Below are 334,517 nucleotides of genomic sequence, written 5' to 3' on the forward strand. Positions count from 1 at the left end.
TGGCCTAGGAGAGTCTCCAAATGCTTATCCGGAGACTCCAATGCGCGATTCTTCGTACGACGACGTACACAGGTGTACCAGGATGTTTGATCGCTGGGGCCTTGGGGTCGCCGAGGTAGTCGATTCGTGTGGCTATGCGTTGGGAATCTGCGAGAGCCCTCTGTGCGGCTGGTGCGGAACGGCTTGGCACCCATGACTAGCATGTGTCGTGGGCGAGTACCCGAGTTCGGCGATGGCAAGCCGACCCGGAGCGCAGGGCTGTTAGGCCCGAGCACCGGAAGCGGTGCGGTAGCGATCGCCCCCAGCCATCTCCGATGGGAACCAAAGGGTGGCGATCGTCCCACCTCAGGGGCTCGATTTAGGGCGTGATGATCCCCGATCGGACAGTTGGGGACGTGAGGGACGCCCTGGCGCTGTTGCGAGCCTAGGGCTGACCAAGCAGGGTACTCGATGAGGCTCTCGTAGAGCTGCGTGCCGAGATGGTTGGCGCGTGGGTGGTGCTGGCCGCGACCGGACGAAGAGCCGCAGCGCGGCCAGTGACCGCCCCGATGCGCGTCGGCCGCCATAGGCGGCTGCCTTGATGACGTAGAGATAATTGGTTGCGTCCCCAGAGCATGCGTCGGTCAGTGATAGCCGGGATTGCAGCGGAACGCTAGGGAACCCTAGGGGTGATGAGCAATGACGATCTGGGCACCATGTTGATCCATCAGCAGGCTCGTGAAGCCGACGCGGCGTAGCATCACAGCAGCAGAGATCTCCCAACCAACCGGCAGGATGGCTGATGGCGGACCATGTCCAGATCCTCACCACGGCCGAAAGTCGTGAAGACGCCTACGCGCTCGCTCACAGCCTCATAGGTGACCAGCTAGCGACAAGTGTCCAGGTCGCCGGGCCGATTGTGTCGATCTTCATGCAAGGCAGCGCGATGGTGGAGGCGCAGCAATGGCAACTCGTTCTGCGAACAACCGCTGCTCAGGTGAGTGCGGTACGGGAGATCGTCTCCGCATCGGAGTTCGTTGTGGTTCCAGTTCTCGATGGAGATGGTGAGTAGGTCCAGGTCGCTCAGTCAACGCGGCCAGCCGAGGTGCCTGGGACTTCAATCGCTCTGGCCAGTGCCATGCCATCAGTCAGATCTGGCATGACGGTTTCGGCGCCGGCATCCTTCAAATCTGTCGCTGTGCTCTTCCCAGAGGCAACAGCGATCACGTGGGCTCCGCCTTCGCGCCCTGCGGTCACGTCTTGCGGCGTATCCCCGATCAGAATCGTCGTCTCGCGCGTGAACCTGCGGCCAAGCTTGCGTTCGGCCCGCTCCTGCGCGATACGCACCAGGTTGGCGCGGACTGGATCGTCTTCGCCGTAGCTCCCGATCTCAAGATCGACGAGATGGTGCAGGTCGAAGATGCGGAGCTTGGCCTCTGCCGAGAGCCTGGTGTTCCCGGTGAGGACCGATTGGGTAACTCCTGCTAGCCGTCCGACCGATTGAAGTGCGGTGACCGCACCGGGCAGCACGCGCCCTCGTAGCCGCATCTCATGCGTACGTTCCTCATAGCCGCGGGCCTGGAGTTCGATGAAGCGTTGGAAGTACTCGGCCGATCGCGGGATCCCGTGCAGGTCGAGGGTTTCGCCGAAGATGACCAGTTCGGTCCGGCCGCTGGGGTCGGCCATGTCCTTCATGGGTACACCGGTCGTCTGCTCGAAGGCCGCGGCGAACACCTCGCGCCCGACTCCTCCCGTCTCGATCAGGGTGTGATCGATGTCCCAGAGCACGAGCCGGTGAGTGGTCACAGATCCGCCCCTCCTCTTACGAGATCGCGCATGCCAAGACTCTCACGGGATTCGGCGTTCCGGCCTACGGTGGAGAGCGGTGGTTCACGGGCACGCTGGTGACGACGGATGTGCAGGAGGCCCCGTGGGTTCGGTGGAGATCCCTATCGGTGAGCGGGTTCGCTTTACCGCACTGCCCGCAACAAGAAGCAAGCCGTGGTTGCCGGCCTGGCGGGCATAAGTGAGAACTATCTGAGCCAGATCGAACGCGGGGTTCGCACGCCGACGATCGCCATGCTTCACCAGCTCGCCCGTGTGCTGGACGTGCCCGTCGCGGTGCTGATCGGTGAGCCTTCTCTTGAGGGCGACAGTGTGCTTCACCCGGTCGCGGGCCAACTGCAGCGCGTGCTAACTACCTATGACGTTCCGCTTGATGAGAGTCCCGATCTGCCCGCGCTCAGAGCGCGGGTCGAGAGTGCTTGGGGTCTGTGGCAGGGGTCCACGAATCGCTTCACTGAGGTAAGCACGCTCATCCCGGATCTCACGCGCGATGTCCAGGGCGCCGTACGCGCGCTCCGTTCCTCGACCGAGGCCGGCTCGCGGCGGGAGGCGTACCAGATCTCGGCTGACCTGTACTACCTGCTGAGAACCTTCACCAAGCGCGTGGGGCGGACGGACCTGTCACTCATGGTCGCCGACCGCGCCGTGACCGCCGCGGAGAACGCGGATGACCCGCTGAGGGTCGCCGCGGCCAAGTGGAACCTTGGCCAGATTCTCCTGTCCCAGGGAGAGGCTGAAGGCGCCGAGGACGTGGCGATGCGGTCCATCGAGGAACTGCGTCGTGAGGTCCCCGAGCGCCGTCCCGATCAAGCAGCCCTTGAGGGTGCGTTGTGGCTGGTGGCTGCCATCGCCTCCGGACGTCGCCACGATCATTGGACCGCGAGGGAACGCATCCAAGGGCCGGCTACCGAGGCCGCTCGTGACTCCGGCGAGGGCAACGTCTTCTGGACGGTGTTCGGGCCCCTGAACGTCGGCCTGCACCTGGTCAGTGTTGAGATGGAGGCCGGCGAGGTAGCCGAAGCCCTCCACATCGCAGACCAGCTCGACGTGAACCAATCCCCTTCGCTGGAACGCCGCATGACGTTCGCGCTGGAAGTCGCCCGTTGCTACGACCAGCGGCAAGAGGACGCGGCGGTCATCCTGCACCTCATGAACGCCGAGGCCAGCGGTCCGGAGGACCTGCGGTACAACACCCTTGCGCGCGATCTCGTGCGGTCCCTGCTGAAGCGTGCCCGGCCCACGTTCCAGCCTCAGGTACGCGCTCTCGCCCGCCGGGTCGGCCTGCTCGACTGACCCGCGCTACCTGCTAACCCGCGCTCAGAGCGCGGGTAGTCGCCTCCATCCCCACCTAGTGTCGAGCGCACTCGACACCGGGTGAAGGGAAGGGAGGTGAAGAACCGGATGCGACGCGAGTTCCGGGTAGTCAGCGACCTTGAGCCGCTGCCGTACCCACTGCAGCCGGACGACTATCGGACGCGCGCCTTTCTGCTGCCTCTCACCTCCGAGTCGTCGCGTACGGCGCGGCGTTGCATGTCGGATCTTCTCCTCCTCTGGAGCCTTTCGGATCTCGTTGACCCCGCGGCGTTGATCACGGCCGAGTTGGTCGGCAACGCGGTCCGCCACGCGACCGGATGGAGCGACGAAGCGCTACCTGTACGGCTCTTGGCCATCTATGCGGCGCGTACCCTGCGCATCGAAGTACGCGACCCGGACCCGCGCAATCTTCCGGTCTGGCGCGTGCCAGAAGAGCTGGCCACGTTCGGGTACGGCATGCAGCTCGTGCACGGCTACGCCGACCGCTACGGCGTACGGGTTACCGATGCCGGCAAAGCCGTGTGGTGCGAGATCGACCGCCACGCCGACGCTCCCTTCTCCCGCTCCGATCTGACGACGGAAAGGGGCGGTTCTCATGGGTGAGCTTTCCGAGACGCGCTGGGCAGAGGGAGATCCGGCCTTTCTGCTGGAAGAGGGAGTCGGCTACGTCCGCGAGTGGGCGCGAGCACAGCACTCTGTGGCGAAGGTCAAGGATGCTCTCACGGCTACCGGGTGCGCCGAGGCCATGCCGTACCTGCGGGCGGACGTCAACGAGTTCGGCGCCGGGTTCGTCGAGTTGGGACGGGTGACGCCGCAGACTGCGGCATTGATCGCGCAGGCTCTCGCCGAGATGGCCGCGCGCAAGTCGGTCGACGAGCACGCTGCCTGAGCAGGAGAGCGTTGCTGTGGATACCGCTCCTGAGGTTGCGGCTGTGAGGGCGCTCGGGCAGGCCCTCGAACGGGATGGGATCGCTGCTGAGGTGTATGCCGGCTACGGGCTGGCGCTCGCGTTCATAGGTCCCGATCTTGTGGTGTGGTGCAACGGTCATCGCTTCTGGTGGCGCACTGTGGGGAACGACCGGCGCCATCGTCCCGTCTACGCATGGCATCCAGCCGTTGAGCCATTGAAGGCAGCTCGCCGCGTCGCACGTCAGTACGCCGGACAGCGGACCTCAGCCCGAGGCAGCGCCTGGTGGTCGCCATGAGACACGCAGACGCCTGGAACAACCAGCGGGTTACCGACCAGATCGAAACGGTCGCGCAAGTGCATGCCGAGAAGTCGGTGTGCATGTCCAGGGTCGAGTTCCTCGACTACTTCGACCTGGACATATCTACTGCCCGCACCTTGTACGGCATGTACCTCAGGGCATGTGCCTATGCTCGCCTGAGCCAGCGTGAAGTCATCGACTCCGCGGTTTCGACGCGGTGATCGCGTAGACGGCCTCTAGCGCGTCTCCGCAGACGACCACCTCTTCAAGCGCGATCGGTCTCTTCTCCAGAGTCGCGACACGGGTGATGTGGAGGACGGGCGTTCCGGCCAGGGCCTTCAGGGTCTCCGCCTCATCCGGCAACGGCATGCGTGCCCGGACGTGCTCCTGCCAGCTCAGGCGGCCTTGCTGGTCGAAGTAGCCGTAGACCTCTGATGGCGCTGGCAGCGCGGGGTTGTCCGCCCATGGGGTGTCCTGGGCGACGCTGAATGGCACGCTGAGCCGGCGCATGCGCGACGTCCCTTCGGACCTCTCCAAGGTCAGGCGGACGAGCATCGGTTCCCCTGAGGGGATCGCCAGGAGTTCGGCTTGCGGGAGTGCGGCGTTGACGCGCAGGTGAGACGGTGAGTCCACTTCCTCCCAGGCCGCTTGGTCACTGTCTTCGTACGTGCCGGCAGGCGTTCGGGTGAGTCCGCGGTGGTCAACTTGGGCGGGACGCGCGGAGAGGGAGCGGACAAATGTGCCCTTCGGGCGCTGCACCTCGACCAGGCCAGCGGCCTTCAGTTCGTTGATGGCGTTGCGGATCGTCGGGCGGGAGAGGCCGAACTCTTCGGCTAGCTGTTGTTCGGACGGTAGAGCCTGTCCGGCGGGGAAAGTGCCGTCGAGGATGCGCTCCCTCAGGTATTCGGCGACCTGCTTCCACCGGGAGACCGGTGCCTTGATCTCCACCACGTGTGGCTCCTAGCTGGGGCTTCGCGGTGCCCCGGAGGATTTCTGCGATTTGGGTCCCTGACCCGGTTGACACAACGTACTACGTTGGCCGTACAGTTGTAAACGTTCAACGTACTACGTTGGCCTAATCGGGTCGGCGCTCCGCTCGCGAAGGGAGCTGATCCCCATGAACCACCTTCAGAACACCGCGCGCCGCGCTCAGCTCATCGCGGACCTGCGCCAGTTCGCCAGGTACCTGGAAGACCACCCCACGCTGCCAGTCTCTGATCACGGCGTCGTGAGCCTCAGTTTCCATCCGAGCTTCGACACCGACGCGGAAGCGATCGCCGAGGTTGAGCGGGTGTCCGCGCTTCACGGTCTTCCCGTACAGCGGCGTTCCGGACAGCACTTCGCCACGCTGGTGCTGGGCAGCGTCGAGTACACGATCGTGGCCATCGAGCAGGAGGCCGCGGACGCCTACGACGCCCATCAGTCCTACCGCTCGAACTTCCGCCTCCATTACGGCTCAGGGGCATGAGCCGTCCATGGACATCCCCCTCTTAATCGTTATCGCCGCCCTGGTCCTGGCCCTCATCACGTTCGTGCTGTTCCTGATCGTGGTGATCGCCATCCGCGCCGAGGACGGCCGGCGACGCCTCGACGGCAACCAGGCGAGCCACGCCGAGCGGATGACACGACGCCTGATCGGCGCCTACTCCCACTACTGCGAACAGTTCCCCGCCCTCTGCCCGGAGAGGAGGTGACTGCCCTTGAAACCCCTCCCCCGATCGCTCGTCGGCGGATGTCCGTGCGGCGCTGCCGTACTCCCCGGGAACCGCGCCTGCGTGAAGTGTCGCGCCCGTGCCCGATGGCGCCGGCGTAAGGCCCACCACGACGGCATCTGAGCCCGTACGGAACATGAAAGGAGGTGATGGGCCGTGTCGATCTCGGTTCCGCTGGTCCTGCTCATGGGCGTAGCCGTCATCATCGCTCTGCGCTATCTCGGGCTACGCCTGTGGCAGGCCATCGTCTGCACGCTGTTCGGGTTCCTGCTCGCGGCAACCGCGCTGGCTCCCGACATACGCCACGTGCTGAACGGGCTTCTCGACCTGATCACCACCCGCTGACCTCAAAGGAGTGATCATCACCCATGACCGACCAACTCAAGATCCACAACGGAGACCGCAACCACCGACTCGGAGAGGTGATCGCCTATGACCCACCGACACCCATACCCACACGCTGACCTTCTGGAGGTTCTCTCCCGCAATCACACCGCCGTCCACCTGGTGACCACGCTCGCGCGTGCCACCCCCGCCCACGCTCCCGTCTGGGAACACCTGCACACCGCCTTGGCCGACGCTCACGCGCTGGCCGGCGAACTCGACGAACTCCGCGCCGAACTGGCCAGCGTCCGCTATGAGCGTGCCAATCTGATAGCCGCAGCAGAGGCGACCCTCGCCGCCCATCGTGAGGGTGAACGCGACCCGCTGTGGTACCTGCGAGACGAACTCGCCCACCAATCCCTCCCGCGTGGGGGTGGGGCTCTATGAGTCGCACCTCGCGTCACCGCATGCGCCGAGACGCCCGCCGTATGCGCCGGTACGGGGTCCAACCTGTCGCCTCCATCACGGATGACCTCGAATTCGCCCCTCTGGTCGTCACCAGCATCGGACGATGGCTGTGGCGCTACCGCTCCGAACTCGCCCCCGTGGCCGTGGCGGTCTGGCTCATGGGGATAGGGCTGATGCTCCACCACCTCTATCGCCCCTGGTGGCCTACCATCGCGGGCTCCACGGCCGTCCTCGCTGCCGCTCTGATCTACGCCGGACGATGGGTCAACCTCACCCGTCCGATCGAACGTGCCTACGCCGCCATGGCAACGGCCTTCGCCGGAGGATGGCTGGCCATCGCCACGCATCTGGGGCCGTTCGCCGAACCGTTGCCACTCGTGCTCGCTGGCGGAGGCATCCTGCTGGCCGTGCCCTGGTGGGCACACCGTCGCCGACGTGCCCGCGTCCGGGTGGAGCGCACCTTGGCGGCCTGGCCTCACATCGCGGACGCCGTCTCCCTGGCAGGCTCCCGCGTGCAATCGGCGATCGTGGACGTCTGGGGCTACCGCTTCCGCCTCGCGCTCGGCATGGGCCAGACCGTGGAGGACGCCGTCAATCGCATCCCCGCGCTGGAGTCGGCTCTCAGCGCCAAGCGCGGTGCCATCCGAGTACAGCCCGTTCCTACTGGAGAGGCCAACCGGGCAGATGTCCGCGTGATCGAAACAGATCCACACGCCGACGCGATCACGTGGCCAGGCCCGTCCATCACCTCCATCACCCAACCGGTCAAGCTCGGGCTCTTCGAGGACGGCACCCCCGTACGCGTCTCCCTGCTCCGCAGGCATGCCCTGCTGGGCGGCATCGCGGGAGCGGGCAAGAGCGGCACCGTCAACGTCGTCATGGGCGAGTTGACCGCCTGCCCGGACGTCATCCTGTGGGGAATCGACCTCAAGGGCGGCATGGAACTCATGCCCTGGTCATCTTGCCTCGACAGGATCGCCACCACCCCGCAGGAAGCCGAAGCGCTCTTGGCCGACGGCGTCACGATCCTCGACGCCCGCGCCGATCACCTCGCACGAGCCGGCGAACGCGTCTGGAATCCCTCCCCCGCCATGCCCGCACTGGTGATCCTCATCGACGAGTACGCCGAACTCTCCGACGACGCTCCCAACGCCCTGCGCCACGCGGACTCCATCGCCCGCCGCGGACGCGCCATCGCCGTGCAACTCGTGGCCGCCACCCAGCGCCCCTCGCAGAAGGCCATGGGCAAGGGCGCCGTCCGGTCCCAGATGGACGTACGCATCGCCTGCCGCGTCCGCGAACAACGCGACGTAGACCTGATCCTGGGACAAGGCATGCTCAAAGCCGGATGGCATGCCCATCGCCTCGACGCTCCCGGCAAGTTCCTCATCACCGCCCCCGAGCACGACACCCCGCGCCGAGCCCGTACCTATCTCCTCACCGACACCCATGTGCAAGCCACGGCCGACCGCCACAGCGCCGGCCGTCCACGACTCGACGCGGTATCGGCCGCCGCGCTCGAATCCACTCCGGAAACGGAACCGCGACGAGAAACCCGAGCCGACGACGCCGAGCAAGCGTTGAAAGACGCACTGGCCGATGCTCCCCCCGAAGGCATCGCGATCGGCGACCTGATCTCGGCAACCGGGATGGGCCGCCGCTGGGTCTACTACCGCCTCGACGAACTCGCCCGCGCCAAGTCCGCCGAGCAGATAGCCCGCGGTCGCTGGCGGGCCACACCTCACAGTCCGTAACCATGTGCACGTGCACGCCTCGCGCGCGTCTGCGCGCGTAGGGACGCATGCGGGCCGTGCACGTGCACGAAGCACGAACACGGAGCGTAAGGAGGTGAGGATGCCTGTCCCGAATACGAGTCCATGCCAAACCCCGCAACCCCATGGACACCGACCTACTCACACAAGCCCTCATCCGCATCGCCCGACGACTCGAAGGTGTTCCGAAATCGAAACACGAGGAGTAGCGTGGAAGACCAGCCACCTTTCGGAGCTCATCATGACGCTGGGCGCCTACCTCCAAGCCGCACGCCGGCAGGCCGGCTACAGCCTCCGCCGCCTCGCGCGCGAGACCGGCATCCACCTGTCCTCGATCTATCGGCTGATGAGCGACGACATCGACAACCCGTCTGCGGCGAACCTCATCAACATCGCCAAGGTACTCAAGCTCAACCCTGCGGAGATGTTCGCCCACGCGGGCATCTCCGCCCCGCCCACAGACCTGGACGCCGTCCTCCGCACCGAGTACGGCCTGCCGGATGAGGCGATAGCCCAGATCCACACGATCATCGTTACCCACTCCACGCAGAAGGCGGAGCGGCCATGACCAAACGAGCGGTTCTGTATCTCCGTGTCTCCTCTCGCGGCCAGGTCGATACCGACTACGACCCCGAGGGCATCTCTCTGCCCGCTCAGCGCGTCGCGTGCCAACGGCGCTGCGCCGAGTTGGGCGCGGAGATCGTGGACGAATACGTGGAGCCTGGACGCTCGGCGACGACCGTGGAGAACCGCCCCAAGTTCCAGGAGATGATGGCCAGGATCAAGGCACGCAAGGACGTCGATTACGTCATCACGTACAACCGGGCACGCCTGCACCGCAACGGCATCGACGCCGCGATCACCAAGCGAGACCTGCGCGCAGTCGGCACACAGATCATCTCGATCATGGACTACACCGAGGACTCCGCCATTGGCGACCTGGTCAGCACGGTCATCGACGGAGTGAACGAGTACCAGTCCCGCGCATCGGGCGCCGACATCTCCTACAAGATGGGCCAGAAGGCGACACACGGCGGCACGCTCGGCCTCGCTCCGATCGGCTATCTCAACGTCCGTGAACGTTTCGAGGGCCGCGAGATCCGCACGGTGGCCATCGACCCCGTGAGGGGTCCGCTGGTCCGCATGGCCTTCGAGCTGTACGCCACGGGCACGCACGGCTTCCACGACCTGATCGAAGCCCTCACAGACGCCGGCCTGCGGAGCAGACCCACGAAGCGATACCCGGCGGGAACACCGATCTCCCTCAACACGGTCGGCAAGCTTCTCCGCGACCGCTACTACATCGGCTACGTCACCCACAAAGGCATCGAGTACCAGGGTCGCCACGAACCCTTGATCAGCCACGACCTCTTCAACCGAGTCCAAGAGGTGCTGTTCAATCAGCGCGGTGCCGGCACCCGGGCCCGCACCCACCACCACTACCTCAAGGGTTCCATCTGGTGCCATCGCAGCAGACACCGCTTGATGATCATGCCTGGCCGCAGCAAGAGCGGAGTCCAGTACTTCTACTTCATCTGCCGCGGACGCCAGAACCGCACCTGCGACCTGCCCTACCTGCCGATCATGGAGGTGGAAGCCGCGGTCGCCGGCCACTACGCCACCCTCGCGCTACCAGCCGGACTACGCGAGCGCATCACCACGGCGATGAACGCCGCGATGACCGACAATGCCGCAACCAGGGACGCCCTCCGCGCAGAGATCAAGAAGCAACTCGCCAAGCTCGACCAGCAAGAGGACCAGTACCTAGACCTGGTCGGCGATCCCGACTGGCCACGCGAGAAGCTCTCGAAGCGGCTACGCGACCTCCGCGACCAACGCGCCCGCGCGAAAGCCCGGCTCACTCGCGCCGACGACCCTCAACTCACGGACGGCCATGCCGCCCTCAGCATGGTCCTGGACCTTCTGACGAACCCTCATGAGCTGTACGCCATGGCCGACGAGAAGTCCCGCCGGATGCTCAACCAGGCGTTCTTCCACAGGCTCTACCTGGACGCCGACGACTCCCCCGCCGTAGCGGCAGAAGACCCTACCGACGTCATCGCCCCGTTCAGAAACGACAAAAGCGGCGATGTCCACAAGGACACCGCCGCTTCGGCGCTACTCGCCAAGGCCCTGCACGAGCCGTGTTCGAGTAACACCCACATGGTGGAGGTGGCGGGAATCGAACCCGCGTCCTTCAACCCCAAATCAGGGCTTCTCCGGGCGCAGCCTGCTTAACGTGTTCTCAGCCCCGGCGCTCACGCAGGCGCGTCGCCGACAGGCTCAGCCACTGTTTGATTTCCCGCTCTCCCCCGTGGCCGGGTCGAGCGGTGGAACCCTCTAACGATGCCAGGTCCTGAGCCGAGGGCGTGCTCAGGCTGACAGAGGTTTCGCTACTTAGGCAGCGAGAGCCAGGGAACCCTGGCTGACCTCAGAGTGCTTCTTATTGGCACTTATTGTTTGCGGTCACAGTGTTAACGAGGTTATGTCCGCCGTCCTCGGCCCGCTTCCCCTGACTTGCAAAGTCGAAGTCGAAGCCAGTCACCCCCATGTTCTGTTGTCAACACGGCCACCGAAGCGACCGAGCAACAAGAAGATACTCCCCACAACACCGCCAACGCCAACTCATATTCCGCCGGACATGCCGAAACCCCGGAGACGCGGCACAGCAGCACGCATCCCCGGGGTCGACCGGCAGGGTCGAGCCGGTCCGGACGGCAGGACTTCCCCCGAGATGAAGTCCTGTCTCGTCACGGTGACTGAGTCCGCAACCCCCCGAGCGGGCCCAGTCATCCAGTAAGACGCAGCAGGGGATCAGATTGGTTGCTCACCGTCTCGAGAAAATCACCCAGGGTTACGGAGCGCTCCGAAGAAGCGACCCGCCGTCGCGGCGGCGTCGGAGTTCTTGGTCAGTACGGCTACCGCCACATCCCCCTGCCAGCCGACAAACCAGCCAAGTTGCTGGCTCGGCACGGCGGCGGCCACGCCGTACACCCTGCCTGCTCCCGCCTGCGCGGCCGGCGAGCTGGCGACGCCGGCCTTCATCATCGCGGTGAGGGCGGTGCGGACGGAGGGATCGACCGGCACGCTGGCGGGCGGCTTGACGGCGAGTTGCTCGGCGGCGGGGTCGGGGCGGTCGGGGCTGGTCACCAGCGACGGCGGCCGCCAGGTGCCGGATTTGACCGCCGCGGCCACGAGCGCCATGGACAGCGGGCTGACCTCGACGTTCTGGCCGGCGATGGCCTGGGCCTTCTCCGCGTCGGTGGCCAGGCTGGGCATCTTGCCGGTGAACGCCTTGAGGGGGAGCTGCCAGTTGACGCCGATGCCATAGGCCTCGGCGCTGCGCTTGAGCTGCTCGGGTTCGACCCGGCGGGCCAGCGAGGCGAGGGCGGTCACGCAGCCTCTTGCGAAGCTCTCCTGGAAGGTGGCGGCGGGCTGCTGCGTCTGGCCGGTCAGGACGAACCTGGCGCCGCCCACCGTCCGCTCGGCGGGGCAGCGCAGCCGCTGGCTGGGCTTCACGCCCGCCTTGAGCAGGGCGTCGGCGGCCACGATGGAGAAGGCGGTGCCCGCCGGGTACTTGCCGCCCAGGGCGTCCTTGACCTGGCCCATGTCCTTGGCGCCCACCGCGAGGATCTCGCCGGTGGAGGCCTTGACGGCGACGAGCGTGCCGGACTGCGTGGTGCTGACCGCGGCGTCGGCGGCCTGCTGGGTGAGGCTGTCGAGGGTGGTGTGGACCGGGCCGTTGGGGCGGCCCGGCCACTCCTTCAGCACGGCGACGTCCTCGCCGGTCTCGAGGTCGAGCGTGATCACCTGGGTCTTCGTGGAGCCCGTCAGGTGGTTCTGGTAGGCCTTCTGCAGGCCGTTGCGGCCGACCGAGTCGCCGGCGCGCTGCGGGCCGCCGAGCTTGACCTCGGTCTCCGGGGTGAGCGCGCCGACCTTGCCGACGATGTCGCGCGGCGGGGCCGGGTCGACCGGCTGGTCCTGGGGCTGGACGTGAACCTTCGGGCGGATCTCCGCGATCTTCTGCTGTACCTGCAGGTAGCGGTCCCGGCCGAACGTGGCGAGCTGCACGAAGTCGCCGGGCGGCGAGGACCGTACCCGGCTCAGCAGGCGGTCCTCGGCGAAACCGGTGATCACGGCCAGCTGCTTGACGACGCTGGAGGTCTGGTCGCCGAGCGCGGACGGGGTCACGCCGACGACGTAGAGCCTGCCGGGCCGCTGGAGCGCCTCTCCGGTGCGGTCGACGACCTTCTGGCGGGGCTCGGAGCTCGGGCGTACGGCGAGCCGCTGCCCGTCCTTGAGCTGCGGATGCAGCACCGACTGCGACCAGCGCACTTTCCACACGCCGTTGACCAGGTGCAGCGGAAGCGTGCTCTCGTACTCCCACAGCGGGCTGTTCTCGCCCAGGTCCACCTCGGCGCCGAACTGGGCGGTCGAGGCGTCGCCCTGCCGGTTGAGTGACTTCACCCGAAAGCGGAAGGAGGCGGCGTCAAGGTCGAGCTTGGCGGCTTCGAGCGCCTTGCGGACGACGGCCGGGTCTCCGTCGGCACGGCTCGCGGCCAGCTCGTAGTCCTCCGACTGCCAGCCGACCAGGAAGTCGCGCACGGCGTCGTGCGCCGACGGCTCCTCGAAGCAGCCGGTCAGCGTCATGCTCGCGGCCGTCAGCGTGACGGCCGCGGCGAGGGTACGGCGGGCCCTGCTCATCGGTTGCGTTGCCGTAGGGCCCTGGCCATCTCGCGCTTGGCCTGCTGATCGGCCAGGGTCTGCCGCTTGTCCCAGTCTTTCTTGCCGCGCGCGATGCCGATCTCGACCTTGGCCTTGCCGTCCTTGAAGTAGAGCTGCAGCGGCACGATCGTCAGCCCGCCCTCCTTCGTCTTGGCGGCCAGCTTGTCGATCTCCTTGCGGTGCAGGAGCAGCTTGCGCTTACGGCGGGCGGTGTGGTTGGTCCACGTCCCCTGCGCGTACTCGGGGATGTGGACGTTCATGAGCCACGCTTCGCCGTCGTCGATGCTGGCGTAGCCGTCGACGAGTGAGGCGCGGCCCTCGCGCAGCGACTTCACCTCAGTGCCCTGCAGCACGAGCCCCGCCTCGAAGGTGTCCTCGACGTGGAAGTCGTGCCGGGCACGCTTGTTCTGGGCGATGACCTTCCGCCCGGTCTCACGTGGCATGGTTCGACTGTACCGGCGTTCCGCTACACCCTGAGGTATCGGCGGAGCGTCACGAACGATGCGAGCACACAGATGAACACGCCGATCGCCATCGTGGCCGAGATGACCGAGGCCACGGAGTCCCAGCCCAGGGCGGTGCTGGTGCCCAGGTACTTGGTCAGAGACTCGAAGATGAAGACCTTCGTGACGATCAGCATGACCGCCGCGACGACGCCGCCGACCAGGCCGGCGATGACGCCTTCCATGACGAACGGCAACTGGATGTACAGGTTCGAGGCCCCGACCAGCCGCATGATGCCCGTTTCCCGGCGTCTGTTGTAGGCCGACAACCGGACGGTGTTGCCGATCAGCAGGGCGGCGGCGAGCACCAGGACGATGGCCACGATGACGGCGGCCCATCTCAGGGTGTCGAGCATCTCGAAGAACTTGCCGATCAGGTCCTTGTGGTTGATCACCTGGGCGACGCCGGTCTTCCCGGTCAGCGCCTGGATGACCGGCTGGTAGTTGTCGGGGTCGTGCAGCTTCACGCGGAACGACTCCGGCATGTCCTCGGCACGGGCGGCCTGGACGAGCGCCTGGTTGCTGCCGAAGGACTGCTGGAAGTTCTTGTAGGCCTCCGCCTGGTTCTCAAAGATCACGTCTTTGACGCCCTGGATGCCCTGGATCTCGCCCTTGAGCGTCTCGACCTGGGCCGGCGTGGCTCCCTTGCCCTTACAGGCGGGCATAGCGGAGTCCTTGCTGCACAGGAAGACCGAGATCTCGACCTTGTCGTACCAGAAGGTCTTCATCATGCCGACCTGGGTGTTGATCAACAGGCCGACACCCAGCATCGCCATGCCGACCGCGACCGTGATGATCACTGCGATGGTCATGGTCAGGTTGCGGCGGAGGCCGATCCAGACCTCGGAGAAGATGAAGTTCGCCCGCATGTTGTGTCTGTAACTCCCTGTCAGTACGCCTGGCCGTAGACGCCACGCGACTGGTCGCGGACGATCTTGCCGTCCTCGAGTTCCACGACCCTCTTGCGCATGGAGTCGACGATGGCCGCATCGTGCGTGGCCATCACGACCGTCGTACCGGTCCGGTTGATGCGGTCGAGCACCTTCATGATGCCGATGCTCGTCGCGGGGTCGATGTTGCCCGTCGGCTCGTCGGCCAGCAGGATCATGGGCCGGTTGACGAAAGCGCGGGCCATGGCGACACGCTGCTGCTCGCCGCCGGACAGCTCGTCGGGCATGCGGTGTGCCTTGCCTTCGAGGCCGACCAGCTCGATGACTTCCGGGACCACCTTGCGGATGAACCGCCGCGGCTTTCCGATGACCTCGAGCGCGAACGCCACGTTCTCGTAGACGTTCTTGTTCGGGAGCAGGCGGAAGTCCTGGAAGACGCAGCCGATACGGCGGCGCAGGTGCGGCACCTTGAAGTTCGACAGTCGGGCCAGATCCTTGCCGGCGACATGGATCGCACCCGAATTGGGCCGTTCTTCCTTGAGGATCAGGCGGAGAAACGTGGACTTGCCTGAGCCAGAGGGACCGACGAGGAACACGAACTCGCCCTTGTCCACGTCAACGGAGACGTGGTCGAGAGCGGGCCGGTTCTGGTTCGCGTAGACCTTGGTGACATTATCGAAATGGATCACGAGAGCATCACGGCATGCCAGTCTAGGGGTCAGGACGGAAGCAAGGGTGGCACATGCCCACTTCCCGCCGCGGCCCACCGGGGGCGTCCATCTTTACTGATGATCGACGTTCCGATTGGCCAGAGCACAGTCTAGGGGGAAGACTGGCATGGAACGTCCATAACGGAAACAAAACGATTGTGCGGCTACACTTGGGGCTGACATGAGTTGCGAAGACCTCGTCTGCGCGCGCTGCGCCCATCCGGTCATCGAGGGCCGCTGCGCACTTTGCCGCGCCAACCGCGACCGGATGCACCAGCACGGATTCGGCGGGCTCTCCCCCGCCGTGATCGTCCTGGTGCTGCTCGTCCTTCTCTTTTTCGCCCTCGCGGCCAGGCACCTAGTTGGCGCCTGACTCCTGACGGCGCATCCAGCGGATCTCCGACTCGATGAACCCGTCCAGGTCGCCGTCGAGCACGGCGGTCGGGTTGCCCGCCTCGGTACCGGTGCGCAGGTCCTTCACGATCTGGTACGGGTGCAGGACGTAGTTGCGGATCTGCGTGCCCCATGAGGTGGTGGTGGCGCCGCGCAGCTCCGACATCTTCTCCGCCTCCTCCTGCCGCTTGCGCTCCAGCAGCTTGGCCTGCAGCACGACCATCGCGGTGGCGCGGTTCTGCAACTGGGAGCGCTCGTTCTGGCAGGAGACCACGATGCCGGTCGGCAGGTGGGTGATGCGCACCGCCGAGTCGGTGGTGTTGACGCCCTGGCCGCCGGGACCGCTGGAGCGGTAGACGTCGATGCGGAGCTCGTCCTCGTTGATGTCGATGTGGTCGGTCTGCTCCACCACGGGGACGATGTCCACGCCCGCGAATGAGGTCTGGCGCCGGCCCTGGTTGTCGAAGGGGCTGATGCGGACCAGCCGGTGGGTGCCGTGCTCGCCGCGGAGCGTGCCGTAGGCGTAGGGGGCCTTGACGCTGAAGGTGGCGGACTTGATGCCGGCCTCCTCCGCGTAGGAGGTCTCGTAGACCTCGGTGGAGTAGCCCTTGCGCTCGGCCCAGCGCAGGTACATGCGCAGCAGCATCTCCGCCCAGTCGGCCGCGTCGACGCCGCCGGCCTGGGAGTTGATCGTGATCAGCGCCTCGCGCGCGTCGTACTCGCCCGACAGCAGCGTGCGGACCTCCATCGCGCCGATGTCGGTGCGGAGCGCGGCCAGGTCCTTGTCGGCCTCGGTCCTGGTGTCCTCGTCGCCTTCCTCGGCGGCCAGCTCGTAGAGGACGCCGATGTCCTCGAGGCGCCGGCTGAGGCCTTCGACCCGGTTGAGCTCGCCCTGAAGGTGGGAGAGCTTGCTGGTCACCTTCTGCGCCTGCTCGGGGTCGTCCCACAGATCCGGCGCGGCGACCTGCTCCTCCAGCTCCGCGATCTGCTTGCGCATCGCGTCGAGGTCGAGCACGTCCTGAATGCTCCGGAGCGTGCCCGCGAGCTCGTTGATCTCTTCTGCCGGATCGATGAGTGCCACGTCTCCCAAGGGTACGCGACCCTCGCCCGCCCGAATAACATGGCGAGGTGCGTGCATACGGTCGGCGGAAGGTGCTGGCGCTCGCCGCCGGCCTGCTGGCCGCGACGGTCGCCTGCTCGGGCACCCCTGACACCACGCCCACGAGGGCCGCGAACGTCTCCGGCGGGCCGGTCACCGCCACGCCCACGACCTCGCCCGAGGCCCCTGCCATCACGCCGGACGAGGCGCGCGAGATCTTCACCGAGATCACCGCGACCGACGACGTGCTGCGCACCGCCGGCGACCTCAGGTTCGCCGTCGACCTGACCCGCGACGGGCTGCGCGACCTCACCTCGGCGGCGTTCGACTCCAGCGGCGGCCGGCCGCCGCTGCGCACGTGGGGGCAGCCGACGATGCTCGTGCCGCGCTTCCCGGCGGACGCGACGTCGCCGTGGTTCAGCGTGCTGGTGCCGCGCGACGGGCAGCCGACGTTCCTCATCTTCGCGAAGTCGACCGACAAGTGGCGGCTGAGCTCGGCGGCGCGGCTGCTGCCCGGGGAGAAGGTGCCGGAGGTCGAGGTCGACGCCCAGGGGTACGCCACGGCGGTCCCGCCGGACGACAAGGGCGTGCTGATCGGGCCCAAGTTCATGGCGCCGCTGCATGCCACGGTGGCCGAGGCGGGCTCGGGTGGTGTGGCCGCGGATCTGCTGTCGGCGGGGCCGTACACGACGGACATCGCCTCGCAGATCGCCGAGGACCGGGCGCGCTGGGAGCAGGACGGGTTCACCTACGACTCGATCCTGAGCGCGGGCGAGTACCCCGTGTTCGCGCTGCGTACCAAGGACGGCGGCGCGCTCATCCAGTACACGCTGACCAGGACCTCCACGACCACGCCCGCGACGAAGAGCGCGGAGAGCGACGGCATTCCGGTGCCCGACGACGCGCGCTGGGCGATCTCGGCCGCCAAGCTGCGGCGCTCGCTGAAGGTGTCGGAGATCCACCAGTACGCGACGTCGGTCCCACCCGCGTCCGCCCCGACGCGCGCCGAGGTGATCGCCCACGACGGCGGCGTCACCCGCGCTTCAGGCGACTGACCCTTCTCTATCCGTTACGGCAAGCCAAGCAGGCGCCTCCCGCCGCCGTGGGTGGCCGCCGATCGTCGGGCGCTTCTCACGTCGGACGTGGCAGCGCGCCGCCACGCCGTACCGCCGGCCGGTCCCGGGCCCGCACGGGACCCGGGACCGGGAGGTTCACTCCGTGTGCGGCAGGTTGCTGGCCGAGACCAGCGTGCGGATGGCGCGCAGCGCGACCGACAGCGTGGCGAGGTCGAAGTTGTCGCTCTCCCAGATCTCCGACAGCGTCTGGCGAGCCCGCCCGACCGCCGCCGAGTTGGACTCCGACCACCGGGCCAGCCGCTCCTCCGGTGACGCGCCCGGCGCCGTGTGGGCCAGGACGTCGCGGGTGAGGGAGGCGTGCGCCGCGTACAGGTCGTCGCGCAGCGCGGATCGGGCCATCGCGTTCCACCGGTTGTCCCGGGGCAGCGCGATGACGCGTTCGCGGAGCTGGGCGAGCTGCAGGCGGTCGGCGAGGTCGAAGTAGACCTCGGCCACCTCGTTGACCGGCCGGTTCGTCAGCGAGCTGACCTCGACCAGGTCGAACGTGGAGTAGGCGGGCACCATCGAGGCCGACCGCTCGGCCAGCTCCATCGGCACCCCGCGGGCCACGAACGCGTCGCGGCGCTCCTCGAACGCGGCCAGGTCGGGGCCGGTGAGCAGCTTGGGGATGTGCGAGAGGAGCCCGTTGACGCCCTTGACGAAGAAGTTCACCGAACCGGACAGGTCCATCGGCGGGCGGCGGTTGTTGAGCAGCCACCGGGTGCCGCGCTCGGCGAGCTTGCGCGCCTCCAGGAGCATGGCGATCTGCGTGGAGGTGTCGGCCTTGTTGTCGAGCGATTCCACCGCGCGGAAGAAGCTGGCCAGGTCGAAGACCTCGCGGGTGACCAGCCAGGCGCGCACGATGTCCGGCGTGGAGGCGCCGGTCTCCTCGCCCAGGCGGAACATGAACGTGGTTCCGGCCGAGTTGACCAGCTCGTTCACCACGCAGGTGGTGATGATCTCGCGGCGCAGCGGGTGGGCGTCCATGTACGAGCGGAAACGTTCGCGCAGCGCCGACGGGAAGTACGACACCAGCCACGAGGCCAGCGCGGGGTCGTCGGGCAGGTCGGAGCCGAGCAGTTCGGCGTCGACCACGAGCTTGGTGTAGGCGAGCAGGACCGAGAACTCGGGCGCGGTCAGGCCGAGCCTGGCCTGGCGGCGTTCCGCCAGTTGCTTGTCCGAGGGCAGGAACTCCAGCTCGCGGTTGACCAGCCCGTCGCGTTCCAGCTTGCGCAGGTATCGGGCGTGGATGTGGAGCATCTCGGGGCCCTGGGCGCGGGCGGCGGCCAGGACCACGTTCTGGTTGTAGTTGTCGCGCAGGACCAGGTTGGCGACCTCGTCGGTCATCGAGGTGAAGACCTGGTTGCGCTGCTTGTCGGTCAGCTCGCCGTCGCGTACGACCTGGTCGAGCAGGATCTTGATGTTGACCTCGTGGTCGGAGGTGTCGACGCCGGCGGAGTTGTCGATGAAGTCGGTGTTGACCAGGCCGCCGTTGAGCGCGAACTCGATGCGGGCGAGCTGGGTGAAGCCCAGGTTGCCGCCCTCGCCGATGACCTTGCATCGCAGCTCGGCGGCGTTGACCCGCAGCCCGTCGTTGGCCTTGTCGCCGACGTCGGCGTTGGACTCGGTGGAGGCCTTGACGTAGGTGCCGATGCCGCCGTTCCACAGCAGGTCGACCGGGGCCTTGAGGATGGCGCTGATCAGGTCGTTGGGCGCCATCGACGTGATGCCCTCGGCGATGCCCAGCGCCTGGCGGATCTGCGGCGAGATCTGGACGGACTTGGCGGTACGCGCGAACACGCCGCCGCCGGCCGAGATCAGCTCGGCGTCGTAGTCGGCCCAGGAGCTGCGCGGCAGCTCGAACAACCGGCGCCGCTCGGCGAACGAGCGGTCCGCGTCGGGGTCGGGGTCGATGAAGATGTGCCGGTGGTCGAAGGCGGCCAGGAGCCGGATGTGCTGGGACAGCAGCATGCCGTTGCCGAAGACGTCGCCGGACATGTCGCCGATGCCGGCCACGGTGAAGTCGGTGTGCTGGATGTCCACGCCGGTGGTGCGGAAGTGGTACTTCACCGACTCCCAAGCGCCGCGCGCCGTGATGCCCATGGCCTTGTGGTCGTAGCCGACGGACCCGCCTGAGGCGAACGCGTCGCCGAGCCAAAACCCGTACTCCTTGGCGACGCTGTTGGCGATGTCGGAGAACGTCGCGGTGCCCTTGTCGGCGGCGACGACCAGGTAGGTGTCGTCGCCGTCGTGCCTGACGGTGTCCGGCGGCGGCACGACCTTGCCGTCCACCAGGTTGTCGGTGACGTCGAGCAGGCCGGAGATGAAGGTGCGGTAGCAGTCGATGCCCTCGGCCATCAGCTCCTCCCTGCCGCCGCCGGCCGGTGGGCGCTTGACCACGAATCCGCCCTTGGAGCCCGTGGGCACGATGACGGTGTTCTTCACCATCTGCGCCTTGACCAGGCCGAGGATCTCGGTCCTGAAGTCCTCCATCCGGTCCGACCAGCGCAGGCCGCCGCGCGCGACCTTGCCGAAGCGCAGGTGCACGCCCTCGACCCGCGGCGAGTAGACGAAGATCTCGTACTTCGGCCGGGGCAGGGGGAGCACGCTGATCGCCAGCGGGTCGAACTTCAGCGCGATGTACGCCTTGCGCTGCCCGTCGGCCCCGCTCTGGAAGTAGTTCGTGCGCAGGGTGGCCTGGATCATCTCCAGGTAGGCCCGCAGGATGCGGTCCTCGTCGAGCGAGGCCACCTCGTCCAGCGCGCCCAGGATCTCCTCGGTGAGCGCCTCGACCAGGTCGGCGCGGACGTCGTCGGGGCGCCGCGGGTCGAGCCTGGCCTCGAACAGGCGCACCAGCAGCCTGGCCAGCCGTACGTTGCCGCCGAGCACGCGCTCCATGTAGCGCTGGCTGAAGGTGGTGCCGGCCTGGCGCAGGTACTTGGCGTAGACGCGCAGGATCTCGACCTGTTCCCAGGTGAGCCCCGCCGACAGGACGAGCGCGTTGAAGTTGTCGGCCTGGATCTCGCCCTTCCACAGCGCGCCGAGCGCGTCCTGGAACAGGCGCTTGAAGTCGTTGCGGTCGACCTCTGGCGAGGGTGTGTAGTGCAGCCCGAAGTCGTAGATCCAGGCGTTCTTGGTGGCCGGGTCGTTGTCCCTGTCGACCTCGTACGGCCGCTCGTCGACCACCTCGACGCCGAGGCGCTGGATGAGCGGGAGCACCTTGGACAGGGAGATCGGGGTGCCGACCTTGTAGATCTTGAGCCGGCGCTCGCCCTCCGCGGCGTCGTAGGGCTCGTAGAGGTTGATGCCGACCTCGCCGTCGGGCGCGCCGACGAGCTGCTCCAGCCGGCGCAGGTCGACCACGGCCATCTTCGGCGGGAAGTCGGCCTTGTACCCCTCGGGGAAGGCCGACTGGTAGCGCCGGATGAGCCCGGGGGCCTCCTCCTCCGAGGTCATCTCGGACAGGGCGCTCGCCAGGTCGTCCTCCCAGGAGCGGGTGATCGCGGCCAGCCGCGACTCCAGTTCCTCGACGTCCACGCCAGGGGGCGGGAGCTGCTTGCCGCGCTCGCCGCGCACCACCAGGTGCAGGCGGGCCAGCGCGGACTCGCCGATCATCGCGCTGTAGTCGAGCGTGCTGCCACCGAGTGCCTTGAGCAGGAGCTCCTGCATCTTGAGCCGGACCTTGGTGGTGTAGCGGTCGCGCGGCAGGTAGATGAGGCAGGAGATGTAGCGGCCGTAGTCGTCGCGCCGCAGGAACAGCCTGACCTGCTTGCGCTCGCGCAGCCGCAGCACGCCCATCGCGATCGGGACAAGCTGCTCGACCGAGGTCTGGAACAGTTCGTCGCGCGGGAAGGTCTCCAGGATCTCGATGAGGTCCTTGCCGTCGTGGCTGTCGGCGGCGAGTCCCGCCTTGTCCAGCACCTCGGCGAGCTTGCGGCGCAGCACCGGGATGCGGGAGATCGACTCGTTGTACGCCACGTGCGTGAACAGGCCGAGGAAGCGGCGCTCGCCCACGACCTCGCCGTCGGGCGAGAAGAGCTTGACCCCGATGTAGTCGAGGTAGGCGGCCCGGTGGACGGTCGCCCGCGAGTTGGCCTTGGTGATGATGAGCAACTGCTTCTCGCGGGCCTTGGCGCGTACCTCGGCCGGCAGGGTGGAGAAGCTCTCCGAGCCGACCCGGTCGTCGCGCAGGATGCCGAGCGCCGCGCCGGGCAGCGAGCGCAGCGCGTCGCCCTCCTCGGTCTCCTCCAGGCGGTACTCGCGGTAGCCGAGGAAGGTGAAGTGCCCGTCGGCCAGCCAGCGCAGCAGGTCGAGGCTGTCCTCGACCTCGGCGGGCTCCAGCGGCGGCGGATTGAGCGTGAGGTCCTCCGCGGTCTGCACGGCCAGAGCCCGCATCTTGGCGAAGTCCTCGACGGCGTGGCGGACGTCCGACAGCACGCGCAGGATGTCGGCTTCGAGGCGCTTGAGCACCTCGGGGTCGGCCTGGCGGTCGACCTCGATGTGGATCCACGACTCGACCAGCATCTGACCGGTCACGTCCTCCTGGCCGCGGCCGAGCATCTTGCCCGTCATGTCGCGGCGTACCCGCATCTGCGGGTGGACGACCAGATGGATGCCGATGTCGAGGCGGTCCAGCTCCATCGTCACCGAGTCCACGAGGAACGGCATGTCGTCGGTGACGACCTCGACCACCGAATGGCCGGGGTCCCAGCCGTTGTCCTCCAAGGTGGGGGTGAACGCCCTGACCACCGCCCTGCCCTGCGGTCGCACCTCGGCCAGCTGCTTGTGCGACATCGCCGGGCCGTACACGTCAATGGGGTTGCGGTCGAGCAGGTCCTCCGGGGCGACATGCCGGTAGTAGACGCGCAGGAAGGCCAGCGCCTCCTCGGGGGTCACATGGTCGTTTCCGGCGGCGCATCTCTGGGCGGCTCGCTGGAGCAGCTCATCCTTGGCCTCGTCGAGCGGCATCTCGCTCTCACTCCTTTGTGAGGGTTTGCCAAACATCGCCTGGCTGGTCATAGCCAGGCTCTCAGTTCCCACAGCAAGGGGAAGTAGTGCAGGCGCGTCCTGCCCCGCAGGTAGGGCGCGCCGGTCGAGCCACCGGTGCCGGACTTGGTGCCGATCTGGCGCTCGACCATCTGGACGTGCCGCATCCGCCACAGCTGAGCGGTCTCGTCATGGGTCAGCAGGTCTTCGGCCAGTTGCCACAGGTCGTCGTGCGACCGGCGGTCCCTCGCCACGGCCAGCAGCGAATCCATGATCTCCGCGTCGGAGACCGGCAGATCACGCTGGGAGAGGGCGGTGAGATAAGCATCCCACAGCGTGGGCTCGATGAGCCGCCTGCGGAGCCTGGCGAGTTCTTCCTCGCTGGCGTCCCTGAGGCGGTCGAGGTAGCGGGCGTCCTTGGCGCCGGAGAGGAACTCCAGCTCGCGAAACTGCACCGACTGGAATCCGCTGGCCGGCGACAGCTTCGAACGGAACTCCAGGAAGTCCTGCGGCGTCATCGTCTCCAGGACCTGGACCTGCTCGACGAGCACGCGTTCGACGGCGTGCACGCGCTGGAAGACGTGCCGGGCCTGCCACAGCTCGCCGTTGAACATGGCCGAGCGGGCCGCCTCCAGCTCGTGCAGGAGCAGCTTGAACCACAGCTCGTAGACCTGGTGCACGGTGATGAACAGCAGCTCGTCCGGGGCCTGCGATTGGGGTTGCTGCTGTGCGAGCAGCTCCGTCAGGCGCAAATAGCCGCCGTAGGACAGCTGCCCGCCCTCTTCGCCGAACCGCCTGTCCGGGGGATCAGCGTTGAACCCCACCGGGCACCTCCCCCAACTTCTACCGGCCGTACCGATACCACCTCAAAAGGAACCCCTACGTCAATGTGAGTCTTCCGAGGCGGTGGGGGAATGCTTCAGTTCGTCCAGCAGCTCGGGAACCTCACTCAGCTCCCTGAGCTGCACCTGACAGTCTTGGCACGCGTCGAGGTGGCGCTCGAACGCCTCATGCTCCTCTTCGTCCAGGACACCGAGGACATAAGCCGCCACCTCGTGGTGCATCAGCCAGCTGCCCCCTTCTCACGCAGAAGTTCGCGCAGTGCCCTGATCCCGTAGTAGAGACGGGACTTGACAGTGCCGGGCGGGATCCCCAGAATCTCCGCCGCTTCACTTATCGTACGATCCCGTAGGTAGGTCTGTTCAATGACTTCGCGGTGTTCGTCCGACAGAGCGCGGAGCGCGTCGGCGACGACGATCGCCGACAGCGCGCGATCGGAGGCGTCGGGCACGGCGACGGTATCCACCTCCGGGGGTTCTACCTCCTGCGGCCGGGCGCTACGGCGGCGGCGCCCGTCGATCACGATACGGCGGGCCACCGTCAGCAGCCACGCCCAGATGAGGCTGGGTTCCCATTGCAGTCTCGCCGAGTTCCGCCAGGCGCGGACGATCGTCTCCTGGACAACGTCCTCCGCCCATTGGAGGTCGTTTCCGGTCGCCTTGCGCACGTGGCGCAGGAGCGGGCCGCGAAATTCCTGGTAGAGCACCAAGATGCGATGCTCCTCGTCGGCGTCTGTACCGTCGAAGTGAGCTAGCACGGCCCACATCTTTACATCTTCGTTACCACTTCGGTAGTCACTCCGATAACTCCAGTCATTTCTGACTATCTCGCCTCAATAGGTGAACCCGCCCCCGCAAACCCGCGTATCCCCGACCATGCGTAAGTTTCGCCGCCGTTTGGGGGCGGGAGAGTTCTTCATGCTCGGCTCGTTCGCCGTGGCGGCCGTGGTGACGGTCCTGCTCGTGCTGCCTCCCGGCAGCACGACCGCGCAGGCGGGCTGGACGATGACGGACTCGGGCCCGCTCGGGCCGGCCGACCGCGATCTTCTGATCAAGGTACGGCAGGCCGGACTCTGGGAGATCCCCACCAGCCAGCAGGCCCAGCAACGCGGCCAGAGCGCCCGGCTGAAGGAGGTCGCCGGGCACATCATCGAAGACCACCTCAAGCTCGACGTCGAGGTCAGGGCCGTGGCAGCGGAACTCGACGTCGCGCTGCCCAGCACCGCCTCGGCCGACCAGCAGACCTGGATGGCGCAGATCTCCGCCGCCTCGGCCGCCGACTACGACCGCGAGTACACCAACCTGCTGCGCCAGGCGCACGGGAAGGTCTTCTCGGTCGTGGCGGCCGTGCGGGCGGGAACGCGCAACGACGAGGTCAGGAAGTTCGCCGCCAAGGCGAACGCCGCGGTGCTCAGGCACATGACGCTGCTGGAGTCGATCGGCCTGGTCAACTACTCCGACCTGCCCGAACCCCCGGCACCGCGCTAACCCAAGGAGAGATGCGATGAGCAGATCCAAACCCGTGGCCGCGGCCGTGTCCGCACTGGCCCTGGTGGCCGGCGGGCTGGTGTCCGCGGCCGTCATCGGCGTGGTCCCCGCGCGAGCCGACCACTGCGATCCGGCCGAGCAGGGCCGCCAGCAGTCCCAGAACCGCCAGGCCGACCAGCAGAACCCGGACGACCAGAACCAGCAGGACAACAACCCTCAAGGCAACCAGAACCGGCAAGGCGACCAGCAAGGCGACCGGAACCAGCAGGGCGACCCTCAAGGCGACCAGAACCAGCAAGGTGATCAGCAGGACGACTTCGGCTCGGGTGGCGGGATCGCTCCCCCGGCCCTGTCGACGGATCCCGAGCGGGCCGACAGCCGTACCCGATCGCGGGAACCCAGCAGGGCGCCCACGCGCACCCCGTCGCAGAACCCCAGCCAGGACCCCTCACAGGACCCGAGTCAGGACCCGAGCCAGGACCCCTCACAGGACCCCAGCCAGGATCCGTCGCAGGACCCGAGCCAGGAGCCGTCGCCCTCCCCCAGCGAGAGCGAGAGCGCCGAGGAGAACTGCGCCGACCTGGGCCCGTTCGTGGAGGACTTCATCGACATCAGGCGGGTGCGGCCGAACTCACGCGGCAACCTCCTGCAGGCCAGGGGCTCGTTCGTGTCCGCATGTGGCACCAACGGCAACGGCCACAACAACCCCGACAACTTCATCGTCGCGCCGGGTGTCCGCAACGGCGCCCACCACCTGCACGACTACGTGGGCAACCTGTCCACGGACGCCTTCTCCACCGACCAGAGCCTCGCCGCCGCCGGCACCACCTGCCGCCTGGGCGACAAATCCACATATTTCTGGCCGGTGCTCCGAGACCGCAAGGTCGACGACAACGTCAGCGACCCGGACGGAAACGTCGGCCGCGTGCTGCGACCCCGCTCGGTCACGCTGCAGTTCCGCGCGGCGTCCAACAGCCGGGTGGTCGCGATGCCGAGGTTCCTCAGGCTGATCACCGGTGACGCCAAGGCCGCCACGAACGGCGGCGCCAACGCCCGGGCCCAATGGACCTGCACCGGCTTCACCAACCGGATCACCACCCAATATCCGCTGTGCCCGCGCTTCAGCCAGGTCGTCCGCGTGCTGGACTTCCCGAGCTGCTGGGACGGCCAGAACACCGACAGCGCCAACCACCGCACCCACGTGCTCTTCCCCAACCAGGGCAGATGCCCCCAGGGCACCCGGGCCGTACCTCAGCTCCGGATGGTCCTGACCTACAGCGTGCCGCAGGGCGCCTCCTACGCCGTGGACGCCTTCCCCGAACAGAAGCACAACCCGGTCACCGACCACGCCGACTTCGCCAACGTGATGCCGGATCGGCTGATGGCCTTCGCCGTCAACTGCATCAACCGCGGACGCCGCTGCTAGCGCTCCGGCGACGGCGCTCCCCCGAGTCGCACCCTCAACCGACCCTGGGAGGAACGCATGCTCCACCGACGAAATCCCCGGCACGCACCGTCCAAGCTGGACACGCGACCGGTCCGCCTCGGCCTGACCGCCGGGATCACCGCACTGCTGCTGTCCGGCTACGCGCTGGCCAGATCGCCGCGCGGGCTGGAACTGCTGGGCTTCCTCGATTTCTACGTAGGCGTGATCGCTCTGGTGACGCTGACCGCGACCGTGGCCCTCGGCCTCATCGCCACCGAACGGGTCTTCCTGTCCGCCCGCCATCGCGTGTACGCGCAGTTCGCCCACCGGATCGTGGCCATGGCCGGGATGGCGGCACTGGCCACGCACGTGGCGCTGAAGATCGAACGGCCGCAGGTACTGGGCGCGGTGGCGGCCGGGCTCCTCGTCATCTCCGCCACCAGCGGGCTGCTGCGCGGCATGTTCGCCGGCTCGCCCCAGCCCTGGATCTGGCGCTCGCTGCACGCCTGCGCGTACCTCGCGTGGCCGGTCGCCGTCCTGCACGGGCTGACCGCCGGGCGGCCGCCCTCGGCGTGGGTGACCTGGTCGTACGTGGCCTGCCTCGCGGCCGTGGGCGCCGCCCTGCTGGTACGGGTCGTGGCCACGATGGTGCGGCCGCCGGCCGTACCGGAACCGGTGGAGACGCCGGAAGCGGTGCCGCAGACGCGCACCGAACCCCAGGTCACCGAGGCGCCCGTCAGCCTCGACGCCGCTCGCCGGAAGTTCCGGGCGGCGGGCTGAGAAAGGAGTCCCACCGATGATTCCGCACAGGGTGCCGCGCGTTCAGCGGCTCGGCCCCGCCAGGCTCACCGCCGGTCTCGACCACTGCCGGCGGCTCGACCTGCCCGCCCACCGCACCGTCCACGGCACACCCGCCCCGCGTGACCTCGAGAACCTCCTCGCCCAGGTCGAGGAGGTCGACCTGCGGGGCCGGGGCGGGGCGGCCTTCCCGTTCGCTCGCAAGATGCGGGCCGTCGCCGAGGCGGCCGGTGCGCGCGAGAGCGTCGTGCTGGTCAACGCCGTCGAAGGCGAGCCGGCCAGTTCCAAGGACGCCATGCTCCTCGTGCGCACCCCGCACCTGGTACTCGACGGCGCGGTGCTCGCCGCCGAGGCGCTCCACGCCCGCGAGGTGGTGATCGCCACCGTCGAGGGCGAGGTGGCCGAAGGGTCCATGGCGGCGGCGGTGGCCGAACGCAAGGCCGCCGCCGTCGCCGGCGCCGAGGAGAGCCACCTGCGCATCCGCGTCGTCGGGCTGCCGGAACGGTTCGTGTCCGGCGAGGGCGGCGCGTTGGTGCGCGGGGTCAACGGGCTCGAAGCGACGCCGCCCGGACGCAAGAAGCGGGCCAGCAGCTCCGGCGTCGACGGGCTGCCGACGCTGCTGTCCAACGCCGAGACGTTCGCGCAGGTCGCCGTACTGGCCGAGCTCGGCACCGAGGGCTACGCCGACGCCGGAACCTCCCGCGAACCCGGCACCCTGCTGCTCACCGTCAGCGGCGGGGCCGCGTCCGAGTCCGTCGTCGAGGTGGCCGCGGGCATGCCGCTCGCGACCGTGCTCGACCTGTGCGACGCCGAACCCGGCGACGGGGTGCTCGTCGGCGGCTACCACGGCGCCTGGCTGGACCCGGCCGCCGCCGCGGCCGCCAGCGTGTCCCGCGAAGGCATGAAGCTGGCCGGAGGCGAACTCGGGGCCGGGATCGTGGTGCCGATCGGCACCGCCACCTGCCCGCTCGGGGAGGCCGCGCGGGTGGCTTCGTACCTGTCCGCGCAGTCGTCGGGTCAGTGCGGGCCGTGCCGCCTCGGGCTGCCGGACGTGGCTCGGGCACTGGGCTCGCTGGCGGGCGGATCGGGGTCTCCTGACGCGGTACGGCGGGCCGTACGCGCGATCGAGAGACGCGGCGCCTGCTTCCACCCGGACGGGACGGCACGCTTCATCCTGTCGGCGCTGGACGTGTTCGCCGACGACATCGTGGCCCACCAGGACGCGGGCACGTGCGGCCGCCCGGTGCGCGGCGTCCTGCCTTTGCCCGAGGCGGTGGCGGAGCCGGAGTACCGGCTGGACGTGGACTGGACCCGCTGCCAGGGCCACGGCCTGTGCGCCCACTTGCTACCCGAGTTCGTGGACCTGGACGACTTCGGATACCCGAGCTTCCGGCCGGTGCCGGAATGGATGCTGAAGGAGGCCAAGCGAGCAGTAGGCATGTGCCCCGCCCTGGCCCTTCGCCTAGCCTGAAAGCAAGGTGCTCCGCTACGCTCCGCGCGTGTTCCCGGTCGGGCCGGGGGCCCGACCCCTGTAGGTCCTCGCTCCGCTCGGGCTGCCTTGCCTTAGGCCTCCCACCCGTTGCCCGGTTGGGTGGTGGGCCAGGTGACGCCCGCCCCCAACCCGTTACCCGGTTGAGGTGCTGGTCCAGGTGACCGCCCACCCGGCGCAATGCCCAGAAGGCTGGCCGGACGGCTGGACAGCGCATGACCGCAGTCGATACGCCACGCCCCGGACGTCAGCCAGATGCCCGGGGCCGGAACGTGGGTAGCGGGGCCAACCCAGCAACCAGGTCGAGGTCAGGACGTCACCGGGTTGGGGGCGGCGGGTTGGGTTATGGCTAGTTTGCGGGCCAGCCTCAGCCGGTAGGCGTCCAGGACCACGGCCACCAGGATGACCAGCCCCGTGATGATCTGGCGTTCGAAGTCGGACACCCCCATCAGCAACAGCCCGTTCGTGAGAACCCCCAGCAGGCAGGCGCCCAGGAACGTGCCGACCATGGAGCCGCGTCCGCCCATCAGCGAAGCCCCGCCGATCACGACCGCCGCGATCGCGTTGAGTTCGTAGCCCTGGCCGAGGATGGGGCTGGCGATGTTGAGGCGGGCCATGTAGAGGATCGCCGCGATGCCCACGGTGAAGCCGGCGATCACGAAGGCGGCGATCTTGATGCGGGACGTCTTGTGGCCGGAAAGGCGTACCGCTTCCTCGTTGTTGCCCGTCGCGTAGATGAGGCGGCCGAACACCGTCCTGGACAGGACGAACCAGCCGGCTCCGGCCAGCAGTACCGCGACCCAGAACACGGCGGGGATGCCGATCAGGGTGAGGGTGCCGAAGTCGTTCAGGGCGGCGGGGAGGTTGTAGATGGTGGCGGCGTCGGTGTAGCGCTCGGCCGCGCCGCGGGCGATGTTGAGCATGGCCAGGGTCACGATGAACGACGGGACCCGCCACTGTTCGGAGATGAAGCCGTTCAGCCAGCCGACGACTCCGCCGACGAGCACGCTGACCAGGATGGCGGCGACCAGGGTCGCGGGGGAGGCCGATCCGGCCATCATCGTGCCGGACACGACGGCGCACAGTGCCATCGACGAGCCCACCGACAGGTCGATGCCGCCCACCAGGATCACGAACGTCATGCCGACGGCCAGCACGGTGTTCAGCGTGATCTGGGTCATGATGTTGCGGAGGTTCTGCTCGGTGGCGAAGTTCGGGGCGGCGAGGACGAAGAATCCCGCGAGCACCACCAGGGCCACACCGATGCCCGCCTCGCCGAGGACGAGCCGTTTGATCATGGTTTTTCACCGTTCTTGAGGTAGCCCGAGTAGGCCAGCGTGAGGATGTGCTCGGCGTCGAAGCCGGCTCTGGCCACCTCTCCGGCGATCTTGCCGCGGGAGAAGACGAGGATGCGGTCGCAGATGCCCATCAGCTCGGGCAGGTCGGAGGAGACGACGAGCAGGGCTTTGCCCTCCGCGGCCAGGCCGAGCAGGAGCTCGTGGATCTCGTATTTGGCGCCTACGTCGATGCCTCGGGTGGGTTCGTCCACGATGAGCACGTCGGATCCGGCGTTGAGCCATTTGGCCAGGACGACCTTCTGCTGGTTGCCGCCGGACAGCGTGCGTACGTGCTGGGTGACGCCGGCCGAGCGCAGGTGCAGGCGGCTGCCCAACTGCTGGGCGAGAGCGCGTTCCCGCTTGAAGGAGAGAAGGGCGCCGCGCAGCTTGGCCAGGGTGACGTTGGCGCTGATGGGCAGGTCCAGGACGAGGCCCTGCGACTTGCGGTCCTCGGTGAGCAGGCTGATGCCGTGCCGCACGGCGTCCTTGGGGTGCCTAATTCGGACTTTGCGCCCGTGAAGCTCGATGGTTCCGGCCAGGGCGGTGTCGGCTCCGAAGATCGCCCGCATCGCCTCGGTACGGCCCGCCCCCACCAACCCGGCGAACCCCACCACCTCCCCCGCCCGCACCGAGAACGACAGCGGCCCCTCGAACCCGCTCACCCGCAGCCCCGTGACCCTGAGCGCCTCCTTGCCCTCCGCCCGCTCCGGCAGCGGCGGGTACTCCTGGGCCAGATCCCGCCCCACCATCGCCCGCACCAGGTCGGGCGCGGTGACACCGGCCATCGGGCGGCTCACGACGCTGCGGCCGTTCCGCAGAACCGTCACCCGATCGGCCAGCTCCAGCACTTCCTGCAGATGGTGCGAGATGTAGACGATCGCCACGCCGCGCTCGCGCAGCCCGCGCAGGATGCCGAACAGCCGCCCGGACTCGCGCGAGGTGAGCGTCGCGGTCGGCTCGTCCATGATCAGGAGCCTGGCTTCCGTGGAGATCGCCTTGGCGATCTCCACGAGCTGCATCTGCGCGATGCCGAGCCGCTCGACGGGCGTGTCGGGCGCGACGTCCAGCCCGATCTCGGCCAGCAGCGCCGCCGCGTCCGCGCGCAGCCGCCGCCGGTCGACGACTCCCGCCTTGCGCGGGAGCGCGCGCAGGAAGAGGTTCTCCGCCACGGTGAGGTACGGCAGCAGCGCCAGCTCCTGATGAACGACCGAGATCCCCGCCGCCAGTCCGTCGGCGGCGCTGCCCGGCCGGTACGGCCGCCCGTCCAGCGTCATCGAACCGCCGTCCGGCGTGTGGATCCCGGCCAGCGCCTTGACCAGCGTGGACTTGCCGGCGCCGTTCTCACCGACCAGGGCGTGGATCTCGCCCGCCCGGATGTCCAGGTCGACGCCGTCCAGCGCCACCACGCCGGGGAAGCGCTTGACGAGGCCGGTGACCCGCATCATCCGACGTTGTCCTTGGTGATGAGCTTGATCTCGGTCTTCTGCCAGCCGCTGACGTTCTCGCCGGCGATCATCTTCATCGCGTAGTCGATGCCGTTGGCGGCCTGCTGCGCGCCGTACTGGTCAAGGGTCGAGACGACCGCGCCGCTCTTGACGTAGGAGGCGATGGCCGGGATGTTGTCGAACGCGGCGACCTTGATCTGCTCCTTCTTGCCCTGCTCCTCGATGGCCTTGAGCGCGCCGAGCGCCATGTTGTCGTTGGCGGCCAGCACGCCCTTGATGTTCGGGTGGGCGGTGAGCATGTTGCCGAAGACGGTGTGGGCCTCGTTCGTCTCCCAGTGGGCGGTCTTGGAGTCGACCAGTTTGAGGCCGCCCTCCTTGATCGCGTCCTGGAACCCGGTCTTGCGCTGGGTGGCGTTGGCCGCGCCTGGGTTGCCCTCCAGGATGACCACCTCGGCGTCCTTGCCGACGGCCTTGACCAGCTCCATGCCGGACTGCTTGGCGCCCTCGCGGTTGTCGGGGCCGACGAAGGGCACCTTGTCCGCGATTCCGGCCGACTTCATCGCGCCCTCCTCAAGCTGGACGTCGATGTTGACGACCTTCACGCCGGAGTCCACGGCACGCTTGAGCGGGGCGACCAGCGCGCGCGAGTCGGCCGGGGCGATCACGATCGCCTTGGCCTGCTGCGTCACGCACTTCTCGATCGCGGCGACCTGGTTGTCGATGTCGGTCTCGTTCTGGATGCCGACCACGCTCAGCGTGAGGTCGCCGCGCTTGGCCGCGTGCTCTTCGGCGCCCTTCTGCATCTGCTGGAAGAACTCGTTGGCCAGCGACTTCATCACCAAACACACGCCCGGCTTCTCACCGGGCTTGGGCGCGGCGGCGCTCTGTCCACCGGTCGTGCCGCCCTCCTTGCCGCACGCGGCCAGCGCGAGGGCCAGACCGGCCACAACGACGATCTTCTTGTTCATCTGGTGTCTCCTTCAGAAGGGAACGCCCGCTTGGAGCACGACGTTGCTGTACGGCGTGGCCTCGCCGGTCCTGACGACCGCGCGGGCCTGGGCGGCAAGCTCTTTGAGCTGGGTGTGCGGGATACGTTCTGGCCGGGTCAGGACGCCGTCGAGGAAGCCGTCGGGCGACTCCTCGGCGATGTAGGCGGTCTCGACGACGAGTTCGGCGAGCACCTCGCGCAGGACGGGGAGGAAGGCCGGCTCGCCCCTGCGCCAGACGAGGTCCACCGTCTCGACGCCGGGCGGCACGGGCAGGCCGGGATCGGCCACCACGATCAGGTCGGTGTGTCCGGCCGCCGACAGGATCTGCAGCAGCCGCGGATGCCAGAGCCCGTCAGGACGCATATGACGCCCTTCCGTACCGGATGGCGGCCCGGAACGCGCTCCACATCGGCTCAGCCATCGTCCACCCCGCCCACCGGGTCGGGACAGCCGCAGGACCCGCGCCGGATCAGCGTCGCCTCCAGCACCACCCGCTCGCCCCGCGTCGCGTCGCCGCCGATCTTGGCGGCGAGCAGTTCGACGGCACGCCGGCCGAGCTCCTCGATCGGCTGCCGCATGGTGGTCAGGGCGGGCACGGTGTACGACGAGGCGGCGATCCCGTCGAACGAGCACAGAGCGACATCACCCGGGACGGTCAGCCCCAGCTCGGCCGCGGCGCGCATCACCCCGATGGCCTGCTCGTCGCTGGTCACGAACAGCGCCGTGGGCCGGTCCTCCCGGGACAGCAGTTCCCGCCCGCTCAGGTATCCCTGCCGCCGCCCGAACGGCCCGTGCGCCAGCGGCATCCCCGACGGATCGAGCCCCGCCTCGGTGAGCGCCCGCGCCCACCCGGCGACCCGGTCGACGGTGGGGTGGATGTCCTTGGGACCGGCCACGCAGCCGATGCGCCGCTGCCCGTGGCCGAGCAGGTGGCGGGTGGCCTCGTGGGCGCCGCCCTCGTTGTCGAGCAGCAGGTGGCTGGCGGGGGTGTCGTCGAGCTCGCGGTCCAGGACGATGCAGGGCACCCGGGAGGCGGCCAGCAGCGACCGCCAGGCGCGCGGGCCATGGGCGGGAATGAGGATCAGCCCGTCGACCTGCCGGTCGATCAGGGTCCGCACGTACGCGGCCTCGCGCTCGTCGTCGTCCATGGCGTTGCCGAGCAGCAGGGTCAGGCCGTGCTCGAACGCGACGTCCTCGATCTCGCGGGCCAGCTCGGCGAAGAACGGGTTGGCGTTGTCGGGGACGACGAGCCCGATCGTGTGGGTACGGCTGGTGCGCAGCGACCGGGCCACGACGTTCGGGCGGTAGCCGAGTTCGTCGATCGCGCGCAGGATCCGTTCGCGGGTATGGGGGGCGACGTTGCGCGGCCCGTTGTTGAGCACGTAGCTGACGACGGCCTCCGAGGTGCCGGCCAGTCGTGCCACATCACGGCGTGTGACCACTGCGAGTTCGCCCTTCGGTCGTATCAACTCGTGTTGATTCCGCAGTATTCGTCGGCCTTTCCTTGGTTGGCAACACGTGTAGATGGGACGTTATCCAGGTGTTACCCCTGAATAAGAGGAAGGTGACGCAGTCGTAACCAACCCGTCGGCCACGGTTCTCGTCACATGAGCTGTGAACCGCCGTGACTTTCTGGGCGCCGCCGCGCTGGTCCCCGTGTCCCTCTCCGCCGCGCCACCCGACTGGGCGGGCCTGCGCCGCGGGCTCAAGGGCACCTTGGTTCGCCCCGGCGACGCCGCCTACGACCGGTCGAAGCGCCTGTACAACCCGGCCTTCGACCGCATCCGCCCAGGCGGTATCGCGTACTGCGAAACATCAGAAGATGTTGCGAAATGTCTGGCGTTTGCCCGGCGTACCGGCGTCGCGGTCACCGCACGTTCGGGCGGGCACTCCTACGCGGGCTGGTCCACCGGCTCCGGCCTCGTCGTCGACCTGTCGCGGATGAACGCCGTCACCCACCGCGCGGGCCTGGCCACGATCGGGCCGGGCGCCAAGCTCATGGACGTCTACACCAAGCTGGCCAGGCACGGCGTGAGCATCCCGGCCGGCTCCTGTCCCACGGTCGGCGTGGGCGGGCTGGCGCTGGGCGGCGGGATCGGGGCGGTCTCCAGGAAGTACGGGCTGACCTGCGACCGGCTGGTGTCCGTGCGGGTGGTCACCGCCGACGGGCGGGTGCTGGACTGCGACGCGACCCGGCATCCCGCGCTGTTCTGGGCCTGCCGCGGCGGTGGCGGCGGCAACTTCGGCGTCGCCACCTCGTTCACGTTCCGCACCCACACCGCGCGTGAGATCGGCCATTTCTACCTGCGCTGGCCCTGGTCGAAGGCGGCCGCGGCGCTCACCGCCTGGCAGGACTGGGCGCCGGGCGCCCCCGACGAGCTGTGGTCGACGCTGCACCTGGTACGCGACCGCGGGAGCCTCCACGTCCAGCTCGCCGGAACCTACCTGGGCGGCCTGACCGGGCTCAACCGGCACCTCGCGGCGCTGGTGGCCAAGGTCGGGCAGCCGGAGGCCCGTTCGGCGCGGGTGGTGCCGTACCTGGCGGCGATGCGGATCATGGCCGGCGGGCCGGGGCCGCGCACGACGTTCTCCGCCAAGTCGCACCTCGCCTACGGCAGGCTCCCCGCCACCGGCATCGCCAAGCTGGTCGCCTGGGTGGCCAGGCCGGGGCAGCACGCGGTCCTGCTGGACGCGTTCGGGGGCGCGATCGGCCGCGTGGGCGTGCGCGACACCGCCTTCCCGCACCGGGCGGCGCTCTACAGCGTCCAGTACTACGCCGACGGCACCTCCCGCACCTGGCTGCGCGGCGTCCACGGCGAGATGCGCGCGTTCCTGGGCGACCACGCCTACGTGAACTACATCGACCCCGACCTGCGCGCATGGCGCTCGGCCTACTACGGCCCGAACGCCGCCCGGCTGGCCGAGGTCAAGGCCGCCTACGACCCGGGCCGCGTATTTCGGTTGCCCCAGGGCGTCTAGCTGGCATAAACCTGCATGCATGCGTCATTGGCCCCTGTTCGGTCTCCGGATCACCACCCCCAACCTCCAGCTCCACATGCCGTCGTTCGCCGAGCTCGACGAGCTGGCAGAACGGGCCGCCGAAGGCGTGCACGAGGAGGGATTCATGCCCTTCGTCATCCCGTGGACGGAAGCCGAGCCCAGCGAACGGGCCAAGGCGACCGTGCTTTACCACTTCAAGTCCTGGGGCACCTGGAAGCCGGAGGACTGGACCGCGAACTTCGTGGTGGTCCGCGACGGCCAGGTCGTCGGCACGCAGGAAGTGGCGGCCGTCGACTTCGCGGTCACCCGCGAGGTGGTCACCGGCTCCTGGCTGGGCCGCCGCTTCCACGGCCAGGGCATCGGCACCGAGATGCGCAAGGCGGCGCTGCACCTGGCCTTCGAGGGGCTGGGCGCGCGCTGGGCCAGGACGGTGGCGTTCGAGGACAATCTGCCCTCGCTCGGCGTGACCAGGAAGCTCGGCTACCGGGAGGACGGCATCCAGATCGACAACCGCAAGGGCGAGGCGGTGCCCAGCAAACGTTTCCGCATGGCCCGCGAGGACTGGAAGCCGGAGGAGGGCTACACGATCACCGGGCTGGAGCCGTGCCTGCCGCATCTGGGAGCGCGCTGATCGTCGGCAGCCGGCACGACTCGCGGCGGAACTTGCCGGGGGCCAGGCCGTACTCGCGCTTGAAGGCGTTGGCGAAGGCGAACTCCGAGCCGTAACCGACCCGCGCGGAGATCTCGCCGAGCGGCGCGTCGCTCTCGCGCAGCAGGTGGGCGGCGGTGCCCAGCCGCCACCACGTCAGGTAGCCGAGCGGCGGCTGACCGACGAGCTGCGTGAAACGGCGCGAGAAGGCGGCCCGCGACAGGCCCGCCTCGCGGCCGAGCGACTCGACCGTCCACGGCGCCGCTGGGTCGCGGTGGATGGCGTCGAGGGCGGCACGGATCGACGGGTCGGTCAGCGCCCGCGCCCAGTTGTCCACCTTGCAGTGCTCGTGCGAGCCGTCGAACCAGGTGCGCAGGATCAGCAGCAGGAGCATGTCGAGCAGCGAGGAGACGAGCAGGTCGGCCCCGGCGCGCGGGCGGTCGATCTCGGCGCCGAGCAGGTCGACGGCGGCGCGCAGCTCGGGATGGTGGCCGAGGCGGGCGGGCAGGTGGACGACCTCGGGCAGTGAGCGCAGGATCGGGTGGAGTCTGGAGGGGTCGAGCCGGTAGCCGCCGCCCAGCAGCACCGTGCTGGCACCATCGCCGCCCAGGACGGCGGAGGCGAACAGCTCGCGCTCCCCGTCGCCGCAGTCGGCCGTGGCGATCGCGCTGTCGGGCGAGTCGGCCAGCACGTAGGGGTGGCCTTGCGGGAGGAACACGACGTCGCCGACACTCAACGCGATGGGCTCTCCCTCGGGCGGAAGCAGCCAGCACGAACCTTGCAGAACCACCTGGAAGCCGGCCGTACCCGCCGCGGCGGGGAAGGAGTGGCCCCAGGGAGCGCGCCACTCGACCCGGACCGAGTTCGCCCGGCCGACGCGCATGGAGGCGATGACGTCGCTCAGCAGATCCACACCGGCAGTATAGCTCGCGAGACGATCACGTATAAAATGCAGACGGCAGCGCATTGGAGGTCTTCGCCCGGTTTCCTACTCTGGAACGCATGACGAAGATCGGCATCATCATCGGCAGCACCCGTCCCGGCCGCAACGGCGAGGCCGTAGCCCGCTGGGTTCACGAACTGGCCACCAAGCGCGACGACGCCGCGTACGAACTGATCGACCTCAAGGACCATCAGCTGCCCCACCTCGACGAGGCGCTGGCCGCGGCGGCGGCTTCCGGCGCTTACGACCACCCGCACACCAAGATCTGGTCGGAGACGATCGCCGGATACGACGGCTTCGTCTTCGTGACCCCGGAGTACAACCGGGGCACTCCGGGCGTGCTGAAGACCGCCATCGACTTCCTGTACGCCGAATGGCATGACAAGTCAGCCGGAGTCGTCGGCTACGGCGTGAGCGGCGGCGTACGCGCGGCCGAGCACCTGCGGCAGGTGCTCGGCCAGGTCAAGGTGGCCAACGTGCAGGCCGGGGTGGAGCTGCTGCTGCACGCCGACTTCGAGGACTTCAGCGTCTTCAGGCCGCGCCCCCACCAGGAGGACCAGGTCACCATGATGCTCGACCAGGTCGTCACCTGGAGCCGGGCGCTGTCCGCGGTCAGGGCCTGAAGTGGCGCAGCACCTCGGGGTTGGCCATGGCGTCGGGGTTGGCGGCCTGCTCGACGGGGGTGCCGAGCAGGATCTTGCGCACCGGCACCTCCAGCTTCTTGCCCGACAGGGTCCGCGGGATGCCGGGCACCTCGCGGATCTCGTTGGGCACGTGCCGGGGTGACAGCTCCTCGCGCAGCGTGGTCTTCAGCGCCGCCACCAGCTCGTCGGTGAGCGTGGCGCCCTCGGCGAGGGTGACGTAGAGCAGCAGTCGGCCCTCCTGGCCGAGCTGCCCGGTGTCGATGACCAGGCTGTCGGCGATCTCCTCGAAGCGCTCGACGACCCGGTAGAACTCGCTGGTGCCCATCCGCACACCGCCGCGGTTCAGCGTCGAGTCGGAGCGGCCGTAGATCACGCAGGAGCCGTCTTCGTTGATCTTGATCCAGTCGCCGTGCCGCCAGACGCCGGGGTAGACGTCGAAGTAGCTGTCGCGGTAGCGCTCGCCGCCGGGGTCGTTCCAGAACATCACCGGCATCGAGGGCATCGGCGCGGTCAGCACCAGCTCGCCCACCTCACCGATCACCGGCTTGCCCGTCGGGTCGAAGGAGGCGATGGCCGCGCCCAGCGACCGGCACGGGATCACGCCCGCCCTGATCTCGTGCAGCGGGGTGGCGCCGACGAAGCCGGTGCACACGTCCGTGCCGCCGGAAAAGGAGCCCAGCGGCACGCCGGGCAGCGTCTCGGCCACCCACGCGAACCCCTCGGGCGGCAGGGGCGATCCGGTCGAGCCGATACCCCGCAGCCGGTCGAGGCCGGCCGGCCGTACGTCCGACTTCATCGAGGCGATGATGTACGGCGCGCCGACCCCGAAGTACGTGACCCCTTCGGCGGCGGCGATCTTCCACAGGTCGTTGGGCGCCCCGTCGTACAGGACCGGCACCGCGTCGACCAGCAGGGCCCCGATGAGGTAGTTCCACATCATCCAGCCCGTGGTGGTGTACCAGAAGAACACATCGCCTTCACCGAGGTCCTGGTGGAAGGAGAGCGACTTCAGGTGTTCCAGCACCACGCCGCCGTGCCCGTGCACGATCGGCTTGGGCAGTCCGGTGGTGCCGCTGGAGTACAGGATCCACAGCGGGTGGCCGAAGGGCACGCGCTCGAACTCCAGCGGCCCCTCCTCCGCGCGCAGCCCCTCCCAGCCGACCACCTCGCCGGACGGCACCGCGGCGGCGTGGCCGGGCGCGGGCTCGGCCCGCTGCGGCGGGCGGCCCTCCTCGGCGGCGGTCAGGTACGGGATCCACACAGTCGCGCGCAGCGAGGGCAGCGCGGCGGCGATCTCGGCGACGGCGGCCGAGCGGTCGAAGCTCTTGCCGTTGTACGCGTAGCCGTCGACCGCGATCAGCACCTTGGGCGCGATCTGCCGGAACCGGTCGACGATGCTGGGCACGCCGAAGTCGGGCGAACCGGCCGACCAGATCGCCCCGAGCGAGGCGGTGGCCAGGAAGGCGATGAGCGCCTGCGGGATGTTCGGCAGGTAGCCGGCGACGCGGTCGCCGCGCCCCACGCCGAGCCGCACCAGACCGGCGCGGACCCTGCCCACCTCCGAGCGCAGCTCGTCGTAGCCGATCTCCTGGCGGGCGCCGTCCTCGGAGACGAAGACGACCGCGGTGCCCTCGCCACGGGCGAGCGCGTTCTCGGCGTAGTTCAGCGAGGAGCCGGAGAACCACTCCGCGCCGGGCATCGTCCCGGTGAGGACGGGCCCGTCACCACGCTCCCCGACCACCCCGAAGTAGTCCCAGAGCGACTGCCAGAACTCCGCCGGGCTGTCGACCGACCACTGCCACACGTCCTCGTACCGCGCGCCGATCCGGTCCTGCTCGCGCAGGTAGGCGGTCAGCTTGGCCCGCCCGATCACCTCGGCGGTCGGCTCCCAGACAAGTGCACCTTCCTCAACCATGCGCCCATCCTGTCGTTCGCCAGGTGGAAAGTCACACTCGACCGCCCACACATCCCGCTACCTTCTTAGGTGGTCAACCGCCATATGCGCCGCCGTGCCGATGACCGCGTCGGCCCTCGGCTGGTTCACCGCGGGGCTGAACGATCGGGTGAAAACGGCCACGGCGTAGCGGCCGCCATCGGGATACTCCACTACCCCCGCTTCGTTGCGAATAGTCGGCAGAGTGCCGGTCTTTCCGCTCACATCCACATCGTCGTACGGGAAGCCCGCCGCCAGCCGGTGCGGCCACACCTGCAGCGCGAACACCTCGCGCATCCACCCGCACAGCTCGGCCGAGGCCGCCTCGTCTCGCCAGATCATCGCGAACAGCCGCGTCAGCTCCCGCGGCGTGCTGCTGTTGGTCCGCGCGGGGTCCAGCGCCCGCATCCGCGCCAGCTCGTCGAGGTCCTGGAACGGCCAGCCATGCCCGCTGTCCTCGGCCATGCTGTCCAGCATCGTCGCGCCGTTCATGGTCACCCGGGTGCCGTCCAGCCCGAACCCCGCCAGCATGGCGTTGACCGCGTCCAGCCCCACCCGCTCGACCAGCACGTCGGCGGAGGCGTTGTCGCTGACCGCGATCATCAGATACGCCAGGTCGCGCAGCGAGATCGTCACCTCGTCCCGCATCGCCGAGAGCCCCGTCGGCCCCGACGTACGCCCCGCCGCCGGCACCAGCACCCGCTCCGCCAGATCGACCCGGCCCGCGTCGGCCTGCCTGCACAGCTCCACGAGCAGCGGCACCTTGAACACCGAGGCGATCGGCCTGGCCTCGTCCTGCTGGTAGCCGCACTCGCGCCCGCCGTCGATGTCGACCGCGTGCAGCCACCCCTCGACCCCGGCCGCGGCGAACACCTCGCCCAGTTCGATCTCGTTCATGCCAGCGCCCCCGGCCTGCGGCTGACCCGCCGCACGGGCGCCGAGCTCTGTTCCGCCATCCCGGCGCTCTCCTTCAGTGTTCGTACGGCTGCCGCCGAGAAGCCGGCCACCGTGTCGGAGGCCACCCGCCACGCGGTGGAGATCCGGTAGGACAGCGGCGAGCCGATCAGCGGCCGCCAGACCAGCCCCGGCGACTCCTGCCGTGGCCCGAACGCGACCGCGGCCCCTGCCATGACCAGCCCGAGACCCGACCCTTCGTGCACCTGCGCGGGAACGTACCCACGGCGACGGCATTCTGCCAGCGCCTCCGCGTGCATGCCCGGCTCGCCCTCCTTCGGCGGCATGAGCAGCTCGCGCCCGGCCAGGTCGGCCAGGTGCACCTCGGCGCGCTGGCTCAGCTCGTCGCCCTCGGCCAGCAGCACGCCCTGGGGCTGGACGAGCGTCTGGCCGAAGTACAGGCCGGGGGCGGTCACCGGGTGGCGGACGACGCCGACGTCGATCGTGCCGCCGGCCAGGGCGGCCACCTGGTCGGCGGTCCAGATCTCGGCGGGCGCCAGCCGTACCTCGGGATGGCTTTCGCGGAAGCCCGCGACCAGGGCGGCGATCACCGCGGCGGCCAGGTCGGGCGGGACCCCCACCTTGAGCACCGCGCCCTCGCCGTGCCTGGCCAGCTCGCGCAGGCGGTCGACGCGGGCGACGATCTCGCGGGCCTCGCCGAGCAGGAGGCGGCCCGCCTCGGTCAGGCGGACCTGACGCGCCGAACGGTCGAACAGGCGCACGCCAAGCTCCTCCTCCAGGCGCTTGATGCGCTGGCTGAGCGGCGGCTGGGCCATGCCGAGGCGGATGGCGGCGTTGCCGAAGTGAAGTTCCTCCGCCACCACGGTGAAGTAGCGCAGGTGCCGGACAAGGTCCATGGCCAGCGATGATATCCGGATTTATATCTACTCTGGGCCTATATCCATATTGGACATGGTTTGGTGGTGTCTGGTGTTCTCTGCGTCATGGCTATGACAGGGGGACCGATGCTGGGCGAGTTGCGGCAGGAGGGACCACCGCGGCGACGGCGGCGCAGGTGGCCGTGGGTGGTCGCGGGGGTGCTCGTGCCCGCCGTCGCGGCGGGCGGCGTCGTCTGGGCCCTGCGTACCGAGGGCTCGGCGGAGAAGACCGCCGACGCCTATCTGTCGGCCTGGTCGAGCAACGACTATGCCGCCATGAAGGCGCTGGTGGCCGATCCGCCCAAGGACTTCGTCGAGTGGCACGAGAAGGTACGCCGCGACCTCAAGCTGGAACGGCAGTCGTTCACCGCGACCAGGACCGGCGGGGTGTTCGCCGCGAGCGCCGCCGACCTCGGCTACGAGAGCTTCGGGGCCAGGCTCACCGGGCGGGGGCCCGACCTGGACTACGAGGGCAAACTCCATCTGGTCGAGAAGGACCGGCGCTGGATGGTCGCCTGGACGCCCGCCACCATCCACCCCGAGCTCAAGCCCGGCCGGTCGCTGCGGCTGGTGACCGGCAAGGACGAGACCGTGCCCGTCCTGGCCGCCGGCGGCACGCGCATCGACGCCGCGGACGTACCCGGTTCCGTGCAGCAGATCGTGGCCGGGCTGAAGACGAAGTACGTCGACCGGCTACGCGTGCCCAACACCGCCAAGATCAACCTGTACGAGGACGGCGACAAGCTGGTCAAAACCCTCGAAGAGGTCAGCGCGGCGAAGCGGGAGCCGTTCCAGACCACGCTCGACCTGCGCGTGCACGCAGCCGGGGCGAAGGCGCTCCGGCTCACCAAGAAGCCCGCCGCGCTGGTCGCCCTGCGCCCCTCGACCGGCGAGATCCTGGCCGTCGTCAACAACCGGGGCGGGTTCGACCGGGCGCTCATGGGCAAGTACCCGCCCGGCTCCACCTTCAAGGTCGTCACCGCCTCCGCGCTGGTCGCCGACGGCGTCTCGGCCGCCCAGACGGTCAAGTGCCCCGCCGAGCAGAACATCGGCGGCTTCCCCTTCCACAACGCCGGCTACAAGGACTACGGCAGCCTGCCGTTCCGTGACGCCTTCGCCCACTCGTGCAACACCACGTTCGGCGCCATGACCGTGGGCTCGCTCGGCGCCTCCCGGCTGGCAAAGGTGGCCGGGGACTTCGGCTTCGGCGTCCCCATCGACCCCGGCGTACCCGCGGTGCGGGCCGACTTCCCCGCCGCCAAGGACGACACCGACCTCGCCTCCGCCTCCATCGGCCAGGGCCGCGTCCTGGCCTCGCCCCTGAACATGGCCGCCGTGGCCGCCGCCATCGCCTCCGGCACGTGGCGCCCGCCCCGCCTCGTACCGGCCGAGCTGGTCCCGACCGAAGGCGAGTCCCGCCGCCCTTTGGAGGACGACATCGTGAAGGCATTGCGCACCCTGATGCCCGCCGTCGTCTCCGAGGGCACCGCCCAGGCAGCCCCCTTCCCCGCCGGTACGGCCGGCAAGACCGGCACCGCCGAGTACGGCTCAGGCAAGGAACCACCGGCCCACTCGTGGTTCATCGGCTACAAGGGGGACCTGGCGTTCTCCGTCATCGTGGAGGGAGGCGGCGCCGGCTCCGCGGTAGCCGCCCCCATAGCCGCCTACTTCCTCAACAACCTCCCCACCCAGACCTAACCACCCACACCCCCGGCAAGGACCACCCAACAGCACCCTGCCCACAACCCCGGGATCACCGATCGCGGGCGGTGGAGCCGGGCTCGCGGATCACGGGATCACGGGCTTTGGGTGCTCCGCCGCCCTCTGGGTGCCGGGTAGTTGTGCCCCGTCTGCGGAGGAAACCCATCGGCTGCCCACGGTCCACGCTCTGGGGTGCCGGGTAGTTGTGCTCGGTGGGGGTGCCGCCGGGAAGTCAGACGGCTTTGCGGTCGAGAGGGGAGGTGAGGCCGGCGACGGCGGCGACCACCTCGGAGGCGTTGGTCAGGTCGGGCAGGACCAGGTCGGCCCCCGCCTCACGGAGTTCCGAGGCCATGGAGCGCCCAGAAGCCACCCCGATCATCGCCGCCCCACCGATCTTGGCGGCCTGCACGTCGCGGGTCGAGTCGCCGATCACCACCGTGTTGGCCACCGTGAACGGCGTGCCGGCCCGCTGCTTGGCCCGCCCCTGCGCCACCTGCAACAAGGTGGCCTTCGGGTAGACCTCCTCGCCATAGCCACCGAGGTCGAAGTCGATGTGCTTGTCCAGCCCGAACGCCTTGAGCTTGTGCACGGCGTTGCTCTTGATGGTGCCGGTCAGCACCGTCTGGATCACCCCGTCGAGCCGGGCCACGGCCTTGAGCGCGTCCTTGGCCCCGGGCATCATCCGCCCCTCCTTGGCCAGCCGCTTACGCCGGTCGGCGAAGGCCATGGCCAGCGCCGACAGGAACTTGGGCAGGTGGGCGTCCTCGGCCACGATCCCGTTGACGGCCAGCGTCTCGAAGACGATCTCGGAGTCGGGCCGCCCCAGTGCCGGTACGAGTTTGACCAGGGGCCGCCCGGTCACGACCCGGAAGGCCTCCGCGTAGGCGTCGCGGGTCACGATCGCGACGTCGACCAGCGTGAGGTCGATGTTCCAGAGCACAAGGCGGTTGATGGCAGCCTCCTGAGGGGGTTCATGTCAGGGTACGGCTCCCGCCCCCGCGAAGCTGCCCCGCGAGGGCATTTAAGCATGATTGCCGGTAGTGATGCTTTGTGAGAAGAAACCCGCTCATCATGGCGACACGCAAGAATTGATCAAGCTTCTGACCTGGGAAAACTTATATTGACCCCGTGAGTGCCACAGCACGCCTCCGGCCGACGGCCCGATTCCTGGCGGGTGATCTGATCTGGATCGTCCCGCTGGCCGTCGCGAGCTGGGTGCTGGCCGACCTGTGGCCGCCCCACCAGCCCTGGGCGGACCTGGCGATGACGATCGCCCTGCTGGCACCGATGATGTGGCGCCATCTCTATCCGGTGGGCGTGTTCACGCTGGTGTCCGCGCTCGCGCTGGTCCAGATGCTCAACGGCTGGCCGCCGCTGCTGGCCGACCTGGGCGTCTGCATCGCGCTGGCGACCGTGGCCGTCAGCCGCGGCCTCGCGATCTCGCTGCCCGCGCTGATCCTCACCTGCACGGGCCACGTCATCTGGGCGCTGGCCTACCCGAGGTCGATGATGCCGTTCCCGTGGATGGCCAACCAGTTGTTGTTCATCGTGCTGGTGTGGTTCGCCGGACGGTACGTGCTGGCCAAGCGCATGGTCATGCAGGGCATCAGGGAGCGGCTGCTGCTCGCCGAGCGGGCCAGGGAGGGCGAGGCACGCGCGGCGGTCGACCGCGAACGGCTGCGCATCGCCCGCGACCTGCACGACAGCGTGGCGCACAACGTGACCGTGATGATCACGCATGCCGAGGGCGCCCGGCTCGGGCTCGACGCCGATCCGGCCGGCGCCAAGACCGCCCTGGCGCAGATCGCCGAATGCGGCCGCGCCGCCCTGCACGACATGCGGGAACTGGTGAGTGCCCTGCGCGCCGGCTCCTGCCCACGTCCGTGGCGCGAGGTGATCGACGGCCTGGTCCAGCGGATGCGGCGCAGCGGCGTCCCCGGCATCGCGGTACGCGTCGAGGGCGAGCCGGACACCGCGCCGGACGAGGTGCTCCTGGCCGCCCAGCAGGTCGTCGGCGAGGCGCTGACGAACGTGCTCAAGCACGCCGGGCGCGGCGTCGCGGCCTCCGTGTTCGCCGCCTTCACCGCGACCGGGGCCTACGTGAAGGTCGAGGACGACGGCGGCGGCCCGCTCGCGGCCGTGTCCCTGCCGGCCGGCGGCAACGGACTGGCCGGGCTGCGGGAGCGGGTGCGCGGGCTCGGCGGCGAGTTCAGCGCCGGTACGCGGCGTGGGGGCGGCTTCGTGGTCGAGGCCCGCCTGCCGTACCCGGTCCGACTGTCGTGCGCGGCCGAGGGCCGCCTGCCGTACGCGAAGGAGAGTGGCGATGCGGCCTGACGGCGAGAACCTCCTGCGGGTCCTGCTCGTGGACGACCAGGAGCTGATCCGCGCGGGCGTGCGGATGGTGCTGCGGTCGGCGCCGGACGTCCTGGTGGTCGGCGAGGCGTCGGACGGCGCGCTGGCGCTGGCGGCGCTGCGCGAGACGCCGGCCGACGTCGTGCTCATGGACGTGCGCATGCACGGCATGGACGGGATCGAGGCCACCGCCCGCATGCGCACGGACTTCCCGGGCACGTGCGTCGTGCTGCTGACCGCCTTCGACGAGGACGGCCTGGTCAGAGCGGGGCTGGCGGCGGGGGCTGACGGGTTCGTGCTCAAGGACGCGCCGCCGGAGGAACTGCTGCGCGCCATCCACACCGTCGCCGACGGCGGCGCCTACGTCTCCCCCATGCTCGCCAAGCGCCTGCTCGACGAGTACCGCCCGCAGCTCTACGAGGCCCCGGTGGCGGCGGGCAGACTCGACGAGCTGACGCGACGGGAGCAGGAGGTGTTCACGCTGGTGGCGCGCGGGCTGACGAACTCCCAGATCGCCGAGCGCCTGTCGCTGTCGCCGGTCACCGTGCGCACCCACGTGGACAACGTGCTGGGCAAGCTGCACCTGCCGCACCGCAGCCGCCTCATCGTCTTCGCCTACGAGAATGATCTGGTACGGCCTCAGCGTTTCGATGAGCCGCCAGCGTGAAGATGGTTGCCACGACCGTCTCTGGGGATGACGATAAGCGACATTTCACGACATAGCGTGATTTGCGGAGGTTAACGCTATGTGGAAGTGCGCTATAGGGCGTCACATGCTTTGCCTGGCTGCCTGCCTGGCCGCCGTCATCGCCGGGTCGGCGCTCATCATGGGCGCCTGGATCGGCAACGGCACGGAATCCGGGCGGCTGACCCAATGCTTCTCGTCCGAGCGCATGGACCTCGCGGTGCTGCCCGCCGGCTTTCCGCGCGAGGGCGGCCCGCCGCAGATCCCCGGCCGGACGATCGCCGCCCTGCGCGCCCTCCCCGGCGTCACCGCCGTGCGCGAGGTGCGCGGCGGCACCGTACGGGCCAGCTGGCCGCGGGCCGACGCCACCGCGATGGAGGTCGTCGCGCTGCCGGCCAACGGCCTGCCCATGCTTCCCATCGTCCACGGCGAGCCGCCCGCCGTCGACGGCGAGGCCGTCGTGGACGAGTCCAGCGCCGTCTCCTACGGGCTCCGCGTCGGCAGCACCGTCACCGTCACCGACCCGCGCGGCGCGCCGGTCCACCTGCGCGTGAGCGGCATCCTCCAGGTCGACATGGACAAAACCATGATCGCCAGAGGTACGCTCGGCCTGAACCCGCAGACCGCCGCCGCTCTCGTCAGCCCGATCAGGCTCAGCGGCCTGCAGGTGACGCTCGACTCGGCCTCGCTCGCCGGACCGGTACGCGACCAGGTCGCCGGCGAGCTGGGCTCCGCCTACACCGTCCACACCCGCCAGGACATCGCCGCCCGCCGCAGCGCCGACGCAGGCGTCCTGAGCATCGCGCTGGCCACGCTCGGCATGACCGCCACCACCGTGGGCGCCGCCGCGAGCTGCTCCACCCTGGGCCGGCTGCGTTCCTACCTGCTCCAGTCCGCCGGCGCCCAGGTCGCCGTCCAGGGACGGCGGCGCATCCGCCGCATGATGGTCTACGACCGGCTCATCGGGTTCGCCACCGCCGCGACCGCGGGCGCCGGGCTGGTCGTCGGCACGCTCGTCCTGCTCGCGGGATCGGGCGCCGACCTGCCCTGCCTCAGCGTGTTCGCGATCTCCTCGACGCTCATGCTGCTGCCCTTGGCCGCCTACACCTGCGCCATGTTCCTCGCGCCCATCCCCGCCCTGCTCCGGCACTCCTGAGCGGTCAGGAGGTCTTGCGGGCGCGGGCGGCGCGGCGCTTGCCCTCGTGCATGGCCTGGACCCGGGCGATCGGGATGGTGTGGCCCTCGGCGACCAGGTCGTCGGGCAGGCGCTGCGGCTCCGGCATGGCCTCGGCCCACGGGTCCGCGCCGGACAGCAGGCCGGGCGCGGTGTGGATGGTGAAGTCGGACGGGCTCACCCGCTCCAGGTCCGCCCATGGGACGGGGAAGGAGACGGGGGCGCCGGGCCGTACCCGCGGACTGTAGGCGGCGACCACGGTCGCGCCGCCCGCGCGGGTGGAGTCCAGGAAGACCTTGCCCCCGCGGTCCTCGCGGATGAACGCGGTGGTCGCCAGCGCCGGGTCGAGCCGCTCGGCGCGCGCGGCGACCGCGCGGGTCGCCGCGGCGAGGTCCTCGACGCCCGTGCCCGCCGCGACCGGCACGAACACGTGCACGCCTTTGGCGCCGCTGGTCTTCACCGCCCCTTCCAGCCCGTCCGCCCGCAGCGCCTCTCGCACCAGCAGAGCAGCCTGTACGGCCAGCCCGAACGCCCCGTCCTCGGCCGGAGGGTCAAGGTCGAGGATCAGATGCGTGGGCCGGTCTCCGCGAAACAGCGACGGGTGGTACTCGACGGCCCGCTGGTTGGCGAACCACAGCAACGTCCGCCGGTCGCCGCACACGGCGTAGCGGACCTCGCGGTGGGAGCTCTCGGCCCACTGGGTGACGCTGTCGATCCACTCCGGCGCGTACTTGGGCAGGTTCTTCTGCATGAACGGCGGCTGGCCCGGCCGTACCCTGATCACCGACAGGGCCCGCTCGTCCAGCGCCGCGACGATCTGATCGCTCACGGCGTCCAGGTAGTCGACCAGGTCCCGCTTGGTGGCCTCCGCCCCGTCGAACAGCGGCTGGCCCAGATTGCTGAACTCGACCCCGTCACGCGTCTCTTCCACCTTGCCCACCGACCCCACGATGCCCATCCCCGCCGCTCAGGTCAACGACGCGACCGCTCAGGCGTAGGAGAGGGCGTCGGCCAGGGTGTCGACCACGGGCAGGCCGGTGGCCTGGAGGTCGGCCCTGGTGGTCATGCCGCCGGTGTACAGGACGGCCTGGGCGCCGACGTGCCGGGCGGCCAGCCCGTCGTCGACGCTGTCGCCGATCACCAGGACGTCGGCGGGTTCGACGCCGATGGCGGCCAGGTGGGCGCTCATGTGCGCCGCCTTCTCGCCGCCGGTGGTGCCGAGCAGCCCGTCGATCCTGGTGAAGTGCTGATGGATCGCGAACGACTCGACCAGCGGGACCAGGTGCGCGTGCGGCGCCATCGAGCAGAGCGACTGCGTGCCGTCCCAGCCCTGCAGCGCGGCCAGGGCGTCGGCGGCCAGGCCGCAGGCGACGCTCAGGCGGAAGTAGTGCTCGTGGAAGCCGTCGTCGAGCCGCTCCCACTCCCCGTCCTCGAGCGCGCGGCCGAGCATGCGCTCATAGGCCAGCCAGATCGGGCGGGTGTAGACGGCGCGGAAGCCGTCGGCGTCGAGGATGGGCAGTTCGTAGGGCTTGAAGACCTCGTTGGTCGCCCCGACGACCGCGTCGATGTCGTGAAAGAGGGTACCGTTCCAGTCCCAGATGATGTGCTTCGTCATGTCAGAACAATCTTATCGGCCGATCGCGACATTCCGGTGAACACGACGGAGCCGCGACCCGAAGGCCGCGGCTCCCCCGCGTGCTGATCAGCCGCGAGCCAGGGTGATCAGCCGCAGGCCTGCGCGGTCTTGCCGTTGGCCCAGGACTTGGTGTGCTTGGCCACGGCGTAGCCCCAGGCGCAGATGTTGGCGCCCTCGATCATGTCGCCCCAGTGGTGGCCGCCGTTGCCCTCGCCGTAGTTGAAGTGGACCACCCTGTTGCCGTTGCCGTTGGGCTTGGCCAGGATGACGCGGATGAGGCCGGTGTCGAGCGGGGACACCCAGATCTCGGTCCAGTTGGTCTTGCACTTGCGCGACCACATCAGCTTGATCGTGCCGTACTTCTTGTTCGAACCCTTCTGGACCAGCGTGCTCTGCTTCGAGACGATCCCCGACGCGGCACAGCCGGACTTGTACGGGTCCTGCTTGTCGTAGCTCCGAGCGGCGTGCGCGGCGGGAGACATCATGGCCAGAAGCGCCCCCGTGGCCGCCACTCCGGCTACTGCGGCTCGGATTCTCACTGAGACAGACTCCTTCGTGTTATCCGATGTGTAAACCCACGGCAGCCTACAAGGGATGTTCACGAAAGAGTCAAGAACAATCTCCGAATTGGGATGACCCTAACGGAGGAGATCGGGGATCTCCTGGGTCGCGTACCACATCAGTTCGTGCGCCTCGGCGCCGTCCACGGTGAAGCGGGCGTCGTCGTCGCCGTCGTCCGCGGCCGGGAGGGCGGCGATGGCCGCTTCGATGTCGGGGATGGCGTACAGGTCGTCCACGTGTGCCGCGGCCACCTTGGACAGGGGGACCGACTCCGCCAGCCGTACCCTGGCGCGCTCGGCCAGGTCCACGCCCACCGTGAGCCCCCCGTCGGGGACCTCGGCCGCGACCACCACCCGCCGTGGCGCGGCGTCCACGCCGTCGGCGCGGTCGGCGGCGAGCATGCGCAGCGAGGCGCGGGCCGCCTCGGTGAGCGCCACGTATTCGAGCTCTTCGGTGTCGCCGGAGGCGTACCACTCGGTCAGCGCGGGGGTGACCGCGTAGCCGATCAACGGGGCCGGGCCGAGCTCTCCCGCGGCGACGGCCTTGGCCAGCGCGGGGAGCGTGCACGGCAGATAGACGCGCATGATGTGCCTTTCCGAGAAATCAAGAGCTCTATCATGCCCGCCGCAGCGGCAGCCGGAGGAGCGTCTCGAGTTCGGCGATGGTCGTGTCCGCGTCGCGGTGGTGGATGCCGGTGATGCCGAGGCCGCGGGCGGCGGTGATGTTCGCCTCGATGTCGTCGACGAAGACGCAGCTCCCGCCGGGCAGGCCCACCAGGCCGAGCGCGTGGTGGAAGATGCGCGGCTCGGGCTTGCGCATGCCCACCTCGCCGGAGATCACCACCGCGTCGAAGACCTCGTCCCAGTCGTCGCGCGGGTAGGTGTTGGACCACGAGTTCGACAGCAGGCAGGTTCTGATCCCCGCGTTCCGCGCCAGCCGCAGCATGTCGTACATGACGTCCACCCGGTCGAAAGCCGCGAACATCCTCTCCAGCAGCCCCTCCGCGACCGGCGGCGCCCCGTCCACGGTGCGCAGCCGCGCCGCCAGGTCCCGCTCGAACGCCGCTCCCGGCATCTCCCCGCGCTCCAGCGCGTGTACGACGCTCTCGCCGTCGCCGTTGTAGGCGTGGTCCACGAGGCCGCGCATGACCGTGCGGTAGTGGGCGCCGTCGATGCGATCGGCCTCGATCCACTTGGCGATCGCGGTGGACAGGCTCGTCGTGAGCACGCCGCCCCAGTCGATCAGCACCCCTGCGACCACGGAGACCTCCCGGTGATGGAATATCGTTCTAGGGTAATTCCCCCGGGAACGCGGCCGGCGGCGGGCGGGACATAACCACTGAATCGGGCTCAACCTAACGCTGGTTAGGGTGACCGCATGGTGACCATCGACGACTATCGCGCCCCTGGTCCGGACATCTTCGTCTTCCCGCCGATCATCGACGGCGGCCCCTTCTGGTTCACCAAACCCGTGCTCCTCGCGGTCGCCTGCGCGGGGCTCGTCATCGCCTTCTGCTGGGCCGCCTTCGCCAAGCCCAAGATCGTCCCCCGTGGCGTCCAGAACGCCGGGGAGTACGTCTACCTCTTCGTCCGCGAGCAGGTCGCCAAGCCGTTCCTGGGGGCCGACGCCGACCGCTTCATGGGCCTGCTGTTCACCCTGTTCTTACTGGTCCTGACCTGGAACCTGGTGGGCCTCATCCCGTTCGTCCAGTTCCCGGCCTCCTCGCACATCGCCTTCCCCGCGGTGCTGGCCGTCGCGATCTTCGTTCTCAAGGTCTACCTGGGCGTCAAGCATCAAGGATTCGCCGGCTACCTCAGGAACATGTCCGTCCCGCCCGACCTGCCCAGGTGGGCGCTGGGGATCTACGTGCCCATGGAGCTGGCGCACCAGTTCCTGTTCTCGTGGGCCACCCACGCCATCCGGGTCTTCGCCAACATGTTCGCCGGCCACATGCTGCTGGCCTTCTTCAGCTCGGTCGGCTTCTGGTTCCTGGTGGAGAAGCTCACCCCGCTGGGCGCCCCGGTCGGGCTGCTGGGCGTGGCGATGACGATCCTGCTGACGGCCTTCGAGCTGTTCATCATGTTCCTGCAGGCGTACCTGTTCACCATGCTCTCGGCCATGTACATCGCCAGCGGCCTGCGCGCCGAGCACTAACCGGCGGCGCGGGCGGCGAGCTTCCTGTGTTTCGCCGAGCGCAGCACCTTCGCGGCCTGCTCGGCCGAGGCCTTCGGCGCCTCGGTCAGGAAGCCGCGGTTCTTCCTCAGCGTGAGCAGCCGGGTCACCGAGGCGTCCAGCCGCGCCTCGGAGATCCGGCCCGACTTCACCGCCCCCAGCACCGCGTTGTACGCCTTCGGGAAGTCGGCGGGCATGAGCAGCAGGTCGGCCCCGGCCAGCACGGCGCGTACCGCCACCTCGCCGTCGCCGTACTTCTTGCGTACCCCGCCCATGTTCAGGGCGTCGGTGGAGATCACGCCCTTGAAGCCGAGCTTGTCGCGCAGCAGCCCGGTCAGGATGGGCTTGGACAGCGTGGCCGGATCGCCGGAGTCGTCCAGCTTCGGCATCACGATGTGCGCGCTCATGACCGCGTCCACGCCCGCGTCGATCGCGGCCTTGAACGGCGGCGCGTCCAGCTTCTCCCACTGCGCCCGGGTGTGCTTGATCACCGGAAGCCCGGTGTGGCTGTCGGTCGCGGTGTCGCCGTGACCGGGGAAGTGCTTGGCGGTGCTGGCCACCCCGGCCTCCCCGAAGCCCTTGACCGCCGCGCTCACCATCTTGGCCACCTTGGCCGGATCGTCGCCGAAGGCCCGCCGGCCGATCACCGGGTTGCGCGGGTTGAGGTTCACGTCGGCGACCGGGGCGAAGTCGAGGTTGACCCCGAGGGCTTTCAGCTCGTCGCCGGTGGCCCTGGCGACCGCCCGCGAGAACTCCGTGTCCCCGGTGGCGCCGATCCGGTCGGCGCTGGGCAGATCGGTCATCAGCGCCGACATCCGCGAGACCAGGCCGTTCTCCTGGTCGGTACCGATGAGCAGCGGAACCCGCTTCGCCGCCGCCTGCAGGCCGTTGGCGAGCCTGACGACCTGCGCGGTGCTCTTGACATTGGCCGGGAACAGGATCACGCCGCCGAGGTGGTACTTGGCGACGACCTTCGCGGGCGTCTGGGCGCCGAACCTGGCCTGGTTCTCGCCGGAGACGGTGTCGGCGGCGGTGCCGTACACGACGGGCATGAACAGCTGCCCGACCTTCTCCTCCCGGCTCATCGCCTTCACCAGCCGCTCGACCTCGTCCACCCGGGGCTTCTGCGACGTCGGCGCGGAGGCGGCCGGGCTCGGCTGTGCGGCGGCCGCGGCCGAGCTCGGCGTCGCCGGACCGCCCCCTCCGCCCGCGCACGCGCCCAGAGCGAAGACGAGCATGCCTGCGGTGCCGATGCGTCCAACCATGTCCAACACGTTATCCGGGCAAGGCCGTGCAAGAGCCGCAGGAGGCTAAAGTCCGAGCTCCGCGAGTCCGGGCAAATTGGAGCGGGCCGCCGCGCGCGCGTGCCGCGCCGTCGCCTGCCCGCGCGCCGCGTGCGCCGCGCGCCCGCACTCGTCCAGCGTGCTCACCGCCAGCGCCGCCCGTACGGCCGGCAGCGCCGTCGCGCTCATCGACAACGTGCTCACCCCGAGCCCGGCCAGCACGCAGGCCAGCACCGGATCGGCCGCCGACTCCCCGCACACTCCGCACTGCCGCCCGTTGTCCGAGGCGGCGGTGGCCGTGGCGGCGACGAGGTCGAGCAGCGCCGGCTGCCACGGGTCCTGCAGCCCGGCCAGCGCGCCCACCTGCCGGTCGGCGGCGAAGGTGTACTGCGACAGGTCGTTGGTCCCGATCGAGAAGAAGTCGACCTCCTGGGCGAGTCCGTGCGCGCGCAGCGCCGCCGCCGGCACCTCGATCATCACGCCCGCGCTCGGCAGCCCGGCGGCCCGGCACGCTCCGGCGAACCACCTGGCCTCTTCGGCCGTGGCCACCATCGGCGCCATGACGTGCAGCTCGGCGTCGGTGCCTGCCGCCGCGGCGGCCAGGGCGGCCAGCTGCACGGCCATCACCTCCGGATGGAGGCGGAACATCCGCAGCCCACGCTCCCCCAGCGCCGGGTTCGGCTCAGGCGCGGACGGCTTCAGGAAGGCCAGCGGCTTGTCCGCCCCGGCGTCCAGCGTGCGCACCACGACCTTGCCGCCGGGGAAGGCCTCCAGTACCGCCCGGTACGCGGCTTCCTGCTCCTCGATCGAGGGCGCCTGCGCGCGGTCCAGGAACAGGAACTCGGTCCGGTACAGGCCCACGCCCTCGGCGCCGTTGGCCAGCGCGGGGTCGAGGTCTCCCGGACCGCCGATGTTGGCCAGGAGCGGCACCAGGTGCCCGTCCTTGGTCCGCCCCGGGCCGCGGACCGCGGCGATCGCGGCCTGCCTGCTCTCCTGCGCCCCCACCGCGGTGGCCACGTCGTCGTCGGACGGCTCCAGCCGTACCTCACCGGTGGACCCGTCGACCAGCACCCGGGCGCCGGGCCTGATCGTCGTCGCGCCCGCGCAGGCCACGACGGCGGGCACCCCCATCGCCTTGGCCAGGATCGCGGTATGGCTGGTCGGCCCGCCCTCCTCGGTGACGAACGCGGCCACCACGTCCCTGGACAGCAGCGCGGTGTCGGCCGGCGCCAGGTCACGGGCGATCAGCACGTACGGCTCCGCCGCCTCGACCGGCAGGCCGGGCAGCGGCAGCCCGGTCAGCTGGGCGATCACCCGGTCGCGGATGTCGTCGAGGTCGGCGACCCGCTCACCGAGGTAGCCGCCGGCCTTGGCCAGCAGGTCGCGGTACCTGCCGAACGACTCGTACACGGCCCTGGGCGCGGCCAGGCCGCCGTCGATGAGCGACTTGACGCCCACGATCAGGCCGGGGTCCTCGGCCATCAGGGCCTGCGCCTGCAGGATCTCCCTGGCCTCGCCGCCGGCCTTGTCGCCGCGGGCCTCCAGGGCCCCGGCGACCTGCTTGAGCGCGGCCAGCGCGCGCTCCTTCTCCTGGACGGCCTCGCCGGTGAAGGTCTGGCCCGCGGGGGGTTCGGGCACCGAGGCCGTCAGGACGTACGCGGGACCGTGACCGATCCCCTGGCTGACCCCCGTGCCCTTCACGGCGTCTCAGCGATCTTGACCAGCTCGTCCAGCACGTCCTCAGCGCCCTCGCCATCGGCCGTGATCACGATGGTCTCGCCCTGGCGGACGTCCAGCCCCATGACCGACAGGATGCTCTTGGCGTTGACCTGGGGACCGCCGGCCTTGCCGACCGTGACGTCGATCGGGGCCCTGGTGGCCGTCTGCACGAACGTCGCCGCCGGACGGGCGTGCAGGCCCACTTCCGCGGCGATGACGGCCTTGCGCTCTGCCATGAGACTTTCCTCCTTGATGATGGCGGTCCAGACCAGTTTGAACCTTAGGTGAACGGCGGCCAGTCGACCGCTGTGAGATCGGCCACCACGAGGTCGGCCTGGGCCAGTTCGTCGCCGGCGTGCGAGGTGGCGACGCCGACGCAACGCATCCCGGCCGCCTTGGCCGCGGCTATCCCGGCCAGCGAGTCCTCGAACACCACGCAGTCGGCCGGATCGGCGCCCAGCCGCTCGGCCCCGAGCAGGAAGCCCGCCGGGTCCGGCTTGCCCACGGCCACGTCCTCGGCCGCGACGATCTCCCTGATCAGCCCGCGTACGCCCACCTGCTCCAGGCGCAGCTCGGCCCAGGCGCGGCCGGCCGAGGTGACCAGGCCGATGGGCGAGCCGTACGCGGCGACCTTGCGGACCAGCTCGGCCGCGCCGGGCACCGGCACGATCTCGGGCAGTTCCGGGTGGTCGTTGTAGCCGTAGACCTCGCGGATCAGCTCCTCGACGTCGTGGCCGGGGAACACCTCGGGGATCACGTCGCGGCCCCTGCGGCCCATGAAGACACGCACGTCCTGCTTGACGTCGTGCTTGTCGAGCAGCAACTGCCACATGGCCATGCTCCGGGCTTCGGTATTGATCAGCGTCCCGTCAAGGTCGAAAAGCGCGCACTCATGGTCGCGCCCGCTTCGGCCCTCGTTGGCTCGTCCCTCGCGCTCTCGGTCCGAGCTCCTGCGCTCCGGATCTATTCCCACCTGAAGAGCTCGTCCCCCACGTGTACCTCCCCCTCCGCGACGCCGGTCACCGACTCGGCCGCCGCGTCCAGTGCGACCACCGGGCAGACGGGCGAGCGGCCCCCCGCCTCGATGGCCGCGGGGTCCCAGGCGACGACCGGCTGACCGGCGCTGACCCGGTCCCCCTCGGCCGCCAGTAGCTGGAACCCCTCCCCCTTGAGCTGGACGGTGTCGATGCCCAGATGCACCAGCACGCCTCTGCCGTCGTCCCCCACGATGACGTAGGCATGCGGATGCAATTTCATGATTTTTCCGGGTATCGGGGCAACTGCCTTGCCCGGTCCCCGCAAGGGGTCGATGGCCGTGCCCGGCCCCACCATGCCCGCGGAGAAGACCGGATCGGGCACGGCCGCCAACCCCACTGCTGCCCCCTCGACCGGGGCGAGAACAGTCGTCATGGTCTCGCCCTCTAGCCGATGATGTCCTCGATGTCGCTGGCGATCGTGTCGGCCTCCGGCCCCACGACTACCTGGACCACGTTCCCCGCCGCCATCACCCCGTGGGCTCCGGCCGCCTTGAGCGCGGCCTGATCCACCTTGGAGGCGTCGTGCACCTCGGTGCGCAGGCGTGTGATGCAGGGTTCGATCTCGATGATGTTCTCGGCGCCGCCGAGTCCCGCGATGATCGCGTTTACGTCCGTCGCCATCCGGTCCTCCTCCTGAATACTCTCCGACCAGGCTAAACGACGCTCTGTGATCAGTCGGTCTGGGTCACCTTGTTGAGTCCGCGCGGCGCGTCGGGGTCGATGCCGAGCCTGCGGGCCAGCGACTCGGTGAGCAACTGACCGGGCACGATCAGGCCCATCGGGGCGACCCACTCGGGCAGGTCCGGGCCGTTCAGGGCGGCGGTGCCGGCGCCGGCGAGAGCCGTACCCCCGCCGATGGTGAAAGCGGACGCGCCCGCCGCCACGACGCGCTCGGCGAGCGCGACGGTGCCGGACAGCGTGGGGCTGTTCTCCGCGGCGACCAGCAGCGCGGGGGTGTCGGCGTCGACCACGGCGATGGGACCGTGCAGGAGGTCGGCGTAGGACAGGCCCATGGCGTGCAGGTAGCAGGCCTCCTTGAGCTTGAGCGCGGTCTCCAGCGCGGTCGAGAACGCCAGGCCGCGGCCGGAGACGACCACGCCCGGCTTGTCGGCCAGGCCCTCGACCACGGCGTCGAGGTCGCCCGGGTCGGTGATCAGCTTCTCCACCGCGTCCGGGACCTTCTGCAGGTCGTCGGCGTCCACGTCGGCGCCCAGGCCCAGCGCGAGAACGGCCAGCGCGGCCAGCTGCGTGGTGTACGTCTTGGTGGCGGGCACGGCCTTCTCCTCGCCGGCCAGCGTGACCAGCGCCAGGTCGGCGACCTGGGCGAGCGGGCTGTCCGGACCACCGTTGGTGACGCCCACGGTCTTCGCGCCGCAGTCCTTGGCCCAGGCCAGGGTCTCGACGATCTCCTCGGTGCGGCCCGACTGCGAGATGGCCACGGCCAGCACGCCGTCGAGGTCGAGCTTGCGCTTGTAGGTGGTCGCGATGGACGGAGCGGCGAGCGCGGAGAGCCGACCCGCATGTGATTCCACCAGGTAGCGCCCGTAGACTGCGGCATTGTCCGAGGTGCCGCGCGCGATGAAGAGCAGCTGACGGGTCTGCTCGCCCAGCGCCCTGACCTCATCGACTCTGGGGAGCAAGGAGTCCAGGGTGGCCCGCAGCGCCGCGGGCTGCTCGGCGATCTCGCTGCGCATCTTCGTGGTCATCTTGTCCTCATCGGCTTGACTGATAATTCCGGCATGTGGTCTAGTCCGGACTAGACCAGTACGAACCATAGCTCATCGACCAGGTCAGATCGAGGGGAGGATCCGTGGCGCACATCGATCCGGACAGCCCGGTGCCCAAGTACTTCCAGCTGCGCGAGATCCTGCTGGACCTCATCGACAGCAACGAGCTCAGCATCGGCGCGGCGATCCCGTCCGAGCGCGAGCTCTGCCAGCGTTTCGGCCTGTCCAGGATGACGGTACGGCAGGCCGTCGATCACCTGGTGTCCGAGGGACGGCTGCACCGGGTGCCGGGAAAAGGCACCTTCGTCGCCCGCCCGAAGATCGAGCTGGCGCTCCAGCTCACCTCGTTCACCGACGACATGCGCGCCCGCGGCATGGAGCCCGGCTCGCGCGACCTGGACCGCCGCGTGGTGCGCGCCAGCGCGCACCTGGCCAAGGAGCTGGGCATCCAGCCCGGCGAAGAGGTCCACTTCATCGAGCGGCTGCGTACCGCGGACGGGGAGCCCCTGTCCATCGAGCGCGCGCACATCCCGGTGAAGCTGGCCCCCAACCTTGCCGACCACGACCTTTCCGACAGATCCCTGTATGAGCTGCTGGAGAGCCGCTACGGCCTCGTCATGGACGCCGGCGAGCTCACCATAGACGGCGGCATCGCCGACCCCAGCGACGCCGACCTGCTGAAGCTGCCGCGCGGCGGAGCCGTACTCCTGCTCCAGCGCCGGTCCTTCTCCGGCGGCGTCTGCGCCGAGCTGGGCGTGTCCACCTACCGGGCCGATCGCTACCAGCTGCGCACCATCCTGGAAATGCCCGCTCGACGCTGAGGACTCCCGCAGTGAACGAGACCACAGCGGCCGCCCCGTCGCCGCTCTCCCGCGTCATGAACGTGCTGCAGCGGTTAGGCCGCTCCCTCATGCTGCCCATCGCCGCGCTGCCAGCGGCCGGGCTGTTAATGCGTTTCGGCCAGCCCGACATGCTCGGCTCCAACGGCCCCAAGCCCGGCGGCCTGGCCGACGTCGCGGGGTTCGCCTGGATGAGCAGCGTCGCCGCGGTCATCGACGCCGCCGGATCCGCCCTGTTCGAGAACCTTCCCCTGATCTTCGCCGTCGGCGTCGCCATCGGCTTCGCCCGCAAGGCCGACGGCACCACCGCGCTCGCCGCCGTCGTCGGCTACCTGGTCTTCGACCGCGTCACCAAGGTCATGTTCTTCGGCTCGGGCATCCGCGACACCGTGCTCATCAGGGAGTCCACACCCGAGGGCGTCAAAGAGATCATCGACTACGGCCTGCAGAACCCCACCAAGGTGCTCGGCGGCATCATGATGGGCCTGGTCGCGGCCCTGCTCTGGCAACGCTTCTACCGCATCAAACTGCCCTCCTGGCTGGCCTTCTTCGGCGGGCGCCGGTTCGTACCGATCATCACCTCCATCGTCGCCCTCCTGCTCGGCGTCATCGTCGGCTGGGCGTGGCCGTTGCTCGGCGAATGGATCTCACACGCCGGAGAGGGCCTGGCCAACCTCGGCCCGCTCGGCGCGGGCATCTACGGCCTGATCAACCGGCTGCTCATCCCGCTCGGCCTGCACCACTTCGTCAACTCCATCGTCTGGTACGTCGTGCCGCAATGCGAGGTCGGCGGCCGGGTCCTCAGCGGCGACTGGAACTGCTACTTCGGCGGCGACCCCAACGCCGGAGAGTTCATGGCCGGGTTCTTCCCGGTGATGATGTTCGCGCTGCCCGCCGCCGCCCTCGCCATGTGGCGCGCGGCCCCCAAACACCGGCGCGCCACGGTCGGCGGCATCATGCTCTCGGCCGCGCTCGCCTCATTCGTCACCGGCGTCACCGAGCCGATCGAGTTCGCCTTCATCTTCGTGGCGCCTGTCCTGCTGGTCGTGCACGCGCTGCTGACCGGCCTCGCGATGGCACTGACGGCGTTGATCGGGGGGCAGCTGGGGTTCGGCTTCTCTGCCGGGCTGCTGGACATGCTGCTCAACATCGGCAAGTCCAACACCCAGAACATCGTCGGCATCCTTGCGCTGGGTGTGGTGTACGGGGTCGTGTACTACGTCGTGTTCACGTTCCTGATCCGGCGCTTCAACTTCATGACACCGGGCCGCGAACCGGAACTCGACCTCGACTCCGGCGAAACCGGAGCCACCCCCACCCAAAGCCGAGACCCCTAAAGCTTCCGAGCCTCCGTCCCCTGACAAGCACGCCCTCGATGCCTTGGGAGGAGGCGGCCTCGCGCGAGCCCACCTCCCGCGAGATCCGCCCCACCCGGAGCAGCACCACCCAAAGGGCAACCCTCGGAGCGCTCTCACACGGCCGTGGACCACCCGGAATGGCCCACGCGGGCATAGCGCCCCAACGCGGACATGGCGCCCCCGAGAGCGGCAGCGCGCCCCGGAAGGGCCCACACGGCCGCGGGCCACGCAGAGCGGGCCACGCGGGCATGACGCGCCCCGAGATGGGGCCGCGCCTCGGAGGGGTCCACACGGCCGCGGCCCACCCGGAGCGGGCCACGCGGAGCGGCCCAACGCGGGCATGACGCGCCCCGAGATGGCGGCGCGCCCCGGTAGGGTCCACGCGGGCATGGCGTGGCCTGGCTGTTGCAGACACGGTGTGCGGCGTCGTGGGCCGTCCGTGGCGCGGGTTGGGGCGTGGGTGTGGGTTGTGGGTGAGGCGGTGGCCGGGGCGTGGGGTGGTTGTTTTTGCCGTGCGCGCGCGTGGTAGGAATCCTGCATCCCCCGGCTGATCTTCCGGGGGGAACCATGAGCACCACGAGCGCCGAAGCCGGCACGTCCTTCTGGTCGTCGGCCTTCGCCGTCCTGCAGCGCATCGGTCGTTCCCTCATGCTGCCCATCGCCGTCCTGCCCGCCGCCGGACTGCTGCTCAGGTTCGGCCAGGACGATCTGCTGGGCCGTACCGACAACGCCTTTCTCGACCGGGTCGCGGCAATCTTCGCGGCCGCGGGCGGGGCGTTGTTCGACAATCTGCCGCTGTTGTTCGCGCTGGGGGTGGCGATCGGGTTCGCGAAGAAGGCGGATGGGTCTACGGCTCTGGCCGCTTTGGTGGGGTATCTGGTGTTCGACCAGGTGACGCGGAGGATGTTCTTCGAGTCGAGTGCGCCGGCCGTACACGACAAAGTGACGCAGACGCTGGTGGACGGGACGAGGGTCATCAACCAGGCGGCCTCCGCGCAGCCCACCGGCGTGCTCGGCGGCATCCTCATCGGGCTCGTGGCCGCCGTCCTCTGGCAGCGCTATTACCGCATCAAGCTCCCTACCTGGCTGGCCTTCTTCGGCGGTCGGCGGTTCGTCCCCATTGTCACCGCGGTGGCCGCGCTGCTGCTCGGCGTCCTCATCGGCCTCATCTGGCCGCCCATCGGCCAGGCCCTCACCAGCTTCGGCGACTGGCTGGCCACGAACTCCGCCCTCGGAGCCGGCGTGTACGGCGTGGCCAACCGCTTCCTCATCCCCCTCGGCCTGCACCATTTCGTCAACTCGATCGTCTGGACCGTCATCCCGGAGTGCACGGTCAACGGCGTCCACGCGGCCGGCGACCTCAAGTGCTACGCCATCGGCCAGCAGGGCGCGGGCATCTTCATGACCGGCTTCTTTCCGGTGCTGATGTTCGGCATCCCCGGCGCGGCGCTGGCCATCTGGCGCGCGGCGCCCAAGCACAGGCGGGCCGCGGTGGGCAGCATCATGGTCGGCGGCGCGCTGACCGCGTTCGTGACGGGGATCACCGAGCCGGTCGAGTTCGCGTTCATCTTCGTGGCGCCGCTGCTGTTCGTCGCGCACGCCCTGCTCACCGGTGCGGCGATGGCGCTCATGGCGGCGCTGGAGACGCGCCTCGGCTTCAACTTCTCCGCCGGACTTTTCGACATGCTCCTGAACGCCAGCAAGTCCAACACGTGGGGCCTCGGACTGATCATCCTGATCGGACTGGCGTATTTCGCGCTGTATTACGTGTTGTTCTCGTTCCTGATCCGGCGCCTGAACATCCCCACACCCGGACGCGAGCCGGAAGACACGCCCAGCAGTGCCAGTCCGGCGGATTCCGCCACACCCTGACCGCCGGTTTCACGGCGTCCGAAAGGATTTCGCGCCGGTCGCAAGCCCGCGCGGCCGGTCCTTAACGCGATCATGCCCGCCCATCCTGGGGCTCCAACCCCAGATGATCTTCTTCGCCATTCTCCGCATATCGGCGGTCCCGGCGAGAAAGTCGGCGGCCCAGGTATCTGGCGGCGTGGCCGAAAACTCCTTCTTACGACGCCGATCCAACCCCCCTGAAGGAGCGCCGTGTCCCCAGAAATCGGAATCCTCCCGCTGCCCGAGCCGCCCTACGACGGCGACCGGCCCCGCGTCGACGGAGCGCTGGCACTCAAGCCGTTCATCTGGGGCCCGGCCGGGGCGCTGCCGGACGAGCGCCGGCTGCGGCTGTTCGGGCAGGCGCTGGCCGAGGTGCTGGCCGGACGGCGACCGGCCGAGAACCTCGCCGACCGGTTCACCGAACGGGCCTACAACGAGTTGCTCCAGGCCGGGCGCATGATCGACACCGAGCGGCCGCCGTTCGTCGGAGTGCCGCACGTCAACGAGCCGCGGGACGGGGCGATCGAGATGTGCCTGCTGGTGCACGGCGGCGACCGCAGCCGCGTGCTGGCCGTGCGCCTGGAGCGCCGGGGAGTTCAGTGGGTGTGCACCGACTTCGAAACCGCCTGACGCGGCGCCGTACCGAAGAACATGCCTGACGCGGCGCCGTACCGGAGAGTGCCTTACCGGCGGACGGGAACGGAAAGGCCCCCGCGCCCGAGGTGGGGGGCGGGGGCCTTTCGCGGTGCGCTAGGCGGCGTTCTTGGGGTCGCCGTGGCAGCGCTTGAACTTCTTGCCCGAGCCGCACGGGCACGGCGCGTTGCGCTCGACGTTGCCGTAGGCGGCGCGCTCGGCGGCGGTCGTGCGGACCCTGGTGTGCTCGACCTCGCCCTGCTCACCGGGCGCGGAGTACTCCAGCTCGGCGGGACGCTCGGGACCACGCAGGCCGCGCGCGATGATCGAGCGGGTCTCCGCCATCATCTCGTCCTCCTCCTCGACGATCGGGTTCTCCTGAACCTCGACCTCGATGTTGAAGAGGAAGCCGACCGAGTCCTCCTTGATGCCCTCAAGCATCCCGGAGAACATCTCGAAGCCCTCGCGCTGGTACTCGATCTGCGGGTCCTTCTGCGCGTAGGCCCGCATGCCGATGCCCTCGCGCAGGTAGTCCATCTCGTAGAGGTGCTCGCGCCACTTGCGGTCGAGGACCGACAGGATGACGCGGCGCTCGAACTCGCGGGTCGCCTCGGCGCCGAGTTCCTCCTCGCGCCGGACGTAGGCGTTGAGCGCGTCCTCCTTGACCTTCGTGCTGATCAGCTCGGCGGTGACCTCCTCGCGGCCGCCGGCCTCCTCGATGAAGTCCTCCAGCTTGAGCGAGACGGGGTAGAGCTCGCCGAAGGCCTTCCACAGCTTGTCGAGGTCCCACTCCTCCGCGAAGCCCTCCGCGGTGGCGCCGGCCACGTAGCCGTCGACGACCTCCTCGATGAAGCCGCGCACCTGCTCGTGCAGGTCGGCGCCTTCGAGGACGCGGTGGCGCTCGGCGTAGATGACCTTGCGCTGGCGGTTCATGACCTCGTCGTACTTCAGAACTTCCTTGCGGATCTCGAAGTTCTGCTGCTCGACCTGGTGCTGGGCGGAGGCGATGGCCTTGGAGACGATGCCCGACTCGATCGGCTGGTCGTCGGGGATGTTGAGCCTGGTCATGATCATCTCGACCCTGGCCGAGTTGAACAGGCGCATCAGGTCGTCGCCGAGCGAGAGGTAGAAGCGGGACTCGCCGGGGTCGCCCTGGCGGCCGGCGCGACCGCGCAGCTGGTTGTCGATGCGGCGCGACTCGTGGCGCTCGGTGCCGAGCACGTACAGGCCGCCCAGCTCGGTGACCTCGTCGTGCTCCTCCTTCACCGCGGTCTTGGTCTTGTCCAGGACCTCGGGCCAGGCCTTCTCGTACTCCTCCGCGGTCTCGACCGGGTCGAGGCCCTTGGCACGGAGCTCCAGGTCGGCGCGGAACTCGGAGTTGCCGCCGAGCATGATGTCGGTGCCTCGGCCGGCCATGTTGGTGGCGACGGTGACGGCGCCCTTGCGTCCCGCCTCGGCGATGATCGCGGCCTCACGCGCGTGGTTCTTCGCGTTGAGCACCTCGTGCTGGACGCCGCGGCGCTTGAGCGCCTTCGACAGCCGCTCGGACTTCTCCACCGAGGTGGTGCCGATGAGCACCGGCTGGCCGGCGTTGTTGCGCTCGACGATGTCCTCGACCACGGCGGCGAACTTGGCGTCCTCGGTCTTGTAGACCACGTCCGCCTGGTCCTTGCGGATCATCGGACGGTTGGTCGGGATCGGGACCACGCCGAGCTTGTACGTCTGGTGGAACTCGTTGGCCTCGGTGACCGCCGTGCCGGTCATGCCGGACAGCTTCTCGTAGAGGCGGAAGTAGTTCTGGAGGGTGACGGTGGCGAGCGTCTGGTTCTCGTCCTTGACCTTCACGCTCTCCTTGGCCTCGATGGCCTGGTGCATGCCCTCGTTGTAGCGCCTGCCGTGCAGGATGCGGCCGGTGAACTCGTCGACGATGAGCACCTCGCCGTCGGCGACGATGTAGTCCTTGTCCTTCTTGAACAGTTCCTTGGCCTTCAGGGCGTTGTTCAGGAAGCCGACCAGGTGGGTGTGCTCGGGCTTGTACAGGTTGTCGATGCCGAGCCAGTCCTCGACCTTGGCGACGCCGTCCTCGAGGATGCCGACGGTGCGCTTCTTCTCGTCGACGATGTAGTCGCCGGTGCTCTCCTCGCCCTGGTTCTTGGCCTCGACGCCGCGGCGGAGCCTGGGAACGATCTTGGCGAACTCGGCGTACCACTTGCCGGACTGCTCGCCGGGGCCGGAGATGATCAGCGGCGTACGGGCCTCGTCGATGAGGATGGAGTCGACCTCGTCGACGATGGCGAAGTTGTGGCCGCGCTGCACGCACTCGTCCAGCGACCACGCCATGTTGTCGCGCAGGTAGTCGAAGCCGAACTCGTTGTTGGTGCCGTAGGTGATGTCCGCCTCGTACTGCTTGCGCCGCTCGTCGGGCTGCTGGCCCGCGAGGATCATGCCGACGTCGAGGCCGAGGAAGCGGTAGATGCGGCCCATGTTCTCGGCGCCGACACGCACCAGGTAGTCGTTCACGGTGATGACGTGAACGCCCTTGCCGCTGATCGCGTTGAGGTACGCCGGGAGCGTACAGGTCAGGGTCTTGCCCTCACCGGTCTTCATCTCCGCGATGTTGCCCATGTGGAGCGCGGCCCCACCCATGATCTGCACGTCGAAGTGACGCTGGCCGAGCACGCGCCTGGCGGCCTCGCGCACGGTCGCGAACGCTTCGGGAAGCAGATCTTCAAGGGACTCGCCGTCGGCGTAGCGCTGTCGATACTCGTCCGTGAGCGCGCGTAGCTCCGCGTCGGCCATACTCCTGAAGTCGTCCTCGATGGAGTTGACCTGATCGGCGATGCGCTTCAGCTTGCGGAGGGTCTTGCCTTCGCCGGCACGTAGGATCTTGTCGAGAATGGCTGCCACTTTATGTAAAGCTCCTCGCAGGTCTACCCCGGCGGCGCCGCCAGGAGGAGAGGCCGAGACAAACTTCCCCGTTGCCATCGTAGGCGGTCTCGCTACCAGACACAGCCAATGCGACGGGCCACCCGCATCCCCCTTCTGGGAGAATGGTGTTTCGGCAGAGCGTATGCCGAAGTAGACCGATCTCGCACCAATGACTGGCTGGCGGGAGAACATAGGAAGGACAAGGCCATGTCAGGCGGACAAAACCTAGGCAATCACGCCGGCCGCGCGTCGTCGTGGCTCGCGGTGACGGTGGCCCTCGCGGGCTTCGTCGTCGCCGGAGTCGGCATGCCCGTCGAGAGCTGGCTGATGATCTGGATCGGCATCGGCCTCGTCGTCGTGGGCGCCATCCTCGCTCTCGTGTTCGACATCATGTCCGACGTCGTCATCGACGCGCCGCGGGTCGGCATGCGAGCGGAGCACCACCGCTAGGACCTCCACGACGGCGGGCGCTCGGCGATCATGCCGGTGCCCGCCGTTTTGTCGGTGCCCCCCGTTAGCATTCCCGGCATGCTTCTGACCGCCGACGACGCCCGCCGGATCATCCTGCGCGCCCAGGGCCTGCTGGGCTCCGACGGCCGCAAGGGCGGCCCCCACGCCGTGCTCCGCAGACTCGGCGCCGTGCAGCTCGACACCGTCTCGGTGCTGGCCCGCTCCCACGAACTCGTGGCCTACGCCCGCCTGGGCGCGGTCGGCAGGCAGAAGGTCGAGCGCGCCTACTGGCACGCCCCGGCCCAGAGCTTCGAGTACTGGTGCCACGCCGCCTGCATCCTGCCCATCGAGCACTGGCCCCTCTACTCCTTCCGCCGCCGGGCGTACCGCGAGCGCCGCTTCCGCTGGCACGAGGTCCCCGACGGCGTGGAAAAGCTCCTCGATCAGGTACGGCGCAGCGGCCCCATCACCACCTCCGACGTCGGCGGCGCCAAGAACGGCGGCACCTGGTGGGACTGGTCCGATTCCAAGATCGGCCTGGAATGGCTGCTCGACATCGGCGAACTCGTCTGCACCCGCCGCGTGGGCTGGCGCCGCGTCTACGACCTGGCCGAACGCTCCGTCCCCGCCGACCTGCTCGGCCAGGACCTCACCGACGAGGAGTGCATCGTACGGCTGGCGGGCGTGGCCGGCCGTTCCCTGGGCGTGGCCACCACCACCGACCTCGTCGACTTCCTGCGCGTGCGCAACCACCACCGCTCGATCCTGGAGGAGTCCCTGGCCAACGGGGCCGCCGGCCTGGTCCCGGTAGAGGTGGCAGGCTGGGGACAGAAGGACAAGCCCGCCAAGGCCTGGGCCGACCCGGTGGCCCTGGAGTCCGCCCCGCGCGGCCGCCACCGCGCCACGCCGATCTCCCCGTTCGACTCGCTCATCTGGCACCGGGGGCGCACCTCACGCGTGTTCGGCTTCGACTACACGCTTGAGCTCTACGTCCCCAAGCACAAGCGCGTCCACGGCTACTTCACCATGCCGATCCTGGCCGGAGGCAGACTCATCGGCCGCGTGGACCCGGGCCGCGAGGGCACCACGTTCGTGGCCCGCCAGATCAGCCTCGAACCCGGCCTGTCGGTGTCCAAGTGGGGCGACTCGGTCCGCGAGGCGCTGTGGGAGGCGGCCTCGTGGGTCGGCTGCGACACGGTCCGGGTAGAGCGCGCCGACCCCTCCCTGACCACCCACCTCCAAGCCACCCCCACCTGACGCCCCCAGCCACCAACGGCACACCCTCCCGGAAATGCCCGCGGGTTACCGGCGAGAGAGAAGCGGCAGAACCAGGCACCCGACCTCACACACGGGCAACGAGATTGCCGCCAGGCCGGGCCGGGTACAGGCACGCACGGACGGCGACGCGGGCGTCGGCAGACCGGGACCCTGCCATCCGGTCCACAGACAGGGAACCCGGATCGTCGCCGAGCCGGCCGGAGATCCCGGGTGCGGGACACGCACGCCTGATGGCTCGACAAGCCAACGACCCTGTCCGCAGACGGAAACCCGAGCCCCGCCCTGGTGAGCGGGCTTCACGGAGAGGCGCGCCCTGGCAGCGCATGCGACGTCTCAGGAGACCGGGAGTGCAACCAGGGGGCACGCGGGCGGCCGTCGGCTCAGGCGAGGGCGCATGGCTTCCCGCCCTGCCCGACAAGCGTCCGCCAGGAGGCCGGGAGTGTGGGCGGCTGGCCGGTGGAGGGAAAGGTGAGTGGGGATCGCGTCCCGAGGTGGGAGCGATCCCCCTGGTAGGCGGCTATGTCGTCAGGTTATTTCCAGCATGCGCTCGCGCACCGCGTAAACCACGGCCTCCATCCGCGAGTGCAGTTGCAGCTTGTCCAGGATGTTGCGGACGTGGTTCTTCACCGTGTTCTCCGAGATGAAGAGCTGCTTGGCGATCTCCCGGTTGTTCATGCCCTTGGCCACCAGGCGCAGCACTTCCATCTCGCGCTCGGTCAGCCGGGGGACGGGGAGCTGGGGTGGCCGTTCGGCCTCCTTGCGGCTCATGTTGGCGAACTCGGTGATGAGTTTGGCGGCCATGGCGGGGTTGATGAGGGACTGGCCTTCGTGCACCCCGCGCACGGCGTCGGGGACGTCGTTGATCTGGACGTCTTTCAGCAGGTAGCCGGTGGCTCCCGCCTTGATGGCCTCGAAGAGGTCTTCTTCCTCGTCGCTCACGGTCAGCATGATGATGCGCGTGCTGGGGACCGAGGCCTTGATGCCCTTCGTGGCCTCGATGCCGTCCTGGCGCGGCATCCGCACGTCCATGAGCGCCACGTCGGGCATGAGGCGGTCGGCCATCTCGACCGCCTCCTGACCGTCGCTCGCCTCTCCGACCACCTCGATGTCGGCCTCAGCGGCCAGTGCCAGCGCGAGACTGCGCCTGATCAGCTCGTGATCGTCCACGATCAGCACGCGGATCGGCTCGTCTCTCTCCGGCGTGGGGGTCTCGCCGCTGTCAGCCACGGAGCCTCCTCAGCCGGTCGTCGGCCGAGTACCCTCGCCTGCCCCGCATGGTCACGGAGCCTCCTTCGGCTCCGCGACCGCCGCGTGCGGCCTGATCTGTCCGTGACGGGCGCCGCGCGGGATGTCACGCACGGCGCCGCTGTCGATGATCCGCTCGATCACACGGCCTCCCTGATCGGCCGCGCGACGGTGTTGTCGTCGCTTCGCGTGGGCTCGCCGATGGGAACTCCTCGCCGGAGGGCTTGGAGTTCGCAACCGCGAACGCTTCGCTCGCTCACGTCTCCTCCTCGTGGGGGGCCAGAGCCGTTGAACCGCCAATGATGGCACGGGTGCCGCGGTCCTAGGGTGGTCGAGAAGATCTTCTGATCCGGCGATCAGGGCTCGACGAGCCTCAACACGCCGTAGTTGTAGCCGCGCCGGTTGTACACGACGCTCGGCTGACCGCTCTCCTTGTCACGGAACAGATAGAAGTCGTGGCCGACCAGTTCCATCTCGAGGAGGGCCTGGTCGATGGTCATGGGTTCCGCTTTGTGATTCTTCTCCCGGACGATGAGCGGACCGTCGCCGTCCATTTCGATGGGGACGATGTCGTCGTACTGCTTGTCGTCAGGCAGGTCGTCCACTTCGGGTTCTGCCTGTTCGGGGACCACCTTGGCCTTCCGCGGCGCCGATTCGGCGACGTCGCCGAGGGTCGCGGTCAGCTCTGCCACCGAGGGGATGGCGTGGTTGCCGTGGTGGACCTTACGGCGGTCGGCCAGCCTCCTGAGGCGGCCTTCCAGTTTGTCGAGTGCGATGTCGAGGGCGGCGAATCGGTCGTCGGCCGACGCCTCGGCGCGGATGGCCGGGCCTCGGGAGTGAATGGTCAGCTCGACGCGCTCACGCTGGTCGGTGATGCGCGGATTGCGCTCCTTCGACACCTCCACATCGACTCGAATGAGCTTGTTGTCCAGACGCTCGATCCTGGCCAGCTTGGTCGTCACCAAGTCGCGGAACCGGTCGCTCACTCCTGTGTGCCGGCCCTTGACGATGATGTCCATGCAACAGCCCCCCTTCGTCTAACGACTGAGAAAGAGCACCCGACGACGTGCCTGCCGGGCGGGGTCTTCTGTCTGCCTTTCTCGCACCGTTACCCTCTTCCGACGATTCGTTACCGGGAACTCGGTGTATGGCACCCGCCCGGCCGACCTGGTCTTCGACCCCACATTCGCCTGCTGAGGGTTTCGCAGCTCTGCTGCCACTACTGCCCTTCTCTCCTGACGAGGGACATCTGGACCCTCGGGAAGGCAGGACTTACCCCTAAGCCGCACCGTGATCAGTCGACAAAGAGTCGCCTTACGTGGACCGTTTTGCCTGCGGCTGGCATCGGCTAGCAGAGCCGGGAGCCCCGGCTCTGCGCAACCACGGACCCGAACGGGTGCCATGTCAGAACGCTATCCGCATCGGGAAGGAATGTCAGCCGGAGGATCGGTCAAAGGATCACTTTCCGTGATTTTCTCTCGTCTTCCATGAGGCGTGAGATGCCCCTTTTGGTGGGGCCGTATCCCTTATGGACGCGCCTCTCTAGAGGGGTGAGCTGCCACAGCGCCCCGACCAGGCAACGTAGATGTGGCCCCAAGGTGAGACAGGCCACTGACACCCGTTCTCACCCAGTGTGATGGTAAAGCGTTTCAAGATCTTCGGCGTGTCGCGGCGATCGTCACGGCCGCCACCACCTCCGCCCCCGCCGACCGCAACGCCCGCGTGGCCTCGGCCAGCGTGGCGCCGGTGGTCACGATGTCGTCCACAAGGACCGCAGAGGCCCCTGGAGCGCCTCGCAGCCGACCGGTGACCCTGAGAGACGACCGAAGATTGGCGGCCCGCTCAGTGGCGCTCAGGCCCGCCTGGTCGGCCACCCGCCGCGCCTGCGCCAGCGCCGGAACCAGGACGGCCCGCACGCCCGCCGCCCGCATCCGCGAAGCCGCCAGGGCGCCGAGCCGGCGCACCGGATCGTGCCCACGCCCCCGTACGGCCCGCCGCGCACTCGGCACCGGCACCACCACGACACCCCCGCGCGGCCCGCCCGAACCCGCCAGCGCCGTGAGGGCCGTGTACGCCAGCGCCTCCCCCAGCGGCGCCGCCAGCCCGGTCTGCCCACGCTCCTTGTAGGCCAGGATCGCCTCCCGGAGCGACCCCGAGTAGTCACCCGCCGACCAGCACCGGGGCAGCCCGGCGGGCACCGGAACCGGCATCCGCGGCGCCACCGAGCCGACCCACCCGGCCAGGCAGCCGTCGCACACCCGCCCCATATGGGCCAGACCGCATCCCAGGCAGGCCTGCGGCGCCAGCACGTCCAGCAAAGCGGTGAACATGACGCACAGCCTGCCGGGCGTCACCGACAGTTCCGATCCCGGACGGTCTCATCCCAGCGGGAAGATCGGCTCCTGCGAGGTTTCCTTGACCTTGGTGACCCACCCCTGCTGGTCCTTGAACTCCAGGATCTCGGCGGGGCCGCCGGTCGCCTCGTCGAGGGTCCCGGCCATGATCTGCGGCCCCAGCGCGGCGATCGAGTCGAGGCGCTTGTCCGAGGTCAGCGTGGCCGTCGCCCCGTCGCCGACGTCGATCTCCATGAGCGTCTGCCCGGCCTTGCCCGAGACCAGGACCAGCAGGTGCTCGCCGTCGCGCCAGGCGATGTCCTTGACCGTCTCGCCCTGGCGGACGGTCAGCAGTTGCTGGAAGTTGCCGAGCATCAGCCCAAGGCTGCCGCCGGTGATGGCCCCGACACGCACTTCCCTGTCGCCGACCCCGGCGGCCACGCGTACCCCGTCACGCGAGATCCGGAGGTCGGTGACGTCCTTGCCGTCGAGTTCCGGGGCCGCCACCCGCGTCGGCGCGCCGCCCGGGTCGCGGCGCAGGACGGCGCCCGAGCCCTTCTCGAACGCCCACAACGATCCGTCGCGATGCCAGGAGGGCGAGGTGAGGCGGCCCTCCATGACCCGCTCCCACTTGCCGTTCGGATTGACCGGCGCGACGTAGATGCCGTCGGCGCCCACCGCCGCGACCTTGTCACCGTCCTTGGAGAGGGCCTGGCCGGTGTAGCCGTTCGGCTTTCCCGCCTGGCCGTTGACCGCGTTGCCCGCGCCCTCGGTGCTGGTGAAGTGCACCGCGCCGCCGGTGGTGTAGTAGGAGGGGCTCTTCGTGGACGGATACCAGGTCTGGGCGTCGTTGGGCTGGATGCCCAGGATGTACGGCTCGCCGTTGTGCATCACGTCGATGGGCTGCGCCGCGGTGACCTTCTCCAGGCTGGCGCGGAGCTGGGCCTTGAAGGCGTCGGTGTCGGCCAGGGCGGGCGCGCCGCTGAGGCTGATGACGACCTTGTCGTCGGTGGCGGTGACGGAGTCCACGCCGACGTTGCCGGTCAGCGCGGTGCCGACGGCGCCACGCAGCGCGCTGCTCGGCCCCTTGAGCAGCCGCTCGATGATCGTCTCCGCGAGGTTCTCGCCCGGCTTGAGCCGCAAATGGACCGCGTCGGAGACCAGCAGCCCGTCCGGCTTCTGCGCGCCGTTGAGGTAGTAGAGCAGCGTGGGGCGGTAGGCCCGGTCGACATCGTCGGCCCGCATCATCAGGCCGTTCTCCAGCCCGCCGTCGACGCGCCAGCCGCCCGCCTCCTTCTTGAGTCTGAAGGTCAGCGTCCGCTTCTCCGTGTCGGACACGTACCGGTCGTCGTCCTCGATGCGCGCGATCTTGTTGGCGGTGAGCTGTACCGTCCCGTTGTCCTCCTTGAACGTGGGCGGGTCGATCACGGTGATCGGCCCCACGGGACGCCAGGCGTTGCGCGCCCTCTGCGTCATGTACTGCAGGAGCGTCGTGGGGTCGTCGGGGTAGGCGGCCATGGCGGCGAGCATCCCCTCGACGACCTTCCGCGGCGTCCAGTCGTTCCTGGGCGGGGAGACGATCAGGCGCACGAACGGCTTGGTCAGGTCGCCGCCCACCGCCTCCTCCGGCGCGGTCGGGCTGCCCACCGGGATGACCGCGCAGCCGCACGACAGCACGAACGCGAGCGTGAGCACCGCGGCCAGGGCCCGCCTGCTACTCGTCATGGAGATCCCCCGTGGCCGGGGTGAGCACCGGCGTCATGTGGCCGCGCCAGGTGCGGCGCATCTCCACCTCGGGCGGCACCAGCGACAGCGGCGAGCCCTTGAGATCGAGCCCCGCCGCCCTGGGCAGCGTCAGGCGGAACTGCGAGCCGTCCCCCGGCTGCCCCCACGCCTGCAGCCAGCCGCCGTGCAGCGTGGCGTCCTCACGCGAGATCGCGAGGCCGAGCCCGGTGCCGCCGATGGTCCTGGCCCGCGAGGGGTCGGCCCGCCAGAAGCGGTCGAAGACCATGTTGTCCTCGCCGGGCTTCAGACCAACCCCATGATCCCGTACGGCTACCGCCACCGAGTCCCGGTCGGCCCCCACCGACACCACGATCTCCTTGCCCTCGCCGTGCTCGATGGCGTTGAACAGCAGGTTGCGCAGGATCCGCTCGACCCGGCGGCTGTCGATCTCGGCCATGCAGGGCTCGCTGGGCAGCCGCAGCTCGAAGCGGGTGGAGTGCCGCTCGGCCAGCGCCTCGGAGTCGGCGATCGCGCGCAGGACCACGTCGCGCACGTCGGTGGAGTCGAGGTCGAGCGTGGCCGCGCCGGCGTCGTAGCGGCTGATCTCCAGCAGGTCGGCCAGCATCGACTCGAAGCGTTCGAGCTGGGCCTGCATGAGCTCGGCCGAGCGCGAGGCCATCGGGTCGAAGTCCTCGCGGGCGTCGTAGAGCAGGTCGGCGGCCATGCGCACGGTGGTCAGCGGGGTGCGCAGCTCGTGCGAGACGTCGGAGACGAACTGCCGCTGGACCTGCGAGAGCTCCTCCAGCTGGTGGATCTTCAACGCCAGGTTGGCGGCCATCTCGTTGAAGGAGGTGGCCAGGCGGGCGAGGTCGTCCTCGCCGCGTACCTTCAATCGTTCGTCGAGCTTTCCCGAGGCCAGGCGCTCGGCGGCCTGGCGGGCCAGCCGTACCGGAGTGACGACCTGACGCGCGACCAGGTAGGCGATGGCGGCGAGCAGGAGCACGAGGCCCACGCCCACGACGACCAGCAGCTGGCGCACCGAGGTGAGCATCTCGACTTCCTGCGTGAGCGGGAAGAAGTGGTAGAGCTCGTAATTCTGGACGCCGGTCTCGCCGGGGACGCTGATCACGACGCCGGTGGCCAGGGTGGGACGGGGCTCGCCCTTGACCGGGATGGTGGTCAGCCAGGAGTAGGGGTGGTCGAACTTCTGGCGCTTGACGTCGCGTTCGAGGTACTCGCTCAGCTGGAGCGGGATGTCGGCGGGGTTGACGTTGCCGATGGCGCGGGATCTGCCGGGCTCGTGGGGGTTGAGGACGAGCAGGTCGTAGCGCAGGCGCGGGGCGTTCTCGCTGACGCCGGCGATGGCGTTGAGCACCTGGTCGAGCGGGTCGGGCGGCTGCTTCTTGCCCGCTTCTCCCGCTTTGGAGTCCTCGGGCTGCTTCTGGGCCAGGGCGGCGAGGATCTGGGTGCGGTCGCTGAGCGCCTCGTTCATCGCCGCGCGGGCGCGTCCGTTGACGACGCTTTCGTTGATCTCCTGGAACAGGAAGGCGCCCAGCACCGCCACCACGGTCATGGAGATCACCAGCGTGCTGGTGACCACCTGGAGCTGGAGCGAGCGGCGCCAGACGCGCCTGACCGTGCCCACCGCACGCCTGGTCCGCCGCCGGACGCCGCCGAGGATCTGGCGGAGCGTACGGCGGCGGCCGGCCTTTTTCGTCGTCGGGGGCATGGCTCGGGGTGGTCCGGCGCTAGGCCGGGCCTGCCTTGTATCCCACGCCGCGGACCGTCACCACGATCTCCGGGTGCTCGGGGTCCTTCTCGATCTTGGCCCGGAGCCGCTGGACGTGCACGTTGACCAGACGGGTGTCGGCCGCGTGCCGGTAGCCCCAGACCTGCTCGAGCAGGACCTCGCGGGTGAAGACCTGGCGCGGCTTGCGCGCCAGCGCGACGAGCAGGTCGAACTCCAGCGGCGTGAGGTTGATGGTCTCCTCGCCGCGCTTGACGGAGTGGCCCGCCACGTCGATGGTGATGTCGCCGATCTGCAGGATCTCAGGTGTCGGCTCGTCGGTACGGCGCAGCCGCGCCCGTACCCGAGCCACGAGCTCCTTCGGCTTGAACGGCTTGACGATGTAATCGTCGGCCCCGGACTCGAGTCCGAGTACGACGTCGATCGTGTCGCTCTTGGCGGTGAGCATCACGATCGGAACCCCCGACTCCGCCCTGATCCTGCGCGCGACGTCGATGCCATCCGCCCCCGGCAGCATCAGGTCGAGCAGAACCAGGTCCGGGCGTGTATCCCGGAACGCGTCGAGGGCCTTGTCGCCGTCGGAGACAAAGGATGGTTCGAAGCCTTCTCCGCGCAACACGATGCCAAGCATCTCGGCGAGAGCGGCGTCGTCGTCGACGACCAGCACGCGACCTTTCATGGCCCCTCATTCGTTCTACGCATTGTGGGACATACCCGCATGATTGCTGTAGGTTACCCTTGCCCAGCTCATGGGTGTGACTCCAGCACATCAAAAGCCGAATTTTAGACTTGCAGCGGCGTCCACCTTCTCAGTCTGCGGTAACCGGCCGACTTTCGGCTATCCCCGAAGTTCTGCCCGGGCCGGAAACACCCTGGAATGCAGGGGTAGTTCAGCCGGGCGAAACGACCGCGTGACCCCAATGAGTCGCCCACCATGCCAGGATTGGGATATGTCAGACGGTCCTTCGCCCGAGCGGCCACCAGGATGGTCGGCCGAGCAGCCCCCACCCTACGGCGCGCCGCCGGCTTCCCCATGGACCGCGCCCGGATCCGGGCCGCAGCCGGCCTCCTACGGTCAGCCGTACGGTGAGCAGCCGCCTCCGCCCCCGCCCTACGGCGCGCGGCAACAGCCCCCTCCTCCCCCGCCGCCCCCTCCCGGAGCGCAGCCGTACCAGCAGTTGCCGCCTCCGCCCGGATACGGCCACATGCCGCCGCCGCAGCACCTGCGGCCCGGCATCATCCCGCTGCGCCCGCTGGGGCTCGGCGACATCCTCGACGGCTCCATCAAGTTCATCCGCTCCAACCCGAAGGCCATCCTCGGCATGTCGGCGCTGGCCGCCGCACTCGCCTCGGTGCCCGTGGCGATCGCCACCGCGGTGATGAACGGCCAGCTGAACACGCTCAGCCGCGACCCGGAGAGCGTCACCAGCGGCGGGATGTTCGGCACCATCGTCGCCGGCTACAGCGGCATCCTCGTCTCGGCGGTCGTCGGCTTCGTCGTGACCACCGTGCTCACGGGCATCCTGACCCGCATCCTCGGCCGTTCGGTCTTCGGTGGAAAGATCACGCCCGGCGAGGCGTGGAACCTGGTCAAGGGCAGGATCGGGGCGCTGTTCGGCGTCGTGGTGCTGGTCGGGCTGGTGATGCTGGCACCTGTCGTACCGCTGGTGGCGCTCTTCGTCGTCCTCGGCCTGAACACCAGCTCGGCGGAGGGCGCGTTCGGCCTGATCGGGCTGGGCCTCCTGATGCTGCTGCTGTACGCCGTGTACGCGTTGTTCTTCACCACCAGGTTCGCCTTCTCCGCGCCCATCGTGGTGCTGGAGGGCCGCGGGCCGGTCGAGGCCATGAAGCGCTCGTGGCGGCTGGTCACCGGCGACTTCTGGCGCGTGCTCGGCATCCTGCTCCTGACCGGGATTCTGGCGTACCTGGTCAGCAGCGTTCTGAGCATCCCCTTCTCCTTCGCCGCGCAGCTATTGGGCGTGACGGGCGCCGACGGCGTCGGCGTGGTCGCGATCAGCGCCGTCCTGATCGCGATCGGCGCCACGCTGGCCTCGATGATCGTCTACCCGTTCCAGGCGGCGGTCGCCGGTCTGCTCTACGCCGACCGCAGGATGCGCAGCGAGGCCTTCGACCTGGTCCTCCAGACCGCGGCGATCGAACAGCAGCGACAGGGGTGGGTGCACTCCTCCGCTGACGAGCTCTGGCACCCGTCGAACGCCGCCCGGTCGTGACCCCGATAGGCCGGGACGAGGCGCAGCGACGCGCCGCGGAGGAGCTGCTCAGGCCCGAGTACGAGAAGGAAGGGCTGCTCGCCCGCATCACCCGCGTGGTCCAGCAGTTCATCGGCGACCTGCTGGACGCCGCGACGGGCGGCGGCGCCGCGGGCGGCGTCATCGCGGCGATCCTCATCGGGCTGATCATCCTCGGCGTCGCGGCGCTGGTCGTCTGGCGGCTGCGCAAGACGTCCCGGCGCAACGCCCCCGCCACCGGCCTCGTCTTCGACGATCGCACGCTGACCGCCGCAGAGCACCGCGCCATCGCCGAGCGGCTGGCCGCCGAGCAGCACTGGAGCGAGGCGCTCCAGGAACGCCTGCGCGCCATCGCCCGTGACCTGGAGGAGCGCGCGCTCGTGAACGGCATGCCCGGCCGCACCGCCGACGAACTGGCCGCGGAGGCGGGGGCCGCGCTGCCCGCGTTCGCCGGCGAACTGGCCGCCGCGGCGCGCTCCTTCGACGACGTCACCTACGGCGACGTGCCCGGCACCCCCGCCGCCTACGACGCGATGACCTCCCTGGACCAGCGGCTCCAGGCGGCGAAGCCGGTGCTGGCATGAGTGTGAGCACCTCACCCACCACGGGTTCGCTGTGGCGGGCCGGCCGGTTCTGGATCGCGCTCGGCGCCCTCGTCGCGCTGACCGCGATCATCGGCGTGGTCCTCGCGCCCGGCGCCCGCGAGGCACGCCGCCTCGACCCCGCCGACACCTCGCTGGAAGGCTCGAAGGCGCTGGCCGAGCTGCTGCGCAAGCGCGGCGTCACCGTCGACAGGGTCGACTCGATCGACGCCGCGCTCGCCAAGGGCGAGGGCAGGCTCCTGCTCGTCACCCACACCGCCTACTTCGACTGGCAGCAACTCGAGCAGCTCGCCCACCTTCGGGGCGACCGGGTGATCGTCGGCGACCTGGAGGGGCTCGGCCTGCTGGCTCCCAGCATCAGGCCGCAGTCCGAGTCGGCCCGGGTGCGCTCGCGAGAGCCCGAGTGCGACCTGCCGGCCGCCAGAGCCGCGGGCAGCGCCTATCTGGGCGGCGACCTGTTCAGGGGCGCCAACGGCTGTTACCCGGGCGAGAAGGGCTCCGCGCTGGTCCAGGCGCCCGGCGAGGGCGGCACGGTCACCGTGCTCGGCGACGGCACGTTCATGACCAACCAGTACCTGGCCGAGGACGGCAACGCCGCGCTCGCGCTCAACCTGCTCGGAACCAAGCCGGCCGTCACCTGGCTGGTACGTCCCGAACAGCCGCCGACCGGCAGCCTGGCCGGGGCGGGCGGCAAGTCGCTGGGCGAACTGGTGCCGGACAGCGTGCCGTGGGCGGTGCTCGCCGCCTGCCTGGCCGTGCTCGTCACCGCCTACTGGCGCGGGCGCAGGCTCGGGCCCGTCGTCGCCGAGAAGCTGCCCGTCGTGGTGCGCGCCGCCGAGACCGTCGAGGGCCGCGGGCGCCTCTACCGGGCCAGGCGGGCCAGGGAACGGGCCGCCGCCGTGCTCAGGGCCGGGACCGTCGACCGGCTGACGCCCCGGGTCGGGCTCGCGCCCGGCGCCGGTCAGCATGAGGTCGTGACGGCGGTGGCCGTACGGACGGGACAGGACGCGCATCAGGTCGGCGGCGCGCTGTACGGCCCGCCGCCCGCCGACGACGCCGGGCTCGTCGCTCTGGCCCGATACTTGGAATTCATCGAAAGGATCGTGCGTGAACACTGAGGAGACGACGCGCGTCGCGGCCACCGCCCGGGGCGACTCGGCCAGGGAAGCGCTGGGCGCGCTGCGTGCCGAGGTGTCCAAGGCCGTGGTCGGCCAGGACGCGGTGGTGACGGGCCTGGTCATCGCACTGCTGTGCCGCGGGCACGTGCTGCTCGAAGGCGTACCCGGCGTCGCCAAGACCCTGATGGTGCGTACGCTGTCGTCGGCACTGTCCCTGGACTTCAAGCGGGTGCAGTTCACCCCCGACCTGATGCCCGGCGACGTGACCGGCTCGCTGATCTACGACGCCAAGACCGCCGAGTTCGAGTTCCGCGAGGGACCGGTCTTCACCAACCTCATGCTCGCCGACGAGATCAACCGCACGCCGCCGAAGACGCAGGCCGCGCTGCTGGAGGCCATGGAGGAGCGGCAGGTCAGCGTCGAGGGCACCGCGCGCATGCTGCCCGATCCGTTCGTGGTGTGCGCGACCCAGAACCCCGTCGAGTACGAGGGCACCTACCAGCTCCCCGAGGCCCAGCTCGACCGGTTCCTGCTGAAGCTGACCGTGCCGCTGCCGCCGCGCGAGCAGGAGATCGCGGTGCTCCAGCGCCACGCGAACGGCTTCGACCCGCGCGACCTGTCGGAGATCAAGCCCGTGGCCACCGCCGAGGACCTCGCCGCGGGCCGCGAGGCCGTCGCGAAGGTGCACGTGGCGCCCGAGGTGCTCAGCTACATCGTCGACGTCGGCCGGGCCACGCGCACCTCGCCGTCGCTGCAGCTCGGCGTCTCGCCGCGTGGCGCCACCGCGCTGCTGGCCGCCGCGCGGGCGTGGGCGTGGCTGTCCGGCCGGCCGTACGTCACTCCGGACGACGTCAAGGCGCTGGCCCGTCCGGCGCTGCGCCACCGCATCCAGCTGCGGCCGGAGGCCGAGCTGGAGGGCGCGACCGCCGACGGCCTGCTCGACGGCATCCTGGCCTCGGTCCCGGTCCCGCGCTGATGGCTCTCACGGGGCGGGCCGCGCTGGTCGCGGCGGTGGGGATCGTGGTGGTGCTGATCGCGCCCGAGCCCGGGTTCGCGCTGCTCGGCTGGCTGTTCGTGCTGGCCGCCGCGATCACCGTCGACCTCGTGCTCGCGGGCTCCGTGCGCCCGCTGCGCTTCCACCGCTCAGGCGACAATCTGGTACGGCTCGGCCAGACCGGCACCATCGAGCTGACCGTGGAGAACCCCGGCCCCCGCAGGGTCCAGGGCGTGCTCAGAGACGCCTGGCCGCCCTCGGCCGGAGCCACACCCCGCGAGCTGAAGCTGGACGTCCCGGCGGGCGAACGCCGCCGCCTGGTCGTGACGCTGACCCCGACCAGGCGCGGCGACCGCGCCTCCGCCTCGGTGACGGTCCGCTCCGTGGGCCCGCTCGGCCTGGCCGCCAGGCAGGGCGCCCACAGCGCGCCCTGGTCGGTACGCGTGCTGCCGCCGTTCCTGTCCCGCAAGCACCTGCCCTCGCGCCTGGCCAAGCTGCGTGAGCTCGAAGGCCAGCACCCCGCGCTGGTACGCGGCCAGGGCACCGAGTTCGACTCGCTGCGCGAGTACGTGGTCGGCGACGACGTGCGTTCCATCGACTGGCGGGCCAGCGCCCGCCGCCACGACGTGGTCGTCCGCACGTGGCGTCCCGAACGCGACCGCAGGGTCCTCATCGTCCTGGACACCGGCCGCACGTCCGCCGGCCGCGTGGGCACCGCCCCCGTCCCGCTGACCGGCGACACCGGCAGGGCGCCCCTGGAGTCCCTCACCTCGCCTGACCAGGCCCGCCCCGTCCCCGGCTGGCCCCGCCTGGACTGGTCCATGGACGCCGCGCTGCTGCTGGCCGCCCTGGCCGCCCGCGCCGGCGACCGCGTCGACTTCCTCGCCTACGACCGCGCGGTGCGCGCCTGGGTCTCCGGCGCCTCCCGAACCGAGTTGCTCACCGCGCTCGTCAACTCGATGGCCCCCATCGAGGCGGAACTCGTCGAAGCCGACTCCCCCGGCATGGTGGCCGGCATCCTGTCCCGCGCAAAGCGCCGCTGCCTCGTGGTCCTGCTGACCGACCTGAACGCGTCGGCGCTGGACGAGGGCCTGATGCCGGTCCTGCCCCAGCTGTCCTCGCGCCATCTGGTCCTGGTCGCCGGCGTGTCCGACCCGGCGGTGGCCGACATGGCGGGCCGCAAGGCGACGGCGGAGGAGGTGTACGACGCCGCGGCCGCCGAATACACCCGCATCGAACGCCGCCGGATCACCGCGAGGTTGCGCCGCCACGGGGTGGAGGTCGTGGACGCCGCCCCTGAGGACATCGCCCCCGCCCTGGCCGACGCCTACCTCGCCCTGAAGGCCGCCGGCCGCCTCTGAGCCGTGTCTGAGCCGCCTCTGAGCCGTGTCTGTGCCCGAGGTCAGGCCGTGGGGGCGAGGTCGGGGGCGCGTTCCACGTCGCCGGTCTCCTGGGCACGCATGGCCCGGCGGCCGTAGAAGACCACGTACGCCAGGAAGGCCGCCTCCGCCAGGACGCCGATGGCGATGCGGGCCCAGGTCGGCAGGCCGGACGGGGTGACGAACGCTTCGATCAGGCCCGACACGAACAGCACCACGACCAGGCCCATGGCCACGCTCATCACCGCCCTGCCCTGCTCGGCCAGCGCCTCGGCGCGCCTCCTGGGACCTGGGTCGATGACCGTCCAGCCAAGTCGCAGGCCCACCGCCGCGGCCAGGAAGACCGCCGTCAGCTCCAGCAGGCCGTGCGGGGTGATCAGGCCGAAGAAGATGTCGAGCTTGCCGCGGGAGGCCATGAGCCCGCCGGAAACGGCCACGTTGGCGGCGTTCTGGAACAGGAAGTAGGGGATGGGCAGGCCCATGAAGATGGCGCCGATGAGCATCAGCGCGGCCACCCAGGCGTTGTTGATCCACACCCGGCTGGCGAAGGACGCCGCCGGATTCTCCGAGTAGTAGTCGGCGAAGTCGTGCTCGACCAGCTGGGTGATCTCCTCCGGGGTGGCGATCGCCCGCTGTACCTCGGGGTTGCCCGCGACCCACGCGCCCATCACCCACGACACGACGACGAACGCCACCGTCGCCGCCAGCCACCACCACCGCGCCCGGTAGGCCACCACGGGGAACGACACCGTGAAGAAGCGCGCGAATTCCCGCCAGGCCGGCACGTGCGCCCCCGTCACCGCCGAACGCGCCCGCGCCACCAGGGCGGACAGGCGGCCGGTCAGCATCGCGTCGGTCGAGGCCGAGCGGACGATGGACAGGTGCGTCGACACCCGCTGGTACAGCTCGACGAGCTCGTCCACCTCCGCCCCGGTCAGCCTGCCGCGGTGCTTGACCAGATGATCCAGCCGATCCCAGGTGGGACGGTGTGCGGCGATGAACGCGTCGATATCCACCCGACCATTGTCACCGACTAGGCTCCCGGTATGTCCGAGGTTGTGACGGGAGACGCCGTCGTCGTCGAAGTACGCGTGGCGCAGATGCCCTCGCGGGCCGTCGCGGTCGTGATCGACATGCTGGTCCAGGGCGTTCTGATGATCGGGTTCGCCGTCCTGCTGCTCAATTTCGCGGGCATCAGCGACTCCGCGTTGTTCGCCGCGGCCAACATCGTCATGGTCGTGCTGGTGATCGTCGGCTACCCCGTCATCTTCGAGACGGCCACGCGCGGACGCAGCCTGGGCAAACTGGCGCTCGGCCTGCGGGTGGTGGGTGACGACGGCAGTCCGGAGCGGTTCCGGCAGGCGTTGATGCGGGGGCTGGCGGGGGTGATGGAGTTCTGGATGTTCTCCGGCGCCCCGGCCCTGATCTCGTCCCTGGTCTCGCAGCGCGGCAAGCGGCTCGGTGACGTGTTCGCCGGGACGATCGTGATCTCGGAACGGGCGCCGCGCGACACCACCCAGGCGATCGTGATGCCGCCTCAGCTGGCCGCCTGGGCCGCGCGGCTGGAGCTGTCCCAGTTGCCCGACGACGTGGCCTCGGCGGCCCGGCAGTACCTGGCGCGCTGGTATGACCTCGCGCCCGCCGTACAGCACGAGATGGGTGTGCGCATCGCCAACCAGGTCGCCTCCTACGTCTCGCCCGCCGCCCCCGGTGGCGCGCCGCCGCACGCGTACCTGAGCGCCGTCCTGGCCGAGCGCCGCCGCCGCGAGGAGGTACGGCTCGCCCGCCACACCCGCCTCCCAGCCCCCTGGTCTCAACCCCCAGGCCCCCAACCCGTCCAGCCCGCCGGCCCCGCGCACACCCAGCAGCCCATCCCCGCGCCCCCAACCCCCTGGGCTCAGCCTCCCGGCGCCCCGCACCCGCAGCCCGTCGGCGCCCAGCCCGCTCCGGTGCCGCCGGGTCGATGGGCTCAGCAGGAACCGGCCGCACCGTGGTCCCAGCCTTGGCAGGTGCCGCAGTCGGCGTCGCCGGTGCCGCAGCCCTCGGTGCCGCAGCCTTCGCCGCCGGGGACCGTTTCGCCGAACCCTTGGGCATTGCCCGGACAGTCGGCGCCCGCCCAGCAGGCGGCCCAGCCCCAGCCCGCGACGGGATGGCACCCGGGCCCCACGCTTCCGTCGCCCCAGGGACCGCAGGCGCCCGTTCAGCCCGAGACGGGATGGCAGCCCGGCCACGTGAGCCCGCAGCACCCGATGCCGCACCCCGCCCAGCCAGGTCCCGTCCAGGCGGGGCCCGGGGTGGACCGGCGGCCCACGGCGTTGCCCGACTACCGCAGGCCGGAGGAGCCGCCCGGTGTCACGCCGGGCGGGTTCGCGCCGCCTGCCTAGGACGTCAGTAGCCGTACTGGGTCTGGGTGTTGAGGATCTTGAACTTCACGTTCTTGGCCGGGTCGGTGCGCGGGTCGTCGATGCGCAGCACGTCCAGGCCCTTCTGGATGTCGCTGCTGTAGACGTACCCGTTGTAGTAGTACGCCGACCAGGAGCCGGCGATGTCGCTGCCCTTGAACGGCGGGCGCTCGAAGTAGCCGATCTCCTGCGGCCGGGCAGGGTCGGTGAAGTCGACGAACGACACGCCGCCCTGGTACCAGGCCTGGACCATGATGTCCTTGCCCTTGACGGGGATGAGCGAGCCGTTGTGGGCGACGCAGTTCTGGCGCTTGTCCTGGGTGCGGGGAATCTTGAAGTACGCCCGCTTGGCCAGCTCCACGCCGGAGATGTCGTACACGGCGTCGGCGCCCCGCTCGGGCCCGGTGGCCTTGTCGCAGACGCCCGCGGCGCCGCCGCCGAGCTCGTCGGTGAAGAACACCTTGGTGCCCGCGTTGTTGAACGTGGCCGAGTGCCAGAAGGCGAAGTTCTCGTCGGTGACGCGGGCGGTGACCTTCGGCTTCTCGCGGTCGGCGATGTCGAGCAGCACTCCGTCGCCCATGCAGGCGCCGGCGGCGAGGTCCTTGGCCGGGTACACGGTGATGTCGTGGCAGCCGGAGGTGGTCGGCCCGCCGGACTGCTCGGGGAAGAGCACGGGCGTGGCGACGACCTTGGCCGCGGTGGGCTTCTTCAGCGGCACCTTGACGATGGAGATCTTGTCGTGCGGCGGCTTGCACCCGGCGAGAATGTCCCCCGGCCCGTACGAGGAGACGTAGAGGTAGACCGCCTTGCCCTTCTTGTCCGGCACCAGCGTGTGCGTATGGGAGCCGCAGGCGGTCTTCACGGCCTTGATGTACTTGGGCCGCGCCTTGTCACTGATGTCGAAGATCCGGATGCCTTCCCAGGCGCCCTTGTCCGTCGGCGAACCGTACTCGCTGGAGCACGAGTCACCGGTACGCGACTCGTCCACCGACAGGAACAGCAGCTTCCCGACAACGGAAACGTCGTTCTGCGCCCCCGGACAAGAAACGCGGCTGACGACCCGCGGCTTGGCCGGATCGCCGATGTCGTACACGGTGAAGCCGTTGTAGTTGCCCTGGTACGCGTACCGCCCCTGGAAGGCCAGGTCGGTGTTGTAGGCGTCCTCGGCGGCGAAGGGCCCCTGTTTCGGCACATTGGCCACGTGCTTGACGTTGGCGCTGGTCTCGGGCTTCTCGGGCTTCTCGGTCGCGTGGGCGGGCACGGCTCCCAGGAGCGCCAGTCCGGCCACCGCGGACATCAGGACCCTGCCGACTCTGGACACCACACAGACCTCCCCTGATCACCTGATGTCCCACTATGTCAGCAATCTTGACCGTAACGGCGCCCGACCCCGTCCGACGTGAGAAGCGACCCCCACGATCGGCGCCCGCACACGACGGCGGGTGGCGGTGGGGCGGCTTGCCGTAGGGGATGGAGGGCCGTGACGGAAACCCACGCCAGACGAGAAGCCGCACAGTGTGCACGGGGAGGAGACCCGCGGAGAAGCGCGGCAACGACCGGATCGAGCGGACGGAGGCGACCCGGCGAAGAGGCGAAAGGCAGTGGGGCGCAGGGGTGACGGCGGGCCGGAGAAAAGGGGCTCGCCCCCACGGAAGGTGTGGGGGCGAGCTTTGAAGCGGGCGAGCCCTGCAACGGGCGAGCCTTGAAGCGGGCGAGACTGAAGCGGGGAGCCCAGAGCGGGCTAGTGGTGCCAGCCCCAATCCCGGTAAGACTCCTGGGTCTGGACGTTGAGGCGGTCGGTGCGGACGCGGTCGGCGCCGCGGACCAGGGGGTCGTTGACCTTGAGCACGTCGAGGCCGTTGTGGAAGTCGGCCGCGTAGATGTAGCCGTTGTAGTAGTACGCCGACCAGATGCCGCCGCCACCCTGGCTGGCCGGCCCCCGCTCGAAGTACCCGAACTCACGCGGCCGCGAGATGTCCGTGAAGTCCACGAACGAGACGCCGCCCTGGTACCAGGCCTGGACCATGATGTCCTTGCCCTTGACCGGGATGAGCGAGCCGTTGTGGGCCACGCAGTTCTCGCTGTCCGCCTGGTGGCGGGGGATCTTGAAGTAGCTGCGGAACTTGAGCTGGCCCCTGCGGATGTCGTAGTAGGCGTTGGCGCCGCGGGTCGGGCCGGTCGCCTCGTTGCAGGTGGCCGCGCCGCCGCCGCCGAGCTCGTCGGTGAAGACGACCTTCCTGGCGTCGTTGGTGAACGTCGCCGAGTGCCAGAACGCGAAGTTCGGGTCGGTGGTCCTGGCGGTCACCTTCGGGTTGAGCCGGTCGCGGATGTCGAACAGCACGCCGTCACCCATGCAGGCGCCGGCCGCGATGTCCTTCTCGGCGTAGGCGGTGATGTCGTGGCAGCCGCTGGTGGGCACCAGCAGGCCGGGCTGGGTCTCGTTGCCGCCGTCGGGGAAGACGACCGGCGTGGCGGCGACCGCGGCGGCCGTCGGGTCGCGCAGCGGGACCTTGATGATGGAGATCTTGTCGTGCGGCGGCGCGCAGTCGGGGAAGTTCGCCGCGGGCAGGTACGACGAGACGTACACGTAGAGGTTGCGCCGGCGGTCGTGGCCCTTGCCCGGCACCAGGGTCAGCGTGTGCGAACCGCAGTTCGTCTCGACCGACTTGATGTACTTGGGGTTGGCCTTGTCGCTGACGTCGAAGATCCGGACGCCTTCCCAGGACTCCTTGATCGTGGCGCTCTGGCCGGTGCTGCTACAGGAGTCGTTGTTGCGGGAGGAGTCTACGGCGGCGAAGAGCAGGTCGCCGTAGACGGAGACGTCCATCTGGGAACCGGGGCAGACGACCGAGCTGACGACCTTGGTCCGCTTCGGGTTGCTGATGTCGTAGATGGAGAAACCGCCGTAGTTACCGACGTAGGCGTAGTTGCCCTGGAAGGCGATGTCGGTGTTGATGGTGGCGGCGATCGGGGCCGGCTTGGGCACGTTGAGCACGTGCGAGACGTTCGGGCTGGTCACCACCGTGTCGACCGGTGGGATGTCGTTGGCGGCCGCGGGAACCGCCGTCGCCGCTAAGGCGACGGCGGCACCGGCCGCGACGAGGAAGCGCCGTGACTTGGACAGCAGCAAGGGAGAGTCCTCCTGGTCAGTCGTGGTCGTGACCGTGACCACGGTCGGGGTAAGAGGTCTGGGTCTGGGGGTTGAGGCTGTCCAGGCGGACACGCTTGGCCTGGTCGGTACGCCGGTCGTCGATCGACAGCACGTCGAGCCCGAGGTTGAAGTCGGAGCCGTAGATGTGGCCGTTGTAGTAGTAGGCCGACCAGAAGCCGCCGGACAGGGCCGGGGCGGTGTTGTCGGGGCCGCGCTCGTACCAGCCGATCTCCTTCGGGCGGGCCGAGTCGGTGAAGTCGACGATCGAGATGCCGCCCTGGTACCAGGCCTGGACCATGATGTCCTTGCCCTTGACCGGGATCAGCGAGCCGTTGTGGGCGACGCAGTTCTCCGTGTCCGCCTGCGGGCGCGGGATCTTGAAGTAGCTCTTGAACTTGAGCTGGCCCCTGCGGATGTCGTAGTAGGCGTTGGCGCCGCGGTTCGGGCCGATGACGGTGTTGCAGGTGGCCGCGCCGCCGCCACCGAGTTCGTCGGTGAAGACGACCTTGTTGCCGTTGTTGTTGAAGGTCGCCGAGTGCCAGAACGCGAAGTTGACGTCGTCACGGACGGTGGCGGTGACCCTGGGGTTGAGGCGGTCGGAGATGTCCATCAGGATGCCTTCGCCCATGCAGGCGCCGGCCGCGATGTCCTTCTCGGCGTAGACGGTGATGTCGTGGCAGCCACTGGTGGCCGACTTGCCGTCCGGGTAGGGCAGCGGAACCCCGGGGTTGCCGCCGTCGGGGAAGAGCACCGGCGTGGCGGCGACGGCGGCGGCCGTCGGGTTGCGCAGGGGCACCTTGATGATCGAGATCTTGTCGTGCGGTACGCCGCAGTCCGGGAAGTCGGCCCGGGGGCTGTAGGAGGAGACGTACACGTAGAGGTTGCGCCGGCGGTCGTGGCCCTTGCCGGGCACGAGGCTCAGGGTGTGCGAGCCGCAGTTCGTCTCGACCGACTTGATGTACTTGGGGTTGGTCTTGTCGCTGATGTCGAAGATCCGGACGCCTTCCCAGGACTCCTTGATCGTGGCGCTCTGGCCGGTGCTGCTACAGGAGTCGTTGTTGCGGGAGGAGTCGACGGCGGCGAAGAGCAGGTCACCGTAGACGGAGACGTCCATCTGGCCGCCCGGGCAGATCACGGAGCTGACCAGCGACGTCCGCGAAGGACGCCGGATGTCGTAGATCGAGAAGCCGTAGTAGTTGCCGACGTAGGCGTAGTTGCCCTGGAAGGCCATGTCGGTGTTGATGTCGGCGAGCGCGGCGGGCTTCGGAACGTTCGTGACCTGCCGCATGTTGTCGCTCATGACCACCTCGCCGGGGGCGGGGATGTCGGCCGCCTGAGCGGGCAGCACACCTCCGACCAGGGCGATGGCGGCACCGAGCACGATGAGGGCCCTGCGGGGGGATAACACTTAGTCCTCCTATAAAGGGGGCATAAATGAAGAAATTTTCGTACGAAAACGGTCATTTGGCCAGCACGCAAGCTGTCAAAGTTTGTAGCAATTTGCCGTCTTCCAACCTGCGCGATCGTCGTCTAGAGTGCGCTTTTACGACATGGGGTAGTCAGGGAGGCCAGTTGCGCGTCGCGCTCATCGTCGTCATGGGCGCGGTTGTCGCCCTCGCCGGGTGCACCGGCGAGAAGCAGGCACCCCCTCGTGCCGACTCCACGGCTCCCGTCATCGCGCCGGGCCGTCCCGGGGAGAGCGCCAAGACGCTGTCGCCCTCCGAGGCCGCCACGGCCGTACCGTCGCCGACGGCCAACGCCTCGGACATCAAGTACATGCAGGACATGATCATCCATCACCGCCAAGCGCTGGACATGTCGGTTCTCGCCCCGAACCGGGCCGAGGCGGCCAGGGTCAAGGGCCTCGCGTCGCGGATCAAGGACGCCCAGGGCCCCGAGATCCAGTACATGACCACCTGGCTCCAGGAACAGAGCCAGAAGGTGCCCGAGCACCACGCGCAGCACCAGGGCATGCCGGGCATGGCCACGCCGGAGCAGATGGCGGCGCTCAAGGCCGCCACCGGCAAGGCGTTCGACAAGCTCTTCCTGGACCTGATGATCAAGCACCACCTGGGCGCGCTCACGATGACCGAGCAGGTGCTCAAGGGCGGCTCGCACATCAGGGTCGAGGAGCTGGCCAACGACGTCGGCGTCACCCAGGCGGCCGAGATCCGCCGCATGCAGCAGATCCAGTCGGAGCTCTAGAAGCTCCTCAGTGGGTACGGCCCGCCGGGCCGCGAGCCGTACCCCGGAGAAGGGCTCTTACCAGCCGCGCTCGGGATAGCGGGACTGGGTCTGCGCGTTGAGCAGGGACAGCTTCACGCGGTTGGCCGAGTTCGTCCGCCGGTCGTCGACCTTGAGCACGTCGAACCCGCGGGCGATCTCGCTGCCGTAGATGTAGCCGTTGTAGTAGTACGTGGACCAGTAGCCGCCCAGCACGAGCTGCGTCGGGTCGACCGGTCCCTGGTCGTAGAAGGCGATCTCCTTGGGCCGCGAGGAGTCGGTGAAGTCCCACACCGACAGGCCGCCCTGGTACCAGGCCTGGACCATGATGTCGCGGCCCTTGACCGGCAGCAGCGAGCCGTTGTGGGCGACGCAGTTCTCCTGGTCGGTCTGCGGGCGGGAGATCTTGTAGTAGCTCTTGAAGATCAGCCGGTGGCCGCGCAGCTCGTAGATCGCGTCGGCGCCGCGGTTCGGGGCCTGCGCGGTGGTGCACATGGCCTCGACGCCGCCGCCGAGCTCGTCGGTGAAGACGACCTTGTTTCCGTCGTTGTTGAACGTGGCCGAGTGCCAGAACGCGAAGTTCGGGTCGGTCGTCCTGGCCTTGATCCGCGGCCGTTCCCGGTCACGGATGTCGAAGATCACGCCATCTCCCATGCAGGCGCCGGCGGCGAGGTCCTTCTCGGCGTAGACGGTGATGTCGTGGCAGCCGCTGGTGGGCAGCAGCAGGCCGGGCTGGGTCTCGTTGCCGCCGTCGGGGAAGACGACCGGGGTGCCCACCAGCGAGGCCGCCGCCGGGTTGGCGAACGGCACCTTCACGACCGAGATCTTGTCGTGCGGCGGCTGGCAGTCGGGGAAGTTGGCCGCGGGCAGGTAGGAGGAGACGTAGACGTAGAAGAACTTCCTGGCGTCGCGCCCTCTGGCGGGCACCAGGGTGTGCGTGTGGGAGCCGCAGTTCGTCTCGACGGACTTGACGTACCTGGGGTTGCGCTTGTCGCTGACGTCGAAGATCCGCACGCCCTCCCAGGACTCCTTGACCGTCGCGCTCTGCGGCGTGCTCTGGCAGGAGTCGTTGTTGCGGGAGGAGTCGACCGAGGTGACCAGGACGTCACCCAGGATCGTCACGTCCATCTGACCGCCCGGACAGCTCACCGAGCTGACGAGCTGGGGCGACTTCGGGTTCTTGATGTTGTAGATGGAGAACCCGTTGAAGTTGCCGACGTAGGCGTAGTCCCCCTGGAAGGCGAGGTCGCTGTTGACGGCCGCACCGGCCGGCAGGTCGAGGTGCGCTTCCAGACGGATGTTGTCGCTCTTGACGACGTCGTCCGCGGCGTTCGCGGGCGTCCCGGCCATGACGGTGGCCAGAGCCAGAGCTGCTATGGCAGCCAGGCGGGAGGATAAGACGGCGATTCTCACCGGAGGCCTCCTACGGATGGAAGTGCCCCGAATTATCCGCCTATCTAATGATCGAACCCGTGTTTGTCCGGTTTCTGTCACACACTCAGGAGCCGTAACGCCACGAGTGCAGGTACTCCTCCTGCTCGGCGGTGAGCGTGTCGATCTCCACTCCGGTCGCGGCCAGCTTGAGCCGCGCGACCTCCACGTCGATCTCCCCGGGTACGTCGTAGACGCCCGGAGCCAGCCCGAAACGCTCCTTGGCCAGCCAGGTCACGGCCAAAGCCTGGGCGGAGAACGACAGGTCCATGACCGCCGCCGGATGCCCCTCGGCCGCCGTCAGGTTGACCAGCCGCCCCTCGGCCAGCAACAGCAGGCGGCGCCCGTCGGCCAGCACGTACTCGTCGGTGTTGGGCCGCACCCCGCGGTGCACCTCCACGCCGAGCCCGTCGAGCGCCCGCACGTCGATCTCCACGTCGAAGTGCCCGGCGTTGGCCAGAATCGCCCCGTCCTTCATCACCGCGAGATGCTCGCTCCTGATCACGTCGCGGTTGCCGGTGACGGTGATGAACACGTCGCCGTCCTCGGCCGCCCGCCCCATCCCCATGACCTCGTAGCCCTGGAGCGTGGCGTCCAGCGCCTTGACCGGGTCCACCTCGGTGACGACCACCCGGGCCCCGAGCCCCTTGGCCCGCTCGGCCACACCCCGCCCGCAGTAACCGAACCCGGCCACGACCACGGTCTTGCCGGCCAGCATGGTGTTGGTGGCGCGCATGATCCCGTCGAGCGTCGACTGCCCGGTCCCGTAGCGGTTGTCGAACATCCGCTTGGTCCGCGTGTCGTTGACGGCGACGACCGGAAACCGCAGCGCCCCCTCGGCAGACATCTGCCGCAACCGAATGACCCCGGTCGTGGTCTCCTCACACCCCCCGGAAACCTGCCCGAGAAGATCGGTCCGCTCGGTGTGCAGAATGTTGACCAGGTCACAGCCATCATCAAGCACCAGATCAGGCGAAATATCCAACGCTTGATGAATATGCCGGTAGTAGGTCCCCCGATCCACCCCAGCCCGCGCATAAACCGAAATGTCATACCCAGCCAGCGCCTCCGCCACATCATCCTGAGTGGACAACGGATTGGAAGCCGCCAAAGCGATCCGAGCGCCCCCGGCCCGCAAAGCCCCCATGAGCACAGCGGTCTCGGCAGTCACATGCAGGCAAGCCGCGATGGTCAACCCGGAAAGCGGCTTCTCATCATCAAAGCGCGCCCCGATGGCGGTCAGCACAGGCATGGCCCGAGCCGCCCAACTGATCCGCCGCTCCCCCAGCTCCATCGACATCTCCTAGATATGGCCATGTACGGCGGCGCCCCCAAGACCACCCAGGCGGTCAAGGGGGCGCCGTAACGGCGAGCACCACGTCCGACGTGAGAAGCGACCCCCACGATCGGCGCCCGCCAGGTGCGGCGGGTGGCGTGGGGGCGGCTTGCCGTAACTTAGAGAAAAGGTTTAGTAACGGTAGTGGTCGGGCTTGTACGGGCCCTCGACGTCGACGCCGATGTACTCGGCCTGCTCCTTGGTGAGGGTCGTGAGCTTGACGCCCAGGGCGTCGAGGTGCAGGCGGGCGACCTTCTCGTCCAGGTGCTTGGGCAGGACGTAGACGCCGATCGGGTACTCCTCCGTCTTGGCGAAGAGCTCGATCTGCGCGATCACCTGGTTGGTGAAGGAGTTCGACATGACGAAGCTCGGGTGGCCGGTGGCGCAGCCGAGGTTCATCAGGCGGCCCTCGGCCAGCACGATGATGCTGTGACCGTCAGGGAAGATCCACTCGTCGACCTGGGGCTTGATGTTGTTGCGGACGATGCCCTCGGTCTTCATGAGGCCGGCCATGTCGATCTCGTTGTCGAAGTGGCCGATGTTGGAGACGATCGCCTGGTGCTTCATCTTCGCCATGTGGTCGGCGCGGATGATGTCGAAGTTGCCGGTCGTGGTCACGAAGATGTCGGCGATGCCGACGACCTCGTCCAGCGTGGTGACCTGGAAGCCGTCCATGGCCGCCTGCAGGGCGCAGATCGGGTCGATCTCGGTGACGATGACGCGGGCGCCCTGGCCCTTCAGCGCGTCGGCGCAGCCCTTGCCGACGTCGCCGTAGCCGCAGATCACGGCCACCTTGCCGCCGATGAGCACGTCGGTGGCGCGGTTGAGGCCGTCGATGACGGAGTGGCGGCAGCCGTACTTGTTGTCGAACTTCGACTTGGTGACCGAGTCGTTGACGTTGATGGCCGGGAACAGCAGCGTGCCGTTCTTGAACATCTCGTACAGGCGGTGGACGCCGGTCGTGGTCTCCTCGGTGACGCCCTTGATGCGCTCGGCGGTCTTGGTCCAGCGCTTCTCGTCACCGACCGTGCGCTTGAGCAGGTCGATGATGACGTGCCACTCCTCCGGGTCGTTCTCGGTGGCGGAGGGTACGGCGCCGGACTTCTCGTACTCGGCGCCCCGGTGGACCAGCAGCGTGGCGTCGCCGCCGTCGTCCAGGATCATGTTGGGGCCGTCACCACCCGGCCAGGCGAGCGCCTGGTCGGTGCACCACCAGTACTCCTCCAGCGTCTCGCCCTTCCAGGCGAAGACCGGCACACCCTGCGGGTTCTCGACGGTGCCGTTGGGGCCGACGACGACCGCGGCGGCGGCGTGGTCCTGGGTGGAGAAGATGTTGCAGCTCACCCAGCGGACCTCGGCGCCCAGCGCGACCAGCGTCTCGATGAGGACGGCGGTCTGGATTGTCATGTGCAGCGAGCCCATGATCTTCGCACCGCGCAGGGGCTGGGAGGCCGCGTACTCCTTGCGAACCGCCATGAGGCCGGGCATCTCGTGCTCGGCGAGCCGGATCTCCTTGCGCCCGAACTCGGCCAGCGAAAGGTCGGCGACCTTGAAGTCCATCTGGGTTCCCCTCGTGTCACGAAGTTGTCGCCTGCGAGTTTAGGCACCAGATGAAGCCAGTCGCGACTCACAGACCCCGAATCTGACGTAAGAATGTAAGAATGCGGATTACGGAGGCTGCGAAGCGGCTAGGAATGTCGCCCAGAATGCTCAGATACCGCGAAGCGCTGGGCCTTCTGCCCCCGGTACGCGAGCAGGGCGCCCACCGGCGCTTCGGCGACGAAGAACTCCAGGCCGTCGCCCAAGGCGTGGACCTGGAACGACGCTTCGACGTCTCCCCCGCCGAACTGGCCTTCGCGCTGCGCGTGCTGAGCGAGCCGGCGGTCGCCCAGGCCGTACGTGAGCTGGGCATCCGCATCGGCCGGCTGCAGGCCCCGCGCCGCGCGCTCGACTTCGAGAAGGAGAAGGCGCTCCGCCTTCTGCGAACCTCCGGACACTCTCCCGCATCCAACCCCAGGAAAGGTGATCGCTAGCGCGTCGGGGGGCGTCATGAGGGTTTTCCTGGCAGTTTCGGCACGTCCACACCGCCAGGAGGCCCTGGGCCAAGCGGTCCAGCGCGCCCGCGAGTCGATCGCGGTGACCTTCCCCGTCGCCCCGGAGCGCGTCAGGGCGCACGAGTGGAGCGCGGAGAACGGCGGCGTGCACGTGCTGACCTGGACCAACGAGCCCACCTGGGAACCATGGTCCGGCCCCGGCGGCATCACCGTCGTCGCCGGGCACCACCCGGGCGAACCCGGCCGTGGGCCCGCCGCCGGACAGCCCGGCTGCTTCGCCCTCCTGCGCGCCGGCGAGCACGGGATCACCGCCTCGACCTCGATCGCGCCCGCCGACCCCGTCTACTACGCCGAGACGCCCGACCTGTTCGTCGTGGGAAACCGCGCCCTCCTGGTACGGCTGGCCGCCCACGACGGCGTCCGCTACGACCTGACCGCCCTGCAGTCCGTGGCCAGGCAGGGCTACTTCCTGTCCGAGGAGACCCCGTACGCAGGGGTGAGCGCCCTGCCCCCGGCCTCGACCCTGGAGATCGGCGACCGGCTGACGGTGACCACCGAGCCGCTGCCCGTGGGGCGCGGCCGTACCGGCGCAGCGCAGGTGGCCGAGCGAATGGTGCAGGCGGTGCGCCCCCTGGCCGGCGGCCAGGACCAGGTGCGCGTCACGCTGACCGGTGGCCGCGACAGCCGCCTGATCGCCGCGCTGCTGCACGGGGCGGGCATCCCGTTCCGCGCCTCCACCTCGGGTTTCGACGACCACCCCGACGTGGTGGTGGCCCGCCAGGTGGCCGCGGCGCTCGGCGTGGAGCACGAGGTGACGGCACCGGCCCTCACCACCGCGAACGAACTGTCCGTCGTGCACCCGGCCGACCGGGTCCACCACATCCTGCGCGCCTGCGAGGGCATGCTGTCGGCCTACGAGAACATCACCGCCGACGCCCCCTACAGCGACGTCCCCCGGCTGGGCGGGCACAACGGGGAGATCCTGCGCGGCGGCTACCTGTCCGGCATGGAGGAGACCACGCCCGAGGCGGTCCGCCGGCGCACCGAGACGCTGTTCCTGTCCAACCGCGGCCTGTTCACGGAGACGGCCAACGCCCACGCCGAGGAACTGGCCTGGAGCTCGGACTCCCTCCACGTGCCCGACCACCTGTACGTGCGCTTCCGCGTGGGCCGCTGGCACGCCGCCGCGCGGGCCGCCATGCTGCGCCGGGGCACGCCGGTGCAGCCGTTCCTGGACAACCGGGTGGTCAGCGCGGCGCTCGGCATGGACCCGGGGCTACGCCGGTCGGAGCGGCTGGTCCACCGGCTCGTCAGGACGTTCGCGCCCGCGCTCGCCGACGTGCCGCTGGAGGGCCGGCCGTGGCGATTCCGCACCGAGAGCGTGCTCGCGCGCTGGCGGCACAAGGCGGCCCGCCACATCACCGCGCCGAAGCCCAAGCCCTGGAACTGGCGGACAGAACCCGGCCGCGAGCTCGCCGCGGAACTGCGGGAGACGATCGTCTCGTGCGCCCGGCTGGGCGAGATCGTGCGCCTGGACAAGGTGCCCGCGCTGTTCGACGGCGGCAGGCTGGTCAAGCCCGCGCTCGTCTGGCATCTGTACACGGTGGCCGGTCTGCTCGGCGCCGATCTCACCGCGCCGGGGACCGCCTCGCGCGGGCGGGTGACGGTGCCAACCAAGCGTCCGCTGCTTGCGTCATAACAAGCATGAAAGAGCTGCTGATGGCAGTGGTCCTCGCCATCTCACCCGCGCACGCGGGCACCGCTCAGACCGTCAAGGTCTACTTCTCGAAGGGTTTCGGCATCCCCGGCAAGACCGTGGCCGTGACCCGCAAGGCGCCCGACCGGGGCGTCGCCCGCTTCTCCGTCGAACAGCTGATCAACGGCCCCACCAAGGCGGAAAAGCGCCGGGGCCTCCATTCCGAGCTGGGCGCGCAGATCCGCGGCCGCTCCGACTGCGGCGCCGACTTCCAGCTGAAGATCGCCTCAGGTACGGCGACGCTGCGATTCTGCCGGACCGTCTACGGCCTCGGCGTGGGCGGCGACGCCCGCGTCCTGCACACGATCGGCAAGACGTTGCTGCAGTTCAGGGCCGTGAAGAAGGTCGTGACGCTGGACAAGGAAGGCCGGTGTCTGTTCGACCAGACCGACGCCGGGACATCCTGCCTGACCGGGCACGAGTAGCCCGATTCCTCTAATATCCCGTGAATGCAGCCCCTGACGTCTGATGATCCGCAGACGATCGCCGGCTACCGCCTGCGCGGCCGGCTGGGCGACGGCGGTCAAGGCGTGGTCTACCTCGCCGAGGCCGCCGACGGGCGGCAACTCGCCCTGAAGGTGCTGCACACCAGGGGCGACGCGCAACTCCGCGACCGCTTCGCCAAGGAACTGGCCGCCGCCCAGCGGGTCTCCCCCGCCTGGATCGCCCGCATCGTCGACGCCTCACTCGACGGCCCCCGGCCGTACATCGCCAGCGAGTACGTGGAGGGCCCCAGCCTCGCCCGCGCCGTCTCCACCACCGGCCCGTTCGCGTCCGAACCCCTGATGCGGCTGGCCTCCGGGCTCATGATGGCGCTGGCCGCCATCCACCGGGCCGGGATCGTCCACCGCGACTTCAAGCCGGCCAACGTGCTGCTCGGGCCCGACGGGCCGCGCCTGATCGACTTCGGCGTGGCCCGTACCTCCGACATGACCGCCACCACCTCGGGCAACGTCGTCGGCACGCCTCTCTACCTGGCCCCCGAGTCGTTCCTCGGCCACCGCGCCGAGTCGCCCTCCGACGTGTTCGCCTGGGGCGCCGTCGTGTACTTCGCCGCCACTGGCCGCCACGCCTTCCAGGCGGCGGAGATCCCCGCCGTCATGCACCGCATTCTCAACGACTCCCCCGACCTGTCGCCGCTGCCGGAACCCCTGCGCGCCCCGGTGGCCGCCGCCCTGGCCAAGGACCCCGCCGCCCGCCCCACCGCCGCCGGCCTCCTCCTCGAACTCACCACCGTCGGCCACCTCCCGCCCCCGCCCATCGGCAGGGCGGAACCGGCCCCCGCGAAAGCGGCACCCCGCCAGGAGACGGGCGCCCAGGACCGCGCGGAGACGCCCAGCGGCCGCGTGAGAGCCCGTGGGAGGGCCGTGCGGGTCGTGGGGGCGCTGGTGGGTGTCGCCGCCGCCGTCGGCGGCGTCCTCGCCGTCAGAGCCTTCGACTCCGGTACGGCCGGCACCCCCGGCCCCGGAGTCACCGCCGCCGCCCGGCAGCCCGGCACGGAGCCGCCACCGGGCAAATCCGCCGGGCAGGCCACCGAGACCCCCTCCGCCGCCCCGGCCCGCGAACCGGGCAAGTCCGCGGAACCGGGCACCACCCGGCCCCCGACGGCCGCGCCGGCCTCGCCGTACCCGAAAGAGCAGACCACCGGGAACGTGCGGATCTACTACAACCTCCCCCGGGCCGCGCACGCCGCCCGCGCCGCCAAACTGGTCGCGGCCGGATTCCAGCCGACGTCGCTGAGCCTGGCGCCGGGCGAGCGGTACACGGCGGTGTGGGTGAAGCGCCGGGGGCCGGCGCCGCGACTGTTCCACGGCCTGAACCCGGACGCCGCCAAGCGCTTCCTGACCCGCTCGATGGCCGCCGGCTACCGGCTCAAGCTGATCGCGGGGCTGGGCGCGTGGGAGAACGCCACGTACGCCGGCGTGATGGTCAAGCAGGACGGCGCCGCCGTCAACCACAGCTTCTGGCGGATGACCAAGGCCCAGTTCCAGGACAAGCTCCGCCACTACCAGGACCGCGGCCGCATGACCCTGCGCTGGGTCTCGGCCTACGGCCCCGCGGGCAACCGCCGTTATGCCGCCGTCTGGGAGCCCAACGTGGACACGGCCGACTGGCGGGCCACCGTGGACCTGGGCTGGGCCCAGCACAAGCGCGCCTACGACCGCCTGCACGCGCGGGGCTACCGCCCGACGATGGTGGCGGCCACCCCGGATCGCCGGTACAGCGCGGTGTGGCGCAAGGAGAGCAGCGCCTACTTCCACTACGGCGACCTCACCCCGGACGCCTACCGCACCAAGCTCCGCCAGATCGCCCCGAAGGGCTACTACCCGGCAGCCCTGCAGGTCTCGGGCACCGCCGACCACCCGTTCTTCACCGCGGTCTGGGCCCCCGAGTAACGGGGGCCCATGCGTCAGGCGGACGGAGCGCGGTCCAGGTCCGGCTCCAGATAGATGACGCGGGCGATCGGCACCGCCGCGCGGATCGCCTGTTCCGCCTCGTCGATGCCGCGCGCCACCTCGGCCGCGGTGTCGTCGTGCTCGACCGCGATCTTGGCGGCGACCAGCAGCTCTTCCGGCCCGAGGTGCAGCGTGCGCATGTGGATCACGCGGGTGACCTCGGGGGCGTTCTCCAGAGCGGCCCTGATCTGCTGCTCGACGTCGGGCGAGGCGCCCTCGCCCAGCAGCAGCGACTTGGTCTCGATGGCCAGGATGATCGCGATGATGCCGAGCAGCACACCGATCATCAGCGTGCCGATGGCGTCCCAGACCGGGTCGCCGGTGATGGCCGCCATCGAGACGCCGAACAGCGCGAAGATGAGGCCCAGCAGCGCGCCGAGGTCCTCCAGCACGATGACCGGCAGCTCGGGCGACTTCGAGCGGCGGATGAACTCCACCCAGCCCTGCTTGCCGCGTACCGCGTTCGACTCCTTGATCGCGGTGCGGAAGGAGAAGCTCTCGGCGATGATCGCGAAGATCAGCACGCCGATGGCCCAGTTGAGGTTCCCCAGCTCCTCGTCAGAGCTCAGCTTGTGGATGCCTTCGTAGATCGAGAACGCCGAACCGATGGTGAACAGCACCACGGCCACGACGAACGCGTAGAAGTATCGCTCTCGGCCGTAGCCGAACGGGTGCTCCTTGGTCCGCTCCCGCTGGGCCCGTTTGCCACCGATCAGCAGCAGGGCCTGGTTGCCCGAGTCCGCGACCGAGTGGATGGACTCCGCCAGCATCGAGGACGAGCCGGTGAAAACGAAGGCCACGAACTTGGCCACGGCGATGGCCAGGTTCGCGACCAGAGCCGCGACGATCGCTTTGGTACCGCCACTCGCGCTCACTGCGAATCTCCACTCATAGGGTCGATCAGATCAATCCCGGATCTTATTGGGAAATCCTCGCCTTAAGTTCTGTGATCGCTGTCACTGGCGTCGGATCGATGCCGTAGCCGAGCGCCAGGTAGGTGCTGGCGAAGTCGCCGAGGGCGATGAGGGAGGCCAGCCGTTCGAGCGGATGAGCGCCCTCGGCCGTCAGTTCGGTGACCGCGACGTCGCGGTCCCGCGCCATCCGCACCGACGCCTCGCGCCGCCGCGTGACCTGCGGGTGCTCGTCGGCGTCCCGCATCATCACCAGCCGCAGCGACCGCCCGGCCTCGTCGGCGAAGATGTCGCGCTTGGCCAGCGGGCCGTCGAAGGCGACCACCTGGTTGTGGTTGGCCTCGGGCAGCTCGCCGAAGACCGCGGGATACTTGGCGTTCTCGTTGAGCTGGCAGGCCAGCCGGTACGCCGCCACCCCGCTCACCTGCGACGAACCCCAGATCATGGGCACGCTCTCGGCCAGTTCCATCGCCAGCTGCTTACCCGGGTTGATGAACGACTCACTGGAGGGACGGCAGCGGTGCGCGATGTCCTCCAGCGACTTCGCCACGCCCTCGATCAGCGCCTCGTCCACCCGCGCCAGCCCCAGCCCGGCCGCGGCCACGATCAGGGGTACGGCCAGCAGCCACACGTTGGCCCGCGGCTGCCCGGTCGCCTGAACCGGCACGAAGATGCCGCCGGCCTGCCTGGCCACCGACTCCACCGGCGAGTCGGGCGAGGCGACGGCCACGAGCGTGCAGCCGCGCCTGACCGCCTCGGTCGCCGCCGACAACGTCTCCTCGGTACGCCCGGAGGCCGACACCGCGATCACCAGGTCGGTCGCGCCCACCCAGCCGGGGAGCTGGTAGGAGCGGACGGTCAGAATCGGCAGCGGCGCGCCGTGGCCGGCGACGGCCGCCAGGATGTCCCCCACGATCGCCGAGCCGCCCATGCCCACGACCACGACGGCTCTCGGACGACCCCGCAGCTCCGCGAGGCCGGCTTCGGCCGCGGCGCGCTGCCCCATCCTGACCTGCGCGGCGGAGGCGGCGACCGCCAGCAGCATGCCGCCGGGATCGTTGTCGGTAAGGAATCGCTGGTCATCGAGCCGGTCGGACTCCCAATTCACGGAGTCCTGGCCTCGTCGACCAGCAGGACGGGGATGTCGTCGCGTACCGGATAGACGCGACCGCATCCGGTGCAGGCCAGCTCGTCGGCTTCCGCCTCGGCACGCAGCGCGGACTTGCACGCCGGGCAGGCCAGGATTTCGAGCAGCCAGTCGTCGATCTTCACTTTCAACTCCTTACGACGGCGAGGACCTCGTCCCTGATCGCCGTCATCTTGCCTTCGTCGGCCGCTTCTGTGTTGAGCCTGAGCAGCGGCTCGGTGTTGGACGCACGCAGATTGAACCACCAGCCGGAGCCGCTCACCGTCAGCCCGTCGAGCTCGTCGAAGGAGCCCCGGCCGCCGAACGTCTCGCGGACCCTGGCCAGCGCACCGGCCTGGTCGGCGACGGTGCTGTTGATCTCACCGGAGGCGTGGTAGCGCGAGTAGGCGGCCACGACCTCAGACAGCGGGCTCGCCTGCTCCCCGAGGGCGGCCAGCACGTGCATGGCGGCCAGCATCCCCGAGTCGGCGAACCAGAAGTCGCGGAAGTAGTAGTGGGCCGAGTGCTCCCCGCCGAAGACGGCGCCGGTGGCGGCCATCTCGGCCTTGATGAAGGAGTGGCCCACGCGGGTGCGTACCGGCACGCCGCCGTGCTCGCGGACGATCTCCGGTACGCCCTGCGAGGTGATCAGGTTGTGAATGATCTTGGCGCCCGGGTGCTTGGCCAGCTCGCGGGCGGCGACCAGCGCGGTGACCGCCGACGGCGAGACCGAGCGGCCCCGCTCGTCGATCACCCAGCAGCGGTCGGCGTCGCCGTCGAAGGCCAGGCCGAGGTCGGCGCCGGTCTCGATGACCGCGCGCTGCAGGTCGACCAGGTTGGCCGGTTCGAGCGGGTTGGCCTCGTGGTTGGGGAAGGTGCCGTCGAGCTCGAAGAAGAGCGGCGTCACCTCGATCGGCAGGCCATCAAAGACCGCGGGCACCGTGTGGCCGCCCATCGCGTTGCCGGCGTCGACCACGACCCGCAGGGGCCGGATCGCGCGCAGGTCGACCAGCCCGCGCAGGTGCGCGGCGTAGCCGTGGAGCAGGTCCTTCTCGGTGACCGAGCCGCGGGTCGCGCCCGGCTCCAAGCCGGGGGCGAGCAGTTCGGCGGCGAGCAGGCCGGCGGCGCGATCGCGCACCGCGGTGAGCCCGGTGTCGGAGCCGACCGGGACGGCGCCCGCGTGGCACATCTTCAGACCGTTGTAGCGGGCCGGGTTGTGACTGGCGGTGAACATCACGCCGGGCAGGTCGAGGCTGCCGCTGGCATAGTAGAGCAGGTCGGTGGAGCCGAGCCCGGCGTCGATCACGTCGGCTCCGCGCCCGGTGGCGCCCCGGATGAAGGCTCCGGCCAGCGCGACTCCCGAGGTGCGCATGTCCCGCGCCACGACCAGCGACGTCGCGCCGGTCACGTCGACGAAGGCCGCCCCCACGGCTTCGGCGATCGGCTCGTCCAGCTCGTCAGGCACCACGCCGCGTACGTCGTAGGCCTTGAAGATCTTGGCGAGATCGCCCACTCCTGCTCCTAGGTCGTCGTTGAGACGAGCCTACCGGTCGCCGCGTTGCTGCTGGGCGGAGCGGAGCACGCGCAGGTGGCCCCTGCGGCCGACCTCGACTCCCTGGCCGACGGGTTCGGTGCCGGAGGGGCTCGGCCTGGCCGCTTCCCTGACGGCGTTGGCGAGCGCTTCGAGATCGTCCGAGCTGGGTGAGGCGCCGTCCGTGGGCAACCGCACCACCTCCCAGCCGCGGGGGGCGGTGAGCCGCTCGGCGTGCTCGGCGCACAGGTCATAGCAGTGCGGCTCGGCGTACGTCGCCAGAGGGCCGAGAACAGCGGTCGAGTCGGCGTATACGTACGTGAGCGTGAAGACGGCAGGCTGGCTGCAAGCGGTGCGGGAACAGCGGCGGACGGGGCTCACGGAGGGACCGTATCTGGTAAGAGTCCGAGGCGCCACTATCTGAGCGCTCTTAACGAGCGTGTCGCCACAATTCGGACACCTGTCGCAGGCTTTACACCCACCTGTACCAATGCTGCAGTACGGCGGCCGCTCCTCGTAAACTGTGCGGATGACTCCACGACGCCGTGACCGCCACGGTCGCGGCCTCCGAGGCCCGCTGGCTCCCTCCCACGTGCCCATCGCGAAGTCCAGGGGCGAGCGCTTCGACGACTTCGTCCTGGACGCCGTCGAGCGCCTCAAGCCGCGCTGGGGGGCGCAGCTGGCGGCGGTGGAGTTCGCCGTGGAGGAGGTGCCGCCGCTGAGCGAGCTCGGCGACGGCCCCGGCCGCTCAGGCCCGATCCCGTTCGGCCGCGCCGAGCCGGCCCGTGGCGCCCAGCCCGCCTCCGTGGTGGTCTACCGCCGCCCGCTGGAGGCCCGCTCGCGCGACCGGGAGACGCTGGGCGCGCTGGTGCACGACACGGTGGTGGAGCAGGTGGCGTTCCTGCTCGGCCGCTCGCCGGACGAGGTCGATCCGGGCTTCGACACCCACGGCTGAGCTGACCGAAAACCGGCGAGGGGCCACGCGGGCGATGCCGCGTGACCCCTGAACCGGATATCTGCCTATACGGCCTGGCGCTTGATCCGCCGACGTTCCCGCTCGGACAACCCTCCCCAGATGCCGAACCGCTCGTCGTGTTCCAGCGCGTATTCCAGGCACTCGGCTCGGACCTCACACGTCCGGCAGACCTTTTTGGCCTCGCGTGTGGAGCCGCCCTTCTCCGGGAAGAACGCCTCCGGATCCGTCTGCGCACACAGTGCGCGCTCCTGCCAGCCGAGTTCTTCCGCATCAAGCTGGTCCTGTGCGATGACCAGATCGGTCACTGCGCACCTCCCTGCCGCCCGCCCGCAATGGAGCCCCCCATGAACGCCTTCCTTATTACCCACCCACAGGAAGGCGTAACAACATGGTTGTAATTACACGCGCGTGCCGTACGTGACGTCAAGCGGCATGCCGGTATCCGGGGAAAGACCAGATCTCGCCCCGGTGTGTTTGGCATGTGATGTTCGCGCCCGGCGGTTTCCATGAACCATGGCCTTGACCTGGCGTGTTCCGCGCTCTCAGCGGTCGAAACCGTACCAGGGCGGGATTGACCCCCGCCCGTGGCCCACCTTCTCTCTAGCCGTGCTTAGTCAGTTCATTACCTGCGAGGCTCGTTGGGGGTGTATATGGCGGTGGGGTCGATCGGGTCGTCCCCCTGCCTGGGCGGGTCGTTCAGCGCGTCGCCGCCGCGGAACATCGACTGGTCAAGCCGGACGGTCGACTCGGCCGGCGACTCGCCGCCGTTCCAGCCGGGCTGGTAGGCCTGCTGCGGCTGCTGGGGTGCCGGGGGTTGCTGCTGGGGGTGCCCGAACGGGTCGTCGTAGGGGCCCGCCTGTCCCGTGTAGTCCGGCACGCGCAGGTCGGGTGCGGTGCCGGCGGTGGAGTGCTGGTAGTGCTCGGCCTGCTGGTAGGCGTCGAGCAACTGCTGGGAGCGCGGGTCGACGGGCGGGTCCGGCTCCTGGTAGTGCTGCGGCTGGGCGTACTCCTGGCCCGACACGCCGGTGAACGGCTGGCCCTGCTGCTCGAAGGCGGGCGGGCGCTCGTAGTACGGCGTGCCCGCCTGACCGTCCTGGGGCGGCGCGTACGGGTTGGGCGCGTCGGCCGCTGGGGCGAAGGAGCCCGGGGTGGCATAGGCGTCGTGGTTCTGCGGCGGGGCGTACGGGTTGGGGTCGGGAGCCGTGTACGCGCCGGACTGGGGCTGCTGGCGGTAGACGTCCGGCTGGCTGTCGGCCGGGACGTAGGGGGCCGGGGTGTAGCCGGAGTCGGGCATCGTCTCCGACGGCGTGTAGCCGCCCGACGGGGGCACCGTGTCGGCGGGGGCGTAGCCGGCGGCGGGGGGCGCGGTGTCGACCGTGCTGTAGCCGCTCTGGGCGGGGGGCGGCTCCGGCGCGTAGACGTTGGGGGTGTCCTGCGAGGAGTAGCCGGGCGTGGTGTACGCGCCGCTCTGGGCGGGCTGGGCGTATTGGGGCTCCTGGCCGTACTGCTGTGACTCCTGGCTGTAGGGCTGGGGGTCTTGGCTGTACTGCTCGGGCTCGGGCTGCGCGTACTGCTGGGGCTCGGGGGCGGCGGGGAGCGCGGCCCTGGGCTGCGGCGCGGGCGGCTCGGGGGCTGCGGGCTGCTGGAAGCCCTGGTACGCCTCCTGTTCGGCCCCGAATCCGTGCTGGCCGAAGGGCTGACCGGGCTGACCGGGCTCGGGCTGGGCGAAGGGCGGCTGGCCGTATTGCTGGCCGGGGTCGGGCTGGGCGTAGCCGGGCTGCTGGCCGGGGTCGGCGCCGGCGAAGCCCGGCTGGCCGAAGCCCTGCTGACCGGTGCCCTGCTGGCCGGTGCCGGGCTGGCTCTGGCCGTATCCGGGCTGGGCGTACGCGGGCTGCTGGCCCGACGGGGGCTGCTGGCCGAACGTCTGGCCCGGGGCGGGCTGGGCGAAGGCCTGGCCGGAGGCGGGCTGCTGGGCGTACTCGGGCTGCTGACCGTATTCGGGCTGGCCGAAACCGGGCTGCGGAGTGTAGCCGGGCTGCTGGGCGAAGCTCTGCTGGCCGTACCCCTGAGGCTGACCGAAGCCGGGCTGCGGCGAGAACGTCGTCACCGGACGGCGCGCGGGCAGGGCCTGCGGCATGAGGTAGAGGGCCGCCAGGACGGTCAGGGCGAGGGTGGGCAGGCCGGTCAGGAGGAGTTCGACGATGGAGCGGAAGCCGTTGCCCGCGAAAAGGGCGACGAACAGCGCCAGGACCCCGAACAGCGCCATGCCCGACAGCGTGATCGCCGCGGCCATCGTGACCGGCCCCGCGGACTTGGCCGGCGGGCCGACCTTGGTCAGCAGCAGCACCGCGCCGACCAGCAGCGCGATCGTGACCGGGCTGGTCAGGCTTGAGAAGTAGATGGCGCCGCGCTCGGTGAGACCGATGCTCGATCCGTAGGCACCGTCTCCGCCGATCAGAAACCGGCCCACGGCCACCAGCGTGGACGTGACGCCGGCAGCCAGCATGATCCAGGCAGCCGGCTCTTTCAGCCGGGCGACGTCAAGTTTGCTCACAACTACCCCCATCGAGCCCTTTGGCCCGCAGTGAGTTTGCCACATGACCGACTTACGCGGCGGGGAACCCAGGAGGCTCATTCCTCACATGTCCCTCATTGCGAGGATTTTTCTGGCATGGGGAGGGGTAAGACTGACCTCTGGGACAGATGGAAGACTGGGTGACATGCACATCGTGTCCCTCGCCGGCGGCATCGGCGGCGCCCGTTTCCTGCGCGGCCTGCGCGCCACCGCCCCCGACGCCCAGATCACCGTCATCGGCAACACCGGCGACGACATCACCCTCTTCGGCCTGCGGGTCTGCCCCGACCTGGACACCGTGATGTACACGCTGGGCGGCGGCATCAACGAGGAGCAGGGCTGGGGCCGGGAGAAGGAGACGCACACGGTCAAGGAGGAGCTGGCCGCGTACGGCGTGGAGCCGCAGTGGTTCGGGCTCGGCGACCGTGACTTCGCCACCCACATCGTGCGCTCGCAGATGATGGAGGCGGGCTACCCGCTCTCACAGATCACCGAGGCGCTGTGCGCGCGCTGGCGCCCCGGGGTACGGCTGCTGCCCATGAGCGACGACCGCTGCGAGACCCACGTCGTGATCACCGACGAGCAGGGGCGGCGGGCGATCCACTTCCAGGAGTGGTGGGTCAAGCTGCGCGCCTCGATCCCGGCCGAGTCGATCGCCCTGATCGGCGCCGACACCGCGCGGCCCGCGCCCGGCGTGCTGGAGGCGATCGAGGAGGCCGACGTGGTGATCCTCCCGCCGTCGAACCCGGTCGTGAGCATCGGCACGATTCTCCAGGTACCCGGCATCAGGGACGCACTGCTGGCCAAGACCGTGGTGGGCGTCTCCCCGATCATCGGCGGCGCGCCCGTGCGCGGCATGGCCGACGCGTGCCTGACCGCGATCGGGGTGGAGACCAGCGCCCAGGCGGTGCTGGAGCTCTACGGCCCGGAGCTGATCGACGGCTGGCTGGTCGCGCCGGAGGACGACGGGGTGGCCGTGGACGGCATCCGGGTCGAGTCCCGCCCCCTGATCATGCACGACGCCGACGCGGCCGCCGACATCGCCCGCGCCGCCCTCGACCTCGCCCTGGACCTCAACCGATGACCATCCCAGAAACCCGACCAGCACACCCAGATGGGCCCACCCCCGAAGGGCCTACCCCCGACCAAGCTGCCCCCGGAGGAGCCGTCCGGGAAAGGGTTTCCCCAGAGGGGCCCACCCCCGAAGAAGCTGTCCCCGGAGGCGCATCCCTGGAGGGGGCATCCCTGGAGGGGGCATCCCTGGAAGGGGCATCCCCGGAAGGGGCATCCCCGGAAGGGGCATCCCCGGAAGGGGGTGTTTCCGGAGAGGTTCGGGTGTTGCCGGTTCTGGGGTTGCCCGATGTGCGGCCCGGTGACGATCTGGCCGGGTTGCTCAACGGGGCGGAGCTGCGGCCCGGTGACATCGTGGTCATCACCTCGAAGATCGTCAGCAAGGCCGAGAACCGCCTCCGGCACGCCCCCGACCGTACCGCCGCCATCGAGGAGGAGACCGAGCGCGTCGTGGCCAGGCGCGGTGACATGGTCATCGCCCAGACCCGCCACGGCTTCGTCATGGCCGCCGCGGGCGTCGACAACTCCAACGTCGCCCCCGGCACGGTCCTGCTCCTGCCCGAGGACAGCGACGCCTCCGCCCGCCGCATCCGCGCCGGCCTCCCCCACGGCGTGGGCGTGATCATCTCCGACACGTTCGGCCGCCCGTGGCGCAACGGCCTCACCGACGTGGCTATCGGCGCCGCCGGCGTGCTCCCCCTGGAGGACTTCCGCGGCGGCGAGGACGCCTACGGCAACCCGCTCAACGCCACCGTCACCGCCCTGGCCGACGAGATCGCCGCGGCGGCGGAACTGGTCAAGGGCAAGCTGGCGGGCGTCCCGGTCGCGGTGGTGCGCGGCCTGGCGCACCTGGTGACCGCGGAGGACGGTCCCGGCGTGCGCCCGCTGATCCGCCCCGCCGACGAGGACCTCTTCCGCTACGGCTCCCGCGACGTGGTCCCCGCCCGCCGCACCGTCCGCGACTTCACCGGCGACCCGGTCGACGCGTCGCTGGTACGGCAGGCCGTCGAAGCCGCCTTCACCGCCCCGGGCGCCGAGCACACCCGGTTCGCCCTGGTGGAGTCGCCGGCCGTACGTGAGAAGCTGGTGATGGCCCCGTACCTGGTGGTGCCCTGTGTGACCGTGCCGGGCGAACAGGCGGCGGCCAGGGCGGGCGCGGCCGTGCAGAACCTGTTGATCCAGCTCGCGATGGAGGGCCTCGGCTCGGCGTGGCTGCCGCCGGGCGGCGCGGAGGAGATTCTGGATCTTCCCGACGGCTGGCGGCCGATCGGTCTGGTGGCGGTGGGCCATCCCGCCGAGACCCCCGCGGACCGGGAGCCCCAAGATTTTGCGGCCCGCATCGTGCTGCGCTGATCTGACTCTTCCCAGCACTTAGGGGTAAAGCAGGCATTTACCCTTAGGAAACTTTCCTTTATGTTCGGGGTATCCCCCCATGTAGAGGAGCATTTTTATGAGAAGGGTGCTCACGTTAGCCAGCGCGATGCTCGTGGCGATATCCGCCACGATCTTCGTCGCTTCCCCGGCGCTCGCCCACGGCTACGTCAACTCACCCCCGAGCCGGCAGTACAACTGCAAGCTCGGCAAGGTGCAGAACTGCGGACCCATCGTCTGGGAGCCGCAGAGCGTCGAAGGCGCCAAGGGTCAGCGCAACTGCCACGCGGGCGACTCCCGCTGGGCTCCGCTCAGCGACGAGAGCAAGCCGTGGCCGGTGACGAACGTAGGCTCGTCCACCAGCTTCAGCTGGACGTTCACCGCCCGCCACGCGACGCTGTCGTACGAGTACTACATCGGTAGCACCCGCGTCGGCTACGTCGCAGGAAACGGCCAGCAACCGGGAGCCACGGTCACGCACAACGTGAACCTGTCCGGCTTCAGCGGCCGCCAGAAGGTCCTGGCCATCTGGAACATCGCCGACACCGCCATGGCGTTCTACGCCTGCGTCGACGTCAACATCGGCGGCGGCCCCGGCCAGCCCACCCCCACTCCCACCCCCACTCCGACACCGACCCCCACCACTCCCACACCGACTCCCACCGCCACCAACCCCGGTGGCACCTGGGCGGCAGGCACCGCCTACGCACCGGGCAACACCGTCACCTACGCCGGACAGTCCTACCGTTGCCTCCAGTCGCACACCGCGATAGCGGGATGGGAACCGCCCAATGTCCCGGCTCTTTGGCAGCGGGTCTGAATCCATGCAGCAGCAAGTTCGTGACGCGGGTGTGTCACTGTTCCGCATCGTGGTCGGGCTGCTGTTCGCCTGTCACGGTGCCGCCAAGCTCTTCGGCGTGCTCGGCGGACCTCGTGGCGGCACTCCACCGGCCTTTCTCGAATGGCCGTCCTGGTGGGCTGCGGTGATCGAACTCGTCGCGGGTGGCCTGGTCCTGCTGGGACTGGCCACCCGGGCGGCGGCGTTCCTCGCCGCCGGTGAGATGGCTTACGCCTATTTCACCGTCCACCAACCCAAGGGGCTGTTTCCCCTCATCAACGGCGGTGAGCTCGCCGCCCTCTTCTGCTGGTCGTTCCTGATTCTCGTGCTCATCGGGAGCGGCTCGTGGTCGCTGGACACGGTGGTGGCACACCTCCGCCGCCGCATGAAAGTTCCCCAAGGCCCCTAGCGGTCTTTGTGGACGGGCACCCGCTCCGTGCGGCGGGTGGCGGGTGCCCGCGGCCCCTCAGGTGGCCTTGCAGGTGGGGTGGCACAGGCGGCGCGCCAGCGCGGCCAGGAACACCTCGATGATCTCCCCCGGCTCCTGCGCGACGTGCAGCGAGCCGTTGGTGGCGGTGGTGATCTCCGACAGACCCGCGCGGTCCACGCCCGAACCGAAGGCGATGACGACGATCTGCACAGGCTTGTCGGGGTCCCACTCAGCGCGCAGGCGGTCGAGCAGCTGACGGCGGGTCAGACCCTTGCCGTCGTCCCTGCCCGCGGTGATGACGAGGAGCGTGTTGTTCATCTCCTCGCGGAACTCGCCGCCGACCTCGCGAAAGCCGCTCAGGATCGCGTCGTGCAGCGAACTGTCCAGGCCGGGGTGGACGGTGATGGCCGAGGTCAGCTCGTCGAGCCGGCCGCGCCGTACGACCTGGCCTGACTCCGGCTCGTTGATCGGGCCGAGGCCCACGCGCTCGCGATATCCCTTGGTACGGCCCAGCGTGTCCGCGAACTCCCACATCCCCATGTGCGTCGAGTCGGGGAAGAGCTGCAGCCCGATCTTCGCCGCTGCCAGCGCGGTGCCGAGCCGGTCGGTCATGTGCTTGGAGGTGTCGGCCAGCACCAGGATGTTGGTCGGCGGCGCCAGCCTGCTCCAGGCCTGCAGCGCCGCGTCGATCTCCGTCGGCGAGATGGACGGCCGGGTGCGCGGCGTCTCGGCGGGGATCTGCGGGCCGGGCGAGATCGGCCCGAGCGTGCCGTCACCGGAGCGGAACCCGGCCCGGCGCACGAGTTCCTGCGCCTCGTCGCCGCGCAGCCAGTCGGCGAAGACCGTGGAGGCCTCGGCCACCTCGGGGTCGGTGGCGGTGACGACGTAGGGGTAGTCGAGGCTGATCGTGCCCTCACGCGGATGTAAGGCGACCACCGGATCGGCGGAGGGCCGCCGGTTGTGCTCGCGCACCGACTGCTCGGGGACGATCACCACCGGCCGCTGCCAGAACGCCCGGTCGTCCACCGCCGCGAGCATCGAGCGGTAGTCGGGGGCCGAGCCGGCCTGCGCCCAGCGGACGAACGCGGTCAGCGCCCGGTCGGCGGAGGCGCCGGTGCCGACGACGTCCCTGGCCGCGGCGACGGTGGCGATGCCCGCTCCGGCCAGCGAGGGGTCGGGCACGCGTACCACGTCGGGCTCGTTCTCGTTGGGGCGCAGCCGCCCGCGTACGGTCGAGGGGAAGACCATGCGCCAGTTCATCTCGGTCCTGCCCACCGCGAAGCGTTCGGCCAGCGACTGGCGGGTGGCGAAGACCAGCGGCGAGGTCGCCACCGTGCTCTGCCCGGCAGGCAGAGCGCTGGCGCCCTGCTTGCGGGCCAGCCGGATCCAGGCGGAGGAGTCGGCGATCCAGCCGTCGGGCCGCTGGCGCAGCACGCCCGCGCGGTCGCCGATCAGCGTGCGCAGCACGGTCGCGGGCGGCTGCTCGGTCACCTGGACGAGGACGCAGCGCCCGCCCGTGGCCGTCTTCGTCTCGTTGAAGCGCTCGGCCGCCAGCATCGCCACAGGCGCCACATCCACCGCGGCAGCCACACTGACCAGAACAGGCTCTCGTGTCGAGCACAGGGGTCCGCCACCGCCGAAGACGACCACGAAACCGGCGACCAGAACGGCCACGGCCGCCAGCCCCGCCAGCACGCCCCGGCCGAGCGCCTGCCTCCGCCGCTGCTCAGGCGCCGGAGCGGCGCGGTGTCGAGCCAACCGCACGGTGCTACCTCTCCATTCGGGAGTGACGATTCTCCCAGCGCCGCCCGGGGGCGGCGCAAGGTCAGGTAGAACTTGTTATAACTAAACGATCCGCAGGACGCTACGGCAGACGCCGTCGCTCTTGGCCGAAGCCGCCAGCCTTTCCGCGTCCGGCCGGCCGTACCCGGTGGTGCGCTGGTGGAGCGGACGGCCGGTCGGCGCGACCATCTCGCCGATCTCCGTGATCGTCTTGTAGGAGCCGTTCTCGGAACCGGCCATGCGGCTGATCGTCTCCTCCATCAGCGTGCCGCCCAGGTCGTTGACGCCGCCCTGGAGCACCTGCCGGCACAGGTCGTCCTGGAGCTTCACCCACGAGCACTGGATGTTCTTGATCGAGCCGTGCAGGAGGATTCTGGCCAGCGCGTGCACGGCGCGGTTCTCCTGCGCGGTCGGGCCGGGCCGGGCGATGCCGGCCAGGTAGATCGGGGCGCTGTGGTGCACGAACGGCAGCAGCACGAACTCCGAGAAGCCGCCGGTCTCCTGCTGCAGGCTCCTGATCAGCTTGATGTGCTTGACCCAGTGCAGGTGGTTGTCGACGTGGCCGTACATCATCGTGGAGGTCGTCGGCAGGCCGACCTTGTGCGCGGTGGTGATCACCTCGACCCACTCCCTGGTCGGCAGCTTGCCCTTGGTCAGGACCCAGCGCACGTCGTCGTCCAGGATCTCCGCGGCGGTGCCGGGCAGCGAGTCGACCCCGGCCTCCTTGGCCGCGTGCAGCCAGTCCTCGATCGACAGGTTGGTACGGCTGGCCCCGTTGACCACCTCCATCGGCGAGAACGCGTGCACGTGCATGTCCGGGGTACGCGCCTTGACCGCCTTGGCGATGTCGAAGTAGGCGGTGCCCGGCAGGTCGGGGTGGATGCCGCCCTGCATGCACACCTCGGTCGCGCCCGCCTGCCACGCCTCGGCGGCCCGGTCGGCGACCTGGTCGAGGCTGAGCGTGTAGGCGTCGGCGTCGGTACGCCGCTGGGCGAAGGCGCAGAAGCGGCAGCCGGTGTAGCAGACGTTGGTGAAGTTGATGTTCCGGTTGACCACGAAGGTCACGTCGTCCCCGGCGGCCTCGCGGCGCAGGTCGTCGGCGATGCGGGCCAGCTCGTCGAGGGCCGGGCCGTCGGCGCCGAGCAGCGCCACCGCCTCGGCGTCGCTCAGCCCGGCCGGGTCGGACTCGGCGCGGCGCAGCGCCTGGCTCAGGTCGCCCAGGATCGCCACGGGCGCGGCGGCGGGCAGCCGCTCGCGCAGCGCGTCCCAGTCGCCGTAGACGTTGTCGAAGTCGTCGCGGCGGTCGTTCGTCCGGCCCTCGGTGTCCACGGCGGTGTGCAGGTCCACCCGGCCGGAGGCGGAGAAGCCGCCGTCGGGCTCCTGCCAGGGGATGCCCTTCAGGACCGCGTCCTCCTTGGCCAGGCCGGTCTCCGGGTCGGCCAGCGCGCTGATGTGCGCCATCACGCGGGGGTCGATCCAGGGCTCGCCGGCCAGCACGTACTCGGGGTAGAGGGTCAGGCGCTCGCGCATGCCGTACCCGGCGGCGGCGGTGCGCTCGGCCAGGTCGTCGATCTGCGGCCACGGCTGCTCGGGGCTGACGTGGTCGGGGGTCACCGGCGAGACGCCGCCCCAGTCGTCGATGCCGGCCCTGACCATCAGCTCGAACTCGCCGCCGATGAGGTTCGGGGGCGCCTGGATACGCATCCTCGGGCCGAGCACCAGCCGCGCGACGGCGATGGTCGCCGCCAGTTCGCGCAGGTCGGCGTCGGGCATGCCGCGCATCGCCGTGTCCGGCTTGGCGCGGAAGTTCTGGACGATGACCTCCTGGACGCCGCCGTACTCGCGGGCGACCTTCCTGATCGCGAAGATCGACTCGGCGCGATCCTGGACGGTCTCGCCGATGCCGATCAGCACGCCGGTCGTGAACGGCACGTTCGACCGGCCGGCGTCCTCCAGCACCCGCAGCCGCACCGCGGGGTCCTTGTCCGGCGAGCCGTAGTGGGCCTCGCCCTTCTCGGTGAACAACCGCGTGGAGGTGGTCTCCAGCATCATCCCCATCGACCCGGCGACCGGCTTCAGCCGCTGGAAGTCGCGCCAGGTGAGCGCGCCCGGGTTCAGGTGCGGCAGCAGGCCGGTCTCCTCCAGCACCCGGATCGCCATCGCGCGGACGTAGGAGATCGTGTCGTCGTAGCCGTGCGCGTCCAGCCACTCGCGCGCCTGGTGCCAGCGGTCCTCGGGACGGTCGCCGAGCGTGAACAACGCCTCCTTGCATCCCAAGGCGGCGCCCTGCCGGGCGATCTCCAGCACCTCGTCGGGGCTGAGGAACGGCGCGGGCAGCTTGTGCGGGGCCGTCGCGAACGTGCAATAGCCGCAGCGGTCGCGGCACAACCGGCTCAGCGGGATGAACACGTTCTTGCTGTACGTGATCACCCCGTCCCGCCCGGCGTTGCGCAGCCCGGCGTCACGCACCCGTCCGGCGTGTTCGAGCAAAGTGTCGAGGTGCCCGTCGCGGGCGTGCAGCAGAACGGTCGCCTCGGTGACGTCGAGTGCCTTGCCATCGCGGGCGCGGGCGAGCGCCCGGCGCAGAGCGGAATCACTGACCACAGTCATAGCGGCACGATACGACCCTCTGAGTCTCTGGAGCGCACCCAGCCCTCGGTATGACGCCCACTCCTCCCTAGGGCCTACTCCTCCAACCCTCCTCAAGTCCCTTTCCCTGACCGGGTTCCGCAACTGATGATCAAGTCATGCGAAGATTCGCCGCCCTTTTAACAGGGCTGTTGGTTCCCCTGTCCCTTCTGGCGCCCACGGCCTCGGCCGCGACGCCGGCCAAGCCGTCCATCGCCTGGGCTCCGTGCCCGGAGGATCCGGCCGTGGAGTGCGGGACGCTGGCCGTACCCGTGGATTGGAACAACCCGGCGAGCGGCACCTTCAACGTCGGCGTGGCGCGGCGCAAGGCCACCGACCCGGCCGCCAGGATCGGCGCGTTCGTGCTGGGCGCCGGCGGGCCCGGCGGATCCGGGGTGGAAGAGGTGCTTTTCGCCCCGCAGTACCTCAGCCCCGAGCTCCTGCGCCGCTTCGACGTCGTCGGCCTCGACCCGCGCGGCACCAACCGCAGCAACCCGGTGGTGTGCTCCACCTCGGTGCTGGCCGAGTCGCCCCACCCGCTGATGCGGAACCAGGCCGACTTCGATAAGCGGCTGGCCTACAACGAGCGGCTGCGCGCCGACTGCCGGGCCCGCACCGGCCCGGTCTTCGACCACGTCGACTCGCTCAGCACCGCCAAGGACCTCGACGCCTTCCGCGCCGCGCTCGGCGAGCGTCAGATCACCTACTGGGGCGGTTCCTACGGCACCCTGCTCGGCCAGCTCTACGCCGAGAACTTCCCCCAGCGTGTACGCGCGCTGACGCTCGACAGCACCATGGACCACAGCCTCGGCACCCGCGGCTTCATGGACACCGAGACGTGGGGCGCGCAGGACGCGTTCGACGAGTTCGCCGCCTGGTGCGAGCGTGAGACCTCCTGCCTGCAGCACGGCAAGGACCTGCGGGCGATCTGGAAGGACCTCCTGGCCCGCGCCGACCGCGGCGAGATCCACCCGCCGGGACAACCCGACGTGAAGGTCACCGCCTTCGAGATCATCTCCTTCGCGGTCGGCAACTTCTACGACCCGCGCGGCTGGCCGCGGCTCTCCCAGGGCATCGACGAGTTGCTCAGCACCGGGACGCTGAGGGAAGGCGCCCTGACCCCGGCCGTCGACCGTACACAGGAGGTCCAGCCGAACCCGTTCCAGATCTTCTGCCTGGACTTCCGCCTGCCCGTGCGCGACTACCGCGAGTGGAACTCCCACGTCCGCCGCCAGAGCAAGATCGCGCCCGACATGCGCTACAGCAGCCTGGCGATCTTCCCGGTCGTCTCCTGCCTCGGCCAGCCCGCCCCGATCCCCAACCCGCAGCACGACCTGAAGGTCCGCACCAAGACCCCGCTGCTGGTGGCCAACTCCCTGCACGACCCGGCCACGGTCTACCCGTGGGCGCTCGGCACCGCGCGGCAGCTCGGCCGCTCGGGCCGGCTGCTCACCTACGAAGGCTGGGGCCACATCGTCTACGGCCGCGGCGCCTGCGCGACCGGGACGATCGACGCGTACCTGCTCTCCCAGCGCCTGCCCGCGCCCGGCGCCCGCTGTCCCGCGGTGCCGCCGTCCGAGGTCAGGTCTCTGCGGGAGTTCACGCCGCCGAAGCCCGGCACCCCCGGATGGGGTTTCCCTTCCTGATCCGGTACGGCTGACGCCGTCCCCTTGACCCGCGCGGTCGTCCAGGCCGCGCGGGTACGGGCACACTGGAGACGTGAAAGAGCGAGCGTGGACGCCGGACGAGCCCGTTGACGTGGGCCTCGTCGTGGGCCCGCACCGGCACGGCGGCGGCGACCCCACCTGGCGGCAGGGGCGCGACGGCGCGATCTGGCGCACGTCCCGCACGCCCGCCGGCCCCGGCACCCTGCGCGTCTCCCTCAAATCCGCCACCGTGTACGGCCACGCCTGGGGCCCCGGAGCGGACTGGCTGCTGGAATCGTTGCCCGGGTTGGTAGGGGCTGACGACGACATTTCCGGATTTACCGTGAAACATGCGGTGTTGGAGGACGTTTTCCGCAAACACCGGGGATTGCGGATCGGGCGTACCGGCCGCGTCATGGAAGCCCTCGTGCCCGCCGTCCTGGAGCAGAAGGTCGTCGGCCGCGAGGCGTGGCGGGCCTGGCGCTGGCTACTCAACCGCTACGGCGAACCGGCCCCCGGCCCGGCCCCAGAAGGCATGCGCGTCGTGCCGGAACCCGCCGTCTGGCGCGAGATCCCCGCCTGGGCGTGGCACCGGTCGGGGGCGGAAGCCGTACGCGCGAAAACCATCGCGACGGCGGCCTGGCACGCGACAAAACTCGAATCCGCGAAGACCAGCGCCGAAGCCGACCGCCTCCTGCGCACCCTCCCCGGCATCGGCGTGTGGACCTCCGCCGAAGTCCGCCAGCGCGCCTTCGGCGACCCGGACGCCGTCAGCGTCGGCGACTTCCACCTGGCCAAAATCGTCGGCTACGCACTGACCGGCGAAAAGACGGACGACCCCGGCATGATGCGCCTCCTGGAGCCCTACACCGGCCACCGCCACCGCGCCACCGTCCTGATCGGCCTAACCGGCCTCCGCCCCCCACCCCGAGGCCCCCGCATGCCCATCCGCGACTACCGCACCTTCTAGCCTCACCTCGCCCAGGCTCCTCACGCCAGAACCCGCATCACCACACGCCAAGCCCCCGCACCACCTTCCGGCAGTTCCCTGCCGGGGGGCCACAGCAGCGCCCCTCGGGCATCCCCGGACAGCCCGCGGAACCCCGGAGCGGAGGCCACCCCAAGCTTGGGGCACCCAAGCACACAGACAGCCCGTGCCCGGGGCGCCAACGTGCCCGGGGGCGCGTGTTTGGGTGGGGTTAGACGTCGCTGGAGTAGCGGACGGCGCAGTCCGGGAGCTGGATGTCGGGCCATACCCGGATGCCCGCCTGCAGTTCGTTGCCCGCTCCCACCACCGCCCGGTCGCCGATCAGCGCGTCGCGTACCACCGCGCCGGCGGCGATCCGGGCTCCCGCGCCCACCACCGAGTCGGTCACCGTGGCGCCGGCGCCGACCACGCAGTCGTCCAGCAGGATGCTGCCGGTCACCGTGGCACCCGCCTCGACCCGGGCCCCGGCGCCCACGACGGTGCCGCCCACCGCCTTGGCCTCCGGGGACAGGAGGGCGCCGGGCAACGCCAGGTGCTCGCCGGTCGGGCCGGGTAGCGCGGGTGAGGCGAGCTTGCCGAGTACGAGGTCGCGCGAGCCCTGGACGAGCGCCGCCGGTGTGCCGACGTCCAGCCAGTACGTACGGTCGGCGTAACCGAGCACGAGTTCGCCCGACTCGATGAGCCCGGGGAAGGTCTGCCGTTCGACGGACACGACCTCCCCGGCGGGAATCGAGTCGATCACCGACCGGGTGAAGACGTAGCAGCCCGCGTTGATGCGGTTGGTGACCGGGTTGGGGGTCTTCTCCAGGAAGGCGGTGACCCGGCTGGTGGAGTCGGTGGGCACGCAGCCGAACCGGGTCGGGTCGTCGACCTCGGTGAGATGGAGGGTGACGGCGGCCTGCCGGTCCACGTGAGCGCGTATCTGGTCGCCGATGTCGTGGCCGGACAGGATGTCGCCGTTGAGCACGAGGACGGGCGCGTCGGAGGAGACGGTCAGGGCTTGGGCGGCGTTGCGGATGGCGCCGCCGGTACCGAGGGGCGTCTCCTCGGTCATGTACTCCAGCTTGAGCCCGAAGTCGGCGCCGTCGCCGAAGACCGGCTCGAACATCGACGCCTTGTAGGAGGTGGCGAACACGATGCGACGCACCCCGAACGAGCGGGCGCGCGCGAGCTGGTGCGCCAGGAACGGCACACCGGCGGTCGGCAGCAGCGGCTTGGGCGTGCCCAGTGTCAGCGGGCGCAGGCGCGTGCCCTGGCCCCCGACCAGGAGGATCGCCTCGAGGCCTGGCAAAGAGCTCTCCATCACTCCGCGAGGTTATCCAACTATTCGACCGCCCGTTGATAGGAGCTGAGATGCGCCTCGGCCGAGGCGTCCCAGGTGAACTCGCGGGCCCGCGCCAGCCCGGCCCGGTGGAGCTGCGCCCGTCGTTCGGAGGAGGCCAGGAGCTGGCCGAGCGCCGTGGCGATGCTGTCGGCGTCCGGCTCGCTGTACGCCACCGCGTCCCCGCCCACTTCGGGCAGCGAGGTGCGGTGGGTGGTCAGCACGGGCGTACCGCAGGCCATCGCCTCCAGCACCGGGAGCCCGAAGCCCTCGCCCTTCGACGGGAAGGCCACCACCAGCGCGCCGCCGAGGAACCCGCGCAGGTCGGGGCTGCGCAGGTAGCCGGGGCGGATGACCCTGACCGTGGCCTCGACCTCGCGGCAGGCGGCGTCGACGTCGTCCTCGTGCACGCCGCCGCCGATCACCAGAGCGGGCGGGTCGGGCAGGCTCTTGACGGCCATGGCGAAGCCGCGGATGAGGTTGGGAACGTTCTTACGCGGTTCCAGCGCGCCGAGGAAGGCCACGTAGCGCTGGTCGTGCAGTCCGCACCGCTCGGCCGCGCGCCGGGTCTCCTCTTCGGTCGGCGGGTGGAAGATCTCCTGGTCGACGCCGTGGTAGGCGACGTCGATGCGAGTGGGGTCGGCGGCCAGGACACGGACGAGTTCGTCGCGGGTGGCCTTGGAGGGCACGATGACCCGCCGGGCGTGTCGCACGGCGGTGCGGGTGGCCGAGCGGAAGAAGGACGCTTTGACCGTGCCGTGCTGGTCGGGCTCGGTGAACCAGGTGACGTCGTGGACGGTCACCACCGTCGGCAGACCGGAGCGCAGCGGGATGGAGTAGTAGGGCGCGTGGATCACATCGGCACCGGCCTGCCGGGCGAGCAGGGGTACCCCGGTCTGCTCCCAGGCGAGCCTGGTGGCCCGGTTGGTGATGGCGACGGGTCCGGGCAGGATCCGCGCCGAGGGCGCCAGCCTGGCGTAACGCTCCGCGTCGGAACGCTGGCAGACCACCGCGAGGTCGGCCCCGGCCCGGTGAAGGGCGCCGATGAGGCCGTCTACATATCGGATCAACGCACCGCGGTCAGCGGGGACCGCGGCGGCGTCGACAAGCACACGAGGCATACGAAGATCTTCTCCCCTCAAGATCAACGTGGGACCGGTTGTCCCCCTCTCTTGTTCAGCCTAAGACCAGCGTCCCCAAAAACGTGGTCCAAATCACACACGGTCGCGACGCGCAACGAATCCGGCGATACCCGCGCAGATCAGATCACCGACGATGATGACAATCCGCGACACAAGGGCCACGGCGATCGCCGAGCCCCGATCCATGACCGGTGACAGCACCGCCACCATGGCCACCTCGCGCACCCCCGCCCCCGCTGGCACGACGAACGTCAGGATGCCCAGGCACCACGACAGCGCGAACGCGCCGATCGCGAAGAGCAGCCCGGTCTGCGGCGCGACGAAGTACAGGTGCACCCCGTAGGCGGCCCACCCGGCCAGCGCCCAGCCGAGCGCGGTCAGCATGCCGCGCCGGGTGAGCGGGCGTTCGAGGGGTTCGCGTTTGAGCCTGCGCAGCCCGAACCCGATCACCGCGTTGATGACCTTGGGCTCCAGCAGCACGAGGATCACCGGGAGGACCAGCAGCAGCCAGCCGTAGCGGTCCCAGCCGAGGGTGCCGAGCGTGACGAGCAGGCCGGTGGCCAGCTGGATCGGCATCATCAGGAAGAACGCCGCGGCGCTGCGCGACCGGGGCACACCGAGGTCGCGGCCCATCTCCATCTGTGCGATCACCGGCCAGACCGCGCCGGGAATGTACTTGCCGAGCTGGCCCACGAAGAAGACCTTGGCCGCGGACCTGAAAGGCAGCGGCGAGCCCAGGTCGGCGAGGAGCGTGCGCCACGTGAGCATCGCGCCCAGCAGCGCCGCGACGACCGCGACCAGCGAGGCGGCGACCATGGGCCACGACAGCTTCGCGAACCCGGCGGTCACGGCGTCCCACTGGGAGGCGACCGCCCAGGTGCCGAAGCCCAGGGCGATGGCCAGGAAGCCGAACCTGACCACCTTCTTCACCACGGAGCGGCGTGCCGTGCGCGGCTCCGCCGTACTCAATGCACTCTTTCCGGCGGCTGCGGGAGTGCGGCGCCGCGCGGACGGCGCGGCGTCTTGGTGGCCACCCACAGGTAGGTCGGCACGACCGGGAGGAGCAGCTTGAGCACCTCACGGGGGGTTTTCGCCAGTACGGCCCGCACCACCTTGCCCAGCACACCGGGGAACAGTTCCCCACCGGCGAAGCGGGTCGGCGTGGCCAGCACGGGAAAGGTGTAGTCCCAGACGTGGAAGGCGCGCAGCATGCGCTTGAGCCCGCGCCGGGTGCGGAAGCGCTCGTAGTAGTGGTCGGCGCGGCCGAAGGCGCGCACGTAGCGGTCGGCCAGCGACGGCGGCAGGTAGGACAGGAACGGCAGCTTGTAGTGCGGTTCCATGATGCCGAGCCGGTTGCCGAGGCCGAGGTAGAGGACGCCGTCGTCGGCCAGGACCCGGTGCATCTCGGCGACGACCGCGTCGGGGTCGACCACGTGCTCGTAGATGTGGTTGAAGACCAGCACGTCAACCGAGCGGTCGGGGAACGGCAGCGCCGTGCCGTCACCGCAGACGAACGCCACCCGCTCGCCGAAGCGGTCGGCGGCCTTGCGCAGGCCGGGCACGTCGATGTCGATGCCCAGCGTGTGCTTGGCGCCGGCGTCGGCCAGTTCGTCGGCGATGAATCCGGCCGAACAGCCCACGTCGCCCACGGTGAGCCCCGCCAGCGGCCCGTGGAAGTGCTCCAGCACCGCGATGATCTTCGCGGCCTTGCGGCGGCGCTTGCCCTCGTCGAGCATCGCCGCCTGGAACTCGGAGTATTCGAGCTGCTGTTGCCTGCTCATGGGTCGCTAGCCGTTCCTCCACCGCCGCGCGGGCGCTCGTTCACTCCGCTCCGTGCGCCGGGCTCAGTCCCGGCCATGCTGCCCAAGGGTACCGGGCTCGCGCGTTAACCAGTTGTCAAACGCCCTTTGGTAGCGTGCCCGCCAGTTATTTCCGACCGTTGGGGGAAATGTGGGCGTGTTCGACAAGATCCGGGGCGAGTTCGTCGACATCGTCGAATGGCTCGACGACAGCCGCGACACCATCGTCTGGCGTTTCCCCCGCTACGAGAACGAGATCAAGATGGGCGCGCGCCTGGTCGTGCGCGAGTCGCAGGTCGCGGTCTTCGTCAACGAGGGCCAGATCGCCGACATCTTCCCGCCCGGCACGTACACGCTGGAAACCCAGAACCTGCCGATCCTGTCCACGCTCAAGGGCTGGAAGCACGGCTTCCACTCCCCCTTCAAGGCCGAGGTGTACTTCGTCGGCACCCGCCAGTTCAGCGACTTCAAGTGGGGCACCCAGAACCCCGTCATGATCAGGGACGCCGAGTTCGGCCCCATCCGGCTGCGCGCCTTCGGCGCCTACTCCGCCCGCGTCATCGACGCCAGGAAGCTGCTGACCGAGCTGGCCGGGACCGACCAGCAGTTCAGGACCGAAGAGGTCGAGGGCTACCTCCGCCAGATGATCGTCAGCCGGCTCGCGCCCGCGCTGGCCACGGCCGGGATGCCCGTGCTCGACCTGGCCGCCAAGCAGCACGAGATGGGCCGCCGCCTGGCCGAGGTGCTCAGCGCCGACCTGGCGGGGGTGGGCATCTCGATCCCGAACTTCAGCATCGAGAACATCTCGCTGCCGCCCGAGGTCGAGCAGGCGCTGGACAAGCGCACCCAGATGGGCATCGTCGGCGACCTGGGACGTTACTCCCAGTTCCAGGCGGCCAACGCGGTGGAGGTCGCCGCGGAGAACCCCAACGGCGCCATGGGACTCGGAGTCGGCATGGTGGCGGGCCAGGCCGCCGCCTCGGCCTTCGCACCGCCCGCCGCACCCCCGCCCGCCGCACCACCGGCCGCCACACCGCCGCCCCTGCCGTCCGCGCAGTGGTACGTCGGCGTCGGCGGCGAGCGCAAGGGCCCCTACGACCAGGAAGCGCTCTCCGGCCTCACCCCCGAGACGCTGGTGTGGAAGGCCGGGATGGCGCAGTGGTCGCCCGCCCGCGACGTCCCCGAACTCGCCGGGCTGCTCGCCCAGACGCCCCCGCCGCTGCCGCCCGCCTGAACCGCAGAAAGGCTCCGGATTTGTCCTCCCCCGCACCGACCACCCATCCGTGCTCGGGCTGTGGCGCGAGCGTCGCCTACGCCCCGGGCACCAGCGTCCAGCGCTGCCCGTACTGCGGCTTCGAGCAGCGCATCGCCGCCCCGGACCGGGCCGTGCGCGAGCACGACTACGCCGCCTTCCTGGCCAAGCCGCGGGTGGCGGCGGTAGCCGTACACCAGAGTGCCTGTCCAGGGTGCGGCGCGCGCACGGAGAGCGACGCGCTGTCGAAGAGCTGCCAGTTCTGCGGCGCCGCGCTGGTCGCGGACACGACGGCGGGCGACCAGATCGCGCCCGAGGCCGTGGTCCCGTTCGCGCTGGACAAGAACGGCTCGCGCACGGCCCTGCGCGGCTGGGTGAAGTCCCGCTGGTTCGCCCCGAACCGCCTCAAGAAGGTCAGCGAGGCGGAGTCGATGAAGTCCACGTATGTCCCGCACTGGACCTTCGACTCCGGCACCACCTCCGACTACACCGGCTCGCGCGGCGAGCACTACTACGTCACCCAGACCTACACGGAGAACGGCCAGACCAAGACCCGCCGGGTGCGCAAGACCCGCTGGTGGCCGGCCTCCGGCACGGTCTCGCGCCACTTCGACGACGTGCTCGTGCCCGCGACCCACCGGGTCACCCCCGAGCAACTGGCCGAGCTGGAACCGTGGCCCACCGGCCAGGCCCTCCCCTTCGAGCCCGCCTACATCTCCGGCCACCACACCCTGCGCTACGAGGTCGAGCCGGAACAGGGCATCGAGGCCGCCAAGCAGGAGATGGCCGAGGTCATCGAGCAGGACTGCCGCCGGGACATCGGCGGCGACGAGCAGCGCGTGAGCACGGTCGACACGACGTACACCGATGTCAGGTTCAAGCTCCTGCTGCTGCCGGTGTGGATCGGCTGCTACCTGTTCGGCGGCAAGACCTACCAGGTGCTCATCAACGGCGTCACCGGGGAGGTTCAGGGCCAACGCCCCTACAGCTGGGTCAAAATCACCCTTACCGCGCTGGCGGCCGCCGCGCTCATCGGGCTCGTCGTCTGGCTAATCATCGCCAACCGCGCGTAGATTTGGCGAATGCTCCGCCGCCTGCTGCGTGTCCTGCTCGCCCTGGTCGCGCTCGGATTTCTCGGGTACGGCCTGGCCAAGAACTGGGGTGAGACCACGGCCGCGCTGTCCGGCCTGTCGCCCTGGGCGCTGGCGGGGGCGTTCGCCGCGGTCCTGGCCGGGCAGTTCTGCATGCTGGTGGCCTGGCGGGAGGTGCTGGCCGGGCTGGGCTCGCCGCTGTCGTTGCGGGTGAGCGGGCGGATCATGTTCGTGGGCCAGCTGGGCAAGTACATCCCGGGCTCGGTCTGGGCCTACGCGGCCATGATGGATCTCGGGCGCGACCACGGCAGCCCGCCGCGGCGTACGTTCGCGTGCATCTCGCTCGCGCTGGTGATCAACCTCGGGGTGGCGCTGACGATCGCCGCGGCCACGCTGGCCACGCACGAGGCGCTGCGCAAAGCCTGGTATCTGCTGCTCATCGTCCCGGTCATCGTGGTCTGCCTGCATCCCAAGGTGCTGACCTGGGGGCTCAATCTCGCGTTGCGGCTGGCGCGCAAGGAGCCGCTGGAGAGCGTGCTGCCGGGCCGTACCGTGCTGGTGGCCGTGGCGTGGACGGCGCTCGGCTGGCTGATCTACGGCGTGCACACCATGCTGCTGGCCGGCCGGTGGGACCTCTACGTGCTGGCGACCGGCGCCTACGCCTTCGCCTGGGCGACCGGGCTGCTGACGTTCGTGGTGCCGGCCGGGGTGGGCGTGCGCGAGGGCGCGCTGGTGCTGGTGTTCACTCCGCTGATCGGCACGGGCGCCGCCTTCGCGGTGGCGCTGCTGTCGCGCGTGGCCTTCACGCTGGCCGACGCCGTCGCGGCCGGAGCCGCCTTCCTGCTGGGCCGTCAGGACTCCAGCAAGGCCGCCGCGTACGCCGACCAGAACGGCTCCGGGTCCACCGACTTGACCCCGGAGCGCAACCCGACCGGATCGGCGTAGAGCCGGTCGATCGCCTTCCTGAGCCCTTCGACGTCCTCCGGCTCGACCAGCAGGCCGTCCACGCCGTCGGTGATGTGGTCGGCGAGCGCGCCCACGCGGGTGGCGATCACCGGGACGCCGTGCTCGTGGCCGAGCCACACGTTCTGGCTGGCGGTGGCGTTGCGGTAGGGCAGGACCAGGGCGTCGGCGCGGGCGAAGAGCTCCGGCACGTCGTCGGCGGCCACGTACCCGGGCCGCAGTTCCACCCGGTCGCCGATGCCCAGCTCGGAGATGAGCCGCTCGGTCTCCTCCAACCCGCCCCAGAACTCCCCGGCGACGGTCAGCCCGACCCCGTCCGGCAACGCCCTGAGCAGCAGATCCAGCCCCTTGTACGGCCGGACGATCCCAAAGAAGAGCAGATTGTTGTGGACTTGCCCCGATTTTTCGGCATTTTTCGAGGGAAGGTGGGGTGCCATCGCGGCCACCCGGACCGGCTTGGCCGTGAGCTCTCTTGCCAGCGCGGCCTGCTGATCCGAGTGTGTGAGCACCCTGTCGACCCGCTTGAGCAGCGCCTTCATCAGCGGCCTGTCATACGGCTTGCGCTCGTGCGGCAACACGTTGTGGCACAGCGCCACCGCCGTGGTCTTGCCCGCCATGCCGTACAAAATCCCCAAATAAGCAGGCACCTGCACAGGGCTGAGCACCGCGAAAATCACCAGGTCAGCGCCGCGCAACCGCCGTCCGCACGCCACCCACCCGTCCGGCCGCCGCCAGTCGAGCCTGCGCAGCGTCTTCGGGTACGGCCGGCCCTCAGGAGCCGAGATCGTCTGCTGACCGGGGTAGAGAAAGCCCGGATACTGGGCCTTCCACGACTCGATCACCACGTCGTGCCCCAGCGCGCTCAGCCGGTGCGCCAGCTCGGTGGTGTGCTGCGCCCCGCCGCCCTTGTACGGGTACGTCGGGCCGACGATCGCGATCCGCACCTACTCTCCCCTGCTCCGCACGATCAGGTCGGCCAGCAGCGCGACGGCGCCGATCAGCATGCCCGACAGGAAGATCATCACGGTGTTGGCCGGGAAGTAGAAGGGATGCTGGACCATGTCCCACACGCCCTTGACGAACCCGATGCCGACCAGCCACAACGCCGGCGGCATCAGGACCTTCAGCGGGTTGAAGTACATGATCATCCGCAGGACCTGCAGGATGTAGCGGTAGGCGTCGGAGACGAAGCTGAACTTCGACTTGCCCGCCCGCTTGGCGTAGCCGATCGGCAGGTAGTAGACGTCGTGCTGGTTCGACAGGAACGACAGCGTGATCGTCGTGACACACGAGAACCCGGGCGGCAGCAGCCGCAGGTACGGCCGCGCCACCGACTTGCGGAAGGCCCGCAGACCGGAGTTGAGATCCGGGATCTTCTGCCCGGCGAGCTTCTCGGCGACCTTCCTGATCACCCACTTGGCCGGCACCCGCAGCAGCTTGTGCGAGCCCTCCTCCGACGTGCGCGCGCCCACGACCTGGTCGATCGTCAGGTCCTTCTCCAGAATCTGGACCAGGTCGGGGATGCGCTCGTTCGGGTAGGTCATGTCGGCGTCGGTCCACACGACGATCTCGCCGCGCGCCTCCTGGGTGCCGATCCTGCGTACGGTGCCCGATCCCCCGTTGCGGTGGAACGCCCGGATCCGCATGTTCGGGAATCGCGGGGCGGCCTCCTGCAGCTTCGCCAGCGTCGCGTCCGTCGAGCAGTCGTCGACGGCCACGAGCTCGTAGGTGTAGCCGCTGGAGTCCATCGCCTCGGTGATTCGCTCGACCTCGTCGATGACATGATCCTGCTCGTTGTAGCAAGGCAGGACGATCGTGACGTACGGCGCTTCTTCCACGGCGGGTCCACTCTGGGGGGTCTCAGGCGTGCTCACGTGGGTCGAGGTTACTCTGCCCAACGGAACGCGGCGTCCACATCAGCGATGCCGGGAAACCTGATCCACCCCCGGAAGACCCCGCAGAGCAGGCCGAATCTGCTCGAACACCGACGAGTCCGTCAGCACGAGATGGAAGTACTCGCCCACGGCGGGCGTCCGGTTCTCGTAGGTGACGCGCCGCCAGTTGTCGATCGCGTGCCGGCGCGACTCCAGGTAGACCTTCTTCACGCCCTGCAGCGTGCGCAGCGCCTCGAAGACCGCGTCCCGCTCGTGGTCGGTGATCGCGCCACGCCCCGGGCAGTTGGCCGGACCGCAGAGCTCGACCTTCGCCTGCGCCCTCCCGGCCCAGAAGTCCGTCCGCCAGACCCTGGCCGTGGTGATCCCGGGCAGCTTCTCCAGCTTCGGGCCCAGGTTCACGTTCGGGACCTTGACATCCGCCCGGAAGGAAGCCGGGATGGCGCCCTTCCGCACGCGCAGGCCGTCCTCGCGGGCGTTGCGGTAGGCCTCGTCCTCGGAGACGTACCGCACGCCGGACAGCCCGGACAGCCGCTTCAGCAGCCGCTCGATCTTCCGCTTCTGCTCGTCACCAGGTCCGCGGCCGTCGCACTTCTTCTGGAGGCTGGCCTTGGAGCACAGGTAGACCGTCAGGCGGCCCGTCGTCGGCCAGGCGGCCTTGGGGGTCGGGAGCGGCGAGACCGCGACCGCGACCACCCCGTCCGCGCCGCTCCCGGGCTCGACGCTCACGTCGCCGGCGCCCGGCTCGGCGTCCCTGTTCTCCTGAGCCTCGTTCAGCGAGGTCTCGCCCAGCGTGCTGTCCGCCGGGGTGTCGGCCGCGGCCGAGCCCATTCCACTGGTCGCCAGCGCCGTCGTTAACGCCGCGACCACCCACGTACGCCTCATGGCGACACATAATCGCGATCACCCATGATCTAGGTCAAATGGGGTTTTTTGGGTGGGACATCCAGACGTTGATCCGCAGGCTCCAGGTGCCGTTGGGCGGTTCGGTCAGCGACCGTTCGTCCTGGCGGGTGGCCAGGGCCATGACCTGCTCGAACGGGCCGTAGAAACGCACCTGGTCCGCGCTCGCCGCGAGGATCACGGGGGTACGGCCGGCCCGTTCGACCCCGGCGATCAGGCGGTCGACGTCTTCTCTCCTGGCCGTGTCCGAGCTCCCCTCCCGGCGCACGTCGGCGGCCGGGACGCCGCACATGCCCCGCACCACCTGGGTGAAGCGGTCGGCCGTCACCCGCTCGATGATCAGGACGGAGGCGTCGCGCGGGATCGCCCGGCACATCGCCTCCACGGCCGCGCGCTCGCCCCGCTCGATCGGGGTGAACGCGGTGCCGATGGACGTGATGACCGGCGGGACCAGGATGAGCACCGTCCCGACGCCGGCCGTCCAGGCCTGGACCCGCGAGCCGTACCCGAGCCTGCGGGTCTTGTCGCGGACCCAGTCGAGCCCCCACACCGCCAGCACGATCAGCCCCGGTATCACCACCGGGACCAGGCGGCGCGCGGCCCACGGCTGGTCCGGCGTGATCTCGGGACGCAGCAGCGTGGTGACGGTGGTCCAGCCGATGACGGCCAGCGGCAGCAGCCACTCGAACGCGGCGGCGTCGCGCAGCAGCCTGCGCACCAGGACGGCGGCCGCCACCGTGGCCAGCACCACGACCGGGACGCCCACGTACCAGATCACCCAGTAGAGCGACTCGTCGAAGTACAGCCGGGTTCCGTCGACCGGCAGGCCATTGGCCTTCTGCGTCTCCTCGATGAACCGGGCCGTCCGCACGTCGTCCCTGCTCACCGGCTCCCGATGCACCGTCTGCACCCAAGGCCGCACCGCGAAGCCGACCATCACCAGGGCCACCAGCGCCGCGCCGATCTCCGGCAGCCGCCGGGGCAGCCGGATCCTGGCCAGGCGGGGGGCGGCGGCCGTACCCACGAGCGTCAGAACCAGGACGACACCGCAGATCAGCAGCAGCGGCACCACCGAACGCGACAGATAGGCCAGGTACGGCCGCGCGAACGTGTAGGCCGCCAGAAACCCCAGCCCGACTCCCACCGTTAGCCCACCGAGCAGCGGCAGCCCCAGCACGCCGACCGGCCGCCGGAACCGGCTCATGGCGACCAGCAGACCCGCGAACGCCAGCACGGGCAGCACGTCCCGCAACCCGTCGATCCGCACCAGAGTGGCCAGCCCGAACACCAGCCCCGCCAGCCCGGCAACCCACCGAACCCCGCTCCCGGGCCCGCCTACGCCACCCCCAACCCCCGCACCCGCGCTCGTGCCCCCCGCCGCGCCACCACCGCCCGCACCACCAGCCACCGCGTTTCCGCTGCCGCCCGCGCCCCCACCACCCACGCTCGTTCCGCCCGCCGAGCCACCATCGCCCGCCGAGCCACCGCCGCCCGCGCTCTCCCTGCTGCCCACGCCTCCGCTGTCGGCCGAGCTCTCATCGCCCGCCGAACTTCCAGCTCCGATGCCGGCGGCGTCAGCGCGTTCCCCACCCGCCGTTGCCCTTGTGGTGACGGTCCCGGCGCTCTCCGATCCGGCCCTGGACCCCGGAGCGGCTTCTTCACCGGTGGGGGCCGCCGGGTCGTGCTGTCGGGGCGGGAGGACGTGTGTCGCCGTGGTGCGCCCTGCTGTGCCGCTCGCCCCGACGGCGCGCGACCGCCCAACCCCGCGCGACCGGCCGGCCCCGTGGGACCGGGCGAGCATGGGGGTCCAGATGCGGGTCAGGGCGTCGTGGGCCAGGGAGAGGCCGCCGAACAGGAGGATCAGTGACGGGATCTCGCTGAACGTGGTCCGCGAGGTGTAGAGGATCGGCAGGCTCACCGCGAACGCCAGCGCCGCCACCGGCGCCCACCGTCCGCCCGCCAGCCGGGCCGCCACCCCGCCGACCGTGAGCACCGCCAGCGCCCCCAGCACCGGAGGCCCGAGCAGCATCCCGCCGAGCCAGTCGGCCGCCGAGAAGAGCATGGGCGGGCCCGGCATGAACTGCGGCACCACCGCCCCGCCGAAGTCGAAGAAGCCGACGCTGTCGAAGACGAGCGCCGGGTCGGGGCCGCCGAAGGCCTGCTCCTGGTACGGGATGGGCAGTGAGCCGTGCTCGGCGATCCAGGCGGTGTACTGCGCGTAGGTGGCCGGGTCGCGGCGGACGATGAGCTGTTCGCTGTGGAAGATCGCGTTGAAGACCCCGGAGCCCACCGCGATCACCAGCACCCCGGCCGTCTGCCGCCCGGTGGCCTCCACCGCCTCGGGCAGGCGCCGCAGCCCCACCCAGCACAGCAGCGCGATGACCGGCAGCGCCAGCACCACCGTGAACACCGGCCGGAACGCCCCCGCCATCAGCAGCGGCAGCCCGGCCAGCAGCCAGCCCGCCACCGCCAGGGCAGGCAGCAGCGAGGCCGTGGCGAGCACCCGGCCCGCCGACGGCCTCCGCGTCTCGTCGGGCCGCAGCCAGGAGGGTGCCATCGCTGATCGCGAGGGTATCCAACGAGGCCGACAACACGCCCGCGTGAGATCGCGAAACGTATGGAAGCCGGTAGCGTACGGCCGGACGGCGGTGAACAGGGGAGGGCCGTTGAAGGAGGCGACACCGGACCAACCCGGCGCAGCGGCTAAGACACCGGAAGAAGCAGCGGATCGGGCGCAGGAAGAATCCGGTCTCGGCAGGCCTGCCGCCAAGGCCGCGGCCGCGGTCCTCAGCCGCGCCACGAACATCGCCGTCCGGGCCGCCGCCAAGCAGCACCGCTGGTTCGTGGGCCTGTTCGCCGCAGGAGCCGTCCTGCGCCTGCTGGCGATGCTCGGCTTCCGTCCGGCCCTGTGGTTCCCCGACTCCTACACCTACATCGTCACCGTCTTCCGCCCCCGCCCCGACCTGGTACGCCCGGCCGGGTACTCCATGTTCCTCAAGCTCCTGGAACCGTTCGGCAGTTTCGCCGCCGTCACAGCGGTGCAGCACCTCATGGGCCTCGCGGTAGCGGTCATGATCTACCTGGCCGCCAGGAGGGCCCGCCCCTGGATCAGGACGCTGGCGACGGTCCCGGTCCTCCTGGACGCGTACCAGATCGAGCTGGAACATCTGCTGGTCTCCGACACCCTGTTCATGTTCCTGGTCACCGCCGCCGTCGTGCTGGCGATCCGGGATCGGATGACCTGGCGCACGGCCACCGCCGTCGGCCTTCTCCTGGCCGCCGCCACCCTGACCAGGACGATCGGCCAGCCCCTGGTCGTGCTGCTGGCCTGCTGGTTCCTGATCCGCAGGCAGCTCGCCCTGACCGGCGTCCTGCTGGCCGCCGCCCTGGTGCCGGTCATGGCGTACATGGGCTGGTTCTACGCCACCTACGACCGCGTCGGCCTGGTCGGCGCCAACGGCGTCTTCCTCTACGCCAGGACGCAGTCGTTCGCCGACTGTCAGAAGATGGACCCGCCGCCCGACCTGCGCGTGCTCTGCGACCCCCGCCCGCCGGACCGCCGCCCGCCCTCGCAGGAGTACGTCTGGTCGCAGGACACCCCGCTGGTCAGGCTGCCCGGCATCACGTTCTCGCGGGCCAACGACGCCCTGGCGGGGCGGTTCGCCCTGCTGGCCATCGGTTCGCAGCCGCTCGACTACGCCGCCTCGATCGCCTCCGAGCTGGCCCGTACGTTCACCTGGGGCCGCCCGGTCTACCCCGACCAGGAGATCTACGACTACTACGAGTTCCCGTCGCGGGAGCCGGGCCCGCCGGGCAGGCACGCGGCGCAACTGGGCGCCCAGCTGGCCGAGCGCTACGAGGGCGGGCCGATCGCGACCCAGGTGGTGGAGCCGTACGCGGGGTGGTTGCGGGCCTACCAGGATGTGGCGCGGTTGCCGGGGACCATCCTGCTGGTGGTGCTGCTCGTGCCGCCCGCCCTGTCCGTAATCCGGCGCCGACCGGAACTGGAGTGGCTCGTGCCCTGGTCAACGGCGGTGGCGCTGCTCGTGGTCCCGGCTGCGGTGGCCGAATTCGACTACCGGTACGTGCTGCCGGCCGTACCGCTGGCATGTCTTGCCCTGGCCCTTCGCAGCCGCTCCGACCTGGCAAAACAGTAAAGACTTTCACGCTGATATTCCACGAAATGTCCAGGTCTGAGTATGCTTTGGCCCTGTAACATCACGCTGGGGTCACGACCGATTCGGTCATTCATGGCTCCTGGCACGCCGTACGTGACCTAGTCTCGTGCCGCAAGTGTGCGACCGAGCCAGCTGGATACGGCCTGGCGAATTCTTCGAACAGAGGAGGGCCGTGTTGGAGCTGAGGGGGGCGTATGAGTGACCATCGGAGTGTGTCCGTCCAGGACAGAAGGAACGCTCAGACCGACCCGGGCGGCATGCGCGGCCCGCGTCGCGCGGCGCCCCCGCCTCCGCCCCCCGACGACCAGCCGCCCCGCGGCCGCCGCGCCAAGGGCGGCGGCGGGCCCAACAAGATGCGCATCCTGGCCTGGGTCAGCATCGGGCTCACCGGCGTGGTCGTGGCCGGCTCACTGACCGGCTACACCATCTATCGCGACGCGATCGGCGCCATCCAGAAGAAGAGCGTCGACGACAAGATCCTCAACGCCCGCCCGGCCAACTCCTCCGGGGCGCTCAACATCCTCCTGGTCGGCTCCGACACCCGCGACGGCCAGGGCAACGCCCGCTACGGCCAGCTCGACGCCCGCAGAGGCGCGGGCAAGCGCACCGACACGATCATCCTGATGCACATCTCGCCCAACCGCGACGGCGCCAAGCTCATCAGCTTCCCGCGCGACTCGATGGTCGACATCCCGCGCTGTGAGAACGAGACCACCGGCGCGATCATGCCGCCCCACCGGGACATGATCAACGCGGCCTACAACTCCGGCGGCATCGCCTGCACGATGACCACCCTGGAGACGCTGACCGGCATCCGCATCCAGCACTTCGCCGAGGTCGACTTCAGCGGGTTCAAGAACATCGTCGACGCCCTGGGCGGCATCGAGATCTGCCTCAAGAGCGGCGTCAACGACAAGAAGTCCAAGCTGGTGCTGCCGCCGGGCAAGAGCATGCTCGACGGCGAGAAGGCGCTCGGCTTCGTCCGCCTGCGCAACTACGGCGACGGCAGCGACATCCAGCGCATCCGCCGCCAGCAGCTCTTCCTCGGCAAGGTCGTCGCCAAGGCCACCAGCAGCGAACTGCTGACGAACGTGCCCGCGCTGTCCGCCTTCGTGAAGGCGGCCGGCAAGTCGGTCACCATGGACCCGGGCCTGGCCGACGACCCGGAGAAGCTCATCCAGATCGCGCAGAGCGCGGCGAAGATGACCGCGGGCGACGTCAAGTTCATCACGGTGCCGTGGGGGGCCGACCCCACCGACCCCAACCGCGTGGTCTGGAAGCAGCCCGCCGCCAACGAGCTCTTCAACATGATCAAGACCGACGTCGACATCGCGGTGCCCGAGCCCACGCCCACCGGCTCGGCCAAGCCGAAGATCACGGTCAAGCCCGAGCAGGTCGAGGTCCAGGTACTCAACGGCACCGCCACCCAGGGCAAGGCCAGGGAGGTCGCCGACCAGCTCACCAAGGAGGGCTTCCGGGTCGTCAGCCTGGGCAACTACAAGCCCGCGACCGGCAGCGTGGCCAAGACCGAGTTGCGCTACGGCAAGAAGGCCACCAACGGCGAGGACTACGCCGGCGTCGTGGGCAAGGCGACCTCACCGGCCGTCACCCCGGCCAAGGGCGGCGTGAAGCCGCTGACCACCGAGCCCTACACCTCCACCGTCCCGCCCGCGAAGCCCGTCGGCGGTGCGAAGCCGCCGGTGATCCAGCTGATCGTCGGCGACGACTGGAAGGGCGTAAAGGTGACAAAGGTCTCCGAAGACGTCAAGCAGAACACTGTGAGTGCAAACCAGTCCAACGTGTGCACCTAACCTCCAAGTTCCCTGTGGATACGGGGTTTCTTGGCGCTCCTTCAGAGACAGGAGTGTCCCGCGGCGCTAAAGTTGTCAGGTCGGCGACTGCGCTCGTACGACGTCGTCCAGGCGTCAGTCGAGACAGGCGGTCGCGTTCCCCCGACCCCGAACGAACTGAGCGTCTGCCACGTGACTGACACCCGGTCCTCCGTCCCTGCCACCACCATCGAGCAGCAGGACAGCACCGACGCCAAGAACCGGTGGCCGCTGCCGGGGCAGGACGCGGGTTTCTGGGGCCAGGAGAAGGACGAGCAGGAGCCGGCGCCGCCGCCGGCCAAGAAGCGCGACCCCTATCTCGACAACGTCAAGTTCGTGCTCATCGCGCTGGTCGTCGTCGGCCACTCGCTGGTGCCGACGCTCAACACCGACTCCTCGCGGTCGCTGTACATCTTCATCTACATGTTCCACATGCCGCTGTTCGTGCTGATCAGCGGCTACCTGTCGCGTAACTTCTGGAACTCCAACGCCAAGACCAACAAGCTCGTCGACACGTTCGTCATCCCGTACGTGATCGTCGAGGTCGGCTACGCCGTGCTCCGCACCGCCGTCGGGCAGAAGTGGAGCCTGACGATCATCGATCCGGCGTGGCTCAACTGGTACCTGCTGGCGCTGCTGTTCTGGCGGCTGTCGACGCCGGTGTGGAAGCGGATGAAGTTCCCCATCCCGGTCGCCATCGCGATCTACCTGTTCGCCGGGTTCTCGCAGATCAGCGGCGACTTCAGCATGGACCGCTTCTTCGGCCTGCTGCCCTTCTTCGTGATCGGCCTGGTCATGCAGCCCGAGCACTTCGAGCTGCTCAACCGCAGGTGGATCAAGATCGTCTCGGCGGTCACGCTGGTCGGCGCCGCGGCCAGCGCGATCCTGGTGGCCCGGTTCGATCCCACGCTCAAGCCGTTCTACTTCAAGCACAGCTACCAGGACATGGATCTGTCGTGGTGGATGGGCCTCGGCGTGCGCACCGGACTGCTGGCCTGCTCGCTGGCGATGTGCTTCGCCGTACTGTCGCTGGTCCCGCGCGGCGAGACCTGGTACTCCGACCTCGGCACCCGCACGCTCTACGCCTATCTGCTCCACGGCATCCCCGTGCTGATCGCCAAGGACCAGGGCTGGCTCGACCTGCCCTGGCTGCAGGGACCGCTGGGCGTGCTCGCGATCGCCTCCAGCGCGTTCGCCCTGGCCATCGTCCTGTGCCTGCCCGAGACGCGGACGGTCTTCAAGTGGGTCCTTGAGCCACGCTTGACCTGGCTATACCGCCGTCCCTCCGGAAGTTAATCGTCAGTTCCACCGCCCTTCACCTGACTGACCCGGGCAAACCTCAGCATCAAAGACATGCGGGTATGTGTCGCGACGATTGACCATCATCCCGAGGATGCCAGGATCATGCATCGGCAGATCCGCGCACTCCTCGATGCGGACCACGACATCACGTACGTGGCGCCGTTCACCTACTTCAACGTGACACCACCGCAGCCGATCACCGCGATCGACGTACCGCGCGGCGCCGGGCACGGCAGGGCGCGGGCCGCCCTGCGCCGCGGTGTCAGAGGCGCGGACCTGCTTCTCGTGCATGACGCCGACCTGCTGCGCGCCCTGCCCTACCGGCATCCGCCGGTGGTCTGGGACGTACGCGAACCGGCCGACTCCCGGCGGGCCGCACGCGCGGAGCGCCGCCACCACGTGATCTCGCCATCCGTGGTGCCAGAGGCCACTCTGGTGTCGCCCGCCCCTCCCCCTCCCGGCGACACCAGGGTGGTCCACCTCGGTCGCCTGACGGCCGAGCGCGGCGCCGCCGAGCTCATCGCACTCGCCGAACGTCTGGTGCCGCACGGCATCCGCCTCGACCTCATCGGCCAGGCCGACCGCGAGGCGCGGGTGCTGCTGCGCGACGCCCAGCGGGTCGGCCTGCTCGACTGGTACGGCCATGTGCCCAACCGCCACGCGCTGCGCATGGTCGAGGGCGCTTTGGCCGGCATCTCCCTGGCGCCCGCCGACGTCACGGGCGTACCGACCAAGGTGCTGGACTACATGGGGCGTGGCGTGCCCGTCATCACCACTCCGCAGTCGGGCACGCTGGTGCAGACCGCTCGCTGCGGGCTCGTCGTCCCTTTTGACGTGGACTCGGTACGGCATGCCGTACTCGACCTCAAGGAAGACCCCGACCGCAGGGCCAACATGGGCGCCCGCGGCCACACCTACGCCCGCCTGCACCACCACTGGCCCGACCACGCCCCGGCCTTCGTGGCCCGCATGGAGTCGCTGGCAGGGGTGGCGCACTCACTGGCGGTCTAGAAACGGACGATGTCGAAGGTCGCGTCGATGAGCCCCACCGCGCGCACCCGGGGATCTTCCAGCAGCTTGCGCAGGCGTTCGACCGGCACGCCACCGTCGATGTAGGCGTAGGCGAGCCCGTCCTTGGCGGCCTTGCGGACGCGTTCGAGGGTGAGGTCGAAGGCACGCAGGTCGGCCGCGTCGGAGTCGCGGAGGATCTTGTCCCAGGAGCGGAACTCCGCCAGGACGTCCGGCGGGATGTCATAGCACATGCCCGACTTCTGCGGGACCGGCGTGCGATCCCACATGATCGACCCAAAGGTGATCGGCACGGATCCGGGCCGGGCCTCGTAGACGATCTTCTCGGGGCAGGTCTGGTATGCCTTGCCGAAGGCGACCAGTTGCTCCGCCGTGGCGGGCTGGTTGAACTCCACGAGGGCCATGACCCGCATGCTCTTCGGCAGCCCGGCGAGGACCTCGCGGGCGCCGTCCTTGTCGATGGGCGACCTGTGGCCGACCATGCTCAGCGCCGTGGACACCGAGGTGTTGGCGGAGTTGCCCAGGGGCAGGCGCTCCAGCCCGCCGAAGAGATTCGTCGTGATCTTGTAGGGCACCTCCACCCTGCTGTTGAACCCGCCTTGGGCCCTGAGCTGGCTGGCCACGAGCGGGAGGCTCGACGACCAGGGCGTCGTGTCGCAGCACTCGCCGAGCTCGATCCGGTAGCCGGGGTTGTACATCTTGAACGCGGTGCCGTACACGTCATAGATTCGGTCCTCGCGCCCGCCGCTCTTCTGCACCAGGATCGGCGCCACCACCAGCACCAGCGTCAGCGCGAGCAGCCCGGCCAGTACGAGCGAGGCCGTCTTGACCAGCCCGCGCCGCACCGCCTTCCTGGTGGCCTTGGGGTCGAAGTCGGGCAGGTCCAGCTCGCTCATCAGGGGGCTCCGTAGATCTCGGCGAAGGCCGCCCGGGCCCGCCACACCGCTGTCTTGATCGTGTTGTGCTTCTTGCCGGTCATCGCCGCCACCTCGACCATGGAGAAGCCCTCCAGGTAGACCAGCTCCAGCAGCCTCCGATGCTGGGGCGGAAGGCGGTCGAGGGCGTCGCGTACCTCCAGGGCGCGGGACCCGATGGAGGGGACGCCGAGCTCGTCCGGATCGGGTAAGGCCAGCTCGACCCGCCTGCGGCGCACGTGGTCGAGCAGGACGTTGCGGGCGATGACCAGCAGCCAGGCCGCCGGGTTCTCGCCGCGCCAGCCGAGCATCGCCCGGGTGGCCTTGACGAAGGTCTCCTGGGCGAGGTCCTCGGCCAGGTGGGGGTCGCGGGTCCGGCGCAGCAGGAACCCGCACACGAGCGGCCAGTGCTCGCGATAGAGCTCCTCGATGATGATGGCCTCCGCGTTCCTGGGACAGTCACATCACACCAGACGGGATCCGGACAGGAATGGTCACATCGCTTCGTGATTGATGTACTGGAGGCATGGCATCGCATCTGATCCAGGGCCGAACGGTGATTCTGCCCGTCCGGGTGAGAGACGCGACGGTCTGCAGCACGATGTACCCGGTACGCGCCGACGCCGCCCGCGCGGTGATCGCCTACTCGGGACTGGACGTGGCCGAGGTCTTCCCCGGCAAGGCCATCTGCACGCTGATCTTCGTCGACTACCGTGACGGCGACCTGGACACCTACCACGAGTTCGGGGTGGCGTTCCTGGTCCGCCAACCAGGTACGGCGGGCGCGGCGGGCCTGTCCGATCTGCGGAACGCCGCGGCGTTCATCCACTGGCTACCCGTGGACCAGTCGTTCACGATGGAGGCCGGCCGTTCGATGTGGGGATTCCCCAAGGAGCTGGCCGAGATCGACCTGAGGTTGTCCTCCCCCTACAAGCGCTGCATCGTCCGCAAGGACGGCCGCCTGGTCATCGACCTGCTGCTGAAGCCGGGTTTCCCGGTGCCGAGGCCGGCCGTACCCCTGACCGCCTACACCCACCGCGACGGCGTCACGAGGAAGATCCCCGCAGAGATGTCGGCGAGGGGCGTACGGCTGCGGCCGGGAGGCGCCCTGGTCAGGCTGGGCAACCACCCGATCGCCAAGGAGCTGAGCGAGCTGGGCCTGCCGAAACGGGCGCTGCTGAGCACGACGGTGGAGCGGGCGAGCATGTCGTTCGGAGCCGCGGTGGACCTCTAGACGATGGGCGGGCGGCCCAGCTTCACCATGCGCCAGGCGGTCTTCCACGCCATCGGGCGGCGTTCGCCCGCGGGGGTGCGCAGGCCCTCAAGGAAGCCGGTGAACCACGCCTTCAGGGCCGTGCCGGAGCGTTCGCGCACCAGCGTGAGCACGACCCAGTTGACCAGGTAGAGGGCGGCCAGCGGCCAGGGCAGGTTGCGCCGGGCCAGCCACACGCGGTTGCGCGCGTTGAGCCGGTAGAAGTCGGCGTGGCGGGTCGGCGGCACCTGCGGGTGGTACATGACGGTCTCGGCGTCGTACTCGATCCGGTAGCCCTCGCCGAGCAGCCGCCAGGCCAGGTCGGTCTCCTCGTGCGCGTAGAAGAAGCGCTCGGGCAGCCCGCCCACCTGGAGGAAGGCGGAACGGCGGATGGCCGAGGCGCCCCCCAGGAACGTGGTGACCGGCGAGGAGCGCTGCGGGTCACCGGCGCGCAGGCGCGGCACGTGGCGGCGCTGGCCGACGCCGCCTTCCGGGTCCATCACGCGGAAGGAGATGACGGCCAGATCGGGTTCGGTGGCGAAGCGGTCGCGTACGTGGGCGACGACTTTCTGGTTGGCGTACCAGCCGTCGTCGTCGAGGAACAGCACGACGTCGCCCGAGCACTCCTCGACGCCCCGGTTACGTCCGGCCGGGATGCCGGTGTTGTGCTCCAGGCGGATCGTTTTCACGATCGCGGCCGAGCCCTCGGGTGGCGTCGCCGTCACCTCGGGCACGTCGGCCCCGTTGCCCACGATCACCACCTCGACGTCGCCGTCGACCTGGTTGAGCGCGGAATCGACCGCCCGGTTCAGCTCCGCGACCCGGTTGCCCATGGTGAGGATGACGCACGAGATCTTCAACGGGTCATCACCTTGACGCGTTGAGAGCACGAGCGGAGCATTCTTTCATGATCACCGAGTCTGCTGGTATGCATATTTCCTGATATTGGTGGAGCTAAGCGTATCGGAACCGTGGGTGAACCCCCACCGAACGGCGGACGTCCGATCAATACGACGGACGCCGAGCCTGAGCGGTTCCGAAGGGGGCTCACGCAAGCCGCCTCGATGCCAAGATGCTCACCAGGTGCAACACCATCTGGAGTCCCGCGGCTATCAGGCAGGCTACGGTGAGTACACGGGTCGCCGTCAGGTTTCCCGCCAGTTGGTCGATCACGGCCGTGCCCAGCGCGAGCAGGGACAGCTCGATCGGCTGCACGATCCGGTGAAACTTCGTGGCCGACAGGATGCGCCGGCCCAGCCCGAGCAGCCCCGAGCGGAACTGCCCCACCGACGCCTCACTGGCCGAATCCAGCCCGCCCTTGGCACGGGCCACGTCGACCAGGTCGGTCTCGGCCTTGATGAGGATCGCGCCGAGGGCGGCGGCGAAGCCCATCACGGTGTACCAGTCGGGCAGCACCTCGGAGGCCCGCCAGCCCAGGCCGGCCAGCACGGCCGCCTCGGTGAAGTAGGCGCCGACCCGGTCGAGGTAGACGCCGGTCAGCGAGGTCTTGCCGGTCCAGCGGGCCAGCTCGCCGTCGGAGCAGTCGAGCAGCAGGTACACCTGCACGAGCAGGGCGGCCAGGAAGGCCCCCCAGATCCCGGGCAGGGCCATCGCGAAGCCCGCCAGCACGCCGGCGATCGTCATCACCCAGGTGAGCTGGTTCGGCGTGACCCGGGTCTTGGCCAGCAGCCAGGTGACCCGGATCGAGATCGCGCGCATGTAGAGCACGCCCGCCCAGTGCTCGCCGTTCTTGCGGTCGAGGTGGCCCTCCGGCTGGGCTACCGCGCGCAGCTCAGCTACCGAAGGCCCGGACATAGTCCGCCACCCGTCCACGCACCTCGGATTCCGACAGCCGCATGTGCTCCAGGATCGTGTAGCGACCCGGGCGGGTGGAGGGCGCCAGCATGACGGCCTCGGTGAACTGCTCAGCGCTCAGCCCGATGTCACCGGGCGTGACGGGCAGCCGGTGCTGCCGCAGGCAGTCGACGACCTGCTGGAGTCGGCCGGCGTCATCCCGCAGGAAATAACAGAACGCGGTGCCGATCCCGGCGAGCTCGCCGTGATTGGAAGTGCCGGGGAAAAGCTGATCCACGGCATGAAGGATCTCATGATCCCCGCCGCTGGAAGGACGGGATGACCCTGCGATTACCATCGACATGCCCGACAAGATCAAGGATTCGGCCAGAACCGTCAGGAAGGCGTCGGTCTCGATGGAGTCTCTACGCCCGATCAGAGCCTCCGCCGCGGTACGCGCCATCGAGCACGCCAGCCCGTCGATCGGCTCGCCGCGCTCGACGTTGGCCAGTTGCCAGTCGTCGATCGCCGACAGGTTGCTGATCACGTCGCCCACCCCCGAGCGCACCAGCGACTCGGGCGCGGCGTGGACGAAGTCCAGGTCGACCAGGATCGCCAGCGGCATCGGCACGCCGAACGACCCCTTGCCGCCCTCGTAGACCAGCGAGGCGGTGGGCGAGCAGATGCCGTCGTGCGAGAGGTTCGTGGCCACCGCGACCATGGGGATGCCGGCCAGCGACGCGGCGTACTTCGTGGCGTCGATCGTGCGTCCGCCGCCGACGCCCACGACCACCTCGTAGGCGCCCTTGCGCAGGTCGGCGCCGAGCGAGACGGCCGCGTCTACGGAGCCGTCGGCCACGCGGAAGACCTCGGCCTGATCCAGCGTGGGGGCGATCAGGCCCTCGATGTGGTCGCCCTGGCCGGGGCCGACGGCGACCGCGACCCTGCCGGAGGTGGCCACCCGGCTGTCGTTGAGCAGCGCGCCCAGCTGGGCGACCGCGCCGCGCCGTACCTCCATGGTGAGCGGCGCGGGCAGCATCCTCGCGAGAAGCGGCATCTGCGCCTCCCTCAGTAATTGACGGCTATGGTGCGAGCCTTGGCCAGGTCGTCGTGGTTGTCCACTTCGACCCAGTCGACCTCGCCGATGGGCGCGGCGTGGATCTGCTCGCCGCGGTTGACCATCTCCTGGTAGCCGTCCTCGTAGTAGAGCTGCGGGTCGCGCTCGAAGGTGGTCTTGAGCGCGTCGGCCAGGCGGTCGGCGGCGGCGGGGCGGATCAGCGTGGCGCCGATGTACTCGCCGTAGGCCTCGGCGGGGTCCATCAGCTTGGTGATGCGCTTGAGCGAGCCGCCCTCCAGGATGACCTTCATCTCCTCGTCGGCCAGCTTCTTCACGTCGTCGACGGCCAGCAGGATGTCGCTGGTCTCCGGCGCGGACAGCAGCGTCTTCTCGACCGAGACGGGGTGGACGGTGTCGCCGTTGACCAGCAGCGCGCCCTGCGCGAAGTAGTCGCGCGCGCACCACAGGGAGTAGGCGTTGTTCCACTCCTCGGCCTTGTCGTTGTACACGAGCGTGAGGTTGACGCCGTGGCGTTCCTCCAGCGCGGCCTTGCGCTCCTCGACCGCCCCGGCCGCGTAGCCGATGATCACCACGACGTCGCGCAGTCCCACCTCGGCGAGGTTGCGCAGCGAGATGTCCATGATCGTGGTCTCACCGTCGACCGGCACGAGCGCTTTAGGCAACGTGTCGGTGTACGGCCGCAGGCGTCGTCCGGCTCCAGCGGCCAGCACCATTCCCAGCAACGTGCACTCCTCAGTCGAGCGTGATTCTCCAGGCCCCAAAGGTTAGTTGCCTTTTCGCCCTGCGAGGGTAATCCGCTCTTAGTCCTGTGTTCCCATATCCGTTGCCTCCACCCCAGACCGGGGCGCGGCGAGCCAGCAGGTCACGCTTTCCCAGCCGAACAGCAACCAGAGATAGACGGCCAGCAGCGCGAACCCCGCCGTCGGCAGCGACACGAGTACGGCCAGCGAGACGGCGATCATCCGCCCGTCCCAGCCGAGGCCGAAGGTCGTCAGCCAAGGCGGCGGATAGACCCGCTGCCTGATCCGGTAGACCAGGTCGTAGTGGTGGAAGGCCATCGCGCCCAGCAGCATGAAGATCAGCACGGGGTGGACCCCGTGGCCGAACCCGCAGCTGGCCACGAAGGCGTATTCGATGACCCGCAGGATCGGCGGGCACAGCCAGTCGAGCCGGCCGTCGTGCGGCGCGCTGCTGCCGGGGCCGGCCAGCAGCAGCGTGACCGCCGGCGCGAACACCGCGAGTCCGTTGGCGCCGCCGACGCCGACCACCAGCAGGATGCCGGTGACGAAGGCGCCGGCGATGAGCGGCGGCAGGGGCGGCAGTTGCCCGGCGACGAGCGCGCCCATGCCGCGCGAGAGCGGCCCGTCGTCGCGGTAGGCGACGACGGTGCTGGCGGGAACCCTGGTCATGTGAATGGTGATCACTTCGCCATCGACCTCGCGATCCGCCCGGCGAGCGAGTAGAGGGCGGCCACGCCGCCCCACAGGAGCAGGCAGAGGAAGGTGACGCGGGCGTTGAACACCGCGGCGGTGATCGCGATCAGCGCCATCCGCTCCCCGATCGGCAGGACGATGATCTTCTTCAGCCAGCGCAGGACGCTCTCCCGCTCCATGCGCTGGGCCAGGCCGAGCACCCCCTGCTTGGGCACGGCGTAGCGCCCGCCGTCGGCCGACTCCAGCAGCGAGCGCGCCGGGCGGGCGAAGGACGAGCCGATCCGCGCGGCGTCGGAGACCGCGCCGCCGAAGGCGAAGTCGATGGTGTGCCTGACCACCTGGAGGATCATCGCGGCCGCCGCCAGGTACCAGATGCCGCCGGGGCCGCCGCCGGTCCAGGGCAGCCCGGCCGCGTACCCGATGGCCAGCCCGACATAGACGACGTACTCCTTCAGCCGGTCGGCCATCGCGTCGACCCACGAGCCGAGCGGCGAGAAGGTCCGCGTGTAGCGGGCCACCTGCCCGTCGAGGCAGTCGAGCACGAACGAGAGGTAGAGCAGCACCGCTCCGGCGACCTGCGCCTCACGCGTGCCCGCCGAGAACCACACGGCGGCCAGTACGGCCAGCCCGATCGAGATCCCGGTGATGGCGTTGGGCGTGAGCCGGAGCCGGGCCGCGGGCCTGATGAGGTAGCGCGACCAGACGGAGACGAAGTGGGTGGAGAAGAAGCCGTCGTCGTCCTTGACCGCGAAGTTGAGCCGCACCCGCGACTCGTCCACCTCCGACAGCCGTTCGATGGCGCTGTCGGCGGAGGACTGCGCGGTGACCCGGTCGCTGTGCAGCGGGCCGATCGCCGCCGCGCGCATCCGCACGCCGTAGCGGACCAGCCCGACCAGCAGCAGGTCGATCGCCTCGACGGGGCTGACCGGGCCGAGCCTGCCGGTCTCGGCCAGTTCCGCGAGCTCCTCCGCGACCTCGGCCAGGCAGCCGAGGTCGGCCTCGCCGGCCTGAAGGACGCCGCGGAAGGTGGCGTTGGCCTCGGGGACGAGGTGGAAGGAACTGCCCGCGGCCACGACCTTGCCGCCCTCGACGCGCACGGGCGGGCGCATGGGCGCGGCGGACGGGTCGTGGCTGACCAGCGCCGCCGAGTCGCGGGCCGGATGTTCGAGCACCAGGGCGAGCGCCTCGGTGTGGGCGACCAGGTCGGCGGGCAGCACCGCGACGGGACCGGTGGAGACACGCGCCAGCTTGGCCACGCCGCGCAGGTCGGAGCTGAGCCCGTTGCCGGACGACAGCACCTGCACGTCGCGCACGGGCAACGTGACGAGTTGGTCGCTGATCCGGTCGAGCAGGGTTCCGTCGGCGCAGGAGAGCGTGGCGGCCGGTGTCGTGGCGAGTACGACCACGGATGCGGCGGTGGTCTCTCGCGTGAGTGAATCGGGCAAAGCGCAGGTCTCCTCCCAGTCGCGAGGGAGTGCGTGGACACAGCGTAGCGACCTGACGACGCGATATCACGGAACAAGACCGTTACGCTCGCGGCATGGACTCTCGGTTGCGCTCTGTAGGGGTGGTTCTCGCCGGCGGGGTCGGTCAGCGTGTCGGGCTGAACACGCCCAAACAGCTGATCAAGATCGCCGGGCGGACGATCCTGGAGCACACGCTGGCCTTGTTCGACTCCGCGCCGGAGATCGACGAGATCGTGGTGCTGATGACTCCCGGCTTCACCGACCAGGTCGAGGAGATCGTGGCACGGGGTCGCTACGGCAAGGTCAGCAAGATCATTGAGGGTGGCGCGAGCCGTACGGAGACGACGTGGCGGGCGCTGAAGGCGCTCGGCCCGCAGGAGTGCAACGTGCTCCTGCACGACGCTGTGAGACCGCTCCTGGAGCCCCGGATTCTCACCGAGTGTGTTCGGGCCCTGGAGACGTATTCGGCCGTGGACGTGGCCATCCCGAGCTCCGACACGGTCGTCGTGGCGGTGCCGGGACCGCGCGGGGAGATCATCCGCGACATCCCCGACCGGTCGCGGCTGCGGCGCGGGCAGACGCCTCAGTGCTTCCGGCTGTCGGTGATCCGCGAGGCGTACGAGCGGGCCTTCGCCGACCCCGACTTCGACAAGCAGCCGGCCACCGACGACTGCGGCGTGGTGCTGCGTTACCTGCCGGACGTGCCGATCTACATCGTGCCGGGCAGCGAGCACAACATGAAGGTGACGCACCCGGTCGACGTGTACATCGCCGACAAGCTCTTCCAGCTCGCCGCGGCCGGCGCGCCGGCGCCGCAGCCGCGCGACTACCGCGAGGCGCTGGCCGGGCGGAGCGTGGTCGTCTTCGGTGGCAGCTACGGCATCGGCGCCGACGTGGTGGACCTCGCGCGCGGCCACGGCGCCGAGGTGCACTCCTTCTCGCGCACCCAGAACGGCGTGCGGGTCGAGGACCTCGCCTCGGTGGCCAAGGCGCTGGCCCAGGTCGGCAGGGTCGACTACGTGGTCAACACCGCGGGCGTGCTGCACATGGGCAAGCTGGCCGAGGTCACCGACGAGACGATCGCCGAGACGGTCGGGGTCAACTACCTGGGCCCGGTCAACGTGGCCCGCGCCGCCTACCCGTACCTGCGCGACAGCAACGGCTGCCTGCTGCTCTACACCTCCTCCAGCTACACCAGGGGCCGCGCCGACTACAGCCTCTACTCCTCGACGAAGGCGGCGGTGGTCAACCTGACCCAGGCGCTGGCCGACGAGTGGGCGGACGACGGCATCCGGGTCAACTGCGTCAACCCGGAGCGCACCAGCACGCCCATGCGCGAGCGCGCCTTCGGGGAGGAACCCGCCCACACCCTGCTGTCTCCGCGCGCCGTCGCCCAGACCTCGCTCGACGTGCTGATTTCCGATCTGACGGGCCAGGTGATCGACGTCCGGCTTGACGGGACCTAAAGCTGTTACTGTCCGAACGCATGCGGAGACTCTGTGTCAAGGCCGTGCTTCTGGGCAGCTACCCGGTCCTGCTGCTGGCCGCCCTGTGGCCGCACCCGCTGCTGTTCGCCGCCGTGGCCGTGCTCTCCTACCTCGCCGAGCACCTCGCGGCCCGGGTGGCCAGGCCGTTCGTGGACATGCTCTCGCGGGTGCACCTGGGTGTCACGGTGCGCTTCGTGATCAGGGAGATGGCCGCGGTGATCCTCGTGGCCAAGACCACGGCCCCGGGCTCGCCGTGGCTCACGGCGCTGGCCGCCGGGCTGTTCGCGATGCACGGGGTCCGGGCGGTGCAGACGAGCCTGGCCATCCGCCTGCGCCAGACCGTCGCCACCATGCCGGTCACCACCCGCCACCTGGACGTCACCGCGCTCAACCTCCCCAAGACGCCGCCCGGGTTCCTCACCAACTACCGCGGCGTGCGCTTCCTCTACCTCGACGTCCTGCCCGTGCTCGGCGCCGCCCTGGGCGGACTGGCCGCCGCCGCGGGCGCGGGTCTCGGCCTGCTGCTGGGCTGTGCCGGAGTGCTGCTCCTCATCCCCTACGTACGGCGGGCCGCCCCGCTGACCGACGCCCCCCGCATCCTGGCCGTCGTCGGCAAGCAGGTCAGGGACTACCACCCCGAGGTCATCCTCTACTTCAGCGGCGCCAACGAGGCCGCCTACCAGGCCAGGATGTGGCTGGCCACGCTGGAGCGGATCGACCGCCGGGCCATCGTGGTCCTGCGCGAGCGCGGCCTGGCCGACCGGCTGGGCCAGACCACGCTGCCGGTCCTGTGCATCCCGTCGTCGGCCGACCTCATGGGCTTCCACGCGCTGGGCAGCGCCCGGGTGTGCCTGTACGTGGCCAACGTCGGCAAGAACATCCACATGTTGCGCATCCCCGGCCTGCGCAGCGTCTTCGTCGGGCACGGCGACAGCGACAAGGAGGCGTCGTTCAACCCGTTCTCGCGGGTCTACGACGAGGTGTGGGTGGCCGGTCCCGCCGGGCGCGACCGGTACCGGCGGGCCAGGGTCGGGGTGCGGGACGAGAACGTGCACGAGGTGGGACGGCCCCAGCTGGAGGGGATCTCGGCCGAGGGGCCCGGCCTGCCGTACCGGACGGTGCTGTACGCGCCGACCTGGGAGGGATGGACGGACGACCTGCACCACACCTCGCTGACCACGATGGGGCCGAGGATCGTGCGGGCGCTGCTCGACCACCAGCCGGAGCTGCGGGTGATCTACAAGCCGCATCCGCTGACCGGGCACCGGGACCAGGCGGCCGCGCGGGCCCACGCGGAGATCGTGGCGATGCTGGACGCCGCCGAACTGGCCAGGTCGAAGGCCAGGCACCCGTCGGGCGGGGCGGCCAGGGCGCCGGTCAAGCACCTCGTGGTGACGAAGCCGGACCTGTACGCGTGCTTCAACCAGGCGGACATGATGATCACCGACATCTCCAGCGTGGTGGCCGACTTCCTGGCCAGCGGCAAGCCGTACGCGGTGACGAACGTGTCGGGGATGGCGGAGAAGGCCTTCCACGAGCGCTACCCGACGACCGGCGCCGGGGTGTTGCTTGGCCAGGACCTCGCGGCCCTGGCCGGGTTCTTGGACGGGGAGGACGCGCTGGCGGGCGCGCGGCGGAAGCTGCGCGCCTACCTGCTGGGCCCGGACGAGCCGGATGCCCGCACGCGGTTCAACGCTGCGGTCGAGCGAGCTTTCTCGGGCTCGTGAGGAAGCCCCAGCCCCAGGAGAGGTGCATGGTCGCGTAGACCACCGGGAGCCTGAGCTTGGCCGCCCCGGGCAGGCCGCTGCCGGTCAGCGCGGAGCCGGCCACGATGGCCAGCGCGTAGCCGCCGGGGACGATCAGCGCCAGGGGGAAGAACGGCGAGACGATCAGCCCGAGCGCCATCGCCAGCACCGCGAAGGGCGGGGCGAGGTAGCGCAGGTTGATCGTGCCCTCGTGGGTGCGGGAGACCACCCGGCGCCAGCGGCCGTAGTGGAAGTACTGCTTGGCCAGGGCCTTCACGTTGGGCCTCGGCCGGTAGGAGACCCGCATCCTGGGCTGGAACCACACGAGCCCGCCGGTCTGGCGGATGCGGTGGTTCATCTCCCAGTCCTGGGCACGCTGGAAGTGCTCGTCGTAGCCGCCGACCCGCTCCAGCGCCTCCCTGCGGAAGACGCCCAGGTAGACGGTGTCGGCGGGGCCGGCCGTACCGCCGACGTGGAAGGCGGCGGCGCCGACGCCGATCTTGGAGGTCATCGCGCACGCGACGGCCTGCTCGAACGGCGTGATCCCTTCGGCGGCCATGATGCCGCCGACGTTGTCGGCGCCGGTCTCCTCCAGCGTCTCCACGGCCACGCGCAGGTAGTCGCCGGGCAGCATGGCGTGCCCGTCGACCCTGGCGATGATCTTGTTGCGGGAGGCGCCGATGGCGGCGTTGAGCGCGTTGGGGGTGCGCCCGGTGGGGTTGGGGACGACCGTGATCCGCCGGTCGGCCGCCGCGATGGCGTCGGCGACCTCCTGCGTCCGGTCATGGGAGGGTCCTACGGCCAGCACGACCTCGATCTCGCCCGGGTATCGCTGGGACAGGATCATGTCGACGGCCTCTTGGAGGTGCCGCTCCTCGTTGAGGATGGGCATGACGACGGAGATGGGTGGCCAGGCGCGCGTATCCGCGTGCGCGTGCGGCGAGTCGGGCAACTGCTTCATGGCGGGCCTCACGCTACTGTACGAGCAGGGGAGGAAGGCAATCGAAAGCCAGATCCCTCCGGCAGGATAAAGGGGGCAGTGCATGGGCGGGCCGGGCGAGGAGGACGCGGGAGTGCATGTGGGCGGCGACGCCTACGGCGGCGTCAGGCTCGCGAGCGGCCGCAAGCGCAAGCCTCCCAAGAGCGCCAAGGCCCGGCGGCGCAACCTGCTGATCGCGGGGGCGCTGTCGACGGCGGTGCTGGTCGGCACCGGTGTGGTGTGGGCGACGCCGCGCCAGATCGCCGGGGTCGACGCCGGCATCACCGAGTCCGCACCCACGAGCGCCATGAACATCCTGCTGGTCGGCGTGGACAAGCGCGACAACCTCACCCGCCGCCAGCAGAACCAGCTGAAACTGGGCCGGGAGAGCGGCGAGCGCACCGACACGATGATGGTGATCCATCTGTCGGCCGACCACCGCAAGGTGACCGTGGTCAGCCTTCCCCGCGACACCTGGACCGAGATCCCCGGCAAGGGCCAGCACAAGATCAACTCCGCCTACCAGTTCGGCGGCGCGCCGTTGGCGGTCAAGGCGGTGCAGCAGGCGACCGGGCTGAAGATCCACCGCTACATCGAGGTCAACGTTCTCGGCTTCATCGACGTGGTCGACTCGCTCGGCGGCGTGACCGTGTGCACACCGGTGCCGATCAACGACCCCAAGACCGGGCTCAACCTCGCCGCCGGCACCCACGAGCTGGCCGGAACCCAGGCGCTCGGCTACGCGCGCACCCGCGCCACCGTCCGCTCCGACCTCGACCGCATCGACCGCCAGCAGCAGGTCATCTCGGCGCTGCTCAACAAGGCGCTCAGCGCCGGCACGCTGGGCAACCCGGCGCGGCTGGCCGCGTTCGTCAACTCCACGCTCAGAACCATCAAGATCGACCCGGACGACGGGCTGCTGGGGCTGGCCACGCAGATGCGCGACGTGTCGCTCGACGACGTGCGCTTCGCCACCGTCCCCCTGGCCAACCTCGACTTCAAGACGCCGACCGGCGAGTCGGCCGTGCTGTGGGAGAAGAACGCGGCCAAGGAGCTGTTCCGCCGCATCGCCGCCGACGAGGACCTCGCCAAGCCCACGCCCAAGCCGACGCCCAGCGCGACGCCGTCCGCCACGACGACCGTCCCGCCGGAGCGCATCTCGGTCAAGGTGCTCAACGGCACGTTGATCACCGGCCTGGGCGCGCGTACCAAGACCGCGCTGAAGGAGTCGGGCTTCCAGGTGCCGGGCGAGCCGGGCAACACGACGAAGAAGGACCACAAGAAGACGATCATCCGGTACGGCCCCGGCCGGGCCGACTCCGCGCGTACGGTGGCGGCGGCCATCCCCGGCGCCGAGCTGCGCGAGGCCGATATCCCGGGCATCGAAGTGGTCATCGGCGCGGACCAGCCGAAGATCAAGAAGCTCAAGCCGTCCGGCGATCCGAGCCCCAAGCCGAGCTCCACCGTGACCCCTACGACGAAGACCGCATCCCAGAACATCTGCCGGAAACAAGCATAAGAGCCAGCAATCCGGGCAGGTGACGGGCATGGAGGTCAGGTCCTGGCACGAGGAAGGCTGTACGGTCGTCCAAGCCCGTGGAGATCTGGACGTCTCCGGGGCGCCCCGTCTCAGCGAGGCCCTCGACGCGGTGTGGAGCGGCGCCGATCCTCCACATCTCGTGATCGACCTGACGCAGGTCCCGTTCTGCGACTCCGTCGGACTCGGCGTGCTCGTGGGCGCGCTCAACCACGTGCGGGAGATGTCGGGGCGGCTCGTCCTGGTCGTGGAACCCGGCATGATCACACACCTGCTCACCATCACCAACCTCGACCGGCACTTCGAGACCAGCGCCACCGTCACGGCCGCGCGCGCCACGATGACCACAGCGGCCTAAGCTCCCACTGACGTTCATTGTCCGTGGAGGCTTTCGCATTGTTCGATCAGTTCCCCGAGCCCGCGCGCTCCCAGCTCATCGCCGCCCATGACGAGGGCAAGGTCAGGCCCGAGTGGTGCTTCACCGACGGCGACGCTCGCGTGTGCTTCTGGGCCCCCTACCGGGGCGCAGAGCCGGTGATCACGTGGCACTTCTCCCCCGGCCCCGACCCGGCCACCGGCGCGGCGCTGCTACGGCGCGGCCTGGCCGGCGTCGGCATCACCAAGATCTTCCATGACATCGCCCTCTCCCCCGGGATGACCCCCACCGTGGACCGGCCGGTCGAGCACGACGCGCTGATGGGCGCCGGCTTCACGCTGGAGGTCGAGCGGGTGCGGCTGGAATGGCGCTCCGGCAGCGACATCCCCGCCGACTCCGGCCGGCTCACCTACCGCCCCGCCCGCAAGCACACCGAGCGCGAGGTGCTCGACGTGCTGGTACGCGTCTCCGAAGGCTCACTCGACCACGACACCCAGGTCGAGCTGGCCACCGCGGGCCCCGAGCACGAGGCCAGGTCCATGTACGACGACCTGATCAACCGCAAGGGCAAGCCCGACTGGTTCGTCATCGGCTACGCGGCCGAGGAGCCCGTCGGCCTGGTCGCCCCCGACGACCACTCCATCGCCTACATCGGCGTCGTACCCGAGCACCGCGGCAAGGGCTACGTCTCCGACCTGCTCGCCCAGGGCACCCGCACGCTCGCCGAGGCCGGGGTCGAGCGCATCGTGGCCGCCACCGACGTGGCCAACACCCCCACGTCCAACGCCTTCCTGCGGGCCGGGTACTCCGAGGTCGGCAGGCTGTTCCGCTACTACTGGAGGGCCCCGTGAGACTCGGCGTGATGTTCGACCGCGACCTGCCGCCCGAGCGGCTGGTCCCCTTCGCCCGCGAGCTCGACGCCACCGTCGTGGACGATCTGTGGGTCGTGGAGGACCTCGGCTGGACCGGCGGCATCTCCTCGGCCGCCACCGCCCTGGCCGCCACCTCGCGCTTGCGCGTCGGGCTCGGCATCGCGCCCGCGCCGCTGCGGAACCCGGCCCTGCTGGCGATGGAGTTCGGCAACCTGGCCAGGCTCCACCCCGGTCGCCTGGCCGCGGGGGTCGGGCACGGTGTCCAGGCGTGGATGCGGCAGGCCGGCGCGGCCGTACCGTCTCCGCTGGCTTTGCTGGAGGAGACGATCACGAGCGTGCGGGCGCTGCTGCGCGGAGAGAGCGTGGTCGTGGACGGCAAGGCCGTCCACCTCGACGGCGTCTCCCTCGTCCACCCGCCCGCCGAGCCGCCGCCCGTGCTGGCCGGGGTGCTGAACCCCAGGTCGCTCGCGCTGTCGGGGCGCGTGGCCGACGGGACGATCATCCCCGAGGGTTTCGGCGCGGCGCGGGTGCCGTGGGTGCGCGCGCGGATCGCCGCGGACGGGTCGCACGAGCTGGTCGCCTTCACTCACCTGTACGTCGGCGACGACGCCGAGCGGGTGGCGCGGCCGATCGTGGCCGAGTACAGCGAGTTCCTGAAGGTGGCGCCGAAGGAGGTGGCCATGGCGGTCGGCGGCGTCGAGCAGGCCGTGGCCCACATCCGGGCGCTGTGGTCGGCAGGCGTGGACACCGTCGTGCTGCGCCCGGTCGGCTCCTCCCCGCTGCGGCACGTGCACGAGGTTCTCAAGGCCCTGTGAATCTGGCCGTTCGGCCGATGCCGGGTCGGTCGCGCGGCCGATGGCGGGCGGCGGCGGCCGCGCGACGATCTCTTCCATGAGACGAATCGCGGTGATGGCCGCGGGCATCGCGCTCCTCGCGGGCTGCGGCGTGGAACTCGATGCGCCCGAGCAGCATTCGGCACAGACGTTCACCCACACCGGTGGCACGCTCACGATCAAGTCGTCGCTGGGCGGGCTCCGGGTCGAGAAGGGCTCGCCCGGAGCGGTCAAGGTCGACCGGTGGCTCAAGGGCAAGGCGGCCGAAGCCGGCAACTCCTCCTGGTCGCTGTCCGGGGACGTGCTGCGGCTCAGCGCCAACTGCAACATGGTCATGGGCGACTGCGGCGGGCGCTACCTGATCACGGTGCCGCCCGACATCAAGCTCGTGGTCGAGGGCAGCGACGGGGTGATCGCCACCGGCCTGTCGCAGGACGTCGACATCGCGGCGACGGAAACGATCCGCGTGATCGACATGGCCGGCGCCCTGCGCCTGCGGACCGAGGGCGCGGTCACCGGGGAGCGCCTGCGTTCGGGCCGGGTGCGCGTGCGCACCGACTTCGGCGCCATCCACCTGCAGTTCGCGGTACGGCCGGCGAACGTGGACGTCCTTTCCCGGGACGGCGGGGTGGTGACCTCGGTGCCCGACGGGGTGTACAAGGTGGTGGCCAAGAGCCAGGACGGCTCGGTCAGCACCAAGGTCAAGAAGGGCGACGGCCCGGACACGATCACGGCCAGAAGCGGAAGCGGCAACATCAAAGTCATTTACAGTGACTGACTGGTCAGTCATAATAGGCTCATGTCACCGAAACGAGTGGACAAGGCGGCCCGCAAGCAGGAGATCCTGGCCGCCGCCGTCCGCGTCTTCGCGCGCAAGGGCTTCGCCGCCTCGCGCATCGACGACGTCGCCGAGGAGGCCGGCATCGCCAAGGGCAGCGTCTACCTGTACTTCGACAGCCGCGACGCCCTCCTCGAAGCCGCCTTCTCCCAGTACACCGCCGACGCCGACGCCGTCCTCCGCCAAGCCCTGAACAGCACGGATCCGCCGCTGGAACGCCTGGGCCTGCTGGTCCGCGGCACCATCGACGTGATCGCCGGCGCGCCCGATCTGGCCAGAACCCTGCTCGACCTGTGGGCGACCGATCACATGCGCCCCGCGTACAAGGCCTACCGCGAGGCCATCGCCGAGCTGATCGGCCAGATCCGCCCCGGCCTCGGCCTGCCGCACGCCACCGTCATCGTCGGCGCCATCGAGGGCGTGGTGCTGCAGTGGCTCGTCGACCCCGAGGTACCGATCGCCGACCTGGCGGGACCCGTCCTGGAAGTCGTGGTCGAGGGCCTGAGGGAGCGCGCATGAGCACCCTCCGCACGCTCGACGAGCGCCTCATCGCCCCCGGCGCCACCCCGCGCGACCGCACCGTCGTCTACACCACCGCGGTGGCCGGCGCCGTTCTCGCCACCGCGCTCGCCTATGGCGCCGGGCTGTCCGCGCTGCCGCTCGTGCTGGTCGCGATCGTGGCCTTCGACCTGTACGGCGGGGCCGCCGTCAACGCCACCACCGCCGCCAAGCGGCACTTCCACCGGCCGGGCCGTACCTGGCGGCACCACGTCGGATTTGTCGCCATCCATGTGCAGCCGTTCCTGCTCGCCCTGGTCGTACCGGGATTCACATGGACCGCGGCCGCCGTCGTCTACGCGCTGGCCCTCGGGGGCGCCGTCATCACCGTCAGCGTGCCCGCGGACATACGGCGGCCGGTCGCCTTCGGCTGCACCGTGCTCGCGATCGGGCTGGCGCTGCCGCTGGCGATCCCGGCGGCGATCGGCTGGCTCGCGCCCGTGCTGTTCGTCAAGCTGCTGCTCGCCCACCTCCAACCGCTCTGAAGGAAATCCGAAGCCCCGGGGCGCACCATGACCGCATGACCGAGACCCCCGACAGCAGGGACCGATCCGTCGCCGAGCACGTCCGCCGCTACCTGGCGACGGACGGCCGGGACGGCTACATGGAAGGCGGCGTGACCAACCTCGTCCTGACGACCGTGGGCAGGAAGAGCGGGGTGCGGCGCCGTACCGGACTGTTCTTCGGACAGGACGGCGACACCTACGTGCTGGTCGCGTCGGGCAGCGCCTACGGCGCGCCGCTCCCGGACTGGTACCTGAACACGGTGGCGAACCCCGAGGTGGACGTCCAGATCCTCGCCGAGCGCTTCACAGCCCGCGCCAGAACCACCACCGGCGCCGAACGCGCCCGCTTGTGGGCGATGATGCTCGCCGTCGCCCCCGCGTACCGTCCCTATGCCGCCGCCGCGATCCAGGAGATCCCGATCGTGGTCCTTGAGCGCGTCCGATAGTCTCCGACCCCGATCGAGAGGACGGAGACCGAGGCCATGACCATGTCGAAGAAGGGCTCGCGACCGATCACCGTCGACGGCACCGGTTTCCGCTGGCAGCTCAGCCACCGGCCCGGCGACGACCGGGCCCCGCTGACCTTCGCCGTCGAGCGAGCCGAGAACCCCGGCAGCGTCCTGATGGTGTCACTCCCCTGCGGCCGCCCGGACAACCACGTGGGCGAACGCACCATAGCGGTCCGCCCTGTCTTGGTCGCCGGCTGCATCCGCCAGGCCGTGAAACAAGGCTGGAACGCCACTCAACGCGGCCCGGTCTTCACCCTCAAGCTCACCGAGGACGAACTCACCACCCACCTGGGCGAACCCCCCAAATACCTGATCCCTTTCCTCTGGGGCATGATCCCGGAAGGCGGCACCATCAAGGACCTCCCCCGAGCCACCCAGATCTGGACCCGAGACAACCAGGCCTGACCCTTCAGGTGGCGTGTCGCCAGGGGACGCCGGGAAGATCCTCGACCGTGCCGTCGGCGCGGCGCAGGCGGACTTCTCGCTCCTCGGTGGCGTAGCCGATGTCGAACAGCTGGAATCCCTGATCGGCGAAGAGCTTGGCGAGCCGCACCGCGTCGTCCTCCCCGACGGTGAAGACCAGTTGGAAGTCCACGGAGTCCCCCAGCACGGTCGAGGTGACCTCGCCCCCCGTGAGCGCGGCGACCTTGGCCACGATGTCGGCGACCGGCAGCTCCGCCTCCTCCACCACGAACCCCACCCCGCTGGCCGCCGCGAGCGACTGAACGCCCGCCTTCAGACCGTCGGAGGTGTCCTGGCAGCTCGTCACCACACCGCTCCTGCTGAGACAGCGCCCGTGCCCCACCAGCGCCCGCGGCCGCCGCCACGCGGAGATCAGCAGCTCCTCCTGCTCGGGCAACAGCCTGGTCGATCCGTCACCGCTGAAGTACCGCTGCGCCGACGCCGCGATCCCCGTCGGCCCGGTGACACAGAGACGATCACCCGGCCGGGCGCCACCCCGCAGGAGAGACCCTCCCTGCTCGACGATCCCCACGGCCGAGGCGGACAGAATGATCCTTTCCGCACTGCCGATGTCGCCGCCCACGTTCAGCGTGCCGACCTCGCGGCAGGCGTCCCTGATGCCCTCCATGACCACGGCGAAATCCGCGTCCGAGAGCGACTTGGGATACCTGATGACCGACAGGAGCGCGATCGGCAGAGCGCCCATGGCCGCGACATCACTGAGGTTGGCCATCGCCAGGTAATAGCCGATGTCGTAGTTCGACAGATGGCCCAGTTCATAGAGATGGAATTTCGGCCCGCGTACATAATCCGAGCCGAGAACAATTTCCATCGGCCCGTCCACCCGGAAGACCGCGCAGTCGTCCTGCGCGTCGGCGCCGGCGATGAGTTCGACCCTTGCGCCGCCAGGCAGTTCCTTTGTCCAGCCGGACTGCCCGATGAACATGGGACCGATGATGTTGGCCAGCCGTGTCGGCTCATCTGATGTGGTGCCGGCGTCCTGCATGAGATCACACCCTCAGTCGGCGTTTCACGGCAACGGAACGAGCCAGTCGGCCGTCTCTTCTATGGTCGCGCTGAGAAGATGCTTTCTGACGACGACCGCGTAATCCCATTCAGGAGCACCTATGCCGAGTAATCGCCCAGCCACTGAACGGAGATACTGTCGCGGCGTTGCCTGTGCCACACCGTACACCCGATGCGTGTCGCCGTCCCCGCAATAGAAGTACGGCAGGCCGGCCAGCCCGAGCCGCCGCAGACCGGCGATCCCGTCTATCGGGGTCGAGGCGAGCCCGTCCCGTTTCATCACCGCATCGACCTGCGCGAACCGTAGCGGCAACAGGTGAAGGTGAGCATGAGTGATACAGGCGGAGCCGTTCATCCTCTTTGTTGAACCATGCTCCATGATGACCGGTTCGCCAAAGCTCTTCTGGTACTGCGGAAGAATCTCGCCGAGCGCCTGCGTGACCGCTTCCGCGCATTCCGCCATCACCTCGCCGAAACTGACGTAGTGCCTATTGGAAACCAGCAGCAGGTGCCCATAGGTCAGCGGCGACATGTCGGCCAGCAGGCTGACCGTCGCGCCCTGGCTGACGACCCTTTCTGCGGGCCGCCCGCCATAGACGCGGCGAAAGGTGGTGTCCGCTGCCCCGCCGAGCTCCTGACAGAAGTCGGAGCCGACGCAGAACCCTGCTGGCTCAGGCACTGACCATCCCATCATCAATCCAGTCGGCACAATTCAACGACTGTCGGGCGACCGAAAAGCAGATCAAGTGCAGCTGACCGTTAGAGAATTGTCCGTTAATGTATAGTCTGCACGATACTGTTCGGCAAGTACGCGTCGTCGAGACAGGGTGATTTCCCGATGAAGCTGTCGGCGGCTCGCGCCTTGGACCGTGGAGTTATCCTCGCCGCGACGGTCACACTCGCCTGCAAGCAGTACGGATTTCCGTCCGCCGCCATCTGGAAGAACCTCGAAAGTGAATATTCGCACGTCCTGATCGGCCTGATTCTCATCGCCGGATTCTTCGGCGTGGCGACGCCCTTCGAGTCTTTCTCCCTACGCCTGCGCATCGAACGCCGCGTGGTCATGCGCCGGCACATACTCACGGCATTCGGGCAGCTGCTGGAGATCTGCCGGGCCATCAACCCGCCCAGTTCCGTGAGCGACCTCGGGCTGCATATCTGGCAGAAGAAGCGCACCGTGCAACATCCGCTTCGGGGAGAACTCACCCGCGTCGCCACCTATCGCCTCGGCTCGGCCCCGGCCACCAGGAAAATCCGTCCCACGCCTGGGGTCGGGGTGGTCGGACTGTGCTGGAAGCACGATCAGGAGACCAGCGTCAACGTGGAGGAACTCGCCCGGAATCTGACCGACAAAGCGGCGTTCGAAGCCTTCAAAGGGACGGCCGGCGTGGATGCCGTCATGGGATTCACGTGGGAGGAGTTCCAGCGTTACAACCATCGCGGTGCGGTCTTCTCCAGCCCGGTCAGAAATTCCCACTCAAAATTCATCGGTTGCGTGAGCATCGACGTCTCCCACGGATACCATGACGTGGACGTGCAGCGAGTCTGGCACGTGCTGAATTCACTGGGCTTCGTTCTCGGGCAGGACGGATTCGAAAATGCCTGATCTCCGCCGTGACATCACCCGCGCCACCTGCTCCACTTATGACGCCAATGCCGATGCCTATGGTGAGATTTCCGAGGACTACGGCCGGTTTCCCGGACTCCGGCAGGAGGTCGTCGGCTTCGCGGACCGCGCGCCGTACGGCCCACCCGTCCTCGACCTGGGATGCGGCGGCGGGCGCGACACCCGCCTGCTGGCGGCCCTGGGTCGCCGGGTGATCGCGGGCGACTACGCCGCTGGCATGCTCACCTGGGCGCGGAGCCGTTCGGCCGGTTCGTCGGGTTTCCTGCGGCTGGACGCGCTCTCGCTCCCTCTCCGCGACCGCTGTGTCGCGGGCGTGTGGGCTTCGGGTTCCCTCCTGCACCTGCCGCTGGCCTTGATGGGCGGGGCGCTGGCCGAGGCGTACCGGGTGCTGGTTCCGGGCGGGATCACCGTGATCAGCATGCGCGACGGCGAAGGTGAGGGCTGGCGGAACGGCGGATCGCTGGAGGGGGAACGCTGGTTCACGTTCGTCGGCCCGCAGACCTTCACCGGGTACATGGAGGCGGCGGGATTCTCCGATATCCGCGTCCGATTCTCGGGCCGCTCGGGATGGTATGTGGCGCTGGGTGAGCGATAGTTCCCGTTACGTCCAGGCGTCCGGGTCGCAGTTCGGGGCGGCCCTGCGGATGCCGCCCCTGGGGTCGTCGACGTCGCCGTGATGCCGGGGGATCAAGTGAATGTGCAGGTGATCAATGGTCCGGCCGGCGGCCTTTCCGTCGTTGATCCCGATCGTGTACGCCTCGGGGAAATGTTTGTCGTCGAGCAGGTCCTTCGCTTCGCGCATCAGCGCATAGGCACTGAGCATCTCTCGCTCATCGAGCTCGAAGAAGGACTCGACATGTCGTTTGGGTACGACCTCGACATGGCCGGGGTTGGCGGGGTAATTGTCGAACCGCGCATAGAACAACTCGTTCTCACACAGAGTTGTATTGAGCGAGGGGTCGTCCGGCTTACAGAAAATACAGTCGACATTAGCGCCGTCGCCTGAACTGTCCGCAATGAGCATTGCGTCCCCTGTCACCATAATATGCGCCATCGAGATATTTCGAACTGCCCACTACCGTACTGCTGACGCATACTGAGGGACGTCGATTCGGGGACTTTCACACCCGGTCCCCACGACGAGAGGACCGGGTGCGTCAATCGCTACTTGAGGAGTTGGCGGGCCATGACCATGCGCTGGATCTGGTTGGTGCCCTCGTAGATCTGGGTGATCTTGGCGTCGCGCATCATGCGCTCCACCGGGAACTCGCGCGTGTAGCCGTATCCGCCCAGCAGCTGGACGGCGTCCGTGGTGATCTCCATGGCGGCGTCCGAGGCGGCGCACTTGGCAGCGCTGGACAGGAAGGTCAGGTCCTTCTGGGGGGTGCCGTGCATGGCGAGTTCGGACTTGGCGGCCGCGTGGTAGGTGAGCTGCCTGGCGGCCTCCAGCTTCATCGCCATGTCGGCGAGCATGAACTGGACGCCCTGGAAGTCCCCGATCGGCTTGCCGAACTGCTTGCGGTCCTTGACGTAGCCCACGGCGAAGTCCAGGGCGCCCTGGGCGATGCCGAGCGCCTGGGCGGCGATGGTGATGCGGGTGTGGTCCAGGGTGGCCAGGGCGGTTTTGAAGCCGGTGCCGGGGTCGCCGATCATGCGGGACGCGGGGATGCGGACGTTGTCCAGGATGATCTGGCGGGTGGGCGAGGCCTTGATGCCGAGCTTCTTCTCCTTGGGACCGAAGGAGACGCCTTCGTCGGACTTTTCTACGACGAAGGCGGAGATGCCTCTTGCGCCTTCGCCGGGGGACGTTACAGCCATCACCGTGTAGTACTCGGAGACGCCGGCGTTGGTGATCCACATCTTGGCGCCGTTGAGGACGTAGTGGTCGCCGTCCGGCACGGCCTTGGTCTTCATGGCGGCGGCGTCAGAACCGGCCTCGGCCTCTGACAGGGCGTAGGAGAACATCGCCTCACCGGTGGCCACCGGGGCCAGGTAGCGCGACTTGAGGTCCTCCGACGCGGACAGGAGCAGGGGTACGGTGCCCAGCTTGTTGACCGCGGGGATCAGGGACGAGGACGCGCAGGCCCTGGCCACCTCCTCGATGACGATGACCGTGGCGAGGGCGTCGGCGCCGGCTCCGCCGTACTCCTCGGGCACGTGTACGGCGTGCAGGTCGGCCGCCACGAGCGCCTTGTAGACGTCCCAGGGAAATTCCTCGTTCTCGTCGGCCTCCGCCGCACGCGGGGCGATCTTCTCATCGGCCAGGGCGCGGACGGTCTCGCGAAGCATGTCGTGCTCTTCGGCCGGCGCGTAGAGAGGGAAGCTCATAGCACAAATACTAGGACGTCCGAGCAACTTGTTACCAGCGGGTACGGTTTGCCGGTTTATGCAGGTGGCACAGACGAGGTAGTGAGGGCCGGTAGCATGCCTGGCGATCGAAAGGAGCTCACTCGTGCCATATCGCCTCACGGTGATCGGGACCGGATACCTGGGTGTCACGCATGCCGCGTGCATGGCCGACCTCGGATTCGACGTCCTGGGCCTAGACATCGACGCGGACAAGATCCGCCGCCTCCAGAACGGTGAGCTACCCATCCACGAACCCGGGCTGGAACCCGTCCTGCGCCGCGGGCTCGAATCCGGCCGGCTGCGCTTCACGACCTCCTACGAGGAGGCCGGAGAGTTCGGCGACGTGCACTTCCTCGCCCTCGGCACGCCGCAGAAGCAGGGCGAGTACGCGGCCGACACCTCCTACCTCGACGCGGCCGTCGAGTCGCTGGCGCCGTACCTCACGCGGGACTGCCTGATCGTCGGCAAGTCGACCGTGCCCGTCGGCACCGCCGCCCGGCTGGCCGACAAGCTGGCCAGGCTCGCGCCGATCGGCGCCCAGGCGGAGCTGGCCTGGAACCCCGAGTTCTTGCGGGAGGGCCACGCCGTACAGGACACGATGCACCCCGACCGCATCGTCGTCGGCGTGCGCTCCGAGCGGGCCGAGAAGATCCTGCGCGAGGTTTACGAACCGCTGGGCGAAGTGCCCATGGTCGTCACCGACTTCGCCACCTCCGAGCTGGTCAAGGCCGCCGCGAACTCGTTCCTCGCCACCAAGATCTCCTTCATCAACGCGATGGCCGAGGTCTGCGAGGCGGCCCACGCGGACGTCCAGCAGCTGGCGACCGCGCTCTCCTACGACGACCGGATCGGCGGCAAGTTCCTCAACGCCGGGCTCGGGTTCGGCGGCGGCTGTCTGCCCAAGGACATCCGCGCGTTCATGGCCCGCGCGGGCGAGCTGGGCGCCGACCAGGCGCTGACGTTCCTGCGGGAGGTCGACGCGATCAACATGCGGCGCCGGGCCCGCATGGTGGACCTGGCGCGCGAACTGGCCGGCGGCTCGTTCCGCGGCTGCACGGTCGGCGTGCTGGGCGCCGCGTTCAAGCCCAACTCCGACGACATCCGCGACTCCCCCGCGCTCGACGTCGCGGCCACGATCGGCGAGCAGGGCGGCGCCGTCACCGTCTACGACCCGATCGCCCTCGACAACGCCCGCAAGGCCCACCCCGAGCTCAACTACGGCACCTCGGCCGTGGACGCCGTCCGTGGGGCGCATGTCGTCCTGTTGCTCACGGAATGGCAGGAGTTCGTGGACCTCGACCCCGAAGCCCTCGGCACGGTGGTCGCGGAGCGCAAGATCGTCGACGGCCGCAACGCCCTCAACGCCACTGCCTGGCGCGCCGCCGCCTGGCACTACCGCGCACTCGGCCGTCCCTGACTTCCCCTCTGTCCGTTACGGCCAGCCCCCGACCCACGCCACCCGCCGACGCGGGCTGACGCAGGTCGGGGGGATCGCTTCTCACGTCGGACGTGGTCCCCACCGCAACGGCCATCCATAGTCCACCTGGACCGGAAACCCCTGGCACGAGGCGTTGGTTCAGGTGGTCGTCAGGCTGGTGATGAAGCGTTCGGCCTCGTCCTCGCCCATTCCGGTTTCGCCGCGTACCAGGTAGATCGCCTGTTGGCGGTGGCCTTCCGCGACCAGGTTGCGGACCCGGCCCGCCAGGTCGCCCGTGGGGCGGCGGGACAGCGACGGGCGCATGCCGGCGAAGGCCGGGTGGTCGGTGAGCCTGCGGCGACCCGCGGCCACGTCCTCCACCAGGTCCTTGGCCTCCTTCAGGCCGAGGCGGGTGCGCTCACGGACGATTTTGATGGCCTGGATGGTCTTCCCCTCCCGCAGCAGGCGGAGGACCTCCTGCTCAATGTCCGCGGCCGAGTGGAGTGAGGGAGGCGGTGGTTTCTGTTCGCCCCGGCGCCGCCCGGCCAGCGTCACCAGGCTCACGCCCACCGCGGCCGCCACCACGCCGAGGATCAGCAGTATCTCCATCAGCCCGAGTCCCATGCCCCGCATGATATTCACGGCCGGACGCGATGACACCCTTCGGAGATCAGCTCGTGCGCCTGGGCGTGAATCGCAGGCCGGAGTGCAGTCCCGCCGGACGGCCGCCGGTGGCGGGGAGGGCGGCCAGCAGGGCTCCCCTGCCGATGACGCCGGAGAAGACGGACGCGTCCATGCCTTCCGGCGCGTAGAGGCCGGGGGCGAGGCTGCGGTAGGTGACCGGCGGGGCGGCGCCGGCCGGGACCCCGCAGGCCTCGTAGGTGGCGCGGTGGTCGTCGTCGTAGGGCTCGAAGTGGTTGGTGACGCGCAGCGCGTCGTCGTCGACCTCGACCACGACGCGGCTCTGGAACGAGCCGTACTCGCCGGCCAGCTCGGGACCGGGACGCTCGGGCGGGCCGCCGAAGGGCGGGGTCACCGCGCGCCCGGTCACCTCTTCGATCACGGCGATGTGCAACTGGTCCTGGAGCAGGACGTTGGCCGGGCCGGTGCCGAAGCTGGTGATGACCGTGTCGTACTCCGGCAGGATCGTGAAGGCCGAGTTGCCGCCCGGTGAGGTGCCGCCGTGGAAGGCGGCGGTGGTTCCGGCGATGGGCTCGAGCCACCAGCCGAGCCCGACGGGCGGCGCCTGCGGAATGCCCAGGTCGAAGGTCGGGGTCAGCATGGCCTTCACCGAATCGGCTTCAAGCACGCGGGTGCCGTTCTGGGCGATGCCGGCGTTCAGATGCATGCGGCCGAACGCGAGCATGTCCGCGACGGTGACGATCGGCGTCCCGCCCGCGGCCCCGATCGATTCGGGGACGCTGAACAGCGACGTCGCGCGCAGGGCCATCGTCTCCATGTCGAAGAAGGCGCCGACGGCCGTGCGGCGCAGGAACGCCTGGGTCTGGACGGCGGTGGCGTCCCGCATTCCGCACGGCTCGAACAGGTCGCGCCGGATCGCCACCTCGTACGGCAGGCCGGTCTGCTCCTCGATGATGCGACCGGCGAGCACGAATCCCGGGTTCGAGTAGTGAATGCACGTGCCCGGCTCGAACAGGACGTTCACGTTCCGCAGATGCTCCACGTAGTCCCGGTGAGCGTCCCTGCCGCGCACCGCGCTGGGCACGAGCCCGTCGGCGTCGATGCCGTTGGTGTGGTTGACCAGCATCCGCACGGTGATCCGGTCGGCCGCCGCCGGATCGCGCAGGCTGAACTCGGGCACGTACCGCCGCACCGGCGCGTCCAGGTCGACGGAGCCGCGCTCGACGAGCTGGAGCAGCATCGTCGTGGTGAGGACCTTGCCGACCGAGCCGAGCAGCCACGCGGTGTCCTCGGTGAACGGCTGGTCCGTGTTGAGGTTGGCGGTCCCCCGCGCGAGCGTGAGCCGCTCGCCGCCCACGGAGACGCCGATGACGGCACCCGCCACCGCGCCGCCGGCCAGCGTCTCCCGAAGCGTCTCGTCAAGACGCCGCCGAATCGATTCCATCGTTTCAGTCCCCCTAATCGTACACAGTACCAAGTCTTCGTACCTTGTACGATTAACGTATGGGTACGCTGTACGAGATGTCAACTCAGGACCAGAACCAGCCGCGGACGCCCCTCTGGGCCCGTCCCGGCCCCGCCGTGCGGCAACCCCGGTTCACGCGGGAGCAGATCGCGAAGGCGGCGATCGCGATCGCCGACGCGGAGGGGTTCGCGGCGCTGTCCATGCGGCGGCTCGCCGACGAGCTCGGCGCGGGCACGATGACCCTGTACCACTACGTGCCGAGCAAGCAGGACCTGCTCGCGCTGATGAACGACGAGATCCTGGGCGAGCTGGCCGGCCCCGACACGGGCCCCGGCACAGGGCCCGGCACCGGCTGGCGCGACGCCCTCGCCCGCTTCGGGCGGGGCCTGCGCGCGATCTCCGAGCACCGCCCCTGGGTGATCACGGTCCTGGGCAGCAAGGACATCGGCCCGAACGGCATGCGCGCCCTTGAGCGGGTCCTCGCCTCGCTGGCCGGCACGCCCTTCGACGCCGCGGAGAAGCTGGAGCTGATCGCGCTCATCAGCTATTACGTGGCCGGCTACACCACGCAGGCGGCCCCGGCCGAGCAACCCGGCGAGGAGTGGATCAACGGCGTCGCCGCCTTCGTCACCTCACGCCTGGAAACCGGGGAGTTCCCGCACATCCAGCAACTCCTGGACGGTGGTGACGCCGAAGCCTTCGTCCGCAGGCTGGACACGCAGACGGCCGGCGACGAACAGTTCGAACGCGGGCTTACCCGGATCCTCGACGGAATCGAGGCCGAGCTCGGACGACGTTGGCCCGCCCGCGACACTTCGTGATCTCATGGCAGGTGAGCCGATTCCTACGCGGAGGGCGATGCCGTGAAACCCGGTCCGATTCTCGCGATCGTCGCTGGAGTGCTCGTCAACGTCGGAGTGATCCTCGTCGTCGTCTACGCGATGGTGATCGGCGCCGCGTCCTCCAGGCTCCCCTGGAAGCCCGTCAGCGAGCCGTTCGCGTTGCGGCCGGTTCTCGACCTGCGGCCCGCGCCCTGCGCCGCCGGCTGGATCGCCGGCCAGGACAACACCGCCTGCTACCAGCTCGACCAGGCCACCGAGGTCACCGCCGAGAAGGCGACGGCGAGCTTCGGGCCGTCGGGGCAGTGGGTCATCCAGGTCACGCTGAACGAGGCCGACGGCCGCGAGTTCACGGCGCTGACGGAGAAGGTCCATCAGCTTCCGCAGCCGCGTAACCAGCTCGCGATCGTCATCGGCGGCAAGGTGATCAGCGCGCCGGCCGTCCTGGAGCCGATTCCCGGACGGGTGCTGGAGATCACCGGCGGGTTCGACAAGAAGACCGCCGAGGAACTGGCCGCGCGGCTGGGCGGCGGCTGAGCCGCCTAGGACAGCTCAGCGGCCTCGGCGCGCAGCTTCTCGCCCTTCGCGTACGCCTGCTGCTTCAGGTCCTCCTGGAAGGTCACCATGCGCTGCCTGAGCGTGTCGTCGGAGGTGGCCAGGATGCGGACGGCCAGCAGCCCGGCGTTGCGGGCGCCGCCGATCGCGACCGTGGCGACCGGCACCCCGGCCGGCATCTGGACGATGGACAGCAGGGAGTCCATGCCGTCCAGGTACTTCAGCGGCACCGGCACCCCGATCACCGGCAGCGGGGTCACCGAGGCGAGCATCCCGGGCAGGTGGGCCGCGCCGCCGGCGCCGGCGATGATGACGCGGATGCCGCGGGCGTCGGCCTGCCGGCCGTACTCGATCATCTCGGTGGGCATGCGGTGCGCGGAGACCACGTCGGCCTCGAAGGGGACGTCGAACTCCGCGACCGCCTCGGCGGCCGCCTTCATCACGGGCCAGTCGGAGTCGCTGCCCATCACGATGCCGATCATGTGTACTCCCCTGTCGTGAGGTGGACGGCGGCGTGGCGGGCGCGGGCCCGTACCTCGTCGAGGTCCTTGCCGAGGGCGGTCACGTGACCGATCTTGCGGCCGGGACGCACGTCCTTGCCGTAGAAGTGGACCTTGACGGCGGGGTCGTGGGCCATCACGTGTTCGTAGCGTCTGAAGAGGTCGGGGTCGTCGCCGCCGAGCAGGTTGGCCATGACCACGTACGGCGCGGTCATGGCCGGCGAGCCGAGCGGCAGGTCGAGGACGGCGCGCAGGTGCTGCTCGAACTGTGAGGTCAGCGCGCCCTCGATGGTCCAGTGGCCGCTGTTGTGGGGGCGCATGGCCAGCTCGTTGACGACCAGGCCGTGCTCGGTCTCGAACATCTCGACGGCCAGCAGGCCGGTCACGCCCAGCTCGTGGGCGATCTTCAGGGCGATGCGCTGGGCCTGGGCGGCGTCCTCCGGGTCGAGCATCGGGGCGGGAGCGATGACCTCGACGCAGATGCCGTCCTCCTGGACGGTCTCCACCACGGGATAGCTGACGCCCTGGCCGTGGGGCGAGCGGGCCACCAGCACGGCCAGTTCCCGCTCGAACGGCACGAAGGCCTCGGCCATCAGCGGAATCCCGCTCTGGAACGCCTCTCTGACCTGGGTGGCGTCCCGGCACACCCAGACGCCGCGCCCGTCGTAGCCGCCCCTGACCGCCTTGAGCACGACCGGCCAGCCGTGCTCGGCGGCGAACCGCTCGACCTCACCCGGGTCGGCCACCCGCGACCACGCGGGGCACGGTGCGCCGATCTCGGTGAGCCGCTCGCGCATGACCGCTTTGTCCTGCGCGTGCACGAGCGCGTCAGCACCAGGGTGTACGGCGTGCCCGTCTGCGGCCAGTTCCCTGATGTGCTCGGTGGGCACGTGCTCGTGGTCGAAGGTGATCGCGTCACAGCCCTTGGCGAACTCGCGCAGCTCGCTCAGGTCGCGGTAGTCACCGACGCGGGTGTCGACGATCACGCGGGCCGCGCTCTCGTCGAGCGCGTTGGCCAGTACGCGCAGTTCGACACCGAGCGCGATCGCGGGCTGCTGCGTCATCCTGGCCAGCTGACCGGCGCCGACGACACCGACGACCGGCCCGATGGGGCGGTAAGAGGGGCTGCTCACGTGCCCAGAGCATACCGTCGCCCACCGTCACGGCCGTACGTCGGCCAGGTCCCTGCGCGATCCCACGGTCCGTACCTTGTTGTCGGGCGTCAGCTCGCTGACCAGGCTGACGATCTCGACGGCGCTCAGCCTGTCCAGGCCGCTCTTGCCGGTGAAGGCGCGCAGGTCGGCCTTGCCGTACAGGGGATGGGCGTCGCCGCGCTGGTGGAAGGTCAGCCGCAGCGTGTGGAAGACCAGCATCGACCCGCCGGCCGTCCCGATCGTGCGCGGCGTGTCGAGGAGTTCCACGTCGACGGTCAGCCGGTCGGGACGCACCCGGGCGGGCTTGGCGGCGAGCTCGTCGCGCAGCTTGCGCACCGGGTCCGCCTCGGGGAAGCGCACTCCCGACAGCCCGGCGGGGTCGGTGAGGAACGTCAGGTGACGTTGCGGCACGAGCCGAGCCCGCCGCACGATGGCCGGATCAGGCGCGCCACCCGAAGAGCCACCCGGAGTGGCGCCGGGCGGGGTGGCGCCGGGTGGAGTGGTGTCGGGTGGGTTGCCGGTGATGGGGACGGGGCCGAAGCCGAGGCGCCACCCGTCGCCCGCGTGGACGAAGACGAAGTAGGCGGGCTCCGGCTCGGTGGCCAGGGCGGCGAACCATCCGCCCTCCTCCGGCAGCAGGAAGGCCGGTTCGGAGTAGGCCGTGCGGGCCGGAGCTGGGCGGCCGTTCCGGGTCGCCGCGCAGGCACGGCCGCCCAGCGTCTTCTCCACCCAGGTGGTCGCGGCGACCACGGCGGCGCAGTCGCGCTCGCGCCACGCCTCGTCGAGGCCGGCGAGCGAGGCGAAGGTCCGCGCGGCGGTGGCCTCGTCGATCCGCTGGGCGGTGGACGGTGTTTCCGAGGGCAGGCCGGCGGCCGGCGGAGGACTCGTGCCGCCACAACCGGCCGTCGCCATGGACAGGCCGGCGAGCAGGGCGATCAGTTGACGCGGCAAGGAGGAGTCCCTGAGGTCATGGCCGTCCGGGGTCATGTCCCCGAGCTGAACCGCACACTAGTGCCCCAGAAATGCAAATACCCGTCATAGGACGATATTTGTAGACCCCTAATTTGGTGCGTGGTTGATGATTCATGTTGAGGCTAGGGGTTCGCCCCCGGACCTGGACCGGTACCCTGGGAGCGACGTTGCCGGATATGCGCAGTGGATCGGAAAGGACCGAGGACGAGACGTGGAGTTTGTGAAGCGCCTCTACCAGCGGTTCGCCACCCTGGTTCACGAGCTGGCCAAGTTCGGCACGATCGGCGCGCTCGCCTTCGTCGTCGACGTCGTCGCCCTCAACCTGTTCCGGCAGGGCTTCGGCCCGCTGACCTCGCTGCTGTTCGCCACGATCATCTCCACCACGTTCGCCTACGCGGGCAACCGCTGGTGGACCTTCCGGCACCGCGAGCAGAGCGGCCTCGGCCGCGAATACTTCCTGTTCTTCATGTTCAACGGCATCGCGCTGCTGATCAGGTTGCTGGTGATGGGCTTCACCACGTACACGCTGGGCCTGCACGACCTGCTGAGCTACAACATCGCCAACGTCATCGGCGTCGGCCTCGGCACCCTGTTCCGCTTCTGGTCCTACAAGCGCTGGGTGTTCCTGGAGGCCACGGAGCCGATCCCCGCCGAGCTGCCCGAGGTCGAGACCCGGCAGCGGTAGCTCAGGCGGGGCCGGTCACCACCCGGCTCGGGCGCTTCTCCTCCGCCGGGCGCAGGAACAACGAGAACACCGCGGGGCGGCGCCGTACGAGCTCCAGCCTTCCGCCGTCGGCGGCGGCCAGCGCGCGGGCGAGCGTCAGCCCGAGACCGGTTCCGCCACCCCCGCTGACGTTGCGCTCGAACACCCGGCCGGCCAGGTCGTCGGCGATGCCGGGGCCCTCGTCGGCCACCTCGATGACCACGTAGTTGTCGCTGCGGCTGGTCGAGACCTTGACGGTGCCGCCGCCGTGACGCAGGGAGTTCTCCAGGAGTGAGGCGACGACCTGGCCGAGCCCGCCGGTGGTGCCCAACGCCTCCAGGCCACGCTCGCCTTCGAGCAGCAGGTCGCGCCCGCTGCCGCGGAAGACCGGCGCCCACTCGGTGACCTGCTGGACGAGCACGTCGTCCACGGTGATGGGCTCGGCCTGGGAGTGGCGCTGCCTGCGGGCGGCGGCGAGCAGTTCGTCGATCACCGCGGTGAGCCGCTCGGCCTGCACGATGGCGGCGTCACCCTCCTCGCGCACGACCTCGGGGTGGTCGGCCGCGGCCACGATCTCTTCCAAGCGCATGGTCAGCCCGGTCAGGGGCGTGCGGAGCTGGTGGGAGGCGTCGGTGGCGAACTCCCGCTCGCGGGTGAGCAGGTCGGAGATCCGGGTGGCGCTGCGGTCGAGGACCTCCGCCACCCGGTCGAGTTCGGGTATGCCGTACCGGTGTTTGCTGGGCCGGGCGTCACCTGAGCCCAGCCGTTCGGCGATCTTGGCAAGGTCCTGGAGGGGGAGCGTCAACCTGCGGGACTGGACGATGGCCAGCCCCACGGCGACGGCCAGAGCCGCGACGGCCAGAGCCACGATGAGCAGCAGGCGTGCGCGCACGTCCTGCTCCACCTGGTCCTTGTCGCGGCTCACCCGGACGTAGATGCCGCTTTCCGACTGGGCGTCCTCCGTCATCTGGTGACCGGACGGCGGCGGCGCGCCGACGATGGTCGCCTTGGGGGGGTTGCCCCGCTCGTAGATCTGGATATATCGCTCTGGATACTTCTGCTCCAGCTGCTGGGGGTCGAGAGGCGTGTCCTGGATGCGAGCGTATTCGACCTCACCCACCAGCCGCGTCGCCTCCGCCCTGAGCTCCTGGGAAGCCTCGTCGACGATCAGGCGGCTGACCACGAGGCCCAAGGGGACCCCGAGTAGCAGAACCGCGATGACGGCGACGAGCAGGGTGGAGGAGAGCAGGCGGCGGCGCATCGCCTACTCGCGTTCGAAGCGGAAGCCGACTCCCCGGACGGTGGTGATGTATCGGGGCTTGGCGGCGTCGTCGCCCAGCTTGCGGCGCAGCCAGGAGATGTGCATGTCGAGGGTCTTGGTGGAACCCCACCAGTTGGTGTCCCAGACCTCCCGCATGATCTGCTCCCGGGTGACGACCTTTCCGGCGTCACGCACCAGTACACGCAGCAGGTCGAACTCCTTGGTGGTCAGGTGCAGTTCCTTGTCGCCCATCCAGGCTCGGCGGGAGTCGGCGTCGATGCGGACGCCCTGCACGACCGGGGTCTCCGAGGTGCCGCGGCGCAGCAGCGCCCGCACCCTGGCCAGCAGCTCCGCCAGGCGGAACGGCTTGGTGACGTAGTCGTCGGCGCCGGCGTCGAGTCCGACGACGGTGTCCACCTCGTCGACGCGTGCGGTCAGGATCAGCACCGGCGTGCCGTGGCCTTCGGCCCGGATCCGGCGAGCGACCTCCAAGCCGTCCATTTCCGGTAGTCCGAGATCGAGAACTATGAGATCGATGCCGCCCGACAGGGCCCTCTCCAGGGCCTGCGGGCCGTCGGGACTCACCTCAACCTGATAACCCTCGCGACGCAGGGCGCGCGCGAGCGGCTCGGAGATCGAGGTGTCATCCTCGGCGAGAAGTACGCAGGTCATGAAGCGATCGTAGGACCTTAGGCGATCGTTTCCCGGGCACAGCGCGCGGTTTGACTTGTCGTTGACCTATCCATTGACCTGGGCAAACGATGATATACGTTGGTTATTGGCGATTTACCCACCCGGCCAAACACCCCCATGCTCCTCTCCGCCCAACCAGCCTGTGTGTCATCGGCGTGTCGCAGCTTCGCCGTACGAGAAGAGAAACGCCCGCCGGAACCCCGGCGGGCGCTTGGTGAATCCTCTAGCTGGCGGACGGCGGCTCCGCGTAGCGGGCGAGGTAAAGCTGCTCGCCCAGCGACTGGATCAGAGCGAGCTCCGTCTCCAGGTAGTCGATGTGGTGCTCCTCGTCGGCGAGGATGTCCTCGAAGACGCGCGCGGAGGTCGCGTCACCCTTTTCCCGCATGAGCAGGATCGCCGGCCGAAGCCGCTTCACCACCGACAACTCGACGTCCAGGTCCGCCTTGAGCTGCTCTTCGACCGTCTGCCCGATGTGCAGCGTGCCCAGCCGCTGGTAGTTGGGCAGGCCCTCCAGGAAGAGGATGCGGTCGGTAAGGCGCTCGGCGTGCCGCATCTCGTCGATCGACTCGGCGCGCGTGTGCTCGGCGAGCTTGGTGTAACCCCAGTTCTCCTGCATTTTGGCGTGCAGGAAATACTGGTTGATCGCGGTGAGCTCGGCGGTGAGCTGCTCATTGAGCAGCTCGATGATCTGCTTGTCGCCCTGCATGGACGGGCCCCTCGTGCTAAGCGGTCGTCAGTTCTTCAGACCGCTTCAGGATCGCACAGATCTTACGCACGCAAGATGCACAGTCGCCGCCGGCGCCTGTGGTGTCGCGGATCTGCCGCACACTCTTGGCGCCGGACGCGATGCAGTCGTGGACCTCATTTTCGGTCACAGCACGACAAACGCATACGTACATCCGGGGGCAGCCTCTCGCAGGACATAAGGTTAGGCACGCCTAAGATACCTCACTTCGGTAAGGCTTGCCTATGTTAGGTGTGCCACACGGACACTACCTACCAGAGAGGACATTCCCCCTAGGGGGTATGTTTCAGTGACCCCGCTTGATCCACTCCTCCAGATGCGGGGCCTCAGCGCCGATCGAGGTCGAGTCGCCGTGGCCGGTGTGGACGCGGGTTTCCGCAGGTAGCGTCAGCAACCGCTCCTTGATCGACTCGACGATCGTCTCGAAGGAGGAGTACGACCTGCCGGTCGCGCCAGGACCTCCGTTGAAGAGCGTGTCGCCGCTGAACAGCGCGGTGAGCTCGGGCGCGTAGAGGCAGACCGCTCCCGGCGAGTGGCCGGGGGTGTGGATCACCCGCAGCTCGATCCCGCCGACCTCAAGCTTGTCGCCGTCGCTCAACGGCTCGTACGTCACGGAGTCGCCGTAGACCTGCTCCCACAGCACCTGGTCGGCCGGATGCAGCATGATCGGCGCGTTCAGCTCGGCCGCGGCGTTGATGTGGTCGTTGTGGGCATGCGTGCAGACGATCGCCTTGATCCGCCGGCCGCCCACGCGCTCGGCGATGGCCGCCGCGGAGTGCGCCGCGTCGATGACGATCACCTCGCGGGCGTCGCCGACCAGCCAGACGTTGTTGTCGACCTCCCAGGTCCCGCCGTCCAGCGAGAACGTCCCCGAAGTGATCACTTTGTCGATCATGCGTTGTCTCCTAGGCAGGCGGGCGGAACGGTCACAGCACCACCACCGACCGCAGCACCTCACCACGGTGCATCTTGGCGAACGCCTCCTCCACCTGGTCCAGCGCGATCTCCTCCGAGACGAACTTGTCCAGGGGCAGCCGGTTCTGCAGGAACAGGTCGACGAGCATGGGGAAGTCACGGGAGGGCAGGCAGTCGCCGTACCAGGAGGACTTGAGCGCGCCGCCGCGGCCGAAGACGTCGAGCAGCGGCAGTTCCAGCGTCATCTCCGGCGTCGGCACGCCGACCAGCACGACGGTGCCGGCCAGGTCGCGGGCGTAGAAGGCCTGCTTGTAGGTCTCGGGACGGCCGACGGCCTCGATCACGACGTCGGCGCCGTTGCCGCCGGTCAGCTCGCGGATCGCCTCGACGGGGTCCTGCGAGCGGGAGTTGACGGTGTGGGTGGCGCCGAAGCCCTTGGCCCACTCCAGCTTGCGGTCGTCCACGTCAACGGCGATGATCGTCCCCGCTCCGGCCAGCGAGGAGCCCAGGACGGCCGCGTCACCGACGCCGCCGCAGCCGATCACGGCCACGCTGTCGCCCCTGCCGACGCCGCCGGTGTTGATCGCGGCGCCGATGCCGGCCATGACGCCACAGCCAAGCAGCCCGGCCACCTGTGCGGGCGCCTCGGCCGAGACCTTGGTGCACTGACCGGCGGCGACCAGCGTCTTCTGCAGGAACGCGCCGATGCCCAGGGCGGGCGAAAGTTCGGTGCCGTCGGCCAGCGTCATCTTCTGCTTGGCGTTGTGGGTGGCGAAGCAGTACCAGGGGCGGCCGCGCAGGCAGGCGCGGCACTGGCCGCACACCGCGCGCCAGTTGAGGATCACGAAGTCGCCCGGCTCCAGCCCGGTGACGCCCTCGCCGACCGCCTCGACGGTGCCGGCGGCCTCGTGCCCGAGCAGGAACGGGAAGTCGTCGTTGATGCCGCCCTCCCGGTAGTGGAGGTCGGTGTGGCAGACACCGCACGCCTGCACGTTCACCACCGCCTCGCCGGGACCCGGATCCGGCACCAGCACGGTCTCGACGGAAACTTCCTGGCCCTTGCCTCTGGCGATGACGCCACTGACTTCGTACGGCATGCCAGTCATCTTGCTTTCAAGAGGAAGATCTTCGCAAGACATAGGGCTGCACCACGCCGAGCCCCCGAGCAGGGCGACGCCGGATCCTGAGTACGTCAAGGCCCGGCTGCCCGGCGAGCTCGGCGGCCAGGCCCGCGTCCACGACGATCGTGCCGGGCCGGGCAATGGCGGTGAGGCGGGCGGCGAGGTTCACGGTGGTGCCGAAGACGTCGCCCATCATCTGCAGCACCGGCCCGTAGGCCAGGCCGATGCGCAGTTCGTCCGCCTCGGCCAGCTCAAGCGCGATCCGCGCGGCCACCCCCGCGGACGGCGCGCTGAACAGCACCTCGTCGCCGAGCGTCTTGACCAGCCGGGCGCCGTGGGCGGCCACCACGTCAGCCGCCCGCGCCTCGAAGCCCTCCACCAGCGCCGCGAGCTGCCGTTCGTCGAGGTCGCGGGCGCGCCGGGTGAAGGAGACCAGGTCGGCGAAGCCCACCGCGATGTTGACCTTGGCCCGCTCGGTCTCTTCGCTGATGTCGGCCAGCGCGAGCATCCTGGTGCCCGCGGCGGCCAGCTGCGCCCGCCAGACGTGCACGAGCACGTACTCGAAGTCGGGCAGCAGGTTCTGGGCGGTCTCCAGCACCGCCGCCAGCTCGCTGTCGCTCGCCTCGGCGTCCTGGGGCAGCATCGCGCCGACCATGATCTCGGCCTGCCACTGCGCCAGCCTGGCGGTGGTACGGCCGAGCGCGCGGGTCATGCGCAGCACGGTCTGCTCGTCGAGCAGGCCGCTGTCCAGCATGGTGCGCACCCGCCCGAGCGCGGCCACGTCGGCGTCGCTGAAGGCCACCGCGTCGTCGGACAGCGTGGCGAAGCCGAGCGCGCGCCAGATCCGCTCGGCCAGCTCCTGGGAGACCCCCGACTTGGCCGCCACCTCGGCGCGCGTGTAGCGGGCGGGCGTGCCGACCAGCAGCCGCTCGATCTCCTCGGCCGTGGGCCGGCCCGGTGTCTCCACGCCCGCGGGCTACTTGCCGTCGACCTCGCCGTCGGAGACGTCCTCGACGGCGCGGAACAGGTCGGCTCGGACGTCCTGGATCTGCGGGATGTCACGCAGCGCGAGCTGCCCCTGGTCGCTGGCCGACTCCACGGTCAGCGTGCCGCAGCCCAGGATGCGCTCGGCGAACGACTGGTCGGAGCTGACCGAGTTGACTTTGGTCAGCGGGATCTCGTCCGTCGACTTGTTCAGCACGCCGGTGCTGATCGTGAAGCGGTGGGTGGTCAGGACGTAGCCGGTGTTCTTCCACTGCAGGTACGGGATGAACGACCAGATCGTCAGCAGCAGGATCGCGACGACACCGATCGCGAGCCTGCCGTAGGTGGCGTACTGCCAGTCGCCGGGCACGAAGTAGATCGCGACCCCGGAGGCGATGACGATGAGCACCAGCGCGGCGAAGGGCCCGATCAGCCGCTTCCAGTGCGGGTTGAAGGCCCGGATGCGGCGCTCGCCCTGCGTCAAGTGGTGGTCTGGGAGAGTCATGCGGAAATCGTGCCACTCTACGGTGCCGGTCGCACGTGAACCACGTCACCCGCGCTCAACGTGTGACCCTTGCCGCCCGCCTCGACCTGCAGATGGCCGTTCGGGTCGACGCCGGTGGCCACGCCTTCCAGGACGCGCTCGCCGGGCAGTTCGACCCTGATGCGGCGGCCGATCGTCGCGCAGGACGCCTGGTAGGCGGCGCGCAGCCCGCAGGCGTCCGCGTCGCCGTCCGCCTCGGTCCAGTCACGGTAGTGGCTTTCCAGCTCGCGCAGGATCGCCCTGATCAGCGGGTCGCGGTCGACGCAGGCGGCCTGCTCGACGGCGAGCGAGGTGGCGGTCTCGACGGGCAGTTCGGCCGGCTGGAGCGAGACGTTGAGCCCCATCCCGATCACCACCGCGTCGTCGATCCGCTCGGCCAGCACCCCGGCCAGCTTGCGCTCGCCGATCAGCAGGTCGTTGGGCCACTTGAGCCGGACGTCCACCTCGGCCAGGCGGCGCACCGCGGAGGCGGCGGCCACGCCGAACAGCAACGGCAGCCAGCCGTGCCGGACCTGCGCGACCCTCGGGCGCAGCAGGACGGAGAACGTCAGGCCGGAGCGCGCGGGCGCGTTCCACACCCGGCCCAGGCGGCCGCGGCCGGCGAGCTGGGTCTCGGCGACGAGGACGGCGCCCTGCTCGGCGCCGGCGCGGGCGGCCTGGGTCAGGTCAGCGTTGGTGGAGCCGGTGCTGTCGACGACGGTGATGCCGGTCCACAGGCCGCCGGGCCGTACCAGAGCGCGGTTGAGCGCGCCCTGGGACAGAGGCGGGCGATCGAGGTCGGAGTAACGCGAGTCAGCCACGTCCACCATCTTCCTACGGCCTGGTCCCCGGCTCCGCGCGGAGGGGAGAATGGAGAGATGAGCAAGCTTCTTGACCCGCGTAACTGGGCGTCTTGGCGGCCGTTCGGCATCGGCCTGCGCAAGCCCAACAACTACCTGGAGTTGTGGAAGGCGTTCAAGTCGGTCAAGGGCAACAGGCGCTACGCCTGGCGCATTCTCAACCAGGGAACCTGCGACGGCTGCGCGCTCGGGACCCAGGGCATGCGCGACTGGACGATGGACGAGATCCACCTGTGCAACATCCGGCTGCGCCTGCTGCCGCTCAACACGATGCCGGCGCTGAAGTACAAGGCGCTCAAGGACGTCTCCGGGCTGCATGGGAGGAAGAGCGCGGAGTTGCGGGAGCTGGGGCGGCTGCCGTACCCGATGATCAGGAGGGCGGGCGAGGCGGGATTCACGCGCGTTTCGTGGGACGAGGCGCTGGAGGTGGCGGCGCGGCACCTGCGCGAGGCGCGCTTCGGCGTTTACCTGACCAGCCGCGGCGTGCCCAACGAGAACTACTTCGCGGCGCAGAAGGCGGTGCGCGCGATGGGCAGCAACAACGTCGACAACGCCGCGCGCATCTGCCACTCGCCCTCGACGGTGGCGCTGAAGCAGACGATCGGGGCGGCGGCCACGACCTGCTCCTACACCGACTGGATCGGCTCCGACCTGATCGTGTTCATCGGGTCCAACCCGTCCAACAACCAGCCGGTGGCGATGAAGTACCTCTACCACGCCAAGAAGGCCGGGACCCGGATCGCGATGGTCAACGCCTATCGCGAGCCGGGCATGGACAAGTACTGGGTGCCGTCCAACGCGGAGTCCGCGGTGTTCGGCACGAAGATCACCGACGAGTTCTTCGGCGTCAACGTGGGCGGCGACATCGGCTTCCTCAACGGGGTGCTCAAGCACCTGATCGAGAAGGGCTGGGTGGACGAGGAGTTCGTCCGCGCACGCACGAAGGGCTTCGACGAGGTACGGCAGGCCGTCGCCGCCCAGTCGTGGGAGTCGCTCGAAGCGCTGTCCGGCTCCACCAGGGCCGAGATGCTGCGCATGGCGGAGCTGCTGGGCAGGGCCCGCTCGGCGGTGCTGGTGTGGTCGATGGGCATCACGCAGCACGCGTTCGGCGAGGACAACGTGCGCTCGATCGTGAACCTGGCGCTGGCGCGCGGGTTCGTGGGGCGTGACAACTGCGGGCTGATGCCGATCCGGGGCCACAGCGGGGTGCAGGGCGGGGCGGAGATGGGCGCGTACGCGACGGGTCTGCCGGGTGGCCTGCCGATCAATCCATCCAATGCCACGAAATTTACCGACATGTGGGGCTTCGAGGTGCCCAGCTCCCCCGGGCTCACCGCGACCGAGATGATCGACGCCGCGCACGCGGGCGAGCTGGACGTGCTGATCTCCTCCGGCGGCAACTTCCTTGAGGTGCTGCCCGATCCGGCCTACTGCCGCGAGGCGCTGTCACGGCTCAAGCTGCGGGTGCACGTGGACATCGTGCTGTCCTCGCAGATGCTGGTGCCGAGCGCGGGCGACGTGCTGCTGCTGCCGGCCCAGACCCGCTACGAGATGGTCGGCGGCGTGACCGAGACCTCCACCGAGCGCCGCATCATCTTCTCGCCCGAGGTCGAGGGCCCGCGGATCGGCGAGGCGTGGCCGGAGTGGAAGATCTTCACCGAGCTGGCCGCCCGCGTCCGCCCGGAAATTTCCGGAAAAATCACCTATACCGGTACGCCCGGCATCCGCGAGGACATCGAGCGGACCGTCCCCTTCTACGCCGGAATCGCGGGCCTGCGGGTGTTCGGCGACAACGTCCAGTACGGCGGCCGCCACCTGTTCGCCGACGGCCGTTTCCAGACCGCCGACGGCCTGGCCGCCTTCTCCCCGGTCACGCCGCCCTCGCTGGAGCGCCCCGACGGGTCGTTCATGGTGGCCACGCGGCGCGGCAAGCAGTTCAACAGCATGGTCCACGAACGCCGCGACGGCTTCAACGGCGCGATGCGCGAGGCCGTGCTCATGAGCGCCTACGACGCCGACCGGCTCGGCCTGCCCGACGGCGCGCCCGTGGAACTCACCTCTTTGGGTGAGCGGCCGCGCACCTACCGGGGCAAGGTGCTGCGGGCGCCGCTCATGCCGGGCAACCTGCAGATCCACTGGCCGGAGGGCAACGTGCTGCTCGACGAGTCCCGCCGCTCCCCCGACGCCAAGATCCCCGACTACAACGCCCTCGTCACGGTGAAGCAGCTGTGAGCGAGCGCCCTGGGCCCACGACGCGCGTACGGATCCGGGAGATCACCGGGTCCGCCGCCCGGGACCGCCGCGACGACCTGGCCACCGAGGAGCCCCTGGAGATCCGCCTGCGGTCCGGCGGGGAGCGCAGGACCGCCGCGATCACCATGCGCACGCCGGGGCACGACTTCGAGCTGGCCGCCGGATTCCTGCACGGCGAGGGGATCGCGGGGCCCGGCGAGATCGCGGCGATCGGCTACTGCACCGATGAGGACGTGCTGCCCGAGGCCCGCTACAACGTCGTCACGGTCCGGCTGCACACGCCGATCCCCGATCTGCCCGCGCTCGAACGCCACTTCCTCACCTCAAGCGCATGCGGGATCTGCGGCTCGGCCAGCCTCGACGCGCTGCGGCACCGCTGCTCGCCGGTCGCGCCGCCGGAGCTGGGGCTGACTCAGGAGGTGCTGTACGGCCTGCCGTACCGGCTGCGCGAGTCGCAGGGGGTCTTCGGCAAGACCGGGGGCCTGCACGCGGCGGGCCTGTTCACGGCGGGCGGCGAGCTGGTGGCCACCCGCGAGGACGTGGGCCGGCACAACGCCGTGGACAAGCTGGTCGGCTGGGCGGGGCTGCGCGGTGAGCTGCCGCTGGCGGCGAACGTCCTGATGGTCAGCGGCCGGGCCAGCTACGAGATCATGCAGAAGGCGCTGGCCGCCGGCATCCCCGTGGTGTGCGCGGTCTCGGCGCCGTCGTCCCTGGCGGTGGATCTGGCGAGGGAGTTCGGCATGACGCTCGTGGGCTTCCTGCGCGGCGAGCGCTGCAACGTCTACGCGGGGGCGGAGCGCATCAAGGTCGCCTAAGTGTGGAACAAAGCATTCCGTTCTGATAGAGTTCCCATCAGAACGGAACGCTTCGCTTCCCGAAGGAGACCTCCCATGGCAGAGATCCGCCCCTACCGCATCGACGTCCCCCAGGCCGACCTCGACGACCTGAAGGCCCGCCTGGCCAGGACCCGCTTCACCGACGAACTCCCCGACGCCGGCGAGGACTACGGCGTGAGCGCCGGCCGGGTCCGCCGCATGGTCGAGCACCTGCGCGACGTGTTCGACTGGCGCGCGCTGGAGGCCAGGCTCAACGCCCACCCCCAGTTCACGACCGAGATCGACGGCCAGAACGTGCACTTCTTCCACATCCGCTCCGCCAAGGAGGACGCGCTCCCGCTGGTCCTGACCCACGGCTGGCCGGGCACCGCCCTGGAGTACGTCGAGGTGATCGAGCCGCTGTCGCGCGACTTCCACCTGGTCATCCCGTCCGTGCCCGGATTCGGCTTCTCGGGTCCGACCACGGAGCGCGGCTGGAACGCCGCCCGTGTCGCGGGCGCCTGGGCGGAGCTGATGAAGCGCCTGGGCTACGACCGCTACGGCGCCGTGGGCAACGACGGCGGCTCGATCGTCACGCCGTACATCGGCAGGCTCGACCCCGAGCACGCCGTCGCCCTGCACGTCACCCAGATCTTCTCCTTCCCCTCCGGCGACCCGGCCGAGTTCGAGGGACTGAGCGAGGAGGACATGGGCAGAGTCCGGTTCCTGCAGAGCTTCTGGGAGACCATGGGCGCCTTCAACACGATGCAGTCCCAGGCCCCGCAGACCCTCGCGCACGCCCTCGCCGACTCCCCCGCCGGCCTGCTCGGCTGGATGGGCCAGCTCATGGGCGAAGAACTCGGCATCGACTGGGCGGTGAGCAACATCGCCGTCCACTGGCTGTACGGCACCGCCGCCTCCTCGGCCCGCTTCTACTACGAGAACGCCAAGCTGGAGCAGCCCGCCGAGCCGACCACCGTGCCGATCGGGCTGGCCAACTTCGCCAACGACTTCCAGTCGATCAGGCGCTTCGCCGAGCGCGACCACACGAACATCGCCCAGTGGAACTTCTACGACGTCGGCGGGCACTACGCCGCGCACGAGGTTCCGGAGGTGTTCGCGCAGGATGTGCGCGATTTCTTCGCGCGGTGGAACGCGGAATGAACCTTTCCGCATAGGGCCGTAGCGTCAGCGCTACGGCCCTTTCGCATGAGGGAGGGCCGCTCCCAAAGATCTTGAACAAACAGTGGAATGAAGCATTCCGTTCTGCTAATGTTGGAACAGAACAAGCCGTTCCGATTCAGGAGGAACACCATGACCGTCCTCGACACCCGCCCAGTGGCCACAGCCGCCGCTCCCGAGCAGCCCGCGGCCTACAAGTGGCGCTGGCCGGCCCTGGCCGTGATCCTGACCGGATCCGTCATGGAGCTGCTGGACGCCACGGTCACCCACATCGCGGGCCCGACCATGAGGAACGACTTCGGCGCCGGAAACGCGTTCATCCAGTGGCTGGGCGCCGCGTACATCCTGGCCATGACCGCGGGACTGCTCACCGGCGGCCGGCTGGGCGACATCGTGGGACGCAGGCGGATGTTCCTCATCGGGATGATCGGCTTCACGGTCGGCTCGCTGCTCTGCGCGGTCTCCGTCTCGCCGGAGATGATCATCGCGGCCCGGGTCGTCCAGGGCCTGTTCGGCGCGGCCATGATCCCCCAGGGGATGGGGATGATGAAGGAGATGTTCCCGCCCAAGGAGCTGGCCGGCGCGTTCGGGCTGATGGGCCCGGTGATGGGGCTGTCGGCCATCGGCGGCCCGATCCTGGCCGGATGGCTGGTCAGCGCCGACCTGTTCGGCACCGGCTGGCGGATGATCTTCCTGATCAACCTGCCGATCGGCGTGGCGGCGGTCTTCGCGGCGCTGCGCTTCCTCCCGAAGACCCCGCCGATCGGCGGCGTCAAGCTCGACCTGCCCGGCGCGATCCTCGCCTCCGCCGGTGTCGTCCTGATGGTCTTCCCGCTGGTCCAGGGCCAGGAGCATGGCTGGCCCGCGTGGTCGTTCGCGCTGATGGCCGCCTCGATCGTCACCCTCGTCGTCTTCGTCGCCTACGAGAAGCGCCGGGCCGCCCGCGGCGGCGACCCGCTGGTGGCGCCCTCGCTCTTCCGCAAGCCCGCGTTCCTGTCCGGCATGGCCGTCGGCACCGTCTACTTCGCCGCCTTCGGCGGGGTGTTCATGGTCATCGGCCTCTACACCCAGCTCATGCTCCACTACGACCCGCTGAAGGCCGCGCTGACCGGCGTCCCCTCCTCCCTCGGCATGATCGCGGGCATGATCGTCGCCCAGTCCACCCAGCGCTTCGGCCGCAAGGTCCTGCTGGCCGGCGCCGTCATCATGGCCCTCGCGGTCGTGGCCCTGCTGATCGTGGCCGAGCCGGGCGTCACCCCCTGGCAGCTCGCTCCGGCCCTGCTCTTCGTCGGTCTGGGCAGCGGCATGATCATGGGCCCGTACTTCAACATCGTCCTGGCCGCGGTGGACCCGCAGGAGACCGGCTCGGCCTCCGGCACGCTGACCGCGCTCCAGCAGGTGGGCAACGCGCTCGGCCTGGCCGTACTCGGGACCGTCTTCTTCGGGACCGGCAGCGCCGAGATCACCTTCGCGGTCGCGGCCGGCATGATCGTGGTCACCTTCCTCGTCGGGCTCATGCTCCCCAAGCAGGCCCGCCAGGACGCCGAGTTCGTGCACTAGGGATTTCGGAAGAAAGGGCCCGGCGTTTTCGCCGGGCCCTTTCCGACTTTGGATGGAGCCGTCCGCGCCCTCGGACGGATGCGGGCCACGCCGGAAGGTCCGTAGCGTCGCAGGCATGACCACCACGGCGCCGCCATTAAGGCGCATCCACGAGATCGACGCCGTCCGCGGCTTCGCGCTGGGCGGCATCCTCGTCGCGAACATCAGCTTCTTCGCCGACCCCGGACTGTCCGTGGCCATCTCCAGCATGGACTTCAACCGCGACCCGGTGAGCCTGACGGTCCAGACGCTGGTGCTGACGAAGTTCTACGTCATCTTCTCGTTCATGTTCGGCTACTCCTTCACGATGCAGATGCGCTCGTGGGGCGAGAAGGTCAAGCCGCGGATGCTCCGCCGCTGCCTCGCCTTGTTCGTGCTCGGCGTCACGCAGGGCATCCTGCTCTGGATCGGTGACATCCTCACGCTGTACGCCGCGCTCGGCCTGATCCTGCTGGCGCTGCGCAACGTCCGGCCGAGAACCGCCGTCAAGATCGGCTGCTGGATCATCGGCGTCATGTCGGCGATCTGGCTCATCCTCGCGGGGCTGACCATGCTCGACCCCTCGGCCGGCGTGACGGCGCCCACCGACCCCGCGGTCATGGCCGCCGCGCAGGCGCAGGTCACCGGCAGCCCGCTGAGCTTCCTGCAGTTCCAGCTGGAGACCTATCCGATACTGGCGGCGTTCGTCTGGTTCGGCCAGGGCCCGATGGCGATGGCGCTGTTCCTGTTCGGCATGGCCGCGGGCAAGTCGCGGCTGCTGGAGGACCCCGAGCGCTGGGCGCGCTTCGTGCCGCGCGTCCTCTGGATCGGGTACGGCCTCGGCCTCCCGGCGGCCGTCTTCTTCACCTGGTCCAGCCAGCAGGAGGGCGCCCTGCAACTGACCGGCCTGGCGCTCAACAACATCCTGTCCCTGCCGCTCGCCGCCGCGTACGTGGTCACGCTCCTGCTGCTGGTGCGGCGCCTGCCCGCGATCGGCGCCGCGCTGGCCCCGGCGGGCAGGGCCGCCGCCTCCAACTACATCGGGCAGTCCATCCTGCAGTGCCTCGTCTTCACCGGGTACGGGCTGGGGCTCGGCGGCAGGCTGACGCCGATCGCGGTGATCGGCGTGGCCGCGGCGATCTACACCGTCCTGCTGCTGCTGAGCGCCTGGTGGATGCGCAACCACCGCTACGGCCCGATCGAACGGGGCCTGCGCGGGTTCACCCAGTATTCTGCAGACCCGCAGCCACTCCGTTGACCGACAGCAGGAGCAGCGTCGAGAGCCGCTCGGCCTCCCGCTCGGAGACCTCGCCCCGGCGCAGCGCGGTGAGCGCCCGCAGCTGCAGATGCGACAGGGCGTCGACGTAGGGGTCGCGCAGCTGCACCGCCCGCGAGAGGACCTTGCGGTTCTCCAGCAGCCGGGTGTGCCCGGTGACCTGCAGGACCAGCTTGCGGGTCAGGTCGTACTCGGCCATCACCTGCCCGGCGAAGTCGTTTCGGCCGCCGAGCGCGAGATAGCGCTCGGCGATCGAGCGGTCGGTCTTGGCCAGCGACATCTCGGCGTTGTCCAGCATCGCGTTGAACAACGGCCACTCCTCGTACGCCGCCCGCAGCTCCTCGACCGAGGCGACCGAGGCCAGCCCGGTGCCCAGGCCGTACCAGCCGGGCAGGTTCACCCGGGTCTGCGCCCAGGCGAACACCCACGGGATGGCCCGCAGGTCGTCCAGCGACCGTGGCGCCCCGAGCCCGCGCCGGGCCGGGCGGGAGCCGAGCCGTAGCGAGCCGATCTCCTCCAGCGGGCTGACCAGCGCGAACCACTCGGGGAAGCCCGGCGCCTCGGTCAGCGCGCGGTAGGCGCCCTCGGAGGCGGAGGCCACCTGCTCGGCCAGCGTACGGAAGCGCGCGGCGGCAGCGGCGGTACGGCTGCCGTTGGTGGGCGAGGAGGCCAGCAGCACGGCGTTGGCCACCTGCTCCATGTGCCGCCTGGCGATCGCCATGTGGCCGTAGCGGGCGAAGATCACCTCACCCTGCTCGGTCACCTTGAAACGTCCGGCGACCGAGCCGGGCGCCTGGGCCAGCACCGCCCGGTTGGCCGGGCCGCCACCGCGGCCGAGCGCGCCGCCGCGGCCGTGGAACAGGCGGAGCTTCACGTCGTGCTCGCGGGCCCACTCGGTGAGACGCTCCTGGGTCTGGTAGAGCTTGAGCGTGGCCGCGGCCGGACCGAGTTCCTTGGCCGAGTCGGAGTAGCCCAGCATGATCTCCATGCGCCGCCCGGTGGCGGCCAGCCTGGTCTGAACCTTGGGGATCTCCAGCATGCCGGTGAGCACGCCGGGGGCGTTGTCGAGGTCCTGGCCCGACTCGAACAACGGCACCACGTCGAGCACCGGCGCCCGGATGCCGAGCGCCGCCTCGGCCAGCTCGTAGACGGCGGCCACGTCGTCGGCGGAGCGGGTGAAGGAGACGACGTACCTGCAGCAGGCGTTCACGCCGAAGCGCTCCTGGATCCAGGAGATCACCCGGATCGTGGACAGGACCTCCTCGGTGACCGGCGACAACTCGCCGCCCGCCCTGATCTCCGCCAGGGCCGTCGCGTGCACCTGCGAGTGCTGGCGGACCTCCAGCTCGGCCAGGTGGAAGCCGAACGTCTCCACCTGCCAGATCAGATGCTGCAGCTCGCCGTACGCCTGCCGGGCCGCGTGCCTGGCCAGCGACTCCTGGGCCAGCCTGAGGTCGGCGAGCAGTTCGGCGGGCGCGCGGTAGGCCAGGTCGAGGTCGCGCTGGTTGGTGGCCGAGATGCGCGCGGCGACGTACAGCAGCCACTGGCGGTGCGGCTCCTGCGGCGAGCGGGTGGCCAGCTCGGAGACCAGGTCGGGGTGGGCGTCCTCGGCGGCGGAGATCGCCGTGCGCAGCTCACGCGACGGCGCCGCGTAGTGGGCGTTGGCGGTGAGCGTGCGGGCGATGCGGGTGGTGGCGGTCTCCAGCGCGGTGAGCACGTGCTCGGCCTGGATGAGCACGGCCTCGCGAGTGACCTTCGCGGTCACGTTGGGGTTGCCGTCGCGGTCGCCGCCGATCCAGCTGCCGTAGCGGATGAACGGCCGCGCCAGCGGCGACCTGGTCCCTGCGCCCTCGCCGAGCGCCGCGTCCAGCGAACGGTAGACCTGCGGCACCACCCGGAACAGCGTCTCGTCGAAGGCGGCCATCGCGGTGCGTACCTCGTCGAGCGGGTCGAGCTTGGTGTCGCGCAGCTGGGCGGTACGCCAGAGCAGGTCGATCTCCTCCAGCAGCCGCCGCAGGTTCTCCTCGCGCTCGGAGGCGCCCCGGCCGGGCGCGTTGTACTCGGTCAGCTGGGTGCTGACGCGCTGGATCGCGGTGACGACCGCGCGCCTGCGCGCCTCCGTCGGGTGCGCGGTGAGCACCGGGTGCAGCTCCAGCTCCTCCACGAGCTCCTGCACGCGCGCGGTGCCGAGCTCCTGTACGGCATGCGCCAGCGACTCCTTCAGCACCTCGCCCTCGGTGTCGCGCTCCCGGAGCGTCCTGATGCGGTAGTGCTCCTCGGCCAGGTTCGCCAGGTGGAAGTAGCAGGTGAAGGCCCGCGCGATGAGCACCGCCCGGTCGATCTCCCATTCGGCGACCATCGCGGCGATCTCGTCGGCGGACGCCTCTCCCCTCCTGGCGGCGATCACGGCCTTGCGCAGCCGCTCGACGTCGGCCAGCAGGTCCTTGCCGCCCTGCTCGGCGATCACGTCGCCGAGCAGCCTGCCGAGCAGTTTCACGTCTCGGCGGAGCTCGTCTGGCATCTCGACGACGGCGGCGCTGCGGCGTTCAACTGCCTGGTCAGTCATGTTTCGAAGGGTACAGAGTGCCCGTGAACGAGCGCAGACCGGTCTCACCTAATGGACTAGACCACTGCTCACGTGGGACGGGACACCGCGGCCAGCACTTCGGGCATGCGCGCGTGACCCACCGTGGCGGCCAGCCTCCGGCCGAAGTACTCCACCGCGAAGCCGTACGGCAGGGCCGCCACGCTCACCCACGTCACCCCGAACACCACCGGCAGCACCAGCGGCAGGCTCAGCCCGGCGATGCCGATCATGGCGGCGAACGACCCGGCGAACGCCTGCCCGCCCTGGCCGGGGGCGGCGCCGGTGAAGGCGTTGAGCCGGTCGGGCACCGTGTACGGCAGGATCACGCTGGTCATGGAGGCCACGCCGAGGCCCACGCCGTACACGCCCCAGGCGGTCAGGGCGGCGGGCAGGATGGCCGACGGCGCGCCCGCGAACAGGGAGACGGCCACGGTCATGAGGGCCAGCAGGGGCAGCGCGATGAGCGCCGCGGCCAGATGCCGTCCGGCCAGGTCGGTGCGCAGGCCGCGCTCGTCGCCGAACGCGACCGTGTTCATCCACAGGGAGCGGCCGTCGATGCCGAAGGCGTTGCACGACTGCAGCGCGAGCATCAGCGCGCCGAGGCACGCGGGGCCGATCACCAGTGGCAGGCCGCCGCCGCCGGACTGGCCGGTGATGGAGAAGGCGATCACGCCGGTGACCACGATCGAGGCGAACCAGCCGACGCGGAAGCGCGGGTCGCGGCGGATGTACTTGAGCTCCTTGGTGACCACGGCGGCGAGCGGGCCGTCGGGCAGGAAGCGGTCGACGATCCCGCTGGAGCGGCGGACGGAGGCTGACTGGGTGGAGGCGTCCGCGGTGACCAGCGCGTGGGACAGCGCCTTGATCCACAGCCAGCCGATCAGGACCACGAGCGCCGCGACGACGAGCAGTTCGGCCAGGCCGACCAGGCCGCCGTCGGCGATGGCGTGGGCGGCCAGGCCGGGCGGCGTCCAGCGGAGCACTCCCGCGGTGCTGCCGATGAGCGCGACCGGGTCGCCGAGTCCCCTGTTGGCGATGAGGTTGGGTAGCTGGAACAGCAGCACCGCGAAGATCGCCGCCACGGCCAGCGCGTCCCGGCCGCGGCGCGAGCGCAGCGCGCCGGACAGGGCCGTGGTGATCAGCCTGGAGGTGACCAGGCAGAGCGCGAACTGCAGGAGCACCGCCACGACGCCGACGAGCACGCCGCCGATCCCGCTCGCCAGCCCCACCAGCGCGCCGATCGTGATGATCAGGGTGGCGGCGGGCCAGACGCCGGTCGCGGAGGCGGCGAACATGCCGACGGCCAGTTGCCCCGTACGCAGGGGGAACAGCGAGAGCCTGGCCGGGTCGAGCGTGTCGTCCAGCCCGAACGCCAGCAGCGGGACGATCGCCCAGCCGATCCAGAACATCGTGAACGCGAGAACGGCCAGATTGGTGGCCATGGCGGGCTCGGCCAGACGCAGCAGGCTCATCAGCAGGAACCCGAGAGCCGCCACGGCGATCGCGGCGAGCAGGGTGAAGACGAAGCCCAGCTTGCGCGCGAGGTCCCCGCGCAGGTTCCCGGCGACCAGCCGCAGCTTGAGCCGCGCGAACAGCAGCGCCGTGCTCACCGCTCACCACCGGCACTCGGGCTCTCGTTTTGGGGCACCCCGTTGGCGCCGAGCCAGGTGAGGCCCGCGTCGCCGGCCCGCCTGGGGCCGCCGACGAGGTCCAGGAAGGCCTGGTTGAGTGTACGGTCGCCGCGTACCTGGGCCAGCGGCCCCTGAGCCACGATGTGACCGGAGCTCATCACCGACACCCAGTCGCACAGCCGCTCCACGAGGTCCATGACGTGGCTGGAGAAGATGACCGTCGAGCCGGAGGCGGTGAAACGCTGGAGCACGTCGGTCAGGGTGTTGGCGCTGACCGGGTCGACGCCCTCGAACGGCTCGTCCAGGAACAGGACAGAAGGATTGTGCAGCAGCGCGGCGGCCAGGCCGATCTTCTTGCGCATGCCGGTGGAGTAGTCGACGACGAGCTTGTCGGCGGCCTCGCGCAGGTCCATGACGCCCAGGAGCTCCTCGGTGCGCTGCTCGACCTCGGCCATGGGGATGGCGCGCAGCCGTCCGTTGTAGTGGAGCAGCTCGCGGCCGGACAGGCGCTCGAACAGACGCAGACCCTCCGGCAGCACGCCGACCCTGGCCTTGACCTGGACCGGATCTCGCCAGACGTCCAGGCCGTCGATCACCGCCCGGCCACCGTCCGGGCGCAGCAGCCCGGTGATCATGCTGAGTGTGGTGGTCTTGCCCGCGCCGTTGGGCCCGACCAGGCCGGCGAAACTTCCCGCCGGCACCACCAGGTCCACTCCCGCGACCGCGATCTGCTGGCCGTAGCGCTTGAAGAGCCCCTGCGTGTGAACCGCCTCCGTCATGGAACCAGCGTAGAAGGAGGGATTAACCTTCTGGGCATGAGTGCTGCTGAGGAATTGCCGGAACTGCCGGATATTCACACCACCGCCGGTAAGATCGCCGACCTTGAACGCCGGCTGGACGAGGCCGCGCACGCGGGGTCCGCGGCGGCGGTGGAAAAGCAGCACGCCAGAGGCAAGATGACCGCGCGCGAGCGGGTTGTGGCGCTTTTGGATGAGGGTTCGTTCGTGGAGTTCGACGAGTTCGCGCGGCACCGCTCGACGATGTTCGGGCTGGAGGGCAAGCGGCCTTACTCCGATGGAGTGATCACCGGTTACGGCACGGTCGACGGCCGTCAGGTGTGCGTCTTCTCACAGGATGTGACGGTTTTCGGGGGGTCGCTGGGTGAGGTCTACGGCGAGAAGATCGTGAAAATTCTGGATATGGCGATCAAGACCGGCTGCCCGATCATCGGAATCAACGAGGGCGGCGGCGCGCGTATCCAGGAGGGCGTGGTCGCGCTCGGCCTCTACGCGGAGATCTTCAAGCGCAACGTGCACGCCTCGGGCGTGATCCCGCAGATCTCGCTGATCATGGGCGCGGCGGCGGGCGGGCACGTCTACTCCCCGGCGCTGACCGACTTCGTGGTCATGGTCGACCAGACCTCGCACATGTTCATCACCGGCCCGGACGTCATCAAGACGGTCACCGGCGAGGAGGTGACGTTCGAGGAGCTCGGCGGCGCCCACACGCACAACACCAGGTCCGGTGTGGCCCACTACCTGGCCACCGACGAGGACGACGCGCTGGAGTACGTGAAGGCGCTGCTGTCGTACCTGCCCTCCAACAACCTGGACGAGGCGCCCGCCTACGAGGCCGCCGCCGCCCTGGAGCCGGACCCGGAGCTCGACACGCTCATCCCCGACTCGGCCAACCAGCCCTACGACATGCACCTGGTCATCGAGCACGTGGTGGACGACGGTGAGTTCCTGGAGGTCCACGCGCAGTTCGCGCCCAATGTCGTGGTCGGCTACGGCAGGGTGGACGGCCATCCGGTCGGGGTCGTGGCCAACCAGCCGATGCATTTCGCGGGATGTCTCGATATCAACGCATCCGAGAAGGCCGCACGATTTATCCGAACATGCGATGCATTTAATATCCCGATCGTGACTTTTGTTGATGTTCCGGGATTCCTTCCGGGCACGGACCAGGAATGGAACGGCATCATCCGGCGCGGCGCCAAGCTCCTCTACGCCTACGCCGAGGCCACCGTCCCGCTCGTCACGATCATCACCCGCAAGGCGTACGGCGGGGCCTACGACGTCATGGGCTCCAAGCACCTCGGCGCCGACATCAACCTGGCATGGCCTACCGCCCAGATCGCGGTCATGGGCGCGCAGGGGGCCGTCAACATCCTCTACCGCCGCGAACTGGCCGCCGCCGGCGACCCCGACGCCGAGCGCGCCCGGCTCGTCACCGAATACGAAGACACGCTGGCCAATCCGTATATCGCCGCTGAGCGGGGTTATGTCGATGCCGTAATCCGCCCATCGGACACCCGGCCGCAAGTGGTGAAGGCCCTGCGGGCCCTGCGTAACAAGCGTGCCTCGCTACCGCCTAAGAAGCATGGGAACATCCCGTTGTGATGGATGCCGCAGCTTGCGAGGACATCCATCACAACCACGAGCGAAGCGAGTCAAAGCAACACAGTGATGGATGCCGCAGCGAAGCGAGGACACCCATCACAACCTACGAGCGAAGCGAGTCAAAGCAACACAGTGATGGGTGCCGCAGCTTGCGGCGACATCCATCACAACCACGAGTCAAGAGCGAAAGAGCACTGTGACAGCGCATCTGAAAGTCGTGCGGGGCGATGCGACGCCCGAGGAGATCGCCGCTCTGGTCACCGTCCTGACCACGCGGCAACCGGAACCCACGCATACGCCGGGCCGTAAGCCCGAAACTTGGCGAAACCCAGCCCGAGCCATGCGTAGGCGACTCGTGCCAGGGAAGTCGGCTTGGCGGTTGAGCGCCCTACCCTAGATGGATCCCTGGAATCGGGTGTCAACTTCCCCGAGAGTTGGGACTATCTAGAAAAGTAGGCGTATATAGTCAGCCGATCAACTAAGGCCGCGGCCTGGAGGACGACATGCCCATCCCAGACCTCACGCCGCATCCTGTGGCAGCGAAGTACGCCGTCCTGGTGGATGTCGGTTATCTGTATGCCGCCGCAGGTGAAGTGCTGCTTGGCGCGAAGGAACGCAAGGAATATCGGGTTGCGGCGGATGAGCTCATCCAGAGCCTCCAGAAACATGCAATGGAACGTATTTCCGGAGAACTACTGCGGATCTATTGGTATGACGCCGCACGCGACCGAGTGCCCACCGTCGATCAGCGAGTGATCGCACAGTTGCCCTGGGTGAAGGTACGACTGGGCAACCTTAACGCGCGTGGCCAGCAGAAGGGCGTGGACGCTCAGATCAGGAGCGACCTTGAAGCGCTGGCCAGGCATCACGCGGTGACCGACACGATCCTGCTGGCGGGCGATGAGGACATGGTGCCCGCGGTCGAGGCCGCGCAGGCCTACGGAGTGCGGATACACCTGTGGGGCGTCGAACCCCCTTATGGCACCAACCAGGCGGAACGGCTCGTGTGGGAGTCCGACACCGTTGAAGTGATTTCTGCAGATTTCCTGAGACCCTTTTTCAGCCGCGCACCGCAGCCCGTCCCGGTCACGCCGCCGGCCGCCGCGCCGTCGCCCGCCACGGTCTTCGCCGGTCGCCCCGCCACCCCGAAGCCGCAGGTCAAGCCCGGCCAGGTGGCCAAGCTCGGCCCGTCGCGGCCGCGCGTGGAGGACGTGGGCGAGCACGTGGCGCAGAAGTGGATCCTCACCCGTGGCCGCGACAACATCCGCGACCTGCTGCCGGGGCCGATCCTGCCGACGGTCATCGACACCGAGCTGCTCATAGAGGCGGAGAAGGAGCTCGGGCACTCGTTGCGCCCCTACCCGGAGGCGCGGGTGTGGCTGCGTGACGGGTTCTGGGCCCGGGTGTACCGGGAGTTCGACCTAGGTGTGGGCGTCTCCAGCAAGTAGGGCCTCGGCGACAGCCGTACGGGCATAGAGGACATAGCGCCCCGTGCGGTGGGCGCTGCACAGGCCTGCTCTGCGCAGCGCGGTGAGGTGCTGGCTGGCGCCCGGCTCCGACAGGCCGGTGCGCACGGCCAGCTCGCGCGTCGAGGCGGGCTGGTCGAGTGAGGCCAGCAGGCGGGCGCGGGTGCGGCCGAGCACGGCCGCCAGCGCCTGCGGCGGGTCGCTCTCGCGGTGCTCCCACAGTGTGGCGATGCCGCGCGGCGAGTAGCGCAGCGTCGGCTGGAACGGCGGCACGGTGATGGAGAAGATCCTCGGCCAGGTGAAGACCGACGGCACCAGCAGCAGGCCGCGCCCGTCGAGCGCGCGGGTGCCGTGGCAGAACCGGTGGTCCAGGCGCAGGCGCTCGCCCTGCCAGCGCACGTTCTCGTCGAGGCCGGTCAGCATGCCGCGTACGCCGTCCTGTGTCAGCGCCTTGGCGCGGTAGAGCACGTCGCCCTCACACAGGCTGCGGATGCGCGGCCAGTAGGGGGCGATCGCGGCCGCCCAGTACGCCCGGATCTCGCCGGCCAGCCGGGCCAGGCCGGCGGCGGGGTCGTGGTGGAGTGCCTGGATCCTGGTGGTTCGCGGGCCGCCGTGGCGCCAGGTGTCGAGCTGGTCGCGTACCTCGTGCTCGGCGGCGAGCAGTCCGGCCAGCTCCAGCTCCAGGTCCGGTACGGCGGTGGCGGGCGGCGGGCTGATGAAGCAGACCAGGGAGATCGTCGGCACCGGGACGAGGTCGGACAGCAGCCTCCAGTCCACGTCGGCAAGGCGGCGGCGTACCCGCTCGGCCCAGGGGCGGTTGAGGCCGGTCGGCTCCTTGAGCACGCGGACGCTGGCCACGACCTCCCACAGCGGAGAGATCGCGAAGCGGGTGTTGGCCACGTCCTCGGCGGTGAAGGACAGATCGAGGGTCATTCGATTCGCTGCTCACTTAATCAATCGCGTCGATGGACGGTAGTTCACCATCGTGGGCGGCGTGAAGACAACCTCGTTGCTGCTCGAACCCGGATTCCGGAACCTGTATCTCGGCTCGGCCGTGAGCGCTTTCGGGGCCCAGGTGGGATATGTCGCCCTGCCGCTGCTGGCCGTGACCACGCTGCGCGCGGGCGCCGGACAGGTGGGGCTGCTCAGCGCGCTGGCCACGATTTCGGTGCTGGTCGTCGGGCTGCCGGCCGGGGCGTGGATCGACCGGATGCGCAAGAAGCCCTTGATGATCGTGGCCGATCTCGCGCGGGCCGTCCTGCTGGCCTCCGTGCCGGTGGCCGCCTGGCTGGGCGGGCTGACGATGGAACACCTGTACGTCGTGGCCGCGCTGACCGGTGTGGGCACGCTCTTCTTCGACGTGGCCGCCCAGAGCCTCGTGCCCAGGCTGGTCGGCAGGGAGCGGCTGACCGAGGCCAACTCGCTGCTGGTCGGCACGAACGCGGCCATGGACATCTCCGGCCGCAGCTTCGCCGGGGTGCTCGTCGGCGCGGCGGGCGCCCCGGCGGCCATGCTGCTGAACGCGGCCGGTTACCTCGGCTCGGCGTTGTTCCTGCGCGGGGTGCCCGCCATCGAGACCCCGCCCGCCTCCGGCCCGCGGCCCAAGCTGGCCACGCAGATCGGCGAGGGCGTGCGCTTCGTGCTCGGCCACGCCACGCTGCGGCCGATCGTGCTGCAGGGCGCGATGACGAACCTGGGCTTCCCGCTGTACTCGGTGCTGCTGCCGGTGCTCGTCGTCTCCCAGCTCGGCTACCCCGAGTGGGTGCTCGGCCTGTACCTGGCCGTGGGCGGCGTCGGCACACTGGCCGGCTCGGCCACCGCCCACCACGTCGGCGCCCGCCTCGGCCGCGGCCGCGCGGTGTGGATCGTCTCCTTGATCACGACCCCCGCGTCCCTGCTGGTCCCGCTACTGAACGACGGCGCCTGGATCTGGGTCTCGGCCGCCGCCTGGTTCGCGCTCACCTACCGCACCGGACTCAACAACGTGCTGCTGGTCAGCTTCCGCCAGCGCGTGACGCCGGATGAGATGCTCGGGCGCGTGAACGCCACCATGCGCCTCATCCTCATGGGCGCCGTCGGCGTCGGCGGCCTGCTCGCGGGCCTGGTCGGCGAGTTGTGGGGCGTGCGCGCCGCGCTCTGGGCGGGCGCGCTGTTCATGTCCCTCAGCTGGGTGCCGATCTACTTCTCGCCGTTGCGCGCCGAGCGCTGAGTCACCAGCCGATCTCGTCGCAGCCCTTGTGGTTGGCGGGCTCCACCTGCAGCGTCGCGTGCGCGACCCCGTGCCGGGCGCGCAGCACGTCACGAGCCTGATCCAGTACGGCGTGGCTGCGCGACTCCTCGGCGACCAGGTGCGCGGTCGCCACGTGCATGCCGGAGGTGAGCGTCCACAGGTGCAGGTCGTGGACGTCCTCGACACCTTCGATGGCCGCGAGATCGCCCGCGACCTCGTCGGCGCTCATACCCTCCGGCACGTGCTGGCCGAGTACGGCGAAGACCTGCCTGCCCAGTCCGACGGCCCGGATGGCGACGAACGCGCCGATGGCCAGCGCCACGAGCGTGTCCCAGACGGGGTTGCCGGTGGAGGAGACGAGCCAGCCGGCCACGATGACGCCGACGGACCCGGCCGTGTCGGCCATGACCTCCAGGTAGGCGCCCTTGACGTTGAGGCTCTCCGCGGCGCCGCTGCGCAGCAGGAACAGCGCGACCAGGTTGATCAGGAGGCCGATGGCGCCGACGATCATCATCGGCCCGGTGGAGATCTCGGCCTGCTCCCCGATCCGGCCGATGGCCTCGACCACCACGTACACGGCGACGCCGATCATCAGCGCGACCGCGAGAAGTGAGGCGAAGACCTCGGCGCGGTAGGAGCCGTAGCTGCGCCGGCCCGTTGTGTCCGGTCTGCTCGCGATCCGCGTGGCCACCAGGGCCGCGCCGAGCGTCACCACGTCCGCGGCCATGTGACCGGCGTCGGACAGCAGCGACAGCGAGCCGGTGATCAGTCCGAAGATCAGCTCGACCACGAAGAATGAGCCGATCAACACGAAGGAGACGACCAGCCGCCAGCGGTGCTTGGCGCCCGCGTGGCCGTGTCCGTGTCCCGCTCCCATCAGTCGTTCCCCCCACGCTCGGGATGAATGGCCTGTGTGTGGCCGGTGTGGGCGATCGCCAGATCAAGCAGCATCCGCACGTGCGCGTCCTCCAATCGGTAGTAGGCCATCCGGCCGGCGCGGCGGACCGCGACGACCCGGTGCGCGCGCAGCAGCCGCAGGGCGTGGGAGACGGCAGATTCGCTCTGGCCCGTCACCGCGGCGAGGTCGCACACGCACAGTTCGCCATCCAGGAGGGCGAGCAACAGCCGCAGCCGGTTGGGGTCGCCGAGAAGCCCGAACACCTCTGCCGTGTCGGCGAGGTCTTCCTGGCCCGGCATCCGCGAGCGCACGGACTCCACCCGCGGCGCGTCCACGACCCTTACCGTGCAGCCATCGATCTGCACCTCTGAATAGCTGTTCATATGAGAAGGCTAGCGGAAGTTGTCTTCTTTCTGTCAATGCATACGTCTGATTTCCGCCAGTCGCCAATCCTGTCCGGCACATACTGTCGATGACATGGCACCTGTAGAGCTCGACTTCGACTCCTGCTACCGGGCGGTCTCCGCACGGGACGCCCGGTTCGACGGGCGCTTCTACACCGCGGTGAAGACGACACGCATCTACTGCCGGCCGATCTGCCCGGCACGCACCCCCGCCTCGCGCAACGTGCGCTTCTACCGGCACGCCGCCTCCGCCGAGGCGGCCGGATTCCGCCCCTGCAAGCGCTGCAGGCCCGAGCTCTCCCCCGGCGACCCCGGCTGGGACCTGCGCGGCGACCTGATCGGCCGCGCGCTGCGCCTCATCGACGACGGCGCGGCCGACGACACCGGGGTGGCCGGGCTGGCCAAGCGGCTGCACATCACCGAACGGCATCTGCACCGGCTGTTCGTGACCGAGCTGGGCGTCGGGCCGCTGGCCGTGGCCAGGACCCGGCGGCTGCTGCTGGCCAAGCAGTTGCTGACCGAGACGGGGCTGCCGGTGACGGAGGTGGCGTTCGCCGCGGGGTTCGGCAGCGTGCGGCAGTTCAACGCGACCATGCGGGAGACCTACGGCTTCACGCCCAGCGAACTCCGGGCCACCGCGGGGCCCCTGTCCGAGTCGTCCGCCGCGGGGTTGCGGCTGCGGTTGCACCGGCGGGAGCCGTACGACGTGGAGGGGATGTTCGCCTTTCTGGCAAGCCGGGCGATTCCCGGGCTCGAAAGCGTGGACGGGCTCTCCTACACCCGGCTGGTGGCGGGCGGGACGCTCACGCTGACGCCGGGGCCCGGCGTGTTCCAGCTGGACGTCAAGCTGGACGACACCCGCCAGCTCGCCCGCGTCGTGGCCCGCTGCCGCCGGCTGCTCGACCTCGACGCCGACCCGGACGCGATCGCCTCCGCCTTGGGCGCCACCTCCCTGGAGCCCCTGATCGCGGCCCGTCCGGGGCTGCGGGTCCCGGGCACGTTCGACGGCTTCGAGCTGGCGGTACGCGCGATCGTCGGCCAGCAGATCTCGGTGGCCGGAGCACGCACCCTTCTGGGCCGGATCGTCACGCGGCACGGCCCGCTGTTCCCGAGCGCCGCCGTCCTGGCCGAGGCCGACCTCGACGGCCTGGGCTTCACCACCCGTCGCATCGCCACCATGAAAGACCTCGCGAAACGGGTCGCCGACGGCGGCATCGACCTCGACGGCGGCCAGGAACCCGGGCACGCGGTGGCCGAGCTGCTGAAGGTTCCCGGAATCGGCCCGTGGACCGCCGCGTACATCGGGCTGCGGGCGCTGCGCGACCCCGACGCCTGGCCTACGGGCGACCTGGTCCTGAACAAGCGCATGGCCGCCCTGGGCATCCCCGCCGACCACATCGAGCGCTGGCGCCCGTGGCGCGCCTACGCCGCCCTACACCTGTGGAGCTCCAAATGATCGAAGCTCAAGTCCTGCCGACCCCCGCCGGCCCGCTCGCGCTCCTCGCCCGCGACGGCGTCCTGGTGGCGGCCGGATTCACCCCCGACCCCTCCGACATGTTCGCCCGCCTGACCCCGGACCTCCAGTCCGAAGGCCTGGACGTAGTGGACGACCTGGCCGACATCACCCGCCTGACGATGGCCTACCTGGACGGCGACCTGGAGGCCATCGACACCCTGCCCGTCTCCCAGCCCGGCACCCCGAAGCGCCAGGCCCTGCACAAGGCACTGCGCGAGGTGAAACCCGGCACCACCGTCACCTACGGCGAACTCGCCGAACGCGCCGGCCTCCCCCGCACCGCCGCCCGAGCCGCCGGCACCGCCTGCGCCCAGAACCTGATCGCCCCCTTCATCCCCTGCCACCGGGTACTTCCCGGCAGCGGGGGCTATGGCGGCTATTACTACGGCACGGTGGTGAAGGAGTGGCTGCTGACGCATGAGTCGGCAAAGATCTGAAACACTCCGTCATCTGACACCAACAGTCGGCAATCTTTACTCCATGCCGTCATTGGCTCACGAGTCCCTCGTGGACTTGTTCAGAAACCACCCCCTGCTCGCAGCCACATTGGTGGGCGAGCACGGCGTGGACATCCCCTCCCACGATCAAGTCTGCTTGGAGTCGGGCGACTTTCCCGACGTCAAGCCAACCGAGTACCGCGCCGACACCGTCATGGTGCTTCGGCGCAGGAAAGAGGCACAACTCGCCGTCATCGTCGAGGTCCAGCTCAAGCACGACGACCGCAAGGAGTGGTCGTGGCCGGTCTACATGACGACCCTGCGCGCCCGGCTGAAATGCCCGGTCGTCCTGCTGGTCGCCTGCCCCTGCCCCAACGCCACCAAGCGGTACAGCAAACCCATCCCCTTGGGACATCCGGGCATGACCCTGCTCCCGCTCATGGTCGGGCCGGGGTCGGTTCCCGTGATGTCCGACGTCAAGGAGGCGATCGAGCGGCCGGAGCTCGCGACGCTTTCGGCCATCATGCACAGCCAGACCGCGAATGCCACCGTGACGTTCGACACGTTCCGGCAGATGCTCCTGTCCATGCCACTTGAGCAGGGGACCACCTACTGCGATGCGGCGCTTGGCGGACTACCCTATGAAGTATCCATGGCGTTCTGGAGGGAACTCATGTCCGTGACGACCCAGAAGTTCAAGAGTCCGATGATGCAGGAGTTCCAGGCCGAGTGCCTCGCCAAGGGCGAGGCGGAGTCCATCGTCAAGGTCCTGCGCGAGCGCGGCGTTGAGGTTACGAAAGATGCCGAACACCGCATCCTGACCTGCGATAGTATCGAGCAGCTCGACTCCTGGCTGAGCGGTGCCCTCACCGTGAGGCATGTGGAAGAGCTCTTCGACTGAGCATGTAGCAGGGCAGGAGGGTCCCGGTTCGGGGCCCTCCTGCCCTGCTGTCAGGCGGTGGCCAGGGTGTGGCGGCGGGCCTGGAGGCCTGCCAAGCCCGCGACGCCCAGGCCGACCAGGCCCAGGAGGGCGGCGGTCCAGGCGGGTGAGGTATAGCCGAGGCCGGCGTCGATGGTGAGGCCGGCGGCGAAGGAGCCGATGGCGTTGCCGACGTTGAAGGCGCCGATGTTGGCCGCCGAGGCCAGGGTCGGGGCGCCGGCGGCGGCGTCCAGGACTCTGGTCTGGAGGGGCGGGACGGTGGCGAAGGCCGCCACCCCGAACAACGTGATGGCCGCCACGAAGGCGATCTGGTTGCCGGCCAGCCAGGCGACGACCACGGCCAGCAGCGTCAGGGCGGCAACGGAGCCGTAGATGGCGGGCATCAGTGCCCGGTCGGCCAGCTTGCCGCCGATGATGTTGCCGACGACCAGTCCGACGCCGAACAGGGCCATGACGACGGGGACGGCGCCGGGCGAGAAACCGCCCACTCCGGTCATCATCGGGGCGATGAAGGTGATCACCGCGAAGACCGGGGCGAAGCCGAACACGGTCATGGCCAGAGCGAGCCAGACGCCGCCCTTCCTGAAGGTGGCCAGTTCGGTGCGCAGGCTCACCGGTTGGCGGTCTTGGCGGGGGACCAGGGCCAGGACTCCCGCCAGGCCGATGACGCCGATCACGACGACGACCCAGAACGTGGAGCGCCAGCCGTACGCCTGCCCGATCCAGGTGCCGAGCGGGACCCCGAGGACGTTCGCGAGCGTCAGGCCGGTGAACATGAGCGCGATCGCGCTGGCCCGTTTGTGCGGCGCGACGAGGTCGGCGGCGACGACGGAGCCGACGCCGAAGTACGCGCCGTGCGAGAAGGCGGCCAGGAGGCGGCCCACCATGAGGACGCCGTAGTCGGGCGCGAGGGCCGACAGCAGGTTGCCGGCGATGAACAACACCATCAACGCGAGCAGCATGGTCTTGCGTGACCACCGGCCGCCGAGCATGGTCAGCGGCGGCCCTCCGACGGCGACGCCCAGGGCGTATCCGGAGACGAGCAGACCGGCGGCGGGGATGGTGACCCCGAAGTCGTGGGCCATCTCGGGGAGCAGGCCGTTGATGATGAACTCGGTGGTTCCGATGCCGAAGGCGCTGATCGCGAGCGCGAACAAGGCGAGAGGCATAGAATATCCCTTAGACGACGTTAGTGAGCGTATGCATTAGTTGCACACGCCGACTATATGAGCACACAACGAGCTGAGGGGTCAACCATGGCCATCGCCGACGACGCCGTGGAAGCTCGCGCCCAGGGCTGGCGCACGCTCGCCGCGCTGCACGCCCGCATCGAGGAGCGCCTGGAGAAGTCGCTGCAGAAACGGCACGGGCTGAGCGTGAGCGAGTACACCGTGCTGGACGTGCTCGACCGGCAGGACGGCTGGCACATGCGCATGCAGCAACTGGCCAGGGCGGTCGTCCTGAGCCAGAGCGCCACCACCCGGCTGGTCACCAGGCTGGAGAACCGCGACCTGCTGCGCAGGTACCTGTGCGAGGACGACCGGCGTGGCATCTACTCCGAGGTGACGCCCGCCGGCCGCGCGCTGCTGGCCGAGGCGAGCCCCACGCACGACGCCGTGCTGAAGGAGGTGCTGGACGAGGCCGCCCAGCTACCCGAGCTCGCCCCGCTCGTCAGCGTGATCGCCGACCGCTAGGGCCGGACCGTGCTCTGGACCTCCCCCACGGGAACGTCGCGCCGCGCCTGGACCTGGACGGGCGCGTACTGGAAGGGCACCACGTCGTCCACGACCTCCACCGGCCACACCGTGGTGACCGTGAGCACGTACACCTTGCGCGCCTGGTCGACGGAGGCCTGCAGGTAGCGCACGCCGCAGGTGAACTCCCCGCCCTTCACGTACGGCTTGCCGCTCGTCCCGCACTGCTCGCGCACCTCGGCCCGCCGCTTGTCGGTGCCAGGGTTGATCTTGATGTCCTCCAGCGTCGCCCGGACCGTCGCCGACATGACGCCGGGGATCGAGGCCGTCACCGACCGGCTCGTCTCGCCCACGCCGTCCAGCCACACCCAGGTGGGCAGGTTGACGTAACTCTTGGCGTCGGGGTTCAGCTTGACGTTGGGCTCCGGCACGGTCAGCGCGGCGCGGGCGATCTCGGCCAGCTCGGCCAGCGTGATCCCCGAGGGCGGGGTCGTACCCGGCGGAACCCAGACGAACTCATCCAGGCCGCCCCAGCACGCCCGTCCCCGCGAGTCGGCCTCGTTGTAGGCGGGCGTCCACCAGCGGCCCGGCTGGCCGATCTTGTCCTTGAACTGCTTGAGGAACTTCTCGAACTGCTCCTCCGTCCCGTTCGGGTTCATGCGGAACCAGTACGCGCGCACGTCCTCCTGGGTCTTCAGCATCTCGTCGGCGCCGGGTCCCGGCTCGTACCAGCAGGGGCGTTTGAGCTGGTAGCCGTCGCTCTTGCCGCCCTTCACCCCGTTGCCGGTGATCACGATCTTGGAGTTCTCGAGCCGGACTCCGGCGGTGCGGCCGTCCTGGAAGCCGTCGCCACGCGTGCCACCGGGGTCGAGCAGCAGGACTCCCGCGGCCAGTACCGAGAGCAGGCGGTTCATCGGTCACACCCTTCGCTGCTGTGGCGGAAGTCCTTGACCCGCCAAACGCCGTCGTCGCCGCGGTGCGTGATCGCGGCCTGCAGGTAGGTCTCGCGCGTCCACGAGGGCTGGCGCGTGAAGGCCCGGCCGGTGCTCTTGGAGATCAGCCGCAGGCCGGTCTCGTCCACGCACGCGTTGATCTGCGCGCCCTCGCCCATCCGCGCGCTCACGGCCAGCGCGTAGAGCTTCGCTGTGCCGGTCACCGAACTCTTGCCGAAGCCCTTCACCCAGTCGTAGGACTCCTTCGCGGCGGGCCCCTCGACCTGCTCCAGGTAGGTGTCGTCGCCGCTGACCACCGCCCGCCACGAGTCGACGTAGTAGTCGGTGAACGTCTTCAGCAGCGGGTCGGCGGCGGCCGGCCACTCGACCTGGACCGTGAGCTTCTCGCCGACCTCGATCGTCTCCGTGGTCGGCGACGGTACGGCGGAAGCCACCGACCCGGCCGGAGCGGGAGCGACCCTGGGCGTGTAGACCTTCTCCGGCTGCGCCGCGCACCCGGCGGCCAGCAGGCACGACACGATCAGCACGCGCCTCATGCCGACGACTCCCTCACGATGTGGATCCGCCAGGACGGCAGCAGTTCGTCGATGAGCGCCTCGGTCTCCGGCGCCATCCCACCGCCGTACGGGTGCGAGGACGACCTCCTGGTCAGCCCGTCGACGACGGCGCGCAGCCGTACCTGGTCGCCGGTGGCGTGGGTGGCGCGCAGCAGGTCGCGCCAGAGGCCCTCGTCGTCGGCGGCCAGCAGCAGCCCGGCCCGCGCGGCCGCGACGGCGGCGTCCGGCTCGCCGTGCGCCAGGCGGATCTCGCACAGCCGGTGGGCGGCGTCGGCGACACCGGCCGCGACGTCGTACTCCAGCTCGTCGGCGGCCAGCCACGCGTATCTGCCGGGCGGGCGCCCGCTCAGCAACGGGCCTCTGACCAGCCCGAGGGCCTTGTCGAGTATGACGGCCCGCGCCGTCGCGTCCCCGTGCGAGCGCCTGACCAGCTCGCGGAAGAGCACCCAGTCGGTACGCACGCCCGGCCCGAGCCGCAACCTCCCGGCATCGTCGGTGAACAGGTGCTCCTCGCCCAGCCAGTCGGCCACCCGGGCGATCGTCGCGTCCCTGACCATGGCCTGTACGCCGCGCGGCCACAGCACGCCGCCGAGCACCACCGGGTGCACGCCGCCGGGATGGGTGGCCAGGTAGATCAGCAGCTCGACGGCGATCGCCATCCGCCCGGCCTCCAGCGGCTCCGGGCCGATGATCTCGATCGGGCCGAGCAGCCTGATCTCGACGGCGGGGGGCTGCATCTCGTCCAGCGGCTCCGGGTCGGGCATGGCCTCGCCGTCGAGCTGCTCCGCCGTACGGAAGAGATCGATCAGGGCCTTGTAGTGACGCCGTGGCAGGAGCTGCGCGGCGACCTCGAAGCCGAGTTCGGCGATGCGGGCGCGGCCGTCGTCGGTGATCTCCAGCGTCCAGGTGGCGTGCGGCGACTCACCGGGCACGACGTATCCGGCGGTGTCCTTGCGGGCCAGCAGCGCCAGGCGGCGCGCCTCCTCCTGGGTGGGCGCGACCGCCGACAGCAGGAAGTGGGCGTCGCGCGGGCTGCCGTTGACGCGCCCGGTGAGCACCTGCTCGCGCGGCGCGGCCGTGGCCTCCAGCTCGGGCAGCACCTCGGCGAGGCTGCCGACCGCCTTGATCCGGTCGGGGGCGATCGCGGTCAGCTCCTCGCCGAACCCGATCAGCGTGACCCGCATCCGGTCGGACCAGCGGTTGGTGGCCAGCTCCACGGCGAGCGCGCCGAGCGCCGCGGTCGTCTGCGCGCCGCGGATGTTGATCAGGCCCTGCGCCGCCTCCAGGTCGATCAGCACCCGTCCCGACTCGTCCGTGCCGAGCGAGACCAGCCCGGGGTACGGCGCGCCGCCCTGCTGGGCGGGTCCCTGGTCGGTCAGCAGGCGTCCCTCGTGCGCGTGCAGCCGCCAGACTTGGCCGCCGTCCTGGACCGTCCAGGGCGCGGGCGGGTCGTTGTCCGGCGGGTGGATCCACAGGTCGAGATGGCGCGCGGACAGGTGGGCGGCGTAGACGGTGGGCGGCGTGCGGTCCTGGGCCGCCAGCTCCGCCCCGAGCAGGCGCAGGCCGACGTCGAGAATGCGGGTGCCCGGCGCGTCCGCGCCGAACCTCAGCGCCACCTCGGCCTTGGCGGCGTCGTCACGCGGGCGCACCACGCGATGGCCGAACGCCCGCCGCCACAGTTGTTCGCGCCTGCGCCTGCCCAGCACCACCAGCAGGCCCGCCGCCGCGAGCGACGCCCCCGCCAGGTAGTCCACCAGATCCAGCCCAGAGCTCCGCTCCTCCTCGGGCATGGGCTGTTGCGGCGTTTCGCCCACTATTTCCGGCTTTTTCGCGATCTCTGGCTGGTTGGTCGTCGTCTCCTTCTTGACCAGCGGCGCCTGCTCCTGCGTGGCCGACTTCTCCGCCTTGCCGGACACCCTGCCGACCGGCTCCGCACGTCCGGGATGCTCGCGGAGCGTCTCCACCCGGCCCTGCCCGGCGGGCACCACGTGCACGTTGCGCGCGTCGTCCGGCATGTCCAGCACCCAGCCGGGCCGGATCAGGTCGGCCATCCGCAGCCGGGTACCGTCGGGCTGCTCCTTTTGCTGGTTGAGCCGGTAGATCTCCGGATATCGCCGCCCGTCGCCCAGGCACTTCTCGGCGATCTCCCACAGGCTCTCGTGGTGTCGGCCGTGCGGCGGCTGCACCACGTACACCTTCTTGGCCTTCTTCGTCGTCTCCGCCTCGACGATCGGGGCAGCGAGCGCGACCGTCGCGATCGGGTGCGGGGCCGGTGGCGGCGCGCCCAGCCGGGCGATCGGCACCACGGCGGCGGAGGCGGTGAACAACAGCAGTACCGCCGAGACCAGCTTGTTGGCCAGCATCTGGGTGCCGCCGGACAGGGGTACGCGGGCGGGCATGCCGACCCGTCGTACGCCCGCGTAGACCTCCACCACCACGCAGACCAGCAGCTGGAACCAGGCCAGCCACACCAGCAGGACCAGCAGCGCGACGATCGTGCTCGGCCCGACGCGGCTGGTCAGCAGGTCGAGGTCGAGCAGCTCCGCGGTGATCGGCGGGCCCGCCAGCACAAGCAGCGCGTACGGCACGCCGCCCACGAGCGCGACCAGCACCACGAGCGCCCCGAGCCCGGCGAGCACGTCACCCGCGGTCCGCCTGGTCGGGATGCGCACGGGCGCCCGCCTGGGCCGCACCGGCTCTCGCGTCGGCATCGCCACTCCCTTCTCGCTCCAGCGTTGTCATGAACGGCCCGCCCAGGCCAGCGAGTGGCCGGTTTCGGTCTGGATCATCTGGCGTCCGGCGCCGCGGTGGCCTCGCCCTCCATCTCCGATCCGGTGAAGCCGAGCGCGCCGAGAAAGAAGGCGTTCCAGCGGACGGTCACGGTGACGCGCACCTCTGCGCCGCCGGAGACCGCGCAGTCGCCGCGCGCGACCTCGTCGGCGTCGTGCGCGGAGACCACCTCGTCGGCCCGCCCGCACACCTCGCTCTCGCCCTGGAGCCTGGCCATCCCGGTGGCGCGCAGGTGCTCGACGTCGACCTGGTCGGCGGCGGCGCGCGCCGCCTGCTCGGCGATGTCGGTGGCGCGCAGCTTGGCGTTGATCGCGGCGCCGCCGTCCACGAGCAGCCCGGCCAGCAGGAACACCACGACCGAGAAGAGCACGGTGAACACCGACATCGAGCCCCGCTCGCCGCCGCTCATTCGACCCTCCTGAACTGCTCCAGCGGCACCACCGAGGTCCCGGTGAGCCGCTTGGTCGCGCCGAACCCGAGGAAGCCCAGGTCCAGCTCGCAACTGACCTCGGCGTGCACCTGGCCGCCCTCGGTCCACTCCGACCCGGACAGCGACACCTCGTGCGACTGGCATCTGCCCTTGAGCGCGTGCCCGGCCGACGACTTCGCGGCGGTCTCGGCCGTGTCCATGGTCCGCTGCACCGACGCGGCGCGGGCGGAGTCCCTGGCCGCGCCGTTCACCTCGCCCTGGGCCTCCACCAGCCGTCCGGCGCCGACCAGGAACATGAGGAACAGCAGGAACACCGGCGCGAGCATGACCGTCTCGACCGCCATCGACCCCTGGTCACCTCTCATCGCAGTCCAGCCCGCCGTCGTCGGGACGGAAGCACTCGACCGGGCCGCCCGAGGTCGCGCTGACGGTGAACGCCAGTTCGGGCAGCAGCGGAATCACCTGTACGGCGGTGCCGGTCACGGTCACCCAGCGCTCGTCGGGCTCCCTGGTCGAGGTGGTGGCGGCGGCGTTGGTCAGCAGACGCGGGCCGATCGCGCCGACCACGGCCTTCGCCTTGGCCTTGGCCGGTTCCTCCCAGGCTCCGCTCACGGGCGCCGACCTGGCGACCCGCGCGCCCTCCCTGGCCGCGGCCTCGGCCACCTGCCTGCCGTGGAACCAGAGCGCGACCTGCACGATGAGCAGGGCGACGGCCAGGATGACCGGCATGAGGAAGGCCAGCTCCACGACCGTGGCGCCGCGGTCATTCCTTGCCGCCACCGCCGCCGCCATTGCCGAAGCTGTTCTGGATCTCGCTCTGCTTCTGCTCGACCAGTGTCTTGATCAACGTCGCCAGGCCGAGCGCGACGCCCGCGATGATCGCGGTGATGATCACCCATTCGACGGCCGAGGCGCCGCGCGAGGGTGCGGTGCGCGCGCGATGGACGCGCACTCCCAGGTAGGCGACCAGGTAGACGACCCAAGGATGGTTCAGCATCACGACCCCAACATCTTCATAGCGGCGGGAAAACTGAGAAAGATCACAAAGCCCGCGCAGAGCAGCAACTGGGCGACCAGCATCGACTGCGAGCGCTCGCCCGCGCGGCCCTCGATCTCGGCCAGCTCGCGGCGGCGCAGGGTGGCGGCGCGGGCGGTGAGCGAGGCGCGCACCTTCGCGCCGTCGTCGGCCACCAGGCCCAGCGCGGCGGACAGGTCGCGCAGCTCGTCGACGTTGATCTCCTCGCCGAGCTGGCCGAGCGCCTGCCAGGGGGTGATGCCGACGATCCGCGCGCCGCTCAGCGCGTCGCGAATGCGGGACATCGCCCAGTTGGGCTGCTCGCCGCTGACCGACACGGCCATGACCAGCGCTTCCGGTACGCCCCGTCCGCCGGCCAGGTTCATCGACACGAGGTCGAGGAAGGCGCCGACGACGTGGCGGAAGTCGCGCCGCCGGGCCGCGGCGTCCCGCCGTATCTGCAGGTCGGGCAGGAAGAAGAAGACCACGGCCACCACGACGGCGGCCCAGAACGGGATCGCGAGCGAGGTCCCCCACTCCATGAGCACCAGCCAGCCGAGCAGCACGGGGAAGGCGAGCAGCCCGGCCGCCGCCAGCAGCACCTTGGTGGCCAGGAACCCCTCGAACGAGCGCCCGACCAGCGCCAGGTCCGCCCTGATCGAGCGCGCCTCCCAGCCCCGCGACAGCAGGAAGCGGGCCAGCCGTACGCCGAGCCCGCGGCGGAACGCGCTGACCTCCTCGTCGGGAAGGACGAGCTGCAGCCGGGGCGCGCCCGCGTCCTCGCGGACCGCGTCCAGCGCCAGCAGCCGCGCCACCAGCCCCGGCCTGGCCGGGAACAGCGCCCGCAGCAGCAGGAAGGCGCCCAGCCCGAACGCGCCGCCCGCCAGCACACCCTCAACCATGCTTCACCGCCTGGGGTACTTCCGCGGCGACCTGCGGAGCCAGCAGCCGCGTCGGCTTGTCGAACCTCGCCAGGCGCCGCATCCACGCGAACCCGGCGCCGAACAGCCCCGCCACCACGAGCAGCACCGCCTGCCCCAGCCACGAGCTGTACTCGCTGACGTAGGAGGGGTTGAAGACCACCAGCAACCCGGCGAAGACGAGCGCGGTGATCACCACGATCTGCACGCTGCGCCGGGTGGAGCGGCGTTCGGCCTCGACCCGGCGGCGCATGTCGAGTTCCTCGCGCGCCGAGACGGCCAGCGCCCCCAGCACGTCGCGCAGGCCAGGCCCGCGCAGCCGCGAGTTGAGTATCAGCGCCGCCACCACCAGGTCGGCCGAGGGGTCGTCCAGCTCGTCGGCGAACAGCCGCAGCGCGTCGGGCAGCGCCATCCGGGAGTGCATCCGGTCGACCAGCGCCCGCAGGTGCGGCCTGAGCATCGGCGCGGCGGCCCTGATCGAGGCCGGAATGGCCTGTTCGAGCCCGGCGGCGCCGGCGATCGTGTCGCGCAGCGACTCGGTCCAGGCGGCCAGGCCTTCGAGGCGGCGCATCGACCCGCGTTCCTCCGAGGCGCCTCCCGACAGCCCGCGCCACGCGAACACCAGCAGCACCGCCCCCACCGCGACCACCGGCCAGCCGGTGACCACCATGATCAACGCCGCGCTGACGCCGGCGATGGCGGTGCGGGTGGTCAGCATCCTGATGACCTCGCGCTTGGGCCTGCCGGGGTGGGGACGCATGCCGTACAGGGAAAGAAAGAGCAGGAACAGGCCGCCGCCGGTGGCGGCGCCCGCGAGCATCGTGAAGGGGTCGAGGTTGATCATCACCAGTTCCCCAGGTCGGCCTGCACGGGAGCATGGGGTACGGCGTGGCCGTCGGGACCGGGCGCGAAGATCTCGCTCGACAGCACGCGGCCGTCGCAGCCGTTGACCTCGCGCACGCTGGAGACGAATCGGCGCAGGCTGCCGCCCTGGTCGTAGTCGTTGTGCTTCTCGATGAAGACGACGAAGTCGATGGCGCCGGCGATGAGCATGTGCGTGGCGTCGATGGGCAGGCGCTCGTTGGCCTGGAGGGCATAGGTGGCGATGCGGTTGAAGACCTCCATGCTGGAGTTGGCGTGGATGGTCGACAGGGAGCCGTCGTTGCCCTGGGTCATCGCGTTGAGCATGGTGACGATCTCGTCGCCGAGAACCTCGCCGACGATGACGCGGCTGGGGTTCATGCGCAGGCTTCTGCGGACGAGCTCGGCCATGGTGATCTCGCCCTGGCCCTCGGAGTTGGGTAGGCGCTGCTCGAAGGCGACCACGTTCGGGTGGAGCTCGGGGAACTGGTCGAGTCCCAGCTCCAGGGCGCGTTCGACGGTGATGAGACGCTCGCCGGACGGGATCTCGTTGGCCAGGGCGCGCAGGAGCGTGGTCTTCCCGGCGTTGGTGGATCCGGCGATCATGATGTTCTGGCGGGTGGCGACCGCCGCCTGGAGGAACCTGGCGATGTCCGGGGTCAGCGTGCCGTTGCCGACCAGGTCGGGCAGGAACACCTTGCCCAGGCGGCTGCGGCGGATCGAGACGGCCGGCCGTACCGTGACGTCCATGACGGCGCTCAGCCGGGAACCGTCGGGCAGGCGCAGGTCGAGCTGGGGGTTGGCGGTGTCGAACGGGCGGCTCGACAGGCCCGAGTAGGCGGCCAGGATCTGGATGAGCTCGACGAGTTCGTCGTCGGAGTCGGCGACCGGCTCGTGCAGCGACTCGCGGCCGTCGGCGTAGGAGACGAAGACCTTGTCGTGGCCGTTGATGTCGATGTTCTCGACCTCGGTGTCGTCGAGGAGCGGCTGCAGGCGGCCGACGCCGAACAACGCCGCGTGGATGCCCGCGGCCAGCCCTTCCTCCTCCTCGATCGTCGGCGGGGTGCGGCCCATGCCGATCTCGCCGCGCGCGTGCTCCTCCAGGACCTGCGAGATGAGCGCCCTGGCGAACTGGCGCTCGTCCTCGCCGGTCATCGCGGGCAGGCCGTTGGCCTGGTCGATGCGGCGCTGGTGAGCCAGGCGGTCGCCCACTTCCTGGCGGAAGCGCTTGACCAGGGAGTGGTCGATCACTGGTAGTTCACCAGCCTTCCCGCCAGGTCGCGTGCCGTACGGATGAGGAGAGATCGGTCGAGGCGGCCGCCCCACTCGCCGCGTAGCAGTTCGGCGCCCTTGGGGTCGTCGGCCAGGCCGTGGACGAACTTGACGTTGGGGCCGACGACGCGGCGTACCTCCTCGATGGAGGCGCGGTAGCGGCGCGGGTTGGCGATCACCACGACGCCGTGGGCCTTGGTGATGGACAGGCGCTCGCGCAGGTGCGCGACGTGGTCGAGGCTGGGCCTGGTCAGCAGGACGGTCACCGCGGCCTCGTTGATGAGGTCGTTGACCTGTGGATAAGTTCCGAGGCGGCCGCAGTCGGCGATGACGTCGGCGTTGGGCATGCCCGCCAGCGAACGTCCCAGGGGTCCCCACAGCCACGTCAGACCCGCCGCCTGCTCACCGTGCGTGAGCCCGGCCAGCACGTCGAGCCCGCCGACGATCTTCTGGGTGTGCTCGTGGATCTGGGCGGGCTCGATCCCCCTGCGGGCGACGGCGCCCAGGCTGAGCAGCCCCTTTCCCGGGTTGAGCACGCCGCCGTCGGCGGCCGGCAGCCGGTAGGCCAGATCTCCTCCCGCGGGATCGCACTCGGCGAGCAGCACCGGCCGCGGCCACACGGCGGCCAGGGCCGTCGCGGCGGTGGTGACGCCCGGCGCGCCCTTGTCGGCGGCCAGCACGATCAGCGCCACGTCAGCGGGCCCCCGGGAGTTCGGCAACGGCGATCTCCCCGCTGGAGGCGTAGCCGACCACCTCGGCCGAGACGGCCGTGTCGACGATCACGGTGACCAGGCCCTTCTCCCCGACGCCGTGGACCAGCGCGCTCGCCGCCAGAACCCTGGACCGCTCGGTACCGCTGCGGCTGGGAACGTGCACCACCTGGACCCGGTCACCCTTGATCAGGCCTTCTGGCATCTGCCCGGGTTTCAGCGCCAATCCCACCTTGGCCTTTCCCGGTCCGAGCTCCTTACTGGCGTTTATCCCCATGTCATTCGTGAGCAAGGTGCCGGGCAGGATGGTGACGGCGGCGAACGATTTGATCACCTCTCCGCGCTGCGACCACGGAACGTAGTCAATGCCGGTGTCGGCGATCTGGACTTCTTCCAGCGCTTGTTCGGTGAATTGCTGGCCGGCGCCCACCTGCTGGATCACGCGGACCGCGGAAATACGGTCGCCGCTGCGCATCACCAGAAGCGTGGTCGCCAGGGCGCCGCCCAGGATCAGGAGGACGGCGAGTGCGGCCAGTGCGGGCTTACGCTCGCGTGGGGGTACGGGGAGCTTGCGCTCGGCGGAGAGCGCACCACTTGGCCCCGCCGAATTCGTGGCGGGTTTCTCACTGGTCCTCATGGGTGGGGGGCTCCCATATGCGAAATTGTAGAATTCACGCCATTATGTGCATCCACGTGCGGGAGTGGGGCGGGAATGCGGTGACCAATGCTCGTTTCGCAGGTGGGGGCCTGTCAACACCAAAACGGTAGACCGGTTGGGTTGGGTTGGTTGATTCAGACCGAAATTTCGTGATACAGGGCGCAGAAATCACAGGCGTCACGGGTGTCACAGTGCTGGGGATCTTGATGTGATATTTGGGGATCTTCTGAACGGGTTCAGGTTGTGGGATCATTCGGGACATGGCCAGTCGTGTGCGGTCGTTCCTTGCCCGTCCTGGTGTGCGGGCGTTTGTGGGGCGGGTGGCTTCCGCCCGGGTGTCGCGGAGGGTGGCCAGGAGGCTGCATCGGGCGGCCAGCGGGCTGGCGGCGGTGACCTCCGAGGTGGACGCTTATGCGGGCCTCCTGGAAGAAAAGGCCGACGCCCTCCACGCCAAGACCCACCCCCACAAATCCCCCTAAACCCACCCTCGACCCCCAGCCCCCTCCACCTCGGCACCCACCCCCACCACGCGCTTCCACAACCCTCAGGCGCTTCCCTCCGGTCACGGCCCCCCGTCCGCCCGCAGGCACTTCCCCACCGCCCCTCTCGCGCCCCACGTCCCGCGACACCCCACCCCGCAGGACTCCTCCCTCGCGCCCCACACCCGCGGCACCCCTCCTTCCGCTCGCGGCGCCCACCCCGCCCCGCAGGCACCCCCTGTCACGGCGCCACATGTGGTTCCCCACCAGTCCCCGCCACCGCGACCACGGCTCCTCATCGCCGTCGACTTTCGCCTCCTTCCTCCCTCGAAACGTCACGCTCCGTAATCGACCGCTCCTCACCGCTGTCCGCGATTCCGGAGCAGCCGGTCGCGGCCCGACACGCCCGTCAATCCCCAAGCTCCCCCTGGCCAAAGCCCTGGTCACAGCCTGCGTCCACAGGGTTATCCACAGACCGCGCCCCAAGTCCTGGCAAAATCTCCCAATGTTTTCCACAGGTCCGTTTCGTTGTCCACAGGCGAGCCCGATCATGCCCGTGCCGTCAATCCGCGGGCCTAACCTCACTTCTGGCGTTACCGTGACGCCGAGGTCCGACCCCCTGCGAGGAGACGGCACATGCGGATCATGCTCACCGTGCTCGGCGAGCAGGGCGACCGTGACGTGGTGGTCGAGCTCGACGACGGCGTCACCGTGGCCCGGGTGGCCGAGGCCCTCGACGGGGGGCGGGAGCCGCTGGCCAAGGTCGTCAAGCTGCCCCGGTCCCGGGCGCCGTATGGGATGTCGTCGGCGCCGCCGTACCCGCAGCATCAGGAGCGGGCGATCCCACGCGTCCCCGAGCAGCGCGAGCCCGAGCGGGGCGACGGGCTGGGGCAGGAGGGTCCGGCGCTGTGGCGCGGCGGGCGGCAGGTCGACTCGCGGGCGCTGGCCAGGGCGGTTCTCCATGACGGCGACCGGATCACGCTCGAACGCCATCTGGCCCGCGCGACCGTCACCGAGGAGCCGCTCGGCGTGGCCGAGGTGCGGATCGTGGGTGGTCCGGGGGCGGGAGCGGTCCACCGGCTGAGCCTGGGCTCGCATGTCATCGGTTCCGATGCCATGTGCGCGATAGCCGTACCGGATCCTGTGCTGGCGCCTGAGGCGGCGACGCTGCGGATCACGCCCGAGGCGATCACGATCGAGCCGGTGCGCAGGGAGCCGCCGCCGGGACCGCGGCGGCGGCGGATCAAGGGCCGCTACGCCGAGGAGCTCACCGAGCTGGCCGAACGCGACGACCAGCGCGAGGCCGACCGCTGGGAGGCGTCCGAGCGCGCCCGTTATCTCGCGCCCGCCGACGACGACCTGCGGGCGGTCTGGCCCGGCGGTCCGCCGGAGCTCGACGGCAAGCCGCTGGCCGAGGCCGCCGACTGGCCGGAGCACGCGTTGCTGACGTGCGGGTCCTCGGTGTTCGCGCTGGGCGCGGTGGAGCCGCGCGACGCCCATCTGGCGCCTGCTCCCGAGGGTGGTGTGGCGTATAACCGGCCGCCGAGGCTGCGGCGTCCCGAGCCGGAGCGCAGGTTCGAGCGGCCCGCGGAGCCGCGCAAGAACGAGGGGATGCGGCTGCAGTTGCTGGCCGCGTTCCTGCCCGCCGTGCTGGGGGTGGTGCTGACGCTGGTGCTGGGTCAGTGGTACTTCCTGCTCATCGCGCTGATGACCCCACTGATCATGATCGGCCAGTGGTGGAGCGACCGGCGCCACGGCAGGAAGCAGCACCGCCAGGCGATGCGCGAGCATCAGGAGCGGCTGGCCGAGTACGAGCGGGTGGTCGAGCGGGCCCGCGCCGACGACGAGGTGGCCCGGCGTTCCGACGCCCCCAACCCCGCCGAGGTGCTGCTGACCGCGACCGGCCCGCGCAGGCGGCTGTGGGAGCGGCGCATCCACGACCCCGACGCGCTGCGGCTGCGCGTGGGGCTGGCCGACCTGCCCGCCAACCTGGAGCTGGTCGAGGAGAGCGGCGGCGGCCGGCTGGACCCGCCGCTGTGCGCCAGCGTGCCCGTGGCCCTGGCGATGCGCCGCCTCGGCGTCGCCGGGGTGACCGGGCCGCGCGAGACGTCGACCGCGCTGGCGGGCTGGCTGATCGGCCAGGCCGCGACCCTGCACAGCCCGCGTGACCTGGCCGTGGTGGTGCTGTCCGCGCATGCCGACGGGGAGCGGCGCTGGAGCTGGGTACGCTGGCTGCCCCACTGCGCCCCACGCGGCGGGGAGGACTGCCTCGTCCTGATCGGCGCCGACCCCGACTCGGCCGCGCGGCGGGTGTCCGAGCTGGCCGCCCTCATCGACGAGCGCCAGAACACCGCCATCCCCGAGCTCGGCAAGATCCCCACAGGCTGGGACGATCTGGGCGGCCCCGAGCCTCCCGCCTTCTCCACCTACGACGAGCGTCCCTACGACGTTCTGGTCGTCCTCGACGGCGCCCAGGCCCTGCGTGGGCTGCCGGGCATGCCGCAGGTCCTGCGCCACGGCCCGCGCGCGGGCGTCTTCACGCTCGCGCTCGACGAGGACCAGCGCCTGCTGCCCGAGGAGTGCGCCACGGTCGCGACGTGCGGGGCCGATGGTCTGGTACGCCTGCGCGGCGGCGGCCTGGACGCCATCGGCGCGGTGCTGGCCGACCAGGTGTCCCCGCAGTGGTGCGACCGGCTGGCCAGGTCGCTGGCGCCGATCCGCGACGTGAGCAGGGACGACCCGTCGGGCAATCTGCCGGAGTCGGTACGCCTGCTCGACCTGCTCGGCCTGCGTGCCCCGACCGGCCAGGACATTCTCGCCGGATGGCGCGACACCGGGTCCACCAGGGCGTTGATCGGCATGGGTCCCGACGGCGCGTTCCCGATCGATCTGCGGCTGGACGGTCCTCATGGGCTGGTCGCGGGCACGACGGGCGCGGGGAAGTCGGAGCTGCTGCAGTCGCTGATCTGCTCGCTGGCCGTGGCGAACCGGCCGGACCAGCTGGCGTTCGTCCTGATCGACTACAAGGGCGGGGCGGCGTTCAAGGAATGCGCCCGGCTGCCGCACACGGTGGGCATGGTCAGCGACCTCGACGGGCACCTGACCCGGCGGGCGCTCGACTCGCTGGGCGCCGAGATCCGGCGGCGCGAGCGGTTGCTGCTGGACGCGGGGGCCAAGGACATCGACGACTACACCGACCTCCGGCGGCCATCTCCCGGCGGCCGGGACGTCACCGGGTCACGGCTCGGCAGGCCGTACGCGGCTTCCTCTGCGGACGGCCTGCATCCGGGGGTGAGGCCCGCGATGCCGCGGCTGGTGCTGATCATCGATGAGTTCGCGGCGCTGGTGGCGGAGTTGCCCGATTTCGTGGCCGGGCTTGTCGACATCGCGCGGCGTGGCCGGTCGCTGGGCGTTCACCTCATCCTGGCCACGCAGCGCCCGGCCGGGGTCGTGACGGCTGACATTCAGGCCAACACCTCGCTCCGGATCGCGCTGCGGGTGACGGAGCCGGTCGAGTCCACGGATGTGATCGACCTGCCTGACGCGGCCCACATTCCCAAGTCGGCGCCGGGTCGCTGCTTTGTGAAGTCGGGGGCTGGGGCGGCGGTAGCCGTACAGACTGGGCGGGTGGGGGGTCGCGCGCCCGGCGCGGCCGCGGACGAGGGCGGCAGGCGACGCGCGGTCCGCGTGGTCGAGCTGGACTGGCGCGCCCTGGGCAAGTCGCTGCCCGCGGCTCCGGAACCCACCGAGACCTCGGCCGTCACCGACCTCACCCTGCTGGCCGACGCGCTGACGGAGGCCGCCAGACTGGCCGCCGTACCGCCCCAGCCGAGCCCATGGCTGGAGCCCCTGCCCGACCAGCTCGTCCTCCCCTTCGACGGTGACACACCACAGGCTGACGACCTCGACGGTGACACACCACAGGCTGGCGACTTCGATGGCGGTGCACCGCGGCCCGGTGGGTTCCGCGAGGTGGAGCCGCTGGTGTTCGGCGCCACCGACCGGCCGTGGGCGCAGGACCGGCGGCCGCTCACCCTCGATCTCGCTCACGGTGGCCACCTGCTCATCGCCGGCGCCTCGCGAAGCGGCAGGTCCACGGCGTTGCGGACGATCGCCGGTGCCATAGCGGCGCGCACCTCCCCCGCCGACGTACACCTGCACGCCGTGGACTGCGGCTCCGGTGCCCTCCTCCCCCTGGTCGCGATGCCACACTGCGGCGCCGTGGTCACCCGCGACCAGCTGGACCGGGTCGAGCGCCTCCTGTCCCGCCTGCGCGCCGAGGTGGGCCGCCGCCAGCAGATCCTCGCCGAGGCAGGCCATGCCTCCCTGGCCGAATGCCGGCAAGCGGGGCATCGGCTGCCCTGGCTGGTGCTCATGCTCGACCGCTGGGAGGGATACGTGGCCGCTTTTGAGGCGTACGACTACGGCCGCCTCACCGAAGCCCTCCTCCAGCTCCTGCGCGAGGGCCCGGCGGTGGGGTTGCGGGCGGTGGTGACCGGCGACCGTTCCAGCCTGCTGGGCCAGGTCTCCACGGTCTTCGACGACCGCCTCATCCTCCGTCTGGCCGACCAGGCGGACTACGCCCTCGCCGGCCTCCCCCTCAAGGACCTCCCCGCCGCCATGCCCCCCGGCCGCGCCCTGTCCACCGGCGAACACGGCGTGGTGGAAAACCAGATCGCCCTCCTGACCGAAGACCCGTCCGGCCAGGCCCAGGTGGCGGCCCTGCAAACACTGTCCAGAGCCACCGCCCCCGCCGACCTCGACGAAGACCAGCACCCCCTGCGCGTGGACGCTCTTCCCATGCGCATGACCGCCGACCAGGCTTTGGCCCTGCGCCCGTCGTTCACCGCCCCGTCCCCGCTGTGGGCTCTCCTCGGCGCGGGGGGCGACGCCCTGGCCCCGATGGGCATAGACCTCCTGGCCCACGGCCCAGGCGCGGTGATCGCCGGCCCGCCGAGATCCGGCCGCTCCTCGGCCCTGATGACCGCCGCCCACTCCCTGATCGCCCAGAACACCCCCGTGATCGCGGTGGTCCCCCGCCGCAGCCCGCTACGCGACCTCGAAGGCGCCACGGCCATCCTGGACGGCAACGGCACCGGCCTCCAGGAGTTGGTGGCCCCGCTGACGAGCTACGTGGTGATCGTCGACGACGCCGAACTCATCAACCCCGACGCCCCGCTCGGCATGGCCCTGGACGAGATCCTCCGCACGGGCCGGGACGGCGACCACGGCCTGATCATCGCCGGCGCGACCGGCGACCTGGCGACGGCCTACCGCGGCTTCGTCGCCGAGGCCCGCAAGTCCCGCACCGGCCTCCTGCTGTCCATCCAGAGCCCGGCCGACGGCGACCTCTTCACGGTACGGCTCCCGCGCGGCGCCGTAGGCGGGCCCCCGGGCCGCGGCCTCCTCCTCACCATGGGCACCACCACCCCCATCCAAACCGCCCTCCCCTCGCTTCCCGCCCAGCCTCCGTGAGTTCCTGACCCGCCTGAAGGACCGTTTCCGGAACCACTCAATCCGCGGACCGTTCCATCACCCCCTTCAGGTCACCGCATGGGGCTTGCCCGGCGCACATCGCGGTGGGTTGTCGGCACGAGGCGCACCTCCCAAGCTGCGCGCACGGGGCGCACCTCCCGGGTTGTCGGCATGGGGCGCACCGCCTGGGTTGTCGGCATGGGCGCATACCCCAGGTTGTCGGTATGGGGCGGAAGGCGGAGGAGTTGGGTGGGGGCGTTGGGAACGCGTCAATGTGGTGTAGGGAGGGCGTCAAGATCGCTGGGGTGGGGTCGGTGGGGTGGTTGTGTTTGGGGGGGAAGGGGGATGCAATGCCCGATCTTGACAGCCTGCTCAATCACGGACACGCACGGCCCAGTGGCGCCCCGCCCGGGACGCGCGCGGACCAGCCGATGTGGAGGGATTCAGGACCAGACAGCGAAGCGGCTCCGCGCTGGGGTGAGGCGGGGATGGATCGGGGGCGGGTGCGGCGGCTGGCCGAGGATCTGACTGAGCAAGGGGTGCCGCCTCTGGCCCAGGCGCTGGAGAAGATCGTGGGGCTTCGGGTGATCGAAGCCTCGCCGACCGCGTTCACACTGAGCCTGTTCGTCGCCTACACCGAGGCCGAGGGGTATCTGGCCCAGCGTGTACGGCGGCGGCTGCAGCGGGTCTCGGAAGCCAGCGCCAAGCTCATGGACGGACGGCAGAACTGGAAGCGGGGCGAGGACGCCAGCACGGTGTCGCCGGAGACGTTCGATGCCTGATCCCTGGGAGCGCGTCCCGGAGGCGACCGTTGCCGCGCTGGGCTATGGGAAGTACCTCGCGCATGCCAACATCGGGCTCGCCACCGCCGCCTGCGCGGTCGTGTGGGGCGGCTGGCCGTTGCTGGGCAAGCTTTATGTGCATCAGTACGACACGGGTGCCCTGGCGGCGGCGTACCAGGTGCTTGAGGATGCGGCCGGCGATCTCGGGGCAGGACGGACGAACATCGCGGATCTTGTGGCGGGGCTGAGTGCCGAGCAGTGGCCAGGGGATGATCGCCGGGACTTCGACGCCTGGATGCGTACGCTCGGCAGCGACCTGCTGTCCGAGGAGATGTCGGCCCGGCTGCTCGGGATCATGTTGCTGGTCAGCGCTTCGTTGTTGTTCGCGTTCATCGTCTACACCTCGGCGGTTGTGTTGCGGTTGGTGTGGCTTGCCGTACAGGTGCTGCGAGCTTCTTTCGGGGGTGGGGTGGGGTTTCTCGCGGCGCAGGTGGCGGCGGGCAAGCAGGCGCGGGTGTTGTTCGCGCAGTTCCAGGCGCAGGAGGCGCGGCTGACGACGGCGCTCAACGGGATCGCGACGGCCATCGCCGCCGGGCTGGGAGCCAAGGTCGCCAAGGACAGCCTGACCGGCGACCGGCAGGGACTGCTCGACCTACGGCAGGCGACGATCAATCAGGGACCGGCGCTGGTGTGGGGGTTCGCCAACCATGTGGAGCGCAACCTGACGGCGAAGATGATGACGGGCCGTTCACCGCTGTTCTCGGGCCGGGACGCCCGCGCGGGAACGGGCGCCAAGGGCCAACCCCGGCCCATGCCCGCTTCTCCCCACGACCTGACCCCGACCAAGTGGCAGCTCGGCGCCGCGGCCAAGGGCGCCATGGACGTGATCAGCGGCCGCATGCCCACCGGCTTCCTTCTGCCAGATCGCTACGAAAGCGGCGCGTACCAGGGATACGAGGACATTGAGCGACGACTTTAGGCATTCCTTCGGCTTCGACCCCGACGAGATGCACACCTTCACCGGCGACTTCCTCGCGGCGCTCAGCCAGGTACAGGAGGAGATGGCAGAGCTGACCGGCCAGGGACACGCCGCGGACGGCCAGGTGACGGTGGCGTACTCGGAGCTGAGGGGCGTCCACAACCTCAAGATCGGCCCACGCGCGATGCGACTGGGCGCCGACACGCTCGCCGAGACCATCCTGGAGGCCATCGCGACCGCCAGAACCGACCTCCGCACCCAGGCCGCCGACCTAGTCACCAACTCCCTGGGCGACACCGCCGACCTCGAAGACACGGTGACCACCCTGGCGACCACCGCGGAAGACGCCCTGGCCCGCAGCCTCCACAACACCACCACCCTCACCAACCGCCTCCGCTGACCCTCCCGACACCCGCAACCCCCAGCACCAGCCAGTACGGCAAGCCGCCCCGCACGACGGCCAAGGTGCTGGCATGGCACCGGTAAGACCACAGGACGCGGGACACGAGGCGTGAGACACCCTCAGGACACGGACCCGGTACACCCGACGCGTGACACGAGGCGCGGAGCACCCAGAGAGCACGGGCCCAGGACGCCAGACGCACGGACCGCGTGGCACGGGAACCGACAGCGCACGGGTGGCGAGGCGCGAGGCGCGAGGCGCGAGGCGCGAGGCGCGAGGCGCGAGGCGCGAGGCGCGAGGCGCGAGGCGCGAGGCGCGAGGCGCGAGGCGCGAGGAACCCACAGAGCACGATCCTGGGGCGCCAGAGGCGCGGAGTGCGTGGCACGGGGACACGAAGCGGTTGGTGGGCAGGCGGAGTGGGCGGGGTGGCTGACAGGCGTGAGGTGGCAGGAGCGAGAAGGCAGGGAGGCGGGGAGGTGGCGAGGCAGGAGGTGGCGAGGCAGGAGGTGGGGGTGGTGTTTGGGGGTGGTGGGGTGGGAGAAAGGTGGGTGTTGTCCGGGGAAAGGTGGTTCACCACTACTCTGGGGCGCGTCGTGTGATCGGGGAGAGGTGACATGCAGACCAAGAAGGACCTCTACCAAGCGCACCGCCTGATGCAACAACGCCTGGGCATGGCGCTGCTGCAGGCTGAGCCGGATGTGCCGGAGTCGCCCCTGCGCCGCCAGAACATCGCGATGTTCGGCGGCATCCTGGTGGCTGTTCTGATCATGGCGGTGTTCGGGATCTGGGGTCTGGTCAGCCCGGGTGGCGCCACGAAGCTCACCGAAGCGGGCCAGCTCCTGGTGGAGAAGGAAACGGGCGCCAAATACGTCTACAGCCAGAAACAGAGCAGGCTGCTGCCGGTGGCGAACTATGTCTCGGCGCGGCTGATCCTCGACACCCCGGACGTCAAGACGCGCAGCGTGGCGTCGGCGTCGCTGGACGAGCTGGCCAGGGGGCCGCTGGTCGGCATCCAGGGGTTGCCTGACTCCCTTCCCCCTCGGGACAAGCTGGTCAAGGCGCCCTGGTCGGTCTGCGTGGTGGACGGGCCCGACCCTGCGGGGGGCGTGAAGCAGTACACGACGATGATCGGCGGGATCGACGTCGGCGGGCGGCCGGTCGGCGCCGGGGTGATGGTCGTCATGGACGACCACGGTCAGAAGTGGGCGATCTGGAACAACCACCGCATGCGGATCAACGACTCCGGTGTGAGTGCGCTCAACGCCAAGCCTCGCAAGGTCCCCGCCTCGTGGCTCAACGCGGTCAAGGTCGGCGTCGACTTCGCGGGGCCGAAGGTGGCCGAGCGCGGCAAGAAGGTACGCGGCCCGGACGGCAAGGTGACCGCGATCGTCGGCCAGGTGTTCAAGGTGCCGTCGATGACCGGGGGCCCCTCACGCTGGTACGTCCTCCTGACCGACGGCCTGGCCGCGATCACCGAGACCCAGGCCCTTCTCCTGCTGGAGGACCCGGCCACGAAGAAGGCGTACGGCAACCGGAGCGCCCAGCCGATCCAGATCGACGCCGCCTCCGCCAACGCCTCCCCGTCCCGCCAGCAGATCGCCGGCGCCGGGCTGCCCGAGACCCTGCCCAAGGCGATGACGCTGCCCGCGACGGCGCCACTGTGCTCGGTGTACGGCGACACGCTGAAGGGCTCGTTCTCCGCCAAGATCACCGGGGGCAGTTCGCTGGCCCTGCCGACCCCGGCGTCGAGCGGCGGCCAGGATCGGGTGGACCAGATCCTGCTGCCCCCGGGCAGCGCGGTGGTGGCGGGACAACTGCCCGGCGACGGACAGATCGGCTCGATCACCACCTACTTCCTGATCAGCGATCAGGGCGTCCGTTATCCGCTGCAGTCGGGCGACCAGATCGCCAAGCTCGGCTTCGAGGCCGGCGACGTGGCCCCGATCCCCGGCAACCTCCTCCAGCAGATCCCCACAGGCCCCACCCTCGACCCGGCCACCGCCCTGTCCCCCCTGACCGTGGCCAGCCGGTAAAACCGTGCCGAGCCGGTGGAACCGTGCCGAGCCGGTAGAACGGTAGCGAGCCGGTTGAACCGTGGCGCGCCAGCAATAGTGGCGCGCCGGCAGAACACCGGACCATGCCGACCGCGCCCCAGGCAACCGGCAAAACTCCTGACGGCCGCCAAGCAGACACCCCCCAAAGCACACCAAACCCACCCTGACCCCTAGTCAAGGCACTAGACCGGAAAAAGGCCCGCACATTAGGATCACTTCCGGTCGTGACAAAAGGGGGATCACCGGTGTCAGAAATCGAGCGGGACGAGCTGACCTACACCGCCTCCGGCCTACGCGACGGCACCCACGGCTACACCGACGAAGCAGCGGCCATCCGCCTCATCCGCAACGCCTACCGGCACGAAGCCCACCTGACCTTCTCGAACTTCGGCATGGTCCCTGGCACCGGCGACCTCCACGAGGCCTACGCCGAGCGCCACACGGAACTCGTCCACTATCTGGCCAACCTGACCACGGCCATGGAAGACGCCGCCCAAGCCCTGGCCGCGGCCGCCCGCAACTACAAAACGGCCCAGACCGCGAGCAGCCAACGGTGAACACCTTCGACCCCGCACCCCTCGTCGATCTGGTCACCAACCTGGCCTACGCGGCCAGGAACATGGGCAGCGACGCAGACGAACGCCGCCTGCAGGAGGCGGCACAGGTGCACCGGCAACTCTCGCGCGACCTCGCGCTACTGGCCGAAGACCCGGTCCACGCCGCGATCGCCGACTGGAGGGGCCAGGCGGCCACCGCGTTCCGGGAACGCTGGGGCAAGGTCTCCGACCCGAAGGTCATCGCGGAGATCATCAGGACCAACGAGGAGGTCGCCAGGATTCTGGAGGCTTCGGCACAGGCGTCACACCAGACGAAAAAGGCCCTGTACGAGCTGCTCCGCACCATCCTTGAGGCCATCGCGATCGGTTACGCGCTCTCGTTCGTCTCGGCGGGCGTCTCCGCGGCACTCGCGTACGGCAGGGCGATCCGCGCGGCCGGCCAGGCGGTGGGCCTGCTGAAATGGTTCCAGCTCACGGCCAGAGCCCTGGGCCTCGCCCTGCGACGCCTCCCCCGGCTGAGTGGGACCGGGCCGCTGGGCGCGTTCGACGCGGCGTTCACGAGCCGGTTCGCCACCACGCTGGCCGGCTACAAGAACGTCTACAAGATCGGCTTCAAGGCGATCATCGGCACCCAGATGGCCGCGCAGGGCCTGTCGGGCAACAGCGTCTTCAACCTGAGCCCGATGACGTTCACGCAGGCTTCGCGCATCGCGACGGCGGCGGCAACGTTCGGGTCGCTGGGCAAGGTGATCCTCTCGGGCGGCAGGGCGATGGCCGGCCGTAAAGGATGGGAGTTCGGCGCGGGGCTGCTGCAGGGCGCGTCCGGCTCGACGTGGGCGGCCAGCCTGGTGAAGTCCGGCGGGGACATCGGCGTCTCCGCGGCGGCGTTCGGCGCCTTCGTCTCCTCGCGTAATGGCATGATCGCCCTCAACCCGGCGCTGGCCGTGCTCAAGAACCCGCTCACGGCGGGTTTCCGCGTCATCATGCCGCTCAGCACACCGGCCTACGTCGGGAACGTTCCACGCTTCGAGGCACCGGAGCCCGGCGAGGTGCGGAAGGTGGGTTTCGTGCCGTTCGAGGGCGGCTCGCTCGCCGACATAGCCGCGAAGGTGTACGGCGACGCCGCCCGCTGGCCGGAGATCTACGAGGCCAACAAGGACACCCTGGGCTCCGGCACCACCCCGAAGCCCGGCACCCTGCTCAGGGTGCCCCTCGACCCCTAGATGCCAATCTCGGGCAAGATGCTGGTGTCGGGCTCCTTCATCTTGGGCATCGGGTCGTCGCCGATCGTCAGCTCGGCCGGATTCCAGACGGCCTTGGCCTCGATCAGGTTCGGCGCGCTCTGGTTCAGCGCGGACATCATGGGCAGCATCCGGGTGAACTGGCCGAAGGCGGCCCCGGCGATGGCCACGACGGCCGAGGCCTTCCAGATGAACTTGGTGTGGGAGCCGAACACTTCCTTCAGGCCCTTCCATAGGCCGAAGATGGCCCTGGAAGCGGCGACACGGGCCTGGGCGTGCATGGGCGGGTACACCGTGGACGCCAGCACGTAGGCCGCGATCATGGCGATGACGAGGGCGTACGCGCCGACCAGCCAGGACAGGAAGTGGGTGACCGAGGCGGAGGTGTCAAGCGTGCGCCCGGCCCCCTGGCCGCACCGGTCGATCTCGTCGAGCGACTTGTCGAGAAGATCGACCTTTCCCATGAACGCCTGATAGGCCTCGCCGGTCCAGATCTTGTCCTTGCCCGCGTTCACCGCCATCGTCCGCACCGACTCACGCAGGAGCTTGATGGAGGACGACGACGGGCACTGGTCGTCGATGGAGGTGGTGGCCACGCTGAGCCAGTCCTGCGAGGCCTTCTTCATCGCGGCGGGATCGGAGATGATCAGGCCGAGTATCGCCGCGATCGGCGCGGCCTCCGGCAGCACCACGGTGGCCGCGGTCACCTCGGCGAAAGCGTTGCGGAAACGCTCGAAGTCGTCCTCGTAAGCCATGCCGGTCGGTCACTCCTTGCCGAGTACGGGCGGTGCGATGTCCTCGTCGCCGCCCCAGACGCCCTCATCCTCGGCGAGGTACGTGGAGCGTTCGCGGTCCTGGTTTCCGTCGCCGCCGGCGCCCGCGCCGCCCATGGGCGCCATCGGCATCATGGGCATGCCGCCGCCGTTAAGCGCCTTGGCGATGCTGCCCATGCCGCCGGCCCCGCCGAGGCCGCCGCCCGCGCCACCCCTGCCCAGCCCGTTGTCGGCGCCGGAGAAGCCGCCGGTGCCGGTGCTGGTGGGCATGCCGGTGAGCCGGCCGTCCGGCAGGGTGGGCGTCCGGTTGGTCAGGTCGTTCAGGCCGGGCACCTTCGGATCCACGCCCGCCAGGTCCGTCTTGGCGTCCTGCAGCCTCTTGTCCAGATCGCCGGTGTCGAGGTTCGGCGTGTTGGTCGTCGGCAGGTTCGGGTTGGGCATGTTGGGGCTCGGGGTGTCGGGGCCCGGCCGGTTGCCCAGGTTGCCGTAGTCCGGCTGCTTCGGCGTGTCGATCTTGTCGTCGATCTTGTCGATCTTGTCGGAGTCCTTGGGGTTCTTCAGGTTCAGGTCGTCCAGGTCGGTCGGCTTCTTGCCGAGGTCGCCGGGACCCTTCATGTCGTCGGGACCGGGCATCTTGAGCCCGTCGCCCGGTCCGCCGGGGCCCGTCTTCAGGCTCGACGGGTCGAAGCCGGCGCCCGTCGGCATCTGGGGTCCGGGCCCGCCCTGAGGCCCCGCGTTGGGCGGGGGCTTGCTCTTCTCGTGGGCGTCGTCGACATGCTGCGCGACGTCGCCCAGCGCCTTCTTCCAGGAGTCCAGGACTTCCTTGCCGTCGGAGAGGGCCTTGGCGGCGCTGTCGACGGTGTTGCGATGGGCCACGTTGAAACCGCCGCCGATGAACCCGAAGGTGCCGCTCGGCATGTCGATGACTCTGGTCTTCTCGCTCAGGCTCGTCAGGTCGCCACTGCGGTTCCCGATGTTGGTGCCGAGGTCTCTGACCAGTTTGGTGTTCATCTCGAACCCGCGATCCTTGGTCGCTGGGTCGACGACCGTCGCTCCGGGCATGGTCAAGCCGGCGAACGGGTCGGACGCGCTGGAGCTCCCTGTTTCCGCCACTACGCCCCCAAAAAGCTGATCACATCCATCCCATACGTTACGCCGATCCCACGCGTGCCGTACAGGAAACTTCTGGACATGTCGCCGAGAGCACACTTTGTGGGCCTAAAACCCACTGAGCAGGCACAACTCCACATCGACGCATAATTGTTATGGAGAGTTAACCTGATCTTCCCGGCAAGGTGCGACGTATGGTGACTAATGTGACCAAAGCGCCGACATTGTCTGACGTGGTATGTCAGCAGGTCACGTCAAGGCGCACCAGTGAACCAGCTGAAGGAGAAACGTGGGAGCCGAGCCGCAGACTCAAGTAAGCCAAGCCGACCTGACCGCCGCCATGCACCTGATCGAGAAGGCGGCCGAGGACATCCGGAAGATTCAGCTGAATCTCGACATGGCCGGTGCGTCCCTCAAGACCAACTGGGTCGGCGAGTCGCATGCCGCCTTCAACGCCGTGCACGTCAAGTGGCACGAGCGCATGGACGTCATCCTGGGCAGCCTGCGCCGCCTGGCCGCCAGCATCCAGGGAAGCGGCAAGAACTACGCCGAGTTCAACCGCGAGCGGACCGAGGCGCTGAACAGCATCGCCAACCTGATCAACCAGGCGCCGGTCACCCGCTGAACCCGTTCTGACCTCCCAAGACTGGAGACCACGTGTCCGACGACATCTACGACGTCACAAAGATCAACTACGGCGGCCTCTCCGAGGGCGAGACCGAGTTCGGCACCGCCTTCAAGAGCCTGGTCACCACGCTGGAGACCCTGCAGACCGAGCTCGACAAGAAGACCGCGATCTGGCAGGGCGAGGCCAAGGTCGTCTACGAGAGCGTCAAGGTGACCTGGCAGACCGAGGCCAGGGACCTGGCGCAGTTCGTGGACCTGCTGGCCAAGAACATCAACATCACCGGCATGAACATGCGGCAGGTCGAGAAGGTCAACTCGCAGATCTTCGACGGCCGCTAAACCGGTCCAGGGGGGATCGTGGGAGACTCTGGCGGCGTAGACGTAAGCCGCAAAGCGATCAAGGCACTGCGGACCGACCTAGAGGAAGCGCTCGGGATGCTCGATCCCACGCTCAAGCAGGGAACCCCGGCCCCCGGGATGAAGCCGGTCCTGCGCCCGGAGGGTGAGGCGTTCCAGGTGGGGCGTGGGGATGCGCTCTCGGGTTTCTGGCCTGCCGCCACCGGGTTCCAGACGAGCACGATGAACGCGGTCACGACGGTCTCGAACTCCTACAACATGATCAATGCGCAGGTGGGCAACGCGATCGACCTGTTCACGCAGGTCCTGAAGAACCTCGACGCCTTCGAGACCGGCGGGGCGGGCAAACCCGGCCAGGCGGAGGTCTGAGGAAGGGGGGTCCGTGCCCGAACAAGAAGGCACCATCAAGTACCAGATCACCAGCACGGAGTTCGACGGCGCGACGCTCGACATGCTTCGCGAAACGCTGAAGAACAACAAACCCGAACTGGTGAAGCTGGCGGCCGCCGAGCTCTCGTCGGCGAAGAAGCGGCTGGACAACCTGGTCGCCGTCCTGGACAAGCACCTCGCCGCGCTGGAGACATCCTGGCCGGCGGGCGACGACGCCACGATGGTCAAGGACCAGTTGCGCAGGCTCAAGGGATCGGCGGAGAACGTCTCCAAGGCGATCGCGTACGAGTCCGGCGGAAAGGCGTTCGGGGTGGCTCCCGCGCTGGTCTCGCAGGCGACCCTGCTGGCCGCGATGGGCGGCAAGAGCGTTCCCAAGGATCCGGGCAGTGACATCTCCTTCCTGGAGGCCGCCTACGAGGGCGGCACGGCCGGAACCGTGGTGGGCGCGGGGGTCGGCTTCTTCGTCGGCGGCGTGGGCACCGTCCCCGGAGCCGTGATCGGCGCCATCTCCGGCTCGATCATCGGCGGCATCACCTCGTTGTTCTCCGACACCCCCTTCGCCAACCTGTTCGGCGAGTCCAAGGAGGAGAAGGAGCGCAAGCTCGCCAAGGAGCACATCCAGAAGCTGAGCGAGCTGACCAAGATCAACAACGATCTGTTCCCCGACACGCTCAGAACCAACACGCCCGACTGGAACTTCACCTTCAAGGACCCGGCCCTGTCCCCGTACAAAGGGTCGATGCCCAACGCGGGCGGACTGCCGACCGGGACGAACGTCGCCTTCGACCCTGACGCGCTCAAGGGCTTCGACCCGAGCCTCAACGGAGACCTGAACGCCGGCAAGCCCGGCCAGATCCCCGGGTTCGACGCGTTCGACCCGTCGAGCAAGCTGCCGAGCGGCGCCAACCTCAACGGCACCGGCATGGACGGCTCCGGCCTCGACGGCAACGGTATGAACGGCGACGGCATGAACGGCGACGGGAACCTCAACGGCGGCGCCCCCAACGGGAACCTGCCCGGCACGCCCGGCTTCGACCCGAACGCGCTCAGCGCCCCCAATGGCAAGGGCGGCCCGGAAACGACCCTGGCCGGGTACAACCCCGAGCTGTCCACGTTCAACAGCGGCAACCCCGCCACCACGTACGGCAACAACGGAGTGGGCGCCGGCGGCCCGTCAGGCGGCATGAGCAACGGCAACGCCAACGGCGCGATGGGCGCCGTGCGCGCCTACGGCGGCGCGGGCTCGATGACGCCGATGATGCCCATGACCAGCGCGGGCAACAAGAGCGAAGAGGAAGAGCGGGAGCGCAGCACCTGGCTGCTGGAGGACGACGACGTGTTCACCAGCGACCAGAAGACCACCAACCCGCTGATCAACGGCAAGTCGAAGGGCAAGGCATGAGGCCCCCGGACGACTGGGGCCAGGCGCCCCCCTCGCTCGAACTCACTCCCAACTGGCCAGGGCTGGACGGGTACGGGGACCACGACGGCCCGCACATCGACCACACGCGCGTCAAGCAGATCCTCAAGGTGCTCAGGGAGGATCTGGGCGCCCTGAAGGGCAAGGCGGGCGAGCTCAGCGCGGGTGGAAGCGGCACCCCCGCGGACCTCAAGACCGCGGGCTACATCGGCCCGGAGCAGACCGGCAAGTGGGATGTCGCCAACTACTTCGGCCAGAACGCCACGCAGGCGCACGAGGTGCTCAACGGCAAGTATCTGATGCTCATCGACCATGTCGAGAAGCTGGTCGAAGGCATCGAGAAGGCTGTGCGCAACTATGAAAAAGGCCACCAGGACAGCAGTGCTTAGGATCGGCAATGGCTGAGAACAAGGGCTGGGAGCCCATCCGGATCTACGACTACCTGGGCGACTTCGAAGAAACCAAGCTGACCAGGGACGAGATCGACCGGCTCCTCCAGGCCACCGACCCGGACAAGGTCGCCGCCGCCGGCCAGGCGTTCCTGACCGCGATGGAGCTGGTCGGGCCGCCCGACGGCAACCCCAACGCGGCGGAGGCGGGCCTCAAGGGCGCCCTGACCCGCGCCGCCACGGAACTGGCGAAGGTGTGGCGCGACGACGGCGCGACGACGGCGCAGAACACCCTGCGCGCGCTGCACGCCACCGCGGGCGCGATCGGGGACGCCATGATGCACACGGCGGCGCCCCTGTCCGCCTACGCGCACACGCTGCGCCAGTACCGCTCCACCATGCCCTCGAACGCGACGCCGGAGAAGACCGGTGAGGTCGGCGGCACGACGGGCGATCCGGAGACGAACACTCCCAAGACGCCCGACGAGGCCGCGCGGGCGCATCTCAAGGCGCTCAACGGCGAGATCATCACCTACAACGGGCAGTTCGCCGACGGACTGGCCTTCGACTTCCCGGCCATCACGCCGATCGAGGTGGCCACCAAGAAGTCGGCCAAGATCGACCCGGGTGGCGGCTCCAACGTGCCCACCGGCAAGGACGGGACGTGGCAGGGCGAAAGCCAAGGCACCGGAGGAACCGGCGGCACCGGTGGCACCGGAGACACGGGGAACGACGGCGTCCAGAAGCCCGGCGACCAGACACCCGGTGACAACAAGCCAGGGGACCAGAATCCGGGCGACGACAAGCCCGGAGACGACAAGCCCGGCGGAGACAACAAGCCTGGAGACGACAAGCCCGGAGACGAGAATCCGGGCGAGCAGAACCCGGGCGACCAGAACCCTGGTGACAAGGCACCGGGCGACGACAAGCCCGCGGACCAGAAGCCCGGCCAGGAACAGGAGAGCGTGCCCCCGGTGATCGGCGGCGAGCCGAAGACCGAGCTGTCCGACTTCCAGAACAACCCGCCGACGACACAGACGCAGACGCCCACGCCGACCACGACGCCGATCACCCCGACGACCACCGGCAACCCGCTCACCCCGACGGGGGTGATCACCAACGGTCAGCCGCCGCCCGGCACGGGCTACGGCACCGGCTCGACGGGTGGTCCGGGCGCGACGCCCGCGGTCCTTCGCGGAGGTACGCCCGGAACCAGCTCACCGTTCATGCCCTTCATGCCGGCGGCAGGAGGCGCGGAGAGCGGCGGCTCGGAGCGCGACCGGGACATCTACGACCCGGAGGGCGACGTCTGGGCCGTTCCCCATCACCTCAGCCCGGACCGCATCGGCTGACCCCTCACATGTCCATACGATCGCGGATCCGGTCGAGTTCGCCCATGGCATCCTCGACCACGCGGTTGTAGGCGGATTCCGCCATCCGGACGTCGGCGAGCATGCCGTCGGGGTCGTTGGCGTGCCGCATCGGGTTCTGGTCGCCGAAGGCCTTGTCCATGGCCTCCGCGATCTGGCTCTGAAGGTGGGCGATGGCCTCGGAGATCAGCAGCTTGATGCGGTCGGCGAGCTCGCCCGAGCTCAGCCGCATGGCCTTGGGATGGAGCGTGAGTTCGCTCAGGCCCGCGCTGGTGTACTCGACGAAGACCAGCCCGTCCTCGTCCTCCGCGCGTCCGACGAGCTCGGACAAGGTCTGCTGGAGCTCCCCCACCTTGGCGAACTGGCGCTCGGCCGACCGCATGACCTTGTCCAGGTCCTCGGCCCGGAACTCCCCTTCTTTCACGAAGCCCCTCCAAAAGGATGAAATTTTCGGAGAAGCCTACTTCACGCGGGCCCGGAGGTTCACGGCTTGCCCGCCGGCGCCGGGGCCTGCTTGGGCTCGATCCAGTCGAACTTCTCGTGCCCGTCCGGCAGCGCGCCCGGCTTGGGCGGCGCCTTGAACGACGGGTACTTGCCGCTGTCGAAGGTGATGCTCTTGAAGTCGATCGCCGCGTCGCCGCCCGGCGTCACGTAGCCGAACTGGTGGCGCTTCTTCAGCACCGTCGTCATCACCTCGCCCGCCGCCTTCAGCGTGGACGACAACGTCATCGTCAGGATCGCCGTCGTCGCGTTGACGCCCAGCGTCACGAACTTCTCCAGCAGCATCCCGGCCACCATCGTGTTGGGCAGCGCCTGCAGCCGCTTGGCGAAGATCAGCAGGCCCACCGCGGCGACGGCCAGGTTCGCCATCCGCAGCCAGAAGTTCCGGTAGCTGGCCGCCACCTCGTCGATCATGCCGCCGACGTCGCCCAGCGTGGAGCGCAGCGCGCCGATCTCCCGGTGGAAGATCCACAGCACCCGCTCGAACTCCTCGCGGTCGCGGGCGATCCAGCCGTCCTTGGAGGTGCTGATGAGCTGCGGGAGGAGCTGCTTGATGCCGTCGTCCAGCCGGGCGGCGACGCCGTTCTTCCAGTTGCTGGCGGCCTGCGCCATGCCGGGCTCGTTGGCGATCATGCCGCCCGAGATGATGATCGCGGGCGACAGGCCGAGCCCGATCTTGCCGACCTTCTTCAGGTACTTGTGCACCTTCGCGCCGAACGGCTCCGCCGCCGGTGGCGGTGAGGCGGGCACCACCGGCCCGGTGCCGGGCGGGCCGAACGTGGGCGTGGCGTAGGGATTGCCCGCATGGAACGGCACCGCGGTGGACGGCGTATAGCTCGGGATCGGCGTGGGCGGAGGATAGCTGGGCGGCGGCGGGTAGCTCATCAGCGGTACCTGACCTTGCTGGCCTCCTCGGCGGTGCGCCAGTTGCGCCTGGCCTGCTCCAGCCCGGCCGACCAGCCGTCCACGGCGCCCCCGGCCTCGCCGAGCGTCGTGTCGGCCCAGGTGCGCAGCTCCTCGTAGGCCCCGCCCATGATCAGCCCGCCGAACACCCCGAAGCCGAGCCCGTCCACCTGGGTGGTGCCGACCAGGCCGCGCACGAAGTCGACCGCGACCGCGAGCTCGTTGTCGACCCGGCCGCGCAGGTGGGTGATGGCCGTGGAGGTCACGTAGATCTCCTGCTTCGGCGCGGCGGCGATGCCGTTGGTCCCTGTGTTCGCTGTGGTGCCAGGCTGATTTATTGCCACAAATCCGGATTCTTGCCGACATTCAGCGCCATCCCTGCCGATAGCGCCGTTTTTCATGATCGGTTCAGCGAGCCGTCAGCCGGCGCTCGCCACCGGTTAACCCGCCGCCGGTGGCCTTCCCCTCATGGAGTACAGCGAACACGACCTCGACGACCTGGTCCGGGCCAGCGAACGCGGCATGCGCGAACTGCTCGACGCCATGGAAGGGCTGAAGGAGGCCTCGGGAGTAGGCGAGAGCCGTAGCGGCATGATCAACGCCGCGGTCGGCCCCAACGGCCGGATCAGCAAACTCAAGATCGAGGCCCGCGCGATGCGGCTCGACTCCGCCGAGCTGGCCGAGCAGGTGGTCGAGGCCGTCACCGCCGCCCAGGACGACCTGGACCGCGCCACCCGCGCCCTGCTGCCGCCCGGTGAGAACGCCGACCCGGCCGCCGTCATGCGGCAGTTCGAGGACCTCCAGGACGGCTTCGCCCGGGAGAGCGACGACCGCGTCGACCGCCTCCAGCGCATGCGCACCAGAGACCGGGACGAGTAGGCGCGGGTCAGCCGGACAGCCCCCGGATCCACGAGTACACGTCCAGCACGCCCAGAGCGAGCGGGAAGAGCGCGACGATCAGGATGACGTCCACGATGTCCCCGGCCCGGCCCCAGAACGGCGAGGGCCGCCCGGCGGGCAGCCAGAGCCCCAGCCCGAGCGCCAGCAGCGCGGCCCAGAGCAGTCCCAGCGCCAGCCCGGCCGCCGCGACCGTCCCCATGCCCGCGCTCATCCCGACGCCCAGCGCGACCAGGCCGGCCACACCGGTGACCAGCAACCAGACACGCTGGCCGAGCCCGTGGTAGACCCGCGAGCGCATGATCAGGGCCAGGCAGAGCACCGCGGCCATCGCCACGGCCATCCACGTGGACTCCATGACCAGGAGCACGAGCGACCCGGCCCCGGTCAGCGCGAGGCCGATGATCATTCCGGTGGAGTAGCGGCGGGCCTGTCCGGTCCGCTCCAGCACGGCCGCGCTGTCGAGCCGCTGGTTGTCGGCGCGCAGTTCCTCGGCGTTGGTCGGCAGTTCGGGCAGCGGCACCCTGGCCATCTTGAACGACAGCCCGGGAACCATCGGGCTGAAGGCGATCAGCAGCGTGACGGTGATCGCGGCCACGCCGGCCGCCGGGACATCGAAGATCATGACGATGGCCGCGCCGATCGCGCCCACGACCGTGGCGATGGCCGTACCCAGGAATCCCGCGACGCCGTCGGAGGTGAGCGCGGCGCCGAGCGTGGCCACCAGTGCGGTGCAGGCGAGCGCGGCGAGCAGTTGCGGGGCGCCGACCACCCCCGAGCTCAGCGCGAACAGACCCCCGAGGAAGGCGTACGGCAGGGCCGTGTAGCCGATCAGCGCGCCGGCGAAGGAGTTGCCCACGGCCCGCGACAGCACCGTGCCGACGATCAGCAACACCAGCGCGAGCATCCCCGACACGACCGCGAGGCTCACCGCCGACCCGCCGGCCAGCATGAGCGCGGGCGCCCCGAGCGCGAGCAGCCCGGCGGCCACCCCGACGCCCATGGCCTTGGTGTGGCGCTGCTCCCAGCGTCCGGAGCCTTCCTTCACGCCGGTGGCCACCACGTCGGCCACGTCGTCGAAGAGGGCGGCGGGCATGGCCGCCTCCCGGGGACGCAGATAGAGGATCTCCCCGTCGAGCACCCCCAAAGCGCCCAGCGACTGCCCGAGGTCGAGCGGCGCGCCGCCGAGGCGCTGCAGCACCCAGCCGGGGTCGGAGGCCGCCTCTCCGCCCGCCTCCCCCAGCGCGCGCAACAGGCCCGGCATCACGTGCGGCAGCGGGATGTCCGCGGGAAGCGCGAGGTCGGCCCTGCGGCGCGGGGCGACGACGGTCACATGGCAAAGGGGCGTCAGCGGGGCCGGGGCCTGCGGCAACGCGCCCTGCTGGATGGGCTGCATCGGCTGTTGCATCGGATGCTGTATCGGCTGATGAGCGAGCGAAGTCACGACCGTTCCTCCTCCAAGGGACAGGCCGAACATATCGGGACATTGCATCTGGTATGAAGGTGATCTGCGACAGGAGGTTTCACCACCAGTGAGCATCGTTGTAGTCCGGCGCCCGGAACGCCGGCCCAGCCCGCAACCTCCCCGAGGGGAGATTCTGCTGGAATCGCCCCCCGAGATCCCCGAGGTGCAGCCCGCAGGGCTGATGGGCATGCTCACCTGGGTGCCGATGCTCGCCGGGGGCGCGGCGATGGGCCTGATGTTCACCGCGGGCGGCAACTCCAGCCCGCTCATGTACGTCGCCAGCGGCCTGTTCGCCGTCTCGATGCTCGGCATGTCCATCGGCCAGATGGGCCGCAACGCCGGCGAGCGCAAGAATCGCCTCAACGGCCTGCGCCGCGACTACTTCCGCTACCTGGCCCAGATCCGCCGCAAGGTCCGCAAGGCCGCCGTCCAGCAGCGCGAGGCGCTCGAATGGAGCGGCCCCTCGCCCGACTCGCTGTGGTGGGTGGCCATGGGCCCGCGCCTGTGGGAACGTCGCCCGCGCGACGACGACTTCGGCACGGTACGGCTCGGCACCGGCGTCCAGAAGCTGGCCGTGCAGCTCGTCCCGCCGGACTCCAAGCCCGTCGAGGACCTCGACGCGCTGTCGGCCGGCGCGCTGCGCAGGTTCGTCCGGGCCCACTCCACGGTCTCGCAACTGCCGGTGGCCGTCGCGCTCAACTCCTTCGCCCGCATCCACCTCAGCGGCGACCCGGTGGCCGTCCGCGAGCTGGTCAGGGCGATCATCGCGCAGCTTGCCGTCTTCCACTCCCCCGACGACATGCGGATCATGGTCTGCGCCGGTCAGGAGTGGATGCCGCACTGGGAGTGGGTGAAGTGGATGCCCCACGCCCTCCACCCGGAGGCGCGCGACGGGGCCGGCCAGGTCAGGCTGATCACCGACAACATGGGCGAACTCGACCAGATGGTGGGCGACGAGCTCAAGGAGCGGGCCAGGTTCCGGGCCGGGAGTCCAGCGGACGCGCTGCCGTACCACGTCGTGATCGTGGACGGCGGGACCGTGCCGCACGACTCCCAGCTCGGCACCGACGCCATCCAGGGCGTCACCGTGATCGACCTGTCGGAGTCCACGGGCGTGGTCGAGGAGCGCAGCATGCTCCGGCTGGACGTGCAGGCGGACGGGTTCCACATGGTGAAGATCGACCACGCGGGCAAGCGTTCCACCACGCGGCTCGGCGACCCCGACGCGCTCGACTTCCTGCGGGCCGAGGGCCTGGCCCGCCAGCTCGCGCCGCTGCGCGCCTCGGCCGTGTCCGGCGGCGGCGAGGCCCAGGACATCCTGGGCGTCAACACCTCGCTGACCGACCTGCTCGGCGTCGGCGACCCCAGCAGGCTGCACCCCGCCGTGACCTGGCAGCCGCGCGCTGGCCGCAACCGGCTGCGGGTGCCGATCGGGCTCGGCGCCGACGGCCGTGTGGTCGAGCTGGACATCAAGGAGTCCGCGCAGGGCGGCATGGGCCCGCACGGCCTGGTCATCGGCGCGACCGGCTCCGGCAAGTCGGAGCTGCTGCGCACGCTGGTGCTCGGCCTCGCCATCACACACTCCTCGGAGATCCTCAACTTCGTCCTCGTCGACTTCAAGGGCGGCGCGACCTTCCTCGGCCTGGAGACCCTCAAGCACGTCTCCGCGGTCATCACCAACCTTGAGGACGAGCTGCCGCTGGTCGACCGTATGCACGACGCGCTGCACGGCGAGATGGTGCGCCGCCAGGAGCTGCTGCGCTCGGCGGGCAACTACGCCTCGCTACGCGACTACGAGCGCGCCCGCGAGCAGGGCGCCGACCTGCGGCCGATGCCCACGCTGTTCGTGGTGCTGGACGAGTTCAGCGAGCTGCTGTCGGCCAAGCCGGAGTTCATCGACCTGTTCGTCATGATCGGCCGCCTGGGCCGCTCGCTCGGCGTGCACCTGCTGCTGGCCTCGCAGCGCCTGGAAGAGGGACGGCTGCGCGGCCTGGACACCCACCTGTCCTACCGGATCGGCCTGCGAACCTTCTCGGCGATGGAGAGCCGGGTGGTCCTGGGCGTGGCCGACGCGTACGAGCTGCCGTCCGCGCCCGGCAACGGCTACCTGAAGTTCGACACGACCGGCATGACCCGCTTCAAGGCCGCCTACGTCTCCGGCGCCTACGTCGCCGACCCCTCCGGCGCCGTCACCCCCGACGGCCGCGCGCCCTCCCACCAGATCTTCGAGTACGGCACCGCCTTCGTCCCCCTCCCGGAGGAGGACGAGCCCCCCGCGCCGGAACCGGACGAGGAGGACCAGCAGGAGGAACCCGCCGGCGGCGGCCAGAACAGCCTCCTGGACGTCGTCGTCGACCGCCTGTCGGAGCACGGCCCGGTGGCGCACCGCATCTGGCTGCCGCCGCTCGCGGAGCCGGCCACGCTGGCGCACCTGCTGCCGCCGCTGACGGTCACCCCCGAGTTCGGCCTGTCCACCGCCGACTGGCCGGGCAGGGGCAAGCTGCACGCCGTCGTCGGCATCATCGACAAACCCTTCGAGCAGCGCCGGGACCCGCTCTGGCTGGACCTCTCCGGCGGCGGCGGCCACGTCGGCCTGGCCGGCGGCACCCAGAGCGGCAAGAGCACGACCCTGCGCACGCTGGTGGCGGGCATGGCGCTCACGCACACGCCCCGCGAGGTGCAGTTCTACTGCCTGGACTTCGGCGGCGGCTCACTGGCCTCCCTGGAGGGCCTGCCGCACGTGGGCGGCGTCGCCACCCGCCTGGACGGCGACCGCGTACGCCGCACGGTCGCCGAGATCTCCACCATCCTGGAGCAGCGCGAGCGCGGCTTCGCCGAACAGGGCATCGAGTCGATCACCGCCTACCGCCGGATGCGGGCGGAGGGCACGATCGAGGGCGACGGCTGGGGCGACGTCTTCCTGCTCGTGGACGGCTGGCTCACGCTGCGCCAGGACTTCGAGGGCCTGGAGCCGACCATCACCGACCTGGCCGCGCGCGGGCTCGGTTACGGCATCCACGTCATCGCCTCGACCAACAAGTGGTCGGAGTTCCGCCCCAGCATCCGCGACCTGTTCGGCACCAGGATCGAGCTCAGGCTCGGCGACTCCTACGAGTCCGAGGTCAACAGGAAGAAGGCGCTGGCGGTGCCCGAGGGCGTCCCGGGCCGCGGCCTCACCAAGGACGGGTTCCACTTCCTGTCGGCGCTGCCGCGCATCGACGGCGTGCAGAACCCCGACGACCTCGCCAACGGGGTCCGCGGTCTCGTGCAGGCCGTACGCGACGCCTGGAAGGGCCCGCAGGCCCCGGTGGTACGCCTGCTGCCCGCCGTCCTGCCCGTCGCGACGCTGCCGGGCCCCGACCAGGCGGCGCCGCACCAGATCCCGATCGGCATCGACGAGGCGACGCTCCAGCCCGCGCTGCTGGACTTCGACAACGACCCGCACTTCATCGTGCTGGGCGACAACGAGAGCGGGAAGTCGAACCTGCTGCGGCTCGTGGCCGAGAGCCTGGTCGCCAGGCAGACGACCGCCCAGGCCATGATGATCATGATCGACTACCGCCGGGCGCTGCTCGACGCGGCCGTCGGCGACCACCGCATCGGCTACGCCGCCTCCAGCGCGGCCGCCACCGAGATCATCAACGACGCCAAGGGCGCGCTGCTCAGCCGCCTGCCCCCGGCCGACCTGACCCCCGACCAGCTCCGCTCGCGCAGTTGGTGGGCGGGCTCCGACCTGTACATCTTCGTCGACGACTACGACCTGGTGGCCACCTCGTCCAACCCGCTGCTGGGGCTGGTGGACCTGCTTCCGCAGGCCCGCGACATCGGCCTGCACATGATCATCTCGCGGCAGATGGGCGGCGCGGGCCGGGCGATGTTCGACCCCGTCATCCAGCGGATGAAGGACATGGCCAGCCCCGCGCTCATCATGTCGGGCAGCAAGGACGAGGGCTACCTGTTCAACAACGTGCGGGCGCAGCCGCTGCCTCCCGGACGCGGCACCCTCGTCGACAGGAAGTTCGGCACGCGCCTCATCCAGACCGCCTTCCTCAGCCCACCGGAGACCGAAGAGTAGGAAATGGCGAACCTCGAGATCCACTACAAGGCACTCGACCAGTGCCGTACTGCCATCTACAAGGCCAAGAACCAGTACGGTGACGTCCGGCTGGAGAACAACGACGGCAAGGAGCCCACCTACGACAAGGAGGGCAAGGTCGAGATCCGGCGCAAGGCGACCCCGGCGGAGGCGGCCGGGCACCTGACCGACTCCGCCGCCCTGGTCAAGATCGTGGACGAGGTCTGGTCGACGCTGATCAACGAGGGTGACCAGGCCAAGAGGAAGCTCCACGACGTGGAGATCGGGCTCAGCACGGTGGAGCAGAACATCAAGGACGCGCACAAGGCGACGTCATGAGCGCGACGCCGGCCGTACCGGAGAGGATCGCCGCGCTCCAGCGCAAGGTCACCGGCGACCCCGCGGCACTCGACGCCATCGCCAAGTCGTGGCGGGGCATCTCGGACGAGACCGACGACTACGTGGGCTCGCTGGGCCGCGCCGTCAACGTGGTGGACGAGGCCTGGTACGGCCGCTCCGCCGACGCGTTCGTGGAGTACATGCGCAAGTACGGCAAGGCCGGCGAGGGCCTCTACCTGCTGCTGTCGAACGCCGCGTCGTCCCTCGACACGGCGGCGTCCTCGCTGCGCTCCGCCAAGTCGGGCGTGGACGGCATCGCCACCAAGTTGATCACCGACATGACGAACCACCACACGACCTACTTCGCCAACAACAAGGACGCCACCGAGGCGGGCTGCGACGCGGGCACGAAGCCGCTGATCGACCAGGCGGAGATCGACGCCAAGGTCCACGTCGACAAGGCGGAGAAGGACGTGAGCGCCGCGAAGAAGGCGATCCGCGGCTTCCTGGACGGCCGGCCGCTCACCTTCGCCGCCATCCCCGAGGTCGCCAAGGAGGAGTTCACGCCCGCCAAGGGCCGCACGATCGTCTGGGAGCCCACCGAGGGCTACGGCAAGAACGGCGGCGGCGCGGGCGGCCCCGACGGCGGCGGCGGCGGACGGAACGTCGGCGGCTACGGCCCCAGCGGCCCACCGCCCCCCGCGGGCGGCGGCCCGGCGCCGACCGGCAAGGTCAAGGAGTGGATCGAGCAGGCCATGAAGATCCTTGAGGCCAACGGCGTGCCGATCGGGAAGATGAACCCCAACGACATCTGGATGATCATCCAGCACGAGTCGGGCGGCAACCCGCACGCCATCAACCTGTGGGACTCCAACGCCGCCGCCGGCCACCCCTCCAAGGGACTGATGCAGACGATCGACCCGACGTTCAACTCCTACGCGCTGCCGGACCACAGGAACATCTACCACCCGGTGGACAACATCATCGCCGGGGTCCGCTACGCGGTCGACAGGTACGGATCGGTCTCGAACGTGCCCGGCGTGGTCGGCATGAAGACCGGCGCCGGATACAGCGGCTACTAAAGGAAAGCGCCCCCCGGTTCCTCCCGGGGGGCGCTTACATGTCCGCTATCCGCAGTTGGCCCAGCCCGCGCTGGTGCTCCCGGAGCCCGCGCTCCCGGAGAACCGCACGCACTTGCCCTTGGCCGGCAGCTTCACCGGACCCGCGTAGTACTCGAAGTTGCCGCTGTCGGTCTTCGACCCGCCGCCCTGAACCTCCAGGGTGGCGCTGACCGGACTGGCCTTGCCGACGTTGACGGTCTTCATCGTGACCACGCAGTTCTCACCCGTGCTGTTGTTGTACAGCTGGTAGGTGACGCCGCCGGCGAACGACTGGCTGCGCTGGACGGAGAATCCGCCGCCACAGGCCGCGGTCGGCGTGTGCGGGTTCGGCTTCTCCGGCTCGGGCTTCGGCGGGTCGGGCTTCTGCGTGGGCGTCGGCTTGGGCTTCTCCGGCTCGGGCTTCTGCGTCGGAGTGGGCTTCTGCGTCGGCGTCGGCTTGGGCTCTTCCGTCGGCTTCTGCGTGGGCTTCGGCGTCGGGGTGGGCTTCGGCTCCTCGGTGGTCGGCGTCGGAGTCGGCTTGGGCTCCTCGGTCGGCTTCTGCGTGGGCGTCGGGGTGGGCTTGTCGGTCGGCTCCACGGTCTTGGTCACCGTGGCCGTCGGCGACGGCTTGCCCGAGCCCTTGCGCGGCTTCTCCGTCGTCGGCTGCGCCGTGGGCTGCTGCGCCGTGGGTTGCGTGGTAACGGCGGGCACCGAGGGCGCGCTGGTCGGCGTCGGCGGCGAGGTGAGCTCGGGCACCGACGGCGTACCACTGGCCGACGGCCACTCGGTCGGCAGCACCAGCGGGCCCACGCCGTCGTCGTCGAGCGGCGGAGAGGTGACCGCCCACGGGACCGTGACGGTGGGCTGCGGCTGCTCGGGCTGCCCCTGGCCGTCCGCGGGAACACCGGCCGAGGGCACGCCCCCGGTCCCGGTGCCCGACTCGCCGGCGACCGACGGGATCTTCACCACGTTGTTGCCGCTGGCCGCCGACTGCGCGACCGGCTGGATCTCCGCGTACCGGCCGGCGCCCCACAGCCCGACGCCGGACAGCAGCGCGATGACGCCGAGTCCGGCCACGAGGGCGAGCGGGAAGCGCTTGCGCGGGCGCTCGGCGCCCACGGCGGCCCCGGCCAGCGGCTCCATCCTGATCGGCGGCTGCTGCTGGTTCGGGATCTGCGGCGGCCCCCACGAGGGCCCCTGCTGCTGCTGCGGCGGCGGCGCCGGCGGAGCCATCGGCCCCGGCTGCACCGGCACCCCCTGAACGGGCTGCTCCTGCTGGACCATGGTCTCGGCGTCCGGGCGGACGGCCGGCGGCGGGATCATCCCGCTGGCCGGACCGGTGTCGCCGAGCAACTGCAGCAGCGCGGTGTACGTGGTCGGGCGCTGGTGCACGCCCTTGGCCAGCGCGGCCCGCACGACACGATGCAGCGGCTGGGCGTCGAAGGGCAGGTGCGGCTCGGCGTTGAGCACGGCCTGCCCGTCCTGGCCGAACGGCGGCTCGCCGCTGCCGGCGAAGGCCACGACCGCGCCCCAGGCGAAGACGTCCGCGTACGGACCGTACTGCAGGCCGTTGATCTGCTCGGGCGCCTGGTAGCCGACCTCGCCGACGGGGTCGCCGAGACCCACGTCGGTGACCCTCGGGCCGTCGGCGCCCATGATGACGTTGTGCGGGGTCAGGCTGCGGTGCGCGATGCCCGCCAGGTGCACGGCCGACAGGGCGGTGAGCATGCCGAGCGCGAGCCGTTCGAGCGCGTCCTCGGCCAGCGGGCCGTCCTCGGCCACGGTCTCGGCCAGGCTGCGGCCTTCGACGTGCTCACGGACCAGGTACGGCCGGTCCTCATGCCAGCCGGAGTCGAGCATGCGCGCGATATAGGAGCTCGAGACCCGCCTGGCCACGGTGAATCGAGCGAGAGCCTCCGGTGTGACCTCGGGCTCGGGCGGCAGCAGCTTGATCGCCCTGATGGGGGCGTCGTCCTCTGCCCGGCCCAGATACATGGCCCCGCGAGGACCCTCACCCAGGAAACCGATGAGGGTGTACTCGCCGATCTGCGGGGGATCCTCCGGCCGCAAAGGCGTCATTGGCCGTCTCTTTCATGAGTAGTCATGATCGAGACACATTGAACCAAAAAAGCCCCATATGCATCAGTAGTTTCGGTTACGATCCGACATTTCACTGTCAAGACGCCGTAGTGACACTAAACCGGACCGCGAGCCCGCCTCCGGCTCATGGGCATGAAGACCCGGGCGGTGATCACCAGGATCACCAGGAGCGTGGCGACCCCCGCGATGATCCCGGCCTTGGCGATCGCGTCGTGATCCACCGGCGGCGCCTTGGCCACCGCGTCCCTGCCCATCGGCGCGGGCGGCGGCGGGGCCACCACCGGGGCGTTGACCGGCTCGTACGGCAGGACCATCGTCACCGCCAGCATCGGGTTGACCATGCCGGCGCCGGTGCCCTTGCCGGTGGAGCCCTCCGCGGTGGCGATGACGCGGCGCCGTACCTGGTCCTGGTTGAGGTGGGGGAAACGCGCGCGCACCAGCGCGACCACGCCCGTCACGTACGGCACGGCGAAGCTCGTGCCGTTGAGATCGGCCTGGTAGGACTTGCCGGGCCAGGTCGCGGTGATCTCCTGGCCGGGGCCGAGCACGGCCACCGGCGTCTTGGAGTTGGAGAAGTCGGAGCGCACGCCCTGCCTGCCGGCGGCGCCGACGGCGAGCACGCCCTCGTACGCCGCGGGGTAGGCGGCGCTCTCCGTGCGGTCCTCTTTCCTGATGTTGCCCGCCGCGGCGACGATCACCGCGTCCTTGGCCAGCGCGTAGTCGACGGCGGCCTTCAGCGCGGGGTGGTGCTCGGCCTGGATCGAGATGTTGATCACCTCGGCGCCGAGGTCGGCGGCGGCCTTGATGCCCCGCACCAGCAGGCTGAGCTCGCCCTTGCCGTCGTGCGACTGCTTGAACGACATCAGGTTCACGTTCGGCGCCATGCCGTGGAAGGCGACGCCCTTCATGTCGCGGGCGGCGATGATGCCGGCGACGGCGGTGCCGTGGCCCACGCAGTCGCGGTAGCCCTTGCCGGTCAGGTCCGCCTTTCCCGACACGGGGATCTGCGGGTGGGTCAGGTCGACGCCGCTGTCGATGACGGCCACCTTGACGCCGTCGCCCCGCGTGAGCGGCCACACCCGCCGCACGTCCATGCGCTGCTGCGCCCACGAGACGCCGGGCTGGAAGTTGCCCTTCTCCGGGTCACAGTCGTCGCGCGCGGCCTGGGCCGCGGCGGGCGCGGCGAGGAACTGCAGCGCGACCAGGCTGACCAGAAAGGCGCGACCCATCATGGCCGTTTACCCTATCCGGTCAGGTTTTGACGGACCCCGTCCGGCTTTGAGAAAGCCTCGGGGGTACGGCTCCGCGGCCCGGGACCGCGGAGCCGTGGCGGGTCAGCGCGTGGCGGACTCGATGTTGCCCCGGTAAGTGTTGATCACCCGGGCCGCTTCCTGGAGTTCCTCGGCCATCCGCTGGAAGGAGGCCCGGTAGGTCTGCCAGGCACCGTTGAAGCGGTCGGCGCCCGGACCCGTCCAGGCCGTGCCCACCTTGGCAGCCTCGCGGTCCAGCGCCGCCATCGTGGCCCGCACCGTCTCCGACTGCTGCGTGAACTGGGTCGCCATCTGCTGCATTTCCGCGGGGTTGCCACCGAGCAGACCCTGACTCATGGTTGCCTCCTGCTGTCGCGACGAGAGAGCGCCCTCACCATAGGCATCAGAGGGGCCCATCGCCCCCAGTTATGCCGAGCGGTTATGGTCTTCCAGAGGATTGTTCTGACCAGGAGGAGCTTCGTCCCCATGCGCGAGGTTGTCGTCACCGGCGGCGGCACCGGCATCGGGTACGCGATCGCCGCCGCGTTCATCGCGCTCGGTGACCGCGTCACGATCACCGGACGCCGCGAGCACGTACTGAAGGAAGCGGCCCAGCGGCTCGGCGCCGCGCACGTGGCCTTCGACGCCGCCGCGCCCGAGGCGGTCAGGGACGCCGCACCACGCCTTCCCGGGCACGTGGACGTGCTCGTCAACAACGCGGGCGGCAACACCAACCTCGACCGTCAGCCGTCCGGCAAACTCCAGGACGTGGCCGCGGCCTGGTGGGCCAACCTCAACGCCAATCTGCTGTCCGCCGTCCTGGTCACGACCGCGCTGCTGCCGCGCTTCGCCAAGGGCGGGCGGATCATCTCGATCGGCTCCATCGCCGCCCGCGGCACCGGCTCCGGCTCGTACGGCGCGGCGAAGGCGGCCGTCGAGTCGTGGACCGCCGACCTGGCCGCCGAACTCGGCCCACGCGGCGTCACCGCCAACGTCGTCTCCCCCGGTCTGGTCGTCGACACCGAGTTCTTCCGGGGCCGCCTGACCGAGGACGGCATCAGGGCCAGGGTCAACAACACGCGCAACGGGCGACCCGCCACACCGGCCGACGTGGCCGAGACCGTACTCTTTCTGGCCTCGCCCGGTGCGAGACATCTGACGGGGCAGGTGGTCCACGTCAACGGAGGGGCTTACCTCGGTAGATAAACTCCGTTCCAGCTTGTCGAGGAAGGAAAAGACACCGGTGCACAAGGTTCTCATCGCCAACCGGGGCGAGATCGCCGTACGGGTGGCCCGCGCGTGCAAGGACGCGGGCATCGCCAGCGTCGCCGTCTACGCCGAGCAGGACCTCGACGCCCTTCACGTCAAGACCGCCGACGAGGCCTACGCGCTCGGCGGCCGGTCGCCGGCCGAGACCTACCTCGACATCGCCAAGCTGCTGCGGATCGCCGCCGAGTCCGGAGCCGACGCCGTCCACCCCGGCTACGGCTTCCTGTCCGAGAACACCGCCTTCGCCCAGGCCGTCATCGACGCCGGGCTGACCTGGATCGGCCCGCCGCCCGCCGCCATCGCGGCACTGGGCGACAAGGTGCGGGCCAGGCACATCGCCGCCAAGGTGGGCGCGCCGCTGGTCGCCGGCACCAAGGACCCGGTCTCCGGGGTCGAGGAGGTCGTGGCGTTCGCCGGACAGCACGGCCTGCCGATCGCCATCAAGGCCGCGTACGGCGGCGGCGGTCGCGGCATCAAGGTGGCCCGCACCCTGGAGGAGGTCCCCGACCTCTACGAGTCGGCGGTGCGCGAGGCCGTGGCCGCGTTCGGGCGGGGCGAGTGCTTCGTCGAGCGCTACCTCGACCGCCCGCGCCACGTCGAGACCCAGTGCCTGGCCGACGCCCACGGCAACGTGGTCGTGGTCAGCACCCGCGACTGCTCGCTCCAGCGCCGCCACCAGAAGCTCGTGGAGGAGGCGCCCGCCCCGTTCCTGTCCCCCGAGCAGGTCGAGACCCTCTACACCAGCTCCAAGGCCATCCTGCGCGAAGCCGGCTACGTCGGCGCGGGCACCTGCGAGTTCCTCGTCGGCCAGGACGGCACGATCTCCTTCCTGGAGGTCAACACCCGCCTCCAGGTCGAACACCCGGTCACCGAGGAGGTCTCCGGCATCGACCTGGTGCGCGAGATGTTCCGCGTGGCCGACGGCGAGGAACTGGGCTACGACGACCCGGCGCTGCGCGGGCACTCCTTCGAGTTCCGCATCAACGCCGAGGACGCCGGGCGCGACTTCCTGCCCGCTCCCGGGACGCTGACCGTCCTGCGGGCGCCGTCTGGGCCCGGTGTGCGGCTCGACTCCGGGTACGAGGCGGGGATGACGGTGCCCCAGACGTTCGACTCGCTGCTGGCCAAGCTGATCGTGACGGGGCGCGGCCGTACCGAGGCGCTGGAGCGCTCGCGCCGGGCGCTGGCGGAGTTCGAGATCGACGGCATGCCGACCGTGCTGCCCTTCCACCGGGCCGTGGTCGAGGATCCGGCCTTCACCGCCGAGCCGTTCGCCGTCCACACCCGGTGGATCGAGACCGAGTTCGACAACACGATCCCGCCCTATTCGGGGGAGATCGCCGACGGTGAAACCCCCGCCCGGGAGACGGTGACCGTCGAGGTGGGAGGCAAGCGCCTGGAGGTGGTCCTGCCCGCCGGTCTCGGTGCTGCCGGCAGTACGCCCTCGGCGAACACCAAGGCCCCCAAGCGCGGCGCGGGCGGCGCCAAGAAGGCGGCGGCCGGCGGCGACGCGCTCGTCAGCCCGATGCAGGGCACGATCGTCAAGGTCGTGGCCGGTGACGGCGACACGGTGGCGGAGGGCGACACGGTGGTCGTGCTGGAGGCCATGAAGATGGAGCAGCCGCTCACCGCGCACAAGGCGGGCGTCATCACCGGCCTGGCCGCGGCCGTCGGGCAGACGGTCACGTCGGGCGCGACCATCTGCGAGATCAAGGACGCCTGAGGACTCCAAGCCCGCCCAACCACCATCCGATGCCCTCCGGACGGGTAACGTGCGAGATGAGGAACTTTCCCGACCGCCCGTTCGTCCTGAAGGGCGAAGGAGGCTAGCTGCCCATGACCCACTCGCTGCGCCGAGCGGGGGCCGCGACCGCGGCTCTGATCGCCGGTCTACTCGCTGTATTCGCGCTGTCCCCCGCTGCACACGCCGCGGCGCCGCCTGACGCCCAGACCGTCCTGTCCCATTGGAAGGACAAGAAGGATCCGCTCTACGTGGAGAACGGCTCCGCGTTGACGTCCGACCAGCAGTCGGAGATCCGGTCCGCCTTGAAGGACTCCAAGAGCGACATCTACGTCGCGGCGCTGCCCGATGGCTCGGTCACCGACGTGAAGACCTACCTGACCACCCTGGGCAACGCGACGGCCGCGGCGAAGAACAACGCCCGCGTGACCGTCGCCGTCCTCGACGGCAAGACCCTGTTCGCCGGCTCGAACTTCGGCAGCGGCAGGACCGGTCAGATCGCGAACCTGTCGACGCGCAACAACTCCGACATCGCCGCAGGCATGAACGAGTTCGTCAACCGGATCAACCTGCTGGCCGAGGGCAAGAGCAAGTCCGCGCTGTCGTCCGGCTCGCCCAGCAGTGGCGGCAGCGGCACCGGCGCGCTGATCGGTCTCGGCGCCATCGCCCTGGTGGGTGGCGGCGGCTACTTCCTCTACTCCAAGAACAAGAAGAAGAAGCTCGCCGAGAAGCAGGCCAAGGAACTCGCGATGGTCAAGACGACCGTCGACGAGGACGTCACCAAGTTCGGTGAGGAGATCACCTCGCTCGACACCGACGTCACCCTCGCGGGTGAGGGCGGCCAGCACATCGACGAGTGGCAGCACGCGCTCGACTCCTACGAGAAGGCCAAGACCCAGCTGGCCACGATCGAGCGGTCCGACCAGATCCGCGAGGTCACCCAGACGCTGGAGGACGGCCGCTACTCGCTGGCCGTCGTCAAGGCCAAGGTCAACAACCAGCCGGTGCCCGAGCGCCGCGCGCCCTGCTTCTTCAACCCGCAGCACGGCCCGTCCGTCCGCGACGTCAGCTGGGCCCCGCCCAACGGCGCCGTGCGCGAAGTGCCGGCCTGCGCGCAGGACGCCGAGGCGGTCGAGCGCGGCTTCGACCCGCAGATGCGCGAGGTCATGGTCGACGGCCAGCGCCGCCCGTACTACGACGCGGGCCCGGCCTACCAGCCGTACGCCTACGGCTACTACGGCGGCTTCGGCGACATCATGACCGGCATGTTCATCGGCACGATGATGGGCAGCATGATGGGCGGCTGGGGAATGGGCGGCTACGGCGCCGGCTACTCCGACGCGGGCGCCGGCGGTGACTTCGGTGGCGGCGGAAGCGACTTCGGCGGCGGCGACAGCGGCGGCGGCTGGGGCGACTTCGGCGGCGGCGATTTCGGCGGCGGCGACTGGTAGATCGTCTTCTGATTCATCTGCGGGCGCGTCCTCTTCGGAGGGCGCGCCCGCTGTTCTTTCTTTCCGTTCGGGCCTTTCAGCCGTTACGGCAAGCCGGCCCCACGCCACCCGCCGACCCGCGCGGGCGCCGATCGTGGGGGTCGCTTCTCACGTCGGACGAATGCGCCGCCGCAACGGCCCACCTTGGCCGGGGGCCTGTGCCCTAGATGCCGATTGCCGCTTCGGGTTGCATGAGGCGGCGGGCCGCTTCGGTGATGCTGCCGGACAGGGATGGGTAGACGGCGAAGGTGTGGGCCAGTTGGTCCACCGTCAGGCGCTGCTGGACCGCTACCGAGACCGCCAGGATCAGTTCGGAGGCCCGTGGGGCCACCACCACGCCGCCCAGCACTATTCCGGTGTGGGGGCGGCAGAACAGCTTGACGAAGCCGTCGTTGAAGCCGGACATCTTGGCTCTGGCGTTGGTGGCCAGGGGGAGCTTGACGACGTTGGCCTCGATCTCGCCCGCTTCGATCGAGCGCTGTGCCACGCCGACCGCGGCGATCTCCGGGTCGGTGAAGATGTTGGAGGCCACCGTGGCCAGGCGGAGCGGCTGGACGGCCTCGCCCAGCGCGTGCCAGACGGCGATCCGGCCCTGCATCGCGGCCACCGAGGCCAGCATGAGCACGCCGGTGCAGTCGCCCGCGGCGTAGACGCCCGGAGCGGAGGTGCGGGAGACCTTGTCGACCTTGATGAAGCCGTTGTGGTCGAGCTGGACCCCTGCCTCGGCCAGGCCGATGCCGGTGGTGTTGGGGACCATGCCGACCGTCATCAGCGCGTGGGAGCCCTCGGCCACGCGGCCGTCCTCCAGCGTGACCTGGACGCCGTCGGCCGTACGCGTCACCGAGGCGGCCCTGGAGCGGCCCATGACGTTCATGCCGCGCCTGCGGTAGACCTCCTCCAGCACCTCGGCGCCGTCGGCGTCCTCGTTGGGCATCATGCGGTCGCGGCTGGACACGAGCGTGACCTCGCAGCCCAGGGAGCGGTAGGCGCCGGCGAACTCGGCGCCGGTGACGCCGGAGCCGACCACGATCAGGTGCTCGGGCAGCGCGTCGAGGTCGTAAAGCTGGCGCCAGGTGAGGATGCGCTCGCCGTCGGGCTCGGCGCCGGGCAGGATGCGCGGGGTCGCGCCGGTGGCCACGAGGACCACGTCCGCCCTGATCGTGCGCTCGCCCGCCTTGACGACCTGCGGATCCACGAGGCGCCCGTGCGCCTTGATGATCTCGACGCCCTCGGCGGCCACCCTGGTCTCGATGTCCATCGACTGGGCCTGGGCCAGCTCCTTCACCCGCTTGTTGACCAGCGGCAGGTCGACCTGCGCGACACCGGCGTCGCCGTCGAGCCCCCCGGAGAAGGAGACGCCCAGCGACGGCGCGTCCATGAGCGCCTGCTTGCGGACCGAGGTGGCGATGAGCGTCTTGGACGGCACGCAGTCGGTGAGCACGCAGGCGCCGCCTGGACCGTCCTGCTCGACCATCGTGACCTCCGCGCCAAGTTGCGCGGCTACCAGCGCCGCCTCGTAGCCGCCTGGTCCGCCACCGATGATCACGATCCTAGTCACGTGTCCCATTCTTCCGTATGTCCTGAGCAGCAGGCGAACGGGGCGGGGGCCGGGGCGCTAGTCTTAGCTGCTGTGCCTGTCTACGCCGCATACGGCAGCAACCTGGACCCTGGGCAGATGGCCTTGCGGGCGCCGCATTCTCCAGTCCGGAGCGCGGGCTGGCTGCAGGGCTGGCGCCTGACGTTCGGCGGCCCGGAGGCGCTGGCGACGATCGTCGAGGATCCCGACGAGCACGTCTTCGTGGTGCTCTACGACGTGCCCGAGTTCGACGAGGATTCGCTCGACCAGTGGGAGGGCGCGGCGCGCGGCGTCTACCACAAGGTGCGGCTGCGGGTGCAGACGCTTGAGGGCGAGCTGGTCGCCTGGTTCTACGTCCTCGACGCCTATGAGGGCGGCCTTCCGCCGGCCCGCTACCTCGGCTTCCTGGCCGACGCCGCCGAGAAGGCGGGCGCGCCGGACGACTACGTGAAGGAACTGCGCGGCCGTCCCTGCACGTCCCTCTGACCCGGCGCGACACGCCCGGGCGCGCGTGGACACGCCCGGGTGTGTCACCGGGATGGTCAGCGCAGCGGCTGGTCCTTGGTCTCCTTCAGGGCGAAGATGTAGACGAGCGTCGAGACCAGGGCCAGCGCCGACATGTACCAGGGGAAGGCCCCGGGGATCTTGGCGTCGATGAAGGCGGTCCCGATGAGCGGGGCCGTACCGCCGAAGAGGGCGACCGTGAGCGAGTACGGGAAGCCCGCGCCCGCGGCCCGCACCCGGGTGGGGAACAGCTCGGAGTTCACCGCGGCCGAGATCGAGGTGAAGCCCCCAAGGAAGATCATGCCAAGGCATTGGATGAACAGCAGGCTGGTGAAAGAGTTGTCCAGCATGCTCAGGAGCGGCACCGGCAGCAGGGTGAAGCCGACGCCGAAGGTGATCAGCAGGGGCTTGCGGCCGACGCGGTCCGACAACATGCCGAGCAGCGGCTGCAACAGCATGAAGAAGATGAGCGAGATCGTGCTGACGAGCTGCGCCTCGGTCTTGGAGAACTCGACGGTGATCTGCGCGAAGGTGGGGAGGAAGGTGGTCCACGTGTAGTAGGCCACGGTGCCGGCGATGGTGATGCCGACGATGAGCGCTGCCTGCTTGGGGTAGTCGCGCAGGAAGTCGAAGAGGCGCGGGCGCTTGACCTTGCCCTGCTGGATCTCCTCGGCGACTTGCGAGGTCTCGTCCGCACCCCTGCGGATCCACAGGCCGACGAGGCTGAGGACGGCGCCGATGGCGAAGGGGATGCGCCAGCCCCAGCTGTTCATGTCGGCGCTGGCCAGCATGGCCCCCAGCGCGGTGGCCAAGCCCAGGGCGAGGAGCTGGCCGATGGTCGTGCTGACGTACTGGAAGCTCGAGAACAGGCCGCGGCGGCCGGGTCCCGCCGACTCCACGAGGAAGGTGGTGGCGGCGGCGAACTCACCGCCGACCGACAGGCCCTGGATGAGGCGGCCCAGTGTGAAGATCATCGGAGCGAGGATGCCCGCGGCCTCATAGGTGGGGGTGATGGCCAGGATCAGCGAGCCGACGCCCATCAGCACGATGGTGAAGGTCATCGCGGCCTTGCGGCCGAACCGGTCGGCGAACGAGCCGACGAGCAGACCGCCGAGGGGCCGCATGAAGAACCCGACGGCGAAGACGCCCCAGGTGGCCAGCAAGGGCACGAGGGAGTCGCCGGCGGACTTGGGGAAGACCTGGACGGAAAAGTAGGAAATCAAGGCCGCGTAGGCGTACCAGTCGTACCACTCCACCACGTTGCCGATGCTGGCGGCCACGAGCTGACGGACCCGGCTGCGGGGAATGCCGAGCGGCGACTCAGCGACGGATGAGGTTGCCACCAGGGGCTCCTTTGCTTACAGGTCAGGTGGTGCCCTACTGTGCAAGTGGACGACCGAAATAGTCAAACATCCAGAGATTTATTTACAAACCCGACACAGAAACGGTTCTCAATGGACGTTCTCGACCGGCGCCTGATCGCAGCCTTGCAGGTCAGCCCGCGCGCGTCCTGGGGTGAGATCGGCCGGGTGGTCGGTGAGCACGAGCGCACGGTCGCGCGCCGGCTCCAGCGCGTCATCAACGAGGGCATGGTCCGCGTCACCGCGATCTACGACGACCTGCGCACCGGCCACGGCCGTCCGGTCCACCTGCACGTCCAGGTACGGCCCGGCGCCTCCGCCAAGGTGGCGGCGGCGCTGAGCGAGCGCCCCGACACCCGCTCGGTCTACTCCCTCACCGGCGAGGCGGATCTCGGCTGCGAGCTGGTCGCCCCGAGCAGGGAGATGCTGCACGACATCGTCTCCGCCGAGGTCACCGAGATCAGCGGCGTCCTGCAGACGCGTACGCAGGTCGTCCTGCACACGTTCACGACCGTGGCCGAGTGGCACGCGCCGTTCCTCACCCCCGAGGAGGTCGCCGAGCTGCGCCCCGTCTACAGCGCGGGGCCGCTGCCCGACCAGGACGGGCTCTCGCCGCTGGAGAAGGAGATCGCCGAGCTGCTGGTCGCCGACGGCCGGGCCGCGTTCACCGCGATCGCCGAGCGGCTGGACGTCTCCCTGCCGACCGCGCGCCGGCGGGCCGCCTCCCTGCTCGACCGCAGGCTCCTGCTCATGCGCGCCGAGATCGAGCCGGCGCTGCTCGGCCTGGAGGTCGAGGCGCAGATCTGGCTGAAGGTCCGCCCGCATGGGCTCGACCAGGTCGGCCAGACGCTGGCCGCGCACCCGGACGTGCGCTACTGCGCCGCCACCTCGGGCACCCACTCGGTCATCGTTCAAGTGGTCGCCGCGCACGAGGCCGACCTTTACCGTTTTCTCACGAACGTCGTCGGCCCGATCGACGACGTCACCGACGTCAACGTCACGCTGATCACCCGCGCCCACAAGCGCGGGCACCTCCGCAAGTCCGGTCTGCTCACATTGGAGAGAACATGACGCCCGCCGAGAAGGAAGTAGCCGACCTGTGCGTGGAGCTCATCCGCGTCGACAGCAGCAACTACGGTGACGGCAGCGGTCCCGGCGAGCGGGCCGCCGCCGAAGTGGTCATGGCCAGGCTGGACGAGGCCGGCATCGAGTCCACCTACATCGAGAGCGAGCCGGGCCGCGGCAACGTCGTCACCCGCGTGGAGGGCAGCGACTCCAGCCTGCCCGCGCTGCTGGTCCACGGGCACCTGGACGTCGTGCCGGCCAACGCCGCCGACTGGTCGGTCGACCCGTTCGCCGGCGAGGTGCGCGACGGCTACATCTGGGGCCGTGGCGCGGTGGACATGAAGGACATGGACGCCATGATGCTGGCCGTACTGCGGCAGATGAAGCGCGAGGGCAAGAAGCCCAAGCGTGACATCGTCTTCGCGTGGGTGGCCGACGAGGAGGCCGGCGGCGTCTACGGCGCCAAGCACCTGACCGCCCACCACCCCGAGCTGTTCGAGGGCGTCACCGAGTCGATCAGCGAGGTCGGCGGCTACTCGCTGGAGGTGGACCCGTCGCTGCGGCTCTACCTCATCGAGACGGCCCAGAAGGGCCTGGCCTGGATGAAGCTGATCGCCGACGGCACCGCCGGGCACGGCTCCATGCTCAACTCCGACAACGCCGTCACCGAGGTGGCCAAGGCTGTCGCCAGGATCGGCGCCCACGAGTGGCCGATCACGCTGACACCGACCGTGCGGACGTTCCTCACCGAGGTGGCCGACGCCTTCCAGATCCCGTTCGACCCGGCGAACCCGCAGAACGTGCTGGACAAGATCGGGCCGCTGGTCCGCTTCGTCGGCGCGACGCTGAGCCACACCTCCAACCCGACCCAGCTCGGCGCCGGCTACAAGTCGAACGTGATCCCCGGCCAGGCCACCGCCGTGGTCGACGGGCGCTTCCTGCCCGGCCACGAGGAGGACTTCTTCAAGACCATCGACTCGCTGATCGGGGAGAAGGTACGCCGCGAGTTCGTGCACCACGACATCGCGCTGGAGACCACGTTCGACGGGGCGCTGGTGGAGTCGATGATCGCGGCGCTCAAGGCCGAGGACCCGACGGCGCGGGCGGTGCCGTACTGCATGTCGGGCGGGACGGACAACAAGACCTTCTTCGCCGACCTGAACATCCGGGGCTTCGGGTTCGTGCCGCTGCGGCTGCCGAAGGACATGGACTTCGCCGCGATGTTCCACGGCGTGGACGAGCGGGTGCCGGTCGAGGCCCTGCAGTTCGGTGTGAGGGTGCTCGACAGGCTGCTCCTAAACTACTGAGGTGAGCAACGACGCCTACACCCTGGCACAGGACGCCGCCGCCGCGCTGAAGGGCGCGGCGGGCGTCGACACCTTCGACGTGGCCCTCGTGATGGGCTCCGGCTGGGTTCCCGCCGCCGACGCGCTCGGACAGACCGTCACCGAGGTGGCCTTCACCGACCTGCCCGGTTTCGCGCCACCCGCGGTGGCCGGGCACGGCGGCAAGATCCGGGTCGTCCGCACCGGCGCGGGACGCCACGCGCTGGTCCTGCTCGGGCGCACGCACCTGTACGAGGGCCGCCCGGTCGACAAGGTGGTCCACGGCATCCGCACGGTCGCCGCGGCCGGGGTGAGGGCGGTCGTGCTCACCAACGCCGCGGGCGGCCTGCGCCCCGAGACGCAGAACGTCGGCGACCCGGTCCTGATCAGCGACCACATCAACATGACCGGCGCCAACCCGCTGACCGGCACGACCTTCCTCGACCTGACCGAGGTCTACAGCAAGCGGCTGCGCGCGCTGGTCCGCGAGATCGACCCGGCCATCGCCGAGGGCGTCTACGTCGCCTTCCGCGGCCCGACCTACGAGACGCCGGCCGAGATCCGCATGCTGCGCACGCTGGGCGGCGACCTGATCGGCATGTCCACCGTCCTGGAGGCGATCACCGCCCGCGAGGCGGGTCTCGAGGTGCTCGGCGTCTCCCTCGTCACCAATCCCGGGGCGGGCCTGGCCGGCGAGCCGCTCAACCACGAAGAGGTGCTCCAGGTCGGCAAGGCCACCGCCGCGCGCATGGGCGGCCTGCTGGCCAAGGTGGTCGACCGGGTATGAGCGACCTGCTGAAGCAGGCCCGCGTGTGGCTGGCCCAGGATCCCGACCCCGACACCCGAGCCGAGCTCTCCGACCTCATCGAGCGCGCCGACCTCGGCACGCTGACGGCCCGCTTCGGCGCCAAGCTCGAGTTCGGTACGGCCGGCCTGCGCGGCGAGCTGGGCGCGGGCCCCAACCGCATGAACCGGGTCACGGTCATGCGCGCGGCCGCCGGCCTGGCCGCGGTGCTGGGCCCCGGCAAGCACGTGGTCATCGGCTACGACGCCCGCTACAAGTCCGACGTGTTCGCCCGCGACACCGCGGCGGTGCTGACCGGCGCGGGCATCCACGCCTCGCTGCTGCCCCGGCCGCTGCCGACGCCGGTGCTGGCCTTCGCCGTACGCCACCTGGGCGCCGACGCCGGGGTCACGGTGACGGCCAGCCACAATCCGCCCAGGGACAACGGCTACAAGGTCTACTGGAACGACGGCTCCCAGATCGTGCCGCCCGTCGACGGGCAGATCTCCGCGGCGATCGACGCGGTGGGCCGGGTGGACGGGCTGCCGCTGGGCGCGCCGTACGAGGAGAGGGGGCTCGACGCGGCCCCCGGCACCTTCACCGAGCTGGGCGAGGATCTGCTCGACGACTACATCGAGGCGGTGACCGCGCTGCCGCTTGGCACGGCGCGCACGCTGAAGGTCGCCTACACGCCGCTGCACGGCGTGGGCGCGGGCACGCTGACCGGCGCGTTCCTGGCGGCGGGGTTCGCCAGCCCGATGGCGGTCGAGGAGCAGCGCAACCCCGACCCGGCCTTCCCGACCGTCGCCTTCCCCAACCCGGAGGAGCCGGGGGCGATGGACCTGGCACTGGCGCTGGCCGGCAAGATCGGCGCGGACCTCGTGCTGGCCAACGACCCCGACGCCGACCGGTGCGCGGTGGGCCTGCCGGTGGGCGACGGCTCGTGGCGGATGCTGACCGGCGACGAGGTGGGCGCGCTGCTCGGCGAGTACGTGATCGCCAACACCACCGGCGACCGGCTGGTGGCGACCACGATCGTGTCCTCCACCCTGCTCGGCAAGATCGCCGCGGCGCACGGGGTGCGCTACACCGAGACGCTGACCGGCTTCAAGTGGATCATGCGGGCCGGAGAGGGCCTGGTCTACGGCTACGAGGAGGCGCTGGGCTACAGCGTCGGCTCGGACGCCGGGCTGCCCGTGCACGACAAGGACGGGATCGGGGCGGCGCTGACCGTGGCCGCGATCGCGGCGGAGGCCAAGCGGGCCGGCCGTACGCTCCAGGACCTTCTGGACGACCAGGCCAGGCGCTACGGGCTGCACGCCACCTCGCAGCTGTCGGTGCGCGTGGAGGACGTTTCGCTGATCTCCGGCGCGATGGCCCGGCTGCGCGCCGAGCCGGCGAAGGAGCTCGGCGGGCGCGTGGTCGAGGGCATCGACGACCTGGCCAAGGGCGAGGGCGGGCTGCCGCCGACCGACGGGCTGCGCTATCGGCTGGCCGGCGGGGCGCGGGTGGTGGTGCGCCCCTCCGGCACGGAGCCCAAGCTCAAGTGCTACCTCGAAGTGGTGGTAGCGGTCGAGGATGAGGTGGCGGCGGCCAGGACCAAGGCAGCCGCGGGGCTGGCCGCCCTGGCCGCCGACCTCAAGGTCACGCTGGGTCTCTGAGCCTGAACTGCAGCTCGATCTCCCACTTGTTCATGTCGGGCTGTTCGGCCGGGTTGGTGTGGTAGATCTCCAGGCGCGAACCCCAGTGCTCGCCGTCGGCCTCCTCGGTCATGTCGAAGTCGAGGCCGGGGGTGTTGCGCAGCTTCTCGATGACCGGGAAGAGCTGGTCGGGGTGGCCGACCTGGCGGACGCTTGCGTAGCGGCCGGCGGGGAGGGCGGCGGCGACGATGTCGCCCTCTCCCTCGACCGGCCCGGCCACCGGCACGCCCGCCTCGACGTCCAGTTCGCCCTCCATGTCGATGACGTGGAAGCGGAAGAACGGCGCGCCCTCCATGGCCACGCCCTTCGCGGCCAGCCAGCCGTAGATCTCCGGGATGCGGTCGCCGACCAGCCCGAACGTGTTCAGGGTGATGGTCTTGCGGACGGCCATGTAGTGCCGCTCGGGAAATTCGATGATGTCCATGCTCTTACTTACGGTCGGGACCCCCGAAACTCATCGGCAGGTCGTACAACGGGAACAGACTCGGGTCGAGATAGGTGGTCGTACCCCTGATCAGGCCGCCCGACGTCTCCAGGATCACGATCGCGAACGCCTCCCCGTTCAGGTACTGGCCGAACGTGGTCGCCCCCGCCCGTACCAGCCTGCTGCCCCGGCAGCCGTCCCCGCCGGAGGCGACCAGCACCTCGCGCATGGCCGCGCGGCCCGCCAGCCACCAGGCGAACGGCGGCATCGACTCGACGGCGTCCTCGTGGGTGAGGGCGACCAGCGTGTCCACGTCGAACCGTTCGAACGCGTCCACGTAGCGGGCCAGCAGGTCCTCGTCCACCTCCAGGCGCGGCTCGGCGGTGGCGGGCAGCGCCGCTCTGGCGCGCTGGAGCGCGCTGTTGACCGCGGCCACGCTGGTCTCCAGCAGGTTCGCCACCTCGGCGGCCGACCAGGCCAGCACGTCGCGCAGGATCAGGACCGCCCGTTGCCTGGGCGGGAGGTGCTGGAGCGCGGCCACGAAGGCCAGCCGTACCGACTCGCGGGAGACCGCCAGCTCGGCCGGGTCCATGAGCTGGTCGGGCATCGGGTAGACCCAGCGTTCGTAGGGGATCGGCACGCCCAGTTCCGCGCCGGGCTCGGCGGCCGGGCCCAGGTCCATGGCGCGGGCCCGGCGCTGGGCGCTGCGGAGCATGTCGACGCAGACGTTGGTGGCGATGCCGTACAGCCAGGGGCGCAGCGCGCCGCGCTCGGGGTCGAACGTCTTCCACGCCCTGGTCAGGGTCTCCTGGACGGCGTCCTCCGCCTCGAAGCCGGAGCCGAGCATGCGGTAGCAGTACCCGGCCAGTTCCTTGCGGTGGCGCTCCAGCTCGACCACGTCAGCGAGTCACCTCGATCTGCAGCTCGGTGACCCATTCGTCGCGGTTTTCCGGGCAGTGGAGGGAGACCTCGCGCGACAGGCCCAGGGCGCGGTAGCCGTTGTCCTCGATCCAGTGGGCGAGAGCCTGCATGGTCGTGCCGACGTGATCCATCGAGCCGGTGTGGATGATCGTGGCGGCGGTCTCGATGCCGGGCAGGTTCAGGAAGCCGACGTCGGCGCCCTCGGAGACCGCCACCTCGACGGCGGCGTGGACCATCACGCTGCCGTCGTCCTCCGGGAGGTAGTAGGCGCAACCCGGTCCGGTGATCTTGACGTCCGCCTCGCAGAGCCGCTTCATCAGCTCGGCGTAGAGCGGCTGGATGACCGGGCCGATGTCCTCGCTGTCGTAGCTGGCCGCCCGGCCGCTGAGCTCGGCGATCCGCATGGGGGCGACCTTCTTGAGCACGACCTCGTCGGTGCGCATGTGCCCTTCCCTCTCTATCGTGCGGAGTCTCGCCTCCACCCCGCGCAATCTGGCCAGGTCGGCGCTGATCTGCGCCTCCAGCTGGGCGCGGCGCAGCCGTACCATGCCGTGCAGTTCCTCGGTGCTCACCTTGTCGTCGAGGATCGCGCCCACCTGCTCGAGCGTGAATCCGAGGTCCTTGATCGCGACGATCCGGTTGAGCCTGGACAACTGGGCGGCCTGGTAGGAGCGGTAGCCGGTGGCCGGGTCCACGTGCGCGGGCCTGAGCAGCCCGATCGCGTCGTAGTGGCGCAACATGCGCACCGACACCAGCCCCAGCCTGGCGAAGTCTCCGATGCTGAACATGACGCCCCCAGAAGTAGCCCCTCACACGGTGTCAGGGTCAACACTACGATGCCCGCATGCCCCGAACCTCCCTGCTCCTCGTGGTCCTGCTGCTCACGGGGTGCGGGGCCGCGCAGCCCGCCGCCCCCGCTCCGACGAGCGCCGCACCGCCCTCCGTCCCCGCCCCGACGAGCGCCGCACCGTCGCCGGCGCCGCCCTCCGCGCGCGTGCGGCAGACGTCCGCGCGGCCCGACGACGTCGACGGCGACGGCTTCTCCGACCTGGCCCTCCAGGTCCGGATCGCCGACCGCGAGCGCCTGGTCATCCTGTACGGCTCCCGCCGCGGCCTCGACCCGGCGCGACGCACGGTGCTCAGCCGGTTCGTCCCGTGGATCATCGACGGCGGCCTCCACGCCGACCTCGACGGCGACGGCTTCGGCGACGTGCTCGCCTTCGGCGCGGCGGGCGGACTGGACGAGCCACAGGCGCCCGCCGTGTTCTGGGGCGGCAAGTCCGGCATCGCCGCCGGCGCCGTCCCCACCCCGATCGCGAAGGCGGCCGACGGCGGCGACACGCACCGCGCGGTCACCGGCGACTTCGACGGCGACGGCGCGGCCGACGTGGCGATGGCGATGGCGATGCTGGGCGGGTCCCGGCCCGAACTGGCCCTGCTCTACGGTCCGTTCGACCGCGAGGGGACACCGGCCCGGCGGGTCGTCCGTTCCTCTCCGACCGGCGAGGAGTTCTGGCGCATGACGGCCGACCGGATCGGCGCGTGGCCGGGCGGTCTGGTGACCTTCGAGGGCGACGACGGAGAGCAGCAGTCGGGCTGGCTGCTCGCCGGACGCCTGGGCGGGCCCGCCGAGCGGGCGCGCGAGCTCACCCCCGGCATGGCGGCGGCCTTCGGGGACTTCGACGGCGACGGGACCAGAGACCTGGCGGCCGGTGACGACGGCTCGCGCAACAACGAGCCGGGCGAGGAGACCGAGCCGCCCGAGGTGGACCGCACGCTGACCGTCTACTACGGCAACGGGCGCGAAGGCCGTTTCAAGGGCGCCAACGGCCAGGCGACCGCGGCCGACCTGAACGGCGACGGCCACGACGACCTGGTCTTCGGCAGGGGGAAAGGCTACGCGGACGCGCCGGAGGGCCTCTCGCCCCCGAACGTCCACTGGGGCGGGCCCGGCGGCCTCAGCCCCGGGCGGCCTCTGCCCGGAGCGATCGGCACTCCGCTGGCCTCCGGTGACTACGACGGGGATCGCGACGGCGAGGTGGTCCTCATCGCCGAAGGCAAGATCCAGGTGACCGACGGCAAGCGCATCGTGGCATCCTTCGACCTCACCTGAGCCCTCAGGCCCAGCCGCCCTGCTTCCTGCGCGTACGGCGCAGCAGCACCAGAAAGAACGGCCCGCCCAGCAAAGCCGTCAGCACCCCGATCGGCAGCTCCGCCGGCGCCCCGGCGGTCCTGGCGATCAGGTCGGCCAGGACCAGTACGCAGCCTCCGGCCAGCGCGGAGGCCGGCAGAAGGACCCGGTGACCGGGACCGGCGATCAGCCTGATCAGGTGCGGTACGACCAGGCCGACGAACGAGATGGCCCCGGCCGCGGCCACCGAGGCGCCGGTCAGCAGGGAGGCCAGGAAGATGACGGCCAGCCGTACGCGCTCGGTTTCGACGCCCAGGTGGCGGGCGCCGCGCTCGCCCAGCGCCAGCAGGTCCAGGGGGCGCGACAGCAACGGGGTCAGCGCGAGCCCGGCCACGACGAACGGGGTGACGGCGCCCACCAGCGGCCAGGTGGCGCCGCCGAGGGTGCCGAGGTTCCAGAAGGTGATGGAGCGTAGTTGCCGGTCGTCGGCCAGGAAGGTGAAGACGCCCACGATGGCCCAGGCGATGGCGTTGATCGCGATGCCGGTCAGGACGAGGGTGACGACTTCGGTGCGGCCTTGGGTTCTGGCCATGCCGTACACGATGAAGGTGGTGAGGAGGCCGGTGGCGAACGCGCAGACGGCCACCGACCAGTCTCCGAACGTGCTGACGCCGAGGACGATGGCGCCGACCGCGCCGACCGCCGCGCCGGAGGAGACGCCGATGACGCCCGGTTCGGCGAGCGGGTTGCCGAAGACGCCCTGCATGCCCGCGCCCGCCACGGCCAGGGCGGCGCCGACGAGCACCGCGAGCACAACGCGCGGGAAGCGGATCTGCCACAGCACCTCGTGCTCCCCCGGCCTGGCCAGTGCCGCCAGTACCTCACCGAAGGGCACCTGAACCGCGCCGATCCCCGCCGACGCGACACACAGCGTGGCGAGCAGCACCGCGAGAGCGGGGATCAGCGCGAGCTTGAGCGCCGCCCGGCCGGGACGGGACGCGGCGAACCGCGGTGCCTCAGATGCCCCGTCCCGGCGTGCGGCAACGGTTTCGCGAGAATGGTCCCGCTCAACCGATGTGTCGGTCTCACGGGAATGGTCCCGCTCGACCGGTCTGTCGGCCTCGCGGGAATGGTCCCGCTCGACCGGAGGGTCGGCTTCGTGGGAATGGTCCCGCGACGCCGGGGTTACGGCTTCGCGGGAGCTGTGGGACGCCCGCGAGGCCGCGTTCGAGGTCGTCACCGCTGCTGGAAGGCGGTGACGAGCTTGGCGAGGGCCTGGCCGGTACGCGGGCCCATGCCGAGCAGTTCCAGATCGTCAAGGGCGACCACGCGCCCGTTCCTTGCCGCCGGAGTCTGCGCGACGCCCGGCAGCTTGAGCAGGCCCGCCTCGCCACCGATGGAGTCCAGCCCCATCTTCATGACAAGGATGACGTCGGGCGCCGCCTTCACCATGGCCTCGGCGGTGATCGGCTTGAAGCCCTTCACCCCGGCCGCGGTCCCGGCGTCCTCGCCGCCCGCCGCGAGGATCATGGCGTCGGCCCGCGTCCCCGCGCCCCCGAGCTGGTAGGTCTTGGACTGGCCGCGCAGGTAGAGGAAGGCCACGCGCGGCTTCTCGGCTCCGGCCCGCACGCTCGCCTTGGCGGCGTCGATCTCGGCCTTGGTGGTGGCGGCGAGCGCGGCGCCCTTGCCGGGCTCGCCCACCGCCTCGGCCACCTGCTCGATCTTGCCCGGCACCTCGTCGACCGAGGCGGCGCCGGTGGGCACCAGGACGATCCGCAGCCCGGCCCCCTTCAGCTGCTCGATCACCGGCGGCGGGCCGGCGTCCTCGGTGCCGACGAGCACGGTGGGCTTGAGCGACAGGATGCCCTCGGCCGCCAGCGCCCGCTGGTAGCCGATCTGCGCCTTGCCCTTGGCCTCCGGCAGTCCCATCGCGGACAGGTCCACGCCGACGACCTTGTCGGCCAGGCCGAGCTTGAAGACGATCTCGGCGACGTCGCCGGTGAGCGGGACGATGCGCGCGGCCGGCGCGGCGGCCGAGGTGGCGGGGGCGGCCGCGGAGCCTTGCGCGTTTCCGCAGCCCGCGAGCGCGATCACCGCCACTCCGAGTAGTGCCACAAGTCCGCGCTTCACGATTTTCCGCTCCCTTGCTTAGGTAAGCCTTACCTAAGCAGATGACTTCAAAGAGGTCAAGAACGGCACTGGTTACCGATCGTTCGGTCGGCTAGGCTCCTACCAAACGTTCGGTAGGAGACATGGACACAGGACTACGCATCAGAACCGCCGCGATGCGGCTCTTCGCCGGCCAGGGCTACGCGGCGACGAGCATCAGAGACCTCGCGCGGGCCGTCGACATGACCAACGCCGGCATCTACCACCACGTGGCCAGCAAGGAGGCCCTGCTCGCCGACCTCATGCGCCTGAGCCAGCTCGGCCTCATCGACGCCACCGACCGCCAGCTCGCGAGCCTGCGCGACCCCGCCGAGCGCCTGGCCGCGCTCATCACCTCGCTCACCGCCATCCACGCGCTCAACCCGATGACCACCCGCGTCATGGACGGCGAACTGCGCTCGCTCACCGCCGGCTCCAGCGCCCGCGACGAGATCATCGCCCTGCGCGACCTCTACGAGCAGCGCTGGAAGACCGCGCTGGCCGACGGCGTCCAGCGGGGCGCCTTCCACGTCGCCGACCAGAAGCTGACCCGGCTGGCCCTGATGTCCATGTGCACCGGCACCAGCGAGTGGTACCGCCCCGACGGCGAGTCCACGCTGGAGCAGGTATGCGCCGAGTTCGTGACGATCGGGCTGGCCGCGGTCCGTTCGCCCGCCCAGGTGACCATGCGGCTTGATCTCACCCTGCTGCCCGAATACCCATGGGAGCCCCATGACGATCCCCGCGTTGCTCCGGCAGGCCGCACGACTCCATAAGGACCGCCCGTTCCTGATCTTTCAAGACCGCACGCTCGGGTTCGCCGAGGTCGACGAGCGCACCGACCAGCTCGCGGGCGCCCTGGCCGACCATGGCGTACGGCCCGGCGACCGCGTGGCCATCATGCTGGACAACGTCCCCGACTGGCCCCTCGGGTGGCTGGCCGTACTGAAGGCCGGAGCGATCACGGTCCCGGTCAACGCCCGCTACCGCTCGGCCGATCTGGCCCACGTGCTGCGCGACTCCGGCGCCGTGATGGCGCTGACCTCGCCGGACTACGCCCCGTTCATCCGCGAGGCCGGGGTGCCGGTGCTGGAGGAGCGCACCGGCAAGGCGCCGGACGTGGCGATCGATCCTTGGGACCTCGCCACCTTCTCCTACACCTCGGGCACCACCGGCTTCCCGAAGGCGTGCATGCTGCCCCACGACTACTGGACGCGTACCGCGGAGGTCATGGCCGATCTGGTCGGCTTCCGGGAGGACGACGTGGTCATGGTGGCCCAGCCGTTCTCGTACATGGATCCGCAGTGGATGGCGCTGATGTGCCTGGTGGGCGGGGTGCCGCTCGTGGTGCTGCCGCGCTTCTCCGCCTCCGGGTTCTGGCCGGCCGCCCGCCGCCACGGCGCCACCGTCACGTACGTGCTGGGCACGATGCCGATGCTGCTGTTCAAGCAGCCGCCGCACGAGCTCGACCGGGACAACCGGATGCGGCTGGTGATGTGCTCCGGCATCCCGGCCAGGCTGCACGCCGCACTGGAGGAGCGCTGGGACGCGCCCTGGCGGGAGCTGTACGGCTCCACCGAGAGCGGCTCCGACCTGCTCGTCCACCCGGACGACGACCGTACCGTCGGCACCGGCGCCATGGGCTACGCGCCGCCGGGCAAGGAGGTCAAGGTCCTGGCCGAGGACGGGCAGCCCGGCGAGATCGTGGTACGCGGCCGGCCGATGATGCGCGGCTACTGGAACCACCCCGACGCCACTGCCCACGTCTTCCGCGACGGCTGGTTCCACACCGGCGACCTGGGCATCCGCGACGAGCACGGCTACATCCACCACGCCGGACGGCTGAAGGACATGGTACGGCGGGGCGGCGAGAACATCTCCTGCGCCGAGGTCGAGACCGTCCTGGCCCAGCATCCGGCGGTGAAGGCCGCCGCGCTGGTCCCGGTCCCCGACGACCTGTGGGGCGAGCTGCCCAAGGCGTTCATCCACCTCAACGCCGGCCACGACCCGGACGACGCGACGGCCGCCGAGGTCATCGCCCACGCCCGCGAACGGCTGGCCAGGTTCAAGATCCCGGCCTTCGTCGAGTTCGTGACCGGCTTCTCCTACACGCCTTCCCAGCGCATCGAGAAGCGCCACCTGCTCCACCCCGAACGCGACCAGCGCGCCGGGGCCATCGCCATCGAGACCCCGAGGGAGACCACATGATCGACGTCAGCACGCGCGGCGAGGTGACGGTGATCACGCTGCGCCGGCCGGACAAGCTCAACGCGCTCACCTCCGACATGCGGCTACGGCTGGCGGCGGCGGTACGCGAGCACGGCCACGACGGCCGCGGCATCGTGGTGACCGGCGAGGGCCGGGCCTTCTGCGCCGGCGAAGACCTGCACGAGGCGGCGGGCAAGTCGCTGCTGGAGGAGGTCGAGACGTTCCACGACCTGACCAGGGCGGTGCTGGAGACGTCGGTGCCGGTCGTGGCCGCGGTCAACGGACTGGCCGTGGGCGGCGCCGCCGAGTGGACGCTGTGCTTCGACTCCCGCATCGGCTCACCCTCGGCCGGCTACTTCCTCCCCGAGAACGGCATCGGCCTGTCGATCTCCAACGCCTCCAGCCTGCTCCTGCACCGCGTCGTAGGCGGCAGGGCGCTGCGGCTGGTGCTGGACTCGGCCCGGCTGGACGCGGACCAAGCCCTGGCCGCGGGGCTGCTGGACGAGATCGTGCCGCCGGAGTCGCTGGTGGAGACGGCCGCCGGCCTGGTCGAGCGCTGGACGGAGCCGGGGACGGCGACAGCCGTACATCTGAGATTGCTGCGGCCCGCGCTCGATGACGTCGAGCGCGCCTTCGCGCGGGAGACGGAGGCGGCGCGGGAGGTGGAGGAGTCGGGGATCGCCAAGGACGGCATGCGGCGCTTCGCCACGCGCGCCCGCTGAGCGGTCACGGGACGCCTGCAGCGGTCACGGGACGCCTGCAGCGGTCAGGGGACGAGCAGGGCGGCCACCACCAGGGCCAGCGCGACGCCGACGACCACGAGGGAGTCGACCGCCCACGTGGTGGTCACCGGGCCCGCCTCCTCCTTGCGGCGGCGGGCCGCCTCGGCGCGCTCGGTGATCTGGTCGCCCACCCAGTCGGCGTGGGTCTTCCCGGCGAACGCCTCCTGTGCCGCCTGCTCGGCCTTGGTCACGGTCGGCTCGGTCCTGAGCCGGCCGCGCCTGGCCGGAGCCATGCCCCGGCCCTGGGCCTTGGCGCGTTCGCGGGCGGTCGCGGTCGGAGTCCAGAGCCGCACGGACTCCTCGCCCTCGGCCTGGGCGACGGTGATGGCGTGGGAGACGGTCACGTCGCCGACGGACGCCCACGGCATCACGGTCGTGCGGAACGGGTTGCGGACGGTCAGCGTCCGCTCCTGCAGCAGCGTGACCGGGCGCAGCGCGATGAGGTAGATGAGCGCGGTCAGCACGCCCAGCACCGCCCCGGCGACCATCGAGGACTTGCCCGAGTAGCGCAGAACCAGGTCGACGGCGTTGGCGGCGACGAACACCACCCACACCCACCCGAGCACATAGGCGAACTTGGAGCGGAAGGCCTGTTTCATGACTGCCACTTGAGCTGCGCGAACCCCGGTTTGATCACACCGTTGATGAGCGCGAGCCGTTCGTCGAAGGGGATGAACGCCGACTTCATCGCGTTCACCGTGAACCACTGCAGGTCATCCCAGCCGTAGCCGAACGCCTCGGCCAGCTTGGCGAACTCCTCCGAGACGCTGGTACGGCTCATGAGCCGGTTGTCGGTGTTGACCGTGACCCGGAAGTGCAGGCGGCGCAGCAGCCCGATCGGGTGGTCGGCGATGGAGGCGGCGGCGCCGGTCTGCAGGTTGGAGGTGGGGCACATCTCCAGCGGGATGCGCTTGTCACGCACGTACGCGGCCAGCCGGCCGAGCTTGGCGGAACCGTCGCCGGCCACGGTGATGTCGTCGATGATGCGGACGCCGTGGCCGAGCCGGTCGGCGCCGCACCACTGGATCGCCTGCCAGATCGACGGCAGCCCGAACGCCTCGCCCGCGTGGATGGTGAAGTGCGCGTTCTCCCGCTGCAGATACTCGAACGCGTCCAGGTGGCGGGTGGGCGGGTACCCGGCCTCGGCCCCGGCGATGTCGAAGCCGACCACGCCGACGTCGCGGTAGCGCACGGCCAGTTCCGCGATCTCCATCGAGCGGGCCTGGTGGCGCATGGCCGTCAGCAGCGTGCCGACCTTGATGCCGCGCCCCTCCGAGCCCTGGCGGAAGCCCTCCAGGACCGCCTCGACGACCTGGTCGAGGCTGAGCCCGGTGGTGGTGTGCTGCTCGGGGGCGTAGCGCACCTCGGCGTAGACGACGCCGTCGGCGGCCAGGTCCTCGGCGCACTCGGCGGCCACGCGGATCAGCGACTCGCGCGACTGCATGACGCCGACCGTGTGGTCGAAGGTCTCCAGGTAGCGTACGAGCGAGCCGGAGTCGGACGCTTCCTGGAACCATTCGCGCAGGTTCGCCGGGTCGTTGGTGGGCAGCCGGTCGTAGCCGGACTCGCGGGCCAGATCGACGATCGTCTCGGCCCGCAGACCGCCGTCGAGATGGTCATGGAGCAGGACTTTCGGCGCACGCCTGATCTCGTCTGGGGTCGGCTGCTGGCTCATCTCGCCATCATAATGTGCCTTGATGGCCATCCTCATCGGACGAGAACACCCCGCCGCGATTCTGCGCGGCGAGGTCGGACGCGCGCTCACCAGCCACGGCTCGCTGGTGCTGGTGACCGGCGAGGCGGGCGTCGGCAAGAGCACGCTGGTCGCCGAGGCGGCCGGGCACGCCGTGGCCGCCGGCGCCCAGGTGCTGAGCGCCGCCTGCTGGGAGGGCGAGGGCGCCCCGGGCTACTGGCCGTGGGTGCAGGTCGTGCGCAGGCTGAACCCCGCCGCCGACGTCTTCGAGTCCGCGCGCACCCCCTTCGAGCTGTACGACGCGGTGACCGCCCTGCTGGTCGCCCTCTCCCGCGAGCGGCCCGTCGTGATCGTGCTGGAGGACCTCCACTGGGCCGACGCCGCCTCGCTCAAACTCCTGGAGTTCGTGGTACGGCACGCCTGGTTCGAACGCATCCTGGTGATCGGCACCTACCGGGAGGGCGAGGCGGAGCTGCCACCGGAGCTGAAGGCGACCACGCTGGCCCTGTCCGGCCTCGGCCGCGAGGAGGTCGGCGAGCTGGTCGCCCAGACCACCGGCCTGCGGCCGGACGACGAGCTGGTGACCGAGATCCACCGGCGTACCGGCGGCAACCCGTTCTTCGTCGAGCAGGCCGCCCGGCTGTGGCAGGGCGGCAGCCCGCTGGACACGATCCCGGCCGAGGTGCGCGCGGCCGTCGAACGCCGCCTGTCCCGGCTGTCGGGCGAGGTGCGCGAGACGCTGCGGGCCGCGGCGGTGCTGGGGCGGGAGTTCGCCGACGAGGTGCTGGGGGCGAGCGTGGGGCGGGGCGTGGCCGTACCGCTGGGGCAGGCGGTGGCGGCCAAGCTGGTCGCGCCCGCGGGAGAGGGACGGCACACGTTCGTGCACGATCTGGTGCGCGAGACGCTTTACGCGGAGCTGGACGCGGCGGGCAGGCGGGCGGGGCACGCGGCGGCGCTGGGCGCGCTCGGCTCCACGGCGGCCTATCCCGCTTCTCTGGCCCACCACGCGTACCTGGCCGCCGTGCCGGAGGCGCCCGCCCTTCTGCTGGCCGCCGCCCAGGACGCCGAGGCGCGGCTGGCCGACGAGGAGGCCGTGGGGCACTACCGGCGGGCGTTGGAGGTGGTACCCGGGCTGGAGCGGGCCCGCCGTACCGGGATCGAGCTCGACCTCGGACTGACGCTGCAGCGGATCGGCGAGCACGAGGAGGGCGGGCGCGCGATCGAGGCGGCCATCGCGGCGGCCCGCGAGCTCGACGACCCCGGGCTGCTCGCGCACGCGGCGCTCAAGCTGTACCACCTCGGCTTCCCCGACTTCGTGCGCGAGGCGCACCGGCGGCTGGTGCGCGGTGAGGCCGCGGCCGCGGACGACGTGGGTGAGCAGCTGAGCGGCGCGGCCGCCGACCGGGCCAGGCACGCGGGTGACGACCAGGCGCTGGGGTTCACGCTGCTGGCCCGGCTGTCGGCCATCTGGCGGCCGGGCACTGCCGAGGAGCGGGTCGTGCTCGCGGAGGAACTGGCCGAGGTCGCCACCAGGGCGAACGACACCCAGCACCTGCTCCACGCCCTGTCCTGGCGGGCCGGCGCGCTGCTCGAACTCGGCGACCCTGCCCACACCGCCGCCGACCAGGACTTCATCCGGCAGGCCGAGCGCTCGGGGCTGCCGCTGTTCGAGCACGAGGCCATGGTGATCAGGACCAGGCACGCGCTGCTCCAAGGCCGCTTCGACGAGGCCAGGGCACTGTCGGAGACCACCCGCGAACTCGGCGAGCAGCCCTACGTCAGCGGCGCCGAACTGCGCTGGACCCAGTTGCTGTCGGCCGCCCTGCTCCAGGGCCGCTTCGAGGAGGCCGACGCGCTGCTGGCCGAGATGCGTGCCGCCGGCAGCCCCAACCTGCCCATCTTCGCGGGCGTCACGGCCGCCGAGCGCGGCGACGCCCGCGGCGCGCTGAACCACCTGACCCGGCTCATGGCCGGCGGCGAGGACCTGCTGACCTGGATGGCGCCGCTCTGGCTCCGCTTCCAGGCGCAGGCGGCGGCGCTGTCCAAGGACCCCGAACTCTGCCAGAACGCCCGTGAGGCCATCGCCCCCCACCTCGGGCAGTGGGCGGTGACCTCGACCATCGTCGTGGACGGTCCGTTCGAGCACTGGGCGGCGGTGCTCGACGCGGCCCAGGGCCGCTGGCGCGCCGCCGCCGACGGCTTCACCGCCGCCTACCGCGCCGCCGACCGGCTGGGAGCCCGCCCGTGGTCGCTGATGTCCCGCGCGCACCTGGCCGAAGTCCTCCTCGCCGCCGGCGAGGACCCGGGACCGCTGCTCGCCGACGTCGCCCGCGAGGCCGAAGAGCTGGGGATGCGGGTACGGCTGCCGCAGCGCGCGGCCAGCGTCTTCCGGCTGGACGGCGACGTGTGGACCCTGACCTTCGCCGGACGCACCGCCCACCTGCCCGACGCCAAGGGCCTGCGCGACCTGAGGACCCTGATGGGCAGTCCTGGCACCGACATCTCCGCCGTGGAACTGCTGAACCCGGCGGGCGGGGCCGAGGCGGTGGCCGCGCGGCGCATGGGCGGCGACGCGATCCTGGACGACGAGGCCAAGGCCCAGTACCGGCGGCGGCTGGAGCTCCTGGACGACGAGATCGACCGGGCGGCCGTGCGCGGCAACGACCAGCAGGTCGCCGCCCTCGACGCCGAACGCCAGGCGCTCCTGTCCGAACTCCGCAAGGCCGCGGGGCTGGGCGGACGCACCCGCCGGTTGGGCGACGAGGCGGAACGTGCCCGCAAGGCCGTCACCAACCGCATCCGCAACACGCTACGCCAACTCGACGACCGCCACCCCGACCTGGCCACCCACCTCCGCGCCAGCATCTCCACCGGCACCACCTGCCGCTACCAGCCCCCCGACCCCATCACCTGGACCTGGTAACCCCAACCCCGAAAACCCAGGGTGTTGGAGCGCGGTTAGGGGCGGAAGGCGGCGGCGTTTTCCCGGGCCCACTGGGCGAAGGTGCGGGCGGGGCGGCCGGTTACCTGTTCTACCGTGGGCAGGATCGTGGAACCGGCGGCCGGCGGGTTGGTGCCGAGCATGACCGCGAACTCGATCGTCTCCTCGTCCACCCCCCAGGCACCCATGCGTTCCCGAAGCTGCGCCTCGGTCAGCGGTTCGAAGCGGATGTCGTGCCCGCTGGCCTCGGCGAGCAGCCGTACCCGCTCCGAGGGGGTGGTGAGCTCGGGACCGGTGAGCAGGTACGTGCGGCCCTCGTGCCCGGCGGAGGTCAGGGCGGCGACGGCCACCGCGGCGATGTCGGCCTCGTGCACCAAGGCGCCCGGGTGGTCGCCGAAGACCCGGACCACGCCCTCGGCGCGCGCCTCGGCCTGCCAGTCGAAGGCGTTCGCCATGAACTCCACGCCCTGCAACTGCGTCCAGGCCAGCGAGCTCTCGCGCAGGGCCGCCTCGACGCTGCCCTCGTCCCAGCTGCTCAGCACCGAGACGCGTTCGACCCCGGCCTTGGCGGCCAGCGCGACGATCTCCTTGCCGTTGGGCAGCAGGGGCAGGCCCTCGCCGCCCACGGTGATGAGGTGCAGGGCGGTGACGCCGTCGAACGCCGGTGCCAGCGACTCGATGACCTGGAGGTCTCCGGCGGCCACCTCGACGCCCGCGGGGAAGTTCGCGCGGGACGGGTCGCGGGTCAGGGCGCGTACGCGCTCGCCCCGCTCGACCAGCTGGGCGACGATGTGGCGGCCCACGGAGCCGGTGGCGCCGGTCACGAGAATGGTCATGGTGTCCTCCTGGTGAGCTGTTCCTTCTCACTCGGGAGGCGCTACATCGGATGTAGCGGGCGCTAGTCGCGGCGCGCCGCGTCGGGCGAGAAGGCGGGCAGGCAGACGGCCACGTACTCGGCGCCCTCCGGCCCGCAGCTGTAGCGGACCTTCTCCCCCGCCTCCGTCACGATCGACTGGCCCGCGTGCACCTCGGTGGTGCCCTCCGCGTGCTCGACGAGGACGGTGCCGCGCAGGACCACGGTGTACTCGGTGAACTCGGGCGTCTGGGCGGGCTCGTCCCAGCCGGGCGGCGCCACCATGTGGGCGATGGAGATCGCCTCGTCGCCGCTGTTCACGCGGCCGACGTGCTCGTCGATGACCTTGCCGCCGGGCACCGGAATCCGGGTCGCCCCTTCGATCTTTCTGACCACGGAGGTCAGTGTGCCACGTCGATGACGAGCCGGTTCGGCCGGTGCTGCTCGGTGACGTCGAACGCGGCGCGCCGGTCGAGCACGATGCCCACCCCCACGCGTCCCTCGAAGTCGCCGGTCCTGACCACGCTGCTGACGTTGGCGAGGTCGGCCTGGAAGATCGGGCCGCCGATCCAGGTGGGCTTGCCCTTGGCCGTGTGCGCGTCGGCCGGGGTGAGGACCATCTGCAGGTACGCGCCGCCCTGGACGTCGATCGGCTTGCCGGAGCCGTCCTCGACGAGTTCGTCCACCCAGGTGACCGTGTATCCGGGTATCTCCCCCTTGAAGTCGACGACCACGCGGTCGAAGTTCGGGTGGGTGGCGTAGCGGACGCCGTACACGATGGCGGCCTCGCCGCCGGTGCGGTCGACGTCGATCTCCGCGGTGCCGGTCGGGGCGGGCTCCCGCGGGGAGGCGGGCGGCGCGCCGGTGGTGGGCGCGCCGGTCGGTGGACTGGCCGTGGCCGTGGTGCCGCCGGTGCGGGCCGTACCGCATCCACACAGTACGGCGAGGCACAGCAGGACCGTGAGGCTGCGTGTGGGCCGCATACCCCGTGTATGCCCAGCGAAAGGGCCCCGCACCCGGCGGGGCCCTTCACGAACTGGGTCAGACCGTCTCGTACACCTTGGTCTCGTCGGCCTTGACCGCGGCTGCCGAGCGGAAGCGCAGGCCGGTCAGCGCGATGCCGAGCCCGACCACGCCCAGGATGAGCGAGACCACGATCCCGCCGCGCAGCGCCTCGATCGACAGGGTGCCGCCGGAGGTGAGCACCGCGGTGACCACGGCGAGCACGACCGCGCCACCGACCTGGCCGGAGGTGTTGAGCAGGCCGGAGGCCAGCCCTTGCTCGTCGTCGTGGACGCCGTTCGTCGCCTGGATGTTGAGCGACGGGAACGACAGCGCGAACGCGATGCCGAGCAGGACCATGCCGGGCAGCACCATCCCGAGCACGCTGGGCGCGGTGGAGATGCCGACGAAGAAGAAGGCGTATCCGGCGGCCAGCGCGGCCGAGCCGATCGTGATCAGGCGGGCGGTGCCGAAGCGGTCGGCGAAGTCGCCCATCTTGGTGGAGGTCAGCGCGACCAGGATTCCGGCGGGCAGGAAGGCCAGCGCGGTCTCCATGGCCGACCACTTGAGCAGGTTCTGGAAGTACTGCATGGCGACGAACTGGAAGCCGACGTAGGAGCCGAACAGGATCACCAGTCCGAGGTTGGCCCTGACGATGGGGCCGGAGCGCAGGATGCCGAGCCGTACCAGCGGGTGCTTCATCCGCAGTTCGGCGAAGACGAACAGTCCGAGCAGCACGGCGGCCGCGGCGAGCGAGCCGAGGGTGCGCAGCGAGGTCCATCCGACCTCGGGGGCCTGCACCACGGTGAAGACGAGCAGCAGCATGGAGGCGGTGATCAGCACGGCGCCGATCAGGTCGTGGCCGCCCTCTGCCCGCTCCTCCTTGATCTTGGGCAGCACCTTCAGCGCGGCGATCAGCGCGATGATCGCGACCGGCACCGGCATCAGGAAGGTCCAGCGCCAGCCCAGCTGGGTCAGCACCCCGGACAGCACGAGGCCGAGGGAGAAGCCGCTGGCGCCGGAGGCGGTGAACACGCTCAGCGCCTTGTTGCGCTTCGGCCCCTCGGGGAACGTCGTGGTGATGATCGACAACGCGGCGGGCGCGGTGAACGCCGCGCTCACGCCCTTGACGAAACGGGCGGCGATCAGCAGGGCGCCGTCGTCGACGATGCCACCCAGAAGGGAGGCCACCGCGAAGACGCCCAGAGCGACCAGGAACACCCTGCGTCGCCCGAGCAGGTCAGCCGTCCTGCCGCCAAGGAGCAGAAGACCGCCGTATCCGAGCACGTATCCGCTGACAACCCATTGCAGAGAAGAAGTAGAGAGCCCCAGGTCGTGCTGGATGGCGGGCAGCGCGACGCCGACCATCGACACGTCAAGGGCGTCGAGGAAAATCACTGCGCAGAGCACGACGAGCGCGCCCCAACGGGAAGAGGAAGTGGACATGGGATGGAACATTACATGCAAGCGCATCAAATGCAACAGCATTTAATTCCGTTGCATGAGATTTATCGGGATGGTAACCTCCGCGTCATGGACGAGGAGTTCGTGGTCGGGACCTGGCACTACGTCCTGGCCAAGCACGCGAAGGCCATGTGCTCGCTGGAGCGCGAGCTGGGCGAGAAGCACGACCTGGGCGCCAGTGAGTTCGAGGTGCTCGACCGGATGATCGGCCACGACGACAAGCTGCGCGTGCAGGCGCTCTGCGGCGAGGTCCACCTCAGCCAGAGCGCGCTCTCCCGCGTGATCGCCCGCCTGGAGAAGGCCGATCTGGTCACCAGGCTCGTCTGCGACGTCGACCGGCGGGGCGTCTTCGTGATGATCACGGATGAGGGCCGCCGGCGGCACGCCGAGGCCCTGCCCACCCATCGCGCGGTGCTCCGGGACATCTTCGCCGACACCCCGGTTCCGGTCTCCTAGGCGCTGCTCCCCCACGCGGTCCGCTCGGCGTAGGCGCGGAAGGTCCCCGGCTCACGGCCGAGCACCCGCCGTACGCCGTCGGACACCGCCGCGCCCCGGCCGAGCCTGATGTGCTCGAAGAGGCTCTCCACACCGGCCGCGTAGTCCGCGGAGTATCCGCGCGCGACGAGCCGCCGCCGCATCTCCTCGCCGTCCACAGACCTGAAGCCGATGGTACGGCCGGCCGCCCGCGCGATCTCCGCCACCGCCTCCCCCCAGGTGATCGCCTCGGGCCCGGACAGGTCGTAGATCTGCCCGGCGTGCCCCGGCTCCGTCAACGCCGCCGCGTCTCCGGTCTGCGCGTCGACCAGGTAGGCCGCGCGTATGCCCGAGACGGCCGCGTCCCAGGTCGTCTCGTCCTGCCAGTCGAAGCGCCACTTTCCCGAGCGGGAGGCCGCCCTGGGACTGAAGCCCTGCTCACGCAGGCGCGCGACCACCCTGCGGCCGGTCTTGCCGGTGCCGCCCACTACCAAGATCTCTGCCATGACTTCCAGTCAACCCGACCTTCCTCGGACTCTGAATGGCTGGGAGTCCGGGAAAGATGTTCGAGCGTCTAGACTCGGTCCTATGGAAGACGCGCTGTCGAGCCTGCTGCACGATGTCCGTCCCGCGGGGGCACTGTTCGACCAGTCGTACGTGCGGGCTCCGTGGGCGCTGCGCTTCCTGGACTGGACGCCGCTCACGCTGCTGACGATGCTCAGCGGCGAGGCCTGGGTGACGCCCGAGGGCGGTTCGCCGGTCCGGCTGGGCACCCAGGACGTGGCGGTCGTGCGCGGCCCCGGCCCGTACACGGTGGCCGACCGTCCCGAGACCGCGCCCATGGCCGTCATCCACAACGCCGAGGTGTGCACCACGCCCGAGGGCGGCGACGCCGGGGGCCTGGCGATGTGCGGCTACGCGGGCGACCTCGGCTCGACCGTCCTGCTCACCGGCACCTTCCAGGTGAAGGGCAGCGTGTCGCAGCGGGTGCTCGACGCCCTGCCCCGCGTGGCCCTCGTCCCGGCCGGGGACGGCCGGTGCGCGACCATGGACATGATCGTCGCCGAGATCAGCCGCGACAAGCCGGGCCAGCAGGCTGTGCTCGACCGCCTGCTGGACCTGCTGCTCGTCTCCAGCCTGCGCGAGTGGTTCGACCGGCCGGACTCACAGGCCCCTCTCTGGTACGCCGCGCACTCCGACCGGCTGATCGGCCGGGCCCTGCGGGCCATCCACGAGGATCCGGCCCGGCCGTGGACCGTCGAGGGCCTGGCCCGCGTCTCCGGAGCCTCCCGCGCCACCTTCGCCCAGCGCTTCACCGAACTCGTCGGCCAGCCGCCCATGGCCTACCTCACCGAGTGGCGCATCTGCCAGGCCGCCGACCTGCTCGCGAGCACCGACGACACCGTGGACGTGATCGCCCGCCAGGTCGGCTACTCCAACGCCTACGCGCTCAGCGTGGCCTTCAAGCGCACCCTGGGCATCCGCCCGAGCCAGCACCGCGTCAGCGCACGATGAACCCGCGCCAGATGACCAGCCTGCGGTGCAGGACCGGCCACTCGCCGTTCCTGATGCCCCGCAGGGCCAGGGCCAGCGGGGTGAGCGCGACGGCGGTGGCGATGACGACGCCCATGATCAGCATGAACAGGTGCTCGACGGCCATGACCGGGCCTTTCTAGTTGAAAGTTTAACTAGAAAGCGTGAACACCCGGTGCCATTCGCTTATTTCTCAGACGAGCGTGCAGTTCTCGGCGCCGAGCTGGCTGTTCCACACGAACGTCCACCCGCACGAGTAGTCGCCCGCCGCGGGACCGAAGCGGATCGTGACCGTCGTGCCGCTGTGCCCGTCGCACCCGCCCGCGTACACCTTGTAGTAGCCGCCGCCGGTCTCGGTCCGCTGCCCGTTGAAGCACACGGCGTCGCTGACGGCCGCCTGCGCCGGCACGGCGGACACCGAGACGGCGAGCGCCGCCGCGCTCAGGGCCGCGGCCAGGCTGGATGCTCTCATGGTGCTCCTTCCCATCGTGCGCCGAGAGGGTCAGAGCCACGGTAACGAGCGACGGGTGACGGAACCCAGAGGCATCCGTCACCCGTCGGTGTGCGATCGTCACACGATCCGGTCGATGATCAGCGGCAGTTGCTCCCCGCCGGACGCGCCCACCGCGTAGCCGCCCTCCAGCGCCTCCAGGGCGCGGGCGAAGCGGGCCGTCTCGTCGGCGTGCAGCGTCATCAGGGGCTGTCCCGCCCGGACCAGGTCGCCCGGCTTGGCGTGCAGGGTGATGCCCGCGCCGAAGGAGACCGGATCCTCCTGCCGGGCCCGGCCCGCGCCCAGCCGCCAGGCCGCCAGACCCACCGCGTACGCGTCCAGCCTCGTCAGGACACCGGACTCCGGCACCTCCACCGTCATCGACTCGGCCGCCCTCGGCAGGACCGCGTCCGGGTCGCCGCCCTGGGCGGAGATCATGCGCCGCCAGGCGTCCATGGCGGAGCCGTCCTTCAGCGCCTGCTCGGGGTCCTTGCCGGTGATCCCGGCGGCTTCCAGCATCTCGCGGGCCAGCCGTACCGTCAGCTCGACCACGTCGGACGGGCCGCCGCCCGCCAGGACCTCGACCGACTCCTCGACCTCCAGAGCGTTGCCCACGGCCAGGCCAAGCGGGCGGTCCATGGCGGTCAGCAGCGCCACGGTACGGACCCCGGCGTCGGTGCCCAGCGCGACCATGGTCTCGGCGAGCTCCCTGGCACGCTCCACCGTCTTCATGAACGCGCCGGAGCCCACCTTCACGTCGAGGACCAGCGAGCCCGTCCCCTCGGCGATCTTCTTGGACATGATCGACGAGGCGATCAGCGGGATCGACTCGACCGTGCCGGTGACGTCACGCAGGGCGTACAGCTTCTTGTCGGCGGGCGCGAGGCCGGTACCGGCGGCGCAGACGACCGCGCCCGCGCCGCGCAGGACGGCCAGCATCTCCTCGTTGGACAACGACGCCCGCCAGCCGGCGATCGACTCCAGCTTGTCGAGCGTCCCGCCGGTGTGGCCCAGGCCCCGTCCGGACAGCTGCGGGACGTACGCGCCGCAGGCGGCCACCAGGGGCGCCAGCGGCAGCGTGATCTTGTCGCCGACGCCGCCGGTGGAGTGCTTGTCGGCGGTCGGCCGGTCGAGCATCGACCAGTCCATGCGCTCGCCCGAGCGGATCATCGCCTGGGTCCACTCGGCGATCTCGCGGCGGTCCATGCCGTTGAGCAGGATGGCCATGGCCAGCGCGGACATCTGCTCGTGGGCCACCTCGCCCCGGGTGTAGGCGTCGATCACCCAGTCGATCTGCGCGGTGGTCAGCTCGCGGCCGTCGCGCTTGGCGACGATGACCTCGATGGCGTCCATCAGGCTCCCTTGGTCAGGTCGTCGGGTCCGAAGGCGTACGGCAGGACCTCGGCCATGCGCTTGGGTCCGTCGGGGGTTTCGACCAGGAGGTCGTCGCCGCCGAACTCGTACAGGAGCTGACGGCAGCGTCCGCACGGCATGAGCAGTTCGCCGTGGCCGTCGACGCAGGTGAAGCCCACGAGCCGGCCGCCGCCCGAGGCGTGCAGCGCGGAGACCAGGCCGCACTCGGCGCAGAGGCTGAGGCCGTAGGAGGCGTTCTCGACGTTGCAGCCGGTCACGACGCGGCCGTCGTCCACGACGGCCGCCGCCCCGACCGGGAACTTGGAGTAGGGCGCGTAGGCGTTGCGCATCGCGGCCCGCGCCTCGTCGCGCAGACCGTCCCAGTCGATGTTCATCAGTGCTGTTCCCCCCGGCGGTACCGCACGCCGTCGGCCTTGGGCATGCGCAGGCGCTGCGAGGCGACCAGGAGCACGAGCAGGGTGAGGACGTGCGGGGTGATGAAGACGAGTTCGTTGGGCAGCTGGTCGATGACCATCCACATCCAGATGAGGATGACGGCGGCGGCTGCCGCGCCGGCCATGATCGTGTAATCCTTGGCCGTCCTGCCCGCCAGCTCCACCGGCTGCTCCGGGCGGATCAACAGGCGGACCTTGTTGCCCAGGTAGAAGAGCAGCAGGATCGCACCGAACAGGAAGATCGAGGTGACCGCTCCAGCGGTGCGGATCTTGAGTGCGTCGGCGTATCCGAACAGCGAGGCGCCCAGCGCCAGGCCGCCGGGACGCCAGTTTCCGAAGATCATGGCGGCCAGGCCGATGAAGCCCTTGCCCGCCGTCTGACCCTCGACGTATTTGCTGACGCCGAAGACGAGGAAGACGCCGCCGAGGCCGGCCATGGCTCCCGAAATGACGACGGCGATGTACTTGTACCCGTAGACGTTGACGCCGAGCGACTCGGCCGCCCACGGGTTCTCGCCCACCGAGCGCAGGCGCAGGCCGAAGGCGGTGTGCCAGAGCACGAAGAAGGTCAGCGGGATCAGAATGACCGCCAGGATGACCAGCACGTCCACGTTGCGCGTGAGCCCACCGAGGATGCCCGCCAGGTCGGAGACGAGGAACCAGTGGGTCCGCTCCAGCTTCCCGAGCAGGTCGGGCCCGGAGGAGAGCCACGGCAGGCTCAAGTGCCAGGCTTCGCCGGACATCGCCGGTGAGGTGGTGATGCCCGCTCCGGCCTCCGCCGCCGGAGTCCCCTCCTTGTAGAGGACCTCCGACAGGAAGCGCGTGATACCCGGGCCGACCAGGTTGATGGCCACACCGCTGATGATGTGGTCGACGCCGAAACCGACGGTCGCGATGGCATGGATGAGACCGCCCAGAGCACCGGCGAGGAGACCGGCCACCACCGCCGCGAACGGGCCCCACTGGTATCCGGCCCAGCCGGCGAACCACGTCCCGAGCACCATCATGCCCTCAAGGCCGATGTTGACCACACCCGCGCGCTCGGCCCACAGGCCGCCGAGCCCGGCCAGGCCGATCGGCACGGACAGCATCAGCGCCGCCGTGAAGGTGCCGGAGGAGGTGATGTCGTTCTGTCCGGAGATCACCCGGACCACCGACACGATGAGGATCAGCAGGGAGAAGCCGATCAGCGCCAGGTGGTACTTGCGGACCCGCGTCATGCTGCCACCTCAACAGGCTTGTCGGTGCCGAGCCGGCGGGCGGCTCGCCGTTCCTCCGAGCGCAGCGCCATGCGGCCGGTGATCTCGTTGAAGATGACCACCAGGAGGACGATGACGCCCTGCATGATGACGATGACGCTGGGCGGCACGTTGGCGAACTGCAACGGCCCTTGCGCCCGGTCGAGGAAGGCGAACAGCAGCGCCGCGATCGCGATGCCGGCCGGTTTGTTACGCCCGAGCAGCGCTACCGCGATGCCCAGGAAGCCCAGGCCGGGGGTGAAGTTCGTGTTGTAGGCGTGTGTGGAGCCGAGGATCTCGGGCAGGCCGATGAGCCCGGCGATGGCTCCCGACAGCACCATGGCCGAGATGACCATCTTCTTGGGGTTGACGCCGGAGGCGAGGGCGGCGGAGGCGTTCAGGCCGCTGGCCTTGACGTCGAAGCCGAACCGGGTGCGCTCCAGCACGATCCACAGGCCGATGCCCAGGAGGATCGCCACGATGAGGAAGCCCCACAGGCCGCCGCCGCGGGGGGCGGGCAGGCCGAACATCTCGAAGACGAAGTTCAGGTTGGGGAACCAGGCCGACTCGGGCAGCGGCGGCGTCGAGATGGTGAGCTGCCCCTCCGGCCGCGGTCCGACGAACGGCCCGCGGACCAGGAAGGCGGCGAGGTTGATCGCGATGTAGTTGAGCATGATCGTGGAGATCACCTCGTTCACCCCGCGGCCGACCTTCATCACCGCCGGGATCAGCGCGTAGAGGCCGCCGACGGCCGCCGCCACCACGATGATCACCGGGATCTGGATCCAGGCGGGCGCCACGAACGTCGAGCCCACGAAGGCCGCCACCACGGCGGCGATCCGGTACTGGCCTTCCACACCGATGTTGAAGAGGTTCATCCGGAAGCCGACGGCGACCGCGAGACCCGCGATGAACAGCGGGACCGCCCGGTTGAGCATGGTCGTGATCGAGTTGACCACGGCTCGCGTCGTCTCGCCGAAGTTGAAGAAGGCGGCGAACGCGGCGCCGGGGTTCGCGCCGGCCGCGATGATCGCCACGCTGGAGATCGCGATGGCGAGCACGATGGCGACGATCGCACCCGCCACCGTCAGCAGCGCGCGATAGAGCCCTGCGGGCATCACATCTCCTCGGTGGCGGTGATGGCGCCGGTCATGTAGCCGCCGAGCCGCTCGGGCGTGACGTCGGACGGGTCGAGGCGGGCGACGAGCCGCCCTCGGTAGATCACGTTCAGCGTGTCGGACAGGCCGATGAGCTCGTCGAGGTCCGCGGAGATCAGCAGTACGGCGAGGCCGGCGGCACGGGCGTCGCGAAGGTGGTCCCAGATGGCCGCCTGGGCGCCCACGTCGACGCCCCTGGTGGGGTGCGCGGCGATGAGGAAGGCGGGCTTGCCGCTCATCTCGCGCCCGACGATGAGCTTCTGCTGGTTGCCGCCGGACAGCGCGAGCGCGAGGGTGTCGGCGCCCGGGGTGCGGACGTCGTACTCCTTGATGATGCGCTGCGTGTCGGCCCTGGCCGCGCGGCGGTTGATCCAGATGCCGCTCTTGGCGGGCTTCTGCGTCTGGTGGCCGAGCACCCGGTTCTCCCAGAGGGAGGCTTCGAGCAGCAGGCCCTGGCGGTGGCGGTCCTCGGGGATGTAGCCGATGCCGGATTCGCGGCGTTTGAGCGTGGACCAGGCGCTGATGTCCTGGCCGGCCAGGGTGATCTCGCCGTGCGCCTGGCGGATGCCCATGATGGCCTCGATCAGCTCGGACTGGCCGTTGCCCTCCACGCCCGCGATGCCGAGGATCTCGCCCTTGTGGATCTCGAAGGAGACGTCGTCGAGCAGGAGGCGCTTGCCCTCGGCCTTGAGCTTGTCGACGTAGAGGCGGACGGAGGTGCCCTTGGGGACGGGACGGTAGCCGTCGGACTCCATCGTCAGGCCGGCGACCTTCAGCGCGACGGTCTCCGTCACGGTGGACTCACGGGTCTCGGGGGTGGGCAGCTCGCTGCCGACCATGAGCTCGGCGAGCTGGCGGGCGCTGCTGATCTCGCTGCGCGGCAGGCTGGCGACGGTGGTGCCGCGCCTGATCACCGTGATCGCGTCGGCGATGCCGAGCACCTCGTCGAGCTTGTGGGAGATGAAGATGACGGTGAGGCCCTCGGCCTTGAGCTCGCGCAGGTTGTCGAAGAGTTCCTCGACCTCCTGCGGCACGAGCACGGCCGTCGGCTCGTCGAGGATGAGGATGCGGGCGCCGCGGTAGAGGACCTTGAGGATCTCCACGCGCTGCCGGTCGCCGACGCCGAGGTCCTCGACCAGGCGGTCGGGGTCGACGCGCAGGCCGTGGGCCTCGGCCAGTTCCTTGATCCGCTTGCGGGCGCGCGCCACGTCGAGGGTGCCGGCTCGCCTCGGCTCGGCGCCGAGGACGATGTTCTCCAGCACGGTGAGGTTGTCGGCCAGCATGAAGTGCTGGTGGACCATGCCGATGCCGACGTTGATCGCGTCGCTGGGCGAGCGGAAGGTCACGTCTGTGCCGTTCACCCGGATCTGACCCTCGTCCGGCTTCTGCATGCCGTAAAGGATCTTCATCAGGGTGGACTTGCCAGCGCCGTTCTCGCCGCAGATGGCGTGGACGGTGCCGGGTTGGATGGCGATCCGGATGTCGTGGTTGGCGACGACGCCCGGGAAACGTTTGGTGATGCCCTCCAGCTCGACGGCGGGTTGCGCCGGAGCGAGCGTGTCGGAACTCATTGGTCGCTCACCGCTCCTCATCGCTGCGCCGGATTCGCGAGCTCATTGGTCGCTCACCGCTCCTCATTCGCTACGCGGCCGGCTTCGTCCCTCAGCCGCCCACTTCGCTCACTGCGCCGGATTCGCTCCGCACTCATGTGGGTCTCCAACGAGCAAGGTGGATAGAACAAAGGCCCGGGGAGTGGACGGTGGGTCCGCTCCCCGGGCCCTCGAACGAGATTTTCCTACCCAGGTTACGGCTTGGACGGAACCTGGATTTCGCCGGAGACAATCTTCTCCCTGGCGGCGTCGATCTCGGTCTTGATGTCGTCGACCTCGCCACCGGTGGTGGCCAGGCCCACGCCGTCGACCTTCAGGTCGTAGGTGACGTTGCTGCCACCCTTGGCGCCGCCCTGGAAGGCCTTGATGAACTCGAACACGCCGACGTCGACGCGCTTGATCATCGAGGTCATGATGACCGACTGCAGGTCGGCCTCCTTGACCGTCAGACGCTGGTCGGAGTCGACGCCGATGGCCTTCTTCTTGGCGGCGGCGGCCGCCTGGAAGACGCCGAGGCCGGAGTCGCCGGAGGCGTGGTAGACGATCTCCGCGCCGTCCTGGAACATCTTCTCGGCCGCGACCTTGCCCTTGTCGGGGGCCTTGAAGCCGGAGAAGTCACCGTCGGGGGTGAGGTACTTGACGTCGATCTTGGCGTCCTTCTTGACCGACTTCACGCCGGCGACGAAGCCCGCCTCGAACTTCTTGATCAGGTCGTTCTCGACGCCGCCGACGAAGCCGACGTGGCCGCTCTTGGCCTTGGTCGCCGCGGCGACGCCCGCCAGGTAGGAGCCCTGCTCCTCGGCGAACAGCAGGCCGGTCACGTTCGGCGCGTTGGAGGCGGAGTCCACGACCGCGAACTGGATCTCGGGGTACTCCGTCGCCGCCTTCTTGATGTCCTCGCCGTAGGCGAAGCCGACCCCGATGATCGGGTTGTAGCCGGCGTCGGCGAGCTGGCGGAGCAGGTCACCGCGGTTGGAGCCGTCGCCCGCGGGGCTCAGCTCCTTGATCTCGGCCTTCAGATCGGTCTTCGCCTTCTCGAGGCCGGCGTAGGCGGCGTCGTTGAAGGACTTGTCGCCGCGACCGCCGACGTCGAAAGCGAGGCCGACCTTGAGCGCGCCCTCCTGGGGTGCTTCACTGGCCGCACCGCTGCTCGGAGCGGTGCTCGCGGTGGTCCCCCCGCCGCTGCCGCCGCACGCCGCTGCCGCCATAAGCATGGCGCCGGCCAGCGTGCCGATCGCCGTCTTGCCGAATCGCTTGCTGAGCAAGGCGACTCCCTTCCATTTCCCCGCCGTCAAACTTCATCGCAGGCGCGAAGAAATGCACGGCAACCCTGCTCGGAAGATAGTTGCTTGACCAGCGCATACCAAACCGTACAGAGGTCCGCAACCGCTCCGTTATCGACATCAGTCGCGTCTGTGACCTGGATCCGGGACATGAACCTTTGCCGAACTTTTGAGGTTGTCAAGATCTTGCCGTGACCCGTCAAGTGGCAGAGATTACGGTCGTAGGTCGTCACACTTCCCTGGAGCCACTCATGCTTCGCAGGACGGCGTTAGCCGTATCGCTGCTGCTCATCGCGTCGCTGACCGCGACGCCCGCAGCCGCGGACACTCCCACGATCAAGATCGAGAACAACGCGACCCAACCCGTCTTCTCGCGCGCCGACGCGATCACCCAGACCGTCTTCGTCGAGGTCGCCGGAACCGACAGCGACTCCGACGGCCAGGCCGACCGGGTCGCCGTCGACATCCTGCGGCCCAAGGAGACCGACCAGGGTCTCAAGGTGCCCGTGATCATGGAGGCCAGTCCCTACTACGCCGGCGGCAACGACGTCGCCAACCACCCCGTCGACGTCGACGAGAACGGCAACCCGCTGCCGAGCACGCTGCGCTCGCTGCTGACCGTGAAGGACGCCGGTCCGTTCGACGGCTACTACGACAACTTCTTCGTCCCCCGCGGGTACGCCATCGCGCTCGTCGAGAACGTCGGCAGCGGCCGCGCCACCGGCTGCCCGACCACCGGCGACCCCGCCGAGACCGCCGGCCCGAAGGCCGCCATCGACTGGCTGAACGGCCGCGCCCGCGGCTTCGACGCCGCCGGCAACCCCGTCGCGGCCACCTGGTCCACCGGCAACGTCGGCATGATCGGCACCTCCTACAACGGCACGCTGCCCAACGCCGTGGCCACCACCGGCGTCCAGGGACTCAAGACGATCGTGCCGATCGCCGCGATCTCCTCCTGGTACGACTACTACCGCGCCAACGGCGGCGTCCTCGCGCCCGGCGGCTACCAGGGCGAAGACGCCGACGTGCTGGCCCGCTACGTCCTGACGAGGCAGAACGGCCAGGCCGTCTGCGGCGCCCTGATGGACCGCATCGAGGCCGAGCAGGACCGGATCACCGGCGACTACAGCCCCTTCTGGGACGCCCGCAACTACCTCAACGACGTGCGCAAGGTGAAGGCCAGCGTCTTCGTCGCCCACGGGCTCAACGACTGGAACGTCAAGACCAAGCAGGCCGTCCAGTGGTGGGACGCGCTCGGCAAGCGCAACGTCCCCCGCAAGATCTGGCTGCACCAGGGCACCCACCGCGACCCGTTCAGCCTGCGCGCCAAGGAGTGGCTGCGCCAGCTGCACGGCTGGTTCGACCACTGGCTCTACAACATCGACAGCGGCATCATGCGTGAGCCGCAGGCCGACGTCGAGATCGCTCCCGGCCAGTGGGGTCAGCACGCCTCGTGGCCGCTGCCGGGCAGCGCGAACATCCCGCTGTGGCTGGGCTCTGGCGGCAAGCTCGGGCTGCTGCCCCGGCCGCTGTCGGCGCGCGAGTCGTTCGTGGACCAGAAGACGCGTACGGCGGAGCAGCTCGTCGAGACGGTCCCCGCGGCCGACCCCAACCGGCTGGCCTACGTGACCAAGGAACTCAAGACCGACGTCCGCGTCTCGGGCACGCCCAAGATCTCGCTGCGGGCCTCGTTCACCAAGGGCGCCTCGCCGTATCTGACCGCGTTGCTGGTGGACTTCGGCACCGACTCCCGCCCGACCGGCGGGCTCGTGCCGACCGGCGAGACGTGGTGTTACGGGCAGGGCGTACCGGGCGACACCGGCTGCACCGCGATCCGTACGCACGCGGTGGCCGAGACGCCCTACAAGATCGTCTCCCGGGGCTGGCTGGACGTGCGCAACCGCAACCGCATGGACCGGACGGAGCCGCTGCGGCCGGGCAAGGAGTACACGTTCACGTGGGACTTCCAGCCTCAGGACTACCTGTTCAAGAAGGGTCACAAGCTGGGCGTGGTCGTCCTGTCGACGGACTTCGACTACACGCTGCGTTACCCGGCGGGCACCAACATCCGCGTCGCCCCGGGCCTGTCGTCCCTCCGCCTCCCGATCGTCTTCGGCTCCCTGAACTAGCAACCCCCTGAGTTCCGGCCCAGAACCCGTCAACCACCCAACAACCCCCTACCAACCCTGCGCACACCACACCCCGGCACCCGGGTGGGCCCGGCACACGGGCAACCCGCCCGGCGCCGGCCAAGGGGCGGCCCTCGGCATTCGGTCGAGGGGTGAGCCTTGGCACTGGCCAAGGGGTTGGCCCTGGGCGCTGGTCAGGGGGTTGGCACGGTGCTGGTCAAGGGGGTTGGCACGGTGCTGGTCAAGGGGGCGGCCGTTGCGGTGCTCGACCCGAGCGCCCGGTGACCGTGAAAGTGACCGCCGCCCGCCGAAGTCGGCGGGCGGCGGTCGGGTCGGCGAAGCCGTAAAAGATAGAAATCAAGCAAGAGAGGTAATGGGAAGAATCGGGGCGCCCTCCCAGAGCGCTGTGAGCGCGGTGGTGGCCATGAAGCGCACGCCGGTGGGGATGGCGCTTTCGTCCACGTCGAAGGTGCCCTGGTGGATGTCGTAGGTGACGCCGTTCTCCGGTGAGCGGGTGCCGAGGCGGGCGAAGGCGCCGGGGATCGACTCCAGGTACCAGGCGAAGTCCTCGCCGCCGAGCGACTGCTGGGTCGGGACGACGCTGGTGCCGCCCAGGGCGCGTTCCGCCGCCTCGGCCAGCATTTCGACGCTGACCTCGTCGTTGACCACGGGCGGGACGCCGCGGGTGTACTCCATCGTGGCCTCGACGCCGTAGGCGCCGGCGACCGACTCCAGGAGCGCCTTGATCAGGTCGGGGGCGGCGTGCCAGGCGTTCTCGTCGAGGCAGCGCACGGTGCCTTCCGCCACGCCGTCGTCGGGGATGGCGTTGGCCGCCGAGCCGGCCTCGACCCTGCCCCAGACCAGGCTCAGCGAGGAGCGCGGGTCGACGCGGCGGGAGAGCGCGGCGGGCAGTTCGGTGAGGATCTTGGCCAGCGCGAACACCAGGTCGGCGGTCAGGTGCGGACGCGCGGTGTGGCCGCCGGGGCCGGAGACGCGGATGAGCAGCCGGTCGCAGGCGCTGGTGATCGGGCCGACCTTGAGCCCGATCTGGCCGACGTCGACGCGCGGGTCGCAGTGCAGGCCGAAGATGCGGTCGACGCCGCTGATGCCGCCGTGGGCCATGACCTCGAGCGCGCCGCCGGGCAGTTCCTCGGCGGGCTGGAAGATCAGCCGGACCCGGCCGGGCAGCAGACCGGCCGCGGCCTGCTGGGCCAGGAAGAGCGAGGTGCCGAGCAGGATCGTGGTGTGGACGTCGTGGCCGCAGGCGTGGCAGGCGCCGGGCACGGTCGAGCGGTAGGACACGTCCTTCTCGTCCTGCAGCGGGAGGGCGTCGATGTCGGCGCGCAGCGCGATGGTCGGGCCGTCACCGCTGCCTACGTCGCAGATCAGGCCGGTGCCACGCGGCAGGACCGAGGGAACCAGGCCGACGGCGCTGAGCCGCTCGGCGATCCGCTGGGTCGTGCGGTATTCGGCGAAGGCGAGTTCAGGATGCATGTGCAGGTCGCGGCGGAACGCCACGAGGTCCTTTTCCGTCTCCGCCAGGAACGCGTCGAGTTCCCCCCGCAGCTCACGTCCCCGCATCGTTCACCGTCCCGTCGAAAAGCGGCGTGCGAGCGCCTCTACCCAGCTTCGCACAGCCGATTGCGCTGTTCTTCGTCATTTCTTGCACTGCGGTTGCAGCCGCGTCGCTTGGTGATCAACACCCGATCGGGACGATCATCCGCGGTCTGGGGGTCAGCGGTAGCCGTGCACCCGATGGCGATGCTTCGACTTTATCGCTCCGGGTGGCCCTCTCGTGGACAACTACACCAAAAGTTGGCCGGCGGCATGCCCGTAACCGCAGGTCACCACGCTGCGTGACCGGCGGTCCCACCCCGGAAATAGTCACAAGGGATCATTAGATGGTGACCCGTTGTCGCTACTCCCAAACTTGTGCGCGGTTTCGAATCCTGTCACCTTCCGGCTTGGTCATGACACGGCCGCGATGGCTGCTTTTGCGATAAATCGGTGTTTCACTCGCAATATGATCACTAATATCCCGTTCGGGGAGAAGCATGCACAGTTGAGCATCTTCGAGCCGAGTGAGGGGACCCTGGTGGTCGTGCCCTCGCTCTCCCTTCCACAGGATGAGCTGCGCCGGATCACCGGCGCGAGGTGCTACGAGGAGCGGCTCCTGTTCCTCCTGCTGACGCTCCGCAGGCCCGGGGTCAAGGTGGTCTACGTCTCCTCCGCCCCCGTGGATCCGGACATCGTCTCCTACTACTTCGGCTTCTTACCCGACCCGGATGACGCCGCCAGGCGGCTGACGATGATCAGCCTGGACGACACCCGCTCCCAGCCGCTCACCAGAACGTTGCTGGCCCGGCCCGAGGCACTTCGGCGGATACGCAAGGCGATCGACGGCGACGCGTGGATGGTCCCGTTCGTGATGAGTGACCTGGAGGAACGGCTGGCGTCGTCGCTCAACGTGCCCATCTACGGCCCGGCCATGTCGCTGGCCTACTACGGCTCCAAGAGCGGCGCCCGCGAGGTCGGCACGGAGGCCGCGGTACCCATGGCGCGCGGCTTCGGCGACCTGCACCACCAGGGCGAGATCGAGGACGCGGTCTTCTCCCTGCCCGGCGAGCGCGTCATCGTCAAGCTGAACGACGGCTACTCCGGGCTCGGGAACGCGATCGTCACCAAGAGCGACTGGTCACGGACACGCTTCTCCGCCGACGGCGAGACGTGGGAGACCTTCTCCGCCAAGATCACCGAACGCGGGGCGGTGGTGGAGGAGTTCATCGAGCACCGGCCGCTGTTCTTCCCCAGCGCGCTGGCCAGGATCACGCCCGGCGGGCACCACGACGTCGTGGCCACCCACGACCAGGTGCTCGGCGGCGCCAACGCCGACGTCTACCAGGGCTGCACGTTCCCGGCCCGCTCCGAGTACCGGCACGAGGTGGGCGAGTCGGCCGCCAGGATCGCCGCGATCCTCGCCGAGCGCGGCGTGGTGGGGCTGTTCGGGATGGACTTCTTCGCGCTGAAGGCCGACTCCGGGTACGCGGCCCTGCTGTGCGAGATCAACCTGCGGATCGGCGGGACCACGCACCCGTTCGGCGCCGCGCTGCTGACCACCGGCGCCACCTACGATCCGGCCACCGGGCTGCTGATGGACGGCACGCAGCCGAAGTACTACACGGCCACGGACAACTGCTCGGCGGCGTGCCTGCGCGGGCGCACGCCGGGCGAGGTGGTGCGCATGGTGGAGGAGCGTGGGCTCGGGTTCGATACGGCCCGCCGTACCGGGAACGTGCTGCATCTGCTCGGGGCCATCCCCGAGCACGGCAAGCTGGGCTTCACCTCGATCGGAAACTCGCGCGACGAGGCCGACGAACTCCACCGGGCCACGCGGCTCGCCCTCTGCGGCGGCTAGCCCGATTTCGGTCGGCGGCTGCCCTTGAGGCCCTTCCATCCGATGATTCCCACGGCCACGGCCAGCACGAGGTTGACGGCGATCAAGATGCCGTGGACCACGTAGAAGCTGGTCTTGTGCCCGTCTGCCAGGTTAAACCCAAGGTTGATCCACTCGAAGATCATGAACGCGCCCAGCGCGACCAGGAATCCGGCGATCTTTCGCGACATAACCACTTCTCTAGTATCAGGGGCGGATCATCGGGGGATGTGACCGCACATGGGCTACGACTCGAAGCTACGCTGAGACCGCCATGTGGACGAAACTGGTGCCGGCCACGGCACTCCTCGCGACGGTCACCTTGACCGCATACGCGGGCGCGCCTGCCGGTGCGTCCGCGACTTCCGGCGGCCCGATCGGCGGCGACCGGCTCGGCAGCCGCGGGCTCGTCGTGCCGGACGGCGTCAAGGCGCCGCCCAAGACCAAGGCCACGTCCTTCCTGATCGCGGAGGCGGAGACCGGGCAGGTGCTGGCGGCCAAGAACCCCCATGGCCGTTTCCTCCCTGCCAGCACGCTCAAGACGCTGACCGCGCTCACGCTCATCCCCAAACTCGAAGCGGGCAAGACGGTCAAGCCGAGCTCCAACGCCGTCAACCAGGAGGGTTCCGCGGTCGGCCTGTCCACCAAGCCGATCTACAAGGTGCACGACCTGTTCCGCGCGCTGATGATGTCCTCCGGCAACGACGCCGCGATGGCGCTGGCCGAGGCCAACGGCGGCCTGTCCAAGACCATGCGGGACATGAACGCCGAGGCCAAGCGCCTGCAGGCCAACGACACGGTGGCCAAGACGCCGAGCGGCCTGGACAAGCCCGGCCAGAGCAGCTCCGCCTACGACCTGGCCCTGATCGCCCGAGCCGGCCTCGCCAACCCCGATTTCAGGCGATATATCAGCACTAAGACCGCCAAATTCCCCGCACCGAAGAAGTTCTACGAGATCAGCAACCACAACAAGCTGCTCTGGCGCTACAAGGGCATGGTCGGCGTCAAGAACGGCTGGACGTCCAAGGCCCTCGGCAGCTTCGTCGGCGCGGCCAGCCGCGACGGCCACACGATCATCGTCACGATCATGCGGCACGAGGGCTACTTCTGGGAGGAAGTGGAGAAGCTGCTCGACTGGGGCTTCGCCGCCCGCGGCAAGGTCACGCCCGTCGGCCAGTTGGTGGACCCGCTGCCCGCCCAGCCCGATCCCGTCCAGCAGCAGGCCACGGCCTCCCAGCCGCCCGCCAGCGCCCCGCTGCTCGACTCGGCGGCGGCCAAGCAGACCGACACGAGCCGGACGGTCGGCATGGCCGTGATCGGCGGCGGGCTGTTCTTCGGGCTGGTGTGGCTGGGCTTCGGCATCTTCCGCAGGCGGAGCAGGGCCAGGTCCTAGCGCACGCTGCTCAGGCCTGCTCGCCGTTGCCGTTCGACGGCATCGGGGTGGGCGAGGGTGGCGGGGCGAAGCCGGTGGTGGCGGTCCAGGCCGCGACGTACAGGACCAGACGGGCGGAGAAGTTGATCCAGATCAGCAGCCCGACCAGCACCGCGAACGTGCCGTAGACCGGGTTGCTCAGCGTGTGGCTCAGCAGCAGCGTGGCCACGTGCTTGAGCAGCCCGAAGCCGATCGCGCCCAGCAGCGCGCCCTGGGCGATCGCCTTGAACGGCCGAGTGGGCCGCGCCACCCAGCCCAGGAAGATCACGAACAGCAGCCAGTCGGCGGCCACTCCGGCCAGCAGCCCGACCAGCCACACCGAACCCGTCGCCACCGGATCGTCGTGCTGGAAACCCAGCCACGCGGTGACCTTGCTGGTCGCCGACGAGGTGAGTACGGCCACGCCGGCCGACACCAGCATGGTCACGCCGATCAGCAGCAGCGAGCTCAGGTCGCGCAGCTTGCCGAGGAAGAAGTTCAGCGGCGCGGCCGTGGTCATCGACATCTCCCGCAGCGCCCCGCGCAGCGCGTCGATCGCGCCGAGCCCCGCATACAGCAGGCCCAGCAGGCCGATGATCCCGGCGGTGGCCTTGGACTGGGCGATGAGATCCAGATTCAGGGCGGAGGCCAGTCCTGGCAACTGTTCGGCGATCACCTGCTTGACCGCCTGCTCCAGCTTGCGATTGACCGACAGGACGTAGCCGAACACCGCGTAGGCCAGCGCGATCAGCGGGAAGAACGACAGGAACGCGAAGTAGGTGACCGCTCCGGCCAGCCGGTCGCCGAACTGAAGCTGGTAACGCTGGACCGTCCTGATCAGGTGGTCGGCCCCCGGCCGGCGTACCCTCCAGTGGTCCACGATCCGCATCGCGCGCTCGCGCCACGCCGCGGCCTTCTCGATCAGGTTCGCCATCGCTCGGGAAACTCCAGCGCGTTCCGGTGGTCCTCCAAGACGACTGCCCTGGTGACGGTCGTTGTACCGGCCGCGGACCCGGCGATCAAGTGTGGCATCGCCGCGAGCTGCCCGGGGAGCAGGCCACGCCGGGTTCAGGCGGGGATCAGCGCTCCCGCGCGCTTCACCACCCGGCCGGCGACCAGGACGGTCTCGACGGCGCTGGTGTCGGCGTTGAGCACGATCGCGCCGATGGGGTCGCGGGTCCCGTTCATGCCCGGGGTGTCGGTGCGCAGGAGGACGACGTCGGCCTGCTTGCCCGGAGTCAGCGAACCGACGACGTCGGCCAGACCCACCGTCCGCGCGCCGCCCATCGTCGCCATCCGCAGCACGTCCCGGGTGGTGAAGGCGAGGTTGCCCAGGCCGCGTTCCATCGCGAAGGCCGCGCGCATCAGGCTGAACATGTCGCCCGGCCCGCAGGTCACCGTGTCGGCGCTGAGCGAGACCGGCGCTCCGGCCGCGGCCGCCCGGCCGGTGATCGGGTAGCCGATGCCCAGCGTCAGCTCGTCGATCGGCGAGATCGAGACGCTGCCGCCGGTGTCGGCGATGAGCTTCAGGTCGTCGTCGGCGTAGTCGACGCCGTGGATGTAGGTGGTGGGACGCTCCAGCAGGCCGTTGCCGTGCAGGAACGCCAGGGCGCGCCGGGCGCTGTCGGCGCCCTGGCTCCCGGCGTGGACGGTCACCGGGAGGTCGAGGTCGCGGGCGAGCCGCCACTCCCACAGGGCGCGTTCCTCTCCGGCGATCTCCGGGCCCAGGGCGGCGATCGCCATGCTCAGCCGTCCAGGGGTGCGGAAATGGGTGTCGCGCACGCGGCGGGCCTCGTCACCCGGATCCTGGGGGTTGTAACCGAGGACGGCCCTGATGCCCGATTCCCGGAGCGCGGCGACGAGGGCGTCGGCGTGCTCCGGGGTGTGCGCCACCTGTGTCCAGTCGAGCAGGGTGGTCACTCCGGCGTCGAGGCATTCGCGAGCCCCGGCCAGGTTGCCCGCGTGCACGTCTTCGGGGGTGAGCGAGGGGGCGAGCTCGCCGAGGACCGTGCGGAAGTAGCCCTGGATGTCGTCGTCGGCCACCACCGCGCGGTATGCGGCCTGCCAGGTGTGGCGGTGGCTGTCCACGAAGCCCGGCAGCACCAGGCGGCCGGTGGCGTCGATGACCTCGGCGTCCTCGGCGCTCAGGTCCTTGCCGACCGCCGCGATGGTCTCGCCGTCGATGAGCACGTCCAGCTCGCCGAGGACGGTGACGGCGGGGTCGGTGTCGATGACGGTCCCGTTCTTGATCAGGATTCTCATACCCAAGAGTCTATCGAGAAAGCTTTTAGAAAAGCAATATGGTGAGCGGTATCCTCGATTCCGTGGAACACGACGAGGTCGACGCGCTGGCCGCCCGCTGGAAGGCGGCGGGCATGGCGCCCTCCCTCATCGCGGGGCTTGAGCTCAGCAAACGGGTGGCGCGTATCGACGTGCTGTTCGAGCAGGCGCTCAAGGGGGAACTGGCCGCGCTCGGGCTCACCTACGCCGAGTTCGACGTGCTGGCCGCCCTTGCCCGTACGGCTCCGCCGTACCGGATGAAGCCCAGTGAGCTGGCCCGATCGCTGATGCTCACCTCAGGCGGGACCAGCAACGTGCTCCAGCGGCTGACCACGGCCGGATACGTCGAACGCTCAGCCGACGACGGCGACGGGCGCAGCCGATGGGTGCAGCTCACCCCCGAAGGACTGAAGGTCGCCACCGCGGCACTGGACACGGCCGTGCGCGCCAACACCGACGTGCTGGCCGGGGTACCGGAGCCCGTGATCCGCCAGGCGGCCGACGCGCTGCGCGAAGTCCTGCTGATCGTCGGCAGGCGGCGAGTGCGCTAACCGGACCAGATCGCTGGACGAGACCTGACGGCGGCCCACGAACCGACACCACCCTTCTCGCGGGTACGGCGAGCGGCGGCCTTCGCCGGGGATCCGTGGTGGCGTCCCGACGTGCCAGCTGAGGACCCGGTGGCCGTTCCCTTCCTCGCCGGACTTTCCATCTGCCGTGCCACTGGCTTTCCATCTGCCGTGCTGTTGGCTTTCCATCTGCCGCACCACGAGCTCCCGATCTGGCGCCCTGGGCTTTGGACCTGCTGTGGTCGAGAGGGGTCCGCACGGTTCACCGCAGTGCTGGTCAGCTGGCCTCGGTCCTGGTGATGGGGTAGCGGATCTCGGCGCGGGAGGCGTCGCGACGCGTCATGTTGACCTCGACAACGCGGCCTTCCGAAGCGCCGGCGGTGGCGATGCTCATCCGGGTGACGCACAACACCGGCACGCCGACGGCGAGCTGAAGCAGATCGCTCTCCTGTGGCGTGGCCGGGCGGGCGGTGATGACGCCTTCCCAGTCGAGACGGCCCCAGCCGAGGTCGTGCTCCATGCGGTCGTAGATACCGCCGGGTCCCGTATCGGCCTGAGCCAGGACGGTACCGGCAGCGAGGTCGGCCGGCAGGTACGAGGTGGCCAGTTGGACGACGCGGCCGGTGGCGGGTTCGCCCATGATCCGGTCACGGATGACGACGGGGTCGGCGGGCTGCAGGCCGAGCAGCGGGGCTACGTCGGCCGGGCACGGGCCCTGGGCGACGGTGGGCGGCTGGAGGGCGCGCAGGTCCTGCACGGTCTGGCTGAAGTAGTAGCCGATCTCGTCGCGCCACACCTGGGTGTCGAGGGCGAGAGGCGCCCGGTCGGGTTGCTCGCGCACGGTGGTCCCGCCACGGCGGACCGGGGAGAGCAGGCCTTCGGTGGTGAGCTGGGCCACCGCGCGGCGGATCGTGGTACGGCTGACGCCGTGGCGTTGCTGGAGCTCTTCCTCTTTGGGGATCTTCGTACCGGGCGGATAGACGCCCGCGGTGATCGCGTCGCGGAGCGCTTGTGCGACGTCGTGCCAGCGTGCCATGTCGTCCTCCAGCCCTAGGGGCTCATTACATCACTACCTATTGACGAAGAGATCGCCTCAGCAGACACTTCGCAATAGATAGCGACCTATTTACGAGATGGTGTGAAGCCAGGACACCAGGAGCACTCCCCCGGACACTCAACATGGGTCACGCGCCAGGCCCACAGGTCCGGCCGCAGCCGTCCCCTCTCATCAGGAGGACCTCATGAGCACGGCACCACCCGCCCTGGACTTCTTCTGGGCCGAGCTCACCGGCAGATGCCAGCTGGCCTGCACCCACTGCTACGCCGGCTCCGGCCCGACCGGCACCCACGGAAGCATGACGCTCCCCGACTGGATCAGCGCCATCACCCAGTCCCGCCGGCTCGGAGCCCGCATGGTGCAGTTCATCGGCGGCGAGCCCACCCTCCACCCGCACCTGACCGACCTCATCAGCCACGCCCTGGATGTCGGTCTTGAGGTCGAGGTGTATTCCAACCTGGTCTCCATTCGGCCGGTCATGTGGGAAGTGTTCGGCCAGTCCGGTGTCCGGCTGGCGACGTCGTACTACACCGACGACCCGGAACAGCACCAGCGCATCACCGGCCGCGGCGTCCTGCACCGCACGCGCGACAACATCGCGCGGGCGGTCGCCACGGGCATCCCGATCCGCGTGGGCATCGTGGGCGTCCTCGACGGCCAGCGCATCGACCAGGCCAAGCAGCAACTGACCGCCCTGGGGGTGGCCGACGTGAATGTGGACCGGATGCGGCTCCTCGGCCGGCCCGCCCGCACGGCCTGCGACGCATCCGAACTCTGCGGCAAATGTGGGGACGGGATCGCGGCGATCCTGCCCGACGGATCCGTGACGCCCTGCCCCCTCTCACGCTGGCTCCGCGCCGGCGACATTCGCGACACCGGTCTGCCGTCGCTGGTGGGCGACGCGCGCCGGCTCGCCCGGGAACGGATCCTGCCCGCGATCACCGCAGGATCGCGGCCCTGTGAACCCAGCTGCAATCCGGGCTGCGACCCCGGCGTGAACGCGCCCGGCGGCGGCGACGGCTGTATGCCGAAGTCGCGCTGCGACCCGAACCAGCCGCCCGACAAGCCCTGCAAGCCCTCCACCACCTGCGGACCCAAGAGATGAGTCACGAGAACCACGTCGGCGCCCTCATCGACTACCTCGTCGACGCCCACGTCCTCGACCGCGCGAACCCGTGGGTGGAGGCGCTCCAGGCAGTGCCGCGGCACCGGTTCGTGCCGGACGTGGCTTGGGCCGAGCCCATGGACGACCGACCCGAACACCTCATCAACCGGCAGGTCGACCCCGCCGCCTGGTGGGATGCGATCTACAGCAACACCGCGATCATCACCCAGCGCGGCAACGGCACCGCCGAGCTCACCGATCGCTCAAGCGCGCCCACCTCATCCCTGTCCTGCCCGCACGTCGCCGTCGAGTTCCTCCAGTTGCTCGACCTCGCGCCTCATCATCGGGTCTTGGAGATCGGCACGGGAACAGGCTGGACCGCGGCCATGCTCACCCACCGCGTCGGCGACCATCGCGTCACCACCATCGAAGTGGACCGGGCCGTCGCCGCCGTCGCCGTCGCCAACCTCAAGGAGGCCGAGGCCGCCCCGGCCGCGCTCGTCGGGGACGGCTCCGCCGGGCACCCGGACCACGCGCCCTACGACCGGGTGCACGTCACCTGTGGCGTACGCGACATCCCCTACGCCTGGGTCGAGCAGACTCGGCCCGGCGGCGTCATCGTCCTCCCTTGGATGCCGCCCGGCCAGCCGTTCGGGATGCGGCTCCGGCTCGACGTCCTCGACGACGGCACCGCCATCGGCCGACCGACCGGCGGCGCCTCGTTCATGATGCTCCGCTCCCAGCGTCTCCCCACCACGTGGCCCGGCTACCCCGATGGGGGCGCCCTGTCAGAGACCCACTTCCATCCCCACACGGCCCACGCCGCACGGTGGACCGGCTTCGGACCTTATCTGGCCGCCGCGGCTCCCCATCTGCTGGTCACGACCGCGGGATGGGAGCAAGGAGACGACGAAGCGTGGCGGTGGGTCACGCGCCTGCGCAGTACGGACAGCGCCGCCTGGGGCATCGCCGAAGTCGCAGAGTCGGGAGGGATGACGGTGGTACGGCAAGGCGGCGCCCACACCTTGTGGGACGACTACGAGCGCGCCTACATGAACTGGTTGAAGGCCGGGAGCCCGGCCCCAGAACGGCTGGGCTTCACGGTCACACCGGCGGGCCAGCACATGTGGCTGGATTCTCCTGACCAGGTGGTGGAGCCGGTCAGACGGTGGCGGAGATGACCACGGCCGGCTTCCGGCTGCTCAGCTGGCGGCCGGACGCCGGTCGCGGCCGGCGCCGCCTTCTGCGAGGTTGGGCATACCACCCGCCTGACCTGCCCACACACCGTCCCGGGCTTCGCGCTGCTTTATGACACAAGCTCCCAAAGGGACGTGCGAGCACCCTGTTGCCCGGGTGGGGTCCAGCTGGTTGACCACTTGGCCGGGCAACGGGTGGGTCCCAGGAAGGCGCGCGAGCGTAGCGAGCACCTTTACCCCGGGGCGGGAACCAACTGTCCAACCACCCAGACCTGCAACGGGTGGGCCCCAGGAAGAGTCCTTTTCAGGGGGTGGGGAGGAAGCCTACGCGGTCTCGGACTTGGGCCATGGTCTGCTGGGCTACTTCGCGTGCCCTGCCTGCTCCAATAGCCAGCAGTCTGTCCAGTTCCGCCTCGTCGGACAGCAGCTTCTCCGTGCGTTCCCTGATCGGGGTGAAGGTCTCCACCACCGCCTCGGCCACTTCCTTCTTGAACGTCCCGTACCCCTGCCCGTCGAACCGGGCGACCAGGTCGGCGATCGACGTCCCCGTCAAAGCCGAGTGGATCCGCAAAAGGTTGGAAATGCCGGGCTTGTTTTCCTCGTCGAAGACGATCTCGCTGCCCGTGTCCGTCACCGCTCGCATCACCTTCTTGCGCAGCGGCCCCGGCTGCTCCAGCACGTCCAGGATGCCCGCCGGGCTGGAAGACGACTTCGACATCTTCGCCGTCGGCTCCTGGAGGTCGGTGATCTTCTCGACCTCCTTGAGGATGTGCGGGGCGGGGAGCGTGAACGTGTCGCCGTAGCGGTGGTTGAAGCGCTGGGCCAGGTCGCGCGTCAACTCCAGGTGCTGCTTCTGGTCGGCACCGACCGGAACGCTGTTGGCCTGGTACAGAAGGATGTCCGCGGCCTGCAGGATCGGGTACGTGAACAGGCCCACACTGGCCGCGCTCTCACCGAACTTCGCCGACTTGTCCTTGAACTGGGTCATCCGGGCCGCCTCGCCCATCCCGGTCAGGCAGTTGAGTACCCAGGCCAGCTCCGTGTGCTCGCGTACGTGCGACTGCACGAAGACGGTGCTGCGCTCAGGGTCGAGACCCGCGGCGAACAACTGGGCCGCGGCCACCCGCGTTCGGCGGCGCAGCGCGGCGGCCTCGGTCGGCACGGTGATGGCGTGCAGGTCCACCACGCAGTAGAAGGCATCGTGGGTCTCCTGCAACGTCACCCACTGGCGGACGGCGCCCAGGTAGTTGCCCAGGTGGAAGGAGTCCGCCGTGGGCTGGATGCCGGAGAGTACACGAGGTCTGGCCATAGCTGGCAATTGTGTCAGGTATCCCCACCCGCCTGCGACTCGATCAGGCCGGGTCGGCGTTTCACCCTGACCCGGGAGATTCTCCGGCCGTCCAGGTCGGTGACGGTGAACTCGAAGCCGGGGATCTCCACCTTCTCCCCCGCCGCGGGAACGTGGCCGAGCATGGCCATGACGAAGCCGCCGAGCGTCTCGTACGGGCCGTCCGGCAGCCGGATGCCGGTCTGGGCGCCGAAGTCGTTGAGGTTGGTGAGGCCGTCGATCTCGATCTCACCGGCGGGCAGGATGACCGTGTCGTCTTCGATGTCGTACTCGTCCCTGATGTCGCCGATCAGCTCTTCGACCAGGTCTTCCAGGGTGACGATCCCGGCGGTGCCGCCGTACTCGTCCACGACGATGGCCAGGTGGTGTCCTTCGTCGCGCATCTCCGACAGCGTGCTCAGCACCCGCTTCGAGGCGGGCACCAGCTTGACCGGGCGGATGGGCACCAGCTCGCTGATGGGTTCGATCCGGCCGGTGAGGACGGGGTCGAGCAGGTCGCGTACGTGGACGAAGCCCAGGATCTCATCGTAGGACTCGCGGAAGACCGGGAAACGGGAGTGCGGCAGCGCCGCCACCAGCACGGCGGCCTCGGCCAGCGGCGTGTCGGCCTCCATGAACTCCACCTCGGTCCGCGGCAGCATCACCTCCCGCAACTGCCGCTTGCCCGCGGCGAACACCTCGGCGATCAGGTTGCGCTCGTCGAGGGTCAGCTCGCTGTGGCCGACGACCATGTCCCGGAGTTCCTCGGTGGTCATCTGCTCGCGGTCGGCGTCGGGGTTGCCGCCGAACAGCTTCATCACGCCGTCGGTCGACTTGGACAGCATCCAGATGATCGGCCGCGACAGGGTCGCGATCCAGTCCAGGAACGGCGCGACCACGAGCGAGAGACCCTCGGCCCGCTGCCTGGCCAGCCGTTTGGGCGCCAGTTCGCCGAGTACGAGCGAGACGTAGGAGATCGCCAGCGTCACCAGCACGAGGGCCAGCGCGGGCGCCACGGCCTCGGGCACGCCCCACTCCCGCAGCTTCGGCCCCAGGGCGGCGCCGAGCCGGTCGGCGCCGAACGCGGCCGACAGCATCGTGGCCACGGTGACGCCGATCTGGACGGCGGACAGGAAGCGGTTGGGGTCGCGGGCGAGCTTGGCCACCAGCTCGCCACGCCGTCCCTTTTGGGCAATTTTGCGAACCTGGCTCTCCCGCAGGGAGACCATCGCCATCTCGGCGGCGGCGAAGAAGCCGCCCACGAGAATGAAGAGCAGGACCAGGGCGACGTTGGCCGCGACGGTGTCAAACATGGTGGTTGGCAGCGTACTCGGCGTCTTTCCCGCGTATGCTGAACGGCAAGCCGTACAAAATCCAACATATTTCACCAGGAGTGCACATGAGACTGTTGGTCACCGGAGGTGCCGGATATGTCGGCAGCGTCGTGGCGGCGCAGCTCGTCGAGGCGGGCCATGAGGTGACCGTGCTCGACGATCTCTCCACGGGACACAGGGACGCGGTTCCCGGCAGTGCCCGGTTCATCCAGGGAGACATCGCCGACGCCCATGACGCGCTGGAGAACCAGGAGGCGGTGCTGCACTTCGCGGCCAAGTCCCTGGTCGGCGAGTCGGTGGAGAAGCCCGAGCTCTACTGGCGGCACAACCTCGGCGGCACGCTCGCCCTGCTGGAGGCCATGCACGCCCGGGACGTGCGCCGCATCGTGTTCTCCTCCACCGCCGCCACGTACGGCGAGCCGATCCACGACCAGATCCTGGAGACCGACCCGCCCCGCCCGACCAACCCCTATGGCGAGACCAAGCTGGCCGTCGACATGACCCTGACCGCCTTCGCCGCCCTGCGCGGCCTGGGCGCGGTGAGCCTTCGCTACTTCAACGTGGGCGGCGCCTACGGCACACTGCGCGAACGCCACGCCGTCGAGACCCACCTGATCCCCAACGTGCTCAAGGTCGCCACCGGCGAGCGCGAGGAGGTCCAGGTGTTCGGCACCGACTACCCGACGCCCGACGGCACCTGCGTGCGCGACTACATCCACGTCTCCGACCTGGCCAAGGCCCACCTGCTGGCGCTGGCGGCGGTCACGGAGGGCGAGCACAAGATCTACAACCTGGGCAGCGGCACCGGCTTCTCGGTCAAGCAGGTCATCGACGTCTGCCGCGAGGTGACCGGCCACGCGATCCCGGAGAAGCTCGGCGCGCGCCGTCCGGGCGACCCCGCGGTCCTGGTGGCGTCCTCGGAGAAGATCCGCGCCGAGCTGGGCTGGAAGGCGGAGCGGACGGACCTGCCGTCCATCGTCTCGGACGCCTGGAGTGCGCTTTCCCGCATATGAGCCATGGCATCGCGGGATATGTGCTGTGATACCGAAATGTGAGGATGCTTTCACCTAGAGTGCTCTTCGTGGCACTCGTCGCAGGTGGCTGCACGCTGGCCGCGGCCGGGGTGGTGTTCGCGACGTCGCCACCGGCTCCGGCCCCCGCCCCGCCTCCCCGCTGCCACCTGCACGAACATCTCACGCCGTGACGCGCAGCCGGGCCCGGTTGTCGGCGGGCCGCCGGTCGCCGAGGCGGCTGGACCACACCCCGGCGCTGGCGTCGACCGGCCGCCTGGGCGCCCTGAGCGTGAGCCGTATGCGCAGGCGCTCGTCGGGGCCGACGGCCCGCAGCCCGCACGCCACGTACCCCAGCCGGGCCCGGCAGCGCGCGCCGAGCGCGGACACCAGCCTGGCGCGGCCCGTCCTGAGATAGACGCGGGCGTCCCTGACCATGCGCGGGCCCCGGTTACGCACCAGCGCGGTCATCGCGAACCTGCCACCGCGCGCCCGGCCGGACAGGCTCAGGCTCAGGTCGGCGCCCTCGTCCACGGCGGTCGAGACGGTGGCGGCGTTGTCGCTCTCGTCGGCGTCGCGCACCTCGGAGGTGAGCGTGGCCGCCGCCTTCAGCGGGCCCCGCGCGTCCGGCCGGACGATGCCGGTGATCGTGACGCCGCCGGTGCCGCCCGCCCGGATGTCCATGGGCGAGGTGCACACCACCTCGTACGCGCTGACGCCCCGTGCGCAGGTCGCCACGTCGACGCTGACGACCTCGACGCCCGCGGGCAGCGTCACCTTGAGCACGGGCAGCACGGCGTCACCGGGTCCGGCGTTGCCGACCTCTGCCCGGTAGATGATGGGTTGTCCTGGCTGGGCGACATCCGGCCGGGCGGTCAGCCGTACGGAAAGGTCGGCGGCGCCCCATCCCGGCCCCGCGTGGGCGAGTCCCGGAACGCCCGCCAGCATGACTCCCATGAACCCGGCGAGCATTTTGCGCCGCATGTCCGACCCCCCGTGCAGTACGCCTCAATTGAACGTGCTGACCTGGGTGATCATCATCGCGACACGCGGTAGCCGTACCGAAAGCGAAAGGCGCGCGCCCGGACGGACGCGCGCCTGCGGTGGAGACGCTCAGATGAGGCCGAGGCCCTTGACGGCGTCGCGCTCCTCGGCGAGCTCGCGCACGGAGGCGTCGATGCGCTCGCGGGAGAAGGCGTCGATCTCCAGGCCCTGGATGATCTCCCACCTGCCGCCCGCGGCGCGGACCGGGAAGGAGGAGATGAGGCCCTCCGGCACGTCGTAGGAGCCGTCGGAGACGATCGCGGCGGAGGTCCAGTCGGTGCCGTTGACCCAGTCGTAGACGTGGTCGATCGCGGCGTTGGCGGCGCTCGCGGCGCTGGAGGCGCCACGGGCCTCGATGATCGCGGCGCCGCGCTTGGCGACGGTCGGGATGAAGGTGTCCTTCAGCCACTCGTGGTCGACCTGCTCGGCCGCGACCTTGCCGCCGACCTCGGCGTGGAAGAGGTCGGGGTACTGCGTGGCCGAGTGGTTGCCCCAGATGGTCATCTTCTTGATCTCGGTGACCGGGACCTGGAGCTTGGCGGCCAGCTGCGACAGCGCGCGGTTGTGGTCGAGGCGGGTCATCGCGGTGAAGCGCTCGGCCGGGACGTCCGGGGCGTTCTGCTGGGCGATGAGCGCGTTGGTGTTGGCCGGGTTGCCCACGACCAGGACCTTGATGTCGTCGGCGGCGTGGTCGTTGATCGCCTTGCCCTGCGGGCCGAAGATGCCGCCGTTGGCGCCGAGCAGGTCGCCGCGCTCCATGCCCGCCTTACGCGGCATGGCGCCGACCAGCAGGGCGACGTTGGCGCCGTTGAAGGCGACATTGGGGTCGTCGGTGATCTCGATGCCCGACAGCAGCGGGAACGCGCAGTCGTCGAGCTCCATCGCGGTGCCCTCGGCCGCCTTCACCGCCTGCGGGATCTCCAGCAGGCTCAGCTTCACCGGAACGTCGGCGCCGAGCAGCTGCCCCGACGCGATGCGGAACAGCAGCGCGTAGCCGATCTGACCGGCGGCACCGGTGACGGTTACCTTGACGGGCGTGGCCATGGCCTTCCCCTAACTCGCAGGATGAATCATTGACTTTCGGATGTTACCCGGTCGTCATCCGCAGGGTTCCATCTCGGTCGGGTTCAGCTGCGGTTTGAAATCCACGTTTCCGAAATGCCTGCTCACGAGCTTCTTGATGGTGCCGTCGCGCTGAAGCCCGGCGATGACCCCCGAGACGGCCTTGCACGTCCTGGCGTCGCCGCGCTCCATGCCGACGGCGTAGCGCTGGCTGCTGAGCCTGGCCCCGAGTACGGCGAAGCGCATGCTCGCCTCCCGGTCGGCGAACCCCGCCAGCAGCAGATCCTCGCCGGGGACCGCGTCGACCTTGCCGCTCTTCAGCATGTCCATGCACTGGGCGTAGTGGTCGGCGGGTATGGGCGTCACCTCGACCCGTTCCTGCACGCTGCGCACGGACGGGCTGGGGGGCGCGCAGAGGTTCATGCCCTTGAGGTCGGCCAGCTTCTTGGCGGTGCCCGCCCGGACCAGCACGTCGTGGTGGGCGACGTAGTACGGCCCGGCGAACAGCACCTCCTCGTCGCGGTCGATGGAGTAGGTGGCGACCACGAGGTCCACCTTGCCGGTGTTCAGGGCGGTGGCCCGGTCGAAGCGGCCGACCTGCGCGTACTTCACGTCCTTGGCGCCCAGCGCCTTGGCGATCAGCCCGGCCAGGTCCACGTCGAAACCCTGGAACGATCCGCCCTGGCCCAGGCTGATGCCCGGCAGGTCGCCCTTGACGCCGATGGTGAGCTTCCCGGTCTTGGCGATCTTGTCCATCGCGGAGGTGAACGGGCCCGGCTGGGGCGGCGTGTTCCCGCCGTTCACCGACTGCGACGGCTGCGCGCCGAAGGCCACCGGCCAGTCGTTGAGCACCGCCAGCACCGCGGCGGCGGCCAGCACCACCAGCGCCACGACCACGGCGATCCAGCGCCCCGGGCCACGCCGCCGTACCTGCGGCGTCATGGGCGGCCTCTCCTGCCGCATCGGGGGCCGGTCCGACAGGCTCGCACGCACCGGCTCCGGTACGGCGGGAGGCGGCTGGGTCGTATGACCGGGCACCCCGGACTCGCCCGGCTCGGCGGGCTTGCGCGCGTCGGCCAGCGTGGTGCGTACCCGGGTGAACGGCGTGGTGTCGTCGCTCGCCACCTCGGCGCCCCTGGACAGCACCGCCGTAGAGGCGCCCGCGGTCTCCGGCTGACCCAGCAGCCGCAGCAGAAGCTGGTCGGCCGTGGGCCGCGCCTGCGAGTCCTTGGCCAGCGCCGAGGCGACCACCCCGCGCAGCGGCTCGGGCATCGAGCTGACGTCGACCTCGTGGTTGAGGATCCGGTTGAGCACCACCGCGATCGAGCTGCCCTCGAAGACCGTGACCCCGGTCGCGGCGAAGGCGATCGTCGCGCCCCAGGAGAACACGTCGGTGTAGGGGCCGACGTCGTCGCCGGCGATCTGCTCCGGCGCCATGTAGGCGGGCGTGCCGATGGCGCGGCTGGTGATCGTGCCGGTGGAGTCGATGATGCGGGCGATGCCGAAGTCGACCACCCTCGGGCCGTCGGCGGCGATCAGCACGTTGTCCGGCTTGAAGTCGCGGTGCACGATCGAGGCATGGTGGATCGCGGTCAGCGCGGTGGCGGTGCCGATGGCCAGCCGGTCGAGGGCGGTGCCGCGCATCGGGCCGTCGTTCTCGATGACCTCGCGCAGCGGCAGGCCGTCGATGTATTCGCTGGCGATGTAGGGCGTGTTGCCGTCAAGGTCGGCTTCCAGGACGCGGGCCGTACAAAAGGAGGCGACCCTTTCGGCCGCCTTGAGTTCCCGCGCGAAACGGGATCTGGCGATGGTGTCACCGCTGAACTTGATGTGCAGGAGCTTGATCGCCGCCCGCTCACCCTGCTCGTTGACACCCAGGTAGACGATGCCCTGCCCGCCCTCGCCCACGCGTCCGGTCAGCTGGAACGAGCCCAGCTGCTCGGGATCGCCGGCGACGAGCGGCGCGATCTGCGGCATTGACCATCCCCACGTGTATACAAATCCCAACGAGGCAAACTTTACGACGCTCATGAAGCTCTCAGGGAACCGTTAACCGTTCGTGACGTCGCGAACGGCCTTCTCCACGGCCGACTGGAATGACATTCTGTCGCCATGCATGACATCGTCCTCTTCGGCGCCACCGGTTACACCGGAAAGCTGATCGCCCGCTACCTGGCCGGGATCGAGGGCCTCAGCTGGGCGGTCGCCGGCCGCGACCGGGACAGGCTGGAGGCGCTCGGCCACGGCGTGCCCGTCCTGGTCGCCGACGTGGACGACGCCGCCTCGATCGCCGCGCTGGCCCGTCAGGCGCGCGTGGTCATCACCACCGTCGGCCCCTACGTCCGCTACGGCGAGCCGCTCGTCGCGGCCTGCGCGGAGGCCGGAACCCACTACGTCGACCTGACCGGCGAGCCGGAGTTCGTGGACCGCATGTACCTGCGCCACCACGAGCGCGCCGCCGCCTCGGGGGCGAAGATCGTGCACGCCTGCGGTTTCGACTCCATCCCCTACGACCTCGGCGTCCTCTACACGGTCGGCGAACTGCCGGAAGGCGTGCCGCTCAAGGTCAGCGCGTTCCTGCGGGGCGGCGGGCGGCCGTCGGGCGGGACATTCCACTCGGCGGTGACCTCGATGTCGCGGGCGCGGCAGATGGCCGAGACGGGCCTGCGCCGCCGCGCGGCGGAGACCCGTCCACGCGGGCGTTCCGTGGACGTGCTGCCCGGCCTGCCGAGGTTCGTGGGCGGGTACGCCCTGCCGATGCCCACCATCGACCCGCAGATCGTGGGCCGCTCCGCCTGGGCGCTCGACCGCTACGGCCCGGACTTCACCTACCGCCAGTACATGAGCGTGCGCCGCCTGCCCGGGGCGCTGGCCCTGGCCGGGGGCGCGACGGCACTCGGGATGCTCGCCCAGCTCCGCCCCACGCGGGAATGGCTCCTGAACCGTCTCAAGCCGGGCGAGGGCCCCACGCCGGAGGAGCGGGCCAAGAGCTGGTTCAAGCTGACGTTCCTCGGCGAAGGGGGCGGCGCGCGCGTGGTCACGGAGGTCGCCGGACGCGATCCGGGTTACGGCGGGACCGCCGTGATGATCGCCGAGGCCGCGCTGTGCCTGGCCTTCGACGACACGCCCCAGGTGGCGGGTCAGGTGACGACGGCCGCGGCGATGGGCGGTCCGCTCATCGAACGCCTGAGCCGGACGAAAGCCCTCACCTTCGCGGTGCGGTCCTAGCAGCCTTCTTCTTTGAAACGCTCGCTCCATCGGGCGCCCGTGGCCTCATCTTCCATGCTCGCGACCACCTGCGCGCTGCCCCACCAGGCCGACACCTCGAGGATCACCGGAGCCGTCTCCGCCGCCGCCTCCAGGCAGGAGGTGTATTCCACGAGAACGTCGACCTCGACGCTGCCGCCCGCGGGCACGACCCGTGGCAGCGCGGCGCCGGCGATCCTGAAGTGCTCGGCCCGCACACCCGCTCCGGTCAGGGTGATCGGATAGATGGCCTCATTGGTGAAGGTATGGGTCATGGCGTCGATCCGCCCGTGGACCCTGCCCAGTTCGTCGCGGACGAGCATGCCTCTCGCCGTATCGCCCTCGTGGTAGGTGATCCTCGGGGTCATTCCCCAGCCGAGGGCGAGCAGCAGCGTCAGGGCGATGCCGATCGTGACCGGCCGTCGAGCGCGCACCACCGCAGCCGACGGATTGAGCCGGTCCCAGACCTCATTCGGAATCACGTCGGTATTCTGCTAGTTTTCCGGGCTATGACGAAAGTCCACCATTGCTGATACTTACAGCCATTGGTGTGTTAGCCGTCATCGCTGGATTGGCACTGAGCGCGCGATCCCTTCCCCACCCGAACCTGGATCGTTTCGCCAGGCGCCACCGGCTGACGATCACGCCCTACAACGGCGACAACACCATCGCCTACCTGCGCGCGGTCCGCTCGTGGCGGGGCGCGGGACTGGCCGCGGGCGGCGCCCTTTCCCTCTACTTTCTGGGAAATCTGAATTTCCCCTTTTTGCTGTACGGCTGGCTCGCCGGCGTACTCGTCTCCGAAATCCAGCTCGCCGCCGCCCGGCCCCGATTCTTCGGAGAACGGCTCCGCCTCACGCCGCGGGCGCTCACCATCGGCTGGCGATTGTCCGCGCTCCTGTGCTGGGGCGTCCTGGCGGTGCTCGTGGTCCGGTCGTTCTTCCGGGAGATGGCGATGCCCGATCGGATCTGGGTGGCGATTCCGGCTTTCGTCCTGCTGGCCGTACATCTGGTGCTGAGAGACCTGCACCGGCGTGCGGTGCCCGCCGGGACCAGCGACCTGGTCGGCGCCGAGTTCGCCGCCCGGATCAGCTCGGCCAGGACGCTGATGGCGTTCGGGATCGCGGCGGCGCTCTGGCCGGCCTTCGGCTTCATCTCCGCCGAACTGCCGACGCCCGTGCGGCCGGTGACGCTCGCCCCGGCCCCGCCCCGGGGTCCGGTCCAGTTCGCCAGGATCGTGGGTGACCCCGTCAGATGGGCGCTCTCTTCAGAGACCAACAGGGAAACGAGGTTCGGTGAGGCCGACACGCGCGGACCCCTCGCGCTCAGCGGTGACGGCTTCCATCTGATCTACCGGCAGCTCGGCACGGGCAAGCTCGTCCACCGCGACCTGCGCAAGACGGACGTCCGTGAGATCGCCGGCGCCGGCGAGATCGTGCTCTCCCACGACGGCGCCTACGCCACGGTCGGCGCCACGCTCGTCCACACGCCCACCGGATCGGCCACGCCCCTGCCCGGAGTGGCCCGGGTGATCGGCATCGGCGGCGGCCGGATCGTCGCGACCGCCGGCCGCCGCACCCTGCCGGGCGCGCCCGCCACCGAGCTCGTCACCTTCGACCCGCAGGGCAAGGTCGTGTCCCGCGCGCCCTTCGACCCCTCCCTCGACGTACGGCTCTCGCCCGACGGCAAGACGCTCGCCGTCGCCACCTCGGCCGACGTGCTGACCATGGACCCGGCCACCGCCAAGGTGCTCACCCGCGAGCCGCTCAAACTCCCCGGCCACAGCTACGAGCTCGCCCTGCTGGGATGGTCCGCGAACGGCCGGCGGCTGCTGCTGCGCGCCGGCATGGTGGAGCCCGACATGTCCGGCCACTACCTGATCGACCCGCGAACCGGCACGGCGCGGCGCCTGGAGGAGTGGCCGGATCCCCGCCAGACCGTGGTCGCGGGGAGGGTCACGTGATCCGCGGAGGGCTGGCCGCCGGCGCGCTCGTGATCGCGGCGTGGGTCGTGCTTCCCGTCTGGCAGCAGCACGATCAGGACCCGCCGATGGCCAGGAGCATGCCCGGCGCCACCGCTACCCTGCCCCCCGCCACCGAGCTCAAGGGCCCGGCCCCGGCACCCATCCGCTACGCCTACCAGCCGGACTGCCCCGACCAGAGCGACCCCTGCCCGCGGTGGCATCTGGTCTCCACGCGCGGCGAGCAGTGGTGGCTGCCCGGCGCGAGCGGGGAGGACACGTTCGTGCTCAGCGACGACGGCACCCGCGCCGCCTACTGGCGTGGCGAGGGATACGTTCTGCACGATCTGACGACTGGCACGGTCACGCCGCTGCCGGTGAGGGGCGAGCAGGAGCCGATCTTCTCCCTCGACGGCCGCCATCTGGCCGTCGGGCGCGAGGTCGCCGACCTGGCCACGGGGCGCGTACACCGGCTGAACGGCGAGGCGCGCGGCTGGACCTCCAGCGGCGTGATCACCTCCACGCTGAAACCCGACGACCGAACACCGGGCCAGGTCAGCGTCACCTTCTTCACCGTCAGCTCGCCCGAGGGCAGGAGGCTGCGCAGGTTCACCGCGCCCGGCGACCTGTCCTCCGACGGCGTCCTGTCACCCTCGGGCCGCCAGTTCGCCACGTTGACGAGGGAGGTGACGCCCACGTCCGTGACCACGACGAGCATCCTGATCAGCAGGGAGCGCTCCGTGACCCCGCGCCTGCCCGAAGGCTGGACGATCACCACGATCCTGCGCTGGACCGGCGAGGACACCCTCCTGGTACGGCTGCGCGGCCCCGCGAGCCGCATCGCCTACACGATCATCGACCTGACCACCGGCCGCCCGCTCCCCGGAGGCGTCGAGGAGCGGGGCCTGTCCACGGTCATCGGCCGCCTGACCTAGTACGGCAGCGCCCGCGCGGTGAAGTTCTTGCGCAGGAACGGCGCCTTGAACTTGGGAAAGGCCACGGTCTCGGCGTCACCGTCGGAGGTGAAGCGCATGTCCGGGTTGTTCTTGAGCCAGTCCAGCCAGGCCGTCGAGCAGAACTGGGAGCAGTCGCCCTTCTTGTCCATCGCCTTGATCCGCGGGATCCCGAGCGGATCGAACGTCCTGGTGTAGGGCGCCGGCGCGGGCGTGTACCCGGCCAGGAAGACGCCGCTGTGGTTGTAGGCCCCGTCGCTGCCCTTGCCGCGCAGCGCCCACTCCTTCTTACGCGGCTGGCTCCCGTACGGCAGGGCCAGCGTCACCGGGTCCTGCGAGGCGAGGGAGTGCACCTGCTGACGGATGGCGGCGATCTGCTCGGCCACCTCCTTCTGCGAGCGGGTGCCGAGGTTGACGTGGTCGCGCGTGTGGTTGCCGATGTCGAAGCCGTTGTCCTTGAGCCAGAGCAGCGTCTGCGCCTGCTCCTCCTTCAGGGACTTGCCGAACATGTCGCGGGTGACGTAGAAGGTCGCCACGGGGCGGAAGCCGGGGTTCTTCGCCGCCACATCCTGAAGGATGGCGACCGCCGTGTCGGCCCTGGGGACGCCGAGGTCGTCCAGGGCGAGCTGGGAGGGCGAGGAGTCGTCGAAGGTGAGCACCACGGGGTGCTTGCCGGCGGGGATGCCGATCTTCCCGGTCACGTACTCGGCCGCGGTGACGGGCACGTAGCCGTCGCGTACCAGCCGCTCCAGGTCGGCGCGGAACTTCTCCGGCGTCCTGTCGTCGTCGGAGCCGGGGTTCTTCACGATCCGGTGGTACATGAGCACCGGGACCTGGCCCAGTTCGTTGGCCTTGACCTTGGCCGCGGCGGCGGCCTTGGCCTGCTTGGCCTGCTGCACCTTCATGGCGGCGTCGGCTTTGCTGACCGTCTGCACGGCCGGCTGCGAGCCGCAACCGCCGACGATCGCGCCCACCGCGACCAACCCGAGAACACCCAGACGCATCGGGAACCTCCCTCATGACGCGATCGTCAATTACGCCCTGTGACCTCCCCATCGCTCCGCGGAACCACTCCGAACCGCTCCAAAAGAGATCACCAAGCCGGGGGCCCGAGGCGGCCACGGCCAGGTCGCGGGCGGCGCGGCCACCGGATATCTTGATGTCAAGCAATCTCAGACGTGGAGCGGACATCCGGTGACTGATTCGACCATCATTTACACGCACACCGACGAGGCCCCAGCGCTGGCCACGTACTCGTTCCTGCCGGTCATCCAGGCGTACGCCGCCAAGGCCGGAGTGCGGGTGGAAAGTCGGGACATCTCCCTGGCCGGGCGGATCATCGCCGGCTTCCCCGAGCGGCTCACGGAGAGCCAGCGCATCGGCGACGCCCTGGCCGAGCTCGGCGAGCTGGCGAAGACCCCCGCGGCGAACATCATCAAGCTGCCCAACATCTCGGCCTCGATCCCCCAGCTGAAGGCGGCCATCGCCGAGCTGCGCCAGCAGGGCTACGACCTGCCCGACTACCCCGAGGACCCGAAGACCGACGAGGAGCGCGACATCCGCGCCCGCTACGACAAGGTCAAGGGCAGCGCCGTCAACCCGGTGCTGCGCGAGGGCAACTCCGACCGCCGCGCCCCCGCCTCGGTGAAGGCCTACGCCAAGCAGCACCCGCACAGGATGGGCGCGTGGTCGCCCAGCTCCAAGACCGACGTGGCGCACATGACCGCCGACGACTTCCGCTCCTCCGAGAAGTCCGCGATCCTGCCCGAGGCCACCGAGCTGCGCATCGAGCTGGTCGGCGACGACGGCACCACGACGGTCCTGCGGGAGTCCGTACCCGTGCTGGCCGGCGAGATCGTCGACTCCTCGGTCATGCGCGTGGCCGCCCTGCGCGAGTTCCTCACCGCGCAGATCGCCCGCGCCAAGGCAGAGGACGTGCTCTTCTCCGTCCACCTCAAGGCCACGATGATGAAGGTCTCCGACCCGATCATCTTCGGCCACGTGGTGCGCGCCTTCTTCCCGAAGACCTTCGCCCAGTACGGCGAGGCCCTCGCGCAGGCCGGCCTCAGCCCGAACGACGGCCTGGGCGGCATCCTCAGCGGCGCGAGCGACGAGATCAAGGCGTCGTTCGAGGCCGAGCTCGCCGAAGGCCCGGCGCTGGCCATGGTCGACTCCGACCGCGGCATCACCAACCTGCACGTGCCGAGCGACGTCATCGTCGACGCCTCGATGCCGGCGATGATCCGCCAGTCCGGCCACATGTGGGGCCCCGACGGCAACGAGGCCGACACCCTCGCCGTCATCCCCGACAGCAGCTACGCCGGCATCTACCAGGTCGTCATCGACGACTGCCGTGCCCACGGCGCCCTCGACCCGGCGACCATGGGCTCGGTCCCGAACGTCGGCCTCATGGCGCAGAAGGCCGAGGAGTACGGCAGCCACGACAAGACCTTCGAGATCCCGGCCACCGGCACCGTACGCGTGGTGAACTCCGGCGGCGAGACCGTCCTTGAGCACGCGGTCAGCCAGGGCGACATCTGGCGCATGTGCCAGACCAAGGACATCCCCGTCCAGGACTGGGTGAAGCTGGCCGTCTCCCGCGCCCGCGCCACCGGCGACCCGGCGGTGTTCTGGCTCGACGCGACCCGCGCCCACGACGCCAGCCTCATCGAGAAGGTCAACGGCTACCTGACCGAGCACGACACCAGCGGCCTGCAGATCGAGATCATGGCCCCGGTCGAGGCGATCGGCTTCTCGCTGGAGCGCATCCGCAAGGGCGAGAACACGATCTCGGTCACCGGCAACGTGCTGCGCGACTACCTGACCGACCTGTTCCCGATCCTGGAGCTGGGCACCAGCGCCAAGATGCTCTCGATCGTCCCGCTGCTCAGCGGCGGCGGCCTGTTCGAGACCGGCGCCGGCGGCTCGGCGCCCAAGCACGTGCAGCAGCTGGTCAAGGAGAACTACCTGCGCTGGGACAGCCTGGGCGAGTTCCTGGCGCTGGCGGCCAGCTTCGAGCACCTGGCGCGCACGACCGACAACGCACGGGCGCAGATCCTGGCCGACACGCTCGACCGGGCGACCGCGACGTTCCTCAACGAGAACAAGTCGCCGGCCCGCAAGCTGGGCTCGATCGACAACCGCGGCAGCCACTTCTACCTGTCCCTGTACTGGGCTCAGGAATTGGCCACTCAGACCGACGACGCCGTGGTGGCGGCGGCGTTCGCCGGTCTGGCCAAGACCCTTGCCGAGCAGGAGCAGGCGATCGCGGCGGAGCTGCTGGCCGTACAGGGCTCGCCGGTGGACCTCGGCGGCTACTACCAGCCCGACCCGGCCAAGGCCGCGGCGGTGATGCGGCCCTCGAAGACCTTCAACCAGGCGATCGAGAGCCTCTAGGCGACATCGGAAGGGCGGTGGGCTCCGGCCCGCCGCCCTCTGTCATCCTCCCCCGAGGAACTGGAGAACGGCGGGCTTGAGCACGCCGCCGTATTCCAGGAACATGGCGACGGCCACCAGGCCCACGCCGAATCCCCCGTAGACCACCATGTCGGTCTTCCTCGTCCGGATCGCCATGAGCCCGCCGTACCCGGAAAAACGCAGGGCGGCGGCGACCATCAGCACGGCGCCGAGCGCGAACGCGCCCCACTCGCCGTCCACGAAGAAGATCGTGAGCATGGCAAGGGCCGCTCCCGCCAGAATCAGCGGAAACGGCCCCCACTTCTGATCATCGTTCGTCAATCGGCTTCCACTTCTGGTCGCGTTCCCCGATGTACTCACTATCGGGCCGGATGAGCCGGTTGTCCGCGTGTTGCTCGATCACGTGGGCGGTCCAGCCGGACATGCGGCTGATGGAGAAGACCGGCGTGAACAGATCGGTCGGGATGCCCAGGTAGTGGTAGACCGAGGCGGCGTAGAAGTCGACGTTGGGGTAGAGGCCCTTGGTCTCGAAGACGACCTCTTCCATCTCCTTGGACATCCGGTAGAACTTCGGCTCGTCGCCGGACAGTTCCTCCGACATCCGGCGCAGGTGCGTGGCGCGCGGGTCCTCGGTCTTGTAGACGCGGTGGCCGAAGCCCATGATCTTCTCGCCGGCGGCCAGCTTGTCGCGTACGGTCTGGGCCACGCCGTCGGGCGAGATCGACTCCAGCGTCTTCATGACCTGCTCGTTGGCGCCGCCGTGCAGCGGGCCCTTCAGCGTGCCGATCGCGGCCACGATGGCCGAGTGCATGTCCGACAGCGTCGCGGCGCAGACGCGGGCGGCGAACGTCGAGGCGTTCATCGTGTGGTCGGCGTGCAGCACCAGGCAGGCGTCGAAGATCTCCGCCTCGCGCGGGGAAGGAGTGCGGCCGGTCACCTGGTGCAGGAAGTTGCCGGCGATGCTCAGGGCGGGGTCGCTCTCCGGGACACCCTTGCCCGAGCGGGCGGCGTGGTAGCGGGCGACCAGCAGCGGCTGCTGGGCGGTCAGCCGGGCGGCCTTGCGCAGGTCGGCTTCCGGCTCGATGGAGTCGCGGTCGGGGTCGTCGGCGCTGGCCAGCGACACCAGCGAGCGCAACGCCTCCATGGGCTTCTGTTTCTCGGCGATCTCCGCGACGTTGGCGGAGACCAGCGGGCCCAGTTCGCGCCCGGTGACCAGCTCGTCACCGTAGGCCTGGAGCTCGGCGCGGTTGGGGAGCGTACCGCGCTGGAGCAGATGGGCGGTCTCTTCGAACGTCGCTCGGCCGGCCAGATCGTGGATGTCGTATCCCCGATAGAACAGACGGCCGGCCTTCCCGTCGATGTCGCTGAGCGCTGTGGACGCGGCTACGACGTCGGCCAGGCCTTTGGTGGGCTTGTCCATCGTGCTCCTTGGCTCGCTCCGCTCGCGGTTGTGGCGGAGTTATCCGCTCTTCGTGGCAGATGTCCCGCCACGAGTGTTTCCTCCGCTTATCGTGCCTGGAAGTCTACCCGTGAGCTGGCAAAACCGTCCGCAAAGGTCCAGACCAATTTCACGCCGGATTCTCCTTATGGCAAAGGCGATTCCGCATCCCCTCGTTTGGGTAAGCCGGAGCTGTAGTAATAGTTACGGCGGGCTACCCGAGGAGGAACTGCCGCCGTCTCACGCTGCGTCCGCTAACGGAAGGGAACTGCCGTGGAGGGGCCGTTCATACGCATCGAGGACACTGGCGAGGTCGTCCCGTTGCGCCCCGAGATCACGACGGTCGGCAGAGGTCGCGGTGTCGACATCCGACTCACCGATCCCAGCGTGTCTCGGCTCCATGCCGAATTCGTCCGGAGAGGACCCTACCTGTACGTCGTTGACCTGGGGCTGTCCCGCAACGGCACGCGGGTGAACGGCAGGCCGATCGCCCGGAGGGTTCTCGACGACGGCGACGTCGTCTCCTTCGGCGCCGCGCGTGGCCGGATCGGCGGGGTTCCGCGCGAGGACTTCACCCCCGAGGTGGAGCTGAGAAGGGCGGCGGCCCCCGAGCTGACCCGCAGAGAGGTCGACGTGCTGACCTCCCTGTGCCGCCCCGCGCTGTCGGACGAGGCGTTCGTCGCACCGGCGACCGCAAGGGAGATCGCCGACGACCTGGTGGTGACCGAAGCCGCGGTCAAGCAGCACCTGCTGCGGCTGTACCAGAAGTTCAGAATCCCTGAGGGCACCAACCGGCGCACGCGGCTGGCCAACGAGGTCGTCGCGCTGGGTCTGGTCCGCCCCACCCCCGTGGTGCCGCCACAGCGGTCAGGCTCCCCCACCGAGCAACCATCGGCGGCGGGGCGCAGGGCTTCATAGGAATCGGATCGCTACCGGGGCTTCGGCGAGGGGTTCCGGCAGCACGAGTGGCCCGGAGCCCGGCGTTATCGTGCCCAGGACACGTGGCCCGGCTGCACCCGTGCAGCTGGGCACGGTGGCCGGCAGGCCGTGCGCGGTCAGCCAGCCGAACAGCGAGAAGGCGATGGCCTCCTTGGCGTCCGAGGGCACGCCCACCTCGTCGCTGGGCACGAGGCGGGCCGTCGTGCGTGCGCGCAGCATGCCCATGAGCGTGGGGTTGCGCACGCCGCCGCCGGAGACGACGACGGTGTCGAGCTCGTGCCGCCGGATCTCGGCGGCCACGGTCTCGGCCGTGAGCGCGGTCAGCGTGGCCACGAGGTCGGGCCGCGCGATCTCCGCGCGCCCCGCCAGCGCCCGCCGCACGTACCCGGGCGTGAACAGCTCCTTGCCCGTCGTCTTGGGCGCCGCCTTGTGGTAGTACGGCTCGGCGAGCAGCACCTCCAGCAGGCCCTCGTCCACCGTCCCGGCAGCGCCGAGCACCCCGTCCTTGTCGTACGGCGGCGCCGCCGCGTCGATCAGCGCGCCCGCCGGCCCGGTGTCGTAGGCGATGGCCGCCCCGGCCACGGTCAGGTTGGCGATGCCGCCGAGATTGAGCGCCCCCGAGCGGCCCTCGATCCCGTTGAGCATGAGCAGGTCGAGGTAGGACACCAGCGGCGCGCCCTGCCCACCGGCGGTCACGTCGCGCACGCGTACGTCGGAGACGACCGGCAGCCCGGTGCGCTCGGCGATCCAGGCGGGCTGGCCGAGCTGGAGCGTGCCCAGGACCTGCCCGCCGGAGACCCAGTGGAAGAACGTCTGCCCGTGTGAGCAGATCAGGTCGGCGGGCCCGGCGGCTCGGGCGGCCTCGGCGAACTCCTGGCCGATCAGCGTGTCCAGCGCGCAGACCTCACCCATGCTCACGTCGCCGGGCGGGAGCGCGGCGACGATGCGGGCTCTCAGGCCGCCGGGGTAGGGCCGCTCGCCGGTGGCGAGGATCGTCCCGGTGAGCAGGCCGTCCTCCATCGACCAGTCGACGATGGCGCTGTCGATTCCGTCGTGGGAGGTCCCCGACATCAACCCAAGAACCCGCATAAATCTCCCTAAAACACCACTCGGAAGGGGTTGCTGGGCCGGGACGTCCTGCTCACCCGGTCCACCGCCACCACGTAGTAGTAGTCGCCCCGCTTGCCGTCCGGGTCGGTCCAGCGCACGATCCGGTCGCCGGGCACCACGGCCACCAGGTTGCGCGCGTCCTCGAAGGAGGTGAGCCGGGAGGCGGAGCGGAAGACCGCGAACTGGAACGGCTCCTCGCGCCCGGTCGCCACCATCTTGACCTCGACCCCGTCCTTGACCTTGCGGGCCAGCGCGAGCACCGGGCGGCCGGGCGCGCGCCCGCCGGCCAGGCGCGGCAGCAGCGGCGCCAGCGCGGGCCGCTGGTGGTGGTCGTTGACCGCGGTGGTGACGGACTTGAGGCGGTCCGCCCGGACGTCCCCGGCGCTGAACCAGATGTCGCCGCTGATCTCCGGGTGGTTGCGGTTGAGCGTGAGGTGCTTGGACAGCTCACCCGGCTCCTGCCACTGCGGCGCCTGGGCGGGGTCGCCCGCCTTGTACGCGGCCTGGCCGATCCACAGCAGGGTGCCGGTGCCCTTGGCCACGTCCGACCACCAGGGCACGAGCTTGGCGTAGTCGGCCGGCGGCTGGCCGATGTACCAGTAGAGCTGCGGCGCGATGTAGTCGAGCCAGCCCTTCTTCACCCATCCGCGGGTGTCGGCGTGCAGGCCGTCGTAGGACTGGCCGCCGGCGGTGTCGGAGCCGAGCGGGTCGCTGGCCTTGTTGCGCCAGATGCCCGACGGGCTGATGCCCCAGGAGACCTCGGGCTTGGCCTGCCGTACGCGCTGCTGCATCTCCGAGACCATGAGGTCGACGTTGTTGCGCCGCCAGGCGGCCAGGTCGGGGTAGCCCGCGCCGTACTTGGCGAAGGCGGCGCTGTCGTCGAAGGCCGCGGTGTTGGTCGGGTAGAAGTAGTCGTCGAAGTGCAGGCCGTCGATGTCGTAGCGGGTGATCGCGTCGAGCATCGCGTCCTGGCAGAACTTGCGGACCTCGGGCATGCCCGGGTTGTAGTAGAGCTTGCCGCCGAACGGCAGGATCCAGTCGGGGTTCTTGCGGCCGGGGTGGTCGGGGTGGAGCTTGGCCGGGTCGGGCTGCATCGAGACCCGGTAGGGGTTGAACCACGCGTGGAAGGCCAGGCCGCGCTTGTGGGTCTCCTCGACCGCGAAGCCGAGCGGGTCGTAGCCCGGGTCCTGCCCCTGGACCCCGGTGATCCACTCCGACCACGGCTCGAACGGCGACGGCCAGAACGCGTCCGCCGTGGGCCGGATCTGCACGAACACCGAGTTGAGCTTGCGCTCGACGGCCAGATCGAGCCAGGCCAGGTACTCGGCCTTCTGCTCCTCGACCGACAGCCCCTTCTTCGAGGGCCAGTTGATGTTCACCACGGAGGCGATCCACATGCCGCGCATCTGACGCAACGGCGGCACATAGTCGGTGGCGGCGAAGGCGGGCAGGGGGACGACGGAGGCTGCGGCGGCGAGGGCGAGACCCTTGAAAACGGTCCGTCTGCTGGGCATTGGGGGGGTGGCCTCTCGGGAAGTGGTTGTGTCTGGGGCGACGATGACAGAAAATTACCTTCAGATCAACGATTGTGAAGGAAAATGCCGTATGTCGCCTGACCTCCACCGACTCGCCATGGCCGTGCTCCAGCCTGGCTTCGAGGGGACCACCGCCCCCGACTGGCTGCGCAGGGCGCTCGGCGAGGGATTGGGGGGCGCCGTACTGTTCGCCCGCAACCTCCCGAGCGAGCGCCTCATCCCCCAGATCCGCGCCGAGAACCCCGACACCGTGATCGCCGTCGACGAGGAAGGCGGCGTCGTCACCCGCTTCGAGGCCAGGACGGGCAGTTCCTTCCCCGGCAACCGCGCGCTCGGCGTGGCCGACGACGAGGCGCTCACCGAACGGGTCGGCAGGCAGATCGGCCGCATGCTGGCCGAGGCCGACGTCACCCTCGACTACGCGCCCTCCGTCGACGTCAACGCCAACCCCGCCAACCCGGTCATCGGCGTCCGCTCCTTCGGCCCCACCCCCGACCTGGTGTCCAGGCACGCCGTCGCCTACATCCGCGGTCTCCAGGGCGCCGGAGTCGCCGCCTGCGCCAAGCACTTCCCCGGCCACGGCGACACCATCACCGACTCCCACCTGGCGCTGCCCACCGTGCACGCCTCCGTGGAGGAGCTGTGGGAGCGCGACCTGCCGCCGTTCCGCGCGGCGATCGCCGCCGGGGTGCGCTCGGTCATGTGCGGCCACCTGCTGGTGCCCGCCCTGGACCCGTCGCTGCCGGCGACGCTGAGCCGTACCGTGCTGACGGGGTTGCTGCGTGAGGAGCTCGGCTTCGACGGCATGCTCGTCACCGACGCGATCGAGATGAAGGCCGTCGCCGCCCGTTACACACCCGGCGAGATCGCCGTGCGCGCGCTCGCCGCGGGCGTGGACGCCATCTGCGTCGGCATCACCACCGAGCACGGCCTGCACGAACTGCGCGACGCCATCGCGGCCGCCGTGCGCTCTGGCGAGCTGGCCGAGTCGCGCCTGGCGGAAGCGGCCGCGCGGGTGCGCGCGATCGCCGAGTGGTACGGCAAGCAGGACCGTTCTGCCGCCGAGGACCCCGGCGTGGGCCTGGAGGCGGCCAGGGCGGCGCTGACCGTCACCGGCGCCGCCACGCTGGCCGGGGCGCCGCTCGTCGTCGAGGTCAACACGCGGCTCAACCAGGCCGTCGACCCCTCGACGCCGACCGGCCTGACCGCGGCGCTCGCGGCCCGGCTGCCCGGCACCGAGCGGGTCGTGATGGCCGCCGAGGGCGAGCTGCCCGCCTTCGACGAGCGGCCCGTGGTGCTCGTGGTGCACGACTCGGCGCGGCACGCCTGGGTCAGGGAGCGGATCGCCCAGGCCGTGCGGGTGCGCCCGGACGCGGTCGTCGTGGACACCGGCATTCCCGGCGAACCGGCGGGCGCCGCGTTCGTCGCGACCAACGGGCTCTCACGCGTCTCGGCCGAGGCCGCGGCGGAATGGCTCACCACGTGAGCGAGCCGGCCAATCCGGTGGCGGCGGTGCGGGCCGTACTGCCGTCGCTGACCCCCGCCGCCCAGGCCATCGCCAAGATCATCCTGGATGATCCCGGGCTGGTGGTCAGGAGCACGATCACGGAGTTCAGCGCGGTCTCCGGCACCAGTGAGGCGACGATCGTGCGCACCGCCCGCGCGCTCGGCTTCGCCGGCTACTCGCAGATGCGCTTCGCGCTGGCCGCCGCGGTGGCCAAGGAGCCCGAACGGCTGGTGCCCGGCGACCTCGGCCCCGACGACCCGCTGACCGACGTGATCGCCAAGGTGGCCAGGGCCGAGTACGAGGCGCTGGCCGACACCGCCGCCCAGCTCGACCCCGACCAGCTCGACGAGGTCGTGGCGGCCATCGTCAGGGCCCGCCGCGTGGACGTGTACGGCGTGGCCGCCTCCGGCCTGGTCGCCACCGACATGTCGCAGAAACTCCTGCGCATCGGCCTGTCCACCCACCCGTTCTGCGACGCCCACCTGGCGCTGACCAGCGCCGCCCTGCTGCGCGAGAACGACGTGGTGGTGGCGATCAGCTGCAGCGGCGAGACCCCGGACGTGCTCGTCCCGGCGAAGACCGCGAAGGACGCCGGGGCCACGCTCGTGGCCATCACCAACAACCCGCGCTCGTCCCTGGCCCACATGGCCGACCACACGCTGGTCTCGGCCGGGCGCGAGACGGCGTTCCGGCCGGGCGCGCTGGCCAGCCGGATCAGCCAGTTGCTCATCGTGGACTGCATCTTCGTCGGCCTGGCCCAGCGCACCTACGAGAGCGCCGACGCCGCCATCCGCGCCACGCGGGAGGCCACCGACCGCTACCAGGGCCGCTAGCGCCGGGGGTTCGGGCCCCGGTAGGGCAGGGTCTGGCTGTAGACGAGGTTGGTGTTGGCGCTGCCGAACTCGGCCAGGTCGTTGACGATCTCTTCCAGGTGCGCCATCGAGGAGGCGGCGACCTTCATCACGTAGCAGTCGTCGCCCGTGGTGCGCAGGCACTCCAGGATCTCCGGGCGCTGACCGAGCAGCCGGTGCAGGGGCTCGTGGCGGCTGCCCGGGTACTTCAGGCGCACGATGGCGAGGACCGCGTAGCCGACCGCCGCGAGGTCGACCGCGGCGGAGTAGCCGGTGATCACGCCGGTCGACTCCAGGCGCCGGACCCGTTCGGTGGTGGCCGAGGCGCTCAGGCTGACCCGCCGGCCCAGCTCGGACAGGGGGATGCGCCCGTCGCGCTGGAGCTCCGCCAGGATCGCCCAGTCGGTGGCGTCGAGATTCACGGCCATAGGTCCAAAATACCGGCGGATTCCCGGTGATCGGCGGCGGATGCCGTTGGGTCGGCCTTCCGGCCCCAGGTCGCCCGTGGATAGCCTGATCACGTGGAACTTGGCGTCAACGTACCCAACTTCGGGCCCGGCACCGATCCTGACATTCTCCGGCGATGGGCGCGGACCGTCGAGGGGCTCGGATACGGGCTGCTCATGGTCTCCGACCACGTGGCCATCACGCCCGACGTGGCCGCGCAGTATCCCGCGCCCTTCTACGAGCCCTTCACCACGCTGTCCTGGCTGGCCGGGGTGACCGAGCGGGTCAGGCTCGGCACCACCGTGCTCATCGTGCCCTACCGGCATCCGCTGCTGGTCGCCCGGATGGCGGCCAACCTCGACCGGCTCAGCGGCGGTCGGTTCGTGCTGGGTGTGGGCGCGGGATGGGCCCGGCAGGAGTTCGAGGCGCTCGGCGTGCCGTACCAGAGCCGCGGGAAGCTGACCGACGAGCACCTGCGGACCATCCGCGCGGCCTGGGCCGACACCGGCGACTACGGCGAGGGGGACATCCCGATCTGGGTGGGCGGCAGCGCCGACGCGGCGCTGCGCCGGGCGGTGCTGCTCGGCGAGGCCTGGCACCCGCTGCGGCTCACCCCGGCCGCGCTGCGCGAGCGCCTGTCGCGGCTGCGCGAACTCGCCGACGAGCTCGAACGGCCGGCGCCCGCGCTGGCCCCGCGCATCGTCCTGCGGCTGACCGACTCCCCCGAGACCGGCCAGGAGCGCCCGGCGGGCGTCGGCACGATCGGCCAGATCCTCGGCGACCTGGAAGAACTGCGCGCGCTCGGCGCCCAGAGCGTCCTGCTCGACCCGTTCAACGGCGACCCGGACGAGACCCTTCACCCAGAGGTGGCCTGGCAGGCCCTGGCCACCGTCTCCGCACGATGGGAGCACCTGTGACACCCGACGAAGAAAGCCTGCTGCGCCGCGCCATCGCGCTGGCGGCCAAGGGCAGGGCCTCGGGCAACCCGCCCTTCGGCTCGCTGCTGGCCGCGGCCGACGGCAGCGTCCTGGTCGAGGATCACAACACCACGATCACCGACCGCGACATCACCGCGCACCCCGAGCTCAAGCTCGCCCGCTGGGCGGCGCGCGAGCTCGACCCGGCCACCGCGGCGGCCACGACGATGTACACGAGCTGCCAGCCCTGCGGCATGTGCACCGGCGCGATCGAGCGCTCCGGCCTCGGCCGGGTCGTCTACGCGCTGTCCGGCGCCCAGCTCGACGGCCTCAAGTCGGTCGTCACCTCCGTGGAGGTGCGCCTGGAGGGCCCGGCGCTCTTCGACGAGGCCCGCGTCCCGGTGGAGGGCTACTACTGAGCCCGGATGAACTCCCGCACGAGCGACGCCTCCTCGGCCACAGCGGCGTCCTCCTCGTCCGACAGCGGCGTCAGCGGCTTCACGACCAGGTCCTGCCCGGCGACCGACCAGGTGCCGCGGACGAACCCGTCCACCAGAAACATGGGCACCCCGCCTGACGCGCCCTTGGCGAACCGCTTGCGGTGCTCCTCGCTGATCACCCGGGTGCGGTCGCGGTGGCCGAGCAGCGCGGTGTCGAAGGCCGGGAGGAACCGCACCGGCACGGGCCGGTCGGGGTCGGCGATCGGCGCGCCGGGCAGGTCGAACAGCTCCTTGCCGTCCGGCCCCTCGTACACCGCCAGCTTCGGCCGCAGCCGGTCCACGATCTCGCGCAGCCGGGTCACGCCGGCCCAGGCCTGCACGTCCATCACGGTGGCCGGGCCGTACGCGGCGAGGTAGCGCAGCACCAGCGTCTCCAGCGCCGGTCCCTGCTCCATGGGCCGGCCCGTCCACTCCTCGGCCAGCGCCATCTCGATGCCCGACCGGTTCCCCCACCGTCCCCACACCGCGGCCGGCGGCGTGTGCACCAGCGGCAGCAGCAGCTCCACCGCGTCGGCCAGCCGCCTGGGCACCGGCACCGGGAAGCGCTCGGCGAGCAGGGCGGCCAGGTCGCCCCGGGTGAGGCTGCGCCCGGTCAGCGCCGCCCGGCCCGCCTCGGCCAGCGCGGGCAGGTCGACTCCGGCGATCTCGTCGGCGTAGTAGGGATGGGTGAGCGCCACCTCCACGATGGGCCGTACGCTCGGCCGCAGCCACGCGAAGTCGGCGGCGTCGGCCAGGTGCATGGTCCTGCGGACCATCGCCGAGCGCACCACCGTGCGGTCGGCGACCAACGACTCCAGGTCGGCGCGGCGGAAACCCTCCACCCGCGACCACAGCCCGACGTACGGCCAGTTGGGCTCCTGGCCCTGCAACACCACCACGTGCCGGATGACGTCGATCACGGGCCGGTCGGTGCGCTCGGCCAGGAAGTGGCGTTCGAGCAGGGTCCGGTTGAGCTGGCGTAGGGAAATCGGCGTCATATCGTCATTAGTAGCAGCGAAGGCCGACATGGGATTGTCGGGTACCGCTCCTTAGCGTGGAGTCATGCTCATCAGCATCCACGCGCTGGTCCCCCGCGTCGAACGCCAGCACCGGCTGATCGAGGAGCTCAGGGCCACCGCGCCCCAGGCGCTCTCCGCCGGGTCGCTGGCCGGCCGGCTGGGCGTGAGCGCGCGCACGATCGAGCGTGACCTCGCCGATCTCCTGGAGGCCGGGGTGCCCGTCGTCTCCCGGCGCGGACCCGGAGGGGGCTACGCCATCGACGCCCGCTCCGTGCTGCCGCCGCTGATCTTCACACCCGGCGAGGCGTCCGCGCTGGTCGCCTCGCTGGCCGCCGTCGGGCCGCGCGCCTCGGCCAGCGCGCAGCGGGCGCTGGCCAAGCTCATCGACGCCCTGTGCCGGGACGGAGCCCCATGATCCTCGTGGAGAACCTCCGCAAGGCCTACCGGGGCGTCCTCGCCCTGGACGGGCTCGACCTGGACGTGCCGGAGGGCTCGATCACCGCGCTGCTCGGGCCCAACGGGGCGGGCAAGTCGACGCTGATCAGAATTCTGGCCACGCTCCTGCGGCCGGACTCCGGGCGGGCCGAGGTGGGCGGCAGGTCGGTGACGGCGCGGCCGTACCAGGTGCGTGCGCTCATCGGGCTGACCGGGCAGTTCACGGCGGTGGACGACCTGCTCACCGGGCGCGAGAACCTCGTCCTCGTCGGCCGTCTCTACCGCCTGTCGCGCAAGGAGGCCCACCGCCTGGCCGACGACCTCCTGGCCGCCTTCGACCTGGGCGCGGCCGCCGGACGCCGGGCCGGCACGTACTCCGGTGGCATGCGCCGCCGCCTCGACCTGGCCGCCAGCCTGATGACCCGGCCGCGCGCGCTCTTCCTCGACGAGCCCACCACCGGCCTCGACCCGCGCTCGCGCCGCACCCTCTGGTCGGCCATCCGGCGGCTGCCCGAGCAGGGCACCACGATCCTGCTCACCACCCAATACCTGGAGGAGGCCGACCGCCTGGCCTCCGCCGTCACCGTCATCGACCGGGGCAGGGCCATCGCCACCGGCACCCCAGAACAGCTCAAGGCCCGCGCCGGGGGCGCGCGCGCCGAGGTCGTCCTCGCCGACCCCCGCCAGGCCCCCGCCGCGACCGAGGTCATGAGCAGGTACGGCGCCCCCCCACCCTGGAGGGCGAGACCCTCACCGTCCCCGTGGCCGGGAGCGTGCTGCCCGGCCTCCTGCGCGACCTCGACGCCGCCGGAGTGCCCATCACCGGCCTGGCCCTGCGCCGCCCCACCCTCGACGACGCCTTCCTCGCCCTCACCGGAGGAGACCGGTGAACCGGCTGACCGGACCGCGATGGTGGCTGCGCGACGCCTGGCTGATGGCCGGCCGCAACACCAGGCGCATCGTGCGCGCCCCCGGCCTGCTGCTCATGTACGCGCTGATCCAGCCCGTCGTCTTCATCCTGCTGTTCGCCTACGTCTTCGGCGGCGCGATCGAGGTGCCCGGCGGCGACTACGTGCAGGCGCTCATCCCGGCCGTCTTCGTGCAGATGATCCTGTTCAGCTCGATCGGCGCGGTGGCCGTCGGCCTGGCCGAGGACATGCGAAACGGCGTCATGGACCGCTTCCGCTCGCTGCCCATGACCCGCTCGTCGGTGCTGCTCGGCCGCATCGCCTCCGAGGTGCTGCGCGGCGTCATCACGCTGGCCGTCATGCTCGGCTGCGGGCTGCTGGTCGGCTTCCGCTTCCACGGCTCGCCCGGCCGGATCGCGGCGGGGTTCGGGCTGCTGCTGGCGTTCGGCTTCGCCTTCTCCTGGGTGGCGGCGTGGATCGGGCTGATGGCCAGGAGCGGGGAGGCGGCCCAGGGCATGGGACTGGTCTGGGTGCTGCCGTTCACGTTCGTCAGCTCGGCGTTCGTCCCCACCGCCACGATGCCGGGCCCGGTACGCGCCTTCGCCGACCACAGCCCGGTCACCGCGATGATCGACACGCTCCGCGCCTGGTTCTCCGGCCGGGAGGCGGGCGAGGCCGCCCTGGTCACCGCGGTCTGGATCCTCGCCCTGACCGCGGTCTTCATGACCCTGGCCGTGCTACGGCTGCGCCGTACGTCCGGCTGATTCCACGACGTTGGACAGCAGGAGAGCGCGCGTCATGGGGCCCACGCCCCCGGGGTTGGGGGTGAGGTGGCCGGCCACCTCGGCGACGTCGGGTGCCACGTCTCCGGCGATCTTGCCGTCCACCCGGGAGACGCCCACGTCGAGGACGGCCGCGCCCGGCTTCACCATGTCGGCGGTGATCAGCCCGGGGACGCCCGCCGCCGCCACCACGATGTCGGCCCGTCTGACGTGCCCGGCCAGGTCCTGGGTGCCGGTGTGGCACAGGGTGACGGTGGCGTTCTCGCTCCTGCGGGTCAGGAGCAGGCCGAGCGAGCGGCCCACGGTGATGCCGCGGCCCACCACGCAGACGTCGGCGCCCTTCAGCGGGATGCCGTACTCCTGCAGGAGCAGCACGATGCCGTGCGGGGTGCAGGGCAGCGGCGCGTCGACCATGTGGACCAGGCGGCCCAGGTTCACGGGGTGCAGGCCGTCGGCGTCCTTGGCGGGGTCCATGCGTTCCAGCAGCGCCATGGTGTCCAGGTGCTTCGGCAGCGGGAGCTGGACGATGTAGCCGGTGCACTCGGGCGCGGCGTTGAGCTCGTCGATGGCCGATTCCACCTCGGCCTGCGTGGCGGTCGCCGGCAGGTCCACGCGGATCGAGGTGATGCCGATCTCCTCGGAGTCGCGGTGCTTGCCCGCGACGTAGATCTGGCTGCCGGGGTCCTCGCCCACCAGGACGGTGCCGAGTCCGGGGGTGATGCCCTTGTCCTTCAGGGCGGCCACCTTGGTCGCCAGGTCCGCCTTGATCTTCGCGGCGGTGGCCTTGCCGTCGAGTTTCACTGCCGTCATGGCTCGCCATCCTGTCACGGCGGGAACTCCGCCGAGCCTCTCGGGATGAGCGTCACGGGGATGCGGACCTCGCGGGGTTCCGGGTGCGGCGAGGCCAGCAGGTCCATGACGGCGTTGCCGATGGCCTCCGGGTCCTGGGCGACGACGGTCAGCCCCGGGCGGAGCAGTTCGCCGAGTTCGAGGTCGTCGAAGGCCACCAGGGCGGGCCGGTCCTGGACATGGTCCAGTTGCCGCAGGGCCTCGACGGTCAGGCGGTTGTTGGCGGTGATCAGCGCGGTCACGGGGTCGGACGGGTCGAGCAGGGTCCGGAGGGCGGCGCCGACCGAGGAGGGGGTGGGGGCGCCGAGCCGTACCTCGTCCTCGTTGACCTGCAGGCCGCGTGCGGCCATGGCGGCGCGGAAGCCGGCCACCCGCTCGCGGGAGGTGAAGACGGCGGGGTCGTCGCCGAGGTAGCCGATGCGCCGGTGGCCGTGGGCGGCGAGGTGGCCGACGGCCGCGCGGATGCCGCCGGTGTTGTCCGACAGTACGGCGTCGCAGGCGATCCCCTGGGCCGGCCGGTCCACGGCGCAGACCGGCAGCCCGTCGGCCATCTCGGGCAGGAGGTAGTCCTGCCGTTTGGCGATGGGCGCGATGATGAGCGCGTTGGGCCGGCGGGCGCAGAAGCCGAGGGCGACCTCGCGCTCGCGGGCGGGTTCGTCGTGGCTGGAGCCGATCATGACGACGAGTTCGCCGGTCTCCGCGCGGGTCTCGACGGCGCGGCCGATGGCGGCGAAGAACGGGTCGGCGATGTCGCGCACGACCATGGCGATCGCCTGGGAGCGGCCTTGGCGCAGTTGGCGGGCGCCTTCGTTGCGGCGGTAACCGAGCTCGTGGATGGCCTGCCTGACCCGGTCGAGCGTGTCGGGGGCGACCGTGGACTCGCCGTTGACGACGCGCGAGACGGTCTTCAGGGCGACGCCCGCGGCCTGGGCCACGTCCTTCATGGTCGGACGGCGGTGGAGCGGTGCTGACAACGGGGACCTCGGATCGGACAGCGGTTTCGGGTAAGGGTAGGGGATGTGCCTGGCCAGCCAGAATGACATCGTTGTCATTCAAGATCGGATGACAACGTTGCCATCGGTTCGGCGAGCGCTTATCGTGACGGCGTCAGCGTCGCCCCCTCGCGAGGAGTCCGCCTTGCCCGCTCGACTGTTGTCCGTGGAATCTACCGATCTGTTCGTGGGATCGGAGGCCGCGCCGTACCAGATCTTGAAGGTCAGAGCCGCTCAGGGCGAGCAGGAGCAGGCGCTGGAGGTGCGCGGCGAGGGGGTCGCCCAGGCGCGGCCGGCATGGGTGAGTGCCGGCGACGGCGAGGTGGTCGTGGAGGTGCCGCTCGACGTCTCGGTGGCTCCCGGGGCGGTCGTGTCCATCGTTGTCACGCTGGGCGGGGAGGTGCTGGAGGCCGAGTTCACCGCCGAGGAGCCGGGGTGGACGATGTTCCTGGTCTCGCACTTCCACTACGACCCGGTCTGGTGGAACACGCAGGCCGCCTACACCAGCCCGTGGGAGTTCCTGTCCGGTGACTCCACGACCAGGCCGCTCTGGGAGCGCAACGCGTTCGCGCTGGTGGAGGCGCACATCGAGCTGGCGCTGCGCGATCCCGACTACAAGTTCGTGCTGGCCGAGGTGGACTATCTCAAGCCGTTCTTCGACACGCACCCCGAGCGCAGGAAGGACCTGCGCGCGCTCATGGCCGCCGGGCGGGTCGAGCTGCTCGGCGGCACCTACAACGAGCCGAACACCAACCTGACCGGCGCCGAGACCACGATCCGCAACATCGTCTACGGCGTCGGCTACCAGCGCGACATCCTCGGCGGCGACCCGCGCACCGCCTGGCAGCTCGACGCGTTCGGGCACGACCCGCAGTTCCCCGGCTACCTGGCCGCCGCCGGGCTGACCGGCAGCGCGTGGGCCCGCGGCCCGTTCCACCAGTGGGGCCCGATCAGCAAGAACTTCAAGGAGGCCAAGAACGACGCCACCTTGATGCAGTTCCCCAGCGAGTTCGAGTGGATCTCGCCGTCGGGGCTGGGCGTGCTGACGCACTACATGCCCGCCCACTACTCCGCGGGCTGGTGGATGGACTCCTCGCCCTCGCTGGAGGAGGCCACGCAGGCCGTCTTCGAGCTCTACCGCGCGCTGAAGCCGGTCGCCGCCTCGAAGAACATCCTGCTGCCCGTCGGCACCGACTACACGCCGCCCAACAAATGGGTCACCGACATCCACCGCTCCTGGGCCGAGCACTACGTGTGGCCGAAGTTCGTCTGCGGCACGCCGCGCGACTTCCTGGACGCCGTCCGCGCCGAGGTCACGTCCTTCAGCCCGCAGACCCGGGACATGAACCCCATCTACACCGGCAAGGACGTCTCCTACATCGACACCAAGCAGGCACAGCGCGCCGCGGAGGTGGCCGCGCTGGACGCCGAGCGGCTGTCGGTGTTCGCCGCCCTGCTCGGCCACGGCGGTTACCCGCACACCGCGCTGGACAAGGTCTGGCGGCAGCTCGCCTACGGAGCCCACCACGACGCGATCACCGGCTCGGAGTCCGACCAGGTCTACATCGACCTGCTCACCGGCTGGCGGGAGGCGTACGACCTGGCCGCCGAGGCCCGCGACCAGGCCCTCGACGCCCTGACCTGCCAGATCTCCGCCGACGGGCGCGGCGTCGTGGTGACGAACACGCTGTCGTTCGCGCGCGACGGCCTGGTGTCGGTACGCCTCGCGCCCGGCCTCACCGTCGAGGGCGTGCCCTCGGTCACCGCGGACGGCACCACCACCTTCCTGGCCGGGGAGGTGCCGTCGATGGGCTGGCGCACCTACCCGGTCGTTCCAGGCAACAGCGGGGCGTGGGTGGGCGACAGCAGTACCACGATCGAGAACGAGCGCTGGCGGATCCAGGCCGACCCCGCCCAGGGCGGCACGCTCACCTCCGTCCACGACAAGGCGTCCGGCCGGGAGATCCTCACCGGGCTCGGCAACGAACTGCGCCTCTACGAGGAGTACCCCGCCCACCCGGACATGGGCGAGGGCCCCTGGCACCTCATGCCCAACGGGCGGTCCACCGGATCCGGCACGACCGCCGCGACCGTCCGCGCCGAGACCAGCCCGCTGGGCCGGCGGCTGATCGTCACCGGCCGGGTCGGCGAGCTCGGCTACGAGCAGACGATCACCCTGCTGACCGGATCCGACCGGATCGACTTCGGCACCCGCGTGCTCGACTACACCGGCGCCGACCGGCTCCTGCGCGTGAGCTTCCCCGCCGGCGTCCCCGGCGCGCTGCCGGTCTCCGACGTCGCCGGCGCCGTCGTCGGCCGCGGCTTCGCGCTGCCCGACGTGGACGCCGCCGAGCACCCCTGGACGCTCGACAACCCGGCCAACACCTGGTTCGGCCTGTCCGCGACCGCCCGTGTCGACCTCGGCGAGGCGGGCTCGCGAGCGCTCGGCGTCGCCGAGGTGGTCGTCGCGTCCCCGCAGGACGCGCCGAAGGCGCGCGAGCTCGTCGTGGCGCTCGCCCGCGCCGGCGTGACCGCCACCACCTCCACCGCCGCCGGCAGCAGGTACGGCTGGCTGGACGTCGACTCGAACCTGCCCGACTTCCGCGTCATCATCGGCGGCCCGCAGGACAACCCGCTGGCCGACGAGCTGCTGTCCCGCAGCGACCCCGCCTACCTGGACGCGCTGAAGTCCGGCGCCCCGCTGGTCTGGGTACCGGCCGAGAAGCCGCTGGCCGAGGTGTGGCAGCCCAGCGCCGACCTGCGCGACGTACGCTCCCTGCCCGCCCTGGTCGTGGCCGGGCCGGTGAGCGAGCTGGTGGCCGACCTGGCCGACGCGCGGATCTCGGCCGTCTGCCCGGCGGGCGCCGAGGAGCTGGAGGACCGGACGGTGGCGCTGCTCACCTACGGGCTGCCCGGGTTCGCGGTGGATCCGGCCGGGGCGCTGCATCTGTCGCTGATGCGCTCGTGCACCGGGTGGCCTTCGGGGATCTGGCTGGATCCGCCCCGCCGTACGACGCCCGACGGGTCGGGGTTCCAGCTGCAGCACTGGACGCACGAGTTCCACTACTCGCTGGTGGCCGGGCAGGGCGACTGGCGGGCGCTGAACCTGCCGGCGGCCGGGCAGGAGTTCGTCACGCCGATGCTGCCCCGGGTGGTGGAGGCCCAGGAGGGCACGCTGCCGGCGACGCACTCGCTGCTGAGCGTCTCGCCCGCCCGCGACGTGCTGTTCGGCACCGTCAAGGCCACCGGGAACCCGCACGCCCACGGCACGCTCGACCGGCCGGACGGCGTCACGATCCGGCTGGTGGAGTCGACCGGGCTGGGCTCCACGGCCGCCCTGGACTCACCGGTGCTCCCCCTGGACGGGCTCGTCCGCTCCGACCTGCTGGAATCCTCCCGCGCACCCGGCGCCTCGCTGGAGCTGTCCGGCTCGGAGGTGGCGACGTTCATCGCGCCCGTCCCGCTGGGCGACACGGAGTCCGGCGCGGTCGCGGAGATCGCCCAGCCCGTCTACAGCCGCTACTGGCTGCACAACAAGGGTCCCGCCCCGCTCGGCTACCTGCCGCTGTCGGTCGCGATCACCCCCGGCCTGGTCACGCCCACCGGCCCGTTCGAGGTCGAGGTGGTCGTCGCGGGCCGCCACGCCCACGAGGGCGTCGTGGACGTTCAGGTCCCCGACGGCTGGGCCGTGACCCCCGGGCGCCGTCCCTTCCGCCTGGAGGCCGACGGCCACGTGCGCTTCACCGCAACCGTCACCCCCGCCCCCGGCCAGGGCCTCCACTACGTCTGCGCCCGCACCCTCGCCCACGGCCAGCTCATCGAGGACGTCGCCACCGTGGCGCTCGGCGAGGCCCCCGAACTCCCGGTCGCCGGCCCGCCGCCCGAGGACGACTGGGCCGCCGCCCAGGGCACCAAGGCCACCGAGGGCCGCGCCACCGGCCTGACGGTCACGATGGCAGCGGAGTCGCTCTCCCTCCGTCCCGGCGCGCGCGACACCGTCACGGTACGGCTGGCCAACACCACCTCCGGCGAGATCCGCGGCGAGGCCCAGCTGGCCGCGCCCTGGGGAACGTGGGAGATGCTGCCCCAGGTCATCCGCGGGTTCACCGTGCCCGCCGGGCAGAGCGTCGAGGTGGACTTCCCCGTGGAGGTGCCACAGGACGCGGCGCCCGGCCATGCTTGGGCTCTCGCGAAGGTGATGTGGTTCGGCCGGTGCCAGTACGCGCCGGTCGTGCGGCTGGAGGTGACCCGATGAGCCATGGCCACGGACATGGGCATGGACATGAGCACGGGCATGGGCACGGGCACGGCGTCGAGCAGGCGCCCGTCCGTACCCGCCCGCCCGCGACCGGAGCGCCGTCCGCGCCCGGCGTGGGCGCGGTGATCGGCTGGGTCAACGGGCGGCCGATCCCCCGCGAACCCCTCGACCGGCGCGTCGCCGAACTGCGCGACGGGCCACTCAGCGCCGCGCTGCCGGTGCCGGGCAGCTCCGAGGACCGGCAACTGGCCCGCTGGCTGACCCAGGTGATCCTGACCGAGGTGTTGTGCGAGGACGAGGCGCTGCGGCTCGGGTTGCCCCCGGTCGAGGGTCCCGCCCTGGACCGGCTGGCCGCGGTCGAGCTGGGCTCCATCAACGCCTCCGCCTACAACGGCAGCCCGTGGGTGAAGGCACTGTTCGAGCACGTCCAGGCGGAGGTTCCGGCGGCCTGGCTGGCTCGGTCCGCCACGCCAGCCGAGGAGGTCGCCGAGGTACGCCACCGCCTCTACGCCGAACGGCCCGCCGCCTGGTCCGCGGAGGAGCTGGAATCCCTGGGAGAGGTCGCTCTCGACACCCTGCCGGGCGCCGTGGCAGAGGCCCTGGCCGGGCAGCCGTACGGAACCCTGGCCGGGCCGGTCGAGGACGCCCTGGGCTGGCATGTGGCCCTCGCCCTTCCCGCCTCCGGCCGGGCGGGCGTACCGGATGGAGGGCTGGAGGAGGCCGCACGGCGGCGCGCGTTCGCGCGGTGGCTGGATGGGCTGCGGGCCGAGCGGGTGGAGCTCGTGCCGGGTCTTGAACACCCGGGCGACCCGCGCCAGCCCGACAACCACCACAAGCACTGATGGGCAGCGTTCTCGCGATCGACATCGGCGGCACCAAGCTGGCCGCCGCGCTGGTCGACGACCGGGGGGCGGTGCTGCGCGACGGCACCGTCCCCACCCCGCGCGACGACGTGATGGGCGCGCTCGCCGGTCTCGTCCGCAAGGTCGCGGAGGGCGGCCCGCGGCCGCTGGCGGTCGGCATCGGCAGCGCCGGACCGCTCGACGCGGTCGCGGGCACGGTCAGCCCGGTGAACATGCCGAGCTGGCGCGGCTTCCCGCTGCGCGACCGGGTGGGCGAGCTCACCGGGCTGCCCACGGTGCTGGCCGGGGACGCGCAGTGCTTCGCGGTCGGCGAGCACTGGCTGGGCGCGGGCCGGGGCAGCGCGTCGCTGCTCGGAATGGTGGTGTCCACCGGCATCGGCGGCGGACTGGTGATCGACGGCGTCCCGCTGCTCGGCCCCACCGGCAACGCCGGACATGTCGGGCACATGACCGTGGACCCGTACGGCGAGGAATGCGAGTGCGGCGGCCGGGGCTGCGTCGAACGCTACGCCAGCGGCCCCAACCTCGTCCGCTGGGCCCGCGAACACGGCTGGACCGGCGCCGACGCCAAAGACCTGGCCGCCGACGCCGAGAACGGCGACGCGACGGCCGTCGCCGCCTTCGAGCGCGGTGCCCGCGCGCTGGCCGCGATGATCGTCTCCATGGCCGCCGCGGTCGAGGTGAGCACCGTGGTCATCGGCGGCGGCGTGGCCGGGGCGGGCAAGGTCCTGTTCGAGCCGCTGGACCGCGCCATCGCGGAGGTGGCGGGACTGGCGTTCGTGAAGGCAGTCGAGGTCCGCCCCACCACACTGGGCGTCCGAGCCGCCCTCGCCGGCGCCGCCAGGCTCGCCTGGACTAGTCTCGCTCCGCCGCCTGAGCCTCGCGGCGCTCGATGATGCGGCGCGTGAACGGGATGCGCTCCACGGCCTTCACGCCCAGGTACGCGCCGAGGAAGGCGAGCCCCACCAGGACGAACGGGCTGGTCGCGAAGTCCATCGTCGCCACGTAGGCGCGCAGGATCACATCGAGCATCGAGGCACTCCGGGAGAAGGAACCGGCACGGAAGCCATCAGGGTAACCGGATTTTTGCCGCTCTTTGACCACAAAATCCACACCCGGGAGCCCAGGTGTGGATTCAGCGTGATCAGTGGAAGAAGTGCCGGGTCCCGGTGAAGTAGAGGGTGATGCCGGCCTTCTCGGCGGCGGCGACGACCTCCTCGTCACGGACCGACCCGCCGGGCTCCACGACCGCCTTCACACCGGCCTCGATGAGCACCTCAAGCCCGTCGGCGAACGGGAAGAACGCGTCGGAGGCCGCCACGGAACCGGCGGCCCGCTCGCCCGCCCGCGTCACCGCGAGCCGGCACGAGTCGACCCGGTTGACCTGGCCCATGCCCACGCCGACCGTGGCGCGGTCGCTGGCCAGCAGGATCGCGTTCGACTTGACCGAGCGGCTCGCCCGCCACGCGAACTCCAGGTCCGCCAGCACCTCGGGCGAGGCCGCCGCACCCGCCTTGAGCTCCCACCGCGCCGCCGCGTCACCGGGCGCGTCGATCCGGTCGACCTGCTGCACCAGCAGCCCGCCGTCGATGCGGCGGAACTCCGTCGGGTTCGCCGGGCCCTGCGGGCAGACCAGCAGGCGCAGGTTCTTCTTCTTCGTCAGTACGGCCAGCGCGTCCTCGGCGAACGCCGGGGCCACCACGACCTCGGTGAACACCTCGGCGATCTGCCCGGCCAGCTCCGCCGTGACCTCGCCGTTGACCGCGATGACGCCGCCGTAGGCGGAGACCGGGTCGCAGGCGTGCGCCTTGCGATGCGCCTCGGCCACGTCGGCGCCGGTGGCGATGCCGCACGGGTTCTGGTGCTTGATGATCGCCACGCAGGGCTCGGTGAAGTCCCAGGCGGCGCGCCAGGCGGCGTCGGCGTCCAGGTAGTTGTTGTAGGACATCTCCTTGCCGTGGAGCTGCCGGGCGTCGGCCAGGCCGCCTTCGCCCTCGGTGTAGAGCCTGGCCTCCTGGTGCGGGTTCTCGCCGTAGCGCAGCACCGCCTTGCGCTCCCACGCCGCGCCCAGGAACCCGCCGTCACCGGCGTACACGTCGGCGAACCAGGTCGCCACGGCCACGTCGTACGCGGCGGTGTGCGCGTAGGCGGCGCCGGCCAGGTTCCTGCGCTGCTCCAGCGTGAAACCGCCCTCCTCCAGGGCCGCGTGGATCCCCGGATAGCCGGCCGGATCGACGACGACCGCGCAGGTGGCGTGGTTCTTCGCGGCGCCGCGGATCATCGCGGGGCCACCGATGTCGATCTGCTCCACGCACTCCTCCGGAGAGGCGCCGGAGGCCACCGTCTGCCGGAACGGGTACAGGTTGACCACGACCAGCTGGAACGGATCGATCTCCAGCTCGTCGAGCTGGGCCACGTGATGCGGCTTGGTGAGGTCGGCCAGCAGGCCCGCGTGGACGCGCGGGTGCAGGGTCTTGACCCGGCCGTCGAGGCACTCGGGGAAGCCGGTCAGCTGCTCCACCTTGGTGACCGGGATGCCGGCCGCGGCGATGGCGGCAGCCGTACCCCCGGTGGAGACGATCTCGACGCCGGCGGCGTCGAGAGCCCGCGCGAGCTCCTCAAGCCCCGACTTGTCGTATACCGCGATCAGCGCCCGCCTGATAGCGATCCGTGTGCTCTGCTGATCTGTTCCCTCGCTGCGCTCAGTCACGCGCCCCTCCAATGATCACTGTCCGCCCGTGGACGGCCCAGCCTTCTCGGGCCATGCGGCCCACGATGTCGACGAGCAGTTCCCGCTCGACGGTCTTGATGCGCTCGTGCAGCGTCGCCTCGTCGTCGCCGTCGAGGACCTTCACGGTCTCCTGCGCGATGATCGGGCCGGTGTCGACGCCCGCGTCGGCCAGCATCACCGTGCACCCGGTGACCTTGACGCCGTGGGCGAGCGCGTCACGCACCCCGTGCGCGCCGGGGAACGACGGCAGCAGCGCGGGGTGGGTGTTGAGCACGGGGTACGCCTCCAGCGTGGGGGCGCCGAGGATCTTCATGAAGCCGGCCGAGACCACCAGGTCGGGTTCGTGCTCCGCGATGCGCGCCGCGAACGCCTCATCCCATACGGCCCGGCCGGGGTGATCGCGCAGCTTCTCCACGAACGTCGGGACCTGTGCGCGTTCGGCCCTGGCAAGACCTTCGATGCCCTCCCGGTCCGCGCCCACCGCCACCACCCGCGCTCCGTACGCCGGGTCGGCGGAAGCGTCCAGCAAGGCCTGTAGGTTGGTTCCAGAGCCGGAAACGAGGACGACGAGCCGCCCAGCCTTAGACACGCGCACTCCAATTGGAAGCCGGGATGGGCTGACAGCGTATCTGCTCACTCGCCCGGCGACGCAGAGGAGGTCAGGTGTCGACACCTGTTCAGGCGCCGGCAGGCCAGCAGCCCGCGGAATCCGCGGGACGCCGCGCGATCTGGTTGTCCATCGCAGCGCTGGCCATGACGTTCATGCTGCCCCTCGCCGGGCTGGTGATGGCCGTCTTCGCCATGATGACCGGGATACGGGCGCTGCCGTTGCTACGCGCCTCCAAGAAGCCCACCGGGACCGCGTCCGGCGGCATCGCCGTCTCCACCGTGGCCCTGGTGCTGTCGGCCATCGCGACCGCGTTGCAGCTGTACCTGATGGACGAGTACTCGGCCTACCAGGAGTGCATGAAGGGGGCGGGGACGGTGGCGTCGCAGGGCGAGTGCTACACCCAGTTCCGGGACGCGACGGAGAAGAAGCTGCCACCGGAGGTCCTCCGCATCCTCAACACCGTCCAACCCTGACCCCCACGACACGCCCCCACCCGGCGCCGCCGCAGACCCGCGAAGTTCCCCGGCACCCGAACCACCCCAGAGGCAACCCAGGCGGCGGAGCCCCGGCAAGCTGAGCGCACCCACATACTCTGGCGGTGCACCCGGCTCCCCCGGAGGGCGGGTAGTTGTGCAGGGGGTGCTAGTCGCGGTCCCAGGCGTAGGGGTCGATGTAGATGACGTGGCCGCCCCGGTCGTCCGACTCGTCGATGATGTCGCGGCGCGGCGGGCGGGCGGGTTCGTGGCGGATGTGGGGGGCGGTGTCGGCTCCGGCCGCCGAAGCGTGCTCGTCCTGCCAGTCGTCACGGATCACCGGGATCGGCTGCGTGTCCGCCTCGGTGGCGTCCATCCAGTGGCCCGGCAGCGGGCGCGCGTCGGCTTCCGCCAGGCCGACCTTGCTGGCGGCCTTCGCGAGTACGGCACCGGCCTTGCGCACCGGCGTGGCCGCCCTGTCCAGCGGCTTGCGTGCCTTCCTGTTCAGCAGCAACCAGTTGGCCACCCCGGCGGAGATGCCCGCCGCGACCCCGACCTCCAGGCAGACCGACAGCGCCACCTCCCAGGGCGACGGCCCGACCGCGGCCAGCCGTCCGCCCCGCAGCGGCCCGCCGGACAACGCCGCCAGCAACCCGGCCACCAGCCCGGTGCTCACCCCGGAGAAGAACCCCCACAGCGGAGCCACCTCATACGACGGCGACGGCGCGATCCGCGCCACCATGACCCCCGCCACCGCCCCTGCCGCGAACGGCAGCGCGATCACCGCCATCATCGGCGCCGGCACGGGCCCGCTGTCGGGCAACGCCCCGAGCAGCGGCAGACTGGGCACCATCCCGAGTTGTACCCCGGTGGGCGCGACGAGCGTACCCGTGCCGAAGGCGAACCCCGGACCGGCGATGTACGACATCGCCCACACCACGGCGTTGGGCAGGTAAAGCCCCTGAACGAGCAGCAGCAGCGCCCCACCCACGAACCCGGTCGACAGTTGCCCGGACAGTGCCCTGACATCGCCGAAGTTCAGGGCGACGGCCACGACCACGAGCACCAGCCCGCCGGCCAGCATGATCGCGGTGGCGACGGCCGTACCCACGGTGACCGCGCGCACCCGCTCGGGCAGCAGCCGCAACATCGACCGCCACGGCCCGATCGTCCGCGCGGTGGCCAGCGCCCCCACGACGAACGCCAGCAGGAAATGGCTCAGCAGCGCCTCACCGATGTAGGGCTGGGTGATGTCGTTGCGCGCGACCAGCGCGATCAACCCCGCCAGCAGCGCGTACGGCGCCGCCAGCGAGACCCCCGCCTGCGCCACCAGGATCAGCTGGGCGCGGCGACGGGCGTTGGCCTTCTCCTTGGGCGAGTTCTTGGGCAGCCGGGCGGGCAGCCGCAACCGCAGATCGGCGTCCCTGGCCATCCACCGCCCGGCTTTGTACAGCAGAAAGGCGGGCAGAACGAGCAAGCCCAGCGGCAGCAACCCGACCCGCCCACCGGGAATCGCGAACCCGGCATGGTGCGCCGCCAGCCAGAGCTGCGCCGCGGTACGGAACACCCCCGGCAAACCCGGCCCCAGCGCCCCGCGGGGCGCCGCCATCCAGCCGATCAGGGTGAGGGTGGTGAGGACCGCCAGCCCGACGCCCAACGTACAGGCGGCGGCCAGCATGCCCGACACCGGCAGCGGCCGCCTGGACTCGTCGTCGTCGCCAGTGACCCCGGGGATCTTGCCGAGGACGGCGCGGGGAGCCGTCCGTAGCTGGTCGAGTAGCGCCGTCACGGGAACCTATTTTCCTCAACTTTGACGCCTACACCCCCATCGCCGCGCCGTCCGGGCTGCTATTAGTCCCCTTTACGCCTTCCGACCAGCGAGGTCTTCCCCAAGTTCGACCCGCGTATCGCACGGCAGGATCGGCGTCAGCCTTACCCCCCAAAAAAAAGCGAACCCCCGCGCGCCGGGAACGGCGGCACGGGGGTTCGGCGAAGGCGATGGAGCTCAGCGGGCCTGCATGATCTCCCGCATCAGCCGGGCGGTCTCGGACGGCGTCTTGCCGACCCGGACGCCGACCTTCTCCAGGGCTTCCTTCTTGGCCTGCGCCGTTCCGGCGGAACCGGAGACGATGGCGCCGGCGTGGCCCATGGTCTTGCCCTCCGGCGCGGTGAAGCCGGCCACGTAGGCGACCACGGGCTTGGTGACGTGCTGCTCGATGTAGGCCGCGGCCCGCTCCTCGGCGTCGCCGCCGATCTCACCGATCATCACGACCGCGTCGGTACCCGGATCGTCCTGGAACGCCTGGAGCGCGTCGATGTGCGTGGTGCCGATGACCGGGTCGCCGCCGATGCCGACCGCGGTGGAGAAGCCGAAGTCGCGCAGCTCGTACATGAGCTGGTAGGTGAGCGTGCCGGACTTCGAGACCAGGCCGATGCGGCCCTGGGGCGTGATGTCGGCGGGGATGATGCCGGCGTTGGAGGCGCCGGGCGAGGCGATGCCGGGGCAGTTCGGACCGATGATGCGCGTCTTGTTGCCCTTTTCGACGGCGTAGGCCCAGAACTCGGTGGAGTCGTGAACCGGGACGCCCTCGGTGATGACCACGCAGAGCGGGATCTCGGCGTCGATGGCCTCCTTGACCGCGTCCTTGGTGAACGCCGGGGGCACGAAGACGACCGACACGTCGGCGCGGGTGGCCTCCATGGCCTCCTTGACCGTGCCGAAGACGGGCAGGTCGAGGTGGGTGGTGCCGGCCTTGCGGGCGTTGACGCCGCCCACGACGCGGGCTCCGGCGGCGAGCATGCGCTTGGCGTGCTTGGTGCCCTCACCGCCGGTCATGCCCTGGACGATGATCTTGCTGTTCTCGGTCAGCCAGATTGCCATTACGCACCTACCGCAGCGAGCTGGGCGGCGCGCTTGGCCGCGTCGTCCATGGTGTCGACCAGTTCGACGCCCTTGAGCTTGGCGTCGTGCAGGATCTGCCGTCCGAGGGCGGCGTTGTTGCCGTCGAGGCGGACCACCAGCGGGTGGGTCACGGCCTCGCCGCGCTCCTCCAGGAGCTTGAACGCCGCGACGATGCCATTGGCCACGGCGTCGCAGGCGGTGATGCCGCCGAAGACGTTCACGAAGATCGACTTCACGGCCGGGTCGGAGAGGATGATCTCCAGGCCGGAGGCCATGACCTCGGCGGAGGCGCCGCCGCCGATGTCGAGGAAGTTGGCGGGCGACGGCTTGCCGGCGAAGGCCTCACCGGCGTAGGCGACCACGTCGAGCGTGGACATGACCAGGCCGGCGCCGTTGCCGATGATGCCGACGTTGCCGTCGAGCTTGACGTAGTTGAGGTCCTTCTCCTTGGCCTTGGCCTCAAGAGGGTCCTCGGCCGCCTTGTCGGCGAACTTCTCGTGGTCCTTCTGGCGGAACTCGGCGTTGTCGTCGAGCGTGACCTTGCCGTCGAGCGCCTTCACCTGGCCGTCTGCCGACAGGATCATCGGGTTGACCTCGACCAGCGTGGCGTCCTCGTCGACGAAGCAGCACCAGAGCTTCTCGATGAGCTCGGCGGCGCCGTCCAGCGACTTCTCCGGCAGGCCGCCGGCGACGGCGATCTCGCGCGCCGTGGCGCGGTCGATGCCCTGGATGGCCGAGACGGGCACCTTGGCGACCTTCTCGGGGGTGCTGTGGGCGACCTCTTCGATGTCCATGCCGCCCGCGGCCGAGCAGATGGCGAGGAACGTCCGGTTGGCGCGGTCGAGCAGGAAGGAGAAGTAGTACTCCTCCGCGATCGCGCTGGCCTCCTCCACAAGCACCTTGTGGACCGTGTGGCCCTTGATGTCCATGCCCAGGATGGCGGTGGCCTTGTCCACGGCGTCGGTGGCGTCGTCGGCCACCTTGACCCCGCCGGCCTTGCCGCGCCCACCGGTCTTCACCTGGGCCTTGACCACGACACGGCCGGTCAGCTGTTCAGCCGCCGCGCGTGCTTCCTCCACGGTGTGGGCGACGATGCCGCGCGGCACCGGGATGCCGTAGTCCGCGAAGAGCTCCTTCGCCTGATGTTCGAACAGGTCCACGAGGGTCCGTCCTTGCTATTCCGACTGAGTGTTCGACGGCCCGGGCCACCCCGTGCGTGCCGGGCGTTTTCCGCCAACGAAGCCTAGCCCCAAGCTTGACCTGCCCAGGTCATCGGGTCACGCGAATCCCGTGATGTGACGGTGATCTCACCTCGCGATGATGCCCTGGCATATGTCAATAAGGGGGCATAAATGAGGCGATTGATCGCCGTTGCCGCGGCGGCTGCCGCGATGATCGTGGCTCCTCCGGCCTTCGCCCAGGTCAAACCGGTGGACGCGCTCAAGAAGCAGTTCGTCGCCGGTCAGGGCGTCAGGGTGAAGGAGGTCTCGCGTACCTGGTCCGGCAAGAAGGAGTACATCGGCGCCGTGCGCGAGGGCGTCGTGGCGTTCGGGCCGAAGGGCGTCACGGGAGCCGAGACCAGCCGCACCCCGGTGCTGTCGGCGAGGCTCAAGAAGCAGCTCGCGGCCCAGGTGAAGGACAACCCTGAGATGGCCGACGCGGTCGAACTGCTCACCGAGCGCACGTACATGGTCAGCACGGGCAGGCACTACTACGTTCACGGCGGGCTCTTCTCCCAGCTTCTGCCCGACGACAAGTTCTGGGTACGCGGTGACGGCGACCCGTCGTTCGCGGCCATGGGCGACCAGTTGATCAACGTCTTCGAGCCGGCCACGCTCAAGCACCTTCTGGCCACCGGCAAGCACACGGGCCCGCGTTACCGCGGCACGCTCACCTTCGCCGAGCTGTACAAGGTCTCGCCGTCCTTCCGCGTCCAGTTCGGCCCGAAGCCGACCGGCAAGATCGGCAAGTCGCCCATCTCGTGGCGGCTGACGCTCGGCGAGGGGCAGCTCCCCCAGCGCCTGGCGATCGACTGGACGATGCCGCTGTTCAAAAAGGTCACCATCAGGGGCACGACCGAGACCCGGTACTCCGACTGGGGCGCCGACGTCTCCGTCAAGACCCCGACGGCCGAGTCGATCATCAGCATCGATGACCTGGTCAAGGAGACCTTGAGGCCGCCGACGCCGATCGACAAGAACTACGTCGCGGTGCCGCCGAGCGACGACGGCACGGTGCAGTAGCGGCTCATGGGGCCGGAGCTCTGCATGGTTTCTGCATGGAAACTCCCATAACAGATGGGTTTAGGGAGACCATGCCGTGATCTACGATTGCCAAGCTTCGGCCCCATGAAGCGCATCTTCGCCGGCGTCGCCCTCACCGTGGCCGCCGCAGCCCTCACCGCCGCCCCCGCTCAGGCGGCAGCGCCCAAGGATCCCGTCGTGGCGCTCAAGAAGCAGTTCGTCGCGGGAACCGGTGTGAAGTTCGTCGACCGCACCATCCTCTCCAACCGGGGCCAGCGCGAAATCTTCATGCGCCGCACCGGCACCTTCGCCTTCTCCAAGGCCGGCCTCGCCGCCTCGGACATCACCGGCAAGTTCAACTTCAAGCAGTCCGACCTGCCCGATGACGCACCCGACCTGCTCAAGGGCCTGTTCTCGCCGGAGCGGACCATCCGCATCGGCACCACGTCGTACATCTCCGGCGGCATGTTCGGCACCCTGCTGCCCGAAGACAAGACGTGGATCAAGTTCCCCAAGGGCCCGACCGGCGGGCTCACCGGCCTCTACGGCCAGATCATCAACATCACCGAGCCGAACACGCTGAAGACCCTGGTCAAGAGCGGCAAGGCGATCAAGGGTGGCTACGCGGGCGCCATCACGGTCGGCCAGCTGAACAAGGTCTCCGCCTGGTACCGGGCCTCGCTCTTCGAGAAGCCGACCAAGAAGCAGCAGAAGGTCGTCATCAGCTGGAAGCTGCAGCTTGACGGCAAGGGCCTGCCGAAGCGCCTGGTCACCACGTACTCCCCGGCCGCGATCGGCATGACCGCCGAGGGCAAGGAGACGCTGAGCGTCGACACCCGCTACACCGGCTGGGGCTCCAAGGTCACGGTCACCGCACCGCCCGCCGACGAGGTCAGCACCGAGTTCAAGGACGGCACCAGCGAGATCCCCGACGGCCTGACGCTCCCCAACGGCGACGTCGTCGCCAAGTAGCCCTTTCCGCATTCGCGGCTGCTTCTCGTAGTTGCAGGAGCTTCCGCGGTTGCGGCAGTTTTCGCACTCACGGCGGGCCGCATCCAGCGCGCCCGCCGCAACTTTCCCGCCGTCACGATCACTTTCCCGCCGTCACGATCACTTTCCCGCCGTCACGATCACTTTCCCGCCGTCACGATCACTTTCCCGCCGTCA

Annotated in this window: 314 protein-coding genes, 1 other RNA gene and 3 pseudogenes; 149 read left to right on the forward strand and 169 right to left on the reverse strand. The window is 70.0% G+C overall.

The genetic code is table 11. From position 1 onward, the window contains the following. Positions 1-781 precede the first annotated feature (781 nt). Positions 782-1,051, forward strand: coding sequence for a divalent cation tolerance protein CutA (gene cutA, locus ACFWYW_RS12250; protein WP_379609797.1), 270 nt, complete (start codon positions 782-784; stop codon positions 1,049-1,051). Positions 1,052-1,062: 11 nt separating this feature from the next. Here cutA and ACFWYW_RS12255 read toward each other — a convergent pair whose 3' ends face one another. Further along, complete coding sequence (locus ACFWYW_RS12255) at positions 1,063-1,785, reverse strand: HAD family hydrolase (RefSeq protein WP_379609798.1); 723 nt, start codon at positions 1,783-1,785, stop codon at positions 1,063-1,065. Between the two features lie 177 nt (positions 1,786-1,962). Between ACFWYW_RS12255 and ACFWYW_RS12260 the strand changes: the two are divergent. The 4 genes and pseudogenes from ACFWYW_RS12260 to ACFWYW_RS12275 all read left to right on the forward strand — a co-directional run. Then, positions 1,963-3,117: pseudogene (locus ACFWYW_RS12260) on the forward strand (helix-turn-helix domain-containing protein); the annotation flags it as partial. A 96-nt stretch (positions 3,118-3,213) separates the two neighbouring features. Then, a complete protein-coding gene (locus ACFWYW_RS12265) occupies positions 3,214-3,741 on the forward strand; it encodes an ATP-binding protein (RefSeq protein ID WP_379609799.1) in 528 nt (175 codons plus the stop codon). Then, positions 3,734-4,027: a hypothetical protein gene (locus tag ACFWYW_RS12270; protein WP_379609800.1), complete on the forward strand. Its 294-nt coding sequence runs from the start codon at positions 3,734-3,736 to the stop codon at positions 4,025-4,027. The genes ACFWYW_RS12265 and ACFWYW_RS12270 overlap by 8 nt, the downstream gene beginning before the upstream one ends. Positions 4,028-4,339: 312 nt before the next feature. Further along, entirely contained in the window at positions 4,340-4,567 is a 228-nt protein-coding gene (locus ACFWYW_RS12275; RefSeq protein ID WP_379609801.1) for a hypothetical protein, read from the forward strand. Here the strand turns inward: ACFWYW_RS12275 and ACFWYW_RS12280 are convergent. Then, positions 4,539-5,297, reverse strand: coding sequence for a GntR family transcriptional regulator (locus tag ACFWYW_RS12280; RefSeq protein ID WP_379609802.1), 759 nt, complete (start codon positions 5,295-5,297; stop codon positions 4,539-4,541). The genes ACFWYW_RS12275 and ACFWYW_RS12280 overlap by 29 nt on opposite strands. A gap of 166 nt (positions 5,298-5,463) precedes the next feature. Here ACFWYW_RS12280 and ACFWYW_RS12285 point away from each other — a divergent pair, with 166 nt between their 5' ends. The 7 genes and pseudogenes from ACFWYW_RS12285 to ACFWYW_RS12315 all read left to right on the forward strand — a co-directional run. Beyond that, positions 5,464-5,814, forward strand: coding sequence for a hypothetical protein (locus ACFWYW_RS12285; protein WP_379609803.1), 351 nt, complete (start codon positions 5,464-5,466; stop codon positions 5,812-5,814). A 7-nt stretch (positions 5,815-5,821) separates the two neighbouring features. Continuing rightward, positions 5,822-6,040, forward strand: a complete 219-nt coding sequence (locus tag ACFWYW_RS12290) for a hypothetical protein (RefSeq protein WP_379609804.1) — start codon at positions 5,822-5,824, stop codon at positions 6,038-6,040. Between the two features lie 174 nt (positions 6,041-6,214). After that, entirely contained in the window at positions 6,215-6,403 is a 189-nt protein-coding gene (locus ACFWYW_RS12295) for a hypothetical protein (RefSeq protein WP_379609805.1), read from the forward strand. A gap of 162 nt (positions 6,404-6,565) precedes the next feature. After that, positions 6,566-6,829: a hypothetical protein gene (locus ACFWYW_RS12300; RefSeq protein WP_379609806.1), complete on the forward strand. Its 264-nt coding sequence runs from the start codon at positions 6,566-6,568 to the stop codon at positions 6,827-6,829. 20 nt (positions 6,830-6,849) lie between these two features. Further along, positions 6,850-8,604, forward strand: coding sequence for a cell division protein FtsK (locus tag ACFWYW_RS12305; RefSeq protein WP_379609807.1), 1,755 nt, complete (start codon positions 6,850-6,852; stop codon positions 8,602-8,604). A gap of 259 nt (positions 8,605-8,863) precedes the next feature. Beyond that, entirely contained in the window at positions 8,864-9,190 is a 327-nt protein-coding gene (locus ACFWYW_RS12310; protein WP_379609808.1) for a helix-turn-helix domain-containing protein, read from the forward strand. Further along, a pseudogene (locus tag ACFWYW_RS12315) lies at positions 9,187-10,005 on the forward strand (recombinase family protein); the annotation flags it as partial. The gene ACFWYW_RS12310 and the pseudogene ACFWYW_RS12315, both read left to right, overlap by 4 nt. A gap of 432 nt (positions 10,006-10,437) precedes the next feature. Here ACFWYW_RS12315 and ACFWYW_RS12320 read toward each other — a convergent pair. The 6 genes from ACFWYW_RS12320 to ftsE all read right to left on the reverse strand — a co-directional run bounded on the left by ACFWYW_RS12320 (position 10,438) and on the right by ftsE (position 15,429). Beyond that, the gene (locus ACFWYW_RS12320; RefSeq protein WP_379609809.1) at positions 10,438-10,719 is read right to left on the reverse strand and encodes a hypothetical protein; all 282 of its coding nucleotides are present in this window, start codon (positions 10,717-10,719) and stop codon (positions 10,438-10,440) included. Between the two features lie 67 nt (positions 10,720-10,786). Continuing rightward, positions 10,787-11,171: a transfer-messenger RNA gene (gene ssrA / locus ACFWYW_RS12325) on the reverse strand. A 295-nt stretch (positions 11,172-11,466) separates the two neighbouring features. Continuing rightward, positions 11,467-13,326 carry a penicillin-binding transpeptidase domain-containing protein gene (locus tag ACFWYW_RS12330; protein ID WP_379640975.1) on the reverse strand — a complete coding sequence of 620 codons (1,860 nt, stop codon included), beginning with the start codon at positions 13,324-13,326 and terminating at the stop codon, positions 11,467-11,469. Beyond that, positions 13,323-13,790 (reverse strand): SsrA-binding protein SmpB, encoded by a 468-nt coding sequence (gene smpB, locus ACFWYW_RS12335; protein ID WP_379609812.1) that lies wholly within the window; start codon positions 13,788-13,790, stop codon positions 13,323-13,325. The genes ACFWYW_RS12330 and smpB overlap by 4 nt, the downstream gene beginning before the upstream one ends. Positions 13,791-13,813: 23 nt before the next feature. Continuing rightward, on the reverse strand, positions 13,814-14,719 hold the full coding sequence (ftsX, locus tag ACFWYW_RS12340; protein ID WP_379609813.1) for a permease-like cell division protein FtsX: 906 nt from the start codon (positions 14,717-14,719) through the stop codon (positions 13,814-13,816). A gap of 20 nt (positions 14,720-14,739) precedes the next feature. Next, a complete protein-coding gene (gene ftsE, locus ACFWYW_RS12345) occupies positions 14,740-15,429 on the reverse strand; it encodes a cell division ATP-binding protein FtsE (RefSeq protein WP_091079803.1) in 690 nt (229 codons plus the stop codon). Positions 15,430-15,631: 202 nt separating this feature from the next. Here ftsE and ACFWYW_RS12350 point away from each other — a divergent pair, with 202 nt between their 5' ends. Beyond that, on the forward strand, positions 15,632-15,823 hold the full coding sequence (locus tag ACFWYW_RS12350) for a hypothetical protein (RefSeq protein ID WP_379609814.1): 192 nt from the start codon (positions 15,632-15,634) through the stop codon (positions 15,821-15,823). On the opposite strand, the gene prfB is transcribed toward ACFWYW_RS12350, so the two are convergent. Next, positions 15,809-16,924 (reverse strand): peptide chain release factor 2, encoded by a 1,116-nt coding sequence (gene prfB / locus ACFWYW_RS12355; protein WP_379609815.1) that lies wholly within the window; start codon positions 16,922-16,924, stop codon positions 15,809-15,811. The two genes, ACFWYW_RS12350 and prfB, sit on opposite strands and share 15 nt — an antisense overlap. A gap of 47 nt (positions 16,925-16,971) precedes the next feature. Here prfB and ACFWYW_RS12360 point away from each other — a divergent pair, with 47 nt between their 5' ends. Then, positions 16,972-17,997, forward strand: coding sequence for a hypothetical protein (locus ACFWYW_RS12360; RefSeq protein ID WP_379609816.1), 1,026 nt, complete (start codon positions 16,972-16,974; stop codon positions 17,995-17,997). Positions 17,998-18,153: 156 nt separating this feature from the next. Here the strand turns inward: ACFWYW_RS12360 and ACFWYW_RS12365 are convergent, their stop codons facing one another. Genes ACFWYW_RS12365 through ACFWYW_RS12380 form a run of 4 tightly spaced genes read right to left on the reverse strand, consistent with a single transcriptional unit; the run spans position 18,154 to position 24,649 of the window. Then, positions 18,154-23,025: an NAD-glutamate dehydrogenase gene (locus ACFWYW_RS12365; RefSeq protein WP_379609817.1), complete on the reverse strand. Its 4,872-nt coding sequence runs from the start codon at positions 23,023-23,025 to the stop codon at positions 18,154-18,156. Positions 23,026-23,072: 47 nt separating this feature from the next. Continuing rightward, positions 23,073-23,867, reverse strand: coding sequence for a tryptophan 2,3-dioxygenase (locus ACFWYW_RS12370; RefSeq protein ID WP_379609818.1), 795 nt, complete (start codon positions 23,865-23,867; stop codon positions 23,073-23,075). Positions 23,868-23,927: 60 nt separating this feature from the next. Then, entirely contained in the window at positions 23,928-24,107 is a 180-nt protein-coding gene (locus ACFWYW_RS12375; protein WP_184957688.1) for a zf-HC2 domain-containing protein, read from the reverse strand. Beyond that, on the reverse strand, positions 24,107-24,649 hold the full coding sequence (locus ACFWYW_RS12380) for a sigma-70 family RNA polymerase sigma factor (RefSeq protein ID WP_184957689.1): 543 nt from the start codon (positions 24,647-24,649) through the stop codon (positions 24,107-24,109). Before ACFWYW_RS12380 ends, ACFWYW_RS12375 begins: the two co-directional genes overlap by 1 nt. Before the next feature lie 109 nt (positions 24,650-24,758). Between ACFWYW_RS12380 and ACFWYW_RS12385 the strand changes: the two genes are divergently transcribed. The 4 genes from ACFWYW_RS12385 to ACFWYW_RS12400 are packed head-to-tail and all read left to right on the forward strand — an operon-like array spanning position 24,759 to position 29,065. Beyond that, on the forward strand, positions 24,759-25,370 hold the full coding sequence (locus ACFWYW_RS12385) for a DUF4142 domain-containing protein (RefSeq protein WP_379609820.1): 612 nt from the start codon (positions 24,759-24,761) through the stop codon (positions 25,368-25,370). A gap of 16 nt (positions 25,371-25,386) precedes the next feature. Then, entirely contained in the window at positions 25,387-26,796 is a 1,410-nt protein-coding gene (locus tag ACFWYW_RS12390; protein ID WP_379609821.1) for a DUF1996 domain-containing protein, read from the forward strand. 57 nt (positions 26,797-26,853) lie between these two features. Beyond that, complete coding sequence (locus tag ACFWYW_RS12395; RefSeq protein WP_379609822.1) at positions 26,854-27,576, forward strand: hypothetical protein; 723 nt, start codon at positions 26,854-26,856, stop codon at positions 27,574-27,576. 16 nt (positions 27,577-27,592) lie between these two features. Beyond that, positions 27,593-29,065, forward strand: coding sequence for an NADH-ubiquinone oxidoreductase-F iron-sulfur binding region domain-containing protein (locus ACFWYW_RS12400; RefSeq protein WP_379609823.1), 1,473 nt, complete (start codon positions 27,593-27,595; stop codon positions 29,063-29,065). Between the two features lie 326 nt (positions 29,066-29,391). Here the strand turns inward: ACFWYW_RS12400 and ACFWYW_RS12405 are convergent, their stop codons facing one another. Genes ACFWYW_RS12405 through ACFWYW_RS12425 form a run of 5 tightly spaced genes read right to left on the reverse strand, consistent with a single transcriptional unit; the run spans position 29,392 to position 34,278 of the window. Further along, on the reverse strand, positions 29,392-30,381 hold the full coding sequence (locus ACFWYW_RS12405) for an ABC transporter permease (RefSeq protein WP_379609824.1): 990 nt from the start codon (positions 30,379-30,381) through the stop codon (positions 29,392-29,394). Continuing rightward, positions 30,378-31,865 carry a sugar ABC transporter ATP-binding protein gene (locus tag ACFWYW_RS12410; protein WP_379630896.1) on the reverse strand — a complete coding sequence of 496 codons (1,488 nt, stop codon included), beginning with the start codon at positions 31,863-31,865 and terminating at the stop codon, positions 30,378-30,380. Before ACFWYW_RS12410 ends, ACFWYW_RS12405 begins: the two co-directional genes overlap by 4 nt. Then, on the reverse strand, positions 31,862-32,833 hold the full coding sequence (locus ACFWYW_RS12415) for a sugar ABC transporter substrate-binding protein (protein WP_379609827.1): 972 nt from the start codon (positions 32,831-32,833) through the stop codon (positions 31,862-31,864). The genes ACFWYW_RS12410 and ACFWYW_RS12415 overlap by 4 nt, the downstream gene beginning before the upstream one ends. 12 nt (positions 32,834-32,845) lie before the next feature. Continuing rightward, positions 32,846-33,217, reverse strand: a complete 372-nt coding sequence (gene rbsD, locus ACFWYW_RS12420) for a D-ribose pyranase (RefSeq protein ID WP_379609828.1) — start codon at positions 33,215-33,217, stop codon at positions 32,846-32,848. Between the two features lie 50 nt (positions 33,218-33,267). After that, entirely contained in the window at positions 33,268-34,278 is a 1,011-nt protein-coding gene (locus ACFWYW_RS12425; protein WP_379609829.1) for a LacI family DNA-binding transcriptional regulator, read from the reverse strand. A gap of 190 nt (positions 34,279-34,468) precedes the next feature. Between ACFWYW_RS12425 and ACFWYW_RS12430 the strand changes: the two genes are divergently transcribed. After that, positions 34,469-35,833, forward strand: a complete 1,365-nt coding sequence (locus ACFWYW_RS12430) for an FAD-binding oxidoreductase (RefSeq protein ID WP_379609830.1) — start codon at positions 34,469-34,471, stop codon at positions 35,831-35,833. A gap of 19 nt (positions 35,834-35,852) precedes the next feature. Beyond that, complete coding sequence (locus ACFWYW_RS12435) at positions 35,853-36,485, forward strand: GNAT family N-acetyltransferase (protein WP_379609831.1); 633 nt, start codon at positions 35,853-35,855, stop codon at positions 36,483-36,485. Here the strand turns inward: ACFWYW_RS12435 and ACFWYW_RS12440 are convergent. Further along, positions 36,442-37,416 carry an AraC family transcriptional regulator gene (locus tag ACFWYW_RS12440; protein WP_379609832.1) on the reverse strand — a complete coding sequence of 325 codons (975 nt, stop codon included), beginning with the start codon at positions 37,414-37,416 and terminating at the stop codon, positions 36,442-36,444. The two genes, ACFWYW_RS12435 and ACFWYW_RS12440, sit on opposite strands and share 44 nt — an antisense overlap. An 89-nt stretch (positions 37,417-37,505) precedes the next feature. Here ACFWYW_RS12440 and ACFWYW_RS12445 point away from each other — a divergent pair, with 89 nt between their 5' ends. Continuing rightward, positions 37,506-38,069: an NADPH-dependent FMN reductase gene (locus tag ACFWYW_RS12445; protein ID WP_379630900.1), complete on the forward strand. Its 564-nt coding sequence runs from the start codon at positions 37,506-37,508 to the stop codon at positions 38,067-38,069. Here ACFWYW_RS12445 and ACFWYW_RS12450 read toward each other — a convergent pair. From ACFWYW_RS12450 to ACFWYW_RS12460, 3 genes are read right to left on the reverse strand one after another with little or no spacing between them, the layout of a single operon-like run. Next, positions 38,059-40,005, reverse strand: a complete 1,947-nt coding sequence (locus ACFWYW_RS12450) for an acetoacetate--CoA ligase (protein ID WP_379609834.1) — start codon at positions 40,003-40,005, stop codon at positions 38,059-38,061. The two genes, ACFWYW_RS12445 and ACFWYW_RS12450, sit on opposite strands and share 11 nt — an antisense overlap. A 57-nt stretch (positions 40,006-40,062) precedes the next feature. Next, on the reverse strand, positions 40,063-40,920 hold the full coding sequence (locus ACFWYW_RS12455) for a serine hydrolase (protein WP_379609835.1): 858 nt from the start codon (positions 40,918-40,920) through the stop codon (positions 40,063-40,065). Then, positions 40,917-41,834: a LysR family transcriptional regulator gene (locus tag ACFWYW_RS12460; RefSeq protein ID WP_379609836.1), complete on the reverse strand. Its 918-nt coding sequence runs from the start codon at positions 41,832-41,834 to the stop codon at positions 40,917-40,919. The genes ACFWYW_RS12455 and ACFWYW_RS12460 overlap by 4 nt, the downstream gene beginning before the upstream one ends. 87 nt (positions 41,835-41,921) lie before the next feature. On the opposite strand from ACFWYW_RS12460, the gene ACFWYW_RS12465 reads away from it, so the two are divergent. Further along, complete coding sequence (locus ACFWYW_RS12465; RefSeq protein WP_379609837.1) at positions 41,922-43,553, forward strand: penicillin-binding transpeptidase domain-containing protein; 1,632 nt, start codon at positions 41,922-41,924, stop codon at positions 43,551-43,553. Positions 43,554-43,788: 235 nt separating this feature from the next. On the opposite strand, the gene ACFWYW_RS12470 is transcribed toward ACFWYW_RS12465, so the two are convergent. Beyond that, on the reverse strand, positions 43,789-44,496 hold the full coding sequence (locus ACFWYW_RS12470; protein WP_379609838.1) for an HAD family hydrolase: 708 nt from the start codon (positions 44,494-44,496) through the stop codon (positions 43,789-43,791). A gap of 188 nt (positions 44,497-44,684) precedes the next feature. Here ACFWYW_RS12470 and ACFWYW_RS12475 point away from each other — a divergent pair, with 188 nt between their 5' ends. From ACFWYW_RS12475 to ACFWYW_RS12485, 3 genes are all read left to right on the forward strand, one after another. Beyond that, entirely contained in the window at positions 44,685-45,890 is a 1,206-nt protein-coding gene (locus ACFWYW_RS12475; RefSeq protein ID WP_379609839.1) for a sensor histidine kinase, read from the forward strand. After that, complete coding sequence (locus ACFWYW_RS12480) at positions 45,880-46,575, forward strand: response regulator (protein WP_379609840.1); 696 nt, start codon at positions 45,880-45,882, stop codon at positions 46,573-46,575. The genes ACFWYW_RS12475 and ACFWYW_RS12480 overlap by 11 nt, the downstream gene beginning before the upstream one ends. Positions 46,576-46,681: 106 nt before the next feature. Further along, entirely contained in the window at positions 46,682-47,749 is a 1,068-nt protein-coding gene (locus ACFWYW_RS12485; protein WP_379609841.1) for a hypothetical protein, read from the forward strand. A gap of 4 nt (positions 47,750-47,753) precedes the next feature. Here ACFWYW_RS12485 and ACFWYW_RS12490 read toward each other — a convergent pair whose 3' ends face one another. From ACFWYW_RS12490 to ACFWYW_RS12510, 5 genes are all read right to left on the reverse strand, one after another. After that, positions 47,754-48,707 carry a DNA polymerase domain-containing protein gene (locus ACFWYW_RS12490; protein WP_379609842.1) on the reverse strand — a complete coding sequence of 318 codons (954 nt, stop codon included), beginning with the start codon at positions 48,705-48,707 and terminating at the stop codon, positions 47,754-47,756. Positions 48,708-48,755: 48 nt separating this feature from the next. After that, positions 48,756-49,382 carry an HAD family hydrolase gene (locus ACFWYW_RS12495; protein ID WP_379609843.1) on the reverse strand — a complete coding sequence of 209 codons (627 nt, stop codon included), beginning with the start codon at positions 49,380-49,382 and terminating at the stop codon, positions 48,756-48,758. A 107-nt stretch (positions 49,383-49,489) separates the two neighbouring features. Next, complete coding sequence (locus ACFWYW_RS12500; RefSeq protein ID WP_379609844.1) at positions 49,490-49,942, reverse strand: DUF2690 domain-containing protein; 453 nt, start codon at positions 49,940-49,942, stop codon at positions 49,490-49,492. A 99-nt stretch (positions 49,943-50,041) separates the two neighbouring features. After that, entirely contained in the window at positions 50,042-50,548 is a 507-nt protein-coding gene (locus ACFWYW_RS12505; protein WP_379609845.1) for a DUF6912 family protein, read from the reverse strand. Between the two features lie 31 nt (positions 50,549-50,579). Then, positions 50,580-51,224 (reverse strand): HAD family hydrolase, encoded by a 645-nt coding sequence (locus ACFWYW_RS12510; RefSeq protein WP_379609846.1) that lies wholly within the window; start codon positions 51,222-51,224, stop codon positions 50,580-50,582. Between the two features lie 117 nt (positions 51,225-51,341). Here ACFWYW_RS12510 and atpB point away from each other — a divergent pair, with 117 nt between their 5' ends. After that, a complete protein-coding gene (gene atpB / locus ACFWYW_RS12515) occupies positions 51,342-52,118 on the forward strand; it encodes a F0F1 ATP synthase subunit A (protein WP_379609847.1) in 777 nt (258 codons plus the stop codon). On the opposite strand, the gene nagZ is transcribed toward atpB, so the two are convergent. The 7 genes from nagZ to ACFWYW_RS12550 are packed head-to-tail and all read right to left on the reverse strand — an operon-like array spanning position 52,115 to position 57,881. Next, positions 52,115-53,401, reverse strand: a complete 1,287-nt coding sequence (gene nagZ / locus ACFWYW_RS12520; RefSeq protein WP_379609848.1) for a beta-N-acetylhexosaminidase — start codon at positions 53,399-53,401, stop codon at positions 52,115-52,117. The two genes, atpB and nagZ, sit on opposite strands and share 4 nt — an antisense overlap. Positions 53,402-53,446: 45 nt before the next feature. Beyond that, entirely contained in the window at positions 53,447-55,120 is a 1,674-nt protein-coding gene (gene ptsP, locus ACFWYW_RS12525) for a phosphoenolpyruvate--protein phosphotransferase (protein WP_379609849.1), read from the reverse strand. Next, positions 55,117-55,374, reverse strand: a complete 258-nt coding sequence (locus tag ACFWYW_RS12530) for an HPr family phosphocarrier protein (protein WP_379609850.1) — start codon at positions 55,372-55,374, stop codon at positions 55,117-55,119. Before ACFWYW_RS12530 ends, ptsP begins: the two co-directional genes overlap by 4 nt. A gap of 44 nt (positions 55,375-55,418) precedes the next feature. Continuing rightward, complete coding sequence (locus tag ACFWYW_RS12535; RefSeq protein WP_379609851.1) at positions 55,419-56,111, reverse strand: HAD family hydrolase; 693 nt, start codon at positions 56,109-56,111, stop codon at positions 55,419-55,421. Then, on the reverse strand, positions 56,102-56,548 hold the full coding sequence (locus ACFWYW_RS12540; protein ID WP_184957721.1) for a PTS glucose transporter subunit IIA: 447 nt from the start codon (positions 56,546-56,548) through the stop codon (positions 56,102-56,104). The genes ACFWYW_RS12535 and ACFWYW_RS12540 overlap by 10 nt, the downstream gene beginning before the upstream one ends. 11 nt (positions 56,549-56,559) lie before the next feature. Continuing rightward, the gene (locus ACFWYW_RS12545) at positions 56,560-56,796 is read right to left on the reverse strand and encodes a glucose PTS transporter subunit EIIB (RefSeq protein WP_184957722.1); all 237 of its coding nucleotides are present in this window, start codon (positions 56,794-56,796) and stop codon (positions 56,560-56,562) included. Positions 56,797-56,846: 50 nt separating this feature from the next. Beyond that, positions 56,847-57,881, reverse strand: coding sequence for an SIS domain-containing protein (locus tag ACFWYW_RS12550; RefSeq protein WP_379609852.1), 1,035 nt, complete (start codon positions 57,879-57,881; stop codon positions 56,847-56,849). Positions 57,882-57,985: 104 nt separating this feature from the next. Between ACFWYW_RS12550 and ACFWYW_RS12555 the strand changes: the two genes are divergently transcribed. The 4 genes from ACFWYW_RS12555 (at position 57,986) to ACFWYW_RS12570 (ending at position 62,619) form a co-directional block, all read left to right on the forward strand. Then, on the forward strand, positions 57,986-58,723 hold the full coding sequence (locus tag ACFWYW_RS12555; RefSeq protein WP_184957724.1) for a GntR family transcriptional regulator: 738 nt from the start codon (positions 57,986-57,988) through the stop codon (positions 58,721-58,723). Between the two features lie 11 nt (positions 58,724-58,734). After that, the gene (locus ACFWYW_RS12560) at positions 58,735-60,078 is read left to right on the forward strand and encodes a PTS transporter subunit EIIC (RefSeq protein WP_379609853.1); all 1,344 of its coding nucleotides are present in this window, start codon (positions 58,735-58,737) and stop codon (positions 60,076-60,078) included. 588 nt (positions 60,079-60,666) lie between these two features. After that, on the forward strand, positions 60,667-61,971 hold the full coding sequence (locus ACFWYW_RS12565; RefSeq protein WP_379609854.1) for a PTS transporter subunit EIIC: 1,305 nt from the start codon (positions 60,667-60,669) through the stop codon (positions 61,969-61,971). Positions 61,972-62,199: 228 nt separating this feature from the next. Continuing rightward, a complete protein-coding gene (locus tag ACFWYW_RS12570) occupies positions 62,200-62,619 on the forward strand; it encodes an Rv3235 family protein (protein WP_379609855.1) in 420 nt (139 codons plus the stop codon). 120 nt (positions 62,620-62,739) lie between these two features. Here the strand turns inward: ACFWYW_RS12570 and secA are convergent, their stop codons facing one another. After that, positions 62,740-65,529: a preprotein translocase subunit SecA gene (gene secA / locus ACFWYW_RS12575; protein WP_379609856.1), complete on the reverse strand. Its 2,790-nt coding sequence runs from the start codon at positions 65,527-65,529 to the stop codon at positions 62,740-62,742. A 228-nt stretch (positions 65,530-65,757) separates the two neighbouring features. On the opposite strand from secA, the gene ACFWYW_RS12580 reads away from it, so the two are divergent. Both ACFWYW_RS12580 and ACFWYW_RS12585 read left to right on the forward strand, forming a co-directional pair. Continuing rightward, entirely contained in the window at positions 65,758-66,000 is a 243-nt protein-coding gene (locus ACFWYW_RS12580; protein ID WP_379609857.1) for an HGxxPAAW family protein, read from the forward strand. Positions 66,001-66,078: 78 nt separating this feature from the next. After that, entirely contained in the window at positions 66,079-67,257 is a 1,179-nt protein-coding gene (locus ACFWYW_RS12585; RefSeq protein WP_379609858.1) for a winged helix-turn-helix domain-containing protein, read from the forward strand. A gap of 546 nt (positions 67,258-67,803) precedes the next feature. Here ACFWYW_RS12585 and ACFWYW_RS12590 read toward each other — a convergent pair. From ACFWYW_RS12590 to mtrA, 6 genes are all read right to left on the reverse strand, one after another. Then, positions 67,804-68,505 (reverse strand): response regulator, encoded by a 702-nt coding sequence (locus ACFWYW_RS12590; RefSeq protein ID WP_379609859.1) that lies wholly within the window; start codon positions 68,503-68,505, stop codon positions 67,804-67,806. A 374-nt stretch (positions 68,506-68,879) separates the two neighbouring features. After that, positions 68,880-69,542, reverse strand: a complete 663-nt coding sequence (gene hpf, locus ACFWYW_RS12595; protein WP_379609860.1) for a ribosome hibernation-promoting factor, HPF/YfiA family — start codon at positions 69,540-69,542, stop codon at positions 68,880-68,882. Between the two features lie 630 nt (positions 69,543-70,172). Then, complete coding sequence (locus ACFWYW_RS12600) at positions 70,173-70,853, reverse strand: ComF family protein (RefSeq protein ID WP_379609861.1); 681 nt, start codon at positions 70,851-70,853, stop codon at positions 70,173-70,175. A gap of 48 nt (positions 70,854-70,901) precedes the next feature. Then, positions 70,902-72,581: an LpqB family beta-propeller domain-containing protein gene (locus ACFWYW_RS12605; protein WP_379609862.1), complete on the reverse strand. Its 1,680-nt coding sequence runs from the start codon at positions 72,579-72,581 to the stop codon at positions 70,902-70,904. Further along, entirely contained in the window at positions 72,571-74,310 is a 1,740-nt protein-coding gene (gene mtrB, locus ACFWYW_RS12610; protein ID WP_379609863.1) for an MtrAB system histidine kinase MtrB, read from the reverse strand. The genes ACFWYW_RS12605 and mtrB overlap by 11 nt, the downstream gene beginning before the upstream one ends. A 19-nt stretch (positions 74,311-74,329) precedes the next feature. After that, positions 74,330-75,007 carry an MtrAB system response regulator MtrA gene (gene mtrA / locus ACFWYW_RS12615; protein ID WP_043620615.1) on the reverse strand — a complete coding sequence of 226 codons (678 nt, stop codon included), beginning with the start codon at positions 75,005-75,007 and terminating at the stop codon, positions 74,330-74,332. Positions 75,008-75,278: 271 nt separating this feature from the next. On the opposite strand from mtrA, the gene ACFWYW_RS12620 reads away from it, so the two are divergent. Genes ACFWYW_RS12620 through ACFWYW_RS12640 form a run of 5 tightly spaced genes read left to right on the forward strand, consistent with a single transcriptional unit; the run spans position 75,279 to position 80,652 of the window. Next, a complete protein-coding gene (locus ACFWYW_RS12620; RefSeq protein WP_379609864.1) occupies positions 75,279-76,559 on the forward strand; it encodes a glycerophosphoryl diester phosphodiesterase membrane domain-containing protein in 1,281 nt (426 codons plus the stop codon). Next, complete coding sequence (locus tag ACFWYW_RS12625; RefSeq protein ID WP_379609865.1) at positions 76,556-77,161, forward strand: DUF4129 domain-containing protein; 606 nt, start codon at positions 76,556-76,558, stop codon at positions 77,159-77,161. Before ACFWYW_RS12620 ends, ACFWYW_RS12625 begins: the two co-directional genes overlap by 4 nt. Then, on the forward strand, positions 77,158-78,297 hold the full coding sequence (locus tag ACFWYW_RS12630) for a DUF4350 domain-containing protein (protein WP_379609866.1): 1,140 nt from the start codon (positions 77,158-77,160) through the stop codon (positions 78,295-78,297). Before ACFWYW_RS12625 ends, ACFWYW_RS12630 begins: the two co-directional genes overlap by 4 nt. Continuing rightward, positions 78,287-79,273 carry an AAA family ATPase gene (locus tag ACFWYW_RS12635; RefSeq protein ID WP_379609867.1) on the forward strand — a complete coding sequence of 329 codons (987 nt, stop codon included), beginning with the start codon at positions 78,287-78,289 and terminating at the stop codon, positions 79,271-79,273. Before ACFWYW_RS12630 ends, ACFWYW_RS12635 begins: the two co-directional genes overlap by 11 nt. Beyond that, complete coding sequence (locus tag ACFWYW_RS12640; protein ID WP_379609868.1) at positions 79,273-80,652, forward strand: DUF58 domain-containing protein; 1,380 nt, start codon at positions 79,273-79,275, stop codon at positions 80,650-80,652. The genes ACFWYW_RS12635 and ACFWYW_RS12640 overlap by 1 nt, the downstream gene beginning before the upstream one ends. A gap of 41 nt (positions 80,653-80,693) precedes the next feature. Here the strand turns inward: ACFWYW_RS12640 and ACFWYW_RS12645 are convergent, their stop codons facing one another. After that, positions 80,694-81,686 carry a stage II sporulation protein M gene (locus ACFWYW_RS12645; protein ID WP_379609869.1) on the reverse strand — a complete coding sequence of 331 codons (993 nt, stop codon included), beginning with the start codon at positions 81,684-81,686 and terminating at the stop codon, positions 80,694-80,696. A 30-nt stretch (positions 81,687-81,716) separates the two neighbouring features. Here ACFWYW_RS12645 and ACFWYW_RS12650 point away from each other — a divergent pair, with 30 nt between their 5' ends. Next, the gene (locus ACFWYW_RS12650) at positions 81,717-83,054 is read left to right on the forward strand and encodes an RDD family protein (protein ID WP_379609870.1); all 1,338 of its coding nucleotides are present in this window, start codon (positions 81,717-81,719) and stop codon (positions 83,052-83,054) included. A 4-nt stretch (positions 83,055-83,058) separates the two neighbouring features. On the opposite strand, the gene ACFWYW_RS12655 is transcribed toward ACFWYW_RS12650, so the two are convergent. The 3 genes from ACFWYW_RS12655 to ACFWYW_RS12665 form a co-directional block, all read right to left on the reverse strand. Further along, positions 83,059-84,369, reverse strand: a complete 1,311-nt coding sequence (locus ACFWYW_RS12655; RefSeq protein WP_379610111.1) for an LVIVD repeat-containing protein — start codon at positions 84,367-84,369, stop codon at positions 83,059-83,061. 444 nt (positions 84,370-84,813) lie between these two features. Beyond that, positions 84,814-86,196 (reverse strand): LVIVD repeat-containing protein, encoded by a 1,383-nt coding sequence (locus tag ACFWYW_RS12660; RefSeq protein ID WP_379610112.1) that lies wholly within the window; start codon positions 86,194-86,196, stop codon positions 84,814-84,816. Positions 86,197-86,218: 22 nt separating this feature from the next. Continuing rightward, positions 86,219-87,631, reverse strand: coding sequence for an LVIVD repeat-containing protein (locus tag ACFWYW_RS12665; RefSeq protein ID WP_379609871.1), 1,413 nt, complete (start codon positions 87,629-87,631; stop codon positions 86,219-86,221). A gap of 164 nt (positions 87,632-87,795) precedes the next feature. Between ACFWYW_RS12665 and ACFWYW_RS12670 the strand changes: the two genes are divergently transcribed. Beyond that, entirely contained in the window at positions 87,796-88,428 is a 633-nt protein-coding gene (locus ACFWYW_RS12670; protein WP_379609872.1) for a DUF305 domain-containing protein, read from the forward strand. A 57-nt stretch (positions 88,429-88,485) separates the two neighbouring features. Here the strand turns inward: ACFWYW_RS12670 and ACFWYW_RS12675 are convergent, their stop codons facing one another. From ACFWYW_RS12675 to ahcY, 3 genes are all read right to left on the reverse strand, one after another. Then, on the reverse strand, positions 88,486-89,796 hold the full coding sequence (locus ACFWYW_RS12675; protein WP_379610113.1) for an LVIVD repeat-containing protein: 1,311 nt from the start codon (positions 89,794-89,796) through the stop codon (positions 88,486-88,488). Between the two features lie 148 nt (positions 89,797-89,944). After that, the gene (locus ACFWYW_RS12680; protein ID WP_379609873.1) at positions 89,945-91,177 is read right to left on the reverse strand and encodes an adenosylhomocysteinase; all 1,233 of its coding nucleotides are present in this window, start codon (positions 91,175-91,177) and stop codon (positions 89,945-89,947) included. Between the two features lie 168 nt (positions 91,178-91,345). Continuing rightward, on the reverse strand, positions 91,346-92,773 hold the full coding sequence (ahcY, locus tag ACFWYW_RS12685; RefSeq protein WP_379609874.1) for an adenosylhomocysteinase: 1,428 nt from the start codon (positions 92,771-92,773) through the stop codon (positions 91,346-91,348). Positions 92,774-92,874: 101 nt separating this feature from the next. Here ahcY and ACFWYW_RS12690 point away from each other — a divergent pair, with 101 nt between their 5' ends. From ACFWYW_RS12690 to ACFWYW_RS12705, 4 genes are read left to right on the forward strand one after another with little or no spacing between them, the layout of a single operon-like run. Then, a complete protein-coding gene (locus tag ACFWYW_RS12690; protein ID WP_379609875.1) occupies positions 92,875-93,246 on the forward strand; it encodes a MerR family DNA-binding transcriptional regulator in 372 nt (123 codons plus the stop codon). 16 nt (positions 93,247-93,262) lie between these two features. Then, positions 93,263-94,966 carry an asparagine synthase-related protein gene (locus ACFWYW_RS12695; RefSeq protein ID WP_379609876.1) on the forward strand — a complete coding sequence of 568 codons (1,704 nt, stop codon included), beginning with the start codon at positions 93,263-93,265 and terminating at the stop codon, positions 94,964-94,966. 5 nt (positions 94,967-94,971) lie between these two features. Further along, complete coding sequence (locus ACFWYW_RS12700) at positions 94,972-95,448, forward strand: hypothetical protein (protein WP_379609877.1); 477 nt, start codon at positions 94,972-94,974, stop codon at positions 95,446-95,448. A gap of 24 nt (positions 95,449-95,472) precedes the next feature. Next, positions 95,473-97,419 (forward strand): protein kinase, encoded by a 1,947-nt coding sequence (locus ACFWYW_RS12705; RefSeq protein WP_379609878.1) that lies wholly within the window; start codon positions 95,473-95,475, stop codon positions 97,417-97,419. Between the two features lie 14 nt (positions 97,420-97,433). Here ACFWYW_RS12705 and ACFWYW_RS12710 read toward each other — a convergent pair whose 3' ends face one another. From ACFWYW_RS12710 to ACFWYW_RS12730, 5 genes are read right to left on the reverse strand one after another with little or no spacing between them, the layout of a single operon-like run. Next, positions 97,434-98,354 (reverse strand): cation diffusion facilitator family transporter, encoded by a 921-nt coding sequence (locus ACFWYW_RS12710; protein ID WP_379609879.1) that lies wholly within the window; start codon positions 98,352-98,354, stop codon positions 97,434-97,436. 43 nt (positions 98,355-98,397) lie between these two features. Then, complete coding sequence (locus tag ACFWYW_RS12715) at positions 98,398-99,498, reverse strand: bifunctional phosphoglucose/phosphomannose isomerase (RefSeq protein WP_379609880.1); 1,101 nt, start codon at positions 99,496-99,498, stop codon at positions 98,398-98,400. Beyond that, positions 99,495-99,668 (reverse strand): Trm112 family protein, encoded by a 174-nt coding sequence (locus tag ACFWYW_RS12720; protein WP_221339873.1) that lies wholly within the window; start codon positions 99,666-99,668, stop codon positions 99,495-99,497. Before ACFWYW_RS12720 ends, ACFWYW_RS12715 begins: the two co-directional genes overlap by 4 nt. Continuing rightward, the gene (locus ACFWYW_RS12725; RefSeq protein ID WP_379609881.1) at positions 99,665-101,029 is read right to left on the reverse strand and encodes a phosphomannomutase/phosphoglucomutase; all 1,365 of its coding nucleotides are present in this window, start codon (positions 101,027-101,029) and stop codon (positions 99,665-99,667) included. Before ACFWYW_RS12725 ends, ACFWYW_RS12720 begins: the two co-directional genes overlap by 4 nt. 30 nt (positions 101,030-101,059) lie before the next feature. Then, positions 101,060-101,428: a DUF3499 domain-containing protein gene (locus tag ACFWYW_RS12730; protein WP_184957752.1), complete on the reverse strand. Its 369-nt coding sequence runs from the start codon at positions 101,426-101,428 to the stop codon at positions 101,060-101,062. A gap of 148 nt (positions 101,429-101,576) precedes the next feature. Between ACFWYW_RS12730 and ACFWYW_RS12735 the strand changes: the two genes are divergently transcribed. Further along, complete coding sequence (locus tag ACFWYW_RS12735; protein ID WP_184957753.1) at positions 101,577-102,002, forward strand: metallopeptidase family protein; 426 nt, start codon at positions 101,577-101,579, stop codon at positions 102,000-102,002. Between the two features lie 65 nt (positions 102,003-102,067). Here ACFWYW_RS12735 and ACFWYW_RS12740 read toward each other — a convergent pair whose 3' ends face one another. Further along, positions 102,068-102,328, reverse strand: a complete 261-nt coding sequence (locus ACFWYW_RS12740; RefSeq protein WP_184957754.1) for a WhiB family transcriptional regulator — start codon at positions 102,326-102,328, stop codon at positions 102,068-102,070. Between the two features lie 317 nt (positions 102,329-102,645). Beyond that, positions 102,646-104,577, reverse strand: coding sequence for a hypothetical protein (locus ACFWYW_RS12745; RefSeq protein ID WP_379609882.1), 1,932 nt, complete (start codon positions 104,575-104,577; stop codon positions 102,646-102,648). A gap of 166 nt (positions 104,578-104,743) precedes the next feature. Here ACFWYW_RS12745 and cofD point away from each other — a divergent pair, with 166 nt between their 5' ends. The 4 genes from cofD to ACFWYW_RS12765 all read left to right on the forward strand — a co-directional run bounded on the left by cofD (position 104,744) and on the right by ACFWYW_RS12765 (position 108,287). Next, positions 104,744-105,682, forward strand: coding sequence for a 2-phospho-L-lactate transferase (cofD, locus tag ACFWYW_RS12750; RefSeq protein ID WP_379609883.1), 939 nt, complete (start codon positions 104,744-104,746; stop codon positions 105,680-105,682). 176 nt (positions 105,683-105,858) lie between these two features. Further along, positions 105,859-107,022, forward strand: a complete 1,164-nt coding sequence (locus ACFWYW_RS12755; RefSeq protein WP_379610114.1) for a coenzyme F420-0:L-glutamate ligase — start codon at positions 105,859-105,861, stop codon at positions 107,020-107,022. 97 nt (positions 107,023-107,119) lie between these two features. Next, on the forward strand, positions 107,120-107,860 hold the full coding sequence (locus tag ACFWYW_RS12760) for a lytic polysaccharide monooxygenase (protein ID WP_379609884.1): 741 nt from the start codon (positions 107,120-107,122) through the stop codon (positions 107,858-107,860). Further along, complete coding sequence (locus tag ACFWYW_RS12765) at positions 107,832-108,287, forward strand: DoxX family protein (RefSeq protein ID WP_379630924.1); 456 nt, start codon at positions 107,832-107,834, stop codon at positions 108,285-108,287. The genes ACFWYW_RS12760 and ACFWYW_RS12765 overlap by 29 nt, the downstream gene beginning before the upstream one ends. Positions 108,288-108,344: 57 nt before the next feature. Here ACFWYW_RS12765 and ACFWYW_RS12770 read toward each other — a convergent pair whose 3' ends face one another. After that, entirely contained in the window at positions 108,345-110,072 is a 1,728-nt protein-coding gene (locus tag ACFWYW_RS12770; RefSeq protein ID WP_379609886.1) for a substrate-binding and VWA domain-containing protein, read from the reverse strand. A gap of 81 nt (positions 110,073-110,153) precedes the next feature. Then, positions 110,154-112,700, reverse strand: a complete 2,547-nt coding sequence (locus ACFWYW_RS12775; protein WP_379609887.1) for a bifunctional FO biosynthesis protein CofGH — start codon at positions 112,698-112,700, stop codon at positions 110,154-110,156. Positions 112,701-112,837: 137 nt separating this feature from the next. Between ACFWYW_RS12775 and ACFWYW_RS12780 the strand changes: the two genes are divergently transcribed. Further along, positions 112,838-114,364, forward strand: a complete 1,527-nt coding sequence (locus tag ACFWYW_RS12780) for an alpha/beta hydrolase (protein WP_379609888.1) — start codon at positions 112,838-112,840, stop codon at positions 114,362-114,364. Positions 114,365-114,437: 73 nt separating this feature from the next. Then, positions 114,438-115,334 carry a DNA-3-methyladenine glycosylase family protein gene (locus ACFWYW_RS12785; RefSeq protein ID WP_379609889.1) on the forward strand — a complete coding sequence of 299 codons (897 nt, stop codon included), beginning with the start codon at positions 114,438-114,440 and terminating at the stop codon, positions 115,332-115,334. Between the two features lie 229 nt (positions 115,335-115,563). On the opposite strand, the gene ACFWYW_RS12790 is transcribed toward ACFWYW_RS12785, so the two are convergent. The 4 genes from ACFWYW_RS12790 to ACFWYW_RS12805 all read right to left on the reverse strand — a co-directional run bounded on the left by ACFWYW_RS12790 (position 115,564) and on the right by ACFWYW_RS12805 (position 119,596). Next, entirely contained in the window at positions 115,564-116,655 is a 1,092-nt protein-coding gene (locus ACFWYW_RS12790; RefSeq protein ID WP_379610116.1) for a sugar phosphate nucleotidyltransferase, read from the reverse strand. Between the two features lie 20 nt (positions 116,656-116,675). Then, positions 116,676-117,794 (reverse strand): glycosyltransferase family 4 protein, encoded by a 1,119-nt coding sequence (locus ACFWYW_RS12795; RefSeq protein ID WP_379609890.1) that lies wholly within the window; start codon positions 117,792-117,794, stop codon positions 116,676-116,678. Positions 117,795-117,887: 93 nt separating this feature from the next. After that, positions 117,888-118,784, reverse strand: coding sequence for a lysylphosphatidylglycerol synthase domain-containing protein (locus tag ACFWYW_RS12800; RefSeq protein WP_379609891.1), 897 nt, complete (start codon positions 118,782-118,784; stop codon positions 117,888-117,890). After that, positions 118,781-119,596, reverse strand: coding sequence for a methyltransferase domain-containing protein (locus ACFWYW_RS12805; RefSeq protein WP_379609892.1), 816 nt, complete (start codon positions 119,594-119,596; stop codon positions 118,781-118,783). Before ACFWYW_RS12805 ends, ACFWYW_RS12800 begins: the two co-directional genes overlap by 4 nt. A 175-nt stretch (positions 119,597-119,771) precedes the next feature. Here ACFWYW_RS12805 and ACFWYW_RS12810 point away from each other — a divergent pair, with 175 nt between their 5' ends. Genes ACFWYW_RS12810 through ACFWYW_RS12820 form a run of 3 tightly spaced genes read left to right on the forward strand, consistent with a single transcriptional unit; the run spans position 119,772 to position 122,902 of the window. Beyond that, on the forward strand, positions 119,772-120,848 hold the full coding sequence (locus ACFWYW_RS12810) for an SPFH domain-containing protein (RefSeq protein ID WP_379609893.1): 1,077 nt from the start codon (positions 119,772-119,774) through the stop codon (positions 120,846-120,848). Positions 120,849-120,868: 20 nt separating this feature from the next. Further along, the gene (locus ACFWYW_RS12815) at positions 120,869-121,939 is read left to right on the forward strand and encodes a hypothetical protein (protein WP_379609894.1); all 1,071 of its coding nucleotides are present in this window, start codon (positions 120,869-120,871) and stop codon (positions 121,937-121,939) included. Positions 121,940-121,948: 9 nt separating this feature from the next. After that, complete coding sequence (locus ACFWYW_RS12820; RefSeq protein ID WP_379609895.1) at positions 121,949-122,902, forward strand: lysylphosphatidylglycerol synthase domain-containing protein; 954 nt, start codon at positions 121,949-121,951, stop codon at positions 122,900-122,902. Here ACFWYW_RS12820 and ACFWYW_RS12825 read toward each other — a convergent pair. From ACFWYW_RS12825 to ACFWYW_RS12840, 4 genes are read right to left on the reverse strand one after another with little or no spacing between them, the layout of a single operon-like run. Next, positions 122,809-123,864 carry a glycosyltransferase family 4 protein gene (locus ACFWYW_RS12825; RefSeq protein WP_379609896.1) on the reverse strand — a complete coding sequence of 352 codons (1,056 nt, stop codon included), beginning with the start codon at positions 123,862-123,864 and terminating at the stop codon, positions 122,809-122,811. The genes ACFWYW_RS12820 and ACFWYW_RS12825 overlap by 94 nt on opposite strands. Continuing rightward, on the reverse strand, positions 123,865-124,794 hold the full coding sequence (locus ACFWYW_RS12830; RefSeq protein WP_379609897.1) for a glycosyltransferase family 2 protein: 930 nt from the start codon (positions 124,792-124,794) through the stop codon (positions 123,865-123,867). It lies immediately after the preceding gene. A 42-nt stretch (positions 124,795-124,836) separates the two neighbouring features. After that, on the reverse strand, positions 124,837-125,697 hold the full coding sequence (locus ACFWYW_RS12835; RefSeq protein WP_379609898.1) for a hypothetical protein: 861 nt from the start codon (positions 125,695-125,697) through the stop codon (positions 124,837-124,839). A 34-nt stretch (positions 125,698-125,731) separates the two neighbouring features. Continuing rightward, positions 125,732-128,272 (reverse strand): hypothetical protein, encoded by a 2,541-nt coding sequence (locus ACFWYW_RS12840; RefSeq protein WP_379609899.1) that lies wholly within the window; start codon positions 128,270-128,272, stop codon positions 125,732-125,734. Positions 128,273-128,381: 109 nt separating this feature from the next. On the opposite strand from ACFWYW_RS12840, the gene ACFWYW_RS12845 reads away from it, so the two are divergent. The 4 genes from ACFWYW_RS12845 (at position 128,382) to ACFWYW_RS12860 (ending at position 134,035) form a co-directional block, all read left to right on the forward strand. Continuing rightward, complete coding sequence (locus ACFWYW_RS12845; protein WP_379609900.1) at positions 128,382-129,872, forward strand: hypothetical protein; 1,491 nt, start codon at positions 128,382-128,384, stop codon at positions 129,870-129,872. Between the two features lie 233 nt (positions 129,873-130,105). Beyond that, positions 130,106-131,704 carry an LCP family protein gene (locus ACFWYW_RS12850; protein WP_379609901.1) on the forward strand — a complete coding sequence of 533 codons (1,599 nt, stop codon included), beginning with the start codon at positions 130,106-130,108 and terminating at the stop codon, positions 131,702-131,704. A 171-nt stretch (positions 131,705-131,875) separates the two neighbouring features. After that, positions 131,876-133,018: an acyltransferase family protein gene (locus ACFWYW_RS12855; protein WP_379609902.1), complete on the forward strand. Its 1,143-nt coding sequence runs from the start codon at positions 131,876-131,878 to the stop codon at positions 133,016-133,018. A 108-nt stretch (positions 133,019-133,126) separates the two neighbouring features. After that, positions 133,127-134,035 (forward strand): glycosyltransferase, encoded by a 909-nt coding sequence (locus ACFWYW_RS12860; protein ID WP_379609903.1) that lies wholly within the window; start codon positions 133,127-133,129, stop codon positions 134,033-134,035. Here ACFWYW_RS12860 and ACFWYW_RS12865 read toward each other — a convergent pair. Continuing rightward, the gene (locus ACFWYW_RS12865) at positions 134,032-134,949 is read right to left on the reverse strand and encodes a hypothetical protein (RefSeq protein WP_379609904.1); all 918 of its coding nucleotides are present in this window, start codon (positions 134,947-134,949) and stop codon (positions 134,032-134,034) included. The genes ACFWYW_RS12860 and ACFWYW_RS12865 overlap by 4 nt on opposite strands. Beyond that, a complete protein-coding gene (locus ACFWYW_RS12870; RefSeq protein WP_379610118.1) occupies positions 134,949-135,404 on the reverse strand; it encodes an RNA polymerase sigma factor in 456 nt (151 codons plus the stop codon). The genes ACFWYW_RS12865 and ACFWYW_RS12870 overlap by 1 nt, the downstream gene beginning before the upstream one ends. Positions 135,405-135,493: 89 nt before the next feature. On the opposite strand from ACFWYW_RS12870, the gene ACFWYW_RS12875 reads away from it, so the two are divergent. After that, positions 135,494-136,201 carry an acetoacetate decarboxylase family protein gene (locus ACFWYW_RS12875; RefSeq protein ID WP_379609905.1) on the forward strand — a complete coding sequence of 236 codons (708 nt, stop codon included), beginning with the start codon at positions 135,494-135,496 and terminating at the stop codon, positions 136,199-136,201. On the opposite strand, the gene ACFWYW_RS12880 is transcribed toward ACFWYW_RS12875, so the two are convergent. The 6 genes from ACFWYW_RS12880 to ACFWYW_RS12905 form a co-directional block, all read right to left on the reverse strand. Beyond that, entirely contained in the window at positions 136,198-137,079 is an 882-nt protein-coding gene (locus ACFWYW_RS12880; protein WP_379609906.1) for a glycosyltransferase family 2 protein, read from the reverse strand. The two genes, ACFWYW_RS12875 and ACFWYW_RS12880, sit on opposite strands and share 4 nt — an antisense overlap. 187 nt (positions 137,080-137,266) lie before the next feature. Further along, complete coding sequence (locus tag ACFWYW_RS12885; RefSeq protein WP_379609907.1) at positions 137,267-138,034, reverse strand: CDP-alcohol phosphatidyltransferase family protein; 768 nt, start codon at positions 138,032-138,034, stop codon at positions 137,267-137,269. Beyond that, positions 138,012-139,070 carry an iron-containing alcohol dehydrogenase family protein gene (locus ACFWYW_RS12890; RefSeq protein WP_379609908.1) on the reverse strand — a complete coding sequence of 353 codons (1,059 nt, stop codon included), beginning with the start codon at positions 139,068-139,070 and terminating at the stop codon, positions 138,012-138,014. Before ACFWYW_RS12890 ends, ACFWYW_RS12885 begins: the two co-directional genes overlap by 23 nt. An 11-nt stretch (positions 139,071-139,081) precedes the next feature. Beyond that, complete coding sequence (locus tag ACFWYW_RS12895) at positions 139,082-139,813, reverse strand: sugar phosphate nucleotidyltransferase (RefSeq protein ID WP_379609909.1); 732 nt, start codon at positions 139,811-139,813, stop codon at positions 139,082-139,084. Positions 139,814-139,891: 78 nt separating this feature from the next. Continuing rightward, the gene (locus tag ACFWYW_RS12900) at positions 139,892-140,500 is read right to left on the reverse strand and encodes a DUF5941 domain-containing protein (RefSeq protein ID WP_379609910.1); all 609 of its coding nucleotides are present in this window, start codon (positions 140,498-140,500) and stop codon (positions 139,892-139,894) included. A gap of 11 nt (positions 140,501-140,511) precedes the next feature. Then, positions 140,512-141,969: a CDP-alcohol phosphatidyltransferase family protein gene (locus tag ACFWYW_RS12905; protein ID WP_379609911.1), complete on the reverse strand. Its 1,458-nt coding sequence runs from the start codon at positions 141,967-141,969 to the stop codon at positions 140,512-140,514. A gap of 95 nt (positions 141,970-142,064) precedes the next feature. Here ACFWYW_RS12905 and ACFWYW_RS12910 point away from each other — a divergent pair, with 95 nt between their 5' ends. Both ACFWYW_RS12910 and ACFWYW_RS12915 read left to right on the forward strand, forming a co-directional pair. Continuing rightward, positions 142,065-143,456: an SDR family NAD(P)-dependent oxidoreductase gene (locus tag ACFWYW_RS12910; protein ID WP_379609912.1), complete on the forward strand. Its 1,392-nt coding sequence runs from the start codon at positions 142,065-142,067 to the stop codon at positions 143,454-143,456. A gap of 20 nt (positions 143,457-143,476) precedes the next feature. Continuing rightward, positions 143,477-145,204, forward strand: coding sequence for a CDP-glycerol glycerophosphotransferase family protein (locus ACFWYW_RS12915; protein WP_379609913.1), 1,728 nt, complete (start codon positions 143,477-143,479; stop codon positions 145,202-145,204). On the opposite strand, the gene ACFWYW_RS12920 is transcribed toward ACFWYW_RS12915, so the two are convergent. After that, the gene (locus ACFWYW_RS12920) at positions 145,167-146,183 is read right to left on the reverse strand and encodes a glycosyltransferase family 2 protein (protein ID WP_379609914.1); all 1,017 of its coding nucleotides are present in this window, start codon (positions 146,181-146,183) and stop codon (positions 145,167-145,169) included. The genes ACFWYW_RS12915 and ACFWYW_RS12920 overlap by 38 nt on opposite strands. An 82-nt stretch (positions 146,184-146,265) precedes the next feature. Here ACFWYW_RS12920 and ACFWYW_RS12925 point away from each other — a divergent pair, with 82 nt between their 5' ends. From ACFWYW_RS12925 to ACFWYW_RS12965, 9 genes are all read left to right on the forward strand, one after another. Further along, positions 146,266-147,720 (forward strand): LCP family protein, encoded by a 1,455-nt coding sequence (locus ACFWYW_RS12925; protein ID WP_379609915.1) that lies wholly within the window; start codon positions 146,266-146,268, stop codon positions 147,718-147,720. Positions 147,721-147,748: 28 nt separating this feature from the next. After that, positions 147,749-148,096: an STAS domain-containing protein gene (locus ACFWYW_RS12930; protein ID WP_379609916.1), complete on the forward strand. Its 348-nt coding sequence runs from the start codon at positions 147,749-147,751 to the stop codon at positions 148,094-148,096. Positions 148,097-148,134: 38 nt separating this feature from the next. Further along, the gene (locus ACFWYW_RS12935; RefSeq protein WP_379609917.1) at positions 148,135-148,965 is read left to right on the forward strand and encodes a GNAT family N-acetyltransferase; all 831 of its coding nucleotides are present in this window, start codon (positions 148,135-148,137) and stop codon (positions 148,963-148,965) included. Continuing rightward, a complete protein-coding gene (locus ACFWYW_RS12940; protein ID WP_379609918.1) occupies positions 148,962-149,801 on the forward strand; it encodes an LLM class flavin-dependent oxidoreductase in 840 nt (279 codons plus the stop codon). The genes ACFWYW_RS12935 and ACFWYW_RS12940 overlap by 4 nt, the downstream gene beginning before the upstream one ends. Before the next feature lie 76 nt (positions 149,802-149,877). Continuing rightward, entirely contained in the window at positions 149,878-150,597 is a 720-nt protein-coding gene (locus ACFWYW_RS12945; RefSeq protein ID WP_379609919.1) for a hypothetical protein, read from the forward strand. Positions 150,598-150,618: 21 nt separating this feature from the next. Then, entirely contained in the window at positions 150,619-151,176 is a 558-nt protein-coding gene (locus tag ACFWYW_RS12950) for a TetR/AcrR family transcriptional regulator (RefSeq protein WP_379609920.1), read from the forward strand. Then, a complete protein-coding gene (locus ACFWYW_RS12955; protein WP_379609921.1) occupies positions 151,173-151,700 on the forward strand; it encodes a hypothetical protein in 528 nt (175 codons plus the stop codon). The genes ACFWYW_RS12950 and ACFWYW_RS12955 overlap by 4 nt, the downstream gene beginning before the upstream one ends. Before the next feature lie 35 nt (positions 151,701-151,735). Further along, complete coding sequence (locus ACFWYW_RS12960; RefSeq protein ID WP_379609922.1) at positions 151,736-152,167, forward strand: nitroreductase/quinone reductase family protein; 432 nt, start codon at positions 151,736-151,738, stop codon at positions 152,165-152,167. A gap of 36 nt (positions 152,168-152,203) precedes the next feature. After that, positions 152,204-152,635: a hypothetical protein gene (locus ACFWYW_RS12965; protein WP_379609923.1), complete on the forward strand. Its 432-nt coding sequence runs from the start codon at positions 152,204-152,206 to the stop codon at positions 152,633-152,635. 4 nt (positions 152,636-152,639) lie between these two features. Here the strand turns inward: ACFWYW_RS12965 and ACFWYW_RS12970 are convergent, their stop codons facing one another. After that, a complete protein-coding gene (locus ACFWYW_RS12970) occupies positions 152,640-153,698 on the reverse strand; it encodes a thiamine-monophosphate kinase (protein ID WP_379609924.1) in 1,059 nt (352 codons plus the stop codon). A 24-nt stretch (positions 153,699-153,722) separates the two neighbouring features. Next, a complete protein-coding gene (locus ACFWYW_RS12975) occupies positions 153,723-154,397 on the reverse strand; it encodes an HIT family protein (RefSeq protein ID WP_379609925.1) in 675 nt (224 codons plus the stop codon). Positions 154,398-154,556: 159 nt separating this feature from the next. On the opposite strand from ACFWYW_RS12975, the gene ACFWYW_RS12980 reads away from it, so the two are divergent. Beyond that, positions 154,557-155,324, forward strand: coding sequence for a hypothetical protein (locus tag ACFWYW_RS12980; protein ID WP_379609926.1), 768 nt, complete (start codon positions 154,557-154,559; stop codon positions 155,322-155,324). Next, positions 155,317-155,940: a class I SAM-dependent methyltransferase gene (locus ACFWYW_RS12985; protein WP_379609927.1), complete on the forward strand. Its 624-nt coding sequence runs from the start codon at positions 155,317-155,319 to the stop codon at positions 155,938-155,940. The genes ACFWYW_RS12980 and ACFWYW_RS12985 overlap by 8 nt, the downstream gene beginning before the upstream one ends. A 6-nt stretch (positions 155,941-155,946) precedes the next feature. On the opposite strand, the gene ACFWYW_RS12990 is transcribed toward ACFWYW_RS12985, so the two are convergent. Together ACFWYW_RS12990 and ACFWYW_RS12995 are read right to left on the reverse strand one after the other, a co-directional pair. Then, positions 155,947-156,369 (reverse strand): HIT family protein, encoded by a 423-nt coding sequence (locus tag ACFWYW_RS12990; protein ID WP_379609928.1) that lies wholly within the window; start codon positions 156,367-156,369, stop codon positions 155,947-155,949. Positions 156,370-156,509: 140 nt separating this feature from the next. Continuing rightward, complete coding sequence (locus tag ACFWYW_RS12995; RefSeq protein ID WP_379609929.1) at positions 156,510-157,673, reverse strand: acyl-CoA dehydrogenase family protein; 1,164 nt, start codon at positions 157,671-157,673, stop codon at positions 156,510-156,512. 124 nt (positions 157,674-157,797) lie between these two features. Between ACFWYW_RS12995 and ACFWYW_RS13000 the strand changes: the two genes are divergently transcribed. Beyond that, positions 157,798-159,111: a UDP-glucose dehydrogenase family protein gene (locus ACFWYW_RS13000; protein WP_379609930.1), complete on the forward strand. Its 1,314-nt coding sequence runs from the start codon at positions 157,798-157,800 to the stop codon at positions 159,109-159,111. 159 nt (positions 159,112-159,270) lie between these two features. Here the strand turns inward: ACFWYW_RS13000 and ACFWYW_RS13005 are convergent, their stop codons facing one another. After that, positions 159,271-159,735, reverse strand: a complete 465-nt coding sequence (locus ACFWYW_RS13005) for a ribosomal protein L7/L12 (protein WP_379609931.1) — start codon at positions 159,733-159,735, stop codon at positions 159,271-159,273. A gap of 46 nt (positions 159,736-159,781) precedes the next feature. Continuing rightward, on the reverse strand, positions 159,782-161,197 hold the full coding sequence (locus tag ACFWYW_RS13010; RefSeq protein WP_379609932.1) for a serine hydrolase domain-containing protein: 1,416 nt from the start codon (positions 161,195-161,197) through the stop codon (positions 159,782-159,784). Positions 161,198-161,274: 77 nt separating this feature from the next. On the opposite strand from ACFWYW_RS13010, the gene ACFWYW_RS13015 reads away from it, so the two are divergent. Both ACFWYW_RS13015 and ACFWYW_RS13020 read left to right on the forward strand, forming a co-directional pair. Further along, positions 161,275-162,039, forward strand: coding sequence for a TetR/AcrR family transcriptional regulator (locus ACFWYW_RS13015; RefSeq protein WP_379609933.1), 765 nt, complete (start codon positions 161,275-161,277; stop codon positions 162,037-162,039). Between the two features lie 78 nt (positions 162,040-162,117). Further along, the gene (locus tag ACFWYW_RS13020) at positions 162,118-162,594 is read left to right on the forward strand and encodes a hypothetical protein (protein WP_379609934.1); all 477 of its coding nucleotides are present in this window, start codon (positions 162,118-162,120) and stop codon (positions 162,592-162,594) included. Positions 162,595-162,599: 5 nt separating this feature from the next. Here ACFWYW_RS13020 and purE read toward each other — a convergent pair whose 3' ends face one another. Genes purE through ACFWYW_RS13035 form a run of 3 tightly spaced genes read right to left on the reverse strand, consistent with a single transcriptional unit; the run spans position 162,600 to position 165,217 of the window. After that, positions 162,600-163,094 carry a 5-(carboxyamino)imidazole ribonucleotide mutase gene (purE, locus tag ACFWYW_RS13025; RefSeq protein ID WP_379609935.1) on the reverse strand — a complete coding sequence of 165 codons (495 nt, stop codon included), beginning with the start codon at positions 163,092-163,094 and terminating at the stop codon, positions 162,600-162,602. Further along, positions 163,091-164,245, reverse strand: coding sequence for a 5-(carboxyamino)imidazole ribonucleotide synthase (locus ACFWYW_RS13030; protein ID WP_379609936.1), 1,155 nt, complete (start codon positions 164,243-164,245; stop codon positions 163,091-163,093). The genes purE and ACFWYW_RS13030 overlap by 4 nt, the downstream gene beginning before the upstream one ends. Positions 164,246-164,272: 27 nt before the next feature. Continuing rightward, entirely contained in the window at positions 164,273-165,217 is a 945-nt protein-coding gene (locus tag ACFWYW_RS13035) for a hypothetical protein (protein ID WP_379609937.1), read from the reverse strand. 232 nt (positions 165,218-165,449) lie between these two features. Between ACFWYW_RS13035 and ACFWYW_RS13040 the strand changes: the two genes are divergently transcribed. Continuing rightward, positions 165,450-165,923, forward strand: a complete 474-nt coding sequence (locus tag ACFWYW_RS13040) for a GtrA family protein (protein WP_379609938.1) — start codon at positions 165,450-165,452, stop codon at positions 165,921-165,923. Position 165,924: 1 nt separating this feature from the next. Here the strand turns inward: ACFWYW_RS13040 and ACFWYW_RS13045 are convergent, their stop codons facing one another. The 9 genes from ACFWYW_RS13045 to ACFWYW_RS13085 form a co-directional block, all read right to left on the reverse strand. Beyond that, positions 165,925-167,202: an ATP-binding protein gene (locus ACFWYW_RS13045; RefSeq protein WP_379609939.1), complete on the reverse strand. Its 1,278-nt coding sequence runs from the start codon at positions 167,200-167,202 to the stop codon at positions 165,925-165,927. 3 nt (positions 167,203-167,205) lie between these two features. After that, positions 167,206-167,874, reverse strand: a complete 669-nt coding sequence (locus ACFWYW_RS13050; protein WP_012888073.1) for a response regulator transcription factor — start codon at positions 167,872-167,874, stop codon at positions 167,206-167,208. Positions 167,875-168,118: 244 nt separating this feature from the next. Continuing rightward, complete coding sequence (gene bfr, locus ACFWYW_RS13055) at positions 168,119-168,601, reverse strand: bacterioferritin (RefSeq protein ID WP_379609940.1); 483 nt, start codon at positions 168,599-168,601, stop codon at positions 168,119-168,121. A 16-nt stretch (positions 168,602-168,617) separates the two neighbouring features. Continuing rightward, complete coding sequence (locus tag ACFWYW_RS13060; RefSeq protein ID WP_184957801.1) at positions 168,618-168,794, reverse strand: bacterioferritin-associated ferredoxin; 177 nt, start codon at positions 168,792-168,794, stop codon at positions 168,618-168,620. A gap of 132 nt (positions 168,795-168,926) precedes the next feature. Then, complete coding sequence (locus ACFWYW_RS13065; protein WP_379609941.1) at positions 168,927-169,535, reverse strand: MBL fold metallo-hydrolase; 609 nt, start codon at positions 169,533-169,535, stop codon at positions 168,927-168,929. A gap of 31 nt (positions 169,536-169,566) precedes the next feature. Beyond that, the gene (locus ACFWYW_RS13070) at positions 169,567-170,652 is read right to left on the reverse strand and encodes an S-(hydroxymethyl)mycothiol dehydrogenase (RefSeq protein ID WP_379609942.1); all 1,086 of its coding nucleotides are present in this window, start codon (positions 170,650-170,652) and stop codon (positions 169,567-169,569) included. A 16-nt stretch (positions 170,653-170,668) separates the two neighbouring features. Beyond that, positions 170,669-171,643, reverse strand: a complete 975-nt coding sequence (locus ACFWYW_RS13075) for an adenylate cyclase regulatory domain-containing protein (RefSeq protein ID WP_379609943.1) — start codon at positions 171,641-171,643, stop codon at positions 170,669-170,671. A gap of 9 nt (positions 171,644-171,652) precedes the next feature. Further along, positions 171,653-172,165: a PH domain-containing protein gene (locus ACFWYW_RS13080; protein ID WP_379609944.1), complete on the reverse strand. Its 513-nt coding sequence runs from the start codon at positions 172,163-172,165 to the stop codon at positions 171,653-171,655. Positions 172,166-172,182: 17 nt separating this feature from the next. Next, positions 172,183-173,013, reverse strand: a complete 831-nt coding sequence (locus ACFWYW_RS13085; RefSeq protein WP_379609945.1) for a biotin--[acetyl-CoA-carboxylase] ligase — start codon at positions 173,011-173,013, stop codon at positions 172,183-172,185. Positions 173,014-173,061: 48 nt separating this feature from the next. Here ACFWYW_RS13085 and ACFWYW_RS13090 point away from each other — a divergent pair, with 48 nt between their 5' ends. From ACFWYW_RS13090 to ACFWYW_RS13110, 5 genes are all read left to right on the forward strand, one after another. After that, the gene (locus tag ACFWYW_RS13090; RefSeq protein ID WP_379609946.1) at positions 173,062-175,275 is read left to right on the forward strand and encodes an FdhF/YdeP family oxidoreductase; all 2,214 of its coding nucleotides are present in this window, start codon (positions 173,062-173,064) and stop codon (positions 175,273-175,275) included. Then, entirely contained in the window at positions 175,272-176,111 is an 840-nt protein-coding gene (gene fdhD, locus ACFWYW_RS13095) for a formate dehydrogenase accessory sulfurtransferase FdhD (RefSeq protein ID WP_379609947.1), read from the forward strand. The genes ACFWYW_RS13090 and fdhD overlap by 4 nt, the downstream gene beginning before the upstream one ends. A 75-nt stretch (positions 176,112-176,186) precedes the next feature. Further along, on the forward strand, positions 176,187-177,275 hold the full coding sequence (locus ACFWYW_RS13100) for an epoxide hydrolase family protein (RefSeq protein ID WP_379609948.1): 1,089 nt from the start codon (positions 176,187-176,189) through the stop codon (positions 177,273-177,275). 150 nt (positions 177,276-177,425) lie between these two features. Beyond that, entirely contained in the window at positions 177,426-178,853 is a 1,428-nt protein-coding gene (locus ACFWYW_RS13105; protein WP_379609949.1) for an MFS transporter, read from the forward strand. Between the two features lie 115 nt (positions 178,854-178,968). Continuing rightward, positions 178,969-180,129, forward strand: coding sequence for a DUF418 domain-containing protein (locus tag ACFWYW_RS13110; protein WP_379609950.1), 1,161 nt, complete (start codon positions 178,969-178,971; stop codon positions 180,127-180,129). Here the strand turns inward: ACFWYW_RS13110 and ACFWYW_RS13115 are convergent. The 3 genes from ACFWYW_RS13115 to ACFWYW_RS13125 form a co-directional block, all read right to left on the reverse strand. Beyond that, complete coding sequence (locus ACFWYW_RS13115; RefSeq protein WP_379609951.1) at positions 180,092-182,713, reverse strand: phosphoenolpyruvate carboxylase; 2,622 nt, start codon at positions 182,711-182,713, stop codon at positions 180,092-180,094. The two genes, ACFWYW_RS13110 and ACFWYW_RS13115, sit on opposite strands and share 38 nt — an antisense overlap. A gap of 68 nt (positions 182,714-182,781) precedes the next feature. Continuing rightward, complete coding sequence (locus ACFWYW_RS13120; protein ID WP_379609952.1) at positions 182,782-184,344, reverse strand: hypothetical protein; 1,563 nt, start codon at positions 184,342-184,344, stop codon at positions 182,782-182,784. Further along, a complete protein-coding gene (locus ACFWYW_RS13125; RefSeq protein ID WP_379609953.1) occupies positions 184,341-185,144 on the reverse strand; it encodes an ABC transporter ATP-binding protein in 804 nt (267 codons plus the stop codon). Before ACFWYW_RS13125 ends, ACFWYW_RS13120 begins: the two co-directional genes overlap by 4 nt. A 36-nt stretch (positions 185,145-185,180) precedes the next feature. On the opposite strand from ACFWYW_RS13125, the gene ACFWYW_RS13130 reads away from it, so the two are divergent. The 3 genes from ACFWYW_RS13130 (at position 185,181) to ACFWYW_RS13140 (ending at position 188,215) form a co-directional block, all read left to right on the forward strand. Continuing rightward, the gene (locus ACFWYW_RS13130; protein WP_379610119.1) at positions 185,181-186,767 is read left to right on the forward strand and encodes an acyl-CoA carboxylase subunit beta; all 1,587 of its coding nucleotides are present in this window, start codon (positions 185,181-185,183) and stop codon (positions 186,765-186,767) included. Positions 186,768-186,963: 196 nt separating this feature from the next. Then, positions 186,964-187,164 (forward strand): acyl-CoA carboxylase subunit epsilon, encoded by a 201-nt coding sequence (locus ACFWYW_RS13135; protein WP_379609954.1) that lies wholly within the window; start codon positions 186,964-186,966, stop codon positions 187,162-187,164. A gap of 106 nt (positions 187,165-187,270) precedes the next feature. Then, positions 187,271-188,215, forward strand: coding sequence for an NYN domain-containing protein (locus tag ACFWYW_RS13140; RefSeq protein ID WP_184957816.1), 945 nt, complete (start codon positions 187,271-187,273; stop codon positions 188,213-188,215). On the opposite strand, the gene ACFWYW_RS13145 is transcribed toward ACFWYW_RS13140, so the two are convergent. After that, positions 188,189-189,166 carry a DUF5937 family protein gene (locus tag ACFWYW_RS13145; protein ID WP_379609955.1) on the reverse strand — a complete coding sequence of 326 codons (978 nt, stop codon included), beginning with the start codon at positions 189,164-189,166 and terminating at the stop codon, positions 188,189-188,191. The two genes, ACFWYW_RS13140 and ACFWYW_RS13145, sit on opposite strands and share 27 nt — an antisense overlap. A gap of 61 nt (positions 189,167-189,227) precedes the next feature. On the opposite strand from ACFWYW_RS13145, the gene ACFWYW_RS13150 reads away from it, so the two are divergent. After that, the gene (locus ACFWYW_RS13150) at positions 189,228-190,442 is read left to right on the forward strand and encodes an MFS transporter (protein ID WP_379609956.1); all 1,215 of its coding nucleotides are present in this window, start codon (positions 189,228-189,230) and stop codon (positions 190,440-190,442) included. 1 nt (position 190,443) lies between these two features. On the opposite strand, the gene ACFWYW_RS13155 is transcribed toward ACFWYW_RS13150, so the two are convergent. Next, complete coding sequence (locus ACFWYW_RS13155; protein WP_379609957.1) at positions 190,444-191,340, reverse strand: cation diffusion facilitator family transporter; 897 nt, start codon at positions 191,338-191,340, stop codon at positions 190,444-190,446. Next, positions 191,340-191,744, reverse strand: coding sequence for a metalloregulator ArsR/SmtB family transcription factor (locus ACFWYW_RS13160; protein WP_184957820.1), 405 nt, complete (start codon positions 191,742-191,744; stop codon positions 191,340-191,342). Before ACFWYW_RS13160 ends, ACFWYW_RS13155 begins: the two co-directional genes overlap by 1 nt. A gap of 94 nt (positions 191,745-191,838) precedes the next feature. On the opposite strand from ACFWYW_RS13160, the gene ACFWYW_RS13165 reads away from it, so the two are divergent. The 3 genes from ACFWYW_RS13165 to ACFWYW_RS13175 all read left to right on the forward strand — a co-directional run bounded on the left by ACFWYW_RS13165 (position 191,839) and on the right by ACFWYW_RS13175 (position 194,619). Next, positions 191,839-193,221: a DNA-3-methyladenine glycosylase 2 family protein gene (locus tag ACFWYW_RS13165; RefSeq protein WP_379609958.1), complete on the forward strand. Its 1,383-nt coding sequence runs from the start codon at positions 191,839-191,841 to the stop codon at positions 193,219-193,221. Further along, on the forward strand, positions 193,218-193,718 hold the full coding sequence (locus ACFWYW_RS13170) for a methylated-DNA--[protein]-cysteine S-methyltransferase (RefSeq protein WP_379609959.1): 501 nt from the start codon (positions 193,218-193,220) through the stop codon (positions 193,716-193,718). Before ACFWYW_RS13165 ends, ACFWYW_RS13170 begins: the two co-directional genes overlap by 4 nt. A 70-nt stretch (positions 193,719-193,788) precedes the next feature. After that, positions 193,789-194,619 carry a hypothetical protein gene (locus ACFWYW_RS13175; RefSeq protein ID WP_379609960.1) on the forward strand — a complete coding sequence of 277 codons (831 nt, stop codon included), beginning with the start codon at positions 193,789-193,791 and terminating at the stop codon, positions 194,617-194,619. 50 nt (positions 194,620-194,669) lie between these two features. Here ACFWYW_RS13175 and ACFWYW_RS13180 read toward each other — a convergent pair whose 3' ends face one another. After that, entirely contained in the window at positions 194,670-195,827 is a 1,158-nt protein-coding gene (locus tag ACFWYW_RS13180; RefSeq protein WP_379609961.1) for an MFS transporter, read from the reverse strand. A gap of 87 nt (positions 195,828-195,914) precedes the next feature. On the opposite strand from ACFWYW_RS13180, the gene ACFWYW_RS13185 reads away from it, so the two are divergent. Next, a complete protein-coding gene (locus tag ACFWYW_RS13185) occupies positions 195,915-196,352 on the forward strand; it encodes a MarR family winged helix-turn-helix transcriptional regulator (protein WP_379609962.1) in 438 nt (145 codons plus the stop codon). Here ACFWYW_RS13185 and ACFWYW_RS13190 read toward each other — a convergent pair. The 12 genes from ACFWYW_RS13190 to ACFWYW_RS13245 form a co-directional block, all read right to left on the reverse strand. After that, positions 196,349-197,266: a hypothetical protein gene (locus ACFWYW_RS13190; protein WP_379609963.1), complete on the reverse strand. Its 918-nt coding sequence runs from the start codon at positions 197,264-197,266 to the stop codon at positions 196,349-196,351. The two genes, ACFWYW_RS13185 and ACFWYW_RS13190, sit on opposite strands and share 4 nt — an antisense overlap. Next, on the reverse strand, positions 197,263-197,841 hold the full coding sequence (locus ACFWYW_RS13195; RefSeq protein ID WP_379609964.1) for a hypothetical protein: 579 nt from the start codon (positions 197,839-197,841) through the stop codon (positions 197,263-197,265). Before ACFWYW_RS13195 ends, ACFWYW_RS13190 begins: the two co-directional genes overlap by 4 nt. Further along, complete coding sequence (locus ACFWYW_RS13200) at positions 197,838-200,573, reverse strand: BTAD domain-containing putative transcriptional regulator (RefSeq protein WP_379609965.1); 2,736 nt, start codon at positions 200,571-200,573, stop codon at positions 197,838-197,840. Before ACFWYW_RS13200 ends, ACFWYW_RS13195 begins: the two co-directional genes overlap by 4 nt. A gap of 74 nt (positions 200,574-200,647) precedes the next feature. Further along, on the reverse strand, positions 200,648-201,061 hold the full coding sequence (locus ACFWYW_RS13205) for a pilus assembly protein TadG-related protein (RefSeq protein WP_379609966.1): 414 nt from the start codon (positions 201,059-201,061) through the stop codon (positions 200,648-200,650). Then, positions 201,058-201,426 carry a TadE family protein gene (locus ACFWYW_RS13210; protein ID WP_379609967.1) on the reverse strand — a complete coding sequence of 123 codons (369 nt, stop codon included), beginning with the start codon at positions 201,424-201,426 and terminating at the stop codon, positions 201,058-201,060. The genes ACFWYW_RS13205 and ACFWYW_RS13210 overlap by 4 nt, the downstream gene beginning before the upstream one ends. A 10-nt stretch (positions 201,427-201,436) precedes the next feature. Then, complete coding sequence (locus tag ACFWYW_RS13215) at positions 201,437-201,862, reverse strand: TadE/TadG family type IV pilus assembly protein (RefSeq protein WP_379609968.1); 426 nt, start codon at positions 201,860-201,862, stop codon at positions 201,437-201,439. Beyond that, complete coding sequence (locus ACFWYW_RS13220; protein WP_379609969.1) at positions 201,846-202,079, reverse strand: hypothetical protein; 234 nt, start codon at positions 202,077-202,079, stop codon at positions 201,846-201,848. The genes ACFWYW_RS13215 and ACFWYW_RS13220 overlap by 17 nt, the downstream gene beginning before the upstream one ends. Continuing rightward, on the reverse strand, positions 202,079-202,999 hold the full coding sequence (locus tag ACFWYW_RS13225; protein ID WP_379609970.1) for a type II secretion system protein: 921 nt from the start codon (positions 202,997-202,999) through the stop codon (positions 202,079-202,081). Before ACFWYW_RS13225 ends, ACFWYW_RS13220 begins: the two co-directional genes overlap by 1 nt. Beyond that, a complete protein-coding gene (locus ACFWYW_RS13230; RefSeq protein WP_379609971.1) occupies positions 202,992-203,861 on the reverse strand; it encodes a type II secretion system F family protein in 870 nt (289 codons plus the stop codon). The genes ACFWYW_RS13225 and ACFWYW_RS13230 overlap by 8 nt, the downstream gene beginning before the upstream one ends. Beyond that, positions 203,861-205,129 (reverse strand): CpaF family protein, encoded by a 1,269-nt coding sequence (locus tag ACFWYW_RS13235; RefSeq protein WP_379609972.1) that lies wholly within the window; start codon positions 205,127-205,129, stop codon positions 203,861-203,863. Before ACFWYW_RS13235 ends, ACFWYW_RS13230 begins: the two co-directional genes overlap by 1 nt. After that, positions 205,126-205,869 (reverse strand): hypothetical protein, encoded by a 744-nt coding sequence (locus ACFWYW_RS13240; RefSeq protein WP_379609973.1) that lies wholly within the window; start codon positions 205,867-205,869, stop codon positions 205,126-205,128. The genes ACFWYW_RS13235 and ACFWYW_RS13240 overlap by 4 nt, the downstream gene beginning before the upstream one ends. Then, positions 205,844-206,497: a hypothetical protein gene (locus tag ACFWYW_RS13245; protein ID WP_379609974.1), complete on the reverse strand. Its 654-nt coding sequence runs from the start codon at positions 206,495-206,497 to the stop codon at positions 205,844-205,846. Before ACFWYW_RS13245 ends, ACFWYW_RS13240 begins: the two co-directional genes overlap by 26 nt. 281 nt (positions 206,498-206,778) lie before the next feature. Here ACFWYW_RS13245 and ACFWYW_RS13250 point away from each other — a divergent pair, with 281 nt between their 5' ends. From ACFWYW_RS13250 to ACFWYW_RS13285, 8 genes are all read left to right on the forward strand, one after another. Further along, positions 206,779-206,997: a hypothetical protein gene (locus ACFWYW_RS13250; protein WP_379609975.1), complete on the forward strand. Its 219-nt coding sequence runs from the start codon at positions 206,779-206,781 to the stop codon at positions 206,995-206,997. A 636-nt stretch (positions 206,998-207,633) separates the two neighbouring features. After that, positions 207,634-212,472 (forward strand): FtsK/SpoIIIE domain-containing protein, encoded by a 4,839-nt coding sequence (locus ACFWYW_RS13255; protein ID WP_379640977.1) that lies wholly within the window; start codon positions 207,634-207,636, stop codon positions 212,470-212,472. A gap of 488 nt (positions 212,473-212,960) precedes the next feature. Next, entirely contained in the window at positions 212,961-213,254 is a 294-nt protein-coding gene (locus ACFWYW_RS13260; protein WP_379609978.1) for a hypothetical protein, read from the forward strand. Continuing rightward, the gene (locus ACFWYW_RS13265) at positions 213,247-214,233 is read left to right on the forward strand and encodes a hypothetical protein (protein WP_379609979.1); all 987 of its coding nucleotides are present in this window, start codon (positions 213,247-213,249) and stop codon (positions 214,231-214,233) included. Before ACFWYW_RS13260 ends, ACFWYW_RS13265 begins: the two co-directional genes overlap by 8 nt. Further along, complete coding sequence (locus tag ACFWYW_RS13270) at positions 214,217-214,633, forward strand: YbaB/EbfC family nucleoid-associated protein (protein ID WP_379609980.1); 417 nt, start codon at positions 214,217-214,219, stop codon at positions 214,631-214,633. The genes ACFWYW_RS13265 and ACFWYW_RS13270 overlap by 17 nt, the downstream gene beginning before the upstream one ends. Before the next feature lie 617 nt (positions 214,634-215,250). After that, positions 215,251-216,669, forward strand: coding sequence for a type VII secretion protein EccB (gene eccB / locus ACFWYW_RS13275; RefSeq protein ID WP_379609981.1), 1,419 nt, complete (start codon positions 215,251-215,253; stop codon positions 216,667-216,669). 266 nt (positions 216,670-216,935) lie between these two features. After that, positions 216,936-217,247, forward strand: coding sequence for a hypothetical protein (locus ACFWYW_RS13280; protein ID WP_379609982.1), 312 nt, complete (start codon positions 216,936-216,938; stop codon positions 217,245-217,247). Further along, complete coding sequence (locus ACFWYW_RS13285; protein WP_379609983.1) at positions 217,244-218,470, forward strand: LysM peptidoglycan-binding domain-containing protein; 1,227 nt, start codon at positions 217,244-217,246, stop codon at positions 218,468-218,470. The genes ACFWYW_RS13280 and ACFWYW_RS13285 overlap by 4 nt, the downstream gene beginning before the upstream one ends. Here ACFWYW_RS13285 and ACFWYW_RS13290 read toward each other — a convergent pair. Together ACFWYW_RS13290 and ACFWYW_RS13295 are read right to left on the reverse strand one after the other, a co-directional pair. Next, positions 218,467-219,243: a hypothetical protein gene (locus ACFWYW_RS13290; protein WP_379609984.1), complete on the reverse strand. Its 777-nt coding sequence runs from the start codon at positions 219,241-219,243 to the stop codon at positions 218,467-218,469. The two genes, ACFWYW_RS13285 and ACFWYW_RS13290, sit on opposite strands and share 4 nt — an antisense overlap. Before the next feature lie 9 nt (positions 219,244-219,252). Further along, positions 219,253-220,272 (reverse strand): hypothetical protein, encoded by a 1,020-nt coding sequence (locus ACFWYW_RS13295; protein ID WP_379609985.1) that lies wholly within the window; start codon positions 220,270-220,272, stop codon positions 219,253-219,255. A gap of 388 nt (positions 220,273-220,660) precedes the next feature. On the opposite strand from ACFWYW_RS13295, the gene ACFWYW_RS13300 reads away from it, so the two are divergent. From ACFWYW_RS13300 to ACFWYW_RS13325, 6 genes are all read left to right on the forward strand, one after another. After that, positions 220,661-220,996: a WXG100 family type VII secretion target gene (locus tag ACFWYW_RS13300; protein ID WP_379609986.1), complete on the forward strand. Its 336-nt coding sequence runs from the start codon at positions 220,661-220,663 to the stop codon at positions 220,994-220,996. Positions 220,997-221,028: 32 nt separating this feature from the next. Continuing rightward, on the forward strand, positions 221,029-221,337 hold the full coding sequence (locus ACFWYW_RS13305) for a WXG100 family type VII secretion target (RefSeq protein ID WP_379609987.1): 309 nt from the start codon (positions 221,029-221,031) through the stop codon (positions 221,335-221,337). A gap of 96 nt (positions 221,338-221,433) precedes the next feature. After that, positions 221,434-221,724: a hypothetical protein gene (locus ACFWYW_RS13310; protein ID WP_379609988.1), complete on the forward strand. Its 291-nt coding sequence runs from the start codon at positions 221,434-221,436 to the stop codon at positions 221,722-221,724. A gap of 13 nt (positions 221,725-221,737) precedes the next feature. Next, entirely contained in the window at positions 221,738-223,147 is a 1,410-nt protein-coding gene (locus tag ACFWYW_RS13315) for a WXG100 family type VII secretion target (RefSeq protein ID WP_379609989.1), read from the forward strand. After that, positions 223,144-223,554 (forward strand): hypothetical protein, encoded by a 411-nt coding sequence (locus ACFWYW_RS13320; protein WP_379609990.1) that lies wholly within the window; start codon positions 223,144-223,146, stop codon positions 223,552-223,554. Before ACFWYW_RS13315 ends, ACFWYW_RS13320 begins: the two co-directional genes overlap by 4 nt. 8 nt (positions 223,555-223,562) lie before the next feature. Then, positions 223,563-224,906: a hypothetical protein gene (locus ACFWYW_RS13325; protein WP_379609991.1), complete on the forward strand. Its 1,344-nt coding sequence runs from the start codon at positions 223,563-223,565 to the stop codon at positions 224,904-224,906. A 4-nt stretch (positions 224,907-224,910) separates the two neighbouring features. Here ACFWYW_RS13325 and ACFWYW_RS13330 read toward each other — a convergent pair whose 3' ends face one another. The 3 genes from ACFWYW_RS13330 to ACFWYW_RS13340 are packed head-to-tail and all read right to left on the reverse strand — an operon-like array spanning position 224,911 to position 226,594. Then, positions 224,911-225,348, reverse strand: a complete 438-nt coding sequence (locus ACFWYW_RS13330; protein ID WP_379609992.1) for a YbaB/EbfC family nucleoid-associated protein — start codon at positions 225,346-225,348, stop codon at positions 224,911-224,913. 59 nt (positions 225,349-225,407) lie between these two features. Continuing rightward, entirely contained in the window at positions 225,408-226,310 is a 903-nt protein-coding gene (locus ACFWYW_RS13335) for a hypothetical protein (RefSeq protein WP_379609993.1), read from the reverse strand. Further along, positions 226,310-226,594: a hypothetical protein gene (locus tag ACFWYW_RS13340; RefSeq protein WP_379609994.1), complete on the reverse strand. Its 285-nt coding sequence runs from the start codon at positions 226,592-226,594 to the stop codon at positions 226,310-226,312. The genes ACFWYW_RS13335 and ACFWYW_RS13340 overlap by 1 nt, the downstream gene beginning before the upstream one ends. Before the next feature lie 202 nt (positions 226,595-226,796). Here ACFWYW_RS13340 and ACFWYW_RS13345 point away from each other — a divergent pair, with 202 nt between their 5' ends. Beyond that, positions 226,797-227,207, forward strand: a complete 411-nt coding sequence (locus ACFWYW_RS13345) for a YbaB/EbfC family nucleoid-associated protein (protein WP_379609995.1) — start codon at positions 226,797-226,799, stop codon at positions 227,205-227,207. 7 nt (positions 227,208-227,214) lie between these two features. Here the strand turns inward: ACFWYW_RS13345 and eccD are convergent, their stop codons facing one another. Further along, on the reverse strand, positions 227,215-228,633 hold the full coding sequence (eccD, locus tag ACFWYW_RS13350) for a type VII secretion integral membrane protein EccD (protein ID WP_379609996.1): 1,419 nt from the start codon (positions 228,631-228,633) through the stop codon (positions 227,215-227,217). Between the two features lie 124 nt (positions 228,634-228,757). Here eccD and eccCa point away from each other — a divergent pair, with 124 nt between their 5' ends. Genes eccCa through ACFWYW_RS13365 form a run of 3 tightly spaced genes read left to right on the forward strand, consistent with a single transcriptional unit; the run spans position 228,758 to position 234,186 of the window. Continuing rightward, a complete protein-coding gene (gene eccCa / locus ACFWYW_RS13355) occupies positions 228,758-232,765 on the forward strand; it encodes a type VII secretion protein EccCa (RefSeq protein WP_379609997.1) in 4,008 nt (1,335 codons plus the stop codon). A 3-nt stretch (positions 232,766-232,768) separates the two neighbouring features. Then, complete coding sequence (locus tag ACFWYW_RS13360; protein WP_379609998.1) at positions 232,769-233,104, forward strand: hypothetical protein; 336 nt, start codon at positions 232,769-232,771, stop codon at positions 233,102-233,104. Continuing rightward, positions 233,101-234,186 (forward strand): transglycosylase SLT domain-containing protein, encoded by a 1,086-nt coding sequence (locus ACFWYW_RS13365; protein ID WP_379609999.1) that lies wholly within the window; start codon positions 233,101-233,103, stop codon positions 234,184-234,186. The genes ACFWYW_RS13360 and ACFWYW_RS13365 overlap by 4 nt, the downstream gene beginning before the upstream one ends. 45 nt (positions 234,187-234,231) lie before the next feature. Here ACFWYW_RS13365 and ACFWYW_RS13370 read toward each other — a convergent pair whose 3' ends face one another. From ACFWYW_RS13370 to ACFWYW_RS13380, 3 genes are all read right to left on the reverse strand, one after another. Then, a complete protein-coding gene (locus ACFWYW_RS13370) occupies positions 234,232-236,283 on the reverse strand; it encodes a serine/threonine protein kinase (RefSeq protein WP_379610000.1) in 2,052 nt (683 codons plus the stop codon). 116 nt (positions 236,284-236,399) lie between these two features. After that, a complete protein-coding gene (locus ACFWYW_RS13375; protein ID WP_379610001.1) occupies positions 236,400-237,536 on the reverse strand; it encodes a S8 family serine peptidase in 1,137 nt (378 codons plus the stop codon). A 102-nt stretch (positions 237,537-237,638) separates the two neighbouring features. Then, positions 237,639-237,911, reverse strand: coding sequence for a WXG100 family type VII secretion target (locus ACFWYW_RS13380; RefSeq protein WP_184957858.1), 273 nt, complete (start codon positions 237,909-237,911; stop codon positions 237,639-237,641). Positions 237,912-238,040: 129 nt separating this feature from the next. Between ACFWYW_RS13380 and ACFWYW_RS13385 the strand changes: the two genes are divergently transcribed. The 3 genes from ACFWYW_RS13385 (at position 238,041) to ACFWYW_RS13395 (ending at position 242,015) form a co-directional block, all read left to right on the forward strand. Further along, positions 238,041-238,760 carry an SDR family NAD(P)-dependent oxidoreductase gene (locus tag ACFWYW_RS13385; RefSeq protein ID WP_379610002.1) on the forward strand — a complete coding sequence of 240 codons (720 nt, stop codon included), beginning with the start codon at positions 238,041-238,043 and terminating at the stop codon, positions 238,758-238,760. Positions 238,761-238,797: 37 nt separating this feature from the next. Further along, positions 238,798-240,546, forward strand: a complete 1,749-nt coding sequence (locus tag ACFWYW_RS13390; RefSeq protein ID WP_379610003.1) for an acetyl/propionyl/methylcrotonyl-CoA carboxylase subunit alpha — start codon at positions 238,798-238,800, stop codon at positions 240,544-240,546. Positions 240,547-240,659: 113 nt separating this feature from the next. Further along, positions 240,660-242,015, forward strand: coding sequence for an LPXTG cell wall anchor domain-containing protein (locus ACFWYW_RS13395; RefSeq protein WP_379610004.1), 1,356 nt, complete (start codon positions 240,660-240,662; stop codon positions 242,013-242,015). Between the two features lie 202 nt (positions 242,016-242,217). Here ACFWYW_RS13395 and ACFWYW_RS13400 read toward each other — a convergent pair whose 3' ends face one another. Then, positions 242,218-243,612, reverse strand: coding sequence for an NAD(P)H-quinone dehydrogenase (locus tag ACFWYW_RS13400; RefSeq protein WP_379610005.1), 1,395 nt, complete (start codon positions 243,610-243,612; stop codon positions 242,218-242,220). Between the two features lie 72 nt (positions 243,613-243,684). Between ACFWYW_RS13400 and ACFWYW_RS13405 the strand changes: the two genes are divergently transcribed. Further along, positions 243,685-244,116, forward strand: a complete 432-nt coding sequence (locus tag ACFWYW_RS13405) for a gamma-glutamylcyclotransferase (RefSeq protein WP_184957863.1) — start codon at positions 243,685-243,687, stop codon at positions 244,114-244,116. Positions 244,117-244,172: 56 nt separating this feature from the next. Here ACFWYW_RS13405 and ACFWYW_RS13410 read toward each other — a convergent pair whose 3' ends face one another. Continuing rightward, positions 244,173-245,477, reverse strand: coding sequence for an MFS transporter (locus tag ACFWYW_RS13410; RefSeq protein WP_379610006.1), 1,305 nt, complete (start codon positions 245,475-245,477; stop codon positions 244,173-244,175). Positions 245,478-245,588: 111 nt separating this feature from the next. On the opposite strand from ACFWYW_RS13410, the gene ACFWYW_RS13415 reads away from it, so the two are divergent. From ACFWYW_RS13415 to ACFWYW_RS13430, 4 genes are read left to right on the forward strand one after another with little or no spacing between them, the layout of a single operon-like run. Beyond that, complete coding sequence (locus ACFWYW_RS13415; RefSeq protein ID WP_379610007.1) at positions 245,589-246,566, forward strand: Lrp/AsnC family transcriptional regulator; 978 nt, start codon at positions 245,589-245,591, stop codon at positions 246,564-246,566. Further along, on the forward strand, positions 246,563-247,867 hold the full coding sequence (locus ACFWYW_RS13420; protein ID WP_379610008.1) for a M20/M25/M40 family metallo-hydrolase: 1,305 nt from the start codon (positions 246,563-246,565) through the stop codon (positions 247,865-247,867). Before ACFWYW_RS13415 ends, ACFWYW_RS13420 begins: the two co-directional genes overlap by 4 nt. Before the next feature lies 1 nt (position 247,868). Continuing rightward, a complete protein-coding gene (locus tag ACFWYW_RS13425; RefSeq protein ID WP_379610009.1) occupies positions 247,869-248,672 on the forward strand; it encodes a purine-nucleoside phosphorylase in 804 nt (267 codons plus the stop codon). Beyond that, complete coding sequence (locus ACFWYW_RS13430; protein ID WP_379610010.1) at positions 248,669-250,330, forward strand: phospho-sugar mutase; 1,662 nt, start codon at positions 248,669-248,671, stop codon at positions 250,328-250,330. The genes ACFWYW_RS13425 and ACFWYW_RS13430 overlap by 4 nt, the downstream gene beginning before the upstream one ends. On the opposite strand, the gene ACFWYW_RS13435 is transcribed toward ACFWYW_RS13430, so the two are convergent. The 3 genes from ACFWYW_RS13435 to ACFWYW_RS13445 are packed head-to-tail and all read right to left on the reverse strand — an operon-like array spanning position 250,314 to position 252,502. Further along, positions 250,314-250,793 carry a GyrI-like domain-containing protein gene (locus ACFWYW_RS13435; RefSeq protein WP_379610011.1) on the reverse strand — a complete coding sequence of 160 codons (480 nt, stop codon included), beginning with the start codon at positions 250,791-250,793 and terminating at the stop codon, positions 250,314-250,316. The genes ACFWYW_RS13430 and ACFWYW_RS13435 overlap by 17 nt on opposite strands. Before the next feature lie 4 nt (positions 250,794-250,797). Continuing rightward, positions 250,798-251,691: an RNA polymerase subunit sigma-70 gene (locus ACFWYW_RS13440; RefSeq protein WP_379610012.1), complete on the reverse strand. Its 894-nt coding sequence runs from the start codon at positions 251,689-251,691 to the stop codon at positions 250,798-250,800. Position 251,692: 1 nt separating this feature from the next. Further along, positions 251,693-252,502 carry a MerR family transcriptional regulator gene (locus tag ACFWYW_RS13445; RefSeq protein ID WP_379610013.1) on the reverse strand — a complete coding sequence of 270 codons (810 nt, stop codon included), beginning with the start codon at positions 252,500-252,502 and terminating at the stop codon, positions 251,693-251,695. Between the two features lie 56 nt (positions 252,503-252,558). Here ACFWYW_RS13445 and ACFWYW_RS13450 point away from each other — a divergent pair, with 56 nt between their 5' ends. After that, a complete protein-coding gene (locus ACFWYW_RS13450; RefSeq protein ID WP_379610014.1) occupies positions 252,559-253,827 on the forward strand; it encodes an FG-GAP repeat domain-containing protein in 1,269 nt (422 codons plus the stop codon). A gap of 4 nt (positions 253,828-253,831) precedes the next feature. Here the strand turns inward: ACFWYW_RS13450 and ACFWYW_RS13455 are convergent, their stop codons facing one another. Then, a complete protein-coding gene (locus ACFWYW_RS13455; RefSeq protein WP_379610015.1) occupies positions 253,832-254,791 on the reverse strand; it encodes a FecCD family ABC transporter permease in 960 nt (319 codons plus the stop codon). A gap of 290 nt (positions 254,792-255,081) precedes the next feature. Further along, entirely contained in the window at positions 255,082-255,975 is an 894-nt protein-coding gene (locus tag ACFWYW_RS13460) for a hemin ABC transporter substrate-binding protein (protein ID WP_379610016.1), read from the reverse strand. Between the two features lie 122 nt (positions 255,976-256,097). Between ACFWYW_RS13460 and ACFWYW_RS13465 the strand changes: the two genes are divergently transcribed. The 3 genes from ACFWYW_RS13465 to ACFWYW_RS13475 are packed head-to-tail and all read left to right on the forward strand — an operon-like array spanning position 256,098 to position 258,923. After that, positions 256,098-256,769, forward strand: a complete 672-nt coding sequence (locus tag ACFWYW_RS13465) for a TetR/AcrR family transcriptional regulator (protein ID WP_379610017.1) — start codon at positions 256,098-256,100, stop codon at positions 256,767-256,769. Beyond that, a complete protein-coding gene (locus ACFWYW_RS13470) occupies positions 256,726-258,201 on the forward strand; it encodes a class I adenylate-forming enzyme family protein (RefSeq protein WP_379610018.1) in 1,476 nt (491 codons plus the stop codon). The genes ACFWYW_RS13465 and ACFWYW_RS13470 overlap by 44 nt, the downstream gene beginning before the upstream one ends. After that, entirely contained in the window at positions 258,198-258,923 is a 726-nt protein-coding gene (locus ACFWYW_RS13475; protein WP_379610019.1) for an enoyl-CoA hydratase/isomerase family protein, read from the forward strand. Before ACFWYW_RS13470 ends, ACFWYW_RS13475 begins: the two co-directional genes overlap by 4 nt. A gap of 44 nt (positions 258,924-258,967) precedes the next feature. Here ACFWYW_RS13475 and ACFWYW_RS13480 read toward each other — a convergent pair whose 3' ends face one another. Next, entirely contained in the window at positions 258,968-259,582 is a 615-nt protein-coding gene (locus ACFWYW_RS13480; protein ID WP_379610020.1) for a PH domain-containing protein, read from the reverse strand. Continuing rightward, on the reverse strand, positions 259,579-260,658 hold the full coding sequence (locus ACFWYW_RS13485; protein ID WP_379610021.1) for an adenosine deaminase: 1,080 nt from the start codon (positions 260,656-260,658) through the stop codon (positions 259,579-259,581). The genes ACFWYW_RS13480 and ACFWYW_RS13485 overlap by 4 nt, the downstream gene beginning before the upstream one ends. Positions 260,659-260,680: 22 nt before the next feature. Between ACFWYW_RS13485 and ACFWYW_RS13490 the strand changes: the two genes are divergently transcribed. After that, positions 260,681-263,599 (forward strand): ATP-binding protein, encoded by a 2,919-nt coding sequence (locus ACFWYW_RS13490; protein ID WP_379630998.1) that lies wholly within the window; start codon positions 260,681-260,683, stop codon positions 263,597-263,599. Between the two features lie 35 nt (positions 263,600-263,634). Here ACFWYW_RS13490 and ACFWYW_RS13495 read toward each other — a convergent pair whose 3' ends face one another. The 4 genes from ACFWYW_RS13495 to ACFWYW_RS13510 all read right to left on the reverse strand — a co-directional run bounded on the left by ACFWYW_RS13495 (position 263,635) and on the right by ACFWYW_RS13510 (position 266,918). Continuing rightward, the gene (locus ACFWYW_RS13495) at positions 263,635-264,453 is read right to left on the reverse strand and encodes an NAD(P)H-binding protein (RefSeq protein ID WP_379610024.1); all 819 of its coding nucleotides are present in this window, start codon (positions 264,451-264,453) and stop codon (positions 263,635-263,637) included. A 62-nt stretch (positions 264,454-264,515) separates the two neighbouring features. Continuing rightward, positions 264,516-264,866, reverse strand: a complete 351-nt coding sequence (locus tag ACFWYW_RS13500) for a cupin domain-containing protein (RefSeq protein WP_379610025.1) — start codon at positions 264,864-264,866, stop codon at positions 264,516-264,518. Between the two features lie 5 nt (positions 264,867-264,871). Continuing rightward, complete coding sequence (locus ACFWYW_RS13505) at positions 264,872-265,453, reverse strand: hypothetical protein (protein ID WP_379610026.1); 582 nt, start codon at positions 265,451-265,453, stop codon at positions 264,872-264,874. Between the two features lie 58 nt (positions 265,454-265,511). Then, positions 265,512-266,918, reverse strand: a complete 1,407-nt coding sequence (locus ACFWYW_RS13510) for an MFS transporter (RefSeq protein ID WP_379610027.1) — start codon at positions 266,916-266,918, stop codon at positions 265,512-265,514. A gap of 87 nt (positions 266,919-267,005) precedes the next feature. Between ACFWYW_RS13510 and ACFWYW_RS13515 the strand changes: the two genes are divergently transcribed. After that, positions 267,006-267,392 (forward strand): MarR family winged helix-turn-helix transcriptional regulator, encoded by a 387-nt coding sequence (locus ACFWYW_RS13515; protein WP_379610028.1) that lies wholly within the window; start codon positions 267,006-267,008, stop codon positions 267,390-267,392. Here the strand turns inward: ACFWYW_RS13515 and ACFWYW_RS13520 are convergent. Beyond that, the gene (locus ACFWYW_RS13520; RefSeq protein ID WP_379610029.1) at positions 267,389-267,916 is read right to left on the reverse strand and encodes a hypothetical protein; all 528 of its coding nucleotides are present in this window, start codon (positions 267,914-267,916) and stop codon (positions 267,389-267,391) included. The genes ACFWYW_RS13515 and ACFWYW_RS13520 overlap by 4 nt on opposite strands. A gap of 82 nt (positions 267,917-267,998) precedes the next feature. Between ACFWYW_RS13520 and ACFWYW_RS13525 the strand changes: the two genes are divergently transcribed. Next, positions 267,999-268,925, forward strand: coding sequence for a cupin domain-containing protein (locus ACFWYW_RS13525; RefSeq protein ID WP_379610030.1), 927 nt, complete (start codon positions 267,999-268,001; stop codon positions 268,923-268,925). On the opposite strand, the gene ACFWYW_RS13530 is transcribed toward ACFWYW_RS13525, so the two are convergent. The 8 genes from ACFWYW_RS13530 to ACFWYW_RS13565 form a co-directional block, all read right to left on the reverse strand. Continuing rightward, the gene (locus ACFWYW_RS13530) at positions 268,912-269,070 is read right to left on the reverse strand and encodes a hypothetical protein (RefSeq protein ID WP_379610031.1); all 159 of its coding nucleotides are present in this window, start codon (positions 269,068-269,070) and stop codon (positions 268,912-268,914) included. The two genes, ACFWYW_RS13525 and ACFWYW_RS13530, sit on opposite strands and share 14 nt — an antisense overlap. A 66-nt stretch (positions 269,071-269,136) precedes the next feature. Beyond that, on the reverse strand, positions 269,137-269,415 hold the full coding sequence (locus ACFWYW_RS13535; RefSeq protein ID WP_379610032.1) for a hypothetical protein: 279 nt from the start codon (positions 269,413-269,415) through the stop codon (positions 269,137-269,139). 99 nt (positions 269,416-269,514) lie between these two features. After that, positions 269,515-270,786: a thymidine phosphorylase gene (locus tag ACFWYW_RS13540; RefSeq protein WP_379610033.1), complete on the reverse strand. Its 1,272-nt coding sequence runs from the start codon at positions 270,784-270,786 to the stop codon at positions 269,515-269,517. Further along, the gene (locus ACFWYW_RS13545) at positions 270,786-271,181 is read right to left on the reverse strand and encodes a cytidine deaminase (protein ID WP_379631004.1); all 396 of its coding nucleotides are present in this window, start codon (positions 271,179-271,181) and stop codon (positions 270,786-270,788) included. Before ACFWYW_RS13545 ends, ACFWYW_RS13540 begins: the two co-directional genes overlap by 1 nt. Beyond that, positions 271,181-272,461 carry an ABC transporter permease gene (locus ACFWYW_RS13550; protein WP_379610035.1) on the reverse strand — a complete coding sequence of 427 codons (1,281 nt, stop codon included), beginning with the start codon at positions 272,459-272,461 and terminating at the stop codon, positions 271,181-271,183. Before ACFWYW_RS13550 ends, ACFWYW_RS13545 begins: the two co-directional genes overlap by 1 nt. Beyond that, complete coding sequence (locus tag ACFWYW_RS13555) at positions 272,458-273,597, reverse strand: ABC transporter permease (protein ID WP_379610036.1); 1,140 nt, start codon at positions 273,595-273,597, stop codon at positions 272,458-272,460. Before ACFWYW_RS13555 ends, ACFWYW_RS13550 begins: the two co-directional genes overlap by 4 nt. Then, on the reverse strand, positions 273,597-275,207 hold the full coding sequence (locus ACFWYW_RS13560; protein WP_379610037.1) for an ABC transporter ATP-binding protein: 1,611 nt from the start codon (positions 275,205-275,207) through the stop codon (positions 273,597-273,599). The genes ACFWYW_RS13555 and ACFWYW_RS13560 overlap by 1 nt, the downstream gene beginning before the upstream one ends. Positions 275,208-275,440: 233 nt before the next feature. Next, positions 275,441-276,511 (reverse strand): BMP family protein, encoded by a 1,071-nt coding sequence (locus tag ACFWYW_RS13565; protein ID WP_379610038.1) that lies wholly within the window; start codon positions 276,509-276,511, stop codon positions 275,441-275,443. 269 nt (positions 276,512-276,780) lie between these two features. On the opposite strand from ACFWYW_RS13565, the gene ACFWYW_RS13570 reads away from it, so the two are divergent. Together ACFWYW_RS13570 and ACFWYW_RS13575 are read left to right on the forward strand one after the other, a co-directional pair. After that, the gene (locus ACFWYW_RS13570; protein WP_379610039.1) at positions 276,781-278,658 is read left to right on the forward strand and encodes a Xaa-Pro dipeptidyl-peptidase; all 1,878 of its coding nucleotides are present in this window, start codon (positions 276,781-276,783) and stop codon (positions 278,656-278,658) included. A gap of 159 nt (positions 278,659-278,817) precedes the next feature. Beyond that, positions 278,818-278,943, forward strand: coding sequence for a hypothetical protein (locus ACFWYW_RS13575; protein WP_379610041.1), 126 nt, complete (start codon positions 278,818-278,820; stop codon positions 278,941-278,943). Positions 278,944-279,015: 72 nt separating this feature from the next. Here the strand turns inward: ACFWYW_RS13575 and ACFWYW_RS13580 are convergent, their stop codons facing one another. After that, positions 279,016-280,239 (reverse strand): M20 family metallopeptidase, encoded by a 1,224-nt coding sequence (locus tag ACFWYW_RS13580; RefSeq protein ID WP_379610042.1) that lies wholly within the window; start codon positions 280,237-280,239, stop codon positions 279,016-279,018. Positions 280,240-280,720: 481 nt separating this feature from the next. Between ACFWYW_RS13580 and ACFWYW_RS13585 the strand changes: the two genes are divergently transcribed. After that, the gene (locus ACFWYW_RS13585) at positions 280,721-282,073 is read left to right on the forward strand and encodes a peptide ligase PGM1-related protein (protein ID WP_379610043.1); all 1,353 of its coding nucleotides are present in this window, start codon (positions 280,721-280,723) and stop codon (positions 282,071-282,073) included. Here the strand turns inward: ACFWYW_RS13585 and ACFWYW_RS13590 are convergent. Next, positions 282,070-282,282 (reverse strand): SCO4848 family membrane protein, encoded by a 213-nt coding sequence (locus tag ACFWYW_RS13590; RefSeq protein WP_379610044.1) that lies wholly within the window; start codon positions 282,280-282,282, stop codon positions 282,070-282,072. The genes ACFWYW_RS13585 and ACFWYW_RS13590 overlap by 4 nt on opposite strands. Before the next feature lie 83 nt (positions 282,283-282,365). On the opposite strand from ACFWYW_RS13590, the gene ACFWYW_RS13595 reads away from it, so the two are divergent. Further along, positions 282,366-283,484, forward strand: coding sequence for a D-alanyl-D-alanine carboxypeptidase family protein (locus tag ACFWYW_RS13595; RefSeq protein WP_379610045.1), 1,119 nt, complete (start codon positions 282,366-282,368; stop codon positions 283,482-283,484). 10 nt (positions 283,485-283,494) lie between these two features. On the opposite strand, the gene ACFWYW_RS13600 is transcribed toward ACFWYW_RS13595, so the two are convergent. Together ACFWYW_RS13600 and ACFWYW_RS13605 are read right to left on the reverse strand one after the other, a co-directional pair. After that, a complete protein-coding gene (locus ACFWYW_RS13600) occupies positions 283,495-284,436 on the reverse strand; it encodes a YihY/virulence factor BrkB family protein (protein WP_379610046.1) in 942 nt (313 codons plus the stop codon). Between the two features lie 134 nt (positions 284,437-284,570). Continuing rightward, positions 284,571-285,764, reverse strand: coding sequence for an amidohydrolase family protein (locus ACFWYW_RS13605; protein WP_379610047.1), 1,194 nt, complete (start codon positions 285,762-285,764; stop codon positions 284,571-284,573). Between the two features lie 62 nt (positions 285,765-285,826). Here ACFWYW_RS13605 and ACFWYW_RS13610 point away from each other — a divergent pair, with 62 nt between their 5' ends. After that, positions 285,827-286,333 carry a MarR family winged helix-turn-helix transcriptional regulator gene (locus ACFWYW_RS13610; protein ID WP_379610048.1) on the forward strand — a complete coding sequence of 169 codons (507 nt, stop codon included), beginning with the start codon at positions 285,827-285,829 and terminating at the stop codon, positions 286,331-286,333. 295 nt (positions 286,334-286,628) lie between these two features. On the opposite strand, the gene ACFWYW_RS13615 is transcribed toward ACFWYW_RS13610, so the two are convergent. Continuing rightward, positions 286,629-287,387: a GntR family transcriptional regulator gene (locus ACFWYW_RS13615; RefSeq protein ID WP_379610049.1), complete on the reverse strand. Its 759-nt coding sequence runs from the start codon at positions 287,385-287,387 to the stop codon at positions 286,629-286,631. Between the two features lie 205 nt (positions 287,388-287,592). Between ACFWYW_RS13615 and ACFWYW_RS13620 the strand changes: the two genes are divergently transcribed. Next, on the forward strand, positions 287,593-288,513 hold the full coding sequence (locus ACFWYW_RS13620; protein ID WP_379610050.1) for a radical SAM/SPASM domain-containing protein: 921 nt from the start codon (positions 287,593-287,595) through the stop codon (positions 288,511-288,513). Then, on the forward strand, positions 288,510-289,694 hold the full coding sequence (locus ACFWYW_RS13625; RefSeq protein ID WP_379610051.1) for a methyltransferase domain-containing protein: 1,185 nt from the start codon (positions 288,510-288,512) through the stop codon (positions 289,692-289,694). The genes ACFWYW_RS13620 and ACFWYW_RS13625 overlap by 4 nt, the downstream gene beginning before the upstream one ends. Positions 289,695-290,013: 319 nt before the next feature. Here ACFWYW_RS13625 and trpS read toward each other — a convergent pair whose 3' ends face one another. Further along, on the reverse strand, positions 290,014-291,018 hold the full coding sequence (gene trpS, locus ACFWYW_RS13630; RefSeq protein ID WP_379610052.1) for a tryptophan--tRNA ligase: 1,005 nt from the start codon (positions 291,016-291,018) through the stop codon (positions 290,014-290,016). Positions 291,019-291,032: 14 nt separating this feature from the next. Then, positions 291,033-292,349, reverse strand: a complete 1,317-nt coding sequence (locus tag ACFWYW_RS13635) for a hemolysin family protein (protein WP_379610053.1) — start codon at positions 292,347-292,349, stop codon at positions 291,033-291,035. Between the two features lie 86 nt (positions 292,350-292,435). Here ACFWYW_RS13635 and galE point away from each other — a divergent pair, with 86 nt between their 5' ends. Further along, positions 292,436-293,383 (forward strand): UDP-glucose 4-epimerase GalE, encoded by a 948-nt coding sequence (gene galE / locus ACFWYW_RS13640; RefSeq protein WP_379610054.1) that lies wholly within the window; start codon positions 292,436-292,438, stop codon positions 293,381-293,383. Between the two features lie 68 nt (positions 293,384-293,451). Then, positions 293,452-293,574 carry a hypothetical protein gene (locus tag ACFWYW_RS13645; RefSeq protein WP_379610055.1) on the forward strand — a complete coding sequence of 41 codons (123 nt, stop codon included), beginning with the start codon at positions 293,452-293,454 and terminating at the stop codon, positions 293,572-293,574. Here ACFWYW_RS13645 and ACFWYW_RS13650 read toward each other — a convergent pair. The 3 genes from ACFWYW_RS13650 to ACFWYW_RS13660 form a co-directional block, all read right to left on the reverse strand. After that, a complete protein-coding gene (locus tag ACFWYW_RS13650) occupies positions 293,564-294,364 on the reverse strand; it encodes a hypothetical protein (RefSeq protein ID WP_379610056.1) in 801 nt (266 codons plus the stop codon). The two genes, ACFWYW_RS13645 and ACFWYW_RS13650, sit on opposite strands and share 11 nt — an antisense overlap. A 129-nt stretch (positions 294,365-294,493) precedes the next feature. After that, positions 294,494-295,468: a malate dehydrogenase gene (locus tag ACFWYW_RS13655; RefSeq protein ID WP_379610058.1), complete on the reverse strand. Its 975-nt coding sequence runs from the start codon at positions 295,466-295,468 to the stop codon at positions 294,494-294,496. Positions 295,469-295,522: 54 nt separating this feature from the next. Then, positions 295,523-297,463, reverse strand: coding sequence for a serine/threonine-protein kinase (locus ACFWYW_RS13660; RefSeq protein ID WP_379610059.1), 1,941 nt, complete (start codon positions 297,461-297,463; stop codon positions 295,523-295,525). A gap of 135 nt (positions 297,464-297,598) precedes the next feature. Here ACFWYW_RS13660 and ACFWYW_RS13665 point away from each other — a divergent pair, with 135 nt between their 5' ends. After that, the gene (locus ACFWYW_RS13665) at positions 297,599-298,714 is read left to right on the forward strand and encodes a saccharopine dehydrogenase family protein (protein WP_379610060.1); all 1,116 of its coding nucleotides are present in this window, start codon (positions 297,599-297,601) and stop codon (positions 298,712-298,714) included. On the opposite strand, the gene ACFWYW_RS13670 is transcribed toward ACFWYW_RS13665, so the two are convergent. After that, a complete protein-coding gene (locus ACFWYW_RS13670; RefSeq protein WP_379610061.1) occupies positions 298,711-299,214 on the reverse strand; it encodes a hypothetical protein in 504 nt (167 codons plus the stop codon). The genes ACFWYW_RS13665 and ACFWYW_RS13670 overlap by 4 nt on opposite strands. 68 nt (positions 299,215-299,282) lie before the next feature. Here ACFWYW_RS13670 and ACFWYW_RS13675 point away from each other — a divergent pair, with 68 nt between their 5' ends. Continuing rightward, positions 299,283-300,695: a hypothetical protein gene (locus tag ACFWYW_RS13675; RefSeq protein ID WP_379610062.1), complete on the forward strand. Its 1,413-nt coding sequence runs from the start codon at positions 299,283-299,285 to the stop codon at positions 300,693-300,695. Further along, on the forward strand, positions 300,692-301,627 hold the full coding sequence (locus ACFWYW_RS13680) for a hypothetical protein (RefSeq protein WP_379610063.1): 936 nt from the start codon (positions 300,692-300,694) through the stop codon (positions 301,625-301,627). Before ACFWYW_RS13675 ends, ACFWYW_RS13680 begins: the two co-directional genes overlap by 4 nt. Here ACFWYW_RS13680 and ACFWYW_RS13685 read toward each other — a convergent pair. Next, positions 301,624-302,649 (reverse strand): polysaccharide deacetylase family protein, encoded by a 1,026-nt coding sequence (locus tag ACFWYW_RS13685; protein ID WP_379610064.1) that lies wholly within the window; start codon positions 302,647-302,649, stop codon positions 301,624-301,626. The two genes, ACFWYW_RS13680 and ACFWYW_RS13685, sit on opposite strands and share 4 nt — an antisense overlap. Positions 302,650-302,839: 190 nt before the next feature. Here ACFWYW_RS13685 and ACFWYW_RS13690 point away from each other — a divergent pair, with 190 nt between their 5' ends. After that, entirely contained in the window at positions 302,840-305,041 is a 2,202-nt protein-coding gene (locus ACFWYW_RS13690) for an NADP-dependent isocitrate dehydrogenase (protein WP_379610065.1), read from the forward strand. 42 nt (positions 305,042-305,083) lie between these two features. On the opposite strand, the gene ACFWYW_RS13695 is transcribed toward ACFWYW_RS13690, so the two are convergent. Beyond that, entirely contained in the window at positions 305,084-305,422 is a 339-nt protein-coding gene (locus tag ACFWYW_RS13695; RefSeq protein ID WP_379610066.1) for a DUF3017 domain-containing protein, read from the reverse strand. Then, positions 305,370-306,482: a citrate/2-methylcitrate synthase gene (locus ACFWYW_RS13700; RefSeq protein WP_379610067.1), complete on the reverse strand. Its 1,113-nt coding sequence runs from the start codon at positions 306,480-306,482 to the stop codon at positions 305,370-305,372. Before ACFWYW_RS13700 ends, ACFWYW_RS13695 begins: the two co-directional genes overlap by 53 nt. Before the next feature lie 291 nt (positions 306,483-306,773). Here ACFWYW_RS13700 and ACFWYW_RS13705 point away from each other — a divergent pair, with 291 nt between their 5' ends. Then, complete coding sequence (locus ACFWYW_RS13705; RefSeq protein ID WP_184957917.1) at positions 306,774-307,418, forward strand: FHA domain-containing protein; 645 nt, start codon at positions 306,774-306,776, stop codon at positions 307,416-307,418. Here the strand turns inward: ACFWYW_RS13705 and ACFWYW_RS13710 are convergent. Further along, entirely contained in the window at positions 307,413-308,528 is a 1,116-nt protein-coding gene (locus ACFWYW_RS13710) for an anhydro-N-acetylmuramic acid kinase (RefSeq protein ID WP_379610068.1), read from the reverse strand. The genes ACFWYW_RS13705 and ACFWYW_RS13710 overlap by 6 nt on opposite strands. An 8-nt stretch (positions 308,529-308,536) precedes the next feature. Next, positions 308,537-310,063, reverse strand: a complete 1,527-nt coding sequence (locus tag ACFWYW_RS13715; RefSeq protein WP_379610069.1) for a glycoside hydrolase family 10 protein — start codon at positions 310,061-310,063, stop codon at positions 308,537-308,539. 91 nt (positions 310,064-310,154) lie between these two features. Here ACFWYW_RS13715 and ACFWYW_RS13720 point away from each other — a divergent pair, with 91 nt between their 5' ends. Then, complete coding sequence (locus ACFWYW_RS13720) at positions 310,155-311,570, forward strand: glycoside hydrolase family 3 protein (RefSeq protein WP_379610070.1); 1,416 nt, start codon at positions 310,155-310,157, stop codon at positions 311,568-311,570. Next, positions 311,567-312,424, forward strand: coding sequence for a MurR/RpiR family transcriptional regulator (locus ACFWYW_RS13725; protein ID WP_379610071.1), 858 nt, complete (start codon positions 311,567-311,569; stop codon positions 312,422-312,424). Before ACFWYW_RS13720 ends, ACFWYW_RS13725 begins: the two co-directional genes overlap by 4 nt. Here the strand turns inward: ACFWYW_RS13725 and ACFWYW_RS13730 are convergent. Next, entirely contained in the window at positions 312,421-312,870 is a 450-nt protein-coding gene (locus tag ACFWYW_RS13730; RefSeq protein ID WP_379610072.1) for an Lrp/AsnC family transcriptional regulator, read from the reverse strand. The genes ACFWYW_RS13725 and ACFWYW_RS13730 overlap by 4 nt on opposite strands. A gap of 93 nt (positions 312,871-312,963) precedes the next feature. Between ACFWYW_RS13730 and ACFWYW_RS13735 the strand changes: the two genes are divergently transcribed. Beyond that, a complete protein-coding gene (locus tag ACFWYW_RS13735) occupies positions 312,964-313,806 on the forward strand; it encodes an LLM class flavin-dependent oxidoreductase (RefSeq protein WP_379610073.1) in 843 nt (280 codons plus the stop codon). Further along, the gene (locus tag ACFWYW_RS13740) at positions 313,803-314,225 is read left to right on the forward strand and encodes a nucleoside deaminase (RefSeq protein ID WP_379610074.1); all 423 of its coding nucleotides are present in this window, start codon (positions 313,803-313,805) and stop codon (positions 314,223-314,225) included. Before ACFWYW_RS13735 ends, ACFWYW_RS13740 begins: the two co-directional genes overlap by 4 nt. Here the strand turns inward: ACFWYW_RS13740 and ACFWYW_RS13745 are convergent. Further along, the gene (locus tag ACFWYW_RS13745; protein WP_379610075.1) at positions 314,219-315,283 is read right to left on the reverse strand and encodes a winged helix DNA-binding domain-containing protein; all 1,065 of its coding nucleotides are present in this window, start codon (positions 315,281-315,283) and stop codon (positions 314,219-314,221) included. The genes ACFWYW_RS13740 and ACFWYW_RS13745 overlap by 7 nt on opposite strands. A 64-nt stretch (positions 315,284-315,347) precedes the next feature. On the opposite strand from ACFWYW_RS13745, the gene ACFWYW_RS13750 reads away from it, so the two are divergent. From ACFWYW_RS13750 to ACFWYW_RS13765, 4 genes and pseudogenes are all read left to right on the forward strand, one after another. Beyond that, on the forward strand, positions 315,348-315,719 hold the full coding sequence (locus ACFWYW_RS13750; protein WP_379610076.1) for a helix-turn-helix transcriptional regulator: 372 nt from the start codon (positions 315,348-315,350) through the stop codon (positions 315,717-315,719). Further along, positions 315,716-316,225: pseudogene (locus ACFWYW_RS13755) on the forward strand (ABC transporter ATP-binding protein); the annotation flags it as partial. The gene ACFWYW_RS13750 and the pseudogene ACFWYW_RS13755, both read left to right, overlap by 4 nt. Positions 316,226-316,500: 275 nt before the next feature. Continuing rightward, positions 316,501-316,629 (forward strand): hypothetical protein, encoded by a 129-nt coding sequence (locus ACFWYW_RS13760; RefSeq protein WP_379610077.1) that lies wholly within the window; start codon positions 316,501-316,503, stop codon positions 316,627-316,629. Next, on the forward strand, positions 316,626-317,411 hold the full coding sequence (locus ACFWYW_RS13765) for an ABC transporter permease (protein ID WP_379610078.1): 786 nt from the start codon (positions 316,626-316,628) through the stop codon (positions 317,409-317,411). The genes ACFWYW_RS13760 and ACFWYW_RS13765 overlap by 4 nt, the downstream gene beginning before the upstream one ends. Here the strand turns inward: ACFWYW_RS13765 and ACFWYW_RS13770 are convergent. Both ACFWYW_RS13770 and ACFWYW_RS13775 read right to left on the reverse strand, forming a co-directional pair. Continuing rightward, positions 317,385-318,239: a bifunctional methylenetetrahydrofolate dehydrogenase/methenyltetrahydrofolate cyclohydrolase gene (locus ACFWYW_RS13770; RefSeq protein ID WP_379610079.1), complete on the reverse strand. Its 855-nt coding sequence runs from the start codon at positions 318,237-318,239 to the stop codon at positions 317,385-317,387. The genes ACFWYW_RS13765 and ACFWYW_RS13770 overlap by 27 nt on opposite strands. A 14-nt stretch (positions 318,240-318,253) precedes the next feature. After that, positions 318,254-319,222 (reverse strand): LacI family DNA-binding transcriptional regulator, encoded by a 969-nt coding sequence (locus ACFWYW_RS13775; RefSeq protein WP_379610080.1) that lies wholly within the window; start codon positions 319,220-319,222, stop codon positions 318,254-318,256. A gap of 214 nt (positions 319,223-319,436) precedes the next feature. Here ACFWYW_RS13775 and ACFWYW_RS13780 point away from each other — a divergent pair, with 214 nt between their 5' ends. Genes ACFWYW_RS13780 through ACFWYW_RS13790 form a run of 3 tightly spaced genes read left to right on the forward strand, consistent with a single transcriptional unit; the run spans position 319,437 to position 325,287 of the window. After that, entirely contained in the window at positions 319,437-323,525 is a 4,089-nt protein-coding gene (locus ACFWYW_RS13780; RefSeq protein WP_379610081.1) for a glycoside hydrolase family 38 C-terminal domain-containing protein, read from the forward strand. Beyond that, entirely contained in the window at positions 323,522-324,370 is an 849-nt protein-coding gene (locus ACFWYW_RS13785) for a hypothetical protein (RefSeq protein ID WP_379610082.1), read from the forward strand. The genes ACFWYW_RS13780 and ACFWYW_RS13785 overlap by 4 nt, the downstream gene beginning before the upstream one ends. Next, entirely contained in the window at positions 324,370-325,287 is a 918-nt protein-coding gene (locus ACFWYW_RS13790) for an ROK family protein (protein ID WP_379610083.1), read from the forward strand. Before ACFWYW_RS13785 ends, ACFWYW_RS13790 begins: the two co-directional genes overlap by 1 nt. On the opposite strand, the gene ACFWYW_RS13795 is transcribed toward ACFWYW_RS13790, so the two are convergent. The 3 genes from ACFWYW_RS13795 to purN form a co-directional block, all read right to left on the reverse strand. Beyond that, entirely contained in the window at positions 325,247-325,423 is a 177-nt protein-coding gene (locus ACFWYW_RS13795; RefSeq protein ID WP_379610084.1) for a hypothetical protein, read from the reverse strand. The two genes, ACFWYW_RS13790 and ACFWYW_RS13795, sit on opposite strands and share 41 nt — an antisense overlap. Positions 325,424-325,535: 112 nt before the next feature. Further along, positions 325,536-327,101 carry a bifunctional phosphoribosylaminoimidazolecarboxamide formyltransferase/IMP cyclohydrolase gene (gene purH / locus ACFWYW_RS13800; RefSeq protein ID WP_379610085.1) on the reverse strand — a complete coding sequence of 522 codons (1,566 nt, stop codon included), beginning with the start codon at positions 327,099-327,101 and terminating at the stop codon, positions 325,536-325,538. Then, positions 327,094-327,711, reverse strand: coding sequence for a phosphoribosylglycinamide formyltransferase (gene purN / locus ACFWYW_RS13805; RefSeq protein ID WP_379610086.1), 618 nt, complete (start codon positions 327,709-327,711; stop codon positions 327,094-327,096). Before purN ends, purH begins: the two co-directional genes overlap by 8 nt. A gap of 74 nt (positions 327,712-327,785) precedes the next feature. Here purN and ACFWYW_RS13810 point away from each other — a divergent pair, with 74 nt between their 5' ends. Further along, a complete protein-coding gene (locus tag ACFWYW_RS13810; protein ID WP_379610087.1) occupies positions 327,786-328,205 on the forward strand; it encodes a hypothetical protein in 420 nt (139 codons plus the stop codon). 169 nt (positions 328,206-328,374) lie between these two features. On the opposite strand, the gene ACFWYW_RS13815 is transcribed toward ACFWYW_RS13810, so the two are convergent. From ACFWYW_RS13815 to sucC, 3 genes are all read right to left on the reverse strand, one after another. Then, positions 328,375-329,994 carry a DUF6350 family protein gene (locus tag ACFWYW_RS13815; RefSeq protein ID WP_379610088.1) on the reverse strand — a complete coding sequence of 540 codons (1,620 nt, stop codon included), beginning with the start codon at positions 329,992-329,994 and terminating at the stop codon, positions 328,375-328,377. Positions 329,995-330,210: 216 nt separating this feature from the next. After that, the gene (sucD, locus tag ACFWYW_RS13820) at positions 330,211-331,086 is read right to left on the reverse strand and encodes a succinate--CoA ligase subunit alpha (RefSeq protein WP_379610089.1); all 876 of its coding nucleotides are present in this window, start codon (positions 331,084-331,086) and stop codon (positions 330,211-330,213) included. Then, complete coding sequence (sucC, locus tag ACFWYW_RS13825) at positions 331,086-332,267, reverse strand: ADP-forming succinate--CoA ligase subunit beta (RefSeq protein ID WP_379610090.1); 1,182 nt, start codon at positions 332,265-332,267, stop codon at positions 331,086-331,088. The genes sucD and sucC overlap by 1 nt, the downstream gene beginning before the upstream one ends. Before the next feature lie 192 nt (positions 332,268-332,459). On the opposite strand from sucC, the gene ACFWYW_RS13830 reads away from it, so the two are divergent. Both ACFWYW_RS13830 and ACFWYW_RS13835 read left to right on the forward strand, forming a co-directional pair. Next, complete coding sequence (locus tag ACFWYW_RS13830; protein ID WP_379610091.1) at positions 332,460-333,350, forward strand: hypothetical protein; 891 nt, start codon at positions 332,460-332,462, stop codon at positions 333,348-333,350. A gap of 105 nt (positions 333,351-333,455) precedes the next feature. Then, positions 333,456-334,322 carry a hypothetical protein gene (locus ACFWYW_RS13835; RefSeq protein ID WP_379610092.1) on the forward strand — a complete coding sequence of 289 codons (867 nt, stop codon included), beginning with the start codon at positions 333,456-333,458 and terminating at the stop codon, positions 334,320-334,322. Positions 334,323-334,517 lie beyond the last annotated feature (195 nt).

Source organism: Nonomuraea sp. NPDC059023 (assembly GCF_042740095.1).
Taxonomy (GTDB): Bacteria; Actinomycetota; Actinomycetes; order Streptosporangiales; family Streptosporangiaceae; genus Nonomuraea.

What these genes read in the sequence shown, in the direction of transcription:
- ACFWYW_RS13430 (WP_379610010.1), top strand. Translation starts at nt 248,669, where the DNA reads ATGAGCGACCTGCTGAAGCAGGCCCGCGTGTGGCTGGCCCAGGATCCC.
- ACFWYW_RS13220 (WP_379609969.1), bottom strand. Translation starts at nt 202,079, where the DNA reads ATGCTGAACCATCCTTGGGTCGTCTACCTGGTCGCCTACCTGGGAGTG.
- ACFWYW_RS12305 (WP_379609807.1), top strand. Translation starts at nt 6,850, where the DNA reads ATGCGCCGAGACGCCCGCCGTATGCGCCGGTACGGGGTCCAACCTGTC.
- ACFWYW_RS12760 (WP_379609884.1), top strand. Translation starts at nt 107,120, where the DNA reads ATGAGAAGGGTGCTCACGTTAGCCAGCGCGATGCTCGTGGCGATATCC.
- ACFWYW_RS13260 (WP_379609978.1), top strand. Translation starts at nt 212,961, where the DNA reads ATGGATCGGGGGCGGGTGCGGCGGCTGGCCGAGGATCTGACTGAGCAA.
- ACFWYW_RS12650 (WP_379609870.1), top strand. Translation starts at nt 81,717, where the DNA reads ATGTCCGAGGTTGTGACGGGAGACGCCGTCGTCGTCGAAGTACGCGTG.
- ACFWYW_RS12885 (WP_379609907.1), bottom strand. Translation starts at nt 138,034, where the DNA reads ATGTCCGGGCCTTCGGTAGCTGAGCTGCGCGCGGTAGCCCAGCCGGAG.
- ACFWYW_RS12480 (WP_379609840.1), top strand. Translation starts at nt 45,880, where the DNA reads ATGCGGCCTGACGGCGAGAACCTCCTGCGGGTCCTGCTCGTGGACGAC.
- eccD (WP_379609996.1), bottom strand. Translation starts at nt 228,633, where the DNA reads ATGCAACAGCCGATGCAGCCCATCCAGCAGGGCGCGTTGCCGCAGGCC.
- ACFWYW_RS12600 (WP_379609861.1), bottom strand. Translation starts at nt 70,853, where the DNA reads ATGTTCACCGCTTTGCTGGACGTGCTGGCGCCGCAGGCCTGCCTGGGA.
- ACFWYW_RS13495 (WP_379610024.1), bottom strand. Translation starts at nt 264,453, where the DNA reads ATGACCATTCTCGTGACCGGCGCCACCGGCTCCGTGGGCCGCCACATC.
- ACFWYW_RS13070 (WP_379609942.1), bottom strand. Translation starts at nt 170,652, where the DNA reads ATGCCGTACGAAGTCAGTGGCGTCATCGCCAGAGGCAAGGGCCAGGAA.
- ACFWYW_RS12875 (WP_379609905.1), top strand. Translation starts at nt 135,494, where the DNA reads ATGGCATCGCATCTGATCCAGGGCCGAACGGTGATTCTGCCCGTCCGG.
- ACFWYW_RS13265 (WP_379609979.1), top strand. Translation starts at nt 213,247, where the DNA reads ATGCCTGATCCCTGGGAGCGCGTCCCGGAGGCGACCGTTGCCGCGCTG.
- ACFWYW_RS12640 (WP_379609868.1), top strand. Translation starts at nt 79,273, where the DNA reads ATGGCTCTCACGGGGCGGGCCGCGCTGGTCGCGGCGGTGGGGATCGTG.
- ACFWYW_RS13720 (WP_379610070.1), top strand. Translation starts at nt 310,155, where the DNA reads ATGTCGCCTGACCTCCACCGACTCGCCATGGCCGTGCTCCAGCCTGGC.
- ACFWYW_RS12390 (WP_379609821.1), top strand. Translation starts at nt 25,387, where the DNA reads ATGAGCAGATCCAAACCCGTGGCCGCGGCCGTGTCCGCACTGGCCCTG.
- rbsD (WP_379609828.1), bottom strand. Translation starts at nt 33,217, where the DNA reads ATGCGTCCTGACGGGCTCTGGCATCCGCGGCTGCTGCAGATCCTGTCG.
- ACFWYW_RS12410 (WP_379630896.1), bottom strand. Translation starts at nt 31,865, where the DNA reads ATGATGCGGGTCACCGGCCTCGTCAAGCGCTTCCCCGGCGTGGTGGCG.
- ACFWYW_RS12495 (WP_379609843.1), bottom strand. Translation starts at nt 49,382, where the DNA reads ATGACGAAGCACATCATCTGGGACTGGAACGGTACCCTCTTTCACGAC.
- trpS (WP_379610052.1), bottom strand. Translation starts at nt 291,018, where the DNA reads ATGGCCAGACCTCGTGTACTCTCCGGCATCCAGCCCACGGCGGACTCC.
- ACFWYW_RS12925 (WP_379609915.1), top strand. Translation starts at nt 146,266, where the DNA reads ATGGGCGGGCCGGGCGAGGAGGACGCGGGAGTGCATGTGGGCGGCGAC.
- galE (WP_379610054.1), top strand. Translation starts at nt 292,436, where the DNA reads ATGAGACTGTTGGTCACCGGAGGTGCCGGATATGTCGGCAGCGTCGTG.
- ACFWYW_RS13205 (WP_379609966.1), bottom strand. Translation starts at nt 201,061, where the DNA reads ATGAGCGGCGGCGAGCGGGGCTCGATGTCGGTGTTCACCGTGCTCTTC.
- ACFWYW_RS13140 (WP_184957816.1), top strand. Translation starts at nt 187,271, where the DNA reads ATGCCCATCCCAGACCTCACGCCGCATCCTGTGGCAGCGAAGTACGCC.
- ACFWYW_RS13295 (WP_379609985.1), bottom strand. Translation starts at nt 220,272, where the DNA reads ATGAACACCAAACTGGTCAGAGACCTCGGCACCAACATCGGGAACCGC.
- ACFWYW_RS13750 (WP_379610076.1), top strand. Translation starts at nt 315,348, where the DNA reads ATGCTCATCAGCATCCACGCGCTGGTCCCCCGCGTCGAACGCCAGCAC.
- ACFWYW_RS13195 (WP_379609964.1), bottom strand. Translation starts at nt 197,841, where the DNA reads ATGAGGCGCGTGCTGATCGTGTCGTGCCTGCTGGCCGCCGGGTGCGCG.
- ACFWYW_RS13530 (WP_379610031.1), bottom strand. Translation starts at nt 269,070, where the DNA reads ATGGCCGTCGAGCACCTGTTCATGCTGATCATGGGCGTCGTCATCGCC.
- ACFWYW_RS13770 (WP_379610079.1), bottom strand. Translation starts at nt 318,239, where the DNA reads ATGACGGCAGTGAAACTCGACGGCAAGGCCACCGCCGCGAAGATCAAG.
- ACFWYW_RS12620 (WP_379609864.1), top strand. Translation starts at nt 75,279, where the DNA reads ATGTCAGACGGTCCTTCGCCCGAGCGGCCACCAGGATGGTCGGCCGAG.
- ACFWYW_RS12920 (WP_379609914.1), bottom strand. Translation starts at nt 146,183, where the DNA reads ATGAAGCAGTTGCCCGACTCGCCGCACGCGCACGCGGATACGCGCGCC.
- ACFWYW_RS13510 (WP_379610027.1), bottom strand. Translation starts at nt 266,918, where the DNA reads ATGTCCACTTCCTCTTCCCGTTGGGGCGCGCTCGTCGTGCTCTGCGCA.
- ACFWYW_RS13185 (WP_379609962.1), top strand. Translation starts at nt 195,915, where the DNA reads ATGGCCATCGCCGACGACGCCGTGGAAGCTCGCGCCCAGGGCTGGCGC.
- bfr (WP_379609940.1), bottom strand. Translation starts at nt 168,601, where the DNA reads ATGCAGGGCGACAAGCAGATCATCGAGCTGCTCAATGAGCAGCTCACC.
- ACFWYW_RS13470 (WP_379610018.1), top strand. Translation starts at nt 256,726, where the DNA reads ATGACGATCCCCGCGTTGCTCCGGCAGGCCGCACGACTCCATAAGGAC.
- ACFWYW_RS13775 (WP_379610080.1), bottom strand. Translation starts at nt 319,222, where the DNA reads ATGAAGGACGTGGCCCAGGCCGCGGGCGTCGCCCTGAAGACCGTCTCG.
- ACFWYW_RS13785 (WP_379610082.1), top strand. Translation starts at nt 323,522, where the DNA reads ATGAGCCATGGCCACGGACATGGGCATGGACATGAGCACGGGCATGGG.
- ACFWYW_RS13245 (WP_379609974.1), bottom strand. Translation starts at nt 206,497, where the DNA reads ATGAGGACCAGTGAGAAACCCGCCACGAATTCGGCGGGGCCAAGTGGT.
- ACFWYW_RS12585 (WP_379609858.1), top strand. Translation starts at nt 66,079, where the DNA reads ATGCTTCTGACCGCCGACGACGCCCGCCGGATCATCCTGCGCGCCCAG.
- ACFWYW_RS12285 (WP_379609803.1), top strand. Translation starts at nt 5,464, where the DNA reads ATGAACCACCTTCAGAACACCGCGCGCCGCGCTCAGCTCATCGCGGAC.
- ACFWYW_RS12805 (WP_379609892.1), bottom strand. Translation starts at nt 119,596, where the DNA reads ATGAGCAGGCAACAGCAGCTCGAATACTCCGAGTTCCAGGCGGCGATG.
- ACFWYW_RS13605 (WP_379610047.1), bottom strand. Translation starts at nt 285,764, where the DNA reads ATGAGAATCCTGATCAAGAACGGGACCGTCATCGACACCGACCCCGCC.
- ACFWYW_RS13085 (WP_379609945.1), bottom strand. Translation starts at nt 173,013, where the DNA reads ATGGTGGACGTGGCTGACTCGCGTTACTCCGACCTCGATCGCCCGCCT.
- cofD (WP_379609883.1), top strand. Translation starts at nt 104,744, where the DNA reads ATGCACATCGTGTCCCTCGCCGGCGGCATCGGCGGCGCCCGTTTCCTG.
- ACFWYW_RS13595 (WP_379610045.1), top strand. Translation starts at nt 282,366, where the DNA reads ATGTGGACGAAACTGGTGCCGGCCACGGCACTCCTCGCGACGGTCACC.
- ACFWYW_RS13615 (WP_379610049.1), bottom strand. Translation starts at nt 287,387, where the DNA reads ATGGCACGCTGGCACGACGTCGCACAAGCGCTCCGCGACGCGATCACC.
- ACFWYW_RS13130 (WP_379610119.1), top strand. Translation starts at nt 185,181, where the DNA reads ATGAGTGCTGCTGAGGAATTGCCGGAACTGCCGGATATTCACACCACC.
- ACFWYW_RS13655 (WP_379610058.1), bottom strand. Translation starts at nt 295,468, where the DNA reads ATGGCCACGCCCGTCAAGGTAACCGTCACCGGTGCCGCCGGTCAGATC.
- ACFWYW_RS12460 (WP_379609836.1), bottom strand. Translation starts at nt 41,834, where the DNA reads ATGGACCTTGTCCGGCACCTGCGCTACTTCACCGTGGTGGCGGAGGAA.
- ACFWYW_RS12910 (WP_379609912.1), top strand. Translation starts at nt 142,065, where the DNA reads ATGGACTCTCGGTTGCGCTCTGTAGGGGTGGTTCTCGCCGGCGGGGTC.
- ACFWYW_RS13665 (WP_379610060.1), top strand. Translation starts at nt 297,599, where the DNA reads ATGCATGACATCGTCCTCTTCGGCGCCACCGGTTACACCGGAAAGCTG.
- ACFWYW_RS13445 (WP_379610013.1), bottom strand. Translation starts at nt 252,502, where the DNA reads ATGTTCAGCATCGGAGACTTCGCCAGGCTGGGGCTGGTGTCGGTGCGC.
- ACFWYW_RS12405 (WP_379609824.1), bottom strand. Translation starts at nt 30,381, where the DNA reads ATGATCAAACGGCTCGTCCTCGGCGAGGCGGGCATCGGTGTGGCCCTG.
- ACFWYW_RS13535 (WP_379610032.1), bottom strand. Translation starts at nt 269,415, where the DNA reads ATGAGAGCATCCAGCCTGGCCGCGGCCCTGAGCGCGGCGGCGCTCGCC.
- ACFWYW_RS12680 (WP_379609873.1), bottom strand. Translation starts at nt 91,177, where the DNA reads ATGTCGATGGAGCTGGGGGAGCGGCGGATCAGTTGGGCGGCTCGGGCC.
- ACFWYW_RS13045 (WP_379609939.1), bottom strand. Translation starts at nt 167,202, where the DNA reads ATGCGCCGCCGCCTGCTCTCCTCCACCCTGCTCGTCGCCGTCATCGCG.
- ACFWYW_RS13160 (WP_184957820.1), bottom strand. Translation starts at nt 191,744, where the DNA reads ATGAACAGCTATTCAGAGGTGCAGATCGATGGCTGCACGGTAAGGGTC.
- ACFWYW_RS13180 (WP_379609961.1), bottom strand. Translation starts at nt 195,827, where the DNA reads ATGCCTCTCGCCTTGTTCGCGCTCGCGATCAGCGCCTTCGGCATCGGA.
- atpB (WP_379609847.1), top strand. Translation starts at nt 51,342, where the DNA reads ATGGTGACCATCGACGACTATCGCGCCCCTGGTCCGGACATCTTCGTC.
- ACFWYW_RS13360 (WP_379609998.1), top strand. Translation starts at nt 232,769, where the DNA reads ATGGCGAACCTCGAGATCCACTACAAGGCACTCGACCAGTGCCGTACT.
- ACFWYW_RS13415 (WP_379610007.1), top strand. Translation starts at nt 245,589, where the DNA reads ATGGACGTTCTCGACCGGCGCCTGATCGCAGCCTTGCAGGTCAGCCCG.
- ACFWYW_RS12930 (WP_379609916.1), top strand. Translation starts at nt 147,749, where the DNA reads ATGGAGGTCAGGTCCTGGCACGAGGAAGGCTGTACGGTCGTCCAAGCC.
- ACFWYW_RS12980 (WP_379609926.1), top strand. Translation starts at nt 154,557, where the DNA reads ATGAAGCTGTCGGCGGCTCGCGCCTTGGACCGTGGAGTTATCCTCGCC.
- ACFWYW_RS13700 (WP_379610067.1), bottom strand. Translation starts at nt 306,482, where the DNA reads ATGGACAAGCCCACCAAAGGCCTGGCCGACGTCGTAGCCGCGTCCACA.
- ACFWYW_RS12435 (WP_379609831.1), top strand. Translation starts at nt 35,853, where the DNA reads ATGCGTCATTGGCCCCTGTTCGGTCTCCGGATCACCACCCCCAACCTC.
- ACFWYW_RS12290 (WP_379609804.1), top strand. Translation starts at nt 5,822, where the DNA reads ATGGACATCCCCCTCTTAATCGTTATCGCCGCCCTGGTCCTGGCCCTC.
- ACFWYW_RS13015 (WP_379609933.1), top strand. Translation starts at nt 161,275, where the DNA reads ATGTCAACTCAGGACCAGAACCAGCCGCGGACGCCCCTCTGGGCCCGT.
- ACFWYW_RS13310 (WP_379609988.1), top strand. Translation starts at nt 221,434, where the DNA reads ATGCTCGATCCCACGCTCAAGCAGGGAACCCCGGCCCCCGGGATGAAG.
- ACFWYW_RS13170 (WP_379609959.1), top strand. Translation starts at nt 193,218, where the DNA reads ATGATCGAAGCTCAAGTCCTGCCGACCCCCGCCGGCCCGCTCGCGCTC.
- ACFWYW_RS12985 (WP_379609927.1), top strand. Translation starts at nt 155,317, where the DNA reads ATGCCTGATCTCCGCCGTGACATCACCCGCGCCACCTGCTCCACTTAT.
- ACFWYW_RS13225 (WP_379609970.1), bottom strand. Translation starts at nt 202,999, where the DNA reads ATGGTTGAGGGTGTGCTGGCGGGCGGCGCGTTCGGGCTGGGCGCCTTC.
- ACFWYW_RS12945 (WP_379609919.1), top strand. Translation starts at nt 149,878, where the DNA reads ATGAGACGAATCGCGGTGATGGCCGCGGGCATCGCGCTCCTCGCGGGC.
- ACFWYW_RS12965 (WP_379609923.1), top strand. Translation starts at nt 152,204, where the DNA reads ATGACCATGTCGAAGAAGGGCTCGCGACCGATCACCGTCGACGGCACC.
- ACFWYW_RS13540 (WP_379610033.1), bottom strand. Translation starts at nt 270,786, where the DNA reads ATGGACGCCATCGAGGTCATCGTCGCCAAGCGCGACGGCCGCGAGCTG.
- ACFWYW_RS13745 (WP_379610075.1), bottom strand. Translation starts at nt 315,283, where the DNA reads ATGACGCCGATTTCCCTACGCCAGCTCAACCGGACCCTGCTCGAACGC.
- ACFWYW_RS13525 (WP_379610030.1), top strand. Translation starts at nt 267,999, where the DNA reads ATGGAAGACGCGCTGTCGAGCCTGCTGCACGATGTCCGTCCCGCGGGG.
- ACFWYW_RS13420 (WP_379610008.1), top strand. Translation starts at nt 246,563, where the DNA reads ATGACGCCCGCCGAGAAGGAAGTAGCCGACCTGTGCGTGGAGCTCATC.
- ACFWYW_RS12970 (WP_379609924.1), bottom strand. Translation starts at nt 153,698, where the DNA reads ATGCAGGACGCCGGCACCACATCAGATGAGCCGACACGGCTGGCCAAC.
- mtrB (WP_379609863.1), bottom strand. Translation starts at nt 74,310, where the DNA reads ATGCCCCCGACGACGAAAAAGGCCGGCCGCCGCCGTACGCTCCGCCAG.
- ACFWYW_RS13065 (WP_379609941.1), bottom strand. Translation starts at nt 169,535, where the DNA reads ATGATCGACAAAGTGATCACTTCGGGGACGTTCTCGCTGGACGGCGGG.
- ACFWYW_RS13050 (WP_012888073.1), bottom strand. Translation starts at nt 167,874, where the DNA reads ATGACCTGCGTACTTCTCGCCGAGGATGACACCTCGATCTCCGAGCCG.
- ACFWYW_RS13110 (WP_379609950.1), top strand. Translation starts at nt 178,969, where the DNA reads ATGACCACCACGGCGCCGCCATTAAGGCGCATCCACGAGATCGACGCC.
- ACFWYW_RS13435 (WP_379610011.1), bottom strand. Translation starts at nt 250,793, where the DNA reads ATGGACATCATCGAATTTCCCGAGCGGCACTACATGGCCGTCCGCAAG.
- ACFWYW_RS12350 (WP_379609814.1), top strand. Translation starts at nt 15,632, where the DNA reads ATGAGTTGCGAAGACCTCGTCTGCGCGCGCTGCGCCCATCCGGTCATC.
- ACFWYW_RS13545 (WP_379631004.1), bottom strand. Translation starts at nt 271,181, where the DNA reads ATGAACATCGACTGGGACGGTCTGCGCGACGAGGCGCGGGCCGCGATG.
- ACFWYW_RS12690 (WP_379609875.1), top strand. Translation starts at nt 92,875, where the DNA reads ATGCGGATTACGGAGGCTGCGAAGCGGCTAGGAATGTCGCCCAGAATG.
- ACFWYW_RS13555 (WP_379610036.1), bottom strand. Translation starts at nt 273,597, where the DNA reads ATGCCCGCAGGGCTCTATCGCGCGCTGCTGACGGTGGCGGGTGCGATC.
- ACFWYW_RS13650 (WP_379610056.1), bottom strand. Translation starts at nt 294,364, where the DNA reads ATGCGGCGCAAAATGCTCGCCGGGTTCATGGGAGTCATGCTGGCGGGC.
- ACFWYW_RS13080 (WP_379609944.1), bottom strand. Translation starts at nt 172,165, where the DNA reads ATGACTCTCCCAGACCACCACTTGACGCAGGGCGAGCGCCGCATCCGG.
- ACFWYW_RS12270 (WP_379609800.1), top strand. Translation starts at nt 3,734, where the DNA reads ATGGGTGAGCTTTCCGAGACGCGCTGGGCAGAGGGAGATCCGGCCTTT.
- ACFWYW_RS13385 (WP_379610002.1), top strand. Translation starts at nt 238,041, where the DNA reads ATGCGCGAGGTTGTCGTCACCGGCGGCGGCACCGGCATCGGGTACGCG.
- ACFWYW_RS13105 (WP_379609949.1), top strand. Translation starts at nt 177,426, where the DNA reads ATGACCGTCCTCGACACCCGCCCAGTGGCCACAGCCGCCGCTCCCGAG.
- ACFWYW_RS13370 (WP_379610000.1), bottom strand. Translation starts at nt 236,283, where the DNA reads ATGACGCCTTTGCGGCCGGAGGATCCCCCGCAGATCGGCGAGTACACC.
- ACFWYW_RS13660 (WP_379610059.1), bottom strand. Translation starts at nt 297,463, where the DNA reads ATGCCGCAGATCGCGCCGCTCGTCGCCGGCGATCCCGAGCAGCTGGGC.
- ACFWYW_RS13210 (WP_379609967.1), bottom strand. Translation starts at nt 201,426, where the DNA reads ATGGCGGTCGAGACGGTCATGCTCGCGCCGGTGTTCCTGCTGTTCCTC.
- ACFWYW_RS13730 (WP_379610072.1), bottom strand. Translation starts at nt 312,870, where the DNA reads ATGGCCGTGAATCTCGACGCCACCGACTGGGCGATCCTGGCGGAGCTC.
- ACFWYW_RS13685 (WP_379610064.1), bottom strand. Translation starts at nt 302,649, where the DNA reads ATGCGTCTGGGTGTTCTCGGGTTGGTCGCGGTGGGCGCGATCGTCGGC.
- ACFWYW_RS12995 (WP_379609929.1), bottom strand. Translation starts at nt 157,673, where the DNA reads ATGAGCTTCCCTCTCTACGCGCCGGCCGAAGAGCACGACATGCTTCGC.
- ACFWYW_RS12365 (WP_379609817.1), bottom strand. Translation starts at nt 23,025, where the DNA reads ATGCCGCTCGACGAGGCCAAGGATGAGCTGCTCCAGCGAGCCGCCCAG.
- ACFWYW_RS12820 (WP_379609895.1), top strand. Translation starts at nt 121,949, where the DNA reads ATGCTCCGCCGCCTGCTGCGTGTCCTGCTCGCCCTGGTCGCGCTCGGA.
- ACFWYW_RS12380 (WP_184957689.1), bottom strand. Translation starts at nt 24,649, where the DNA reads ATGTGGGCCGTGCTAGCTCACTTCGACGGTACAGACGCCGACGAGGAG.
- ACFWYW_RS12540 (WP_184957721.1), bottom strand. Translation starts at nt 56,548, where the DNA reads ATGACGACTGTTCTCGCCCCGGTCGAGGGGGCAGCAGTGGGGTTGGCG.
- ACFWYW_RS13365 (WP_379609999.1), top strand. Translation starts at nt 233,101, where the DNA reads ATGAGCGCGACGCCGGCCGTACCGGAGAGGATCGCCGCGCTCCAGCGC.
- ACFWYW_RS12375 (WP_184957688.1), bottom strand. Translation starts at nt 24,107, where the DNA reads ATGCACCACGAGGTGGCGGCTTATGTCCTCGGTGTCCTGGACGAAGAG.
- ACFWYW_RS13380 (WP_184957858.1), bottom strand. Translation starts at nt 237,911, where the DNA reads ATGAGTCAGGGTCTGCTCGGTGGCAACCCCGCGGAAATGCAGCAGATG.
- ACFWYW_RS12840 (WP_379609899.1), bottom strand. Translation starts at nt 128,272, where the DNA reads ATGGCACCCTCCTGGCTGCGGCCCGACGAGACGCGGAGGCCGTCGGCG.
- ACFWYW_RS12580 (WP_379609857.1), top strand. Translation starts at nt 65,758, where the DNA reads ATGTCAGGCGGACAAAACCTAGGCAATCACGCCGGCCGCGCGTCGTCG.
- ACFWYW_RS13830 (WP_379610091.1), top strand. Translation starts at nt 332,460, where the DNA reads ATGAGGCGATTGATCGCCGTTGCCGCGGCGGCTGCCGCGATGATCGTG.
- ACFWYW_RS12445 (WP_379630900.1), top strand. Translation starts at nt 37,506, where the DNA reads ATGACGAAGATCGGCATCATCATCGGCAGCACCCGTCCCGGCCGCAAC.
- ACFWYW_RS13580 (WP_379610042.1), bottom strand. Translation starts at nt 280,239, where the DNA reads ATGCGGGGACGTGAGCTGCGGGGGGAACTCGACGCGTTCCTGGCGGAG.
- ACFWYW_RS13375 (WP_379610001.1), bottom strand. Translation starts at nt 237,536, where the DNA reads ATGATGGGTCGCGCCTTTCTGGTCAGCCTGGTCGCGCTGCAGTTCCTC.
- ACFWYW_RS13590 (WP_379610044.1), bottom strand. Translation starts at nt 282,282, where the DNA reads ATGTCGCGAAAGATCGCCGGATTCCTGGTCGCGCTGGGCGCGTTCATG.
- ACFWYW_RS13230 (WP_379609971.1), bottom strand. Translation starts at nt 203,861, where the DNA reads ATGATCAACCTCGACCCCTTCACGATGCTCGCGGGCGCCGCCACCGGC.
- ACFWYW_RS13255 (WP_379640977.1), top strand. Translation starts at nt 207,634, where the DNA reads ATGCGGATCATGCTCACCGTGCTCGGCGAGCAGGGCGACCGTGACGTG.
- ACFWYW_RS12415 (WP_379609827.1), bottom strand. Translation starts at nt 32,833, where the DNA reads ATGAACAAGAAGATCGTCGTTGTGGCCGGTCTGGCCCTCGCGCTGGCC.
- ftsX (WP_379609813.1), bottom strand. Translation starts at nt 14,719, where the DNA reads ATGCGGGCGAACTTCATCTTCTCCGAGGTCTGGATCGGCCTCCGCCGC.
- ACFWYW_RS13520 (WP_379610029.1), bottom strand. Translation starts at nt 267,916, where the DNA reads ATGGCAGAGATCTTGGTAGTGGGCGGCACCGGCAAGACCGGCCGCAGG.
- ACFWYW_RS12915 (WP_379609913.1), top strand. Translation starts at nt 143,477, where the DNA reads ATGCGGAGACTCTGTGTCAAGGCCGTGCTTCTGGGCAGCTACCCGGTC.
- ACFWYW_RS13625 (WP_379610051.1), top strand. Translation starts at nt 288,510, where the DNA reads ATGAGTCACGAGAACCACGTCGGCGCCCTCATCGACTACCTCGTCGAC.
- ACFWYW_RS12605 (WP_379609862.1), bottom strand. Translation starts at nt 72,581, where the DNA reads ATGACGAGTAGCAGGCGGGCCCTGGCCGCGGTGCTCACGCTCGCGTTC.
- ACFWYW_RS12675 (WP_379610113.1), bottom strand. Translation starts at nt 89,796, where the DNA reads ATGGCCGGGACGCCCGCGAACGCCGCGGACGACGTCGTCAAGAGCGAC.
- ACFWYW_RS12835 (WP_379609898.1), bottom strand. Translation starts at nt 125,697, where the DNA reads ATGAGGCGTACGTGGGTGGTCGCGGCGTTAACGACGGCGCTGGCGACC.
- ACFWYW_RS12860 (WP_379609903.1), top strand. Translation starts at nt 133,127, where the DNA reads ATGCATCGGCAGATCCGCGCACTCCTCGATGCGGACCACGACATCACG.
- ACFWYW_RS13345 (WP_379609995.1), top strand. Translation starts at nt 226,797, where the DNA reads ATGGAGTACAGCGAACACGACCTCGACGACCTGGTCCGGGCCAGCGAA.
- ACFWYW_RS12790 (WP_379610116.1), bottom strand. Translation starts at nt 116,655, where the DNA reads ATGGAGAGCTCTTTGCCAGGCCTCGAGGCGATCCTCCTGGTCGGGGGC.
- ACFWYW_RS13165 (WP_379609958.1), top strand. Translation starts at nt 191,839, where the DNA reads ATGGCACCTGTAGAGCTCGACTTCGACTCCTGCTACCGGGCGGTCTCC.
- ACFWYW_RS12505 (WP_379609845.1), bottom strand. Translation starts at nt 50,548, where the DNA reads ATGCGCGTCTATCTGCCGTGCACGCTCCCCGCGCTGGCCAAGGCCGTC.
- ACFWYW_RS12450 (WP_379609834.1), bottom strand. Translation starts at nt 40,005, where the DNA reads ATGGTTGAGGAAGGTGCACTTGTCTGGGAGCCGACCGCCGAGGTGATC.
- ACFWYW_RS13465 (WP_379610017.1), top strand. Translation starts at nt 256,098, where the DNA reads ATGGACACAGGACTACGCATCAGAACCGCCGCGATGCGGCTCTTCGCC.
- ACFWYW_RS13395 (WP_379610004.1), top strand. Translation starts at nt 240,660, where the DNA reads ATGACCCACTCGCTGCGCCGAGCGGGGGCCGCGACCGCGGCTCTGATC.
- ACFWYW_RS13145 (WP_379609955.1), bottom strand. Translation starts at nt 189,166, where the DNA reads ATGACCCTCGATCTGTCCTTCACCGCCGAGGACGTGGCCAACACCCGC.
- ACFWYW_RS12655 (WP_379610111.1), bottom strand. Translation starts at nt 84,369, where the DNA reads ATGTCCGCGGTGGCCGGACTGGCGCTCCTGGGAGCCGTGCCCGCCCAC.
- ACFWYW_RS13325 (WP_379609991.1), top strand. Translation starts at nt 223,563, where the DNA reads ATGGCTGAGAACAAGGGCTGGGAGCCCATCCGGATCTACGACTACCTG.
- ACFWYW_RS12900 (WP_379609910.1), bottom strand. Translation starts at nt 140,500, where the DNA reads ATGACCAGGGTTCCCGCCAGCACCGTCGTCGCCTACCGCGACGACGGG.
- ACFWYW_RS13125 (WP_379609953.1), bottom strand. Translation starts at nt 185,144, where the DNA reads ATGACGGAGGCGGTTCACACGCAGGGGCTCTTCAAGCGCTACGGCCAG.
- ACFWYW_RS13570 (WP_379610039.1), top strand. Translation starts at nt 276,781, where the DNA reads ATGCTTCGCAGGACGGCGTTAGCCGTATCGCTGCTGCTCATCGCGTCG.
- ACFWYW_RS13335 (WP_379609993.1), bottom strand. Translation starts at nt 226,310, where the DNA reads ATGAGCTACCCGCCGCCGCCCAGCTATCCTCCGCCCACGCCGATCCCG.
- ACFWYW_RS12705 (WP_379609878.1), top strand. Translation starts at nt 95,473, where the DNA reads ATGCAGCCCCTGACGTCTGATGATCCGCAGACGATCGCCGGCTACCGC.
- ACFWYW_RS13190 (WP_379609963.1), bottom strand. Translation starts at nt 197,266, where the DNA reads ATGAACCGCCTGCTCTCGGTACTGGCCGCGGGAGTCCTGCTGCTCGAC.
- ACFWYW_RS13710 (WP_379610068.1), bottom strand. Translation starts at nt 308,528, where the DNA reads ATGCGGGTTCTTGGGTTGATGTCGGGGACCTCCCACGACGGAATCGAC.
- ACFWYW_RS13480 (WP_379610020.1), bottom strand. Translation starts at nt 259,582, where the DNA reads ATGAAACAGGCCTTCCGCTCCAAGTTCGCCTATGTGCTCGGGTGGGTG.
- ACFWYW_RS12700 (WP_379609877.1), top strand. Translation starts at nt 94,972, where the DNA reads ATGAAAGAGCTGCTGATGGCAGTGGTCCTCGCCATCTCACCCGCGCAC.
- ACFWYW_RS13550 (WP_379610035.1), bottom strand. Translation starts at nt 272,461, where the DNA reads ATGACGCGGGTCCGCAAGTACCACCTGGCGCTGATCGGCTTCTCCCTG.
- ACFWYW_RS13060 (WP_184957801.1), bottom strand. Translation starts at nt 168,794, where the DNA reads ATGTACGTATGCGTTTGTCGTGCTGTGACCGAAAATGAGGTCCACGAC.
- ACFWYW_RS13795 (WP_379610084.1), bottom strand. Translation starts at nt 325,423, where the DNA reads ATGCTCGATGTGATCCTGCGCGCCTACGTGGCGACGATGGACTTCGCG.
- ACFWYW_RS12950 (WP_379609920.1), top strand. Translation starts at nt 150,619, where the DNA reads ATGTCACCGAAACGAGTGGACAAGGCGGCCCGCAAGCAGGAGATCCTG.
- ACFWYW_RS12955 (WP_379609921.1), top strand. Translation starts at nt 151,173, where the DNA reads ATGAGCACCCTCCGCACGCTCGACGAGCGCCTCATCGCCCCCGGCGCC.
- ACFWYW_RS12465 (WP_379609837.1), top strand. Translation starts at nt 41,922, where the DNA reads ATGGCTATGACAGGGGGACCGATGCTGGGCGAGTTGCGGCAGGAGGGA.
- ACFWYW_RS12990 (WP_379609928.1), bottom strand. Translation starts at nt 156,369, where the DNA reads ATGCTCATTGCGGACAGTTCAGGCGACGGCGCTAATGTCGACTGTATT.
- hpf (WP_379609860.1), bottom strand. Translation starts at nt 69,542, where the DNA reads ATGGACATCATCGTCAAGGGCCGGCACACAGGAGTGAGCGACCGGTTC.
- ACFWYW_RS13155 (WP_379609957.1), bottom strand. Translation starts at nt 191,340, where the DNA reads ATGGGAGCGGGACACGGACACGGCCACGCGGGCGCCAAGCACCGCTGG.
- ACFWYW_RS13290 (WP_379609984.1), bottom strand. Translation starts at nt 219,243, where the DNA reads ATGGCTTACGAGGACGACTTCGAGCGTTTCCGCAACGCTTTCGCCGAG.
- ACFWYW_RS12630 (WP_379609866.1), top strand. Translation starts at nt 77,158, where the DNA reads ATGAGTGTGAGCACCTCACCCACCACGGGTTCGCTGTGGCGGGCCGGC.
- ACFWYW_RS13450 (WP_379610014.1), top strand. Translation starts at nt 252,559, where the DNA reads ATGCCCCGAACCTCCCTGCTCCTCGTGGTCCTGCTGCTCACGGGGTGC.
- ACFWYW_RS12275 (WP_379609801.1), top strand. Translation starts at nt 4,340, where the DNA reads ATGAGACACGCAGACGCCTGGAACAACCAGCGGGTTACCGACCAGATC.
- ACFWYW_RS13090 (WP_379609946.1), top strand. Translation starts at nt 173,062, where the DNA reads ATGAGCAAGCTTCTTGACCCGCGTAACTGGGCGTCTTGGCGGCCGTTC.
- ACFWYW_RS13010 (WP_379609932.1), bottom strand. Translation starts at nt 161,197, where the DNA reads ATGGAATCGATTCGGCGGCGTCTTGACGAGACGCTTCGGGAGACGCTG.
- smpB (WP_379609812.1), bottom strand. Translation starts at nt 13,790, where the DNA reads ATGCCACGTGAGACCGGGCGGAAGGTCATCGCCCAGAACAAGCGTGCC.
- ACFWYW_RS12960 (WP_379609922.1), top strand. Translation starts at nt 151,736, where the DNA reads ATGACCGAGACCCCCGACAGCAGGGACCGATCCGTCGCCGAGCACGTC.
- ACFWYW_RS12735 (WP_184957753.1), top strand. Translation starts at nt 101,577, where the DNA reads ATGACTCCACGACGCCGTGACCGCCACGGTCGCGGCCTCCGAGGCCCG.
- ACFWYW_RS13100 (WP_379609948.1), top strand. Translation starts at nt 176,187, where the DNA reads ATGGCAGAGATCCGCCCCTACCGCATCGACGTCCCCCAGGCCGACCTC.
- ACFWYW_RS12485 (WP_379609841.1), top strand. Translation starts at nt 46,682, where the DNA reads ATGCTTTGCCTGGCTGCCTGCCTGGCCGCCGTCATCGCCGGGTCGGCG.
- ACFWYW_RS12865 (WP_379609904.1), bottom strand. Translation starts at nt 134,949, where the DNA reads ATGAGCGAGCTGGACCTGCCCGACTTCGACCCCAAGGCCACCAGGAAG.
- ACFWYW_RS12780 (WP_379609888.1), top strand. Translation starts at nt 112,838, where the DNA reads ATGCGAAGATTCGCCGCCCTTTTAACAGGGCTGTTGGTTCCCCTGTCC.
- sucD (WP_379610089.1), bottom strand. Translation starts at nt 331,086, where the DNA reads ATGGCAATCTGGCTGACCGAGAACAGCAAGATCATCGTCCAGGGCATG.
- nagZ (WP_379609848.1), bottom strand. Translation starts at nt 53,401, where the DNA reads ATGGTTGGACGCATCGGCACCGCAGGCATGCTCGTCTTCGCTCTGGGC.
- ACFWYW_RS12795 (WP_379609890.1), bottom strand. Translation starts at nt 117,794, where the DNA reads ATGCCTCGTGTGCTTGTCGACGCCGCCGCGGTCCCCGCTGACCGCGGT.
- mtrA (WP_043620615.1), bottom strand. Translation starts at nt 75,007, where the DNA reads ATGAAAGGTCGCGTGCTGGTCGTCGACGACGACGCCGCTCTCGCCGAG.
- ahcY (WP_379609874.1), bottom strand. Translation starts at nt 92,773, where the DNA reads ATGGACTTCAAGGTCGCCGACCTTTCGCTGGCCGAGTTCGGGCGCAAG.
- ACFWYW_RS13835 (WP_379610092.1), top strand. Translation starts at nt 333,456, where the DNA reads ATGAAGCGCATCTTCGCCGGCGTCGCCCTCACCGTGGCCGCCGCAGCC.
- ACFWYW_RS12400 (WP_379609823.1), top strand. Translation starts at nt 27,593, where the DNA reads ATGATTCCGCACAGGGTGCCGCGCGTTCAGCGGCTCGGCCCCGCCAGG.
- ACFWYW_RS13320 (WP_379609990.1), top strand. Translation starts at nt 223,144, where the DNA reads ATGAGGCCCCCGGACGACTGGGGCCAGGCGCCCCCCTCGCTCGAACTC.
- ACFWYW_RS13505 (WP_379610026.1), bottom strand. Translation starts at nt 265,453, where the DNA reads ATGCGGCCCACACGCAGCCTCACGGTCCTGCTGTGCCTCGCCGTACTG.
- ACFWYW_RS13005 (WP_379609931.1), bottom strand. Translation starts at nt 159,735, where the DNA reads ATGGGACTCGGGCTGATGGAGATACTGCTGATCCTCGGCGTGGTGGCG.
- ACFWYW_RS13515 (WP_379610028.1), top strand. Translation starts at nt 267,006, where the DNA reads ATGGACGAGGAGTTCGTGGTCGGGACCTGGCACTACGTCCTGGCCAAG.
- ACFWYW_RS12455 (WP_379609835.1), bottom strand. Translation starts at nt 40,920, where the DNA reads ATGAACGAGATCGAACTGGGCGAGGTGTTCGCCGCGGCCGGGGTCGAG.
- ACFWYW_RS13115 (WP_379609951.1), bottom strand. Translation starts at nt 182,713, where the DNA reads ATGACTGACCAGGCAGTTGAACGCCGCAGCGCCGCCGTCGTCGAGATG.
- ACFWYW_RS12310 (WP_379609808.1), top strand. Translation starts at nt 8,864, where the DNA reads ATGACGCTGGGCGCCTACCTCCAAGCCGCACGCCGGCAGGCCGGCTAC.
- ACFWYW_RS13485 (WP_379610021.1), bottom strand. Translation starts at nt 260,658, where the DNA reads ATGAGCCAGCAGCCGACCCCAGACGAGATCAGGCGTGCGCCGAAAGTC.
- ACFWYW_RS13600 (WP_379610046.1), bottom strand. Translation starts at nt 284,436, where the DNA reads ATGGCGAACCTGATCGAGAAGGCCGCGGCGTGGCGCGAGCGCGCGATG.
- ACFWYW_RS13475 (WP_379610019.1), top strand. Translation starts at nt 258,198, where the DNA reads ATGATCGACGTCAGCACGCGCGGCGAGGTGACGGTGATCACGCTGCGC.
- ACFWYW_RS12695 (WP_379609876.1), top strand. Translation starts at nt 93,263, where the DNA reads ATGAGGGTTTTCCTGGCAGTTTCGGCACGTCCACACCGCCAGGAGGCC.
- ACFWYW_RS12545 (WP_184957722.1), bottom strand. Translation starts at nt 56,796, where the DNA reads ATGGCGACGGACGTAAACGCGATCATCGCGGGACTCGGCGGCGCCGAG.
- ACFWYW_RS12395 (WP_379609822.1), top strand. Translation starts at nt 26,854, where the DNA reads ATGCTCCACCGACGAAATCCCCGGCACGCACCGTCCAAGCTGGACACG.
- ACFWYW_RS12550 (WP_379609852.1), bottom strand. Translation starts at nt 57,881, where the DNA reads ATGACCACGAAGATGCGCAGCGAGATCGCCGAGCAGCCCGCGGCGCTG.
- ACFWYW_RS12765 (WP_379630924.1), top strand. Translation starts at nt 107,832, where the DNA reads ATGTCCCGGCTCTTTGGCAGCGGGTCTGAATCCATGCAGCAGCAAGTT.
- cutA (WP_379609797.1), top strand. Translation starts at nt 782, where the DNA reads ATGGCGGACCATGTCCAGATCCTCACCACGGCCGAAAGTCGTGAAGAC.
- ACFWYW_RS12890 (WP_379609908.1), bottom strand. Translation starts at nt 139,070, where the DNA reads ATGCCGCTTCTCGCGAGGATGCTGCCCGCGCCGCTCACCATGGAGGTA.
- ACFWYW_RS13200 (WP_379609965.1), bottom strand. Translation starts at nt 200,573, where the DNA reads ATGCCGACGCGAGAGCCGGTGCGGCCCAGGCGGGCGCCCGTGCGCATC.
- ACFWYW_RS13620 (WP_379610050.1), top strand. Translation starts at nt 287,593, where the DNA reads ATGAGCACGGCACCACCCGCCCTGGACTTCTTCTGGGCCGAGCTCACC.
- ACFWYW_RS12330 (WP_379640975.1), bottom strand. Translation starts at nt 13,326, where the DNA reads ATGAGCAGGGCCCGCCGTACCCTCGCCGCGGCCGTCACGCTGACGGCC.
- ACFWYW_RS12530 (WP_379609850.1), bottom strand. Translation starts at nt 55,374, where the DNA reads ATGGCAGAGCGCAAGGCCGTCATCGCCGCGGAAGTGGGCCTGCACGCC.
- ACFWYW_RS13635 (WP_379610053.1), bottom strand. Translation starts at nt 292,349, where the DNA reads ATGTTTGACACCGTCGCGGCCAACGTCGCCCTGGTCCTGCTCTTCATT.
- eccB (WP_379609981.1), top strand. Translation starts at nt 215,251, where the DNA reads ATGCAGACCAAGAAGGACCTCTACCAAGCGCACCGCCTGATGCAACAA.
- ACFWYW_RS12385 (WP_379609820.1), top strand. Translation starts at nt 24,759, where the DNA reads ATGCGTAAGTTTCGCCGCCGTTTGGGGGCGGGAGAGTTCTTCATGCTC.
- ACFWYW_RS13715 (WP_379610069.1), bottom strand. Translation starts at nt 310,063, where the DNA reads ATGCCCAGCAGACGGACCGTTTTCAAGGGTCTCGCCCTCGCCGCCGCA.
- ACFWYW_RS12775 (WP_379609887.1), bottom strand. Translation starts at nt 112,700, where the DNA reads ATGACTGTGGTCAGTGATTCCGCTCTGCGCCGGGCGCTCGCCCGCGCC.
- ACFWYW_RS13490 (WP_379630998.1), top strand. Translation starts at nt 260,681, where the DNA reads ATGGCCATCCTCATCGGACGAGAACACCCCGCCGCGATTCTGCGCGGC.
- purE (WP_379609935.1), bottom strand. Translation starts at nt 163,094, where the DNA reads ATGATCGGCATCGTGATGGGCAGCGACTCCGACTGGCCCGTGATGAAG.
- ACFWYW_RS13790 (WP_379610083.1), top strand. Translation starts at nt 324,370, where the DNA reads ATGGGCAGCGTTCTCGCGATCGACATCGGCGGCACCAAGCTGGCCGCC.
- ACFWYW_RS12565 (WP_379609854.1), top strand. Translation starts at nt 60,667, where the DNA reads ATGAGCACCACGAGCGCCGAAGCCGGCACGTCCTTCTGGTCGTCGGCC.
- ACFWYW_RS13250 (WP_379609975.1), top strand. Translation starts at nt 206,779, where the DNA reads ATGGCCAGTCGTGTGCGGTCGTTCCTTGCCCGTCCTGGTGTGCGGGCG.
- ACFWYW_RS13560 (WP_379610037.1), bottom strand. Translation starts at nt 275,207, where the DNA reads ATGAGTTCCGACACGCTCGCTCCGGCGCAACCCGCCGTCGAGCTGGAG.